This window comes from Spirosoma jeollabukense (assembly GCF_054777855.1).
The window spans coordinates 1-327,601 of sequence record NZ_BAAHAD010000008.1 but is presented as its reverse complement, the minus strand read 5'-3'; the positions used below and the strand labels follow the sequence as shown (position 1 = coordinate 327,601).

263 protein-coding genes, 1 pseudogene, 1 CRISPR repeat array and 4 riboswitches are annotated in these 327,601 nt (G+C 49.2%); of the genes and pseudogenes, 118 read left to right on the top strand and 146 right to left on the bottom strand.

Features of this window, described 5'->3' with window-relative positions; all coding sequences use genetic code 11:
* Positions 1-88: 88 nt before the first annotated feature.
* Together ACYVEA_RS25535 and ACYVEA_RS25530 are read left to right on the top strand one after the other, a co-directional pair.
* A complete protein-coding gene (locus tag ACYVEA_RS25535) occupies positions 89-502 on the top strand; it encodes an AAA family ATPase (RefSeq protein WP_461116259.1) in 414 nt (137 codons plus the stop codon).
* Positions 499-963: a hypothetical protein gene (locus tag ACYVEA_RS25530; protein ID WP_461116258.1), complete on the top strand. Its 465-nt coding sequence runs from the start codon at positions 499-501 to the stop codon at positions 961-963. Before ACYVEA_RS25535 ends, ACYVEA_RS25530 begins: the two co-directional genes overlap by 4 nt.
* 5 nt (positions 964-968) lie before the next feature.
* Here the strand turns inward: ACYVEA_RS25530 and ACYVEA_RS25525 are convergent, their stop codons facing one another.
* The 9 genes from ACYVEA_RS25525 to ACYVEA_RS25485 form a co-directional block, all read right to left on the bottom strand.
* Positions 969-1,628: a class I SAM-dependent methyltransferase gene (locus ACYVEA_RS25525; RefSeq protein WP_461116257.1), complete on the bottom strand. Its 660-nt coding sequence runs from the start codon at positions 1,626-1,628 to the stop codon at positions 969-971.
* Entirely contained in the window at positions 1,625-4,075 is a 2,451-nt protein-coding gene (locus ACYVEA_RS25520) for a hypothetical protein (RefSeq protein ID WP_461116256.1), read from the bottom strand. The genes ACYVEA_RS25525 and ACYVEA_RS25520 overlap by 4 nt, the downstream gene beginning before the upstream one ends.
* A complete protein-coding gene (locus ACYVEA_RS25515) occupies positions 4,032-5,117 on the bottom strand; it encodes a hypothetical protein (protein WP_461116255.1) in 1,086 nt (361 codons plus the stop codon). The genes ACYVEA_RS25520 and ACYVEA_RS25515 overlap by 44 nt, the downstream gene beginning before the upstream one ends.
* Before the next feature lie 190 nt (positions 5,118-5,307).
* Positions 5,308-5,721: a hypothetical protein gene (locus ACYVEA_RS25510; protein WP_461116254.1), complete on the bottom strand. Its 414-nt coding sequence runs from the start codon at positions 5,719-5,721 to the stop codon at positions 5,308-5,310.
* Positions 5,722-5,768: 47 nt separating this feature from the next.
* The gene (locus tag ACYVEA_RS25505) at positions 5,769-8,105 is read right to left on the bottom strand and encodes a glycoside hydrolase family 65 protein (protein ID WP_461116253.1); all 2,337 of its coding nucleotides are present in this window, start codon (positions 8,103-8,105) and stop codon (positions 5,769-5,771) included.
* A gap of 20 nt (positions 8,106-8,125) precedes the next feature.
* On the bottom strand, positions 8,126-8,701 hold the full coding sequence (locus ACYVEA_RS25500) for a DinB family protein (protein WP_461116252.1): 576 nt from the start codon (positions 8,699-8,701) through the stop codon (positions 8,126-8,128).
* Between the two features lie 103 nt (positions 8,702-8,804).
* Positions 8,805-9,407, bottom strand: coding sequence for a nucleotidyltransferase family protein (locus ACYVEA_RS25495; protein WP_461116251.1), 603 nt, complete (start codon positions 9,405-9,407; stop codon positions 8,805-8,807).
* Positions 9,408-9,481: 74 nt separating this feature from the next.
* The gene (truA, locus tag ACYVEA_RS25490; protein WP_461116250.1) at positions 9,482-10,243 is read right to left on the bottom strand and encodes a tRNA pseudouridine(38-40) synthase TruA; all 762 of its coding nucleotides are present in this window, start codon (positions 10,241-10,243) and stop codon (positions 9,482-9,484) included.
* A gap of 292 nt (positions 10,244-10,535) precedes the next feature.
* Positions 10,536-11,720, bottom strand: coding sequence for a helix-turn-helix domain-containing protein (locus ACYVEA_RS25485; protein ID WP_461116249.1), 1,185 nt, complete (start codon positions 11,718-11,720; stop codon positions 10,536-10,538).
* Between the two features lie 118 nt (positions 11,721-11,838).
* On the opposite strand from ACYVEA_RS25485, the gene ACYVEA_RS25480 reads away from it, so the two are divergent.
* Positions 11,839-13,269: an aldehyde dehydrogenase family protein gene (locus tag ACYVEA_RS25480; RefSeq protein WP_461116248.1), complete on the top strand. Its 1,431-nt coding sequence runs from the start codon at positions 11,839-11,841 to the stop codon at positions 13,267-13,269.
* Between the two features lie 128 nt (positions 13,270-13,397).
* Here ACYVEA_RS25480 and ACYVEA_RS25475 read toward each other — a convergent pair whose 3' ends face one another.
* The 3 genes from ACYVEA_RS25475 to ACYVEA_RS25465 form a co-directional block, all read right to left on the bottom strand.
* Complete coding sequence (locus ACYVEA_RS25475) at positions 13,398-13,817, bottom strand: RDD family protein (protein WP_461116247.1); 420 nt, start codon at positions 13,815-13,817, stop codon at positions 13,398-13,400.
* A 101-nt stretch (positions 13,818-13,918) separates the two neighbouring features.
* Positions 13,919-15,166: a dicarboxylate/amino acid:cation symporter gene (locus ACYVEA_RS25470; RefSeq protein WP_461116246.1), complete on the bottom strand. Its 1,248-nt coding sequence runs from the start codon at positions 15,164-15,166 to the stop codon at positions 13,919-13,921.
* Positions 15,167-15,357: 191 nt separating this feature from the next.
* Positions 15,358-15,813: an SRPBCC family protein gene (locus ACYVEA_RS25465; RefSeq protein WP_461116245.1), complete on the bottom strand. Its 456-nt coding sequence runs from the start codon at positions 15,811-15,813 to the stop codon at positions 15,358-15,360.
* 156 nt (positions 15,814-15,969) lie between these two features.
* Between ACYVEA_RS25465 and ACYVEA_RS25460 the strand changes: the two genes are divergently transcribed.
* The 10 genes from ACYVEA_RS25460 to ACYVEA_RS25415 all read left to right on the top strand — a co-directional run bounded on the left by ACYVEA_RS25460 (position 15,970) and on the right by ACYVEA_RS25415 (position 34,011).
* Complete coding sequence (locus tag ACYVEA_RS25460; RefSeq protein ID WP_461116244.1) at positions 15,970-19,998, top strand: hybrid sensor histidine kinase/response regulator transcription factor; 4,029 nt, start codon at positions 15,970-15,972, stop codon at positions 19,996-19,998.
* Positions 19,999-20,241: 243 nt separating this feature from the next.
* Positions 20,242-20,631, top strand: coding sequence for a LytR/AlgR family response regulator transcription factor (locus tag ACYVEA_RS25455; RefSeq protein ID WP_093822749.1), 390 nt, complete (start codon positions 20,242-20,244; stop codon positions 20,629-20,631).
* 285 nt (positions 20,632-20,916) lie between these two features.
* A complete protein-coding gene (locus ACYVEA_RS25450) occupies positions 20,917-23,052 on the top strand; it encodes a bifunctional aldolase/short-chain dehydrogenase (protein ID WP_461116243.1) in 2,136 nt (711 codons plus the stop codon).
* Between the two features lie 112 nt (positions 23,053-23,164).
* The gene (locus ACYVEA_RS25445; RefSeq protein ID WP_461116242.1) at positions 23,165-24,439 is read left to right on the top strand and encodes a sugar isomerase; all 1,275 of its coding nucleotides are present in this window, start codon (positions 23,165-23,167) and stop codon (positions 24,437-24,439) included.
* Positions 24,440-24,521: 82 nt separating this feature from the next.
* The gene (locus tag ACYVEA_RS25440; RefSeq protein WP_461116241.1) at positions 24,522-25,910 is read left to right on the top strand and encodes an FGGY-family carbohydrate kinase; all 1,389 of its coding nucleotides are present in this window, start codon (positions 24,522-24,524) and stop codon (positions 25,908-25,910) included.
* Entirely contained in the window at positions 25,907-26,650 is a 744-nt protein-coding gene (locus tag ACYVEA_RS25435; protein ID WP_461116240.1) for a (Fe-S)-binding protein, read from the top strand. Before ACYVEA_RS25440 ends, ACYVEA_RS25435 begins: the two co-directional genes overlap by 4 nt.
* On the top strand, positions 26,647-28,026 hold the full coding sequence (locus ACYVEA_RS25430; protein ID WP_461116239.1) for a lactate utilization protein B: 1,380 nt from the start codon (positions 26,647-26,649) through the stop codon (positions 28,024-28,026). The genes ACYVEA_RS25435 and ACYVEA_RS25430 overlap by 4 nt, the downstream gene beginning before the upstream one ends.
* A complete protein-coding gene (locus ACYVEA_RS25425) occupies positions 28,023-28,631 on the top strand; it encodes a LutC/YkgG family protein (RefSeq protein WP_461116238.1) in 609 nt (202 codons plus the stop codon). The genes ACYVEA_RS25430 and ACYVEA_RS25425 overlap by 4 nt, the downstream gene beginning before the upstream one ends.
* A gap of 915 nt (positions 28,632-29,546) precedes the next feature.
* Entirely contained in the window at positions 29,547-33,095 is a 3,549-nt protein-coding gene (locus ACYVEA_RS25420; RefSeq protein WP_461116237.1) for a GEVED domain-containing protein, read from the top strand.
* A 337-nt stretch (positions 33,096-33,432) separates the two neighbouring features.
* Entirely contained in the window at positions 33,433-34,011 is a 579-nt protein-coding gene (locus tag ACYVEA_RS25415) for a nitroreductase family protein (protein ID WP_461116236.1), read from the top strand.
* Between the two features lie 39 nt (positions 34,012-34,050).
* Here the strand turns inward: ACYVEA_RS25415 and cobC are convergent, their stop codons facing one another.
* The 13 genes from cobC to ACYVEA_RS25350 all read right to left on the bottom strand — a co-directional run bounded on the left by cobC (position 34,051) and on the right by ACYVEA_RS25350 (position 46,201).
* On the bottom strand, positions 34,051-34,572 hold the full coding sequence (gene cobC / locus ACYVEA_RS25410; protein ID WP_461116235.1) for an alpha-ribazole phosphatase: 522 nt from the start codon (positions 34,570-34,572) through the stop codon (positions 34,051-34,053).
* The gene (locus ACYVEA_RS25405) at positions 34,557-35,348 is read right to left on the bottom strand and encodes an adenosylcobinamide-GDP ribazoletransferase (RefSeq protein WP_461116234.1); all 792 of its coding nucleotides are present in this window, start codon (positions 35,346-35,348) and stop codon (positions 34,557-34,559) included. Before ACYVEA_RS25405 ends, cobC begins: the two co-directional genes overlap by 16 nt.
* 1 nt (position 35,349) lies before the next feature.
* A complete protein-coding gene (cobT, locus tag ACYVEA_RS25400) occupies positions 35,350-36,378 on the bottom strand; it encodes a nicotinate-nucleotide--dimethylbenzimidazole phosphoribosyltransferase (RefSeq protein WP_461116233.1) in 1,029 nt (342 codons plus the stop codon).
* Complete coding sequence (locus tag ACYVEA_RS25395; RefSeq protein ID WP_461116232.1) at positions 36,375-36,887, bottom strand: bifunctional adenosylcobinamide kinase/adenosylcobinamide-phosphate guanylyltransferase; 513 nt, start codon at positions 36,885-36,887, stop codon at positions 36,375-36,377. The genes cobT and ACYVEA_RS25395 overlap by 4 nt, the downstream gene beginning before the upstream one ends.
* Positions 36,884-37,468, bottom strand: a complete 585-nt coding sequence (locus ACYVEA_RS25390) for a cob(I)yrinic acid a,c-diamide adenosyltransferase (RefSeq protein ID WP_461116231.1) — start codon at positions 37,466-37,468, stop codon at positions 36,884-36,886. The genes ACYVEA_RS25395 and ACYVEA_RS25390 overlap by 4 nt, the downstream gene beginning before the upstream one ends.
* A 44-nt stretch (positions 37,469-37,512) precedes the next feature.
* Positions 37,513-38,535, bottom strand: coding sequence for an ABC transporter ATP-binding protein (locus ACYVEA_RS25385; RefSeq protein WP_461116230.1), 1,023 nt, complete (start codon positions 38,533-38,535; stop codon positions 37,513-37,515).
* Entirely contained in the window at positions 38,532-39,626 is a 1,095-nt protein-coding gene (locus ACYVEA_RS25380) for an iron chelate uptake ABC transporter family permease subunit (protein WP_461116229.1), read from the bottom strand. The genes ACYVEA_RS25385 and ACYVEA_RS25380 overlap by 4 nt, the downstream gene beginning before the upstream one ends.
* A complete protein-coding gene (locus tag ACYVEA_RS25375) occupies positions 39,626-40,852 on the bottom strand; it encodes an ABC transporter substrate-binding protein (protein WP_461116228.1) in 1,227 nt (408 codons plus the stop codon). The genes ACYVEA_RS25380 and ACYVEA_RS25375 overlap by 1 nt, the downstream gene beginning before the upstream one ends.
* Before the next feature lie 30 nt (positions 40,853-40,882).
* Positions 40,883-41,086, bottom strand: a riboswitch (cobalamin riboswitch).
* Positions 41,087-41,140: 54 nt separating this feature from the next.
* On the bottom strand, positions 41,141-41,956 hold the full coding sequence (locus ACYVEA_RS25370) for an alpha/beta hydrolase (protein WP_461116227.1): 816 nt from the start codon (positions 41,954-41,956) through the stop codon (positions 41,141-41,143).
* 54 nt (positions 41,957-42,010) lie between these two features.
* Positions 42,011-42,586: an AAA family ATPase gene (locus ACYVEA_RS25365; protein WP_461116226.1), complete on the bottom strand. Its 576-nt coding sequence runs from the start codon at positions 42,584-42,586 to the stop codon at positions 42,011-42,013.
* Entirely contained in the window at positions 42,586-43,527 is a 942-nt protein-coding gene (gene cbiB, locus ACYVEA_RS25360; protein ID WP_461116225.1) for an adenosylcobinamide-phosphate synthase CbiB, read from the bottom strand. The genes ACYVEA_RS25365 and cbiB overlap by 1 nt, the downstream gene beginning before the upstream one ends.
* Complete coding sequence (locus tag ACYVEA_RS25355; RefSeq protein ID WP_461116224.1) at positions 43,509-44,528, bottom strand: pyridoxal phosphate-dependent aminotransferase; 1,020 nt, start codon at positions 44,526-44,528, stop codon at positions 43,509-43,511. The genes cbiB and ACYVEA_RS25355 overlap by 19 nt, the downstream gene beginning before the upstream one ends.
* A gap of 200 nt (positions 44,529-44,728) precedes the next feature.
* Positions 44,729-46,201, bottom strand: a complete 1,473-nt coding sequence (locus ACYVEA_RS25350; RefSeq protein WP_461116223.1) for a cobyric acid synthase — start codon at positions 46,199-46,201, stop codon at positions 44,729-44,731.
* Positions 46,202-46,295: 94 nt separating this feature from the next.
* Positions 46,296-46,398: riboswitch (TPP riboswitch) on the top strand.
* A gap of 68 nt (positions 46,399-46,466) precedes the next feature.
* Between ACYVEA_RS25350 and thiM the strand changes: the two genes are divergently transcribed.
* The 4 genes from thiM to tenA all read left to right on the top strand — a co-directional run bounded on the left by thiM (position 46,467) and on the right by tenA (position 49,486).
* Complete coding sequence (thiM, locus tag ACYVEA_RS25345; protein WP_461116222.1) at positions 46,467-47,273, top strand: hydroxyethylthiazole kinase; 807 nt, start codon at positions 46,467-46,469, stop codon at positions 47,271-47,273.
* Positions 47,270-47,896 (top strand): thiamine phosphate synthase, encoded by a 627-nt coding sequence (thiE, locus tag ACYVEA_RS25340; RefSeq protein ID WP_461116221.1) that lies wholly within the window; start codon positions 47,270-47,272, stop codon positions 47,894-47,896. Before thiM ends, thiE begins: the two co-directional genes overlap by 4 nt.
* Positions 47,893-48,699, top strand: coding sequence for a bifunctional hydroxymethylpyrimidine kinase/phosphomethylpyrimidine kinase (gene thiD / locus ACYVEA_RS25335; RefSeq protein WP_461116220.1), 807 nt, complete (start codon positions 47,893-47,895; stop codon positions 48,697-48,699). Before thiE ends, thiD begins: the two co-directional genes overlap by 4 nt.
* A gap of 136 nt (positions 48,700-48,835) precedes the next feature.
* Positions 48,836-49,486 carry a thiaminase II gene (gene tenA, locus ACYVEA_RS25330; RefSeq protein ID WP_461116219.1) on the top strand — a complete coding sequence of 217 codons (651 nt, stop codon included), beginning with the start codon at positions 48,836-48,838 and terminating at the stop codon, positions 49,484-49,486.
* Here the strand turns inward: tenA and ACYVEA_RS25325 are convergent.
* The 5 genes from ACYVEA_RS25325 to ACYVEA_RS25305 form a co-directional block, all read right to left on the bottom strand.
* Positions 49,483-51,423, bottom strand: coding sequence for a putative cobaltochelatase (locus tag ACYVEA_RS25325; protein ID WP_461116218.1), 1,941 nt, complete (start codon positions 51,421-51,423; stop codon positions 49,483-49,485). The genes tenA and ACYVEA_RS25325 overlap by 4 nt on opposite strands.
* A gap of 36 nt (positions 51,424-51,459) precedes the next feature.
* A complete protein-coding gene (locus ACYVEA_RS25320; protein ID WP_461116217.1) occupies positions 51,460-51,846 on the bottom strand; it encodes a VOC family protein in 387 nt (128 codons plus the stop codon).
* A gap of 24 nt (positions 51,847-51,870) precedes the next feature.
* Positions 51,871-52,236, bottom strand: coding sequence for a VOC family protein (locus ACYVEA_RS25315; RefSeq protein ID WP_461116216.1), 366 nt, complete (start codon positions 52,234-52,236; stop codon positions 51,871-51,873).
* Between the two features lie 153 nt (positions 52,237-52,389).
* Positions 52,390-56,679: a cobaltochelatase subunit CobN gene (gene cobN / locus ACYVEA_RS25310; protein ID WP_461116215.1), complete on the bottom strand. Its 4,290-nt coding sequence runs from the start codon at positions 56,677-56,679 to the stop codon at positions 52,390-52,392.
* 4 nt (positions 56,680-56,683) lie between these two features.
* Complete coding sequence (locus tag ACYVEA_RS25305) at positions 56,684-58,042, bottom strand: cobyrinate a,c-diamide synthase (protein WP_461116214.1); 1,359 nt, start codon at positions 58,040-58,042, stop codon at positions 56,684-56,686.
* Between the two features lie 142 nt (positions 58,043-58,184).
* A riboswitch (cobalamin riboswitch) is annotated at positions 58,185-58,389 on the bottom strand.
* A gap of 302 nt (positions 58,390-58,691) precedes the next feature.
* Here ACYVEA_RS25305 and ACYVEA_RS25300 point away from each other — a divergent pair.
* The 3 genes from ACYVEA_RS25300 to ACYVEA_RS25290 all read left to right on the top strand — a co-directional run bounded on the left by ACYVEA_RS25300 (position 58,692) and on the right by ACYVEA_RS25290 (position 62,711).
* On the top strand, positions 58,692-61,154 hold the full coding sequence (locus ACYVEA_RS25300) for a TonB-dependent receptor domain-containing protein (protein ID WP_461116213.1): 2,463 nt from the start codon (positions 58,692-58,694) through the stop codon (positions 61,152-61,154).
* A gap of 155 nt (positions 61,155-61,309) precedes the next feature.
* Entirely contained in the window at positions 61,310-62,518 is a 1,209-nt protein-coding gene (locus tag ACYVEA_RS25295; protein ID WP_461116212.1) for a PepSY-associated TM helix domain-containing protein, read from the top strand.
* Positions 62,502-62,711 carry a hypothetical protein gene (locus tag ACYVEA_RS25290; protein WP_461116211.1) on the top strand — a complete coding sequence of 70 codons (210 nt, stop codon included), beginning with the start codon at positions 62,502-62,504 and terminating at the stop codon, positions 62,709-62,711. The genes ACYVEA_RS25295 and ACYVEA_RS25290 overlap by 17 nt, the downstream gene beginning before the upstream one ends.
* A 66-nt stretch (positions 62,712-62,777) precedes the next feature.
* On the opposite strand, the gene ACYVEA_RS25285 is transcribed toward ACYVEA_RS25290, so the two are convergent.
* From ACYVEA_RS25285 to ACYVEA_RS25270, 4 genes are all read right to left on the bottom strand, one after another.
* A complete protein-coding gene (locus ACYVEA_RS25285; RefSeq protein WP_461116210.1) occupies positions 62,778-63,182 on the bottom strand; it encodes a VOC family protein in 405 nt (134 codons plus the stop codon).
* A gap of 108 nt (positions 63,183-63,290) precedes the next feature.
* The gene (locus ACYVEA_RS25280) at positions 63,291-64,631 is read right to left on the bottom strand and encodes a TolC family protein (protein WP_461116209.1); all 1,341 of its coding nucleotides are present in this window, start codon (positions 64,629-64,631) and stop codon (positions 63,291-63,293) included.
* A gap of 113 nt (positions 64,632-64,744) precedes the next feature.
* Positions 64,745-67,816, bottom strand: coding sequence for an efflux RND transporter permease subunit (locus ACYVEA_RS25275; protein ID WP_461116208.1), 3,072 nt, complete (start codon positions 67,814-67,816; stop codon positions 64,745-64,747).
* Between the two features lie 36 nt (positions 67,817-67,852).
* Positions 67,853-68,953, bottom strand: coding sequence for an efflux RND transporter periplasmic adaptor subunit (locus tag ACYVEA_RS25270; RefSeq protein ID WP_461116207.1), 1,101 nt, complete (start codon positions 68,951-68,953; stop codon positions 67,853-67,855).
* A 208-nt stretch (positions 68,954-69,161) separates the two neighbouring features.
* Between ACYVEA_RS25270 and ACYVEA_RS25265 the strand changes: the two genes are divergently transcribed.
* The 3 genes from ACYVEA_RS25265 to ACYVEA_RS25255 all read left to right on the top strand — a co-directional run bounded on the left by ACYVEA_RS25265 (position 69,162) and on the right by ACYVEA_RS25255 (position 72,733).
* Positions 69,162-69,491, top strand: a complete 330-nt coding sequence (locus ACYVEA_RS25265; RefSeq protein ID WP_461116206.1) for an ArsR/SmtB family transcription factor — start codon at positions 69,162-69,164, stop codon at positions 69,489-69,491.
* Between the two features lie 37 nt (positions 69,492-69,528).
* Positions 69,529-69,737, top strand: a riboswitch (cobalamin riboswitch).
* Positions 69,738-69,868: 131 nt separating this feature from the next.
* Positions 69,869-70,516, top strand: a complete 648-nt coding sequence (locus ACYVEA_RS25260; protein WP_461116205.1) for a hypothetical protein — start codon at positions 69,869-69,871, stop codon at positions 70,514-70,516.
* Positions 70,517-70,531: 15 nt separating this feature from the next.
* The gene (locus tag ACYVEA_RS25255; protein ID WP_461116204.1) at positions 70,532-72,733 is read left to right on the top strand and encodes a TonB-dependent receptor plug domain-containing protein; all 2,202 of its coding nucleotides are present in this window, start codon (positions 70,532-70,534) and stop codon (positions 72,731-72,733) included.
* A gap of 116 nt (positions 72,734-72,849) precedes the next feature.
* Here ACYVEA_RS25255 and ACYVEA_RS25250 read toward each other — a convergent pair whose 3' ends face one another.
* Both ACYVEA_RS25250 and ACYVEA_RS25245 read right to left on the bottom strand, forming a co-directional pair.
* Positions 72,850-74,727 (bottom strand): cytochrome c peroxidase, encoded by a 1,878-nt coding sequence (locus ACYVEA_RS25250; protein WP_461116203.1) that lies wholly within the window; start codon positions 74,725-74,727, stop codon positions 72,850-72,852.
* Positions 74,728-74,805: 78 nt separating this feature from the next.
* A complete protein-coding gene (locus ACYVEA_RS25245) occupies positions 74,806-75,570 on the bottom strand; it encodes a TrmH family RNA methyltransferase (protein ID WP_461116202.1) in 765 nt (254 codons plus the stop codon).
* Between ACYVEA_RS25245 and tamL the strand changes: the two genes are divergently transcribed.
* The 6 genes from tamL (at position 75,569) to secG (ending at position 83,410) form a co-directional block, all read left to right on the top strand.
* Positions 75,569-78,235, top strand: a complete 2,667-nt coding sequence (tamL, locus tag ACYVEA_RS25240) for a translocation and assembly module lipoprotein TamL (RefSeq protein WP_461116201.1) — start codon at positions 75,569-75,571, stop codon at positions 78,233-78,235. The genes ACYVEA_RS25245 and tamL overlap by 2 nt on opposite strands.
* Before the next feature lie 280 nt (positions 78,236-78,515).
* Positions 78,516-79,991 carry a tRNA (N6-isopentenyl adenosine(37)-C2)-methylthiotransferase MiaB gene (gene miaB / locus ACYVEA_RS25235; RefSeq protein WP_461116200.1) on the top strand — a complete coding sequence of 492 codons (1,476 nt, stop codon included), beginning with the start codon at positions 78,516-78,518 and terminating at the stop codon, positions 79,989-79,991.
* Between the two features lie 92 nt (positions 79,992-80,083).
* Entirely contained in the window at positions 80,084-81,472 is a 1,389-nt protein-coding gene (locus ACYVEA_RS25230; RefSeq protein WP_461116199.1) for a sigma-54 interaction domain-containing protein, read from the top strand.
* Positions 81,462-82,019, top strand: coding sequence for an LPS assembly lipoprotein LptE (lptE, locus tag ACYVEA_RS25225; protein ID WP_461116198.1), 558 nt, complete (start codon positions 81,462-81,464; stop codon positions 82,017-82,019). Before ACYVEA_RS25230 ends, lptE begins: the two co-directional genes overlap by 11 nt.
* Positions 82,020-82,114: 95 nt before the next feature.
* The gene (locus ACYVEA_RS25220; protein WP_461116197.1) at positions 82,115-82,951 is read left to right on the top strand and encodes a hypothetical protein; all 837 of its coding nucleotides are present in this window, start codon (positions 82,115-82,117) and stop codon (positions 82,949-82,951) included.
* A gap of 69 nt (positions 82,952-83,020) precedes the next feature.
* Entirely contained in the window at positions 83,021-83,410 is a 390-nt protein-coding gene (gene secG, locus ACYVEA_RS25215) for a preprotein translocase subunit SecG (RefSeq protein ID WP_093822794.1), read from the top strand.
* Positions 83,411-83,472: 62 nt separating this feature from the next.
* Here secG and ACYVEA_RS25210 read toward each other — a convergent pair whose 3' ends face one another.
* The gene (locus tag ACYVEA_RS25210; protein ID WP_461116196.1) at positions 83,473-84,180 is read right to left on the bottom strand and encodes a hypothetical protein; all 708 of its coding nucleotides are present in this window, start codon (positions 84,178-84,180) and stop codon (positions 83,473-83,475) included.
* 250 nt (positions 84,181-84,430) lie between these two features.
* Here ACYVEA_RS25210 and ACYVEA_RS25205 point away from each other — a divergent pair, with 250 nt between their 5' ends.
* Entirely contained in the window at positions 84,431-84,727 is a 297-nt protein-coding gene (locus ACYVEA_RS25205; protein ID WP_012925587.1) for a co-chaperone GroES, read from the top strand.
* A 107-nt stretch (positions 84,728-84,834) separates the two neighbouring features.
* The gene (groL, locus tag ACYVEA_RS25200; protein WP_461116195.1) at positions 84,835-86,475 is read left to right on the top strand and encodes a chaperonin GroEL; all 1,641 of its coding nucleotides are present in this window, start codon (positions 84,835-84,837) and stop codon (positions 86,473-86,475) included.
* Positions 86,476-86,911: 436 nt separating this feature from the next.
* On the opposite strand, the gene ACYVEA_RS25195 is transcribed toward groL, so the two are convergent.
* Positions 86,912-87,574 (bottom strand): ABC transporter ATP-binding protein, encoded by a 663-nt coding sequence (locus tag ACYVEA_RS25195; RefSeq protein ID WP_093822797.1) that lies wholly within the window; start codon positions 87,572-87,574, stop codon positions 86,912-86,914.
* 159 nt (positions 87,575-87,733) lie between these two features.
* Here ACYVEA_RS25195 and sucC point away from each other — a divergent pair, with 159 nt between their 5' ends.
* Positions 87,734-88,954 (top strand): ADP-forming succinate--CoA ligase subunit beta, encoded by a 1,221-nt coding sequence (sucC, locus tag ACYVEA_RS25190; protein ID WP_461116194.1) that lies wholly within the window; start codon positions 87,734-87,736, stop codon positions 88,952-88,954.
* Positions 88,955-89,133: 179 nt separating this feature from the next.
* On the opposite strand, the gene ACYVEA_RS25185 is transcribed toward sucC, so the two are convergent.
* A complete protein-coding gene (locus tag ACYVEA_RS25185) occupies positions 89,134-89,964 on the bottom strand; it encodes a M48 family metallopeptidase (protein WP_461116193.1) in 831 nt (276 codons plus the stop codon).
* A 212-nt stretch (positions 89,965-90,176) separates the two neighbouring features.
* On the opposite strand from ACYVEA_RS25185, the gene ACYVEA_RS25180 reads away from it, so the two are divergent.
* From ACYVEA_RS25180 to ACYVEA_RS25135, 10 genes are all read left to right on the top strand, one after another.
* Positions 90,177-90,788 (top strand): fumarylacetoacetate hydrolase family protein, encoded by a 612-nt coding sequence (locus ACYVEA_RS25180; protein ID WP_461116192.1) that lies wholly within the window; start codon positions 90,177-90,179, stop codon positions 90,786-90,788.
* Between the two features lie 33 nt (positions 90,789-90,821).
* Positions 90,822-92,864: a M23 family metallopeptidase gene (locus tag ACYVEA_RS25175; RefSeq protein WP_461116191.1), complete on the top strand. Its 2,043-nt coding sequence runs from the start codon at positions 90,822-90,824 to the stop codon at positions 92,862-92,864.
* A gap of 85 nt (positions 92,865-92,949) precedes the next feature.
* Entirely contained in the window at positions 92,950-93,399 is a 450-nt protein-coding gene (gene bcp, locus ACYVEA_RS25170; RefSeq protein WP_461116190.1) for a thioredoxin-dependent thiol peroxidase, read from the top strand.
* 67 nt (positions 93,400-93,466) lie between these two features.
* A complete protein-coding gene (locus ACYVEA_RS25165) occupies positions 93,467-94,324 on the top strand; it encodes a transketolase (RefSeq protein ID WP_461116189.1) in 858 nt (285 codons plus the stop codon).
* Between the two features lie 39 nt (positions 94,325-94,363).
* Positions 94,364-95,335 carry an AAA family ATPase gene (locus tag ACYVEA_RS25160; RefSeq protein ID WP_461116188.1) on the top strand — a complete coding sequence of 324 codons (972 nt, stop codon included), beginning with the start codon at positions 94,364-94,366 and terminating at the stop codon, positions 95,333-95,335.
* Positions 95,329-95,901, top strand: a complete 573-nt coding sequence (locus tag ACYVEA_RS25155; protein ID WP_461116187.1) for a hypothetical protein — start codon at positions 95,329-95,331, stop codon at positions 95,899-95,901. The genes ACYVEA_RS25160 and ACYVEA_RS25155 overlap by 7 nt, the downstream gene beginning before the upstream one ends.
* 21 nt (positions 95,902-95,922) lie before the next feature.
* Positions 95,923-96,876 carry a transketolase family protein gene (locus ACYVEA_RS25150; RefSeq protein ID WP_461116186.1) on the top strand — a complete coding sequence of 318 codons (954 nt, stop codon included), beginning with the start codon at positions 95,923-95,925 and terminating at the stop codon, positions 96,874-96,876.
* Positions 96,877-96,987: 111 nt separating this feature from the next.
* The gene (locus tag ACYVEA_RS25145; RefSeq protein WP_461116185.1) at positions 96,988-97,560 is read left to right on the top strand and encodes an RNA polymerase sigma factor; all 573 of its coding nucleotides are present in this window, start codon (positions 96,988-96,990) and stop codon (positions 97,558-97,560) included.
* Positions 97,561-97,633: 73 nt separating this feature from the next.
* Positions 97,634-98,098, top strand: coding sequence for a hypothetical protein (locus tag ACYVEA_RS25140; RefSeq protein WP_461116184.1), 465 nt, complete (start codon positions 97,634-97,636; stop codon positions 98,096-98,098).
* Between the two features lie 9 nt (positions 98,099-98,107).
* A complete protein-coding gene (locus tag ACYVEA_RS25135; protein ID WP_093822809.1) occupies positions 98,108-98,563 on the top strand; it encodes a hypothetical protein in 456 nt (151 codons plus the stop codon).
* A gap of 86 nt (positions 98,564-98,649) precedes the next feature.
* Here the strand turns inward: ACYVEA_RS25135 and ACYVEA_RS25130 are convergent, their stop codons facing one another.
* The 13 genes from ACYVEA_RS25130 to ACYVEA_RS25070 all read right to left on the bottom strand — a co-directional run bounded on the left by ACYVEA_RS25130 (position 98,650) and on the right by ACYVEA_RS25070 (position 122,695).
* Positions 98,650-99,816 carry a Gfo/Idh/MocA family protein gene (locus tag ACYVEA_RS25130; RefSeq protein ID WP_461116183.1) on the bottom strand — a complete coding sequence of 389 codons (1,167 nt, stop codon included), beginning with the start codon at positions 99,814-99,816 and terminating at the stop codon, positions 98,650-98,652.
* A 99-nt stretch (positions 99,817-99,915) separates the two neighbouring features.
* Positions 99,916-100,950 carry a sugar phosphate isomerase/epimerase family protein gene (locus ACYVEA_RS25125; protein ID WP_461116182.1) on the bottom strand — a complete coding sequence of 345 codons (1,035 nt, stop codon included), beginning with the start codon at positions 100,948-100,950 and terminating at the stop codon, positions 99,916-99,918.
* A 107-nt stretch (positions 100,951-101,057) separates the two neighbouring features.
* On the bottom strand, positions 101,058-102,284 hold the full coding sequence (locus ACYVEA_RS25120) for a class I mannose-6-phosphate isomerase (RefSeq protein ID WP_461116181.1): 1,227 nt from the start codon (positions 102,282-102,284) through the stop codon (positions 101,058-101,060).
* Positions 102,285-102,305: 21 nt separating this feature from the next.
* Complete coding sequence (locus ACYVEA_RS25115) at positions 102,306-103,367, bottom strand: aldose 1-epimerase family protein (protein ID WP_461116180.1); 1,062 nt, start codon at positions 103,365-103,367, stop codon at positions 102,306-102,308.
* Between the two features lie 110 nt (positions 103,368-103,477).
* Positions 103,478-104,263, bottom strand: a complete 786-nt coding sequence (locus ACYVEA_RS25110; protein WP_461116179.1) for a 3-keto-disaccharide hydrolase — start codon at positions 104,261-104,263, stop codon at positions 103,478-103,480.
* Positions 104,264-104,384: 121 nt separating this feature from the next.
* Entirely contained in the window at positions 104,385-107,060 is a 2,676-nt protein-coding gene (locus ACYVEA_RS25105; RefSeq protein WP_461116178.1) for a c-type cytochrome, read from the bottom strand.
* 253 nt (positions 107,061-107,313) lie between these two features.
* Positions 107,314-108,831, bottom strand: a complete 1,518-nt coding sequence (locus tag ACYVEA_RS25100; RefSeq protein WP_461116177.1) for a RagB/SusD family nutrient uptake outer membrane protein — start codon at positions 108,829-108,831, stop codon at positions 107,314-107,316.
* A gap of 50 nt (positions 108,832-108,881) precedes the next feature.
* A complete protein-coding gene (locus tag ACYVEA_RS25095) occupies positions 108,882-112,127 on the bottom strand; it encodes a SusC/RagA family TonB-linked outer membrane protein (protein ID WP_461116176.1) in 3,246 nt (1,081 codons plus the stop codon).
* A 248-nt stretch (positions 112,128-112,375) separates the two neighbouring features.
* Positions 112,376-114,553 (bottom strand): c-type cytochrome domain-containing protein, encoded by a 2,178-nt coding sequence (locus tag ACYVEA_RS25090; RefSeq protein WP_461116175.1) that lies wholly within the window; start codon positions 114,551-114,553, stop codon positions 112,376-112,378.
* A 119-nt stretch (positions 114,554-114,672) separates the two neighbouring features.
* Positions 114,673-116,127 carry a DUF1501 domain-containing protein gene (locus ACYVEA_RS25085; protein ID WP_461116174.1) on the bottom strand — a complete coding sequence of 485 codons (1,455 nt, stop codon included), beginning with the start codon at positions 116,125-116,127 and terminating at the stop codon, positions 114,673-114,675.
* 94 nt (positions 116,128-116,221) lie between these two features.
* Positions 116,222-118,528, bottom strand: coding sequence for a PSD1 and planctomycete cytochrome C domain-containing protein (locus tag ACYVEA_RS25080; RefSeq protein ID WP_461116262.1), 2,307 nt, complete (start codon positions 118,526-118,528; stop codon positions 116,222-116,224).
* A 244-nt stretch (positions 118,529-118,772) separates the two neighbouring features.
* Entirely contained in the window at positions 118,773-120,221 is a 1,449-nt protein-coding gene (locus ACYVEA_RS25075; protein ID WP_461116173.1) for a DUF1501 domain-containing protein, read from the bottom strand.
* A gap of 116 nt (positions 120,222-120,337) precedes the next feature.
* Positions 120,338-122,695, bottom strand: a complete 2,358-nt coding sequence (locus tag ACYVEA_RS25070; protein WP_461116172.1) for a DUF1549 domain-containing protein — start codon at positions 122,693-122,695, stop codon at positions 120,338-120,340.
* 372 nt (positions 122,696-123,067) lie between these two features.
* Between ACYVEA_RS25070 and ACYVEA_RS25065 the strand changes: the two genes are divergently transcribed.
* A complete protein-coding gene (locus tag ACYVEA_RS25065; RefSeq protein WP_461116171.1) occupies positions 123,068-124,084 on the top strand; it encodes a GntR family transcriptional regulator in 1,017 nt (338 codons plus the stop codon).
* A 200-nt stretch (positions 124,085-124,284) separates the two neighbouring features.
* Here the strand turns inward: ACYVEA_RS25065 and ACYVEA_RS25060 are convergent, their stop codons facing one another.
* From ACYVEA_RS25060 to trpF, 3 genes are all read right to left on the bottom strand, one after another.
* Positions 124,285-125,334, bottom strand: a complete 1,050-nt coding sequence (locus tag ACYVEA_RS25060; protein ID WP_461116170.1) for a LiaI-LiaF-like domain-containing protein — start codon at positions 125,332-125,334, stop codon at positions 124,285-124,287.
* Between the two features lie 219 nt (positions 125,335-125,553).
* The gene (locus ACYVEA_RS25055) at positions 125,554-126,033 is read right to left on the bottom strand and encodes a PspC domain-containing protein (RefSeq protein ID WP_461116169.1); all 480 of its coding nucleotides are present in this window, start codon (positions 126,031-126,033) and stop codon (positions 125,554-125,556) included.
* Positions 126,034-126,238: 205 nt separating this feature from the next.
* Positions 126,239-126,859: a phosphoribosylanthranilate isomerase gene (trpF, locus tag ACYVEA_RS25050; protein ID WP_461116168.1), complete on the bottom strand. Its 621-nt coding sequence runs from the start codon at positions 126,857-126,859 to the stop codon at positions 126,239-126,241.
* A 228-nt stretch (positions 126,860-127,087) separates the two neighbouring features.
* Between trpF and ACYVEA_RS25045 the strand changes: the two genes are divergently transcribed.
* The 3 genes from ACYVEA_RS25045 (at position 127,088) to ACYVEA_RS25035 (ending at position 132,787) form a co-directional block, all read left to right on the top strand.
* Positions 127,088-127,426, top strand: coding sequence for a PadR family transcriptional regulator (locus tag ACYVEA_RS25045; RefSeq protein WP_461116167.1), 339 nt, complete (start codon positions 127,088-127,090; stop codon positions 127,424-127,426).
* A complete protein-coding gene (locus tag ACYVEA_RS25040; protein ID WP_461116166.1) occupies positions 127,423-130,056 on the top strand; it encodes an ABC transporter permease in 2,634 nt (877 codons plus the stop codon). Before ACYVEA_RS25045 ends, ACYVEA_RS25040 begins: the two co-directional genes overlap by 4 nt.
* Before the next feature lie 61 nt (positions 130,057-130,117).
* On the top strand, positions 130,118-132,787 hold the full coding sequence (locus tag ACYVEA_RS25035; protein WP_461116165.1) for an ABC transporter permease: 2,670 nt from the start codon (positions 130,118-130,120) through the stop codon (positions 132,785-132,787).
* A 66-nt stretch (positions 132,788-132,853) separates the two neighbouring features.
* Here the strand turns inward: ACYVEA_RS25035 and ACYVEA_RS25030 are convergent, their stop codons facing one another.
* The 4 genes from ACYVEA_RS25030 to ACYVEA_RS25015 form a co-directional block, all read right to left on the bottom strand.
* Entirely contained in the window at positions 132,854-135,871 is a 3,018-nt protein-coding gene (locus ACYVEA_RS25030) for a putative Ig domain-containing protein (RefSeq protein ID WP_461116164.1), read from the bottom strand.
* A 392-nt stretch (positions 135,872-136,263) separates the two neighbouring features.
* Complete coding sequence (locus tag ACYVEA_RS25025; RefSeq protein WP_461116163.1) at positions 136,264-137,172, bottom strand: alpha/beta hydrolase; 909 nt, start codon at positions 137,170-137,172, stop codon at positions 136,264-136,266.
* 51 nt (positions 137,173-137,223) lie between these two features.
* A complete protein-coding gene (locus ACYVEA_RS25020; RefSeq protein ID WP_461116162.1) occupies positions 137,224-137,946 on the bottom strand; it encodes a carbon-nitrogen hydrolase family protein in 723 nt (240 codons plus the stop codon).
* Positions 137,947-137,981: 35 nt separating this feature from the next.
* Positions 137,982-138,533 carry a DNA-3-methyladenine glycosylase I gene (locus ACYVEA_RS25015; RefSeq protein WP_461116161.1) on the bottom strand — a complete coding sequence of 184 codons (552 nt, stop codon included), beginning with the start codon at positions 138,531-138,533 and terminating at the stop codon, positions 137,982-137,984.
* A gap of 405 nt (positions 138,534-138,938) precedes the next feature.
* Here ACYVEA_RS25015 and ACYVEA_RS25010 point away from each other — a divergent pair, with 405 nt between their 5' ends.
* Together ACYVEA_RS25010 and ACYVEA_RS25005 are read left to right on the top strand one after the other, a co-directional pair.
* On the top strand, positions 138,939-141,305 hold the full coding sequence (locus ACYVEA_RS25010) for a TonB-dependent siderophore receptor (RefSeq protein ID WP_461116160.1): 2,367 nt from the start codon (positions 138,939-138,941) through the stop codon (positions 141,303-141,305).
* 103 nt (positions 141,306-141,408) lie between these two features.
* Positions 141,409-142,626: a PepSY-associated TM helix domain-containing protein gene (locus ACYVEA_RS25005; RefSeq protein ID WP_461116159.1), complete on the top strand. Its 1,218-nt coding sequence runs from the start codon at positions 141,409-141,411 to the stop codon at positions 142,624-142,626.
* Positions 142,627-142,862: 236 nt separating this feature from the next.
* On the opposite strand, the pseudogene ACYVEA_RS25000 reads toward ACYVEA_RS25005, so the two are convergent.
* The 17 genes and pseudogenes from ACYVEA_RS25000 to ACYVEA_RS24920 form a co-directional block, all read right to left on the bottom strand.
* Positions 142,863-143,256: pseudogene (locus ACYVEA_RS25000) on the bottom strand (GlcG/HbpS family heme-binding protein).
* A 438-nt stretch (positions 143,257-143,694) separates the two neighbouring features.
* A complete protein-coding gene (locus ACYVEA_RS24995) occupies positions 143,695-144,612 on the bottom strand; it encodes a helix-turn-helix domain-containing protein (RefSeq protein ID WP_461116158.1) in 918 nt (305 codons plus the stop codon).
* A 105-nt stretch (positions 144,613-144,717) separates the two neighbouring features.
* Positions 144,718-145,758 (bottom strand): NAD(P)-dependent alcohol dehydrogenase, encoded by a 1,041-nt coding sequence (locus ACYVEA_RS24990; RefSeq protein ID WP_461116157.1) that lies wholly within the window; start codon positions 145,756-145,758, stop codon positions 144,718-144,720.
* Positions 145,759-145,874: 116 nt separating this feature from the next.
* Positions 145,875-146,180 carry a hypothetical protein gene (locus tag ACYVEA_RS24985; protein ID WP_461116156.1) on the bottom strand — a complete coding sequence of 102 codons (306 nt, stop codon included), beginning with the start codon at positions 146,178-146,180 and terminating at the stop codon, positions 145,875-145,877.
* An 84-nt stretch (positions 146,181-146,264) separates the two neighbouring features.
* Positions 146,265-146,591, bottom strand: coding sequence for a DUF4180 domain-containing protein (locus tag ACYVEA_RS24980; RefSeq protein ID WP_461116155.1), 327 nt, complete (start codon positions 146,589-146,591; stop codon positions 146,265-146,267).
* A 305-nt stretch (positions 146,592-146,896) separates the two neighbouring features.
* The gene (locus ACYVEA_RS24975; RefSeq protein ID WP_461116154.1) at positions 146,897-147,778 is read right to left on the bottom strand and encodes a sugar phosphate isomerase/epimerase family protein; all 882 of its coding nucleotides are present in this window, start codon (positions 147,776-147,778) and stop codon (positions 146,897-146,899) included.
* A 222-nt stretch (positions 147,779-148,000) separates the two neighbouring features.
* Complete coding sequence (locus ACYVEA_RS24970) at positions 148,001-148,375, bottom strand: response regulator (RefSeq protein WP_461116153.1); 375 nt, start codon at positions 148,373-148,375, stop codon at positions 148,001-148,003.
* A gap of 118 nt (positions 148,376-148,493) precedes the next feature.
* Complete coding sequence (locus tag ACYVEA_RS24965; RefSeq protein WP_461116152.1) at positions 148,494-149,306, bottom strand: DUF3050 domain-containing protein; 813 nt, start codon at positions 149,304-149,306, stop codon at positions 148,494-148,496.
* Positions 149,307-149,430: 124 nt separating this feature from the next.
* A complete protein-coding gene (locus ACYVEA_RS24960; protein WP_461116151.1) occupies positions 149,431-150,507 on the bottom strand; it encodes a dipeptidase in 1,077 nt (358 codons plus the stop codon).
* A gap of 42 nt (positions 150,508-150,549) precedes the next feature.
* Complete coding sequence (locus ACYVEA_RS24955; protein WP_461116261.1) at positions 150,550-150,867, bottom strand: helix-turn-helix transcriptional regulator; 318 nt, start codon at positions 150,865-150,867, stop codon at positions 150,550-150,552.
* Positions 150,868-150,884: 17 nt separating this feature from the next.
* A complete protein-coding gene (locus tag ACYVEA_RS24950) occupies positions 150,885-151,085 on the bottom strand; it encodes a type II toxin-antitoxin system RelE/ParE family toxin (RefSeq protein ID WP_461116150.1) in 201 nt (66 codons plus the stop codon).
* Positions 151,082-151,222 (bottom strand): hypothetical protein, encoded by a 141-nt coding sequence (locus ACYVEA_RS24945; protein WP_461116149.1) that lies wholly within the window; start codon positions 151,220-151,222, stop codon positions 151,082-151,084. The genes ACYVEA_RS24950 and ACYVEA_RS24945 overlap by 4 nt, the downstream gene beginning before the upstream one ends.
* Before the next feature lie 134 nt (positions 151,223-151,356).
* Positions 151,357-153,603, bottom strand: a complete 2,247-nt coding sequence (locus tag ACYVEA_RS24940) for a xanthine dehydrogenase family protein molybdopterin-binding subunit (protein WP_461116148.1) — start codon at positions 153,601-153,603, stop codon at positions 151,357-151,359.
* Positions 153,604-153,611: 8 nt separating this feature from the next.
* A complete protein-coding gene (locus ACYVEA_RS24935) occupies positions 153,612-154,595 on the bottom strand; it encodes an FAD binding domain-containing protein (RefSeq protein ID WP_461116147.1) in 984 nt (327 codons plus the stop codon).
* Complete coding sequence (locus tag ACYVEA_RS24930; RefSeq protein WP_461116146.1) at positions 154,592-155,236, bottom strand: (2Fe-2S)-binding protein; 645 nt, start codon at positions 155,234-155,236, stop codon at positions 154,592-154,594. Before ACYVEA_RS24930 ends, ACYVEA_RS24935 begins: the two co-directional genes overlap by 4 nt.
* Positions 155,237-155,443: 207 nt before the next feature.
* Positions 155,444-156,424 carry an aldo/keto reductase gene (locus tag ACYVEA_RS24925; protein WP_461116145.1) on the bottom strand — a complete coding sequence of 327 codons (981 nt, stop codon included), beginning with the start codon at positions 156,422-156,424 and terminating at the stop codon, positions 155,444-155,446.
* Positions 156,425-156,485: 61 nt separating this feature from the next.
* Entirely contained in the window at positions 156,486-157,424 is a 939-nt protein-coding gene (locus tag ACYVEA_RS24920; RefSeq protein WP_461116144.1) for an alpha/beta hydrolase fold domain-containing protein, read from the bottom strand.
* Positions 157,425-157,644: 220 nt separating this feature from the next.
* On the opposite strand from ACYVEA_RS24920, the gene ACYVEA_RS24915 reads away from it, so the two are divergent.
* From ACYVEA_RS24915 to ACYVEA_RS24905, 3 genes are all read left to right on the top strand, one after another.
* On the top strand, positions 157,645-158,508 hold the full coding sequence (locus ACYVEA_RS24915) for a porin family protein (RefSeq protein WP_461116143.1): 864 nt from the start codon (positions 157,645-157,647) through the stop codon (positions 158,506-158,508).
* Between the two features lie 343 nt (positions 158,509-158,851).
* Positions 158,852-159,745, top strand: a complete 894-nt coding sequence (locus ACYVEA_RS24910; protein ID WP_461116142.1) for an NmrA family NAD(P)-binding protein — start codon at positions 158,852-158,854, stop codon at positions 159,743-159,745.
* A 134-nt stretch (positions 159,746-159,879) separates the two neighbouring features.
* Complete coding sequence (locus ACYVEA_RS24905; RefSeq protein WP_461116141.1) at positions 159,880-160,500, top strand: DNA-3-methyladenine glycosylase family protein; 621 nt, start codon at positions 159,880-159,882, stop codon at positions 160,498-160,500.
* 82 nt (positions 160,501-160,582) lie between these two features.
* Here ACYVEA_RS24905 and ACYVEA_RS24900 read toward each other — a convergent pair whose 3' ends face one another.
* The 3 genes from ACYVEA_RS24900 to ACYVEA_RS24890 form a co-directional block, all read right to left on the bottom strand.
* Complete coding sequence (locus ACYVEA_RS24900; protein WP_461116140.1) at positions 160,583-161,977, bottom strand: DUF4403 family protein; 1,395 nt, start codon at positions 161,975-161,977, stop codon at positions 160,583-160,585.
* Positions 161,978-162,029: 52 nt separating this feature from the next.
* Positions 162,030-162,188: a FeoB-associated Cys-rich membrane protein gene (locus tag ACYVEA_RS24895; protein WP_461116139.1), complete on the bottom strand. Its 159-nt coding sequence runs from the start codon at positions 162,186-162,188 to the stop codon at positions 162,030-162,032.
* A gap of 85 nt (positions 162,189-162,273) precedes the next feature.
* The gene (locus tag ACYVEA_RS24890; protein WP_461116138.1) at positions 162,274-162,810 is read right to left on the bottom strand and encodes a YfiT family bacillithiol transferase; all 537 of its coding nucleotides are present in this window, start codon (positions 162,808-162,810) and stop codon (positions 162,274-162,276) included.
* A 257-nt stretch (positions 162,811-163,067) separates the two neighbouring features.
* Between ACYVEA_RS24890 and ACYVEA_RS24885 the strand changes: the two genes are divergently transcribed.
* The 3 genes from ACYVEA_RS24885 to ACYVEA_RS24875 all read left to right on the top strand — a co-directional run bounded on the left by ACYVEA_RS24885 (position 163,068) and on the right by ACYVEA_RS24875 (position 168,112).
* A complete protein-coding gene (locus ACYVEA_RS24885) occupies positions 163,068-164,264 on the top strand; it encodes a Gfo/Idh/MocA family protein (RefSeq protein ID WP_461116137.1) in 1,197 nt (398 codons plus the stop codon).
* Between the two features lie 380 nt (positions 164,265-164,644).
* Positions 164,645-166,423: a glycoside hydrolase family 9 protein gene (locus ACYVEA_RS24880; protein WP_461116136.1), complete on the top strand. Its 1,779-nt coding sequence runs from the start codon at positions 164,645-164,647 to the stop codon at positions 166,421-166,423.
* Between the two features lie 96 nt (positions 166,424-166,519).
* On the top strand, positions 166,520-168,112 hold the full coding sequence (locus tag ACYVEA_RS24875; RefSeq protein WP_461116135.1) for a serine hydrolase domain-containing protein: 1,593 nt from the start codon (positions 166,520-166,522) through the stop codon (positions 168,110-168,112).
* A 151-nt stretch (positions 168,113-168,263) separates the two neighbouring features.
* Here the strand turns inward: ACYVEA_RS24875 and ACYVEA_RS24870 are convergent, their stop codons facing one another.
* The 3 genes from ACYVEA_RS24870 to ACYVEA_RS24860 are packed head-to-tail and all read right to left on the bottom strand — an operon-like array spanning position 168,264 to position 172,050.
* Positions 168,264-170,504 carry a xanthine dehydrogenase family protein molybdopterin-binding subunit gene (locus ACYVEA_RS24870; RefSeq protein WP_461116134.1) on the bottom strand — a complete coding sequence of 747 codons (2,241 nt, stop codon included), beginning with the start codon at positions 170,502-170,504 and terminating at the stop codon, positions 168,264-168,266.
* Positions 170,501-171,526 carry an FAD binding domain-containing protein gene (locus ACYVEA_RS24865; protein ID WP_461116133.1) on the bottom strand — a complete coding sequence of 342 codons (1,026 nt, stop codon included), beginning with the start codon at positions 171,524-171,526 and terminating at the stop codon, positions 170,501-170,503. The genes ACYVEA_RS24870 and ACYVEA_RS24865 overlap by 4 nt, the downstream gene beginning before the upstream one ends.
* A complete protein-coding gene (locus tag ACYVEA_RS24860) occupies positions 171,523-172,050 on the bottom strand; it encodes a (2Fe-2S)-binding protein (protein ID WP_461116132.1) in 528 nt (175 codons plus the stop codon). Before ACYVEA_RS24860 ends, ACYVEA_RS24865 begins: the two co-directional genes overlap by 4 nt.
* A 278-nt stretch (positions 172,051-172,328) precedes the next feature.
* Between ACYVEA_RS24860 and ACYVEA_RS24855 the strand changes: the two genes are divergently transcribed.
* The 5 genes from ACYVEA_RS24855 (at position 172,329) to ACYVEA_RS24835 (ending at position 177,500) form a co-directional block, all read left to right on the top strand.
* Positions 172,329-173,009 carry a response regulator gene (locus ACYVEA_RS24855; protein ID WP_093829388.1) on the top strand — a complete coding sequence of 227 codons (681 nt, stop codon included), beginning with the start codon at positions 172,329-172,331 and terminating at the stop codon, positions 173,007-173,009.
* Positions 173,009-174,391 carry a sensor histidine kinase gene (locus ACYVEA_RS24850; RefSeq protein ID WP_461116131.1) on the top strand — a complete coding sequence of 461 codons (1,383 nt, stop codon included), beginning with the start codon at positions 173,009-173,011 and terminating at the stop codon, positions 174,389-174,391. The genes ACYVEA_RS24855 and ACYVEA_RS24850 overlap by 1 nt, the downstream gene beginning before the upstream one ends.
* Positions 174,392-174,467: 76 nt before the next feature.
* Positions 174,468-175,418 (top strand): hypothetical protein, encoded by a 951-nt coding sequence (locus ACYVEA_RS24845; protein ID WP_461116130.1) that lies wholly within the window; start codon positions 174,468-174,470, stop codon positions 175,416-175,418.
* Positions 175,419-175,465: 47 nt separating this feature from the next.
* Positions 175,466-176,632 (top strand): endonuclease/exonuclease/phosphatase family protein, encoded by a 1,167-nt coding sequence (locus tag ACYVEA_RS24840; RefSeq protein ID WP_461116129.1) that lies wholly within the window; start codon positions 175,466-175,468, stop codon positions 176,630-176,632.
* 361 nt (positions 176,633-176,993) lie between these two features.
* Positions 176,994-177,500, top strand: coding sequence for a hypothetical protein (locus ACYVEA_RS24835; RefSeq protein ID WP_461116128.1), 507 nt, complete (start codon positions 176,994-176,996; stop codon positions 177,498-177,500).
* Positions 177,501-177,536: 36 nt separating this feature from the next.
* Here ACYVEA_RS24835 and rhaM read toward each other — a convergent pair whose 3' ends face one another.
* Positions 177,537-177,851: an L-rhamnose mutarotase gene (gene rhaM / locus ACYVEA_RS24830; RefSeq protein WP_461116127.1), complete on the bottom strand. Its 315-nt coding sequence runs from the start codon at positions 177,849-177,851 to the stop codon at positions 177,537-177,539.
* A gap of 54 nt (positions 177,852-177,905) precedes the next feature.
* Positions 177,906-179,039, bottom strand: coding sequence for a glycoside hydrolase family 88/105 protein (locus ACYVEA_RS24825; protein WP_461116126.1), 1,134 nt, complete (start codon positions 179,037-179,039; stop codon positions 177,906-177,908).
* Positions 179,040-179,360: 321 nt separating this feature from the next.
* Between ACYVEA_RS24825 and rhaT the strand changes: the two genes are divergently transcribed.
* Positions 179,361-180,398 (top strand): L-rhamnose/proton symporter RhaT, encoded by a 1,038-nt coding sequence (gene rhaT / locus ACYVEA_RS24820; RefSeq protein WP_461116125.1) that lies wholly within the window; start codon positions 179,361-179,363, stop codon positions 180,396-180,398.
* Between the two features lie 217 nt (positions 180,399-180,615).
* On the opposite strand, the gene ACYVEA_RS24815 is transcribed toward rhaT, so the two are convergent.
* From ACYVEA_RS24815 to hisG, 13 genes are all read right to left on the bottom strand, one after another.
* Positions 180,616-181,980 carry a glycoside hydrolase family 88/105 protein gene (locus tag ACYVEA_RS24815; RefSeq protein WP_461116124.1) on the bottom strand — a complete coding sequence of 455 codons (1,365 nt, stop codon included), beginning with the start codon at positions 181,978-181,980 and terminating at the stop codon, positions 180,616-180,618.
* A 188-nt stretch (positions 181,981-182,168) separates the two neighbouring features.
* Positions 182,169-183,128, bottom strand: coding sequence for a methylenetetrahydrofolate reductase [NAD(P)H] (metF, locus tag ACYVEA_RS24810; RefSeq protein ID WP_461116123.1), 960 nt, complete (start codon positions 183,126-183,128; stop codon positions 182,169-182,171).
* Between the two features lie 52 nt (positions 183,129-183,180).
* On the bottom strand, positions 183,181-184,050 hold the full coding sequence (locus tag ACYVEA_RS24805; RefSeq protein WP_461116122.1) for a phosphatase PAP2 family protein: 870 nt from the start codon (positions 184,048-184,050) through the stop codon (positions 183,181-183,183).
* 27 nt (positions 184,051-184,077) lie between these two features.
* Positions 184,078-187,419, bottom strand: coding sequence for a UvrD-helicase domain-containing protein (locus ACYVEA_RS24800; protein ID WP_461116121.1), 3,342 nt, complete (start codon positions 187,417-187,419; stop codon positions 184,078-184,080).
* A 73-nt stretch (positions 187,420-187,492) separates the two neighbouring features.
* Positions 187,493-188,035: a hypothetical protein gene (locus tag ACYVEA_RS24795; RefSeq protein WP_461116120.1), complete on the bottom strand. Its 543-nt coding sequence runs from the start codon at positions 188,033-188,035 to the stop codon at positions 187,493-187,495.
* 16 nt (positions 188,036-188,051) lie between these two features.
* Positions 188,052-189,179, bottom strand: a complete 1,128-nt coding sequence (gene hisC, locus ACYVEA_RS24790; protein ID WP_461116119.1) for a histidinol-phosphate transaminase — start codon at positions 189,177-189,179, stop codon at positions 188,052-188,054.
* Positions 189,180-189,199: 20 nt separating this feature from the next.
* A complete protein-coding gene (locus ACYVEA_RS24785) occupies positions 189,200-189,655 on the bottom strand; it encodes an RES family NAD+ phosphorylase (protein WP_461116118.1) in 456 nt (151 codons plus the stop codon).
* Positions 189,655-190,110 (bottom strand): antitoxin Xre-like helix-turn-helix domain-containing protein, encoded by a 456-nt coding sequence (locus ACYVEA_RS24780; RefSeq protein ID WP_461116117.1) that lies wholly within the window; start codon positions 190,108-190,110, stop codon positions 189,655-189,657. The genes ACYVEA_RS24785 and ACYVEA_RS24780 overlap by 1 nt, the downstream gene beginning before the upstream one ends.
* 53 nt (positions 190,111-190,163) lie before the next feature.
* The gene (locus ACYVEA_RS24775) at positions 190,164-190,670 is read right to left on the bottom strand and encodes a peptide deformylase (RefSeq protein WP_461116116.1); all 507 of its coding nucleotides are present in this window, start codon (positions 190,668-190,670) and stop codon (positions 190,164-190,166) included.
* A complete protein-coding gene (locus ACYVEA_RS24770; protein WP_461116115.1) occupies positions 190,667-191,851 on the bottom strand; it encodes an aminotransferase class V-fold PLP-dependent enzyme in 1,185 nt (394 codons plus the stop codon). The genes ACYVEA_RS24775 and ACYVEA_RS24770 overlap by 4 nt, the downstream gene beginning before the upstream one ends.
* Positions 191,844-192,296, bottom strand: a complete 453-nt coding sequence (locus tag ACYVEA_RS24765) for a DUF6980 family protein (RefSeq protein ID WP_461116114.1) — start codon at positions 192,294-192,296, stop codon at positions 191,844-191,846. Before ACYVEA_RS24765 ends, ACYVEA_RS24770 begins: the two co-directional genes overlap by 8 nt.
* Positions 192,297-192,327: 31 nt before the next feature.
* Entirely contained in the window at positions 192,328-193,617 is a 1,290-nt protein-coding gene (gene hisD, locus ACYVEA_RS24760; protein WP_461116113.1) for a histidinol dehydrogenase, read from the bottom strand.
* A 77-nt stretch (positions 193,618-193,694) separates the two neighbouring features.
* On the bottom strand, positions 193,695-194,555 hold the full coding sequence (hisG, locus tag ACYVEA_RS24755; RefSeq protein WP_461116112.1) for an ATP phosphoribosyltransferase: 861 nt from the start codon (positions 194,553-194,555) through the stop codon (positions 193,695-193,697).
* Positions 194,556-194,925: 370 nt separating this feature from the next.
* Here hisG and ACYVEA_RS24750 point away from each other — a divergent pair, with 370 nt between their 5' ends.
* From ACYVEA_RS24750 to ACYVEA_RS24735, 4 genes are all read left to right on the top strand, one after another.
* Positions 194,926-195,591 carry a 7-carboxy-7-deazaguanine synthase QueE gene (locus tag ACYVEA_RS24750; RefSeq protein ID WP_461116111.1) on the top strand — a complete coding sequence of 222 codons (666 nt, stop codon included), beginning with the start codon at positions 194,926-194,928 and terminating at the stop codon, positions 195,589-195,591.
* A complete protein-coding gene (locus ACYVEA_RS24745) occupies positions 195,546-197,594 on the top strand; it encodes an OmpA family protein (RefSeq protein ID WP_461116110.1) in 2,049 nt (682 codons plus the stop codon). Before ACYVEA_RS24750 ends, ACYVEA_RS24745 begins: the two co-directional genes overlap by 46 nt.
* Positions 197,595-197,793: 199 nt before the next feature.
* On the top strand, positions 197,794-198,759 hold the full coding sequence (trxB, locus tag ACYVEA_RS24740) for a thioredoxin-disulfide reductase (RefSeq protein ID WP_461116109.1): 966 nt from the start codon (positions 197,794-197,796) through the stop codon (positions 198,757-198,759).
* A 122-nt stretch (positions 198,760-198,881) separates the two neighbouring features.
* The gene (locus ACYVEA_RS24735; protein ID WP_461116108.1) at positions 198,882-199,964 is read left to right on the top strand and encodes a peptidoglycan DD-metalloendopeptidase family protein; all 1,083 of its coding nucleotides are present in this window, start codon (positions 198,882-198,884) and stop codon (positions 199,962-199,964) included.
* Between the two features lie 100 nt (positions 199,965-200,064).
* Here the strand turns inward: ACYVEA_RS24735 and ACYVEA_RS24730 are convergent, their stop codons facing one another.
* Positions 200,065-200,457 carry a DUF1573 domain-containing protein gene (locus ACYVEA_RS24730; protein WP_461116107.1) on the bottom strand — a complete coding sequence of 131 codons (393 nt, stop codon included), beginning with the start codon at positions 200,455-200,457 and terminating at the stop codon, positions 200,065-200,067.
* Between the two features lie 233 nt (positions 200,458-200,690).
* On the opposite strand from ACYVEA_RS24730, the gene ACYVEA_RS24725 reads away from it, so the two are divergent.
* Genes ACYVEA_RS24725 through ACYVEA_RS24715 form a run of 3 tightly spaced genes read left to right on the top strand, consistent with a single transcriptional unit; the run spans position 200,691 to position 203,843 of the window.
* The gene (locus tag ACYVEA_RS24725) at positions 200,691-202,010 is read left to right on the top strand and encodes a sensor histidine kinase (RefSeq protein ID WP_461116106.1); all 1,320 of its coding nucleotides are present in this window, start codon (positions 200,691-200,693) and stop codon (positions 202,008-202,010) included.
* Positions 202,007-202,678 carry a response regulator transcription factor gene (locus ACYVEA_RS24720; RefSeq protein ID WP_461116105.1) on the top strand — a complete coding sequence of 224 codons (672 nt, stop codon included), beginning with the start codon at positions 202,007-202,009 and terminating at the stop codon, positions 202,676-202,678. Before ACYVEA_RS24725 ends, ACYVEA_RS24720 begins: the two co-directional genes overlap by 4 nt.
* Before the next feature lie 46 nt (positions 202,679-202,724).
* On the top strand, positions 202,725-203,843 hold the full coding sequence (locus ACYVEA_RS24715) for a hypothetical protein (protein ID WP_461116104.1): 1,119 nt from the start codon (positions 202,725-202,727) through the stop codon (positions 203,841-203,843).
* On the opposite strand, the gene ACYVEA_RS24710 is transcribed toward ACYVEA_RS24715, so the two are convergent.
* Positions 203,827-205,026 carry an alpha/beta hydrolase family protein gene (locus ACYVEA_RS24710; RefSeq protein ID WP_461116103.1) on the bottom strand — a complete coding sequence of 400 codons (1,200 nt, stop codon included), beginning with the start codon at positions 205,024-205,026 and terminating at the stop codon, positions 203,827-203,829. The two genes, ACYVEA_RS24715 and ACYVEA_RS24710, sit on opposite strands and share 17 nt — an antisense overlap.
* Before the next feature lie 439 nt (positions 205,027-205,465).
* Between ACYVEA_RS24710 and ACYVEA_RS24705 the strand changes: the two genes are divergently transcribed.
* The 5 genes from ACYVEA_RS24705 (at position 205,466) to glgX (ending at position 209,641) form a co-directional block, all read left to right on the top strand.
* On the top strand, positions 205,466-206,218 hold the full coding sequence (locus tag ACYVEA_RS24705) for an OmpA family protein (RefSeq protein WP_461116102.1): 753 nt from the start codon (positions 205,466-205,468) through the stop codon (positions 206,216-206,218).
* A 27-nt stretch (positions 206,219-206,245) separates the two neighbouring features.
* Entirely contained in the window at positions 206,246-206,458 is a 213-nt protein-coding gene (locus tag ACYVEA_RS24700; protein WP_461116101.1) for a hypervirulence associated TUDOR domain-containing protein, read from the top strand.
* Positions 206,459-206,460: 2 nt separating this feature from the next.
* On the top strand, positions 206,461-206,808 hold the full coding sequence (locus ACYVEA_RS24695) for a DUF3140 domain-containing protein (protein WP_461116100.1): 348 nt from the start codon (positions 206,461-206,463) through the stop codon (positions 206,806-206,808).
* Between the two features lie 114 nt (positions 206,809-206,922).
* Complete coding sequence (locus tag ACYVEA_RS24690) at positions 206,923-207,384, top strand: ferritin-like domain-containing protein (protein ID WP_461116099.1); 462 nt, start codon at positions 206,923-206,925, stop codon at positions 207,382-207,384.
* Between the two features lie 142 nt (positions 207,385-207,526).
* Entirely contained in the window at positions 207,527-209,641 is a 2,115-nt protein-coding gene (glgX, locus tag ACYVEA_RS24685; protein ID WP_461116098.1) for a glycogen debranching protein GlgX, read from the top strand.
* 86 nt (positions 209,642-209,727) lie between these two features.
* Here the strand turns inward: glgX and ACYVEA_RS24680 are convergent, their stop codons facing one another.
* The 6 genes from ACYVEA_RS24680 to ACYVEA_RS24655 form a co-directional block, all read right to left on the bottom strand.
* Positions 209,728-210,456, bottom strand: coding sequence for a DUF3891 family protein (locus ACYVEA_RS24680; protein WP_461116097.1), 729 nt, complete (start codon positions 210,454-210,456; stop codon positions 209,728-209,730).
* Positions 210,457-210,558: 102 nt separating this feature from the next.
* Positions 210,559-211,062 carry a pyridoxamine 5'-phosphate oxidase family protein gene (locus tag ACYVEA_RS24675; protein WP_461116096.1) on the bottom strand — a complete coding sequence of 168 codons (504 nt, stop codon included), beginning with the start codon at positions 211,060-211,062 and terminating at the stop codon, positions 210,559-210,561.
* Between the two features lie 173 nt (positions 211,063-211,235).
* Positions 211,236-211,652, bottom strand: a complete 417-nt coding sequence (locus ACYVEA_RS24670) for a four-helix bundle copper-binding protein (RefSeq protein ID WP_461116095.1) — start codon at positions 211,650-211,652, stop codon at positions 211,236-211,238.
* A gap of 31 nt (positions 211,653-211,683) precedes the next feature.
* Complete coding sequence (locus ACYVEA_RS24665; protein WP_461116094.1) at positions 211,684-211,896, bottom strand: DUF2188 domain-containing protein; 213 nt, start codon at positions 211,894-211,896, stop codon at positions 211,684-211,686.
* A 316-nt stretch (positions 211,897-212,212) separates the two neighbouring features.
* Positions 212,213-213,691, bottom strand: a complete 1,479-nt coding sequence (locus ACYVEA_RS24660) for a two-component system sensor histidine kinase NtrB (protein WP_461116093.1) — start codon at positions 213,689-213,691, stop codon at positions 212,213-212,215.
* 69 nt (positions 213,692-213,760) lie between these two features.
* Positions 213,761-214,180 carry a response regulator gene (locus tag ACYVEA_RS24655; RefSeq protein ID WP_461116092.1) on the bottom strand — a complete coding sequence of 140 codons (420 nt, stop codon included), beginning with the start codon at positions 214,178-214,180 and terminating at the stop codon, positions 213,761-213,763.
* 671 nt (positions 214,181-214,851) lie between these two features.
* On the opposite strand from ACYVEA_RS24655, the gene ACYVEA_RS24650 reads away from it, so the two are divergent.
* A complete protein-coding gene (locus ACYVEA_RS24650; RefSeq protein ID WP_461116091.1) occupies positions 214,852-215,502 on the top strand; it encodes a porin family protein in 651 nt (216 codons plus the stop codon).
* 75 nt (positions 215,503-215,577) lie between these two features.
* On the opposite strand, the gene ACYVEA_RS24645 is transcribed toward ACYVEA_RS24650, so the two are convergent.
* Positions 215,578-217,053, bottom strand: coding sequence for a sigma-54-dependent transcriptional regulator (locus tag ACYVEA_RS24645; protein ID WP_461116090.1), 1,476 nt, complete (start codon positions 217,051-217,053; stop codon positions 215,578-215,580).
* 90 nt (positions 217,054-217,143) lie between these two features.
* Complete coding sequence (locus ACYVEA_RS24640; protein ID WP_461116089.1) at positions 217,144-217,518, bottom strand: response regulator; 375 nt, start codon at positions 217,516-217,518, stop codon at positions 217,144-217,146.
* Positions 217,519-217,993: 475 nt separating this feature from the next.
* Here ACYVEA_RS24640 and ACYVEA_RS24635 point away from each other — a divergent pair, with 475 nt between their 5' ends.
* The 4 genes from ACYVEA_RS24635 to ACYVEA_RS24620 all read left to right on the top strand — a co-directional run bounded on the left by ACYVEA_RS24635 (position 217,994) and on the right by ACYVEA_RS24620 (position 220,762).
* Positions 217,994-218,161 carry a lmo0937 family membrane protein gene (locus ACYVEA_RS24635; RefSeq protein ID WP_461116088.1) on the top strand — a complete coding sequence of 56 codons (168 nt, stop codon included), beginning with the start codon at positions 217,994-217,996 and terminating at the stop codon, positions 218,159-218,161.
* A gap of 480 nt (positions 218,162-218,641) precedes the next feature.
* Entirely contained in the window at positions 218,642-218,893 is a 252-nt protein-coding gene (locus tag ACYVEA_RS24630; RefSeq protein WP_461116087.1) for a YtxH domain-containing protein, read from the top strand.
* Positions 218,894-218,942: 49 nt separating this feature from the next.
* Complete coding sequence (locus tag ACYVEA_RS24625; protein WP_461116086.1) at positions 218,943-219,314, top strand: YtxH domain-containing protein; 372 nt, start codon at positions 218,943-218,945, stop codon at positions 219,312-219,314.
* 215 nt (positions 219,315-219,529) lie between these two features.
* Positions 219,530-220,762 carry an efflux RND transporter periplasmic adaptor subunit gene (locus ACYVEA_RS24620; protein WP_461116085.1) on the top strand — a complete coding sequence of 411 codons (1,233 nt, stop codon included), beginning with the start codon at positions 219,530-219,532 and terminating at the stop codon, positions 220,760-220,762.
* A gap of 65 nt (positions 220,763-220,827) precedes the next feature.
* Here ACYVEA_RS24620 and ACYVEA_RS24615 read toward each other — a convergent pair whose 3' ends face one another.
* Together ACYVEA_RS24615 and ACYVEA_RS24610 are read right to left on the bottom strand one after the other, a co-directional pair.
* The gene (locus ACYVEA_RS24615) at positions 220,828-221,100 is read right to left on the bottom strand and encodes a DUF4242 domain-containing protein (protein WP_461116084.1); all 273 of its coding nucleotides are present in this window, start codon (positions 221,098-221,100) and stop codon (positions 220,828-220,830) included.
* A gap of 163 nt (positions 221,101-221,263) precedes the next feature.
* Entirely contained in the window at positions 221,264-223,945 is a 2,682-nt protein-coding gene (locus tag ACYVEA_RS24610; RefSeq protein WP_461116083.1) for a sodium-translocating pyrophosphatase, read from the bottom strand.
* Between the two features lie 263 nt (positions 223,946-224,208).
* On the opposite strand from ACYVEA_RS24610, the gene ACYVEA_RS24605 reads away from it, so the two are divergent.
* The 7 genes from ACYVEA_RS24605 to ACYVEA_RS24575 all read left to right on the top strand — a co-directional run bounded on the left by ACYVEA_RS24605 (position 224,209) and on the right by ACYVEA_RS24575 (position 237,328).
* Positions 224,209-227,229, top strand: coding sequence for an amidohydrolase family protein (locus ACYVEA_RS24605; RefSeq protein WP_461116082.1), 3,021 nt, complete (start codon positions 224,209-224,211; stop codon positions 227,227-227,229).
* Positions 227,230-227,316: 87 nt separating this feature from the next.
* Entirely contained in the window at positions 227,317-227,838 is a 522-nt protein-coding gene (locus tag ACYVEA_RS24600) for a class I SAM-dependent methyltransferase (RefSeq protein ID WP_461116081.1), read from the top strand.
* A gap of 424 nt (positions 227,839-228,262) precedes the next feature.
* Positions 228,263-231,550 (top strand): SusC/RagA family TonB-linked outer membrane protein, encoded by a 3,288-nt coding sequence (locus tag ACYVEA_RS24595; RefSeq protein WP_461116080.1) that lies wholly within the window; start codon positions 228,263-228,265, stop codon positions 231,548-231,550.
* A gap of 122 nt (positions 231,551-231,672) precedes the next feature.
* A complete protein-coding gene (locus ACYVEA_RS24590) occupies positions 231,673-233,103 on the top strand; it encodes a SusD/RagB family nutrient-binding outer membrane lipoprotein (RefSeq protein WP_461116079.1) in 1,431 nt (476 codons plus the stop codon).
* Between the two features lie 181 nt (positions 233,104-233,284).
* Positions 233,285-235,843 carry a PIG-L family deacetylase gene (locus tag ACYVEA_RS24585; RefSeq protein ID WP_461116078.1) on the top strand — a complete coding sequence of 853 codons (2,559 nt, stop codon included), beginning with the start codon at positions 233,285-233,287 and terminating at the stop codon, positions 235,841-235,843.
* An 81-nt stretch (positions 235,844-235,924) separates the two neighbouring features.
* Positions 235,925-236,506: a Uma2 family endonuclease gene (locus ACYVEA_RS24580; protein ID WP_461116077.1), complete on the top strand. Its 582-nt coding sequence runs from the start codon at positions 235,925-235,927 to the stop codon at positions 236,504-236,506.
* A 102-nt stretch (positions 236,507-236,608) separates the two neighbouring features.
* Positions 236,609-237,328 (top strand): endonuclease III domain-containing protein, encoded by a 720-nt coding sequence (locus ACYVEA_RS24575; RefSeq protein WP_461116076.1) that lies wholly within the window; start codon positions 236,609-236,611, stop codon positions 237,326-237,328.
* Positions 237,329-237,376: 48 nt separating this feature from the next.
* Here the strand turns inward: ACYVEA_RS24575 and ACYVEA_RS24570 are convergent, their stop codons facing one another.
* Positions 237,377-237,973, bottom strand: coding sequence for an NUDIX domain-containing protein (locus tag ACYVEA_RS24570; protein ID WP_461116075.1), 597 nt, complete (start codon positions 237,971-237,973; stop codon positions 237,377-237,379).
* A gap of 54 nt (positions 237,974-238,027) precedes the next feature.
* Between ACYVEA_RS24570 and ACYVEA_RS24565 the strand changes: the two genes are divergently transcribed.
* From ACYVEA_RS24565 to ACYVEA_RS24540, 6 genes are all read left to right on the top strand, one after another.
* Positions 238,028-238,780, top strand: coding sequence for a DeoR/GlpR family DNA-binding transcription regulator (locus tag ACYVEA_RS24565; protein WP_461116074.1), 753 nt, complete (start codon positions 238,028-238,030; stop codon positions 238,778-238,780).
* Positions 238,781-238,827: 47 nt separating this feature from the next.
* Positions 238,828-242,679: a hydantoinase B/oxoprolinase family protein gene (locus tag ACYVEA_RS24560; RefSeq protein ID WP_461116073.1), complete on the top strand. Its 3,852-nt coding sequence runs from the start codon at positions 238,828-238,830 to the stop codon at positions 242,677-242,679.
* Positions 242,680-242,692: 13 nt separating this feature from the next.
* Positions 242,693-243,640: an ADP-ribosylglycohydrolase family protein gene (locus ACYVEA_RS24555; RefSeq protein WP_461116072.1), complete on the top strand. Its 948-nt coding sequence runs from the start codon at positions 242,693-242,695 to the stop codon at positions 243,638-243,640.
* Between the two features lie 224 nt (positions 243,641-243,864).
* Positions 243,865-244,791 (top strand): sugar phosphate isomerase/epimerase family protein, encoded by a 927-nt coding sequence (locus tag ACYVEA_RS24550; protein WP_461116071.1) that lies wholly within the window; start codon positions 243,865-243,867, stop codon positions 244,789-244,791.
* Between the two features lie 162 nt (positions 244,792-244,953).
* On the top strand, positions 244,954-245,427 hold the full coding sequence (locus ACYVEA_RS24545) for a Dps family protein (protein WP_093833355.1): 474 nt from the start codon (positions 244,954-244,956) through the stop codon (positions 245,425-245,427).
* 85 nt (positions 245,428-245,512) lie between these two features.
* Positions 245,513-246,694: an NRAMP family divalent metal transporter gene (locus ACYVEA_RS24540; protein ID WP_461116070.1), complete on the top strand. Its 1,182-nt coding sequence runs from the start codon at positions 245,513-245,515 to the stop codon at positions 246,692-246,694.
* 81 nt (positions 246,695-246,775) lie between these two features.
* Here ACYVEA_RS24540 and ACYVEA_RS24535 read toward each other — a convergent pair whose 3' ends face one another.
* The 3 genes from ACYVEA_RS24535 to ACYVEA_RS24525 form a co-directional block, all read right to left on the bottom strand.
* Positions 246,776-247,798, bottom strand: coding sequence for a hypothetical protein (locus ACYVEA_RS24535; RefSeq protein ID WP_461116069.1), 1,023 nt, complete (start codon positions 247,796-247,798; stop codon positions 246,776-246,778).
* Positions 247,799-247,973: 175 nt separating this feature from the next.
* Positions 247,974-248,186, bottom strand: coding sequence for a hypothetical protein (locus tag ACYVEA_RS24530; protein ID WP_461116068.1), 213 nt, complete (start codon positions 248,184-248,186; stop codon positions 247,974-247,976).
* 219 nt (positions 248,187-248,405) lie between these two features.
* Positions 248,406-248,612, bottom strand: coding sequence for an EthD family reductase (locus ACYVEA_RS24525; RefSeq protein WP_461116067.1), 207 nt, complete (start codon positions 248,610-248,612; stop codon positions 248,406-248,408).
* 175 nt (positions 248,613-248,787) lie between these two features.
* On the opposite strand from ACYVEA_RS24525, the gene ACYVEA_RS24520 reads away from it, so the two are divergent.
* The 3 genes from ACYVEA_RS24520 (at position 248,788) to ACYVEA_RS24510 (ending at position 252,071) form a co-directional block, all read left to right on the top strand.
* On the top strand, positions 248,788-249,768 hold the full coding sequence (locus tag ACYVEA_RS24520) for a gluzincin family metallopeptidase (RefSeq protein WP_461116066.1): 981 nt from the start codon (positions 248,788-248,790) through the stop codon (positions 249,766-249,768).
* On the top strand, positions 249,769-250,662 hold the full coding sequence (locus ACYVEA_RS24515; protein WP_461116065.1) for a M1 family aminopeptidase: 894 nt from the start codon (positions 249,769-249,771) through the stop codon (positions 250,660-250,662).
* Between the two features lie 173 nt (positions 250,663-250,835).
* Positions 250,836-252,071: a multidrug effflux MFS transporter gene (locus tag ACYVEA_RS24510; RefSeq protein WP_461116064.1), complete on the top strand. Its 1,236-nt coding sequence runs from the start codon at positions 250,836-250,838 to the stop codon at positions 252,069-252,071.
* A gap of 29 nt (positions 252,072-252,100) precedes the next feature.
* Here ACYVEA_RS24510 and ACYVEA_RS24505 read toward each other — a convergent pair whose 3' ends face one another.
* From ACYVEA_RS24505 to ACYVEA_RS24485, 5 genes are all read right to left on the bottom strand, one after another.
* Positions 252,101-252,715, bottom strand: a complete 615-nt coding sequence (locus ACYVEA_RS24505) for a DUF3137 domain-containing protein (protein ID WP_461116063.1) — start codon at positions 252,713-252,715, stop codon at positions 252,101-252,103.
* A 76-nt stretch (positions 252,716-252,791) separates the two neighbouring features.
* Entirely contained in the window at positions 252,792-254,588 is a 1,797-nt protein-coding gene (locus tag ACYVEA_RS24500; RefSeq protein WP_461116062.1) for a M61 family metallopeptidase, read from the bottom strand.
* 95 nt (positions 254,589-254,683) lie between these two features.
* A complete protein-coding gene (locus ACYVEA_RS24495) occupies positions 254,684-255,994 on the bottom strand; it encodes an MFS transporter (RefSeq protein WP_461116061.1) in 1,311 nt (436 codons plus the stop codon).
* 253 nt (positions 255,995-256,247) lie between these two features.
* Positions 256,248-257,954, bottom strand: a complete 1,707-nt coding sequence (locus ACYVEA_RS24490; RefSeq protein ID WP_461116060.1) for a hypothetical protein — start codon at positions 257,952-257,954, stop codon at positions 256,248-256,250.
* Between the two features lie 296 nt (positions 257,955-258,250).
* Positions 258,251-258,658 carry a VOC family protein gene (locus ACYVEA_RS24485; protein WP_461116059.1) on the bottom strand — a complete coding sequence of 136 codons (408 nt, stop codon included), beginning with the start codon at positions 258,656-258,658 and terminating at the stop codon, positions 258,251-258,253.
* A gap of 376 nt (positions 258,659-259,034) precedes the next feature.
* On the opposite strand from ACYVEA_RS24485, the gene ACYVEA_RS24480 reads away from it, so the two are divergent.
* The 6 genes from ACYVEA_RS24480 to ACYVEA_RS24455 all read left to right on the top strand — a co-directional run bounded on the left by ACYVEA_RS24480 (position 259,035) and on the right by ACYVEA_RS24455 (position 266,805).
* On the top strand, positions 259,035-259,742 hold the full coding sequence (locus ACYVEA_RS24480) for a LytR/AlgR family response regulator transcription factor (protein ID WP_461116058.1): 708 nt from the start codon (positions 259,035-259,037) through the stop codon (positions 259,740-259,742).
* Positions 259,743-259,774: 32 nt separating this feature from the next.
* On the top strand, positions 259,775-261,895 hold the full coding sequence (locus ACYVEA_RS24475) for a tetratricopeptide repeat-containing sensor histidine kinase (RefSeq protein WP_461116057.1): 2,121 nt from the start codon (positions 259,775-259,777) through the stop codon (positions 261,893-261,895).
* Between the two features lie 561 nt (positions 261,896-262,456).
* Positions 262,457-265,840, top strand: a complete 3,384-nt coding sequence (locus ACYVEA_RS24470; protein WP_461116056.1) for a DEAD/DEAH box helicase — start codon at positions 262,457-262,459, stop codon at positions 265,838-265,840.
* Positions 265,841-265,970: 130 nt separating this feature from the next.
* Positions 265,971-266,126: a hypothetical protein gene (locus ACYVEA_RS24465; protein ID WP_461116055.1), complete on the top strand. Its 156-nt coding sequence runs from the start codon at positions 265,971-265,973 to the stop codon at positions 266,124-266,126.
* Positions 266,127-266,196: 70 nt separating this feature from the next.
* Complete coding sequence (locus ACYVEA_RS24460) at positions 266,197-266,535, top strand: DUF6169 family protein (RefSeq protein ID WP_461116054.1); 339 nt, start codon at positions 266,197-266,199, stop codon at positions 266,533-266,535.
* Between the two features lie 87 nt (positions 266,536-266,622).
* Positions 266,623-266,805: a hypothetical protein gene (locus ACYVEA_RS24455; RefSeq protein ID WP_461116053.1), complete on the top strand. Its 183-nt coding sequence runs from the start codon at positions 266,623-266,625 to the stop codon at positions 266,803-266,805.
* A 51-nt stretch (positions 266,806-266,856) separates the two neighbouring features.
* On the opposite strand, the gene ACYVEA_RS24450 is transcribed toward ACYVEA_RS24455, so the two are convergent.
* The 4 genes from ACYVEA_RS24450 to ACYVEA_RS24435 all read right to left on the bottom strand — a co-directional run bounded on the left by ACYVEA_RS24450 (position 266,857) and on the right by ACYVEA_RS24435 (position 268,963).
* Entirely contained in the window at positions 266,857-267,261 is a 405-nt protein-coding gene (locus ACYVEA_RS24450) for a hypothetical protein (RefSeq protein WP_461116052.1), read from the bottom strand.
* A 36-nt stretch (positions 267,262-267,297) separates the two neighbouring features.
* Positions 267,298-268,092, bottom strand: a complete 795-nt coding sequence (locus ACYVEA_RS24445) for a 3-keto-disaccharide hydrolase (protein ID WP_461116051.1) — start codon at positions 268,090-268,092, stop codon at positions 267,298-267,300.
* A 102-nt stretch (positions 268,093-268,194) separates the two neighbouring features.
* Positions 268,195-268,500, bottom strand: coding sequence for a hypothetical protein (locus ACYVEA_RS24440; RefSeq protein ID WP_461116050.1), 306 nt, complete (start codon positions 268,498-268,500; stop codon positions 268,195-268,197).
* A gap of 91 nt (positions 268,501-268,591) precedes the next feature.
* Positions 268,592-268,963, bottom strand: a complete 372-nt coding sequence (locus ACYVEA_RS24435; protein WP_461116049.1) for a hypothetical protein — start codon at positions 268,961-268,963, stop codon at positions 268,592-268,594.
* A gap of 402 nt (positions 268,964-269,365) precedes the next feature.
* Between ACYVEA_RS24435 and ACYVEA_RS24430 the strand changes: the two genes are divergently transcribed.
* Complete coding sequence (locus ACYVEA_RS24430) at positions 269,366-270,403, top strand: LacI family DNA-binding transcriptional regulator (RefSeq protein WP_461116048.1); 1,038 nt, start codon at positions 269,366-269,368, stop codon at positions 270,401-270,403.
* Positions 270,404-270,453: 50 nt separating this feature from the next.
* Here the strand turns inward: ACYVEA_RS24430 and ACYVEA_RS24425 are convergent, their stop codons facing one another.
* From ACYVEA_RS24425 to ACYVEA_RS24405, 5 genes are all read right to left on the bottom strand, one after another.
* A complete protein-coding gene (locus ACYVEA_RS24425) occupies positions 270,454-271,269 on the bottom strand; it encodes an arylamine N-acetyltransferase family protein (RefSeq protein WP_461116047.1) in 816 nt (271 codons plus the stop codon).
* A 98-nt stretch (positions 271,270-271,367) separates the two neighbouring features.
* Positions 271,368-272,156 (bottom strand): M90 family metallopeptidase, encoded by a 789-nt coding sequence (locus ACYVEA_RS24420; protein ID WP_461116046.1) that lies wholly within the window; start codon positions 272,154-272,156, stop codon positions 271,368-271,370.
* On the bottom strand, positions 272,153-273,538 hold the full coding sequence (locus ACYVEA_RS24415) for a DUF4403 family protein (protein ID WP_461116045.1): 1,386 nt from the start codon (positions 273,536-273,538) through the stop codon (positions 272,153-272,155). The genes ACYVEA_RS24420 and ACYVEA_RS24415 overlap by 4 nt, the downstream gene beginning before the upstream one ends.
* Positions 273,539-273,761: 223 nt before the next feature.
* Complete coding sequence (locus ACYVEA_RS24410) at positions 273,762-274,217, bottom strand: YybH family protein (protein ID WP_461116044.1); 456 nt, start codon at positions 274,215-274,217, stop codon at positions 273,762-273,764.
* 84 nt (positions 274,218-274,301) lie between these two features.
* Positions 274,302-274,865 (bottom strand): glycine zipper domain-containing protein, encoded by a 564-nt coding sequence (locus ACYVEA_RS24405; RefSeq protein ID WP_461116043.1) that lies wholly within the window; start codon positions 274,863-274,865, stop codon positions 274,302-274,304.
* Between the two features lie 274 nt (positions 274,866-275,139).
* Between ACYVEA_RS24405 and ACYVEA_RS24400 the strand changes: the two genes are divergently transcribed.
* Positions 275,140-276,462 (top strand): DEAD/DEAH box helicase, encoded by a 1,323-nt coding sequence (locus ACYVEA_RS24400; RefSeq protein ID WP_461116042.1) that lies wholly within the window; start codon positions 275,140-275,142, stop codon positions 276,460-276,462.
* A gap of 36 nt (positions 276,463-276,498) precedes the next feature.
* On the opposite strand, the gene ACYVEA_RS24395 is transcribed toward ACYVEA_RS24400, so the two are convergent.
* Together ACYVEA_RS24395 and ACYVEA_RS24390 are read right to left on the bottom strand one after the other, a co-directional pair.
* The gene (locus ACYVEA_RS24395) at positions 276,499-277,041 is read right to left on the bottom strand and encodes a DinB family protein (protein WP_461116041.1); all 543 of its coding nucleotides are present in this window, start codon (positions 277,039-277,041) and stop codon (positions 276,499-276,501) included.
* A gap of 138 nt (positions 277,042-277,179) precedes the next feature.
* Positions 277,180-277,824, bottom strand: a complete 645-nt coding sequence (locus ACYVEA_RS24390) for a CatB-related O-acetyltransferase (RefSeq protein WP_461116040.1) — start codon at positions 277,822-277,824, stop codon at positions 277,180-277,182.
* 38 nt (positions 277,825-277,862) lie between these two features.
* Here ACYVEA_RS24390 and ACYVEA_RS24385 point away from each other — a divergent pair, with 38 nt between their 5' ends.
* Positions 277,863-278,099, top strand: coding sequence for a DUF3820 family protein (locus tag ACYVEA_RS24385; RefSeq protein WP_461116039.1), 237 nt, complete (start codon positions 277,863-277,865; stop codon positions 278,097-278,099).
* Between the two features lie 97 nt (positions 278,100-278,196).
* Positions 278,197-279,225, top strand: a complete 1,029-nt coding sequence (locus ACYVEA_RS24380; protein ID WP_461116038.1) for a S66 peptidase family protein — start codon at positions 278,197-278,199, stop codon at positions 279,223-279,225.
* 62 nt (positions 279,226-279,287) lie between these two features.
* On the opposite strand, the gene ACYVEA_RS24375 is transcribed toward ACYVEA_RS24380, so the two are convergent.
* The 6 genes from ACYVEA_RS24375 to ACYVEA_RS24350 all read right to left on the bottom strand — a co-directional run bounded on the left by ACYVEA_RS24375 (position 279,288) and on the right by ACYVEA_RS24350 (position 286,070).
* Positions 279,288-279,455, bottom strand: a complete 168-nt coding sequence (locus ACYVEA_RS24375; RefSeq protein ID WP_461116037.1) for a hypothetical protein — start codon at positions 279,453-279,455, stop codon at positions 279,288-279,290.
* 117 nt (positions 279,456-279,572) lie between these two features.
* A complete protein-coding gene (locus ACYVEA_RS24370; RefSeq protein ID WP_461116036.1) occupies positions 279,573-279,743 on the bottom strand; it encodes a hypothetical protein in 171 nt (56 codons plus the stop codon).
* 780 nt (positions 279,744-280,523) lie between these two features.
* A complete protein-coding gene (locus ACYVEA_RS24365) occupies positions 280,524-282,524 on the bottom strand; it encodes an alpha-L-arabinofuranosidase C-terminal domain-containing protein (RefSeq protein ID WP_461116035.1) in 2,001 nt (666 codons plus the stop codon).
* 74 nt (positions 282,525-282,598) lie between these two features.
* Positions 282,599-284,563 carry a glycoside hydrolase family 127 protein gene (locus ACYVEA_RS24360; protein ID WP_461116034.1) on the bottom strand — a complete coding sequence of 655 codons (1,965 nt, stop codon included), beginning with the start codon at positions 284,561-284,563 and terminating at the stop codon, positions 282,599-282,601.
* A 156-nt stretch (positions 284,564-284,719) separates the two neighbouring features.
* Positions 284,720-285,385, bottom strand: coding sequence for an arginine-tRNA-protein transferase (locus ACYVEA_RS24355; RefSeq protein WP_461116033.1), 666 nt, complete (start codon positions 285,383-285,385; stop codon positions 284,720-284,722).
* 49 nt (positions 285,386-285,434) lie between these two features.
* Entirely contained in the window at positions 285,435-286,070 is a 636-nt protein-coding gene (locus tag ACYVEA_RS24350) for a deoxynucleoside kinase (protein ID WP_461116032.1), read from the bottom strand.
* 129 nt (positions 286,071-286,199) lie between these two features.
* Here ACYVEA_RS24350 and trhO point away from each other — a divergent pair, with 129 nt between their 5' ends.
* Positions 286,200-287,180: an oxygen-dependent tRNA uridine(34) hydroxylase TrhO gene (trhO, locus tag ACYVEA_RS24345; protein ID WP_461116031.1), complete on the top strand. Its 981-nt coding sequence runs from the start codon at positions 286,200-286,202 to the stop codon at positions 287,178-287,180.
* An 18-nt stretch (positions 287,181-287,198) separates the two neighbouring features.
* Here trhO and ACYVEA_RS24340 read toward each other — a convergent pair whose 3' ends face one another.
* From ACYVEA_RS24340 to ACYVEA_RS24330, 3 genes are all read right to left on the bottom strand, one after another.
* A complete protein-coding gene (locus ACYVEA_RS24340) occupies positions 287,199-288,398 on the bottom strand; it encodes a threonine synthase (protein WP_461116030.1) in 1,200 nt (399 codons plus the stop codon).
* Positions 288,399-288,462: 64 nt separating this feature from the next.
* Positions 288,463-289,368 carry a LysR substrate-binding domain-containing protein gene (locus ACYVEA_RS24335; protein ID WP_461116029.1) on the bottom strand — a complete coding sequence of 302 codons (906 nt, stop codon included), beginning with the start codon at positions 289,366-289,368 and terminating at the stop codon, positions 288,463-288,465.
* Between the two features lie 124 nt (positions 289,369-289,492).
* A complete protein-coding gene (locus ACYVEA_RS24330; protein WP_461116260.1) occupies positions 289,493-290,479 on the bottom strand; it encodes a phytanoyl-CoA dioxygenase family protein in 987 nt (328 codons plus the stop codon).
* Positions 290,480-290,744: 265 nt separating this feature from the next.
* Between ACYVEA_RS24330 and ACYVEA_RS24325 the strand changes: the two genes are divergently transcribed.
* The 3 genes from ACYVEA_RS24325 to ACYVEA_RS24315 all read left to right on the top strand — a co-directional run bounded on the left by ACYVEA_RS24325 (position 290,745) and on the right by ACYVEA_RS24315 (position 294,091).
* Positions 290,745-291,590 (top strand): AraC family transcriptional regulator, encoded by an 846-nt coding sequence (locus ACYVEA_RS24325; protein ID WP_461116028.1) that lies wholly within the window; start codon positions 290,745-290,747, stop codon positions 291,588-291,590.
* A 106-nt stretch (positions 291,591-291,696) separates the two neighbouring features.
* The gene (gene surE / locus ACYVEA_RS24320) at positions 291,697-292,473 is read left to right on the top strand and encodes a 5'/3'-nucleotidase SurE (protein ID WP_461116027.1); all 777 of its coding nucleotides are present in this window, start codon (positions 291,697-291,699) and stop codon (positions 292,471-292,473) included.
* A gap of 76 nt (positions 292,474-292,549) precedes the next feature.
* Entirely contained in the window at positions 292,550-294,091 is a 1,542-nt protein-coding gene (locus ACYVEA_RS24315) for a GH3 family acyl-acid amido synthetase (RefSeq protein ID WP_461116026.1), read from the top strand.
* A gap of 68 nt (positions 294,092-294,159) precedes the next feature.
* Here ACYVEA_RS24315 and ACYVEA_RS24310 read toward each other — a convergent pair whose 3' ends face one another.
* Both ACYVEA_RS24310 and ACYVEA_RS24305 read right to left on the bottom strand, forming a co-directional pair.
* Complete coding sequence (locus ACYVEA_RS24310; protein ID WP_461116025.1) at positions 294,160-294,798, bottom strand: LysE family translocator; 639 nt, start codon at positions 294,796-294,798, stop codon at positions 294,160-294,162.
* 120 nt (positions 294,799-294,918) lie between these two features.
* Positions 294,919-295,467, bottom strand: a complete 549-nt coding sequence (locus ACYVEA_RS24305) for an NUDIX domain-containing protein (protein ID WP_461116024.1) — start codon at positions 295,465-295,467, stop codon at positions 294,919-294,921.
* 237 nt (positions 295,468-295,704) lie between these two features.
* On the opposite strand from ACYVEA_RS24305, the gene ACYVEA_RS24300 reads away from it, so the two are divergent.
* The 7 genes from ACYVEA_RS24300 (at position 295,705) to ACYVEA_RS24270 (ending at position 307,227) form a co-directional block, all read left to right on the top strand.
* The gene (locus tag ACYVEA_RS24300; protein ID WP_461116023.1) at positions 295,705-297,264 is read left to right on the top strand and encodes a M28 family metallopeptidase; all 1,560 of its coding nucleotides are present in this window, start codon (positions 295,705-295,707) and stop codon (positions 297,262-297,264) included.
* 153 nt (positions 297,265-297,417) lie between these two features.
* On the top strand, positions 297,418-298,257 hold the full coding sequence (locus ACYVEA_RS24295) for an alpha/beta hydrolase (RefSeq protein WP_461116022.1): 840 nt from the start codon (positions 297,418-297,420) through the stop codon (positions 298,255-298,257).
* 21 nt (positions 298,258-298,278) lie between these two features.
* Positions 298,279-300,099 carry a M61 family metallopeptidase gene (locus tag ACYVEA_RS24290; protein WP_461116021.1) on the top strand — a complete coding sequence of 607 codons (1,821 nt, stop codon included), beginning with the start codon at positions 298,279-298,281 and terminating at the stop codon, positions 300,097-300,099.
* 155 nt (positions 300,100-300,254) lie between these two features.
* A complete protein-coding gene (locus ACYVEA_RS24285) occupies positions 300,255-301,253 on the top strand; it encodes a cation diffusion facilitator family transporter (protein WP_461116020.1) in 999 nt (332 codons plus the stop codon).
* A gap of 183 nt (positions 301,254-301,436) precedes the next feature.
* Positions 301,437-302,507 carry a beta-alanine-activating enzyme beta-propeller domain-containing protein gene (locus ACYVEA_RS24280; RefSeq protein ID WP_461116019.1) on the top strand — a complete coding sequence of 357 codons (1,071 nt, stop codon included), beginning with the start codon at positions 301,437-301,439 and terminating at the stop codon, positions 302,505-302,507.
* A 67-nt stretch (positions 302,508-302,574) separates the two neighbouring features.
* A complete protein-coding gene (locus ACYVEA_RS24275; RefSeq protein WP_461116018.1) occupies positions 302,575-303,744 on the top strand; it encodes a DUF4249 domain-containing protein in 1,170 nt (389 codons plus the stop codon).
* 105 nt (positions 303,745-303,849) lie between these two features.
* On the top strand, positions 303,850-307,227 hold the full coding sequence (locus tag ACYVEA_RS24270; protein ID WP_461116017.1) for a carboxypeptidase-like regulatory domain-containing protein: 3,378 nt from the start codon (positions 303,850-303,852) through the stop codon (positions 307,225-307,227).
* A 278-nt stretch (positions 307,228-307,505) separates the two neighbouring features.
* Here ACYVEA_RS24270 and ACYVEA_RS24265 read toward each other — a convergent pair whose 3' ends face one another.
* Together ACYVEA_RS24265 and ACYVEA_RS24260 are read right to left on the bottom strand one after the other, a co-directional pair.
* Positions 307,506-310,607 (bottom strand): PD-(D/E)XK nuclease family protein, encoded by a 3,102-nt coding sequence (locus ACYVEA_RS24265; protein ID WP_461116016.1) that lies wholly within the window; start codon positions 310,605-310,607, stop codon positions 307,506-307,508.
* Positions 310,608-310,767: 160 nt separating this feature from the next.
* Complete coding sequence (locus ACYVEA_RS24260; protein ID WP_461116015.1) at positions 310,768-311,712, bottom strand: lipid A-modifier LpxR family protein; 945 nt, start codon at positions 311,710-311,712, stop codon at positions 310,768-310,770.
* Positions 311,713-312,021: 309 nt separating this feature from the next.
* On the opposite strand from ACYVEA_RS24260, the gene ACYVEA_RS24255 reads away from it, so the two are divergent.
* The 4 genes from ACYVEA_RS24255 (at position 312,022) to ACYVEA_RS24240 (ending at position 316,373) form a co-directional block, all read left to right on the top strand.
* Positions 312,022-313,563, top strand: coding sequence for an MFS transporter (locus tag ACYVEA_RS24255; protein ID WP_461116014.1), 1,542 nt, complete (start codon positions 312,022-312,024; stop codon positions 313,561-313,563).
* Between the two features lie 237 nt (positions 313,564-313,800).
* Positions 313,801-314,385 (top strand): hypothetical protein, encoded by a 585-nt coding sequence (locus ACYVEA_RS24250; RefSeq protein WP_461116013.1) that lies wholly within the window; start codon positions 313,801-313,803, stop codon positions 314,383-314,385.
* Between the two features lie 125 nt (positions 314,386-314,510).
* The gene (locus ACYVEA_RS24245) at positions 314,511-315,167 is read left to right on the top strand and encodes a hypothetical protein (RefSeq protein ID WP_461116012.1); all 657 of its coding nucleotides are present in this window, start codon (positions 314,511-314,513) and stop codon (positions 315,165-315,167) included.
* A gap of 90 nt (positions 315,168-315,257) precedes the next feature.
* The gene (locus ACYVEA_RS24240) at positions 315,258-316,373 is read left to right on the top strand and encodes a DKNYY domain-containing protein (RefSeq protein WP_461116011.1); all 1,116 of its coding nucleotides are present in this window, start codon (positions 315,258-315,260) and stop codon (positions 316,371-316,373) included.
* Positions 316,374-316,420: 47 nt separating this feature from the next.
* A CRISPR array of direct repeats spans positions 316,421-325,207; the repeat unit is 30 nt; unit sequence ATTTCAATTCCACTACGGTACGATTAGAAG.
* Between the two features lie 216 nt (positions 325,208-325,423).
* Here the strand turns inward: ACYVEA_RS24240 and cas2 are convergent.
* The 4 genes from cas2 to ACYVEA_RS24220 all read right to left on the bottom strand — a co-directional run bounded on the left by cas2 (position 325,424) and on the right by ACYVEA_RS24220 (position 327,502).
* Positions 325,424-325,687, bottom strand: coding sequence for a CRISPR-associated endonuclease Cas2 (cas2, locus tag ACYVEA_RS24235; RefSeq protein WP_461116010.1), 264 nt, complete (start codon positions 325,685-325,687; stop codon positions 325,424-325,426).
* A 12-nt stretch (positions 325,688-325,699) separates the two neighbouring features.
* Entirely contained in the window at positions 325,700-326,707 is a 1,008-nt protein-coding gene (cas1b, locus tag ACYVEA_RS24230) for a type I-B CRISPR-associated endonuclease Cas1b (protein WP_461116009.1), read from the bottom strand.
* Between the two features lie 76 nt (positions 326,708-326,783).
* Complete coding sequence (cas4, locus tag ACYVEA_RS24225) at positions 326,784-327,296, bottom strand: CRISPR-associated protein Cas4 (protein ID WP_461116008.1); 513 nt, start codon at positions 327,294-327,296, stop codon at positions 326,784-326,786.
* Positions 327,296-327,502: a hypothetical protein gene (locus tag ACYVEA_RS24220; RefSeq protein ID WP_461116007.1), complete on the bottom strand. Its 207-nt coding sequence runs from the start codon at positions 327,500-327,502 to the stop codon at positions 327,296-327,298. The genes cas4 and ACYVEA_RS24220 overlap by 1 nt, the downstream gene beginning before the upstream one ends.
* Positions 327,503-327,601: the final 99 nt, after the last annotated feature.

The window sequence follows — 327,601 nt, the reverse complement described above, 5'->3', positions numbered from 1 at the left end:
ATCTTCTTCGGCCAGTTGGCTATATCTGGCTAATAGCCAGATTATGTTACAACGCATTGAGACTTATTACCAAATGTGATTTCCCAACATGCTCTTAGCTGATACTGGTTTTGGGGTGAGCCAGTTTTTGCCAATAATTGTAGCCGATTTTCAACTTAGTAATGATTCATGCTTAGCTATTTCGCAGCCTGAAATACACTTGCATCCTCCAATTCAAGCATCTTTCGGCAACTATTTAGCCCACCAAATTAAGCGAACTGAAAAGCAATATATCGTCGAAACACATAGTGAATATTTACTCAATAGAATACGTCTTTTACTAGTCACTGGTGAACTTAAACCAGAAGACGTGCAAGTTCTTTATTTCGAAAACGATGGGGTCAAAAGTGTAGTTCATGATGTAGAATTCACTACAAAAGGTGCAATTAAAGGAGCACCTAGAGTTTTTTTCGAAACATATGAAATGGATGTAATGGATATTGCAATGAACTCTATAAAATGAAAAAAGACATCAAAGATTTATTCGTCGATAATAATATTGCCAAAAATTTCAAAAATCCTATTGATCCAGAATATAAGAAATTAATTGAATGGCTCTATGAAACAGGTTCTCTTGTTATTACACAAAAGCTTTTTAAAGAATATCATGATAGTAATCGAGGAAACTATGGTCAAAGTATACTAAGTATAATTAGTCGATTAACAAAAGATGAACGACTAGTGAACATAACCAATGCTCAATTGGATGAACTCAAATTTTCAAAGACAACTGAAAAGAAGTGTCTGCGCCTAAAGAAAGATTACTGGCATCTGAAAGCGATTCTTTTGTCCAATCGTAAAATAGCCGTCATTATTGACAAGGCATTTCGGGATGCAGTTAACAATCATCCTAAATTTGAAGGCGTACAATCTTCTGCTGTGGCACGGCCGGAAGAAATTGATTATCAAAACTATACAGTTTAGATTCCTTACCTTCCCCAAATCTCCGCCCGAACCATCCCTCCTACCTGCGGCTGGCTTTCCTGACGTATCAATCCAGCTTCGGAAAGGAGTCGTTGCCAATCGGCTAATTGCGCCGTTTCGATCCCGGCGGTTAGGCGAAAAAATTGGATCATGCTCCATAAAAGGGCTTTTTGCCACCAAATATCGGTTGTAACAAAATCAGTGACGAGCCATAAACTAGTCGGCTTCAGGATACGTAGCAGTTTAGGGATAACGTCGGTTTGTACGGTTGATTCAGGGAAAAGATCCAGCAGAAAGGGCGTTATGAGGATGTCAAAAGGTTCGTCGGTGGGCAAGTCACGCACATCTCCGACCCGAAATTCAACGGAACCTACTACTCCGTTTTTCACCATTCGCTGGCTGGCCTGCGCTACCATCCGGGCCGACAATTCGAGATAAAGTACGCGACGAGGTTTGCACTGCGTCAACACCTGTTCAAGTAGCCAGCCGGTTCCGCCACCCACCAGCAGAATAGTGGCGTCGTGGGGAATTCGATTCAGAAACGTAAGCTGTGCCTGTTGCAGCTTTCTCCCAAACACGACAAACGCCAGGGCATCATATATAGGAGCGATCCAGTCGAAACCGCTTCCCGTGTTCGATTTAAGCCTTTTTGCTTCATCGTTCATTCCCCGGTCTGTTCACCAAACGACAGAAAATCCCTGTACATTGCACACTCGCGAATCATCTCTTTATTGAACATCGTGTGGGTGTGGTTTTTGAAAAAATCGTTGTATACTGTAGCGTATTTAGTTTTACGCAACACCCGCATATTCTTCACAAAGGTTGAATCTTCTTCATAGACGTAGCCATTCCGAATTTGCTCAATGGATCGCTGCACCGAAAACGCATTGGATTCGCAACGGGCCGCCATGTAAGCCGATCGATCAGCCATGACAGGTGTTTTGGCGAGTTTTGCAGACTGCTCAAAATAATTTCTGGCATACGTAGTCGTATAATAATCCGTGTTCATAAGCGCATCGAAGCGTTTTTGTTTGGCAACGGGATTAGTCGGCACATCGTAAACGGGTGGCTCACCCGCGCTCCAATACGACTTTACCAGAAGCCAGGCATTGCCATACCAAGTCAGATTCCAGGCTCCACAGCCCAGCTGATAATATAATTCGGCAGCCTTGTCGCCCGTAGCGGCTTTGGCCTGCTGCTCCAGATCGGCCATCCGCCGGACAAACTGAACCGGCGAGTAAGGGTTCTTTGCCGATTCAGCTGGAAAATTTACCGGAGCGGCCAACCGGGGCATTTTTACGGCGAATGGATTTCGCTGAAAATACAGCGTAAAGGCCTCATCTTTCCAGGTTTTAGGATCCACCTTCGCGAAGGCATCGGCAGCTTCGGCATACTGGTGATTCATCATTAGACGACGCCCCAGCAACAGATTCAGGTAATCGCCCGTTAAGCCGGATAATTTAAGCAACCGCTTGTCGAAATCAGACGGGTTAGGCTGGTTAGCAAAGGCGATGGTCTGTTGAACAACTGTTGGCGGTATCGTATCCTCGATGGTATGTGGGTCGACCGTGCTGGCGAAATACGTAGCAGGGTTCGCCTGCGTCGTGAGCATAGTCAGCAAATATGCTTTCGCCTGACATGGGCCATCAACAGCGTCATCCGTTGACCGGCTACAACTCGATAACCAGCCACATTTCTTCGCTGTTTTTTGCTGATATAAATCGGCGAACTGTTTGCAGACGGCTACAAAGGCGTTGTTAAGTCGAAAATTTTGGGTACTATCAAACGATTCCAGATAACCAATCAATTGACTTTCAGCGTCTGGTGTAATTTTTTCGGTCTGCGCGGCCAGCAGTAACATGCGTTGTACGGTAATTTGCGACTTCAGATTTTTGTTCGTTGTCGGCAACAGAACTGCCTGATCAAGATGCGTTTGAGCCACCTTATAGTCTTTTCCGATATAATCCAGGTAAGCAGCCGCCGTGTACCAGAATGCACCATCACCAAGTTCCTTGCTTTCAGCCGATTCGACGGCAAAGCTTCGGAGTTTATCGAAATACGATACCGCTTCTGTTTTTCGGCCTTCAAACATTGTTGAATCTGGTCGATTCAGCAAACCATCATTCACGTACTCCTGCGCCGACGTAAAGAAGTAATATTCATTCCGGTTGATTTCCCGCGCCATCACCAGCTCAACTAATGGATTTTTGGGCGCCAAGTGAACCAGCAATTTAAGTAAATCCAGTCCATCCTGGCCCGGCTGAATCGCACAGAGCGCATACACAGCCGCTCGTTCGCGATCGGTTTTTGCATATTGCATGGCGCCCTCCTGAAATTTGATGTTGTATCGGCGCAAACTCGTTTCGGCCGCTTTCCGACGCGATGGACACCGATCAAATACCTGCGCAAATTCGTAGATCGCCTGCGCCGTATCGCCCAGCGCCAACGTAGCACCGGCTCGTCGGCACAACGCCCAATCGCTGATAAACGTACGTTTTGGCAAAGGCTTGCAGAGTTTATCATACACGAGTTGCGCCTGTTTATAATCCCCCATTTCGCAGGCCAGCTTTACCAGCTGAAAGCCGTAGCGTTCCTTCAAAAAAGCATCGTTTACGCTTTCGTACCCTTTTTGGGCGTTATTAAACAGTTGAAGCAGCTTCATACTGTCGGGTTGGGCAGCGCCAACCTGCCACGGATTCTCCTGTCCGTTGTCGGCTGCCCAGGCGAAATCCAGGTAGGTTACCGCCTGCGGATTGGTCCGATTCAATGCCGCTTTCAACGTACTGACCGCTTCCGAATTTTCAGCATAGAGCGCTTTACTAATGAGCGTTTGCGGGAGATTGCCCCCCGCGTAACTTGCCCAGGCCCCTATGTTCTCGTCCACAATAATACTATCGGTAAACTGCTCCGCAATTTCGGCGTCATTATAAAACTGGGGTGTAAAAAAATAGCGTCGATCTGCAGGCTGAGCATTGGTCGATTCGGGCATAAAGAAGCTCATAAACTCATTCGGGTCGAACGATGGGCCACAGGCAAATCCAAGAACGATCGCAACGAGTAAAACAGGTCTACGGAAGTGTCTGTGGGAGGAAAAGAGTTTGAAGGGTTTCACGAGAATACGCAGAAAGAATAGTGGAATCGAGGTGGTATAAAGCAAATGTAATTTTTTGGTTGCGAATCTGGCCTAGCAGTCGCTTTTTTTCGGCCAGCAGCGTCTCGGACGAAACAGCTTCAGCCCGAAACAGGTCGCCCCGCCGAATCGAAAAGCCGAACGCCGACGTATCACGCGTGGTCAGAAACCGCATGCTATCGGACTGAACGGCCAGAAATTTACGACTCGCCAGTGACGTCCGGTCCACGTTGTTCAAAAACGTCAGGAAACGATTATTCCGATATACCACCGTCCAGCGAAAAAGCGGCAGCACGACGTCGAGCGGCAATGGATAGGTTGGCACAAACGATAGATACTGGTTGGCCACATCGGCATCGTAAATGGAATTGCGCGTATCAGCCCGTTTCCAGTCCGCTACGTTATAGAGCATCAACATGCCCCGCGCTACGGGCGGAATACCCGTTTGATCGGTGTACTTGATCTGATGCAGCCGAATCGTTGCCGAAAGTGGGCGATGAAGTTGCTGATTCAGCAGTGTAAGCAACCTAAAATAGCGATCGCGCGTGCCGGTCGACCAGTCGCAGTCAACCTGCACTTCCTCGAACCGGATCGCATTCTTCTGACTGATGCGGGTGATGGCCTGGGTAATGTTCGTAGCCAGTACAGGCAGTGCTGAAGGCGCTACGTTGCTCAGCGTCCGGTTTGTGATAAAGACCACCGGCACTATGTTACCAGTGAGCTTTTGCCGACATTGAACAAAGGCTTTCGGTATTGGCTGACGGTTTTTTGCGTCCCAGTCTACATCGAAAAAGTGGAGATACAGCTTACTGGTTTTCAGACCTTTAAGCTGCTCTAGTTCCGAATGAGTTGGGTTGTAGGCTACTTTCCAATGATAAAAGGCGGGGGTGATCTGTTTGGGTGATTCGGTAGTCTGGCGCTCCGACGATTGACAAGTTGTCAGACACAAACCAATCAGCAGCAAAACAATATGATGTAATAGTTGCCCCCATTTTTTACCATTTGTGAGATAATTACAACTCATTAAGCATGTCAAATCAATACACAGATTCCAAAAGTACCTGCTACAGGACGAATCTAACAAGGGTATTTACTGTGTGGTCTATATGTGCTGATAGCTAGTACGCGAAACCAGATAAATTACACGTTACCCCCACAAAAAAATCCCGAACAAGCACGTACTTGTTCGGGATTTTTTTGTGAGATCAGGGTATCTAAAACAGAAACTCACTAAGTGATTGGTTAACTGCTTTACAAAATGACGACTCTTCACCAGAATCTGGCCCGTCTAATTCGTAACGATGCCAAATATTAAGTTTGTAGTCATAGACAAACCCCTCCGGCACCTCATAAGTTACCATCAACTCCTTCAGTTTCTGAGTATCTTTCTTAACGCCCTGTGTGTGCGTCACTTCAATTAATACGGATGTCAATTCTGTGTCCGGGTCAGCTAACAGCAAATCTGGCACAGGACTGGTCTGACTCTGATCAATCATGGCTTCAGGATAGGCAAAAAGTCGGGTCTGACGATTCCGATATAGATTCATTAAGCCTGTAACAAGCTGAGCAATAATAGCCTGATGAATCCTTGGTGCATTAACGCCCATGTAGACAATATTATCGTTCATATCCTTTCCCGTTTATGACGTTAAGTTAATATTTTTAGTAATCAATTCTAAGCAATAGCCGTCACGCCCACCGTCTTCTGACTTTCAGCCTTAATAACCAACTCTTTACCATGCAAACTAATGGTGATTGGAGAAGCCGAGAAATTCTGTACCGTTACGTCCTGCTGGGTGGTTGTCACCTGAATTAACGCGCCCCGGAATCGAATCTTAAACGCCAGCGCCTGCCAGTTATCGGGGCAGTACGGATTCAGCGATAACTGCTGGTCAGTGCCGCCTTTGTTCTCAATCCGCAGACCACCAAAACCTTTCACCACGGCCAGCCATGTACCGGCCATTGACGTGATGTGGCAGCCATCTTCGGTGTCATTGTTGTAATCGTCCAGATCGAGCCGGGCTGTGCGCAGATACATTTCGTAGGCTTTTTCCTTCATCCCTAGCTTCGACGCCTGAATCGAGTGAACGCAGGGTGAGAGCGACGACTCATGCACCGTCATCGGTTCGTAGAAGTCGAAATTGCGCCGTAGCGTTTCGGTATCGAACTCATCTTCAAAGAAATAGAGCCCCTGCAAGACGTCGGCCTGCTTGATGAAACACGAACGCAGTATCCGGTCCCACGACCAGTTTTGATTAATGGGCCGTTGTCCCTTCGGAATGTCCGACACGGGCATCAGATCTTTATCCAGAAAGCCTTCCTGCTGTAGAAAAACGCCCAGCGTCTCATCCTGTGGCAGGTACATTTTCTCGATAATGTGCCGGGCCGTAGCCAGTTCTTTTTCTTCCCGAAAGTGAATCCGGTCAATCAGCTCGGCGTATTTAGCGGGGTCCAGCGCTTTCACTTTCGCCACGGCTTCGGTCGTGTACCGCAACGTCCAAGCGGCAATGTAGTTGGTGTACCAGTTATTGTTAACGTTATTCTCGTATTCATTCGGCCCCGTTACGCCCAGCATAACGTATTGCTCTTTGGCTTTCGACCAGTTGACGCGCTGGCTCCAGAACCGACTGATGGCAATCAGTACTTCCAGACCATACTCAACCAGATACTGCTCGTCGGCCGTGTAGCGAACGTAATCGTAGATGGCGTAAGCGATGGCCCCGTTCCGGTGAATTTCCTCAAAGGTGATTTCCCACTCGTTATGACACTCCTCGCCCGTCATCGTCACCATCGGATACAGCGCAGCGCCCGCCCGAAAGCCAAGTTTCTGAGCATTTTCGATGGCCTTACCGAGTTGTTTATACCGGTAAACCAGCAGGTTTTTAGCCACTTTCTGATCAGCCGTCGAGAGGTAGAATGGCAGGCAGTAGGCTTCGGTGTCCCAGTAGGTCGACCCACCGTATTTCTCACCCGTAAACCCTTTCGGACCAATGTTCAGTCGCTCATCTTCACCGGTATAGGTCTGGTTGAGCTGAAAAATATTGAACCGGATACCCTGCTGCGCCACGATGTCGCCATCAATGACGATATCATTCGTTTTCCACTTATCGGCCCAGGCCTGCTTCTGCTCGAACAGCATTTTTTCAAAGCCTTTCCGGGTTATACGCTGAATGTACTGATGCGCTTCCTTGATGATGGTATCAGAATCGTAATTGAGCGACGACAGGTTTACGGCGTACTTGTACATGACCGTTTCCTGCCCCTGCCGACAATCGAGCGTAATGCGGTTCGCTACGTATTTTTCGTATTTAATTGGCTGCGACTGGTAATCAACTTTTACACCATCCTGCTCAATCTCAACGCACATACCAGTCGCTACGTGAAAGCCCATTTTGCGGGTGCGCAGTTCAATATAGGCTTCACCGTAAGCCGTTTCTTTCCGCACTTCGTCCCAGAACGTTTCATCGTAATTGGCGTCGCGGTTCCGAATATCGCCATCGATGTAGGGGGTAACCGTAATTTTAGCGTCGAAATTCAGCGGTTTAATGGCGTATCGAATGGCCCCGGCCTCGTCGTCGACGATGGAACAGAACCGTTTTGTAGTTACCTGTATTTCTTTTCCGCTCTTAAGCTGAGCAATAAACGAACGTTCGAGGTAGCCCTCCTGCATGTTCAGCACCCGTCGAAAATCACGAACTTCACAATGATTCAGGTCAAGAGTTTCGTACTCAATATCAATGTCGATACCAATCCAGTTGGCGGCATTCAGCACTTTGGCAAAGTATTCGGGGTAGCCATTTTTCCACCAGCCAACGCGGGTTTTGTCGGGATAATAAACACCCGCCACGTAGTTACCCTGCAAGGTTTTACCCGTAAATTTCTCTTCAAATGAACCGCGGCCACCGAGCCGGCCATTACCGAGCGACATCACACTTTCGGTAATTTCGTTGTAGTCACGGTGAAATCCTTCTTCAACAATATTCCAGGGGTCTTCAGTAAAATAGTGTTTCATCAATGGTTAGTTATAGGTCTCTACGGCGTAAAAATAGCCATTTCCGCTTTCACCCGCATCGCTTGATTCAGATGACGTTCCGTATGGGCAATCAGCATCCGAAGGGCATCACCCAACCGTATCTTGAGCCAATTACCAAATAAACTCATCAATTTTTCCCGATTCCAGTCGAGATAAACGGCTTTATCCAGGAGCGAAAGCAGCAACGTTTGCAGCTCAACAAATTGCCTCAGTACGTCGGCAGGAGTCAGATCTGCCGCTGGCCGGGGACGTATCATGCCGGGTGCTGGCAGTTTAATTTTCACGGTGGGATCAACAGCAAACAGCATGGCCTTCCCAACCCAATCACTGACGACAGGTTGGTCTGTGGGGTTGGTTTGCAACAGCCCAAGCCTATCAACTTTATGCTGAATGTTCCGGATGTAGAACCGTTCTGCCAGATTCAGATGCTGCAAACACTCGACAATACTCCAGCGATCGGGCGCGGATTTCCACCGGAGCTGTTCGTCAGTCAGCGGAATAAATTCCCGTTCTACGGTTTCCAGAACGATCTTAAGTCGGTGTTGCAGGTCGTGGGCAATCGTGAGTTTTTGCATGAGAAGATTATTTGAACACAGAGGCACAAAGAACACAGAGATTACCTGAAAGTATATTGAAAAACTCTGTGTTCTTTGTGCCTCTGTGTTCATCAAGAATTACTCAGTCTGCCTGAAGCACCTGCTGAAACAACTCAACGTCTCGTTTCGAGTCGAGGTCGATACCCCCGGCTTCAAAAGGAACTTCCGAACAATCAGCGCGGTGTTTAACAATAACCCATTTTACGCCCTTATCGCCTTCCAGCTTAAGGAGTTCGGCAATGTAGTCGCGATCAAACAGGGCGGGCACACTCAGTTGCGTATCGTAGCGGCAAGCCACAATGCCTTTAGCTTCCTCCTTCCGCACTTCGAGCATATGCAGGAGCAAGCCCAATGATACCATGGGCTGGTCGGTATGAAGCACGAGCACCGCGTCAATGTCTTTGTGCGTCAGGTATAAAGCGGCTAATCCCGTCTTCAGCGACGATGCCTGCCCCGTTGGCCAGCTTGGATTATCGACCAACGTAACCGGCAATCCGGCTAGCTCGGGCACAATTTGGGCACGATAGGCCCCAAGCACCACCACGACCGGGCCGCATTGCAACGCCAGCGCACTTTCGGTTATACGACGCAATAGCGACTGCCCTTTATAGGTAAGCAGTTGCTTCGGTTCACCACCCATTCGCGACGAGTCGCCAGCGGCTAATATGATTGTTCCGATTTTCAAGTGAAATCTTTTTAGAAAGAAGAAAGATACTAAAGAAATAATGAACGAGTAAATGAGTGGAACGTCGGCACAAACTATTTTTCACCCGTTCGCTGGGCAAATACCTCGTCCGGATAGCCAACTTTGACCAATGACAACCCATCGGCGGGAGCGGCCCGCCCAGCGCGTTTCCGATCTTTAGCCCGAATAATCTCGTCAAAATCAGCCACGCTGAGACGCTCCTGCCCCACCGCCAGCAACGTACCGACAATGGCCCGTACCATGCCTCTCAGAAAGCGATCCGCACGGATGTGGAAGACCAGGTCACCCGTATTTTTTTGCTCCCAGTAAGCTTTATCAATTCGGCAGTTGAATGTCTTAACGTCGGTCTTCACTTTACTAAAGCTCTCAAAATCAGCATACTGGAGTAACCGACTAGCCGCGTCGTTCATCAAGTCTACACGCAGGGGTAGCGAAAACACATAGACCAACCCATCCCGAAACGGGTCTTTCCGGCGGCTGATCTGGTACTGATAATACCGAAACGTAGCGGTGTAACGGGCATGGTCATCAGCCCGGACCGGAAAGCAATCATAAACGGCAATGTCCGATGGAATCAGGCTATTTAATGACCGGATTAAGTGGTCAGGCAACGTAGCATCCGTCTCGAAATGAGCAAATTGTTCCCCCGCATGAACACCGGCATCCGTACGGCCACTACCTACAATCGCTATGGGCTGGCGTAAAACCGTTGTCAGTGCCGTTTCGAGAACCTCCTGCACGCTTAGACCGTTGGGTTGCCGCTGCCAGCCGTGATAGTTCGTTCCCCGGTAGGCCAGTTGAAGAAAATAACGCATGATAGCCGCAAAAGTACGGGTTGTCGGCCGGATAAAAACGGTGAGGGGCTTTGGTTTCAGGAAACAACGCCTTACTGCCAAAGCCCCCTATCAAAAGAGAAAGGAAAACCCCTGTAACAAACGAGGTTAACAGACTTGTTCCTTTTCAGGAAACGCGACCGTCTCTGCTAAAAATGACGACGAGTCTGTTTACTTTATTTCGTAACTACCTGACATGAACAGAGTTTCCTATAAACATCGAAATTTAGTAATCGGTGTTTTGTGGCTACATTGCGGAAGGCAACCGCTTTATTTACAAGCGCTCAACTTCAAATTTTAGCTCATCGACTAATTGCCTCAGTCGATCGGTGTTTGGGGCGGGCTGGGGCATTTGCTGGCTCACAAACGCGCAGATTTCCCATACTTCGAGTACATCTTTTAATGCAATCTCCCGATTGGGAATGTCGGCCCGATCGGCTGTCAGCAGCAGGCTGCCTTTTACTTTTACCTGATTATACACCCGACGACAATAAACTCCCGAATTCATGTTGTCGGCCCGCTGGGGTTGAATGAGTAGTACGTACATCTTGCCATCGGCAATGTCGAACCAGTTCCGAACGAACGTTCCAACCAGGAGGGCTCCCGGAAAGGTAAAATCCTCGCCCGCTTCAAAGGCTCGGTAGTGCCCTTCGGGTAACGTAGGGAGATGCATAGCCGGAAGCCGTTGCAGGAAATCGGCTTGCTGGTGCCGTTGCCCATACTCCATAAACTGCCGCTGCATCACGACCGGAATCGTAGGCGCAACCGACTGTGATGTCTGACTCGGGCGAGCCGACGATGCCGACCCCTCGTATACATTATTGAATGACAGCGATTCAGGCTGCCGCGTCGGCACAGGACGAGTCTGGCCAGCGCGCAAGTCGGGTTTGGGATTAAACAGATTATCAACGGGCTGAAACGTATTCGATGGCTGGCGCTCGGAGACTGTTCGTTCCTGAACGGGACGCACTGGGGACGTGATTACGGGCGGAATCGGATGATCTGGACTTCGTCGGGGTTCCTCTTTCGTCTGGTAGTATTTGTTCAGAACCGACGACAACGGTTGCGGTTCGGGCGTCGGCGGTGTGGGTGAAGCAAAAATATCGGGAAAATCGGGATGCTGAAAGGGGTCATCATCCGACGTCAGTTTGCCATCAGACCGAATGGCCGATCCGGTTTCGGCGCTTCGATACGTATCAGCTGGTTTGCCCGACTGGCCGAGCGGAATGCTAAGATTGGGTGTTTCGCGAAGTTTTCGGAGGTCTTGCCGCGTCAGCAGTTCAACGGTTGTATTGAACGCTTTAGCAATTGCCTGTATATTTTCCTGGTTCGGATTAGCACGGCCTTCTTCATAGGCCCCTAGTAACGAACGTTTTATGCTTATTTTACGAGAGAATTGCTCCTGTGTCAGACCATTGAGTTTGCGCAGGTAGCGGATGTTATCACTAACGAGCGTCATCCGGTATAAAGTTTGCTAAAGTTTCAGCTAAGATAGACGATTCACGTTTTAAATGCCAATACCCAACACTACCCCACCTTTTTTGTACTTTTAACGTATTATTTTGACTTTAGCGCCCATGACAACTCTACCGCCCAAAGTTGACCTACATACGCCGATCCGAACCACGTTCGATGCCCAACGTCGACATGCTTCCAGAATGGCGCTAATAAGTGCCAGCCAGCGTATCGAACGTATCAGGCGCATTCAGACCTGGATAAAAAACCATCAATCTGACATTCAGCAGGTCATGTACGATGATTTCCGGAAGCCGTCGGCGGAAGTTTTGCTGGGTGAATTGATGGCGCTACAGGCTGAAATCAAGCACACCATCGGGCATTTAAAGCAGTGGATGAAGCCCCAATCCCTGCCAACGCCCATAGCCCTTATGGGCACTAAAAGTTACCTCCGCCACGAGCCCAAGGGCAATGTGCTCATCATTGCTCCCTGGAACTACCCGTTTGTGTTAACAATCAGGCCGTTGGTTTCTGCTATTGCCGCCGGGAACGTAGCGATCCTTAAACCGTCCGAGTTGACACCCCACACAGCTGGCTTGATCAATAAAATGATTACAGAGCTGTTTCCACCGGAGGAAGTAGCTGTTTTTGAAGGTGATGCCGACGTATCGAAAGCACTGCTTGAGCTACCGTTTAACCATATATTCTTCACAGGCAGCCCAGCCGTTGGGCGTATCGTGATGGCGGCAGCCGCCAAACATCTGGCTTCGGTTACGCTCGAATTAGGCGGCAAGTCGCCAGCCATTGTCGATGAGACGGCCGATCTTAAACAAGCCGCTGGGCAGCTAGCCTGGGGCAAATGCCTGAACAATGGGCAGACCTGCATTGCCCCTGACTATCTTCTTGTCCATCAATCGGTTAAGCAACCGTTCATCCAGGCTATGCAGGATACGTTGACCAGCATGTATCGCCCGGACGGAAAGCCTGTCGAAGCGTCGGATAGCTACGCCCGTATTGTGAACCAGCTACATTTTCAACGGATAAAGAACCTGGTGGACGATGCGGTTAGCAAGGGCGCTACGATTACATACGGTGGCAGAATGAACCCCGATGAGAATTTCATTGAACCGACCCTTCTGGAAGGAACTACCGACGATATGCGGGTGATGCAGGACGAGATTTTTGGTCCGGTGCTGCCCGTCCTGACCTATACTAACCTCGACGATGCCTTACGCATCGTGAACCAGCGCGAGAAACCACTGGCGCTGTACATCCACAGCCGAAATCGCAAAAACACGCAGTACATTCTGGATCGCACCTCAGCGGGCGACACGGTTATCAACGATACGTTAATTCAATTTGGCAATGTAGAACTACCCTTTGGCGGAGTCAATAACAGCGGCTTGGGAAAATCGAACGGCTTCTTCAGTTTCCAGGAGTTTTCCAATCAGCGGGGTGTCATGCAGCGCGACTTTGGTACCATGAAATTCATTTATCCTCCTTATACAGAGAAGGTTAAGAAGCTGATCAATTTCCTGGTCACGTATTTATGAGGTGATACCGGTCAGCCAAGCGCACAAAAAACTGACAATCAACGTATTACTTAATCTGGCCAGGTCGTCACGAAAAAGGCCACAACCTGTTTAGATCGTGGCCCAAATCAATTAAAAAATAAGGATAATTATGCCTTTATGACAATGGTTTTCGCCCATTTATCACCGAACCGTTTGCTATCGGCACTAAACACCATCAGGGCATCGATAATATTGAAGAAAGGAATCAATAAGGATACCTGACGGGTAATGGCTGTTCCATAATCGCCAACCAGGCTTCCGCCCGTATCTTCCTTAATGACCTTGATGCCCATCAGTTTTTTACCTATGCTTTGGCCGCCTAAATAACCTCCCATTTCGGGTAAAGCATCTTTTGTAAGTAAATAGCCAATGGTAATTATATAGCCTACTGTAATCAGGTTGTAAGATACAATCATTAACAGCCAGACGGCTAGATTACCAATTATACCATCGATAAATGCAGCAATAAAACGCTGTAAAGGAGTCGCCTTAACATAAGCAGTCACGGGAACGTAGGAGGGTTGCACAGTCTTTTGGGTTTAGAGTGAAATGAATCAATATCACCTGCCCAACTTACGAAATCGATAGGGAATGCCAATGCAATCTCTTCCAAACCGGTAAGGTTTTATTAAACGGCAACTTCGTCAGTCTCAACAGGCTGCGTCCGGAATTCTCCCTCCCATTTGGAAATGACACAAGTCGCTACGGCGTTACCTGCCACACTCGTAGCCGAACGACCCATGTCCAGCACCTGATCGATACCCAGCAAAAGTGCCAGTCCTTCAATTGGCAGGTTGAATAACGACATCGTTCCGGCAATAACCACCAGTGAGGCTCTTGGCACACCAGCGATCCCTTTAGAGGTAATCATCAGCGTCAGCATCATGGTGATTTGCTGTTCAATGCTGAGCGGTACGTGATAGGCCTGGGCGATAAAGGCCGTAGCGAATGTCATGTACAGCATTGACCCGTCCAGGTTAAACGAATAACCCAATGGCAACACGAACGAAATAATACGCTCGGAGCAGCCGAATCGACGTAGTGCTTCAATAGTTTGCGGGAAGGAAGCCTCTGAGCTGGCTGTACTAAAGGACAGGATAATCGCCGAGCGAATTTCTTTCAATAAGGCAATATAGGGAATCCCGACGACTAAACAAATGGCGGCTAGGACTACGAAAATAAAGAATAATAGACCACCAAAAAAACAAAGAATCAGGTAGACGTACCCCCCTAATATACCCAGTCCCTGCTGGGCTACAATAGCAGCAATGGCACCCAGTACGCCAAACGGCGCAAAAGCCATTACGTAACTGGTGATCTTGAACATAATGTGCGAAAGTGCATCCAGGGCCTTTATCATGATCTTCCCCTGTTCCCCAACAGCGCCAACGGCGATTCCGAAGAAGATACTGAAGACCACGATCTGAAGGATTTCATTGGTAGCCAGGGCGTCTATAAAACTCGTTGGAACAATGTGGGTAATGAAATTTTCAAATGACATTTTCTGAACCTCAACGCCAACATCCGTGCCTTTGGCAGGCAACTGGGTTATATTCATCACTTCGCCTGGCCGCAAAATATTAACGACCAATAAACCAACAACTAACGACAAAATGGTGGCAAAGTAGAAATAAGCTAATGTTTTCAAACCAATACGTCCAACCGTGCCAAAATCACCGAGTTTGGCAATGCCCACAACCAACGTAGCGAATACGAGTGGCCCAATGATCATTTTGATGAGCCGCAGGAAAATTTTGGACAGAATATTGAGGTCTGTTCCCGAAAAACCCGAGGTGGTGGCCGGAAAAAAATAACCGATTGCAATGCCGAGCACCATGCCCAGAAAAATACGGGTTGTCAGATTTGGAAGTTTCATGCACTAAGATAAAAAATACGGTAGTGAACAAATATATAGGAATCTGACCAGTTGAGAAAGCCAGTTTATATAGAATGAGCCCGTCCGACCAAGTATAGTACGGCATTTTACAAGAAAATAGATACTTTATATTCCTCAATTCCCAGTAAAACAGTATCATTTATCGCTTCATTGATTAGCGGATAAACGCATCACGGTTGGCCAAAAACTCGCCGGTAGATGGGACGGCGGTAAGCAAACTGAAGCCAGAGCAGCGGATACAGGATATAATCTGTCAGCAGAAATGGCGTTTTAAACGTAATGTCATCAACAAGGCTCGTCTGGTTCCCGTATTTTTCATCGACCACACGTAGCAGCCCATGGTGATGCTGCCAGAAGCTCAGGAAAAAAGGGAGTTGAATGCCTTGATCAACAAAGAAGATTTCAGTGTCGGTCTGTTGCTGGTCAACAATGTGACTTATCCAATCCTGTCGAAACAGAAAAAAATTCAGCCGGAGGTGAACGATATCCCCTCGCAGGCAACCATCGAAACGAATGATCTTTACGGGTGGAAACGGGGGATTAAGTCGTTCAAATAGAGCAAGATTAAACCCAGCCCAGACAATGGGCAGTGGCTGACGAACCTGAGTAACAAGACGAAGACGCATAAAGGGTAAACAAATTGTTGATCAAATTGTAAAACAAAAGCCTTACCTTTTATTAAAAAAACTACCGTAACATTGATAATTATGGTGAAGAAGACGAATTTGTCCTTCCTTTCCAGGTTTCCAATGAACCGGGCAGGGCAATTTTCCAGTCAGTATATGCACAGGTTCAGTTGGTGGATAGCTTGTTTTTGGGTCGTTGGATTACTCGGTCGAGTACTGCCAGCCAGGGCTAGTTTTCCCGAACCAGAGTACCTTACTGTACGTAGTGGCTTACCGCAGGGCTTCGTCAACTCAATAATTCAGGATCAGCGCGGCTTCATCTGGCTATCCACGCGCGATGGTTTATGTCGCTACGATGGCGTTCGGTTTCGCATTTATGCCAACGATCCTCAGCAACAGCACTCCCTGTCATTCAGCAGTTTATACGACATAAAGGAAGACAACAAAGGCCGCTTGTGGATTCGCACAGAAACGAATGGTATTGATTGTTTCGATCCGGTTACCGAAAAATCGAATCGAATTTCCAATTCACATTCTTATCGGCAGGCACTTGGCCGGGACCAGCTCGTTGGTATCTGGCCTGATCAGTTGGGCAATGTTTGGGTGGCCACGAAAACAAATGGTTTTTTCCGGCTCAATGCGAACGGCTCCATTTCACACAAGTTCTGGGGGATGCTGGGCGATACGGTTCAACGGACGCTCCATTCGATTTTACTCGACAACCATAACCACCTGTGGTTATCCGCCCGGGATGGTTTATTTCAGTATAATATAGCGACGGGGAAATTCATCGGCTTTCGGATGGCGCAGGGATTGCCCGGTAACGATGTGTATGGACTGCATGAGCGGGCCAATGGTGAGTTGATGCTTGGATTTCCGGGTCAGGTAGCAATTCTGAATCCAGGGAGCGGGCGTGTTCGCAAAGTAGTACCGCTACCCGCCGACCCAATCGGCTTGCCCTTATTTACGCGGGACGCAAAAGGGATCGACTACATCAACCAGGGCCGCTATACGGATAAGGAAGGCCTGGTCCCGTTGCTCACCGACTCGAATAATCCATCGGCAGGAGCGTATCGCTCGCCCAAACTAGCTCACTTTTCCCCCCTGTCGCTACTGATTGACCGAACAAACGTTCTTTGGATTGGTCTCGATGGCGATGGCGTCATTAAGTATGACCTTAACAAACGTTCGTTTCAAACCTGGCCTTATGTCCATAAATTCCAGACCGACTGGCTAACGCAACAATTTGACGTTCCGATTGATGCCATTCCTGAGTCAATCAGACAGCAGTCAGCTTACGACATCCGTTATCAATTTGACTCGAAAAAAAATTTGTGGATCAGCAGCGCCAAAACCCCTCCCTATCAATACGTTGCCAGTCAAAAATTATTTGCGCCAATTGCACCTACCGGTATTGAAGCCCGCTGGTTACCATCACCCGCCAATTTCCGCCTGACTGCCATTTCGGCCGGAACACAGGGCGATACATGGGGCCTGCTGGCTCCGCACAATCGGGCCGTTGTTCGCTACAACGCTGACAAACGAACGTTTACTGCCTTTCCCCTGCCGTTGCCAGACCACCATCCCTACATTATCCGGGCCATGATGGTTGATGGTGGACGTGTTTACCTGGCTACCGAAAATCACGGACTACTACGGGCCGACTTATCAACAAAGCGGCTAATTCGCTGGCAGGTTGGCGAGAAAAATCCGCAATCGCTGCCAGGCAATTCGCTTTTATGTCTGACACAGGACCCCGTTCAATATAATTATCTCTGGATTGGCACATTTGGTCGAGGACTTTGCCTGCTGGATAAGTTGACTGGTCGAATTCGCCAGTTTACCATGGCCCAGGGTTTGCCCAACAACGTGATCTACGCGATCCTTCCGGATAGAAATGGCCATCTCTGGCTCAGCACCAACCGAGGTCTCTGCCGGTTCGATACCCGAACGTTCGAAGCCAGAAGCTACACCGCCGACGATGGGTTGCCGAGTGATGAATTTAACCTGTTTCATGACGTAGCACTCCCCGACGGACGATTGATTTTCGGTGGTATTGGCGGCTACACTATTTTCGATCCGCAACGGGTTCGTGAAGATCATTTTAAACCGGTCGTCGCCCTAACGGCACTTCGTATCAACAACCAGTTGATCAGCACAAACACCCCGGATTCACCCATTCAGCGGGATATTGACGAAACGAAGGAGGTTGTTCTGGATCATCAGCAGAACTTTCTTTCTATTGACTTTTCGGCGCTTCAGTTTAACCAGAGCCGAAAAAATCAGTATCGATATAAGCTCATCGGATTAGAAGATAACTGGATTTCCAGCGGAAATCAGGCTACCGCTACGTATACAAACCTCCCGCCGAAAACGTACACGTTCCTGGTAAACGCATCGAATACATCAGGCATCTGGAGTCCCTATGTACACTCGTTGACCATCGTTATTGAGCCTCCTTTGTGGGCAACCTGGTGGGCGTATCTGGGGTATTCGTTGCTTTTACTCGGCGCCCTTGTCTCCTATGTCAGGATACGCATCCGCCGATTGCGTCAAATAAGTGAAATGGAATTACGGGAGCAGGAAGCTGTTCAGCTTAAACATCTGGATGAAGTAAAAACGCGCTTCTTTGCCAATATCACTCATGAACTCCGCACACCGTTAACACTCATTATCAGTCCATTAGAGCAGGTACTACTAGAAACGCTTAATTCACCAGTCCACAACCGACTAACGATAATTTACCGGAATGCGAATCGGCTACTGCGACTGATTAACGAATTACTCGATCTGGCGAAGCTCGATGCCGGAAATTTAACCGTTACACCGACACCGGGTAATTTGCCGGAATTCATCGACCGAACCGTACTTGTTTTCGCTGAAGAAGCTGAGCGTAAGCACATTTCATTACAACTCACCCACCACATCAGGCAACACCATTACTGGTTCGATGCCGATAAGGTTGAGAAAATACTGACCAACCTGCTGTCGAACGCCCTTAAATTCACGAATGAACATGGCTCAGTAACGGTTACCACGCAGGTTCATCCCATTGAGGCTCTATCAGCCATTGTATCCACTACAGATCTGATCCGTCTTACCGTTCACAACACGGGAGCCAGCATTCCAGCCAATAAACTCGCCAATGTATTCGACCGCTTTTATCAGGTCGACCCAACTTCCGACAGCGCCATAAACGGATCAGGCATTGGGCTGGCCCTGGTGAAAGAGCTTGTTGAGATCATGCAGGGCACAATTTCTGTAACAAGTAGCCCGTCGGAGGGTACTACGTTCAGTGTCGAATTGCCCTGCCTTCAGGTTGTCCCCCCCGCGGTGCTAACCGCTACGACCCCTATGGCTGGTTCTAACTCAACCGGCAACTATACACCCACCAGCCAAGCAACCGATGCTGAAAATACGGCTCGATTACTGCTGGTAGAAGATGATGACGAGATTGCTGACTACGTGATCTCTACCCTGGATACGGAATGGACCGTCCAGCGGGTCAACAACGGACGGTTGGGGCTGGAAGCCGCCATTGCTGATGGGCCTGATATGATCATCAGCGACGTACTGATGCCCGAAATGGATGGGTACGAACTCTGTCGTCAACTCAAAAATAATCCTATTACTAGCCACATACCAATTCTGTTATTAACGGCTAAAGTTGCTGTTGAAAGCCGGCTTGAGGGATTAACAGCCGGTGCTGACGATTATCTAGCCAAGCCTTTTCAGGTCAATGAACTGCGCGGACGTATTCGAAATCGGCTGGCACACCAACACCGCATGCGCCAGTATTATCGAACGCAACTGCTGGGAGAAGGCCATTTACCAGTAGCGAGTCAGGCACCCGCCGACGAGTTCATGAATCGGGTCTATAACGTACTGGAAAGCCGACTGGACGATACGACATTCGGAGTCGAGCCGTTGGCTATGGACATTGGCATGAGCCGCATGCACCTAAATCGAAAAGTAAAAGCCATGACTGGTTTAACGCCCAACGAGCTCATACGCGTGGTGCGTCTAAATCGGGCGGCAGAGTTGCTTCTGACCGGCGCATCCATTTCCGAAGTAGCTGACCGGGTCGGGTTCGATACGCCGGCCTATTTCTCAAAAGTATTCAAGGACCAGTACCACCTGACCCCTTCCGAATACGTTGAAAAGAACCGCCACGAGATGGTTTAGGTTTGACGCATCGCTCCCTTTTTTCCGGGCAAATTCTCCTCTGTTATCATCCTCACAAAATCTTACACGCTATTACTCAAGTGCTTTAGATAACATATGTTCGTTTAGACAAATTATTCATACCACATGTTACAAATTTTATAGCCCTTGTTACGTGCGAGCAAGCCTTAAGCAGAGATTGGCTTTAGTATTGTGCCATCATTCAATAATAAATTATTGAAGTAACCTCCACAATCAAAGCTTATGACCTTTCTCTCGTTTTCAGTCCGCACTGCTCCCGCAGAATGGCCCCCCCTGAATCTCTATTTACGTGAAACGGGGCGGCAGGTTTTTCCTGTTGACGATTTAGTTTATCTACAGGCCGTAGCTAATTATAGCTGGCTAAATTGGGTAGATGGCCGACGCATGTTAATGCCCCGCACCCTAAAATATTATTCACCCAAATTACCAACGGAGCTATTTATCCGACTCCACCGGAACTGCGTTGTTAACCGCTCATTTGTTGAGCGTCTCGAACGTACCGAGACAGGTGGTCTAGTCCATCTAACAACCGGCGAAACACTGCCCGTTTCCCGTCGGCGGTGGAGCATGGTACGTCGGCAACTGATCAACAACAGAACACATCTGAATTAGTCAAAGCGCATTCGCTTCTATCTTTTCACTTCATTGAAAAAACGCTATGGCCACCATCGACCATAGCGTTTTTGTTTTTACCCATTCTACGTGTTAGTTTAAACCCAAGTGGGCACAAAATTTCACGCTTATTTTCTGCCAATGCACTGACATCCAGAGCCATCTACCATCGTTGTTGGCTGGACAGGGTAAGTAGATGAAAGTATATAGTGTTGATCTGCTTATTTTTGTTAAGAAATTTAAAAATAATGGCATTTAAACAAGACCCCAACATAACTTAACCATATGCTTAGCACATCCAATACCCCCAAAGCTGAATCATTTCGGCACGTTAGCTACCTCTGGGACGATGCCAAGGCCGCCGAACTGGAGGGCGATGAAGTAGGCTTATTAATCTACCGGTCAAACCTGCTCGGAGCCGATCTGCGCCTAACCAACTATGGTGGGGGTAATACGTCCTGCAAGGCAATGGCCGAAGATCCACTCACGGGTCAACTGACCGAAGTGATGTGGGTAAAAGGGTCTGGGGGCGATATTGGTACACTTAAACGGAGTGGGCTGGCGGCCTTGTATGTCGACCGGTTACGGGCGCTCAAAAATCGCTATCGGGGGCTTGAATTCGAAGACGAAATGGTGGAATTATTCAACCACTGTATCTACGATTTAGCCTCGAAAGCCCCTTCCATTGATACACCTCTGCACGGTTTTCTGCCGTTCAAACATATTGACCACCTCCATCCCGACGCAGCCATCGCGATTGCGGCTGCCAAAGACGGAAAACGGATCACCCAGGCGTTATTCGACGGCCAGATTGGCTGGGTCGAATGGCAGAAACCAGGCTTCGATCTGGGCCTGCAGCTGGAACAGTGCCTGAATGAAAATCCGGGCATCCGGGGCATCATGCTCGGCTCACATGGACTGTTTACCTGGGGGGATACGGCCTATGAAAGCTACGTCAATACGCTGGAAGTAATTGAGCGCTGTGCTGAATACCTCGAAGAAAATTACGGCAAGAAAGGGCCAATTTTTGGTGGACAGAAACTGGAAAGCCTGCCGCAGGCTGACCGGCTGTCACAGGTGGCTGCCCTGGCTCCGGTGCTACGTGGCCTGGCGTCGGGTCAGAACCGGATGATTGGGCACTTCACCGACGATGCGCGGGTGCTGGAATTCATCAACTCCAACGATCTGGAGCGGTTGGCACCCATGGGAACCTCCTGCCCCGATCACTTTCTGCGTACTAAAATCAGTCCATTAGTGCTGGAGCTGGCTCCCAACGAAGACCTGTCCAGCGTAGCAGCCCTTAAAGACAAACTGAATCCCGCGTTTGCCGACTACCGGGCCATGTACACGGCTTATTACGAAACCTGCAAACATCCCAATAGCCCGGCCATCCGCGATGCCAATCCAGTGGTGATCCTGTACCCTGGTGTGGGCATGTTCACCTTTGCCAAGGACAAACAAACGGCGCGGGTAGCCGCTGAATTTTATATCAACGCCATCAATGTCATGAAGGGGGCCGAAGCCATTTCGGAATACACCTCCCTTCCGCGTCAGGAGGCTTTCAATATTGAATACTGGCTGCTCGAAGAAGCTAAACTTCAGCGGATGCCTAAACCAAAGCCGCTGTCGGGTAAAATTGCCCTGATCACGGGTAGCGCAGGTGGTATCGGCAAGGCGATTGCCAGGAAGTTTGCTCAGGAGGGCGCTTGTGTGGTGCTGAACGATATTAATCAGGAACGGCTGGATGGCGCCAAAGCCGAGTTCGTCAGTACGTTTGGGAAAGATGCTGTGTCAACCACTACGTTAAATGTCACCGATTGGTCAAGCATCGAAGAAGCGTTCAAAGCCGCTAGTTTAGCGTTTGGCGGGGTAGATATCGTGATCAACAACGCCGGAATCAGCATCTCGAAACCCATCGCAGAACACACGATTGAGGAATGGGACCGGCTGTATGACATCCTCGTGAAAGGCCAGTTTATGGTGACAAAAGCGGCCGTTGAGGTAATGCGCAAGCAGGATCTGGGGGGCGACGTGATCAACATCGTTTCTAAGAACGCTTTGGTAGCCGGTCCGAACAATGCTGGGTATGGCTCAGCCAAAGCTGCTCAGCTTCACCTGAGCCGACTAAATGCTGCCGAACTTGGCGCAGATCATATCCGGGTTAACACCGTTAATCCTGACGCTGTTATCTCCGACTCGAACATCTGGGCCGGTGGCTGGGCTGAAGGGCGGGCAAAAGCGTACGGTATTACCGTGGACGAACTTCCAGCTTACTACGCAAAACGGACATTACTAAATGAGGTCATCTTACCGGATGACATTGCCAATGCCTGTTTCGCTTTCGTCGGTGGCCTTCTCAATAAGTCAACCGGCAACGTATTGAACGTAGACGGTGGTGTAGCGATGGCCTTTGTTCGATAAGTAATGGAGTAAAAAATGAAGACGGGGCCGCCCGTGTGGTGAAAAATGAAGAATAATTAATTATTCTTCATTTTTCACTCTACATTCTTCACTCCTTAAAGCTCCTACTCATATGCAACTCGACACCAATTCCATTGACAATCATAATCAGTCCCGGCTAACCACTCACAAAAATAGGCTGTCGTACTGGGCCGACGAGGTTGAAAAAGCCGAAGCAACCATTCAGAAATTAATCGATTTCCAGATTGCGATTCCCAGTTGGGCGCTCGGCACGGGCGGCACTCGCTTCGGTCGATTTGCGGGCGGTGGAGAACCGCGAAATCTGGAAGAAAAAATGGCTGATGTTGGCCTGCTTCATGCCCTGAACCGCTCCAGTGGGGCTATTTCGCTGCACATTCCCTGGGACATTCCAAGCGATCCGAAAGCCATTCAGCAATTGGCCGGGCAATACGGTCTGGTGTTCGACGCGGTAAATTCCAATACGTTCCAGGATCAGCCCGACCAGGAATTGAGCTATAAATTTGGGTCATTGCAGCATACCGATGCCGCTGTGCGCCAACAGGCCATTGATCACAACATCGACGTTATTCGTCACGGCGAAGCCCTCGGCTCCAAAGCACTGACAGTCTGGTTATCGGATGGCTCCAGTTTTCCTGGCCAGCTAAACTTCCGAAAGGCGTTTCAGCGCACTCTCGACAGCCTCGGTGAAATTTATGCTGCCCTGCCCAGCGACTGGAAAATGTTCGTGGAGTATAAAGCCTTTGAACCCAATTTTTATTCCATGACCGTTGGCGATTGGGGCAGTTCATTCCTCTACGCCAGCAAATTGGGACCAAAAGCCTATACGCTGGTTGATCTGGGTCACCACCTGCCCAACGCTAACATTGAACAGATCGTCGCCATCCTGCTGAACGAAGGAAAACTCGGGGGTTTCCATTTCAACGACTCCAAATACGGCGATGACGACCTAACTGCCGGAAGCATCAAACCCTACCAGTTATTCCTGATCTTCAACGAATTGATCGAAGGCATGGATGCGCGGGGGATGAATCATGCCAGCAGTTTGGGCTGGATGATCGATGCCAGCCATAACGTAAAAGACCCACTGGAAGATTTACTGCAATCGGTGGAAGCGATCCAACTGGCGTATGCGCAGGCTTTGTTAGTGGATCGGGTCGCACTGGAAAACGCCCGGGAAGCCAACGACGTAGCGCAGGCCCAGGAAATTTTACAGGATGCGTTCCGCACCGACGCCCGGCCATTGGTCGCCGAAGCCCGGCTGCGCGTTGGTGGTGCTTTGCAACCGTTAGCGCTGTACCGGCAGTTAAACATGCGCCAGCAGTTAATTGGCGAACGGGGTGCAAAAGCCGTAGCAACCGGATTGTAAACTAATGATGAATTATGAATGATAAATGCGGCTAGTAGGGTCTCTGAAACACTCATAATTCATCATTCATACTTCATCATTTATGACCCCTGTTATCGCCATTTTCGATATTGGCAAGACCAATAAAAAACTGTTTCTCTTTAACGAACGGTATGAAATTGTCTGGCAGAAAACGGAGCAATTTGCCGAAGGTGTCGATGACGATGGGTATCCTTGTGAGAATCTTAAAAAACTGACCCGCTGGATTACGGCCTCCCTGGAAGTAATCATGGCGCTCCCGGAATTCGACATTCGGGCGCTGAACTTTTCTACCTACGGCGCCAGCCTTGTCTATCTGGACCGGGAGAGCCGTCCGATTGGGTATCTGTATAACTACCTGAAACCCTTCCCAACTGACATCAGGAAGAAGTTTTACGATACCTACGGCGATGAAGCTACACTCTCCCTGCAAACGGCGTCGCCTGCGCTGGATAGCCTGAACTCAGGGCTGATGCTGTACCGGATTAAATACGATAAGCCGAAGCTGTTTCGGCGAATCTGGTACGCCTTGCACCTCCCTCAGTATGTGAGCTTTATTGTTACGCGACAGGTTTTATCAGACGTAACCAGTATCGGTTGCCACACCATGCTGTGGGATTTTGATCAGAATCAGTACCATCCATGGGTAACGGCGGAGGGGATCAATAAAATTCTGGGACCATTGTCCACCTCAGACAATGTGATGAATGCTACGTGGTTAAACCACCCCATGAAAGTTGGTGTGGGGTTGCACGATAGCTCATCAGCCTTAATTCCGTATCTGGCCTCGTTTCAGGAACCCTTCGTACTGATTTCGACCGGAACCTGGTGCATTAGCCTGAACCCGTTCAACAACAGCCCGTTAACCGTCGAAGAATTGCAGTATGATTGCCTGCGCTTCATGCATTACAAAGGACGGCCCGTCAAAGCATCCCGCTTGTTTGCCGGCTATGAGCATGAGCAGCAGGTGAAACGGCTGGCAGAGCATTTCCAGGTGGACGTCAATTACTACTACACCGTTGCGTATGAGCCTGACATCATCAATCACCTGCGTTCGCAGCGAATAGGGGGCGATTTTCACGACGTAAAGTCACCACCCTTGCAGGAATCGTTGTTTGCCTATCGGAATCTGGCCAATTTCAGTACGTATGAAGAAGCGTACCATCAGTTGATTCTGGACATTATGGCCCAGCAACTGATCTCAACCAATCTGGTACTGGCCAATTCGCCGGTGAAGCGAATCTTTGTAGATGGTGGCTTCGGCAAAAATACCATTTACATGCATCTGCTGGCCGCTGCCTTCCCCGAAATAGAGGTATTTGCGGCTTCGGTTGCCCAGGCTACGGCGCTGGGAGCTGCTTTAGCCATTCATCACCATTGGAATACGCGCCCCGTGCCGGGCGATTGCATTGAGCTGAAACATTATGCCGCGTTAGAGCGGACAACGTTATGAAAGTGGGTTTATTCATTCCCTGTTATGTCGATCAATTTTATCCAAGAGCCGCTATTGCCACCCTCGAATTACTGGAGAAAGTAGGCGTGTCGGTTGTTTTTCCATCAGGTCAAACGTGTTGTGGCCAGCCAATGGCCAACTCCGGGTTCGAGCACCTGACTCACTCGGTTAATGAAAAGTTCGTTAAGCAGTTTGGTGGTGTCGACTACGTGGTATCGCCGTCGGGTAGTTGCGTATTGCATCTGAAAGAACATCTGCATACCAATGATAATCACGAAGCTGAAGCCACAATTTTGCGAAGCCGCATCTATGAATTGACGGAATTCCTGACCGACGTCCTGAAAGTAAAGCAGTTAAATGCCCGCTTTCCGCACCGGGTTGGCCTGCACCAGAGCTGCCACGGTCAGCGGGGACTGCATATTTCGCAGATGAGCGAACTGGTCGCTCCGCCGTTTTCCAAGCCCGTTTCTTTGCTTAATCTGGTCGATGATCTGGAGCTAATTGATCTGGACCGACCTGATGAATGCTGCGGTTTTGGCGGCACGTTCTGCGTGGTGGAGGAAGCCGTCTCGTCAAAAATGGGCAAGGACCGCGTGGCCGATCACCTACGGAATGGCGCCGAATACATTACCAGTGCCGACATGTCGTGCCTGATGCACCTCGAAGGGCTGCTTCGACGGCAAAAGAGTAAAACGAAGGTGGTACACATTGCCGAAATACTCAACAGTAACGTATCATGAACACCGAAACCCTCGATCATCCCGAACTGGCCGAACGCTTCAACCGCGACGAAGAACGCGTAGATTGGCATGATCAGACATTGTGGTGGATTCGCCAGAAACGGGATAAGGCCGCCCATACCTTACCCGAATGGGAAGCCCTACGCGAAGCCGCTTCGCGGATCAAGCTCAACGTACTGGATAATTTAGACGAATATCTGATCCAGTTCGAGGCCAATGCGAAACGGAACGGGATCATTGTTCACTGGGCGACTGATGCTGCCGAACACAACCAGATTGTCTATAAGATTCTGACCGACAATCAGGTAAATCAGATGGTCAAGAGTAAATCCATGCTCACCGAAGAATGCCATCTCAACGAATACCTGGGACAGCACGGCATCGACGTAGTGGATACCGATTTGGGAGAACGCATCGTGCAACTGGCTGGTGAACCACCCAGCCACATTGTGTTGCCATGCATTCACAAAAAGAAAGAAGAAATCGGTGAGATATTCCATCAGCATATGGGGACGCCTGCGGGCTTATCTGATCCCCAAATGCTGGCCGGTTTGGCCCGCACCGACCTGCGCGAGCGTTTCCTGACGCGCCGGGTGGCACTAACGGGGGTGAATTTCGCCATCGCCGAAACCGGTGAATTTGTCGTATGTACCAACGAAGGCAACGCCGATATGGGCGCGCACCTGGCCGACGTACACATTGCCAGCATGGGGATTGAAAAAATTATTCCTCAGCGCAAACACCTCGGCGTTTTTCTCCGTTTACTTACCCGCTCGGCAACAGGCCAACCTATTACGGCTTATTCGAGTCATTTCAAGCAACCGCGCGCGGGCCAAACGATGCACCTTATTTTGGTGGATAATGGTCGGTCGGTACACCTCGGTCGGGAGGATTTTCGGAATTCCCTCAAGTGCATTCGGTGTGGCGCCTGCATGAACACCTGCCCGGTTTACCGACGTAGCGGTGGGCATAGTTACCACAGCGCCATCAGTGGGCCTATCGGTGCAATTCTGGCGCCTAACCTGGACATGAAAAAACACGCTGATCTTCCTTTTGCCTCCACGCTTTGCGGGTCATGCAGCAACGTTTGCCCGGTAAAAATTGACATTCACCAGCAGTTGTATAAATGGCGGCAGGTCATCACGCAGGAAGGGGAAGCGAGTGCTGCAAAGTCAGCGAGTATGCAGGTGATGAGTACCGTCCTGTCCAATCACTGGCTTTATAAGTGGGGTGGTAGCATTGGGCGGAAATTCATGGGGTGGTTTCCCGGGTTAGTGAGCAACAAGCTGAATCCGTGGTATAAACACCGCGAGATGCCCACTCCACCCGAACAATCGTTTCAGGAGTGGTACGCTCAAAACCGAAAGAACGCATGAGCAGCCGCGACAACATATTGGCCGCCATCGGCAAAACGAAGCGGAACGATCGGGAGCCGTCTCCCCTACCCCAAATTCCGACGAGTGATACGTTCAACGACCGCCTTATCGAGCGATTCAGCGAAACGCTAACCGGGGTTGGCGGGCAGGTGGTGCGTGTTACGGACTGGCTCGATGTTATTCAGCACATTGAGCAAACATATCGCCAGGTCTCCATTTCGCCGGCGCATCGGATCGTCACCACATTACCCGAACTCTCGGCTGTGGCGGAGGTTGGCTGGTCTGGACTTTCTCCGCACCTGCTGGCCGATGCGGAGCTTACTGTTATCGGTGCCCATTTTGGTGTTGCCGAAAATGGAGCCGTCTGGCTCACAGAATCGCTGCTGGGCCACCGGGCGGCACCTTTTATCTGTCAGCATTTGGCCATTGTCCTGGACGCCAGAGACATTGTCCCCACCATGCACGACGCCTACGAACGGATTGGTGATGCTGAGTACGGATTTGGTTTGTTCATGGCGGGTCCCTCCAAAAGCGCCGATATCGAGCAATCACTGGTCATGGGCGCCCACGGCCCCAAGACGATGACGTTGTTTTTGATGGTATAAGACAGAACCACATTATCCCGTTTCGAAACGGGTACTCCTTTCATACTTAGTGCTTCTTAAAAAGCCACAGCATCAGCCGGGTAATTACCCGGCTGATGCTGTAATGAGGTTAATATTATCTATCAATCTCACTTTACTATAAAATTCGTGGAGATTCTTGGTACGATGCCTGCTTCCTGAATCGAGGATGGCTGAGCACTTCTAGTGCCTAACCCTTCAGCTATTTACCAGTAAACGACAACGCGTTCACAAGCTGGTTTGCTCATCTTACTGAACACAGATCAGATTTCCTTCCCCTAACTATTCCATTTGCACTAAGATTCAGTCGAAATTATCAAAAACCAATGGGTCTTTGATAGCTGTATATATCATGTCTATATGCAACTATCACAAATGTAACATTTGATACTATACAATAAGTAAGTATAATTTATTTAAATTAAACGGAGACTTATTATAGGCCTTTGATTAATAGACGTTTAAGTCTTCACACTATATAATACTACGTTTATATCTATTATAAAAAGAATATATATACCCGTATTTATACTGTAATTTTAAATTAGTTTCTCAGTAAATAAATTAATTTAAAATTATCTGTTACTTGTTTAATATACTTTAGTCTCAAAAATGATTAAAAACATATTGGCTGGCTAGCTAGTGAAACGAGAGATTACTGCTTGTCGATTTCTAATAGAATTGATAAGTGGCCAATAGCCTCGACTTCACCTGTTTTTACTTAAATGTGTCATTGATACATGTTCCATCCATTCTCTGTATAGAAATTTTTTCAACTTATTACGTATGCCATTCAAGCTTACTCGAAAGCCAGTTTTATCAACTGGTACCAATTCCCGCTTTACAAGAAGCAAGACAACACGGCTCAACCCTCTCACCAGTCTATCATCCAAGCGTATGCATTTATTGTTTACTACAAAAAAAATTGACCATAATCAACTGAATATCAGCAGTATATATGTCATTCTACTAGCCCTGGCATTAGGAAACACCTCATTCGCCCAAACCGGGTATATTTATGTACACAAGAAAACCCTGAATGAAGAGTCTAGTCTTAACTTTCCGTTCACTCTAACCGGCGGACCTACCACAGTACCTACCTTTACCCTCAATGATCAGCCAGATAATATAGCGCCTGTTGATCTGGGGGCCGATCGGGCTGGGGGTTTGTGGGCAGCAACCGGTGGCAACGGCCTTTATTTTCGTGCGGCAGGCAGCTCAACCTGGACCCAGGTAGCAACTGGCAATGTGCAACGCGTAGATGGGGGGCTAGCCGGTAAATGCTACTATATAGAAGCTAATTCACTTTATTATTTTGATGGTACGAGTTCCACATTACTTGGCAAACCAAGCGGGGTAAATGTGACTGATGTTGCCAGCAATGGCCCACATACGGTCGTCACCGATGCGAATGGGTTATTATATCAGTTCAATTCGGGCGCTTTTGTACCTGTAGCTTTACCTACGAAGGTGGAGGCAACGTATGTGGATGTGGATGTGGCAGGGAATGTCTACCTCCGAGAAACACCGACGAGTCTGCATGCAAACCAGATTTCGAAATTGACGGCTTCCGGTGTGTTTACACCCTATGCCACCGGTGGTTTATCAAGCACGGGTGACCTGGCCGTATCCGATGACGGGAGTGTGCTCCTTCAGGAAGCTATATTTGGTGGTTTTTTCACAGCCTATCACTATACGGGTAGTACCTGGGTAGTGGAACCAGAATCCAGAGGAATGAACGCCTTGACGGGGGGACCCGGAGGGCAGATGTGGGGCGGCTTTTCCCTTAGCGGCAAACCGAATACCATTCTTACCCGCACCTACACGGGCACGGGGCCAAGCAGTGCAGCGTCTGCCTTCTGGATTGATGACGAGCGCGTGCGCACCAGCCACAATGATAACTCTATGATGATTCCGGTGAAACCGGGCACTTATTCATTGGCTGAAACCATTCCAGCAGGTTGGGATGTGACGAATATAACGATCTACGATCCTTCTAACAACTCGACATCCAATGTGGCCGACGGCACGGCCAGTATTAAGGTATCAGCGGGCGAAGTTGTTCATGTCGTTATGGAGAATACGTTTTTTCAGACCACAACTGTGGCCTCAAACTGCGGGAATACCTTTACGGAAACATTCGGCACGGGTGCGGTAGGCACCGTTGGATCACCACTTTTGGGGCTTACCTCCTATCACCACGCTACGTCTGTACGACAGGTGCAGGATGGCGAATATTCGATCATTAGCCGCTCACAGGACGCCAGCTATGGGTCTATGTTTGACCATACAAATGGTAATGGAACCGGACGGCTGTTACTGGTCAATGCATCGTACGCCAAAGACATTTTTTATATCCGTCAGTTCACGGGCATGGTTATCGGGGCCAGCTATGACCTTAGCCTTTGGGCCGGTAGTGTGACGACGGGACTCGACCCTAACATTAACCTGGAGGTGTATGACGCGGCTGACAATTCTCTGTTAGCCTCAACCGCTACGGGAAATATTACAACGGACAATACGTGGCTAAACTTTCACCTGCCCTTTACGCCAACCACAACCGACATTTACATTGTTCTACGTAACAACAATATTGGGGGCGATGGCAATGATCTGGTAATTGATGATATCTCTTTTGGTCTGACCTGCGACCACGGTGATGCACCAGCCAGTTATGGTACGACCAATGCGAATCTTGGCGTAGGGCATATCATTACACCCGCTCTGACCATTGGCGCTACCGTTGATCAGGAGCCCGATGGTATTCCTGGTACTACGGCACTGGGCGATGACCAGAATGGCAGTGACGATGAAGATGGCGTGGCGTCTTTCCCGGCAATAAATACCAATTCGACCAGTTATGACCTGACGGTAGCGGTCAATAATACAATCGGTACGGATGCCACCCTGTCGGGCTGGATCGACTTCAACCGTAACGGCACATTCGACGCGGGCGAGCGCGCTCAGGCCACCGTGGCCGATAACGCGACGAGCGTCACCCTGCACTGGACAGGTCTCAGCGGGCTTTCGGCAGGCCCTACGTATGCCCGCCTACGCCTTGCTACACTAGACTCAGATGTAGCCCTACCTACTGGTGCGGCCGACAATGGGGAAGTCGAAGACTACAGGTTGACTATCAGCCTAAACATTAGCGGTACGGTTTATAACGATGTGAATGGCCTGACCGACAATATGGTATCTGGCACGGGAACCAATGCGGGTGGCCTCAATGCCATATTATATGATAACACAACGGGTCAGGTAGCCGCCATAGTGCCCGTTGCTGCCGATGGTACATATAGCTTTACGGCCACGGCCAACGATAACTACAGCGTCTACGTAACAACCAATACAGCGACCGTAGGCTCAACAACGGCCCCAACAGTTTCCTTGCCAACGGGTTGGGTAAGCACGGGTGAACACCTGGGTACGGGTACAGGCAATGATGGCACCGTGAATGGTATACTACCTTTGGGCGTCGTAAACGTAACGCTGACCAATGCCAATTTTGGTATCGAACAACTGCCTACCGCTGGTGGTGGAGTGAATACAGTTGCCAACGCTGGCGGTACGAGTCCAGTAACTGCACCCGCTAATACGTTCACGAATACTACACTCAGCAGCGACGTAACGCCGGGTACGGTGACCAGCATTCGCATCACGGCGTTTCCAAGCAATACCACGAGTTTGACAATTAATGGCACGGTGTATACGGCTGCTTCACCCGAATTTACGGGGGCAACGCCTTCTGGTGTGGTGATTCCTACTGACGGTAGCGGTAATCCTACCGTAACGATCGCGGTAGATCCAACGGTTGATGCGAATCCGGTCGTTATTCCATTCAAGGCTATTGACAATGCGGGTAAGGAATCGACCAACACCGGCACGGCCACACTGAATTTTATACCAGCAGCCATGCCGGTTCATCTGGTCAGTTTCCAGGGCAAATGGACTGAGGGTACGGGCAATGAGCTAAGTTGGGTTACTTCCTGGGAGAAAAATAATGATCATTTCGAATTGCAAAGCAGCTCGACGGCCAAGGCATTTGAATCGATTGGTCGGATTGCAGGAAAAGGCACAACCAACGCCCTTCAGACCTACACGTTTGTCGATGCACAACCACTAGCCGAATTGACCTACTACCGCCTGAAGCAGACTGATCTGGATGGTAGCATCAGTTATTCACCCATTATCGGTGTACGCCGGGGCGTCGTAGCGAATTCTCTGGTTGCTTATCCAAATCCAACAACGGATAAGCTTCGCCTAACACTTGTTGATCAGGTTATTACCGAAATAAACCTGTATACCCTGGCGGGTGAACAGGTGCTGCATCAGGTAGGCACCGCGCCGTTGGTAGACGTGCAGCACCTACCAACGGGATCGTATGTGATCGAAGTAAAAACAGACGCGGGGGCGATATACCGTCAACGGTTTATCAAAAATTAACCATTCATACTCAGCTTCACCCGATTGTGCAAGTAGTACATCGACTTTGAAAACGATTGTTTCGGCCATATAGTCGATGAAATTAAGAAAGAGTAAGTGAAGTGACGTTAATTTGTTTATGGGATTTTTTTAAAAGCTACTGGTTTTACCGGTAGCTTTTTTTGATTTTAGAGATTTAAACCAGGAAGCCAATGTATAGTTAACGCTCGAAAGCTGTACACATATTCTGGCAAAAATGGTGACCTTGCACCCCTAGCACCGGCTACATCGGTTACTATATTTAAGGAAGAATTTACTATCGCTGAACAACAGCTTAATTGACCTACTAAAAACACGCATGAATCAATCCGTAGACGTTATAAATCAGCTTATTCGCCGTCGCCGAAGTATTTTTCCACCCGATTATATTGACAAAGAAATTCCCCGCGAGGTTATTGAAGTGATTCTTGAGAATGCCAACTTCGCGCCTACCCATCGCCTGACGCAACCCTGGCGGTTTACGATTTTCCGGGGGGCAGGTCTGACCAAACTCGCCGATTTTTTAGGCGAAACCTATCGTTCGCAAACACCCGCCGAGAGTTTCACCACGGCTAAATACGAGGGACTACGTAGCAAAGTGCTGAAATCCTCCTGCGTTCTGGCCATCAATATGGAACTGCATCCCGAAAAAGTGCCTGAATGGGAAGAGCTGGCCGCAGTAGCCTGCGCCGTTGAGAATATGTGGTTGACAGCTACAGCGTTAGAGGTTGGTGCCTACTGGAGCACTCCCGGAAACTTACCCACGCTGAGTGAATTTTTAGGCCTGGGCGACAATCAAAAGTGCGTTGGCCTCTTCTACATGGGCTACCATGAGGCAAAAGAAAAACCCGCCGTTCGCAAACCCATCGAAGAAAAGTTGACGTGGGTTGAAGCGTAAGGAGTTGAGCGCTATAAGGTTTGAACGACTTTATAGCGCTCAACTCCTTACCAACACGACGTCCCCATAGGCCACCTTTTGCTCAAATACCGACGTAAGTGGTCGTTGTTTTTCTTCAGCCAGCAAAAGGCGAATCACGCCCCCGTGCGTGACAACCGCTACGTTCCGGTGGGTTGTTTTCAACAAATCCTGCCAGAACTGGGCAACCCGCTCGTGCATCTGCCTCAGGCTTTCGCCACCCGGCGTGGGCACGTTTACAAAATCATCCATCCAGGCTTGTGATTCCTGCTGGTCAATGGCGTCCCAGGTTTTTCCCTCCCAATCGCCAAAATGCAGTTCCCGAAGTCGGTCATCAACAACAAAATTGGTAGCCAGTTGCCGGGCCAATTGCGTGCAACGCCGGGAAGGGCTGGAATAGACAGCTTCGAAAGTAGCCGGAAGTTTTTGTTTGACGATTGCCAGTTCTTCCAGAAAGCTGTCGGTCAAATCGACATCCAGGTGGCCGTAAATCAGCCCAGGTGTGATGTTGGGCGTTGTGTGCCGGATCAGATAAATTTCCACAGGATAGCGACGGAAAGGTAAAAACCGACTTCACATACCTGTTGGGTAGCCCCCAGGCAATCGCCGGTATAGCCCCCAATCCACTTCGTAAAATACCGGCCTAAATAGACTTTCAGGCCATGCATTGGTAAAACACTCATCAGCAGAAGTGGCTCTCCTGTTATAAAAGTCAACCCTAGAAGTGGAATAAGCGCCCCTAAACCCGCTATCAGCAACGTAGTGATGGTACCCGCCTGAGCAACCGGCTTGGCTTTACTATCCGCCGAATCGCGGGCGTATGGATGCGTAAAAATGAACGTAGCCGCCATAAACCGACTTAATGAGTGGGCGCTAGTTAGCAGCAAAAGGAGAACCAGTGGTTGACTCAACAAACCCGGAGCCAGATGTAGTAACACAGAAAATTTCAGGCTTAACAGCAACCCAATCCCGACCATACCATAGGTACCAAGGCGGCTGTCTTTCATGATTTCCAGAATTTTTTCTTTCGTCCAGCCCCCACCGAAACCATCACACACGTCAGCAAAACCATCTTCGTGGAAAGCACCCGTTATCAGAACGGATGCAATCATGGCAATCACTAATCCGGTCGGCGCATCAACCAGATACGTTCCTGCTAACCAGGCAACTCCCGTCAGCAATCCCACCAACCAGCCAATCAGGGGAAAGTAACGCGTCGCCTGATTCAGCGCCGTTTCCGAATAGCCGACCCAGTGCGGAACGGGCAGCCGCGTATAAAACTGGATAGCCGTGAAAAATAACCGGAGTTCGTCTTTCATGTCAGTCGTTACGACTCACGCTGGCGCTCTCGAACGAGGCCATTTCGTTAAGAAACCCCACTGCACTTTGTAACAACGGATAGGCCACGGCGCAACCCGTGCCCTCACCAAGGCGCATGTTCAACTGTAATAGAGGTTCTGCTCCCAACTCAACAAGTAAACGAGCATGGCCTTTTTCACCGGACTGATGGCAGAAAACCGCATTTTCTTTTACGGACGGATTCAGCTTGAACGCACATAGAAAGGCCACCGACGCAATAAATCCATCAACCATGACCACCATTCGTTGCTCGGCGGCTTCCAGAAATGCCCCGCACATCATAGCGATGTCAAAACCGCCGAACGTTTGCAAAATCCCCCTGACATCAGGGCCTATGGTATGATGATACATTAAGGCCTGACCAAGCAGCGACACTTTATAGTCATATTGCTCGTCGGTGAGGCCCGTCCCTCTGCCAACACATTCGTCGATAGGAATATTCAGCAGTTTGCTCATCAAAACCGAAGCCGACGATGTATTGCCAATGCCCATTTCGCCAAAGCCGACGACATTACAACCCGTTTGCTGAATTTGCCGCACCAGTTCCCGACCTTTTTCGATACACCGCTGGCATTCGTCGGCCGTCATGGCGGGCTGACTTAAAAAGCTTTGGGTGCCGTAGTTGATTTTCGCATTGATCAACGTATCAGTTGGCTCGAAATCATGGTCAACACCGGCGTCAACGAGCCATAGCCTGATGCCGTGCTGCCGGGTGAACACATTGATTGCGGCCCCGCCCTGAAGGAAATTCAGCACCATTTGATACGTCACTTCGGACGGATAAGCACTGACGCCTTCGCGGGCAATGCCATGACTGGCCGCAAACACAACCAGATGAGGATTAACCAGTTGTGGCGATTCCGTTTGCTGAATCAGCGCAATTTGCAGTGCCACTTCTTCCAGTTTGCCCAAAGCACCCAATGGCTTTGTTTTGTTGTTGATCTTGTCCTGAATTTGCTGCCGAAGGATGGGTTGTATGGGTACGTTCATGCGTTATTTTTCAAGTATAGAGGCAATCCGGAAACCATAAATATGGCTTCGTCGGCCTGGGTTGCTACGTATTGATTGGCCCACCCTTGCAGGTCGGTAAATTTCCGCCCGATGGCCGTTTCGGCATGAAGACCCATCCCAATCTCGTTGGAGATAATGATAAATGTGCCTGACAATGCCCGAATCGCGTCGATTTCTGCTTTGAAAGCGGCCAGCGATAAATCGATAGTACTGTCGAATGCTATAAACAAATTCGTCAGCCAGAGCGTCACGCAGTCGATGACGACGACTCTGTTTTCTAGCGGAAGCTGGTACAAATTCCGCTCGGCTTCGTAGGTCGTCCATTCCGGGCCACGTTCTTCCCGATGCCGTTGCACCCGTTCGGCGAAATCGTCGTCCCAGATTTTGGCCGTTGCTACGTAGACGGGCTCCGCGCTCAGTTGCAGCGCCCGCTCCTGCGCGAACCGACTTTTGCCGCTACGTGCCCCCCCCGAAATGTAAATAATCATTCGACACCTTCGTTCTTAAATCGTTTATAGAGAAATAGTTGCCACTTTTCTTCGGCGACTCCGGCTTTGTCCATTTCGGCGCGGGCCAGCGTGAAAAACAAATCGGACAACCGGTTGATGTACGCTGGAATGGCTTCGTGAACCGCATCGGTTTTACGTAAAGATGTCAATCGCCGTTCGCCCCGGCGCATCTGCGTCCGCACGACGTGGCACAAGGCCGAAATCTCATTCCCGCCCGGCAACAAAAAATAATCCGAGGGCGACGACATGGCGGCTTCGAGGTCGTCAATCCAGGTTTCACAGAATTCGGCACCATCTTCGGGCATTGGATTCTTGTTTTCCTTTTTGGCGTCAGACGGCCGGGCCAGGTGCGACATCATGTCCATCATGTCTTTCTGAACTTTGTGCAGATTCGCCTGCCATTCGTGGTCATTCCCCAGCTTGACCCGTAGCAACCCAATCGTCGAATTTGCTTCGTCCAGCGTGCCGATGCACTCCACGCGCACGTCGTCTTTATCAACCCGGCTCCCGCCAAACAGTCCTGTGGTTCCTTTATCGCCTTTCTTCGTGTATATTTTCATCGAATCTGTGATTGTAAGGTAATAAGCTATAAATCAGCCGAAACCTATGTCAACTCCTGCAATGCAGTCAGTACGTCGGCCAGGGTGGTGTAGTCAGTACGTATCTTATTTCGGGTAAGGACCCAGTGTGAATTTCCGGCTACGTCCAGGGTTTCAATCTGGCAAATGGCGGTATCCGATGCGTCGATCACAAAGCCTTCACGCTGCAACGCCCGGCGTGTCCAGAACGCCAGACTTCCCGTGCCATCAAGAGAAATTGGCGGCCCACTAGCTTCGTTGTGCATGGCAAATGTGCCCGTTGTCCGGTCAAAGTGGAACCCATTTTTAGCAAAAGCGGCTTCAAACGTGCCGTTCAGAACCAGATCTTCGGGAACACCCGTATTCATCTCGCCAGTCTGCCGAATGAGCCACAACTGATCGGCGGCTTGCAAGGCCAGGTCAAGTTCGTGCGTTGACAGGAGAATGGCTTTACCCGTTTTTCGGGCCAGTTGGTGCAGTAACCGCATCATTTCCACCCGGTTAGGCAAGTCCAGATGGGCGGTAGGTTCGTCCAGTAAGATCAACGGCGTATCCTGAGCCAGCGCGCGGGCCAGCATCACCTTCTGCCGTTCACCGTCGCTCAGTTGATGCAACCGCCGTTGTCGGAAATCCACCGTTTCCGTCACGTCCATTGCCCAGTCCACCCGCTCTTTATCTTGTTGAGTTAAGGTTCCCAGCCAGCCCGTATACGGTGTTCGACCTAGCGCAACCAGTTCTGAAACAGTCAGATTACCCGCTTCAACCCGTTCGGTCAGAACCAGGCTTAACTGCTGAGCCAATTCGACCGGAGCTAACGTCTGCATCGGTTTTCCGGCAATTGTAACCGTTCCGGCCAGTGTCGGCTGAAGCCCGGCCAGGGTTCGCATCAGCGTTGATTTCCCCGCGCCGTTTGGTCCTAACAAACACACCATTTTTCCCGGCCACAAGTCCAGATTCAGCGAATGTGAAATAGGAATAACCGACTGATTACTGGACGAATACCCGATAGTCAGCGCACGGGCAGAGAGCAACGGCAGCGTTTCGTTCATGAGAATGAGGAGCGAAGGTTGTTCCGACTGACGATGATCCAGATGACGACGGGTGCTCCCAGCAGCGACGTAACGATATTGATTGGCAAGACAGCGCCGGTACCCGGTAATTGCGCAATGCTGTCACAAACCAGCAGCAGTATTGTGCCGACCAGACACGTAGTGGGAATCAGAATCCGGTGGTCGGACGTGCCGAGCAGGGACCGGGTGATGTGCGGGACAGCAATGCCGACAAAGCCGATCGGTCCGCAAAACGCCGTTATACTTCCAGTTAACAGGCTGGTACTAAGTAGGATAATCAGCCTTGACCGACCTACTGTCAGGCCCATGCTACGGGCGTAATTTTCGCCTAACAGTAGGGCGTTCAGCGCTTTGGAAGACACAAACGCCAGCAGCAAACCGACGATGACGACCCCCGAAAGAACGTAAAGATGAGCCTGCACGACTCCGCCGAGCGACCCGAATGTCCAGAGTAAATATTCCTGAAGTTGTTCGGGTTGGCTGAAATACTGCCAGATGCTGATCAGCGAAACAGTAATTGTGCCCACCATGACGCCCACAATCAGGAGCACTACGTTATCCCGCAATCGTCCGGCAATGAGCAGAACCAGTAGCAAAACCAGCGCAGCGCCGAGCGAGGCCATGAGCACCAGTAGCCAGCTTCCCGAAACGCCCAACTCCCGGATGGCGTACAAACTCGCACTCCCACCTCCGCCCAGCATCACGACGGCCACACCCAAGCCCGCTCCGGCCGTAATGCCCAGCTCGGCCGGGCCCGCCAGCGGATTCCGGAACAACGTTTGCATCTGTAACCCGCTTACCGACAGGCCACAGCCCACCAAAATAGCCGTAATGGCTTTGGGTAGTCGTATTTTCTGAACGATGTACAGCCACGCCCGATTCTCGGATTCACCTTCAAAAACGATCCTGGCTACTTCTTTCAGTGGAATACGTACCGAACCCAGCGTGATATCCAACAGAAAAAAGAGGATGACCAAACCAAAAAGTGCTACAATGACCAATCGATTACGCTGGCGCCAGGATGGCTGGGGCACCTGCTCATCGGCAAGTGAAGAAGTTGATACATTCATCACTTGATTTGCTTGTAATAGACCAGTTCGTGCTTCGGTAGCAAATCCGGATGCAGGATTTTTATCAGATCGGCCAAAATGAGTTGCGGATTCACCGCGCCAGACTCCCAGAACGCGTTGGAACCGCGCTCGTTTATCTGTTTGCCATAGCTGTAGATCCGTCCAGCTTTAAAAGCCTTGAAATCAGCGTAGCGGGCGTCCTTTGCCAGAATATCCTGCTTGGACTCCAGGTTGCCGATACCCACGTTGAGCCAGAAATCAGCATTTAATGCAATAGGATAAACAGCTTCAAAATTCAGCGGTAAACTTCCGGTGGCCTTGGTTTTGCTCCAGTGGTATGTACCACCCGCATCCTGAAAAAACTTGGTCATGTAGCTGTCTCCGTCGGGTACGAACCAGGCATCTTTGGAATTGATGCCGCTAATCAGGCTGGGTTTGGGCGACACATTGCGTGTCAGCGCCGTTAGTCGGTTGTATTCCTTCTCGACCTGGGCGAATTTTTGATTGACTTCTTTCTCTTTGTTGAGCAAAGCCGCCATTAATTTCACCCACTCGGCCCGGCCCAGCGGTGTTGTCTCAACCCATTCCGAATTGATCAGGACGGGCACGCCCGCTTCGTTCACCGTTGCATATCGATCCATCCGGGCAACGGGGCTCCCCATCGCCATCAGTAAATCGGGGTGCATCGTGATTAGCTTTTCCTCATTAATGGACTGCCCTTTGCCTAGCTCGGCAATTTTACCCGCCCTGATACGCTCGATCACTTTCGGCGACGAAACGTATTTCAGATCGCCTAACCCAACCAGTACGTCCTCAGCCTCCAGAAAGCCGACCAGTCCTACGTGCATAGATGACATCGCCACCAGGTTACGTATCGGGATTTCGATGATCTGATGGCTGGAAAATCCTTTTGGGTGAGCCGTGCCACGCTGAACGAGGGCGTAACGAACCGTATCGGCTGTTTTTTCAAACGGACTGACAATCGTAACAACTTTATAATTCGTGAAGTACTTGATTGAAAAGCCTTTGGCGTGATGAATGACAACCTTTTCACCAACGTATTCTTTCTGGGTTTGGGGAGACTCGGCCTGCTCAGATAACGTAGCCGATGCACTACAGCCAAGAAAAAGCCAGGGAATGGCTAAAAAGAAAAAGGAGGAACGTAGCATCGGCCAGATACGGCTTTTCTGCTCCGCCCGTGGAAAGGGGATTGTTTGTATCGTCATTAGTATACGAGCTTTTCCTCCGAAAGCTGTTTGTGTATGTTTATAAAGGCAGGTCTTCTGACTTCCCCAAAACCGACGACCTTCCCATTTCCAAAGAAACAGTGGCACATGTATGTCGGTCATTTTTACGGAGTTACAGCAGCGGAGACTGTTCCGGACTTACACCGGCATTCCCTTTTCGAGTAATATAGGCCAGGGTTGGCCCGCATTACTACCTTTATAGCCGTCAAAATTACTACGATTTGTGGGCTTTAAAAAAGTGGAGATGATATTGGCCGCTGCGGTGGGTTAGGATTTCAGCAATTGAGCAATAAGTCGCGCGGTTACCTGATGCGTCAAAATGGTTTGGTGACTGGCACCGGGGATGACCACAAAGTGGTCTTTTTCAGCCAGCGAACGGTTCAATTGATAGGCCAGACTATGCTTATTTTCAGTGCTCACCACAACAACCGGCCGCCGGGTCTGTTGCACATCCTTTTCGGTTGGAAAAACAAAATCGGTGACAGAGGGGAATGGGAAATAGACAACATCGGCAACGCGGTCGCTGAAGTCGCCCCCCTGCGAAGCAGGATCAATTAACAGGGTCAACTTCGGCCTGTTAGTGGCCGCCAAATGAGCCGCAACCCGTCCGCCCAGCGAATAACCGATGATAATGATCTTATCTTCCGAATAACGCAGTTTCAGCGAGTCATAAACGGCTTGTGCGTCACTGTAAAAGTTTGCTAACGTAATGGCTCCTCTGCTTTTACCATGTTGTCGGTAATCTGTGATGAGTACATCATAGTGAAATCTGAGAAATTCAGGTGCCATTTTCCCCCAATTTTCAAGCGTGCCGCCATTACCTTTCCAAAAACAGACCACCCCTTTCGATTGGGAAGCTTTGAAAAGGAGCGCATTCAACAAACCTCCCTGGGGGGTTTTAATAGTCAGTTCCTCAAACGGTTGCTCAAAACTAAATTTGTAATCAGAAGGAAGTGAACTGGATCGATAGCGATTTGCCTGCTCTGGTCTGGCGGAGTATAAGAACAAGTAGCTTCCTGCATAACAAAAAATGAACAGCATCAACCCTGCCCCTAGCCATTTTGTCCTTTTGACTTTATTCATTGTCTCACGTCTGATATGGTGAAAACCAAAAGTAAGACAATGGTAGACAAGCCATTACTTAAGAAAAGTTAAATCTTCCTGGTTGCTACGTTCTACCCATGGAGCAATCGCCTTCTCTACAAACTCAACCCGTTCGCTAACCGAAACAAGGGGAAGTTCAATGATCTCAAACCCGAGTGATCGATACGTGGTTACCAGTGCCTGATGTAATGCAGTAGCTTCGGCGAAGGTCTGCCAGCGTTCGTTATCGTTAACATAAATAGCCTCCCAGGGCGGAGCCATGAAAACCTGTGGCTGATAGGCATACTGCTTAACAGCCTGATAATAGATTTTACCAACGGGCAAATCCCCAATTCTCAAATAGGCAATAATATCTGGAATGGCCCGATCAAAAAACGTAACCTCCTCATTATCTGACGCTTTTTCAAAATCACGAATCATACGATCCAGCGCCATTCGGGCAAAGCAGGAAAGATCCACCCACGGAAGGCAATGACTACCGGCGGCTACTTCCTGCTGAATCAACTGCCGCGACACTTCGTCTACGCAACAAAATCCCTTGTCTCGCAACGCGTTGAGCAAGGTACTTTTACCGGCACCGGGGCCACCGGAAATAATAAACTTATGCATCAGACACGTAGTAAAAGATAGAGGCCACAAATCCCAAGCACCATAACTAAACAGCTTAGTTGATTGATGGTGCTGACCCGATTGATTTCGTCAGGTTCAATGATTCGCTCCTGTTCGCCAATAAACGGCTTTTCGACCAGCACGCCGTGGTAGACGTTTGGGCCGCCAAATCGGCAGTTGAGGATTCCCGCTAAAGCCGCTTCGGGATACCCCGCGTTCGGGCTTTTATGCCGATGCCCGTAGCGAAGTACAAATTGAAATCCACGAACACTACCCGCTACAAGCACCATTAATAAGGCCGTCAGTCGGGCGGGAATGAAATTCACTACGTCGTCCAGCCGGGCAGCAAACTTGCCAAACTGTTCGTATCGGTCGCTTCGGTAGCCTACCATTGAATCCATTGTATTGATGAGTTTATAGGCCATCATACCCGGAACGCCCGCTACTGCGCAGAAAAGCAACGGAGCAATGACACCGTCGCTGAGGTTTTCGGACATCGTTTCCAGGACAGCAATGCGAATTTGCTGGGCACTCAGCCGGGACGTATCACGACCCACGATCCGGGAAAGTTGCGTCCGTCCGGCTTCAAGTCCGTCGGCCTGCAAGACCGAAAATACTTTCTGACCTTCCGTAATCAAGCCTTTATTGGCCAATCCGTACCAAACCCATATTCCGTTCAGGACGATATACAGCCAGGGATGCACGAAAAGAACCAGCCGATTTAACGTAGCAAAAAACAGATACACCGAAACACACAGCCCGATGGTTAGCAACGCGCCCTTCAGAAAACGAAACGTGCCCTGATTTAAAATGGCATCACCTTTAGCGATCAGCGTACCGAAAACCCGAACAGGGTGGGGCCAGTTTTCGGGGTCGCCAATCAGCAGATCCAGTACGTAGCCAATGACCAATGGCAACACAACTACCATTGTTTTTTCCATTTAGCTAAGGCATTTATCAGCAGATCATTTTTGTCGGGGGAGAGTGTTGCCATCCGGAAATGACCTTTCCCCAATGATCGAAAATTACTTGCATCCCGGATCAGAAGACCATGATTCTCAACTAAAAAACGTTTCAAATCAGTTGCTGTTCTCACCAAAGTTTCGGCGATGAAGAAATGAGTTTGGCTGTCATAAACGCGAATGGAATCGTTCTGGTGCAGGTTTCGGACGAAGGTTTCTTTGTCGGCCAGTAAGTTTAATAAGGGCAATTGTATTTTCTCGAAGTTTTCAAAAATGAATCGCCCGGCCTCCAGCGCGAGTGTATTCACCGTCCACGGCTGCTTCACCGCTTTCAGTTTGTCGATGACCGTTGGCGAACTTACTACGTAGCCCAGCCGTAACCCCGGAATGGCGTAGGCCTTCGTCAATGAGCGCATAATCAGCAGATTGGCGTGGCGATTCAGCAACGGGATGGCTGTTGGCAGGCGGTCCGTAAAATCAATGAACGCTTCATCAACCACAAAAAGAGTCTGCGGATTTTTGGTCATCCACTCATCTAACTGCGAAAATACAGCACCCGTTGGGTTATTGGGATTGCAGATAAAAACCAGCTCGCTCGTCAGGCGAGGCAGCGTCGACAGCTTATCCCAGTCAAGAAATGAAAGCTGATGGTTGTGCATCTGACAGGCATCTTCGTACTCCGCAAAAGCCGGGACCACAATGGAAGTTTTCTTACCAGAAAATGCCTGCGCAATCAGGTAAATGCTTTCGGTAGTGCCACTGTTGACCAATACCTGTTTACTCAAAACCTGGTGATGTTCAGCCGCCTGTCTGGCAAGGGATTCGGCCAGCACTTCGGGATAGCGATTGATACGTTCCCATTGATTGAACAGGTGTTCTTTCAATCCTTTGGGTTCGCCCCCATACCAGACGTTCGTGCTGAAATCGGCTTTTATTTCATTTGCGTAGCGATAGCCATCGTCGCCATGTCCCTGTAGCATTATTCGGTCAGATCAGTAGATAAATCTTCTGAAACGAGCTGTTCAGATTCCTTCGCCTGGCTTATCTCTTCCATAAAAAAATAATAACCTTCGACTTTTCAGTTGCCGGTGGCATTTCGGTCAGTAAATTTTCCCGTCTTCGTAAATACCGTTAACTACTATATACATTGACAAAGATACTTGTTCGGAAGGTATCCGTTTCAGTTCTGCAAATCCGCGTAAATCTGATCCATGTCGATATGCACCCGGATCAAGTCAGCCAGGCGATCGTATTGCCGCTCTTTAAACTGCTGATAATCATCGATCTTACCGCCCGATTCAGTGGTATAATCAGCGAGTAGATCGTCGATCACGACAGCGTTATCCAGAATGCCGTGCAGATACGTACCCCAGCATTTTTGGTTTAGAAAATAACCATCGAGTCGCCCATCTGACAGATATGTAACCGGTCGGGATTCGCCGGACGTAGTGGTTTCGCCCATATGAATTTCGTAGCCTGTGCAGGATTCCATCCTGGCCCGGTACGTAAACTGGCGTTGCTCGGTTATTTTCGTCGGTTTAAGTACTGTCTGAACGGGCAGCAAGCCTAAGCCGGGAATGGCTTCGATGGTGCTTTCCAGATGATCGGGATCTTCGATAGTTTCGCCCAGCATCTGGTAGCCTCCGCAGATGCCGATCACCGTTTTACCTTTTTTATGCACGGCATAAATCGCCTGCGCAACGCCATTGTTTTTGATCGCCAGTAAGTCTTCAATGGTGTTTTTGCTACCGGGCAGAATCACAATATCAGCTTTTTCAATTTCGTCGGGTTGATTGGTATAGAACAGATTGACGCGGGGATCGCGTTCCAACTGGTCGAAGTCGGTGAAGTTGGCCAGGCGTTTCAATAAAATCACCGCTACGTTCACCTTCCCCAAAACCGCCGAACGATACTTGGCGTCCAGCGATACGGAGTCTTCCTGCTCAATAAAAATATCCCGAAAATACGGTAGAATTCCCACAACGGGCAGACCCGTCAACTCCTCCAGCATTCGTTTGCCGTCCTCAAACAACCGGGCATCTCCCCGAAATTTATTGACAATAATGCCTTTGATACACGCCCGTTCGTCGGGCGTAAGCAATGCAATCGTGCCGTATACACTCCCGAACAGGCCACCCCGGTCGATGTCGCCAATCAGGTACGTAGCGGCCCCGGCGTGGGCGGCCATGCGCAGGTTGGTGATATCACGGTGTTTCAGATTCAGCTCCGAAATGCTCCCCGCCCCTTCCATCACAACGGGCGAATAGCGACTAGCCAACTGGTCGAACGCCTGTTTCACCGAAGTGAACAATTCATTCCGGTCGTTGGTCATAAAATACTCGTAAGCCGACTGCGTGCCAACGGGTTTGCCGTTCAGAATCACCTGCGACGATTTGTCGGTTGTCGGTTTAAGCAACACCGGATTCATATCGGTATGGCAGGGAATACCAGCCGCTTCGGCCTGCACGGCTTGCGCCCGGCCAATCTCCAAGCCGTCGGGCGTCGCATAGCTGTTCAGCGACATATTCTGCGCCTTGAACGGAGCGGGGTGATAGCCATCCTGTTTGAAAATCCGACAAAACCCAGCCGTAATGACGCTTTTGCCAACGTCGGAGGCTGTACCGACAAACATAATGGGACGAAGAGTGGGCATGCTACGTATCGACCTTTGAGGATCGATGAACTTATTTACGTAAGAAACCACGAAGGTAAGCCTTTCCTGTATTCACAAATACCCTACCTTTGGCAGACAACTTTAGGGGTGTCGGTTCGGGTACTGAACTGACTGAGATAATACCCTCATAACCTGATGCCGTTTGTACGGCCGTAGGGAAAAGTTAGCTCTCCTCTCATTTTCGTCAGGCCGCTGTCTTTTCGCCCCTTGAAGTTGCTGTTTTTTCATTCATCTAAACAGCACTATGTCTTTATCAGCCCAATCCATCTGGAAGGATGTGGAGCAAATTCGCTCCGTGGCTCCTCTTGTTCAGAGCATTACCAATTTTGTGGTGATGAACAACACCGCCAACGCGTTACTGGCGCTGGGTGCTTCGCCCGCTATGGTCCACGCTGTGGACGAAGTAGAAGAATTCGTATTTATCGCCAGCGCACTGGTTGTCAACATCGGCACCTTAGACGCCAACTTTGTGGCGGGCATGAAATTAGCCATGAAGAAGGCTAGGGACCTGGGTAAACCGATTGTATTTGATCCAGTAGGCGTCGGGGCTACTACATATCGAAATCAGGTGAGCCGGGACCTACTGGCCATTGCGCCACCCACGATTATCCGGGGGAATGCCTCCGAAATTATGGCGCTGGCTGGTTTGAATGCCTATACCAAAGGAGTCGATAGCACCCATGGCTCGTCGGCTGCGCTGGACAGTGCTCGTCAGTTGAGTACGGGCCTGGGCAGTGTCGTCGTCGTTAGTGGAGCCGACGATTACATCGTTCAGGGGGAGCGGGTGGCAGTCATCGCGAATGGGCATCCGATGATGACGAAAGTAACGGGTATGGGATGTACAGCAACAGCACTCACAGCCGCCTTTGCCGCCATTAATCCCGACCCCTTCATAGCCAGTGTACACGGTATGGCGGTGATGGGTATCGCGGGCGAACTAGCGGCCAAACAATCGCCCGGCCCCGGTAGCCTGCAACTGAATTTTCTGGATGGGCTGTATCAGCTTACGTATCAGAGCATTGCCGATACGCTCAAACTAACGTACTTGTGAATCAACTTTATCTGGTAACGGACAGTGCCATCAGCCAGCGGGCGGGCCATTCCGTACCGTTTGTAGTTGCCGAAGCCTGCCGGGCGGGAGTTCGCTGGATTCAGTTGCGGGAAAAGCAGTTGTCAACCCGGGCGTTCATCGCATTGGGCCTTACGTTGAAACAGATTACGCAGCAATATGGAGCTAAATTAATCATCAACGACCGGGTCGATGTGGCGCTAGCCATTGACGCCGACGGCGTTCACATTGGTCAGGAGGATATGCCCTTTCCCATGGTACGTTCGCTGGTTGGGCCAGACAAACTCGTTGGTTTATCCATCAACAATGAAGCTGAACTTCGGGCTGCTCACGATTGGAGTGTTGATTACCTGGGCATTGCAACGATCTTCCCAACGGGCACCAAACAGGATACAGCCAGTATTTTAGGCATCGATGGCCTGCAACGTATCTGTGCACAAACCCAGCTTCCTACGTTCGCGATTGGCGGCATTAATGTTTCAAACATTCAGGCCGTCATGCTGTCGGGCGTAACGGGGGTTGCCGTTGTTTCGGCCATTTGTGGCCAGCCGTCACCCTACGAAGCCACCCGCGAATTGATCCATTTACTTTCTCAAGCTTTATGAAAACGTACACCAGAGTGCTTACCATCGCCGGTTCGGATAGTGGCGGTGGAGCGGGCATTCAGGCCGATCTGAAAACGTTTGCCGCGCTGGGTTGCTACGGTATGTCGGTGCTGACGGCGTTAACGGCTCAGAATACGCAAAAAGTTACGGCCATTTACCCGGTACCACCGGCGTTTATTGTGGAACAGCTAAAAGCTGTTCTGAGCGATATCGGCACCGATGCGGTTAAAATTGGCATGTTACACTCGCCCGAAGTAATTGCTGCCGTGGCTAAAACACTGATCGAATTCAGCGTGACCAACGTAGTGGTTGATCCGGTGATGGTCGCCAAAAGTGGCGATAAGCTGTTGCAGGATGAGGCCATCGATGCACTCAAAACCGAACTTCTTCCTCTCGCTGCGCTTATCACCCCAAACCTTCCCGAAGCCAGTGTTTTATTGGGTCATCCCGTTGAAAATCTGGTCGATATGGAACAGGCGGCCACCGAATTAGCCCAATTATTTCCGGGTGCCCTTCTGATCAAGGGCGGCCATCTGGAATCGCAGGAAAGTTCGGATTTACTCTTTGTAGCGCCGGGAGAAACGTACTGGTTTCCAACGCAACGTATTGATACACAGAATTCCCACGGAACAGGCTGCACCCTTTCATCAGCTATTGCGGCTGGGTTGGCAAAAGGGCTTCCCATGCGCGAGGCTGTCGGCTCGGCAAAGGTTTATTTGACCAACGCGTTGCAAGCCGGGGCTGATTATTCACTCGGGCACGGACATGGCCCCGTTCACCATTTTTTTAATTTTTGGTCGTAATCATAATTTACCTCACCCCAACCCCTCTCCTGGTTTTCAGGAGAGAGGCTAAAAAATTGTCGAATTTTCTCCCCTCCCCCTTATTTCAAGGGAAGGGGCCGGGGCGGGGTGATCCACCTATTAACTCTCTCAATTCATGCGTTTTACCGACCAGCTCTGGCAACAGATTTCACCTATCTACGAATCTATTCTAACGCACGGCTTTGTGTCTGAATTAGCCACCGGAACCTTGCCGTTAGCTACGTTCCACTATTACATTCAACAGGATGCTCTCTATCTGATCGATTTCAGCCGGGCATTGGCACAGTTAGCCGTCAAAGCCGATACGCCCGATGCTATTTTGCTCCTGACGCAGTTGGCCGAGAATGCCATTCGGGTAGAACGGGTGCTGCACGAAACCTATTTCTCGCTCTATGACATTCAGCCAGAAACGACGAAAATGCCAGCCTGCTTTGCCTACACCAATTATATGCTGGCTACTACGTCGGTGCAGTCGCTGGCCGTAGGGACAGCGGCTCTGCTGCCCTGTTTCTGGATTTACCGGGAGGTTGGAAAAGCCATCCACCAACAAGCTGTTTCCCAAAATCCGTACCAGGCCTGGATTGATACCTACGCGGGCGACGCCTTTGACGTGGTCGTTACGCAGATGCTGGAACTGACCAACCACCTGGCCGGTGAAGCCAGTGTCAACGAGCGGGCCAAAATGGCAGAGGCATTCCAGCAATCCAGCCGGTTGGAATGGCACTTCTGGGACGATGCCTACAGGCTTAATCAATGGTCGGTTTAAACCCGAATCCGTCCCGAAACAGTCTGTGTAATTGCCTCAGCCGACAATTCGTCGAGAGAAAGGCAATCAGCGCCCAGGGCTTTTGCCAGTTCAGCCGCCCGGCCTAAGCGCAGGTAATCATGTTCGGTATCAAGTACCAGCACCGGAATTTGCTGTTCGCGTAATTGGGCGGCAATGGCTAGTGTTTGTTGCCACGCATCACCCCCACCGGGAAGCGCTACGTTGGCTTTCCCGTCGCTGAGGATGACCAGCAGGGGTTGCAAATCCTGCTGACGGTTCAGACGGCTTATCACCTGCGAAGCCATTTGCAAGGCGTGGGGCAACGGCGTGCGTCCGCCGGTGGGCAGGGTACGCATCGCCTGTTCGGCTAGTTCAACACTATGCGTAGGCTCCAGCAAAACCTGCGCTTCGACGCCCCGAAAAGCAATCACGCCTACGCTGTCCCGACGCTGGTAAGCGTCTGTCAGCAGACTAAGGACGCTGCCTTTAACGGCCTCCATGCGTCGGCTCGCGGCCATCGACCCCGACGCATCCACAACGAACAGGATAAGATTGCCCGTTTTGCCGATACGCAGGTTCTGATGCAGATCTTCCCGAATAATGCCCCAATCGTCGGCGTCCCGAAGCAGGGCGTGTTGCACGGTGGCCGAAATAGCTACGTTCGTCGGGGCTTTATCCGGCACGGCGCGCATCGTAGTGCCTCGCTGGGGATTCATCACCGGACTCCGGCGTCCCACGGGCACTTGCTGCCGAAACGGACTGGGTTCCATTGATATTGGAGCCACTTCAGCTTGCAGCCTTACTCCAAAAACCTGCTCCTGTTGGGGCGGCTCGGCGGGTTCACCATCACTTTCCGAGGGTGAACCATTCACTTTCTCCTGAGCAGGTTCAGACGGCGAATTTAATACTTGTTGGGATTCCGGCTGGCGGGCTGGCGGAGCCTGTTGCCTCAATTCGTCCAGCTTTGTATCGGGTAACCGGCTTTCCTCAAACGGCTTTTTACGCTGCCTGTGCACGAGGGCTAATTCGGCGGCCTGGCGAATGTCATCCGCAGTTACGTCGGTACGTCCGGCCAGAGCTGCCAACGTCAGGGCCGTTTTGTACATGACAATATCGGCCCGTAAACTGGTCACGTTCAGATCAGTGCAAAGTTGACTGATTAGTGTTAGTAAGCCATCAGCTAACGTAACGGAAGGCAGTAATGTACGGGCGGCCTGAATCTGATTATGCAGCGTTTTTTGCTGGTCAGCCCATTTCGCAGCAAATGCAGCAGGGTCAGTATCGAAAGCAATACGTCGGCGGACAACTTCAGTCCGTTCGGCCACATCACGCGGAGCGTCAACATCCACCATCAGCCCGAACCGGTCGAGAAATTGCGGCCGCAGATTTCCTTCTTCGGGATTCATGGTTCCGATGAGTGTGAATCGGGCCGGATGGCTGATGGAAAGCCCTTCCCGCTGAACCGTGTTGACACCCATAGCTGCTACGTCCAGCAGCACATCGACCAGATGGTCGGGCAAGAGATTAACTTCATCGATGTAGAGAATGCCCCGATGGGCGGTGGCCAGCAAACCAGGCAGTAGTTTCCTTTTCCGCTCGACCAATACGCCTTCCAGATCCAGACTCCCCACCACCCGGTCTTCAGTGGCGCCCAGCGGCAGGTTCACAAACGGCACTACTACGTCCTCCACCTGCCAATCGGGTTGTTGACAGGCTTCGCAAAAATCCAGTGGTTCGTCGGGCGGACAGTTGAAGCGCGACCCCGCCACCCGCTGAATAGTCGGCATAATGTCGGCCAGACCCCGAGCCGCCGTACTTTTCGCCGTCCCCTTTTCCCCCCGAATCAGCACACCGCCAATGCCGGGATTCACCGCGCAAAGCAGGAGCGCCTGTTTGAGTTTTTGTTGAGCAACAAGGGCTGAGAACGGGTACATCATTAGCGTCTTTTCTGAATAAATTCTGTGGATTCACTGTCACTCAAAATCACCATTGGGCTCCCAAAGCTCAATAATGTTGCCTTCCGGGTCGAGAATATGCACGAATTTGCCATAATCATACGCTGTTATGTCATCCACAATGGTCACATTGTCCCGCTTCAATTCATCAACCAACGCAGCTATATTTTCTACCCGATAATTGATCATAAACGGCTTAGTCGACGGATTGAAATAGGTCGTGTCGTTGGGAAACGCACACCAGGCGGTCGATCCTTTTTTCAACGCATCATCGGCCTGCCGCCACTCAAACGTCGTCCCGTATTCGCCGGTCGTCAATCCCAGGTTTTTGGCATACCACTCGTTCATGCCCTGCGGGTCATTGCATTTGAAAAATATGCCGCCCAGGCCCGTTACTTTTTTCATAGCAGTCAATTTTAGTTACTGTCCTTACCACTGCTGAATAATTACACAAACATCGGACTCATCTTTCAAGGCAAACTCTCTTGCTCCCCACGGCCTCATCGATACCACCTTTGCGTTAGGGTGTACTAATTCTGGATGTGACGATTTTATTTTCGTATAAACTTCCTCAATATCCGTTGTAACAAGTCTGAGTTCTGGTCTGTCTTTTTCAGCGTATTCCTTATTTTGAATCAAGTGAATAGCCAACCCATCTTTTTCTACGACACAAAAAGGCTGTTTTGATGACAATTCTTCATACCCAATTTTAAAGTCAAGGCAGTCCACAAAAAGGGTCAATCCTACTTGAATGTCCGTGTAGAATAGGTTCGGAACTAGTTTGGTAAATTTCATTTGTGCGTCGTTTAAAGTGAATGATTTCCCTACAGTTGGTATTACATACAAATAAAGTAGCTGCTCAACGTAATAGATTTACGTTGATCTTTCCGTAGATTCTTCGACGCATTTTTATTCCTGCCAATTGACTTTACTACGTCCTGCTTAACCTCACTCACTTCGAACTTCCAGCAAACTCTCGCTTTGTAAATAAACGGCCTGTAATTGCTGTACCATGTCCGGTGAGGGCTCGGCCCACATACCCCGTTGAGCAGCTTCGAGGAGTCGTTCGGCGATGGCGTTCAGTGCCCACGGATTGCTGTCGGCGAAGAACAGTTGCATGGCCGGGTCGAGGGCATATGTTTCACCTACTTTCTGGTACATCCAGTCATCAACAACCTGAGCTGTAGCATCATAACCAAACAAATAATCGACCGTAGCCGTAAGTTCCAGACCGCCTTTGTAGCCATGTTTTTTGATGCTTTCCAGCCACTTCGGATTGACAACCCGCGACCGGAACACACGCAATGCTTCTTCTTTCAAATCCCGCACAACGGGTTGGGCGGGATTTTGCGAATCGCCAAAATAATGCTTCGGTTGCTGCCCGGTCAGGCTACGTATCGTGGCGATCATTCCGCCGTGGAATTGCAGGTAATCGTCACTGTCGAAGATGTCATGTTCACGATTATCCTGATTGTGTAAGGCCACTTCCACGCCCGAAAGCCGCTGTTTGAATTCCGACCGGGCATCAACGCCCTGCGCCGTTCTTGAGTACGCATAGCCGCCCCAATTGACGTAGGCTTGCGCGAAATCAGCATCGGCATGCCAGTTTTTTTCATTGATAAGGGGCAGAATTCCAGCCCCATAACTACCGGGAGCCGCGCCGAAAATCCGGTAGCTCGCCCGTTCTTCGGCTTCTTCGATAGGCATATCCTGTGATCGTAACTCAGCGAGATCATTCAGGTAATGCTTGCGGACAAAATTCTGCTCCAATGGTTCATCAAGGGCCAGCACGCGCTGGACACCATCATCCAGTAAATCAATCAGATGCGGAAACGCATCCCGAAAAAAGCCACTGATGCGCGTTGTTACGTCAATCCGGGGGCGCCCTAACTCCTCCAGCGAAATCACCTCCACGTCGACCACCCGGCGACTTTCGACCTGCCACACCGGACGAACGCCCAGTAAGGCCATAATTTCTGCTACGTCATCGCCATTGGTGCGCATGGCGCTGGTTCCCCAAATGCTGATCCCGACGCTTTCTGGATATGTACCGGTTTCTTTCACATGCCGGGCGAGAACTTCGCGGGCGAGTTGCTGCCCCACTTCCCAGGCGGCCTGCGACGGCAACGCACGCGGATCGACCGCATAGAAGTTACGCCCCGTTGGCAGAATGTGCGCCATGCCGCGCGTGGGTGCGCCACTTGGCCCGGCAGGAATATACCCACCCGAAAGCCCGTGCAGCAGGTTCGTAATTTCCTCATCGGTGCGGGCCAGATTGGGCAGGAGTTGCTCACACACGAACATCAGCACCTGTCGAATTCCAGCCAGTCCTTCCCCAGTCGGCGCTACGTTAAACGTCTCAAACAAGACCGGATCAATACGTTTTGCCTGAAATCGATGCTGTTGCAAAATCCGAAACAGGTGGTTACTCAACTCATCAATGACTTCCAGTGCGTCGGCTCCAGTCACGACCGGACGACCCGCTAATTCAATAAACTGCTGTGGTACTGATACTAGCCTCTGGCCTTTCTGCGTTTGCAGCGTTGGCAAATCAAATTCGAAAAGGGTCGCTATCTCAGTCTGTAATCCGGGCACTGATACGTTCGGCAGGCGAGTTAACGACTGTAGCATATCGACCAGCGCGTCACCAGTGGGCATTTCGCCAAGTGTATGCAAACCATTACGTATCTGCGCGGCACCAAGTTCGCAGAGGTAACCGTCGATGTCTTCGATCAGGTGGGCAATGTCTTTGCCATCCATTTCAGTCAGGCTCACGGGCACTCCCTCCGGCGTCATGTCGTCGTCCCAATCGTGTTTATGGTCGCCATGATCACGTTGCAGCATGACCGACAGATCTTTGTCCAGATTGGTTTGCTTGATAAGAGTCCATATCTGTCGCTGAAGCAGGGGCAATTTGGCCGGATCGAGCGTTTCGACCTGATAGTATTCATCTACCAACTGCGTCAGTTGCGCCAGTTCGCCGTAGCTGTCCGCCGACGTCATGGGGGGCGTCAGGTGATCGATCACGACCGCATGCGCCCGCCGTTTCGCCTGTGCCCCTTCGCCCGGATCGTTGATGATGAAGGGATAAAATAAGGGTAGATCGCCCAGAAACGCGTCCGGAAAACAGGTTGATGACAAACCGATGCCTTTTCCCGGCAGCCATTCCAGCGTACCATGCTTGCCCACATGAACTATGGCGTCGGCTTTCCAGTCGTCACGCAACCAGCGATAGAGCGCATAATAGTGATGGGTCGGTGGCAAATCGGGTTGATGGTAAATAGCGTCGGGGTCCATGCCATAACCACGCGGAGGCTGCAAGGCGACGAACGCATTCCCCAGGTCCAGACCGGCCAGCGCAATTTGACCGTTATGCACGTAGGTTTCGCCGGGCGGTGGCCCCCACTGTTTCAGAATTTTAGCCTGTAAAATGTCGGGCAAATCCGCAAACCAGTGGGCATACTGAGCAGTCGATACGTGCCCGGCGGCATTCGCCAGTTGCTCCGGGGTCAGGTACGTTTGGTCGTAGGAACAGCGGTCGATTAGCTCGTGAATAAGAGCGGTGCCGCTTTCGGGAAGGTTCTCGATTCGATACCCTTCGGCCTGCATGGCGTGCAGCATGTTCATCAATGACGCCGGAGCATCCAGCCCTACCGCGTTGCCAATCTGCGAGGCTTTTGTGTTGGAATCGGTAAAAATGAACGCGATACGTTTCTGACTATTCGGCAAGCGTCGCAAGCGGGCGAAACGTACTGCCAGTCCGGTTACGCGCTCAATCCGGTCGTCAACGGGTTCGTAGCCCTTTGTCGCCCGATCTTTCTCCTTGAATGAAATCGGGACGGTGATAATCCGTCCGTCGAATTCGGGAATCGCTACGTTCATGGCCGTGTCCAGCGGATTCAGTCCCCGACTCGACGACTCCCACGGGCCACGTCCCATGCCGCTGGTAATCGTCTGAAAGATAGGTACGTTCAACCGCATCAATGCCACTGACGAACCAGAATCTTCGCCCATTGGCCTGACGTCTGTCATGGCAAACGAAATGGTATTGATCAGATTATCAATGGCAATGCCTCCCCGTTCGGGCGTGAAGAACTGAAAGGCGAACGGTTCGTTTGTTTCGGGATCGACGGTTTTGAGCGAGGATGTAAAAACGGGCAATGCATTGACATCTTTATCTTCCAGCGAACGAACCAAGGCATCAATAAAGGCCATATTTCCGCTAATCCAGTGCGACCGATAGAACGTAATACCAACGGTTGGCTGGTCGGGATTATGCCGTTGCACCCAATCCGACAGGTCTGCGTTTTCGGGCAGATCGGGATGGTAGATGCCGTGCTCGGGTAGCTGAATAGGCGCATCCGACCCGAAGCCCGTCATCAGCAAATGATCGGACAGGAAGTACAGTAGTGAGTTAAGGTTCTGGTAACCACCCGCCTGAACGTAGGCCAGCGTATCATGCAGAATAGCGGGCGAAACCGTCGAAGCAGCCGCAAACTCGGGGTTCAGATCGCCCGTACCGCTGATCACGATGAGGTGCTGGCCTTTCTCATTCGCCCGACGAACCAGTTCGTGGAAGCCCGGCACGCTGCTCGGCCGACCGTGGATACGTAGCACGATGATCTGGGCTGCGCCAATTTCCCGGTCCAGCAACTGTGCCATTTGTGCTTCACTCCTGATCGCCAGTAAACTGATTCCCGACGTTTTCGGAAAGTCGTCCGGTAAACCCTGCAGGACAAGACTCAACGTCAGCAAATCGGTGTCGGCGTGGGTCAGAAACACGATGCCGCCCGATGGCGTGGCCGTCTGACCAAGTTGCGTGGCTATTTCCGAACCTTTCCAGGTGTAAAACTGAAAGACGTACTCCGACAATTCGGCGGGGGGAACCAGAAATCCGTCGGCAGCAATCATGCTTTCGATATAGTCGAAAATCGCGATTACTTGCCAGTCGCTGTTGATCGACTGGAACCAGACCGAATTACCGTCGAACAGCAACGTAACGACATTGGCCAGCGTGCAGGGACCGAGGCAACCGCCTTTGGTCATGTGCACTACGTTCCGGATTTTGCGCCGTAGCCATTCCGTTTTGTACAGATCGACCGGCACGGCGGCAAAACCCCGATCCGTTCGGCCGCAGCAACAGGCATTATAGCAATAGGACAAATGCCCCCGTCGCTGAACAAGATTAATGGCTTTTCCGTCGGGCCGCATCACCCGCTGGCGTTTGATTTCAGTCATACTTTTACATCGTAACGTAACGTTTGTCAACAGATTTGGCCGACAGCAATTGTTGGATAAATTCCGGTTTATCGCCCCAATACACATGCAGATACGAGGCAAAGGTGTTTTGCACTCGGTATAACTTCGTCTCAACGGGCACTCCTTTCGCGTTTGTCACCGATGCGACGGACGGCTGCACGTTACGTTCTTCTAAGGTTGAATAGTGAAATTCATGGCCTTTCAGCGTCAGTTCATCCCACTGAATAATCCGGTAACCGAGTGTCATTCTGGGCGCGAGCATCGACGTAGTGGTATCCAATGCGCCAACCATCGAAAACGAGTTTCCGTCAGCATCCGTAATCGACTGGCCCAGATACATCAGGCCACCGCATTCAGCATAGGCCAACCCGTCCGACTGACAATACGCTCGAATGCTCTCCTGCATGGAAACATTCTGGCTCAAGGCTTCGGCATTAAGTTCGGGGTAGCCGCCGGGTAGGTACAGAAAATCCGTTTGGGGAAGAACCGCATCGTGTAACGGACTGAAAAAAGTAACCTTGCCAAACCGAGTCAGCACGTCTATATTTTGGTGGTACATAAACGTAAATGCCTCATCACGAGCAATGGAAATCCTGATAGGCGCAGCGCGGGGCAACGAACGAGGTACGTATCGAATTGGAGTCAGCTCTGTGCGGGTAATTTCCAGAAGTCGATCGATATCAATGGTTTTTGGAATCGCTTCGGCAATGGTCTGGATAATGGTTTCATAGTGTGTCTCGTCCGAAATATGCAGGCCCAGATGCCGCGACGGAATGGCAAATGCGGGATTGGCCGGAAAATAGCCTAATGCTTCGACGCCCACATCGGCGCAGGCTTCGGCTAAAAAGCGATAATGCGATTCTGTGTTGACGAAGTTGAAAATAGCCCCGACGAGGTTAATGCCTTTGTAGAAATTCTTGAATCCATACAGCAACGGCGCGACTGAATAGGCCATCGCCTTTGCATTGATAACCAGCACAACCGGACTATTCAGTAACTCGGCAATGGCCGCACTGCTCCCCTGCATCCGGTCCGCTCCATCGAACAAACCCATCACCCCTTCCGTCACCGCCACATCGGCAGAACCAGCGTACTGCGCATAAACCTCCGCTACGTGTTGTTCGGCCGCCATGAACGTATCGAGATTGATGCTTGGGGTGCCAGCCGCTGTGGTATGATGCATCTTATCAATGTAATCCGGCCCGCATTTAAACGGCTGTACCCGCAAGCCCCGATTCGCCAAAGCACGTAGCACCCCCAGCGTCAGCGTGGTTTTGCCGGAACCACTGGATGGTGCGGCAATCAGGAAGTGGGATTTGAAGATGGGTTGATCGCTTGTCACCTCAATAAACTGATTTAGGCTGAATCTGGGTTGCTTCCAGCACTAACGAGTGAGAGGACGGACAGGATAGGCGTACCAACGGGCTAAAATGATCCCTGAAGACTAATACCACCCAACTTGACCATGCCTCAAAACGCGAAAGCATTGTCAACAAAAAAAGGCAGGTCTCCTGGCTTGTAACATCTCTGCCAACCTTCCCAGCCCGGCAAATCGGACCAGTGGACGTACCCGGCGATGACTCGCCCCGGCAGAAATTTCAGCGTTACTTACAGTTGCGCGACAGCTCGTGACTCACACACGATTCCCTATTAATTGCAGCGAAGCAAACCCTTCTCTGTTGGAGAAACAAATATAACTATCGGGCGAAGATACCACTTTTGGCGCTATCCACTCAGCAAAACGTAGTAAAGCGTAAACAACCCTTATATAGCTAGTCATCATATCAGCCAACGCTTTCAAGGAATTGCCTGACGGATATAGGAAATTTTATAGCTATCTAGACAATTGGGCCGTCAACTTTGCTGTCAGAAAAAACAAGACAATACAAACTTTCCGTATCACTTTACCTGAAAATCATGCAAACTACTTGCGTGGTTTCCTGTTTATATAGTCATTTGCATTTTTATAATTAGTCTAAATAAGAGTGAAAATGGTTAAGTATTTACAATTCCTGTTGATCGTTGCCACGTTCGTTACCTTTCCTTTACTCACGAATGCCCAGCAAGTGGCTACGGTACGAGGGAAAATCCTGACGTCTGATGGCAACCCGGCGGAGTATGTTACAGTCGTCCTGAAAGGAAAAGGCCAGGGTGCCATTACCAATGGCAAAGGCGAATATGCAATTACCAGGGTAAAAGAGGGTTCATATACAGTGCTGGTTTCGGCGATCGGCCTGCGCTCTGAGGAGAAAACCGTAACGGTTTCCGGAAGGGAAACAGCACCGGTTGATTTTACCTTGTCGGAGAACACGGCTCAGTTGACGGAAGTCATTATTCGGGCGGGTAAACTGAATCGATTTGCGGCTAAAAGCAGCGACGACGTGGGCAAAATGCCTTTGAGAAACCTGGAAAATCCGCAGGTTTATAACACCATCGGCAAAGAATTACTGTCTGAACAGCTGGTCTTTTCGGTGGATGACGCCATGCGGAATGCACCCGGTCTTCAGAAAATGTGGGATGCCACGGGACGCGCGGGCGACGGTGGCAGTTTCTACAATACGCGTGGGTTTATTGTGCAGAGTCAGCTCCGAAACGGGCTTGCCGGTAACGTAACGAGTACCATTGATGCGGCCAATCTGGAAAAACTGGAAGTTATCAAAGGGCCATCGGCTACGTTGTTTGGGAGCACATTGACATCATACGGTGGCTTAATTAACCGCATTACTAAAAAACCATACGACACCTTTGGGGGAGAAATCACCTACGCGGGTGGCAGCTACGGGTTCAACCGGGTGAGCGCCGATGTCAACGCACCTATCGACAAGGCAAAACAGCTACTTTTCCGCCTGAATACGGCCTTCAATTACGAAGGTACGTTCCAGACACAGGGGTTTTCCAGAACCTTCGCCGTGGCGCCAAGCCTGTCGTATAAAGTCAACGATCGCTTAACTCTCCTAGCAGACGCCGAGTTGTTTCAGGGACGTAACATAGGCAAGCAAATTCTCTTCTTTTATTATCCCGCAGCCGCGCTGGGTGCTTCACGGGCCGACCAGCTGAACGTCGATTATCAAAATTCGTACATGGGGAGCGGCCTTGAGCAGACCTCAAGAAGCGTCAATTTATTTGGCAAGGTGACGTACAAAATGTCGTCGACTTTTACCTCGACAACCAATTTTACCCACAGCAGCAGTTTCTCAAACGGTTTTGGTCCTTATTTCTATTTGATGCCCGATGCCGCGATTACCGGCAACGCGGCTGATGCCGGAAAAGCGAACTACCTGGCCCGAGCCGATCAATCGACGAACCATAGCACCAATCGGGTTTTTGAAATCCAGCAGAATTTCAACGGCGATTTCAAAATCGGCGCCATGCGCAACCGCATCGTTTTAGGGCTGGATTACCTACGTATAAATTCGGATCAGCACTTTTTTGGTAGCCAGCTCGACGTCGTGCCCCTCAATGTGCCGGGTTATGATTACAGCCGGTTCAATGGCCCCCGGATGGACTCGCTCTACGCCAGCGGTCCACCCCAGTTTACGTATCCGCTTATCAACAAATCCAATACGTACAGCGCGTTTGTATCGGATGTGCTGAACCTGACGGATCGCTTAAGCATACTGGCAGCATTACGGGTCGATAAGTTTCAGAACCAGGGTGGATCGGTGGGCAGCGACATCGTTACGTCATACAACCAGACCGCTTTATCGCCCAAGTTCGGCCTTGTTTTTCAACCGATTAAAGATCGCGTTTCGCTGTTTGCCAATTACCAGAACAGCTTCAATAACAAGGGCGTCTACAACGCCTACGACGTAACGGCACCGGACAGTATTGCCCGAAAAGTTGCCAAGCTGGAGCAGGCAAACCAGTTTGAAGCGGGGGTTAAACTCGATGCGTTTAGCGGTAAATTGACGACCACGATCAGCTATTACAATATCAAAGTGAAAGACATCCTCCGCACCGATCCTAACCCGCTGGCAGCCGCCCGGTTTGCCCAAACGCAGGATGGAACGCAGTTGAGCAAAGGGATTGAACTGGACGTCATTGCCAACCCGTTCAACGGATTTAATATCATTGCGGGATTCAGCTACAATGATTCCAAACTGGTGAACGCCGATGCTGACGTAGCGGGTCGTCGGCCAACTACTGCCTCCTCGCCTTACCTGGCCAACCTGTGGCTCAGCTACCGGTTGCGTGATTACACAATCAAAGGCCTAGGCTTCGGTTTCGGCGGCAACTACGCCAGCGACAACAAAATCCTGAACAGTGTTAGCCAGGGCGTCTTTATCCTGCCCGCCTACACGGTTTTGAACGCAACCGCTTTTTATGAGCAGAAAAAATTCAGAATCTCGGCAAAGGTGGATAACCTCACCAACCAGCACTACTGGATTGGCTACACGACGATGAATCCGCAAAAACTGAGAAGCGTTGTCGGTAGCATCAGTTATAAGTTTTAAGTAAGTGCCTGTCAAAACCCCTAAACCGCATCGGCGGACCGCCCCTGAAGGGGACTTTGCTTGCGAATAGATAAAGTCCCCTTCAGGGGCGGTCCGCCGATGCGGTTTAGGGGTTTTGACAGATTCTGTATAATCGAAGAGTAAACAAGACTGCCATGAGTACGACAAAAGGAGTTAAAACGTGGTTTCAGATTCACAAATGGACTAGCCTGATTTGCACGGCTTTTCTGCTCATGCTGTGCCTGACGGGCTTACCGTTGATCTTTTCCGAGGAAATTGAGCACCTGGATGGCGCGGCAAAGCTAGCTCCCGCCATGCCCGCCGGAACACCAAATGTGGGGTTAGACCGACAGGCTGAAACGGTTAAAGCGGCCTTTCCGAATAAAGTGACGCGCTACGTATTCTGGGATGAACACGAGCCCAACACCACAACCTTTGGCCTGACCGATTCCTTAACAGCTCCACCCGACAACTTCAAGAACGTCATCCTCGACGACCGTACGGCGAAAGTACTTGACGAACCTAAATACGACGTAGGATTCATGTACGTCATGCTGCAGTTGCACGTGGACATGTTCATGGGTATTGGCGGCAAACTGTTTCTGGGCCTGATGGGGTTGTTGTTTGTTGTAGCTATCGTTTCCGGCCTGATGTTGTACAGCCCGATCATGAAACGTTTCGATTTCGGACTGGTGCGTACCGAGAAATCGACTCGCCTGAAATGGCTTGATTTACATAATCTGCTGGGTGTTGTTACCGTGGCCTGGGCCGTAGTAGTTGGTTTTACGGGCGTCATCAACACGTTGTCGGAAGTGGTGCTGGGGGTATGGCAGCAAGGTCAACTGGCCGAAATGGTGGCACCCTATAAAAAGGCCGCGCCCCTGAGCGGGAAACTCAGCTCGCTTGATCAGGCGGTGGCGATTGCCCGAAAAGAAGCGCCCGACATGACGCCTTCGCTGATTGCCTATCCGGGCACGTTGTTTTCCAGCCAGCACCACTACGCCATTTTTATGAAGGGCAATACGCCCCTGACCGAGAAACTGATCAAACCGGCTTTGGTGGATGCGAAAACCGGCAAACTGACCGACATGCGGGATATGCCTTGGTACGTCAACGCGCTGTTCCTTTCGCAACCGCTGCACTTTGGTGATTACGGCGGGTTGCCGCTCAAAATCATCTGGGCAATTTTCGATCTGATCACGATTGTAGTGCTCGGCAGTGGCCTGTACTTGTGGTTTGCGCGCAATAAAGCAACCAAAGCCCAGATCGCCCGGATGGAAACCAGTCGGCAGAAAGTAACCCGTCAGCAATTGGAAGAGTCAGAAATCGTAAGCCTAGGCGTTGAGAATGAACAAGAAAAGTAAGAACAGTTTCTGGCATGTCTGGACCATTCCAATGTTGCTCGCCGTCGTGAGTCTTTTCGGGCTGATTTCCGCATTGGTGGGCGACGATTTTCTGGATGCACTTTCCTGGATCACCCTCGCGCTTCCCCTGGGTGTCAGTGCGTGGTTTGTCGCGAAGTCCTTAAGAAAAAAGAAAAGAGTCAATCTTAAGTGAAATAAGGTTTATGAACTAGCACGATCGAACCGGAACGCCGGACCGACCCGCGCTAGTTCGTTCGTATCAGTCCGCCAGTGTCGACGTAGCAAACAGCGTAATCTGCATGCCATCGGGAGCCTGCACGCGCGACACGTCGCTCCAGGGCGCGGTTGTGAGCGGAGCTATCGACGTAGCGCCACCGTCGATCCAGGATTCCGTTGCGGCTGTGATCGGCTCAACGACCCGCAACGCCAGCCGAACCGGACCCGCTACGCGTTTGCCTACTTCGATCTGGTCAATGCGCTCGGCATGTTTACTGTCAATCAATTCCAGCGAAGCGCGACCAGCGTCCAGAATGATGCCATTACCGGCGTCTTCGTGCCATTCTTTCGATGTTTCCAGACCGATTGTATCGCGGTAAAAACGGATTAGTTCATCCAGATTATCGACGGTGAGGATAAGACGAAGTTCTTTGACTGTGGTTTTCATACGATGTATGGTTGTTATTTTCTGACAGGATTCCCAGCAATAAATATGGTTTTTTGTATTTAGTACCAATCCTGTTTTCCCATAAATCCTTTCAGACAAAGAATTCTGTTATTTAATTCTCCCCAGCACCTTATCCAGATTGACTGTCGCAGTGAGGTAGTCGTACACAGCCTGCAGGTAGTTCGATTTAGCCTGTGTCAGAGAAAGTTCGGCGTCTGACATATCCAGCCGGGATGCGATTCCCTGTTTCCAGCGGTCGCGGGTGATGCGGTAACCCAGTTCGGCCACCGAAATGGTTTGCCGCTGGGTTTCGATCCGTAAACGTGCTTCCTCTACATTTGCCAGGCCGATTTTCACCTGAGCCCGAACAATCTCTTTCAGGTTCGCAACCTGGGTTTCTGTCTGCTGACGCGTAATCTGTGCCTGCTGGATGCGGGAATTCGTTCGGTAGCCCGTAAAGATGGGCACGCTCAATTGCAGTCCCAGATACGTACTAACCGGCCATTTGTAGTCGTCGACCCGAAAATTATTGGCCTGTGACTGCGACTGAGCCAGCCCAATGGCCGACAATTTGGGCTGACGCTCGGCTAGTTGTATCGCGACCTGTTCCCGATTCAGTTTTTCGATCAATTCCAGTCGGCGCACTTCGGGCCGGGCCTGAACGGCCTCGAAATACGCATCAGTACCCGGCAAGGCAAACAGTGATACGTCGTACCGTAGCGAATCCTGTAGATCAATGGTTTCCTGCTCGTCCAGCCCCATTGTCCGTTTCAGAACGGTTTTGGTGATACCAATCCGGTTCGTTAACTGGATCAGGGTTGGGCGCAGGTTTTCGACCGTAACGAAGGCCCGCAACGTATCGACGCGGGAGGCCCGTCCCTGTGCCAGCAGTGAACGGGCATCTTTCAGCGCCTGCTCATTCCGGGCGATACTTTGCTGTTGCAATCGAAGCTGCTCCTGCGTAATCAGTACGTCCAGGTAGGCTTTTTTTACATCCGTAACGATGCTGGCCCGAACGTCGGCCAGGGCTTCGCCGGTAGCCAGTTCATCAAGTTGTGCCGCCTTTATTCCCGATCGAACGCTTGCCTGAAAAAGGGGTTGAGTAGCCGCAATACCACCCAGTAAAGCATTCGATCCACCGACGCGGAAGGTCGCCAGTTGATTTTCGGGAAGACCCACGAAGCTGCCCGGCAAAAACGAAACCTGTTTGTTGAAATAGTATAGGTACTGAGCCGAACCTGCTACGTTCGGTAGCGAATAGCTTCGGGCTTCCACTACTTTCTGGGCCGATTTGGCTGTTTCCAACGTAGCAACCTGCAAATCACGGTTTTTATCCAGGGCCAGCTTAACGGCATTTTCCATCGTTAATGGGCGAATCTGGGCCTGAACTTGCCCGGCACTACCCCAAATCAACAGGGTAGCGAGGAGCCTATAAATAAGATGTTTCATGAATTCTGTTGAATTTTGGGTATCAAAACACCGGGTTGAAACCCGGCGCAATGCATCAAATTTTGTCACTTGCACCGGATTTCAACCCGGTGTTGTGAGCCTACATCAGTTGCTTATTGTACTTCTTCTAGTTCCGCAACTTCAGCGTGTTTGTGAACTCTGGAAAAGTAGGAATACACCGCCGGGATGATGTAAAGTGTGAGGAAGCCAGCGAACAAGAGGCCGCCAACAATGACAGTGCCGAGCGAATTGCGGCTGTTTTCGGTGAGCGCAATTGGAATGGTACCGAAGATCATCGCGAGACTCGTCATCAGAATGGGCCGGAACCGGGACGCAGCGGCCACTTTGGCAGCTTCCAGCGGACTCAATCCCTGCTCTTTGCTCTGGTTGGCAAATTCCACGATCAGGATACCGTTTTTGGTGATCAGCCCGATGAGGGTAATAATCCCGATCTGGCTGAAAATATTCAGCGTCTGACCAAAAAGCCACAGGCTGAGCAGGGCCCCCGTCATCGCCATCGGCACGGTAAGCAGAATGATAAACGGATCGACCAGGCTTTCGAACTGAGCCGCCAGCACCAAGTAAATCAGGATCAGGGCGAACACGAACGCAAACAACAGACTCGATGAACTTTCGGCAAAGTCGCGCGATTCACCCGCCAGCGACGTTTTAATAGTTGGCGGCAAGACTTTCTGAGCAATCCGGTTCATTTCTGCGACACCGTCCCCAATGGTTTTTCCCGGTGCCAATCCGGCCGAAACCGTCGCCGAAATCGATTGATCGTAGCGATAGATAGCCGCCGGACTGATGCTTTCCTTGAACGAAACCAGATTATCCAGCGAGACAACCTCCCCGGTTCGGGTGCGTACATACATCGCTTTCAGGTCGTAAGGCGTATCGCGATCCTGCTTCTGCAACTGCCCTATTACCTCATATTGACGGTCATTGTAGATGAAGTACCCGTACCGCTGACCACTAAGCGCTAATTGTAACCCGCGGGCGATTTCAGCCACCGAAATTCCCAACTCAGCGGCTTTACTGCGGTTGATACTCAGCACCAGTTCGGGTTTGTTCACTTTCAAATCCGAATCGGCAAACCGAAGAACCGGGCTTTTACCCGCTTCGGCCATGAATTGGGGCAGCACCTCCGTTATAGCGGCCAGATTCGGCGCCTGCAATACGTATTGAACGGGTTGCGCCTGACCAAATCGACTGCCGATGGTTGGCGGTTGAACCGGAAATACCATGACGCCCCTAAAATTCTGAGCGTTTTTGGAATAAGTCGCAAAGACATCGGCCTGGGTTGTCGTTCGTTCATCGGCTTTTTTGAGGAAGGTATTTTGAATGGCTATGTTCACCGGTGCAGGCGGGCCAAACGTCAGGGCCAGAATCGAATACGTCTGAAATAACCCTTTTGTCGAATCGACCGAAAATTGGGCAATCTCCTTCATGTACTTCTCCGTGTACTCGTATGACGACCCTTCCGGCGCAACCACCGCCAGGCTGATCTGCGAACGGTCTTCCAGAGGAGCCAATTCCGAGGGCAACTGCTTACCAATGAAGTAGATCAATCCGAACGTAACGGCCAGCGTTGGGAAAGCGACCCAGCGGTACGTCAGAAACCAGCCCAGCGATTTTTCGTAGCCCCGGTTCAACGCGACAAAATACGGTTCGGTTGTCCGGTAGAGCCAGTTTGGTCTTTCCTGCCGTTTCAGCAGGTAGGCACTCATCATCGGCGAAAGCGTCAAGGCGACAAACGCCGATACGAGTACCGAACCAGCCACCACCACGGCGAATTCCTGAAACAGCTTACCCGTTACACCCGGCAGAAATAGAATCGGCAGGAAAACGGCGGCTAACGTAATGGTCGTGGAAATAACGGCGAAATAAATCTCCGACGATCCTTTGAACGCAGCCTGCAACGGCGACATGCCTTCTTCCACTTTGGCGTAGATGTTTTCCAGCACCACAATGGCATCATCGACCACCAGCCCAATCGCCAGCACTAACGCTAACAGCGTCAGGATATTGATGGAATAGCCAGCCACGTACATGATGAAAAAAGCCGACACGATGGACACCGGAATCGCCACAACCGGAATGATGGTCGAGCGCCAGTCGCGCAGGAACAGGAAGAGGATTAGAATCACCAGCCCGAAGGCCACGAACAGCGTTTCTTCCACTTCGGAAATCGAATCCCGAATCGGCTCGGTAAAGTCTTTCCCAATCGTTAATTGATAGTCGGCGGGAATTTCCTTTCGCAGTTCTTTCAGTCGGCGGTAAAATTCATCGGCAATCGCTACGGCATTGGCGCCCCGCTGTGGTTCGACAAAAACGCCGATCGTTGGCGAGTTTCCTTTCAGGCTGTTCAGGATCGCCGTGCGTTCATTTTCAGCCCCTAATTCGGCATAACCAATGTCTCTGAACCGAATAATGCTGCTGCCCTCCTGCTTGAGGATCATGTTGTTGAAATCGTCCTCTTTCGTCAGTCGGCCCAGCGTCCGAACGGTCAGTTCGTTCCGGTCTCCTTCAATCCGACCCGATGGCAAATCCACGTTTTCTTTACGTAGTGCCTGCTCAATATCGGAGGGTGTCAACTGATAAGCCGCCAGTTTGGCCGGGTCGATTCGCAGGCGCATGGCGTATTTTTTCTCGCCCGCGATACCCACCCGTTTTACGCCCGGAATGGTTTGCATCCGCTCTTTGATGACTGTAGACGCGATATTGCTGACTTCCAGAATGCTCCGCGTTTTGCTTTCCACCGCCATGAAAATCACGATATCACCACTGTTTGCCTTCTCCACGATGGGCGGATCAACATCGCCGGGCAACAGCCGCCGGGCTTTGGTCACTTTATCGCGTACGTCGTTGGCAGCTGCTTCCAGATCGGCGTCGAGGTTGAACTCAACCGTAATTACGCTGGCGGCTTCCCGCGAAACGGACGAGATGGTACGAATGCCGTTGGCTTCACCAATCGACTCTTCCAGCGGTTTGGTAATCTGGTAGGCAATCACGTCGGGGCTGGCTCCCGGATATGTCGTGGTGACGGTGACGATGGGCGAATCAGTGACGGGATATTCCCGGATGCCCAGATACGTAAGCCCAACGAAACCAAATAATATAATCAATACCGAGAGTACCCCGGCCAATACTGGCCGCTGAATACTAATTCCCGCTAAACTCATGTGAGTAATTTTTTAAATCGATAAAAGAGACGTCAACTATTCGACCGTAGACACCGTGACAGGAACACCCGTATCGAGACGTAGTAAATTGGTTGTCAGCAACGTATCGCCGATGGAAAGACCGTCCAGAATCTGAACCGTTCCTTTGGTGCGGCTACCGGTTTTCACGTCGCGACGTTCGGCCTTGCCGTGGTTGAGCCGGAATAATGAATAGCCTTTGGCCGTGGGAATCAGGGCTTCTGTCGGAATCAGGATGCCATCCTGTGCTACGTGCAGCGCAAAGGCGATTTTAGCCGATGAACCAGGCACGAGTTTGCCCCCTTTGTTTTCACTAATGGCCTTCACCAGCAGACTCCGCGTGTTGGATTCCATCTTGGGTTCGGTAGCCGTAACCTTCCCGACAAACGGCTGATTGCTGTTTTCGGTCGTAAACTGAATAGCCTGCCCCGGCCGAACGTCGGATGCATATTTTTCGGGAATGGTGAAATTAACCTCCACTCGGCTAACATCATCGAACGAACTCAGCACCGTAGACGGCGTTACGTAGGCGCCAACGTCTACCCGTTTCAGGCCCAGTTTTCCGGCGAACGGTGCCCGGATCTCGGTTTTGGCTAGGTCCACATCGATCATCGCCATTTCAGCCTGCAGTACGTTGAGGTTGGTCAGCACCTTGTCATATTCCTGCTGATTGACCGCTTCGGTTGCCAGGAGTTCACGGAACCGTTTTTCATCCAGTTGGGCGAGCTTTGCCTGGAGCGCTACCCGGTGTTTTTTAGCCAGCAAATCAGCGTCATCCAGTTTATACAGCAAGGTTCCCTGACTAACGTAGCTGCCTTCCCGAGCATATACCCGAACGAGTTTCCGAGCCACCTCACTCACCAGATCGACTTCCTGATTGGCCGCGATGGTTCCCGTTGTCTGGAGTTCATCGGTGATCGTTTCGCGTTTCACCACGAAAGCATCCGAAGCGACAACACCCGTTGCGGCCTTATTATCGGATGGTGGCGCGGCTGCGGCCTTTTCTGCCGATGGGTCGGCTTTTTTGGAGAACAATTTTGGTGTAATGAAGAAAAGCGCGAAAGCCAGTGCAATGCCCCCGGCGATAACTGATTTTGTTCGATTTCTGATCGGTTTCATGGTATTAATGGTTGTATTATTTTATTGTTCTACAACTATCGAACTTAAATTGTTTTATGGGTATCGAACAAGGTGGCTTGCGGGATGGTTCATCAAGATTAAAATCTATTGAATTATTTTAACGCGTCCGATTGTTGTGGTAGCAATTACTGTAGCTACTCCTTTTTCGGTTTGGCAACAGCATGACAAGCAGCAGACGGAATAGATTATGAAGACGTACCAGCACCCCACAACAGATCAGATTACCTTAACCGGCGTATTACACGCGCTAAGTGATCCGGTGCGGCTTAATTTTGTGCAGTGTCTGGCAAAGCTGACGAGCGAGTCACCCTGCGGGGCCATTCCGTCGCCCGTGGCTAAATCGACCATGTCGCACCACCTGCGGGTGTTGCGCGAGGCTGGCATTATTCATATCCGCACCGAAGGCACTCAGAGTTTGACGTCGCTTCGCCAGCACGAACTAGAGGAAAAATTTCCCGGCGTGTTAGACTCCGTACTGAAAGCCGCTACTACGTATTCGATGGCCGAGGAAGCCTAATTACTGATTTTATCAGCGATTTCTGCCTAAAAAGACTACTTTTGCCCCGTCAATGGGTGCACTTCCTCATCCGAAGTGCTTAAAAGGGAATCCATCGAACCAGGTAATCGGTTCTAATCGGAGCAGTTCCCGCTGCTGTATGTTCACAAAGGGGTTTTGACACGTAGTGCCACTGTTCTTCCAGAAGGAATGGGAAGGCGTCAAAACTGAACGAGCCAGAAGACCTGCCTGTCGACATGATATCCGGTTTGCTTTCGGGAAGAAAAGCAAACGGAGACCCAGGGCAGGCTGCGTTTTGTAGCCCCTATCTCCGTTTGTCGTTTCCCGTCGGTTACCGGCCTCTACCACAGGCATTTCCAACCAGAAGGCGCAAACGAATGATTAACCCTCTTTTACTGGATTCATTACTGCTTGGCGTTCAGCACTCCTTTGAGCCTGACCATATGGCGGCCGTTTCGGTGTTGGCGTCCGAAAAAGATAAAACGAATCGGGTATCGACCGGTCGACATCTCGGCCGGGTTGTCTGGCGATCATCGCATTGGGCGCTGGGCCATTCGTTTACGCTGGTGCTGTTCGCATGCCTTATTTTACTGCTTAAATCAACGCTTTCACTCAACATTGCCGCCCAGGTGGAACTGGCCGTTGGCCCACTCATGATCTGGCTGGGTGTTGTCGCCATCCGGCGAAATTTCACCCGGGCAAAGTCTCATGCGCACCCGACGCAATCTACTACGTTGAGCCGGTCATTTTGGGTGGGCATGGTGCATGGCCTGGCGGGTACGGGTGGCGCCTGCACCCTGGCGCTGACCCTTGCCGCCCGCGATGCCTCGACGGCCGTCTGGATTATCGTGCTGCAAAGTCTGGGTATTATTGTCGCCATGACCCTCTACGGATGTCTACTGGCTTTCTCCCTGAATAAGGTCGTCGTAAAATGGCAAGCTGCCCTGCGCACTATCAACTACGTAGTAGGTGCCTTTTCAATTGCCATCGGCCTATACACATTCCTCGAAATTTTCCCCTCTTAGTCACTACCCAATTTCATGCAACATCTTATTTACCAGAAGTTTATACCTATTCTCTGGTTTACCGCTCTGACATCTGTCAGCCTGTTCGCTACCTGTTCAACCGCAAGTGGGCAACGTATCACGCCCGACTCCACGCGGGAACGCGCCCTCGATCCCGTGGTCGTGACAGCAACCCGCTACGAGACGCGCAAAGAAATTCTGCCGCAGAAAATGGATATTATTTCCCAACAGGACATGGCGCTGACACCGGCCTATGACCTGACGGACATTGTCAAAAAAACGGCTTCAGTAAATGTTATCCAATACCCAAGTCTTTCGTCGGGCATTGGCATTCGAGGATTTCGGCCACAGTTTTCAGGTTTGAATCAGCGTACGTTATTGCTGATTAACGGGCGTCCGGCGGGGGCGACTAATTTGTCGCTCATCAACCTCAACGGCGTCGACCGAATTGAAGTCCTGAAAGGCCCCGCGTCGTCATTATACGGCTCACAGGCAATGGGGGGCGTCATTAACGTAATAACCCGCCGATCAAGGGGCGAAACGCGGGGGATGGGATTTCTGGAATACGGCAGTTTCAAGACTGTTCAAGCGGGTATGAACGTGGGCGGCAACCTAACGAAAGGATTGGATTATGATCTCTCCTTCGCCTATTTCGAACGGGCGGGCGACTATAAAATCGGGAAAGACAACCTCCTGCGGAATGCCTTTGGCTTCACTACGTCCCAGCGTAACTACGCCAATAAACCAGCCGAAACCGTTGATGAATCTAAAAGCGATGGGCAGACACGCCCCTTCACCCAGATGCATTATTACTCCGGCGCCCTACGTGTAGGGTATCAATGGAGCAACAAATGGCGGGTTGATGTGCGGGGCGAACGCTTTCAGGCACGCGACGTGGAATCGCCGGGCGATATTACGTATGGCACTACTGAAGCTAGCAGCAAAGATGTTGATCGGAATACAGGAGAAGCCTCACTAACGGGTGAAGTTGGTCAGCACCGGCCCAGTCTAACCGTTTTTACGGCCGAAGAAGCGACCAACAACCTCACAACCAACGTATCAGGAAAACCCATTGTACCATACCGGTCAACCCAGACAACGAATGACTGGCAGGGCATTCAACTCAAAGACGTCTGGCAGCTCGGGCGTCATTCGCTGATCGTAGGGTACGATTACCTGAATGCATCGACCCGGAGCCGTCGGTGGACGAATGACACGACAGAACGGGCACCTGCTCAACCCAACTATGCCCTGATTTCATCGGCCTTCTACGCCCAATTGCTTTTGACGGTCAATCGGTTGACTATTCAACCGGGTATTCGCTACGATAACATTACGTTTGATGTGAAAGATACGCCCCTACTCACTACGTATCAGGGCGGTAAAAAAACGAATCCGTTTGTGAGTCCAAGTCTGGGGCTGAGTTATCAACTGCTCCAATCGGTACGCCTGAAAGGAACCGTTGGCCGGGCATTCGTAACGCCGGATGCCTTCAGCGTGGCGGGGTATTCCGAAATCCGAACGACAGCGGGAAAAATTTCCATTATTGAAGGCAATCCAAACCTGACCAATGAAAGTAGCCTGGGTTGGGATTTGGGCCTGAGTTTCAGCAAACCTCAAATGGGTCTTTCAGCGAACGTAACGTATTTCTCCACGCACGTCCAAAACCGGATTGCCCGCGTGGTTTCGACCGTCAATGAGGTGTTACCTAACAAAGATGTGATCGTGTCGCGCACGGGCTACGTCAATGCCGCCGACTCCGACATTCGGGGTCTGGAAACGGAAGTGGCCTATGACTTTGGTGCGTTGGTAACCTATCGTTACTCGCTTCGGGCCTTTGCCAATGCTACGTCGATGTTCAGCGCAACCGAAATTATTGTCGGAACGGATGCGTCGCGCAGTGAGCGGGACATTGCCAACGTAGCGAAAACAAACGTCAATTATGGGTTAGAATACGATAATCTTAACTGGTTACGAATGCGCTTATCGGGCCGCTACGTTGGTACGCGCAAAGACACCGATTTTACAGATGTCGCCAGCCCCGAAATCGAATATCCGAGTTATATGGCCCTGGACTTCTCCGCTTCGTTCAACCTGGCCAAGCGGCACACGATGACCCTGCAAGTCAATAACTTAACGGATGAAAACTACTTTGAAAAGCGGGGGTATAACCTGCCGGGTCGAGCGGTATCAGTGCGGTATGCGGTGGCGTTTTGAGTTGAATTCACCCCACCCCTCCCCTTGAACTAAGGGGAGGGGCTACTAACACTGCCGAGTTCTCACCCCTCCCCTGTTTTTCAGGGGAGGGGCCGGGGGTGGGGTGAATTTCTCGATCAATACCTCCCACCCAGTTTCCGCGCATTCAGCACGGGGTTTCCCTCAATAGCGGGTAAGTGTTTGGGGCGTTGGGTTAGGCCCGTGGTGTCGGTCAAGGACTTCATGAAAGCAACCAGTGCGCTCTGTTCTTTCACGGTCAGATTCAGCGGATCTTCGGATAAAGTTTGCCCTTCCACGGCAATACCGATTCCACTACCACCGCCCCGATTATAGAAATCAACCACTTGGTCCAGCGTTTTGTACACACCATTATGCATGTACGGAGCCGTCAGGCCAGCATTACGCACGGTTGGCGTTTTGAAAGCAAAGCGGTGAATGTTCTTTTGATACGTATTGAATTTCCCCTCATCCGTATCAATTCGGGCGCGTCGTTTCTTCGGCCGACGGGGTACGCCGATAATTTCGCTATCCATTTTCTTATCGTAAATGGGCGGCACAAACCCGTTGTAAATCGGGAAGAAATGACAGGTGGCGCAACGGGCTTTCCCCAGGAACAAATTAAATCCGTCCCGTTCGTCATCCGACAATGCAACTGATTCGCCACGCAGGTATTGATCAGGCCGGGCGTTCAGGCTCGTTAGACTGCGAATATAACTCGCCAGCGCATTGCGCAAATTTGGGGCGGTCAGGCCCGAAGGAAAGGCATCACTGAACAGCTTTTTGTACTCACGGCTGGCCGCCAGTTTTTTGACTACCGAATCGGGCGAGGTGCGCATCTCGTGAATATTATTCAGTACATCGTGCGCCTGATCTTCCAGAAAAAACACCCGTGAATCGTAGAACTGAACATTTTGCAAGCCCGCATTCAACAGGGTCGGCGCATTACGCATCACCGATTTCCGGCCACCAAACGCCCGGCTTTTCGGCCGGCCATCAGTGAACGCTCGTTCGGGTTGGTGGCAGGACGCACAACTGCGCGCATTGTTTCCTGATAACAGCGGATCGAAAAACAGCACTTTCCCCAACGCAACTTTTTTGGGCGTGCTAACAAAATCGCCAAAGTTGATCAGGAAGTCGGGGCGAAACGCACCGGAATCAGAGAGCGTTGCTACGTTCGGCGACAGGAAGCGGGCGTTGCTGATGGGGCGAATACCCAACGCCTGACGGGCCTGTTTTAACGATCGGCAGAGTGGATACAGTTTATCTTTGGTAAAGGCAACCCGGTCGAACTTGTCAAAGCCGGGTGCCTGCTCAACAGCCTGAATGGTTTCTCTCCATTGCTGCTCCAATTGAGTACGCAGCGGCTGCGTTAACCGCGCTGCGTAAGGTCGAAACGTATCATGGAGCTTTCTGAGCGATATGACCGCTTCGGGTAGGCCGGTCCGGGCACCGGGCGCATCATAACCCGTGATGCCCAGGGCTAGTATCCTGAATAGCTGCTGCCGAATGGCTTCCACTACGTCGATATCGTTGATAAGATCGGCGGGTATACCCTGCTCCAGCCGGGATGAGTACGCCATCAACACGTTCAGCTCACGGGTTAATTCAGCCTTTTGTTTGGGGTCGTACGAAGGGAATAAATACGGCTCCACGACTTGCAGGCCGGTGGGCAAAATGGGCGTCTGACCCGGTTCATATTCTTCCACCTCCACCATCGGCGGTCCATTCACGTGACTGGCCAGAAACGGCTGATAGTATTCCAGCAACCATTCGATACGTTTATACTCCTGTCGGCTTCGCACAAAAGCGGCCCTGAGCGAATCGGCGGGTGAATTGGCGAGTACGTAAGCGGTCAACTGTTGCACCTGCTGATGAAAACGTGCTTTGTCAATCAGGAACTGGTCATAAACCCCATTACTGTCGGACGGGGAATCCTTCGGTAGAAAGGCCGCAATAAATACTACCACGAAGAGTAAACCCAGTAACCGATACATTGGCAAATATGAAGTAGTAGCCTCCGGGGTGAAGCCAGTTGTTGTTTATCCGGACGTGGCCGTCCAGGCTGCTAAACGTTATTGGGTGACCCGTCGTATGTTGTCCAGCAATATGGCCGTTGCGATGCCCACATTCAGCGACTCGGCGTCTCCGTACCGGGGAATCGTGACGCGTTGGGTAACGTACTGCGCCGTGTCTGGCCGAATTCCGTTCGACTCGTTGCCCATGACCAAATAACCCGAGTTACTGAAAGCCATCGTGTGCACGTCTTCACCATCTAAAAAAGCGCCGTACACGGCTACTTTACCAACCGGCTCATCATTGGCTTGCTTCAGGACGTCTGCTACGTTGCCATACCACCAGTTCACCCGCGTGAACGACCCTTTGCTGGCCGATATCACTTTGGGGTTGTAGACATCGGCGGTCGTTTCGGAGCACAGAATTTTCCGAACCCCATACCAGTCGGCGATGCGCAGAATCGTGCCTAAGTTGCCAGGATCGCGGATGTCATCCAGAATAAGGGCAACCTCGTCTGGGGCGGCCAATAGAGGACGGTTCTCTTTCGTTTTAACAACGGCCAGGGCAGCGTTGTTACTTTCGAGTGTTCCGGCCCGTTCCAGTTCAGCCATCGATACGATTTCGACCGGTGTTCGTTGGCGTTCTGTGAAGCGAACGTTTTCTTTGTAGAACGCTTCGGTGGCGATGACCAGTTCGGTCTGAAAATCGGACTGTAGCACCTCTTGCACGCTCTTGGCGCCTTCGACCAAAAACGCGCCGTGTTGCTGTCTGAATTTTTTCTGATGCAGCGACTGAATATATTTAAGTTGATTTTTAGAAAGCATGAAAAAAATGTATGATGTCAAATATATGATGTATGATCGGCTCAGGCGCTATACATCGTACACCATACATCATATATCGAGAGTAAGCCTCTTCCTGATCGTTATCTTCCTATCCGGCTGTCTGAGTTCCAAACAATTAGGCAACAACGTCTATTTACTGACGTCCCAAACGGTGCGGGGCAACAAGAGGATCTCTACGGAGTCGCTGGAGAGCCTGATTCCCCAGAAACCCAATCGCCGGATTCTGGCTCTGCCCATTACCCCTCCGCTCTGGTTTTACCAATTGGGATTGCGCAAGTATAATCACGAAGCCGCCGTGCGTGAGTTTCAGGCCAAAACTAACGAATTTGAGCAGCAAAGCCAGCAACTAGCGAATCAACCAGATGCCCTTAAAAAGTTAAACCGACAATATGGACGGCAGTTAAAGCGCCTTCGTGTAAAGGCTGAAGAAGGCAACTGGATCATGCGCAGTCTTGGCGAGCCACCCTCCTATTTTGCCGAAGCCGATGCAAAGGCCAATGCCGCCAAGATGCAGAAGTATCTGTCGGACAAGGGGTTCTTTAATGCAAAAGCCACGTATAAGCTCGATACGTTACGTCGCCGGCAGATCCGGGTCAACTACCTGGTTGCGGAGAACGAAGGGTTTTACCTGCGGAACATCGTCTATAACATCGCTGATCCGCGCGTAGATTCCATCGTCCGTAAATCGTTTGATAAGTCACGGCTTAAGGTGGGTGAGCGATTCGATTTCGATAATATGTCGGGCGAGCGCATTCGAATTGAGTCGCTGCTACGTGATCAGGGCTATTATGCCTTTTCCCGTCAATATATCCGGGCAACCGACGTCGATACGGTTCGGCGGGGGAATGACCGCCGGTTCCGCGATGGCCTGGAACCGGGCGACTCCACCCGGCGCAATGTCGATGTGGCCTTGCAAATTGCCAATCCGCCGGGCAAACCCGCTCACCCGATTTACCATTTTGGCGAGGTAGACGTACGTATCAGCCCCGATGCCACTCAACCTATTGTGGCTGGGGTGAGTCTGGACACGGTCAAACGCAATGGTATTACGTATCTGCTCGGTGGGCGCGATATTTCTGTCCGGCTACTGGATGCCAAAATTCAGGTCAGGCCAAACCATTTATATAGCCAGACTGATTATCGCGATACGCAACGGCAATTATTCGTCTTGAACCAATTCAAGTTCGTCAATCTAAATTTCGTTGATACCACGAACCGCCAATTGCGAACGCTTATTACGGCCACTCCTCTAGACAAATACGAAGCGACAGCCGAAGGGGGCGCTACGGGTCTGTTGTATCAGGGAAAGGGGTTTCCCGGTGGATTTGGCAGTTTGATTTTCCGGGTGCGTAATCTGTTTGGTGGACTTGAAACGCTGGAAACCTCCGTCCGCTATGGGCTGGAAGCGCAAACTGGCTTTGTACCGGACCCTAATAGCAATCGGGTTGTTTACACGTCTCAGGAATTGGGGATCAGCAGTTCGCTTATCTTTCCACAGATTTTATTCCCTGGCCCTATCCGGTTCAAGTTCAACCGCTATGCGCCCCGTACACAGATAAGTTTAAGTTATAACAATACGTATCGGCCCGATTTCAAACGATCACTTTTGCGGGCAAGTATGGCTTATAACTGGCAAACAACAGCCGCCAAACAATTCAGCTTTCTGATTGCAGACATTAATCTGATCAATGCGAATAGAGGTACAAGCCAGGCCATTAGCGAAGCATTTCAAGCCCAGCTCGATTCACTGAGAAATCAGGGAAGTACCGTCTACCTGAGTTTTCGGCGATCACTTAGTTCAAGCTTCAGTTTCGCGTATACGTACAATACGAATACGCCAGGGCAAAATCGGCGCGCTAATTTCCTCCGTGCCGTGGTTGAGTCGGGCGGAACGACCCTGAATTTATTCAGCGATGCGCAGTTACGTAATTTTTTCAATACGACTGATACTACAGGTTTACAATTTTATAAGTTTCTGCGCGTCAACGTCGATTACCGGCATTACATTCCGCTCCGTTCCCGTACTACGCTGGCGTTTCGGTTCAATACAGGGTTAGTATATGGGTATGGCTCCAACAGAACCGCCCCTTACGAAAAATTATTTTTTGCTGGTGGAAGTAACAGTATTCGGGCCTGGTTACCTCGTCGGTTAGGGCCTGGGTCTGAATGGCCGCAAAAAAATGATGACAGGGAGCCCGTTTATAATCCAAAATATCCCGACCAACAACAGTTCTACTACCCTGTTGAAAAACCGGGTGACATGATTATCGAAGGTTCTGCGGAGCTACGTGGCCGCCTGTTTCACCTAGGCGCCGACGTAAACGGGGCTATATTTATCGATGCGGGCAACGTCTGGACGCTAACCAATAATATTAATCGTCCCGGTACGGTCTTTAAGTTCGATACGTTCTTCCCGCAGATTGCCGTCGGCACCGGTGTTGGCTTACGGTTTGATTTCTCATTTTTTGTTATCCGTTTCGATGGAGGCATTAAAGTATGGGACCCCGCCCGGCGCATTCCGGACAGTAATAAACCCGATGGTATTGATGATCAACGTTTCATTTTGCCAAAATTCTCGTTCAATAGGTTGTCAAGCGGTCCCAATCCATTGGTGATTAATTTCGGGATTGGCTACCCTTTCTGATACGTATTGGTCTTGCTTACTACCCCGATTGAAAGCCATCTCCGCCTAGTAGACAAAAGTTGAGTCAGTAACTTACCGTAAATTCAGTTGAGACGAAGAGTGACGCACGTTGTTCTTCATAAGTCCTTCAATACGCTCTTAAGAGAAATTAACGCACAGATCCTGCCAAAATGACAGCGTAATCGGGGCTTTCTTCGTAATTTTGCAAAAAGGAGTCGATAGCTATCAGTCAATAATCGATAGCTGCTGACGACTATTGACCGACGACCATCGATTAACTATGACGCTCATCCCCGAACTGACCATACTGCAAGCTGCTGATAAGGAGCAGGTTGACCTACCGCGTACGCTGGAAGATGAATTAGCCATTGGCAAAAAACGATTGTATATAGAAAGTTATGGCTGCCAGATGAACTTTGCCGATAGTGAGATTGTCGCTGCCGTCATGCGTAATGCGGGGTATGCAACCACGTCAACGGCTGAAGAAGCAGATGTAATTTTCCTGAATACCTGCGCCATTCGCGACAACGCCGAGCAGAAAGTCCGGCACCGGTTAAAACACCTTACCGGCCTGAAACGGCAAAAACCCGAACTGCTGGTCGGTATGCTTGGGTGTATGGCTGAGCGCCTGAAAACCAAGTTACTGGAAGAAGAAAAAGTGGTGGACATTGTGGCGGGTCCTGATGCTTACCGTGACATTCCCAAACTGGTTGAAGAAGCTGGATCAGGACAGAAAGCGGTCAACGTGTTTCTGTCGCGCGAAGAAACTTACGCTGACATCTCCCCTATTCGTCTGAATTCCAACGGCGTAACGGCCTTCGTATCGATTATGCGCGGTTGCGACAACATGTGCAGTTTTTGCGTTGTGCCGTTTACGCGGGGCCGGGAACGTAGCCGAGATCCCTACTCCATCGTTCGTGAAGCCCAGGATCTCTTCGACCGCGGCTACCGCGAAGTAACCCTGCTCGGGCAGAATGTGGATTCGTACAAATGGCAGGGGAGCGAGAGTGAAGGGCTTGCGGTAGAGAATAGTTCAGCCGCTATGCCCACTGCCCCGAGCCCCATGCCCATTGTCACCTTCGCTCACCTTCTCGAAATGGTAGCGCGTATCCATCCCGAGCTGCGGGTACGGTTTTCGACCTCCCATCCCAAGGATATTACGGACGACGTATTGTACACGATGGCTCGTTATGACAACATCTGCAAGTACATCCACCTGCCCGCCCAAAGTGGCAACAGCCGGGTCCTGAAGCTGATGAACCGGACCTACGATCGGCCCTGGTATATCGAGAAAATCAACAGCATCCGCCGGATTCTCGGTGACGACTGCGGCATCTCAACTGACATGATTTCAGGCTTTTGCAGCGAAACTGAAGAAGAACATCAGGAGTCGCTATCACTCATGGATTTCGTGCAGTATGACTATGCCTACATGTTCGCTTATTCGGAACGCCCCGGTACGTTGGCAGCCAAAAAATACCCCGACGATATTCCGGAAGACGTTAAGAAACGGCGATTGAGTGAAATCATCGCCCGGCAACTGGAGCATTCCGCTAAACGTAACCAGCGCCATATCGGGCAAGTGCAACGGGTACTTATTGAAGGTCCGTCCAAACGTTCCGACGATTTCCTGTGCGGCCGGAATGACCAGAACAAAATGGTTGTCTTCCCAAAAGGCGATCTCCAGAAAGGTCAGTATGTCAATGTGTTAGTAACCGAATGCACATCGGCAACGTTGCGCGGGGACGTAGTTTAGCGTTTATGGTATTCGGTTTATGGTTTACGATTGTTGTTTTTGTGTCAGCCCACCGTAAACCACACACCGAATACCGAATTCAGTAACCATTTATGAATCAACAGGAAATTCAAAGCGTTAAACAGCGCTTCGGTATAATTGGTAACGCACCGGCACTCAACTACGCCATCAACGTAGCGATGCAGGTAGCGGCTACCGACCTGACCGTGCTCATTACGGGTGAAAGTGGCAGTGGTAAAGAATCATTTTCCAAGATTATTCACAGCCTGAGTGCCCGGAAACATGGTCAGTTTATTGCAATCAACTGCGGGGCAATTCCCGAAGGTACGATTGATTCTGAACTATTTGGTCACGAAAAAGGGTCATTTACTGGCGCCGTCGATTCGCGAAAAGGGTATTTTGAAACGACAAACGGCGGCACTATTTTCCTGGACGAAATTGGCGAGATGCCCCTTGGTACGCAGGCTCGTCTGCTGCGTGTTCTTGAAAACGGTGAGTTTATTCGCGTTGGCTCGTCCAAGACCCAGAAAACCGATGTGCGCGTTGTAGCGGCTACGAACGTTAATCTGCTGGAAGCTGTCGAAAAAGGTAAGTTTCGGGAAGATTTGTACTACCGGCTCAACACGGTTCCCATTTTTGTGCCCCCCCTGCGTGAGCGTGGCACCGATATCGAACTGCTGTTTCGCAAGTTCACGACCGATTTCGCCGAACGGTATCGCATCAAACCACTGCAACTCACCGACGAAGCGAAGCAGTTGCTGATGAGTTTTCCATTTCCGGGCAATATCCGGCAGTTGAAAAATATGGCAGAGCAGATATCTATCCTCGAATCAGAGCAGAACAAACCCATAGATGCCGAGACCCTGAGTAGATACCTTCCTCAATCGCAGCAGCCCAACCGCACGTTAGCTCTGTTTCCACAAGCAAATGGCAGTAATGGCGAGAACTTTTCGGAGCGGGATCTACTCTACAAAGTATTGTTCGATATGCGTCGGGATGTCAATGACCTTAAGAAACTTGTCCGCGATGTACTCGGTAATGAACAGGATGGCCGGCAGATTTTGCATACCCATAAAGACCTGTTCGACTCTATTTCGTCGGATACCGACAGTCGCCCAGCAGTTGACCCCAATGTAACTCGCTTTTTGCCAGCCGTTAACAACTCGACCTCTCCACCAACCGCAGTACCCCGCGACCGGCCCAACGGGCCAGCCGCTCCACCGGTAGAGACGTATGGCAGTCATCCACCCGTACAGATTTTTGATGATGTAGACGGCGACATCAATGATGTAACGGTGGAAGACGTAACGCATGAAACGGAGGAAGACGACTCGCTCTCACTCGAACGGCAGGAAAAAGAAATGATCCTGAAAGCACTTCGCCGGAACAACAACAAACGAAAGTATGCAGCGCAGGCACTCGGCATCTCCGAACGCACGTTATATCGCAAAATCAAACAGTATGAGATTGATGAAGAGTAAGTTAATTAAGAATGATGAATTAAGCATGATGAATCGAAAAGTACTACGTTTCCTGTTGTCATTCATCCTTCTTAATTTATCATTCATCATTCAATCCTGCGGGGTTTACTCCTTCACGGGTACAACCCTATCTCCTGATATAAAGACGGTTACCGTTAATAACTTCGTATTGGCGACGGCCGGTGGTCCAGCAAACTTACCGCTGACGTTCAATGAAAAATTAAAGGAATATTACCAGCGATATACGAATTTAAAAGTGGTTCCTGCCAATGGCGACATGGTATTGGAAGGCAACATTACAGGCTATGATTTGGTGGCAGTAGCGCCAACGGCCACTGATCAGGCGGGTGTCAACCGGCTACAAATCACGGTGCTGGCCAGATTTTACAATAATAAAGACGAGACGAAAAATTTTGAGCAACCTTTCTCCTTTTACAAGGATTTCCCGCAGAATCAAACACTCAGCCAAAACGAAAGTCGCCTAGTGCCGATTATTCTAGATCAGATTGTCCTTGATATATTTAATAAAACAGCCGCCGACTGGTAAAATTGGCATGATGAATTATAAATGATTAATGGTTCATACAAAAACTTCTTTTCATTTATCACTCATCATTCACCATTCATCATTACTTTCGACTCATGCTGGCACTCGATAAAGAAACTTTCTCGTACTGGGTCACTCACCCCGACGATCTTACACCTACCGACTTCGTGCAGTTGCAGGAAAGTCTGTCAACGTACCCGTATTGTCAGTCGCTGCACAGCCTGATGGCTAAAGCAGCTTCGGTACATCAACGTAGCCAGACCGTTCCTTATGTTCGTCAGGCAGCTGCCCATGCGCTGAGCCGGAATGCACTACGTAAGCTGATTGATAATGAGTTTCAATGGTCAGAAAACCTACTGACGAAGCTAAACGAACTATCGTCCAAGCACGTCCACATACCCGACGATTACCAGCAGGAAAGTTATGCGTTCTTCAAATCGAAGATCGGATTCAGCAACGGGTTTCCTAAGTTTTCGCTGCTGCATATACCCAATCAAAACGAGCCGGAACCTGCCGTTACGACCCCTACACCTGAAGACCTGACCCTCACCGAACTAAATCTGCAAAACGACCTCGCCCAGATTGTCGAAACAACGCCAGCACCACCTGTTCTCTCTGCGGCTGACATTGAACGACAGCGTCAATTTGATCTGATCGACAGTTTTATCAGGAAAGAGCCGCGCATCTCACCCGTGCGCACCAAACCAGATGAACAACTTGAACAGGAAGATTTGACGAAACGAACGATAGCGGCCGCTGGTGGTGGACTGGTAACCGAGAGCTTTGCTAAAATCCTGGAGAAGCAGGGCAAAATTGATAAGGCCTGCGAAATCTATCGGAAGTTAATGGTGAAAAATCCCGAAAAAAAGACGTACTTTGCGGCAAAAATCAGCGAATTAACGAGGGCGAAAGGTGACGCAACTGAATCCTAAAAACCTTTCCTGATTACTAACAACTCTTTACAGATAAAACGCACCGGCGTCCCGGTGATAACAGACTTCATGGTAACGACAATCATTGTCATCATTTGCATTCTCACCGTTCTGCTTATTCTTATCGTACTTATCCAGAACTCAAAGGGTGGAGGACTGGCTGGTGAGTTCGGCGGTCTGGGTTCGAATCAGTTAATGGGCGTTAAGAAAACTACCGACCTGCTGGAACAAATTACCTGGGGCCTTGGCATCGGTGTGATGGTCCTTTCGCTGGCCTCCTACATCATGATTGACCGCAATCAGGCGGGTGGTATCAACAGCGCAAACGTAGATCGGGCCCAAACGCAAACGCTTCCTGGTGCGGCTGCCCCGACACCAGCCCCAGCACCTAGTCAGGCTACGCCTGGTGCGGCTGCTACGCCCGGTACATCGAGCTCAGCGCTAACACCTAAGAAGTAACGTATTAATGTCAAGCATCAAAAAAGCCATTCCCGAAACGGAATGGCTTTTTTGATGCCCAATTATGCGGCTGCCTGCGCCAGCAATTGCCGGGCAATGGGCAACAGGGTCTCCTGAACAGGATATGTTTTCTGACTCTCCAGCATAAACGTTGCTGGATTAGGCAGATAAGTATAGCGCCGGATCAGGTCAAGTTTAATATTCTCAAACGTATTGACCAGACTCTTCCGTACAGCTTCCACATAATTCAGTTTTACAACCCGTCCACCGGGCTCCTGCTCCGAATACAGACTCAACGAGAAGTAATAAATCTGCGTTTCGGACTGGTTTGTGGTATGGATCAGCAGATAGCCTTCTTCTGGACGTAGTGGTAACATGCCCACGGGTGTAAGCGTCAACGACCGGGCAATATCAGCCCAGCGTTGCTGTCCTTCTGTCAGCATCGACTGAAAACGCGGCAGTGCGAATTCCATGATCGCATCCATTTCCATCATAAACGCCGAGTCCGTTACCTCAGATTTGTACTCAATTCGGGGCGGGGGTCCGGTAACTCTACTTATTCGCTTGGGGAAAGCCGCATTTAGCGTACCTTTGCCCCTCGAAAAACGAATACCAGCATCGTAATGATTGCGTAGTTCGGGCAGATCAGGCCAGAGTTTTTGTTCCGTGAAATTCTGTTGAACAGCTTGTAAATATGCCATCACGACATATTTCTGATATTCGGCATCAAGCCAATTTTGCGTAAACCAGTCAGGTTGTAATTTTTTCATAAACCGTCGGTAGCCACTTTATCCGTGTATCACTAGGTTAATCTAAGTGCTTTTTGGCAAACAACCAAATTCTGTAAGCCATTATTACTACGTTCACCGAATGAAATTTAGCTAAAGTGGCCAATGGCAGTATGTCAGACCAAAGCCTGAAAATTTGACAGTCTGGCCGTGTTGGCACAGAAATTGGCGCAAGTGAGGAGTCGTGTAACGTATTGCACAAACAGTTAATAACCTTAATCATCTCATTATCATGGTAGCAGAAACGGAAAGCGTTAAAGTGAACGTGAAACCGCTGGCCGACCGGGTGCTGGTAGAAGCCGCACCGGCTGAAGAAAAAACCTCATTCGGGATCATCATTCCCGATACAGCCAAGGAAAAACCACAGCGTGGAACGGTCGTAGCCGTTGGTGCGGGCAAGAAAGATGAACCCCTAACGGTTCAGGTAGGCGATACGGTTCTGTATGGCAAATATGCCGGTACAGAAATAACCGTTGATGGCAAAGAGTACCTCATCATGCGCGAATCAGACATTTTCGCAATTCTGTAATTGAGTCAGGAATGTAGAGTGAATAGTGAAGAATAGCCACTATTCGTCTATCTCACTCCATTCTATTATTCTTAATTCATCATTTATAATTCATCATTATACCAATCATGGCAAAGAAAATAATCTTCGATACCGAAGCCCGTGAGCGTATTAAAAAGGGTATTGATACCCTGGCCGACGCGGTTAAAGTGACTCTCGGACCTAAAGGCCGGAACGTAATCCTCGACAAAAAATTCGGCTCACCTACCATCACGAAAGATGGTGTGACTGTAGCGAAAGAAATTGAACTGAAAGACGCCATGGAAAACATGGGCGCTCAGTTGGTAAAAGAAGTAGCGTCTAAAACGGCTGATTCGGCTGGTGATGGTACTACTACAGCGACCGTACTGGCCCAGGCCATCTACTCAATTGGCGCTAAAAACGTAGCTGCTGGTGCAAATCCAATGGATTTGAAACGCGGTATCGAGAAAGCCGTACTGGCCGTTGTTGCTAATCTGGCTACGCAGGCGCAAACGGTTGGTGACGACTTCGGTAAAATCCAGCAGGTTGCTACGATCTCGGCTAACCACGACGAGGAAATTGGCAAAATGATCGCCGAAGCCATGAAGAAAGTTGGCAAAGAGGGCGTTATTACGGTTGAAGAAGCTCGCGGTACCGAAACGGAAGTTAAAACCGTGGAAGGTATGCAGTTCGACCGTGGTTATCTGTCCCCTTACTTCGTAACGAACACGGAGAAAATGGAAGCTGAATTGGAGCGTCCATTCATCCTGATTTCCGAGAAGAAAGTATCATCGATGAAAGAACTGTTGCCAGTTCTGGAGCAGGTAGCTCAAACCGGCCGGCCGTTGCTGATCATCGCTGAAGACGTTGACGGCGAAGCCCTTGCTACGTTGGTTGTTAACAAAATCCGGGGTGCCCTGAAAGTAGCCGCTGTAAAAGCGCCTGGTTTCGGTGATCGTCGGAAAGCTATGCTGGAAGACATCGCTATCCTGACGGGTGGCCAGGTTATCAGTGAAGAACGCGGTTTCAAACTTGAAAACGCAACGATCGACTATCTTGGTCAGGCTGAAAAAATCCTGATTGATAAAGATAACACGACCATCGTGAACGGTGTTGGTCAGAAAGACGACATCACGGGTCGTGTAAACCAGATCAAAGCCCAAATCGAAAACACGACATCAGACTACGATCGCGAGAAATTGCAGGAGCGTCTGGCCAAACTGTCGGGTGGTGTGGCTATCCTCTACATTGGTGCTGCCACCGAAGTAGAAATGAAAGAAAAGAAAGACCGCGTTGACGATGCCCTGCACGCAACTCGTGCAGCCGTTGAAGAAGGTATCGTGACCGGTGGTGGTATTGCCCTGATCCGTGCTATCTCAGCATTGGATAGCATCCAGGCCATCAACGAAGACGAAAAAACGGGTATCAACATCATCCGTGTAGCCCTCGAATCGCCACTTCGTACGATCGTAGCGAACGCCGGTGGCGAAGGTTCGGTTATCGTGAACAAAGTGAAAGATGGCGAAGGTGGTTTCGGCTACAATGCTAAGAATGATACGTTCGAAGATCTGTTTGCAGCCGGTATCATTGATCCGAAAAAAGTAACTCGTCTGGCTCTGGAAAACGCAGCGTCGATTGCTGGTCTGTTGCTAACGACCGAGTGTGTAATCGCCGACGAGCCAGAGGAAGCTCCAGCCGGTGGCGGTGGACATGGTCACGGCGGTGGTGGCATGGGCGGCATGATGTAATCTTGACCGGGATTCTTTTGACTAAAAAGATTTTCCTGATTTTGTAAAAGGCCACCGATCTTTCGATCGGTGGCCTTTTTTATAAGCTATTTATAGGAAAAAGAACTAGGTATAACTCAAAAGCGAAGAGCTTAAAGCCGTATTTCTAGCATTAGAGCACTAGAGAGAGAAAATTTCAGGCAAAGAAAAAAGCCAAGCGAGACACTCTCTTGGCTTTCTGATTTACTCAACGTTATGAAAAACTTTTCTTTTCGACACAATTATAAAACAAAAAACAGGAAGATTGATTCTTTTTGGTGAAATAATTTTTTAACCAAAAATTCAAATAACTGATTTGCAGTTATTTACCTCAAAAAAGACAATCCGTATTTGTTCAAAATTTAGGTAAATTTACTTATCAAAAAAACCTTAATTCTCCCTAGCAACAAGCTTATTCTCAATTAACCAGAATACCATCCCGGATGGTAACGGTGCGATCAGCCAGAGCGGCCAGCGTTTCATTATGTGTCACAATAATGAATGTCTGACCAAGTTCATCGCGAAGCCGGAAGAACAGCTGGTGTAAATCTTCGGCGTTACGTGAGTCAAGATTACCGCTGGGCTCATCAGCAAAAACGATCGCGGGTTCATTAATCAAGGCCCGCGCTACAGCCGTCCGCTGCTGCTCACCACCCGACATTTGCGAAGGTAGATTATTAAGTCGGTGTCCTAAACTAAGTGTGTTCAATAATGATTCAGCCCGTTGCCGAACGGCCTGTTCATCCTTCCCCGAAATAAATCCAGGCAGACAAACATTCTCAAGCGCCGTAAATTCGGGCAGCAGGTTATTAAATTGAAAGACAAAGCCGATTCGCTCATTACGAAACTGGGCTAGTTGGCGATCGTTCAACGTGAATACGTTCTGACCGGCAATATGTAACTCGCCCGAATCTGGTCGGTCGAGCGTACCCAGAATTTGCAACAAGGTTGTTTTACCTGCCCCCGAAGCGCCAACAATAGAGACAACCTCACCAGGTTCGATGCGTAGATCAATTCCTTTCAGAACGGGTAAATTGCCATAGTTTCGGCGAATATCAGTAGTTTGGAGAAGCGGTTGCATAAAGAATGTTAAATGATGAATGATAAATGATGCCTGAAGAAATACGAAGCGTAATTGATTTTAGCCGATAACGTTCATTATTCTGCATTCATCATTCATCATTTGGTGCTAACTTGCCGCACAAAAATACGATTTCCCATTCTCCTTGTTGCAGTTGTCATGAATATACACGAGTATCAGGGTAAAGAAATTCTCAAAAAGTACGGCGTCCGCATTCAGGAGGGCATCGTAGCAGAATCGCCCGAGAAGGCCGTTGAAGCCGCCAAACTCATTATTGCCCAATCAGGTCAGAAATGGGTGGTTGTTAAGTCCCAGATTCATGCGGGTGGGCGCGGTAAGGGCCAGATTGTCGGCTCTGAGCAGCGAGGAGTCGCTTTGGCCAAATCAGTCGATGCCGTGCGCGACATCGCTAAAAACCTCATTGGCAACGTATTGGTTACCCACCAGACAGGTCCGGAAGGTAAACGGGTCAACAAAGTGCTCATCGCTGAAGATGTGTACTATCCTGGTGTGTCAGATCCCAAAGAGATGTACATCAGTATTCTGCTGGATCGTGCCAAAGCCTGCAACGTCATTATGGCCAGTACCGAAGGGGGTATGGACATCGAGGAAGTGGCGGAACACTCCCCCGAAAAGATTGTGAAGGAGTGGATTGATCCAGCTGTAGGTTTACAGCCGTTTCAAGCCCGCAAGGTAGCCTTTGGACTGGGACTGGAAGGCGAAGCCTTCAAGGACATGGTAAAATTCGTGACCGCGCTTTATAAAGCGTATGTGGATACGGATGCTTCCATGTTTGAAATTAACCCGGTGCTGAAAACGTCAGACAATAAAATACTGGCCGTTGATGCAAAAGTTAACCTGGACGATAATGCCCTCTATCGCCATCTCGATCTGAAAGCCATGCGCGATCTGGCTGAAGAAGATCCTCTCGAAGTGGAAGCCTCTGCCAATGATCTTAACTATGTCAAGCTCGATGGTAATGTCGGCTGTATGGTAAATGGCGCTGGGCTGGCTATGGCTACAATGGACATCATCAAACTATCGGGTGGCGAACCGGCTAACTTCCTGGATGTTGGGGGTGGTGCGAATGCGAAAACGGTAGAAGCCGGTTTTCGCATTATTCTGAAAGACCCGAATGTAAAAGCTATTTTAATTAATATTTTCGGTGGTATTGTGCGTTGCGACCGCGTAGCGACGGGAGTGGTGGAAGCCTACAAAGCTATTGGCGACATTCCTGTGCCGATCATTGTTCGCTTACAAGGCACTAATGCAGCCGAAGGTGCGAAGATCATCGACGATTCAGGCCTTAAAGTGCAATCAGCAGTTGAACTGAAAGAAGCCGCTGAAAAAGTACGTCAGGTTATACTATCATTGCAGTAATCTACTTTACTATTTTGAAGAGGTTTATGCTGTTAAAAATTAAGTAAAAATAGGCTGGTTTTGTCATTCCTCCTGCGTCGGAATGACAAAACCAGCCTCTGAGCGAAAGTTCAAATAGATTTTTTACAACTAAAAAAGCCGGAGCTTTCGCTCCGGCTTTTTTAGTTTCCTCTTGTAGTTTATCGACGGGCACTGGCATAGTATTTCTGGGCGTCGGGTAGTAATTTCTGCAAATCAGCAATCCGGCGTGCGTCAGATGGGTGATCAGACATGAATTCGGCGGGTGCTTTGCCACCACCCGCTTTCGCCATCCTTTGCCAGAACGTAATAGCTTCACTAGGGTTATAACCCGCCATCGACATGAAAATCAAGCCGAGGTGATCAGCTTCCGATTCCTGTTTTCGGCTGTGTGGTAATCCCACCCCATACTGATAGGCAAGGGGCCCAACCACGCCAAAGGCTTGTTGAAACAAAGCCTGCGTCTGTGGGCTCTTATTCGATGTACCAATTCCTGTAGCAACCTGACCAGCCTGGAGTAATCCATTGGCGACCAAGCCTTCGCTCATGCGTTCGTTACCATGTTCAGCGATGGCGTGCGAAACTTCATGCCCTAACACGGTTGCTAATCCGGCTTCGTTCTGCGTGTAGGGCAAAATACCTGAATACACAACAATTTTGCCGCCGGGCATACACCAGGCATTGACCTGATTGCTTTGTACAAGGTGATACTCCCAATTAAAGCCTTCCAGTCGTTTGCTAAAGCCGTTGCTGTTCATGTAACTCTCAACGGCCTGACGGATACGACTCCCAACCCGGTTAACCATTTCCGCATCGGCATTGTTGGTACTAACGACTTTGCTCGTATCTAAAAATGCCTTATACTGGGTAAAACTCATCGCCAGCATATCATTGTCCGGCACTAGTTTCAACTGGGCTCTTCCAGTAATGGGGACTTTCTGGCAACCAATAGCAAATCCTGCCAGCAATGTTATAATTAGTACTTTTCTCATTTGTGTATGTGAGTTATCTAGGTGTTATGACATTATATGACCCACAAGGTACCAGATTTGTTCAAATTTTTCTGAACGAGTGCGGTCAGCCCTTCTTTAGTCCTTAGATTTGTAGCATTTGTTTAGGTTTAATGTGATGGGGCAGAAACCCCTCACTGTTTATAAATACGTACGGGTTTCCATCGAAATACCGTACCTCCGCTTTACTTTATATGAAAATCATTTGCGTTGGCCGGAATTATGTTGAACACATCAAAGAACTCAATAATGAACAGCCCGAAGATCCGGTCATTTTCCTGAAACCAGAAACGGCGATTCCGCTGAAGAACGAACCGTTCTTTTATCCTGACTTCTCCAGCGATGTTCATTATGAGGTGGAGATCCTGGTCAAGATAAATCGGGTTGGAAAGAATATCGACGAAAAGTTTGCGCACAAATATTACGACGAAATCGGGATTGGAATTGACTTCACGGCGCGCGATCTACAGAGCAAACTAAAGGCAAAGGGGTTGCCCTGGGAACTGGCCAAAGGCTTTAACGGCTCCGCTCCTATTTCGTCCTTTGTGCCTAAAACGGATTTCCCCGATCTACAGAATCTAAATTTCCACCTGGATATCAACGGAGAAACAAAGCAATTGGGCAATACGAGCCTGATGTTATTTAAAATCGACTACCTGATTTCATTTGTATCCCGGTATTTTCTTTTACAACAGGGTGATATTCTGTTCACGGGCACACCTAAAGGCGTGGGACCAGTACAAATCGGGGACCAGCTAACGGCGTATATTGACGATAAACCCATGCTGACATTCGACGTAAAGTAATTTCATTTTTGCTCTTTTTTAATGCCATATTGTTTGAGACGCTTGCTAATTCCGAGTCTGGTCGCCGTAGTGCTACGTTGTGGTGTGGTACATGGGCAGAGCGCCCCTGCCACACCAACCAACACAACCCTTGAGTCGGGCACAAATCAGGCGCTTGTCGGACCGGAGCGTTATTTTATGTTTCCCATTCAGCCAGGTTCTGCGAATTCACTGGCGGGCGGTTTGGGCGATCTGCGGCCCAATCATTTTCATGCGGGTATCGATATACGTACGGGCGGACGCGAGGGCCTGGACGTACATGCGGCTGCAGATGGCTACGTATCACGTATTGCGGTCTTCACGGGGGGGTATGGAAATGTCGTCTTCATCAAGCATCCAAATGGCTTAACGACCGTTTATGGCCACCTCAGGAATCTGAATGATACACTCGGCACGTATCTGCGGGCTCAGCAATACCAGAAAAAAACGTTTGAGATTGATCTACGTCCGACGCCGGGTCAGTTTCCGGTCAAAAAAGGGGATGTAATTGCGGCATCAGGAAATACCGGTGGATCGGGTGGACCGCACCTTCACTTTGAGATTCGTGATTCGAAAGACAATCTTTTTAATCCACTCCTGTACGATTTTCCCGAGATCCGGGATGAAGTCCCCCCCTATTTTGAACGCGTTGCGCTGAAAACCATGACCGCGAGTTCCCGGATAAATGGGGAATACCAGCGGGTTACGTATACACCAGTTCGCAAAGCGGATGGTACGTATACAATCACCCAGCCTATTACGGCCTCAGGGCTGGTTGGCATGGAGGTACTGGGTTACGACAAAACCAGTGGTTCGCCCTATCGAAACGGCATAAGTTGTCTGGAAATCCGGCTCGATGGGCACGAGGTGTTTGCTTATAACATGAACAGTTTCCCGAATGAGCAGACGCGGTTCATGAATATCCATGAGAATTATGAAATGGAGCAGGTGAGCGGGCAACGCTACCACAGAGGGTACATTGCCGATGGTAATATTCTGAACATCTATAAATTACAAAGTAATGCTGCCTATCGCGGACGGCTTCCTTTGCTCGACGGCAAGTCCCACGAAGTTACGCTCATCCTTTATGACGCCTTTGATCAGTCGGCTCAGCTAACATTCACGATTCTTCCGGAAGTAGCTCCGGCGAATCCACTTCAGATAGACTCGCTCACGGTTCAGCCAGCCAGCTATGAACCGGAACCCACAGCAACCGTTTCGACTGACGAGAACGTACTGAAAATTGCGGTTAAAAATCTTGGCAGCAACCCTCCGGTGGCTAAGCTGATTACCGGACGTAGTGTAACTGAACAAGCTGTTAGCTATATACGTAACAACCAAGCCGTTTATCTCATAGATTTGCGGCAATCATTGCCCGACTCGGTTCAGTTCGGCCGGGGCGTTGTGCGAACCAATTTTAGGAAACGCATCGTACCGGGTCAACGTGAAGTGGTTATCGATAAAGTTGCCCGGCTTGACTTTAGCCCGAAAACCTTATTTGATACGTTACATCTGGCCATGCGATCATTACCAGGTGGTGGTCTGGAAATTAACCAGTCAATTATTCCGATAAATGATTATCTGACCGTTCAGTACGTGCCGAACTATCCGATTGCTGTTGATACAATGCGCACCAAGGCTTACTCGATTAGTAGCGGTCGGGAGAGTTTCCTGGGCGGAACCTGGAATAAAGGGCGGATTGAATTCAAGACTAAGACGCTGGGCCGGTTTCAATTGCTAACGGATGCGACGCCACCTAAAGTGGACATTCTGGCGGCAACGCCGAAAGGTATTACAGCCAAAATCCGGGATGATTTATCAGGAATTGCTGAATTTCGGGCGTTGGTAAATAGCGAATGGGTGTTGATGCAGTACGATTACAAACGGGCGTTGCTGTGGTCGGATAAACTAAATCCGGACGAACCGTTTGACGTTGGTGCTGAAGTGCTGGTGCAGGTCAAAGACCGAGCTGGAAACATTGGTTCTGATAGTACGCTCATTGCCGATCCAGTAGTTCGGCGGAAAGCGGCTCCGAAAAAGCAGCGAAAAAGACGATAACACTGTATAGGTTTTCGGTTTCAAGTTTATGGAAGACTAACGCAACCCCGTAAACTTAAAACCGAAAACCATAAACCTAAATTAAATGAGCCTGACTATCGGCGACCCGGCCCCTGATTTTACCAGTACTGACCAGCATGGCCAGCCCATCAAACTTTCCGATTGTCGGGGGAAGAAGGTCGTTCTGTATTTTTATCCTAAAGATGATACGCTAGGCTGTACGGCTCAGGCGTGTAGTTTACGCGACAACTATGCCCGTTTAAAAGCGGCTGGCTACGAAGTTCTGGGCGTAAGCGTCGATGATCAGAAGGCACATAAGAAGTTTATTAACAAGTACGATTTACCTTTTACGCTCGTATCTGACACGGATAAGAAAGTGGTAGAGGCCTATGACGTCTGGCACGAAAAGTCGATGTATGGCCGCAACTTCATGGGCACAGTCCGGACTACGTTCCTGATTGATGAAAATGGAATTATCACGGATATTATCGGCAAGGTAGATACCAAGAACCACGCAGAACAGATTTTAACGTAACACAGACAATCTACCCGTCTATCATATTAACCACCTAAAGCGGGTTTCCACCCGCACTACTTACTACATGGAAATCGAACAACTCGAACACACTGCCACCGCCGTTCGGCGCGACATTCTCCGCATGGTTGCGGCCGTTAACTCTGGTCACCCAGGCGGCTCGCTGGGCTGCACTGATTTTTTTGTCGCCCTCTATTTTGAGGTGATGAAGCGTAAAGTCAATACCGATGGAAAGCCCATTTTCGATATGGATGGTCGCGATGAGGACATTTTCTTTTTATCGAACGGGCATATTTCGCCAGTGTTTTATTCGGTGCTGGCGCGCGCGGGCTATTTCCCAATTGCCGAACTGGCTACGTTCCGTAAACTGGATAGTCGCTTGCAGGGCCACCCCACCACGGCCGAGCATCTGCCCGGTATCCGCATAGCCTCCGGTTCACTAGGCCAGGGTTTGTCGGTAGCCAACGGGGCCGCCTACTCCAAAAAACTCAACGGCGACAAAAATCATGTCTATGTACTGATGGGCGACGGCGAGCAGCAGGAAGGCCAGGTTTGGGAAGCTGCGCAATTTGCGCCCAACAAAAAACTTGGCAACCTGACCGCTATTATCGATCTCAACCACGCGCAGATTGACGGCACCACCGACAATGTGAACAGCAACCGCGATCTTGGGGCTAAATACCGGGCTTTCGGCTGGCACGTCGACGAAATGGAAGGTAACGATATGGCTGATGTGGTTCGGACGCTGAAGAAATCCCAGGAAGATCCCGACGTACCGACCATGATTCTGATGCATACCGAAATGGGCTTCGGCGTCGATTACATGGTAGGGAACTATAAGTGGCACGGCACCGCTCCAAATGCTGAGCAGTTGACCCAGGCCCTCAACGAATTGCCATTAACGGTTGGCATGTCGGATTATTAGCCCTGTAGTGACGCACTACGTTGTGGCTCTTCATAAGCAATGAAAATCAAACGCTTAGTTATCGAAAATTTCAAGTCCATTGAACGGATTGAGCTGATTGAGCCCAATCCGTTCACGGTCTTTGTCGGCCCTAATGGGTCGGGCAAATCGAATATTTTCGAGGCTTTGGAGTTTGTGAGCTCATTAGGGCGCGTTCGTTCTTCAGAATTAGTTGGAAGTTTATTTGGTGGTTCCAAAAGGCTTTTAAGACGAAATGGGAAAGGGCTACCTGCTTATTTTTTGATTGATTTTGGCTCTGCCAAGCTAGAAAAACATTATAAATTTTCCCCTTCCCAACCATTAGAAGAACGTCTATCCAGTTTTGATGATGAAGTTGAACGTCCATTTAATCAGCCAGGCGTTAAGATGTTCGATAATTTTAGTCGACTTTTTATAAAGAATGAAGGGTTAGAGAAATTTCGACTAAACGATAATCAGAGATTATCATTATCAGCGGCCAATTTAGAAAAAGTACTCAAACGCATCTTAACAAATACTACTCTCAAAGATGAAATTTTCGAATGGCTTGACCTATTCATACCAGGGTTCAAAGCCGTTGAAGTTGATGATCGTGATGAGCTACATTGGTTTGAGAAATCTGCACCAGACTATTTCACGAAAGACCTAATCTCCGACGGTACGTATAATATTCTTGCCCTACTTACCTCAGTTTACCAAAGCGATGAACCGCAGTTTCTTTGCATTGAAGAACCAGAAAATGGTTTAAATCCAGAAGTTATTAAGGAGTTAGTACAATTCTTTCGCTATAAATGTGAAGAGAAAGGCCATTATATTTGGCTTAATACACACTCCCAAACGCTCGTTTCACAATTAACATCCGACGAAATTGTTGTAGTTGATAAGGTAAAAGGTGCTACTCAAACTAAGCAATTTAAAGGACGTGATTTTCACGGTTTGAGAATGGATGAAGCCTGGTTAATGAATGTCTTAGGAGGTGGGCTTCCATGGTAAGAATTGGTTTCATATGTGAAGGCAAGACCGAGAAAAACATTATCGAATCAAGTAATTTTCAGGAATGGTTACACCAACATAACATCGAGTGTTTATTACCAGTCATTGATTCGAAAGGTAATGGCAATTTGCTTTCTGGCCGCATAGAAGCGTTACGTCAGGAACTACTTGATCGAGATGTGCAGAAGATAATTATCCTTACAGACTTGGACGTCGACAGTTGTATTTCTTCAACTCGCCGACGCATTAGTGAACGTGATGACCAAATTATCATTGTTGCCCTGAAACAGATTGAGTCTTGGTTTTTAAGTGATACACTGACTTTGCAAGCACTGTTCAATGATTCCACTTTTATATTCGAGCGGCCAGAACATGAATCCAACCCATTTCAGACAATTCAGAAATTACTTCTGACGAAAACCAATCGTGGTGTTGGCAGTAAAAGTATCTTGGTAAGTCGAATGCTCAAATATGGCTTCACCATCGAGAAGGCGGCCCAACACCCGAATTGCCCCAGTGCAAACTATTTTCTAACCAAATTGCAAACCCTCGCTTCGGCGAACTAACAAAGACCATTCGTACAGATTATGAAAAAATACGAGTATACCGAGAAGAAAGACACCCGCTCAGGTTTTGGTGCGGGAATGGCTGAGCTGGGCAAATCGCACCCGAACGTAGTAGCCCTCACCGCCGATCTGGCTGGCTCGCTCAAACTGGAGGCTTTTATCAAAGACAATCCGGAGCGGTTCGTTCAATGTGGCATTGCCGAGGCTAACATGATTGGCGTATCGGCGGGTCTAACCATCGGTGGGCACATTCCCTTTGCCACTACGTTCGCCAACTTTGCTACAGGACGGGTTTATGACCAGATCCGGCAATCGGTAGCGTATTCAAACAAGAACGTTAAAATCTGCGCTTCCCACGCGGGCGTAACCCTTGGCGAAGATGGTGCCACGCACCAGATTCTGGAGGACCTGGGCATGATGAAAATGTTGCCCAACATGACCGTCATAAACCCCTGCGATTACAACCAGACGAAAGCCGCAACGATTGCTATTGCCGACCACGTTGGTCCGGTTTATCTGCGCTTCGGTCGGCCCGTGATTCCGGTCTTCACACCTGCCGATCAGAAGTTCGAGATTGGTAAAGCGTGGGTTGTGAATGAAGGATCAGACGTATCAATTTTCTGTACGGGTCACCTCGTTTGGGAAGCTATCAAAGCAGGTGAAATTCTGGCAGAGGAGGGTATTGAAGCTGACATTATCAACATTCACACCATTAAACCGTTAGATGAAGAGGCCATTTTAGCGTCTGTCAAAAAAACAGGCTGTGCTGTTTCAGCCGAAGAGCACATGCTGAATGGTGGTTTGGGTGACAGCGTAGCGCAGGTACTGGCGCAGCATTATCCAGCTCCGCTCGAATATGTTGGTGTACATGATACGTTCGGCGAAAGCGGTACACCTGATCAACTGATGACAAAATACGGTCTAACTGCCGATAAAATTATCGAGCAGGTGAAGAAAGTAATGGCAAGAAAATAAGGTTTTCAGTTTACAGTTTACGGTTTACAGTTAGCTGACCGCGACGACGGACCGGCAAGAGCGCTTTGCGCAACTGACAACCGTAAACTGTAAACCGTAAACTGATAACGAATGACTGACGCAGAACTCCTCGCTAAATACCGCGACCCGTCGAGCCGGAATTATGCCTTTAATCTGATGGTACGCCAGTACCAGCAGAAGATTTATTGGCATATCCGCAAAATGGTTATTGACCACGACGATGCCGATGATCTGGTGCAGGAAACATTCATAAAAGTCTGGAACAGCCTGGAACAGTTCCGGGGTGATAGTCAGTTATATACGTGGATATATCGCATTGCGACAAACGAGTGTCTTAACTTCCTGAACAAAAAACGTCGCCGTTTTTTTCTGCCGATTGGCGATGTGGAAGGTGAGTTGATGGAAAAGCTTGAAAGCAACTCCGACTACGTTACGTCCGGCAACGAACCAAGTGGTGAAGAAATTCAGTTGAAATTGCAGAAGGCCCTGTTGAAACTACCCGACAAACAGCGGCTAGTGTTCAACATGAAATACTTCGATGATATGAAATACGAAGAAATTGCGGACATTACCGGTACATCCGTGGGGGCCTTGAAAGCATCGTATCATTTGGCCGTTAAAAAAATCGAGGATTATCTAACAAAAACTGATACGGTCGATTAAACCCCGAACGTAGCTAACTGTCAAACCTCAAAGTACAACGCCTGAATAGTGTAGTAGATACACATCAAATGCAATGAACGATAAGAATCAATTCCGGATTGATGAATTACCACCTGAACATCCTCTGCGGCAATTGCCATTTGCGGCACCCGATGGTTACTTCGATACGTTGCCATCGCGGGTTCAGGCCCGCGTAGCCCGTAAAGCTAAACCAGCCTTCAGTATTAGCTGGTCCTGGCAACGGACGGCAGCTTCGCTGGCGGGTGCAAGCCTGATTGCAGTGCTCGTGTGGCAAACGTTACCGCAACGTCAGGAAACTTTGGGGAGCGAAGCATTGGCCGGCGTAAGTAATGAGGTCATTACGGCTTATCTGGATGAACAGGGAGTGAGTGCCGACGAGCTGGCTGACAGTCAGCAACTTCATTCCTCGTTGGGTAATGATACCACGGCAATTCAGTTCTTAAACGTGAGGCCGACTGATATTCAGCAACACATTGAAGACCAAAATGCCCTGGATAATCTGAATGTCGGCTCTTGATTTTTTAGAATGGTTAACTTTACCACAATGAGATACGTATGGATTGGTTGGCTGGTTAGCCTGTTTTTGATGACGCAGGTAGCCAACGCACAGAATGAACTCAACGGACGCCAGAAAATCGAATCGGCTAAGATTGGCCTGATTACCAACCGGCTGAACCTGACACCCGATCAAGCACCCCAGTTTTGGGCTGTTTACAACGAGTACAACGCTAAAAAACAGGAGTTGAATCGTCGGGTTCGACAACTAAATAATGAACCATCACGTAGCAACCTCAATAATAATCAATTATTAGATGGTTTGCGGGAGGTCAATGCGACCAAGCAGAAGATTGCCGATCTGGACGAGGAATATATGAGCCGGTTTCTAAAAGTTATCAGTCCTGCCCAGTTGGCTGAATTATATAAGACCGAGCAGATGTTTAATAATATGCTGCTCAAGCGATTAAATAATCAGGGCAATTAGCCGAAAAGCCTTCAATAAAAGCGCCGGACCACAAATGAGGTCCGGCGCTTTTATATTTGTGGCGTGGTGTAGCAGCTATCAAAAACTCAATTGATTTTACCAGCCACACCCGTGTCTTTCCAGCTCCTGGAAGCAGCCGAATCCAGCACGGCTTCACAGACTTTTTGGGTTTCCAAGGCATCTTTAAACGTTGGTGCACAGGGCTTTTCACCCGACTCCAGGCTTTTGAAAAAGTCGGCAACCTGATGAATGAAACTGTGCTCGTAGCCAATGCCTAAGCCCGGCACCCACCACTTATCCATATACGGTTGGTCGCCATCCGTTACGTGAATAGACCGCCAGCCGCGCACAATCGATTCGTCGGCGTGGTCGAAATACTCAAGTCGGTTCAGGTCGTGCAAGTCCCACCGGATGGACGCATTTTCGCCATTTATCTCGAAGGTGTACAGCGCTTTATGACCACGCGCATAACGCGTTGATTCAAATAGACCCAGCGAACCGTTTTCGAAATGACAGTGAAAAATACAGGCATCATCAATCCCAACCGGTTCAACTTTACCCGTTAGCTGATGCATCCGTTCTTTAACGAACGTCTCAGTTACCGCCGATACGTCGACAATAGCCCCGTTGATCCACATGGCTGTGTCGATGCAGTGAGCTAGCAAATCACCCGTTACACCTGAACCAGCCGCTTCGACGTCCATGCGCCAGGTTCCAGTGCCGCCCTGCGGCACGTCGGCGCTGATGGTCCAGTCCTGCAGGAAGTTGGCCCGGTAGTGGAATATTTTCCCGAGCTTACCCGAATCGACAATCTGTTTGGCTAACGTAACGGCTGGAATACGTCGGTAGTTATACCAAACCGTTGTGTTTACACCCGCTTTTTCAACTGCATCCACCATCTGCTGCCCTTCGGCCAATGTTCGGGAAAGCGGTTTTTCACAAAGAATCATTTTCCCGGCGGCAGCGGCAGCAATCGCAATTTCAGCGTGCGTATCGTTAGGTGTGCAAATATCAACGGCGTCAATATCATCCCGCGCAATGAGGGCTTTCCAGTCTGTTTCTATCGATTCATAGCCCCACTGGTCGGCAAATGCCTGTACTTTTTCGGCGTTACGTGAACAAACTGCTTTCAGAACGGGGGTATATTCCAGCTCGGGAAAGAAATTAGGTACGCGATTATAACCATTGGAATGCGTCCGACCCATAAACCCGGTGCCGATCAAGCCAATCCGTATTTCTTTTTTTGTTGTCATATTTATAGAAGTTTACGATTTGCCGTTTTCGGCTTACAATTGGCTGACACGTCACTTATTTATGCGTCAGCCAACAGTAAACCGAAAACGGTAAACGGTTTAACTGGCTTGATACCAGCCATGTTGCTGACGGACTTTGATCATGGTTGCCAGGATGTCGTTCCAGGTCTGTTGAGTAGTCATGACGCTATTCGGGAACATACAGCCATCCCAGCAAATGTGTTTGAAAGCTTTGGTCAGTTGCCCGTTTTCGTCGCGCAGCCAGTAACCGGCATCATGCACGACGTCGAGTTTACCGTTCGGGTCTAGAGCCTGGCAGTGACGTCCTGTTTTATCGTGTGAACCCGACCCAAATACGGTTCCGTCATTCTGAGCTACGTGGAAGTCGATTGTCCAGGGACGTAGCGCATTCGTTAAGGTGCGTAATGCTTCACTCAGCGCTTTGCGATCGCTCCAGTCGAAGTCGGGTGGCAAAATACGGTCCTGCTCGCGATTGTAGCCCATCGTATAGAGTAAGGTATGGGCCATATCGGCCTGAAAGCCCATATTCGGGCGATCGACTAATTCCAGTGTTTCGAGCATAGTTTTCCAACTGTGCATGCCGCCCCAGCAGATTTCACCTTCGGCGGCCAGTTTTTCGCCGTAGTCAGCCGCTACGTCGCAGGCTTCGCGGAACGTCTGGGCGATCAGTTTTGAATTGCCGGTTGGATCAGCGTCCCAGACGGTTGGCGAGGTAGACGAATCAATCCGGACAACCCCGCTGGGTCGAATACCAAGTTCCGTAAGTTTCTGGCCAATGTGACACGCTTTACGGACCATGTCGACAAACGTTGCCCGTTCCTCCTTAGAACCCATGGCCGAGCCCCCCCAAATTGGTGCGACCAGCGAGCCGATTTTCAAATTATAGCCGCCTACTTTATCCGCCAGTTTTTTGATCTCATCGTCAGATAAATTAACGTCAATGTGTTCGAAAAGAGCGAGGTCGACGCCGTCAAATTTTATGCCATCAACTTCGGCAGCTGCGGTTAAATCCAGCATGGTGTCGAATGGGATTACAGGCTCGGAGTCACCACCTTTTCCGACCACACCCGGCCACATAGCGTTATGAAGCTTCGGATAATTATTCTCGTTCATGAAGTTGTATGGTTTAAGGTTTTTAGAAGGTTTACGGTTTTCCGTTTATGGTTTTCGGTTGGCTGGTGCGACACCTATTTATGAGCCAGCCAACCATAAACCGTAAACTATAATACTAGGTCTGGATTCATGGGGCCGAAATGTTTCAGCATGACGATTGGGTCTGTCGTTGACTCATTGGTGATAACGACACCTTCTTTAGCTGCTTTTTCGCTCACAAAAAACTCGTCGTTGGTTAGTTGACCGTAGCGGATCATGGTTGGTGTCTCAATGGACCAATCGCCCATTTTACCGTGGCCCTGCATCATGATCAGGCCATACGCGGCACTGTCTTTAATCGTCACTGTCTGGCCTGGAAAGACGGTTAACTCCTTGGCGCTGAACGCTTCGTTTAAATAGCAAACCCACACTTCACTGTAGCCTGCCGCTTCCATTTCTGCTACGTCCCGAACGGGCTTCGGACGCATAAACCGGTTCGCCATCATTTGCGGGTCGGTGTTCAGATCCCAGTCGATAGCTTCCATCAATTGATCATAGTCACCGATACGTTCTTTGGGCGTACCGTTCCAGAGCAATTCTTCCGGAATGATCGCTTCGTTCACCAGCGACTGATACATAGCAAAAACGTCGGAGGCTTTCTGTGGCTCGTAAGTACACAAGCTTCCGGGCGCGTGAAGCAATCCGGGCGGTACGTCCCAACCAGTGCCCGGCTCTAACCGATACGCCGACGAATAATTCGTGATCTTGTTATCGCCTTTAGTGAAGTTTTGCAAACACTCTTTAATCTGTTCCTTTGTGGTTCCGGGCGCGATACCGATGAATGTATATGGAAAATCGCCACCGTGGTTATTCACCTGAGGTGGGAAATAATACGCTTCCGGCTTGCCCAACTGACCAATCAGAGCCGCCTGTTCGTCGTTATGGTGCAGGTGATGCGGCAATGGCCCCATGTTATCAAAAAATTTGGAGTACATCGGCCATGCCTTGTATTCATCCCATAAGCGGTCACCAATGAGTTCGCCTTTCAACTCCTCAACAGCGTCTTTCAATAAAAACTGGTGTTCGTTTCCGTCTTCATCCGTAAAAACGATATGGCTCAAGCCTTCATTTTCACCAGTCAGGGGACCGTTTTTGGCCGGTGTGGTCGATGAGAACCAGCGTTCATCAATGCCACCCCGTTCGCCACCCAGCACGTAATAATCATCGGGGTGGAGTTTGATACGTCGGCCAGGGACGCAGAAAGACCGGGGTACCCAGGTTGGAGACAGTCGTAAGATTCCCTTTCCCTGTTCTAATGCCTTCCCGGCAAGACTTAGTGTTGAGGTTGTTTCCATAAGGAGTTGATTATTAGTCGACTAAACTTGTGTGTTCAAAAAATTCCTGATTGCTATCTCTTCGGTTAAAATCTCAAGTTCTAAATCGTATTGGCGGGTTTCGCCCGGTGCCAGAAATAGAAGTTGATTAATTTCGCGGGCTTTAGTCTGCCCAATGAGTGGATTTGTGGCAGGTTCGAGCCCCGTTACGTATTCGCCTTTTCCCCAGTGCTGCCAGTTAATGAACCAAGGTAATTGTTCTTTATGAAACCGCATGGCTAGTGCGATGCCTATCCTGGAGTTATGCAATCCAACTGTGCAGAGACCAGAACTATCGGGCGTTACGTCAATCGAGGCAACGGCTTCGCCCGTGCCACTATGCTCTTCTAAGGGTGCCGGGCATTTCTTAAACTCATTGCCTTCTCGGAAAATCTTATCATTTATACCGCCTTCCCGCGCTTCCCAGGCACCTTTCCAGAGTATATCGGTTCCTTCATCGACCAACGGCCACCCGAAATTGAAATGATAGAGCAGCATATGGGGCATTGACGTATTGCCCCGATTGATCACTTCGTCGTGAATACGTATCGTGGGTTGTCCAAGTGTGCCAGAGATAGTCCGTTTCAATTCCAGACTGGGGCCAAATATTTTCGTTTCCTTAATACGCCCTGTAATGCTCATGTCCAGTTTACCCATTACTGGATCAGGCTGAATGATGGATTCGATCTCAGCCGGACTATTGCTGATTTTCCCATGCGCCCCTCGCTCACCATACTCATCCGTTTCGGGACCTCCCACATGCGACAGCCCGCAAGTCGTCAGCAAGCCACCACCAAAGGTTCTAAGCCAGTCAGCCCCTTTATCAGAAAACGGTTCGGGTGGGGTTATTCCCGTATGATTCAACCAGGCCAGGCTATGTTGATTGTAGAAGGCGTCGAAAATATCCATCGCCCGATCAATGACCACTTTGTAACGTAGTCCCGTTCCGGTATTGATCCAGGCAACACGGGTTCCGCGACCCGTACCATTGTCCAGCACGGAGGTTTCTATCCCTCCTACTTGTGCTGGATTTCCTATTTTATCTTTCCAGGGTTGTTGAGTCAAGACTGGTTGTATTTTAGGTTTATGGTTTACAGTATTCGGTATACGGTGGGCTGACGCGAAAATGGTATTGACTCCTCAGCCCACCGTATACCGAATACCGCAAACTGGAACTACAATTGCTTCAGCATCAGATTCCGGTACTGCACTTTCATAGGTGGGCCAACGTGTACCTGTACACCCAGTAACCCTTTTGACATTCTGTTTACGGTGTCTTCGTCGGTTACATCGCTCATCAGTACGTCGTTGATGTAATGCTGTAAATGATTGCCTTTGATAACCAGGTGAAATGTATTCCAGTCTTCGCTTTTAATCAATGTCTTCAACGAATCGGAGCTGCCCAGTGAGCCTACTACGTTCATGCCCGTCCAGGCATTTTTACTAACCTTAGCTCGAATAGCTTCCGGTGTATTTTCCCCCGTATAGGGAGCAATAACGGTTTTCTGACCACGGTACGCCAACGTGGTCCGTTTGCGCTCTTCGTAATTTTGGCCGGTATACATAATCCGGCCGTCGATGTCGGCCTGATAGCCCCGCAGCGCAAACGGTACGTCGGTTAGCTGATCGCTTCGGTAATTGATGCCCGAATTTCCTGCCTGCGTAATTTTAAACTCTCCTTTAAACTCAAAGTCGGCAGGTTCTCCACCTTTCCAGATGATGAACGAATTGGTTTTCAATAATTTATCGGGAGTAATTTCGCCCGTTAAGCAACCATCTTCCACGCGCCAGTAGGTAGGATCGCCATCCCAGCCTTTAAGCGTTTTGCCATCGAATATCTGCACATAACCATCTTTTCCCTTTTTGGCTTGCCCCGAGCAGGAAGTCTCGATACCACCCGTCAATACGACCGCCAGCAGAAGCCCCGCCGAGAGGAATTTACTATTTATGTTTATCAGCATCTTGATTCTGTTTTTGATTGTTGGTGAGTCAGGAGTTTCTGTCATGCTGACGAAGGAAGCATCTCAATGTTGCTTATAAATCAAGCTTGAGCTACTTCCTTCGTCAGCATGACAAAACCACCTATTTCCCACCACCTTTATATACTTCATTATTCTCATTACCCCCTGATTTCAGATAAGCCATCAAATCCCGGAGTTCTTCAGGATTCAGGCTATTAATCAGGCCCGGATACATGATTGACTCAGGCGAATAGCGCTTCGCGGTAACGTCTTTCTTCGGGATTTTCCGGATTTCATTGGCCGCAAAGGGATTCTGAGAAATCGAGTAATTCACTTTATCCTCGTTTACTAATCGGCCAACAACAGACTGACCATTTTTCAGCACAAAAACCGTTGACGCATATTGATCAGAAACGACTTTGCTTGGATTGATAATGGCATCCAGAATATCCTTGTTCGAAAAACGAGTCCCGAGCTGGGTCAAATCGGGTCCGATATCCCCACCCGACCCCTGCATGGCATGGCAATTGCCGCATAAAATGGCGCCATATATTTTCTTGCCGGTTTCGAAAGCGAGCGATGACTTACCGCTATCGACTGCCGCCACGGCATTTTCCAGCGTCCAGCGTCGGCCAGGGCCCTTAGGTGTATAACCCGTTTGGGCGATATCATTTCCATTACTTGTCAGTAGATCAGCGCCCGACAGTTTGTTGAATTTTTCAAACTGATCTTTAGGAACATGAACAAGCGCCAGCTTACGGGCTCTGTCGATGAAGCCTACGTAGCTTCGTCCCCCTTCATATTTGAACGCATTGCCAAACCAGCTAAAGTATTTTGTTCTAAGTTCAGGTGTCCATCCCTCATCAGCCCGGCTCAGCATTACAGCATAGTACGTTTGCTGAAGCGGGGGTACTTTTGCCAGCATCTTGGCAATATCCATACCATACTGTGGGTTACGCAGAATCAGGTCAGACGAAGCCGTAGTGGTTTCCAGGCCCAGATTTTTCATGCCGGGCTCTTCCTTCAGATCTATCAATGCCAGCGTTTTGTTGACAACACCAGGCGCTTCCAGATAAATCAGATCCTTGCTCAGGCCCCGGTTCAACAGGGCACTTTTTGCCGGATAATGCGGATTCAGATAGGCAACAATTTTTGCTTTGTCAGCTGCTTCAGGCGCACCCATACGCAGGAAAATAAGCTCGAAGGCCCGTAACAAATCGAACTGCTGCGACTCAGGTAATTTGTCATAGTTAATTTTCAGCAACGTAGCGATGGCTTTACTTTTCAGATCAGCGCCCCCCTGCCGGGCCAGGGCCACGATGGCTTGCGTTGCCCGTTGCGGATCGGTTTCGGCTAGTGCTTTCTCCTGCCATAGCGCCACCGGCTGATGTTCAACGGCAATACGAGCCGCATAGCGAACAAAACGGTCCGGGTGATTGAGGTTCGGCCAGGCAGCGGCAATGGCGGCAGGATTTGCCCCTTCATGGAATTTTTCCAGGCTGGTTCTAAGTTTATGTTCGGCGGTGAACACGGGCGCTGGCGCGGTAGTCGCTTCGTTACCAGTGTAATAAACCCGATACATGTCCGACTCCAGGCGTCGCCCCCCCGTCATGAAATACATCGCACCATCCGGGCCAATAACTCCGTCGGTCAATGGCAGCGGGGTGCCCGAAATAAATTCTTCGCGTTCGCCTTCATACGTAGCGCCTTTGGGCTTCATATGAATGGAATAAATAATCCCGAAACTCCAGTCGAAAGCAAAGATTGACTGACGATATTTTTGCGGGAATTTAGCGGTCATTCCCGACATTACGTTCGTTGGCGACCCTTGGCCAATGTTCACGACAGGTGGCAGGTTATCCGGATTGCCGGGTAGCCATTTGCTGTTGCCCGTACGCCAGCCAAATTCAGCCCCGCTGGGAACGTGGCAAATGCGGGTGGGACGGTACCAGGGCAGACCAAAGTCCCACTCCATGTCCGAATCGTAGGTAAACAGATCACCTGCTTCATTGAACGCAATATCAAATTCGTTGCGGAAGCCCGCACCCATTAGCTCCCAGCGCTTGCCTTCGGGGTCGATTTTAGCGATCCAGCCACCCGGCGCATAGCGGTCATTTGCATGGCCGCGCGGGTCTTTGATCAGCGGAAACAGGTTATCTTCTTTCCAGTTGGATGGTAAGCGATAGGCATCCATCGGTGGTACGTCGGTGTGGTTACCCGAACAGACGTAAAGCGATTGTTTGTCAGGCGACAGCACGATACTGTGCGGCCCGTGCTCTCCTTCGCCCTTCAGCTCCCGAATCATCGTTACTTTATCGAACTGATCATCACCATCGGTATCCTGTAACCGATACAAGCCGCTGGTCTTGGGAAACTGCTTGCTGGGCCGGTTATTGACCATTACGTATAAACTGTTGAACGCATACAACAATCCATGCGCATAGCCCATTTTGGCACTGGTATCCTTGCTGATCACTAGTTTTTCAACCGTAGGCTGAGTCGAGCCAGCACCGATAGCGGGAATTTTCAGCCGATAGAGGCCGCCATATTGATCGGAAGCAATGATACGTCCCTTATCGTCGAAGGTCATGGATACCCAGGACCCTTCATGATTCTCCGAAATGCTGTACAGATGTTCCGCCTTAAAACCGGGCTGGAGTTTTAGTTTATCGACCTTAGGGTTTTCGGCTCCCTGTCGGTTATTTTCCGGATAGTTCAAGCTGATCCAGGATGCCCCGAGCAGAATGAGGCCTGAGACGGCCAATCCGAGTTTAGCCTTGTTGAATTGAGAAAGCATAGTATTTCATAGATAAGGTTTGATGATTGTTACCGGTAGCCGTCAGATGGAATCCAGCCGGGATGCGGTTTCTGGTTGTATTCACTTAATAAGAAACAGGTACGTAGCGTTTTCTACTGATAAAACGAACCGATGAAGTCATTAACAAAGGAGACCTACGTATTTTTCTCATAACGAAGGATGAGGTACTAATTATAACCCAGAGATGTACAAAGAAAACTCAGTGCATCTCTGGGTTATAGTTTTGATTTAATCAGAAATAAGGCGTCAACGCTGACTCAACGGCAGGAAGACCATAATAATCGTCTAGCACGGTAAAGGCATTCGGTGGCGGGACGGCTCCAGCCGGGAAATAATAATCGGCTGGCTTGGCTTTTACCTTAGCGCCGTACGCACCAATGATCTCCTTCACGCGACCTGTTCGGGTCAGATCGAACCAGCGTTTGTTTTCAAAGGCCAGCTCAACCCGTCTTTCCTTGAAGATGGCTTCCCGCATATCAGCCTGCGACGAGGCTTTCGTTGCTGCCAGACCCGCACGTACTCGCACCTGATTGATGTACGTAGCAGCTTCGCCGGTTTTACCCTGTTCATTCAACGCTTCAGCCAGGAACAGCAGCACTTCAGCGTAGCGATACACCGGCCAGTTTTGCCCCGTGTTGTTGTTCAGGGCATGGGGCCGTGCGTATTTTTTGATATACGGATACGTCTTCTCAGCTCGTAGACTGGTACTTAACGTAACAGTTCCAATGGAAATATCCTTCCGTTTGTCGCCGGGTTCGTAGGCGGCAATCAGATCCGGCGTCGGAATATTATTGCTTTCCTGCGAGGTCGGCTGCGGGTTGGACGTACCAACGATCGGTTTGATTTCATCGGCTGTTATAGGAGACGGCAGAAAACGGTAAATCTGATTACCATTATACCCGGCAGATCCTTCCAGATACTGAATCTCAAAGACCGACTCCTCATTGTTTTTATTCGTATTGGTATATGAAAACGCGTCATTATAATCAGCCTTCAGCGAGTAACCGTCTTTGGTCACCACATCTTTCAGCACGGCTTCGGCTTGTGGCCATTTCTTCTGCGTGATGTATAAGTTTGCCAACAGCGTTTTAGCGGCTCCCGACGTAGCCCGACCTGGTTCCTGAGTGGCTTTGTTCGGTAAATTTGTGCTGGCAGCCAGCGCATCTTTTTCAATCTGAGCATAAATCTCGTCGGTTGTCGACAGCGGCAAGGCGGCATCCTCCCGCCCCGTAACCGGCGTCAAATGCAGTGGCACTTTACCAAACAGACGTACCAGATCAAAGTAGGCTAATGCCCGAAGGAACTGAGCCTGGCCTTTGATATTATTTTTGGTCGCATCATTCGTGTACGTTATGCCAGCACCATCCATGAGCGCCAGAATTTGATTAGCCCGTGAAATGATCACATAATCCAGCCGAAACTGCTGCAGCACGTTATCATTCGCGGTGACGCCGTTGGCGGTTGGAACAGCAAAATCGGCCACGTTCTCCGTGGGGTCAACTGCTCCATAGAGTGTATTGCGAGCATAATACGTATTGTCGGAGTGCATTTCTTCCAGCACCCACGCCCGTTCATTATATATCTGCCGAAGCGGAACGTAAGCGCCATTGACGGCCTGTAGAAAATCGGCTTCGGTTTTGAAGAACGTTGCCGAACTCAACGCCGTTTCGGGCACTGCGGTCAAAAAATCTTTCTGGCAACCGGTCAGCGCAATGCCTAGCAACCAGGTGGCTATAAGTCTTGTTTTCATTCTATATAGGAAATAAGAATGTTAAAAATGAGTTTGATTCGCGTGCTGGCTTAAAAATTCAGGTTAATACCTGCCGTATACGTACGTGGAACCGGGTAGTTGGAGAAGTCAACACCCTGGCTCAGATTGTCTCCAGGGCCGTCACCAGCTCCATTACCACTGGTTTCCGGGTTAGGTCCACCCCAGTATTTGGTGAATACGTATACCTGCTGTATGGATGCATAAAGCCGGGCCGATTTGAAGAACTTGTTCAACGGACCGAAACTATAGCCGACAGTTATGTTTTTAATGGTAAAAAACGACGCATCGGCCAGGAATTGCGAACTGTGCCAGTCACGCTCAACCCCCGTGAAGTTCCCGCCATTGTTCGTTGCCCCAAACTGACCGGCTCCCTTTGAAATCACGTTGGTGGCAACACCGGTCTTGACGCCATTAACGTCTACGATTGCATTCTGAACACGGAAACGGTCTTTTACGCCCTCAACCATGTTGAAAACACCATCCAGGTTAGCGGTGCTATACAGGTGGCGAACCCATAGCTGGTTGCCGTAGGAACCCGAACCGGTGATCGACAAGTCGAAGTTGCCGTATTTCAGGTCGTTCGTAATCCCATAAGTAAATTTCGGGAATGGGCTACCAAGAATAGTCCGGTCGTCCTGATCACCGCCGTTCGTAATGACGCCATCACCGTTTATGTCCTTGAACTTGATCGTACCAATGGCCGAACGCCCTGGAATGACAGGCGACGATTTGAGTTCTTCAGCACTCTGATAATATCCTTCCTTCACCAGCCCGTAGAACTGGCCAAACGGCTTACCGACCTGCGTGATGTGAAAGCCCGTACCCCCATATACCCGGTCAATACCCGGTGCCAGCGCTACCACCTGGTTGCGGTTAAAAGAGATGTTGGCATTGGTTGTCCATTTCAGCTTACCCACGGTATTTTTGCTCGTCAGCGAGAATTCATGGCCCCAGAATTTAATTTCGCCAATGTTATCGGAGAAGTAAGTAAACCCGGACTCCTGTGGAATCTGCACGTTATAGAGCAAGTTGGTGGTACGCTTTGTGTAAAAATCATAGATGAACTGAATACGATCGTTAAACAAACCCAGGTCGAGGCCCATGTCAAATTGCTTGGTCGTTTCCCAGCCTAAATTGGGATTAGCCAATGTGGTTACAACCGCTCCCGTCGCTACGTTGCTACCAAATACGGCATTGGTCGTATTGTTAACCAGCGCATATGAGGTGTAGTTACCAATGTTGTTGTTACCGATTACCCCGTAGCTGGCCCGGATTTTGGCAAACGAAACCTGCTGAATTGGCTTGAGGAAATTTTCATCCGACAAAACCCAGCCTACTGACGCCGACGGGAACGTACCATACTGATTATTAGCCCCAAAACGTGAAGAACCATCGCTACGTATAGCGGCTGTAAACAGGTATTTTCCTTTATAATTATACGTTAACCGGGACAGGTAAGACCTCAGTGTCCACTGTTGAATATCGTTACGTGTATTGGGTGGATTACCCGCGCGATCAATGTTGAGCGCTCCCTGAATGGTTGGAAGCCGGTCATCGGCGTAGGTATTCGCTGAAATCCGGGTAAATTCCTGTCGGTACTTTTGATTGGTAAATCCAGCCAGTAATTCAAAATTGTGATCGTTAAAACTTTTTGTGTACGTCGCCAGGTTTTCGTTCAGCCAGGATACATTTTCCAGGCTCTGCCGCGTCGACGAGGCCGTTGTGGGTATGGGGACGTTGATAGCACTCGTGGCGGTCGATGGGTTGAAGTAAAAGAACTTGGAGTTCTGGTATTCAATGTTGATGGTCGATTTCAATGTTAACCCCTCGATCGGCCGGTATTGAACGTACGCGTTTGCCAGTAAATTCGTGTTCTTGGTTTCATTGATCAACTCATTCGCGGCACGCACCCAGTTTGGATAAGCGAAAATATTACCTGTATTGTCGGGAAGCTTGTTGAATTTAGTCAGTTCACCATTGGCATCATAGATCGGATAAATAGGCCAGGTATGGAGAGCATTGAACAAAATCCCGGTCCCCCGGTCACCATCCGTTCTGGGTGTATTATCGAACACGTAGGATGGCGCTGCGTTGAAGCCGACAGCCACGCTCTTCGATAAATTATAATTGGAGTTCATCCGCAGCGAATACCGCTTGTATTTGTTGTTGAGCACAACGCCATCCTGGCTAAATACCCCCGCGACTAAGGACGTATTTGACCGTTCTGTATTGTTTGACACACTCAAATTATAACTCTGAATAGGCGCTACCCGAAGCAGGGCATCGTACCAGTCGTTGTTCTTACCTTCGTAATCAGAAGGCTTTTGAAATATATCCGGCACAGGCAGCAACTGGTCTTCATAATACTCTTTCTTGAACTGCGCAAACTGAACAGCATTCAGCATTTTAACCCGACCTCTCATCGGTACCTGCTGCACACCCGCATACGTATTGAAACTCACGTTTGTCTGGCCAGGCTTGCCTTTTTTGGTTGTAATCAGGACAACGCCGTTAGCCGCCCGCGAACCGTAGAGCGACGTAGAAGCCGCATCTTTCAGCACGGTCAAATCCTCAATTTCATCGGGGTTAAGCTGGGCAATATTTCCCGTAATGGGGAAGCCATCGACAACGTACAGGGGATCGCTACCCGCCGTAACCGATACCTGCCCACGAATCCGGATAGATATTCCCTGACCCGGCTTGCCCGTCGTTTGGTTAATCTGAACACCCGCTAACCGGCCCTGCAATTTCTGGCCGATCTGCGAAACAGGTAAATCTTTGATTTCAGCCGCACTTACCGTTTGAACAGCTCCCGTAATTTCTTTTTTCAACTGGCTACCGTAACCAACGACAACCACTTCATTCAGGGTCTGATCATCTGGAACCAGTGTAACGTTTATTGACGTTTGATTACCAATAACGACTTCCTTCCTGGCATACCCAACAAAACTGAATACGAGTGTCGAACTGGTATTTGGCGCTACAATTTTAAAGCTACCCGTTGCATCGGTATTGGTACCCTGCGTAGACCCTTTTACAATCACACTCACGCCTGGCAGTCCGGAACCTTTTTCATCAACTACTTTCCCAAAAATTGTTACGTCTGCCAAACTGGTATTCACGTTAGACTGCTCCTGTCTGGGAGCGTTCAGCGCCATCAACTGCCCCCTTGCAGATAGGCTTCTCACCGGTAAACTTGGATTGGTCTGTTGAGCAAAGCTGCTAAAAGAGCCTGCCATCATACTCAGTGCTACGACCTGATAGAGTCTTTTCATGGATTTCAGAGTAAGGATTAGGACTTTTTGTATGTTTTGACTTAAGAAAAAGCCAATTCAATACCCAAATATTACCAGTTGAGGTCCTGTAACTTTCCTACACCTACCCAGCATTAGTAGCATTCGATTAAAATTCATTAAAATTTTAATATCTCTTTTTTACAATCGCCTGTTTTATAGACAATTACAGAACACAACTTACCTTATCCTATTATATGAAGGCGTTTCTGAATCCTACAAAGCAGAGCTTAATTTATGAATACTTCATCAACCAATAGCAGTGCCTGTTTCCCTTTGCTACTATGCCATTCGGGAAGCTTAGCCACTGGTTTGGCTACAACTTTCAGAAAGGAAACTGTGTGTGGCTTGAACGTGCATTCGATCTCAGCCAGGTTGGGATCGCTCTTTTTCGTGGGCAAACTGGGTTTTGTCCTACCAATCAACTTCATCTGATCCCGGCTGTTGCCTCCCCAGATTTCGATGGCTTCTGGCGGAAAGATTCCCGTTTCAGGTTCGATCATCGTTCGCAAGCCGATGGACGTAACACTGACTGGCTTTTTAAACTCCGCAACCAGCACCAGATCGTTTTTTCTGACACCTGCCCAATTATTGGCCCAGGCTGGGCTGTTGGGGCTAAATGTGCCTAATTTATGATCGAAGAATGTATTTGCGCCATCCGCCTGATGAACCGGATTGAGTGGCATCAACAGATTCGCGCTGTCGGGTTTGTAGTTACTTTTGTAAAAATTGAACGTAGCAACGGGGCTGCTCAACCAACCCGATTTATAGGCTTTAGCTTTGATGTTCGTGGTTTCGGTCAGTATAATTTTATCACCCAATACTGGTGATTTAAGGCTGTCGGGCTCTGTGCCGTCGGTTGTGTAGTGTATCTCAACGCCTTTGATCGGGTGTTTTATTTGCGGAATAATTGACTGATTGAAAATGATAGAACTGTTTTTTACCTGTGGTACGTTGAGCCGGATAGGCTCGCTCTTATCGCCGTCAAATCCCGCCATGAACCGGATATTCGGATTTGATTTCTTCAACTGCTGGACCTCATTATCAGTCAGTCCAGTCTCCCAAAGTGCCAATGTTTTCAAATTTTTGAAGCCACCAATCTGACTGCGCAAATCCGCATACGTTATTTTTGTGCCCGAAAGCGCCAGACTTTGCAACTGTTTGAGCGGTGTCAGTTCTTTTAACCCTTTGCCGGTAATATCAGTGAAATTTATATCCAGTTTTTGCAGGTTCTCCAACTGCCCAACGTACTTCAAATCTGCATCGTGTACAGGTAACTTGTTCATATTCAGTGATACAATCTGGCTTTTAATTGGGCTCAGTTCCTTTAACTGAGCTGGTGAATACGTCGCTTTGTTGTACAGATTGACGGCTAAAGCCGGCGACTCTTTGGCCAACGGTGCAATGGTTCGATAATCCGTATTCAGTTTTTTAACCGTCTCTTCGTCAGCCGCATCAAACGCATATCCGGGTTCGACCTGTTTAATCGGTTTAAACATAGCGGCTGCCATGATACGTAGCGAATCGGTAGCGGGCAACGCAATTACTTTCTTATTGTATTCGGCCCGACCCTTTACCCACAACGACAAAAGTTTAACTTCATCTGTCGTAAGCTGGGCTTTCCCCGAAGGAGGCATGTGCTTTTTTTCTTCTACCGGTAGGTGTATACGTTTTAACAGTAAACTGATTTCAGGTTTACCGGCAACAAAGAGTTTTCCCGTTTTGCCGCCCTGCCTGATCGATTTGGCATCTGTCAGCGCTAACTCGCCTTTTAATTTGTCGGGATTGTGGCAACTGGTACATTTCTGCTCAAAAATAGGTTTGATTACGTCATTAAAAACGAGTGCCTGCTGTAGATCGACGGGTTCAGCTGTTTTGTTTTTTATTATCGGTCCAAGGATAAAATCGGAACCATGCGTAATAGCTGAGCCGTAATGCCCTGCAACGATTAGAACCAGGCCCATGAAAGCAGCGCTTGACTGAGCAATCATTGGAGAATACCAAAACTTGTTTCGAGTCCAGTAAATGAGGGTTGATACGTAAAAAACTCCTACTCCTGTCCATTTATGCCATTGCACGACCGAGCCGGTGTAGCCGTCTTCCTTCGACAGAAACAACCCCATAATGACCGTAACAGCAGCCAGCAGCGTGCCAACCAGAAGAAGATTTGTTAAAAAAGTACGATAAAATTCATTCGTCGCATTCGCCTTATTGAAGCGAAACGCTTCCATGACCACCGCCAGCAGCAGTATGACGATCGGAAAATGAAGAATCAAGGGATGCATCCGCCCGATGGGCTGCAACCAGATGGGCACAGCGATTTTGCTTTCGAACACGAGCAAAAACAAGATGAACACCGCCGAAGCAAACAACCCCTGCTCTGCTATTCCAATTAACTTTTTCTGCATCAGGAAGAGAGGAAATAGATTGCAATTACCCCTAAATCCCCTGAAGGACGGTCGGCCGCTGCCGGACTTTGTTTGCAAGCGAGTTAAGTCCCCTTCAGGGGATTTAGGGGTAAATATATTTACGCAATAATATCGTGAACCACCTTTCCCGATACGTCCGTTAAGCGATACCGACGACCCAGATGCTTGAAGATCAGTTTCTCGTGATTAAGCCCTAACTGGTTCAGAACCGTAGCCTGAAAATCATGAACGTGAACCGGATTCCGGGCGATGTTGTAGCCCATTTCGTCCGTTTCGCCGTACACAATGCCGGGCTTGATCCCTCCGCCCGCCATCCAGATCGTAAAGCAACGGGGATGGTGATCTCTACCATAATTGTCTTTAGTCAGCTTGCCCTGCGTGTAGCTGGTCCGCCCAAATTCACCGCCCCAGATCACCAGCGTATCATCCAGCAAACCGCGTTGTTTGAGATCGGTAACCAGTGCGGCTGATGCCTGATCGACGTCTTTAGCCTGCCTTGCGATTTCGAATGGAAGGTTTCCGTGCTGATCCCAGCCCTGGTGATAAAGCTGTACAAAACGAACGCCATTTTCGGATAGTTTGCGGGCCAGCAGGCAGTTAGCCGCAAACGTACCAGGCACCAGGCAATCCGGCCCGTAGAGCTTAATGATGTCATCTGGCTCTTTTGATAAGTCCATTACCTCGGGAACGGCCGTTTGCATCCGATACGCCATTTCGTACTGTTTTACTTTGGCCGTTATTTCGGGATCACCAAATTCCTGATAGGAAAGATCGTTCAGCTGGGCGAGATTATCGAGCATTTCCCGACGCTCCTGCCGGTCCATTCCTTCGGGATCGCGCAGGTACAGTACGGGGTCTTCACCCTTGCTAAACTGAACACCCTGGTGAATGGAATCCAGAAATCCGTTGGACCATAATTTAGAATACACCCCCTGACCGTTCCCGATTCCCCGCGATAGCAGCACCGTGAAATTGGGCAGGTTTTTGTTTTCATTGCCAAGCCCATAACTCAGCCATGAACCCATACTTGGCCGATTTCCCTGCTGCGAACCCGTTTGCAGAAACGTTAGTGCCGGGTCGTGGTTGATGGCTTCGGTAAACATGGATTTCACGATGCAGAGGTCATCCACAATTTTAGCCGTATACGGAAACAGATCGCTGACCCACGCACCCGACTGCCCATATTGCTTGAAATCCACGAACGAACCCACCAGGGGAAACTCCTTCTGATTCGCCGTCATGCCCGTTAAACGCTGAGTGCCACGTACCGACGGCGGTATCTCCTGCCCCATCATTTCCCGCAGTTTCGGCTTATAATCAAACAGTTCCTGCTGCGAAGGCGCCCCATTCTGGAATAGATAAATGACCCGTTTGGCTTTGGGCGCGAAGTGCGGGATGCCGGGGGTAAAACCGTCTTCCTCAGCACCGCTTCCCCGGAAAAGATCGGGTATTAACAACGATCCCAAAGCCGCGCTCCCCAACCCCAGACTCAGCCGTGACAGAAAGCGACGTCGATTAAAATTCAGTCCGTGTTCTACTATTTCCTTTTCCATAAATGATCAAGTTTTTACCCCTAAACCCCCTTTAGGGGATTTAACTCGCTTGCAAACAAAGTCCCCGTCAGGGGATTTAGGGGTTTACGATCCGTCATGTCTTCGTAATCGTTTCTTCCAGATTATAAATGGTTGAAACAATCCGCATCATGGCTGCCAGTTTCACCTTATCCACTTCTTTAGGAATGGGATATTCGCCAACGGCCAGTGCTTTTTCCGCCTGTGCTTTATCGAGTTTCTTTAGCTCGTTTTCGTAATATGAAGTCAGGACGGCGGTTTCTTTTTCGGTTGGCTTGCGGTTCACAATCAGGCGAAACGCTTTATTAATTTTATCGTTTACCCCGTTTTTTTCACGTAGCAGATTGGCAGCCAGCACGCGGGATGCCTCCAGCACGGTCGGGTCGTTAAGCATCACCAGCGCTTGCAGGGGCGTATTGGTTTTCAAGCGTCGAACTTCGCACAGGTCGCGGTTGCTGGCGTCGAAAATAGCCATCGACGGCGGTGGAACAGTCCGTTTGATCAGCGTATACATACCCCGTCGATACAGCTTTGCACCGTGATCCTGCACATACATAGACAACAATCCCCGCCCTGACGTAGCGCCCTCCCACAAACCCGGTGGCTGATACGGTTTTACACTAGGCCCGCCAATGGTTCGATTTAACAACCCGCTGCTCGACAAAACCAGATCTCTAACAAATTCAGCCTCAATGCGGTAGCGCGGGCCACGAGCCAGGTATTTGTTGTCCGGGTCTGTTCGCAATTTTTCCGGACTGATCACCGCCGACTGCCGATACGTAGCAGACGTAACCAACTGCTTCACCAGCCGTTTGATATCCCAGTTGTGCTCCATGAAATCGACCGCCAGCCAATCCAGCAATTCGGGATGAGATGGCAGTTCGCCCTGCATACCAAAGTCGCCGGGCGTTTTGACGATACCTTTCCCGAAAAACTCCTGCCACACCTGATTGACGTAGACGCGTGCCGTCAGCGGATTCTGTCTGTCGAACATCCATTTGGCCAGTCCCAAACGGTTTTTAGGATAGCTATCTTTAAAAGGCAAAATAGCGTTTGGTGTACCAGGCTCGACCTCATCGCCCGGCGCGTCATACACACCGCGTTTCAGGATAAATGTTTTTCTTGTAGTGTCCAGGTCAGTCATGACCGAGACAATTAATTTGTTGGTATCCAGTTTATTGACGAACGACAGAAGATCCTTTACGTCTTCGTCGCAAATTTCCATCAGCGGCTTTTTGGCATACGTATCAGGCCCGCCAATCACCGACTCAATCCCGATTTCCTTGACGTTGTTGAAAAAGGCGAAGAGCTTGTAATACTCTTTCTGCGAAAACGGGTCGTACTTGTGGTCGTGGCAATGCGCGCATTCCATCGTCACGCCGAGCAACCCTTTTCCGAATAAGTCTGTCCGATCCGTTACATACATGGTCCGGTATTCTTCCGGAATGACGCCCCCTTCTTCCGTAATTTTATGATTCCGGTTGAAACCCGTAGCCAGCAATTGTTCCTTGTCGGGCGTTCCCGGACCACCCCAGCCTTTGGGACTTGACAGGAAATCGCCCGCCAGTTGCCAGGTTACGAAGTCGTTATAATGCATATTTTTATTGAACGCATGAATCACCCAATCGCGCCAGGGCCACTGTGTGCGGTATCCATCATCCTGATACCCGTGCGAATCGGCGTAGCGAGCCAGATCCAGCCAGTGAAGCGCCATTTTTTCACCATAAGCCGGATTTTTCAAGAGCTGATCGACGGCTTTTTCGTAAGCGTTGGCACTTTTGTCAGCCAAGAAGTGATCCATCATGGCCAGACTGGGCGGCAACCCGGTCAAATCCAGACTTAATCGTTTCAATAACCGTTCTTTGTCGGCTTCGTCATTTGGTGCTAATCCCTTTTGTTCGTGCTTCTGCAAAATGAAATAATCGATCTCATTTTTGGGCCAGTCTTTCTTACTGATCGCAGGTAGGGCGGGTTTCTTCGGTGCGACAAACGCCCAGTGCTTTTCATACGTAGCACCCTGCCTGAGCCACTTTTCAATCAGTTTGATTTCGCGCGTCGACAATTTAAGACCCGAATTAACGGGCGGCATCAGCATTGACGTATCCTGTGACGAAATTCGCAAAAACACCTGCGACAATTCAGGTTTTCCGGCTACCACGGCGTGTGCGCCAGGATGCTCTTTCAGCGCTTTAAACGCACTTTCGGGCACGTCGAGTCGCAAGCCCGCTTCCCGTTTGTTAGCATCGGGACCGTGGCATGCCGAACATTTGTCGGATAGAATGGGCCGGATATCGAAGTTATAACTGACCACATCCGGCAAACTTTCCTCGTCCGCCGAGTGGTTTGTACAGGACTGAAAAATCCATACAAAACCAACGATCATGGCGATCACATACCGTAGCCTTCCGAAGCTATGAAATGGCTGTTTCAACTTTCTTCTCGTTAAAAGTTGGTCTCTATACGTGTTCGGCGTAGTCTCTGACTACGTCGGCGTGTTACCCGGTCTCTGACCGGTGTAAAATAATTAATCAATTCCAGTCAGAGACCGGGTAACACCCGAACGTAGTCAGAGACTACACTCAGCAGAAGTCCGCCGGTGCGGTAGTCTCTGACTACGCTCAGCGCGTTTATGCCAACAACTCCATTACGGGTTTTCCTTTTCCGTCCGGTGTTGTGTAAAAGGGCCTTTTTTCTACTTCATACTGTGTGTCGGGTGCAATGCCCAGCGCGTGGTAGATCGTCTGGTGAATGCCGTCGATACGTACCGGATTTTCGATGGTCTTGCAGGGACGTTCATCGGCGGTTTTGCCATACACGAATCCCTTTTTAATGCCGCCACCAAACATCAAAACCGAACAGCCATCCGTGAAATGACGATGCATACCATAGAATTTCAGATCAGACAGAATATCGGGTTGGTTCACTTGCTCCAGTACTTTCGCATCCGGCCTCCCCTCTACCATCATGTCTCGACTGAACTCGCTAGCCAGAATGATCAGGGTACGGTCTAAGTGCCCGGTTTTCTCCAGATCCAGAATCAATTGTGCGATCGGTCCATCAATCTGGCATTTCATTTCTTCCAGACGCGTATGCCCATTTTCGTGCGTATCCCAGCCTTTAAAGGGCTCGTATTCAGTCGTTACACTGATAAACCGCGCTCCCTGTTCCGTAAGTCGGCGGGCCAGCAAACAACCCAAGCCGAAACGCCCGGTATTATAGCGTTCGTAGATATGAGCAGGCTCAGTGCTTAGGTCAAATGCCTTTGCTTCCGGTGAATTCAACAGTCGATACGCCTGTTCCATCGACCGACGTAGCGATTCTTTCTGATAATCGCTGCCAAACTCGCCCACCGGACTATTGCTGATCAGCTCGTTATATAACTGATTCCTGCGCTCAAACCGGCGCGCGTCCATGCCAATTGGCGGACGAACACTCTCTAATCCCTGGCTCGGATCAGGGATAAAAAACGGACCAAATTCATTTCCCAGGAAGCCCGATGTATGAAACGCTTTCAGTTCCTCGGCCTCCCCTACCGTGAACCGCTGCCCAATGTCGATGAAGGCAGGTATAACCGGATTTTTCGAGCCTAATTCCTTGGCAATCCAGGAACCAATGTGCGGAGCCGCCACCGTTTGCGGTGGTTCGTAACACGTATGCCAGTGATACTGATGGCGCGAGTGCAGGATGTGGCCCATGTCAGCCGCTACGTAGGAACGAATCAGCGTGCCCCGGTCCATGACTTTGCCGATCGATTGAAGCCCTTCTGAAAAGTGAATACCATCTAAGGCGGTCGGCATTGATTTGAACGTACTGAGCACCCGATTGCCTTCCATCCCCGTTTCAAAGGGCGTGTAGGGTTTGGGATCAAATGTTTCGGTATGGGCCATGCCACCGGCCATCCAGAGCAGAATGACCGTATCGGCGGTGCCACGCTGTCCAACCAGTTTCGGCTTGCCTTTGTCATCGGTTGAACAGCCCGCCAGCAAACTCGCAATGGGTGCCCCAGCCGCCAAAGCCGCCAACGTAGCAGCGCTCGTTTTCTGGAGAAACTCCCTCCGATTCCATCTGTTTATCATAGCGTTACGATAGTTACTCTAAACAATCTCAATTAGTTTTAAAACCCCCAACCCCCTAAAGGGGGCTAAAACCTCCGGCTGGAAAAGCCCCCTTTAGGGGGTTGGGGGTATTTTCGTTAATAAATCAATTGAAACTCTGGATGGAGCGCAATGGCCCAAACCAGATCTTCTATACCTTCTACACTGGGCTGAGTTCCTACAATTTTCTGCGCTATGGCCATTTCCTTAGGCATCGGATCGCGCCCTAACGATTTGCGGTAGAGTTCTTTAACTAGTAGGTCCGACGAGGGGTATTTTGCCTTCCAACGTTCCGCTCCCCGCTTCAGTGCTTCGTTGAACGTAACACCATTCGTTAGTTCCAGCGCCTGTAACAGATTGGCCTGTGAGGTTCGGCTGGTGCTGACCGTTTCGCGGTTGGGCCGACCCAGGGCCGTCAGGAACGGATCGTTTTTCACCAGCGACGCCCGTGGAAATACAATCTCTTTCTGGATCGTTTTCGGCAGCATCTTCACCACCGACGTATCCTGATAAATAGGATTAAACGCCAGACTTACCGCATCAGCAAACTGCTCCGCCGTGAGCCGCCGACGGACCATTCCCTGAAAAACGTAGGTAGGAGCCGTTACCAACCCCGCATCTTTGATACCCACTGAAGGTAATTGATACGTTTTCGACGTAGTAATGGTATAAATCAGCTTTTTGATGTCATAGCCATTTTGCACAAAATCATAGGCCAGCCAATCCAGCAAATCCTGACTCCAGGGTTCGTTGTCCATCACGTCGACAGGTTCGACAATGCCGCGCCCCATCAATTGCGCCCAGATCCGGTTGACCAGCGTCCGGTAAAGCCGGCCATCTTTGGGTTGTACCAGGAAATCGGCCAGTTCACGAAGGCGTTGTTCGGTGGGTGCATCTACGCTGATGGTACCCAGTTCCTTGTACAAAACGCTACGGCCGGCCATCTTTCCCGTAGGCTTATCGCAGCGATTGATCTCCAGTGTACTATCCGAAAATACGTTCGCAAACGCGTAGGCATCGGCCAGTTTCCAGTCGCTGACAAAACTGTCGTGACAGGAAGCACATTTGAGATTCAAACCCAACAGCACCTGCGCTACGTTCTGAGCCGCCTGCATTTCTGTCCGCTGGCTCGAATTGATCGTTCCGCGCCATTTAATGCCTTTGATAAATCCGGACGATTCTTTGTTCGGGCTGATGAGTTCGCGCACAAACCAGTTATACGGTTTATTCTTTCGAAGCGATCCGTACAGCCATTTCGTAATGTCGTAGCGTCCGCCCGTAATATAGCCTGTTCCCGAGTAATCATTACGGAGCGCGTCATTCCAGAAGGTCAGCCAATGCTGGGCGTAATCGCTGTTTCGGCTGAGCAGTGCCTTGACTAAAGCTTCCCGTTTGTCGGGTTTTTCACTAGCCTCAAATTCCTGAATCTGCGTTGGGGTAGGCAGCAACCCGATAATATCCAGATATACCCGGCGGATATAAGTCCGGTCGTCAACGACGCCCTTCCACTCAATCTTGTTTTTATGAAAATAGACGTTGACCAGTCGATCAATGGGGTTCGTAATATCGACGGTGGCAGCCGGAAGTACGGGCAAACGTGGCTCCAGCGCGGCAACGCGGTAGATGCTTTTTTCGGCACCGCCTGGCCAGGGAGCGCCCGCTTTTATCCAGAAGGAAAGTAGCGCCACTTCTTTTTCGGTGAGCCGCTTACCCTTGGTCGGCATCGCTTCTTTATCGTCGGCGGGCAGCCTGATCCGACGTATTAGTTGGCTGTCTTCCGGATGACCGGCTTTCAGAATAACGCCATGCTTGCCGCCTTTCATAATTAGTACTTTTTGGTCGAGCCGCAGTTCGCCTTTGGTTTTGGTGGCACTGTGGCAACTGTAGCAGTTGTGCGCCAGAATGGATCGCACCTCTACGTTTAGATCCTGAATTTGTTTAGTCGTGAGTTGCCCGTTACTACCCATACTGGCAAAGGCAAAATTAGGTCCGCTGCCAGGGGCTTTCGGCTGATCGCCAACCGGTAATACACTGCTCAAATAATCTTCGCCGTGGGTTAGCAGGGCACCAAAATGACCCGCTATACTGACACCAACGACCGTTAAAACCAGCAAACTCCGATATGCTAAAATCCGACCCGAACGTAGCGCGACGATTGTCAGAATGGCCAGCAGCATGGTCGCCAGTCCAGACCACTGGTGAATGGAAACTCCCTTGCCCGCATAATCTTCCTGATTGACCAGCATTAACCCTAGTCCAGCCGCTATGACCGAACTAATGGTCCCAATCCAGAGCATAGCCGTAATACCCGCTTTTAATTCCGTCGATTTGCGGAACCAGCTAATTACTTCCAGTACTAAAGCAATGCAAAGTAGGCCAACCGGGAAGTGAACAATCAGTGGATGTAAGCGCCCTACAAACTGCCAGAGCCAAAATGATTCTGCTGCTATTATCACTATGTATGTAAAGAAATAAGCTAGTTAACGATCAAGAGTAATGCCAGATAGTATTTTTAAGCAAGCGCGCCAGTCGATGCATCGTGCTTGTTGGGGAGCGTTACGTCAAGTTAGAAAAAAAAGTTAACTCTCCCCAAAAAAGACAATTCAGTAGCTCAATATTACTATCTAATGCCAGATAACTTTCCTACACCTTCCCATTTTTTAGCATTATTCGATTAATTTTATTAGAAATTTTAATAATTAAATCCCGCTTAATAGGGACTCATTCTATGTTTATCAGGAAAGATGGACTGAGTGAAGTACCCTTGGGTAAGTTGGTGTCACGATACTGCTTTGCTTTGTGATCAATTCTGAATCCTGTACTACATTATGCTTTACCACATTAAAATCAATGACTATTCCAACACGCCGAAGTACCAGCAGATTTATAATTCCATCGTAGAAGGCATCGAAAACCGGGATATTCTCCCGGGCGACAAACTACCGTCTATTCATGAATTATGCGCTGAATTCGACGTATCGAAGGGGACGATTGAACGCGCCTATGAACTTTTGAAAGAAAAAGAAATTATTGGCGCGGTTAAAGGAAAAGGCTTTTATATCAACTATACGCAGACAGGCAATAATCTTAAAATATTCCTGCTGTTCAACAAGTTAAGCGCACATAAGAAGATCATTTATGATTCTTTTGTGGAAGGACTTGGACCCGGCGTAGCGATTGATTTTTTTATTTACAATAATGACTTCCGACTGTTTCGGGATTTAATTCAGCGACAAGCCCGCAATCACACGCACTACGTCATTATCGGTCATTTTTATGAGGGGGGCGAAAAAGCGGATGAACTGATCAACAGTTTGCCAAAGCATAAGCTAGTGATGCTGGATAAGCTTCTGGAAGGCGTAACCGGCAACTATGCCGCCGTCTTTCAGAATTTCGAGAAAGATCTTTACCAGGCCTTAACACAATCCCTTCCGCTCCTGCAGAAATACACAACGCTGAATATACTTTTCCCTTCCTATACGTATCACCCCAAGGCGATACTGAACGGATTCTATAAATTCTGCTACGAGCATAATTTCATTGCCCGCGTCATTCATAATATTCAGCAGGAGGTTATCCAGCCGAAGCATGCCTATATCAATCTGATGGAGGAAGATCTGGTGGAGTTGATTAAGCGGATCAAAACAACACCGTATGTGGTTGGCCAGGAGGTGGGTATTCTATCGTATAATGAAACGCCCCTGAAGGAATTTCTGCTGGAAGGTATTACAGTCATGTCCACCGATTTTGCCCAGATGGGTCGAACGGCGGCTCAATTAGTGCTCAACGCGAGCGCAGAACACATCGAAAATCCGTTTCAGTTGATTGTGAGAAAGTCTCTTTAAAAAGTTCGGCGTAGTCCCTGACTACGCCGTTGTGCTACTCTTGCTGAGCGTAGTCAGAGACTACGTTCGGGCGTTACCCGGTCTCTGACCGGTATAAAGCATTTTCCCAATACAGTCGGAGACCAACTAACACTGCGATTAACCCACTGGTACGGTAGTCAGAGACTACGCCGAACATGTCCAAACCCGTTAAATCCCGGTCAGTAGCGCACCACTTTCAAGTGCGAAATTCCGCCGTCGAAACGGATGGTCATTTTCTTTTTGGCGGTATCGTAGCCGGGGCTGAGAAACTCCCCTCCGCCCATATCCGTGAAGTCGTCTAGCTGCTCGATATTTAACGCGCCATCTTTGGTAACGCGGCAACCGACTTCTTTCGGTACGCGCACCGTAACGGATGCCGCGCCAACATCCAGTTTCACATCTGACTGATCGGCTTTGGCCCCTAATTTTAAATCGAGTTCGGCGGCTCCAGCGGCCAGTTTCAGAGTCTTGACAGCGTAGGCACTCAAATCCAGATCGCCCTGTCCCGCGCCCAGCGCTACGTCCATTGTCCAGACGGGCTTTGCGTTCAGATGCACATCAACCCGATTTTCGTAATCACCATCTTTCAAATCAATATGATGGTTTTCCTCCTTGGGTTTCAGCTCGATCGTCGGAATGTGTGTGGATGGATCGCGATCTACCGACATGGAATAGTTGCCAACGGTTTGCTTCGTATCCGCTTTGATCAGTTCACTGGTTGGATCACTGATGATAAAGCGGCCAGCTCCACCGGCCAGTTTCAGCACCGCTTCGCTGGTATTGGCATCCATCATTTCCGAGAACGTATTGGTGTGTGATTTGACCGTTTCCGAATCTCGGTTTTCACGTTCAGCGCGATAATCATCTTCATTGTCATTATCGTTATCGTCGTCATCCCCATTGTCCGATGAATTGTCATTGTCGTCATCCTCATCGTCGTCATGGTTCCAGCGCATATGAAATCCGTCGCGATCCCGGTCACGGTTATGGTTGAAGAAGCCAAACAACGTAGCTGGTACAGCTACGGCCAGCATGACGGTTGTGATAAAAGCGGCCGGATTTCCACGTCGTTCCAGAATCAGGTTAACGCCGGCCAGAATTAACAATACAGGCCACAAATTCACCAGCGAATGCCAGTCTACGTCGAGCCATCCCGCTCGTCGTGCCAAGAATAACACGCCCAGCGTAAGCAGAAAAATCCCCCAGAACAATCCATTTCTTCGTTGCATGATCTTATTTTATATAGGATGTATGGTGTAGGATATAGGAGACTGGACCTCAGCGAAAGCACTATGTCTTATATCATATATCCTACACCATACATCGCTTAGAAACCATTTGAAAAATAGTTATTATTTGGTCTACAAACCCCTCAACCCCCTGAAGGGGACTTTTCTCATGCTCGAACAAAGTCCCCTTCAGGGGGTTGAGGGGTTTTCAAACATTGCTTACAAAGTGCCGTTATTAGGGTCGTTATTGATATCGTTCTGATTCTGGTCAAAGGGCGTTTTAATCCGATCTCTGAAAATCAGCCATAGGCCAATGGCAATCAACATAAACGGCCACAGATCACCGAAGTCAATGTCGAAGTAGCGATCAATCAAAAACAATACGCCCAGCACAATCAGAACGGCGCCACCGACAAGGCTGCGGTCGGGTGATGCGGGTTTATTGGGGTTGTAGGGATTCATGGAGAAAACAGGGTTTGCGTAAACAGTTGATTGAAGCGTCGAGCCACTAAAATGACGTACTGGCAAGGCGATCCACAAGATAATGTAAATGATGACAGCCGGGAAATGCGGCAGGAAAATCCCAATGACAAACAGTACGCGTACTAACGCGCGGTCAATTCCAAAATAATCGGCTAAACCAGCACATACGCCCCCTAGTTGGGCCTGGTCAGCAATACGTTCTAATCGCTTGTTCATGGCTTTGATTTGTTTAAAACCGATGTAAACGTACTAGGTATGAGTGTTTGGCAAAAAGAGAATAGGAAGAATGGACGCGCGTATGGATGGATGTATGTTTTCAATGATAGTAGGTAATGCACAGTACTAGACTATAACCCATAGTTTACAGTATACGGTTTACGGTGTTTGATAGGCTGACGCACCGTAAACCGTATACTGTAAACTAGTCTTCTTCAATAGCTTCCAGAATATCCATTAACTCACCGAACTCTTTGTTGCCGGGCCGTTCCTCAGTCCCACCCGTCAGTGCGATACCCCGAACGGGTAATTGGGCCAGTAACTCATGGACGTTAGCCACCGAAACACCCGTTCCTAATAAGATCGGATAACGGGCCGACAATCGCTGGAGAGCCGTTTTCAACTCATCATCCAGGTGAATTGGTCCATTGCTTTCGAGCAGCACATAGTCGGCTCCGGTAGAACCCGTCTGCAGTAACGTATCGAGTTGGTCGAGCGTTACCTGCGATACATCAGTACGTAGTATAAGCGGTTTGCCAAATGTACCGAGGTAGGGCAATAAAGCCGCTTCATCTACCTGCAACAGATCGGGGTGATACGTATCGAGAAGCTGTTCGATCACTTCGGGGTCGGTGCTGGCTGTTTCGCCGACAATCTGAACGCCCGCCACCCACGCCCGTATCTCGTCAAACTTTTTGGGCTCAACGTAGTCCGGCGAGTCGGCATCCATGGAGAAGCCAAGCATATCAACGCCCATACCAGCGCAGTAGCGGGCATCGCTGAGGTTAGTTACGTTCGAAATTTTAACCAGCGTTTGTAGGGCCATGTTGTCAGGTATCAGTTAGCGGTGAACAGTAATCAGAATGTGGCTGCGAAGTTAAAGACCGGCGCGCATTGTATGACTCTATTTCCGTTTGTATTGTTCGGCTTCGGACAGCGGGTGTACGATTTCGGACAGCTCTCTCTACCCTGAATAGCCGAATTCAGGCCATATATCAACTTTTTATAAGTTGGCAAAGCATTTGTTCTACAAAAGTTAATGTAATTCTTAGCCATGAAACGAACGTACTTAGGCGAGTTTGAAGAAATCGTACTATTGACCGTTGCCATCCTGAACGAAAGTGCTTATGGGGTCGCCATCACCGACGAACTGGACCGGCAAACGGGCCGCTCGGTGAGCATTAGCGCGGTTCATGCGGCCCTACATCGGTTAGAAGAAAAAGGCATGCTCACATCCATCATGGGCGAAGCGACAGCCGAGCGTGGCGGACGGCGCAAACGGCTCTTCACGGTTACGGTGCTGGGCAGTCGTGCGCTTCACGACATCCGGGCCATGCGCGATCAGTTGTGGAGCTCGATTTCACCCAATGCTTTGCCCGCCATAAGTATATGAAACCAACTGTTCGTCCACCGCGCTGGGCCGACTGGCTGCTCGAATTCTTCTGCGCTCCTCACCTGCTGGAGGAAGTGCAGGGCGATTTGCACGAGCGCTACGTCCGAAATGTGAGCCAACTGGGGGCGTCTAAAGCCAATCGTTTATACGCAATCGATGTGTTGGGCTTTCTCCGCCCTTTTGCCCTGAAACGTCAGCCCGAAGCCTATCCGTCTATTTCCTTATTCAGTATCGACATGCTACAGAATTATATCAAAATTGCCCTTCGCAACCTGGCCCGACACAAAGCCTACTCAGGCATAAACATCGTTGGATTAAGCATTGGTTTGGCAGCCGCTATGCTGATCATGCTGTATACCAAAGACGAGGTTAGCTATGATCGCTTTCACGAAAAGAATCCCTCTATTTACCGAATTACCAGCAAACACCTGAACGCAGCCGGCATTGTCGAACAACTCCAGCCTTATACCGGACTATTTCCGGGTCCAAAGTTTCATGCAGGCGTTCCTGAAATAACCACATTTGTTCGGTATCGGGAAGGTCAGAAAGACATGAAACAGGGAAACGAGGTACTGAGTCAGGTAGTCTATATAGCCGATACCAGTTTCTTCTCTGTATTTACGTTTCCATTACTAAGTGGCAATCCAAAAACTGCGTTGCAAAATCCGCAATCGGTTGTGATATCGGAAGAAATAGCCAAAAAAAACTTCGGAACTACAGAAGCTCTTGGCAAGACCTTATTTTTCAAAGAAAACGACAAATTTGAAGCGTACACCGTAACGGGTGTTTCTAAAAAATGCCCGCAAAACTCGTCTATCAAGTTTGACGTATTAATGCCGATGGTGGTTAAAGAAGATGAATTTGCCAATAACATGAATTGGTTTAGTGTCTTCATGAATACGTTTGTCATTGTTAGCCCCAACGCTAACCTAAAGGCAGTAGAGGCAAAAATGAATAAAGTTTATCTGGCGGATGCGCAAGGCAGTATCAAAGAAATAGCTAAAAAGTATGGGGAGACAGGAAAAACTGAATATGCGCTTCAGCCATTTACCGAAATGCATTTGAGTACGGAGTTATCAGCGAGCAATGGACTGGTAGACGAGAGTAACCCTACTTTTTCGTATATTTTATCGGGTATAGCTTTATTTATCCTGCTAATTGCCTGTATCAATTTTGTTAACCTGACCGTAGCTCGTTCGCTGAAGCGGGCTAAAGAAATTGGCGTTCGAAAAGTAGTGGGTGGTGCCAGAACGCAGCTTATTATTCAGTTTTTGGGTGAATCGTTTCTTCTTTGCTTTGCGGCCTTTTTGCTTGCCTTTGCGTTGCTTGAACTGGCCTTACCGACGTTCAATAAGCTGGCTAATAAAGCCCTGGCGCTTTTATACTTGTTCGATACCAAACTAATCATCAGCTATGTAAGCCTATTTATCGTAACGAGTCTACTGGCCGGATTTTATCCTGCCCTTGTTTTATCGAGTTATAACCCGGTCCAGACATTATACAGCCGATTTAATCTTTCGGGCAAGAATTACCTGCAAAAGTCACTGGTTGTATTACAATTTACACTGGCGTCCTTTCTGATTATTGCCTCACTGACTATTTACGCTCAATTCAACTATCTGACTAGTAAAAATTTGGGTTATGATGACAAAAACGTGGTCATTATTAATAAAGGAAATCTAAAACGTAGTGAAGCAAAACTCTTCAAAGAAGAATTAGTAAAAAATCAGAATATACTTGATGTGGCACCAAAAAATGGTGGTCGCTGGGGTACGGTCGCGAAAATTAACGGAGATACACAAATAAATTTTGAGTATGAAACGGTAAATGAAGTTTACCTACCACTGTTCAAAATTCCTATTGTAAAAGGACGAAATTTCTCAACTAATTTCCCGTCAGATTCTACACACGCTGTCCTGGTAAATGAAACATTTGTCAAAAAAGCAGGCTGGAAAAATCCTATTGGACAGATCGTTGATTTCTGGTTAGACAGTACGAAATATAATATAGTTGGTGTCGTAAAGGACTATCATTATACCTCGCTGAGCCAGGAAATAAAACCGCAACTGTTTACTATGAAACCAAGGAATAATTACGGAAAAGTGTTTATAAAAATTAAACTGAATACCGAGACGGCCAGCCTTCATTTCATCGAAGAAACGTTTAAAAAGCTATTTCCTCTTAACCCCTATTCTTACCAATTCATGGACCAGGAAAACCTGAAGCGCTATGAGTCGGAAGCCAAATGGAAACAAATGATGCTCTTCGGCGCTATGCTGACCATCTTCATTTCGTGCATTGGTCTCTTTGGCCTGGCTACACTCTCGGCCGAACGACGGACGAAGGAAATCGGCATTCGCAAAGTGCTGGGAGCCTCCGTTACGGGGATTGTTCAATTGCTGTCAACTGATTTTCTGAAACTGGTGTCCATCTCATTCATTTTTGCCTTCCCCACTGCCTGGTACGCCATGCAGGAATGGCTGAAAAATTACCCCTATCGAATCAACATCAGCGTCTGGGTATTTCTCATGACTGCCTGCATTGCCATTTCCATCGCCTTTTTAACCGTTGGCTGGCAATCGCTGCGTGCTGCCATGATTAACCCGGTAAAGAGCTTGAAAACGGAGTAAATGCATAGGGGATTTCGCCCCTGCCGTGACGACGGACCACCTTAACCCCAGTTCCCAACCTATGTCCCCTTCCCCGCCCCGCTGGGCCGACCGGCTGCTCGAATTCTTCTGTGCTCCTCACCTATTGGAAGAGGTACAGGGGGATTTGTATGAGCGCTACGTCCGGGATGTACGGCAGCTTGGCGTAGCCAAAGCGAATTGGTATTACACCCTGAACGTTCTGAGTTTTCTACGGCCGTTTGCTGTTAAACACCGATCAAGTGAATTTTCATCCCCTTTACTCGTGAGCCCTGTTATGCTACGTAATTACTTTAAAACCGCCATCCGCAGCCTGACCAAAAATCGGGTCAGTACAGCAATTAACTTGTTTGGCTTAACGCTAGGAGTTACGGCCTGTCTGGTCATCTACGTCATCACAAACTATGAGCTGAGGTATGATACGTTCCACCCCGACAGCGAACGAATTTATCGACTGGTTGGGGAAGCCCAATACGGGCCAACCGGCGAAAAACACCCGGTAGGTTTCCCGCCCAATGCCGTTCCTCTGGCCCTCCGCCAGGAAGTATCGGGCCTTGAAACGATTGCCGCTTTTCACAACATTGAATCGGATGTACTGATCCCGAATGGCAGCCAGAAGACGAAGCGATTTGAAAGCCGGAGACGAACGGGTGGAAACGCCGATATTATCGTTGCAGAACCGCAGTACTTCACTATTTTCAAGTATGAGTGGCTGGCCGGCAATCCCCGAACAGCGCTGAATGAGCCCTTTAAAGTGGTTTTGTCCGAACAAAAAGCGCGCAGGTATTTCGGGGATTTGCCGCTGGAGCAGATCATGGGCAAAGAGGTTATTTACGTGGATTCGGTGCGGGTCAGCGTAGCGGGCATCGTGAAGGACTGGACGCAACCGACTGACTTCACCTTCACCGATTTCATCTCATTCGCCACCATCCGGGCCAGTCAACTCAAGCGCGAAATCAATCTGGATCAATGGAATGACATCTGGTCGGCGTCGCAGGCATTTGTTAAATTACCCAAAGGCGTAACACCGGATCAATTGGTGGTACCCTTCCGGCAATTTTCCAAAAACCACGCCCAGAAGGAAGTAAAATTCGAGCCTGGCTTGCAACCCTTGTCCGACCTTCACTTCAATGACGAGTATCAGGATAATTATTCGCGCAAAGCTCACTTGCCAACGCTCTATGGGTTGATGGCCGTAGCGGGTTTCATTCTTCTGATTGCTGCCATCAATTTCATCAATCTGGCAACGGCTCAATCTGTCCAGCGGGCTAAAGAAGTTGGTATTCGGAAAGTGATGGGCAGCAGTCGCCAAGGGTTGATTGCCCAGTTTTTAAGCGAAACGGCGCTGCTGACGTTTGTTTCCGTTTTGATTGCGCTGGCGCTTATAAAGCCACTACTTTCCGTCTTCCAAACCCTGACACCCAAAGGATTAACGTTTGATCTATTGAGCGCTCAAACGCTTCTTTTCCTGAGTATTGTCGTGCTCACTACATCCTTACTAGCCGGGTTTTATCCGTCCTGGGTGTTGTCTTCGTACGTACCTGCGCTGACGCTAAAAGGTCAGAGTGCCTTAATCGGCGGACAAAAAGGCTACTTACGCAAAGGGTTGATTGTTTTCCAGTTTGCCGTCTCGCTGGTGTTTATTATCGGTACGCTGATGGTTGGGCGGCAACTCAATTTCATGCGAAATAAAGATCTTGGTTTTTCGACGGATGCCATCATTGAGGTACATACCCTGCGTGACGACAAAAGCCTGGTATTGGCCCAGAAAATTAAACAACTAGCGGGTGTTGACCGGGTTGCCATGCAGTGGTTTCCTGTAATGGGCCAAAGTCACATGGTTACTAAATTGACATACAAGGGAAAGAAAGAGGTGGAAATGGACGTATCAGCCAAGATTGGCGACGAAAATTTCATTCCGCTCTATCAGCTCCGATTTCTGGCCGGCCGAAATTACATGAAGAGCGACTCACTACGTGAACTCGTGATTAATGCTACGTATGCTAAAGCCCTGGGTTTTAAGAAGCCAGCCGATGCGATCAATCAGTTCATTGAGTTTCAGGGGAAACAGTTCCCGATTGTTGGCGTCGTCGCTGATTTTCATGAACAGTCGTTTCACGAAAAAATAGGCCCTGTCTTCCTTGGGTATATGCCGCGGCAGGCCAAAAATATTGGGGTTAAACTAGCCACCAAAGGCGGACAGTTGAGCAATCTGAAAACGACGCTGTCGAGTATTGAGCAGCAATGGAATAGCGTGTATCCCGATCAGAAATTCGACTATACGTTCCTGGATGAGTCCATTGCCAAACTCTACGAAAAAGAGCAGAAAACGGCCCAGCTTGTCAACACGGCTACGGCCATTGCCATCCTGATTTCATGCATGGGGTTATTTGGACTGGCGACCTTCACGGCCGAGCAGCGTACCAAAGAGATCGGCGTGCGGAAGGTATTGGGTGCCTCAGTGGCCAGCATTGTGGGGTTACTCTCGAAAGACTTTCTCCAGTTAATGATCATCGCGCTAGTCATTGCCTCCCCAATTGCCTGGTGGGCCATGAGCCAATGGTTGCAGGATTTTGCTTATAAAATCAACCTCGACTGGTGGGTATTTGCCCTGGCCGGATTGATGGCTATCAGCATTGCTCTCCTGACGGTAGGCTTTCAGAGTATTAAAGCTGCTTTGGTCAATCCAGTGAAATCACTACGTTCAGAGTAGCAGGCAGTAAGGAAAAAACCGTAGCGCAGCCGGAAGGCCGCGCTACGGAACTTGGTGTGGACAAAGTTATTCGTTTAGCAATTTCACCGTTTGGTGTTCTTTGCCGGTTTGCACCTGCAACAGCAGCAGCCCACTACGTTGCCCCAGCGGCACCCGTACCTGGTCCTGAGCACCGGCCTGATTAATCATATGCTGATATAACGCGCGCCCCTGACCATCCACCAGATTCAGTTGGACCCGTTCACCCAATACGCCAGAGATTTCTACCTCTGCCGTTTGACCCACCACCGGGTTGCCCAGTACCCGCACCTGTAAACCGGCATTTGGCTCCCCTGAGCCTACGCGTGCCCGGCCACAGGCGGCTTTCAAATCCCATATATAGGTGACTGTCTGCCCACTCTGGCGAGCCATCAGGGTGAAGGGTTTGACATCATTGGCCGTGCGGCTGTCTTTATCGACAAACTGATTGGGGTTCGTCGTCCAGCCCGTAATGCCTGCGGCCTGGTACTCGATAGGACTGCCATCTCCGCCTGTGGTTTTGAAGGTAATAGCCCCCGTCGAACAATTGTAGTCAGGGGCTATCAACGCGAACGCACCCCCAACCGGAGGAGTCGTCGGTAAGACGGTGATCTTGAAGCTTGTACTGACCGAGCCACCGACTGTACTGGCGTTAACTGTGACAGTGTATACCCCGGCCGTGGTAGCGGTACCCACCAGGACAGCCGCCGGGGTGAACATCAATTCCACGGTCTCCAGGAAAAGTGACACGCCCGGGGGCAAGCCATTGACACTAAACGACCAGTTGGGCCGGTAATTGGGAACACCACTGGTTGGATCAGAAAAATACCCTCCCAGTACGAAGTAAACCGACTGACCGACCGTGTAGGTCTGATCGGGAATGGGACGAACCATCGGCGGTTTAGGAGTGGGTGTGCTGCCGTTGCAAGTCGCTTTCAGGTCCCAGATGTAGGTGACTGTCTGCCCACTCTGGCGAGCCATCAGGGTGAAGGGTTTGACATCATTGGCCGTGCGGCTGTCTTTATCGACAAACTGATTGGGGTTCGTCGTCCAGCCTGTAATGCCCGCGGCCTGATACTCGATGGTGCTGCCATCTCCGCCCGTGGTTTTGAAGGTAATAGCCCCCGTCGAACAATTGTAGTCAGGGGCTACCAACGCGAACGCACCCCCAACCGGAGGAGTCGTCGGCGAGACGGTGATTTTGAAGCTTGTACTGACCGAGCCGCCAACCGTACTGGCGTTAACTGTGACAGTGTATACCCCGGCCGTGGTAGCGGTACCCACCAGGACAGCCGCCGGGGTGAACATCAATTCCACGGTCTCCAGGAAAAGTGACACGCCCGGGGGCAAGCCATTGACACTAAACGACCAGTTGGGCCGGTAATTGGGAACGCCGGTTGTCGGGTCAGAGAAATAGGTCCCAACGGGAAAATTAACCGACTGGCCAACAGTGAAGTTCTGATCGGGAATGGGGCGGGCCACGGGGGGCTGTGGCGTGGGCGAAGTGCTGCTACAGGCCGCTTTAAGATCGAAATTATACGTTACGCTGACCCCGTTTTGGGTAGCCGTGATCGCTATGAATTTGGGATCACTACGTAGACCCGCTTCAACAGTACCGAAGTTATCTGTTGCCGAAGCCCGCGTGACGCCCGGTGCAATGTAGGTAATGGTTGATCCATCGCCCCCACTGGTATTGAACGTAATGAATCCTGTCTGACAGTTGTAAGTGGGCGCGGTAAGCGTCAGGCCAGGTGCTGGCGGTTCCACATTCAGTTTAACCACCTCTCCATAGGTTGACGTGGATTTCAGAAACACCAGGCTACCATCCCCAGCGCGGTTGATGTCCTGCAAGTAACTATCCGACGAACTGTCGAAGACCCGCTGAGCCACAATGTTGAACAAATTCGGGTCGTTCAAACTCACATTCGCACTACTGACTTTCAAAATTTGAGGGTCGGCCCCGCTCGACAACGACGTATTGCCAACGGCGTAGTAGTTGCCAGAATACCGGGTGATGTAGGCTGGTGTAGGGGCCGTACCCAGCGACCTGGCCCGTTTAAAATTGCCATTCCAGTCTACTTCCAGAATGGCCGTGGTTGGGCTTCCACCCGGCACCAGCCCGGCCCCGACTAAGGCATAGCCTGTTCCATCAGCGGAGGGCATCAAGTCGGTAACCGTGTACATTTTACTGATTGAACCGGGCATGTTTGGAGTTAGTGGCAGCCCATCCAGCAGTTTCTGCCAAACCACATTCCCCTGCCCATCGAGCTTGGCCAACCAGCCTGTATTTTCAGTCAAGCTACTATTATTCAGGCCGTTGATTTTGCCTGATGTGTTATAATAGCCCGTAACCAGGTAGCCCCCATCGGGTGTATTTATCACCGCTTCTCCTTTGGTCAAACTGATATCAGGGTTCGCCGGGTTGGGGGTCGGATAGGCAATCTGCCTGGACCAGGCAAACGTACCTGATGCATCGTACTTCCGGATAATGAGCTGATACGTTAAAATACCACTAGTCCCTGTTCCATATTGAGGATCTGACAGAATCAGCAAAAACCCGCCATCGGGTGTACCGATCAAATCCTCGTTGGTAGACGAATTTCCGAAGAGGTCACCATCCTGCCATACCCTGGGCCCTCCGTTTGCATTGATTTTGATGGCAACACCATTTCCTCTAAACGATATTTTTCCGGCAACAGCAACACCGCCATCAGTGGTTGCTGCGGCAAAATGAATACTGGCAATCGCTTCGTAATCATAGCCAGGAATTTTTCCGCCAAGGTAAAATCCACCCTTTAGCAGACCAGTGTTCCAAAGTTGATTTCCCTGTAGCGAGTTTTTGATGATGCCATCGCCTGCCACGCTGGGAAAACCAGGGTTGTTGCCCTGATTGATAAATACCGTCGATATTATATTGCCGTCAGTTGTTACGGCTAAAGCGGTTCCGGTTTTCGTCCATTGGACATCCGGAATCGGCTGGGCCCAGGCTGGTTGACTGGTTAGTAACCCTATACAAAATAGAGTCAGCCAAAGGCGGTGCGCTAGTTGTAAATAGATATTTTTCATACGTGTAAAAAATGAAAGTGGTTTTATTATACACAGAAAAGCCTGACAGACCATCCTGGGCGTCAATCTAAACAATTAGAAGAAATAGTATTACTTTTCTAATTAATTTGCCCCAAAAGTGAAAGAAATAGTCCCAGATTTATAAGGAGGAAGGCTCTGGGTGGGATTTTACACGATGATGTTTTGACGATACAGGCGTTGTATCGATGACTTTTCAGCCAGTAATCTATGCCCTTAATAACTTCCCACGAAGTGAAATCAGGTGGCGAAATGACTTACCAATCCCCCTACTTCTCGCTGGTGGTAACCAACTACGAAAGGAAGGAGTAGCCTTGCTAAAATATTTTGTTCGGTATTTTTCAGTAAGGGATGACCCGGCAAACTAATAAAATCTACTGAACCCAGTCATTCTTTTTCATCCAGACAAACAGGGGCTGCATCCACTCATCGGTGGGTATTTTCAGGACAAATCCGTGATCTCCTTTTGGATATATATGCATTTCGGCCGGTACGCTATGATGACGTAGCGCTTCGTAAAAAGCAAGGCTGTTGTCTACATCAACGACTTTGTCATCACCCGCGTGAGTAAGGTAGGTCGGCGGAATCTGTTTCGTTACGTGCAGTTCATTCGAAAATTTTTCGATCTGGTCGGCGGTGGGATTGGTGCCTAATAAATTCGTTCGTGAGCCTTTGTGGCCGAGTGTTTCATTCATCGAAATAACCGGATAAATCAGAATCATAAAATCAGGCCGTAAGCTGGTTTTGTTCGTATTCACAATAAATGGTTCGTTGAACTTCGTTCCGGCAGTAGCCGCCAAATGCCCACCCGCCGAAAAGCCCATGATGCCAATTTTGTCGGATTTGAGCCCCCATTCGGTGGCGCGTTCCCGTACGGTTTTTAGGGCTCGCTGGGCATCCTGAAGCGGTCCTATGCTTTTATCGACCATGATGGAGTCGCTGGGTAACCGGTATTTCACCACAAAGGCAGCGACTCCATGCTTTGTGAAGGTTTCCGCAATTTTAACGCCTTCCGCATCATAACTTTCTCCGGAATAACCGCCACCCGGAAAAATAACAACCCCGGCGCCATTAGCTTTTTCTTTCGATGGCAAAAAGATCGTCAGTGTCGGTTTTGACACCTTTCGGTACCAAACGATCCTGCCGTCTTTTTCCGTAGTCAGCTCCTTCATCGCATAGGACGTGGCATTGGGGATTGATCCGGAATACAATGGAATAACCTGCTGAGCCGAAACGCTACCAGCGAACAATAGCGGGAAAATAGAGAAACCAAGTTTTGTCATACGTAAAGAAAGCAGGATGCTTTTCATTTTACTTTTGGCGGGCATTTTAATTTACGCTGACTGTAGCTCCTGGGTGTCTGTGTCGATCAGTAGTATCCCTTCCGTTGTGTCATTCAGATGGCCCATCAATGCGCCTTTATCATTCCAGATCGACGAGTTACCTGCACTGTCAAAGTTATCGCAATGCCCCACACAGTTTGCCATCAATACGGTCATGGAATACGTACTGGCAATGGCGGCCAGGCGTTTGCTGGCCTTTTCAACGCCATCTGCCGATTTCGCAACACTAGCAATATACACGGCTGCCCCGCTTTCAAAAGCGTTCTGAGCGTGTTCGGAAACGGATAATTCGTAACAAATGGCAAGGGCAATTTTTGTGTTATTGATCGTCAGAAAAACGGCCTGTTGCCCACTGACAAAATACGGCTCTTCATCGGCATGTAAATACTGCTTCGAATAGGTTTGGCGTGGCGTGTTTGGTTGAAAAATGAGCAGGCTGATCTGAATACCTGACTCACTTTCGGTCGGCATACCAACCCCAATTGTCATGTGGTTCGTATCGCTATGGGCCTGTAAAACAGCGAATCGGCTGTCATCCGACGTAGTAGCCAGCGTTTTTGCCAGTTCGGGTTCATAACCGGTTATGGACAATTCAGGAAAAATAAGCATGTCAGCTCCGTTGAAAACAGCTAACTCTACTAGCTTTTTGTGTGCATCAATATTCCGCTGAACATCACCTTTAACAGGTCGGATCTGGGCTACACCAATCTTCATTACCTGAGCTGTTTGAACGTTTATTACCTTCTTTTTTACACCTGGCTCATCCAAAGTGGCCTGGCTGCCACTACGTTCGCATAGATAGCGCAGTCGGCAGAGTGAGCGCCGGGCAAGTAACCGATGCTCATCAAAAACTCGTTGACAATTTCGCCACCCGTAAAGCGGAATGTCTTTTTGAAGAGCTTCACCCATTCTTCTTTCGTTTTGGGATGATGCAGCTCCAGCCATTTTTCAAATGAGCCATGTTCGACCTGTAACTGAAGAATAGTCTTCGCATTATCAATGGCTGCGTTCACTTTCAGCCGGTTGCGGATGATGCCCGGATCAGCCAATAGCCGTTTTCGGTCCTCATCGGTATAGGCGGCTACGGTTTTCAGGTCAAAATTAGCGTAGGCTTTTCGGAACGTAGCTTCCTTTTTCAGGATGGTTTCCCAACTTAAGCCAGCCTGATTAATTTCCAGCACCAGCCGACAGAACAGTTCATTGTCATCATGGATGGGAAAACCGTACAGATGGTCGTGATACGCTTTATGCAGAGCTTTTCGCTCGTCGGGCATGGAATCTATGGCGCGGCAGTAAGACATGGACGTCGGATTTAGTTGTCAAAAATACGTCAATAACTGTACCGCAAAACGCTGCCATACTTAAAAGAAAGGCGTCCTCATCCTGGCGTTTGCGGTAGTCCAGAGGAAACAAACGTTTTCATACATTACTCAGACGTGCACCGTTTATTTTCCATATTAGTTGCGTATGCTTTCAATCTACGTTAAGTTTGCAACACTATTTATATTTAATCTAAATAAGTATAAATATACTGTGTACTGATTGAATGATGGTAAGCAATCGACAGGTGGCCTGTTGACATCGTGTTTTAATCATCCTTCTTTTTTTACCCAGTTCAAATACAAAACCCGGTGCACAGTCGCCAAACGTTACACCGGGTATCCGTCAAATCATTCTCCAAAACGATTAACAGAGTAAACAAAAGTATGAAACAATTTACGTACTATGGGCGTACGGGCTCACGTAGTGCCTGTCTATTCATTGCGCTATTTCTATCACTCAATTTCACCTACGCCGACGCTCAATTTTCAGAAGCAGGCCGGGGGAATGTAAGAGGCTCGGTTCAAACCGCCGATGGCAAGCCCGCTGGTTTCGTCAACGTATCTATTAAAGGGCTGAGCAAAGGAACCATCACCCATGAGGATGGCAGCTATCTGATCAAGAACGTATCGAAAGGTGCCCACACCGTAGTGGTTCAACTGGTTGGTTATGCGCCGGTTGAGCTGAATGTGGACGTTGTCGCCAATGAAACGACGTCCATCCCAGTGATCAGTCTCAATGAAGACTCCAACATCTTGCAGGAAGTATTGGTGAGAGGAAATGGGAACAAATTTGCTAATAAGGAATCGGATTTTGTGGCTCGCCTGCCCATCAAAAACCTGGAAAATCCTCAGGTTTACACAGCCGTAAACAAAGAATTGATCAATGAGCAGGTAGTCACCGATTTCAAGGATGCGCTGCGGAATGTTCCGGGCGTTGCCCCTAACAATAACCCGGCCGGGGGAACGGGCGCAACCATTCGGGGATTCAACGCGACCACAACCATTCGAAACGGGATGGCCGTTCAGATTTACCAGTCGGATGTGATCAATCTGGAACGGGTTGAGGTTATTAAAGGTCCGTCTGGTACGTTGTTTGGCTCCAGCCTGATCAGCTTCGGGGGCTTGATTAACCAGGTGACGAAAAAACCCTTCGACACGTTTAGAGGAGAGGTTTCGTATACGGCCGGGAGTTACAAACTGACGCGATTCACGGCGGATATCAACACGCCATTGAACGCGGATAAAACGGTTTTGTTCCGGGTGAATGCAGCCGCTCATTCGGAAGGCTCTTTCCAGAATTTCGGTCATAACCGGCGTTTTACGGTTACCCCTAGCCTATCCTACAAAGTCGATGATCGGCTGTCGTTTAGTTTCGATGCCGAGCTTAATTCAACCAATCGATCGACGGTAGCGTACTATCAAACCCTGAACCGAACCTCCTACCGTACTTTCAAGGATATTCCCGTTAATATCCGTACGTCGCTCGGCGGAGAAAATATAGACGCCGATCTTACGTCGCTGAACTACATGGCGGGGGCAAAATATGTGATCAATTCCCAATGGACGTCCCAAACGAATCTGGCCGTTGGCAATAACCGAATTGAGCACAGTAACCAGATTTATCCAAACTGGACAAGTGATACAACGTTCAATCGCAATGTGTTCAATTACGGCCCGCGCATTTTCACGTCCATCAACGCCCAGCAAAATTTTGTGGGAAATTTCCAGATTGGCGGTATGCAAAACCGGTTGCTGGCGGGGATAGACATCTTCTCATCCACGAGCCAGCTACGGTTCACTAATGTCGGAACGTATGACATCGTCAATACAAAGCGAGCGATTCCGGGCATGGTACTGGAAAAAATAGACGCGCTGATTGCCACAAAAGTCAACACAAATTCAGAAACCAAATTAAGCACCTATAGCGCCTACGCGTCTGACGTGATCAACCTGTCGAAACGGCTGATCGTGATGTTGAGTTTGCGGGTCGATCGTTTTGTGAATAACCCCAGCATTACCGATGGCGTAGCGGCTACCAACAACTATGAGCAGACGGCACTGTCGCCCAAATTTGGCTTTGTCTACCAACTCGCCCCTGATCAACTGTCGTTTTTCGGAAATTATATGAATGGGTTTCAGAACGTAGCACCCGTTGTTCAACCCGATGGCGCTACGTCGGTTTTCAAGCCTTTAAATGCGAACCAGTGGGAAGTGGGCCTGAAAGCGGAAGCCTTTAACCGGAAACTAAGTGGCAGCATAAGTTACTATGACATTGCCATTAACAACGCGACCCGGCTGGAAAATAATTTCACGCTACAGGATGGCTCTCAGAAAAGTAAAGGCTACGAAATCGAGCTGATCGCCAATCCGGTTACAGGCCTTAACATCGTGGCGGGTTATTCGAAGAATGAAAATAAAGTGACCAAAGCGGCTGACTACGTAGGCAATTATGTCGCGCAGATGCCTACTGACTTTGTTAACCTTTGGCTCAGCTACAAATTTTCTGGACAGGCGCTGAAAAACCTGGGAGTTGGTATTGGCGGCAACTACGTATCGGATTGCTTTTTCGACCCGGCCAACATCATTATCATTCCCGGCTATACGCTCCTCAACGCATCGGTCTTCTACGATCAGCCGAAGTGGCGGATTACGTTTAAAGGAAATAACCTGACCAACCAGGCTTATTTCTCAAATTATGGGCTTCCCCAGCCCTTGAAGCAGCTCATGGGCTCGCTGACGTTCAAATTTTAACCGGCTCTTAGTTACTGGTGATTGCATCCACGGTCCGGGCCGCGTTTGGCTTCAGCCCGTGGGTACAATCAAATCACGTACATAGGTTATAGCTCCTCTTCTCATGAGTAAGTCAAAACGTTCACTTTTCAGGCGCATCAACGCATGGCTCCATTTATGGCTGGGGCTGGCGTCGGGTATCGTCGTTTTCGTCGTCTGTTTATGCGCCTGTTTGTGGGTATTTCGCTACGAAGTCTGGTATTTTACCGAAACCTACCAACGGGTTGAACCTCAGGATCAGCCCTTTCTATCACCATCGGTATTGCTGAAGAAAGCCCAGGCATTTGCGCAAAAAGCCGACGGAAAGTCAGTTATGCTGACCGGTATTACGTATGGTGGACCGAATAAATCGGTGTTCGTCAACTATAAACCAACTAAAGATAAATTCTATGCGCTTTACCTGAATCCGTATACGGGCGACATCATCCACCGTAAAACAGGTCCATCGACAGCCGAAACGTTTTTCATTTTTGCCCGAAGCGGTCATCGGTTCTTTTTTTTGCCGCCAAAAATCGGCAGTCCGCTGGTCGGCAGCGCCTGTATCATTTTCGTCATCCTGATGATTACCGGACTCATCTGGTGGTATCCCAAAAAATGGACAAAGTTGACCCGCGAGAAAAGCTTTGCCATCAAATGGAAAGCAAACTGGAAGCGGGTCAACCTGGACTTACATAACGTATTAGGCTTCTATTCGCTGTTGGTCTGCATGGCCTTAACGATTTCAGGGATTGTCTACAGTTTTTCCTGGTTCGACAAGGGATACCACTGGTTATTAACGGGCAACGCCCAGGACACTCATCATCACACCCGATCACACGAACACCCTTTATCCGACACGACCATAACCGCTGCTGCTTACTCAAAACCGGAAGATATTATCTGGCAAAAGATTCGTCGGGAGCATCCGGGCCATTTGGGTCGATTAAGCCTATCATTTCCGGATGAAGCCAGAGACCCTTTTGAAGTGACCATAAACCCGGAGGACGGTACCATTTACAAAACGGTTACCCGATTCTTTGACCGGAACACGCTCAACGAATTACCATCGGACGAATCGCGACGCTACGAAGAACTTACAACAGGCGAACAGATTTACCGCTTGAACTTTGATATTCACGTGGGACAGATTCTAGGTCTACCCACGAAAATTCTGGCTTTTTTTGTCAGCTTAATTGGCGCCAGTTTGCCCGTAACGGGCTTTGTCATCTGGTGGTATCGTGGAAAGAAAAGCGATAAGGGACCTAAAGTTTCCGTTCAACAAACAAGTGGCTCGGTGCTCTGACAACGTTTTCCTATGCGTTTTTTGCTACCAGGGAAACTGACGAGTCAAGTTTAAGAACGGAAGCCATTCCACAAAAGTACAGAAATCAATATAGGATTTTCGCTTTGAGTTGCCCAGCACCCGCTTCTACGCTGGGACTGATGTAGGCAACACCCTGATTGCTATGTGTCGCAATCAGGGTGTTGCAGTAGGGTAAAAAAGTGATAAGCTGCGTCTCGGATGCTCTTATTTATCGATTACTGGCTGAGTGCATCCACACCGACCTGGGCAACCGCATTATCGTTTTCGACGGTGCTTCCCGACACACCAATAGCCCCAATAATGCCGCCTTCGCTGTCTTTGATAGGGATACCACCTGAAAATGTAATCAGCCCACTATTCGAGTGTTCGATATTGTAGAGCGAACCGCCGGGCTGCGAGAGTTTGCCGACCTCTCCGGTTGGCATGTCAAAATAGCGGGCTGTAGGGGCTTTCTTTTGGGCAATATCAATCGAGCCAGGCTCCATCCATACGGACAAACGCGACTAGGTTGGCCCCAGCGTCAGCGATATTCATTAATGTATTGGTTTCAAAGGCTTTTGCTTTAGCCGCTTTGACGGTAGCTTCGGCCTGTTCCAAGGTAATACCCATAGTTTTAAACTGGTAAAAAGGCTAAAATGAACCGCCGAACTAACTGGAATAGCAAATCCAGGGCAACGCTATAGGTTCAGCTTTCCAACTTAGTTACGCTATAATCTCAATGAATGTCACTATTGTTCAGTTTTATCATGTGGCTCCATTCAAATTCCCAAACGTCGTAGTTTACAGAAGAAATCTACCAGATGCGCCTGGCCAGTGAATACGCTTTAGATCTGATCAACCGGTCAATGGTCAGTAAGCTGACCTCACGGGTCGGGAACCACAGGGGTTTCTCACTAAACTAGTGTGAGTTAACTATTTTAATGCTTGAAGCGGAGAAATGATGCCCAGGAGCTATAGTATGCTGCTCCTCTAAATCTATAAGATTATTGATCAATGCCAAAATTCAATGCCATCAAACTCAACGCCTATTTGTGTGGCTGGTATGCCTCAATTAAACGATTGCCGGAATTTGATCGGCGATACGTTCGTTTTGCGTTTGAAAATTTTATTGAACGACTGCGGATGCTCAAAGCCGAGTTGATAAGCGATTTCGGCGGTCGTCAGGGCGTTTGTACTTAACAATTCTTTCGCCTTGTCAATCAATTTATTGTGAATATGTTGCTGGGTATTTTGGCCGGTTAAGGAACGTAGCATATCACTCAAATAATGAGGTGATACGTTCAATTGCTCAGATAGGTACTGAACCGTTGGCAGGCCGTCAGTCAATGTTTTCTGGGTATCAAAATAATCGGACAGCAACGTTTCCAGCCGGGTAAGTATGTCATGATTGGCGGCTTTGCGGGTAATGAACTGGCGGTTATAAAACCGGTTGCTGTAATTGAGCAGTAGTTCAATCTGCGAAACAATTACATCCTGGCTATACTGATCAATGGGTAACGCCAACTCTTCGCCAATGCCCCTGAACACGCCCATGATCGTCTCTTTTTCCTTTTCCGAAAGATGCAGCGCTTCATTGGATGAGTATAAAAAGAACCCATAATTTTTGATAGTTTTCCCCAGCGGATAGTTACGAAGAAAATCCGGGTGAATCATCAGCGAAAAGCCTTCATCATACCGTTGACCATCTACACTGGAAATCAACTGATTGGGTGAAACAAAGCAGAGTCCCCCTTCATCGAAGTCATAATACGTCTGGCCGTATGGCACCTGACCCGTAAACTGCTTTATATACGAAATCTTGTACAGATTCGTCATCAACCCCTTCCCTAACTCAGTCATATCTGCTTTCATGTCCTGAAAACTGCTCAGACTCACCAGCGGATGCAACGGCTTGGGCAACCCCAGCGCTTTGTGCAGTTCAGCAACGGAAGTGAAGATATAGGGTGGCTTTGGCTCTTTTTTCATACGTAGAGGTCTTTTTTGTCAGGGTGACGCAGGAAGCGCCTTAGAGTATGCTGGCAGATTAGCAAGGTATTTTATAGATGCTTCCTGCGTCACCCTGACAGGAAATTACAACGTTGCCATATCAATCACAAAACGGTACAAAACATCCCCTTTTAACATTCGGTCGAACGCGGTGTGAATGTCTTTAATATTAATCAATTCAATGTCGGAAACAATGTTGTGCTCGGCGCAAAAATCCAGCATTTCCTGGGTTTCGGGCAAGCCACCCGCTCCCGAACCGGATACGACTTTATTTCCCGTGGCCAGCGTAAACGACGAAAGCTGCCAGGGTTCGGCAGGCATACCGACGTTGATGTAAACGCCATTGGTTTTTAACAGGGCGAGATACGGATTAAGATCATGATTGGCAGCCACCGTATCAACAATAAAGTGGAACGAACGTAGTGCCAACTTCATTTGCTCTTCCTCTTTCGTGACGACAAAATGATGTGCACCCAGCTTTTTGGCAGCTTCTTCCTTGCCGGGCGATGTGCTCAACACCGTTACCTCCGCCCCAAAGGCTACGCCGAATTTCACGGCCATATGGCCTAATCCACCCAGCCCAACGACAGCCAGTTTATGCCCCTCGCCCACCTTCCACCTACGCAGTGGCGAATACGTCGTGATACCCGCACACAGCAGGGGTGCCACCGCAGCGAAGTCTAGCTTTTCAGAGACATGATGGGCAAAATCTTCATTCAGCACAATGTTGTTGGCATAGCCACCGTAGGCAGGCATATTGTAGTGGTCCAGATTGTTGTAGGTCACCACCGGACTAACGGCGCAAAACTGCTCCTGTCCATTTTTGCAGTCCTCACACGTCCGGCACGAATCGACCATGACACCCACGGCAGCCCGGTCGCCGGTTTTGAATTTGGTTACGTGGTTGCCGACTTGCGAAACAATACCGACAATTTCATGACCGGGCACCATCGGAAACAAACCAGGAAACCACTCGTTTCGTGTCAGGTGAACATCGGTGTGACAAACCCCACAGTAGGCAATGTCGATCAATACGTCGTGCGGGCCAACATCCCGTCGCTCAAACTCCCAGGGGACTAAATCTGTTTCAGCACTTTGCGCTGCATATCCTTTCGAGTGAATCATAATCGCTGTTGTCTAACTTACGACCACAAAGGTCACTGCTCGCCACGGGCAGACAGTAGCCAAACCCACGGATGTTGTAGCCAAAATGAAGCAGAAGCTCTTCCTACCAGTTTTCGTTAGTGATGCGCTGTGTAGGCCGCTAGTAACTGTTCAAATATGCCAGCGAATGTGCGAACATTCGCCAGCATGGTTTCGGGCTTTTGGGTTTTTGTCTGCAACTCTTTGTAGCTTATTTCCTGATCTGTTTGCAGGCCAGCATGGATCCCAAAAGCCAGTAATTTTCTCAGTAAGAGAAAAATAGTGTTCCACTCCAGGATCTGGGGAGGCAATCCATGCAACTGCGTTTGAATGTCTCCAGACTTAATTTTATTAAGATAGCGCCTAATTACTTCGATCTCCTGCGGGCTAAATTCTATGGTCACTTGGTGCACTATTTTTTGCTTTTCGAACTTCTCAATAAGTCTAAATTGATTCAACTCGCCGGGTGAAAATGGCAAGTTTGGCAATCACAGATTTGAAAGTTTAGTCAGAGCATCTGCCAATGATTTAACGAAGTTAATTTGCCTGGCTTTATTACTTTCAAACATGAAGTCGTTGATGCTTTTGCTGGTGTACTTAGAAAAATCGCCAACGATGGCCAACCGCATTCGATAAGTTGAGAATTTCTGTAAAATTTCGCCCGCCATTCCGGTCTTTAAATCAAAAAAGTCGGGTATGATATTTTTTTCGTGAAGGATGATACTGTCGAAATCCTGATAATAAAGCTGTTTAGGATTATTCTTTCTAGTCTGCTTTACCCCTAAATCCCCTAAAGGGGACTTTAACTCAGGCACGTACCAAGTCCCCTTTAGGGGATTTAGGGGTAAAGCAGACTGACAAAACGAGATAGTGAACCTGGAGAAGAATAATCCTAAACAGGTTCAATATAAATTACCTAACAAATCCAGCCCATCTTCAGCCGTTTTAATGATAAGATCACCCGAGATTACCTCGGCAATTCGACTGTCATTTAATTGGTGCGATTCTATAGTCATTCTGAATCTATTATTTAACCGCCAGGAACGCTAAAGTAAATGCGTAAAGGGCGCTACGTAGTTGACCTGATTTCCTGATAAGTTTGTCGGTCAATTAGTCAAGACTATGCTTTGACAATCATCTGGTCGAAAACGGCCCGCTGCTCCTTCATCGACGTCAGTTTATCGGCCGGATTGGTATGACATTCGAGCAATACCCAACCGTTGTAATTCATCTTGACCAGATTATTCAGCAGCGACTGGTAGGGATAATCGGTTCGGTCCAGCTCTCGGACATGGCACGTAGCACCGAACCGATCTTTAACCAGGTTGAAGTTGGATTCGAAGCCTTTTCCGTTCAAATCCTGCGGGTTGCAGTTCCAGCAGATGGTGGCATTCGGATGGTTCGCTACGTCCATGATCCGCTTGGTCATGGGCAACTCCTGCGTTTCTTCGCCGTGGACTTCCAGCCGGATTTGCTGTCCCAGCTCTGCCCCGTAGCGGGCCAGCTCGTTCAGGGACTCCCCTATTTGAGTAATTGTCTTTTCGACGGGCACTTCTTTGTGAAGGGCGTTGGGTTTCACTTTTACACCCGTTCCGCCCACATCGGCACTCAACCGGATGAATTCTTTAGCCCGTTCAATCGACGCTTTTAGTTGTGATTGATCCACATAATCGAACTGCTGGTTGGTACCCAGCCCAACGAGTTTAACCTGACTGTCGGCAAATCGCTTTTTGACGTCCTGCCGTTGGGCAGCATTCAGGTCGGGCATTACGTTGTGTGCGTGCTCGACGCGCAATTCCACACCAAGGATGCGGGCATCCGCACAATTTTTGATCAGCATCGGCAAATCCCAGTCTTTTCCCCACAGATACGTAACAAACCCCAGCTTGATGGCTGATTTATCTCCCACCGATTCACTCGCCCAACTCGCTCCCGATACAAGCGTAGCGCCCGCCAGTAGTGACATTTCTTTCAGGAAAGTTTTTCTATCAATACCAGACATGGGCTTTGGGAGTAGGGGTTAAATAGCAACGCTTTAGGAAGAGGACAATCATTTAGCTAAAGTGTAGCTTTTAATATTGCTACTTGTGGAGATACGGATACATTACGTATCTTGGTAGTTATGCGATTTTGTATTATCTAACCAGCGAGGTATTATTTACGACATTCGAGCAAAGAATGTCCCGGCGGTTTGTTGCTCTAACGGTAAAGAAACGACACAAAATTATCTATGCATGATTCGTAATAATTCGGATGTTAATTTTTCTCTTGGCAAGCCATGTATTAGATATAAATCACCACCCTGACTATAAAATTTATCGATCACATCTTGACTGTCGATTAAACTAAGAGCAACTATTTTTATTGAACTCCAGCGCTGTTTTACAATTCCTGTCGCTTCAATGCCATCCATTCCCGGCATATTTATATCCATCAGAATGAGATCAATGTAATTTGACTCCTCTAATTTATCTAGCAAATCCTGTCCATCTAATGCCTCTATCAAAACGTCGAAATCACCATTTTTCTCAAGTAGCATTTTGATAGACTCCCTTAAAAGACGGTGATCTTCCGTTATAGCAATCTTTATTTTTCCCATCTCATTTGTCTACCACAAAAAATCCGCTACGTCTACCTTCGTAAAGATAAACGTAGCGGATGACTCAGTCTACTCGATTGATTATGCGGTTCTCAATCGTCTACCGGCAGTCTAAACACTAAACCGCGTCAACCATTTCTTCTGGTGTATGATTTAATCGCTTCTCCGTTAGCTCGTTATAGACACCGTCCCAGAGGTCAATGCGCTTTTGCAGCGCCTGGCGAATTACCTGTTCGGCTTCCTGCCAGTACTGTTCGTTGTCGCCACACAGGTTCGCCGTCATTTGCAGCGCGAGGTTGCTGTGGTGATCACCGTCTACTTCAATGTGGCGTTCGAGGTAGTACTTGAAGATTGACAGGCTATCCGGAAATGTGGTATGCAGGTCGTCGATGATGGACATGAACATGCCGGGAATCAAATCTTCCCGTCCGAATGTAAACACCGCCGATTGCAGGTGCTCCCGGTTGCTCACAATCACGTCAAACGTGAAACGAACAAAGTCTTCGGCGGCCTTCGGTGTTCCCGACCGCGTAAATGCCCGGTCGAAATCGCCGGTTGCTTTCAATTCGGCAATAAAGGTTTCAATGGGTAACGTATCAGCTCCACATTGCTGCATCGCATCCAGATATAGTTCGAAATGGCTTTTCCGTACACCCTCCCTATCCACATCCGATTCTTCTCCAGCCACAATTTCATTGATCAAATAGCGCGTCTCGGCCGATCCTTTCGGAAACCAGGGGACGGATGTGCAGGTCAGATTCGTTTGCAGCGCCTTGAGTAACGACATAAAATCCCAGACGGCAAACACATGGTACTGCATAAACACCCGTATATCCTCAACACTTTGAATCGCGGCATAGACCTTGTGGTTTATGATCTCCTCCCGTAACGGCTCAATTCCTTTTTTAATCTGTTCAATTCGCTGGTTCATCATTGGTCATTTTCACTTTTTCATACATACGGCTGGCACTCACTAACAGATTTTGGCGAGTCCTGAGCGCCAACCATTCGCCCTCCTCCTGGTATTACGGAGATACGTAGCAAACTGTTACTCATCACTTTGCCCGCGACTTCGCTATCTTGGCTAACACCGTTTTGGCGTTTCCGCCCATTATCTTGTCGACTTCGTCGCTGGAAAGTCCTTTTGCTTTGAGGGCTTCCGCTACCTGAGGAAACTGCGTGTAGCTGGTCATCACCGGTTGGAAGTTGGCGCTCATATCCGTGCCAATACCCACATGATCAATGCCTACTACGTCCACCAGACGCTTTATATTATCGATATAGTCGTCGAAGCTTTTGTTAAATCCGGAGGGCCACGCGCCAATTACTCCACCCGTATCAGCCACTACTTTTGCGTGCTCTTTCGAAATCGCCCGGACGGCAATTGGCCGATCGGCTTCCATTTGCAGCACACTGTGCGACAACAAAATAGGCGCCTTCGTGAGGCTGGCTACCGCTTTGGCTGTTTGAAAGGAAGCGTGTGCTACGTCGATCGCCATGCCCAGTTCGTTCATCTTTTTTACGACGTCTTTCCCAAACGACGATAACCCATTAAATGCAGGTTCGGCCGTCTGAAGATCGCCGATATTGTTGGGGGCATAGTGGACCAGTTGAACGGATCGAACACCATCCTGATAGGCCTCGTCCAGCCGCTGGAGTTGATCGTCCAGAAAATCGCCCCCTTCCACCGCGAGATAACCAAAGGGACTACTCTGTTCGGCGTTCAGGCCACTCAGGTCGGTTGAAAACGGGATGGATTGGGCACTGAACACTTCTTTGAGCCGTTGGAGCTGTCGTTTATACTCGGCCCACTCCTCGCCCGGCGCGTATTTCCGGGTAATGATTATGCCTTTGGGACCTGGTTTGATAAGCGGAGCATCGGCTACCAACGCGAGGAAGCCACCCGTCAACTGGCCTTGTTTCATGTCGCTAACCGTTTGGGTCAGCCTGGTTTCCGGGTTATTCGCGAAGTTGCGTTCTGTCATTGACCATCCCGGATGGCAGTGAAAATCGAAATAGATCGACGTCTTCGGAGCAGGCATGGCAAAACCCGCCAGGCTATCTACGGGTAGCCAGGCAGCTCCAGCCGCCAGGGTACATACGCTTTTCAAAAACTGTTTTCGTGTTTGCATAGGAAGGTGGTGAGCAATATAAGGTAGCAGAATACATTCAGTTCATTGCTTAGAAAGGGTCATCTGTTTGTCGTCTAGCTCGACATTAAAATTCACTTTTGCACCCAGCGCGGAAAACACTTTCAGGATTGTTTCAAATCGGGCGTTCGTCACACTATTTTCTAATTTTGAGATCTGGGCTTTCTGAACGCCTACCAAAGCGCCCAGTTGCTCCTGCGTTAGATGGCGTTCTTTCCGGGCCTGTTTAATGGCATTTCCCAATAACTCAATTCTTAGTTCATTGTCAAAGGTATCTCGTCGCGATGTTCCTACTTTTCCAATGTGCTTTTCGATCATTGAGTCCAGCGAAACAGTTTTCAATGGCTTTGTTGTATCGTTCATTTCTTTTCGTTCAAGTATTGTTTGCGAATAGTTTCAGCCTTTTCAATCTCTTTAGGTGGTGTTTTATTCGTCTTTTTCAGCATTCCATGCGTGGCAATTACTAACGTTTCTACAGGGGCGACCTTGTCCCAAAAGGCAAAAAGTCGGTAAGCTTTCCCCTGGTACAAAGTTCTGAACTCCCAAATCTGGTCGTTCAATTTTTGAAAAGTTCACTGTCATTGATGTATTGAGCCTTTCGGATGTTGAAGTAGATTTTTTCTCGTGCCTTGTCGTCAAGATTTTCCAGAAACTCAACAGCATCTGGCAATAATTCAACAATAAATTTTTGGCCCATTCCTTTCTCATCAAAAATAAAAGTTTCCTTAGTAAGAAACAAACAGCTGATCACGCTTTGCTCAGTGCAATAAAAATCCGCTACGTCTTTCTCTAGAAAGTAGACGTAGCGGATGGTTTAGGGTAACTAGCAGCTTATACCGTTCTCAGCAATTTATCGGGCGTGATGGGCAAGTCGCGGATGCGCTGGCCGGTAGCGTTAAACACCGCGTTGGCAACAGCAGCCGCAAACCCGATCAGGGCAATTTCGCCCATGCCTTTAGCCCCCATGGGATTGATGTACGGATCGGGCTTGTCGATGACAATTGTTTCGGTATGCGGTACATCGGCGCTGACCGCTACGTGGTAATCGGCCAGGTTGTTGTTGACGTACCGACCGAAGCGATGGTCAATGACGGCTTCTTCCGTCAGGGCCATGCCGATGCCTCCCGCTACCCCACCAATCATCTGACTGGCGGCTGTTTTCGGGCTGATGATACGTCCTGAATCTGCCACGCTGACCGCTTTTGACACCCGTACAACGCCCGTAGACGGGTTGACGCGCACCTGCACGAAATGCACTGAAAACGAATACATGGAATATTTCTGCTCATCCGACTTACCGCTCCCCTTCGACTCTTCGGTTTTGTCGAGTGTTGCCAGGTTTGCTTTTTTTAGCAGATCACCAATCGCTACTTTCTTGCTGCTATCACCATCGACAGACACAAAACCATCGGCAATGGTCAGGTCGTCGGGTTTAAGTCCGGCCAGCGGTGTGCCCGATTGCGTTGCTATGTCCATCAGGGATTTTCTCACGGACGTACAGACCTGATGGATCGCCGAACCAACCGTCGACGTAATGGTTGACCCACCCTGCTGGGGCGAGTTGGGCAATGCCGAATCGCCGTACTCCACTTTTATTTTATCGACCGGAACGCCCAGTACATTATGCGCAATCATGGTCATGGCGGTGCCTGTACCCGGTCCAATATCGGTCACCGAACATTGCAGCAGCAACGTACCATCGGCGTTCAGTACGGCCCGTGCAGTGGCCCCGCCCTTGCTGGCGTTGAACGTACCCGAACTCATGCCGTAACCAATCAGCCAGTCACCATCTCGATTACTGCCGGGTTCGTTTTTACGACTACTCCAGCCAATGGCCTCGGCGCCTTTCTGATAAGCCTCTTTCAGGTTTTTGTCCGAGTACGGTCGGTTATGTTCGGGGTCGGTTTCGGTATAGTTCCGTAGCCGGAATTCGATAGGGTCGAGTTTGAGCTTGTGAGCCATTTCATCCATCGCCGATTCGAGCGCAAAGGCTCCGGTTGCTTCGCCCGGTCCGCGCATCCAGATCGGTACCCCCCGGTCGAGTGGCACGATTTTGTATTTCGTGCTCACGTTCGGGCAGTCATACATGAACTTGGTCATGCTTACCGTGCCCTCGGTAAAATCCTCATACGTAGCGGTTTCACCCGTAGCGGCATGGGAAAGGCCAACCAGTTTTCCGTTCGCATCGGCCCCCATGTTGATGGTTTGTACCGTCGTGGGCCGATGGCCCACCAGCGAAAACATCTGGCTGCGGGTGAGCATCAGCTTTACCGGACGACCTACTTTTTTGGCGATGGCCACCACCGCGATCTCCTGCGGCCAGGTGCGTAGCCCCATGCCGAAGCCCCCGCCCATAAACTCGGTATGGACGTGAACGTTGTTTGGGTCAATCTTAAAAGCATCCGCCACCGACTTCTGCGTACCTTTCACCCCCTGGGTTTTGGCATACACCATTACCTTGTCATCGCCGGTCCAGCCCGCCAGTACGCCGTGCAGTTCCATCGGCTGATGCACTTCAATAGGGATTGTGTACTTGGCTTCCAGCGTCACGGGCGCCGATTTATACGCATCGGCATTTCCCCGCGAGTAATCTTCAAACCGGGGGCCTTTCGGTGTTACGCCTTTCTCCAGATTTTTGGTCAGATCCGTCTGGTGAGGCTGTTTGTTATAGGTTGCTTTTACGAGCGAAGCCGCGTAGGTTGCCCGTTCGAACGTATCGGCCACGACCATCGCAATCGGCTGTCCGTAAAATAAGATCTTGTTCGTGTGTAGAATCCGGTACTTCTCTCCACCCGATGGTGGTCCCGGCGGAGGACCGTTGCCATTACCCTGAACGGGCGCATCCCAGCCCGGAATCTGCGGCATATTCTGATGCGTAAAGACGCCCAATACACCGGGGGCACCCGCGGCTTTTTTGGTATCGAGACCAGCAATGGTTCCTTTGGCGATGTCGCTGCCAACAATCACGCAATAGGCAGTATTGGGCATCTCAAACTCCGCAAAGTATCTGGCCCCGCCAGTCACTTTCATGCGCCCGTCAACCCGGTCGATGGGCGGATTCTTTGTGTCTTTCGTCATGGTCGGGGTTATGCCGTTTTAGTGGCCGTTTTTAGCGCTTCAACAATCGAGTTGGGCGCCATGGTCAGCTTGAAATCATTTTCACCGTATCCTTTAGCCCCTTTCATCGCCAGTTCAGCCGCTTGCTTAAACATGGCTTCTGTGGCCGGTTTGCCACGCAGAAATTTCTCCGCTTCAACCAGTCGCCAGGGTTTGTGCGCGACGCCCCCCATGGCCAGCCGGGCTTCCTGAATGGTGTTCCCATTCATCTTTACCCCCACACCGACCGACACCAGCGCGAACGCATAGGACGCCCGGTCACGAACTTTGAGGTAATGCGAGTTCCCCGCAAATCCGTTCATTGGTAAATCAACCGACATGATCAGTTCGCCGGGTTGCAGGGTATTGTCTTTCTGGGGCGTATCACCGGGCAGGCGATGAAACTCACCGAACGGAATCCGTCGATCTCCTTTTGGGCCTGATATGTTTACGGTCGCATCCAGCGCAACCAACGCAATACACATATCGCTCGGGTGTACGGCGATGCATTTGTTACTGGCACCGAGAATGGCGTGCATCCGGTTGTAGCCACCGATGGCACCACAGCCACTGCCCGGTTCACGCTTGTTGCAGGGCAGGGCCGTGTCATAAAAATACGAGCAACGGGTGCGCTGCATCATGTTGCCACCCACCGTCGCCATGTTCCGCAACTGGGGGGAGGCTCCGGCATTTAACGCCATCGACAACAGCGGAAAGTTCTTCACCACCAGCTCATGTTCGGCCACGGCCGTGTTTTTGGCTAACGCACCGATACGTAGTCCGGTGGCTGTTTTCTCGATCGTGTTGAGCGGAATCCGGGTGATATCGACGAGTTTTTCGGGCGTCGTAACGCCACGTTTCATCAGGTCGATCAGGTTGGTACCACCGGCCAGAAACATCGTCGTGTTATCTTTCGTGATGGCCGCGATGGCCGCTTTGGGGTTCGTAACCCGCACATACTGAAACTGGTTCATACTCTGACTCCGGATTGTTTTACGTCCACAATGGCATCTACAATGTTCGAATATGCGCCACAGCGGCAGATGTTGCCGCTCATGTATTCCCGAATTTCATCCGGATTGTCGGCATGTCCTTCCCGGATACACGCCACCGCCGACATGATCTGACCGGGCGTGCAATACCCGCACTGAAAGCCGTCGTGTTTGATAAACGCTTCCTGCATCGGATGTAGCTTACCCTCCGGGCCGCCCTCGGCCAGCCCTTCGATGGTCGTCACTTTACAACCGTCGGTCGTCATTGCCAGTGTCAGGCAAGCGTTGACCCGTTGGCCGTCGACGTGCACGGTACAGGCACCGCACTGGCCGTAATCGCAGCCTTTTTTCGTGCCCGTCAGGTTGAGTTGTTCGCGCAGGAGATCCAGCAACGTAACGCGCGGCTCGATTTTCAGTTGCTGCATCGCTCCGTTGATTTCAACCTTCAGAGGAATCTGTTCAAAAGCAACGGCCAGTTTCTCATCCAGCCCCTTCTCGACCGCCGTTATAGCCGCCGGGGGTGTTATGGCCAGCGCAGCCAGTGCCGATGATTGCTTGAGAAAACCCCGCCGGGACGACCCCGGGTTTTCTGTCGAGCCATCGTTGATTTCATCGTCTTTCATGTCGTCCGTTGAGTTAGTGTTGACGTAGTAGCTTACTAAAAATGTGTTGAAGGAAAATGTTAACCACAGAGTCCACAAACCTAAAATCGTTCGCGACCCCGGCCCAGAAGGGACATTGTTATAGAGCGTAAGCAAAGTCCCCTTCTGGGCCGGGGTCGCGAACGATTTTAGAGGTGAAGGCAGGCTATTCTTTTATAAGTAGAGATATTACGAAAAGCCCAGCACTGGGTGTGGTTGGTAAAGCTCTTCCAACTGCCTGATTTCATCATCCGACAACGTAACGGAAAGCGCCCCAACGGCATCCTCCAGATGACCCGGCTTGCTGGCCCCGATGATGGGCGCTGTAACGATAGGTTTGGAAAATAACCAGGCAAGTGCCACTTGCGTAGCAGGAATTCCGCGGGCTTCGGCCAGTTGCGTCACCCGATCGGCAATGGCGAAATCATCGTCGCGTGTGTACAACGACTTGCCAAAGGTGTCTGTTTTCGCGCGTTCGGTTTCGTTACGTTTCCGACTACGTTTGCCCGTCAGCAAGCCCCGCGCCAGGGGCGACCAGGGAATGACGGCGATTTTCTGATCCTTGCAGAACGGCAACATTTCACGCTCTTCCTCGCGATACACCAGATTGTACTGCGGCTGCATGGATACAAACCGCGTCCAGCCGTTCAGATCGGCGATGTATTGCGCCTGCGCAAACTGCCAGGAAAACATGGACGACGCACCAATGTAGCGGGCTTTTCCGGCTTTCACCACGTCGTGTAGTGCCTCCATCGTTTCTTCAATGGGCGTGTCGTAATCCCAGCGGTGAATCTGGTAAAGGTCGACGTAATCGGTTCCCAGTCGCTTCAGGCTCGCGTCGATAGCGCTCATGATGTGTTTGCGGGAAAGGCCTTTGTCGTTGGGACCGGGGCCCATCGGGTTAAAGACTTTCGTGGCTAGAACCACCTCGTCGCGGGACGCAAAGTCACGTAGTGCCCGCCCTACCACTTCTTCACTGGCCCCTGCCGTGTAGACATCGGCCGTATCGAAAAAGTTAATGCCCAGTTCAAGGGCTTTTTGAATAAACGGGCGACTTTGCTCTTCGTTCAGCGCCCAGGGCCAGCGGTCCGTTGGCCGGCCGTAGGTCATGCAGCCCAGGCAAATTTTGGAGACGACCATCCCCGTATTTCCGAATCGTACGTATTCCATACCGTGAGTTTACTTTCTTCGTTAAAGAAACTCACCAGCAGACGAATCGTTTTCAGAATCCTCAATTCGTTCCTTTCAGATGTGTATCCAGCCAGTCGAAGATGGCCTTCTGATTGAAATCGCTATCGAACATAACCCCGTAATGTGGCGCACCGGGCACGATGATGAGCCTGTTCTTCACCTGAGCCAGCGTCAGCCACGAACTTAACATGACCGATTGAGCAGCAGGTACCGACTCGTCTTTCTCGCCCTGAATGATCAGAAAAGGCGGATCGTTTTTATCGATGTACGTAGCGGGGCTGGCTCGTTTTGCCAGATCGGGACGTAGTAACGGAGAGGCTCCGAGCAGGTTTTTTTCGGGACTGGCGACGGCCGTATCCGACAGCGGTGCATCCCGACGAACCATCGCCAGTAAATCGGCCGGGCCGTAGAAGTCAACGACGGTTTTGATGCGAAACGATGGCTTCTTCCGATTGACGTAAAAATCAGGCATATCGTTATTGTTGGACAGGGCTTGCAGCGACGCCAGGTGGCCACCCGCCGAAAAACCCATCAGGGCAATCCGATTCCGGTCGAAGCCATATTTAGCTGCGTTCTGATAGAGAAATTCAAGCGCCTGATTGCAGTCCTGAATCTGGGCCGGAAACGGAGCCGTGGTGCTGTGCCGGTAGTCGATCGAGGCAAAGGCATATCCTTTTTCCAGAATCGAGCGGACGGTATTTTTCATGTAGCCCATGTCGGCATACTTGTCATTCTGCATCCAGGCACCTCCATGCACCCAAACCACCAACGGCGGGTTGGTGCCGGTCTTGGCGGGCAGATAGATGTCCAGCAAGTGCTTTTTTAACGTATCACCCGCATACGCTACGTTCGCTACGAAACGGGTATCCGCCGGAAAAATGGCTTTTACAGGATTGCTATTTTGCGCCCGGCATAACGGAGCGGTTAGTAGTAAACATAGCACAATATGTAGGGTATGCTGAATGGAGATGGTATTCATACGTGGGGTTTGGAATTAGGTAAATTTAGTCTTTTCTGACAGAATTTACTGGATTAAACTATAAATCAAACGCTGGTTTATCCGAACGTTGGCCCGGCTGTAAATCCTGTCAAATTATCAGTTCAATCAAAGAAAATGGCAGTTCAAACGATACAGCGCTGGACACGAAGCGGGAAACCCACAATTTTGATTCAGTAAACAACAAAAAACTACTTGAATCATGAAAGTCCTCTTCTCGTTACTTACTCTATCCCTCGTTTCGCAAAGCCTGCTGGCACAACCTAAACCAGCCGTTCGCAAGTCAACCACAACGGCACGTCCGGCCGTTACCCGAACCGCTGCCGCTCCGGCGAAAAAGCCCGCTTCGGCAGCCTCATACACCGCTCCACAGTCGGCGAATGCAGCGCCCGCTCCCCAGCCGCAACAACAACCAGCGACCGTCTATGCGGCTCCTCAGGCACAGGCAGCACCAGCCAGTCGACCGACTCAGTATTCGGCGCCCGTAAACGTGGCGAACAGCCGTTTCCGGCTTGGATTCCGGTTAGGGGCCAACTCCTCAACGATTGGTGGTTTTGATCCGGCAAATTTTGGAGAAGGTGTTAAAGTTGCCCGTGTCATTGGCTTCCACGGGGGCGTGATGTTCAATTTTGGCGGCCCAAACTTTTCGGTACAACCCGAAATTCTGTATACCCAATATGGTGTTAAGATGACCGCTGGCCCCGATTATCTGCAGTTGAAATATAACCTTATCGAGGTCCCCGTATTGTTCAAAGCGTCCTTCGGACAGCCTAATCTTCGGTTTTTTGTCAATGCCGGTCCGGTAGGCAGCTACACGATGGGCGGAACGATTTCGGTGCAGGAAGCGGGTCAGTCAGAATCGCAGAAGATCGACATGACGGGTTCCGGCCGTTTTTCGTTCGGGGTTTCGGGTGGCGCCGGAGTGGCTTTACAGGCCGGACCGGGTGCCGTTCAACTGGAAGCCCGTTATTCCTACTTGTTTTCGAGTAACGACGACGGCACAAAGCTAAAACCTCAGAATGCAATGCTGTCGGTAGGCTATCTTTTCCCGCTGGGCGGACGATAGATTGTCACTTAATTTCTGTGAGCCGCTACGTTGGTCCTTACTAGACCAGCGTAGCGGCTCACGATTTATATAGGGAGTCTGTTTAGGATTATTTTCTCTGGTCTGTTTTGCCCCTAAATCCCCTGAAGGGGACTTAGGCTGGGAGTGAGAAAAGTCCCCTTCAGGGGATTTAGGGGCAAAACAGACAGTTTCTAAGGTTTTTCAAAACTTATAGGTATGTAATCACTGGTGAGAACAACCAGGCACCATCCTGCTGGATATTTCCCTTCATTTCCCTGGTCTACACTATACCGTCAAACAATTCCCTTCAACAGGGTCTTTGTCAAGGTAAATCGAGTATGGAATGAAACCAATTATTGTAATAGCGGGTGGTACGGGTGATCTCGGCGGTCGAATTAGTAAGGCATTGCTTAACCGAGGTGCCGAGGTGCAGGCGCTGGTTCGCCCCAGTACAGATGCGACCAAAGTGGCAACCCTTGAGCAGCGGGGAATAAAGGTTATCCGAGTTGAGCTATCGGATATTGATGAGCTCACCGAAGCCTGTGCGGGCGCTTCCTGCGTTGTTTCGGCATTACAGGGCTTACACGATGTTATTGTCGACGCTCAGTCCAACTTGCTCGAAGCAGCGCTGGCGGCTGGCGTACCGCGCTTTATTCCCTCCGATTTTTCGAGTGACTTCACCAAACTGTCTCCGGGCGATAACCGAAACTTCGATCTGCGCCGTGAATTTAACGCCTATCTGGATACGAAGACGGCTATCCGGGGAACGTCCATCCTCAACGGAGCCTTCGCGGAACTGCTGACCTATAACATTCCAATGCTCAATTTTAAAAACAAAAGCATCGGCTACTGGGAAAGCCCCGACTGGCGGGTAGATTTCACAACCATGAACGACACCGCGGCCTTTACAGCGGTTGCCGCACTGGACCCGAGTACACCAAGGGTTCTGCGTATTGCCAGCTTTCAGATTAGTCCCAACGAGTTAAAAACCGTTGCGGAAGACGTAGTAAAGGCGCCCTTCACGTTGATCCGCATGGGCAGTCGTGACGAACTGGCGGCCTATAACCGACGCGAGCGAGCGGCTCATCCCGAGGGCGAACAGGAGGTCTACCCCGACTGGCAGCGTGGACAATACATGCAGAGTATGTTCAGCGTGCAGAACGACCCGATCGACAACGACCGCTACCCCGACCTAACCTGGACCAGCGTCCGGGACGTACTAGCCACGCGTCGATAGCGATTCAGAACTACGCTTCTCGGATGATTCTGACCGTTCTATCTGTTTATAAATTAGCGGATATCCTACGCTCCCGGCAATCGGGGTGGGATTTTTCTGTTACTAGTTTATAAACCGCTGTAACGCTACGTACTATGAACGATTTAGCGCTTGCCCATATCGCCCAGGACCCGGTCATGGCACGCCTTATTGCCGAAACACCATCGCCCAAAATTTTCAACGAGTATGCCGACGATGTATACCTGGCCCTGCTCGAAAGTATTGTATCACAGCAGATTTCCGTAAAAGCGGCCGACGCCATTTTCGCCCGTTTCCGGAGTCTGTTCCCCGATAATTATCCGCATGCCGATGCTCTGCTTCTCAAAACGACCGACGAGCTACGTAGCGCGGGCCTCTCGTTCCAGAAGATTAAATACCTGCAAAGCGTCGCCGAATTTTCGTTAGCCAATCCAATCGATCGCGCTCACCTCGACCCAATGAGCGATGAAGAAATCGTGCAGTATTTGATCCCGATAAAAGGCATTGGCCGCTGGACGGTTGAGATGATGCTCATGTTCGTGCTCAACCGGCCCGACGTTTTTCCGATCGATGATCTGGTGATTCGGCAACGGATGCTACGTGCCTATCCGGAAAAAACCGAAGGGCTGACCGGCAAGCCTTTATACAAAGTTCTGCACGAAATCGCGAACGCCTGGCGCCCCTATCGAACCGAAGCCAGCCGGTATTTGTGGCGCTGGAAACCGGGCAATGTGTAGAGACGCAAAGGGTTGCGCTCCCTTATGCGTCAGCCATATTCAGCTAAACCATCCGGGAGAGGAGACGCAAAGGGTTATGTCTCTACAACCGTTTTATTTTCACGGCCACTTTCGATTTCACTTTGATTAAGACCTGCACACCGTTGGGACGCACCACAATGCGCTGAGGAATCAGCCGAAAAGTATCGATGTTGAGGGCGGTTTTCTGACCGACTTTGGCGCGGGCAAACGCTGTTTCTATTTTATCGGGTAGTGTAGACAGCTGTTGCCGTAACGGAATTACCATCACAGATTGAATCGTGTCGCGGAGGTGGTCGTGCAGGAGCCAGTCGGCCGTAGCAAACAACCGCTCTTTCGTGTCCACGTCGAAATCTACGTTTAGCATACGCAGCGTATTTGTCAATGTATCATAGTGCGGACTTCCATGAAAATACAACGTTCCCGAAACGGTTCCTCCTACGTCGGCCTTCAGAATCAGTTTCTTCCCGCTTCCATACACCGACGCACTTTTAACCTGAACATTTCCCTTGGCGAGATCGAATTTCTGATTGGTAAATGTGCGGGCCAGCACCTGGTTGACATCCGTATACGGAATGAAGGCAAGTACCTCCAGGCGGGAAGAATCCGGCAGCACTTTCCGACGTAGCAGCCTTGGCAACAGTTGCAGTGTATCAACCATCGGTCTGTCGCCAAGGCGTGTTTTCACCCGAAACGCAATCTGAATAGGTACGGTAATTTGTTTCGCATTGCCGTAAACCGGGGCAACGGCGATACTGAACGGCTGAGGCATCAACCATATGTTGGCAGGCACTTTGGCAATCCGTAGCGGATTCTGCATATCCCGCCAGACTTTACTTACTTCCCGGTCGAGCCGAAGTCCGTCGTGAACGGCTTTGTCGATGGCCGCTTCAATATCGGCCTTCCGTTTGTCAAGGAGTTTTTCCGCAATGTTCGTAACCTTGATTTTTATACCCAGTAATTGAACGGTTGGTTTCTGAATCCACTCGTATTTCTCGAAACGGGCTTTGGTTTCTAATCGCCAGCGGGGGCCAACGCCAACCGGGCTGACAAAGTTAACGGCAATTGCACAGAGGGGGCGGCTTTTGCGGTTTTTGCTTTTGCGCAGGCCGATAGGATTCGTGTACCAGACCTGTAGGGGAGCAGAGAAATAAACCTGCCGATTGGCGTAGGTGATACGTACAGGTCCGGTTCGTTCGACGCGCAAATGCCAGGCCTCCCCCGACTTCCCCTCAAAGGTTTCTTCTGTTACCAGTGTGGTAGACAGCCCCTTGTTCACTTTCTTCTCCAGATCTTTTATGTTGAAGGTAAGCTTGCCGGCCATGTAGGAGACCGGATCGACAACCGCCGGTTCGAACTCCTCGTTGACGGGGGCGTCTGGCCGGACACGATGGCAACTTATGGAAGCGGCCAGGGCTCCCAGTACAACTAAAAATCCGATGATTTGTCGAGCATTCACTGCTACAACAAACACAACGGATCAACAAAATGTTGGCGAGCTAAAATTATATTCACTTTTCGGTTACTAGCGTCCGTGCTTTAACGTCCGTTTCGCAACCACATCCTTTGCCACAGCCAGCCTTTTTTTTCGCAAAAAAGCTCTGATACGCTCGATTACCAAGGTATACCAGCGCAGCGGCAAAAATCAGTAAGACGATAAATTCCTGCATGATACGTTGGATGTATGATATAGGGCACAGGATGTATGTTTTTCGGCAAGAGCCATATGTCCTATGTCATATATCATACATTTTTTTACACCCATCCGTTCCGCTGAGCCAGCCGGAAAGCGTGCTGATAATGGTGTTCACTATGCCAGGCATACAATGCAATTACCTCCGCGAGCGCAAAGGTCCGCTGACTACCGGGGTGAAAATATGTACGTTGCAAGTCAGCCTCAGTCAATGACTTTAGAATTTGTACCCAGCGTGCGTGCAAACTCCGAAGCAACACCAGTGAGATGGCTACGTCCAGTTCTGAATCCGGCAGTTTCGCCCACTCGCCTTCCTCATAGGGCGAGATCGTTGGGTTGTCTTCGGTCAGGGCCAGTTTGGTCCGCACATAGGCATTCATGTGGCTATCCGCTACGTGGTGGACTAATTGTCGGATTGTCCACCCTTCCGGCCGATAGGGCGTATCCAGTCGGTCATCGCCCCACTTGCCAACCAACTCTGTCAGTTTTACGGGAAAATGGTCAATACTGGCAATGTGCTGTTTCGTGTCCGTAGGCGCGTATGATTGCCCATAAACAAAATCACCAATGGGATAACGGAGAGAATCGAGATCTTGCATAATTAGTATCCGACCGACAGGTTTATAAATGAATTGAATTGGCTTTTTAATACAAATATCCTGCGCCGTTGGTTTTCAGAATCGTCCAGTTTCTTTTTAAGACCTAGTCCGGTTCTACAAACGTGACGTCTCCGTTTCAGATCTGATTCATCCAGTTGAAGAGATTAACGAGCCAACATTTGAAGCAGACCAGGGTTAAAATGGAGTAAAGAAAATAGACCTGTTCAATTGTTGTACGGCTCAACTTACTCCTCGTTATGAAACAATCGTCTTTTTCACGTCGTCATTTCATTCAGCATCTGGGAGCGGCCTCCCTGCTAATTTCGGAACTAACAACGCTGGGTTTGCAAAGCTGCACCAGCAAACGTAGTGAATCAACCGCCGATGAAGCCAGCTCCACCACCACCAAAACGGGCTCGGAACGTAAACTCGGTATTGCCCTGGTGGGCCTGGGCAAATACAGTGAGGGACAACTGGCACCAGCGCTGGAAAAAACAACCAACTGTCGTCTGGCGGGCATCGTTACCGGTACGCCGGACAAAGCCGAAAAATGGAAGAAGAAATATGATCTTGCCGATAAAAACATTTACGATTACAAAACATTCGATCAGATCGCCGACAACCCAGACATTGATATTGTTTATGTCGTCTTACCCAATGCCCTGCACGCAGAATACACCATCCGGGCGGCTAAAGCGGGCAAACACGTCATCTGCGAAAAGCCAATGGCGATGACGCCGGAGGAGTGTCAGCAGATGATTGATGCCTGCAAAAAAGCCAATCGGCAACTGTCCATTGGGTACCGGCTTCATTTTGAACCCCATAATCAGGAAATGATGCGATTGGGGCAGAAAGAGGTATTTGGTAAAATTAACCACATTATTGCTGAGAATGGTCAGGTTCAGGATGAAAGCTCGCCCTGGCGGTTAGGACGTGGCATTGGCAGCGGTGGCCCCATCCGCGACGTAGGTGTTTACTGTCTGCAGGGGGCTATCTACACCAAAGGCCAGGTGCCCATTGCCATAACGGCGAAGTTCCACCCGGTAACCGACCCGGAGAAATTCAGCAAGGTGGAGGAAGGCGCCGACTTTCAATTGCATTTCGCGGATGGCACTGTGGCAGACTGCACAGCCAGTTTCAACAAACAGCTGAATAAATTACGGGCCGAAGCGGCCAAAGGCTGGTTCGAGCTAGATCCGTCGTTTGGCTATTCAGGCCTGAAAGGAAAGACAAGCCAGGGCGATATGAAGATCGAGAACGTACCGCAGCAAGCCCGCCAAATGGATGCGTTTGCCGAGTGTATTTTAAAGAACCAGCCGACAACCGTACCTGGTGAGCTAGGTATGCGGGATGTACAATTACTAACCGCCATTTTCGAAGCAGCCCGGACGGGTAAGAAAGTTTCAACGAAAGAGGTACTTCAGGTTATGGATAAATCAGCCCTTCGGAGCTAGCACACCTGTCGTTTATCTCACTAATTGCGCCCCAAAACCTAACTTTTTGTTTTTATATAACCAGAAATAAGCGCCATAAAGATCGGTCCAGCCTCGGCCTGAATAGTACTGGATTTATTGGTACGACTACAGTAATAAGAGGACAAGGGCTCCTGCCAAAACATAGCAATGGTAGGGATGCTAACCAGGGGAGCACATCCGATCGTGAGGTGGCAGGAAAGCTGTCGAGTTTATAGATGGGGTTGGGCCACCAAAAAAATGGCTCACTACTTGATTTTTCACCTGGTTCACGTCAAAAATGTGGTCATGTGGTGGCAATTTCTTAACATTGCCACCACCGTTATTTTGTGCCTGACTCTACTCCTATAACTCTTTTCAACATGAATCGAATACCGATTCTTATACTCCCGTTACTGTTCATAAGCAACGTAGCTGCCGTTCGGGGCCAGGCTCTTTCTGAAGCAATCCGGCTCAATCAACTAGGTTATTACCCCAATGCAGCCAAAATTGCGGTGGTTGTTGGAACCGTTGAAGGGCCATTTCAACTGATGACATCAGACCTAAAAAAAGTAGTATTTACCGGTACTGTGGGAGCAGCGCGGCAGAACGCCATTTCCGGCAAAACAACCCATAGCGCCGATTTTTCGAATTTCACCAAGCCCGGAACCTACGTTGTCGTCATTCCTGGGCTGGGTCGCTCCTCCCCGTTTGCCGTTCGCCCGAACGTGCATCGAGACGTCGCTATCGGCGCATTGAAGGGCTTTTATTATCAGCGGGCCTCCACTGCTTTACCGGCTCAGTTCGCAGGAAAGTGGGCTCGTCCGGCCGGGCACCCCGACAATCAGGTGCTCATTCACCCTTCGGCAGCGTCGCCAAGTCGCCCGGAAGGAACAGTTATTTCGGCGCCCCGGGGCTGGTATGATGCGGGCGATTACAACAAATACATTGTTAATTCGGGCATTACGATGGGAACCCTCCTGTCGCTGTTTGAAGACTTCCCGGCCTACACAAAATCGCTTTCGGTCAACATCCCTGAAAGCCAGAATAAGCTGCCTGATCTGCTGGACGAAGCGCTGTGGAACCTTCGCTGGATGCTTACCATGCAGGACCCGGCCGATGGGGGCGTCTATCACAAACTGACCAACGCCCGTTTCGACGGAATGATTATGCCAGATGGAGCAGTCAAAGAACGCTACGTTGTTCAGAAAAGCATTACCGCCACACTCGATTTTGCGGCCGTTATGGCACAGGCCAACCGGGTTTATAAACCATACGACCGCGAGCTTCCCGGTCTGGCAGACTCCTGTCTGTCGGCCGCCGTCAAGGCCTGGAAGTGGGCGAAAGCGAACCCGACGCTAGCGTACAATCAAAATGCGATGAACGCCAAATTCGACCCCGACATAGTGACGGGCGGCTACGAAGACCGGGATGCCAGCGATGAATGGATTTGGGCCGCTGCTGAACTCTACGTCACCACCAGCGATGATACGTATTACACGGCAGTCAACCTGTTCCCCGACGGCCGAACGCCAATACCATCGTGGGCAAACGTTCGCACGCTGGCGTACTACACTCTCGCGCGTTCAGCGAAAAATCTTACAGCTATTGGGAAGAAAGACGTATCGCTGGTGAAAAACCACCTTATTTCGATGGCCGATTCGTTGATTCAGGGCGCTGACAAACAGGCGTTTCAGACGGTAATGGGTAAGTCGGCAAAGGATTTTATTTGGGGAAGTAGTGCCGAAGCGGCTAATCAGGGCATGGCACTGCTACAGGCGTACCGGCTAACGGACGCGCCCAATCGTAACCAATATCTGCATTATGCACTGGGCAACCTGGATTACCTGCTGGGTCGAAACGCGGTCGGCTACTCATTTGTGACGGGTTTCGGCCGTAAAACGCCCATGCATCCGCACCACCGCCCCTCCGTTGCCGATGGCATTGAGGAACCCATACCGGGCCTATTGTCGGGTGGCACGAATGCCAATGCCGCCAGGCAGGACAAATGCGCAGGTTACACAACGACCCTGGCCGACGAGGTGTATATCGACGTCGACTGTTCATACGCGTCGAACGAAATCGCCATTAACTGGAATGCGCCACTCGTCTATCTGGCGACGGCTCTGGAAGCGTTGCAGAGTGAACAGAAGCTTCGATAGTCTTCCTCGATTCTTCTAAAAAAGCAGTGGTAAAAACAGATGCGTCCTGCCTTATGCCATTGACGTTGTCATACACTATTTCCTTTACCGAGAACGATGAACCTGAACCGCAGAGATTTCCTTCGGCAACTGGGCTTTGGCGCTGTTGGCCTGACGATTGCCACTACGTTACCAACTACGGGTTGGGCGCTACCAACCAGAACGGCCAAACTTCCCCGGAGCCTGCCCGAAACGCAGGGCGTTGCACCCGGCGGCCTGCTGGATTTTGTCAATACGATTGAGAGCGAGAAACTCAACGTGCACAGTGTCATGGTGCTACGTCATGGGCAGGTGGTTGCCGAAGGCTGGTGGGCACCCTACGCACCGCAACTGAAGCATACCTTGTATTCGTTGAGCAAAAGCTTCACATCATCGGCGATTGGGATAGCCGTCGCAGAAAAGCGATTGACGGTTGAGGATAAGATTGTTTCGTTCTTTCCGAAAGATGTACCGGCAACGATCAGTGAAAATCTGGCGGCTATGCGCGTGAAGGATTTGCTGACCATGTCGACTGGGCACGATAAAGATTCGACGCCTTCGCTTCGCGGTGGGACGGATACAAATTGGGTAAAGTCGTTCCTGAGCCTCCCCGTTGATCACAAACCAGGCACATTTTTCGTATACAACAGCGGTGCTACGTATATGCTCTCGGCCATTGTCCAGAAACTCACGGGCCAGACCGTTCTTGAGTACCTAAAACCGCGTTTGTTTGGCCCGCTGGGCATTGAGGGCGAAGATTGGGAAGTTGATCCAAATGGCATCAATACCGGCGGCTGGGGCCTTCGGCTACGTACCGAAGACATTGCCAAATTCGGCCAGCTCTATTTGCAAAAAGGCATGTGGAATGGCAAACGCCTGATCGCCGAAGACTGGATTGCCGACGCAACCCGCAAAGAAGTACAGTCCAAAGGTGGAAAAGGTGACGAGAGTGTAAACGACTGGATTCAGGGCTACGGCTACCAGTTCTGGCGATGCCGCCACGATGCCTACCGGGGCGATGGTGCCTTCGGGCAGTATTGCATCGTACTTCCCAAGGAAGACGCCGTTATTGCCATTACGTCGGAGTCAGGAAATATGCAGGGGATTCTCGATGCAGTCTGGAACCATATTCTGCCCGCGCTTCAGGGAAAAGGATTACCAGGCGACAAAATCAAACAGGCCGCTCTAACGCAAAAACTGACCACCTTAACGCTGCTGCCAGCCGCTACAAACGTAGCCTCGTCGGTGGCTTCTCAAATAAGCGGCAAGACCTATGCCATTGCCGACAATTCAACACACGTAAAAGACGTAACGCTGACCTTCGGCAAAGATGGCTGCATTTTTAAACTTCAGGACGACCAGGGCGATCACCAGGTTTTATGCGGCATAAATCGTTGGCGGGATAGCACAACAACGTTTTCACTGGCACCGCTTACATTAACCCCAACGGTTGTACCTGGTGGTAATACCCGAAAAGTGGCAGGCAGCGGTAGTTGGCAGGACGCCAACACGTTCGTGATGATCTGGCGATTTATTGAAACGGCTCACTACGATATGGTTACCTGCCGGTTTGGCCAGAATGGCGTACAGGTCGAATTCCAGAGTAGCTTAAGTATTATTAATAAAACAAAAGACAAACGGCCAGTACTGGAAGGGAAAGCAGTGGCCTGATAATATTAAACCCCTAAATCCCCTGAAGGGGACTTTGTCTGAAAGTGAGCAAAGTCCCCTTCAGGGGATTTCTCGATAAAAAAAGGAACCCGAACCCGTGCCACGGTTCAAAACCGTGGCACGGGTTCGGGTTCCTTTTTTTATCGAGAAACTACAACAACTTATCCAGCGTAATCGGCAGGTCCCTCATGCGTTTGCCGGTGGCATGAAAGACGGCGTTGGCAACGGCGGCTGGCATACCAACGATACCAATTTCGCCCAGCCCTTTTATGCCCAGCTTGTTGACAATATCATCGTGCTCTTCTACGAAAATTACGTCAAGTTCGTGGATGTCGGCGTTGACCGATACATGGTATTCGGCCAGATTGTGGTTCATAAAACGCCCGAAATTGTGGTCCAGCACACTTTCTTCATGTAGCGCTTTACTGATTCCCCACACCATCCCCCCCAGAATTTGACTCCGGGCGGTTTTTGGGTTTAAGATCCGACCACCAGCAACGGCGCTTACCGCCCGGGTTACCTTCACCGTGCCCAGCTCTTCATCCACCATCACTTCAACAAAGGCAGCAGCGTGCACGCTACGTGTATAATTCTTCTGTTTTAACACATCCGCAAACGCACCTGATGTTTCGCGCACGGCTTTTCCGCCATTCTGCTCGACAAGGGTCATCAACGAAACCGAAACCGACGGGTCTTTCTTCAGGCGCAGGTGCTTTTCCGCAAATTCGATGTCGTCCCACTTGGCGCTCTTGAAGGGTGAGGCAGGCATTTTCTTCGCCAGTTTGAGCAGCGATTTTCCGACCTCTTCGCAAACCGCCTGTACTGCCGAACCAACCGTGGCCGCTGTCCAGGAACCACCCGAAATAGGCGCTATCGGGAAATCGGTATCCCCCAGCTTAAACATAACGTCCTCAACGGGCATACCGAGCGTATCAGCAGCAATCTGCGTCATGATCGTGTACGTACCGGTACCTATATCGGCGGTGGCACTACTGACCCACAGTTTACCATTAACCAGCAGAGCCGCTTCGGCGCGGGCACCCATCATGTTGGAATCCCAGATACCGGTCGCCATTCCCCAGCCAATCAGGTTGTGGTCTTTCTTCATCGAACGGGGTTCAAATGACCGCTTCGACCAGCCAAATCGCTCGGCACCCTGCCGAAAACACTCCCGAAGTTCTTTACTTGAATACGGTCGTTTTTCGTTATGATCCAGATCGGTATAATTTTTCAGCCGAAATTCCAGTGGGTCCATACCCACTTTGTACGCCAGCTCATCTACCGCTACTTCCAGCGCCGACATACCCGTTACGCCCCCGGGTGCCCGCATATCCAGCGGACTGTATACATCCAGCGGCACCAGCTTATATTCCATCTTCACGTTCTCCGGTGGATACAACATGCCTCCCCAGTTAACGACGACTTCGGTATAATCTTCAAACTGCGAGGTTTCGCCAAACGCATCGTGGTATAGCGCGTTCATCGTACCATCGGGCAGCGCACTGAGGGCTACGTTCTGCACGGTGGCTGGGCGATGGCCGAAGGTAAACATCTGCTGGCGAGTGAGCGTAACACGTACCGATCGTTTGAGTTCGAGGGCCGCCATTGTAGCCATAAACAGTTGATACTGTGGACGTAATCCCGATCCAAATCCCCCGCCCATGTACGGCGACACTACCCGCAAGTTTTTGAAGGGGATGTTGAATACCTGCGAAACGTATAGAATGCTGTTCGTTACGCCCTGCGTTTTATCGTAAATGGTCAGTTTCGGCTTTTTCTTACTATCCGTCTCATACATGACCGTACTGGCAAACAACTCCATCGGATTATGGTGTTCAGCCGCATGCACGTAGCGTCCGTTTACTTTGGCCGAAGTTTCCTGATAAGCTGCCTCAAAGTCACCACGCGGTTTGGGTGGCGGTGGTTTTAATAAGCTGGCAACACCGGACTTGGGTTCACGGGCTTCATGCAGATGCGTTTCCAGTTCAGTTTCATGCGCGGTCTCTTTGTAATCGATTCGAATTAACGAAGCGGCATATCGAGCCACTTCAAAGGTCTCGGCAACAACCAGGGCAATTGGCTGTCCACTGTATTTAATCGTTGCATCCTGCAACGGCCTAAATGGCGAACCCGGTGGCGCATCCTGGTCTTTGTAACTTATGTCGAACCAAGCGAGTTTAGGTCGATTCTCGTGCGTAAATACCTGCAAAACGCCGTCCAGACTGAGGGCGTCGGTGGCGTTGATATTTATTATTTTTCCTTTCGCAATCGCACTCGACACAACGTAGCCATACGTCAGATCAGGTGCGTTAAATTCGGCAGCATACTTGGCCTTGCCAGTCACTTTTTCCTTGCCGTCGACGCGGCTTATGGGTTTTCCAATGGCGGTCATGCGGTTGGTTCGAGTTTAGCGGCCTGTCCTAGTGCCCGTACAATAGCACGTTTAGCCAGTTCAATTTTAAACGTATTGTGTCCGTAGCCCTGCGCTCCTGTCAACAGAGCTTCTGCTGCGGCCTGGAAGTTCTCCTTCGTGGCCGGTTTACCAACCAGCAACGCTTCGGCTTCGGGTTTGCGCCACGGCTTATGTGCTACGCCCCCAAGGGCGATTCGAGCGTCGGTGATTGTGCCATTGTCCAGTTCCAATACAGCCGCTACGGAAACTAAGGCAAAAGCATAGGAGGCCCGGTCTCGAAGTTTCAGGTACATAAAGTTTTCCGAAAATCCTTTGGCAGGCAGGTCGATCGCTGTAATGATTTCGTCGGGTTCAAGCGTATTGTCGATATGGGGCGTATCGCCGGGAAGTTTGTGAAATTCAGCAAACGGAATGCTACGTTCGCCATTTTTGCCCGTTACGCGCACCACCGCTTCGAGTGCCGCCAGTGCCACACACATATCCGACGGATGGGTGGCGATGCAAGTCGGTTCCGCCAACTGTCCATCCCGATCCAGCGTTCTCGTACCCAGAATGGCATGAATCCGATTGAATCCGTTTATCGCTGAGCAGCCCGAACCCGGTTCGCGCTTGTTACAGGGCGTTGCTACGTCATAGAAGTAATAGCAGCGGGTTCGTTGCATCAGGTTGCCGCCGTCGGTCGCCATGTTACGCAGTTGCGGAGAGGCTCCCGCCAAAATGGTTTGCGACAAAAGCGGATACCGCTGAATGATCCGTTCATCATAAGCCGTATCGGCGTTGGTCACCAACGCTCCCAATCGGAGACCACCTTCCATGGTTTCGGAAATGGTAGCCATCGGCAGGCGCGTAATGTCGATCAGTCGCGTCGGGCGCTCTACGTTTTCCTTCATCAAATCGATGAGGTTAGTGCCGCCCGCAATGAACTTGGCAGTCTGGTCGGATGCGCGTTCGTCTACCGCCGTAGCAACGGCATCGGCTCGGGTGTAAGTGAAGCTGTTCATGCGGCTTGTTTGTTCATGACTTCTTCAATTGCGTCCACAATATTCGTGTAGGCACCGCAGCGGCAGATATTCCCGCTCATCAGTTCCTGAATGTCGGCCGTAGTTTTGGCCTTCCCCTCGTTCATCAGACCAACCGCCGAGCAAATCTGTCCGGGGGTACAGTAACCGCACTGAAACGCATCGTGATCGATAAAGGCCTGTTGCAGTGGATGCAACTCATCCGGCGACTGAGCCAGCCCTTCGATCGTGGTTATCTGCTTGCCTTCCTGCATAATAGCCAAGGTCATGCAGGCGTTGATACGCTTACCGTCGAGCAGCACCGTACAGGCGCCACATTGGCCGTGATCACAGCCTTTTTTGGTGCCTGTCAGGTCCATGTACTCACGTAATGCATCGAGAAGACTCGTCCAGGGAGCAAGTTGGAGCTGCCTTTCTTTGCCGTTAACGGTTAGCGTAACCGTTTGTACCGGCGGCAGCGAGGGCGCTCGTTTTTTCAGCGGTGGCGCCGTTGCAGTAAGGGTCATAACGTTGGTAGTTAGTAGAATATCTAGTGCCGAAACCGTTAGTACCTGGAGTTGTTTTAAAAACTACGTAAACGGTAGAATCAATGTAAAAAGTAGCCTATATGCATACGAAATCTGCGAAATGACAAAGTGTGCCTGTCCGTCCCTCAGCGTCAGGTGAACAGGCGTTGCGCCCGGGAAATATCCAGTACCAATTAATAGTAAAGCGGACGGTTCAATCAAAAAAGCGCGTCTATTGCATTATTTCGCCTAAATTCGACTGACGATACTGCCGTACCATGAAAATTTTGATTATTGAAGATGAGGTCAAAACCATTCAGAGTATCAAACAGGGACTTGAAGAGCACCAGTGGGAGGTCGATGTAGCGTACGACGGGACGATGGGTTTTGAATTAGCCACCCGGTCGGCCTATGCCCTTATAATATCCGACATCATCTTGCCTGGCATGAATGGCCTGGTGCTTTGCCGAAAACTGCGGGAGGCCAACGTAGCCACCCCAATTTTGATGCTGACGGCTCTGGGAACGACCGATGACAAAATTGTGGGACTCGACGCCGGAGCGGATGATTACCTGGTTAAACCATTCGAGTTCCGCGAGTTAATGGCGCGCGTCAGGGCGCTGACCCGCCGGAACACGGGCATGGCACAAACGGCCAATCTGCTAAAAATCGCTGATCTGGAATTAGATCCAGATGCCAAAAAAGTGGTGCGGGCCGGTAAGGAAATCGCGCTGACAGCCAAAGAATTTCAACTGCTTGAGTACTTCCTTCGTCATCAGGGGCGGGTAATTTCTAAAGTTGAACTGGCCGAACGACTCTGGGATTTAACGTTCGACACTGGCACCAATATCATTGAAGTCTATATAAATTTCCTACGCAAGAAGATTGACAAGGATTTCGAACCCAAATTGCTCCATACCCAGATCGGCATGGGCTACGTTCTAAAACTTTTGTCGTAATGGTAAATATTCGAACCCGACTCACCTATCAGTTCGTCTTTCTGGTGACGTTGATTCTGCTGTTCTTCTCACTCGGCGTTTATTTTTTCAGCAAACTTTATCTTGAAAAACGGTTTTTCAAGCGACTTCAGGATCGTGCCATCACGACAACCACGCTCCTTTTTGACCTAAAGCAAACGGATAGCACCGTACTGCGGCTCATCGACGCTGACAATAAAGAACCGCTGCTTAACGAGAACATTTCGGTCTACAATGAGACCAATAGAAAGGTACTATTTTCCACAAATCCGGCGAATACCCAATTCCACGAGCAATTTATTCCATTGCTCGATTCGGCGGCTCAGACGTTGTTTCTGCACCAAAATGAGTATCAGGTTGTAGCCATTCGTCTGGCGCGCGGAAACAGCAGAAACTGGGTGATTGTGAGCGGCATTGACAAAACGGGCGAAGAAGCGCTGGACGATCTGAAGAAGATCTTGATGGTCATGATTCTGGCGGCCATTCTTCTGCTTGGTATTTCGGGCTGGCTGTTTGCCAGCCGGGCTCTGGCGCCCATGTCGGGCATTATTCAGCAAGTCAATACCATTTTCCCGGCGAATGTGACAAGGCGCGTTGAACACCCCAATCGCTCGGACGAAATTGGGTTACTGGTTGCTACGTTCAACCAGTTGCTCGACCGCATCGAACAGGCTTTGAACACGCAAAAAATGTTCATCGCGAACGTATCGCATGAGCTGAAAAACCCGCTCACCAAAATTAATTCCCAGATCGACGTAGCGCTTATTCAGAAACGAAATCCCGACGCATATGAACGTACGCTTAAGTCACTACAGGAAGATACCCGCTCGCTCACCCAACTGACCAATACGTTGCTCGAATTGGCCAACACGTCGATACAGGGGAATACGATGCTATTCGAACCGGTCCGCATGGATGAGCTGATCTGGGAAACAAAAACGCAATTACAGGAGTGGCACGAAGACTATGTGATTCAGCTTACCTTTATCGATTTTCCCGACAACGAAGAAGCGCTGATTACGGTAGGGAACCGGCCGTCGCTGAAGGTGTTATTGATGAATCTTATCGATAATGCCTGCAAGTTTTCACCGACAAAAACGGCCAAGGTTACCTTTAAATCCACAGGAGGAACGATAACGATATCCGTTTTCAACGAAGGAACGCAGATACCGGCGACCGATTTACCGTTTATTTTTCAGCCTTTCTTCCGAAGCAACGTAACGAATCAATCCATCAGCGGGCATGGTGTGGGGCTTGCTATCGTCTCCCAGATCGTTCAGATTCACCAGGGTGAGATCACGGTGAATTCTACATCCAGGGGCACTACGTTTACGTTGTCGCTCTCCAACCCCGACCCATTTTAAGGTAAATTTAAGGTCAGCTTAAGCCCTGCTTAAGTTCCATGTCGTTGCTTTGTAGTGGATCTACTCAAACATCACGATGGAGGCAGCGACAACGAGTAGTAAGCAGGGAGCGATTAACATGACGATTGGGGCTTTAGTGGGCATTCTGGCGCTGCTGGCCTATTTATTTATTGGCTCCCGAAACGAAACCCTTGAAATTCAAAAACTCCTGACGTCTAAAGTGGAGCAATTTGCCTCCACCCAGATCAAGCTCGACTCCATTTCAGCAAGACTGGATGAGAAAATCAGTGAAGTGCGTCGGCTTGGCGGTAACGTTGCCGAACTGGAACGTATCAAACGGCAACTGGAGAATGACAAAAAGAAACTGAAGTACGATCTCTCCTTTTCCATTCAGCAATACACCTTAAAAATCAGAGACTACAAAAATTTCCTGACGCTTCATGCGGACGACACCCGGAAGCTAAAGGCTGAGAATGGCTCATTACTCAGCCAGACACGCGCCCTTGAACAGGAAAAGCAAAGCATCCTCAGCGAAAATGAAGGGCTTAAAAACGAAAAGGCGGCCTTAGCCCGAACGGTGGTCAATTATTCGCTTCAAAATGCCGATTTAAAGGATAAAGTAACCCTGGCTTCCACCATGAAAGCCGTAAATGTGGAAGTCAATGCGGTGGCATCCAACGGCAAAGAGCGCCGGGGCGGTTCCTATAAAGCATCACGTATTGACCGGTTAAAAGTAACCTTCATCCTGCCATCTAATCCAGTCGCCTTAACGAATGATAAAGACATTTACCTACGCTTGCTAGACGCAAATGGAGCCGTTGTGAGTGAAAGTGGCATCGGCGGAATCTTGCTAGTTGATGGGAATGAAATCGGCTATAGTCTCCGGCAAACGGTTCCTTTTGAGAACAATGACCAACGGGTCGACATACTTTTTCGGCGGGAAGCTCCTTATAAACCAGGGGCTTATACTGCGGAGTTATATTCTGAAGGCATCAAAATCGGTGATGCTCATTTTCAGGTGAAATGATCCCACTGGTTCGGGATTGATGTAATTAACCAACACTCACTCAGCCTATGAAAACTTTTAATAAATCGGCAGCTATTCTGTTGTCCATTTGCGCGTATGCCCTGAACAGATTACTTGACGTAGCAACCTGGCTGTTCAGCGAATACCGTCAGTTCCCGATTGCCTACACGACACTGAGCTTCCTATTTTTCACGATGGCTTTTTGCTACTATCCGCTGGATGGGCACTGGCTAACGGGTTTTGTGATGATGAGTTTACCGCTGGCGATTCCCTGCGGATTAATAGCCTGCATTTACCTGTTCTTTAAACACCAGAAAGCGGTGGCGATGGCCGGACTGATCTGGGTTTTGTTCTCGTTTGTCGTTGTGAAAAGGTTAGTGGGCCTAAGCCGTTCTGATACAACTAACCTAACTATAAATCAGGCGAAGACGCTGAACGTACTGAGTTTCAATAGCGAAACGTTTCCCGTTGGGCTTAATACTGGATTCAACCCAGCCACGCTACAGGCTGACATTGCCTGTTTTCAGGAATATTCACCCAATCTTCAGATCGAAAGTCAGTACAAGACCAAAATTGCCAAGCTGACCTGCTTTGATCGAGGTCGGGAAATCGGGCTGGCGTTATTTTCTAAATATCCGGTGGTACACCAGTATGGCCGTATCTGGAATCGCCCGAATGGTCCCGATATCAATGGGTTTCTGTGCGCCGATATTGCCTACGGGGCTGATACTATCCGGGTGGTTAATGTGCACCTATGGTCAATGGGCGTACGTACCAATCAGGCGATTGATGCGTTAAAATCGGGCGACATCGACAAATTTTCGTTCGAAGTTTTCGATACATTCTGCAAGCTGAAAGAAGGGTTTGACAACCGAAATGAGCAGTTGAAGGAGGTCGAGTCTTACGTAGTAGGCAGTCGGTTTCCCGTTATTATCTGTGGGGATTTCAACGAACCACCCATTGGTTATTCGTACGGAAAACTTAGTCAGAACTTCCGAAATGCGTTTGAAGAAGCTGGTCAGGGGCTTGGTTTCACACTGAACCGTCACCCTTATTGCGTACGTATAGACCAACAGTTCGTTAGCAGTGACTGGCACATCAAAACGTGCCAGACTTTGTCGGGCATTTCCTTTTCCGACCACTTCCCCGTTTTGGCTCAGTACGTGCTAAAAAAATCGGTACACGCATCAACCGACGCCCTGGCCCTGCATTAGTTCTCAAGGCTCAGTTCTGTAGCATACTTTGCATCGGCCTTTTAACCAGTAATACGTACTGGCTTATTAAAATTAAAACGACTTCGCCCGACCCGCGCAATGGTATATAACCTGAGCGGGTCGGGCGAAGTCGTTTTAACCTGTTGATTTATTCAACTGATCAGCTACACTTGACTACTTCTTTACAGCAGTTCATTCATAGCTTTTACCAGTTGATTGAACTGGGTATAGGCTACCTGTCTTCGGTACGCCAATTTTACATCGTTCAGCAGATGAAAACGCCCGAACGTAGTGGTTACCACTTCCTCTGTTGCTCTTTCGAACCATTTTTTACTACCCAATCCATAAACAACTTACTACAATGAACCGCATTACTACTCCACTACTGGCCGCAATGGCCGCCTTCATGCTCACCCTTTCATCCTGTAAGAAGGAAAACGATACCGTTCGGCCTACATCACCCGACAACAATTTAGCGTTCGTCGGTAAAAACCTACGGATGACCTCGTTTGAAGTTAATCCAGCCATTGATCTCGATGGTGATGGCAAGCTGGACACGGATCTGACCGTTTTCCTGCGTGACTGTGAAAAAGACAACACCCTTGTGTTCGAGAAGAATGGGCAACTATCGGGCAGCAATGGACCACTCGCCTGCTCTGACAATGAACCAGATCCGTCGGTAGCCAAACCCAGTCACTGGACGTATAATGAATCGACGAAAACCATCCACATCGTAAAAGACAACGACGCAACCGACGTTTCGGACTGGAAAGTGCTGGAAGCTTCAGCCAGTGGGCTAAAAGTTGAAGTTTCAGTTACCGAGCCTTCCAAGTCCTACAAGACCATCATGACCTGGAAAGCCATATAGGTATGTATGGAGTAGCTGAGAGGGAAATGTTCTCAGCTACTCCATATGAAATACCTTCGCCAACGGCACGGCCACGGGCGAATTATCGGGATTGGTTTCCATCAGATCGGCCATGTAAGCCCACCATCGCTTCATAACGGGCAGTCCCGGCAATTCGTGCGCCCTGTGGTTGGTAATACGTTTCTGCACCGCAAACAACGTTCCTGTTGAGCGGTCAAGATAAATGGAATAATCGCGAATGCCCGCTTCGACCAAAGCCGCCGACAGCTCTGGCCAAATCTCATCATGACGGCGCTGGTATTCGGCCTCCACACCCGGCTTCAGTTTCATCGTAAAGGCTATTTCTTCCATATGTTTTTGGTTTACGGTTTACGGTATTTGGGAGAACGAAAGATTGCCGTAAACCTACTTCATTTTGTACAACTCCGTTCCAGCCAACAGGAAACAGCCGAGGCCATAATCTTCGAAATCAGGTTTACTGTCGTACGTAACAGGCTGACCATCTTTGGGTTCCTTACCCGTCCCCTGCACATAGCCCAGGAAACCGTTCGGATGTACAGCCTCAGTTGCCATCGCATTCCAGGCTTTGGCAATAATCGGGCGATACGTTTTCCCGTCGAGTAAGCCGTGATTTACGCCCCACGCCATACCGTATATAAATAGCGCGGTTCCGGTTAGTTCTTTTCCGCCGAAATTCGTTGGGTCGTGTAAACTTACGTTCCAGTAACCGTCAGAACGTTGCAGCGGTGGCAAAGCGCGCATCATTTCCAGATACGTTTTTTCGTACTCATCCCGGTGCGGGCCATCTTTCGGCATAATGTCGAGTACACGAACCAAAGCCGCAACGGCCCAGCCATTGCCCCGCGACCAATAACAGTCTTTGCCATTTGGCTCTTTATAGGGCGGCACAAAATCCTTATCCCGCCACCACAAACCGTCTTTGGGATTGTATAGCCCATTCCCGCCGTGTTTCGTCTTCGAGTACATATACATCTGGTACATTTTCTCAAAATAATCAGGGGCTACATCCTTACGATATCTAGATAAAACTCCAAACCGGACAAACACTGGCATCGCCATTTGCAACGCGTCAACCCAACTCCAGTCATCTACTTTGTCACTACGTACCATCGCGTCAATAGATGCCTGAATAGCAGTAATACGTTCGAGTGATTGTATAGCCAAACCATTGTTTTTCTCTTCGATCAGATACAGATCAATGTAGGTTTGACCGCAACATTGGTCATCGGCGTTACGCGTAGTGATTCCACTTCGGAGCCCCCAATTGTGCTTTTCGCCCCACTCGACGGCATATTCGTAGTAGGCTTTCTTTTTGTCAATGGCGTACAGCGCCATCAACCCTTCGTAGTAGACTGCCCGTGTCCAGATATTACTTGGGCGGGTTTTATTGGTCACGATTTCCTTACCAGGATCAGGCCATGTTTTCATAAAATACGCGTTAGCCAGGGTCATTTTAGTGACAATTTCCTTTTTATCAGGAAGTTTTTGTGCCTGCCCAACCGAGACAACGGTTAGCATGACTAGTATAACTCGTCCAACTAACGGCCTGATTATCATTTGCATAGTATATTATTCACCTGAAAGCGACGTTTCATAATCTGGCTTGATAAGTAGTAACTGACACCCATCTTGTTTTAGACAAAGTACATCCCGCTTGCTTTCTCCTGCTAGTATGTACTTCCCTGGTGATTGACTTCATCTCTTTGCTTGGCGGTTAACCTACCAACGTAGCACGGACGCTTTGTGCCGCGCTAGTGTACTTTAGTGTGCGTAGTTACAGGAAAGAGCAGGAAAGTGGTAGAAATCGAACAGGACATATTTGTAAAAAATAACGAAAAAATGGGTGTAATCTGGGGTGTTGTGTTGCATGCGCTGGGAGGATTTGCCTCCGGTAGTTTTTATATACCATATAATAAAGTCCGTGGATGGGCCTGGGAAAGCTACTGGCTCGTCGGCGGTCTGTTCTCCTGGTTGGCCGCTCCCCTTATCATGGGGTCACTTACCGTCTCCGACCTCTTTGGCGTACTACGTCAGGCTTCCACAGACACGCTATGGTGGACGTACTTCTGGGGTGTTATGTGGGGGTTCGGGGGACTTACCTTTGGTTTGGCCATGCGGTATCTGGGCTTATCACTTGGGATGGCCGTCACCCTGGGTTTATGCGCCGTTTTCGGTACGCTGGTTCCACCCATCTGGCAGGGTGAATTTGTAAAGCTTGTCAGCACTACCTCCGGGCGGGTTATCATTCTGGGTCTGGCCGTCTGCGTACTGGGCATTTCTGTTTGCGGTATCGCCGGCATGATGAAAGAACGTTCGCTGTCCGACGCACAGAAGAAAGCCGTTATTACAGAATTCGATCTTAAAAAGGGGTTATTCGTGGCCGTTTTTTCCGGTGTCATGAGCGCCTGCATGTCCTTTGGTCTTACGGCGGGGCAGTCTATTTCTGAATTAGCGGTCACGCATGGAACGGATACGCTATACATGAATAATGCCCCGCTGGTTATTATTCTGCTGGGCGGACTGACAACCAACGCTATTTGGACAATTTACCTGAACATTCGCAACCGAACGTATACGGACTATACCAACCCATCGACCCCCATTGTGCCCAACATCATTTTCTGCGCCTTAGCCGGTTTTACCTGGTATTTCCAGTTCTTTTTTTACGGCATGGGCGACAGCAAAATGGGTGAATACCGGTTTTCGGGCTGGACACTCCATATGGCCTTCATTATTGCCTTCAGTAGCTTTTGGGGATTGTATCTGCACGAGTGGAGAGGGGCCAATGCACCAACCATGCGTACCATTTCGCTGGGTATTTCGCTGGTTGTACTCTCAACCGTTATCGTCGGCATTGGCAATTATCTAGGGGCATGAGTTAACGTAGCAGTAGTCTATTTTTACCAGCTAAATAAAATGGGAAGATGGCGATTACCATCTTCCCACTTTATTTATCACCGTTCTGTATATAAGTCGACGACCTGGTTTAAAATAATCTCAATACGTTGAATACCAAGCCAACAGCTGGCTTCACCAGCCTACTTTTTATCCGCGCCTGTTTTCTGATATAGCTATATCATCGCGTTCAGCCTAATCACTTCTTCTCTGTCAATTGCAGCGAACTGTCGTTGATTTCAAAGGTTTTTCTATTCAGTAAATTGATCACTTCGGCACCAGCCAGTAACACCGGCCCGTAGCCATGCGCTGCGTATACGTTGATCGGCCGATAGTAATAAAAAGCTGGATCGAAACCCATACCTGTGCCTACGCAGGTTCCTTCAATTTGCCCTTTGTCGGTCACTTTCGTAGAGACAGCATTCCAGCCGAGCAGTACCATGGGCGAGTAGGCTTTAGCATCCAGCCAGCCCCGGTTGATGGCTCGGGCAATGGAAAACACATAAATAGCCGTGGCCGAAGTTTCCAGATACGAATCGTTACGGTCCAGTAACTGATGCCAGAAACCTACCCCTGACTGACAAGCGGCCAGGCCATGCGCGTGGGCACGTAGTAACTCCAGCATAGCCGGACGTCCCGGATGGTTTTCCGGTAGAACATCTAGCAATTCCACGGTAGTCATAATGCCCCAGCCATTGGCCCGCGCCCAGTGAAATTGCGGATGCACCGTCATGCCTTCGACCCAGCCGTGCATGTATAACCCCTTGTCCTTGTTAAACATACGCTTCGAAAACTGTAACACCTGTTTAACGGCCTCGTCGTAATATTTACGGTCATTGGTTAGCTTACCCATCTGCGCCAGGGCGGGAACGCTCATGAACAGATCATCGAGCCAAAGCGTATTGGGCTGCGGGCGGTTGCGGGCCAGCGTACCATCCGACAGGCGATATTCCTTCGTCATGATATACGAAATGAACGCATCGATTTGCGGCCGCATATCGGCTTTGACTTCCCCGGCTCGGCTTGCTTTGATCATGGCCGCACACATTGCCCCCACATCATCGAGTGCGTGAGGAGCCAGCATCTGCCGAAGCGACGTATTTGCTTTCGGGTCAGCATTCACCTGATCGCGAAAGTAGGGACGTAATGAATTCAGAAACGTAAGTCGTTTGTTGGTGTAATCGGCGTAGCGCGGGTCGCCGGTGGCCTCAGTGGCGAGCAACATACCCGCATACGTGACGCCCCATTCGTAGCTGGTCAGTCGAAAATCACCGGGCTTGATAATAGCGTTGGCATTGGATTTTGTCAAGTCCGCTATGGGTTGTTGCGTCTGCTTATCAATCACCTGCATAGGTGTTGTTTCGTCCAGATAGGTATAAACCCGATTAAGAACGTTGACAACATCCTCCTTTTTCGGTTGGCCATAAGGCACCGGATAATCGGGTTGGAGCAAATGCAACGGTGTAGTCGAATCATTGGCCTTAGGCGGTGTATTCTGACCAAACGACGAAACCGTGGCGGTCCCGATCAGTAAGATTGCGACTGACTTGGAGAATTTTATCATGTAATATTATGGCTTAAACAGGTACCGTGCTCAGATTCAATACAGCACAACAAAGCCTGGCGACGTGCCAGGCTACTTATTTTTGCGTTGTAAGGTGGAAACCTGCTTAATTGCAAGCGAGCAGAATCACACTCAGAATTAATTAGTCTTCGCTTAAGTGCAGCGCTTTTACCCCCCGGCACCTGGCGCTAAAACAGCTCTCTGGCAACTTTCATGATATTATCAGCTTTTCCCATCGTGTAAAAATGGAGTACTGGCGCACCGGCCGCCGTTAGTTCGCGCCCTTGCTGAATGCACCATTCTACGCCAACCTGCCGGGCCTGCTGATCGTTCTCACAAGCTTCTACGGCCCGAACCAGATCGTCGGGTATCTGGAGGTGAAAAAGTTTAGGTAAAATCTGTAATTGCTTGCGCGTGCTGAGAGGTTTCAGGCCCGGAATAATGGGAACCGTAATCCCCTCCTGCCGACAGCGGTCGACAAACTCCAGGTACTTTTGGTTATCGAAGAACATCTGCGTAACGATGTAGTCCGCTCCTTTATCTATTTTCTGTTTGAGGTATTTGAAGTCAGAATCGTGATCGACGGCTTCAAAGTGTTTCTCAGGATAGGCGGCTACGCCAATACAGAAGTTACTGGGTGCCAACGCAGTATCTTCTTCGTGCAGATAAATTCCCCGGTTCATATTAGCCACCTGTTCCACTAGTTCGCTGGCGTAGGTGTAGCCATTTTCTTTTGCCTTGAACGTACTGAACGGCTTGGCCGGGTCGCCACGCAGCACCAGTGCGTTGTCGATGCCGAGGTAATGAAGATCGATCAGAAAATCTTCGGTTTCCTCGCGGGTAAATCCTCCGCAGAGTACGTGAGGTACCGCATCCACGCCAAACCGGTGCATAATAGCCGAGCAGATACCAACCGTACCGGGCCGTTTTCGTGTCACAATCTTCTGAATCGTGCCATCGGGCATTGGCCGTTCGATGTATTCTTCGCGGTGATACGTAACGTCAATGAAGGGGGGTTTGAACTCCATCAGCGGCTCGATATTGTCGAGCAGATTCTTCAGATTATCGCCTTTGATAGGCGGAATTACTTCGATCGAAAAAATCGGTTTGCCGTTAGCGGCCTTAATGTGGTCGGTAATTTTTGTCATTCGTCAGATAATCGCTTGCCTACTTCATTACGCCAGATAAGGCGAGGCAAAGTTAACGGGAAAACACCGCCAACCGCACATAGATTCCGTTGGTCGATCCGCTGCTCCAGGGTTGTACATCGAGCCGACGGCCTAAATCGCTCCGGTTCTTCACCTCATGTAGTTTCGGGACGCCCCAGCCCACCAGCGTTCCAAAAGCAGCCCCGGTGATCAGGTCAGTTGGGTAATGTTTACCAGCCTCATACCGTAGCATTGCCGTTGCCGTAGCTAATCCCAGCGATCCAATCCAGACAACCGGTTTTAATCGGGAGTGCGGAAAATAATGTCGGAACACTTCGCTGGTGAACACTGCGGTGGCAAACGAGCTGGCCGCGTGGCCCGAAAAAAACGACTGGCGGGCGTCCCGAGTAAGTTTTTCATCGAGTGGCGCATCTGGATTATAAACAAACGGACGATTACGTTGCGTAATAGCCTTTACCGATCCTTCGATGCCATTTGACAGCAGCATTGTTTCAACATACATAATGGCCACCGTTTTAACATCTTGCCGCATGGGTTTTGTGCCTACTGCCAGGGCCCCTGCCAACGCCACATTACCCAGCAGGGTAACGTCGCTCAGTCGACCAGCCCGCGTTGACCAATGATACGTAGCGTTTCGATCGAAGGCATTAATCTCGGCTCGATTCAGCGTAGCAATTTCGCTTTGCGTCAGCGGATCAACCGTATGGTCAAGTGCCAGCGATACGCCCATAGACGCAGTTCCAATACCCAACCAGGCTAGTTCACGCGCTGTTTTTAATTCATAAGGCGACTGCGCGAAAGAAATAATACATGATGCATGATAAATGATGAATGCAGTGATGATAGTTTGACTCTTCCTGAGGAAAGACTTGGGGGAAATTTCAACGACTGACTTTATCATTTATACTCCATCATTTATAATTCACGCTTACACTACCCGAATAACTTCAGGTTGATCGGCCAGATACACCAGCCGACCTTCGACCTCTGGAAATCCCATGTCCCGGTAGAGACTTGTAAAATAACGTAACGAATCAACCGGATCAATCGTCTGTGTCGATTGAGAAGCCGACACCGCTACCTGAACCGACTCATATTGAATCAACACAACGCTGCCATCCGGATAGTGGACGACCCGATGCGGAGCGCCATGCATTCGTTTGCTGCTCAGGATATTCCGGTCAGTGTCGATACGTAACGTTGGGTCGAATAAGGAAGCCAGAGCCGGATGCGTCACAATAGTTATGAGGCTTTGTTTTAAATCGGCACGTTCCGAACTACGTACCAGCCCCTCACTGACCAGTTGACGGAGTACGTTGTCGATGCTTTCAGGCCCTTTAATTAAGCTTAAAGCCGCACACAATTTGCGATCCCGTTCGCGGGTTCGCTCAAAGGTTGCTACGTCGAACATCCGGTCGGCCTGCCGACGAAGTTGCATGTCCTGTCCCCGATTGCCACTGATGATGTCGTCCAGAAAAATTTCGTCCAGTAGTTCGTCGGTGTTTTTCTTCGAGAACGAGTCGTCGCACAAACTGATCTGGTATGTAAGTTGACCCTCCTGCCACGGACAGCCACAATTTCGGGCAATCTCACTATCCCGCAGAAAGGCATGAAGCCAGTGACTAATCGTATTTTGCTGGCCTTTGCTAAAGTCTTTGGCCTCGCTGATCACGTAGAGCCGATCCGTCGGGCGGGTGAACGCTACATAAAGCAGGTTCATATTTTCCAGAAACGTACGGGTCATTTCATCTTCATACTGAGCCGAAATTGACTCAGGCGCTCCCCGTAGTTTGCTGATTGTGTTCGACGGGGCGGATAGCAACCGGGTTAGTTTACCTGCCCCATTTTCGTGAGCCAGCACATCCGTTCGAATATCGGTCAGATCGAGCCATATAGTACTGTCGCTGATCGGCTCCACTTTCCAGTTGGCAAAGGGAATGATCACCACCGGGAACTCCAGCCCCTTTGCTTTGTGAATCGTTTGAATACTTACCGCATTCCGGGCGTTTCCTTCTACCGAAATCTTCTGCCGAACGCTCTCCCAGTACACTAGAAAATCACTCAGGTGACCACTACGTTTCTGGTTAAACGCCAGCACTTCATCCAGAAACCGAAACAGGAATGGATTGTGTTCAGCCTGATTGAACAGGCCAAATTGAGCCGTCAGTCGCTCGGCCAGTTCATATGGATTCAGTTGGCCCAACGCATGCGGGTCAAGCGGGTAGCCCGCTGCTGTGAGGTACTCATATACACCCAACGGATCGCCGTTGGCTACAGCCCGTAGCTTCTCCGTCAGGGCATCATCCGGAAAGATACCCTGCACGACCCGGTGAAACAGATACAGTAATTCATACCGTAGCAGCAACTGATCGGGTCGCTGAAGCACCTGCATGAGCGTCACGAGCCACTTGACGGGGTCCGAAAATTCCAGCGACAGCGAATCGGCCGACACGAGTGGAATCTGGCGGGCATTCAATTCATTGGCTAAGGCTTTTGCGTGTGCTTTTTTGCGACATAAAATCGCAATATCGCCGTATTGATAGCCATCGGCCAGGGCTTTGTTCAGGTGTGCGATGGTTATATCGAGCATACCCGCCGTCAAATCCTTACCCTCTTCCTCCGCTTTTTCGACAAAGTCGATTTGCACATGCCCCGCCTGTCGGGCGTTGGGTTGCGTTTTCTGATGGAATACCTGCTCGGCGTCGAAAACATCGGCTACTTTCGGGTGCTGACCTTCAAATTTGCGGGCGGTAAACTCGAAGAAATTGTTGTTGAATGTAACGATCGGCTCAGCACTACGCCAGTTAGTATCGAGCAAATCACCCTGCAAATGACCATCGAGCATCCCGATCCGTTCGGACGTCCAGGAGTCAGGATTGTGCGCTATTTTCAGGCTTTCCAGATCCTGCCGGTGGAGCGAAACGATCTGATCTATATCGCCCCCCCGGAAGCGATAAATTGCCTGCTTTCCATCGCCCACAGCCAGGTTGAAATGGTCACCACCCAGCGCGTTTTCGATCAGTGGCAGGAGGTTGGCAAATTGCAGACGAGACGTATCCTGAAATTCGTCGATCAGAATGTGGTTGTATTTGGTGCCAAGTCGCTCATACAGAAACGGCACTGGTTCAGAAGCAACAATATTCAGAATCTTTTTATTGAATTCGGAAATATGGACTCGACCATCCTTACGTAGCAGATCGTCGAATTCTACCCGCATTTGTTTCAGCAGCGCCAGTTTCTGTAAATGAGGCAATAGACAGTCAAAGAGCGTCACCTGTTGGCCGTATTCAGCACGTATCGCTATTATTTTCGTGATACAATCGCCTAACTCGCTGGTCATGCTATCAATCATCGCCTGAACTGGCAAGGGTGTTTTTTTTGTATACCACTCGTTGTTCGTCAGCGCTTTATTGACCCGTATTCCTACCTCTTTCTGGACATTACCATCGGCTATGGCTTTGAAAAACCCTCCTACCCCACTCGCTCCATAGCTGAAATCCGTTTCATCTAAACCAGCATCCGTTATGAGTTTCCAGGCCCGCTGTCCCTGCCCGACAATCTCCGCTTCGACCTGCTGGTTGTGCGCCAGCAACTGCGCCCGAATGGTGCGCAACGCACCCGGCGATAATTCCTGTGCGGCATTAACGGATTCGTAGAACTGATCGGACGTTAAATTTCGACCAAACTCTTTCAGCAACTCAGGCAGTTGATTCCAGCTTTTTCCTTCGGCGGCCGTGTCATTATAATACTCACTTAAAATTGTCGTAATCTCATCCATTTCCTCCGTTCCGGCCTTTTCAATCAAATTGTCGATAGCCAGTTCAAGCACTTCGTCGGTGTCCATCTCCACCTCAAACGAATACGGAAACCCGAGTTCGTCGGTAAAGGCCATAACGATACGTTGTGTGAAGGAGTCAATGGTTGTTACGCTGAAATCGGCGTAGCGGTGCAGGATGGTTTTAAAAACGGCCGACGCTTTCTGGCGTAAATCGGTTTTGGAAACAGCAAACGAATCGGTGCCGGGCGGGGTACCATAAAGCTCGGTTACCAACTCAACCAACAACGGAGATTCCTCCTGTCCGGCAATACCCGCCAGATTTTTCAGAATCCGGTTCTTCATTTCGTTGGCTGCCGCGTTCGTAAACGTCACGGCCAGAATATGCCGGAAATAACTATCGGCCACACCCGGTCGTAGCGCCAGTTTCAGGTACTCTTTGGTGAGTGTGTAGGTTTTCCCCGATCCAGCCGAAGAGCTATAGATTTTAAACATAAGAGTCGTCAGTCGATAGCTGTCAGTCGTCAGCACTTAGGTAAACTAACGACCGACGACTCTTAACTATTGACTAAAAATTATACCTCGCCCCGATTCCCGTACTCAAATTGAGGAAAAATGGAGCAGGGAGAACTTCAAGATAAGCACCCGCTTCCAGAAAAATAGAATAGGGTTTGTTGACCGGAAAATACTCCAGTCCACCCACACCCGACCCGCCCAGCGAAATATTCCCTTTGACGAAATCAATAGGTTGACCCGATAGATAGTCAGGGTAATATTTTCGGTTGTTGATCTGGCCACCGAAGCCGTAGTAAGCGCGCAGACTTTCACTTTTTGTAAGGGCCGTGTGCCATAAAAAGTGCCCCTGTATCGTCAGGCCAACGGTTTTGTAATCGCCGGATCGATAGCTCCGCGTGGTTCCGTAAATACCACCATACGTACCGATATTCAGATCAAAAGCATGGTTATTCCCAAAATACTTGCGAATATTTATGCCCGAGGGTTCCCCGATTCGGGCGCCTATCGACCAGTTATTATACTGAGCCTGAGCCCCATTCGACGTCATTAGCCAGCCAACTAAGGCCAGCGTTACAATTAAAAGTAATTTTCTCATAGGGAACAGCGACAAGCTACGCATTCGATACTAATTCTGGTTTACTGGCCAACTCCCCCGGTCCTACTGGTAGATTGGTTGACACAGGGTCATTTTTCATATGCCTTAGTACGTCTAAAAGGCGTCCATTTTCAGCTTTCGTTCCTACTGAAATCCGCAGGCAACCATCACATAACTTGACCTTCGAACGGTCGCGGACAATGACCTGCTGTTCAATCAGATGCTCAAACACCGCCTTTGCATCGTCAAAACGAACCAGCAGAAAATTGGCATCAGACGGATAAATAACCTGCACTGAAGGCAAAGAACGCAGATTTTCAACCAACGTTTGACGTTCACCCAATAGTTCAGTCACCATTTTATTCTTTTCGGCTTCGTGCATGAGCGCTTCGAGGGCGAGCATCTGCGTTGGGGCTGAAATATTATACGGTGGCTTGATTTTGTTAAGTACCTGAATCAACTCTTCTGACCCGAAGCACATACCGAGCCGTAGGGCAGCCAGGCCCCACGCCTTTGAAAAGGTCTGCAATACGACCAGATTGGGATACTTGTCCAGTTCACTCGTCCATGATGGCGTATCGGCGAAGTCTATATACGCTTCGTCAACAATTACCAACGAATGATCAGCCGCGGCTAGAATTGCCCGAATTGCATCGGCATGAAGCAGATTTCCAGACGGATTATTGGGTGAACATAACCACATGAGTTTAGTATTGGGAGTGATAGCTGCCAATACAGCATCCGTATCTATCTGAAAGTCAGCCGTTAGCGGGACTTTAACAATCGCTACGTCGTTAACAGCTGCCGACACTTCATACATGCCATAGGTTGGTGGCATGATCAAAATATTGTCCTGGCCCGGTATGCAGGTAGCCCGAACGAGCAAGTCAATGGGTTCGTCGGAGCCGTTACCCAGAAAAATTTGCCCGGCCCGAACGCCCTTAATCGGTGCCAGCCGCTGCTTGATAGCCCACTGGTGCGGGTCGGGATACCGATTGTAATCGCCGGAATCGGTAGTCGAGCCAAGCGGATTTTCGTTCGCATCCAGGAACACCCCGACTTTGCCCGTGTACTCATCGCGGGCCGATGAATAAGGCGTTAAGGTCAGAATGTGGGGACGAAGGAGGTTGTTGAGCGTAAACATAAGTCGTAAGCAAATGCCTGTTAGTGTCCAAAAAAGCGTTCATCAAACTGAATCGGTTCGTAGTCTAATACTTTTACCAGTTTAAACGCTTCATGATTCGGATTAAGTAAATAATTGTATTCGGCTTTTACAATTGCAGAAGGAACTCGCAATGAAAGTGATGGCTGTCCGCTAAGCCATTGATCACCAAGTGGTTGTGTCTGGCTGTATAGTTCCCGCCAATTTTCAGACAAGGCCGCCGGGTCGATAGCATCTACGAATAGATTGTCTGGAATGTGCAGGACAACGACGGAATAATCATCAAGAGGCCGATTACGGGATATATGAACCAGAACCTCCAATATAGCCAATGAACGACTTGCTGCCGTATATAACATATAATTACCAACGGTATTCCAACGGCCGCCAGCCAAATAAGCCCCTGTTCCGATTAAATCCTGTTGGTATTGGCGTTTTGATACGCGAAAAACTTCCATCAGGCCAGAACACCAAAAGCAATTCGTATCAATTCGTCCTTGACTGCCTGAATTCCAGTATTTGAGGTCAGTAGATTAATTGGCTTGTCATGCATCGGTAAACTTAGTGTATGCAACCACTCATTAAAGTAATCTTTACCTAGTACATGTTCACCCCACTCGAAAAGAGAGGCCAACGCCACGAGCCGGTCGGCAACAGTCTCACTCAGTTTATCAGTGTCTTTGTAGCGCTGTAGATTACGGGGCGTTACAGGCAATAAGTTAATAATCTCCCGCTCATCAACGCCCAATGAGTCAGCCAATCGCTTAATGGTCTGTTTCGGAAGCCCACTGTTCACTAAATGAGCCAGATCTGCTCCGGTTTGCACACTTTGTGATACAGGAATAAATTGCTGACCACCTAACCGTTGGTATACTTTCGCGGGCGTCATACTAATAGTTGGAATAATTTCCATAAATATACGGACAATTATCGCCAAGCAACTAATATGGTGCGTTTTTACCCTAACTAAGACTTTATGTCTGGGGTTGGCCGCCACTGAAACGATTGCCCGTCTATTGCGCGCATCGTGCACAACACCCCATTCAAATGATCGTATTCATGCTGAATCAGCTCCGATATTGGCCAGTCTGTTACGTTCCAGGTATGCGCTTTCCAGTTTTCATCGCGGTACGTGATAGTCAGGCTACGATGCCGCTGAACACGTACCAGCAGGTTTGGGAAACTCATGCAATCATCCCAAAGCTCGTCGGTTTCGGCGCTGACAGCTATCAGTTCCGGGTTGATGATGACTTGCGGACGATCCACATTCAGGTAAATCAACCGCTTCATGATGCCCAGTTGCGGAGCCGCAATACCCCGGCCAAACTGATAGGTGGCCCTGATTTCTTCCATCACGTTATGCAGATCAGTGACCCACCCCGAAATGAGAGGTAACTCAGCTTCCAGCACGGGCTCGCAGGTTTCGTACAGGCGCGGATCGCCCAGGAGCAAAAGATCAGCAAGGTGTTTCATACCAGAAAGCGCTTCAAGGTTTCGACCAACGTAGTAATCTCATCCTCCGTATTGAAATAATGGGGCGAGATACGCAGAGCAACGGTTTTCATACCTTTCCTGTCAAAATCAAGAATGGCAGCTCCGTGCGGGCTAAGCGACGTATTAATGTGTTCGGTTGTCAAGTGAGCTTTCAGATCGTCGGCCGATTTTCGATCACTGAACAACGTAATGATACTAGCTAACTGGGCGCCCTCATCCAGCAAACGAACGCCAGGCAACTCCATTAACTGATGTCGCAAACTAGCACACAATTCGGCATTACGTTGGGCAATTGCCTCAATACCAATGTTTATCGCATAACGGTTGGCTTGGGCCGCCCCCAACACCAGCGCATACGGAAACTCCCAATCTTCGAACCGTTTGGCTGTTGATTCCAGCCGATAGGTATTCGCCGATTCCCAGGCAGCCCCGTGCAGGTCAATAAACAAGGGAGCCATATGTCTGGATAAAACCTTGTCTGATACATAGAGAAAGCCCATGCCACGCGGTCCCCGCAGAAACTTCCGGCAGGTGGCAGTCAGGAAATCGCACTGAATCTTCGTCACATCAACCGGCAGTTGGCCTACTGACTGGCACGCATCGACCAGATACAGTACATAGTCTTCCTGACAAATCTGACCAATCGCTTCGACCGGTTGCACAAGACCCGAATTGGTGGGAACGTGCGTAACGGCCACTAAACGAGGACGTAGTGATTTGATCTTTTCAGCCATATCGTCCACCGAAACCCCGCCGAGTGGAACGTCGACCGCTCGAACGATCTCTACGCCAAACCGCTGTTGCAACGACAAAAACGCAATCTGATTGGAGACGTAATCATTGATGGTGGTTAGGATAACATCGCCCCGGTTGAACGGAATCGACGACAGTGCACGAGCGTAGGCATCGGTAGCATTGGCCGTTGCGGCAATGTTGTTGGCATTAGTGTTGAGCAGGGCGGCCGTCGAATCGTAAAAATCCTGGATCGCTTCTTTCTGAACGACAGCAGCCTCATAGCCACCCATTTCAGCTTCGAGCTTGATATGTGCCGTAATGGCGTCAATAACTGGCTTTGGCATCAGCGACGCCCCGGCGTTATTAAAATGAACGACGTGCTGAACGCCAGGTGTTTCAGCGCGGAGGGAAATAAAATCAAGCATTCGGGTGGTACCAGGAATCTGACTTAAATGATTTGGGAATCTGTGTCTCGTCCGTAGTATCAATATTGAGCTTTTCTAAGCGTGTAAACCACTCATTGCGTTTAGATCCTGCTAATTTATCACCACACCAAGGACAATAATCTATTAATATTTTAGAAGATCCGCCGTCATAAATTGGCAATCCATATTCGTCAAAAACGGGGTCGTAAGAAATAATGGCGTCTGCATTATCGACGTTTTCAACGCTCAAAAACCAGGTCTCTAAATGATAGCGCATCATCTCGCAATCATGAATGGGGTATTGCGGCCTTTTATTAAGATTTAACTCAATCACGGACTCTTCCACGACTGATAGTCGTCTTATAAGCCGAGCGTTGAATTTAGGCAATAGAGCAAGTAAAAGTTCGACATTCTCCTCCGGCACCTCAATTATCCACTGGCTCATGGCTTTCCCGTTTTTTAACAAGATAACAAAATCAAACCGGATTTGCTTCCGACAGGCTGGCCAGCCGCAAACTCACAGCCCGCTTGTGGGCGTCGAGTGATTCGGCTTCGGCCATGGCTTCGACGACCGGGCCAACGTTCTGTAAACCTTCCGGCGTAATATGCTGGATGGTAATTTTCTTCACAAAACTATCCAGTGATACGCCACTGTAGGCCCGCGCAAATCCATTGGTCGGCAACGTGTGATTCGTTCCGGACGCATAGTCACCTGCTGATTCGGGTGTATAATTTCCCAGGAAAATAGAGCCTGCGTTGATGATCTTCTCAGCGACGGCTTCCGCGTTTTCGATACTCAGAATCAAATGCTCAGCAGCATAGGCGTTCAATAAATCAATCGCATCTGCCTGACTCTCAACCAGAATCATTTTACTGTTCTCTAAGGCTTTTGCGGCCAGTGTCTGGCGGGACAATTTGCCCAGTTGTGTTGTCAGTGTCAGATTAACGCTGCTAATCAGCTTCTTACTGGTGGATACCAGCAACACCTGACTATCGGCTCCGTGTTCGGCCTGTGAGAGCAAGTCCGCAGCAACAAAAGCGGGGATCGCTGAATCGTCGGCATACACCGCTACTTCGCTTGGCCCAGCCGGCATATCAATGGCAACGCCTTCCTTGGCAATCAGCATTTTAGCCGCTGTAACGTATTGATTTCCAGGACCGAATATTTTGTAAACCTGCGGTATTGATTCCGTCCCATACGCCATAGCAGCAATAGCCTGCGCCCCACCTATGCGGAACACCTTCGTGACACCGACGAGTTTGGCGGCAAAATAAATTGCGGGATTGTTACTGGGTGTACAAAGGACAATTTCGCGACAACCGGCCAGTTGCGCCGGGATGCCCAGCATCAGCACGGTGCTGAAAAGTGGAGCCGTTCCGCCCGGAATATACAAGCCAACCTTTTCAATGCCGATGCTTTTACGCCAGCACGTTACGCCCGGCATGGTTTCGATTTTCTCGATTGGTTGCTTTTGCCGCTCGTGAAACAGACGGATGTTATGATACGCCTGCCGAATAGCGTCCTTTAACGTATCACTCAATTGGGCGTCGGCAGCATCGAGTGCCGACGTAGCGACTTCCAATCCACTGGCCGACAGATCGACGTTATCAAATTTCTGGGCCAGCGCAATCAAAGCCGTGTCGCCACCGCTACGTACCTGCTCAAGAATTGGCGCGACGGCCACTTCAATCTGCTGGGTTGATTGCACCGGGCGAGCCAGCAACGCGGGCCATTCGGCGCGGTCGGGAAAAGGGATGATGTTCATGAATGATGAATGATGAATGATGAATGATGAACAACAGCTCGAAGCCAAATCATTCATCATTCATCATTCATCATTTTTTAATAAATCATTTTTTCAATTGGAATGACAAGAATGCCTTCGGCACCAGCGGCCCGGATAGCTTCGATATTCTCCCAGAATTCGTTTTCGTTAAGTACTGAATGTACTGAACTCCAGCCTTCCGTTGCCAATGGCGTTACGGTTGGGCTTTTCATGCCGGGCAGCAGCGACGTGATTTGGTCAAGAGCATGATTTGGTGCATTCAGCACAATGTACTTGTTATTTTTAGCCGCCTGCACCGACTTGATACGGAACAATAGTTTATCAACTAACTCCTGTTTATCAGCATCGAGTTTGGGCCGGGCAATTAGAATAGCTTCGGAACGAAAAATGGTTTCAACTTCCTTTAATCCATTGCTTAGCAACGTACTACCCGAGCTAACGATGTCGCAAACGGCTTCGGCCAATCCGATGCTCGGCGCAATCTCGACCGATCCACTGATCTCGTGAATATTGGCCTGAACACCCTGTCCGGCCAGATAATTACCTAACAGATTGGGATAGGACGTAGCAATATTCTTTCCGTTCAGGCTATGAATACCTACCCAGTCGGTGCCGCGCGGAACGGCGATAGACAGCCGACATTTCGAAAAGCCGAGCTTATGAATGGTTTCGACAGGCCGACCCGTTTCGACCGATACGTTCTCACCAACGATACCCAGATCCGCTACGCCATCTTCAACGTAGCCGGGAATATCGTCATCACGAAGGAACAGAAATTCGGCCGGGAAGTTTGATGAAACAGACTTTAGTTTACCGGTACCGTAGTCGAAACGAATACCACATTCTTTAAAAAGCTGGTATGAATCTTCGCTCAACCGACCAGACTTTTGCAGGGCAATACGTAATACAGAAGACATTAAGAGATGTATGATGTGTGATGTATGACGTAGGCCAAACACCACGTAACTAGTTGATTTTACTGCGAATCATTCAGAAACGAATTTGCTGGACGACCGCTTTTGTAATCAGGGGCAAAAGTACGTGAAAAACGGGACGGTTCGACGCACAGGCTTAGCAGCTGCGATGATGGCGACGATGTCGGAAAGGAGAATGAGTAGCCCGTTGGGAAATCATGGCGCAAAGGTAGGCAGAAAGCAATCGAATCGACATTGTTTCAGCGAATAAAGATGATACTCATCTCCAAATAAACAATTTTAACAGGACTTACAGACCTATAAGGTTTCGAAAACCTTATAGGTCTGCTCTTGGAACTCCGTATCTTTGTATATGCTTTTGGAACAGAAACAACAAACGATAACAACCTCAACCGAGTCTACAGTGGCGGAAACCACGATGGTCCTCCCTGTCATGGAAGCCTTTTACACGCTCCAAGGCGAGGGAGCACATACAGGCCGGGCGGCTTACTTTATCCGGCTTGGTGGCTGCGAAGTGGGCTGCCATTGGTGCGATGTCAAAGAGTCCTGGGATGCCAATATTCACCCGAAAATACCGATTGATGCCATTGTGGACGGAGCCCTGCAACACCCCGGCCGTATGGCAGTCATTACGGGTGGTGAGCCACTTATGCACGACCTGACCGCCCTGACCGCTACGTTACAAATGTCTGGTTTTCAAACCAATATCGAAACATCAGGTGTTTGTCAGGCGGTTACGGGTTCCTGGGACTGGATTTGCTTTTCGCCGAAGAAATTCAAGAAACCGAACCCCGACATTTACCGAAAAGCCGACGAACTTAAAGTAATTATTTATAACCAATCAGACTTTGCCTTCGCTGAGTCATTCGTGCCCGCGTTACGACCCGACTGCAAACTGTTTTTGCAAACAGAATGGAGTCGATCCAATGAAATGCTGCCTCTCATCGTTGATTACGTAAAAAATAATCCGCAATGGCAAATCTCGTTGCAGACACACAAATACCTGGATATTCCGTAAAGGAGCGTAGGGCGTGGGGCGCGGGGCAGAAGGCATGGAGTAAATATTTCGTTACGTTACTCTTAACGCCCCATACTCTTTACTCCCTGCTAGTTACCCTGCTCCTGGCTCCCTGCTCCCTGCTCTTTGCTCAGGATAAAAAAGCGCAGGAACTCTACACCCAGTCGATAAAGCTATTTGGTGAACGAAAAGCAAGTGAGGCCATACCCTACATGGAGCAGGCGGTCAAAAAAGACCCCAACTTTATGGAGGCCCACCTGAAACTCGGCCAGTTGTATGAGTTTACGAAACGATACGATCAGGCGATATCGGCCTACCGCAGTGCTATCCAGCTCAAACCCGACAACCCAACATCCGGTGCAGCCTATCAGGCGCTGAGCAATACGTTACTTCGGCTGGGTCGTTACGGAGATGCGCTGCCCTATCTCGAAAAGTTCCAGTCGTTGTTTGCCCCCCAATCCGCGCAGGCCAAACGTATCGCCCGGCAACTGGAAACGGCCCGCTTTGGTCAGGAAGCAATGCAACACCCGCAGGCGGTAGATCCCAAACCGATGTCGTCGGTATTGCAAACCACACCTTCGCAGTATTTCCCGGTGCTGACCGCCGACGAACAAACACTGGTCTTTACGGCCCTGAAACCCGAAGGCGACGAAGACCTGATGACCGCTACGTTCAATGGGGAAACCTGGTCGCCACCGGTCTCGCTCTCGCCCAATATAAACACGCCTGATAACGAAGGAACGGCCAGCCTCTCCGCCGATGGCCGAACCTTGGTTTTTACGGCTTGTCAGGGACGAAAAGGCTTCGGTAGCTGCGATTTGTACGTGAGCAAAAAAACGGGCAGCGATTGGTCAAGTCCCGAAAATCTCGGCCCTACCATCAACTCGCACTTCTACGAATCGCAACCTGCTCTGTCGGCCGACGGGCGCCGACTCTACTTTATCTCTGACCGGCCGGGTGGCCAGGGTCGCCGTGACATCTGGCAGAGCGATCTTAATGCCGACGGTACCTGGGCTGAACCCGTTAACCTGGGAGTGCCCGTCAACACGCCCGCCAACGAAGCGTCTCCGTTTATTCACCCCAATGGACAAAGCCTGTTTTTTGCGTCGGACGGCCATATTGGTATGGGTGGCTATGACCTGTTTGTGACAAGACCTAACGAGACGGATCATGTTCAATCAACGGATCGGGGCACCGTCTGGTCAGCGCCAACCAATTTAGGGTATCCAATCAATACGGCCGAAGATCAGGCGTCGCTATTCGTGTCGGCCAACGGCACACGGGCCTATTATTCATACGAAGAACAGAAAGACGGTGTATCGCAGAAATCGCGGCTGTATACCTTCGAGTTGCCCGAGTCACTACGTGATCGCGTGCGGCCGGTGAGCTTCCTGAAAGGCGTGGTAGCAGATGCGAAAACCAAAAAGCCACTGGGCGCCACTGTGGAGTTAATTGATCTGAAAACGAATCAGATCGTTTCGCGCGTGCAGACGGACGTGCAGACAGGCCAGTACACCGCCGTACTACCCAGTGGGGGCGAATATGCGCTTTACGTTAGTACGCAGGGGTATTTGTTTAAAAGTCTTTCTTTCGACTTCACCCAGAAAACGAAAGGTGACGGCATGACGCTGAGCGTGCCGCTGGAACCTGTTTCTGCCGGAAACACCGCGAATGAAACCTTGAATAATTTATTTTTCGAAACGGGTCGCTACGATCTGGCTGATAAATCCCGGACGGAACTGGATCGTTTAGCAACTTTTCTGCAGGCAAATCCGAGCGTTAAAATCGAGATTTCGGGTCATACCGATGACAAAGGTGATGCAGCCGCCAACCTGACACTCTCGCAGAAACGAGCGCAGGCTGTTGTAACGTACTTAACCAAAGCGGGGATTCAACCAGAGCGGATTCGGGCCATAGGCTACGGCAAAACCCGCCCGCTGGCGCCCAATACAAGCGATGAAAATCGACAATTGAACCGGCGAATCGAGTGGCGCGTGTTGTAGCATGGGGCGCGGGGCATGGGGCATAGGGTAACGTGCCTAAGCTCTGCACTCTACCCCATGCCCCATGCCCCGCGCCCCATGCCCCTAAATCTTTGCTTCTCTGTGGGATTTTTTTCAATTTTGTGTACGTTGTCCCAATACCCCCGTCGATTCAGGCAACGGGTATTTTCAGTTCTATGACGACCTGGTTCTACTTGCAATGACTTCCGAACACGTTAAGTGCTTAATTATAGGTTCCGGCCCTGCCGGTTATACGGCCGCCATCTACGCATCGCGGGCTAACATGAATCCCGTTTTATATCAGGGCGGACAGCCGGGCGGTCAATTAACGATCACGAATGAGGTCGACAATTTTCCCGGCTATCCAGAGGGTGTTCAGGGTCCGCAGATGATGCAGGATCTGGAAGCGCAGGCCCGTCGCTTTGGCACGGATGTCCGTTACGGCATGGTCACCAACGTTTTTTTCGCTGATCAACCGGGGCACGATAATCCCCACCGTGCCATCGTTGACGACAAACACGAGATTACCGCTGACTCTGTTATTATTTCAACGGGGGCGTCGGCCAAATGGCTGGGTCTGCCCTCCGAAATGCGGCTCAATGGCCGGGGTGTATCAGCCTGTGCCGTTTGCGACGGCTTCTTTTTCCGGGGTCAGGACGTAGTGATTGTGGGTGCGGGCGACACAGCCGCAGAAGAAGCCAGCTATCTGGCGAACCTTTGCCGGAAGGTGTATATGCTTGTTCGCCGGGATGAGATGAGAGCCTCGAAGTTCATGCAGAAACGCGTTCAATCGGCACACAACATTGAAATTTTGTACAATACGTCTACCGAAGAGGTGTTGGGCGACGATGAAGTATCGGGCGTTCGGGTGAAAAACTCGGTAACCGGCGAAGAGCGCATTTTAGACGTAACGGGCTTTTTTGTGGCCATTGGCCACACGCCGAATACGGGTATTTTCTCGGATTTTCTCGAACTGGATGAAAGTGGATATATCCTGACCGAAAAAGGAAGTACCCGAACCAATATACCCGGCGTGTTTGCCTGCGGAGACGCTCAGGATAACATCTATCGTCAGGCTGTCACTGCGGCCGGAACCGGTTGTATGGCCGCTCTCGACGCTGAACGTTATCTGGTCACGCTGGAAATGCAGGCTGAAGAAATTTGATCACTAATTAAAAAAATATAGTTTACGGTTTATGGTTTACGGTTTTCAGTTGGCTGGCGTGTGGATTGCTTTCGCGCCAGCCAACTGAAAACTGTAAACCATAAACCGTAAACTCATCTACGATGAGAAAAACCGCTATGCAGTGGCTGCTGGCCATTGGATGTTTGTGTTTGACCGTAACAGCACAAGCTCAGGAGCGCGGACGATTCAAAAATAACCTGCGCATTACCCCAAAAAATCAGCCTACCCCAAATGCCCCCGTCGTTGATCAGCCTCAAAAAGCGGACGACCAGTTTGAACAGGAAAAAACTCAACTGCGCTATAACAGCCAGTTTGAACCGAAAAAAGAATTAAACCCGGTTGTTAGTGAAGACACCAGCCAGATTGACCAGGGAGAAACCAATGTTGTTGAAGTAATTGATTCTGTGCTGGTTGGGAACGAATGGGTTAAAATCGCCGATTACTACGCTGTCTGGGATTCGCGCACCGTCGATCCATACAACATCAATCCTTTGGAGTTCAACGAAGCCATTGATATAAAGCTGTATGACCCGACTGCCAACCGCTACTGGTCGGCACCGCTAACCGAAGGGAAGATGACCTCGAATTTCGGGTTCCGCTGGGGACGCTGGCATACCGGCACCGACCTCGATCTGGAAACTGGCGACCCTGTATATGCTGCGTTTGATGGTATTGTACGCGTGGTTGGCTGGGATGGGAATGGCTATGGTCGCTATGTTCTGGTTCGGCATTACAATGGCCTCGAAACGCTTTATGGGCATATGTCCAAGCAAACTGTCGAGACCGGTCAGCTTGTCAAGGCTGGAGACCAGCTCGGTTTAGGCGGCAGCACGGGCCGTAGTTCCGGGCCACACCTACATTTTGAGACGCGTTACGAAGGCAATCCATTTAGTCCGCTAAATATTTATACATTTCCGGACAATACCATTAATTCTGATCACTTTCTATTGACAGCTTCCGTTTGGGATTACCTGCGTGGGGGAAGAAGTTTGTCTTCATCGTCCTCTTCAGCAGAAATCGACTTTAAACCGAAAATCAAACGCACCGTGCTGCATCGGGTACGTTCGGGCGAAACGCTTAGCTCTATTGCCGACCGATATGGCATGTCAGTCGCATCGTTGAAACGTAAAAATCACATATCTGGCTCACGGCTGCGGCCAGGGCAGAAGCTGCGCGTGCATTAGGCTTATTCTAAAAAAGAGAACGTACTACGTTCACAAACAGAAACACCCGGAAGTAACAATGCTTCCGGGTGTTTCTGTTTAGGAATTTTCAACCTCTTTCCTATTGCGCTGCGACAGCGTCTTTCACAACTTCTCCCTTGAAAGACAGCGTCTGCGAACCACCTTCGGCATTTGACTCGACTGTAACGGTTTTGCTGAATGCCCCAAGGGCAGCCGCATTAAACGTCGCCTTGATCTTTCCCGATTGACCAGGCAACACAGCCGCTTTTGGCCAGTCGACGCCGGTACACCCGCAGGAACCTTTAGCATTACTGACGAGAAGTGGGACTTCGCCTTTGTTGGAAAAAGTAAACTCTACCGTAACGGGTTTCCCCTGCGGAATACGACCAAAATCGTGGGTTGTCGTTTTCCAATTGAATAGTGCCGTGGGGACAGTCATAGCGATGGAAGCCGTCAACAGCATAAGAGAAGCGAAAAACAGGATACGTTTCATAGACTAACTACGTTTGACAAGGTTTATAGAACCGCTCACCTAAGCGACAGTACAAACCTACTCCACTCCTTCCAGCACCCTTGTTAAGCGCTTCCTAACGTTTGTTAATGAGTTGTTAACGTAGTAGAAATTAGCCAGTACGTCATTCTTTGAGTGAATGAATAATACGTACTTTACTGCCTGAAATGCGGATTGAAACCATTCTCAAGTCTATCATTCACGCAGTAAATTATATGGCCCGCTTACGTCTATTGGTCGTGCTCTCAGTCCTGTCAATCATCGGCATCCTCGCGGTGCAGGCGATTTGGGTGCGTAATGCCTACGCCTTACGCGAGCGGCAATTTCGGCAGTCTGCCTTTATTGCCTTGCAGGATGTGGCCGATGAGGTTGCCCGACTGAATCAGTTTATCATCAATCGCTACGCGGTCACTCAGCTTTCGGCCGACTATTTTATCGTTAATACCGATGCCCCAATTGATCCGGTTACGCTCGAAACCTTCATACAGAAATCGCTTCAGCAGCATCACCTTATTACTGATTTTGAATACGGTATCTACAATTGTGAAACCGATCGTATGATCTACGGGGCTTATGTGAGCACGAGTAGCTCGACCCCGCTGAAGACAGGTATCAAGAGTAAAAACCTGCCGAAATTCCCTCGCTATACGTATTACTTTGGCATTCGGTTTCCGAACCAAACGGGTTTTGTTGCGGGGCAATTGAGTGGCTGGCTATGGTCAACGGTGGCGGTGTTGCTGGTTGTCATTTTCTTTGGGTATACGCTCAGTGTCGTACTGAAGCAACGACGCCTGACAGAGGTGCAGCGTGATTTTATCAATAACATCACCCACGAACTCCAGACACCCGTTTCCACCATTCGCATCGCTGCCGACGTACTGCAATCCGACATGATCATCCAGCAACCCGACCGATTGAAGCAATACGCCCGAGTGTTGGGAGAAGAGAGCCGACGGCTACAAAAACAGATCAACAGCGTACTCCAGCTGGCCCGTTCGGAACGTACTGGATTCGTTCTCGACCTAACAGCCGTCGATTTACACGAAATTATGAGGACCGTTGCGGACCGGTTCGCAGCGTATGTAACCCTTGACTTAACGGCGTCAGACGCCAGCGTTCTAGCCGACGGTTATCACCTGGAAACGGCGCTTACTAACCTGATCGATAACGCCATAAAGTATTGCAACACAACCCCCTGCGTTATTTTGCAAACCCGACTTGACCACGGACAGCTAATCTGGTCAGTTAGCGACAACGGCATTGGTATTGCGCCGGAGCACCAAAAAGCGGTTTTTCGTCAGTTCTTTCGCGTAGCGTCTGGCCATACGCACAATGTCAATGGGTTTGGATTAGGACTCTACTACGTTCAACAGGTAGTTCGGGCGCACGGCTGGCGTCTGACACTTACCAGCAAACCTGGCCAGGGCAGTACGTTTGAAATAAAGAGCGAAAGGGTAAATGAGCGAATGAGCGAAAAGCTGACGCAGAACTATTCACTCATTCGCTCATTTACCCTTTCACAATTCCGCCTGTGATACATGCACATATTCTGTTTGTTGAGGACGACATCAACCTCGGCTTTGTGATTCGCGACACGCTCGAAAATGTGCCGTTCGAGGTGACGCACTGCACGACCGGAACTGATGCGTGGGCTACTTTTCAGGCCGTGCATTTTGATTTGTGTTTGCTCGATGTCATGCTCCCGCAAACGGACGGCTTTACGCTGGCTCGCCAGATACGGGCTATAAACACACAAATTCCGATCCTGTTTTTGAGTGCATTAGCGGATAAAAATGACCGATTACAAGGGTTACGGCTCGGCGCTGACGACTATCTGACCAAGCCGTTCAGCGTTGAAGAGTTAATTCTAAAAATCAATGTTTTTCTGCGTCGGACGGCCTCACATACGGAACCCTTTCTGCACACAAATACGGTTCTTAATCGACAGAATTTAACCCTTTCGGTCAACAACCAAACACAAACACTCACCCAACGCGAAGCCGATGTATTGGCTTACCTGCTCGATCGGCCCAATACACTCGTCCGGCGCGACGAGCTGCTACGTACCGTTTGGGGCGATGATGATTATTTTATGGGTCGCAGCCTCGACGTATTTATTTCCCGACTTCGCAAACGGCTTAGCCAGGACCCGACGCTACGTATTGAAAATGTGCATGGTGTAGGATTCGTTTTACGGCAGTAATCCGTTTAGTTTGCAGGCTGGTTTTATTCATTAATTCTTCTATCCCATGAAATATCGTCTATCTGCCGTTGCGTTAACAGCCTTACTAGTTGCTCATGGCTGTAAAACGGCCAGACTATCCACCCGTCCGGCGACACCACTCACCGCTTCGATATCCGAAGAAGGGTTTCTAAACTGCTTTGCGGCAGGAACAGCCCTCAATGGCCAAACGGTTTGGTGCGAGGCTTCGGCGGTCTTATACGATGGCAGGAACGTAGTGTTTGCCAACGATAAAGATATGCCAGCCGGTCAGAGTCCGGTCTTTAAGAAAACCCTCTCTACGCTGGCCGATTCTACGCAATCCCCAACGTACTTAACGCAACCCATCTTTTCGTCTACCCGCAAGTACGAGGATTTCGCTCAAACGCCTGATCGTCAACTTGTCCTGCTGACGACCGGTTTTGATCGGGTAAAGGCCGGAAGCCACGATTGGGATAGTTATAATACGATTCTATATTGGCGCAGTGGCGACGAACAACACCCGCATGTGCTGGCTCCCGATGATACGAGTCGCACGTCAATGGCCTATCGCCAACGTATTGCGCAGGTACTGGCCAATGCTGAATTCCCCGGTGCCATACCCTATTTCAAGATCGAAGGGTTGGCCGCTACAGACAAGCAACTGCTGTTTGGAATTCGGGAAGAAGGGAAATCGTATGAGAGTTTCACCTACAAGGCAAAAGTCATTAGTGTATCTTACAAGCTTGAAAAAACCGGTAATGTTGAACGCATTCGCCTGAACGACGACTGGAAAATCATTAACGATTTTGACATGGCCAAAGCGGAACCCAGCCTGCCTAAAAACCTGGCCTTGTCCAGTCTGGAATATGATCCGTATCACAATCGATTCTGGATGCTGACATCGCTTGAGAATAATGGACAATTCGACGCCTACCTCTGGGTAATTTCTCCTGGCGATTTGGCCTCGAATAAACCCTTCACGCTTGTCCGAAACGCCCAGGGTCAACCGGTACACACAACTGGCCACAAAGCCGAAGACCTAACTCCTTTAGACGCCAATCGACTCCTGCTTATCTGCGACGATGACCGTGGCCTCACAACAGTTGGCACTAAAACCCGACATCCCAATCAGGCCGCCTATATGATCCTTACTGTATCGAACTAAAAAATTCATACGTTCCGGTGATGAACGTAATAACACCCGTACCGTGGGTTGCACCGGGTATGGGTATGAGTTTGACATTCGTTGCACCCCGTTTCTGCATCGCGTCGTAGGCATTCTGCGAATTCAGAAAGGACACAATCTCGTCGGCGGTTCCATGGTAAAGGCGCGTTGGCACACGAGGTTTCCAATCGTGAATGTCATTGTCCTGTATGGCCGCTAGAAACGTCTTGTCGGTGCCGTCGTTGATGCCCTGTTTGAAACTATCCGTGAACGTCTGATTGAGGCTAACATTAATAGATACGGCATTTCCCTGGGTTGTGATCTGCGAGGCATAAGGCTCCTTAAAATAATAACTCATGGGGTGATTGAGCCCGTAAATGCGGTCATACGTTTGTAATACCCATACGTAGAGCCGGTTAACGTAGTCAACACCTGTCGTTTTTTCATTGATGATTTGCTTCATAAAGCCTGGTTTATCGTAAGCCCCAGCCCCACAACTCGACGCCACCAAGTTGAATTCATTACCGGTTTCTTCCTCAATTTTCTTTTGCAGCGACATCGTTGCGTAACCACCTTCTGAGTATCCGGCCACAAAAAGTCGTTTATCCCAATTCACTTTCTGATCGTTCAGGAAATCGCGGGATGCCCGTATCATATCGAGCGAAGCGGTCGCCAGACCGTTACGTTGTTCGTAGGTATGCGGAAGATTTTTAGAGGCCCCGTAACCGATATAATCCGGTGCAGCAATGATATACCCCTGCGACGCAAATACCGATCCGAAACTATAAGCTTCGCTGCTTGTGCCAAAGTTCGAGGGCGCATCATTCTCACTCGTGATGGTACCATGCTGCATACTCAGCATCGGCACTGCCGTTGTTACCGTTGGAATAAGAAGCGCTCCAGATGCTTTTATGCTTGTTCCGTCAGAATTGGTCGTTGTGTATTCCAGCCGGTACGCTTTTATCGGGTTGCGAATGAAAAGCTGAAGTGCAGCATTGACGCCACTATAGCGACTCCGGAGCTGATCAACTGAGTATTCTCCAATAAGAGAGCTGCTAACCAATATACGACTGGGCGTAGGTGTAACAAGTTCGTCGACGTTGGTTTGCTGGCAACCAGTAGGCGCAACGATTACCAGGCCCCCGATCAGAAGCCATATAAGGATTGTTTTAACTAATAACATGCAGGTGAATAATCAATGTAGCTGATATAATTTTAACGTTCTCCCGACTCTTTTCGTTTATTTCGGGCAAGGAGCCTGTCCAATAATTCATACATATAAATATTTATAAATCAGTACGTTAAACGATAAAAACTAAAAGTACCGTACAAAATTCAGGAAAGATTTTGCCCACGAATGCCCAACTAAGTTTATTGCCGGGTAAGCATTAGCTAACTATTTGGGGAACTGCTTCCACAACAATAGGCACCACACTTCCCGCTTACTCTATCTGATTAATCGTTTTTAGTACTCTTCTCTAGAGCTACACCACCATCTTTTCCATATATAAATAACTGGTAAATAGATACTTACCAAGACGATCGCGTTTTACGGACTATCGAATCGTTAAACTGGTATAGAGTTTGGTTGTCTATAGATAGTACCAAATATTCACAACACTATGAATTATCAGTTGAAATCAGCCGGAACGAAACCATTAGCGATGTTTTTAGTCGCCGGTATTCTATCAGGTAACGTTTTGACGAGTTGCAAATCATCAGCTCAGGCTGTAAACCAGGCATCTAAAGATAAGACGAGCAAGAGTAAACTAAACAAGACCCAGAAGGGAGCTATTGTTGGCGCTTCAGGTGGTGCCGTCATTGGTGCCATGCTCGGTAAGGGAAAAGGTAACACGGCTTTGGGGGCTATACTAGGCGCCACGGTCGGTGGTGCCGGAGGTGCCATTATCGGCCGCCGGATGGATAAGCAGGCCGAAGAAATAAAACGTCAGATGCCAACAGCTCAGGTGGAGCGGGTTGGCGAGGGCATCAAAATTTCTTTAGGCTCTGATATTCTGTTCGACGTGGACTCCTACGCCCTGAAGCCAGAAACCAAAAAACAGTTGACCGAGTTTGCACAGACACTCAACAAGTATGAAGATACCGACATACGGATTGAGGGTCATGCGGATGCTAGCGGACCAGAAGATCACAATTTAAAATTATCAAAACAAAGAGCTATAACAGTTGGTAATTTTCTTGAGACGCAGGGCGTGAAAACATCCCGGGTCGATGAGAAAGGCTATGGGGAAGCGCAACCGGTTGCCGACAATTCAACTGAAGCAGGCCGTCGTAAAAACCGTCGTGTAGATATTGCTGTATTTGCGAATAAAAAAATGCAGCAGGATGCAAAGGATGGTAAACTAGGTGATTAATTTTTCAACAAAGCAAGCACGCAGACAATGGCAACTGTAAAGAAAGGAGATGATGTAACCTGGAACTACGGAAAAGGTAAAGCCGAAGGCAAAGTCTCCGAAGTTCATGAAAACGACATTGAGAAGACCGTTCAGGGAGCCACTGTCAAACGTAAAGGTTCGGCTAAAGAGCCAGCTTTGGTGATCAAACAAGGCAGCAAGAAAATAGTAAAGTCAGCCAGTGAAGTAACAAAAAAGTAGACATGGCAACAAATCTTGACGAAGACCGAAAAAAAGCCATCAGGCAGGATTTTGACAGCGTTGTTAATATGTCGGCTTCACAACTTGAAAAATGGCTGAAGACGGATGAGTCAAAATCTGTTGGACAAGTTAAGGATAGTGATAATGAATCGATAGGCCACAAGTCCGGTCATCGTATCATTGATATTCTTAGCAAGAAGACCAGCGACTTATCAGACAGTGATTATGAACACATGAGCAAAGTTGTCAGCTACGTCAAACGTCACAGTGCGCAACGACCTGATCATGTTGCCGATTCGAATTGGGAATATTCCTTAAAAAATTGGGGGCACAATCCTGAGAGAAAGTAAGTCTGGTCCAGACAATATTTAAGCAACAGTTATCGAGATTGCCCTTTCTGATTTACTCAACTATAAATAGTACCTGTTTTTGTTAACTAACACCTGATCAAATCAAACAACGTTATGGATACGAATGTAAAAGCAACACGAAGTGAAATTCTTGACCAGTTAAGCAGACTGCTAACACGTAGTCATGATGCCGAAAAAGGGTATCAGGAAGCTTCAGAGAACGTAAAAGATAACGAGTTAAAAAGTCTGTTTCTGACGCAATCGCGCCAGCGGTCAGAATTTTCTCAAGAACTAGATCGCGAAATCCGGGCCTTAGGGGGTGATCCTGACACAGGCACTAGCCTTGCTGCTGATTTGCACCGCGCCTGGATAAATATAAAATCTGCTTTCTCTTCGGATGATGACAAAGCCACTGTAGAAGAGTGTCATAGAGGTGATCAGGAAGCCCTTGACGCATACAATTCTGTACTTCAGGAAACTGATCTGGTGGCCAGCACCCGAGAGCTGTTACTTCGCCAAAAACAAAGCATCGAATCGGCTAATTCGACGATGGCTCGTTTGGCATTGGTAGTGTAGTGAATGGTGGGATTGGAAAGCCTGCCTCCGTTGGGGGCAGGCTTTTTTGTGTCGAAATGTGCACGAAAACAATCTTAATTCACCCACGGTTATTAGAAGGAAAGTGTACAAATCACACAAAACCACAGCTACGTGACACGTTATGAGTAAACAAATAAAAACTGATTTATCTTCTGATTCTATCCAGTCAAAGCCGGGCAAACCCTATCCACTTGGCGCTACCTACGATGGCGAAGGTGTAAACTTTACCCTATTTAGTGAAAATGCAACAGCCGTCTATCTATGTCTGTATGACTCGGCTGATCCTACTATTGAAATCGCCTGCATTCCATTGAAGGAACAGACAGATTTGGTGTGGCACATTTATCTGGAAGATCTACACGCCGGGCAACTTTACGGATTTCGGGTCGATGGCCCGTATGATCCTCAGGCTGGTCACTTTTTCAATCCCAATAAGTTACTGTTAGATCCGTATGCCCGCGCTATCAACGCGCCTGTCACTCATAATGATTCGTGGCTTGCTTATGATTATAAAAATCCATCCGACGACCGCTACCTAACAATAAGTAAAGAAGATAGCAGTGCAACGATGCCCAAGTGTGTAGTAGTCGATCCAGCGTTCGATTGGGAAGAGGATGCTTCCCCCGATACGCCGTTGCATCGGTCTGTCATTTACGAAATGCATGTAAAAGGGTTCTCGCACCTCCATCCTACCATGCCTGAAAAAATTCGGGGGACCTATGCAGGTGTCGGTTCGACAGAAAGTGTTGAATACCTAAAAAAACTGGGTATTACAGCTGTTGAACTGTTGCCCGTACATCAATTCACCGATGAGAGCTACTGGGGCTACAACAGCATTGGATTCTTTGCTCCCCAAAACACCTATTCCTCCGCCGGAATGGCTGGTCAGCAGGTGACAGAATTCAAGCAGATGGTTAAAGATCTGCACAAAGCAGGTATTGAAGTGATTCTGGACGTAGTATACAATCATACGGCTGAGGGCAATCAGTTTGGCCCCTCGCTTTCGTTCAAGGGCATCGACAACCGGATTTATTACCATCAGGTTGGCGATCGTCCGGAGTACTACATGGATTATACGGGCACCGGCAATACGTTCAATCTAAGCCATCCACGGGTTTTACAACTGGTAATGGACAGTTTGCGGTATTGGGTGACGGATATGCACGTCGACGGCTTCCGATTTGATCTGGCTTCGGCGCTGATACGTACCGATGAAGAGTTCGGGAGCGTATCGTCGTTTTTAGACACGGTAGCCCAGGACCCTATCCTGGCTCAGGTTAAACTCATTGCCGAACCCTGGGATATTCAGTCGTATAACGTAGGGGGCTTCCCGGTCCGCTGGTCGGAATGGAACGGAAAATACCGGGATACACTCCGATCTTTCTGGAAAGGCGACGATGGAAAAGCAAATGAAACCGCTATCCGAATTATGGGTAGCCCTGATCTCTACGCCAACGATGGTCGTTCTCCAGCCAACAGCATCAATCTGATAACTGCTCACGACGGCTTTACGCTTAATGACTTAGTCAGTTACAACGAGAAGCATAACGAAGCTAATGGTGAAGACAACCGCGATGGCTCCAATGATAACTTAAGCTGGAACTGCGGTGCTGAAGGCCCAACTGATGACCCCCTCATTAACGAGACCCGGGAGCGCCAGAAGCGTAATTTCCTGACGACGATGTTGCTGAGTCAGGGAACACCCATGATTGTTATGGGCGACGAAAATGGTCGAACGCAATACGGCAACAACAATGGATATAACCAGGATAGTGAGATTAGCTGGATGGACTGGCAATGGAGCGAAAAGCAGCAGGCTTTATTCGATTTCACCTGTCAGCTCACCGCCCTTCGTCGGGATATTCCGCTGTTAAGCCGACGGAAATTCTTCGGGAGTGAACAAGTTTCCTTTTTACTGCCTGAAGGGGGCGAAATGACCACCGACGACCTGGAAAATCCGGGTACACACTGCCTGGGTTTATTTATTGACGGAGTTCGCGTAACGGAGCAGACTGAAGACGGTCAGGACATTGGCGATGAGCAATTGATCTGGATTCTGAACGCTTACTGGGAAGATATTTCTTTTTCACTGCCAAAAATTGGCCGTAAAAGTTCATCCTGGGAAATTATTGTAGACACAGCCGCCGGTAAGGTTTACCCCAGCAGTGAATTGATAAAGGGAGGTCATGCGGTAGACGTGCCAGCTCGGTCATCTATGCTACTTCGCCTTAAATAAACTGCGTTTTTTGTCCTGCTGACTTAGCGTATCATACTGGTCAGCAGGACAGAATAGACCTTATCAGGACACCAGGCCTTCACAGCTTACTCGTCGCTAAACGTCCACTTTTTTAGTAAGATGGGCGCATCCTGAATGGCATTATACAGTTCCTTATCATTTTTGAAGACCAGTTGCGACAGTTGAAACGATTCGACATGTACGTCAACCGCTGGCACATCAAATGGCCACGGCTCCAGACCTAACGAGCCATCCGTTCGCTCATGGATATAATAGGGAACTGAATCCGGACCTATACTGACCTCCAGCCGCCGACTTTCGGGAGGAATGCGGTCCATGCACAGAACCAGCGATAACGCATCACACCACTGAAGAAATGCATAGGCATATTCAGCTTCAGGTTTCGACGCTCTAATTTCTTTTCGCCATTTAGTCTGATTGGTACGTTGCTGATCCAGAAATATATCCAGCGCCTTATCGGTGCCTCTTTTTGGCTCATATAGAAAGGATGTGTGCATAGACATAAGCAACGCATTCCACCGACTTTTTTGCAAGCCGATTTGAATCATTTTACGGCATTGTTCTACGGAGTAATCCAGAAGCTGAAAATCTAGTGGAGCCCCGGCAGTAGTCAAATGATTCCGTCCCTCCCAGGCGTCTTGCCCGTCATCATGTTCCGTTAATGCTATCAACGTTTCTACCCAGTGAACGGGTCGTTTGTCCACTCGCCAGTGTAAAGCAAGCTGTACGGCAAGTAATCCATGTGCCTGCTGGTTAATAAGTTGCCAGCCGGTATCTATTTGTGTAACGATCATAGAAAAAGTAAGAAAGTCCAGCATACGAAAGGGAGAAATGGGAAGAAGGTTTATCTACCCTCTCCATCCATTTCTCCCTTTCGTATGCTGGACTTTTCTGTTTTAATTATAAACTTTTACATTCTCCCCCATTTTTGGTGGATTTCCCGTAATAACAGAAGCTGCCTGTTGTATGAGCCTGACCATGGTGCTATCACTCGCATTCCAGTATTCGGCCATATCGATATGCACTTTCAGCAGGATTAAATCCGGATCTTCTTTCCCGTCTGGAAACCACGCTTTTGCCTGAGGATTCCAGAGCTCTTCTACTTTCGCCCGATCGTCTAACTCCTGAGCAGTGCCTGACACCGATACGTAGGTAGCATCGCTTACATCCGCAAACGACAAATTGACGCGGTTCTCGTTGTTATCAATCTGGTCGACTTTGGGCGACGAACGCTTCGTGAAAAACCAAACTGTGCCATTTTCGTCAACCTGAAGAGCAGCCATCGGGCGACTTACCAGATTACCCTGTTCATCAACAGTTGTCATCATCGCGATACGAATATCCTCGATCATATCACGAAGTTTTTCCAACTGTTTATTATCCAATGTTGTGGTTTCCATAATGTTGAGAAATTTTCTGTCAATCAATCGACTATATACTGTAACCCGCAACAAAAAACCGCAGAGAACGCAAAGGTTTAATCAATACATTATCATTAAACAATGCCCGCTTTTCGGACCTATTTGTCTTCTCTACGGTCTGTTGTTGCAAGCACTACGTTTTCGAACTTTTTTTAATTAATGAGTGTGTCCCGTACATCAATTCCGTAGAATAGCGATGCAGGTGTAACAGCTGGATTCCGGGACTCGTGTTCGGTTCGGGGACCCATATCAATGATACCAATGCAGCTACAGATTGTTTGCTGGCATATAGCGTATACTTGTTTACTGCGATCAGAAGTGAACTGACTGACTTCTTCAGCACATTTTTCACACACTTCTATGCAGGCTTTGGCCAACAGATATGCATTTTCAGACCCCCGTACATAGAGCATAGCCAGATTACGACACATGTCAGCGCAATCGAGGTTTAGAAAGATGCTTCGGTAATACGTCTCAATATCGTCTGAAGTAGAGCATTCTGTAGCAAACTCATTGCAAAGTGCGGCACAGCTTGTCAGCGAATCATAAATGTTTTTCTTCCAGATCATGGCAGCAAATGGTTTGTATAATAAGGTCTAATTAGACGTAGCGTTGCACATTTCCAACTGGCCACTGTAGATTGGAGCGTTCGCAGCGAGCCCAGCGACGTGCTTCGTCGACGCTGTGCATGATCACACTGTGTTTATCCAAACTCCCCTGCTCCAGCAGTTGATTGGCAATCTCAATTGCTTTCGCACGAACGCTTGGATTCAGCGATCGCATGGCTGACGGAAAGTGAGTGATAGACCACATAAGGATAGTAGTTGGGTGTTACTTAACTAGTAGCTTATATTGTGCCATTTCTACAAAGAGCTTGTTGATTACATAAAATGCTGTAGCAAGGGCCTATTTTTCAACATGTTATGAAACTTACTAGTTACTTCTCCATAGTATCAGGTGATGATACGTAAAGGCCATTTGTGGAAATTGTGAAGGTAGGTGGGTATATTTTTACACATATACATTCCACAAAAAACCAGTCCCATACATAGATAGGACTGTTTTTCCTGTGGAATCATACGTTTCGCCGGGGTTGCCCGGCAGTACCTGGTGCTTTAGCCCCGTTTTTTTATCTTGGGAAGTATAATCGGAACGTAGTACCCAGCCCTACTTTGCTTTCTACCTCTATTGATCCTTTGTGGCTGTTGATGATATTCTGCGTTGCCGTTAACCCTAAGCCCATCCCGCCCGATTTGCCGGTGAAGAATGGGTCGAATAACCGTTGGCGATCAGCATCTGTGATGCCGCCCCCATTGTCGCTAACTTCAACATATACCCGGTTGTCGTCCGTGCAGTTTGTTTTGACCGCCAGCACTCCTTTTCCTTCTTCCATGGCTTCAACGGCATTGACCAGGATATTTAACAAGGCGGTTTTGACCTGATCCCGGTCAAGCAATGTATAACAGTCTTCGATGGTGAACGTTGTTTCGAGCCGCATACGCTTTAACTTAATACGATCACTGACTAACTGAAGCGTTTCTTTAACGACAATATTGAAATCCTGCTTGTTGCGTTCTAAATCGCGCGGCTTGGAGGAATTGAGCATTTCTGTAATAAGCTGCCCAATACGGTCCACATTACGGCCAATGATGTCCGTAAACATCGTAACATATTCACTATCCGTGTCCAACTCGTCTTTCAACTGCTCCAGCGCCAGACTTAAATTTGTGAGTGGGTTACGTACTTCGTGGGCAATGCTACGTGCAATTTTACCCGTCATTGTCAATTTTTCAGCCAGAATAAGATCTTGTTGCGCCCTCTTTTGGTCGGTGATATCGCGAACAATCCCCTGATACCATTCGGGCTGGCCTACCCTGTCCTCCACCTCCCAAACGGAAATCTGACAAATCCGTTTGCGTCCGTTTCGTTGAATCAGGATTGTTTCAAAATCTTTAATCTGGCCGTGTTCGCGCACGGTAAAACGTAGCTTTCGTAGTTGATTCAGATCAGCAAAAAGACGCGCGGGATTCAGGTTTCTCAGCTCTTCCCGGTTGTAGCCCAACAGCTGCTCAACCGATGAATTGGCATCCTGAAAACGCATATCTTCGGTTGCTACAAAAATTGCGTCGATCGACCGTTCGAAGAGCGTCCGGTATTTGTTCTCTTTACTGGCAACTTCGGCCAGCACACTAGCCTGGCGGAGTGCATAGCGAATGCTGCGGCCGAGGAGCTGGGCATCAATACGTCCTTTTACCAGATAATCGGCAGCGCCAAGTTCAAGAGCCGATTTGTCTACGGTCAAATCATCCTGACCAGTAAGCAGAATCATAGGCGCCCGGCACCCCATCCGAAAAGCCTCCTGAATCAGGTCTATTCCCGTATGATGACCCAGGCGATAATCAACGAGATAGACATCATATTTATCGTTTTCAATCGTTGTCAGCGCCCGGTCATAGCTATCGACCCAATCGAGTTTGATTGAGGCATTTTCCCGTACCGACACCAAAGCTTTCGTGAGTAAATAATCATCTTCATCGTCCTCAATCAGCAGGACGCTGATTGTTTCCTTGTCTTCAGTAACATCAAGTGCTGTTGCAACAGGTATCATAACTATGACTAATTAACCATGAGCCCTACCGGGAAAACATTATCTCGTTCCAGTATTACCGATAACGGCTTAGGGCAATTTAACGGTATCCATCCAATATGTTTTTAATGCACTGACCATTTCAACTAGCCGATTAAAATTAAAGGGCTTTGTTACATATGAATTAACGCCTAGATTATACGTTTTTACCACATCTTCTTCCGCAGAGGACGTAGTCATAACAACCACTGGGAGCCTGCGAAGTTTAGGATCGTCTTTAATTTCTCTTAAAGCCTGGAAACCATTTTTCCGAGGCATGTTCAAGTCCAGGATCAGCAAATCTGGCCACGGCGCATTCTGTTCCGTAAATCGACCTTCACGACGAAGGTAGTCCATTAGCTCTTCGCCATCTTCAACAAACGCTAGCGAGTGTGTATAGCCCGACTGCCGAAGTGCCCGATCCATAAATAGTCGATCATCAGTGTCATCTTCAGCAATCAGGATGGTCATATAAGTAGGGTCATGATGCATGGGCATGCGTTAAGTTACGGTAGCTAATGGCAGGCTTTATGAGATTCACATAAAGCCCGAAGAGCCAATTTCGAACGTCGACTGGGTAATCAGGCCTATTAGGTCAACGTAATAAAATCCAGGTTTACCCTCTTCAAAATTAGTCAAAAACATTATACTACTTTTCTTTTTCAGCTAATTAAATACGCTTTTAACCTATGCTTTCTTTCCATTCCCCATGCCTTTACTTACGCACTTTTTACCAGGTCTTCCTATAAGACCAACACTATTGCATGTATAGTTTAACTCAGCTTGCTAATAAGTTATCTGAAAAATTAGCCGTTGATTAAAGCGCTATTCGTGTGTGAAGTAAAAAGCCTTCGGCTCGTTTCCGAGTACATTTTGTTCAGGTCATTCTGGCAAACCAGTTTCGGGCTGAATTGTTATGACAACAAAAAAAAGTTGATTGGATGATTCTACACATTGGGGAATTTATTACCCAGTTCACCAAAATTCAACACAAATTGACAGGATGTTAAAAAAGCCATAAATAGGTATAATGCAAGTGTATACCTCAAATAGAAGCTGATTTAGCGATTCTGGCACGAAATTAACATATAAACTAATCGAACAGATGCAGTCTAAAATCTGTCATTAACTACATTAATAGTATGAAAAAGTCAGTCAATATCTTACTGCTAGCCGCCGTTCTAACGATCGGGGCATTCACGCTGAATTCTTCTGACGCCGTAGCGCAGGGCCGCACACGTGTTGGTATAAAAGGTGGGCTTAATGCCAGTTCACTGTATTATGATAGCCAGGGTGTGTCCAATAAAAATGAACGTATTGGTTTCCACCTCGGTGTCTTTGCACAAGCGCCTATCGGTGAGTTTTTCGCTATTCAGCCGGAACTGCTTTACATGACAAAGGGCGCGTCGGGCACGTACAATGTGAATGCGATTAATTTCAACGGTAAAAACACCTTTAAGCTCAATTATGCTGAATTACCGGTACTCGCTACGTTCAAATTAGGGCAGTCGGTTGAAATACAGGCAGGTCCCTACGTATCCTATCTGCTTAATTCAAATGTTAATTCAAACAACGATTTTGGTAGCGGTTCAAGCGCTATTAATCGAGACAATTTTAATAAAGTTGATTATGGTATTGCAGGTGGCTTGAATCTGTACTTCGGAAAGGCATTTATTGGGGCTCGCTATGAACAGGGTCTCAAACAGATTGCCAGCAGTGGGGCCGCTAAAACGCTACTTGGCAATGCCAAGAATGGTGTAGGCCTACTATCGGTTGGGTTCAGCCTTAATTAGTGAGTAAAAAATGAATGCGTGAAAGAGCGAAAAACTGCACTAGTTTTTCGCTCTTTCACGCATTCATTTTTTACTTTATAAATGTATATCGTACGCTTTTAGCTTGTTATAAAGCGTTTTACGGTCAATATTTAGTACTTCAGCAGCCTTTGTTTTATTATATCCGGTTTTTTCGAGCACTTTCAAAATAGCCGCTCGCTCGGCATTTTCCGAAACCGACTTAAGGTTCGCTGCTGACTGGCTGAATACAGGGACACCCGGTCGGGCTGGATCGTAGTTAATCTGGACATTGTTCATACCCGTATCTTCGGGGGCCAGATATTGCGGAGTAACAATTTCCTGGGGTAATACGTCTGCTTCAATGTATTCTCCCTGCGTAAGTAATACGGCCCGTTTCACTACGTTCTGTAGCTCGCGCAGATTACCGTGCCAGTAATATTCTTTTAACTTCTCTTTCGCTTCCTCTTCAAACCCCAGAATATCTTTCTCTAACTGCCTGTTGGCAGAATCAAGAAAGTGGTCAGCAAAAATCATGATATCGGCTTTACGTTCCCGTAAGGGCGATAAATGCATTTCAAACTCGGCGATGCGATGGTAGATATCTTCCCTGAACTTACCTTGCCGAACAGATTCCCTAAGGTCTTCGTTGGTAGCCACTATAATTCGTACGTCTACGGGAATGTCCTGATTACTACCAATCCGCCGGATTTTACGTTCCTGCAATACACGTAGCAACTTGATTTGATTATCGTAGGATAAATTTCCGATCTCATCCAGAAAGATGGTGCCTCCATTGGCATATTCGAAGCTACCCGCCTTATCGGCCATGGCCCCTGTAAAAGACCCTTTAACGTGACCAAACAACTCGCTCCCCGCCAGTTCTTTACCCAGGGCGCCACAATCTATGGCTACGAACGGTTTATCAGCACGTTTGCTTTTAAGGTGAATGGCATTCGCTACAAACTCTTTGCCAGTGCCCGTTTCACCCGTAATAATGACCGACATGTCGGTTGGCGCAATTAGGTCGATATGCTTCTGGAGTTGTTCAGCAAATCGGCTCTTACCAAAAATAAATCGTTTGCCGTCGGGCGTAAGAGAAACCTTAGCGGACGGTGGTTTTACGGAATTTGCTTTACTGCTAACCGTCGTCGTTGTTACCGATGAATCTTTTGTCTGGCTCAGGGATTGGGCGCGTCGTTCAAGAGCCGCTTTTATGGTATAAAGTATTTCGTCGGGATACAGGGGCTTCGTTACGTAGTCATATGCCCCGTGCTTAACAGTCTGCACGGCCATCCGAACGTCGGAATAGCCGGTAATAATAATGACAGCCGTTGTTGGATGCATCACCTTAATTCGGCGTAGCATTTCAAGGCCGTCAATATCAGGAAGTTTAAAATCGCAGATAACCAGTTCAAACGTTTCTTTTCGTAACAAAGTTAACCCGTCATCTCCCCGCTGGACCGACGCTGTTTTATAGCCCTGTTTACTTAGAAACCGTTCTAAGAGCAGGCATATATCATTGTTATCGTCAACAATCAGAATTTTTTCCATGAAGAGGAATAGAGCCTTTTCAGAAAGCCCACTCTCAACTAATAGTGCAGCAATGGATGGCTCTTTCTTTGGCTGTATAAACAAAGTTACTCAAACCTCAATGGTTTGCAAAGCCATCTCAACCGAACGACGTGTAAATGGTTTACCGATAAAATAATCAGCACCCTGTTCGGTAGCCCGTCGACGTTCAGCCTGCCCATCGAAGGCACTAATCATGATTACTTTAGCCTCCGTTTGCCCTTCCTTGATGGATGGAAGCAAATCGAAACCCAATCCATCCGGAAGGTTCAAATCCAGAAAAATAGCGTCAAATTTTTGGGCACTTAAGCATTGCCGACCCTCTTCAATAAAATGAGCGCACGTAGGTTGGTACCCTAAGCGTCGCAATAAACCGGAGAGCAATAAACAAATGTCAGCTTCATCATCTACAATTAATACGCGCTTTGCCAGAGATACTGTATTCATTGTGATAGGTCTGTACTGGTGTCCCGGGCTAACTCCTGTTGTCGTTGTTACCACAGCCAATTTTTTATAATGTGTTATTCATACATCATACTATAAATTTAGTGCCGAAAATAGCTGGCTTGCCTGAAATCCATAGCATAACCATCACTAACGTGCAATAGGTTAACCATTTGCGTTTTAACATTGATTAATTAAGTGCAGATCGCTAATAACAAATATGTTAGTAATAGCATAGAGATTGCGCTATTTTTCTACGCTTATTCTACACCTGTAGAATTTCATCCACAATTCCGTTTGCCAGATAGATTTTTATCAGCGGTGCAGAACTCAGTCTCTAAGCTCTTTAAAGGCTCATTTACAAGCCTATAAGCCTAAAGATGGGTGGACGTGGATTGTATTAACATAATTGGCACAACTTTTTCTGATTAGATTATCGATTGCGAGATAATAACTTCTGATTTACTCACGAAACATCATGGGAAACCTTCTTTACACGATTGCTGTGATACTGATTATTATATGGCTCCTGGGCTTTTTAGGGGTTTTAGGAACCGGAATTGGTAGCAGTAGTCTGATTCATGTTCTGTTGGTTCTTGCGGTCATCGCAATCATCCTACGTTTGATACAGGGACGCGGGGTTTGAGGAAGGCTTTAAAAATAAGACAGTACGCGGCATATTCGTAATGTCGCATAACAATACAAGAATATCCCTAACGAACTAGTTGGTTTAGGTGCGGAAAATTCCGCAAAACGCATTTTAGGTTAAGTACAAGTTACGGTGGGTACGGAATCCCTGCGCCAAGTTGAGCGCGGGGATTTTTATTGTTGGTCTATCCACTTGGCGAATAATGAAAATAGGTAGAATTGAGTATCGACTATTATCTGTTTTCACTATAAAAAATCCTGGTACAGGAAACTTCTTAAAAAGCTATCCGGGGAGAATTGCGTAAAACGTGGACGTCCTTGTAGAGAAAACTCCTCAACATTGTTTTAGGGGAGGAACCCAGGAAGGACTACCAATTAACTCAAAAACAACCACTTATCTTTTTTTTTTATTCGTGGTACAGAATTTTCTATATAGTTGTCATTGTTTGTACATAGTCATTCACAAAAATTAAACATCATGAAATCACTACCAGGTATATTAGTAGGACTAGCCGTTGGCGCAGTTGTAGGTATTCTTCTTGCTCCCGAAAGCGGTAATAAGACACGGAAACGGATCTCGTCTGAATCGGACTCTTTCTTTAAAGATCTTCAGGATCAACTTCAGTCGGGGCTGGACAGCATCAAGAGCCAATACAACGACTATGTTGACACAGCTTCTGGGAAAACCCAGGAACTAGTTGGACAGGCAAAACGTAAGATAAAGCAATAAGCCTACTTACCTTAAAGTAGTTGACACTCACCTAAAAATACATAAACCAATGAGAAGCACACGAGATTTTCTAACCGGTATCATCACAGGCGTTGTTATTGGCATTCTAACGGCCCCACGTAGTGGCAAGGAAACACGCGATAAACTGACCGAAGAAGCTAACAAGCGCACCGGTGACCTGAAGGACCAATGGGAAAAAGGAGTTTCTCAGGTTAAAGAAGGCCTTGACCAGGCTAAAAGTCAGGTCAATCAGTATACTGACAAAGCCAAAGAGCAGTTTAACCAATATAAAAGCCAGGCTGAGGCATCTTTCGACAAAAATAAGGATGAGGCCAAAGAAGCCTATAACAATAAGGTTGACGAGTTAGCCGACGATGCCAAAGCTGGTGTCGACAATGCTCAATCGTCAGTCAAAGCATAAGTACGATTACCCGATTTACTCAACGTCTCTGAAAAGTAACCCCCGCCGAATCTATGGATTCAGCGGGGGTTACGTCTTTTAGTGGGTTTAACTACCTTTTAATTCTGGTTTAAGAAGCCTTTAATTAGCTATGCGGACTTTTGTACACCCAATAAGCTATCGTTTTAACCATGTGCTAATAACGTTATACAGATAAGCCAGGGTACTAAGACCCAATGAAAAAATATCCTATTATCACATCCTCACCCCGACTCCGAAATCGACTGGAGCTTATGCCTAACAAGCAATTGACCAAGGTACAGAATCATTCGTTTGGCTTGCTGATACACGTAGCAAAAGATTCAGTTAGCCAGATGTTAAGACACCGGGCAATTGCCGCTATAGCTAGCCTCTTGTTGGCAGTTGGGATAAATGGTTGCGGTAGCTCGGCCAAAACCGATGAAACTCCACCTGCCAAATCAAAGCAGGACACCAAATTGCTCGCAACCGCAACCTTCGATACGGCCAGGTTAGAAAACGCTAAAAATGAATTAAATCTGACTGGTAAAATTACATTCAACCAGGATCAGGTGGTCAAGGTATTTCCGTTAGTAGGTGGCCACATTGAGACGCTTAAAGCCGATTTAGGCGATTACGTCAAAAAAGGGCAAATCCTGGCGGTGATACGGTCGGGTGATCTGGCTGATTTGGAGCAGCAGGCCGTTGCCGCCCGAGGTCAATTGGCGGTAGCGCAGAAAAATCAACAGGTAACAGAAGACATGACCAAAGCGGGTTTAAGTTCGCAACGTGATCTGGTAGCTAGTCAGGAACAGTTGCAGGCAGCCAAAGGCGAAGTAAATCGGGTAACCGAGCGACGCCAGATCGTTGGTGGATTGGGGTCGGTTTATTTAGTAAAAGCCCCGATGAGTGGGTTTGTCGTTGAAAAGACAGCGTCTCAGGGTATGGAACTTCGCTCCGATGACCCGGAAAACTTGTTCACCGTTTCTAACCTCGATCATGTCTGGGTAATGGCAAATGTATATGAATCAGACTTAGCCAATGTACACGAAGGCGATCAGGCTACGATTACAACCATCTCATATCCGGATAAAATTTTTCGGGGTAAGATCGACAAAATCTTCAACGTACTGGACGCTGATAGCAAAACCCTGAAAGTGCGTGTTACACTCGATAACGCTGACTACCGATTAAAACCCGAAATGTTTGCTAATGTGAGTGTTAGTTACGCTGGCCACGACCAACGTATTGCCATTCCTGCCGGGGCCGTTGTTTTCGACAAAAACCGAAATTTTGTGGTGATGGTCAATAAAGAAAACCAGCCAATTGTGCGCGAGGTAGACATCTATAAAACCATCGGCCAGAAGACGTATCTGACAGGTGGCCTGGCCCCTGGCGATCGCGTTGTAACAACTAACCAATTGCTGATTTATAATGCATTAGGCAACTAGCCAATACAAGTCTGACAGCTAAAAAAGGCTCCCGAATGTGCACATTCGGGAGCCTTTTTTACTGATCATTCTGCCGTCGTTGGATCGATGATTGCAGATACTTCACTGACAGAATTGGCCGGAAAGCCACCTTGTCTGGCATGCTCACGAACCATTTCTTCATTGGGCGCAATGTAAACACAATAGATTTTGTCGCCTGTCACATAGCTTTGCAACCACTGGATTTGCGGTCCCATGTTCGTTAATACGCCACAGGAGGTTTGCGATATACCTTTCAATTCCTCCGCTGTTAATTTTCCTGCACCAGGAATTTCCCGTTCAATTACGTATTTGGGCATGATTAGTTGGGTTTAGTAGTGAATACTAGTTTGGTTGTCAACGTCTCTGGTTTACTCGCTCTGGCTATCCAGCCAATTTTAGCACAAAACTTAATGAAAAAAAGCCAGCCTTGTTAAAAGACTGACTTTCAGGCAAAAAGCTTTATTTAACGGTAAAACGAGCTTACTTTTTCGTCACCCGAATTGAAATCCGGCGATTTTGCGCACGCCCTTCTTCCGTATCGTTTGAGGCAACCGGGTGCTCCTGGCCATACCCTTCGGCCTCCAGGCGATCTTTATCGATACCCATCTTCTCCAGTTCGACACGTACTGAATTGGCGCGATCCTGCGAGAGTTTCAGGTTACTGGCGACATTGCCCGTGTTATCGGTATAGCCCCCGAGCTTGACGTTCACGTTTGGGTACGCTTTCAGAATTTCACTGATGTTTTTCAACTGCTCCTGCGATTGAGGCTCCAATGTGGCACTACCCGTCTGGAACAAAAGCCGGTCGAAATCGAACCAGGTATCTTTATTAACCGCTTTGCCACTTTTAATAAAAGCCAGCAGCTTATTTTCGATACCGAACTCAGGAATATTCAGTTCAATGCCACTCGTCAATTTCTGAATACTGAACTCACCCAGTTTGGCGTTGGGCGTACTAACTTTATCATTGTCGGCGGCAGTCGATTCTTCCAGCGGAACTTCCGTTCCAGCGGCTTCTTTACCCTCCATATTATAGCCCCGTGTTTCAGACGATTGTACGGCAATGTATGGAGCAATAACCAGCGAGACAATGGACATTAGTTTGATCAGAATATTCATCGACGGACCAGACGTGTCTTTAAAAGGGTCCCCTACCGTATCGCCCGTAACCGACGCTTTGTGTGGCTCCGATTTTTTGTAATACATCTCGCCATTGATCAGGACGCCTTTTTCGAACGACTTTTTAGCGTTATCCCACGCGCCACCGGCGTTATTCATGAAGATACCCATCAGTACGCCCGACACGGTAACACCCGCCAGCAGACCACCCAGTACTTCAGGCCCAAAAATGAACCCAACAATAACAGGCACGGTCAGCGCAATAGCGCCCGGTAACACCATCTCACGAATAGATGCCTGGGTCGAAATGGCTACGCACTTCTCGTATTCAGGCTTACCGGTTCCTTCCATAATACCCGGAATTTCGCGAAATTGGCGACGTACTTCTTCTACCATGGCCATAGCGGCCCGGCCCACTGCAGCAATGGCCAGCGACGAGAAAATGAACGGAATCATGGCACCGACGAAGAGCCCCGCCAATACGTCCGCTTTGTAGATGTCAATGGCCGAGATACCCGAAATGCCGACGAATGCCGCAAACAAGGCCAACGCTGTCAGCGCGGCTGAGGCAATAGCAAACCCTTTACCCGTTGCAGCGGTGGTATTTCCAACGGCATCGAGAATATCGGTACGGCCACGCACCTCTTCGGGCAGGTAGCTCATTTCGGCGATACCACCGGCATTATCGGCGATGGGACCGAAAGCGTCAATAGCCAATTGCATGGCTGTAGTAGCCATCATACCAGCGGCTGAGATCGCCACACCGTACAAACCCGCAAAGTGATAGGACGTATAGATACCAGCGGCTAGCACCAGAATTGGCAATACCGTTGACTCCATACCCACCGCTAAACCACCAATAATATTCGTTGCCGCGCCCGTTGCCGACTGCCGGATAATCGACATGACCGGACGACGGCCCATCGCTGTGTAATATTCAGTGATCGTAGACATCAGGGCACCCACAACCAGACCCGTCACAATAGCATAAAACACATCCATGCGACCAAACTCAACCCCGCGAATTTCCATCGTAATATCGGGTAGATAAGCTCTGACCAGAAAGTATGACGCCACTAATGTAATGCCAATAGATGCCCAGTTACCCAGGTTCAAGGCTGCCTGAACGCTGCTGCTATCGTTTTTAATACGTACAAAATACGTAGCGATGATCGAGAAAATCAGGCCCAATCCGGCAATCATCATCGGCAGCACAATGGGTGCGTGACCGAAGATGTTCATATCCGCAGGAATTCGAATTTCGCGGCCGAGTACCATCGTTGCCAGAATCGTAGCCACGTAGGAACCAAATAAATCAGCACCCATACCCGCTACGTCTCCTACGTTATCGCCCACGTTATCGGCAATGGTAGCCGGGTTGCGTGGATCATCTTCGGGAATACCAGCTTCAACTTTACCGACAAGGTCAGCGCCAACGTCGGCCGCTTTAGTATAAATTCCACCACCGACGCGGGCGAACAGGGCAATCGATTCAGCACCAAGCGAAAAACCCGCCAGCACTTCAAGGGCCTTCTCCATGGGAACACCATTGACATCGCCCGAAGCGCCGACATATAAGTGATAGAGAACGATAAATAAACTGCCAAGGCCTAGCACGGCAATGCCAGCCACCCCGATGCCCATGACCGAACCACCCGTAAATGATACGTCTAATGCACGAGCGAGGCTGGTGCGGGCAGCATGGGCTGTACGGACGTTCGCTTTTGTGGCGATGTTCATGCCGATGTAGCCCGCCAGCGCCGACAAAAACGCGCCCAGAATAAACGAAAGGCCAATAACCGGGCTGGAGTTTTCGACTAAAGAACCAGAGTAACCTAGCAGAACGGCCACGATAATACCAAAATACGTCAGCACGCGCCACTCTGCTTTTAAGAAGGCAATTGCCCCATCAGCAATATATCCGGCAATTTCCTGCATCCGGGCGTCGCCAGCTTCCTGCCGGGATACCCAAAGAAATTTCGTAAACATTACCACCAGGCCAATAATACCCAACACGGGAACTAAATAGACACTATAATTCATGCGATTAGTTAATAGGTTATAAAATGGGTTTAGAAAAAAGGTTTGCTCACAAATATAGAATTTGACCTTGCATAACCCAACGTACAAAGCTACACCGGTAGACTTTTTTTAAGGATAAGTACGTTTTTTTTAGGAAATTTCCGCTTGTACGGTCCCAAATCAGCTCTTTACTTGGATGTCTTGGCTCAGCTATGTAGGTTGACTAGGCAAACGTCCGCTTTTGCTGCATCACCCTTCATCAACCTGTTGTCTTCTTTGCTTCTATGAAAACCGTACACGTACCCGTCTGGCTGAGCGCATTCGTGCCCTTTCTCGTCTTCGTTTGCCTTTTTACGAACCAATTAAGCGCGGCTGGCATCGACTCCATACGGGTAAACGTAACGCAGGGCACCAACATGGCTGCCGACCTTTCGCCCGATAAATCGCACATTGCCATCGATTTACAGGGTACTATCTGGGTCATACCTGCCAGCGGTGGCACAGCCCGCCCAATAACCGATAATTTAGGCGATTGTCGCCAGCCAAGCTGGTCGCCCGATGGTCAGCAGATTGCTTTTCACGCTTTCTGGGATGGTCGGTATCATCTCTGGACGGTCTCTAAAAACGGGGGTAAGCCAAAACAGCTGACGACCGGTATTTACGACGACCGCGAACCACACTGGTCGCCCGATGGCAAACGGATCGTTTTTTCGTCGGACCGCAGCGGCAACTACGACATCTGGCAACTCACCCTGGCCGATGGTAAACTTACCCAACTCACCAGCAACTCCGCGAATGAGTTCAATCCCGCCTTTTCGCCCGATGGCACGCAGGTGGCGTTTGCGTCTGACCGGACCGATGCCCCTGGGATTTATGTGTTAACGCCCGGCAGTCCCGAAAAAATTGTTTCGCCGACGAACGCCAAACTCGCCGGACCAAGTTGGCAACCAACGGGTTCGCATGTATTCTATAATGCCCTGACCAATACGCAAAGTGGATTGGCCATGGTATCGGTGGCGGACACTAAAATGCAGATGCTGACCGACGTAGCGGAAGATGTGTTCCCGTTTCGGGCAAGCTGGTTCTCGGCGAACGAATACCTATATACGGCAGATGGTTTACTAAAACGTCGCAAACTCGGCAGCTCAACAGCCCAGACAATTCCGTTTCAGGCCATTATTTCCCTGCCCAGAAATACCTATAAACGCAAAACGTACGATTTCGATGCGCAAGCCCCGCAAAAAGTGCTGGGTATAAAAGGAGCTACCATCGCGCCCGACGGCAAACAGATTGCCTTTGCCGCACTGGGCGATTTATGGATTTTGGCCAAAGGATCGAAAACCCCTCAGCGATTGACCCAAGGGCCGACGATGGAACTTGAGCCGAACTGGTCGCCCGATGGTACAAAACTCACCTACGTTTCTGATCGCAATGGCAATATGGATGTGTGGATACGAGACCTGAAGACGGGAGAAGACAAACTCCTGTCGGATATGGCGGATGATCTGCATTATCCAAGCTGGTCGCCCGACGGAAGCAAGGTTGCCTTTTACCAGAGTGACCCCCGCAATGCCTGGGGACGTAGCACACTCTACACCGCCGATGTGACGTATACCGCTGACGTCACAGCACCCAAAACGCAGAAATTGCATGAATCCGTTTTTGTACCGAGCCAGGCGACTTGGTCGGCGGATGGAAAAACCATTGCCATATCAGCACTCCACCCCTATTCTTCGCGCTACCGCGAGGGCGTGAGTGAAGTGTTGCTGCTCTCGCTCGATGGCAAGAACGACCGCTACGTATCACCTGCCCCCGCTCACAGTCTCGCTACGCGCGGGCAGAACGGCCCCGTATGGTCGCCCGACGGCACAAAAATGGCTTATGTACTCGACGGTCTGCTCTATGTGACGGACGTACAGGCTGATGGTACGATCACGGGTAAACCCCGTCAATTAACGTCTGAACAATCCGATACACCCAGTTGGACCGGCGACTCTAAAAGTCTGCTGTTTCTGGCCACAGAAACGCTGAAGCAGGTTTATCTGGCTGATGGCCGTATCGAATCGCACCCAATGGAGTTAACGTGGCAAAACAGCCAGCCCACGGCTCAACTGGTCATTCATGCCGGGAGATTGTTCGATGGAACAACCAATACGTACCGGCAGAATGTCGACATCCTCATTGATGGCAACCGGATTCGGAGTATCGTTCCGCATCAGGCTGGTCGGTCCGGCACGTTGATCGACGCATCGAACAAGACAGTAATGCCGGGTCTGTTTGAGATGCATACCCACCAGCACTCGATGGTTGGGGAGAAAATCGGTCGGTTGTGGCTATCATTTGGCATTACGTCGGTGCGTGAACCCGGTGCCGATCCCTACGATGCACTCGAACGAAAAGAAGCCTGGGCAAGCGGCACCCGCCCCGGCCCGCGCCAGTTTTTTACCGGTGGCCTAACTGATGGTACCCGAATTTATTACGGAGCTGCTACCAGCATCAACTCCGACGAACAGCTCGACCGCGAACTCAACCGCTCCGTCCGACTGGGCTACGACCTGATTAAAACGTATGTCCGAATGCCCGACGCCATGCAGCAACGGATCACTACGTTCGCCCACGCACACGGGATGCCAGTGTCATCGCATGAGATTTTTCCGGCTATGCGCTACGATGTGGACGCCGTGGAGCACATCGGCGGCACGAGTCGGCGTGGGTATTCGCCCAAGATTACGGCCATGAACCGAAGCTATCAGGATGTGATTCAACTGCTGGCAAAGTCAGGTATGAACATCACGCCGACGGCTTCGTTGCAGGGTGGCTTTTCGGTATTGGGCACCAGAGACCCCAAACTTTACGAAAATCGTCAATACAAGGCGTTTTATTCCGAAGACTACAGCAATGCCCTTCAGGCCAGTTCGGCTCAGTATGCGAAACTGAGTCCTGGTTATTTAAGCAATTTTGGAAACTTACAGAAAGGGGTTAAGGCCCTGGTCGATGCCGGAGCACACGTAACGACCGGCACCGACAGCCCGTTTGTCCCCTATGGCTTGAGCTTGCATACCGAATTGCAGGTATTTGTTGATGCGGGACTAACACCGTATCAGGCACTACGTTCGGCAACGCTCTGGGCCGCCGAAACCGTAGGCGTAAGTAAAGATTTAGGGTCGATAGAACCGGGCAAACTGGCTGATCTGGTCATTGTTAACGGCGATCCGCTCACGAATATCAAGGATGCGCTGAACGTTGAGCAGGTGATCAAGAATGGCGTTGTCTTCCCTATCGACCAATTGCTGACACGGCCATGATACTAAATCTATAAGGTCTTGTGGGTTTAATTCGTTGAAATAGTACGTCTCAGCTTTTCGAAGGAAACCAAGAAGCGCATAGGTACTATGCAGTTACGCGACGCCATAGCTCTGATCCGGCACGATGGACATTACCCGGCCACACCGTCAACCTGGGCGGACCTGGGTTGCGGAACGGGCTTGTTTACCCGTGCACTGGCCAGCTTACTCCAGCCGGGCAGTTTAATGTATGCCATTGATACGAATAAGGCCTCTCTGGCCAACATCACCGATTATAAAGACGTAGCGATTAAAACCGTTTGCCAGGATTTTGTTCGGGACGAGTGGCCGTTTGATGCCATCGACGGAATCTTGATGGCTAATTCCCTGCATTACGTAAAGGACAAACCAGCGTTGATTGCCAAAATACAGGACTGCCTTACTGAACGGGGTAGCATTCTCCTGGTCGAATATAATACGGATATCGCCAATCCTTGGGTGCCCTACCCGCTCAGTTATCGTTCACTAACGACTCTATTTAAACAGGCAGGTTTTAGCTCAGTTGAAAAGCTTCAGCAGATGCCTTCTCGTTACGGTTCAGCCAACTTGTACGCTACGTTTGTAAGGTGATAATTTATCAATCCACGCAGGAATTTCAGCGTTCCGACCCCTCTCTACTGAAATTACTCATCGTCTTGTGCCTTTGTTTGGCAATTACCTAGGTAGTTGTAAACCAGAACACACCTGCATCAGAGAACGCTGACTTTTACCAGGTACACGTATCCTTTCTCGAGCACGCTCCTGCCGTCTCCCATCCAGCCATAAAAAGCAGGTGCAATAGGCCCTCTGGCAATCGCCAGCCAATAAGTATATATACTTAATTTACGCACCAATAGACTAAATTTAATATTAAAATGTGATTTATTCTTAAATTAATTGTATAGACAAAATATTATAACAATAGTAAACTGTTATTTAAAATAATATTTTGAAAATAAATATATAACCATACTTTTGCATACAATACGTTACAGTACTTAACCAAACTAGCTAGATGAAAAAATCATTACTGATGAGCCTATTTCTGGTAGGTTTACATTGCTCGTTCGCACTGGCGCAGGGGCGAAAGATTAGCGGCACCGTTGCTGCCGATGAAGGAATTGATGGGTTTGCAGGTACTACAGTGGTGGTTAAAGGCACAACGATCGGCACCGTAACCGATGTAAAAGGCGCGTATAGCCTGGTTGTTCCGGAATCTGGCACGACGCTGGTTTTCTCGGCCGTTGGCATGCAAACGGTCGAAGAAGCGATTGGAGGACGTAGCGTCATCGACGTAAAGCTCAAAACTGATACCAAGCAATTGAATGAAGTGATCATTACGGCGCTTGGCCTGAAAGAAGAGCGCGATAAGTTTGCCTCGTCGGTTTCTACTGTATCTGGAAAAAACATCGCTAAATCAGGCGAAACCAGTCTCCTGACCGGCCTGAGTGGCAAAGCATCAGGCGTTGTCATTACCCGTAACGGGGGCGATCCGGGGGCGGGGGCCTACATTCAGATTCGCGGCCAGAATACCATCAATGGTAATGCTCAGCCCCTGTTTATTGTCGATGGTGTTCCGGTTAGTAACTCCAGCGACAACAATGGCTCAGCCGCCGGTAATTCCATTGTCCAGCAGTCACGGATCAACGACATCAACCCCGACGACATCGAGAGCATGGAGGTGCTGAAAGGAGCCTCTGCTGCTGCTTTGTGGGGAACACGGGCGGCCAATGGCGTGATTGTGATCACGACCAAAAAAGGAAAAGATTCCAAAGGCAAGGTGAACATCACCTTCAAATCGACCGTTTCATTCGACAGAGTCAACAAAAACCACAAACTACAAACGAACTACGGCCAGGGATCGGGCGGTCTTTATCAGCAAGGCAGCCGGAATACATTTGGCGACCTGATTTCTGCCCGCGCCGGTGGCGCCGATAACTTCATCACCGATCCAGCCGCAGCGGGTTACCAGGGATTCGTCACGTTCCCGGATGGCACAAAACGGTACGCGATTGCCGCCGGAACAGCCGCTAATCCACACGGTGGCAAGAACTCCCGCGATACGTATGACCACACGCAGGATGTCTTTCAGACGGGCCATTTCACCGATAACGCCATCAATTTCAGCGGTGGCAATGCCCGTAGCAATTTCCTGTTGAGCTACTCGAACCTGAATCAGGAGGGGGTTATCAAGCAGTTCAGCACGTATCAGCGGAACACGGTTCGCTTCAATGCCGCCAGCCAGTTTACCGAGTGGTTCCGGGCATCGGCCAACGTGGGCTATACCAAAAGCTACTCGTCTCGTGTGCAGCAGGGTGACAACCTCGACGGGATCATTTTGGGGGGATTCCGGACGCCGGGCGATTTCAACAACCAGTACTACACCGGGATTTACACGAATAAAGCAGGACAGACGTTCAACGATGCACACGTATCGTTCCGGAATCCGCTGGGCGTCGATCAGAACACGATTTATGCCAACCCCGTCTGGAACATCAACAACAACCGAAATACAACCGATGTCGATCGTATTACGGGTACCGCTGAAATAGGCATTACCCCAACGTCGTGGCTGAGCATTACGGGCCGTACCGGTATTGACAATTTTACCGATTACCGGCTTGAGCGATTTGCCCGTAACTCAGGTTCGTACGGCACCGGTTTATTGTCCAAAAACTGGATTACCGAGAAGCAGTTCAACACCGATGTCTTTGCCAACGCAACGCATACGTTCAATAATAACTTCAGTGGTTCGTTGCTGGTCGGTTTGAACTACAACAGCCGCCGGAAAGAGTACATGAGCGATCAGATTACTAATTTCATCGTTCCCAATGCGCCCGACATTCTCACCAACGCGCTGAACTCAAACAGCTCGATCAGCAACTATAATTCGCTCATTCGTACCTATGCCTACTACGGTCAGGCAGAAGTACAGGCGTATAACATGCTGTTCCTGACGCTGACCGGACGTACTGAAAGTGCGTCGACCTTTGGCTCAAAAACCAACAGTAGCTTCTTCTTCCCGTCGGCCGCGCTGGCCTGGCAGTTTTCGAAGCTGAAAGGTTTCGAAAACAGTTCGGTTCTTAGCTTTGGTAAACTACGGGTAACCTGGGGACAGGTGGGTATCCAGCCACAGCCGTACCAGAATTTCACGACGTTCTCGCCAGCCGCCTACACCGATGCCTACGCCGGTGGTCTGAAATCAGCCAGTGCGTTATACGGGGGTGGCTACGTTCGCAGTACAACCGCCGGCAATGACTTTCTGCGTCCTGAGCGGAAAACAGAAACCGAAGTTGGCTTTGATCTTCGTTTCCTGAACAACAAAATCAACTTCTCGGCAACGGCTTACGACAACTCGACCGAAGACGTAATTCTTTCATTGAACGTACCCAACGAAACGGGTTACAGCATCCGGAATGTCAATGCCGCTAAACTCTCGAACAAAGGGATTGAACTGGAAGCCGGTGCTGACGTACTATCCCTCGGTGATTTCAAATGGAATTTGTCGGCAAACTTCTCGCTGAACCGCAACAAAGTTGTGTCGCTAGCCGGTGCTGCCGCCCAGACGTTGCCCGACAGCTATCAGCAAAATGCGTCGCTGATTGAAGGGCAGCCGTTCGGCGTGTTTTACTCGACCGATTTCCTTAAAGATGAGTCGGGCAAGTACCGGCTCGACGCGAATGGTTTCCCACAGGGCGGAACGGGTAACGAAATCATTGGCGATCCAAACCCAAAATGGCGCGGTGGTTTAGGCAGTACGTTCTCCTATAAAGGCTTGTCGCTCTCTGTACTGTTCGACCGGGTTGCCGGTAACGATTTCTACAACGGAACCCGCGGTGCGCTCTATAGCTTCGGTGTTCACGCCGATCAGGGCGGCACAGCGGTGGCACCAGCCGGTGGCATAAAAGACGTGAACGGCAACACGATTGCGGCCGGTACGTCATTTCAGGGCCAGATCAAAGATTTCGGTGCCGGACCTGTGGCGCTAAACCAGGCCTGGTATCAGGGTCGTGGTACGTCGTTCAACTCGGCTTCGTATAAGCAGTTCATCGAAGACGGCAGCTCGACTCGTCTGCGGGAAGTGACGCTGACGTACAGCCTCCGCAGTGAAGGTTTCCGCCGGATCACGCACCTGTCGAACGTTGATTTTAGCCTCACCGGCCGTAACCTGCTGTTGTGGACCAACTACACCGGAACGGATCCCGAGGTGAACATTACAGGCGCAGGCCTCTCGCGTGGCCAGGACTGGTTTACGAACCCCAATACGAAATCGCTCCTGTTCTCGCTACGAATCACGTACTAAACCTGGAATCAGTTTTCTGTTTGCAGTTTACAGTTATCGGCCATGTGTCAATTAATTAAACGGCCCATTAATAACGAACCACTGCAAACAGAAAACCGTAAACTGTAAACTTCTTTCAAATCATGAAAAAATCATTTTCATATAAAATTACGGCCTCCCTGTTAGCGCTTACCCTGCTAAGCGGTTGCAGCAAATTGTTCGACGAACCGAATATCCAGAGTAACCCCAACGCGGTTACCGATGTTGATATTCCAACGTTGCTTTCTGGCACGCTGGTGGGTGTAACCATGCTGCATGAGGACACCGATGTGCGGATTTCGGCCATCTGGGCGGGCCAGCTCAATGGGCTGAGCCGTCAGCACCAGGGGTATGCCGAATACATTGTGTCGGCGCAGAATTTCTCCTGGAGTCCTTTGTATCCAGCCGCCAGCCAGGCGCGACTCATCCAGACCAAAGCGGATGCGGTAAGCGACAAATGGACCAAAGGCGTTGGCCAGGTACTTGAAGCGCTGCTGATTGCCAAAGCCACGGACCTCTACGGCGACGTTCCTTACAGCCAAGCGTTTGATGACGTTAAATACCCAACGCCCGTGTTCGACAAACAGGCCGACGTGTATACCGCTTTGCAAACAACGCTGGATAACGCGATTACGAATCTGTCGGCCGCCAGTGGTTTAGCCTTCGCCAGTCAGGACTTTATCTACAAAGGCGATGTGACAAAATGGAAAGCGGCCGCTTATACACTGAAAGCCCGGCTGTATCTGCACGTCGGTAATTACGCGAAAGCGATTGAAAGTGGGGCGCTGGGCATCAGCAGTACAGCGGGTGATGCGCTCGTTCCTCATGGGACCAGCCAGGGCATCGACTACAATCAGAACTATGACTTTTTCCGGGTCAACCGCCCGGGAGATACCGGCTTCGATGGCGCTTATCTGCCCGTGCTGATGAACTCACGAATCAAATCGGCCAATACAAAAACCGACGAAACGGCGCTTTACAATCACTACTTTAAGGTTGGCGTGGTGTCAGCGGGCACGTTAGACCCGAACGTAGTGGACGGTGCCTTTACCTCAAATGCGCCCCACCCGATTCTTACGTATTACGAAAACCAGCTCATTATTGCCGAAGCCCAGGCTCGTTTGGGTGCTACGGACAAAGCGTTGGCAGCACTCAATCTGGTTAGAGCAGGATTAGCCGACGGAACCATCAATGGCAAAACACTTTCGGCAACGGGCCGTAAGTATGATCCCTACCTATTGACGGACTTCGCGCCTACGGGCCTGGCAAATCCAACGAAAGCAGCTACCACGCAACTGGCTCTGTTATACGAAATTGTTGTTCAGCGTTATATTTTCTTCCTCATGCAATACGAGGCCTTCAACGATGTCCGCCGACTCGAGAAGGCCACGCCTATCGTTCAACTCTCCATTCCTCTGTACAGTGGTGCGAAAAAACCAGAACGGTTTATTTACCCACAGGGTGAGGTTAACACCAACCCCAACGTACCGAAACCGCTACCTGATCAGTTCACGAAAGTGACGATCTTCCAGTAATACGTTTTGTTGTTAGGTAACGTATGTACGGTAAAAGGCTATTCTGATGTAGGATAGCCTTTTCTTTTGTGGTCTTTTCTTAAACTAATTCCATTTATACCAACTTAACTGACTTCTACACGTTGACGAATGTAGGCTAAATCGTAAATTTGCCTAATACGCCTATAATCATCTCCTGCCTGTGTCGCTTCGCAACCTACTGCCTGCATTCCTGTTTGGTTATTTTCTGTCCCATATTTCCTTCGCTCAGGTTCCTTATGGTCCCATCAAACCAGTGCCATCGGGAGAAATCCTGTCGAATCTAAAAAAGTTGAACGTCCTGGGCTCAGTCCTCTACGTAGCGGCTCACCCCGATGATGAGAATACGTTGATGCTCGCTTATTTAGCCAAAGACCGGCTTGTGCGCACAGGTTACCTGTCGCTGACACGGGGCGATGGCGGGCAAAACCTCATCGGCTCCGAACAGGGCGAAAACATCGGTGTGATCCGAACGCAGGAATTGCTGGCAGCCCGCCGTATCGACGGTCCCGATCAGTTTTTCAGCCGGGCGTATGATTTCGGTTTTTCGAAATCGACGGATGAAGCCGTTCGCACCTGGGGGCAGGATAAAGTACTTGCCGACGTCGTGTGGATGATTCGCAAATACCAGCCCGACGTGATCATTACCCGGTTTCCCCCCGACGCTCGTGCGGGTCACGGCCACCACAGCGCATCCGGTTTTCTGGCCGAAGAAGCCTTCAAAATTTCGAACGATGCTACCAAATTTCCGGAGCAGTTGGCGTATGTGAAACCCTGGCAGGCCCGGCGCATCATGTGGAATATGTTTATTCCGGGCGCTTTCCTGAGCAATAAAAAGCCAGAAGAAGCGGGTAATCTGATCGGTATCGAAACGGGTTTGTATAATCCATTGCTGGGGCGCTCCTACGGCGAAATTGCGTCTGAAAGCCGTAGTCAGCACAAAAGTCAGGGGTTTGGCGTAGCCCCCAACCGCGGTGCCCGCATTGATTATCTGTTGCTGAAGGGGGGTAATCCTGTCCAGAAAGACCCACTCGAAGGTATTGATCTGACTTGGAAACGGGTGCCCAATAGCAACGCCGTTCAATCGCTGGTCACGCAAACCATCAACAACTTTAAGCCCGACCAGCCCGCTGCGTCCGTTCCGGCGCTGGTGCAACTCTACGGTGCCATCACGAAGCTGGATACCACGAATATTTACGTTAAAGCCAAACGGCAGGAAGTTGAAGCACTGATCCGGCAATGTCTGGGACTCTGGTTTGAAACCAATCCGGCCGACTATGCCGCCACGCCCGGCGAAACGATCAAACTCACGACCAATATCGTCAACCGCGCCGACGTACCAGTTACGCTGGTGAGCGTTCGCTACTCGACCGGCAAGGATACAACGCTCAATATGGCGCTCAAGCCCAACGACGTAGTACTGTTACCAACCCAGGTTACCATCCCGAAAATACAGAAAATTTCGCAACCTTACTGGCTCGAAAAACCCATTGTTAAAGGCGTCTTTCAGGTCGACAATCAGCAACTTATCGGTCTGCCCGAAAACCCACCCGCCGTATCGGCCAGTTACACGTTCGAGATCAGTGGACAGCGATTTACCTTCGGCCGACCCGTTGTTTACCGATCGACGGATCCGGTCGATGGCGAAATCTACCGGCCATTTATTGTTCAGCCCGACGTAACGGCCAACCTGACAGAACGCGTGTATGCCTTCAGTGACAACACACCCAAAACGGCCGAGATCGTCCTGAAAGCAGGGCGGGCGAACGTATCGGGCACCCTGAAAATTGACGTTCCCACTGGCTGGCGTGTCGAACCGGCATCCCTGCCTTTCTCCCTGACGACAAAAGGCAGTGAGCAGCGGGCTACGTTCCAAATCATTCCAACCGCCCAGGCGCAGAACGGCAAGTTGCAGGCGGTTATGACAACCCAGGATGGAACCTTCGCGACCAGCCTCCGGCAGATTGCCTACAAGCACATTCCAACGCAAACGCTGTTCCCACCTTCCGAAGCCAAACTGGTGAAGCTGGACGTAAAGGTGACCGCCAAAAACATCGGCTACGTTGTTGGTGCGGGTGATGAAGTGCCCGCAGCGTTGCAGCAGATGGGTTGCCACGTTACGTTGCTCGGACCCGCCCAACTGAGTGGAAATCTAGGCGCCTACGACGCCATTGTCATGGGTGTTCGGGCGTATAACACCAATGATTACTTAGCGCTTTATCAGCCAAAGCTCATGGATTACGTCAAAAACGGGGGCACCCTGGTTGTTCAATACGTAACGCCGGGCGGCAATGGATTTATTCAGAATGGTCTGAAAGTGAGTCAAATGGGTCCTTATCCATTTACCGTAGGGGCCGAACGCGTAACCGAGGAAGATGCTAAAATGACATTCGTGAACCCGCAACATCGGCTGCTTAATTATCCGAACAAAATAAGCGAGGCCGATTTCAGCGGCTGGATTCAGGAGCGGGGTATCTACTTCGCTAAAGATTACGACAAAGCCTACGAGCCAATTTTCTCCGCCAACGACCAGAACGAAGCAGCTAAATTAGGCAGCCTGATCTACGCCAAATACGGCAAGGGAAACTTCATTTATACAGGCCTCGTCTTCTTCCGTGAGTTACCTGCTGGTGTGCCCGGCGCATACCGCCTGTTCGCCAATTTGATTTCTGTGGGAGGCAGTTCAGCAGCCTCCGTGTCGGGTTCGCAAAACCGGAATTAGGATGGTATTGCTTCCGGGTTTCACCCCCGGAAGCAATACGCTGATGCTATTTTGGTTATCTTTGATAAAGCACCTTATCCAATGGTAGTAGCCGAAAAAAAATATACGCTCGACGAATACCTGACCCGAGAAACCCGGTCGCTGCATAAACACGAATTCTATAACGGCAAGATCGTTCGCATGGCCGGAGCAAAAGCACGACATAACCAGATTGCGGCCAACCTGACAGGAGCCTTAAAGTATACGCTGAGGCCCCTCCCACGCAAGTATATTGTTTATAATAGCGATCAGAAAATTTATATAGAGTCTGAAAACGTTGGCGTTTACCCAGATGCACTGGTCGTCTGCGAAGAACCTCAATTCTGGCATGGGCGTGAGGATTTAATCGTCAATCCACTGCTGGTTATTGAAGTTCTGTCCCGTAGCACAGCCTCCTTCGATAAGTCTGGCAAATTTTTGTTGTACGAACAACTGCCTTCCTTTCAGGAATACGTACTGGTCGAACAAAATTACCCACGAGTCGAATCCTGGTATCGGCTCACAGAACACAGTTGGGATAAAGCGGTCCAAAGTGAAGTTGATGGATCTATAGTACTTCGTTCGGTTGGCATTTCAATTCCCCTGGCTGAAGTGTACGAACATGTTACGTTTGCAGCTTCTTAATTTCATTACTACGACTGGCAAAAGCCGATCCCAAATAACGAGAAACATTCTCGATGAACATGGGTTCAAACAAGCATCCACAAAATTACCTTCGGTTTTTGTATGCAACCCAGTTCCAGCCCAGCCGATAAAACACGTAGTGCCCATCAGCGGCTGACTGAACTATATGGCACGCAGGCCATTCAAGGCTATTCTGATCCGATGCATGAACTGGTTGGCACCATTTTGTCGCACCGCACTACCCATGCCAATGAAGTGACCGCCTATCGCACGATGCGCGAGCAATTTCCAACCTGGGAGGAGGTTCGGGATGCGCCACTCCCCGACCTGATCAAGGCCATTCAAGCGGCTAACTATCCCGAAGTAAAAGCGCCATATATACAAAATCTGTTGCGGCATCTCTTTCAGGAAACGGGTATGGCGAACCTTGATTTTCTGGCCAACTTATCCACCGAAGAGGCTATGAACTGGCTCACGGCCCTTCCCGGAATCGGCTTGAAAACGGCCACCATTCTCCTGCTTTTCAAGTTTCATAAGCCGGTACTGCCCGTTGATACGCATGTGCACCGCGTTACGCAACGGCTAGGGCTCATCGGTCCGAAAGTGAGTGCGGAAAAGGCCCATGCAATACTATTGTCTTACCTGCCACAGGATGCGCTGGTGCTTTTCAATTTTCACAAACATTTTTACTGGCATGGCCAGCGGATATGTACCTGGTACTATCCAAAATGCAGCGAATGTGTGCTACGTGACCAGTGCGACTTTTATCAATCAGGTGGCATTGCCCTTCTGAGCAGCACACCAACCAGAAAGAAAGCCTGAAAGGCTACACCAACTGTTGAAGTTAGACCATCCCTGATAATCAGCCTGTCAATGTTGAGCGAGTTGGTGTAGGCGCAGGTGCTGCAGCAGCATAATCGTTTTCCCATCCATAATACCCCCATTGGCAACCATTGCCATGGCCTGGCTCAGGGGCAATTCCAGAATATCAATTTCCTCTTCGTCGATGCCTCCCCCGGCATTACGTTCGGTATCAGCCGTGTACTGTGCGATGTAAAAAAATAGTTTTTCGGTTACGGAACCCGGACTCATGTAAGCTTCCATCACCTTCTGCACATGCTGAATCCGGTAGCCCGTTTCTTCTTCAGTTTCGCGGATTATTGCCGTTTCGGGATCATCGTTATCGAGCAACCCCGCACACGCTTCAATCAACATGCCTGAGGCCGGGCCGCCATCGCGGTTGCCATTGACGAACGTGGGTAAACGAAACTGCCGGGTCAGGATGACCGTATCCGTTTCCGGATTATGAAGCAATATGGTTGCGCCATTGCCGCGGTCATAGGCTTCCCGCTGCTGGGTTGTCCATTGCCCATTTTTACCCAGATAATTGAATGTGAATCGTTTCAGTACGTACCAATTGTCAGATAGCAGTTTCTCCTCCGTTATTTGTATGCGTTCAGTAGTCATTTGTTTAAAATTGTTTGAATTTGTTTATTTTTGAACAAAACAAAGCAATCGGGTATGAATTTCCAACAGCGCAAGCGACTTATTGTACAAACGGTAGATGAACGCGGCTCCGTTGAGGTCAGCGAACTTGCTGATTTACTACAAACGTCGGAGATGACCGTCCGGCGCGACCTGGTCCAGTTGGCGGCATCGGGCCTGCTCTATCGAACGCGGGGCGGGGCAATGAAAGTAAGCCTGGCGACGGACACGCACCGCTTTGCGCATAAAACAGCCGTTAATTCTGAGCGAAAAGATTATATCTGCCAACGGGCGGCCAACGAAATTCAGGAGGGCGATATCATCTTCATGGATTGCGGCAGTACCGTGTTTCGGCTCTGTCAATTTATCCGTAACAAACGTATCACAGTCATAACGAACTCATTACCCATTGTGGCGGAACTGATCTCATCGGACGTAACAATTAATTTAGTGGGTGGCGAGGTCGATAAAGAGCGGCAGGCCGTTCATGGCCTCATTGCCGAAGAGCACATGGCCCGGTATCGCGCGAATCGGGCGTTTATCGGTATTGACGGTATTTCGCTCCAGAATGGCCTGAGTGCGAATAGCGAAAAGGAAGCCAGCACTACGTTGGCGATAGCCCGACAGAGTGATAAAGTCTATCTGCTTTGCGATTCATCGAAGTTAGAAACCAACAAATACCTCTATTTTGCACCGTTAAGCCTATTTAACGTACTAATTACGGATAACGAAGCAGCACCGGACGTCGTTGCCGCTTACCGTAAAGCAGGCGTTACATTGCTTAATTGACTATATTTTCTGTGGATCATACAACGGTCTGAAGGCCGTGATACTTCATGTACCAAATCTGGATTGACACTGGCGGCACCTTCACCGACGGCCTGGCCCTTGACCCTGACGGAACCCTACACCGTACCAAAGTTTTGAGCAGTAGCCGTTTACGAGGCCAGCTACTTGATGGAAAACTCGTTGCACCCTGGCTCACAGCACCGATCTTTGACGGGTATCAACTACGCATTGTTGAAACGGAGGAGGTATTCACCATTGAATCACTACAAATAGATGGGAGTTTTTCCCTGAGCGGGCCAATGCAATCGCCCGCTCAGGGAACCGTCGAGCTTTTCACGGGTGAAGAAGCTCCTGTTCTAGCCGCTCGCTTATTAACGCAAACCCCGATAGATCAGCCTTTTCCCAATTTAGATATGCGACTCGGTACTACCAAAGGCACCAACGCATTACTTGAACGAAAAGGCGGCAACGTAGCACTGCTTGTTACGAAAGGCTTTAAAGACCTTCTGAAAATAGGCACGCAGCAACGCCCGGATTTATTTCAGTTAGCCATCCCGCCCGCCGAAGTGCTCTATGGTTCCGTGCTGGAAGTTGAGGAACGTATGGCCGCCGATGGTCAGCCACTAACACCTTTATCTGACCAGTCAGTTGCTGCATTGATTAACCAGCTTCAGCAGGCTAAACCTGACGCGGTGGCTGTCTCACTGCTGAATGCGTACCGTAATCCCATTCATGAACAGAAGCTCCGCAATGCCCTGAACGAAGCGGGCTTTTTCTCCGTAACGATTTCGACCGACGTATCAACCGCTCCGCAATACGTAGCGCGCACCCAGACTGCCGTTGTCGATGCTTACCTGACACCCATCATGCGGACATACCTGGACAATGTGCAGCAGCAACTTGGCAATCAGCCCGTTCGCATCATGACCAGCGCGGGAGGGTTAGTCCGTGCCGATTTATTCCAGCCGAAAGATAGTTTGCTGAGCGGTCCGGCGGGTGGCGTTATTGGCGCGGCTACAATAGCCAACAGCCTCTCACAATTAGGCACGTTGACCCTCGACATGGGCGGGACCAGCACCGACGTAGCGCGAATTCAGGGAAATCTGGATTATCGTTTCTCGACCAGAATTGGCCCCTTCGACCTACAATTGCCATCACTCGCCATCGAAACCGTGGCCGCCGGTGGCGGGTCCGTCTGCTGGTTCGATGAGACCGGCTCAACATCCGGACAATTACGCGTTGGGCCACAAAGCGCAGGGGCCAATCCCGGACCAGCCTGTTATGGAGCTGGGCCGCAATCGGCGAATGGACTCAATCAAACGCTGTTGTTGACGATTACGGATGTCAATTTATTGCTGGGCAAACTTGATCCCCAACAGTTTGGCATTCCGATATTTCCGGAAAAAGCACAAGCGGCTCTGGATCAGGTAATCCAGCAGATTGCCGCGAAGACGGGCTCGGCTCCTCCTCCGCTTGCGTTGCTACGTGGTTTTGAACGTATCGCCAATGAAACGATGGCGGGTGCCATTCGGAAGATTTCGGTAGCTCGGGGGTTCGACCCTAAAGAATACGGCTTGCTGGTGTTTGGCGGAGCGGGTGGGCTGCATGGCTGTGCCATTGCCCGGTTGCTTGGCATGGATCGCATCCTTCTTCCCTTCGACGGCGGATTACTGAGCGCTTATGGCATTGGGCAGGCGCAGATTGAGCGCATGGCGTCGCGTTCGGTGCTACAGCCGTTGTCAGAAATAGACTACAAACTGCCTGCGTTGATTGACGAGCTGATGAACACAGCCACTCAGTTACTTAAGCAGGATGTTGGTCACGAGGTAGCCGTTTCAACGAAATCAGTCGTCATATTTTTACGGTTGTTGGGGCAGGAAGCGACCGTGGATGTCCCATTCAGTACGCAGTTAGAAATTGATTTTCAGGACAAATATCAGCATCTGTTTGGCCACTACCCAACTGATACCAGCGGGCGACCAAAGCCTATAGAAGTCGAAAGTATACGTGTCATGGTTAGCACAGTAGGCACTGAAAATCCGGTGAATAGCCCGCCCGTTAGCCACCGGCATGCCGTCCCGATAGCGCAGGCTGAACATACCAATCACCCTATTTACGACTGGACTCAGTTGCAGGAAGGTGATACGTTTCGGGGTCCGGCTTTGCTACTCAACACTACGTCCTCTGCCTTCATCGAATCTGGCTGGCGGCTTATTGTAAGGGCCGACAAAAATGCGCTTGTTGAGTATATAGAAGATATAGACGAACCATCAGTTGCCGAAACAAACGAGATTATCCAACTCGAACTTTTCACCCAGCGCTTCCGGGCGATTGCCGAAGAAATGGGCGCGCAGTTACAACGTACCGCTTTTTCGGTGAACGTAAAGGAACGGCTCGATTTCTCCTGCGCGTTGCTCGATGCCAACGCCGAACTGGTTGCCAACGCGCCACATATTCCTGTTCACCTGGGTAGCCTGGGCGTTTGCGCACGACTCGTCCTGGCCAGGCTTGCCAAGGATAATCTTACACTGGGGCCGGGCGACGTCATCATCACCAATCATCCGAAATATGGTGGCTCCCATCTACCCGATGTTACGTTGCTGAGTGGCGTGTTTGCCGATAAAAATAGCGAAGGCACGCCCCAACTCATTGGGTATGTTATCAACCGGGCGCACCATGCCGAAATTGGCGGCAAAGTGCCGGGCTCAATGCCACCTGACGCCGTTTCGCTCGTGGAAGAAGGCGTTGTGCTGGAACCCATGTACATCGTAAAAGAGGGTACATTCCAATGGGAAGGCCTCGACGGAGTAGCGGCTCATTTTACGGATTGCCCTTACCCAACCCGTGCCCTAGCCGAAAACCGTGCCGACATTGAAGCAGCACTGGCCTCACTTCGAGCCGGCGAAATAGCCCTACAAACCCTTGTTCAACAACATAGCCTGGACACGGTGCATCAGTACATGACCCGTCTGCAACAAGCGGCAACAGATGCAATCCGTACGGTTCTCCACCCGCTTGACGGACAGACTTTTTCAGCCGAAGAATCCCTCGACGACGGACATACTATCCGGGTCAATATGCGTGTAAACAATGGGCGTATCACCATCGATTTCACCGGGACTTCGGGCGTACACCCGAACAATCTTAACGCCAATATTTCCATTTTATACAGCGCCATTCTCTACGTACTGCGGCTCTGGTGCGGTCGTGACATTCCATTGAATGAGGGATTAATGGTTCCCGTCGACCTGATTCTTCCCGAATCCTCGTTCCTGAATCCGATTTTCCCCGAATCATCCGCAGAATGTCCAGCCGTTGTAGGTGGCAATACGGAAGTGAGCCAGCGACTGGTCGATACGTTGCTGAAGGCGCTGGGACTAGCCGCCTGTAGTCAGGGTACGATGAATAATTTCCTGTTCGGCAAGTCGGCTCGGACTGACGTATCGGCGACCCGGGAATCCTTTGGCTATTACGAAACCATTGGCGGGGGCGCGGGCGCAACCCTGGGCGCTGAGGGCCGGTCGGCGGTGCACCAGCACATGACCAACACCAAACTCACCGATCCCGAAGAATTTGAACGACGCTATCCCGTCCGGCTGCATCAGTTTGCCATTCGCACTGGCTCCGGAGGACCAGGTCAATGGCGCGGTGGCGATGGCATTATCCGAGAAATTGAGTTTCTGGAACCGGTTCAGGCTACTTTGTTGAGCCAGCACCGGACAGTGGCTCCCTATGGCCTGAACGGTGGTGAACCGGGGGCAACCGGTCGCCAAACGCTGATTCATACCGATGGCAATGAAGAGGTGCTACCAGGGATTTTCACCCGGGCGATGCTGCCCGGAGAGCGCATCCGTATCGAAACGCCGGGGGGCGGTGGCGTTGGGACACAGGCTAACTAGTTCAACTTCTTTTATGAGAAACATAGATCAAATCAAGGGTGGTTTTTTTGGGGCTGCTATTGGCGATGCATTAGGTGTTCCAGTTGAGTTTAAGTCACGAGATTATTTGAGAAGTAATCCCGTTAAGAATTACATCGGATATGGCACTTGGAATCAACCACCTGCTACGTTCTCGGATGATAGTTCAATGCTTTTTTGCACTGCAGAGAGTCTTTGCAATGGATATGACTTAACGAACATAGCAAATCGATTTGTTAACTGGTATCGGTTTGGCTATTGGGGCGCTCATGATACCGTGTTTGACATTGGCAACGCAACCAGTGGAGCCATTGATCGGCTTATGATCGGCACCTCTCCTTTTTTGTCAGGTGGTATTTCAGAAACCAGTAATGGCAACGGGTCGCTCATGCGGATTTTGCCAATGATCTTCTATTTACAGGCGGAGACAAACGTAACCACGCGCTATAAATTGGTTAAGCAAGTATCGGGGATTACCCATGCTCACTTTCGGTCGGTCATGGCTTGTTTTATTTATGTAGAGTTTGGAATTGGCCTTTTAGCACAATTAGACAAGGTTGCAGCGTACTCTAAAATGCAGGGATCTGTTAATCTATTCATCAGTAAACAGCCTTTTTCTGCCACTGAAACTGGCCTTTTTGGTCGCATTCTACAAAATAACATCAGCTTACTACATGAAAACGATATTCGTAGTTCTGGCTACGTGATTGATACGCTAGAAAGTAGCCTCTGGTGCTTTCTAGCAAGTTCATCTTACGAGGAATGTGTATTGAAAGCGGTTAATCTGGGTGAAGATACAGATACAACAGCAGCTGTTGCTGGTGGGTTGGCAGGTATTTTCTTCGGGTATGATAGTATACCTCAACAGTGGGGACTAAATCTTATTAAATCTGAACAAATCGCTGACTTGGCCCAGCGGTTTGCTCAATCAATCGACCAATAAATGCCTCTACTTCTACTCCCAGACTGGCTTTTTCAAGGGTATGTTGTTCTTCTTAACTGAACACGAAGGACTGGGCATTTAAGATGGAAAAGCGGTACGCTTTATTCGCTGAATCTACACGCTATTATCTGGACAGGCGCTTGATGCCACGCCAGTATCGTCTGGTGGTTGAGTAAGCGACTATACGTAATGGACTTTTAAGAATACACTAACGTCCATTACGTATGCCTCCAACCCGTCGCCATTTCCTGACCGCCCTCACCGGGGCTACGTTACTACCCCACCACCAACTAGCTCAGGCCAATTCGGTTAATAAGTCCTGGCCGATTTCCTGCAACGCCTATACGTGGGGGACATTTTATGAGCGCGAGAAAAAACAGTGGATGGCTGATGCAGATGCGTCGCTGAGTGAGTACGTCAAAACGGGTCTGACAGCCTATGAACCTCCATTTACTAATGTCGACGAGGTTAAAAAATTAGCGCCGTATTTGACAAAATATCAACTGGCGATGCCTTCGCTGTATGTGAATAGTTCGCTTCACAGGACCGACGAAGCGCAAAAATCCATTGGGTCGGTACTGGCCATTGCCGATGCGGCCAAACCACTCGGCGTGCGTATTATTGTCACCAATCCCAGCCCGATCAAGTGGGGAAGCAACGACGACAAATCCGACGATGAATTAACCGAACAGGCCAAAAATCTTGACCGGCTGGGCGCCGAATTACGGCAACGCGGCATGACGCTGGCTTACCATACGCACGCGCCCGAACACCGGCAGGCAGCCCGCGAATTTCACCATATGCTGCTGGCTTCGGACCCTAAGAACGTATCGCTTTGCCTGGATGCCCACTGGGTTTATCGCGGATCGGGCAATTCACAGGTAGCTCTGTTCGACGTGTTGAAGCTATACGGAAAACGCATCGTGGAAGTGCATATCCGGCAGTCGAAAAATGGAATCTGGCAGGAGACTTTCCGCGATGGCGATATTGATTACGGACGTCTTGCCGCTGATCTGAAAGCGTTGAACATCCGCCCCCTTCTGGTGCTTGAACAATGTCTGGAAAAAGGTTCTCCTAACACAATGGGGCCAGTAGAAGCGCACAAACAGGATATAATGTACACACGAGAGGTGTTTTCGGGATTGGTCTAAATGGCAGATAATGAGTCCATTTCGATTAACAGGTTCTAATTTAGACTATGAATACATTATAACCCATATAGAACAAAGCGGCTCAGACTTGGTTAATGAGAGACTAACCCCGGAAATTCGGATCGTTACGCTTATCATTAATTTAAAACTCACGTTATCATTATGCAACCCAATATTGGTCTCGAAAAAGATGTCCTTAAGCAGGACAACGTTTTGCTGAACGACTTTCTGTCTGATCTCCACGTACTCTATATTAAAACCAGAAAGTACCACTGGAACGTTGCCGGACCGAATTTCATGGAGTACCATAAATTCTTTGAAAGCCAGTACAAAGCAATCGAAGCCGAAATCGACGAAGTAGCCGAACGTATCCGACAGCTAGGCGGCACACCACTGGCTACGATGGCCGAGTTCATTCATAACACCAGCCTCAAAGAAGATTCGGGCAAGCCAACCAGCACGGCTGACATGTTTAAGAATCTTCTGTCCGACCACGAGCAAATTGTTCGGGAACTGCGCGAAGACGTGGACAAATGCGATGAAGAACTGAAAGATGCCGGTACCGCCGACTTCCTGACAGGCTTGATGGAAGCGCATGAAGCCATGGCCTGGATGCTGCGGAAGTACCTTTCATAAGTAGAAATGATGAATGATGAAGTATGAATGATGCTGTTATTGATTACATTGATCATTTATATTTCATCATTCATCATTTCCTCCCGTGCCCAAATCTCTTTCTATTCGCTCCGGTCTTGGTAGTGTATTGTTCTGGTCGGTCATATCGGCTGCATTTATTGGTCCCGGCTCCGTTACGGCTTGTGCCATCGCCGGGTCAAAGTTTGGTTTACAGCTCCTTTGGGTACTCACTTTTGCTACGTTCGGCACGGTCTGGCTACAGGAAGCAGCCGCCCGCATTACCATCGCCACGGGAAATGACTTAGGCCAGGTCATCACACAAACTTATTCGGGCAAACGGGGCCGCGGGATAGCCTGGGCCTTGTTTCTGGCTATTTTTCTGGGGTGTGCGGCTTATCAGGCAGGTAATATTCTGGGTGCCGTATCAGGCATGGCGCTACTTACTAAACTATCCATTCCTGTCTTGACGGTTGTGGTTGGGTTGGTTTGTATCGCTCTATTGTGGATCGGCTCCACGCAAAGCTTAGCCAATTTCCTGGGATTGATTGTCTTCGCCATGGGCGGGGCTTTTGTTTACGTAGCCTTCGGCACGCCCGTCACACCGGCCGAACTGACAAAAGCATTGTTCATACCGGCGTTTCCGTCTGGGTCCCTCCTGCTCATCAACAGCCTGATTGGCACGACCATTGTCCCCTACAATCTGTTTTTCGGTTCAAGTATCGTTTCTGGGCAATCGCTATCCGAAATGCGCCTGGGTATCTGGGTAGCCGTCATACTGGGTGGCATTATTTCGGTTGTATTGCTGCTGGCAGGGCTGCTTATTCCTACTGATTTCTCCTACCCGCACATGGCGCAGGTGCTCACCGAACGGATCGGTACGTGGGCGGGCTCTTTGTTTGCATTTGGCTTATTTGCCGCCGGCTTTGCCTCCTCACTGACGGCTCCGCTGGCGGCTGCCGTTACAGCGCAAAGTTTACTGGGCGTTCAAAAAAACTCACCGACTTACCGCGCCATCTGGCTGGTAGTGATGGGAACGGGGCTACTCGTTGGCCTTTTAAATGTCAACGCCATTCCAGTGATTGTAGCGGTTCAGGCTATTAATGGCATTCTTCTCCCTTTTGTAACGGTCTTCCTGTTTGCCGCCGTCAATAACCGAAGACTATTGGGTACGTATTGTAACTCACTGGGACAGAACATCGCCATGGGAAGCGTTGTCCTTGTAACGGCGATTTTGGGACTTTGGAATGTTTGGCTGGCGTTTCAATAGCAAGGGGCAGGGGCTTGGGGCATAGAGTTTAGCCTTTTGCCTACTCTACGCCCCAAGTCCTGCCCCGTACTTCTTACTACGTTATTTTCTCTTGCTTAACTGACGATTTTGCTGTTCCAGCCGCTCGATCCGCTTTTGCTGTTCAATCATGTGAAGCGTCAATTCTTCATTCTTTTTGACCAAGGTGGCTAACAGGGTGGTCAGGTCAACGCCTTCTTTCACCATTTCACCCGCGCTGGGCACACCGGGCAGGTGTTTGTTTTGCTGAATGTATTGCTCTACTTCAGCCAGCGGTTGCAGCCGATAAGCGGGCGCAAAAACATAATCGGCCCACTGGCTTTCGCGTGTTGGCTGTATGCGCATGGCCACTGCCGATAATTGCTTAGCTAACGTAACATCGCCTTTATCATTGACGGTCAGAAACTTAGTTATAGTAGCTTCAGAAGCCGGCGAGTTGGCCGTCATATTTGTCAGGCGCAAACCACTACGTCCATCCGTTCCAGCGGTCAATTCGAGCCGGTTCTGGGGCGTCGACGTACCGATTCCCACATTGACGTTGTTGCCTAGTACCATTGCATTACTGCTCAGCACGCGAGCGTTAGCTCCAATGGCCGTTGCATTAGATAAACCCGTTCCTGCTCCCGACGCGTTGAAGCCCAGGAGTGTATTGTCTTCGCCATCGATACCGCTAAATCCAGCATTGGGTCCAATGATCAGGTTGCGGTTGCCGCGAAGATTCTGTTTGCCCGCGTTGAAACCAATGAACACATTGTCACTGCCATCAGTATTGAGCTTCCCAGCCTCATAGCCTACAAACGTGTTATGGCTCCCGACAGTATTGGGGAAACCTGCCTTATAGCCGAAATACGTATTGTAGGATCCTGACGTATTTCCTTGTCCAGCCTGACTTCCCATGAACGTATTAAACGTTCCAGTTCCACCAACTGAACTGCTGGTACTTTGGCCAATTAGCAGGTTGTTTGTACCGTTAACCGACTGAAAACTAACGACCTGGTTGTCAGGCGTAATAACCTGACTCTGGGCAAATGTTTGTAAGCTTAGGCCAAATGATAAAACGAGTAAGTTGACAGTAGATAATTTCATACAGAAATATGGGTCCTGGAGTTTGTGAGTAAATATAGACTTTTTATTAATTTATTGTTACCGTTATTTTATTTTTGTTTCATTAATTTCTAATACACTTTTTTTGGCGCTACTCTATACAAAACAGGCGAGGAATAGCATAGTATTCCTCGCCTGTTCGTCTTTATTTGCCTGATCAAGAACCTAATTGTCTGTCGGCTTGTCGGCGAAATTCGTCGTCATCCCAGTAGATGGTCAAACTCGTAATACGATCAGCCTCATCGAAGTGGAAAACGAACACATGGTCGCTGTTAACGTGTAATCCCTTACGGGTAATTACTAAAAAATCCTGCGTCTGGGTGCCAAAAATCGCTACATAGGCCGTAACGGTGTCACCTTCGGTGGTCAACCTATCGACCAATAAATGTTTTCCTGATGGCTACGTTATGGGTTGACTCGCTGGATTCGAATGGCTGGGAGGGGCCAGAAATTGTAAAAATGTGATATTGTGCATTACACTGCATGACCGGTGTGGGTCAGAAATCAGGACGTAGCAAAGTCGCTCCCGGCGCTACAGCGGATAATTAAAATGGTTGCCTTGCAAGCGCAGGGGTTGGAGGTCAACGAATTAATTGATCTGACTCACCTGCATTATGGGCTGCACGCCGGTGAAATTCGGAATGTCGCCAATGAGTTCTGCCCCGTGTGCGCCCAGTCCGTTTTGCAGGTTTTCGACAGTAGCAAAGCTCCATCGGGCAATCACAGCATAGGCGGGCAAGGTACCTGGCTCACCACCTGACAGCCCTGTTTCGTACCCAAAGTTCGTTAGGCCCATTGGTGTCAGTCGCGAGATCTGGAACCAGAAAGTCCCCACAGAATAAGTTACCGTTCAAAGAAAAACAGTTGTGGATTTATGGACAAGCCACTAACTATGCCATCTTAATTTTTGTCCACAGAGTGGTCCGCCGATGCGGCACTATTTGACAGCGACACCATATCGAACGTATTCAATGAAAAAATTCACACTTCTTTTCCTAATGGCGTGTAGCCTTGGGATTGCCCAGGGCCAGGGATTATACATGCCGCGCAATCTTAAACAGGCCTACCAGAAAGGTACGCGCTCGATGGACGGTAAACCCGGTAAAAACTACTGGCAAAATTCCGCGACGTACGACATAACCCTCACCACCGCACCACCCAATCGGACGATTCAGGGAACGGAGGAAATTACGTACACCAATAATAGCCCGGATACGCTACGTTATCTTGTGTTTAAATTATTCCTGAATAGCCACCAGCCAGGAGCCGTTCGGCAACAGACAGCTTCAGCCGATTATCTGACCAGTGGGATGCACATCGATCGGTATACCGAAAACAGCGTCGCCCGCTTATGGCCAACAACGGCGAATGCTACGGTGCACCGGATGCCCCTGACTAAACCGCTGATGCCGCATGATTCCGTCAAGCTTTCGTTCGACTGGCACGTTGATATGTCGGTAGAAAGCGGGCGCGAGGGACAACTCGATTCCACTACGTTCTTTCTGGCCTACTTTTACCCCCGCGTGGCCGTCAGGGATGATTATTACGGCTGGGATCAAACGGCATTTACGGAAGCTCAGGAGTTTTATAATGACTTCAACGACTACACGCTGACGGTGAAAGTACCCGCCAACTATGTCGTTTGGGCAACGGGTAATTTACTGAATGCCAATGAAGTACTGCAACCTACGTTTGTCAAACGCCTGGCCGAATCCATGCAGACTGATTCCGTTATTCACGTGGCCACCCGGCAGGACATAGTGGGCAGGAACGTAACGACGCAACAGGCAGCCAATAGCTGGCGCTGGAAAGCAGACTACGTACCCGACATTGCCTTGTGTATCAGCGATCAGTACGTCTGGGATGCGTCGAGTGTAGTGGTGGACAGGAAAACTGGCCGTCGGGCCAGCGTGCAGGCTGCGTTTAAGGATGATGCCAAAGATTTCCACTAGATGGTGGGTTTTGGGCGGCACGCGCTGGACTGGTTATCCAACAATTGGCCGGGAGTACCCTACCCCTATCCGAAAACGACCATCGTGCAGGGCTTTGCCGATATGGAGTACCCCATGATGGTGAATGATGCCACAACATCCGATTTGAATTTCTCCCGATTTGTGGCCGAACATGAACTTGCGCATACCTGGTTTCCATTCTACATGGGTATCAACGAAACGCGCTACGGGTTCATGGATGAAGGCTGGGCCACCGCGTTTGAACACCTGATTATGCAGGCCGATCTGGGCAAAGAGCAGGCCGTACAGTTATTCCAGCAGTTTCGGGTTACCGGATGGATCAAAGACCCATCGGCAGAGCAGGATTTGCCAATTATCATTCCAACAAATGTGCTGAGCGGTGCCGCCATGGGCAATAATGAATATGGTAAAGCCGCTCTGGGGTACCTGGCGCTCAAAGAATTACTGGGCGATGAGGCATTCAAAACGAGCCTCCACGAATTTATGAACCGCTGGAATGGCAAACATCCCACGCCTTGGGATATGTTCTACAGCTTCAACAGTGCGTCGGGGAAAGACCTGAACTGGTTCTGGAACAACTGGTTTTTCAGCAACAACTACATTGATTTCGCTATTCAGTCAGTCACTACGTCGGCAACGAAATGTACCGTCACGATTCAGAACATCGGCGGCTACGTAGCCCCCATGGATGTTGTCGTGACGTTCGCTGATGGTACAACGGAAACCATCCGGCAAACGCCCGCGATCTGGCAGGCCAACCAGAAACAGGCAATCCTGAATTTGCCCATCAAAAAGAAAGTCCAGTCGGTGACACTGGCAGGCGGCATTTTCATGGACGCCAATGAGAAGGACAATACGTGGAAAGCGAAGTAATTGATGACGTAGCGGTATCGCTGTTCGGCGTAGTCTCCGACTACGCCAAACAAGTGACGAGGCACATTCAACTAAATGCTACCGATAAATAGGGAGAGATAGTATACCGACGCACGTTGGGAACAATAATTACCGGCTGCGCGTCTGTATACTAGTACCATTTAGTTGAGTTTATGACTCGCCAACAGCCGTTTGTTGTTATTCTGATTTTAGGGGCGCTCTCTACGATTAGCCCCTTCTCCATTGATATGTATTTGCCGGGTTTTCCGGCCATCGCCAAAGACCTTCACACCTCGATTTCACAAGTTCAGTTATCGTTAACCGCTTACCTGGTTGGCATTTCGGTGGGGCAACTTCTATATGGCCCGTTACTGGATCGATTTGGCCGCAAACTACCGCTTTATGGTGGCTTGGCGCTCTATTTGCTCGCGTCGATCGGTTGCGCCCTGACGCCCTCCATCGAAACCCTGATTGCCATGCGACTCTTGCAGGCGCTGGGCGGTTGTGTTGGCCTGGTAGCGGCTCAAGCCCTGGTTCGTGACCTGTTTCCTGTCTCGCAGATTGCCCAGGCGTTTTCGTTGCTCACGCTAGTCATTGCTGTTTCCCCCATGATTGCGCCAACGGTGGGTGGTTATGCGACCGTTGCGTTTGGCTGGCATTCTATTTTCATTATTCTGGCGATCATAACAACGCTCATGCTGGTTGGCGTCTACTTTGTTCTCCCGGATGGCAAACTACCCGATCCCTCACTTTCGCTACATCCGACGGCGGTATTGGGTAGTTTTTTCACCGTGCTTAAGCAACCACAATTCCTGACCTATGCGTTGGTCGGTGGTATTGCTACGTCGGCACCATTTGCTTATCTGGCTGGCTCTTCCGACGTTTTCATGAACATCTATCACGCCAGTGCGCAGGAATACGGCTGGATTTTCGCTTTTCTGGCCATTGCCTTGATTGCCCCAACGCAACTGAATCAGTTTTTTCTGAAACGGTTCAGCAGTGAGCAAATCATTCGCACTACGTTATTCTATCAGACGGTTGTTGGATTTCTGATGGTCATTGGCACCTGGGCCGGTTGGTACGGCCAGTTTGGTCTGATAGCAATGCTGTTTCTGTTCCTGGCGGGACAGGGCATAACCAGCCCCAATGCATCGGCGCTTTCACTGGCTCCGTTCACGCGTCACGCGGGCAGTGCTGCGGCCTTGATGGGTAGCTTTCGGATGGGTTTTGGCGCCTGTGTTTCGGCGGCCGTCAGTATGTTACATAACAATACGGCCGTGCCGATGGTGGGCGTCATGCTGCTCTGCATCGTTAGTGGCCTGGTCATTCTCCTGTTCGGCCAACGAGCCATTCAGCATGAACGTGAACAGGCTCCGATTGATGAACCGATGACCGAGGTGATGCTGTAACGGGAAACGTAGCACTACGGTAGCCGATCTTAGTTCAGCGCCACATTCGGGTCGTCTTCGTAGGCTGACCCGATGCGGCAAAGCTGATCAAGCGTTTCGGCGAAGAGGCCATAGAGCATCTTCAGTTGAGCTATATCTTTTATAACTCCCACAACTTTAAACGACAGCAGATCTACACCTTCCGGAAACCTGGCCGCGAACCAACCGTCGTCATCTTTCACTTCCAGGCTTATAGCAGGCTGTGCTTCAATCAATTGCCGTATCGTGGGGTTCTCAAATAGAAGGTGTAATTTATGCGCATCATTCCCCTGTATAATGAACTGATCATCAAAGTCAGGGAAGCCCACCTCAATGTCCTGCATACCCAATTGCTTACCCAGATTACTGAAGAATCCTTTCCGGTAAATTTTGAATCGAAAACCATCCTTGTTCACATAAGGGGCTCGCATCCGGGTATACACAATATATACTTTCCCGGTTGAAACCGTGTGCGTATCCAGCGTTACGGTCCACTCATTAACGCTGGCCTGCACTTTACTCCCTTTCCAGAAGCTCCCATCCACAAAATCCGCACTGATTTCATCGGCAAGTTGCCTCCAGACATCATCTTTAAAAGGGCCAAACATTTTTCTTAGCAGGCTCATCAGGGTATGTTTTAAAAATTTGAGGATCAGAGTAAGTAGTTATCAATCTGGCACGGGTGAATACCTGCACCGAAGGTTACAGGTTCTTCATCCAGGCATCACGGAGTTGCAATTGCTGGGGTGTCGCCTGCGGGTCAGGTTCAAATTTATACCGCAAAATGAGTTCTTTCTCGAGAATGGCGTTTTTCACAGGAATCTCCTGCCCATTCCGCCGAACCGTTACGTCATAGGTATCCCCCGCTTTCAACTGCCTTAATTCACGCTGAATGTGCCCAATATTTTCCAGCGTCACTGGTTGCTGGTTATACGTAAGCCACTCATCGTCTTCCTGTAAACCCGCTTTAAGCAGCGCGTCGTCGAGCTTGGTCAAATAAAATTTATTGTTGTTAAAGGAAGGTCTCATGCCAACCGACGCTATTTTCTGACCCGTAGGTACGGTAGGTGAATACCTGATCCCGAGTTTACCATAGTATTCGCTAAATGGCAACGGCTCCGTCGCTTTCACGTATCGATTGAAAAAATCAGCGATTTCCGGATACGTCTTTTGGGCGAAAATGGCAAAGAAATCCTTTTCAGGAAACGCCTTGTTTGGCCCATACGTAGCGGCCAGTTCATTAATAACTTCACGCAGCCCCCGTTTGCCATTCGACAGTTCCAGCAGGCGAATGTCCAGTAAACCCGCAACCAGGGCTCCGCGTGCGTAGATGTTGCCATACTGGCGCTGGCCTTCGTTGGTGTAGCAGGTCAGCCCTAATTTGCTCAGGCTATAGGTGGTGTCGAGGCTTTTGTCATAGTCTATTTTCTGACTTAGCTCCTCCAGATACGTTGGCAGATCCATAATCTGACCACGCAACTGCATGGCGTCGCTGGCCCATTCGGTTACGCCTTCATACAGCCAGAGGTGCTCCGAAGGGGTCGGTGTAACAAAGTTGAACTGCTCAATAACTTCGCTGTGGATATTCAATGGCGTCACAACATGAAAAAATTCATGGGCCGCAATTGACGTAACATTATCGGCAAATGCTTTCGTGAAGTCTCCTTCTTTCATGGCATACTCCGAACTGTAGGAATGCTCCCAGGCGCCCCACTCCTGATCCTCAAAATGATACAGGAACGTATAGCGTTTTACCGGCAACTGCTTCAAAAACTGACCAGCCGCATTGAGCATCGACTGCATGTTGTTCAGCAATTGATCTGACTTGATCTTGTCGGTTTTTGAGTACGTATACACGTCGATCTGCGCTCCGGCAACCGTGGTGGTGGCTTTCGTCAGGCGACCCAGCAAAATGGGGGAATCGACAATGCGGTCGTAGGTAGCGGCCGTAAAATAACCCTTCGCGTTTTTCTCCAATGCCGTTCCAACCGCCCAGTCTGCCGGGTAATCGAGTTTTACGTCGATCGGAGCCGCCTGCAGGCCACTCGGAAAGCCAAATACGCCCTGCCCGTTAATAAGTACGTGGTCGTTTTCGATGGATGTGCCGCACATATTATACGGTTTGTGCTCATTGATCGGCGTATCCCAGGTTTCGGCAATACTGTACTGCACCGTCCGGACAGCCTCCGGCTTGTCCAACTTCCACTGATTTGTAGAGATTTGTTCCGTTTTCATCTCTTGGCCTTTTTTATCAAACGCCTTGAACGACCGAACATAGCGGCCAATATCCATAATCTGATACGTACCGGGAGCCGTCGCAGCAAACTGGTAAATAGCATTGTCGGCGGTCAACCCACTCACGTGTAATGTCACCTTGAACTGATCGTCGGCCCGGTCATTGAGGTTCACTTCATATAGTAGGGGAAGCGTTGGTTTAGCCAGGGCAAATTGGGAAAATAACGTAGCCGAAAGCAGAAACAGAACGTGTAATCTCTTCATACAGATGGTTGTTGATCAGGCAAATTAGCCGAATCATGGCAGATCTGAAAACACATGTTTCTTGCGGAAGTATTTGAGGATAAGCGGTGGTGCATTTACCCGTCTACCGGCTCAGGAACCTTCTGGTAGTTCTCCGACAACGTTCTGTAAGCCCTTGACTTCATGGCAATCAGGGTTACAATCAGGCCAATCAGACCGGTAACGGTGAACAGCAGCGCCAACCCCCGGTCTCTCCCGGTGCCGAACCAGTCGCCGATCAGCGCTACGCCCGCTCCCGTTGTCATGAACGGGATAAATACGTATTGAGCAATGGGGCCAATCATAAACGCCGTCAGTGGCGAAGCCGCCTGTTCGATGCTTTGGGCAAAGCCAAATACCCGGCCCTGGCGCTCGGGCGGAATCAGCTTCTGGAGGATGGTTTGTTCAGCAGCCTCCACCACAGGAATGAGGCACAAGTAAATGAACATGCCCACTGCCAGCAGGATGATAGACGCCTGCATCGTAAAAAAAACGCAGATTATCCACATGGCAATGTTGGACAAAAAGAGCGTTCGGAGGGGCTGTTTACCGAGACCTTTTTTCGACACAATCAGGCCGCCGATGATAAACCCGACGCTCAGAACGCCCCACAAAATACCCCACACCTGCACCGAGACCAGCGACAGGCCATAGGCATCCATCAACGACATGAAAACACCCCCCAGAAAGTTGTTGAATGTATTGAAGAAGATCAGCGCGAACAGCCCCGGCATTTCCTGAATGGCCCGTATCGTTCCCTGAATGTCAATACGTTTCGTATGCTCCTCGCCATGCACGACTCCCTTCTCAGGGATGTCGATTTTCCACAAGTGGAGCATCACCAGCAGGGTTAACCCGATGGCCGAAACCAGCGTCCAGAACATACCCAGAAAACCTATCGCCAGCCCGCTGAAGATCGATGAGATGAGAAACGACACGCCATTGGCCGTGCCAACCATCCCGTTTGCTTTGTCACGCTCGTCTTCAGGAATCAGGAACGTAACAATGGTTGATAAGGCGATGGAACGAATATTACCAAAAATGGCGCCGATGAGCGACAAAACGATAAATGTCCACAGAACCGGGCTGGACGCATCTTTAAAGACAGCTTCTGGCGTGACGCTGTAAATGGTGAACGAAATGGCGTATAAAAGCAACGAGCAAATGCTGGAAAGCATCATCGCACTTTTCTTTTTGTACCGATCGACCAGCGAGCCCAGAAAAAAACCAGATAACGCGACGGTTCCCGTATACACGCCCGCCATCACGGACGTAGCCACGATTGATTTCGTTTCCAGATAAACCCAGAACGTGACCGCAAACCAGACAAAATTATTCGTCAGGAAGGCAACCAGTGAGTTCGCTAAAATGCCATAAAACGTTTTCATTATATCCGGACTTTATCCGCTATGCAGGGTAATTCATTTGACCAGACAAGCAATCTATTTTGTCCCGTTAGGGGCTTAACAGCGTAGCGTCGGCAGAAAAATACCCCTTCCTTTCGTCTTAAGTACCGTCAGGTACGTAACTGTATTATTCTGGCAAATAGTCGCGTACCTGACGGCACGCTACCTATCCTACAAATTACTTGACCTACCGACGCTACGCTGTTTGATCCCTACTGGATAATTTGCAGCCCCTTCACGACATCCGAATCGTATGATCGAAGGGCGTAAAGCCCGTGATATACACCGACGGCGCATCCATGGCAGGCAATGCTCCTCTTAACTGAACATTTGTATGCGCGACCTGTCCCGGCCCAAACGAGATTTTATCAGTCTTGACGGTGTACGTTCCTGACCCGGCCAGCAGATACGCGTTGGCCCGGCTCGGATGTGCTGACACGCCCGCGAACGTACCACCCGGCCGGAAAGTAAGCTCCAGCGCCACCGGTACGTTATCGGTTCCGGTAATTTGAACCTGAGCCTGCATGCCTCCCTGGCTTTCGCTGATGGTGACTTTGGTCTGAAGCCGCTGCACCTCATTTTGCGCCCGGTTGGTCCGGGGCATCTTCTCCCAGTCCCCGTCGGCGGGAATTTTATCTTTCGGATAAGGCTGATAATACGGTCCGTCCAGCGATTGCGTCAGCACCCAGCTATCGCCCTGCTGTTCGATTTTCTCGGTCTGAAATTGACCTTTCCCAAAAAACGAACTGGCCACCCGCATTCCCTGTAACACAGCGTCGCCTTTATGAAAGGTGAGCCAGACGGGATTTGCCGACAGAATTGTACTGTCCCACTGGTCGCGACGAATACGTACCAGCCCCGAATGCGGGTAGGATTTTACGTAATTCGTGGGTAATGGCTTAGTCGCTGGCAACTCCTTCCACAAGGTAGGATCTTCCAGCAGATAGTCGAGTTGATACACGACTTTGGGCATGGCCGTTTTTTCGATCAGCCGACACATCGCAGCCATCTCGCCGTCTGCATCCCGCAGAGCCAGGTACCGATACGGAAAATAATAGCCATCCATCGTGCCAACAAGCGCTTTGTCCTGTCGGCCCGAAGCCTCCGTCACCACGTCGCCATTCGGGTGAACATAGTAGCGCATCATAATCAGATTCCGCCGAACGTAGTCCAGTAAGGTAGGCTTATTCAACCCTTTGGCAATCGTAATCAACAGGCGATTCGTCAGGGGTGAATAAATCAACGTGCTACGTTCATTATACTGCCCATCGCTATCCATATCGATATGCTCGCCCAGCCACTGCTCGATCCGGTTAACGTAGCGAGGGTTGGGCCAGCGTTCGTTTAGTTTCGTGAGCGCGGCCGAAATAACCCAGCGGTGATTGGGCGTATGAATACCCCCAACTGTCAGGGCTTCTCCCGCCCTTAGGAGAAACGTTTTGAACGTCGCCAGAACGGCTGCCTGCCCGGGTGTTTTCGACCGTTCCAGCAACGTATACGCGGGCACTAACCGCTTGACGATGAAAGCGGTATCGGGCGTCGAGTGGAAATTAGTAGCGGGCAAATCAAGCGTACCGTCCTCATGTTGCGCTTTTAGCAGATAACCCAACGCCTGATCTATTTCGTTAAGCAGTACCGCCGACTGATAAAACGAAGATTCGGGGCAGCTAATGGCACAAGCTGACCGCCGGACAAAATCGCTGGTCGATTGCGGGTTGGGAATGCCATCACCGTCTTTCAACGCGCCGATAAATGCACCCGGTTCGGTAACCCGCGTTCCCTGAATCGTAGTTAGCTGCTGGTCATTCAATTTTATCAGTTTGAGCAGCCAGTCGGGTTTTGTGATTGGTGCGATCGATTGCGCATAGGCCCTTGCATGCAGGAAGGGCAAGGCACACAGCGACACAGCGGCTCCTGCGCAGATAAAGGTTCTTCGGTTCATCGTTGGCGGTTTTCGGGAAGAGAACGGCTTGGCATTAGCGGTGTAAAAATGCGGATACCCAACAAAAAGCAAGTAGTCGTCCCTCTTTAACCAACGTAGCGAAATTCATTTCACGAAGCGATCTTGTGTTCGGCGTAGTCTCTGACTACGTCGCCGTGTTGTCCGGTCTCCGACCGGAGTTCAATGAGTTATTCAAAACCGGTCAGAGACCGGATAACGCCACGACGTAGTCAGAGACTACGCCGAACACAAGACTACGCCGAACACAATAGCGCCAGCCCGGCATGCCGAACAGGTTAACTTGGATTGACGGCGCCTGGGTTCATATACAGTATATTCCAGAGGTGCCCATCCAGATCCTGGTATCCGTGGCTGTACATAAATCCTTGGTCATCAGCCTCTTCAATCGTTTTACCACCGGCCGCAACGGCTTTACGTACCAGTTCATCGACATCCTCCCGACTTTCAACAGAAAGGCAGATGATCACCTCCGATACGTTTGACGTATCAGCAATCTCCTTTTTGGTAAACCCTTTGAAGAAGTTTTCGACCAACAGCATGACGTAGATAGTCTCGCTGACAATCATGCACGTAGCGTTCTCGTCCGTAAACTGGGGGTTAAACGTGTAGCCCAGTTTGGTAAAAAATTCTACGGATTTATTCAGGTCTTTAACGGGCAGGTTTAAAAAAATTTGGGTTGCCATAAGTAGGTTGTTGTTTGATGTTTACCTAACAAAAGTACTATCCATACCTCACTTGCAAGGAGGGTAAATGCGACAATAGACAGGGGGTTTGCGGCAACTCATCGACGGGTCAACCTATTCCATTAACTACGTAGTATAGACAATCAATTTTACCTGTATTCCTACGTATAAGCGCCTTGTACACATATCAGCTCATCCGCAGTCAGTTCATACAAATAGATAGGCTCTCAGGCTAAAAGAGTAGTTCCATGCTCGTTTGAGCAAAAACTATCGCTAATTTTGAAGTAAACACCATTTACTCATGTTTCCGACCCAATTTGACAGATTCAGCAAAATTTCGTTACGTATTTCCTTCCTCTGCCAATAGACTTTTCGCATGAAAGTAAAACAGTATCTTATTATCGACGATTCAGAATCGGATGCCCTGTATTTAAAAAGTTTATTGAATAAGCTTCCCTTCTTCAACCTTGTCGGCGTAGCACCGACCATAGAATCAGCCCTTGAGATATTAACTTGTCAGCCGATCGACCTGCTCTTTCTCGATATTAATCTGAATGGGCAACTGGGCCTGACATTGCTAAAAACCGGCCTAAACTTACCGCCGGTCATTATTACCAGTGCCCATCCGGACTATGCCCTTGAAAGTTATGAAATTGGCAAAGCGGCCGACTATTTACTGAAGCCTTTCACCCTGGAACGCCTTCACATTGCCCTCACCCGCGCGCTGCAATGGCAGAGTAATCCCAATAACCTTATTGAAGTGGATGCTGTCTTTCTGAAAATGGGGCGTAAGATTCAACGGTTCACGTTTCAGTCGATCGATTACGTTGAAGCTTTTGGTATTTACTCAAAGATCTACGCCGACAATAAAATGTATCTGGTTAACGAACGGCTCGCTTCGCTGACCGACCTCCTGCCGCCCCGCTTATTTATACGTGTTCATAAATCCTATCTGATTCATATCGGCAAGATAACCAGCTATGATCGGCACAATATATGGGTGTTTCAAACGAAAATCCCGATTGGTCAATCGTATCGCCCCCGCCTGGAAGGCATATTATCATTATTTGACAGCACGGAATAAAGTGCCTGGTAAACCCTGTTACCTACCTTTCCTTGAGCCAGACAGCTACTTCTCTGCGCGTTATACTGCTTACGATCGGACTATTCTCCAGTAGTCCGGCATTGGTTCGCGGGCAGGAAACACCCTTGTTAAAACGCCAGCTACAAGCTACCCAATCGGATTCTGCCCGCGCGCTCATCTTCACCGAACTGGGGCGAAATTTTATTCAGCTTAACCTGGATTCAAGTTGGCATTACCTGAATAAGGCGATCAAACTCGGTCAGAATCTCCCCAATAAACGCCTGTTAATTAAAGCCTATAACGTATTAGCGATTACTTATGTAGCTACGGGTGAGTCCAGTAAAGGACTGGTCATTCTTCGCCAAGCCGAGCAACTTAGTCGCAAATATCCTTTCGATACCATTCAACTGGAGCTTCAGGCCAGACTAACGCAAGCCTATCGTGTTCAGGGAAATTACAAACAGGCGCTTCAGACTGGCTTAGCGCTGGAACAATACGTCGACAAACATCCTGACTTACAGGCGGCTCCGCTCATAACATTGTATACGGAACTGGCGCTCATTTATGAGCATCAGCATACGGATTCGCTGGTGTTGCCCTATTATTTAAAAGCGAATGCATTCGCGCTCAGTCACAGGATGACCAAAGCGCTGATTGGCACAATGGGAAATCTGGGAGAATACTACGTTACGCACAAAGTATTTACAAAGGCCGAGTACTACACGAAAAAATCGCTGGCTATCAGCAGGAAATTTCATTACAACCATAGCACGGCCGAGTCACTACGTAATCTGGGTGAAATCAGCCGGGAGCAGCATCGCGACAAAACGGCAATTGCGTATTACAAACAAGCGCTGGCGATGCAGCAACAGATAGGCGCCAAAGAGTTCATCGGCTATATTTATGTACAGTTAGCTCAAAGCTATGCGAGCCTGAATGAGCTAGCCACAGCACGCGTCTACACCGATAAATCGATTCGTCTTTTTCAGCAAATACAGTCACCCCATTATTTACATAAAGCATTGACCGTTAAGGCTTCAATTCAGGAAAAATCGGGAGATCTAAACGACGCCTTACGGCTATACCGACAAGTACAAACCCTAAAGGACAGTTTGACAGGACTTGAAAAGCAAAAATCCATTGCCGAAATTCAGGCTGGCTTTGATACGGAGCGCAAACAAAACCAGATAACGAACCTCAAACGGGATTTGGCCTTACAGGAACATGCTAAACAAACGATGCAGCTCCAGCTTACGTTAGCCCAACACCAACGAACCTTCTACTTCATTGTGTCTCTGCTGTTGCTCCTGATTGCCATTATCATCTACAATAACTTCAACAGGCAGAAAAAAGCAAAACAACTGCTGAGCCAGCAACAAAAAGCTATCCTGCAACAGACCGATCAATTAATTGACCTCAACAAAGCTAAAGATCAATTATTCTCTATCATCAGCCATGACCTTCGCAGCCCGCTGGTTCATTTAAAACAGGACATTCGGCAACTGCAGCTTGACGGTCAATCAGGTGGCAAGCCATCTTTTGTTTCCCTGATCCAGCTCGAACAAAAAACAGATACTATTCTTGCCCTGCTAATGACGCTACTGGATTGGGCGCACGTTCAGTTCAGTGGTTTTAAAACCAATCTACAGGTCATTAGTCTAAGTGAGCAGGTAGCGCAGACAGTCAGCTATTTCTCCGATCGGCTGAAGCAAAAACAGATTACCCTGATTAACCAGGTCAATGAATCTACACTTGTTGTTGCAGATAGTCAGTTGTTAGCGATTGTTATCCGGAATTTGCTCGATAATGCCGTAAAGTTCACGCCCGTAAATGGCTACATTCGCCTGGTGTCACTTGAGCATGTCGACACAGTAGAACTCCAGATCCGGGATACAGGCATAGGTATGACCACCGCGATGATCGATAAACTTTTTAGTCAGCCCCAAGTACGAAAAGGAACTCAGGACGAGCCAGGAACAGGACTGGGTTTGCAGATATGCCGGGAATTGCTACTGAAACAACAAGGCGAATTAATGATGAAAAGTGAGCCAAATAAAGGTACCACGGCAAAGATAGTGCTAACAAAACCAGCCGTTTTGTCAGATTCTGCTAAATCGATTTCACATAAACCAAGCATTGGTTACACGGAATAGCACGTTCATGGTAAAAAAACAACCGTTCATGTGTAACCTTACCATGTATATCCGACCGCGAGTACCTTTGTTAATTGCTAATACCTCTGTAAACTATTCATGAAAGGCAGAAAACCTAATAAACTCAGTAGCTCCTCCGCCCAGCTGCCCTTGGCTTCTCTGAACAAATGCGATGACAGAGTAGAACCCGAATCACCTGAGTTGCAGGCTTTCCGTCGCTTACTTGCTCAATACAAAGCCAAAGTGTTTGAACAAAACGTTGGCTTGTTTCAGTAGACTACCTCACTTTCAATGAGGCTTCCTAAATGATAACCTACTCAGGGATGGGCAGGATTTGGTTTATGTAGACGCCGAGTTGAATTAATTACACATAGCTTCACTGGACAGATGGCTGGCGTGGGTTGGTGCCTTACCTGCTTAAAAGGATGATGGCAAAATTGCCAGCCTCTTCGTTTTGGCCAGTGCGAAGAAGTTCGAACAATTAACCATCAAAGCTCCTACAATCACCTACAACGGCGTAAATTGCACTTCGTTTCCCGAGCAATACGCCCGTAGTACTAAATGGCCGCCCAATCTCACAGTACCGATGCCCTGTATGCCCGACACGATTATCTGTTAGAAGGGATCACAATTCCTACACTGACAGACAGCCTATTGGCCAGGCATAGTTCAGGATCGGTGTTTGCGGTGAGCGGGTACGTCGATATTCAGCCGCAGGAACTTGAGATTAATCAGGGTTCATTCACCAGCGCGTCCCGAGTGGCTGCTTTCCCGACAGTTACCGTCACGCAAACGGAGCAATCGGTGCTGGTTTCCTGCGACTGTGCGGTTGACAAAGACGGCTTATGCGCGCATCAGGTAGACGTATTGTTGAGCATTGTCAGGCGGAAGGAGTTGCGCGTTTTTTTCGATCAGGCGCTACGTTACGAAGCCATTAAACAGGTCGCCAGAGACTATGGCCTGGAAAATGAGCCGTCGCTGGATACGTTTTTTCAGGTAGACTACACGAATAAAGCATTCAGCATCAAGCCAAAACAACCGGAGCTTATTCCCATTACCCAGGCTGGACATGATGAACTCCGGGCACAATTGTTGCCAAAGTCTGAACGTAGCGTTCCGCCGATTGACGAACCCATTTCAAACCAGAAACGAATCGTTGTCTTTACCAAACACCGCTACTACGATCACTTTTGCCTTGAGCTTTTTGAGGCCGACACCACCCGGGAAGGCAAAATCAAAAATCCGCTAACATCCATCCAACCGCTCGACCTGACCAGCAAACTTGATAACCTGAGCGAGTTGAAATTCTATTCGGCGGTCGCCAAATTCCAGAATCATCACCGGACAAAGAAAGAAGACGCCGATCTGGAAGGCCTGCGGTTGGTGGCGGACAATCCAAAAAAATTGTCCGTTTTTTATCATTCGAGCAGCGTTTCAGAGAACAGTACAGCTCATTCGCTTGTCCCGGTGAAACTGGAAATCCTGAAAGCAGCCATCCAGTTATCGGTTCGGCAAGTCGATCCGTTTTATGAAGTCTGGGGGTCGCTCACCATTGACGACACCTCTTATGAACTGCATAAATTAACACTCAAATACGATTACTTTATTCTGCTCAACGATACGTTGTATTTAATTGACAATTCTGATAATCTGCGGGTTATCCAGTATTTCAACAAGAAAAATAACAAAATCCTCATCCACCAGTCGACGTACGACGTGTTTCAGGAAACGGTACTGGCCAAACTCGAAAATCAGATTTCTATTGAGTATACCTACCTGAAACCTGCGACTGCCGAGCAGTTGGCAGAGGGCGGGTTTACGCAGGAGCGACAACGTATCATCTACCTGTCTGACTCCGAAAATTACGTCTGGATTACGCCCGTTATGAAGTACGGCCTGGTCGAAGTGCCGGTTCTGTCGAAACAGCAAATCCATTCGATTGACAGCAAAGGGAAGCCATTTCTGGTGGCGCGGGACGAGCCTGCCGAAATTCAGTTCACGATGGCGGTGGTTAATCAGCACCCCGATTTTCAGGAGCAACTTGGTCAAAATCAGTTTTATCTGCATAAGAAATACGTACTGGACGAACATTGGTTTTTGACTGCGTTTGATGCCTGGGCTAGCGAGGGCATTCGGATTCTTGGCTTTAATACATTGAAAAACAACAAGCTAAATCCGAATAAAGCGAAGGTATCGGTGATTGTCAGCAGTGGCCTCAACTGGTTCGAAACGACATTAGGCCTCACCTATGGCAAGCAGAAAGTTTCCCTGAAACACCTGCATAAGGCAATCAAAAACAAGAGTAAATACGTAACGCTCGACGACGGCACGAAGGGCGTTCTGCCAACCGAATGGCTCGACCGTTTTTCGGCCTATTTTCAGGCGGGAGACGTAGTAGACGAGCACATCCAAACGCCAAAGGTTAATTTTTCGAGCATTCGTGAGCTGTATAAGGCCGAAGAATTGCAGAATGACGTGAAAGATCAACTGACTTTATTCACCAAGACATTCGCTAATTTTCAATCGATAAAACCCGTTGCTGTCCCCGTTGAACTACAGGCATCCCTGCGGGATTACCAGAAAGAGGGGCTGAACTGGTTGAATTTCCTGGATGAATTTGGTTTTGGCGGTTGTCTGGCCGATGATATGGGGCTGGGCAAAACGCTCCAGATTCTTGCGTTCATTCTGCTACAACGCACGAAACCAGGACCCAACACCAATCTAGTTGTAGTACCTACGTCCCTCCTGTTCAACTGGCAGGCAGAAGTTGAGAAATTTGCGCCAAGCCTGAAGATTTACACATTTTACGGCGCTAACCGTTCCCTTAAAATAAACGATTTCGACCAGTTCGACCTCATTCTCACTTCCTATGGTACGTTGTTGTCCGACATTCGTTTTTTAAAAGAATACCCGTTTAACTACATTGTTCTGGACGAATCACAGGCCATAAAAAATCCCGAATCGCAACGGTATCAGGCGGTTCGGCTATTGCAGTCACGTAACAAACTCGTGCTAACGGGGACACCGATCGAAAACCACACCTTTGATTTATACGGTCAACTTTCATTTGCCTGTCCGGGGTTATTGGGCAGCTACAATCATTTTAAAGCGCACTACTCAACGCCCATCGACAAATTCGGCGATCAGAAACGTGCCCGCGAACTCCAGGCGAAAATCAGCCCGTTTATCCTCCGCCGAACAAAAGCGCAGGTCGCTACGGAGCTTCCCGACAAAACGGAGATGATTCTTCACTGCGAAATGGGGCTGGAACAGCGTAGGGTGTACAACGCCTACGAACAGGAGTTTCGCAATTTTCTGCTGACAACCAAGGAAGGCGACATTCCCCGTGAGCGTTTACACGTATTGCAGGGGCTCACGAAATTGCGTCAGATCTGTAATTCGCCGGTGCTGCTCAATGACGAAGAATTTTATGGCGACTCGTCGGCGAAGATCGACATGTTGCTTGAGCAGATCGAGAACAAAGCTCCGCAGCACAAAATTCTGGTCTTCTCGCAGTTCGTCACCATGCTCGATCTCATCAAAAAGGAGTTAATCGATCGACAGATTGGCTTTGAATACCTCACGGGTCAGACCCGTAATCGGGCCGACAGCGTGAACCGCTTTCAGAACGACGATACCGTTCGGGTATTTCTAATCAGTTTAAAAGCGGGTGGAACAGGCCTGAATCTCACCCAGGCCGACTACGTATACATGGTTGATCCGTGGTGGAATCTAGCAGTCGAAAACCAGGCCATCGACCGGAGTTATCGCATCGGCCAGAAGAAGAACGTAGTGGCTGTTCGGCTCATATGCCCGGACACGATTGAAGAAAAGATTCTGGAACTTCAGGCATCGAAACGAGAGCTGGCCGACAACCTGATCAGAACCGATACGTCGATTTTGAAATCGCTATCCAAAGCCGATTTGCTGAATTTGTTACGTTAGTTGTGTTTGTGCTGTCAGGTTTGAGATGGCTCCGTCCACTCAATTCAGCAACCAAAGTTATAGGAACAGTTAGCATTTCGTAGTAAATTGCACATAGTACAACGAAGTTTTCACATACACATCCACGATCATGGCAACCACGGTAGAACGCCAGAAAGACATCGCCAAGGAGATGTTAAATAAAAAACGACGTATTCAAGAGTACGTAAAGAGTGGCGATGAAACCAAAAAACCGGCCGGAATTAAGTTTGTCAAACCCTTTACCTTACCAACTGAAGGACGTTGAAAGTGGATTTACTTTTGAGACAGATTTTGGCGTAACATACGCGATACTATTTACCGACGACTCAGACTATTTGTTTGGATCGTCTTTTATTAATTCTGTTTTCTCGTTTTCCATAACCCACGTAGCCGGACAAATTCAGCAGAAAGATCCACGCGTTGAGCAAACAATTCTAAACGCTCTTCTTCTAACCTTCGAGAGCTCACCCGATGCAGTGATTAATTACGTATGTAGCCTGGATGATGACAAGGAAATAGCCAGAAACAGGCTCTTTCACAGCTGGTATCTTAAAATAGGTAAAGAATCTTTTGAGAAGCTCGACCATACAAATCCAGAGAATCGGGTCTATTCATCTGTTATCTTTCTGCGAAACCACCCTGCCAAAGAGGAGATCAAGCGTATGTTCCGCTAGACCTTTGAAAAATAGCAAGTGAATATACCACACTGTTTTACATGCTGCAGATTTTATACATTATCGCCATAACGGCGGAAGCCGGGTATGGACTGGGTGGGCGTTTGTATTATTGCCTGGATTACGGCGCTGGGTGGAGGGTTTGGTCCTACGGATATACCCATCTTTACAGCAGCGGCAGTTGGACTAACAATACGTCTGCTGTTCATTCGCTATGGCTGGCATATGCCCAAATTCGTCTACAGAGATGAGCCTGCCGAGGGTCACTAACAAACAATAAACGCTACGTTGATCGACTTTCAGCCAACGTAGCGTTTATTTTTAGTCTTCTTCGATCGGGCCATATTTGGCCTCGCGGATAGCCATCCATTCACGGGCGGTGCCGCCGTTGTTGAAGTGATCTTCTTCGTCCTGGATTTCCTGGTCCCAGCTAAAATCGGTAGTAAACTGGCCCTGCGCTGTCAGATCAATTTGCAGTCGGTTAGCGCGGGGATGCCCTTCCTTTTTCCGAATCAGGTATAATTCCTGAAGCGCTTCGATCATTTCATCCGGAAAATCGGTGGATAATTGGTCAAGCTCTCCTTCGGGTGTCAGGTACGTACCGTCACATTCAACTTCCAGCCCATCAGCTAGAAACTGAACGTTCAGCCGGGCAATGGTCCAGTCGTCGGTAATAATCGCACTGATCGCGTCGGTCAGTACGTCGTAAATTTCATTCGTTGTCATGCTATCGTCTAAAATGCGTACAACAGCCAGACCAGATCAAAAATTCGTATCGGCCTTTTTCAAGTCCATCTTTTCGATCCAGATGTTCCGGTAAAGCACGTCGTGGCCTTCGGCCTGTAATTTCAGGCCGCCGGGCGTATCGGTTACCCCTTTGCCGTCCTCGTTCCCACCATCAATGCCCGAATTAGGCCCGCCCCATACCTGCGTTATTTTCTGGTTGGTGTGCGCTTTTTTGCCGTTCAAATAGAGGGTCACCAGGGCCGGTTCAGTCCGTTTGCCATCCACGAAACGAGCCGCCCGAAACTCAATGTCATAGGCATTCCACTTCCCAGGACCGGTATAGAGTTTGTATGGTGATGGCGACTCGTTAATCACGGCTCCTAACCCATGCGAGGTCGTGTCGCCGTCGAATATCTGAATCTCGTAGCGGTTTTGCAGATACACCCCACTATTACCACCCGGCTTGCTGACGTAAAATTCAACGTGCAGCCGGAAGTCGCGGAAGGTTTCTTTAGTAACAATGTCGGCAGCACCATATTTGCCACCCGCAGCCGCCGGATCGTTCGTGTTCATGACCGTGCCGCTGCCAGCGGGATCTTTTTCAATGGCCCACTTAATGGGCAACGTAGCAGCCAGTCGGGGGCCTTTCCAATACGTCCATTTCTCGTCGAGCATCTTGCGCGATCCATCGAACAGGACTTCGGCCCCTTTGGGCGCTTTAACGCCAACACCCGTCTGGGCATTGGCATTTGTCAATGCGCTAAGGCCCACCAGGGTAAGTAATAAGGCGCGAGAAAGAGCAGGTCTGCTGGTCGTAATAGAAAACTTCATCAGGTAGCGGTTTAGACTGTGCTTTAGTAAGAATTCAACCCGCACCATCTACCCGTTTTATAGTTTAGTGTTCAGCCTAGTCTCCGACTAGGCTGAACACTCTCAGGCAAAAAAGCTTGGCCTACTGAAGTCACCCTGCCAGTTCAAATCCCGTCGACGCAGTGCCTGCGCAATGGTGATGATCTGGTTAGCCCGCTTCCCCTGCCCACTAATACCAGCCTGATCATAAATTATCTGATAAGCGGGTGCCCAATCAATTAACTCTGTTTTTGCATCATAAACGCCAATAGCTGTCCGGCGCTTATCGGTCGATAATTTCTCCAGAATGGCACTGGCTTCTTCCTGTGTGTGGCTACCAATATGATGATGCTGCTCATTAAGCAGGTATAAAACTGAATAACGTTTCATAGGTATAAGATTAAATGGATAAAAGGAGCGCCAAGCAGCTGAGTCGCTGCTTGGTTTTGATACCCCTTTTATCAGTTGTTGATGAGTCGGATTAACATTCGGCCTGTAGGGCGCGAAACCGGTTGATGCCAATTTCTTCAGTTGCCTCAGCCGACTTGTGCCTGGTTTGCGCCCCTTCCTTGTGCGCATTTACCTGATCACTCAGTAAGGCAATCGTTTGACTTAGTTCATTGAGCTGCTGTTGCAGGCTGTCGATCTGTTTCTCGGACACAACCTTGGTAGTGCCACTCCCCGCAGCCTTACTACGTACCGACAGCCAGTTATCGCCATACGGCGTTCCACCGCGAGTTAATGCCTTCAATGCACCTGCGTGCCTGTTGACGAACGTCATAACGGCCTTCTGAAACGAAGTTTCAGTACCCCTTATGGCCGCTTTATGTTTATATGTTTGAGTCAGTTCCATGTTGTCTATGTTGTTTGTGTGTGAATTGAATCGGTTTCTTCCCTTGTTTATGTTGCCCCCTCTGCCTGAAACCAGATTTTACCAATTTACCCGCTGTTATAATCGTTTCGAAGATTCTGTGAGATTCGATGCAACTGCCAGACAGTTTTTTACTTTGGCACCTCCTTACCCAGTCTACACTAAACAAACGAATATAGGACAAAAAAGGTTTAAACGTTTAAACTTATCCCACCTTAAACAGGTAATTATCTACTAATTTTACAGGTTATTTATTTAATTATTCACATTTTAGACACTTTTTTATGATTATTTAAACATACTACCGCCTTTCTTTAGATTGAACAATGCCACTATCATTTTTAATCATCAAACATAATATTGTACTTTTACGTTTTCTCCTGTATGACTAAAAAGACCTCTCTAAAAGATATTGCCCAGACAGTAGGTGTTTCAACAGCGCTCGTTTCATACGTACTGAACAACCAGAAGGAGAACCGGATCAGCAAAGAGGTCGCCCGGAAAATCAGGCAGGTAGCGCAGGAACTGAATTATCAGCCGAATCAGATTGCAAAGAGTTTAAAGACCAGCAAAACCCGAACACTGGGTTTAATTGTCGCTGATATTGCAAACCCGTTTTCATCATCAATGGCCCGCATTGTCGAGGATGAAGCCGACAAGCACGGATACACCGTTATTTTCGGAAGTTCGGATGAAAACCCACAGAAATGCCAGAAACTCATTACAACCTTGCTGAATCGGCAGGTGGATGGGTTGTTGATATCTGCCCCCGCGGGTACCGAGTCCCAGATCATGACATTGCAGCAACAGACCGTTCCCTTTGTCTTGATTGACCGTTATTTCCCAAGCCTGAAAACCAGTTACGTAGCGCTGGATAACTACCAGGCGACCCATGACGCCGTCCGGCATCTGGTCGATGCGGGCTACCAACGAATCGGCCTGATTACGTTTAAAACCGCTCTTTTCCATATTAATGAACGAACCCGAGGTTATCAGTCAGCCCTTCAAGAGAACGGTCTGCCTGTTCCGAAAAGTCGGGTAAAGGTACTGAGTGGGAACAACCCAACGCCTGAGGTAGCCAAAGCCATTCAGTCGCTTAGAACTGGCCAGGACCCGGTTGATGCTATTGTCTTTACCACGAATGTCCTGACATTTTTGGGCTTAAAAGCGATCAGAGCCTGGCATCTAAACGTACCTAACGAGCTGGCTGTTGTGGGGTTCGACGAAGCCGATGCCTACGAGTTATTTGATACATCGCTTACGTATATCCGGCAGCCCATTCAGGAGATGGGACAATTGGCAACCCAAATTTTACTAGAATCACTGAAGCCAAACGCCCCAATAACGCAGACAAACCTGGAAGCCACATTAGTCATACAGGCGTCTACCCAACCGCTTTCATCATCCATTCTAAAAGGCTAACGGAGAATTAGTTTCACCAGCCGTAACTACGTAGAAACGAGTCAATCTTTTTACAGCTGGCCTATTCTCTTGGGCCGGGCATCCACGCGAATCCCAAAATATTTATCCAGATAATAGCCAAACTCCCGATCATTAGTGACGAGAAACTCAGTAGCCTGACCATTATGCGTAATTTTCAGTTTGTCATCAGTGAGCGTTATTCGCCCTCCCGGCGTTACGAGCGAACACAGCTTATTCTGCGTAAAATACGAGTCATCTGAGGTTTGGTGAAAATGGCACATCTCACTGAAGTCACTCAACTGGCGGGGAATAAGCGTGAAGATATAGCCCGGCTCCCAGCTACCGTCTTCGTGCTGTTGACTGACAGCTAAGTAATTGGCGTCGTATTCGGTAATACGGTAACGCCCGGTTTTGTCTTCCTGAATTTGATTCCGTTCGAGTAACAAAGGATACAACGAAAACCGCCGGCCAAACGCCACATCGACCAGCCAGTCAATGCCGTCAATACGTGCTACAATCGCTAGGTGATCAAATTCAGCATTAAAACCATTCCCGACATCATAAACTCGTCCGGATATCCGCTTCACCTGAAAGCCAAGTGTTTTGAGCAATTCATAAAAGAGGCCGTTCAGTTCATAACAGAATCCGCCCCGTTTATGGGTGATGATTTTGGTAAACAAGGCATCAGGCTCCAGAACGATCTCCCGGCCACGGTGAATATCCAGATTCTCAATCGGTATAGCCAGTTGATGCTGGTAGTTGAGTTTTCGCAGGGTTGCCAGTGTCGTATCGAACGGCCCGCTATACTGAATTCGATCTAAATAAGCATTAACGTCCATCGAGTGTGTCCAGGAGTGAGTCCCCAAAGTTGCCCAAAATCGGCATGAACACCTACATACTATTTTTTGAAATCGTTTAATGCCTGATTCAGTCGATTAATAAAGTGACTGAGTTGTCGATGAAGCTATTCCAGCGTCTTATCCTGTGCTAGTGGATTCTGGTGAAAGATTTCCTCCAATCGGGCGAATAGCTCCGGATGTTTTTCCTGCAGCAGGTCGGGACGTTTGAAGAAGTATTCAGACACGACGGCGAAGAATTCGGCTTCGTTCGTTATGCCGTACGGATTGATGTCGGAATGGTTGGTTTTAATGTCATTGATGCTATTGTGGATCAATTGAAGCCAGGGCTTAATGTGATCTTTTTCAAGCAAATACGCGGGTGATCCATCAGTAGACCCGTCGACTTTGTCGATCAGATGCACAAACTCATGAATACCCGTGTTGCCTTTGCTGGTTTCGTTGGCAAAACCCTCATGCAGCGCCGGTTTCGACAGGACCATCGTACTCTGCAAAGCACCGCCTTCGCCCACCATACCCAGGATATTACGTTCATCGCCCGTCGTTTGAAAATCGGCATTAAAGCGATCTTCGTAAAGCAGTACGTTAGTTAATGGGTAATACCAATCGTCGAAACCGAAAATGGGAATAATGGCGCTGCTGGCAACCAGTACGTTATCAAGATCATCGACAGTCGTGCCTACGCCTTCGATTCGGATGTGGTGCAGAAAATGATTCACCCGTTCTTCAAACAACTTCTTTTTCTCGTCACTAAGCGACCGATAGTAGGAAACATGCTCCTCCAGCAATTGTGGGTAGTTGACCGGGAGCGGCAAAGCATCCTGCTTTTTCTGATTCAGATACCGCCAGCCAAGCCAGCCCAACAAAAGCACGACTACACTAATCAAAAGAATCATAGCTCATTTACTTTAACGCCTACTTTCGACTCAACGTTGATCAAGGTCTGAATGCCATCGGGTCTGATGGCTATTTTCTGAGGTGTAAATCGAAACGATTTAATGCCCAGATCGGTTTTTCTGCCCACACTTCCCTTCTCGAACGCCTGGTTTATGGCTTGAGGCAACGTAGCAATCTCATCATTCAACGGAATGGTTAGCATACTTTCCAGTAACCTACGCAACCCACCGTGCCATACCGAACCGCTACTTTTTGACAGCATGTTTTCACTTGCCGCATCGAAATCTAAATTTCTGACAAGCAATGTATTTGTCAACGTATCGAATACAGGCCGCCCGCGCAGGTAAACCGGACCGTCCAGTAAGCCACTCACGCTGGCCTTAACGATTAGCGCGCGTTGCCCACCGTACACCGTTATCTGCTTCACCGTGATGGCACCGAGCGCCATTTTTTTAGGCTGTCGGGTAACAGTCAGTGCCAGCATCCGATTGATATCAGCGTACGGAATAAAACTCATCAGGTGCAAATCTGATCGTTGAGAAATGGTATCTCTTTTATCCAGCTGAGGCAACTGCGTTTTCGTATGCACCGGCGACTGAGGCTTTATTTCCGTTTGTGTTTCAAGCGCAATCCGCAGGTGTGTCGTTAGCTGACGGGCATTGCCCGTGACGGGACCAGCCGCTATACTGATTGGTTTGGGAACTAACCACAGACCATACTCTTTGTTGATCAGTAGTGGTTGTTGCATATCGCGCCAAATAGGCTTCACCATTTGGTCGAGTCGCAAGTCGTTGTACACGGCTGAATCAATCATTGTTTCAATATCTTTCTTATGTCGGTCGAGAATATTCTGAGCCATTTTTTCCAGCGATACGTCTTTACCAAGAAGACGTAGCTCAGGCTTTATGATCCAGTGGTAATCAACAAATGAAGTGTGGCTGGCCAATCGCCAGTTGGGCGTTACACGAATCGGCGTTTTGAAGTCGACATGCAGCGAACAAAAGGGCTTTTTGGGCGGGGTCGTGTCGTGGCTAAAGGGCTTTGTCAGCCACATCTGAAGCGGGGCTGAAAGCTTTATCTGGTGATCGGTATACTGGACCTGAACGTCACCCAACCGCTTTACCCGAAACGAAATAATACCTTTCGATTTACCCTCGCTGGTCTGTTTCCCTACCAATACGGGGTCTAGTTCCTGGTTAATTTTTTTCTGTAGCTCCTCCAGATCAAACGTAATCGGGCCAGCCAGATACGAGATCGTGGCCGGAATAGGCGGATCAAAACCCTCCGCTTTAGGCGGCTGAGTAGTAACGTTCTGGCATTGCGTTATTAATAGCAGCAAAGCCAGGCCAATGAATGGCTGGATTCTCAGTACTAATTTCATTAACGTGTAGTGACTACCGCTTTCCGGTCTGCAACCTGAATGGGATTTATAGGTGATAAACTCCGTTCGTTTCAGGTTGTTTTCATTATTGAATTGCAACGGATTATATCATACGTCAGACATTCCAGGATACTTTGTAGGTAGCCTTACAGGATCTGAACAGCGCAGAAACAAAAAGCCCCTCAACTGAATTTGGTTGAGGGGCCGTAATGCTTAACCTGTTTTATCGTTTCACCTGCACCGGCAGGTCTTCGAGTTGTGCATAACTAAGTTTCCAGACATTATCGGTTCCTTTTTTCCAGAGCAGAATAAAATTGCCTTCGCCATAGCCTTTGGCCTGCTGAGCTGTTTCGGGCAGTACATCAACGGAGAATGTTCCGGCTTCGTAGGCAGTTTGTGTGTCAACCGCTGAGCTTACTACGTTGGTTTTCAGATCGCTCAGACTTGGTAACGTGGCTTTCACCCATTTGTCCGTCACTTCCGACTTACCTTTCAAGTGCTGGTCTCCCTGAAGGAAATTGACGTCATCGGCCAGTAAGGAGATAATCTTATCGGAATCTTTACTGTTCCAGGCGCCAATAAATTGCTGATTGAGCGCCTGGATATTTACAGCTTCTTCCTGCTTGGCGCAACCTGTTACCAAGGCCGCAGCAAGCAAGGTTTGGATGATTAATTTCATAGTGTGTAGTTGATTAAATGAATGGTATCGGTTGGAGAGCTGTGCTGTTATAATGCGCCAGCTCCCCGACCGATGTTACGCTTATTACCAGCTTTTACGCCGGTATTGCGATGATGCATAAGGTGTCTCGGGATCACCATAAGACGGATTTGGCAAAAAGGCTTCGTTCAGTACGTAGGAACTCGACGCTATAGCAGCAGGTGCAGGAGCGGCAGGTGTAGCTTGGGCTGGAGCTGCTACCGGTTTACGGGCCACCGTTACCTGTGCCGGACGCGCTACGCCGAAACCGTGGGGAGGTGTAGCGGCAGCCAACGCGGCAACCCGGTCACGCTCGGCAGCGTCGGCCCGTTCGCGTTCACGTGCTGTCTCAGCTTGGGCAGCAGCCAACCGGGCGGCAGCTTTATTTTTATTGTCTTTATTTTTACCGATCGCGTAACCAGCCGCACCGCCAACAACACCACCAATCAGTCCACCCACCACACGATTGCGTTTGTTAATGATGGCACCAGCGGCACCACCGGCAACTCCGCCAATCGTTGCGTCTTTAGCCTGTGGGCTCCACCGTTTCCGGTCCTGTGCTTCGGCAGATTGACTGAGCACGAAGCCAGTCAGTATCATCACTACGAGATAAGAATTGAGCGTTTTCATCGTCTTTTTTTATTTAGGTTAAACTCGTGACAGGAATAAGACAAGCTAAATTCCAGAAGGTTTAGCCACGCGTACTTACCTATTTAACCCCAACCCAGACCGATTGTTCGTGTTGATACATATAATCACATCCCTTTAAGTCGGCGTTTTTTCTATGATGAATACAAAAAAATGGTTTTTCAATACGTAGTAACCGACTTTGTCACTGACTATAAATACCCTTGATTTTCCAAAGCGTAGTCGGTGCCTGCCTGTCGTGCGTTACTTTTACGGTATGGAAACCAATCAAGTCTCTTCACAAATTTTGTCAAACCTGGGTATTGCGGCCCTGAACCCCATGCAGGAAGCGGCCCAAAAAGCCATTTTACAGGATAAAGATGTCTTTTTAATCGCTCCTACGGGCTCCGGCAAGACGCTTGGTTTTCTGTTACCCGTACTCCAGTTGCTTCAACCCAATCATTCGTCGGTGCAATGCCTGGTGCTGGCGCCTACCCGTGAACTGGCCCTGCAAATCGAGCAGGTCTGGAAGAAGATGGCGACGGGCTACAAAGTGAATGTGTGTTACGGTGGTCATTCAATGGAGACCGAAATCAAGAATCTGAGCAATCCACCGGCGCTTCTGGTGGGAACGCCCGGACGCATTATGGATCATATTTCGCGCCGAACGTTTGATTTGGATGGCATTCAAACGCTGGTATTAGACGAGTTTGATAAGTCGCTGGAGCTGGGCTTTCACGATCAGATGGATTATATCATTGGGGGGTTGCGCAACCTTAAAAAGCGCGTGCTGGTCTCAGCAACGTCGGGCATTAAAATCCCGGATTTTGCGGGTGTCCACTCCCCTACCAAATTGAATTTCAGCGCTGATGAAGACGTACCGAGTGGGCTAACCATGAAAGTGGTTATATCCGAAGAAAAGGATAAAATCGGTACGTTATTTAACCTGCTTTGTACGCTGAATTCTGAATCCGCCCTGATTTTCTGCAACCACCGGGATGCTGTCGAACGGACCAGTCAGTTGCTTAACGAACGGGGTATTTTTTCAACGTTTTATCATGGTGGCATGGATCAGGACGATCGGGAACGGGCGTTGATTCAGTTTCGTAATGGCAGCGTAACGTATCTAATCACTACTGATTTAGCGGCTCGCGGCCTGGACATCCCCGAAATGAACTATGTGATTCACTACCATTTGCCGATGCACGAACATGAGTTTGTACACCGCAATGGACGAACCGCCCGCATGCACGCATCGGGAACGGCTTATTTGATTTTACACCCCAGTGAAGAACGCCCGCGCTATCTACCCGACTCGCTCGAAGAGATCACACTTTCGGGAACTAATCCGCTACCAAAGCCACCCCAGTTTGTAACGATTTACATCAGTGGCGGCAAGAAAAACAAACTTAATAAGATTGACATTGTCGGCTTCTTCTCCCAGAAAGGCGGGCTCGAAAAAGACGACCTCGGCCTCATCAACGTGCAGGATTTCATCTCGTTTGCTGCTGTAAAAACAACTAAAGTCAACGGACTACTGGCGAAAATCAGGGACGAGAAAATGAAAGGAAAGAAGTATAAAATTGAGGTAGCCCGGTAAATCAAAAGGCCCGCTAACCGCGGGCCCTGCTACGTATCAAAACAACTTTTCGTTCGGTGGTTTAACACCCTTCATGCGAATGTAAATGGTGCATTGTCCGCGGTGGTGGGTTTGGTGTTCGAAGGCTTTCGCCAGCACAACTTCGCGGCTCATCTCGCGGGGACCCATTTTCACCATGTCGCCCAGTTGCGCGTCTGTTATTCCTTTGACCGCATCGATCATGAAATCATAGCTATCCAAAACAGCTTTGGTCAACGCAGCTTTTGTTTTGAATTCAGCCATTTCCTCCATTTTTTTACCCTGCATTGGATTCGTTTTCCCGCTGGCGACTGCTCCGAAATTATAGTTGGCATTCGCCAGATGAAGCATTTGCTCGGCAAAACTGCGAATTTCAGGCGTCGGTTTGAAGCCTATGCCATCTTCGGGCATAGCATCCAGATATTCTTTAGTGTATTCTTTGGCGCGTTGCCACTCAGCCGTCAGTTGTGAAACGGTCATCATAGGTCTGGCGGCCTGAACGGCCGAAAATGCCCATAGCCAGGCCATCAGGGTCAATGCAAAACGTAATGGTGATTTCATAATCATAGGAATGTTGGTTTGAACCTGAGTTATGTTACTCGTTTCAATAAGCATAACCCGTCAGAAAATTACCGCTGTCGTTTATTTTACGGTGACATGAAGACATTTTTTTGTCACCGAAATAAAAGTTTAATAAGTCTATAATCCATTTTCACTTTGTATAGCCATCAGAAAATTAGCGACATTGCCCGTAAGAAAAGGAGTGTATTTCGTAATTTTCTCGATGGGCCAATCCCACCAGCGTAGTTCCAGAAGTCGAGCGATGTCGGCATCGTCAAACCGTTTGCGAATCAATTTCGCCGGATTACCACCCATGATAGCATAAGGTGGTACATCACGGGTGACGACTGAATAAGCACCAATTACGGCCCCATCACCAATCGTAATACCCGGCAAAATAGTGGCCCGATAACCAAGCCAAACGTCATTTCCGACTACCGTATCTCCTTTAATTGGATAGGATTTCCCGTCCATAGCACTGGCCCAATCGCCACCAAACATCGCAAACGGATAGGAGCTGACAGAATCGACCAGGTGGTTAGCCCCATTCATGATAAACTCAACGCCGGATGCAATCATGCAGAATTTGCCAATAATCAGGCGGTCGCCGGTAAAATCGAATAAATAGCGAACATTGCGCTGAAAATTACCAACCGACTCAAAGTCATCGTAGTACGTATAATCACCAATCGTAATTTGCGGGTGGTCAACCACATTATTCAAAAAGCACAGGCGCTCATAACCCGCTAACGGAAAAACAGTAGATGGATTTGGTATATTCATACGTAGTATTGAACCCGTTTTGTATTTCAAAAAAACATATGGCCGAAGAACTGCCACAAGGCAACCCTGACGTATTAAGAGAGCTGCTGATCTATAAGATGCCCTTCGGAAAATACAAAGATCGCCTGATCAAGGAATTACCGGTTTCGTATCTGGAGTGGTTTGCTCAGAAAGGATTTCCCCCAGGGAAATTGGGCATGCTGCTGCAAACTATGTACGAAATCCGGTTGAATGGATTGGAGCATTTACTTCATGGTCTGAAAAACAAGCGATAAAGAGTAAGATCGTATTTGCGGTTGGGCTTCACTACGTTACTTGACAACCACGCTGTTTTCGGTTATATTTCTGTACACATGACACTGTCCATCTTAAATGCCTTCCCGTCGTACGTTCCTTCGCACCACTAGTCTGGCTCCGTTGCTTGGACTGGCAACCAATCAGCCAGCCCCTACGCTCATAAAGCCTGCCAAACTGCGCCCTGGTGATACCATCGGGTTGTTTTGCCCGGCAGCCCCGGCCTACAGCCAGGAAACGGTAAAGATCACGCAGGAATCACTCCAGGCCCTGGGGTTTCAGACGAAACTCGGTCCCCATATTTACGACCGATATGGCTATCTGGCTGGGCGAGATGCCGACCGCGTCTCTGATCTGCACGCCTTCTTTACCGACCAGAGTGTCAAGGCCGTCATGGCTATCCACGGCGGCTGGGGCTGCGCCCGTCTTTTGCCGCTGCTGGATTACGACCTGATTCAACGCAACCCGAAAGTTCTGATCGGCTACAGCGACATTACGGCTTTATTACTGGCTATCTACGCCAAAACCGGCCTGGTGACTATTCACGGTCCTGTTGGGTCTGCGACGTTCAATACATATACGGTTGATTGGCTTAAGCGCGTACTTATGGAAGGCGAAACCGTGACCATGCGCAACCCAACCGACAAGGGTGATAACCTCACGCAAACGCAGGATCGGATCACCACCATCCGTCCAGGCCTGGCGCGTGGACGACTGGTTGGCGGCAACCTCACCGTACTGAGTCATCTGATTGGATCGCCGTATCTGCCCGACTGGAAGAACACCATTCTGTTTCTTGAAGACACACACGAGGATATTTACCGCATGGATCGGATGTTTACCCAACTGAAACTGGCGGGCATCTTGAATCAGATTGCGGGTTTTATATTCGGCAGATGCACCGACTGCGGGCCGGGCAACGGTAGTTACGGTTCACTCACCCTGGACGACGTACTGACCGAATATATTATTCCTCTGGACAAGCCTGCCTATTCGGGCGCCATGATTGGGCATATCAGCAACAAATTCACGGTTCCACTGGGTATCGATACCGAAATTGACGCGACTGCGGGCACAATCCGCTTACTGGAATCGGCGGTTAGCTGACTATTCAAATTGATTTCACGGGTGAACGTATCCGTCCTATCCCACCTGTTTACCAAGACGTTTCAGGGCACTTGATCCGGGCGGTTGCCTGACACAGCAGGTTTATCTATCGTGTTGAACAAGTTGATCAGGCTTGTCTGCTCTTCTTTGGTGGCCACAACTATAAATTGGGTGGCTACGCAAAATACATACTGCTCCAGTAAGGAAATAAATTGTACATCGGTAGGCATCAATTCGATCGTTATCACGCACAAAGCGCTCAGGCCAACGAAAGTAACATATTTATTTTTTAGTGAGATACAAGCTACCAATTAAACTTCTATTAATCATCTTAGCGTAGGGCTTCCTTACGATGGAGTAAACGTAGTAAGTGCCATCATGGCCTGTGCCCGTTCATTTAACTGATTTAGGATCTGGGTATGAATGGCCAGCTTCTTAAAATCATTTCGGGTATATGCCTGTTTGCACGAATCAAGCTGACTTAGATCCTGCATCAGATTTGCCAACTCTGTTTCCATGGTACACAATAGAGCCTTGAGTTGGTCCATTGGACATTGGCCACTTGCGCCTTGACTCCCAACCCGAAGGCACTTGGTAGAATAAGAAGATAAATGGGTATAGCAGGTCTGGAAAGTAGCAATTGCTTCGATCCAGTCTGATAAATTTGTCTTATACGTTAATGTGCCCACTGAGTCTGACGTAATTCGAGATGATTTGCGTGCCATAACTGTCTTGTTTAACCTTTATGCCTATCTAGTCGCAATGTATTAAACAAATATTTCTATTTTTTGATTATTCATATAATAAATTTTATTATTAATTGATTATTATCTCGATTTCAAGTAAGAGAACGCTTCTACATATATTAATAGCTATCTCTGCCCTATAGTATGCTCTATTATAGCTAATTAAAAAACAATAGTAAAACTAAATATCTGCAATAGTTAACTTATTAAAGTAATGGAAGTTACTAATTCTAGCAAATATTACATCTTTTTAGTTATTAATATTATTTATAGAAATCTAAAGTAACACATAAAGACTCCATAATTTTGCGAGCAGTAGTTATATGTATAGAAATTGAGTTTTCCATTTCAGGTACGCGACTTGTAATAGCCTGTTAAATCGTCCCAACAATCAACTTGCGGCATCCCTTAAAGAAGCTCTCGCACAAGCCAGAACATGAAGAAAGTAGGTAAGACAGTATCTCACCCTTTCTGGCCTCTTTACTTAACGTCTAAAAATTTGGTTATGATTGACCCCGGCGACAGGCTGTTCGCCAGTGAAGCAGCAACTCATTAAGGCAATACGTTAACCCGAACGACCGAAAACGACCGGGGTGCCAACGTCAGTGAGAGGGCTTTTTTCTTCACATCGACCGGAATTGGCTGCTCTACCGGACTTACATTGGTCGCATTTTCGAACGAGTTAACCGCATCGAGTACGTTATTTTTCAACAACGTTAATTTCCCGTTTGCCGCCAGTTTTTTAACGCCATCGAGTTGAATAGTACGCACCTGCGCTTTATCCGATACGTTGGCAATTTTTAGAATAACTTCATTGGTGGCTTTATCCCAGGCGGCCGATGCATACAAACTATCCTGCCCGGCCAGGGGTTTGTCAGCCTGTGTCAGGCTCAATACATTCGTTCCCTTGTTAAGTGAATACAGTTTCTGGACGTAGTAGTTGGGTGTGCCATACACGCGCAGGTTGTCAACCCATATGAGATCGGGCGTCCACTGCCAACCGTCTGCATGAGCAAACAGGGGCGCGTAAGACGCCATGTTCACGACGGCCGCGTTACGTTCCAGGCCCGTCATAAAAGCGGCTTCGGACAGGGCACACTGCCAGTTGTTCTTATTATCTACGCTGACCGTTTTATCACTCTGGGCGGCCCACTCCCCCGCAAACACCTTCGACCCGTTCCGTGGGTAGCTGTCGTACCGGCTTGCGTTCTGTAAAAACCATTCCGGCCGACGGTAGTAATGCTCATCGATCAGGTCGGCTTTCATGTCGCGAAGCTTGCCGTTCAGAAAGTCGAACCGTTCGCCGTTGGGATCGGTGCCCGAGCTGCAAACCAGCCGCATAGCCGGGTATTTTTCTTTGATTGCCTTCTGGAAAACCGCCAGTCGTTCGATGTACTGAGGCCCCCAGTTTTCGTTACCAACGCCTAGAAACTTCAGATTGAAGGGTTTGGGATGGCCCAGGTCTGCCCGCACTTTTCCCCATTTCGTTGATACGTCGCTATTGGCAAACTCGATCAGGTCTACGGCATCCTGCACGTACGGGTCGAGTTGGTCCATCGGTACCAGCTCGGCCGTGTTGAACTGGCAGGCCATACCGCAGTTCAGAATCGGTAGTGGCTCAGCTCCGATGTCTTCGCAGAGTTGAAAATACTCCAGAAACCCTAAACCAAACGTCTGGAAATAATCGGGCGTCGGACGATGCCCAAATTCGAAGTTCCAGCGGTTGATGATCAGCTGCCGATCTTCGATTGGGCCGAGCGTTTTTTTCCACTGATACCGTTGGTCAAGATCGTATCCTTCGACAATACAGCCACCCGGAAACCGCACAAAGCCCGGTTTCATGTCGGCCAGCATCTGAATCATATCCGCCCGCATGCCACCGGGACGGCCTTTCCAGGTATCTTCGGGAAAGAGTGAAATCATATCCATATCCACTACGCCCGTTCCCTCGAACCATACGCGTAATTTGCCTTTTTGTTCACCCGCGGTCGATTTAAAACTGACCTGCTGCTTGTGCCAGCCTTTGTCTGCCTGTTCGGGCGTCAGGACACCCGAGCCAATTACTTCGTCTTTGGCATTGAGCAGGTCAACGTGAAGGTTGGCCTTCCCTGACTGCACGCGGTAGAGCACCGAAAAATCGTAGCGCAGCCCCGACTTTATCCCCATTCCCCGGAAGCCTTCGTTGGTCAGACTCAAATCGCCCTGGCTGGCGCTGTTGGCCGTTATCCGAACGTAGCGCGGATTGCTGGAGCTTTTCTCCTGCCGGTTCTGCACCAGAACGTCGCCTTCAGTACGTTTCTTTCCATCGATTTTCCAGCCCATGAGTGGTTTAAAAAACTCAAACGAGCGATTTTTGACCATCTCGGCATAGATACCGCCATCGGCGCCAAAATTGATATCTTCAAAAAACACGCCCCACATCGTCGGCTGAATGTCGGCAATGGGCTGTGCTACGTTCACCCGCACAACGGGCGCGGGCTGGGCTTGCGCAAAAAATGAGCTGCCGGTAAGGAGCAAGCTGGCGGCAAGGAAACAACTTTTTATTTGGGACATACTGAGTTATTGAATTAGCGTTCGGCGTAGTCTGGAGACTACGCTCAACATGGACTACGCCCAACATGAATCACTTATTCACTACGGGGTAACCATACTTTCATTGGATCGACGCCCCGGTTCGACCAGGTGTAGTAAGGAATCGCTACCAGAGTAAGCGTATTTCCAGCTTGGTTCTTCAAGGGCACAGTTCCCATGATGACATTGACGCCCCCCAGCAGGTTGTCTTTCTTTTCGATACGTAGTCGGGCGGTATCGGGCAGTGTGATATCGGCCACTTTATCCTGATTATCAATACCTTCTACGCAATAAACGACCGGGCCATATTCTAGCGAAACCAACCCTTTATCGTCTTTCACGGCTTCATTAGCGACGACCCGCCGAATGCTCATGGGCAACATGAGTTCAATTACATCGCCTTTTTTCCATTGACGCGTAATATTCGCATACCCGTTGGTGATGGTAGGTTGTACGGCTTTACCATTGACTGCCAGCGTTATGGGTGTTGTTGTGCGATTCGTAAAACTGTATAAATTACCCGGTAACACCTCGTTTTGCGTCCAGCCGGGAATACGAACGTTTACGGTAAAGCTGGCCTGCTTCGCCGGGTTCACCCCAATTTTGATTGCCCCATTCCAGGGATATTCAGTCTGCTGTTCGATGTTTACAGCCAGTTTATTCAGCATTACCTGCGCTTTGTTGGATGCAAACAGATTGATGAACAACTGGTCGTCCTGTGTAGCGTAAATCAGGTTCGGGACCGATGGCACGAAACGTACCAGGTTGGTTGGGCAACACGAGCAGTCGAACCAGGGTTGCCGGGTACTGGCGCCAAAATTAAATTTATATTCGCCATCCGACTCCAGTGGATTTGGGTAGAAAAACTGATCGCCACTCAGCGAAATGCCCGAAATCAGGCCATTGTAGAGCGTGCGCTCGATGACATCGTAATATTTGGACTCGCCGGTAAGCATAAACAGCCGCTGGTTCCAGTACACATCACCGATAGACGCGCAGGTTTCGTTATAGGCCGTTTGGTTGGGAAGTTCATAATTGTCACCGAAGGATTCGCCCTCATGCCGCGAGCCGATACCGCCCGTGATGTACATCTTCTTATTTACTGTATTTTCCCAGAGCGCTTTAATGGCATTCAGGTAGGTTTTATCGTTGTACAAAGCCGCTACGTCGGTCATACCTGCGTACATGTAGACGCCCCGTACGGCATGGCCAACTGCCTCATTCTGTTGAGTGACAGGCTTATGATCCTGGCTGTAGGGACCGTACAGTTTGTGCGTTGTTGAGTCGCCCCGCACGTCCAGAAAGAATTTGGCCAGCTTCAGGTAGTCTTCCTTTTGAGTAATGTTATAGAGTTTAATAAGGCCTGTTTCGACGATCTGGTGACCCGGTGGAGCCTTCCGTTTGCCCGGTTCGGGTCCGAAGGTTTTAACCAGCAAGTCCGCATTTTTTAGAGCGATGTCCAGAAAATTCCGCTTGCTGGTCGCTACGTAGTGCGTGGCAGCGGCTTCGTACAAATGCCCGGCATTATAAAGCTCGTGGCTCATGCTTTCACTTTCCCAGCGCGGCCCTGGTTTCACCCATTTGGCGGGCGGATTATTAGGGTCGATGGTGTGCCAGGTTGTGAGGTAGCCATCAGGTTCCTGTCCAACTTTGATGATGGCGATAATCGAGTCTACATACGCTTCCAGCTTTTTATCGGGTGAACTGATGAGTGAATTGGAAGCCCCCTCAATGAGTTTATAGACATCCGTATCGTCGAAGGGCATGGCACCCCGCGTTTTGCCTTTCATTTTGCCACCCGCAATCAGGAAATTGTCCATCCGTCCTTCTTTGTACGACTTATCGAATCCAAACGGAATGGTTGTTTTCTGGACTGTTTTAATTTTAGGCAACCAGAAATTGTCCGTCAGCTCGACGTGGTTGATGGGCACGGCGGCAATCGGATACCCCTTTAGTGACACTTGCCCCCGGCCTTGATACGCACTTAAAGCCAGCAAAAGGCTGATAACGACTTTTTTCATGGTAGGTTGATTAAACTTTGACGTAATACGGGACCAAAACGCAAAAGTGTAATACTGACACAATTATAAAAAAGTAAAATCAATTCTCCAAATAGTTCTATAACATCAATGACAGATAAACTTTTACTCTACAAGATTAAATAGGACTAAACCAGCTTATCCCTCCCCCATAATATCGGCAGAAAGGGCCGTTACAGTTTCCCACGAAAAAGGGAGCCATAAGCCACGGAAGCTATCGAACACTTCGGTAGCGGCTTCGCAGGGAAACAACTTGTAATCAAATTTGGGAAAATTGTTGGCCATGTAGCCGGGGTAGTAATACGTTTTTTGCTGAAGTCGGGCGTGGTTGATTTTCAGCAGCATCAGGTATTTACCCAGGCTATACTTGCGGTAGTCGGGGTGGTAAAAATTCATAATGCCAGCAATGCTCAACGCACCATTGTCGAAAACCCCGGCGGCAATCAGTCGACTTCCATCCCGCACTTCAATCACATACGTATCAAACACATTGTAGGTGGCTCCGTCAAACAGGCAGGCTTCAACCGAACTGGGCGCATCAAAATTTATGGCTTCTTTATAAATGGCATAGAGCGTTTCCAGTTCTTCCGAAAGCGCTAGTGGTTTGACAGCCACCGAGAATTTTTCGTTACTTCGCAGTAGCCTGAGCTGTTTGGTGCCGTAATTGACGTTCGACAAGACAAGACGCAACCAATGTACGGAGCATACGCGGTAGTCGAAAAGGACGGCATTGCAGGTAAAAATCTCCTGATGCATCCGAAAATAACCCCGGCTTAGGCATAAATCTAACTTGCTTCCTTTCATTACTTAGCACGCCTTTCTTCTACGGTTATCAATTAGCAGCAAGTTAAAGTCAAATCTTCAATTGGGCGTCAATCTGATCCACTACGTACCTAAAATCAGTTGGGTTGTTGGCATAATCGAGCGCATTTACGTCCAGAACCAGCACAGGTCCGAATTCATACGAGGCCACAAATTCTTCGTAGAGTCGGGTCAGGCTAGTCAAATACTCGTCGCTGATACGTTGCTCATACGACCGGCCGCGCTTCTGGATCTGCTCGCGGAGTTTGGGCAGGCTGGCTCGTAAATAAATCATCAGGTCGGGGGGACGAACGAGGCTCATCATGTTGGCAAACAAGCGCTGATACGTATCATAATCGCGCTCGGACATGCTTTCGTTCTGATAAAGATTGCGGGCAAAAATGGCCGCATCTTCATAAATCGTTCGATCCTGCACGACTGTCTTCGGATGCGATGCGCCCCGATTCGCCTGCTGGATATCCATGATTTTTTTAACCTGAGCAAAGCGGCTGTTCAGGAAATAGATTTGCAGGTTGAACGACCAGCGCGGCATATCGGCATAAAAATCAGCCAGGTACGGATTTCCTTCAACGGCTTCGTACAGTACGTCCCAGCCATAGTGAGTGGCCAATTGCTGAGCCAGCGTTGTTTTTCCAGCCCCAATATTTCCCGTAATAGCAATGTGCATGGTTTAGTCGTAAATCGTCAGGCAATACCCCGTAAGTGCTGCGCAAATTATACCTTCTACCGTACAATTTACGACTCACTATTGACTAACGCCTTACGACTAATCACTGTTTTGGTTTAATTTTGTAGTATGAAACCGTACCGCGTCCTTCTGTATTATATCTATTCACCCATCGAAAACCCCGAACAGTACCGTGAGGAGCATCACCTGCTATGTCTCCAACTGAATCTGCTGGGACGTATCATTGTGGCCCCCGAAGGGTTGAACGGAACTGTATCAGGCCTGACCGCTGACTGTGACGCATATATGGCCGCGCTACATGCCGATCCGCGGTTTGCCGGGATTGAATTTAAGGTGGACGAAGCCGATGGACACACGTTCCAGAAATTGCATGTCCGGGTGAAAGCTGAAATCGTTCACTCCGAATTAGGCGTTGATCCGCTTCGCCAAACCGGCATCCACCTCGAACCGGACGAATTTCGTAAACTCAAAAATGATCCCGACGTGGTGCTGGTCGATATGCGGTCGAACTACGAACACGAGGTTGGCAAATTTAAAGGCGCCATTACGTTCGACATGGAAAACCTGCGCGAACTACCCGAGCACGTGGCCGAAATCGAGCACCTGAAAAACTCTGGCAAAAAAATCGTTACCTACTGCACGGGCGGCATCAAGTGCGAAAAAGCCTCCGCTTATCTGCTCGCTCAGGGCTTTGAGAATGTCTACCAGCTCCACGGCGGTATTATCAAATACGGCATGGAAGCGGGGGGCGAAGATTTTGACGGCGAATGCTACGTATTCGATAACCGCGTAACGGTGCCGGTCAACCACATAAATCCGGCCATTGTGTCGACCTGCTATCGGTGCGGCACTCCCACCAGCCGGATGATCAACTGCGCCAGTCCGCTCTGCAACAACCACATTACGTTGTGCGAAGCCTGCGGACACGAGCATGGCGGCACCTGCACCGACGATTGTAAACAGGATCCAAATCTGCGTGCTTACGACGGGACAGGTTATTACGGCAAGCAAACCCAAAGCTACTCCCCCATCCAGGGTTACAAGAGTCGGCAGGGGCAACGGGTAGAAGTAGCACTTGGTAGTGAATAACCAGGTGCTACCAACCCGTTACCGATACCATTTTCCTTTGATATTATCCAGGTATTTCTGCCCCGATCCGGTATTCAATAGCAATACATGCTCATCGGGCTGGAGCCAGCCGTTGTGCAATAACTTCTTTGTGGCAGCCCAGATCGCTCCGCCTTCGGGAGCGGCAAAAATGCCCTCGTGACGAGCCAGCTCACTGACACCTGCCAGCATGTCGTCTTCCGATACGGCAAGGGCCGTTCCTCCCGACTCACCCAATACGTTCAACATCAGAGGTTCACCGATAGGGCGTGGTACGGCCAGACCGTTGGCGAGTGTTGGTTTGCCAATGTATTGCTTACTGTTGGCCTGTTTTCCCAGATACGTATCAACGACGGGGGCACAATTTTCGGCCTGCACGGCCACCATACGCGGAAGCTTTTGTTCTTGCGACAGCCAGCCTAATGCTTTCATTTCGTGGAAGGCTTTCCAGATGCCGATCAGTCCTGTTCCGCCACCGGTTGGGTACATGATTACATCGGGCAATTGCCAGTCCAGTTGTTCGGCAATCTCGTAGCCCATCGTTTTTTTACCTTCCAGCCGATACGGTTCTTTCAGCGTCGATACGTCAAAATAGCTCTCTTGCTGCATTAATTCCTGCACTTTACCGGCGCAATCGTTAATAAGACCATTGACCAGAATAAGCTGAGCGCCATAGCCAATACACTCTTCCTTAAACGCATCGGGGGTATGGGTCGGCATCACGACGAGGGCGTCTAAACCCGCCCGAGCGCAATAAGCTGCCATAGCAACCCCCGCATTGCCCGCCGTTGGAATAATGCAGGCAACTTCGCCGTTTTCTTTGGCTTTCGAGATCGCCATGCATAGCCCTCTGGCCTTGAACGAGCCGGTTGGATTGAGTCCCTCATCTTTCAACGTAAGGCGTTTAAATCCGTGATTACCGGCCAATCGGTTGAGGGTCAAGAGGGGTGTAAACCCTTCTCCCAGGCTCACCTGATTTTCGGGTTGAATAACGGGCAACAGTTCTTCGTAACGCCAGAGCGATTTGCTACGTGTCATTAAATCTGCTTTCTGGAGGACGCTTCGGTCCAGCGAATAGGTACACAAAAGTGGGGCCTGGCAACAGCTGGAGAGCGTTTGACGGATGAGTGCGTCGTGGGCCGACCCGCATTGTGAACAATGCAAATCGCTTAAAAGCGATGAAGTTATGACAAGGCTCATGGTTGTATTTTTCCCGAAAAATCCCGGTTAACAACGCATGAAGCAAATATCGTTTTGGTATGAGTTATTCCTTAACGGAATAGTGGCGTTGCGTAAATTGAATAAAAGCGCTGACAAGTCGGCTATTTTCCGTCCCTTTCCGCTGGATGAAATAGAACGTACGTTGAATGGGCAAATCCTGAATAGGCACTTCCACCAGTTCGCCAGCCAGCAGTTCCTTCAGAATAGCCCGCTTGGGTAAAAAGGCAAGACACGTGTCGGCCAGCACAAAGTTCTTTAAGGCTTCCGTCCCACCCAATCGAATCAGAATGCGCAGCGATGACATATTGATTCCCCGTTTACTCAACACATCTTCGACAATAGCCAGGGTACCTGATCCGTTCTCCCGTACCGCCAGTGGAATGGCAGGCAGGTCGTCTACGGTAAGCGTTCGGCCACGTAGTGGACTCCGGGCTGAGCAGACGGCCAGCACATCGTCGGTCATAAACGGGGTGTAAACGAGTGTGTTGATTCGGGTTAGTCCCTCAACAATCCCAATGTCAATATCGTGAGCCAGCAGGGCATTCTGGATATTGGTTGAATTCCGATTCAGCACATTGATCTGAATGTTGGGATATCGGTTCAGATAAGCCGAGAGCACCGGCGGCAATACGTACAAACTAATGGTTGTACTCGCCCCAATGGCCAGTTTGGTAGGTGGCGAAAAAGCGTCGTTGATCTGCTGTAGCTCCTGGTGTAGGTCTTCCTGTAGCTGATTGGCTTCCAGCAGCTTAACATACAGTGTCTGCCCGGTTTTTGTCAGGCTTATGCTGTTGCCATGCCGCTCAAACAGGCCTGTTTTATAAAAATATTCCAGTGATTTGATCTGCTTACTAATCGCCGACTGGCTGAGAAATAAGGTCTGGCTAGCTTTGGTAAAGCTTAACAAACGGGCCACTTCCATAAAAATCAGGTGGCGGGACGAGAGCATAATGGCGTTTTTCGCTGAGGAACGGCCTCAAAGATAACGCAACTCAATATACCATAATCGCATCAGGCTGACATAGTCGTGCCACGGTTTGGAACTGTGGCACGACTATGTCAGCCTGATGCGATTATTCCCAGCAATTCAGTCCCAGCAACTTCCGGCCCAGTGGAGAGAGTTCGGCGGTTTGGTAACGCTCTTTTTCCCAGTTGCGCGGGTCGCCAGGGAACGCATAGCCTTCGGGCGCCTGCCGATCACGCCAGGACGTAATGCGCCACTGCCGCAGGGCTTCGTTATCTTCTTCGGCGGGCATCATCGAAATATACTGCGCCATTCTGACTTTGTCGGTCGAGCGGTTCGGGCGAATGCCGTGGGGCTGGGTGCTGTTGAAAATCAGCAGGTCGCCCGCTTCCATTTTCACCTTCACGAAGGTAAAACCAGTCGTATCAGGCTTGAATCGATCCCGGTCAGCGGGTTGGGTTAATTTCCAGGTGTCGTAGGTTCGGTAGAGTTCGGGCAGGCACTGAAAACCACCCATGTTCTCATCCGTCTGATCGGCCAGTGCCAGTACGCCCTGTACATTCTGTGGACGGGTTTCGGGATCGTAATCCCAGTGAATAAATCCTTTGAATTCATAACCCGGCCGAACGGGCAAGTTTAGGTTGGCACGGTCGATGGTGACCCACAATTTCTCGGTTCCCCAGATGTCCACAAATGCATCATAGACGCGGGGATACTGCCGGTTATCCCATTCATATTGATGATTATAGAGTTCAACCATACCGCTGTTGGTTAGCTCTTTCATTTTCATTTCGGCGCGGGGTGGCGCATACCAGGTCGTTGGGTCGTTCGGGTCTTTCTCCTCAAATTCCCACAGGAAATTAGCGAGTCGGTCGGCCTGTTTTTTGGGAACGGCCTGTTTGATAACTATGTATCCATTGTGCTTCCAGAAATCCCAGTCTTCCTCCGATAGCACACGCAGCGGTTTCTGGTTTGAGCGGTCGTTTAGCTTGATTTTGCTGCTGGTGGCGGTGGATGGGTTTCCCGGAATATCTTTGTGGGCATTGTCTGGAATCAGTACGGCAGGCGATCCTGCTGGAGTCCTTGTGGGTTGCATCGTTTCCATTCTCGTTAGGATGTTAAGGTGTTTTTGTTGGATCAAAGGTAGTTGGGAAAGCAGCTACGTTTCCACAACAATACGGGCCGTTTTTTGCACTATATTGCTCTTTATATAACCGATACGCTTATACGGAATGAATTATGAGCAAAAACACAAGATAACACAGAGATAACCGAGGAGTACGGGGTTTCACAGAGATTGGCATACAACACCTAAATGGAACTCCGTATTCTCCTTATCTCTGCCTTAAAAATCGTTCCTTATGAAACTGGCGCTAGAGCAAATTCACCCCGATACAGACAGCTCCTTTCATATTCTGTTGACACCGCGCCTGAGCGACGTTTTCCTCTGGCATTATCATCCCGAATACGAAATCGTTTACATAACCGGAGCCAGCGGAACCCGGCACGTAGGCGATCATATTTCGCGCTATGAAGGGAGTGATCTGGTATTCATCGGACCCAATATCCCGCACCTGAATTTTGATTACGGCGTCAAAACCGACCATCGAAAAGTGGTCGTTCAGTTAAAGGAATCGTTTCTGGGTGATCAATTCTGGCAGGCGCCGGAGTTTTCGGCCATTGCCCGGTTGTTCGCGATGGCCCGAACCGGCATTTCGTTTCACGGCGAAACCAGGCGCATCGTTGGCGAACGGCTCGAAACACTGGCAACCCTTCCACCGTTTGAGCGAATTATGGCGCTACTGACTATTTTTCAGCGATTAGCGACCAGTACTGACGTAACGTTTCTACCTGGAAAACCCGTCACGAACGCTTATAACCTGAACGAGCAACAGCGATTGAAACGAACCTATCAGTTCATTGAGGACAACTACCAGCGCAAGCTCGACATCGCCGAAGTGGCCGCCCTGGCGAACCTGACAATCGCTGCTTTCTGCCGGTATTTCAAACGCATGACTCACCTGACGTTCACGCAGTTTCTGAATCAATACCGCATCAGTCAGGCGCAGAAACTGCTCATTCGCGACAGCAACGTTACAGAAGCCTGTTTCGCCAGCGGTTTCGAAAGTCTCTCCTATTTCAACAAGATGTTCCGGCGCGTAACGGGCGAAAACCCACTTCAATTTAAGAAACGGCATCAAGCCTGAACATAGCGCAGCGAATCCCGTGGTGGGGTTAAACACACAAATTTCATCTACACCTTGCCCGTATTTGCGTAGTTTAGCGTTATTAATAGTCAATACTCCACAATTCATGGCTGAGCAAAAGCCCCTTATTTTAGTGACGAACGACGATGGTATCACTGCCCACGGCATTCGAACGCTCGTTGAATTAATGAAGCAACTGGGTACCGTTGTTGTCGTAGCACCCAACAGTCCACAATCGGGTATGGGTCACGCCATTACGATTTCCAATCCGATACGTCTCTACCCGTCCGATATGTATGGCGATGTGCCGGCCTATGAATGTTCGGGAACGCCGGCCGATTGTGTGAAACTGGCCAAACACCACGTATTAAAAGATCGCGCTCCCGATCTGGTCGTTAGCGGCATCAATCACGGCAGTAATTCGTCCATCAGTATTCTTTATTCGGGAACGATGTCGGCAGCCATTGAAGCGGCTATTGAGGGCATTCCGGCCATTGGTTTCTCGCTCGGCGACTTCACCCGACAACCCGACTTTTCACATACACACGATCACATTCTGTCCATTGCTCGTAACGTGCTGGAACGAGGTCTGAAACGTGGAACTGCCCTGAACGTCAACTTTCCGGCTCGCACGGCGGAGCCTTTGCAAGGCATCCGTATCTGTCGGCAGGCCAACGCCAAATGGCAGGAGGTGTTCGACGAACGACGTGATCCAAACGGGCGCCGGTATTTCTGGCTGGCGGGCGATTTCGTCAATTTCGACACCCACGCCGAAGACACCGACGAGTATGCCCTATCGCAAAATTATACATCTATTGTTCCCTGCCAATACGACCTTACGGCCTACGCCATGATGGACGAATTGACGAATTGGAAACTTTAGGGATGTGTGATGTATGATATAGGATGTATTGTCTACACGTATCATATATCATACATCCCATATCATACATCAGTTTATGGCTCTACTAGGAAACTTGCTCAAAAACGGGATTCGGCTATCGAATGTCGTGCGACTGCGGAAGTTCAATGCCCTTCGGCAACAGCGTAAAGTATTCCGTAAACTCATCCGCAAGGCTCAGTTTACGAAGTTCGGGGCAACGTACCATTTCGATGATTTGCTCCGCTCGGCCGAGTTTGGCACTGACAAGGAGTTTTATACGAAATACAAGGAATACGTGCCTATCCACGACTACAACAAGATGTTCGATGGCTGGTGGAAGCAAACGCTGGCGGGCGAAAAAAACGTGGCCTGGCCGGGTAAAGTAAAGTATTTTGCTCTTAGTTCGGGTACGTCAGAAGCCGCTACGAAATATATTCCGGTAACGAAGGCCATGTCGAAAGCCATTCAGCGTACCAGCATTCGCCAGATTCTGACGCTCGGAAAATACCAGAATCTCCCCTCGACGCTCTACGAAAAAGGGTGCCTGATGCTCGGCGGAAGCACCGATCTGAATGCCCGGGAAGGTCATTTTGAAGGCGATTTGAGCGGCATCACCGCCAGTAAACTCCCGCTTTGGTTCGAGCGATTTTACAAACCCGGCCGCGACATTGCGCAGGAGCGCGACTGGGCCCATAAGCTAGATGAAATCACGGAACAGGCGGCCAGTTGGGACATCGGCTACGTAGTGGGTGTGCCTGCCTGGATTCAGTTGCTGATGGAGAAAATCATTGCCCGCTATAACGTCAAAACCATCCACGACATCTGGCCGAATCTCATGGTTTTCTGTCATGGTGGGGTATCATTCGAGCCGTATCGGCAGGGGTTCGAGAAGCTCCTCGCCCACCCGATCACATACATCGAAACCTACCTGGCTTCCGAAGGCTTCATTGCGTATCAGACTCATCCCGACGCGGAGGGCATGCAACTGGTGCTGAACAATGGGCTATTTTTTGAATTTATCCCGTTCAATGAACAGAATTTCTCATCCGACGGCGATTTGATTGAGAAGCCGCAAACGCTGATGATTGATGAGGTGGAGGAAGGAAAAGAATACGCGCTTCTGCTTTCAACCTGCTCTGGTGCCTGGCGCTATCTGATTGGCGACACCATTCGGTTCGTCGATAAAAAACGCGCTGAAATCGTCATTACGGGCCGTACCAAGCATTTTTTGAGCCTGTGTGGCGAACACCTTTCCGTCGACAACATGAACAAAGCCATCGAGATGGTGTCCGACGAATTAGGCATCTCAATTCGTGAATTTACGGTGGCTGGCGTAGCTCACGATACGTTGTTTGCCCACCATTGGTACATCGGTACGAACGACCAGGTGGACGCGAACGAACTCCGCGACCGTCTTGACGCTAAACTTAAGGAACTCAACGACGACTACGCCGTTGAACGGAAACATGCGTTGAAAGACATTTCCGTTACCGTTCTCCCCACCAAAACGTTTTACGACTGGATGGAATCAAGGGGCAAGATGGGCGGACAGAATAAATTTCCCCGCGTTCTGAAAAAAGGTTTGATTAAAGAATGGGAGTCATTTTTAGAGAAATGATGAATTATGAATGATAAATGATGTTAAGGCCTATCATCATTTATCATTCATAATTTATCATTGAAATCTCACCAGTTCAGCGCTTTCTGCAGGGGTTCTAACAGGCGGTTGTAGGCAATATTCGCGGCTCCAATCAGGAAAACAACGCCCGTTACCCGGTTGAAAATGACGACAACCCGAGGGGTAAAAAGTCGCTTCAGGCGGTTGGCGTAGTAGGCCAGCGCATTCTCGGTGGTGAAAATTCCAACCAAAGCCGCAATCATAAATCCATATTGCTGAGCATCCGAATAATGGAGGTGTGAGCGGATGTAGGCCACAATAGCCACCCAGGCCACAAAGTTGACGGGATTCAGGGCATTCAGAAAAAAACCAGTCGTGAAGTAATACACAAAATTACCCAGCCGCGTTTTTGGGTAAGCCAGCCGGGGCGTTCCTTTCACAATGTTCATGATGCCGAGAATGACGAGAAAGAGCACCCCCACGGCGGCCATGATGTTCTCAAAACCCTGTACTTTGGGAATGAAAGACGTACCGATCAAGGCAGCAATCACAAAGATAATATCCCCTGCAATGACGCCCAGAACCATTTTAAATCCAGAGCGAAACCCATTGTCGACACTGTTCTGAATCAGGGCAAAAAACACCGTTCCGAACGTCAGGCAAAGGCCTACACCTAGCAAAAAACCAAAAAGAATGGGTAAGAACACAAGTAATAAAGTTTAAATTTTAGGGCTTACGGTATTTGATTTACCATTACAGTAGACTGTCGCACATATTTAACACGTCGTCCTGCAATAGACCATAAACCGAATACCGTAAACTGTGTTTTAGATTCCCCGTAGCCGCGCGACAATCAGCAAGCCGCTTACACTGAGGGAATCCGTAATTCGACTGGTCATTGCCATCTCGACGGCTTCGGTGAGCGGCAATTTCCAGACATGCAACTTTTCGGTTTCTTCGGGGGCATGCTCGCCCTGCACCAGATCTTCGGCGATGTACAGAAACCCTTCTTCGTCGGTGGCCGAGTTTGAGGTATGGATTCGTGCAATTTTGGTCCATTTCTGCGCTTCCAGCCCCGTTTCTTCTTTCAACTCGCGCTTAGCTGAATCCAGTGGATCGGTGCCGAGGGGAGAACCTCCTTCCGGAATTTCCCACGAATACTCATTGAGCGGGTAGCGATACTGCCCAACGAGGTACGTATTACCGTCGGCATCAATCGGGATAACGCCCACCGCTTTGTTTTTGAAGCTAACGACACCATAGATTCCCGGTGTACCAGCGGGCGTCAATACGTCCTCATGACGAATAGAAAGCCAGGGATTTTCATATTTGACCGACGAATTGAGCGTCTGCCAGGGATTTTCAGTTGTATTCATGCGAGCAAAAAAACGTTGCAAACTCTAACGAACAGGGCAGCACACCAGGCGTTGACGGCAGCAGCCTATCCTTTCGGCCACGAAGTTAATGGCTTTCGCACTTACCCCTTATTGAGTTCTGTCGATTCAGTGGATTCTTTATCAGACAGCAACGTAGTAACAACAGAATTCAGAGAACCAATAGAAGCCATCGAATCATCTAGTATCTTCGGGCTACTACCCAATCAATCAACACGCATGCATAACAAACTACTCGTAACCGGTCTACTTATTGGCACTACGTTACTAAGCTATGGGCAGGATGACAAGCTGGACATGACGACGATCCAGAAAATTCGCGAAGAGGGCCTACAGCACTCACAGGTCATGGAAACGGCCTTCTACCTGACCGATGTTAATGGTCCGCGATTGCAGGGGCCCGGTTTTATTAAAGCCGCTAACTGGGCCAAAGGCAAACTGGCAGGCTGGGGATTGCAAAACGCCCGCCTGGAATCCTGGGGAGACTGGGGCCAGGGCTGGGCGGTGGAACATAGCTATCTGGCCATGACGGCCCCTTACTACAAAACGATTATTGCCGTACCCAGAGCCTGGAGCGGTAGCACAAGCAAGTTGCAGGCGGCCGATATTCTGTACATCAGTGCAACGGATACGACGGCGCTGGAAAGCTACCGTAGCAAATTAAAAAACAAGGTTATTCTGCTGGATCAATCGTATAAGATTACCCCCACATTCAGGTCCGATGCCAATCGGTATAACGACGAACAGCTCCAGAAGCTGGCCAATGAAACGGTTACGCCAGCGTCTGGTCCAGACACGTCGATGCGCAGCCGGATGCTGGCCATGCGTACGCAGAATGCATTTAACCAGAAAATGCGCAAACTGGCGAAGCAGGAAGGCGCCCTTGGTATGCTCAATACGACGCAGAACAGCGTAGATGGTACGTTGTTTGTCAGTGGCGACTACGCCAATGCCGCGCTGGGTGCCACGCCGGATGATCTGGCCGACCTTTCGATAGCGGTCGAAGATTATTTGACGCTTTGCCGACTGATGAAAGCGGGCATTCCCGTTAAGCTGGAGATCGATGTGAAAACAACGTTTTACAAAGACGATATTAAGGGCTATAACGTACTGGCCGAAATTCCGGGCACCGACCCCAAACTGAAAGATGAAGTGGTGATGCTGGGCGCTCACCTGGATTCCTGGCATGCCGCCACGGGCGCGACCGACAATGCCGCGGGCAGCTCCGTCATGATGGAAGCCGTTCGTATTCTGAATACCATTGGCGCCAAACCCCGACGGACCATTCGCATTGCGCTCTGGAGTGGCGAAGAACAGGGGCTGCATGGATCAAAAAATTACGTCACTAAGCATTTTGTTGATCCGGCTACGAATAAGCTAAACAAAGAGGGAGAAAACGTAGCGGCCTATTTCAACGTCGATAACGGAACCGGTAAAATTCGGGGTATTTATTTGCAGGAAAATCTGGCAGCCGGTCCCATTTTTTCGCAATGGCTGAAACCGTTCGCTGACCTGGGCGCCACAACGGTGACGCCCAAAAATACGGGTGGAACCGATCACCTTTTCTTTGACCGCGTTGGCCTGCCGGGTTTCCAGTTTATTCAGGACCCGATTGAATACAGCACCCGCACGCACCATACCAACATGGATACGTACGACCACTTAATTCCGGATGACCTGAAACAGGCGGCTACGGTTGTTGCCGCTTTTGTTTACAACGCGGCCATGCGGGACCAGAAAATTCCGCGCAAAGCCCCAGCCGCCAATACAGCCCGGTAAGGTTTTCTGACAGGCTTTCCAGTTGGCCAGTTTTTGTCCTTTCGACGGCAGGAGGAGTCTTAGACTTGACTAATACGCAACGTTTAGATTCCTCCTGCCGTCGAAAGGACAAAACTTTAATTACAACGTAGTAAGCGTAGGCTATCCCATTACATGAGCAAAATCGTATACTTCACTTTTTTCATTGGTTTAAGCCTTTTAACAACCCTGACAACCAATACGTTTGGGCAAAATACGTCTCCTACAAAACCATTCGTTCTTGGGCTAATTGATGCCATTCAATCGAAAGAGTTAGGCGAAACCAGGACATTAAATATTTACCTGCCGGAAGGTTACTCGAAAGACTCCATCGCTACGTATCCGGTTATTTATCTGCTGGATGGTTCGTCGGATGAAGACTTTATTCACATTGCCGGTCTGGTGCAATTCGCTAATTTTCCCTGGGTTAAGCTGTTGCCGAAGTCGATTGTTGTCGGCATTGCCAATGTTGATAGACGGCGGGATTTCACGTATCCAACCACCATCGAGAAAGACAAAAAGGACTTTCCGACAACGGGCCGATCGCAGAAGTTTATCGCTTTTATCGAGAAAGAACTGCAACCCTACATCCAGAAAACCTATAGCACAAATCCCTCCAGAACAATTATCGGGCAGTCGCTGGGTGGGCTTCTGGCCGCCGAAATTCTGTTTAAAAAGCCTACCTTGTTCAATCACTACGTTGTTGTCAGCCCAAGTTTATGGTGGGATAACGAATCTTTACTAACTGTCACCCCTGCGTTTTCAAAACCTGATTTTCAACAGAACACAACCGTTTTTGTGGCCGTAGGGAAAGAAGGAAAGATTATGGAGGCCGATGCCAACCGATTGGTGGACTTAGTAAAAAAGGACGCTGGTAAACTGATAAAAACCGATTTCCACTACTTTGCGGATGAAAACCACGCGACCATTTTCCACCTGGCCGTATATAAAGCCTTTGAGAAGCTCAAAAAATAAAGCCCCTGTAACTTCGTCAACATGAAAACCACGTCACTGCTCCTTCTTTCTTTTTTAGGTATTCACATCGGAAATGCCCAGACGATCCGGTACGACGTTTCCTTTCCGAACGCCATTCACCACGAAGCCCAGATTAGTCTGACGGTTTCGCAACTACCGAAACAGACCGCTACGTTCCGCATGAGTCGTTCATCGCCGGGGCGGTATGCTACCCACGAGTTTGGGAAGAATGTCTATAACGTTCGGGCAGTGGATGAGCAGAATAAGCCACTGACAGTGATTCGCACCGAAGGCGACGTCTATACGGTGCCTGGCCACAACGGTACGATCAAGATCAGCTACACGCTGTTTGGCAACCACCCCGACGGCACGTACCTGGGAATTGACCCGCAGAGTATTCACCTGAATATGCCTGCTACGTTCCTGTGGATCAAGGGGTTCGACCAGCGGCCGATTGAGGTGAAATTTACCGTACCGAGTGAAAATATGGGTGTTGTTGCCACGCAGTTAGTGCCTACCGCTGACCGTTTTACGTTTACAGCCCCTAACTTTCAGTACTTCATGGACTCGCCTACGAAAATCGGAAAACTAGCCGTTAAGGAGTGGCAACGTACCAATACGGATGGCAAGCCCATCACCTTCCGGGTTGCGCTGGAAGCCGCCGTGCCCGACTCAACGACCGATGGATTCGCGAAGAAAATAGCCCGCATTGTCGATCAGGCGAAAGCCGTTTACGGTGAATTTCCCACCTACGATTACGGCAACTACACGTTCCTGGCCAGCCTGAATCCCTACGTTCAGGGCGATGGTATGGAACACCGCAACTCGACCATGATTGCCGTGCCCATTGCCTTCACCGGGCCCGAGCGGGTGCTGGGCGTGTTTGCGCACGAATTTTTCCACTGCTGGAATGTTGAACGCATTCGTCCGAAAACGCTGGAGCCGTTCAACTTCGAGAAAAGCAACATGAGTTATGAACTCTGGTTTGCCGAAGGTTTTACGCAATATTACGGCGAATTACTACTGGTTCGAGCGGGTTTCACACCCATTGAGGACTATACCAATACGTTGTCAGGTATTATCTATACCAAACAGCAAACGCCCGGCGCAACGCACTATTCGCCGATTGATGCCAGCAGCCACGCCGTTTTTGTCGATGCGGGCGTGTCTATCGACAAAAACAATTACGTGAACATGTTCACGTCCTACTATACCTACGGGGCAGCCGTTGCCCTGGCCCTTGATCTGGAATTACGCCAGCGCAATCAGTCGCTCGATACGTATATGCAGGCCGTCTGGCAGAAATTTGGCAAAACCGAACAGCCCTATACCGTTGACGGCTTACAGGCGGTACTCGGTAGCGTAACGACACCCGATTTTGCCCGGTCATTTTTCAGTAAATACATCTACGGTCACGAAGCCATCGACTATGCTACGTTACTGGCGAAAGCTGGACTGGCGCTCAAAAAGGTGCAGGAAGGCAAGGCCTGGCTCGGCAACGTTCGCTACAATGAAACCGACAAAGGGTTGGCTATAGGGGCTAATACGGTTCGGGAAACGCCCATTTATAAAGCGGGTCTGGACATTGATGACGTGATTACGGCGGTAGATGGACAAGCCGTCACCAGGACGGAAGCTCTCCAGACGGCGCTGGCCCAGCACAAACCCGGTGATGTGATTCAGGTGGCCTATACACACCGGGGCGACCCCAAAACGGCGTCGATCACGCTGGCTGAAAACCCGGCGACCTCCGTTCAGTTGTACGAAAAAACGGGGGTTGCCCTTACGCCAGACATGCAGAAATTCCGGGATAGCTGGCTGGCGCCGAAGGCAGTTAAGTAAGACAGGAGGACAGATGTTACGTTTGGCGTAGTCTCCGACTACGCCGAATCCGGTGGTTAAACAGAAGACAAACTCATTCCCAGGCTGATTTCAGGTCAACATTCCCCTCACGAATCGTTACCTTTACGGCACTAAACGCTATTCCACAGGCCCGCATGAGTGTCAGTCAACAAACGAAATACCGCTGGATGGGCATCTCGCTGGGCCTAAGTATTGTCCTGCTGATTCTCAAATTCACGGCTTACTTTCTGACTTCGTCGACGGCTATTCTGAGTGATGCGGTTGAGTCAATTGTCAACGTAATAGCCAGTGGTTTTGCGTTTTACAGCATTTACTTAGCGGGGCAGCCCCGCGACCAGAACCACCCTTACGGACACGGAAAGATCGAATTTCTATCGTCTGGATTTGAGGGTGCCATGATTCTCTCGGCCGGACTGGTGATTATCTGGCAGGCCATAAACAGCTTTTTCGAGCCCAAAGTGCTTAGTAACCTCGACTGGGGGTTTGCGCTCGTAGGCCTGACAGCCGTAGCCAACGCCTTTGTGGGCTGGATGCTCATTCGGTCGGGGGATCAAACGGATTCGGCAGCCCTGACGGCCGATGGCAAACATCTGCTCACCGACACATTCAGTAGCATCGTCGTTATGATAGGGGTGGCCCTGGTTTTATGGACCGGCAAACACTGGATTGACAGCGCGCTCTCGGTAGTGCTGGCGCTGGTCATAATTTACAATGGATTTCAGATTACCCGCCAGTCGGTTGCCCGGCTCATGGACGAAGCCGACGTACCTACACTCCATCGGGTTGTATCCCTCCTGAATGTCCACAAAGACCGTAACTGGATCGACGTGCACAACCTGCGCGTGCAGAAATACGGGGCCGATCTGCATATCGACTGCCACTTAACGCTGCCTTATTACTGGAAACTCAACCAAGTGCACGAAGAAGTGCATCATTTCGAGGATACGCTCAAAGCTGGCTTCCAGGGAGAAGTCGAAATTTTTGTGCATACCGATCCCTGCGAGAAAGAATGTTGCCATTATTGCCAGGTTGCCAATTGTCCGGTGCGGGCATTTGCGTTCGTCAACGATGTAGACTGGACCGCCGATAATCTGCCGCTCAATCAGAAGCATTTTGTCCCGTTGACTCTATAGCCACCCTAATCGAAACTAATCTTATTGGCTATATTTGCATTATTGAGTGCTAAATATTCCATGAAAAATTATTTTCGTGCGTTTTTCTTTTTCCAACCAATAAGGCTGTTGGTTTTTTTTTCGAGTATCCTGATAATACAGTTGTCAGGTTGCAAACCAGCGTCTACCCTGAACATACCGCCGGTGGCTCCCCCTCCGCCTTCCGTGACAGCCACCACGCCCCCATCTGTAACCGTCTCGGCTCCCCTTATATACGTAGCCAGTTTTGACAATAACCTGTATGCACTGGATACGGCAACGGGTACGCAACGCTGGGCGTTTCGGGCCGATACATCGATTCAGTCCAGTCCGGCAGTAGCGTATGGTATGGTATACGTAGGCAGTAACGACAATAACCTATATGCTATTGATGCGCTCACAGGCAAAAAACGCTGGTCATTCAGAACGGGGGGGATCATTTATTCCAGCCCGGTTATTGTCAATGGTATTGTCTACGTGGGCTGTCAGGATGGCAAACTATACGCCATTGATGCAACGATTGGCAGCCTGCTTTGGGTGTACACCGCTACGTTTGGGCTTTACTCTAGCCCGGCGGTTGCCAATGGCATTGTCTACATTGGCGGACAGGACAATCTATTCTACGCTATTGATGCAGGTAACGGCCTTCTACGATGGCGATTTACGGCAGATTCATACTTTTTATCGAGCCCGATTGTCGTAAACGGGGTCGTGTATATAGGGTGTGAGAACAATAAGCTTTATGCAATTGATGCAGCTACAGGCCGCCAAAAGTGGGTCTTTCTGACGGGTGACCTTGTTGACTCCAGTCCGGTAGTTGCCAACGGCCTGGTCTACGTAGGTAGCGCCGATATGAATCTCTATGCTGTTGACGGAACATCGGGTCAGGTAAAGTGGACCTTTAAGACAGGCGGAGTGATTTATTCCAGCCCCGTGGTTGCCAACGGAGTCGTATACATTGGTAGTAGAGATCATTCCCTATATGCGGTCGATGCCACAACGGGTCGCCAACGCTGGGCCTTCAGTACTAATTTCGACATTTACTCAACGCCACTCGTAGCTAATGGCGTCGTCTATATAGGCAGCAATGACTTCAATCTATATGCCGTTGATGCCGCTACGGGCCGCCAGCGCTGGAGTTTCAAAACTGGTGGAGTCATTGTATCGAGTCCAGTAGCTGCTCAGAAGAGTATGATAGCCGGGACCTATCCCACCATTAGTGGTGGGAGCAAGTAAGCGCAGGGAGTTAACGAATAAGTTCTTGGAAGAGTCTTGTTGCCAGTAGTTTAAGTATCTGCTTAATATGTACATAATACACTCATCGTCAATCATCCGCTGGCTCATCGTTCTTCTCGCCTTGCCTTTTTTGCAAAGCTGCATTGACCCTTATAACCCTTCGCTAACGCTCAATGCCAATTTAATTGTGGTGAGTGGTATCGTGACTGATCTGGACGAATCCCAGACGATCAGCCTCAACCGGTCCCGTTCCAGTGCCGATAGTATGAACGTGAACCTACCCATCCAGCGAGCCAATGTTCAGGTTATTGTTAACGGTACTACGCCGGTTACGTTACTTGAGAAAGAGCCGGGCATTTATGGTTTTCCAACTGATTTTCGAGGTAAAGTAGGCAATACATACCAGCTACGTTTCCAAACGGAAGAAGGAGCGACCTATGAATCGTCGGTAGAAACGATGCAGCCGGTGCCGCCTATCCAGAAAACTTACGACCAGTTTAACCCGGAAGGGCCTAAAAAAACGGCCGATGGGCTGCCCATACCTGCTAACGATATTTACATTGATTTTCAGGACCCAGCCAGTGAGCGTAATTTCTACCTCTGGCGGTGGCGGCTTTACGAAATTCAGCAATGGTGTGCGACCTGTCAACAGGGTCGATATGTTGTTAGGGACGTTGGTCCTATTGGTAGCGGCCCACTTGATATTATTGGCTGTGTACGGGATTCAACGCTGGGTACGCTTAACCTGTTCGACTATCCCTGCCGAGAGCAGTGCTGGGATATTTTCTATAATACCGATATTATTATTTCCTCGGATATCTACAGTAATGGACAGACCCAGATTGGTAAAAAGGTGGCTAGTATTCCTATCTATCAACGAGACCCTGCGCTAATTGTAGTTGAACAATTAGCACTTTCAGCCAATGCATACCGCTATTATAAACTGTTTGCTGATCAGGTCCAGAATACTGGTACGCTGGCCGATTCGCCCCCGGCTCCCATTGCTGGGAACGTAAAGAACGTAGCAAATTCATTAGAGAACGTAGTAGGTTATTTTTCGGCAACCTCCGTAGCCGTAAGCAGGTATAAGATTGACCGTAAGGCAGTGACAAGTGGCTTATTTCAGGGTCTGTTCTACGCCGTAAATGGCCGCTTTCCGAAAGCAGAACCTACCTCGGCCCTTTGTATTCCGAGCCGCAGTCGGACGAATCTGTTTCCTCCGGGCTGGAATCAGTAGCTACCACAACTAGCCAAACGGGGTTTTGCAAAGGCAATTGTATATTCTCAGGAGCCGCATTTAGCTTATTCTACCGAAAAATCAAGCTCATTAACTCATTTGCTGATGAACCGATTTCTACTTTTCCTTTTCCTAATCCTGCTGAATAGCCCGATACTGTATAGCCAAAAAATAATTCAGCTTTACGAAGGGAAAGCACCCGGTTCTGAAAACTGGACATGGCAGGAAGTAACTGCGACGGATGGCTTATCAAAAAAACGGGTTGTTTACGATGTTACCAGGCCTACGCTCACCACTTTTCTTCCTGCGTCGGGCCGGGAAAACGGAACGGCGGTAGTTGTTTGCCCGGGTGGCGGCTGGACTAGCCTGTTACTTGATAGTGAGGGAGTAGACGTAGCCCATACCTTAACTACCAAAGGGATAACTGCTTTCGTGTTAACGTACCGATTGATCCATGGTTCTTTTGCCACCTCATCTGCCCAACGAGCAAGGGTCAGCCAAACCGATTCGGCAAGCATTGTACCGATGGCCGTTGCTGATGGGCAGCGAGCTATCGAGTACGTTCGGCAGCATGCAGCGGAGTTTGGTGTTCAAACGAATCAGATCGGTCTGATGGGGTTTTCAACGGGGGGCGCGCTAGTCCTTGCCATAGGCCAACAGTATACAGCCGCCAACCGACCCGATTTTCTGGCGCCAATTTACCCGCATGTCGGTTCTTTTGTCAGCAAAAACATACCGTCAGATGCTCCACCCCTGTTTCTTTTGGCTACTACTGGCGATTCATTACAATCGACCGCGCAGCTTGCTCAATTATATGCCAACTGGATTACGGCGGGTAAGTCTGCGGAGCTACATCTGTTTGCGAAAGAGGCCCCTGGCTTCAGCAAACGAGCAGAAGGAACGCCTGCCAATGGCTGGATTGAGCCAGTAAGTAATTGGATGCAGGCTCTAGGCTATCTGAAAAAACCCACGGCCAATCCCCAGCCTTCACCTGCCTATGCCGCGAATACGGGGGCTGAAACAAGGCCTAGCGAGCCTAAGAACGGGGCGGTTAGTCAGCCCAAAAGCGAGGTTATTGCTAACACCCTGGTAAAATCACAGCCCAATGAAGCCCCCATCAGGCTGCGAAAAAATAGCCTGGCTGGTGCTGAACCGACGGTTCATCTTAGCGGTACAGTGCGTGATTCAGCGACAGGCCAACCCATTGCCGGGGTTACCATTGTCATTGACTACCGAAAGAATATCACTGGCACGAGCACTAACGGGCAGGGCCAATATGGTATTGATTTACCCACTGGCGACCACATTCTGATCGCGCGCATCATTGGCTACACACCCGTCCGAAAACCCTTCCGGCTAACCAATGATCTGATTGTGAACGTGAACATGATTACCGTCGCTAGCCAGCTGGAGGAGGTCGTCGTAACAACCAAGGGGTTTGACCAAACTATTCGCCAGCCCATGCTAGGGGTTAATCAGCTAAATATGAACGCCTTGAAAAAACTACCAGCTGCCCTCGGTGAAGTAGACTTGCTGCGGGGTTTGCAGATGTTACCCGGCGTATCGAGCGTGGGCGAAGCCAGCAATGGCGTTAATATTCGGGGAGGCACCACGGATCAAAACTTACTCCTGCTAGATGAAACGCCTATTTTTAACCCTACCCACATGTTCGGGCTTTTTTCTGTCTTTCCACCTGACGTACTGAATACCGTCGATTTATACAAAGGCAACGTACCGGCACGGTTCGGCGGGCGGGCGGCATCCGTCCTGGACGTATCACTACGAAATCCCAGCCTCGATAAGTTCAGCCTATCCGGCGGGGTAAGTGTGGTCTCCAATAAGGTGACGGCTGATATTCCCATTGTAGAGGGGAAATTCGGTATTTTGGTTTCTGCGCGGGGGGCCTTTAATGATTTCCTACTCCCTATTGTGTCGGATCGCTTGGCCAATATCAAAGCCAAATTTGGCGATGGTGTCCTAAAAGCGTTCTGGCGCCTGGATAACCGGAATACGCTGACCCTTACGGGCTATGGCAGCAAAGATGTGTTCCAGACCGATCTGCTGGCTAACCTGCCAAATGTTAATGGAACCGCCACTCGCTACGATCACCAGACCATCAATGTTATGGCTCGTTGGTTTCGGACCATCTCACCCCGGCTCAACCTACAAACGACGGGTGTGTATGTTCACTACGTTCCGCGTATTCTGTCACCCGAATTAAGTGGTAATGTGATTACCCTGCGGTCATCAGTACTGCAACGCCAGGTGAAATCAAATTTGAACTTTCAGCTAACGAACCAAAAATTCGAAGTGGGTGTGAGTGGAACCCATTATCGCATTGAACCCGGCACGCTATTGCCCGGCCAGAGTCAAAGTGTTAATTATACGACAACCCCTACTGAAAATGCACTTGAATTGGCTCTCTATACGGACTATGAACGGAGTTTAGGGGATCGGCTCGCCGTTTCTGCAGGCCTACGCTACTCACAATTTCTGTCATTGGGCCCCGCCCTGGTTCGACACTACGCACCAAATGAATCGCGCGACGACTTTTCGGTCACTGATTCAACCCGCTATGGAGCAGGGCGTGTTATACAGCAATACGGTGGCCCCGAACCCCGGCTGGGGATTCGCTACACACTGGGACCAAATTCATCACTTAAGTTTGGCTATAATCTGATGCGGCAATATTTACAGGTTGTCACAAACACAACCACGCCCCTGCCAACGTCGCGTTGGAAAACGTCCGACCCTAATATCAAACCGCAGGTCAGCCAGTTGTTTACGGGTGGTTATTTCCTGAGTTTCAAAGAGAATATATATGAGCTAAGCGTTGAGGCTTACTGGCGAGCTACGCAGCACATTATTGATTACAGGCCAGGTGCCGATTTTTTGCTACAGCCCTATCCTGAAACCCAGTTACTTCAGGGACGGAGTAAAGCTTATGGGGTTGAGACAATGGTTTCCAAGAAAAAAGGAGAATTAACGGGCTGGCTCAATTATACATACTCCCGAACATTCAATCAGGTAAATGAAGGTTCTACGGTAGAACAGAACGTGAATAGTGGCAATTGGTACCGCGCCAATTATGACCGGCCGCATGCGGTTAATGCGAACATGACGATTGATGTCGATAAGCATAACAGTTTTGGGTTTACGTTCGCTTATAGCACAGGCCGCCCCTACTCTGCTCCAACTGGTTTCGTAACGATTGACGGCGCTCAGTATCCCTATTATGGCGTACGAAATAACGAGCGGCTACCCGCTTACCACCGACTGGATTTTACGTGGAATATTTACAACCCCAGTATGCGCAACCGACGCTGGGAAGGTCGCTGGGCCTTCACAGTCTACAATCTCTACGGAAACAAAAACCCGTATTCTATCTTCTTTAAGACTGAAAATGGGAAAACGAATGCGTATCAACTGAAGATTTTTGCGGCTCCAATTATCTCACTGGCCTACAATTTCGTCTTTAAGTAGCCGCATAAATCTTCGTAACCCTCGCATAAATAAATTTGACTGCAATTATTTTTTATCGAAATAGTTGTATTAAATCTTTTTATTTACCAATTTTGTCCCACTTGCTACTCGCTGAGTAGCATCCAACATTGCTTTTTTCAATTCAGGTTGTATTCAACAGGAAAGCCTGGTCGCCCTACGACCAGGCTTTTTTTAATGGCAAAGGGCATGGGGGTAAGGTCTTAGGATTTCTGGAAAATAGCTTTCCCTATACCCTTACTCCCACGCCCTCTGCCCCTTCACCGCCCACAAATGCCTTTAAAATCGCAGTACTGGCAGGTTTCGAGTTGGTCTGTTTTCTTGAAAGGCTCGTTCGGATCGAGTAATTGCTGAATGAGCTGGCGAAGTAATGCTTCTGAATCGTCGATGTATTGCTGCGGACTGTCGTTGTCACCAAACCGGACGGGATTCGATTTAAACCCACCCGTTACGTCGCGAAACGAATAAAAACCGGCTTCTACGGGTAGACCCACCGCGGGAAAAATATCTTTTTTTGCTTTGTCGCGGGGTAACCCACCGTATGTGCTGATGTTCTTGAGGGCCAGATACCGGTAAAGCCACAACTGCCGCATTTTATCTTCCCGGCCATCTTTCAGGAGCTTTTCGGCCAGATCCAGGGGCGTTTTTTCGGGCAGGCTAACCTTGCCTGTTTTGTAATCGACAATCCGGATGATATCCCCGTAGCGTTCAATTCGGTCAACTTTTCCGGCAATACGTACCTGGATTGACACTCCCCCATTAATGGGCACGGTCAGATACGTGTCGAGGGTTTGCTCGGTTCCGATAACGGTCAGTCCGGTAAGTTTGCTTTGCTGGCGCTGAAAGTCAAGCATTAGTTTCTGCGCCAATTCGTACAGCAACAAATTCATTCCCGACTCAATGACCCGCCCTTTCATTGAGTTGGCAAATTCCTCCTCGAGAAGTTTTTTTATAATTGACTCATCAATGGGCAACGCTTGCAGATGATACTCAAGGTCTAACCGCTCCATCACTTTGTGCAGCCAGCTCCCGAACTCGGCCGCCCCCATTTTCTCTTCAATATCTTCGTCTTCACTAATGCTGACAATCCGACTGAAATAAAACCGCATCGAGCAACTGACAAACTGGTTCAGGTGCGATGGATACAGGCCTTTCGTTGTCAGGGTCTTAATAAGGTCTGCTCGAATGGATTCCGTTTTGGGAACGCGCAGGCCGGTCAGGTCGGCAACCGTATCGGCGCCCGTACGGCCAAAGCGCACCGTTGGGTAACTAATCCGGACGAGACCTTTGGAACGGGGTACCAGCTCGTGTTCAATCTGCCGAATGAATCGACTGGGTTCGCCTTTGCTGTTGCCGTATGCGTCGGTCGATGTAGTATGCAGCAAGACAACCTCGCTGGCCCGCTGCAGCAATCGGTAAAAATGATAGGCCATAACAGCCTCCTGCTCACGGTAGGTCGGCAGGTTAAGCTCGGAGGCAATATCGAACGGAATCAGGGAATTCAGTTTCCGGGATTGCGGCAAAATACCTTCGTTCACCGACAGGATAATGACGCGATCAAAATCCAGGGCCCGCGTTTCGAGCATCCCCATAATCTGCAACTGGCTTTTGCCTTCGCTTGTGAACGGGATGCTCGTTTGCCGAATCAGTTCGTACAAAAACTGCCGAAAACTACGTACCGTGACGGTAGCGTGAGGCAGAGGGCTTGAGGCATAGGGGACGGAGCGCGGATTTCCTTCTTCTGCCCCATGCCCTCTGCCCATTGCCCCTTGTCGCTCCAAAGTGGCTTCGAGTTGTTTGAGGAGGGTAAAAAACAGGTACAGATATTCTATCTCAATGGCATCCTGACTGACTTTGTACACGTCGCGCAGAAGCTCGATCAGGTCGTAGAAAGCCCGTAGCGCCGTCATGGGATCTTCGTTGGGCCAGCGCGTAAACAGCACCCGCACCAGCGGATCATGCTGCCCTAACGCCTGAATTTCAGGCTCGGTCAGATAGACGCGCTGATTCTGCACAATTTCTTTGGCAATCCATTGAAACAGAGGTTCTGGTGGAAAATACACGCCGGATTCCTGCACGCCACCTGGCCATTGCAGCCCCTGAATTCGTTCATATTGCTTGACGAACGGATGATTCAATACTTTTACTACGTGCCGATGGTGGAATTTAGGAATGCGCAGATTACGCCCATCATTCGTTCTAAATTCGTGGACGGTTCGCTGCATCTCAAACAACGTATCAATCAGCGTAAACAACAGCGACGACCGCAGCGACAGGCCCATCGTTACGTTCAGATCGGTTACGTTTTCATCCAACGCGTAGAGCACTGGCACCAGCAGCGTTTCATCGGCCAGCACGATAGCGGTATTTTTGGGCAGCGATGTAAGGGCATAGGGCATGGGGCTTAAAGTAGGCTCCATTCTCTCCTGCCCCATGCCCCCTGCCCTTTGCTCCTTCCCCCAGTCACTATAAATCTTTCCGGCCACTTTGGCCTGCATACTGGCGTTCGGTACGCCTACGATGCGAATGTTTTTTTCCGTACCAAGCAGGTTGTTGGCTTGCTGGGCAAGGTCTGCGTGATTTTGTTTAGAGAAAAACCAGCCATTATCCCGGTATCGGCGCAGAAATTCGCCCGCTTCCTGCCCTTTGTCACCCATGTAATACTGATCGGCATCCCAAATGAGTTCGGCTTGCTGGGCATCGACGAGTACTTTTATGATGTGTTCCTCGGCCCGACTAAGGGCGTTAAACCCTACAAAATAAACGCGTTCATAGGCTGTATTATCCCGAATCAATGACTCAACATTTTGGGCTAAAATCCGGTACGCCATGCCTCTATACGCCAATCCCTGCTGGGTAAGGCGTTGATGCAGCGCGTTATAGGCCGTGTGTAAATTCTCAAAAAGTTTGAAGTAGCGCGTCGTACCCGGTGTTTCGACGATGGGTTTAGCAGCCGATGATCTATCGACCTGCCAGCGTTCGAGAGCTTTGGCGGCCGTCAGGTAACTGAACAGTTCGTTAGGACTAACGAGGTATTGATCAATACGGTCGAAGTCGGCCAGTAAGATCGATGCCCATCCCACAAACTGCTCAAACTCAACCAACGGGTCAATCTCCCGAAAGACATCGTAGAGTTCGAACAGCAGACTAACCGAGTCAATGAGTTGTACACCGGCCGCCTGCGTAATGAAATCATCGACCGCAAGGGTATGCGGAGCCAGAAAAGGGCGATCAGAACGGGCAGCCAGTTCGTCCAGAAATACAGACACGGCCCGGCGGGTTGGCAAAATTACCCAAACGTCGCTCAGGCTGGGACCGTGGGTGTCAAAAATACGCTGGGCCGTTTGCCGAAGAAAAGTCAATAGTCGTTGTTGTTAGTCGTACAGTAAAGATAACTCACCAGTCAGCGAGTATTCGCTAAATAGTCAGATAAATTCAGTAATTCAGTTGATTTGGCAGGCTATGGACCTGGCTCTCAATGCCACTACGCTATGGGTAGACGATTGGGGCCGAGCAATGCGCTTACTGGCCAAAACGGTAGGCCGTTGTCAAGCCAACGTATTGTTCATTCTGTCTCATCCGTGCGGCTTCCCGCTGTTTGAATGAATACACAACCTGGAGCGTCCACCGGGCCTGCGAAAAGACAAACCCAATATCATTTCGGTAGCCCCAATGCCTGAGAGGGGATAAAATGGACCCTGCATTCGTAGTAAAAAGGCCTCCCTCTACCGTGGCATTGTACAATTGATATTGATAGGATGGACGAAAGAAGCCATACAATTCCGCCAGTTTTTGGGTTGGTGCCTGCACCCGGTCAATACGGGCATCAAATAAAGACGATTGGTCGGGTCTGGCAAAACGGCCCACCTGAAACAGAAATCCTGCGGAGGCATTGGTGAACGTGTTACCAAGTGTTACCTGAGACGTAGCGTGAACATTGAGCCAGGTTTTGCGCCAGGAGTCGGGTATAAGTTCATGCCAGTATTGCCCCTGTAGATTGATGCCTGGCTCATTTTTAACCTGATAATTCCAGCCTTTAGGCTTTATCAGATCGAAAGTTCTATGGATAAAAAGCTGCGACTGCTGAGCCAGCGCATCTTTCCCGACCAGACCTACGGCTACTGACGTTTTCAGCACATGTCCTTTTTTGTAGAAGAAAGTCATTCCTTTTTCAGCGAACAGATAGCCCGCAAACGGTCGATCAATCAGATCAACTGTGATGGCGGGACCAATAGAACCGGGCGTGAAGATCAGCTGACCCAGTTGATAAGAGGACGTAATTTTAGTGAGCTTATCCGTTTCGGCGATGCGTTTATTTAACCGATCGGGCAGGTAGTTCAGGGTTAAAAATAAGCCATTTGTGTAGTACCCGTCATGAAACTGTAGGCAGTAATTATCATTTTCGGATGTAACTTTTAGCTCATATGGATGCTGTTGACTATAACCGCAGTAGGTAAAGCAACACAAAATGACTAATCTTAATACAAAATTTATCGGGCAACTCATAGCGCTAATGACCGCTCAAGTAACCGACAAATTCATCAAATTGTTGCTAATGAGCCATGTCTGGTCGCGCTTGCCTACCCATTCCATTAAAGTACCATAGCCGGTTAAGATTCCGTTCAACTGTCCACGTCACAGACGCAGTTGTTTATGTACGCGGCTACCCCACTGATCGCCTGTCTGACAGTACAGCTCCGTAACGTTCGGGTATACAATCCATGCAAGTTGCTTGTATGTATTGTTATGCCGAAAAAACGGGATCATTGACCAACTATGGCGGTTAACCTTACCACCACCAACGCAGGCAACTGGGTACTGACAGCTACAATTCTGGCCTCCAGTATGGCCTCTATCGATGCCTCCGCCCTCAACGTAGCATTGCCCGTCATCCAGCAAAGTCTGAAAGCCAGTGCGACCCAATTGGTATGGGTTGTCAATGGCTACGCTTTACTGCTGGCTTATCTGATTTTGATGGGCGGTGCTTTGGGAGACCAGTTGGGGCGCAAGAAAATCATGATGACAGGGATTGCCCTGTTTGTCGTGGCTTCAGCAGCTTGTGGAGCTGCTCCTTCTATTGAATGGTTGATTGCCACGCGTATTTTGCAGGGTACGGGTGGCGCGCTCATGATTCCGGGCAGTCTGGCCATTATAAGTGCTTTATTTGAGGGTAAAAAACGAGGAAAAGCGATTGGTACGTGGTCGGCAGCAGGGGCTTTCACGGGGGTGGCAGGGCCCTTGCTGGGTGGCTTACTGGCCGACGCCGGCCAATGGCGATTGATCTTCTTACTGAATGTTCCGCTAGGCCTGGCATCGTTCGCCATCATTTATAGTAAAGTGCCGGAAACACGGGACGAATCGGTCACCGGGCCCATCGACTACCGGGGCAGCCTGCTGTCGTCCGTGGGGCTAGCGGGTCTGACATACAGTTTCACCATGTGGTCGTCGCTGGGCCCCGCGAACCCGGCCGTCTACGGCTCCCTGCTGGGTGGGCTCGCCAGTTTAGGGGCATTTGTCTGGGTTGAAGCCCATCAGGAAAAGCCGCTGGTGCCCCTCCATTTATTTAGCTCCCGAACTTTCACCGGTACCAATTTGCTCACGCTGCTCCTGTATGGAGCCCTCAGCACGGCTTCTTTTTTCCTGACACTCAATCTGATACAAATCCAGGGGTACCGACCGGCTCTGGCGGGTATGGCCTTTATTGCGCTGCCTTTACCCCTGATTTTGTTCTCCCGGTGGGCGGGAGGTTTTTCGGACCGGCACGGTCCCCGGCTCCCGTTGATCATTGGGCCTATCATTGTCGGTTTTGCTTTTCTGTGGCTATCGTTTGTTGGCCTTACCTCTGGTCCGAGTCAGTACTGGTTTACCTTTCTACCGGGCCTGCTTCTCTTTGGGATAGGTCTGATCTTTACCGTCGTACCGCTGACCAACGCGGTGATGAGTTCGGTTTCCACGCACTATGCCGGCACCGCATCGGGTATCAACAATGCGGTTTCCCGCACGGCTGGTGTGTTATTTCTGGCGATAGCGGGTTCAGTAGCCATTGTCAGTTTCCGTTATGAGTTAATGGAGTTAATAAAACCGGTACACCTGACGCCTTCCGTTGTTTCGGCCTTGCGCGCCGAGGCCGATCAACTTGGCGGAACCAGCGTGCCGGAGGGCGTTACGTCTCCCCACCGAATCGAACTGCAAAAGATCATCAAGCTGTCCTTCCTGCATACATTTCAGCTTGTGATGTGGGGCTGCACAGGGCTGGCCTGGCTGAGTGCCCTTATGGCGATGGTCTGGGTAGAAACCCGCCAGAAAGTGTTGGCCTGAGTGCTGGTTTTCAGGTTAGCGTAATGATAGGGCTCGCTAAGTATACAGATAAAGTTGCCTGCTGTTACTTCAGAGCATCCTGTTGTTAATCACCCCTACCGGATCGCAAGCCACGTGCCTATTTTTGTCGGGCCGGTTAGTCAATAATGGACTCGTCAGTCCGCGAATCAATACATGGCAACAAATAGCTTGTCTGCTATGTGGCATCCTGCCCTACTCCACAAAACAGCCCAACAAATGAAATTTGTAGGTATCTCTGTCATACTAGTCTTGATAAGCGTCATCGCCTTAGCCGATCATCACAAGGATTTACTACGTGCCCGGCCTTATGCTGACATGCCCATCGTAGCCGCCAATGACCGCGTACAGGCTGGCCAAACCGTGATTACGTTCCTGAACTGGTACAAAACCCACATTCAGGCAGCCAGCCGCATTCCGCTAGTCAATCAGAAAGCGGGTAAGCCTTATTCGGTTAATTTACCGAATGGAGAACGCTACCTGGCTTACCTTAAACGCAGCCACCTCCTGACCGATGCCTATCTGAACGAATGGCGGATATTTTTCAGGGAACGTAATGAAGGCTTCCGAAAAAGCCCACAGACGGAAGGTCCGCCCACCGGATTTGATTATGATCTGGTGCTTCTTACGCAGGATGTCGACATGATGCTGGCCGCTCTGAAATCGCTAAAAATTAACAACGTAACGGTCGTAAAAAATCGGGCAACCGTGGCATTTACGTTATTTGACGCCTACGAATTCCGATTGATACGTAGTGGTAATGGCTGGCTAATCAACCAAATTCTGAATATCAGTCAGGAATAAATAGGGCTGACAGGTAATGGCAAACCGGTCAGCCGTACAAGTAATAGGAAGTCACTCAATAGTAGGTCGATAGATCGCTTCAAATGCACATCAAACTTTCATTTTCTTACGTAGTCACCTTCCTGTTGCTGCTGATTGTCATGTTAGAATTGCATGAAACGGTTCATATTGTCGTTGGGCGTTTGATTTGCGGCTGCTGGGGACCGAGAGATTTTAATGTCTGGTCATTATGCAACGGCTGCTCAAAAAACCACCCGCACTGGTGGCTGGCCACACTGGCTGGACCCTTATTTTCTTTTGCGCTGATGTGGCTGGGCACGTACTGGATCAATACAAAGGAATCAGGTAAGATGACGATGGGCTTTTCGTTGATTTTTGCCAATATTCCCTTTGGCCGAATCAGTACAGTGATGATGGGTGGCGGAGATGAAATGGTGGTGACAAGGCATTTTCTTACCGGTGCGTACAGCCGTACGCAAATGATTCTGATCTGCTCTGTCCTGGTTTTGGGTGTCATTTTACCACCCGTTATAAACGCCTTCAGGATCCTGACCAACCGATGGGCCTGGCTTTACTTAATCGGCTTTTTAACCTTCCCCCTGCTGTTCTTATTGCTTTACGTGCTCATCGGATTGAATACGGTATTAAGCAATGGCTTTTTAGCCACTTCCTGGCTTATGGGTACGCCGATACTCATTACCCTTCATACAGGTCTTGCCTTACTTGCCCTAGTGTGGCTGCGCAAAAGCCTTTTCTCAATCAATACTACGTCAATAGTCTAATGCGGCAATCAAGTCATTGACAGCCATTGGGCACGTCGATTCCAGCCACATTAATCAATTGATTTTTGACTCCATCCTACGTATTCCACCATGAAACTTCTCCCCTTCCTGTTTTCTATTCTTGGATTGAGCTGGTTAACCTCCTGTAAACAGTCGGGTTACCAGTTAAAAAACGGCTCCCTCTACTACAAAGACAATCTTATTAGTGACGCTGACGAGGCTACATTCGAAGTATTGAATGATGTTTTTGCCAAAGATAAGCGTCGGGCGTATTACCGGGGTCTATCAATCAAGGGCGCGGATGGAGCCAATTTTACCGCGCTCGATACCCATTTTGGTAAAGACCCTATCGCCGTATTTTATTGTGACAATTACATTGACTTTCAGCTTTTCAACACGACCCGAAAAAATAAAATCATCCAGATTCCTACGGCCGATGCTGGCTCTTTCATGGCTATCCGTGATGAGTATGCGAAAGATAAGTTTCGCTGTTATTATAAAGATGAAGGCTTTGCCGTGAACGACGTAGCTTCCTTTGAACCCCTCGACTACAATTTCGGGAAAGATAAACAGGCAGGTTATTTTGATTTAAAGCCAATCCCTGGTAGCAACGGCCGCTCCTTTGCGGTGTTGAGTAGAAATTTTTCAAAGGATCAGCAAGCAGTTTATTATTCCTGGACCAGGCTGGATGTGCCGATTGGGAAAGCTGGCTCGGGTATCCGCGTCATCAAAGAGGCTGATCCGGGCACGTTTACGACCGCTGGCATGTACTATGCGGTAGATAAAACCCACGCTTTTTATACGTATCACGTAGTAGAAGCGGCTGATCCGGTCTCGTTCAAACAATGGGATGAATCGACCATTAATTATGCTTCCGACAGCACTCACATTTATTTTCAGGAGAAATGGATCAGAGAAGCCGATAAAGCGTCTTTTAAATTACTATTCGATGAATATGCGCAGGACAATAACGCTATTTTCCATGAGGGCAACCGTATCAAAGAAGCTGACGTAGCCTCCTTCACGGTTCTTGAATCGGGATACGCCAAAGATGAGAAACGAGTCTATTACCGCGGAAGCGTATTAAATGGAGCGGACCTAACTTCGTTTGCCCTCGTTCGGAACGAAGCTGGCCGGGATGCCGCGGACAAAAAACATGCCTACTACATGGGCCGACGCTTTAATTCGGAAAAAGATTTGAACTAACTGCCATTACCAACAAACGCAATGTAACAAAAACCCCCAGCTACAGCATTTCAATTCCACTACGGTACGATTAGAAGTTCTGGGCGCGTCTCAACAGCCTGGCCGTGCTGATATTTCAATTCCACTACGGTACGATTAGAAGGTCGATTATCGACGATTGGCTATCTTCAATACAGAATTTCAATTCCACTACGGTACGATTAGAAGCGGAAGGGGCGTTAAAACAGGGTGTAGGTTCGTTCTATTTCAATTCCACTACGGTACGATTAGAAGCGACAACCCACCAAATGCCCAGGTGCTGAATGATCATTTCAATTCCACTACGGTACGATTAGAAGGGCAAAAAAACTCAGCTAATGGCTTCTTTATTCGAATTTCAATTCCACTACGGTACGATTAGAAGCCGCAAAATCCAGCGTTTCCAGCAGTATGTAGCCATATTTCAATTCCACTACGGTACGATTAGAAGAAGCGAGGAAGCGACATTGGGAAGAATGCGATTTCATTTCAATTCCACTACGGTACGATTAGAAGTATTGAGGAAGTTGTTGAGGATTTTGATGCTGGTGCAATTTCAATTCCACTACGGTACGATTAGAAGTAAGGCTAGGTTATTCAGCAGTATGTTATTGTACCATATTTCAATTCCACTACGGTACGATTAGAAGTGGGCCACCGAATCCTATGGGGATAGTTACGCTTACATTTCAATTCCACTACGGTACGATTAGAAGAACGCACTTTCCAACCAACCGGGGCGGATCACCCACATTTCAATTCCACTACGGTACGATTAGAAGCAACGGCATAAATGGCAACGAACCATTGGCGTCTTAATTTCAATTCCACTACGGTACGATTAGAAGATCTGGTACACGCGCAGGTTCCAGCCCTGATACGTTATTTCAATTCCACTACGGTACGATTAGAAGGTGATTGTCGATGATAAAAATACCATTCTGGTGGAAATTTCAATTCCACTACGGTACGATTAGAAGGGGGCTGTAGAGCGAATTAAGATCCGGAATAATGTCATTTCAATTCCACTACGGTACGATTAGAAGGCCAAAAACGTCGACAAGCTACTGGTTGCCAATTGCATTTCAATTCCACTACGGTACGATTAGAAGGCCTGCACCCCCTTCCCGTCATGGTGCCAGACACAGATTTCAATTCCACTACGGTACGATTAGAAGAAGCCTGTCTATTACGACCTCTATCGGGGCCTTGACATTTCAATTCCACTACGGTACGATTAGAAGTTTTCCTGATCGTAAGCTCATGCCTTGGCACCTTGATTTCAATTCCACTACGGTACGATTAGAAGAGTAATCTTTCCCCATCGCTCCCCGAAGTCCTCACAGATTTCAATTCCACTACGGTACGATTAGAAGGGCCACACTGACGCTTTTGACCTCGCCCCCCTGGAATTTCAATTCCACTACGGTACGATTAGAAGTGCAGAAAGAAAATATCACCGCCCAGAACAACAACGATTTCAATTCCACTACGGTACGATTAGAAGCGCATAGTGAACCACTATGGCCATGGGCATATCCTCATTTCAATTCCACTACGGTACGATTAGAAGGGGAGGCTATTAAAGGGTGTTCCGGTGGTGCTATAATTTCAATTCCACTACGGTACGATTAGAAGACCCGCTACGGGTTTGGCATTGAGTTAATAGACCGCAATTTCAATTCCACTACGGTACGATTAGAAGTACCAACGCCTACGGACTAACCCCACGCCAACGTCATTTCAATTCCACTACGGTACGATTAGAAGGATTCAGGTTACGGGCTTCGATGGGTCCATTAAAGATTTCAATTCCACTACGGTACGATTAGAAGAGCGTCATCTGGAGCGCACGGAGTACTACGCACACATTTCAATTCCACTACGGTACGATTAGAAGCCCCTGGCTTTCCACTTCAGCCACGGCCCGAATCTATTTCAATTCCACTACGGTACGATTAGAAGGATTCAGGTTACGGGCTTCGATGGGTCCATTAAAGATTTCAATTCCACTACGGTACGATTAGAAGCGCCGGGCGAAGCCGCGGTATTGAACGTCAACCCGTATTTCAATTCCACTACGGTACGATTAGAAGATCTAGAGTACAACATTGCTTCGTACGGCATCTCTAATTTCAATTCCACTACGGTACGATTAGAAGCAGGGTGACCCGGGGCAACTCAACGATGCGGCCACATTTCAATTCCACTACGGTACGATTAGAAGTATGCTGGAGTTCAAGGCTAGAATGATTGCCGAGATATTTCAATTCCACTACGGTACGATTAGAAGCCACTGTACCCTACTCCTCTAATGTATCAATATCTAATTTCAATTCCACTACGGTACGATTAGAAGTCTCGCCTTCTTTCAGGCTGTGAAACGCTATTTCTTCATTTCAATTCCACTACGGTACGATTAGAAGATACCGCCCGTACCGCCCGATCGGGTAAAGGAAGCGCATTTCAATTCCACTACGGTACGATTAGAAGAGGTACAAGGGCGAGTATTGGTTGTCCCATGTTCACATTTCAATTCCACTACGGTACGATTAGAAGGGTGATTGCCCTCGCCTTTGGTCAGGGTCGCGATAATTTCAATTCCACTACGGTACGATTAGAAGCGTTATTGGAACAGGTGAGCAGTTGACCATCTCGCATTTCAATTCCACTACGGTACGATTAGAAGCTGCTTACGAAGCTGCTGCTGTAAATAGGGAATAAACATTTCAATTCCACTACGGTACGATTAGAAGCACCTGCGCCAGCTGGAGCGTGGTGGACAGATCCTCCATTTCAATTCCACTACGGTACGATTAGAAGGCTGCCCCTCCCCGAACACTTTCCAGTATTCCGGATATTTCAATTCCACTACGGTACGATTAGAAGACAATGAACTTATCCTACGTAGGCTCTCATGAACGAATTTCAATTCCACTACGGTACGATTAGAAGTGAGCATTTTTAAGTGCATCGACGCCCGATTTCAACATTTCAATTCCACTACGGTACGATTAGAAGTGGTCTGACCCCAGCAAAAAGCCAACCCCTAAACAAATTTCAATTCCACTACGGTACGATTAGAAGACGTTGGCTTTAAAGCCGTAATTGCCCGGCTCGTATTTCAATTCCACTACGGTACGATTAGAAGTTTGTGAGCGGCATAATAGCCCGCGGCCTGGTACAAATTTCAATTCCACTACGGTACGATTAGAAGCGTAGTAGGTGACTGACCCTAGCGGCCCGATTTTATATTTCAATTCCACTACGGTACGATTAGAAGCGGGGACCCAGCGCTTGATGCGCATCACCGACACTAATTTCAATTCCACTACGGTACGATTAGAAGGGCCCGGGCGGCTTTGGTCGCAAATTCGTGTTGGGATTTCAATTCCACTACGGTACGATTAGAAGCCCTGCTCCGGTTCATCTATTCGTTTACCCAAACCCATTTCAATTCCACTACGGTACGATTAGAAGAGCGCTTGAACGTGTTATCAAACTTAGCGGCTTCAATTTCAATTCCACTACGGTACGATTAGAAGCGCAACAGTGACTACTGGCCCGTGGCCAGGAACTTGCATTTCAATTCCACTACGGTACGATTAGAAGGAGACGCGGGCGGCTTTGCGGCCGTCCCAGACCGAAATTTCAATTCCACTACGGTACGATTAGAAGTGAAGGTGCCCGGATTCTGAGGAGCACCGAGTTTTTATTTCAATTCCACTACGGTACGATTAGAAGATCCTCGCTGAGTGAGCGCAGCGAGTTAGGAATCGTATTTCAATTCCACTACGGTACGATTAGAAGACTACAGCGATAACATTGATCCCACCACCGGCTATCATTTCAATTCCACTACGGTACGATTAGAAGTTGCTGGAATTCACCCCGTACTTTCAGGATCTGGGATTTCAATTCCACTACGGTACGATTAGAAGAAGAAGAGCTTGAGCCAGCCGAAGGTCTTCACCCATATTTCAATTCCACTACGGTACGATTAGAAGGTCATCCCCCGCCAGCAGGCCCGCCAGAGTAATCATATTTCAATTCCACTACGGTACGATTAGAAGCCGACATCGCCCTGGCCAGAGTTGGCCGTATTGACATTTCAATTCCACTACGGTACGATTAGAAGGACTGGCCGGATTCTTGCCGATGGGGTACTTCGGTTATTTCAATTCCACTACGGTACGATTAGAAGATGACGTGAACGAGTTGCCCCAGGACTTGACCGAAATTTCAATTCCACTACGGTACGATTAGAAGTCTGAGCCGCCGTACCCGTCTCCACAAAATTCGCATATTTCAATTCCACTACGGTACGATTAGAAGACTAACCTTTATTATGATTACTCGATTCACCATGACATTTCAATTCCACTACGGTACGATTAGAAGCAAAGCCTGCTCCGCTATATTGGCAAACCCGAGCGCATTTCAATTCCACTACGGTACGATTAGAAGCCGCGCGGTTGTGGCAGGCTGCGTTCGACTACGAGGATTTCAATTCCACTACGGTACGATTAGAAGAAGACAGTGATGTGTCGAGTGCTGCAGCAATCTTTATTTCAATTCCACTACGGTACGATTAGAAGGCCAGCAACTCCTGGATGCCTGGGGCAATCCGTATTATTTCAATTCCACTACGGTACGATTAGAAGCGTTACCTGATCGACTTTTGTTTCGCCGAAAGGAAATTTCAATTCCACTACGGTACGATTAGAAGTTATTACAGCAATAAGCTACTACTAAAAGGGGGAAGATTTCAATTCCACTACGGTACGATTAGAAGTGCTTAACCTTGAGAAAGGCAAGAGCGGAGAATACAAATTTCAATTCCACTACGGTACGATTAGAAGAGGTTTAGCCTACCCAATTAGCCAGGCAGATCGGAAATTTCAATTCCACTACGGTACGATTAGAAGACCTCGTCGCCTACTTGCAAATCTGTATTCATAAAATTTCAATTCCACTACGGTACGATTAGAAGGTTCGCAAAGCCGAGCAAATTGCCGCCTCCACCTACATTTCAATTCCACTACGGTACGATTAGAAGATCAGATCGGGCTGGCGCTGATCAAACAACTTACGCATTTCAATTCCACTACGGTACGATTAGAAGCGCTGGTAAGCCTGACGCGGGATAAAGCGATTTTGTCATTTCAATTCCACTACGGTACGATTAGAAGTGCACTCACCAGCGAAACCCGCGAGGTAGCCTGCGAATTTCAATTCCACTACGGTACGATTAGAAGCATGCTCCGGGTAAACGGGGCGCAAACGATTCCCACATTTCAATTCCACTACGGTACGATTAGAAGGCCTTGAACGAGGTAGATGGCAAAGTAGTGCAATAATTTCAATTCCACTACGGTACGATTAGAAGTGTGGCGGCAGCGGATGGTGGCGATGGCGCGTAGCTATTTCAATTCCACTACGGTACGATTAGAAGGCCTACCCGCATCCAAGAGGCAACAAACAGTCTAGACGATTTCAATTCCACTACGGTACGGTTAGAAGTGTCGGATCTGATTGCCATTTACGAAGGCGAGAACAATTTCAATTCCACTACGGTACGATTAGAAGTCTACGAGCTGTCAGCGGGCAGTCAGGTTAAGTTCTAATTTCAATTCCACTACGGTACGATTAGAAGTAATCGCCGAACTTGGTTAATACCAGGTTGTTGATCATTTCAATTCCACTACGGTACGATTAGAAGCATCTATGGCATTGACAAAGCGGCCGCCATGTCCGAAATTTCAATTCCACTACGGTACGATTAGAAGTTGAATGATCCGGCTATGAAGAAAGGAGCCAACCGTCATTTCAATTCCACTACGGTACGATTAGAAGACCTTGACGCCCGCAGAAGCGAGAGAACTGTTCCGGATTTCAATTCCACTACGGTACGATTAGAAGACCTTCTCCAACGAAGATGGGCTGTCGGTCCTGCAAATTTCAATTCCACTACGGTACGATTAGAAGACCAACAAACCAATGGCAATTCCATTATCCGAAAGATTTCAATTCCACTACGGTACGATTAGAAGTGTTTCTGTCGTTCGCTACCTCGACACGCTCGGCATATTTCAATTCCACTACGGTACGATTAGAAGTCAATCAGGGCAGTATCGTCTTCGACACAGCAACCATTTCAATTCCACTACGGTACGATTAGAAGCCTGTCCCTTTTGTTCAGGTTTTCCCAGAATAGAATAATTTCAATTCCACTACGGTACGATTAGAAGTCGACGTTTGCGAAGGCCAAGCAGCAGTAAGGCAAAATTTCAATTCCACTACGGTACGATTAGAAGAAGAACACCCCTTCGAGTTCATTGAAGACGTAATAGATTTCAATTCCACTACGGTACGATTAGAAGAAGGAAGTATTTAATCAACCAATTGTCTAATAATATATTTCAATTCCACTACGGTACGATTAGAAGACAAGACCGTAAAGAACTACTATAACCCGTTTGATAATTTCAATTCCACTACGGTACGATTAGAAGTGCAACAGCCCATCAAACGTTTGCGGCCCTATATCCATTTCAATTCCACTACGGTACGATTAGAAGGGACGAGCTATCCCAACCGGGACAGTGCCGTCTTCATTTCAATTCCACTACGGTACGATTAGAAGCAGTAGGATGTCGGTACTAATTGGGGTTGGAGACTAATTTCAATTCCACTACGGCACGATTAGAAGGCGGTGAACTACGATAATACCCAAACGGTGATCAAATTTCAATTCCACTACGGTACGATTAGAAGAAGCTGTGGATTGAGTGCACCTGAAGCCCAATCAGATTTCAATTCCACTACGGTACGATTAGAAGAACAGCACGGTTCAATGGAACCAGCAGACGGAATGATTTCAATTCCACTACGGTACGATTAGAAGTGGAGGTAAAACAAGCGTAAATCGTGAGTGTAATCATATTTCAATTCCACTACGGTACGATTAGAAGTTCCAAAATAATCCGCAACGTAGCCCGGTTCAGGAATTTCAATTCCACTACGGTACGATTAGAAGGTGGTGGAAAGCTCGGGGTATACATACGGGAAAGATATTTCAATTCCACTACGGTACGATTAGAAGCGCCGTATCAGCAGTATAGCCGGTTGATGACCTACATTTCAATTCCACTACGGTACGATTAGAAGCGGCATCGGCATCATCGACCAGTCCCGAGAGTCCCAATTTCAATTCCACTACGGTACGATTAGAAGAAGCAAAGCCTGTTCCGCTATGTAGGCAAGAAAGAAATTTCAATTCCACTACGGTACGATTAGAAGCGTTCCGGCGGGCGCAGGTGGGGTATGTGTACACATATTTCAATTCCACTACGGTACGATTAGAAGGGCCAGGCCGTACTGAATGTAGGTGCCCGAGACGCCATTTCAATTCCACTACGGTACGATTAGAAGATTCAAAGGTCAGCCCTACACCGAATGTGTTGATGCATTTCAATTCCACTACGGTACGATTAGAAGGCGAGTTCGGCCGCTGGAAAGCGATGGGCTGGACAAATTTCAATTCCACTACGGTACGATTAGAAGTTCTTCGTAGTCAATGAGCTGGTCGACCTCTTCGTATTTCAATTCCACTACGGTACGATTAGAAGACAAAACCTGACAGGTGTGGCGGGCTTTGTGATGAAATTTCAATTCCACTACGGTACGATTAGAAGGCTAGTTTTTTTATACCTCCCATGCCTTCAATACCAAATTTCAATTCCACTACGGTACGATTAGAAGTGTTGGCCACCGACACGCTGAACGTATCGGGCAAATATTTCAATTCCACTACGGTACGATTAGAAGCCCAATACGTACTGGGGCTTTTCCTGGCTCAGAAAATTTCAATTCCACTACGGTACGATTAGAAGCGTCAACCTCGAGCGCTTTTCCGCCAGCGACGAGCATTTCAATTCCACTACGGTACGATTAGAAGGTTTTGGTCGGGATGTCGGTAAAGCCAGCCGCATCGATTTCAATTCCACTACGGTACGATTAGAAGGCCTCGCGTCCTTCAACAATCAGGGTTGGCTTGAGCATTTCAATTCCACTACGGTACGATTAGAAGACGGGCCTAGACCATAAGGACGCCCTGAAAGTAACTATTTCAATTCCACTACGGTACGATTAGAAGCCATCAGTGTGTTCTATCTGAACATTTCTAAGCCGAATTTCAATTCCACTACGGTACGATTAGAAGCTGGGGTGTTGTCGAACGCATGATGATCGATGCACCATTTCAATTCCACTACGGTACGATTAGAAGTTCGGGACCTGGTAGAGAATGGCAAAGTCGGCTTTGATTTCAATTCCACTACGGTACGATTAGAAGGTCCCAGCTCAGCGAAGTTCCTGCGTCGGAGATGTTATTTCAATTCCACTACGGTACGATTAGAAGTCTTTCTGTTCACCAAAGAATCTGAAAAGCTTAAAAATTTCAATTCCACTACGGTACGATTAGAAGTCCGCGCTGTTTTTCCTGCAAAGCCGCGTGAATGTCATTTCAATTCCACTACGGTACGATTAGAAGTGACGGGCAATGCGCGGCCCTGTACGGTCGTGAATTATTTCAATTCCACTACGGTACGATTAGAAGTGGCGTATTGGTAGCGGCTGCACTGAAGTTACTTAATTTCAATTCCACTACGGTACGATTAGAAGCATCTATACGGGTCTACTAGTATTTGGATGAGGAAATTTCAATTCCACTACGGTACGATTAGAAGTTTTATGATTGGCATTGGGGGCTTTCTTGATGCGGAATTTCAATTCCACTACGGTACGATTAGAAGCCGTGAATTTACGGCTAAAAAAAGGGCTTTGCGCAGCCCTGGTTAGGTTTCTTTATTCAAAAAACAACTAAAAAATCGTCAACCGACAATACTACGAAAAACCCGGCCGATTGACGACTCATTGATAATCAACCCATTAGTTACTAGTTCACCCCTCAAAAGAAGATAAGCCCAGTTGATCAAAGAACAGTTTTGGGCGATTGACGACATCAAGCCCTATAAAAAATTATCGGTCGACTGGCGCTCGACACCCACGACCTGCTTTTCCAGCCACTTCTGATCACGGTTTTTGAACAGAATAAGACTGTCCTCGTCGTCCTTCATAATACGGCCAGCTTCGTTGAGCAACTCTTTTAGCTGTACGTCCGTCATCTCGCCTTCAAAAACCGAGTTTTGAATCCAGTTCAGATACCGCCGACAGAGTTTCAGCATCCTCCCGACGCGTTTCTGTCCCATGTCATACACCAATATTACGTACATAATCTGTCTACCTTACCACCATGCTTTAAATGGGCGATACTCCTCCACGCCCAGCAGGTGTTTTTGCAGCTTGTAACATTCCAGTTTAATGAGATGCCGGTAACTCACGCTACGTCCCAGCGACCGATGTTTTATGGTCTCCTTCATCATCTCGTCGAAGCCCTGCACAAATCGTTTCCTTGCCGCTTCTTTCATCACACATCCACCAATTTCAGACCGAAAATCCGATGCCTGCAATTGCCGCTTGTTAATCATCCGAAAAATTAGCCGATCGACCATGATTGGCTTGAAAATTTCGGCAATATCCAGCGCCAGCGAATAACGCCGTGCGCCCGGTTCATGCAGAAAACTGATGGTCGGGTTTAACTGCGTATGGTAAATCGTGCTTAGGCATCGCGTGTAGCAAAGCATATTCCCGAACGAAATCAGCGCGTTAAGTTCGTTTTGGGGTGGACGCTTACTGCGTCCATCCATGCAAAACGTTTCGCCGACGATGGTATCGAACGTACTGTAATAGGTCTGCCGGATATTTCCTTCAATGCCCATCAGCATCGGTACGTCTGTCGTTCCGGGAACCGATGTCAGCAATTGCTCAATAACGGCGATGGCGGTCGCTACGTCACGGTCGCGGTTATTCTGGTATTTCAGCACGCGCAGGATGTTGGCCGCAGTTCCTTCAACAAATCGCTGTGCGATCACAATCCGTTTTTTCGCCGACAGATACGCGCGAGTCTGATCCACCTGCATCCTGCCCGCCAGCAGGTACTCGCGCGCCATAAACGAGCCGGTGTAATTTTCGTAGTAATCGAAAAAATGAACCGAAATGTTGTTCTGTCCCAGAAAGTTATACAAGGCCGAATTGGCATCCAGGCTACCAAACACATAGAGGTCATCAACCTGTTCGATAGGCAGATACCGCGGTTGGCCTTCGTTGCCTGCCTCATCGACGGGCGTAAACTTGAGCGTATTATCCTTCCGGCTCATCCGCCCGGCATTGAACAGGTACTTCGGTTGTTTCATCTTTTTTGACAGGATTTACAGGATGGACAGAATTATTTTTACCGACATAACAAGCACGTTACTTCCGTAAATCCTGTCAAAAAACGTCTTCTTCTGCGTAACAAAAATCAAAATAACTGCACGACCGGCATTTGCTTTTGTTGATCCGGCCGGGGCACTGTTCAGCCGCCACAATACGTTCAATATCGCGCACCCAGGCTTCCACAACCGGTATATCTTCGTCTTCCAGCCGGACGATCTGGGTCTGGCGTAGTTTCGGATATTCAATCAGACCTGTAGCGCCCTCCACTCCATTGCGACGTAGCAGATACAGGTAAAATTGAACCTGCGCTATATGTGAATGCTCCAGCTTATCCGACTTCTTGATCTCATGCACAACTTTTTCATAGGGATCGTAGAAGTCAATCCGGGAACCATCGAGCAGAATTTCACGGTACCGTTCGGCACGTTGCGGATATGATTTTTCGCCAATAAATGTCCCTTCGGCCACCAGCTCCGATGTATGCTCCATCTCGATTTTATGATGAAACAACCACAGTTTTCGATAGCAGACTTTGTAATATTTGATATATGTGCCGGTGACGATCATTAGAAAAAATTAAAGCCAGACGTATCAGTCCATTCTTCTTGCTGATCGTATAGAAGGCCAAGTTCAGAATCGTACTTCTTTGTCAAAATGAAGTATTTTATTTCAAGAAGTGAACCGTCTTTCTTTTCAATAGCGTACGCCTTTGCTTGAAGATTCTGGTCATTCTCCCGCATCAACTGAGCAAACTTGTTTTTGCGGATTTGCACCTTAAGAGCATGTTGGGAAATCACATTTGGTAATAAGTCTCAATGCGTTGTAACATAATCTGGCTATTAGCCAGATATAGCCAACTGGCCGAAGAAGAT

Coding starts and splice junctions, on each gene's coding strand:
- ACYVEA_RS25415 (WP_461116236.1), top strand. CDS start 33,433: ATGAATCAATCCGTAGACGTTATAAATCAGCTTATTCGCCGTCGCCGA.
- ACYVEA_RS25275 (WP_461116208.1), bottom strand. CDS start 67,816: ATGAGTTTAGCGGGAATTAGTATTCAGCGGCCAGTATTGGCCGGGGTA.
- ACYVEA_RS24875 (WP_461116135.1), top strand. CDS start 166,520: ATGAACCTGAACCGCAGAGATTTCCTTCGGCAACTGGGCTTTGGCGCT.
- ACYVEA_RS25035 (WP_461116165.1), top strand. CDS start 130,118: ATGTCCCCTTCCCCGCCCCGCTGGGCCGACCGGCTGCTCGAATTCTTC.
- ACYVEA_RS24625 (WP_461116086.1), top strand. CDS start 218,943: ATGAGAAGCACACGAGATTTTCTAACCGGTATCATCACAGGCGTTGTT.
- ACYVEA_RS25355 (WP_461116224.1), bottom strand. CDS start 44,528: ATGCTACAGGGACATGGCGACGATGGCTATCGCTACGCAAATGAAATA.
- ACYVEA_RS24825 (WP_461116126.1), bottom strand. CDS start 179,039: ATGCTAACCGTTGTCTCGGTTGGGCAGGCACAAAAACTTCCTGATAAA.
- ACYVEA_RS24295 (WP_461116022.1), top strand. CDS start 297,418: ATGAGCAAAATCGTATACTTCACTTTTTTCATTGGTTTAAGCCTTTTA.
- ACYVEA_RS24420 (WP_461116046.1), bottom strand. CDS start 272,156: ATGATTCTTTTGATTAGTGTAGTCGTGCTTTTGTTGGGCTGGCTTGGC.
- ACYVEA_RS25365 (WP_461116226.1), bottom strand. CDS start 42,586: ATGCATAAGTTTATTATTTCCGGTGGCCCCGGTGCCGGTAAAAGTACC.
- ACYVEA_RS25530 (WP_461116258.1), top strand. CDS start 499: ATGAAAAAAGACATCAAAGATTTATTCGTCGATAATAATATTGCCAAA.
- cobN (WP_461116215.1), bottom strand. CDS start 56,679: ATGACTGAAATCAAACGCCAGCGGGTGATGCGGCCCGACGGAAAAGCC.
- ACYVEA_RS24360 (WP_461116034.1), bottom strand. CDS start 284,563: ATGAAAAAAGTCGTTATCAGCCTTTTGCTGGCTTTAAGTGCGTATCAA.
- ACYVEA_RS24580 (WP_461116077.1), top strand. CDS start 235,925: ATGGTAGTAGCCGAAAAAAAATATACGCTCGACGAATACCTGACCCGA.
- cas4 (WP_461116008.1), bottom strand. CDS start 327,296: ATGATCGTCACCGGCACATATATCAAATATTACAAAGTCTGCTATCGA.
- ACYVEA_RS24675 (WP_461116096.1), bottom strand. CDS start 211,062: ATGGAAACCACAACATTGGATAATAAACAGTTGGAAAAACTTCGTGAT.
- ACYVEA_RS24750 (WP_461116111.1), top strand. CDS start 194,926: ATGCTTTTGGAACAGAAACAACAAACGATAACAACCTCAACCGAGTCT.
- ACYVEA_RS25465 (WP_461116245.1), bottom strand. CDS start 15,813: ATGCGTCTTCGTCTTGTTACTCAGGTTCGTCAGCCACTGCCCATTGTC.
- ACYVEA_RS24865 (WP_461116133.1), bottom strand. CDS start 171,526: ATGAACAGCTTCACTTACACCCGAGCCGATGCCGTTGCTACGGCGGTA.
- ACYVEA_RS25380 (WP_461116229.1), bottom strand. CDS start 39,626: ATGAATGTATCAACTTCTTCACTTGCCGATGAGCAGGTGCCCCAGCCA.
- ACYVEA_RS25405 (WP_461116234.1), bottom strand. CDS start 35,348: ATGAAAGACGAACTCCGGTTATTTTTCACGGCTATCCAGTTTTATACG.
- ACYVEA_RS24615 (WP_461116084.1), bottom strand. CDS start 221,100: ATGCCCAAATACGTAATTGAACGGGAAATTCCTGGTGCAGGAAAATTA.
- ACYVEA_RS25165 (WP_461116189.1), top strand. CDS start 93,467: ATGGAAATCGAACAACTCGAACACACTGCCACCGCCGTTCGGCGCGAC.
- metF (WP_461116123.1), bottom strand. CDS start 183,128: ATGACAAAAATTACCGACCACATTAAGGCCGCTAACGGCAAACCGATT.
- thiM (WP_461116222.1), top strand. CDS start 46,467: ATGTCTTTATCAGCCCAATCCATCTGGAAGGATGTGGAGCAAATTCGC.
- ACYVEA_RS24650 (WP_461116091.1), top strand. CDS start 214,852: ATGAAAAAGTCAGTCAATATCTTACTGCTAGCCGCCGTTCTAACGATC.
- ACYVEA_RS24545 (WP_093833355.1), top strand. CDS start 244,954: ATGCAACCCAATATTGGTCTCGAAAAAGATGTCCTTAAGCAGGACAAC.
- ACYVEA_RS24835 (WP_461116128.1), top strand. CDS start 176,994: ATGAACCGCATTACTACTCCACTACTGGCCGCAATGGCCGCCTTCATG.
- ACYVEA_RS25440 (WP_461116241.1), top strand. CDS start 24,522: ATGACCCCTGTTATCGCCATTTTCGATATTGGCAAGACCAATAAAAAA.
- ACYVEA_RS25515 (WP_461116255.1), bottom strand. CDS start 5,117: ATGAGTTGTAATTATCTCACAAATGGTAAAAAATGGGGGCAACTATTA.
- ACYVEA_RS24895 (WP_461116139.1), bottom strand. CDS start 162,188: ATGCAGGAATTTATCGTCTTACTGATTTTTGCCGCTGCGCTGGTATAC.
- ACYVEA_RS25075 (WP_461116173.1), bottom strand. CDS start 120,221: ATGATAAACAGATGGAATCGGAGGGAGTTTCTCCAGAAAACGAGCGCT.
- ACYVEA_RS24705 (WP_461116102.1), top strand. CDS start 205,466: ATGAATTATCAGTTGAAATCAGCCGGAACGAAACCATTAGCGATGTTT.
- ACYVEA_RS24660 (WP_461116093.1), bottom strand. CDS start 213,691: ATGATACCTGTTGCAACAGCACTTGATGTTACTGAAGACAAGGAAACA.
- ACYVEA_RS24315 (WP_461116026.1), top strand. CDS start 292,550: ATGGCTCTACTAGGAAACTTGCTCAAAAACGGGATTCGGCTATCGAAT.
- ACYVEA_RS24695 (WP_461116100.1), top strand. CDS start 206,461: ATGGCAACAAATCTTGACGAAGACCGAAAAAAAGCCATCAGGCAGGAT.
- ACYVEA_RS24630 (WP_461116087.1), top strand. CDS start 218,642: ATGAAATCACTACCAGGTATATTAGTAGGACTAGCCGTTGGCGCAGTT.
- ACYVEA_RS25180 (WP_461116192.1), top strand. CDS start 90,177: ATGAAAATCATTTGCGTTGGCCGGAATTATGTTGAACACATCAAAGAA.
- lptE (WP_461116198.1), top strand. CDS start 81,462: ATGAAGAGTAAGTTAATTAAGAATGATGAATTAAGCATGATGAATCGA.
- ACYVEA_RS25315 (WP_461116216.1), bottom strand. CDS start 52,236: ATGAAATTTACCAAACTAGTTCCGAACCTATTCTACACGGACATTCAA.
- ACYVEA_RS24735 (WP_461116108.1), top strand. CDS start 198,882: ATGAGAAAAACCGCTATGCAGTGGCTGCTGGCCATTGGATGTTTGTGT.
- ACYVEA_RS24480 (WP_461116058.1), top strand. CDS start 259,035: ATGAAAGTAAAACAGTATCTTATTATCGACGATTCAGAATCGGATGCC.
- ACYVEA_RS24960 (WP_461116151.1), bottom strand. CDS start 150,507: ATGCAAACACGAAAACAGTTTTTGAAAAGCGTATGTACCCTGGCGGCT.
- ACYVEA_RS25535 (WP_461116259.1), top strand. CDS start 89: ATGCTCTTAGCTGATACTGGTTTTGGGGTGAGCCAGTTTTTGCCAATA.
- tamL (WP_461116201.1), top strand. CDS start 75,569: ATGAAAAAAATGTATGATGTCAAATATATGATGTATGATCGGCTCAGG.
- ACYVEA_RS24655 (WP_461116092.1), bottom strand. CDS start 214,180: ATGACCATCCTGATTGCTGAAGATGACACTGATGATCGACTATTTATG.
- ACYVEA_RS24645 (WP_461116090.1), bottom strand. CDS start 217,053: ATGGAAAAAATTCTGATTGTTGACGATAACAATGATATATGCCTGCTC.
- secG (WP_093822794.1), top strand. CDS start 83,021: ATGGTAACGACAATCATTGTCATCATTTGCATTCTCACCGTTCTGCTT.
- ACYVEA_RS24590 (WP_461116079.1), top strand. CDS start 231,673: ATGAAAAAATCATTTTCATATAAAATTACGGCCTCCCTGTTAGCGCTT.
- ACYVEA_RS25265 (WP_461116206.1), top strand. CDS start 69,162: ATGAAGACGTACCAGCACCCCACAACAGATCAGATTACCTTAACCGGC.
- ACYVEA_RS25525 (WP_461116257.1), bottom strand. CDS start 1,628: ATGAACGATGAAGCAAAAAGGCTTAAATCGAACACGGGAAGCGGTTTC.
- ACYVEA_RS25290 (WP_461116211.1), top strand. CDS start 62,502: ATGAACAAGAAAAGTAAGAACAGTTTCTGGCATGTCTGGACCATTCCA.
- ACYVEA_RS24970 (WP_461116153.1), bottom strand. CDS start 148,375: ATGGGAAAAATAAAGATTGCTATAACGGAAGATCACCGTCTTTTAAGG.
- ACYVEA_RS24840 (WP_461116129.1), top strand. CDS start 175,466: ATGAAAACTTTTAATAAATCGGCAGCTATTCTGTTGTCCATTTGCGCG.
- ACYVEA_RS25250 (WP_461116203.1), bottom strand. CDS start 74,727: ATGTATCGGTTACTGGGTTTACTCTTCGTGGTAGTATTTATTGCGGCC.
- ACYVEA_RS24370 (WP_461116036.1), bottom strand. CDS start 279,743: ATGGAAACAGAGTTGGCAAATCTGATGCAGGATCTAAGTCAGCTTGAT.
- glgX (WP_461116098.1), top strand. CDS start 207,527: ATGAGTAAACAAATAAAAACTGATTTATCTTCTGATTCTATCCAGTCA.
- ACYVEA_RS24730 (WP_461116107.1), bottom strand. CDS start 200,457: ATGAAACGTATCCTGTTTTTCGCTTCTCTTATGCTGTTGACGGCTTCC.
- ACYVEA_RS24535 (WP_461116069.1), bottom strand. CDS start 247,798: ATGAAATTATCTACTGTCAACTTACTCGTTTTATCATTTGGCCTAAGC.
- ACYVEA_RS24640 (WP_461116089.1), bottom strand. CDS start 217,518: ATGAATACAGTATCTCTGGCAAAGCGCGTATTAATTGTAGATGATGAA.
- ACYVEA_RS24725 (WP_461116106.1), top strand. CDS start 200,691: ATGGCCCGCTTACGTCTATTGGTCGTGCTCTCAGTCCTGTCAATCATC.
- ACYVEA_RS24800 (WP_461116121.1), bottom strand. CDS start 187,419: ATGTTTAAAATCTATAGCTCTTCGGCTGGATCGGGGAAAACCTACACA.
- ACYVEA_RS24485 (WP_461116059.1), bottom strand. CDS start 258,658: ATGGCAACCCAAATTTTTTTAAACCTGCCCGTTAAAGACCTGAATAAA.
- ACYVEA_RS24270 (WP_461116017.1), top strand. CDS start 303,850: ATGAACCGATTTCTACTTTTCCTTTTCCTAATCCTGCTGAATAGCCCG.
- ACYVEA_RS24305 (WP_461116024.1), bottom strand. CDS start 295,467: ATGAATACAACTGAAAATCCCTGGCAGACGCTCAATTCGTCGGTCAAA.
- ACYVEA_RS24550 (WP_461116071.1), top strand. CDS start 243,865: ATGCCTCCAACCCGTCGCCATTTCCTGACCGCCCTCACCGGGGCTACG.
- ACYVEA_RS24565 (WP_461116074.1), top strand. CDS start 238,028: ATGAATTTCCAACAGCGCAAGCGACTTATTGTACAAACGGTAGATGAA.
- ACYVEA_RS25025 (WP_461116163.1), bottom strand. CDS start 137,172: ATGACAAAACTTGGTTTCTCTATTTTCCCGCTATTGTTCGCTGGTAGC.
- ACYVEA_RS25260 (WP_461116205.1), top strand. CDS start 69,869: ATGATTAACCCTCTTTTACTGGATTCATTACTGCTTGGCGTTCAGCAC.
- ACYVEA_RS24780 (WP_461116117.1), bottom strand. CDS start 190,110: ATGGAAATTATTCCAACTATTAGTATGACGCCCGCGAAAGTATACCAA.
- hisG (WP_461116112.1), bottom strand. CDS start 194,555: ATGTCTTCTGTATTACGTATTGCCCTGCAAAAGTCTGGTCGGTTGAGC.
- ACYVEA_RS25505 (WP_461116253.1), bottom strand. CDS start 8,105: ATGAAACACTATTTTACTGAAGACCCCTGGAATATTGTTGAAGAAGGA.
- ACYVEA_RS24885 (WP_461116137.1), top strand. CDS start 163,068: ATGAAACAATCGTCTTTTTCACGTCGTCATTTCATTCAGCATCTGGGA.
- ACYVEA_RS24490 (WP_461116060.1), bottom strand. CDS start 257,954: ATGAACCGAAGAACCTTTATCTGCGCAGGAGCCGCTGTGTCGCTGTGT.
- ACYVEA_RS25065 (WP_461116171.1), top strand. CDS start 123,068: ATGCTTTACCACATTAAAATCAATGACTATTCCAACACGCCGAAGTAC.
- ACYVEA_RS25420 (WP_461116237.1), top strand. CDS start 29,547: ATGCATTTATTGTTTACTACAAAAAAAATTGACCATAATCAACTGAAT.
- ACYVEA_RS24605 (WP_461116082.1), top strand. CDS start 224,209: ATGAAAACCGTACACGTACCCGTCTGGCTGAGCGCATTCGTGCCCTTT.
- ACYVEA_RS24520 (WP_461116066.1), top strand. CDS start 248,788: ATGAAAAAATTCACACTTCTTTTCCTAATGGCGTGTAGCCTTGGGATT.
- ACYVEA_RS25230 (WP_461116199.1), top strand. CDS start 80,084: ATGAATCAACAGGAAATTCAAAGCGTTAAACAGCGCTTCGGTATAATT.
- ACYVEA_RS25430 (WP_461116239.1), top strand. CDS start 26,647: ATGAACACCGAAACCCTCGATCATCCCGAACTGGCCGAACGCTTCAAC.
- ACYVEA_RS24620 (WP_461116085.1), top strand. CDS start 219,530: ATGAAAAAATATCCTATTATCACATCCTCACCCCGACTCCGAAATCGA.
- ACYVEA_RS25185 (WP_461116193.1), bottom strand. CDS start 89,964: ATGAGAAAAGTACTAATTATAACATTGCTGGCAGGATTTGCTATTGGT.
- trpF (WP_461116168.1), bottom strand. CDS start 126,859: ATGGCCCTACAAACGCTGGTTAAAATTTCGAACGTAACTAACCTCAGC.
- ACYVEA_RS24240 (WP_461116011.1), top strand. CDS start 315,258: ATGAAACTTCTCCCCTTCCTGTTTTCTATTCTTGGATTGAGCTGGTTA.
- ACYVEA_RS24395 (WP_461116041.1), bottom strand. CDS start 277,041: ATGAAATCACCATTACGTTTTGCATTGACCCTGATGGCCTGGCTATGG.
- rhaM (WP_461116127.1), bottom strand. CDS start 177,851: ATGGAAGAAATAGCCTTTACGATGAAACTGAAGCCGGGTGTGGAGGCC.
- ACYVEA_RS25130 (WP_461116183.1), bottom strand. CDS start 99,816: ATGACAACAAAAAAAGAAATACGGATTGGCTTGATCGGCACCGGGTTT.
- ACYVEA_RS25480 (WP_461116248.1), top strand. CDS start 11,839: ATGACAACTCTACCGCCCAAAGTTGACCTACATACGCCGATCCGAACC.
- ACYVEA_RS24930 (WP_461116146.1), bottom strand. CDS start 155,236: ATGAAAGACGATGAAATCAACGATGGCTCGACAGAAAACCCGGGGTCG.
- surE (WP_461116027.1), top strand. CDS start 291,697: ATGGCTGAGCAAAAGCCCCTTATTTTAGTGACGAACGACGATGGTATC.
- ACYVEA_RS24880 (WP_461116136.1), top strand. CDS start 164,645: ATGAATCGAATACCGATTCTTATACTCCCGTTACTGTTCATAAGCAAC.
- ACYVEA_RS25195 (WP_093822797.1), bottom strand. CDS start 87,574: ATGCAACCGCTTCTCCAAACTACTGATATTCGCCGAAACTATGGCAAT.
- ACYVEA_RS25160 (WP_461116188.1), top strand. CDS start 94,364: ATGAAAATCAAACGCTTAGTTATCGAAAATTTCAAGTCCATTGAACGG.
- ACYVEA_RS24965 (WP_461116152.1), bottom strand. CDS start 149,306: ATGAACCAGCGAATTGAACAGATTAAAAAAGGAATTGAGCCGTTACGG.
- ACYVEA_RS25435 (WP_461116240.1), top strand. CDS start 25,907: ATGAAAGTGGGTTTATTCATTCCCTGTTATGTCGATCAATTTTATCCA.
- rhaT (WP_461116125.1), top strand. CDS start 179,361: ATGGGTGTAATCTGGGGTGTTGTGTTGCATGCGCTGGGAGGATTTGCC.
- ACYVEA_RS25005 (WP_461116159.1), top strand. CDS start 141,409: ATGAGTAAGTCAAAACGTTCACTTTTCAGGCGCATCAACGCATGGCTC.
- hisD (WP_461116113.1), bottom strand. CDS start 193,617: ATGAACATCATCCCTTTTCCCGACCGCGCCGAATGGCCCGCGTTGCTG.
- ACYVEA_RS24785 (WP_461116118.1), bottom strand. CDS start 189,655: ATGGAAGTTTTTCGCGTATCAAAACGCCAATACCAACAGGATTTAATC.
- ACYVEA_RS24385 (WP_461116039.1), top strand. CDS start 277,863: ATGGCCGAAGAACTGCCACAAGGCAACCCTGACGTATTAAGAGAGCTG.
- ACYVEA_RS24455 (WP_461116053.1), top strand. CDS start 266,623: ATGGACTGGGTGGGCGTTTGTATTATTGCCTGGATTACGGCGCTGGGT.
- ACYVEA_RS24290 (WP_461116021.1), top strand. CDS start 298,279: ATGAAAACCACGTCACTGCTCCTTCTTTCTTTTTTAGGTATTCACATC.
- ACYVEA_RS25110 (WP_461116179.1), bottom strand. CDS start 104,263: ATGCTGATAAACATAAATAGTAAATTCCTCTCGGCGGGGCTTCTGCTG.
- ACYVEA_RS24250 (WP_461116013.1), top strand. CDS start 313,801: ATGAAATTTGTAGGTATCTCTGTCATACTAGTCTTGATAAGCGTCATC.
- ACYVEA_RS25395 (WP_461116232.1), bottom strand. CDS start 36,887: ATGATTATTTACATTTCGGGGGGGGCACGTAGCGGCAAAAGTCGGTTC.
- sucC (WP_461116194.1), top strand. CDS start 87,734: ATGAATATACACGAGTATCAGGGTAAAGAAATTCTCAAAAAGTACGGC.
- ACYVEA_RS25045 (WP_461116167.1), top strand. CDS start 127,088: ATGAAACGAACGTACTTAGGCGAGTTTGAAGAAATCGTACTATTGACC.
- ACYVEA_RS24570 (WP_461116075.1), bottom strand. CDS start 237,973: ATGACTACTGAACGCATACAAATAACGGAGGAGAAACTGCTATCTGAC.
- ACYVEA_RS24400 (WP_461116042.1), top strand. CDS start 275,140: ATGGAAACCAATCAAGTCTCTTCACAAATTTTGTCAAACCTGGGTATT.
- ACYVEA_RS24495 (WP_461116061.1), bottom strand. CDS start 255,994: ATGAAAACGTTTTATGGCATTTTAGCGAACTCACTGGTTGCCTTCCTG.
- ACYVEA_RS24435 (WP_461116049.1), bottom strand. CDS start 268,963: ATGGAACTGACTCAAACATATAAACATAAAGCGGCCATAAGGGGTACT.
- ACYVEA_RS25385 (WP_461116230.1), bottom strand. CDS start 38,535: ATGAACGAAACGCTGCCGTTGCTCTCTGCCCGTGCGCTGACTATCGGG.
- ACYVEA_RS24300 (WP_461116023.1), top strand. CDS start 295,705: ATGCATAACAAACTACTCGTAACCGGTCTACTTATTGGCACTACGTTA.
- ACYVEA_RS24350 (WP_461116032.1), bottom strand. CDS start 286,070: ATGCACATTGCTATTACGGGAAATATTGGGGCTGGAAAAACAACGCTG.
- ACYVEA_RS24410 (WP_461116044.1), bottom strand. CDS start 274,217: ATGAAATTAATCATCCAAACCTTGCTTGCTGCGGCCTTGGTAACAGGT.
- ACYVEA_RS24285 (WP_461116020.1), top strand. CDS start 300,255: ATGAGTGTCAGTCAACAAACGAAATACCGCTGGATGGGCATCTCGCTG.
- ACYVEA_RS24555 (WP_461116072.1), top strand. CDS start 242,693: ATGAGAAACATAGATCAAATCAAGGGTGGTTTTTTTGGGGCTGCTATT.
- ACYVEA_RS24715 (WP_461116104.1), top strand. CDS start 202,725: ATGAAATATCGTCTATCTGCCGTTGCGTTAACAGCCTTACTAGTTGCT.
- ACYVEA_RS24610 (WP_461116083.1), bottom strand. CDS start 223,945: ATGAATTATAGTGTCTATTTAGTTCCCGTGTTGGGTATTATTGGCCTG.
- ACYVEA_RS25470 (WP_461116246.1), bottom strand. CDS start 15,166: ATGAAACTTCCAAATCTGACAACCCGTATTTTTCTGGGCATGGTGCTC.
- ACYVEA_RS25450 (WP_461116243.1), top strand. CDS start 20,917: ATGCTTAGCACATCCAATACCCCCAAAGCTGAATCATTTCGGCACGTT.
- ACYVEA_RS25155 (WP_461116187.1), top strand. CDS start 95,329: ATGGTAAGAATTGGTTTCATATGTGAAGGCAAGACCGAGAAAAACATT.
- ACYVEA_RS24340 (WP_461116030.1), bottom strand. CDS start 288,398: ATGAGCCTTGTCATAACTTCATCGCTTTTAAGCGATTTGCATTGTTCA.
- groL (WP_461116195.1), top strand. CDS start 84,835: ATGGCAAAGAAAATAATCTTCGATACCGAAGCCCGTGAGCGTATTAAA.
- ACYVEA_RS24575 (WP_461116076.1), top strand. CDS start 236,609: ATGCAACCCAGTTCCAGCCCAGCCGATAAAACACGTAGTGCCCATCAG.
- ACYVEA_RS25030 (WP_461116164.1), bottom strand. CDS start 135,871: ATGAAAAATATCTATTTACAACTAGCGCACCGCCTTTGGCTGACTCTA.
- ACYVEA_RS25090 (WP_461116175.1), bottom strand. CDS start 114,553: ATGCAGAAAAAGTTAATTGGAATAGCAGAGCAGGGGTTGTTTGCTTCG.
- ACYVEA_RS25100 (WP_461116177.1), bottom strand. CDS start 108,831: ATGAAAACAAGACTTATAGCCACCTGGTTGCTAGGCATTGCGCTGACC.
- ACYVEA_RS24850 (WP_461116131.1), top strand. CDS start 173,009: ATGGTAAATATTCGAACCCGACTCACCTATCAGTTCGTCTTTCTGGTG.
- ACYVEA_RS24635 (WP_461116088.1), top strand. CDS start 217,994: ATGGGAAACCTTCTTTACACGATTGCTGTGATACTGATTATTATATGG.
- ACYVEA_RS24430 (WP_461116048.1), top strand. CDS start 269,366: ATGACTAAAAAGACCTCTCTAAAAGATATTGCCCAGACAGTAGGTGTT.
- ACYVEA_RS24855 (WP_093829388.1), top strand. CDS start 172,329: ATGAAAATTTTGATTATTGAAGATGAGGTCAAAACCATTCAGAGTATC.
- ACYVEA_RS25280 (WP_461116209.1), bottom strand. CDS start 64,631: ATGAAACATCTTATTTATAGGCTCCTCGCTACCCTGTTGATTTGGGGT.
- ACYVEA_RS24390 (WP_461116040.1), bottom strand. CDS start 277,824: ATGAATATACCAAATCCATCTACTGTTTTTCCGTTAGCGGGTTATGAG.
- ACYVEA_RS25145 (WP_461116185.1), top strand. CDS start 96,988: ATGACTGACGCAGAACTCCTCGCTAAATACCGCGACCCGTCGAGCCGG.
- ACYVEA_RS25320 (WP_461116217.1), bottom strand. CDS start 51,846: ATGAAAAAAGTAACGGGCCTGGGCGGCATATTTTTCAAATGCAATGAC.
- ACYVEA_RS25425 (WP_461116238.1), top strand. CDS start 28,023: ATGAGCAGCCGCGACAACATATTGGCCGCCATCGGCAAAACGAAGCGG.
- ACYVEA_RS24600 (WP_461116081.1), top strand. CDS start 227,317: ATGCAGTTACGCGACGCCATAGCTCTGATCCGGCACGATGGACATTAC.
- ACYVEA_RS25460 (WP_461116244.1), top strand. CDS start 15,970: ATGCACAGGTTCAGTTGGTGGATAGCTTGTTTTTGGGTCGTTGGATTA.
- ACYVEA_RS24415 (WP_461116045.1), bottom strand. CDS start 273,538: ATGAAATTAGTACTGAGAATCCAGCCATTCATTGGCCTGGCTTTGCTG.
- ACYVEA_RS25020 (WP_461116162.1), bottom strand. CDS start 137,946: ATGAAGATTGGTGTAGCCCAGATCCGACCTGTTAAAGGTGATGTTCAG.
- ACYVEA_RS25445 (WP_461116242.1), top strand. CDS start 23,165: ATGCAACTCGACACCAATTCCATTGACAATCATAATCAGTCCCGGCTA.
- hisC (WP_461116119.1), bottom strand. CDS start 189,179: ATGTTTACGCTCAACAACCTCCTTCGTCCCCACATTCTGACCTTAACG.
- ACYVEA_RS24365 (WP_461116035.1), bottom strand. CDS start 282,524: ATGTCCCAAATAAAAAGTTGTTTCCTTGCCGCCAGCTTGCTCCTTACC.
- ACYVEA_RS25210 (WP_461116196.1), bottom strand. CDS start 84,180: ATGAAAAAATTACAACCTGACTGGTTTACGCAAAATTGGCTTGATGCC.
- ACYVEA_RS24255 (WP_461116014.1), top strand. CDS start 312,022: ATGGCGGTTAACCTTACCACCACCAACGCAGGCAACTGGGTACTGACA.
- truA (WP_461116250.1), bottom strand. CDS start 10,243: ATGCGTTATTTTCTTCAACTGGCCTACCGGGGAACGAACTATCACGGC.
- ACYVEA_RS24910 (WP_461116142.1), top strand. CDS start 158,852: ATGAAACCAATTATTGTAATAGCGGGTGGTACGGGTGATCTCGGCGGT.
- ACYVEA_RS24445 (WP_461116051.1), bottom strand. CDS start 268,092: ATGAAGTTTTCTATTACGACCAGCAGACCTGCTCTTTCTCGCGCCTTA.
- bcp (WP_461116190.1), top strand. CDS start 92,950: ATGAGCCTGACTATCGGCGACCCGGCCCCTGATTTTACCAGTACTGAC.
- ACYVEA_RS24510 (WP_461116064.1), top strand. CDS start 250,836: ATGACTCGCCAACAGCCGTTTGTTGTTATTCTGATTTTAGGGGCGCTC.
- ACYVEA_RS24925 (WP_461116145.1), bottom strand. CDS start 156,424: ATGGAATACGTACGATTCGGAAATACGGGGATGGTCGTCTCCAAAATT.
- ACYVEA_RS25150 (WP_461116186.1), top strand. CDS start 95,923: ATGAAAAAATACGAGTATACCGAGAAGAAAGACACCCGCTCAGGTTTT.
- ACYVEA_RS24775 (WP_461116116.1), bottom strand. CDS start 190,670: ATGAAACACCTTGCTGATCTTTTGCTCCTGGGCGATCCGCGCCTGTAC.
- ACYVEA_RS24450 (WP_461116052.1), bottom strand. CDS start 267,261: ATGACAACGAATGAAATTTACGACGTACTGACCGACGCGATCAGTGCG.
- ACYVEA_RS25300 (WP_461116213.1), top strand. CDS start 58,692: ATGGTTAAGTATTTACAATTCCTGTTGATCGTTGCCACGTTCGTTACC.
- ACYVEA_RS25220 (WP_461116197.1), top strand. CDS start 82,115: ATGCTGGCACTCGATAAAGAAACTTTCTCGTACTGGGTCACTCACCCC.
- ACYVEA_RS24470 (WP_461116056.1), top strand. CDS start 262,457: ATGGCCGCCCAATCTCACAGTACCGATGCCCTGTATGCCCGACACGAT.
- ACYVEA_RS24905 (WP_461116141.1), top strand. CDS start 159,880: ATGAACGATTTAGCGCTTGCCCATATCGCCCAGGACCCGGTCATGGCA.
- ACYVEA_RS25270 (WP_461116207.1), bottom strand. CDS start 68,953: ATGAAACCGATCAGAAATCGAACAAAATCAGTTATCGCCGGGGGCATT.
- ACYVEA_RS24380 (WP_461116038.1), top strand. CDS start 278,197: ATGCCTTCCCGTCGTACGTTCCTTCGCACCACTAGTCTGGCTCCGTTG.
- ACYVEA_RS24990 (WP_461116157.1), bottom strand. CDS start 145,758: ATGATTCACTCGAAAGGATATGCAGCGCAAAGTGCTGAAACAGATTTA.
- trhO (WP_461116031.1), top strand. CDS start 286,200: ATGAAACCGTACCGCGTCCTTCTGTATTATATCTATTCACCCATCGAA.
- ACYVEA_RS25510 (WP_461116254.1), bottom strand. CDS start 5,721: ATGAACGATAATATTGTCTACATGGGCGTTAATGCACCAAGGATTCAT.
- ACYVEA_RS25080 (WP_461116262.1), bottom strand. CDS start 118,528: ATGATCGTTGGTTTTGTATGGATTTTTCAGTCCTGTACAAACCACTCG.
- ACYVEA_RS25350 (WP_461116223.1), bottom strand. CDS start 46,201: ATGCCCACTCTTCGTCCCATTATGTTTGTCGGTACAGCCTCCGACGTT.
- ACYVEA_RS25095 (WP_461116176.1), bottom strand. CDS start 112,127: ATGAAAAGACTCTATCAGGTCGTAGCACTGAGTATGATGGCAGGCTCT.
- ACYVEA_RS25390 (WP_461116231.1), bottom strand. CDS start 37,468: ATGAAAATATACACGAAGAAAGGCGATAAAGGAACCACAGGACTGTTT.
- miaB (WP_461116200.1), top strand. CDS start 78,516: ATGACGCTCATCCCCGAACTGACCATACTGCAAGCTGCTGATAAGGAG.
- ACYVEA_RS24525 (WP_461116067.1), bottom strand. CDS start 248,612: ATGGGCCTAACGAACTTTGGGTACGAAACAGGGCTGTCAGGTGGTGAG.
- ACYVEA_RS24890 (WP_461116138.1), bottom strand. CDS start 162,810: ATGCAAGATCTCGATTCTCTCCGTTATCCCATTGGTGATTTTGTTTAT.
- ACYVEA_RS24915 (WP_461116143.1), top strand. CDS start 157,645: ATGAAAGTCCTCTTCTCGTTACTTACTCTATCCCTCGTTTCGCAAAGC.
- ACYVEA_RS25135 (WP_093822809.1), top strand. CDS start 98,108: ATGGTTAACTTTACCACAATGAGATACGTATGGATTGGTTGGCTGGTT.
- ACYVEA_RS25055 (WP_461116169.1), bottom strand. CDS start 126,033: ATGAACAAGCGATTAGAACGTATTGCTGACCAGGCCCAACTAGGGGGC.
- ACYVEA_RS25455 (WP_093822749.1), top strand. CDS start 20,242: ATGACCTTTCTCTCGTTTTCAGTCCGCACTGCTCCCGCAGAATGGCCC.
- ACYVEA_RS24500 (WP_461116062.1), bottom strand. CDS start 254,588: ATGAAGAGATTACACGTTCTGTTTCTGCTTTCGGCTACGTTATTTTCC.
- ACYVEA_RS25120 (WP_461116181.1), bottom strand. CDS start 102,284: ATGGAAACAACCTCAACACTAAGTCTTGCCGGGAAGGCATTAGAACAG.
- ACYVEA_RS24995 (WP_461116158.1), bottom strand. CDS start 144,612: ATGAAAAAAGAGCCAAAGCCACCCTATATCTTCACTTCCGTTGCTGAA.
- ACYVEA_RS24805 (WP_461116122.1), bottom strand. CDS start 184,050: ATGATAAAGTCAGTCGTTGAAATTTCCCCCAAGTCTTTCCTCAGGAAG.
- ACYVEA_RS25140 (WP_461116184.1), top strand. CDS start 97,634: ATGAACGATAAGAATCAATTCCGGATTGATGAATTACCACCTGAACAT.
- thiD (WP_461116220.1), top strand. CDS start 47,893: ATGAAAACGTACACCAGAGTGCTTACCATCGCCGGTTCGGATAGTGGC.
- ACYVEA_RS24845 (WP_461116130.1), top strand. CDS start 174,468: ATGGAGGCAGCGACAACGAGTAGTAAGCAGGGAGCGATTAACATGACG.
- ACYVEA_RS25370 (WP_461116227.1), bottom strand. CDS start 41,956: ATGAATAAAGTCAAAAGGACAAAATGGCTAGGGGCAGGGTTGATGCTG.
- ACYVEA_RS25375 (WP_461116228.1), bottom strand. CDS start 40,852: ATGACGATACAAACAATCCCCTTTCCACGGGCGGAGCAGAAAAGCCGT.
- ACYVEA_RS24920 (WP_461116144.1), bottom strand. CDS start 157,424: ATGAATACCATCTCCATTCAGCATACCCTACATATTGTGCTATGTTTA.
- ACYVEA_RS24975 (WP_461116154.1), bottom strand. CDS start 147,778: ATGTCTGGTATTGATAGAAAAACTTTCCTGAAAGAAATGTCACTACTG.
- ACYVEA_RS24935 (WP_461116147.1), bottom strand. CDS start 154,595: ATGAACCAGTTTCAGTATGTGCGGGTTACGAACCCCAAAGCGGCCATC.
- ACYVEA_RS24405 (WP_461116043.1), bottom strand. CDS start 274,865: ATGAAAACGCTCAATTCTTATCTCGTAGTGATGATACTGACTGGCTTC.
- ACYVEA_RS24335 (WP_461116029.1), bottom strand. CDS start 289,368: ATGCTCTCGTCCCGCCACCTGATTTTTATGGAAGTGGCCCGTTTGTTA.
- ACYVEA_RS25105 (WP_461116178.1), bottom strand. CDS start 107,060: ATGCTTTCTCAATTCAACAAGGCTAAACTCGGATTGGCCGTCTCAGGC.
- ACYVEA_RS24745 (WP_461116110.1), top strand. CDS start 195,546: ATGGCAAATCTCGTTGCAGACACACAAATACCTGGATATTCCGTAAAG.
- ACYVEA_RS25500 (WP_461116252.1), bottom strand. CDS start 8,701: ATGCAAAAACTCACGATTGCCCACGACCTGCAACACCGACTTAAGATC.
- ACYVEA_RS25015 (WP_461116161.1), bottom strand. CDS start 138,533: ATGTCTTACTGCCGCGCCATAGATTCCATGCCCGACGAGCGAAAAGCT.
- ACYVEA_RS25060 (WP_461116170.1), bottom strand. CDS start 125,334: ATGCAACGAAGAAATGGATTGTTCTGGGGGATTTTTCTGCTTACGCTG.
- ACYVEA_RS25040 (WP_461116166.1), top strand. CDS start 127,423: ATGAAACCAACTGTTCGTCCACCGCGCTGGGCCGACTGGCTGCTCGAA.
- ACYVEA_RS24940 (WP_461116148.1), bottom strand. CDS start 153,603: ATGACGAAAGACACAAAGAATCCGCCCATCGACCGGGTTGACGGGCGC.
- cobT (WP_461116233.1), bottom strand. CDS start 36,378: ATGAACGTACCCATACAACCCATCCTTCGGCAGCAAATTCAGGACAAG.
- ACYVEA_RS24325 (WP_461116028.1), top strand. CDS start 290,745: ATGAAACTGGCGCTAGAGCAAATTCACCCCGATACAGACAGCTCCTTT.
- ACYVEA_RS24440 (WP_461116050.1), bottom strand. CDS start 268,500: ATGAAACGTTATTCAGTTTTATACCTGCTTAATGAGCAGCATCATCAT.
- ACYVEA_RS25255 (WP_461116204.1), top strand. CDS start 70,532: ATGCAACATCTTATTTACCAGAAGTTTATACCTATTCTCTGGTTTACC.
- ACYVEA_RS24795 (WP_461116120.1), bottom strand. CDS start 188,035: ATGAGAAAATTACTTTTAATTGTAACGCTGGCCTTAGTTGGCTGGCTA.
- ACYVEA_RS24770 (WP_461116115.1), bottom strand. CDS start 191,851: ATGCTTGATTTTATTTCCCTCCGCGCTGAAACACCTGGCGTTCAGCAC.
- ACYVEA_RS24505 (WP_461116063.1), bottom strand. CDS start 252,715: ATGAGCCTGCTAAGAAAAATGTTTGGCCCTTTTAAAGATGATGTCTGG.
- ACYVEA_RS25085 (WP_461116174.1), bottom strand. CDS start 116,127: ATGGAAAAGGAAATAGTAGAACACGGACTGAATTTTAATCGACGTCGC.
- ACYVEA_RS24680 (WP_461116097.1), bottom strand. CDS start 210,456: ATGATCGTTACACAAATAGATACCGGCTGGCAACTTATTAACCAGCAG.
- cas2 (WP_461116010.1), bottom strand. CDS start 325,687: ATGTACGTAATATTGGTGTATGACATGGGACAGAAACGCGTCGGGAGG.
- ACYVEA_RS25285 (WP_461116210.1), bottom strand. CDS start 63,182: ATGAAAACCACAGTCAAAGAACTTCGTCTTATCCTCACCGTCGATAAT.
- ACYVEA_RS25010 (WP_461116160.1), top strand. CDS start 138,939: ATGAAACAATTTACGTACTATGGGCGTACGGGCTCACGTAGTGCCTGT.
- ACYVEA_RS24815 (WP_461116124.1), bottom strand. CDS start 181,980: ATGATAAAATTCTCCAAGTCAGTCGCAATCTTACTGATCGGGACCGCC.
- ACYVEA_RS25325 (WP_461116218.1), bottom strand. CDS start 51,423: ATGATGTACCCGTTCTCAGCCCTTGTTGCTCAACAAAAACTCAAACAG.
- ACYVEA_RS25245 (WP_461116202.1), bottom strand. CDS start 75,570: ATGCTTTCTAAAAATCAACTTAAATATATTCAGTCGCTGCATCAGAAA.
- ACYVEA_RS24945 (WP_461116149.1), bottom strand. CDS start 151,222: ATGGGCCAAAAATTTATTGTTGAATTATTGCCAGATGCTGTTGAGTTT.
- ACYVEA_RS25205 (WP_012925587.1), top strand. CDS start 84,431: ATGGTAGCAGAAACGGAAAGCGTTAAAGTGAACGTGAAACCGCTGGCC.
- ACYVEA_RS25485 (WP_461116249.1), bottom strand. CDS start 11,720: ATGACGCTCGTTAGTGATAACATCCGCTACCTGCGCAAACTCAATGGT.
- ACYVEA_RS24860 (WP_461116132.1), bottom strand. CDS start 172,050: ATGACCCTTACTGCAACGGCGCCACCGCTGAAAAAACGAGCGCCCTCG.
- ACYVEA_RS24710 (WP_461116103.1), bottom strand. CDS start 205,026: ATGTTATTAGTTAAAACAATCCTTATATGGCTTCTGATCGGGGGCCTG.
- ACYVEA_RS25295 (WP_461116212.1), top strand. CDS start 61,310: ATGAGTACGACAAAAGGAGTTAAAACGTGGTTTCAGATTCACAAATGG.
- ACYVEA_RS24665 (WP_461116094.1), bottom strand. CDS start 211,896: ATGTGGTCTATCACTCACTTTCCGTCAGCCATGCGATCGCTGAATCCA.
- ACYVEA_RS25125 (WP_461116182.1), bottom strand. CDS start 100,950: ATGAACGAGAATAATTATCCGAAGCTTCATAACGCTATGTGGCCGGGT.
- cbiB (WP_461116225.1), bottom strand. CDS start 43,527: ATGGAAAAAACAATGGTAGTTGTGTTGCCATTGGTCATTGGCTACGTA.
- ACYVEA_RS24560 (WP_461116073.1), top strand. CDS start 238,828: ATGTACCAAATCTGGATTGACACTGGCGGCACCTTCACCGACGGCCTG.
- trxB (WP_461116109.1), top strand. CDS start 197,794: ATGACTTCCGAACACGTTAAGTGCTTAATTATAGGTTCCGGCCCTGCC.
- tenA (WP_461116219.1), top strand. CDS start 48,836: ATGCGTTTTACCGACCAGCTCTGGCAACAGATTTCACCTATCTACGAA.
- ACYVEA_RS24595 (WP_461116080.1), top strand. CDS start 228,263: ATGAAAAAATCATTACTGATGAGCCTATTTCTGGTAGGTTTACATTGC.
- ACYVEA_RS24870 (WP_461116134.1), bottom strand. CDS start 170,504: ATGACCGCCATTGGAAAACCCATAAGCCGCGTCGACGGCAAGGAAAAA.
- ACYVEA_RS24465 (WP_461116055.1), top strand. CDS start 265,971: ATGGCAACCACGGTAGAACGCCAGAAAGACATCGCCAAGGAGATGTTA.
- cas1b (WP_461116009.1), bottom strand. CDS start 326,707: ATGAAACAACCGAAGTACCTGTTCAATGCCGGGCGGATGAGCCGGAAG.
- ACYVEA_RS24690 (WP_461116099.1), top strand. CDS start 206,923: ATGGATACGAATGTAAAAGCAACACGAAGTGAAATTCTTGACCAGTTA.
- ACYVEA_RS24375 (WP_461116037.1), bottom strand. CDS start 279,455: ATGCCTACCGATGTACAATTTATTTCCTTACTGGAGCAGTATGTATTT.
- ACYVEA_RS24700 (WP_461116101.1), top strand. CDS start 206,246: ATGGCAACTGTAAAGAAAGGAGATGATGTAACCTGGAACTACGGAAAA.
- ACYVEA_RS24765 (WP_461116114.1), bottom strand. CDS start 192,296: ATGAGCCAGTGGATAATTGAGGTGCCGGAGGAGAATGTCGAACTTTTA.
- ACYVEA_RS24515 (WP_461116065.1), top strand. CDS start 249,769: ATGGTGGGTTTTGGGCGGCACGCGCTGGACTGGTTATCCAACAATTGG.
- ACYVEA_RS24275 (WP_461116018.1), top strand. CDS start 302,575: ATGTACATAATACACTCATCGTCAATCATCCGCTGGCTCATCGTTCTT.
- ACYVEA_RS24670 (WP_461116095.1), bottom strand. CDS start 211,652: ATGATCTGGAAGAAAAACATTTATGATTCGCTGACAAGCTGTGCCGCA.
- ACYVEA_RS24355 (WP_461116033.1), bottom strand. CDS start 285,385: ATGAAAGGAAGCAAGTTAGATTTATGCCTAAGCCGGGGTTATTTTCGG.
- ACYVEA_RS24330 (WP_461116260.1), bottom strand. CDS start 290,479: ATGCAACCCACAAGGACTCCAGCAGGATCGCCTGCCGTACTGATTCCA.